429 protein-coding genes, 3 tRNA genes, 4 pseudogenes and 1 riboswitch (2 of these 437 only partly in view) are annotated in these 454525 nt (G+C 63.0%); of the genes and pseudogenes, 198 read left to right on the top strand and 238 right to left on the bottom strand.

What is annotated here, in order from left to right; all coding sequences use genetic code 11:
• From M1D43_RS07650 to M1D43_RS07660, 3 genes are all read right to left on the bottom strand, one after another.
• A protein-coding gene (locus tag M1D43_RS07650; RefSeq protein ID WP_003529363.1) for an RNA degradosome polyphosphate kinase crosses the window boundary here: on the bottom strand, window positions 1–1820 show its 5' portion. It extends 391 nt beyond the left edge of the window; the window shows 1820 of its 2211 coding nt (coding positions 1–1820); the start codon lies at window positions 1818–1820; its stop codon lies beyond the left edge, outside the window.
• A gap of 64 nt (window positions 1821–1884) precedes the next feature.
• Window positions 1885–2574 carry a DnaA regulatory inactivator HdaA gene (gene hdaA / locus M1D43_RS07655; RefSeq protein WP_010969096.1) on the bottom strand — a complete coding sequence of 230 codons (690 nt, stop codon included), beginning with the start codon at window positions 2572–2574 and terminating at the stop codon, window positions 1885–1887.
• Window positions 2575–2629: 55 nt separating this feature from the next.
• A complete protein-coding gene (locus M1D43_RS07660) occupies window positions 2630–3745 on the bottom strand; it encodes an AI-2E family transporter (protein ID WP_010969095.1) in 1116 nt (371 codons plus the stop codon).
• A 245-nt stretch (window positions 3746–3990) separates the two neighbouring features.
• On the opposite strand from M1D43_RS07660, the gene purM reads away from it, so the two are divergent.
• Together purM and purN are read left to right on the top strand one after the other, a co-directional pair.
• Window positions 3991–5061, top strand: a complete 1071-nt coding sequence (gene purM, locus M1D43_RS07665; RefSeq protein ID WP_010969094.1) for a phosphoribosylformylglycinamidine cyclo-ligase — start codon at window positions 3991–3993, stop codon at window positions 5059–5061.
• The gene (gene purN / locus M1D43_RS07670) at window positions 5058–5720 is read left to right on the top strand and encodes a phosphoribosylglycinamide formyltransferase (protein ID WP_153313824.1); all 663 of its coding nucleotides are present in this window, start codon (window positions 5058–5060) and stop codon (window positions 5718–5720) included. The genes purM and purN overlap by 4 nt, the downstream gene beginning before the upstream one ends.
• Before the next feature lie 9 nt (window positions 5721–5729).
• Here the strand turns inward: purN and M1D43_RS07675 are convergent, their stop codons facing one another.
• The 4 genes from M1D43_RS07675 to M1D43_RS07690 all read right to left on the bottom strand — a co-directional run bounded on the left by M1D43_RS07675 (window position 5730) and on the right by M1D43_RS07690 (window position 12757).
• Window positions 5730–7112: a virulence factor gene (locus tag M1D43_RS07675; RefSeq protein ID WP_153313825.1), complete on the bottom strand. Its 1383-nt coding sequence runs from the start codon at window positions 7110–7112 to the stop codon at window positions 5730–5732.
• Entirely contained in the window at window positions 7109–9715 is a 2607-nt protein-coding gene (gene mprF, locus M1D43_RS07680; protein ID WP_153313826.1) for a bifunctional lysylphosphatidylglycerol flippase/synthetase MprF, read from the bottom strand. The genes M1D43_RS07675 and mprF overlap by 4 nt, the downstream gene beginning before the upstream one ends.
• 104 nt (window positions 9716–9819) lie before the next feature.
• Complete coding sequence (locus tag M1D43_RS07685) at window positions 9820–10416, bottom strand: NUDIX domain-containing protein (protein ID WP_003531602.1); 597 nt, start codon at window positions 10414–10416, stop codon at window positions 9820–9822.
• 208 nt (window positions 10417–10624) lie between these two features.
• Window positions 10625–12757, bottom strand: coding sequence for a molybdopterin-containing oxidoreductase family protein (locus M1D43_RS07690; RefSeq protein WP_153313828.1), 2133 nt, complete (start codon window positions 12755–12757; stop codon window positions 10625–10627).
• A gap of 68 nt (window positions 12758–12825) precedes the next feature.
• On the opposite strand from M1D43_RS07690, the gene M1D43_RS07695 reads away from it, so the two are divergent.
• The 4 genes and pseudogenes from M1D43_RS07695 (at window position 12826) to M1D43_RS07710 (ending at window position 15606) form a co-directional block, all read left to right on the top strand.
• Complete coding sequence (locus M1D43_RS07695; protein WP_153313829.1) at window positions 12826–13695, top strand: 23S rRNA (adenine(2030)-N(6))-methyltransferase RlmJ; 870 nt, start codon at window positions 12826–12828, stop codon at window positions 13693–13695.
• 51 nt (window positions 13696–13746) lie between these two features.
• Window positions 13747–14190, top strand: a complete 444-nt coding sequence (locus M1D43_RS07700) for a hypothetical protein (RefSeq protein ID WP_003531605.1) — start codon at window positions 13747–13749, stop codon at window positions 14188–14190.
• Window positions 14191–14243: 53 nt separating this feature from the next.
• Window positions 14244–15001 (top strand): annotated as a pseudogene (locus M1D43_RS07705) (ribonuclease T2 family protein).
• Between the two features lie 14 nt (window positions 15002–15015).
• Window positions 15016–15606, top strand: a complete 591-nt coding sequence (locus tag M1D43_RS07710; RefSeq protein WP_003531606.1) for a glutathione S-transferase — start codon at window positions 15016–15018, stop codon at window positions 15604–15606.
• A 240-nt stretch (window positions 15607–15846) separates the two neighbouring features.
• On the opposite strand, the gene M1D43_RS07715 is transcribed toward M1D43_RS07710, so the two are convergent.
• Window positions 15847–16485: an outer membrane protein gene (locus tag M1D43_RS07715; RefSeq protein ID WP_003531607.1), complete on the bottom strand. Its 639-nt coding sequence runs from the start codon at window positions 16483–16485 to the stop codon at window positions 15847–15849.
• 362 nt (window positions 16486–16847) lie between these two features.
• On the opposite strand from M1D43_RS07715, the gene M1D43_RS07720 reads away from it, so the two are divergent.
• The 5 genes from M1D43_RS07720 to M1D43_RS07740 all read left to right on the top strand — a co-directional run bounded on the left by M1D43_RS07720 (window position 16848) and on the right by M1D43_RS07740 (window position 21184).
• Window positions 16848–17612, top strand: a complete 765-nt coding sequence (locus M1D43_RS07720) for an SDR family oxidoreductase (RefSeq protein WP_003531608.1) — start codon at window positions 16848–16850, stop codon at window positions 17610–17612.
• Window positions 17609–19633, top strand: a complete 2025-nt coding sequence (gene uvrC, locus M1D43_RS07725; protein ID WP_153313831.1) for an excinuclease ABC subunit UvrC — start codon at window positions 17609–17611, stop codon at window positions 19631–19633. Before M1D43_RS07720 ends, uvrC begins: the two co-directional genes overlap by 4 nt.
• Before the next feature lie 234 nt (window positions 19634–19867).
• Window positions 19868–20455, top strand: a complete 588-nt coding sequence (pgsA, locus tag M1D43_RS07730) for a CDP-diacylglycerol--glycerol-3-phosphate 3-phosphatidyltransferase (RefSeq protein WP_003531610.1) — start codon at window positions 19868–19870, stop codon at window positions 20453–20455.
• A complete protein-coding gene (gene moaD, locus M1D43_RS07735) occupies window positions 20452–20712 on the top strand; it encodes a molybdopterin converting factor subunit 1 (RefSeq protein ID WP_003531611.1) in 261 nt (86 codons plus the stop codon). Before pgsA ends, moaD begins: the two co-directional genes overlap by 4 nt.
• Window positions 20713–20716: 4 nt before the next feature.
• Entirely contained in the window at window positions 20717–21184 is a 468-nt protein-coding gene (locus M1D43_RS07740) for a molybdenum cofactor biosynthesis protein MoaE (protein ID WP_014526664.1), read from the top strand.
• A 132-nt stretch (window positions 21185–21316) separates the two neighbouring features.
• On the opposite strand, the gene M1D43_RS07745 is transcribed toward M1D43_RS07740, so the two are convergent.
• The gene (locus M1D43_RS07745) at window positions 21317–22213 is read right to left on the bottom strand and encodes a branched-chain amino acid ABC transporter permease (protein ID WP_088217780.1); all 897 of its coding nucleotides are present in this window, start codon (window positions 22211–22213) and stop codon (window positions 21317–21319) included.
• Window positions 22214–22280: 67 nt separating this feature from the next.
• On the opposite strand from M1D43_RS07745, the gene M1D43_RS07750 reads away from it, so the two are divergent.
• Both M1D43_RS07750 and M1D43_RS07755 read left to right on the top strand, forming a co-directional pair.
• Entirely contained in the window at window positions 22281–22841 is a 561-nt protein-coding gene (locus tag M1D43_RS07750; protein WP_127541498.1) for a CGNR zinc finger domain-containing protein, read from the top strand.
• Window positions 22838–23341, top strand: coding sequence for a hypothetical protein (locus tag M1D43_RS07755; RefSeq protein WP_153313832.1), 504 nt, complete (start codon window positions 22838–22840; stop codon window positions 23339–23341). The genes M1D43_RS07750 and M1D43_RS07755 overlap by 4 nt, the downstream gene beginning before the upstream one ends.
• A 52-nt stretch (window positions 23342–23393) precedes the next feature.
• Here M1D43_RS07755 and ndk read toward each other — a convergent pair whose 3' ends face one another.
• Window positions 23394–23816 (bottom strand): nucleoside-diphosphate kinase, encoded by a 423-nt coding sequence (gene ndk, locus M1D43_RS07760; protein ID WP_003531616.1) that lies wholly within the window; start codon window positions 23814–23816, stop codon window positions 23394–23396.
• A gap of 102 nt (window positions 23817–23918) precedes the next feature.
• On the bottom strand, window positions 23919–24608 hold the full coding sequence (locus M1D43_RS07765; RefSeq protein ID WP_153313833.1) for a glutathione S-transferase family protein: 690 nt from the start codon (window positions 24606–24608) through the stop codon (window positions 23919–23921).
• A 135-nt stretch (window positions 24609–24743) separates the two neighbouring features.
• On the opposite strand from M1D43_RS07765, the gene M1D43_RS07770 reads away from it, so the two are divergent.
• The gene (locus tag M1D43_RS07770; protein ID WP_003531618.1) at window positions 24744–25256 is read left to right on the top strand and encodes a DinB family protein; all 513 of its coding nucleotides are present in this window, start codon (window positions 24744–24746) and stop codon (window positions 25254–25256) included.
• On the opposite strand, the gene M1D43_RS07775 is transcribed toward M1D43_RS07770, so the two are convergent.
• Together M1D43_RS07775 and M1D43_RS07780 are read right to left on the bottom strand one after the other, a co-directional pair.
• On the bottom strand, window positions 25197–27854 hold the full coding sequence (locus M1D43_RS07775) for an AMP-binding protein (protein ID WP_153313834.1): 2658 nt from the start codon (window positions 27852–27854) through the stop codon (window positions 25197–25199). The two genes, M1D43_RS07770 and M1D43_RS07775, sit on opposite strands and share 60 nt — an antisense overlap.
• A gap of 232 nt (window positions 27855–28086) precedes the next feature.
• Entirely contained in the window at window positions 28087–28368 is a 282-nt protein-coding gene (locus M1D43_RS07780; protein ID WP_003531620.1) for a hypothetical protein, read from the bottom strand.
• A 310-nt stretch (window positions 28369–28678) separates the two neighbouring features.
• Here M1D43_RS07780 and M1D43_RS07785 point away from each other — a divergent pair, with 310 nt between their 5' ends.
• Window positions 28679–30568 carry an ABC-F family ATP-binding cassette domain-containing protein gene (locus M1D43_RS07785; RefSeq protein ID WP_153313835.1) on the top strand — a complete coding sequence of 630 codons (1890 nt, stop codon included), beginning with the start codon at window positions 28679–28681 and terminating at the stop codon, window positions 30566–30568.
• A gap of 19 nt (window positions 30569–30587) precedes the next feature.
• Here the strand turns inward: M1D43_RS07785 and M1D43_RS07790 are convergent, their stop codons facing one another.
• Window positions 30588–31427, bottom strand: a complete 840-nt coding sequence (locus M1D43_RS07790; protein ID WP_192923433.1) for a GNAT family N-acetyltransferase — start codon at window positions 31425–31427, stop codon at window positions 30588–30590.
• Between the two features lie 189 nt (window positions 31428–31616).
• Between M1D43_RS07790 and M1D43_RS07795 the strand changes: the two genes are divergently transcribed.
• Window positions 31617–32543, top strand: coding sequence for a Gfo/Idh/MocA family protein (locus M1D43_RS07795; RefSeq protein ID WP_003531624.1), 927 nt, complete (start codon window positions 31617–31619; stop codon window positions 32541–32543).
• A gap of 196 nt (window positions 32544–32739) precedes the next feature.
• On the opposite strand, the gene M1D43_RS07800 is transcribed toward M1D43_RS07795, so the two are convergent.
• Together M1D43_RS07800 and M1D43_RS07805 are read right to left on the bottom strand one after the other, a co-directional pair.
• A complete protein-coding gene (locus tag M1D43_RS07800) occupies window positions 32740–33189 on the bottom strand; it encodes a DNA polymerase III subunit chi (RefSeq protein ID WP_003531625.1) in 450 nt (149 codons plus the stop codon).
• A 19-nt stretch (window positions 33190–33208) separates the two neighbouring features.
• Window positions 33209–34702 carry a leucyl aminopeptidase gene (locus M1D43_RS07805; protein WP_153313837.1) on the bottom strand — a complete coding sequence of 498 codons (1494 nt, stop codon included), beginning with the start codon at window positions 34700–34702 and terminating at the stop codon, window positions 33209–33211.
• Between the two features lie 313 nt (window positions 34703–35015).
• On the opposite strand from M1D43_RS07805, the gene lptF reads away from it, so the two are divergent.
• The 6 genes from lptF (at window position 35016) to rsmA (ending at window position 42616) form a co-directional block, all read left to right on the top strand.
• Entirely contained in the window at window positions 35016–36188 is a 1173-nt protein-coding gene (gene lptF / locus M1D43_RS07810) for an LPS export ABC transporter permease LptF (protein WP_003531650.1), read from the top strand.
• Window positions 36185–37267 carry an LPS export ABC transporter permease LptG gene (lptG, locus tag M1D43_RS07815; RefSeq protein ID WP_003531651.1) on the top strand — a complete coding sequence of 361 codons (1083 nt, stop codon included), beginning with the start codon at window positions 36185–36187 and terminating at the stop codon, window positions 37265–37267. Before lptF ends, lptG begins: the two co-directional genes overlap by 4 nt.
• A complete protein-coding gene (locus tag M1D43_RS07820) occupies window positions 37267–39612 on the top strand; it encodes an LPS-assembly protein LptD (protein WP_013844261.1) in 2346 nt (781 codons plus the stop codon). The genes lptG and M1D43_RS07820 overlap by 1 nt, the downstream gene beginning before the upstream one ends.
• 191 nt (window positions 39613–39803) lie before the next feature.
• Window positions 39804–40754 (top strand): SurA N-terminal domain-containing protein, encoded by a 951-nt coding sequence (locus M1D43_RS07825; protein WP_003531653.1) that lies wholly within the window; start codon window positions 39804–39806, stop codon window positions 40752–40754.
• 9 nt (window positions 40755–40763) lie between these two features.
• The gene (pdxA, locus tag M1D43_RS07830) at window positions 40764–41792 is read left to right on the top strand and encodes a 4-hydroxythreonine-4-phosphate dehydrogenase PdxA (RefSeq protein WP_003531654.1); all 1029 of its coding nucleotides are present in this window, start codon (window positions 40764–40766) and stop codon (window positions 41790–41792) included.
• The gene (gene rsmA / locus M1D43_RS07835) at window positions 41792–42616 is read left to right on the top strand and encodes a 16S rRNA (adenine(1518)-N(6)/adenine(1519)-N(6))-dimethyltransferase RsmA (RefSeq protein WP_027990384.1); all 825 of its coding nucleotides are present in this window, start codon (window positions 41792–41794) and stop codon (window positions 42614–42616) included. The genes pdxA and rsmA overlap by 1 nt, the downstream gene beginning before the upstream one ends.
• A gap of 221 nt (window positions 42617–42837) precedes the next feature.
• Here rsmA and M1D43_RS07840 read toward each other — a convergent pair whose 3' ends face one another.
• From M1D43_RS07840 to fabD, 8 genes are all read right to left on the bottom strand, one after another.
• Entirely contained in the window at window positions 42838–42966 is a 129-nt protein-coding gene (locus M1D43_RS07840; protein ID WP_003531656.1) for a hypothetical protein, read from the bottom strand.
• A gap of 62 nt (window positions 42967–43028) precedes the next feature.
• Window positions 43029–43688: a guanylate kinase gene (gene gmk, locus M1D43_RS07845; RefSeq protein ID WP_003531657.1), complete on the bottom strand. Its 660-nt coding sequence runs from the start codon at window positions 43686–43688 to the stop codon at window positions 43029–43031.
• A gap of 3 nt (window positions 43689–43691) precedes the next feature.
• A complete protein-coding gene (locus M1D43_RS07850; protein ID WP_153313838.1) occupies window positions 43692–44579 on the bottom strand; it encodes a YicC/YloC family endoribonuclease in 888 nt (295 codons plus the stop codon).
• Between the two features lie 246 nt (window positions 44580–44825).
• The gene (mltG, locus tag M1D43_RS07855; protein WP_127514913.1) at window positions 44826–46025 is read right to left on the bottom strand and encodes an endolytic transglycosylase MltG; all 1200 of its coding nucleotides are present in this window, start codon (window positions 46023–46025) and stop codon (window positions 44826–44828) included.
• Window positions 46026–46348: 323 nt separating this feature from the next.
• A complete protein-coding gene (gene fabF / locus M1D43_RS07860; protein ID WP_003531662.1) occupies window positions 46349–47614 on the bottom strand; it encodes a beta-ketoacyl-ACP synthase II in 1266 nt (421 codons plus the stop codon).
• Window positions 47615–47919: 305 nt separating this feature from the next.
• Window positions 47920–48156, bottom strand: a complete 237-nt coding sequence (locus M1D43_RS07865) for an acyl carrier protein (protein ID WP_003531676.1) — start codon at window positions 48154–48156, stop codon at window positions 47920–47922.
• 336 nt (window positions 48157–48492) lie between these two features.
• On the bottom strand, window positions 48493–49230 hold the full coding sequence (gene fabG / locus M1D43_RS07870; RefSeq protein WP_127514915.1) for a 3-oxoacyl-[acyl-carrier-protein] reductase: 738 nt from the start codon (window positions 49228–49230) through the stop codon (window positions 48493–48495).
• A 24-nt stretch (window positions 49231–49254) separates the two neighbouring features.
• Entirely contained in the window at window positions 49255–50199 is a 945-nt protein-coding gene (gene fabD / locus M1D43_RS07875; protein WP_153313840.1) for an ACP S-malonyltransferase, read from the bottom strand.
• Between the two features lie 334 nt (window positions 50200–50533).
• Here fabD and M1D43_RS07880 point away from each other — a divergent pair, with 334 nt between their 5' ends.
• Window positions 50534–51577 carry an aldo/keto reductase gene (locus M1D43_RS07880; protein WP_010969067.1) on the top strand — a complete coding sequence of 348 codons (1044 nt, stop codon included), beginning with the start codon at window positions 50534–50536 and terminating at the stop codon, window positions 51575–51577.
• Window positions 51578–51603: 26 nt separating this feature from the next.
• On the opposite strand, the gene M1D43_RS07885 is transcribed toward M1D43_RS07880, so the two are convergent.
• Window positions 51604–51936 (bottom strand): four-helix bundle copper-binding protein, encoded by a 333-nt coding sequence (locus tag M1D43_RS07885; protein WP_010969066.1) that lies wholly within the window; start codon window positions 51934–51936, stop codon window positions 51604–51606.
• Between the two features lie 343 nt (window positions 51937–52279).
• Here M1D43_RS07885 and rpsF point away from each other — a divergent pair, with 343 nt between their 5' ends.
• The 4 genes from rpsF to rplI all read left to right on the top strand — a co-directional run bounded on the left by rpsF (window position 52280) and on the right by rplI (window position 54761).
• Complete coding sequence (gene rpsF / locus M1D43_RS07890; RefSeq protein ID WP_003531690.1) at window positions 52280–52729, top strand: 30S ribosomal protein S6; 450 nt, start codon at window positions 52280–52282, stop codon at window positions 52727–52729.
• A 26-nt stretch (window positions 52730–52755) separates the two neighbouring features.
• Complete coding sequence (gene rpsR, locus M1D43_RS07895; protein WP_003531693.1) at window positions 52756–53004, top strand: 30S ribosomal protein S18; 249 nt, start codon at window positions 52756–52758, stop codon at window positions 53002–53004.
• Between the two features lie 193 nt (window positions 53005–53197).
• A complete protein-coding gene (locus M1D43_RS07900; RefSeq protein WP_010969065.1) occupies window positions 53198–54151 on the top strand; it encodes a YybS family protein in 954 nt (317 codons plus the stop codon).
• A gap of 34 nt (window positions 54152–54185) precedes the next feature.
• Complete coding sequence (gene rplI, locus M1D43_RS07905) at window positions 54186–54761, top strand: 50S ribosomal protein L9 (protein WP_003531697.1); 576 nt, start codon at window positions 54186–54188, stop codon at window positions 54759–54761.
• A gap of 159 nt (window positions 54762–54920) precedes the next feature.
• Here rplI and M1D43_RS07910 read toward each other — a convergent pair whose 3' ends face one another.
• The 3 genes from M1D43_RS07910 to M1D43_RS07920 are packed head-to-tail and all read right to left on the bottom strand — an operon-like array spanning window position 54921 to window position 58050.
• Entirely contained in the window at window positions 54921–55988 is a 1068-nt protein-coding gene (locus M1D43_RS07910) for an HlyD family secretion protein (protein ID WP_153313842.1), read from the bottom strand.
• Between the two features lie 17 nt (window positions 55989–56005).
• Window positions 56006–57601, bottom strand: coding sequence for an MFS transporter (locus M1D43_RS07915; protein ID WP_153313843.1), 1596 nt, complete (start codon window positions 57599–57601; stop codon window positions 56006–56008).
• The gene (locus tag M1D43_RS07920) at window positions 57598–58050 is read right to left on the bottom strand and encodes a MarR family winged helix-turn-helix transcriptional regulator (protein WP_027990376.1); all 453 of its coding nucleotides are present in this window, start codon (window positions 58048–58050) and stop codon (window positions 57598–57600) included. Before M1D43_RS07920 ends, M1D43_RS07915 begins: the two co-directional genes overlap by 4 nt.
• Window positions 58051–58371: 321 nt before the next feature.
• Between M1D43_RS07920 and M1D43_RS07925 the strand changes: the two genes are divergently transcribed.
• Window positions 58372–59871: a replicative DNA helicase gene (locus M1D43_RS07925; protein WP_003531702.1), complete on the top strand. Its 1500-nt coding sequence runs from the start codon at window positions 58372–58374 to the stop codon at window positions 59869–59871.
• A 125-nt stretch (window positions 59872–59996) separates the two neighbouring features.
• On the opposite strand, the gene M1D43_RS07930 is transcribed toward M1D43_RS07925, so the two are convergent.
• The 3 genes from M1D43_RS07930 to M1D43_RS07940 form a co-directional block, all read right to left on the bottom strand.
• A complete protein-coding gene (locus M1D43_RS07930; RefSeq protein WP_003532749.1) occupies window positions 59997–60299 on the bottom strand; it encodes an AzlD family protein in 303 nt (100 codons plus the stop codon).
• On the bottom strand, window positions 60296–60949 hold the full coding sequence (locus M1D43_RS07935; RefSeq protein WP_153313862.1) for an AzlC family ABC transporter permease: 654 nt from the start codon (window positions 60947–60949) through the stop codon (window positions 60296–60298). Before M1D43_RS07935 ends, M1D43_RS07930 begins: the two co-directional genes overlap by 4 nt.
• Window positions 60950–61131: 182 nt before the next feature.
• Window positions 61132–61989 carry an AraC family transcriptional regulator gene (locus M1D43_RS07940; protein WP_153313844.1) on the bottom strand — a complete coding sequence of 286 codons (858 nt, stop codon included), beginning with the start codon at window positions 61987–61989 and terminating at the stop codon, window positions 61132–61134.
• A 133-nt stretch (window positions 61990–62122) separates the two neighbouring features.
• Here M1D43_RS07940 and alr point away from each other — a divergent pair, with 133 nt between their 5' ends.
• The 5 genes from alr (at window position 62123) to M1D43_RS07965 (ending at window position 67846) form a co-directional block, all read left to right on the top strand.
• Complete coding sequence (gene alr, locus M1D43_RS07945) at window positions 62123–63262, top strand: alanine racemase (RefSeq protein ID WP_153313845.1); 1140 nt, start codon at window positions 62123–62125, stop codon at window positions 63260–63262.
• Window positions 63263–63385: 123 nt separating this feature from the next.
• The gene (gene radA / locus M1D43_RS07950) at window positions 63386–64789 is read left to right on the top strand and encodes a DNA repair protein RadA (protein WP_153313846.1); all 1404 of its coding nucleotides are present in this window, start codon (window positions 63386–63388) and stop codon (window positions 64787–64789) included.
• Between the two features lie 68 nt (window positions 64790–64857).
• On the top strand, window positions 64858–65457 hold the full coding sequence (locus tag M1D43_RS07955) for a CvpA family protein (RefSeq protein ID WP_003532741.1): 600 nt from the start codon (window positions 64858–64860) through the stop codon (window positions 65455–65457).
• A gap of 146 nt (window positions 65458–65603) precedes the next feature.
• Window positions 65604–67094 (top strand): amidophosphoribosyltransferase, encoded by a 1491-nt coding sequence (gene purF, locus M1D43_RS07960; protein ID WP_010969057.1) that lies wholly within the window; start codon window positions 65604–65606, stop codon window positions 67092–67094.
• A gap of 11 nt (window positions 67095–67105) precedes the next feature.
• Window positions 67106–67846 (top strand): SDR family NAD(P)-dependent oxidoreductase, encoded by a 741-nt coding sequence (locus M1D43_RS07965; RefSeq protein WP_003532733.1) that lies wholly within the window; start codon window positions 67106–67108, stop codon window positions 67844–67846.
• 183 nt (window positions 67847–68029) lie between these two features.
• Here the strand turns inward: M1D43_RS07965 and pssA are convergent, their stop codons facing one another.
• The 4 genes from pssA to M1D43_RS07985 all read right to left on the bottom strand — a co-directional run bounded on the left by pssA (window position 68030) and on the right by M1D43_RS07985 (window position 73503).
• The gene (gene pssA / locus M1D43_RS07970; RefSeq protein WP_010969056.1) at window positions 68030–68899 is read right to left on the bottom strand and encodes a CDP-diacylglycerol--serine O-phosphatidyltransferase; all 870 of its coding nucleotides are present in this window, start codon (window positions 68897–68899) and stop codon (window positions 68030–68032) included.
• 9 nt (window positions 68900–68908) lie between these two features.
• Entirely contained in the window at window positions 68909–69607 is a 699-nt protein-coding gene (locus tag M1D43_RS07975) for a phosphatidylserine decarboxylase (protein WP_153313847.1), read from the bottom strand.
• A gap of 105 nt (window positions 69608–69712) precedes the next feature.
• A complete protein-coding gene (locus M1D43_RS07980) occupies window positions 69713–71596 on the bottom strand; it encodes an ABCB family ABC transporter ATP-binding protein/permease (RefSeq protein ID WP_318853639.1) in 1884 nt (627 codons plus the stop codon).
• 197 nt (window positions 71597–71793) lie between these two features.
• Window positions 71794–73503 carry a LysM peptidoglycan-binding domain-containing protein gene (locus M1D43_RS07985; protein ID WP_153320686.1) on the bottom strand — a complete coding sequence of 570 codons (1710 nt, stop codon included), beginning with the start codon at window positions 73501–73503 and terminating at the stop codon, window positions 71794–71796.
• Window positions 73504–73745: 242 nt separating this feature from the next.
• Between M1D43_RS07985 and M1D43_RS07990 the strand changes: the two genes are divergently transcribed.
• Window positions 73746–74363, top strand: a complete 618-nt coding sequence (locus M1D43_RS07990; protein WP_003532718.1) for an LOG family protein — start codon at window positions 73746–73748, stop codon at window positions 74361–74363.
• 71 nt (window positions 74364–74434) lie between these two features.
• On the opposite strand, the gene rarD is transcribed toward M1D43_RS07990, so the two are convergent.
• The 7 genes from rarD to cysS form a co-directional block, all read right to left on the bottom strand.
• Window positions 74435–75376 carry an EamA family transporter RarD gene (gene rarD, locus M1D43_RS07995; protein WP_003532716.1) on the bottom strand — a complete coding sequence of 314 codons (942 nt, stop codon included), beginning with the start codon at window positions 75374–75376 and terminating at the stop codon, window positions 74435–74437.
• Between the two features lie 213 nt (window positions 75377–75589).
• The gene (cimA, locus tag M1D43_RS08000) at window positions 75590–77206 is read right to left on the bottom strand and encodes a citramalate synthase (protein WP_028012020.1); all 1617 of its coding nucleotides are present in this window, start codon (window positions 77204–77206) and stop codon (window positions 75590–75592) included.
• A 54-nt stretch (window positions 77207–77260) separates the two neighbouring features.
• Window positions 77261–78223: a prolyl aminopeptidase gene (gene pip, locus M1D43_RS08005; RefSeq protein ID WP_127540033.1), complete on the bottom strand. Its 963-nt coding sequence runs from the start codon at window positions 78221–78223 to the stop codon at window positions 77261–77263.
• Complete coding sequence (locus M1D43_RS08010) at window positions 78220–78720, bottom strand: GFA family protein (protein ID WP_027990372.1); 501 nt, start codon at window positions 78718–78720, stop codon at window positions 78220–78222. The genes pip and M1D43_RS08010 overlap by 4 nt, the downstream gene beginning before the upstream one ends.
• The gene (locus M1D43_RS08015) at window positions 78717–79196 is read right to left on the bottom strand and encodes a GFA family protein (RefSeq protein WP_010969050.1); all 480 of its coding nucleotides are present in this window, start codon (window positions 79194–79196) and stop codon (window positions 78717–78719) included. The genes M1D43_RS08010 and M1D43_RS08015 overlap by 4 nt, the downstream gene beginning before the upstream one ends.
• On the bottom strand, window positions 79193–79675 hold the full coding sequence (locus tag M1D43_RS08020; protein WP_153313849.1) for a GFA family protein: 483 nt from the start codon (window positions 79673–79675) through the stop codon (window positions 79193–79195). Before M1D43_RS08020 ends, M1D43_RS08015 begins: the two co-directional genes overlap by 4 nt.
• A 50-nt stretch (window positions 79676–79725) precedes the next feature.
• A complete protein-coding gene (gene cysS, locus M1D43_RS08025) occupies window positions 79726–81126 on the bottom strand; it encodes a cysteine--tRNA ligase (RefSeq protein WP_153313850.1) in 1401 nt (466 codons plus the stop codon).
• Window positions 81127–81540: 414 nt separating this feature from the next.
• On the opposite strand from cysS, the gene M1D43_RS08030 reads away from it, so the two are divergent.
• Window positions 81541–81690, top strand: a complete 150-nt coding sequence (locus M1D43_RS08030) for a hypothetical protein (RefSeq protein ID WP_080662060.1) — start codon at window positions 81541–81543, stop codon at window positions 81688–81690.
• 186 nt (window positions 81691–81876) lie between these two features.
• Here M1D43_RS08030 and M1D43_RS08035 read toward each other — a convergent pair whose 3' ends face one another.
• Window positions 81877–82707: an SOS response-associated peptidase gene (locus M1D43_RS08035; RefSeq protein WP_003532696.1), complete on the bottom strand. Its 831-nt coding sequence runs from the start codon at window positions 82705–82707 to the stop codon at window positions 81877–81879.
• Here M1D43_RS08035 and M1D43_RS08040 point away from each other — a divergent pair.
• From M1D43_RS08040 to M1D43_RS08075, 8 genes are all read left to right on the top strand, one after another.
• Window positions 82706–83170 carry an NUDIX hydrolase gene (locus tag M1D43_RS08040; RefSeq protein WP_003532695.1) on the top strand — a complete coding sequence of 155 codons (465 nt, stop codon included), beginning with the start codon at window positions 82706–82708 and terminating at the stop codon, window positions 83168–83170. The two genes, M1D43_RS08035 and M1D43_RS08040, sit on opposite strands and share 2 nt — an antisense overlap.
• Window positions 83167–83610, top strand: a complete 444-nt coding sequence (locus M1D43_RS08045; RefSeq protein ID WP_003532694.1) for a TIGR02301 family protein — start codon at window positions 83167–83169, stop codon at window positions 83608–83610. The genes M1D43_RS08040 and M1D43_RS08045 overlap by 4 nt, the downstream gene beginning before the upstream one ends.
• A gap of 158 nt (window positions 83611–83768) precedes the next feature.
• A complete protein-coding gene (locus M1D43_RS08050; RefSeq protein ID WP_010969047.1) occupies window positions 83769–84038 on the top strand; it encodes a hypothetical protein in 270 nt (89 codons plus the stop codon).
• A gap of 15 nt (window positions 84039–84053) precedes the next feature.
• Window positions 84054–84797 carry a hypothetical protein gene (locus M1D43_RS08055; protein WP_153313851.1) on the top strand — a complete coding sequence of 248 codons (744 nt, stop codon included), beginning with the start codon at window positions 84054–84056 and terminating at the stop codon, window positions 84795–84797.
• A 109-nt stretch (window positions 84798–84906) separates the two neighbouring features.
• Complete coding sequence (gene ygfZ / locus M1D43_RS08060; protein ID WP_153313852.1) at window positions 84907–85755, top strand: CAF17-like 4Fe-4S cluster assembly/insertion protein YgfZ; 849 nt, start codon at window positions 84907–84909, stop codon at window positions 85753–85755.
• Window positions 85752–86360 (top strand): YfbR-like 5'-deoxynucleotidase, encoded by a 609-nt coding sequence (locus tag M1D43_RS08065; RefSeq protein WP_003532680.1) that lies wholly within the window; start codon window positions 85752–85754, stop codon window positions 86358–86360. Before ygfZ ends, M1D43_RS08065 begins: the two co-directional genes overlap by 4 nt.
• 2 nt (window positions 86361–86362) lie before the next feature.
• Window positions 86363–86896 carry a tyrosine phosphatase family protein gene (locus M1D43_RS08070; protein ID WP_127514600.1) on the top strand — a complete coding sequence of 178 codons (534 nt, stop codon included), beginning with the start codon at window positions 86363–86365 and terminating at the stop codon, window positions 86894–86896.
• Window positions 86850–87854: an NUDIX hydrolase gene (locus M1D43_RS08075; protein WP_127540075.1), complete on the top strand. Its 1005-nt coding sequence runs from the start codon at window positions 86850–86852 to the stop codon at window positions 87852–87854. The genes M1D43_RS08070 and M1D43_RS08075 overlap by 47 nt, the downstream gene beginning before the upstream one ends.
• A gap of 416 nt (window positions 87855–88270) precedes the next feature.
• Here M1D43_RS08075 and M1D43_RS08080 read toward each other — a convergent pair whose 3' ends face one another.
• The 8 genes from M1D43_RS08080 to M1D43_RS08115 all read right to left on the bottom strand — a co-directional run bounded on the left by M1D43_RS08080 (window position 88271) and on the right by M1D43_RS08115 (window position 98634).
• Window positions 88271–88789 (bottom strand): superoxide dismutase family protein, encoded by a 519-nt coding sequence (locus tag M1D43_RS08080; protein ID WP_003532668.1) that lies wholly within the window; start codon window positions 88787–88789, stop codon window positions 88271–88273.
• Between the two features lie 103 nt (window positions 88790–88892).
• Window positions 88893–89792, bottom strand: a complete 900-nt coding sequence (nadC, locus tag M1D43_RS08085; RefSeq protein WP_127514604.1) for a carboxylating nicotinate-nucleotide diphosphorylase — start codon at window positions 89790–89792, stop codon at window positions 88893–88895.
• A 49-nt stretch (window positions 89793–89841) separates the two neighbouring features.
• Window positions 89842–91440, bottom strand: a complete 1599-nt coding sequence (locus M1D43_RS08090) for an L-aspartate oxidase (protein WP_010969040.1) — start codon at window positions 91438–91440, stop codon at window positions 89842–89844.
• A 49-nt stretch (window positions 91441–91489) separates the two neighbouring features.
• Window positions 91490–92569: a quinolinate synthase NadA gene (gene nadA / locus M1D43_RS08095; protein ID WP_153313854.1), complete on the bottom strand. Its 1080-nt coding sequence runs from the start codon at window positions 92567–92569 to the stop codon at window positions 91490–91492.
• A 182-nt stretch (window positions 92570–92751) separates the two neighbouring features.
• A complete protein-coding gene (locus M1D43_RS08100) occupies window positions 92752–93990 on the bottom strand; it encodes an MFS transporter (RefSeq protein WP_028012008.1) in 1239 nt (412 codons plus the stop codon).
• Window positions 93991–94117: 127 nt separating this feature from the next.
• Window positions 94118–94969: an MOSC domain-containing protein gene (locus M1D43_RS08105; RefSeq protein WP_003532657.1), complete on the bottom strand. Its 852-nt coding sequence runs from the start codon at window positions 94967–94969 to the stop codon at window positions 94118–94120.
• A gap of 78 nt (window positions 94970–95047) precedes the next feature.
• The gene (locus M1D43_RS08110) at window positions 95048–95704 is read right to left on the bottom strand and encodes an HD domain-containing protein (protein WP_153313855.1); all 657 of its coding nucleotides are present in this window, start codon (window positions 95702–95704) and stop codon (window positions 95048–95050) included.
• Window positions 95701–98634: a DUF2339 domain-containing protein gene (locus tag M1D43_RS08115; RefSeq protein WP_192923435.1), complete on the bottom strand. Its 2934-nt coding sequence runs from the start codon at window positions 98632–98634 to the stop codon at window positions 95701–95703. The genes M1D43_RS08110 and M1D43_RS08115 overlap by 4 nt, the downstream gene beginning before the upstream one ends.
• A gap of 98 nt (window positions 98635–98732) precedes the next feature.
• On the opposite strand from M1D43_RS08115, the gene M1D43_RS08120 reads away from it, so the two are divergent.
• Window positions 98733–100736, top strand: a complete 2004-nt coding sequence (locus M1D43_RS08120; RefSeq protein ID WP_153313857.1) for a PhoX family protein — start codon at window positions 98733–98735, stop codon at window positions 100734–100736.
• Window positions 100737–101041: 305 nt separating this feature from the next.
• Here the strand turns inward: M1D43_RS08120 and recO are convergent, their stop codons facing one another.
• Window positions 101042–101785 (bottom strand): DNA repair protein RecO, encoded by a 744-nt coding sequence (gene recO / locus M1D43_RS08125; protein ID WP_122102684.1) that lies wholly within the window; start codon window positions 101783–101785, stop codon window positions 101042–101044.
• Window positions 101786–102008: 223 nt separating this feature from the next.
• Here recO and M1D43_RS08130 point away from each other — a divergent pair, with 223 nt between their 5' ends.
• On the top strand, window positions 102009–102749 hold the full coding sequence (locus M1D43_RS08130) for a L,D-transpeptidase (RefSeq protein ID WP_192923436.1): 741 nt from the start codon (window positions 102009–102011) through the stop codon (window positions 102747–102749).
• Between the two features lie 5 nt (window positions 102750–102754).
• Here the strand turns inward: M1D43_RS08130 and M1D43_RS08135 are convergent, their stop codons facing one another.
• Both M1D43_RS08135 and M1D43_RS08140 read right to left on the bottom strand, forming a co-directional pair.
• Window positions 102755–103117: a glyoxalase/bleomycin resistance/dioxygenase family protein gene (locus M1D43_RS08135; RefSeq protein WP_003527271.1), complete on the bottom strand. Its 363-nt coding sequence runs from the start codon at window positions 103115–103117 to the stop codon at window positions 102755–102757.
• Between the two features lie 9 nt (window positions 103118–103126).
• Window positions 103127–103609: an SRPBCC domain-containing protein gene (locus tag M1D43_RS08140; protein WP_027994035.1), complete on the bottom strand. Its 483-nt coding sequence runs from the start codon at window positions 103607–103609 to the stop codon at window positions 103127–103129.
• Window positions 103610–103660: 51 nt separating this feature from the next.
• Between M1D43_RS08140 and M1D43_RS08145 the strand changes: the two genes are divergently transcribed.
• The 3 genes from M1D43_RS08145 to rkpK all read left to right on the top strand — a co-directional run bounded on the left by M1D43_RS08145 (window position 103661) and on the right by rkpK (window position 106550).
• Window positions 103661–103993 (top strand): ArsR/SmtB family transcription factor, encoded by a 333-nt coding sequence (locus M1D43_RS08145; RefSeq protein WP_127540061.1) that lies wholly within the window; start codon window positions 103661–103663, stop codon window positions 103991–103993.
• A gap of 71 nt (window positions 103994–104064) precedes the next feature.
• A complete protein-coding gene (locus M1D43_RS08150; RefSeq protein ID WP_153313858.1) occupies window positions 104065–105090 on the top strand; it encodes an NAD-dependent epimerase in 1026 nt (341 codons plus the stop codon).
• Between the two features lie 146 nt (window positions 105091–105236).
• Entirely contained in the window at window positions 105237–106550 is a 1314-nt protein-coding gene (rkpK, locus tag M1D43_RS08155) for a UDP-glucose 6-dehydrogenase (RefSeq protein ID WP_153313859.1), read from the top strand.
• A gap of 85 nt (window positions 106551–106635) precedes the next feature.
• Here rkpK and M1D43_RS08160 read toward each other — a convergent pair whose 3' ends face one another.
• From M1D43_RS08160 to cfa2, 3 genes are all read right to left on the bottom strand, one after another.
• Window positions 106636–106950 (bottom strand): hypothetical protein, encoded by a 315-nt coding sequence (locus M1D43_RS08160; protein WP_003527277.1) that lies wholly within the window; start codon window positions 106948–106950, stop codon window positions 106636–106638.
• Window positions 106951–107190: 240 nt separating this feature from the next.
• Window positions 107191–109497 carry a Tex family protein gene (locus M1D43_RS08165; RefSeq protein WP_153313860.1) on the bottom strand — a complete coding sequence of 769 codons (2307 nt, stop codon included), beginning with the start codon at window positions 109495–109497 and terminating at the stop codon, window positions 107191–107193.
• Between the two features lie 617 nt (window positions 109498–110114).
• Complete coding sequence (gene cfa2 / locus M1D43_RS08170) at window positions 110115–111371, bottom strand: cyclopropane-fatty-acyl-phospholipid synthase (protein WP_127540574.1); 1257 nt, start codon at window positions 111369–111371, stop codon at window positions 110115–110117.
• Between the two features lie 567 nt (window positions 111372–111938).
• On the opposite strand from cfa2, the gene M1D43_RS08175 reads away from it, so the two are divergent.
• The 5 genes from M1D43_RS08175 to arsH are packed head-to-tail and all read left to right on the top strand — an operon-like array spanning window position 111939 to window position 115249.
• Entirely contained in the window at window positions 111939–112940 is a 1002-nt protein-coding gene (locus M1D43_RS08175) for a glycerophosphodiester phosphodiesterase family protein (protein WP_153313451.1), read from the top strand.
• Between the two features lie 57 nt (window positions 112941–112997).
• The gene (locus M1D43_RS08180; RefSeq protein ID WP_153313450.1) at window positions 112998–113411 is read left to right on the top strand and encodes an ArsR/SmtB family transcription factor; all 414 of its coding nucleotides are present in this window, start codon (window positions 112998–113000) and stop codon (window positions 113409–113411) included.
• On the top strand, window positions 113411–114112 hold the full coding sequence (gene aqpS, locus M1D43_RS08185; protein ID WP_010969025.1) for an aquaglyceroporin AqpS: 702 nt from the start codon (window positions 113411–113413) through the stop codon (window positions 114110–114112). The genes M1D43_RS08180 and aqpS overlap by 1 nt, the downstream gene beginning before the upstream one ends.
• The gene (gene arsC / locus M1D43_RS08190; protein WP_028011999.1) at window positions 114109–114531 is read left to right on the top strand and encodes an arsenate reductase (glutaredoxin); all 423 of its coding nucleotides are present in this window, start codon (window positions 114109–114111) and stop codon (window positions 114529–114531) included. The genes aqpS and arsC overlap by 4 nt, the downstream gene beginning before the upstream one ends.
• Window positions 114524–115249, top strand: a complete 726-nt coding sequence (gene arsH / locus M1D43_RS08195; RefSeq protein ID WP_153313449.1) for an arsenical resistance protein ArsH — start codon at window positions 114524–114526, stop codon at window positions 115247–115249. Before arsC ends, arsH begins: the two co-directional genes overlap by 8 nt.
• 12 nt (window positions 115250–115261) lie before the next feature.
• On the opposite strand, the gene era is transcribed toward arsH, so the two are convergent.
• From era to rpoZ, 10 genes are all read right to left on the bottom strand, one after another.
• Entirely contained in the window at window positions 115262–116191 is a 930-nt protein-coding gene (era, locus tag M1D43_RS08200; RefSeq protein WP_013844236.1) for a GTPase Era, read from the bottom strand.
• 8 nt (window positions 116192–116199) lie between these two features.
• On the bottom strand, window positions 116200–116916 hold the full coding sequence (gene rnc, locus M1D43_RS08205; protein WP_003527286.1) for a ribonuclease III: 717 nt from the start codon (window positions 116914–116916) through the stop codon (window positions 116200–116202).
• Window positions 116916–117659, bottom strand: coding sequence for a signal peptidase I (gene lepB / locus M1D43_RS08210; protein WP_003527287.1), 744 nt, complete (start codon window positions 117657–117659; stop codon window positions 116916–116918). Before lepB ends, rnc begins: the two co-directional genes overlap by 1 nt.
• A 159-nt stretch (window positions 117660–117818) precedes the next feature.
• Window positions 117819–118238, bottom strand: a complete 420-nt coding sequence (gene acpS / locus M1D43_RS08215; RefSeq protein WP_010969020.1) for a holo-ACP synthase — start codon at window positions 118236–118238, stop codon at window positions 117819–117821.
• The gene (locus tag M1D43_RS08220; RefSeq protein WP_014529131.1) at window positions 118235–118792 is read right to left on the bottom strand and encodes a DUF2062 domain-containing protein; all 558 of its coding nucleotides are present in this window, start codon (window positions 118790–118792) and stop codon (window positions 118235–118237) included. Before M1D43_RS08220 ends, acpS begins: the two co-directional genes overlap by 4 nt.
• A gap of 308 nt (window positions 118793–119100) precedes the next feature.
• A complete protein-coding gene (locus M1D43_RS08225) occupies window positions 119101–119253 on the bottom strand; it encodes a DUF3563 family protein (protein WP_003527290.1) in 153 nt (50 codons plus the stop codon).
• Window positions 119254–119453: 200 nt separating this feature from the next.
• The gene (locus M1D43_RS08230) at window positions 119454–119831 is read right to left on the bottom strand and encodes a type II toxin-antitoxin system VapC family toxin (RefSeq protein ID WP_015007428.1); all 378 of its coding nucleotides are present in this window, start codon (window positions 119829–119831) and stop codon (window positions 119454–119456) included.
• Window positions 119828–120061 carry an AbrB/MazE/SpoVT family DNA-binding domain-containing protein gene (locus tag M1D43_RS08235; protein WP_003527293.1) on the bottom strand — a complete coding sequence of 78 codons (234 nt, stop codon included), beginning with the start codon at window positions 120059–120061 and terminating at the stop codon, window positions 119828–119830. Before M1D43_RS08235 ends, M1D43_RS08230 begins: the two co-directional genes overlap by 4 nt.
• Before the next feature lie 50 nt (window positions 120062–120111).
• Window positions 120112–122337, bottom strand: a complete 2226-nt coding sequence (locus M1D43_RS08240; protein WP_003527294.1) for a RelA/SpoT family protein — start codon at window positions 122335–122337, stop codon at window positions 120112–120114.
• A 102-nt stretch (window positions 122338–122439) separates the two neighbouring features.
• Complete coding sequence (gene rpoZ, locus M1D43_RS08245) at window positions 122440–122847, bottom strand: DNA-directed RNA polymerase subunit omega (protein ID WP_003527295.1); 408 nt, start codon at window positions 122845–122847, stop codon at window positions 122440–122442.
• Window positions 122848–123319: 472 nt separating this feature from the next.
• Here rpoZ and M1D43_RS08250 point away from each other — a divergent pair, with 472 nt between their 5' ends.
• Complete coding sequence (locus tag M1D43_RS08250) at window positions 123320–123898, top strand: LabA-like NYN domain-containing protein (protein ID WP_003527296.1); 579 nt, start codon at window positions 123320–123322, stop codon at window positions 123896–123898.
• A 491-nt stretch (window positions 123899–124389) separates the two neighbouring features.
• On the top strand, window positions 124390–128325 hold the full coding sequence (locus tag M1D43_RS08255) for an autotransporter outer membrane beta-barrel domain-containing protein (protein WP_318853826.1): 3936 nt from the start codon (window positions 124390–124392) through the stop codon (window positions 128323–128325).
• Window positions 128326–128707: 382 nt separating this feature from the next.
• On the opposite strand, the gene smpB is transcribed toward M1D43_RS08255, so the two are convergent.
• Both smpB and dapA read right to left on the bottom strand, forming a co-directional pair.
• Window positions 128708–129187, bottom strand: coding sequence for an SsrA-binding protein SmpB (smpB, locus tag M1D43_RS08260; RefSeq protein ID WP_003527297.1), 480 nt, complete (start codon window positions 129185–129187; stop codon window positions 128708–128710).
• Window positions 129187–130071, bottom strand: coding sequence for a 4-hydroxy-tetrahydrodipicolinate synthase (dapA, locus tag M1D43_RS08265; RefSeq protein ID WP_153313447.1), 885 nt, complete (start codon window positions 130069–130071; stop codon window positions 129187–129189). The genes smpB and dapA overlap by 1 nt, the downstream gene beginning before the upstream one ends.
• A gap of 300 nt (window positions 130072–130371) precedes the next feature.
• Between dapA and M1D43_RS08270 the strand changes: the two genes are divergently transcribed.
• The 4 genes from M1D43_RS08270 (at window position 130372) to M1D43_RS08285 (ending at window position 135454) form a co-directional block, all read left to right on the top strand.
• Window positions 130372–132414, top strand: coding sequence for a lytic transglycosylase domain-containing protein (locus M1D43_RS08270; RefSeq protein WP_192933674.1), 2043 nt, complete (start codon window positions 130372–130374; stop codon window positions 132412–132414).
• 166 nt (window positions 132415–132580) lie between these two features.
• Window positions 132581–133072 carry a BA14K family protein gene (locus tag M1D43_RS08275; RefSeq protein WP_192923412.1) on the top strand — a complete coding sequence of 164 codons (492 nt, stop codon included), beginning with the start codon at window positions 132581–132583 and terminating at the stop codon, window positions 133070–133072.
• Window positions 133073–133296: 224 nt separating this feature from the next.
• Window positions 133297–134346, top strand: coding sequence for a porin (locus tag M1D43_RS08280; protein ID WP_028011991.1), 1050 nt, complete (start codon window positions 133297–133299; stop codon window positions 134344–134346).
• 40 nt (window positions 134347–134386) lie between these two features.
• The gene (locus M1D43_RS08285; RefSeq protein WP_017265823.1) at window positions 134387–135454 is read left to right on the top strand and encodes a tyrosine-type recombinase/integrase; all 1068 of its coding nucleotides are present in this window, start codon (window positions 134387–134389) and stop codon (window positions 135452–135454) included.
• A 209-nt stretch (window positions 135455–135663) separates the two neighbouring features.
• On the opposite strand, the gene M1D43_RS08290 is transcribed toward M1D43_RS08285, so the two are convergent.
• Window positions 135664–136683: a porin gene (locus M1D43_RS08290; protein ID WP_153313444.1), complete on the bottom strand. Its 1020-nt coding sequence runs from the start codon at window positions 136681–136683 to the stop codon at window positions 135664–135666.
• Window positions 136684–137010: 327 nt separating this feature from the next.
• On the opposite strand from M1D43_RS08290, the gene M1D43_RS08295 reads away from it, so the two are divergent.
• From M1D43_RS08295 to M1D43_RS08310, 4 genes and pseudogenes are all read left to right on the top strand, one after another.
• The gene (locus tag M1D43_RS08295) at window positions 137011–137316 is read left to right on the top strand and encodes a hypothetical protein (protein ID WP_127638304.1); all 306 of its coding nucleotides are present in this window, start codon (window positions 137011–137013) and stop codon (window positions 137314–137316) included.
• Between the two features lie 47 nt (window positions 137317–137363).
• Window positions 137364–137660: a type II toxin-antitoxin system RelE/ParE family toxin gene (locus tag M1D43_RS08300; protein WP_003527306.1), complete on the top strand. Its 297-nt coding sequence runs from the start codon at window positions 137364–137366 to the stop codon at window positions 137658–137660.
• Window positions 137661–137673: 13 nt separating this feature from the next.
• A complete protein-coding gene (locus tag M1D43_RS08305) occupies window positions 137674–137982 on the top strand; it encodes a HigA family addiction module antitoxin (RefSeq protein WP_010969010.1) in 309 nt (102 codons plus the stop codon).
• Between the two features lie 18 nt (window positions 137983–138000).
• Window positions 138001–138223, top strand: a pseudogene (locus tag M1D43_RS08310) (hypothetical protein); the annotation flags it as partial.
• A 52-nt stretch (window positions 138224–138275) separates the two neighbouring features.
• On the opposite strand, the gene M1D43_RS08315 reads toward M1D43_RS08310, so the two are convergent.
• Window positions 138276–138365, bottom strand: a tRNA-Ser gene (locus M1D43_RS08315).
• Between the two features lie 286 nt (window positions 138366–138651).
• Here M1D43_RS08315 and M1D43_RS08320 point away from each other — a divergent pair.
• Window positions 138652–139773, top strand: a complete 1122-nt coding sequence (locus M1D43_RS08320) for a pyridoxal phosphate-dependent aminotransferase (RefSeq protein ID WP_153313443.1) — start codon at window positions 138652–138654, stop codon at window positions 139771–139773.
• A gap of 21 nt (window positions 139774–139794) precedes the next feature.
• Here M1D43_RS08320 and M1D43_RS08325 read toward each other — a convergent pair whose 3' ends face one another.
• Window positions 139795–140061, bottom strand: a complete 267-nt coding sequence (locus M1D43_RS08325) for a sel1 repeat family protein (RefSeq protein WP_003527312.1) — start codon at window positions 140059–140061, stop codon at window positions 139795–139797.
• 585 nt (window positions 140062–140646) lie between these two features.
• On the opposite strand from M1D43_RS08325, the gene M1D43_RS08330 reads away from it, so the two are divergent.
• Window positions 140647–140988, top strand: a complete 342-nt coding sequence (locus M1D43_RS08330) for a DUF2147 domain-containing protein (RefSeq protein ID WP_027989913.1) — start codon at window positions 140647–140649, stop codon at window positions 140986–140988.
• A 223-nt stretch (window positions 140989–141211) separates the two neighbouring features.
• Here the strand turns inward: M1D43_RS08330 and M1D43_RS08335 are convergent, their stop codons facing one another.
• A complete protein-coding gene (locus M1D43_RS08335) occupies window positions 141212–141913 on the bottom strand; it encodes a glutathione S-transferase family protein (RefSeq protein ID WP_153313442.1) in 702 nt (233 codons plus the stop codon).
• Between the two features lie 235 nt (window positions 141914–142148).
• Here M1D43_RS08335 and M1D43_RS08340 point away from each other — a divergent pair, with 235 nt between their 5' ends.
• From M1D43_RS08340 to M1D43_RS08355, 4 genes are all read left to right on the top strand, one after another.
• Window positions 142149–142322 (top strand): hypothetical protein, encoded by a 174-nt coding sequence (locus M1D43_RS08340; protein WP_003527318.1) that lies wholly within the window; start codon window positions 142149–142151, stop codon window positions 142320–142322.
• A 13-nt stretch (window positions 142323–142335) separates the two neighbouring features.
• The gene (locus M1D43_RS08345; RefSeq protein ID WP_003527319.1) at window positions 142336–142509 is read left to right on the top strand and encodes a hypothetical protein; all 174 of its coding nucleotides are present in this window, start codon (window positions 142336–142338) and stop codon (window positions 142507–142509) included.
• 74 nt (window positions 142510–142583) lie between these two features.
• Entirely contained in the window at window positions 142584–142904 is a 321-nt protein-coding gene (locus tag M1D43_RS08350) for a YnfA family protein (protein ID WP_027989911.1), read from the top strand.
• Between the two features lie 79 nt (window positions 142905–142983).
• Window positions 142984–144486, top strand: coding sequence for an AMP nucleosidase (locus M1D43_RS08355; protein WP_003527321.1), 1503 nt, complete (start codon window positions 142984–142986; stop codon window positions 144484–144486).
• A 28-nt stretch (window positions 144487–144514) separates the two neighbouring features.
• Here M1D43_RS08355 and M1D43_RS08360 read toward each other — a convergent pair whose 3' ends face one another.
• Window positions 144515–145471: a lysylphosphatidylglycerol synthase domain-containing protein gene (locus M1D43_RS08360; protein WP_153313441.1), complete on the bottom strand. Its 957-nt coding sequence runs from the start codon at window positions 145469–145471 to the stop codon at window positions 144515–144517.
• A gap of 95 nt (window positions 145472–145566) precedes the next feature.
• On the opposite strand from M1D43_RS08360, the gene M1D43_RS08365 reads away from it, so the two are divergent.
• Entirely contained in the window at window positions 145567–146586 is a 1020-nt protein-coding gene (locus M1D43_RS08365; RefSeq protein ID WP_153313440.1) for a glycosyltransferase family 2 protein, read from the top strand.
• Entirely contained in the window at window positions 146579–148066 is a 1488-nt protein-coding gene (locus M1D43_RS08370; RefSeq protein ID WP_153313439.1) for an ArnT family glycosyltransferase, read from the top strand. The genes M1D43_RS08365 and M1D43_RS08370 overlap by 8 nt, the downstream gene beginning before the upstream one ends.
• Window positions 148067–148081: 15 nt before the next feature.
• Here M1D43_RS08370 and M1D43_RS08375 read toward each other — a convergent pair whose 3' ends face one another.
• Together M1D43_RS08375 and M1D43_RS08380 are read right to left on the bottom strand one after the other, a co-directional pair.
• Window positions 148082–149008 (bottom strand): diacylglycerol/lipid kinase family protein, encoded by a 927-nt coding sequence (locus M1D43_RS08375; RefSeq protein WP_010969003.1) that lies wholly within the window; start codon window positions 149006–149008, stop codon window positions 148082–148084.
• Window positions 149009–149146: 138 nt separating this feature from the next.
• Window positions 149147–149548, bottom strand: a complete 402-nt coding sequence (locus M1D43_RS08380) for a winged helix-turn-helix transcriptional regulator (protein ID WP_153313438.1) — start codon at window positions 149546–149548, stop codon at window positions 149147–149149.
• 100 nt (window positions 149549–149648) lie between these two features.
• Between M1D43_RS08380 and M1D43_RS08385 the strand changes: the two genes are divergently transcribed.
• Complete coding sequence (locus M1D43_RS08385) at window positions 149649–150662, top strand: zinc-binding alcohol dehydrogenase family protein (RefSeq protein WP_153313437.1); 1014 nt, start codon at window positions 149649–149651, stop codon at window positions 150660–150662.
• Window positions 150663–150751: 89 nt separating this feature from the next.
• On the opposite strand, the gene M1D43_RS08390 is transcribed toward M1D43_RS08385, so the two are convergent.
• From M1D43_RS08390 to M1D43_RS08400, 3 genes are all read right to left on the bottom strand, one after another.
• Complete coding sequence (locus tag M1D43_RS08390) at window positions 150752–151639, bottom strand: ABC transporter permease (protein ID WP_003527334.1); 888 nt, start codon at window positions 151637–151639, stop codon at window positions 150752–150754.
• Between the two features lie 220 nt (window positions 151640–151859).
• On the bottom strand, window positions 151860–152858 hold the full coding sequence (locus tag M1D43_RS08395; RefSeq protein ID WP_010969000.1) for an ABC transporter substrate-binding protein: 999 nt from the start codon (window positions 152856–152858) through the stop codon (window positions 151860–151862).
• A 488-nt stretch (window positions 152859–153346) separates the two neighbouring features.
• On the bottom strand, window positions 153347–155011 hold the full coding sequence (locus M1D43_RS08400; RefSeq protein ID WP_153313436.1) for an electron transfer flavoprotein-ubiquinone oxidoreductase: 1665 nt from the start codon (window positions 155009–155011) through the stop codon (window positions 153347–153349).
• 268 nt (window positions 155012–155279) lie between these two features.
• Between M1D43_RS08400 and M1D43_RS08405 the strand changes: the two genes are divergently transcribed.
• The 5 genes from M1D43_RS08405 to M1D43_RS08425 all read left to right on the top strand — a co-directional run bounded on the left by M1D43_RS08405 (window position 155280) and on the right by M1D43_RS08425 (window position 159565).
• Entirely contained in the window at window positions 155280–156569 is a 1290-nt protein-coding gene (locus M1D43_RS08405; protein ID WP_010968998.1) for an Hsp70 family protein, read from the top strand.
• Between the two features lie 72 nt (window positions 156570–156641).
• Window positions 156642–157502: a uracil-DNA glycosylase gene (locus M1D43_RS08410; protein WP_153313435.1), complete on the top strand. Its 861-nt coding sequence runs from the start codon at window positions 156642–156644 to the stop codon at window positions 157500–157502.
• A gap of 138 nt (window positions 157503–157640) precedes the next feature.
• A complete protein-coding gene (locus M1D43_RS08415; RefSeq protein ID WP_003527344.1) occupies window positions 157641–157817 on the top strand; it encodes a hypothetical protein in 177 nt (58 codons plus the stop codon).
• 37 nt (window positions 157818–157854) lie between these two features.
• Window positions 157855–158010: a hypothetical protein gene (locus M1D43_RS08420; protein WP_003527345.1), complete on the top strand. Its 156-nt coding sequence runs from the start codon at window positions 157855–157857 to the stop codon at window positions 158008–158010.
• A gap of 265 nt (window positions 158011–158275) precedes the next feature.
• Entirely contained in the window at window positions 158276–159565 is a 1290-nt protein-coding gene (locus M1D43_RS08425) for an MFS transporter (protein ID WP_003527346.1), read from the top strand.
• Window positions 159566–159574: 9 nt separating this feature from the next.
• Here the strand turns inward: M1D43_RS08425 and M1D43_RS08430 are convergent, their stop codons facing one another.
• Window positions 159575–160513: a DMT family transporter gene (locus M1D43_RS08430; protein WP_010968996.1), complete on the bottom strand. Its 939-nt coding sequence runs from the start codon at window positions 160511–160513 to the stop codon at window positions 159575–159577.
• 425 nt (window positions 160514–160938) lie between these two features.
• Between M1D43_RS08430 and pepN the strand changes: the two genes are divergently transcribed.
• Window positions 160939–163593, top strand: coding sequence for an aminopeptidase N (gene pepN, locus M1D43_RS08435; protein WP_153313433.1), 2655 nt, complete (start codon window positions 160939–160941; stop codon window positions 163591–163593).
• Window positions 163594–163945: 352 nt separating this feature from the next.
• On the top strand, window positions 163946–166273 hold the full coding sequence (locus tag M1D43_RS08440; RefSeq protein WP_192923411.1) for a PAS domain-containing sensor histidine kinase: 2328 nt from the start codon (window positions 163946–163948) through the stop codon (window positions 166271–166273).
• 10 nt (window positions 166274–166283) lie between these two features.
• Here the strand turns inward: M1D43_RS08440 and M1D43_RS08445 are convergent, their stop codons facing one another.
• From M1D43_RS08445 to feuN, 12 genes are all read right to left on the bottom strand, one after another.
• Entirely contained in the window at window positions 166284–169244 is a 2961-nt protein-coding gene (locus M1D43_RS08445; RefSeq protein WP_153313432.1) for a bifunctional [glutamine synthetase] adenylyltransferase/[glutamine synthetase]-adenylyl-L-tyrosine phosphorylase, read from the bottom strand.
• Window positions 169245–169278: 34 nt separating this feature from the next.
• Entirely contained in the window at window positions 169279–170676 is a 1398-nt protein-coding gene (locus tag M1D43_RS08450; protein WP_010968992.1) for a sensor histidine kinase, read from the bottom strand.
• Window positions 170673–171374 (bottom strand): response regulator transcription factor, encoded by a 702-nt coding sequence (locus M1D43_RS08455; protein WP_003527354.1) that lies wholly within the window; start codon window positions 171372–171374, stop codon window positions 170673–170675. Before M1D43_RS08455 ends, M1D43_RS08450 begins: the two co-directional genes overlap by 4 nt.
• Before the next feature lie 146 nt (window positions 171375–171520).
• The gene (locus tag M1D43_RS08460; RefSeq protein WP_015007345.1) at window positions 171521–173074 is read right to left on the bottom strand and encodes a Do family serine endopeptidase; all 1554 of its coding nucleotides are present in this window, start codon (window positions 173072–173074) and stop codon (window positions 171521–171523) included.
• A gap of 260 nt (window positions 173075–173334) precedes the next feature.
• Window positions 173335–173790: a cytochrome c-type biogenesis protein gene (locus M1D43_RS08465; protein ID WP_003527356.1), complete on the bottom strand. Its 456-nt coding sequence runs from the start codon at window positions 173788–173790 to the stop codon at window positions 173335–173337.
• Window positions 173791–173850: 60 nt separating this feature from the next.
• Window positions 173851–175881 (bottom strand): heme lyase CcmF/NrfE family subunit, encoded by a 2031-nt coding sequence (locus tag M1D43_RS08470; protein ID WP_153313431.1) that lies wholly within the window; start codon window positions 175879–175881, stop codon window positions 173851–173853.
• Complete coding sequence (gene ccmE, locus M1D43_RS08475; protein WP_003527358.1) at window positions 175878–176330, bottom strand: cytochrome c maturation protein CcmE; 453 nt, start codon at window positions 176328–176330, stop codon at window positions 175878–175880. The genes M1D43_RS08470 and ccmE overlap by 4 nt, the downstream gene beginning before the upstream one ends.
• Complete coding sequence (ccmI, locus tag M1D43_RS08480; RefSeq protein ID WP_153313430.1) at window positions 176327–177466, bottom strand: c-type cytochrome biogenesis protein CcmI; 1140 nt, start codon at window positions 177464–177466, stop codon at window positions 176327–176329. Before ccmI ends, ccmE begins: the two co-directional genes overlap by 4 nt.
• Window positions 177467–177640: 174 nt before the next feature.
• Window positions 177641–178087: an RT0821/Lpp0805 family surface protein gene (locus tag M1D43_RS08485; protein WP_003527360.1), complete on the bottom strand. Its 447-nt coding sequence runs from the start codon at window positions 178085–178087 to the stop codon at window positions 177641–177643.
• A 175-nt stretch (window positions 178088–178262) separates the two neighbouring features.
• On the bottom strand, window positions 178263–179648 hold the full coding sequence (gene feuQ / locus M1D43_RS08490) for a two-component system sensor histidine kinase FeuQ (protein ID WP_003527362.1): 1386 nt from the start codon (window positions 179646–179648) through the stop codon (window positions 178263–178265).
• Window positions 179638–180309 carry a two-component system response regulator FeuP gene (feuP, locus tag M1D43_RS08495; RefSeq protein ID WP_003527364.1) on the bottom strand — a complete coding sequence of 224 codons (672 nt, stop codon included), beginning with the start codon at window positions 180307–180309 and terminating at the stop codon, window positions 179638–179640. The genes feuQ and feuP overlap by 11 nt, the downstream gene beginning before the upstream one ends.
• A gap of 40 nt (window positions 180310–180349) precedes the next feature.
• The gene (feuN, locus tag M1D43_RS08500) at window positions 180350–180601 is read right to left on the bottom strand and encodes a two-component system FeuPQ modulator FeuN (RefSeq protein ID WP_153313429.1); all 252 of its coding nucleotides are present in this window, start codon (window positions 180599–180601) and stop codon (window positions 180350–180352) included.
• Window positions 180602–180945: 344 nt separating this feature from the next.
• Here feuN and M1D43_RS08505 point away from each other — a divergent pair, with 344 nt between their 5' ends.
• Both M1D43_RS08505 and M1D43_RS08510 read left to right on the top strand, forming a co-directional pair.
• A complete protein-coding gene (locus M1D43_RS08505) occupies window positions 180946–181086 on the top strand; it encodes a hypothetical protein (protein ID WP_003527368.1) in 141 nt (46 codons plus the stop codon).
• A 66-nt stretch (window positions 181087–181152) separates the two neighbouring features.
• A complete protein-coding gene (locus tag M1D43_RS08510; protein WP_153313428.1) occupies window positions 181153–181488 on the top strand; it encodes an MmcQ/YjbR family DNA-binding protein in 336 nt (111 codons plus the stop codon).
• Window positions 181489–181549: 61 nt separating this feature from the next.
• Here M1D43_RS08510 and M1D43_RS08515 read toward each other — a convergent pair whose 3' ends face one another.
• Complete coding sequence (locus M1D43_RS08515; RefSeq protein WP_003527370.1) at window positions 181550–182017, bottom strand: YcgN family cysteine cluster protein; 468 nt, start codon at window positions 182015–182017, stop codon at window positions 181550–181552.
• A gap of 120 nt (window positions 182018–182137) precedes the next feature.
• Here M1D43_RS08515 and M1D43_RS08520 point away from each other — a divergent pair, with 120 nt between their 5' ends.
• From M1D43_RS08520 to M1D43_RS08530, 3 genes are all read left to right on the top strand, one after another.
• Window positions 182138–184372 carry a transglycosylase domain-containing protein gene (locus M1D43_RS08520; RefSeq protein ID WP_127540526.1) on the top strand — a complete coding sequence of 745 codons (2235 nt, stop codon included), beginning with the start codon at window positions 182138–182140 and terminating at the stop codon, window positions 184370–184372.
• A gap of 97 nt (window positions 184373–184469) precedes the next feature.
• Window positions 184470–185057, top strand: a complete 588-nt coding sequence (locus M1D43_RS08525; protein ID WP_003527372.1) for a DUF1214 domain-containing protein — start codon at window positions 184470–184472, stop codon at window positions 185055–185057.
• Entirely contained in the window at window positions 185050–185595 is a 546-nt protein-coding gene (locus M1D43_RS08530) for a DUF1254 domain-containing protein (protein ID WP_003527373.1), read from the top strand. The genes M1D43_RS08525 and M1D43_RS08530 overlap by 8 nt, the downstream gene beginning before the upstream one ends.
• Before the next feature lie 107 nt (window positions 185596–185702).
• Here M1D43_RS08530 and M1D43_RS08535 read toward each other — a convergent pair whose 3' ends face one another.
• The 3 genes from M1D43_RS08535 to M1D43_RS08545 form a co-directional block, all read right to left on the bottom strand.
• Window positions 185703–185873, bottom strand: coding sequence for a hypothetical protein (locus M1D43_RS08535; protein WP_013844138.1), 171 nt, complete (start codon window positions 185871–185873; stop codon window positions 185703–185705).
• Window positions 185874–186161: 288 nt separating this feature from the next.
• Complete coding sequence (locus M1D43_RS08540) at window positions 186162–186446, bottom strand: hypothetical protein (protein ID WP_003527375.1); 285 nt, start codon at window positions 186444–186446, stop codon at window positions 186162–186164.
• Between the two features lie 154 nt (window positions 186447–186600).
• Window positions 186601–187245 carry an SH3 domain-containing protein gene (locus tag M1D43_RS08545; RefSeq protein ID WP_318853836.1) on the bottom strand — a complete coding sequence of 215 codons (645 nt, stop codon included), beginning with the start codon at window positions 187243–187245 and terminating at the stop codon, window positions 186601–186603.
• A 243-nt stretch (window positions 187246–187488) separates the two neighbouring features.
• On the opposite strand from M1D43_RS08545, the gene M1D43_RS08550 reads away from it, so the two are divergent.
• Entirely contained in the window at window positions 187489–188544 is a 1056-nt protein-coding gene (locus M1D43_RS08550) for a DUF2336 domain-containing protein (protein WP_153313427.1), read from the top strand.
• 253 nt (window positions 188545–188797) lie between these two features.
• Here the strand turns inward: M1D43_RS08550 and M1D43_RS08555 are convergent, their stop codons facing one another.
• From M1D43_RS08555 to M1D43_RS08565, 3 genes are all read right to left on the bottom strand, one after another.
• Window positions 188798–189133: a DUF1491 family protein gene (locus M1D43_RS08555; RefSeq protein ID WP_127540522.1), complete on the bottom strand. Its 336-nt coding sequence runs from the start codon at window positions 189131–189133 to the stop codon at window positions 188798–188800.
• 86 nt (window positions 189134–189219) lie between these two features.
• Window positions 189220–190179 carry a peptidoglycan-binding domain-containing protein gene (locus tag M1D43_RS08560; RefSeq protein WP_127540520.1) on the bottom strand — a complete coding sequence of 320 codons (960 nt, stop codon included), beginning with the start codon at window positions 190177–190179 and terminating at the stop codon, window positions 189220–189222.
• Entirely contained in the window at window positions 190151–191728 is a 1578-nt protein-coding gene (locus M1D43_RS08565; protein ID WP_127540578.1) for a sensor histidine kinase, read from the bottom strand. Before M1D43_RS08565 ends, M1D43_RS08560 begins: the two co-directional genes overlap by 29 nt.
• Window positions 191729–192242: 514 nt before the next feature.
• Between M1D43_RS08565 and M1D43_RS08570 the strand changes: the two genes are divergently transcribed.
• Together M1D43_RS08570 and M1D43_RS08575 are read left to right on the top strand one after the other, a co-directional pair.
• Window positions 192243–192680, top strand: coding sequence for a DUF5330 domain-containing protein (locus M1D43_RS08570; protein WP_003527381.1), 438 nt, complete (start codon window positions 192243–192245; stop codon window positions 192678–192680).
• A gap of 187 nt (window positions 192681–192867) precedes the next feature.
• Entirely contained in the window at window positions 192868–193290 is a 423-nt protein-coding gene (locus tag M1D43_RS08575) for a SufE family protein (protein ID WP_003527382.1), read from the top strand.
• 203 nt (window positions 193291–193493) lie between these two features.
• On the opposite strand, the gene mucR is transcribed toward M1D43_RS08575, so the two are convergent.
• From mucR to M1D43_RS08615, 8 genes are all read right to left on the bottom strand, one after another.
• Window positions 193494–193925, bottom strand: coding sequence for an exopolysaccharide biosynthesis transcriptional regulator MucR (gene mucR, locus M1D43_RS08580; protein WP_003527383.1), 432 nt, complete (start codon window positions 193923–193925; stop codon window positions 193494–193496).
• A 405-nt stretch (window positions 193926–194330) separates the two neighbouring features.
• Window positions 194331–194681, bottom strand: a complete 351-nt coding sequence (mnhG, locus tag M1D43_RS08585; protein ID WP_003527385.1) for a monovalent cation/H(+) antiporter subunit G — start codon at window positions 194679–194681, stop codon at window positions 194331–194333.
• The gene (locus M1D43_RS08590) at window positions 194681–195052 is read right to left on the bottom strand and encodes a cation:proton antiporter (RefSeq protein ID WP_003527387.1); all 372 of its coding nucleotides are present in this window, start codon (window positions 195050–195052) and stop codon (window positions 194681–194683) included. The genes mnhG and M1D43_RS08590 overlap by 1 nt, the downstream gene beginning before the upstream one ends.
• Window positions 195049–195525: a Na+/H+ antiporter subunit E gene (locus M1D43_RS08595; RefSeq protein ID WP_003527389.1), complete on the bottom strand. Its 477-nt coding sequence runs from the start codon at window positions 195523–195525 to the stop codon at window positions 195049–195051. The genes M1D43_RS08590 and M1D43_RS08595 overlap by 4 nt, the downstream gene beginning before the upstream one ends.
• Window positions 195522–197087: a Na+/H+ antiporter subunit D gene (locus tag M1D43_RS08600; RefSeq protein ID WP_003527391.1), complete on the bottom strand. Its 1566-nt coding sequence runs from the start codon at window positions 197085–197087 to the stop codon at window positions 195522–195524. Before M1D43_RS08600 ends, M1D43_RS08595 begins: the two co-directional genes overlap by 4 nt.
• Window positions 197088–197093: 6 nt before the next feature.
• Complete coding sequence (locus M1D43_RS08605) at window positions 197094–197471, bottom strand: Na+/H+ antiporter subunit C (RefSeq protein ID WP_003527393.1); 378 nt, start codon at window positions 197469–197471, stop codon at window positions 197094–197096.
• A complete protein-coding gene (locus M1D43_RS08610) occupies window positions 197471–197890 on the bottom strand; it encodes a Na(+)/H(+) antiporter subunit B (RefSeq protein ID WP_010968976.1) in 420 nt (139 codons plus the stop codon). The genes M1D43_RS08605 and M1D43_RS08610 overlap by 1 nt, the downstream gene beginning before the upstream one ends.
• Window positions 197887–200262 (bottom strand): putative monovalent cation/H+ antiporter subunit A, encoded by a 2376-nt coding sequence (locus M1D43_RS08615; protein WP_127638321.1) that lies wholly within the window; start codon window positions 200260–200262, stop codon window positions 197887–197889. Before M1D43_RS08615 ends, M1D43_RS08610 begins: the two co-directional genes overlap by 4 nt.
• A gap of 252 nt (window positions 200263–200514) precedes the next feature.
• On the opposite strand from M1D43_RS08615, the gene msrB reads away from it, so the two are divergent.
• Together msrB and M1D43_RS08625 are read left to right on the top strand one after the other, a co-directional pair.
• Entirely contained in the window at window positions 200515–200922 is a 408-nt protein-coding gene (gene msrB, locus M1D43_RS08620; RefSeq protein WP_153313426.1) for a peptide-methionine (R)-S-oxide reductase MsrB, read from the top strand.
• 193 nt (window positions 200923–201115) lie between these two features.
• Window positions 201116–201613, top strand: a complete 498-nt coding sequence (locus M1D43_RS08625) for a hypothetical protein (protein ID WP_010968973.1) — start codon at window positions 201116–201118, stop codon at window positions 201611–201613.
• 280 nt (window positions 201614–201893) lie between these two features.
• On the opposite strand, the gene trhA is transcribed toward M1D43_RS08625, so the two are convergent.
• Entirely contained in the window at window positions 201894–202556 is a 663-nt protein-coding gene (gene trhA, locus M1D43_RS08630) for a PAQR family membrane homeostasis protein TrhA (protein ID WP_498814188.1), read from the bottom strand.
• Window positions 202557–202618: 62 nt separating this feature from the next.
• Between trhA and M1D43_RS08635 the strand changes: the two genes are divergently transcribed.
• Entirely contained in the window at window positions 202619–202804 is a 186-nt protein-coding gene (locus tag M1D43_RS08635; RefSeq protein ID WP_127620314.1) for a hypothetical protein, read from the top strand.
• Between the two features lie 22 nt (window positions 202805–202826).
• On the opposite strand, the gene M1D43_RS08640 is transcribed toward M1D43_RS08635, so the two are convergent.
• Window positions 202827–203171 (bottom strand): TraR/DksA family transcriptional regulator, encoded by a 345-nt coding sequence (locus M1D43_RS08640; protein ID WP_153313425.1) that lies wholly within the window; start codon window positions 203169–203171, stop codon window positions 202827–202829.
• Window positions 203172–203231: 60 nt separating this feature from the next.
• Window positions 203232–203654: a universal stress protein gene (locus M1D43_RS08645; protein ID WP_003527403.1), complete on the bottom strand. Its 423-nt coding sequence runs from the start codon at window positions 203652–203654 to the stop codon at window positions 203232–203234.
• Window positions 203655–204022: 368 nt separating this feature from the next.
• On the opposite strand from M1D43_RS08645, the gene M1D43_RS08650 reads away from it, so the two are divergent.
• The 3 genes from M1D43_RS08650 (at window position 204023) to M1D43_RS08660 (ending at window position 207748) form a co-directional block, all read left to right on the top strand.
• Entirely contained in the window at window positions 204023–204913 is an 891-nt protein-coding gene (locus M1D43_RS08650; protein ID WP_153313424.1) for a VOC family protein, read from the top strand.
• Between the two features lie 186 nt (window positions 204914–205099).
• Complete coding sequence (locus tag M1D43_RS08655) at window positions 205100–207208, top strand: S9 family peptidase (RefSeq protein WP_192923410.1); 2109 nt, start codon at window positions 205100–205102, stop codon at window positions 207206–207208.
• Between the two features lie 12 nt (window positions 207209–207220).
• Window positions 207221–207748, top strand: a complete 528-nt coding sequence (locus tag M1D43_RS08660; protein ID WP_015007331.1) for a DUF1697 domain-containing protein — start codon at window positions 207221–207223, stop codon at window positions 207746–207748.
• 79 nt (window positions 207749–207827) lie between these two features.
• Here the strand turns inward: M1D43_RS08660 and M1D43_RS08665 are convergent, their stop codons facing one another.
• Window positions 207828–209024 carry an IS256-like element ISRm5 family transposase gene (locus M1D43_RS08665; RefSeq protein ID WP_153313422.1) on the bottom strand — a complete coding sequence of 399 codons (1197 nt, stop codon included), beginning with the start codon at window positions 209022–209024 and terminating at the stop codon, window positions 207828–207830.
• Between the two features lie 308 nt (window positions 209025–209332).
• Here M1D43_RS08665 and M1D43_RS08670 point away from each other — a divergent pair, with 308 nt between their 5' ends.
• Both M1D43_RS08670 and M1D43_RS08675 read left to right on the top strand, forming a co-directional pair.
• Window positions 209333–210805: a protein adenylyltransferase SelO gene (locus M1D43_RS08670; RefSeq protein WP_192923486.1), complete on the top strand. Its 1473-nt coding sequence runs from the start codon at window positions 209333–209335 to the stop codon at window positions 210803–210805.
• Between the two features lie 710 nt (window positions 210806–211515).
• Window positions 211516–213849 carry a glucose/quinate/shikimate family membrane-bound PQQ-dependent dehydrogenase gene (locus M1D43_RS08675; protein WP_013844130.1) on the top strand — a complete coding sequence of 778 codons (2334 nt, stop codon included), beginning with the start codon at window positions 211516–211518 and terminating at the stop codon, window positions 213847–213849.
• A 49-nt stretch (window positions 213850–213898) separates the two neighbouring features.
• On the opposite strand, the gene bla is transcribed toward M1D43_RS08675, so the two are convergent.
• The gene (gene bla / locus M1D43_RS08680; protein ID WP_153314693.1) at window positions 213899–214789 is read right to left on the bottom strand and encodes a class A beta-lactamase; all 891 of its coding nucleotides are present in this window, start codon (window positions 214787–214789) and stop codon (window positions 213899–213901) included.
• 286 nt (window positions 214790–215075) lie between these two features.
• Between bla and M1D43_RS08685 the strand changes: the two genes are divergently transcribed.
• Window positions 215076–215489 (top strand): MerR family transcriptional regulator, encoded by a 414-nt coding sequence (locus tag M1D43_RS08685; RefSeq protein WP_003537590.1) that lies wholly within the window; start codon window positions 215076–215078, stop codon window positions 215487–215489.
• Between the two features lie 189 nt (window positions 215490–215678).
• Entirely contained in the window at window positions 215679–216182 is a 504-nt protein-coding gene (locus tag M1D43_RS08690) for a GNAT family N-acetyltransferase (RefSeq protein WP_003537587.1), read from the top strand.
• Between the two features lie 20 nt (window positions 216183–216202).
• Here the strand turns inward: M1D43_RS08690 and M1D43_RS08695 are convergent, their stop codons facing one another.
• The 3 genes from M1D43_RS08695 to M1D43_RS08705 form a co-directional block, all read right to left on the bottom strand.
• Window positions 216203–217114 carry a c-type cytochrome gene (locus tag M1D43_RS08695; RefSeq protein ID WP_153314695.1) on the bottom strand — a complete coding sequence of 304 codons (912 nt, stop codon included), beginning with the start codon at window positions 217112–217114 and terminating at the stop codon, window positions 216203–216205.
• A gap of 122 nt (window positions 217115–217236) precedes the next feature.
• The gene (locus tag M1D43_RS08700) at window positions 217237–217683 is read right to left on the bottom strand and encodes a c-type cytochrome (protein WP_018094515.1); all 447 of its coding nucleotides are present in this window, start codon (window positions 217681–217683) and stop codon (window positions 217237–217239) included.
• 207 nt (window positions 217684–217890) lie between these two features.
• On the bottom strand, window positions 217891–218529 hold the full coding sequence (locus tag M1D43_RS08705) for a LysE family translocator (RefSeq protein WP_003537238.1): 639 nt from the start codon (window positions 218527–218529) through the stop codon (window positions 217891–217893).
• Between the two features lie 120 nt (window positions 218530–218649).
• Here M1D43_RS08705 and M1D43_RS08710 point away from each other — a divergent pair, with 120 nt between their 5' ends.
• Window positions 218650–219363, top strand: coding sequence for a helix-turn-helix transcriptional regulator (locus M1D43_RS08710; protein ID WP_003537240.1), 714 nt, complete (start codon window positions 218650–218652; stop codon window positions 219361–219363).
• Window positions 219364–219428: 65 nt separating this feature from the next.
• Here M1D43_RS08710 and M1D43_RS08715 read toward each other — a convergent pair whose 3' ends face one another.
• Window positions 219429–220031 carry a superoxide dismutase gene (locus M1D43_RS08715; RefSeq protein ID WP_003537242.1) on the bottom strand — a complete coding sequence of 201 codons (603 nt, stop codon included), beginning with the start codon at window positions 220029–220031 and terminating at the stop codon, window positions 219429–219431.
• A 232-nt stretch (window positions 220032–220263) separates the two neighbouring features.
• Between M1D43_RS08715 and M1D43_RS08720 the strand changes: the two genes are divergently transcribed.
• The gene (locus tag M1D43_RS08720) at window positions 220264–220674 is read left to right on the top strand and encodes a VOC family protein (RefSeq protein ID WP_003537244.1); all 411 of its coding nucleotides are present in this window, start codon (window positions 220264–220266) and stop codon (window positions 220672–220674) included.
• Between the two features lie 147 nt (window positions 220675–220821).
• On the opposite strand, the gene M1D43_RS08725 is transcribed toward M1D43_RS08720, so the two are convergent.
• The gene (locus M1D43_RS08725; protein ID WP_028010155.1) at window positions 220822–221703 is read right to left on the bottom strand and encodes a branched-chain amino acid aminotransferase; all 882 of its coding nucleotides are present in this window, start codon (window positions 221701–221703) and stop codon (window positions 220822–220824) included.
• 155 nt (window positions 221704–221858) lie between these two features.
• Here M1D43_RS08725 and M1D43_RS08730 point away from each other — a divergent pair, with 155 nt between their 5' ends.
• The 5 genes from M1D43_RS08730 (at window position 221859) to M1D43_RS08750 (ending at window position 226443) form a co-directional block, all read left to right on the top strand.
• Window positions 221859–222899 (top strand): zinc-dependent alcohol dehydrogenase family protein, encoded by a 1041-nt coding sequence (locus M1D43_RS08730; RefSeq protein ID WP_015007322.1) that lies wholly within the window; start codon window positions 221859–221861, stop codon window positions 222897–222899.
• Window positions 222900–222967: 68 nt separating this feature from the next.
• Window positions 222968–223519: a phosphatase gene (locus M1D43_RS08735; RefSeq protein ID WP_153314697.1), complete on the top strand. Its 552-nt coding sequence runs from the start codon at window positions 222968–222970 to the stop codon at window positions 223517–223519.
• Window positions 223520–223699: 180 nt separating this feature from the next.
• Window positions 223700–224362: a haloacid dehalogenase type II gene (locus M1D43_RS08740; protein WP_003537251.1), complete on the top strand. Its 663-nt coding sequence runs from the start codon at window positions 223700–223702 to the stop codon at window positions 224360–224362.
• Between the two features lie 13 nt (window positions 224363–224375).
• Window positions 224376–225149 carry a trans-aconitate 2-methyltransferase gene (tam, locus tag M1D43_RS08745; protein ID WP_003537253.1) on the top strand — a complete coding sequence of 258 codons (774 nt, stop codon included), beginning with the start codon at window positions 224376–224378 and terminating at the stop codon, window positions 225147–225149.
• A 466-nt stretch (window positions 225150–225615) separates the two neighbouring features.
• Complete coding sequence (locus M1D43_RS08750) at window positions 225616–226443, top strand: aldo/keto reductase (protein ID WP_010968957.1); 828 nt, start codon at window positions 225616–225618, stop codon at window positions 226441–226443.
• Window positions 226444–226506: 63 nt separating this feature from the next.
• Here the strand turns inward: M1D43_RS08750 and M1D43_RS08755 are convergent, their stop codons facing one another.
• The gene (locus tag M1D43_RS08755) at window positions 226507–226902 is read right to left on the bottom strand and encodes a hypothetical protein (RefSeq protein ID WP_003536701.1); all 396 of its coding nucleotides are present in this window, start codon (window positions 226900–226902) and stop codon (window positions 226507–226509) included.
• A gap of 290 nt (window positions 226903–227192) precedes the next feature.
• Between M1D43_RS08755 and M1D43_RS08760 the strand changes: the two genes are divergently transcribed.
• Complete coding sequence (locus M1D43_RS08760; protein WP_153314699.1) at window positions 227193–228755, top strand: helicase HerA-like C-terminal domain-containing protein; 1563 nt, start codon at window positions 227193–227195, stop codon at window positions 228753–228755.
• A gap of 8 nt (window positions 228756–228763) precedes the next feature.
• Window positions 228764–228976 carry an alkylphosphonate utilization protein gene (locus M1D43_RS08765; protein WP_010968955.1) on the top strand — a complete coding sequence of 71 codons (213 nt, stop codon included), beginning with the start codon at window positions 228764–228766 and terminating at the stop codon, window positions 228974–228976.
• Between the two features lie 96 nt (window positions 228977–229072).
• Here the strand turns inward: M1D43_RS08765 and M1D43_RS08770 are convergent, their stop codons facing one another.
• Entirely contained in the window at window positions 229073–229495 is a 423-nt protein-coding gene (locus tag M1D43_RS08770; protein ID WP_010968954.1) for an organic hydroperoxide resistance protein, read from the bottom strand.
• A 108-nt stretch (window positions 229496–229603) separates the two neighbouring features.
• Here M1D43_RS08770 and M1D43_RS08775 point away from each other — a divergent pair, with 108 nt between their 5' ends.
• Window positions 229604–230080: a MarR family winged helix-turn-helix transcriptional regulator gene (locus M1D43_RS08775; protein ID WP_010968953.1), complete on the top strand. Its 477-nt coding sequence runs from the start codon at window positions 229604–229606 to the stop codon at window positions 230078–230080.
• A 45-nt stretch (window positions 230081–230125) separates the two neighbouring features.
• Here M1D43_RS08775 and M1D43_RS08780 read toward each other — a convergent pair whose 3' ends face one another.
• Complete coding sequence (locus M1D43_RS08780) at window positions 230126–230905, bottom strand: L,D-transpeptidase family protein (RefSeq protein WP_014529109.1); 780 nt, start codon at window positions 230903–230905, stop codon at window positions 230126–230128.
• Window positions 230906–231090: 185 nt separating this feature from the next.
• The gene (locus tag M1D43_RS08785) at window positions 231091–233409 is read right to left on the bottom strand and encodes an EAL domain-containing protein (RefSeq protein WP_153314701.1); all 2319 of its coding nucleotides are present in this window, start codon (window positions 233407–233409) and stop codon (window positions 231091–231093) included.
• A gap of 265 nt (window positions 233410–233674) precedes the next feature.
• On the opposite strand from M1D43_RS08785, the gene M1D43_RS08790 reads away from it, so the two are divergent.
• On the top strand, window positions 233675–234334 hold the full coding sequence (locus M1D43_RS08790; RefSeq protein WP_127638527.1) for a glutathione S-transferase family protein: 660 nt from the start codon (window positions 233675–233677) through the stop codon (window positions 234332–234334).
• 28 nt (window positions 234335–234362) lie between these two features.
• On the opposite strand, the gene M1D43_RS08795 is transcribed toward M1D43_RS08790, so the two are convergent.
• The 3 genes from M1D43_RS08795 to M1D43_RS08805 all read right to left on the bottom strand — a co-directional run bounded on the left by M1D43_RS08795 (window position 234363) and on the right by M1D43_RS08805 (window position 237380).
• Window positions 234363–235271, bottom strand: a complete 909-nt coding sequence (locus M1D43_RS08795; protein WP_027990686.1) for a LysR substrate-binding domain-containing protein — start codon at window positions 235269–235271, stop codon at window positions 234363–234365.
• A gap of 387 nt (window positions 235272–235658) precedes the next feature.
• Window positions 235659–236279: a glutathione S-transferase family protein gene (locus tag M1D43_RS08800; RefSeq protein ID WP_003536681.1), complete on the bottom strand. Its 621-nt coding sequence runs from the start codon at window positions 236277–236279 to the stop codon at window positions 235659–235661.
• A gap of 90 nt (window positions 236280–236369) precedes the next feature.
• Window positions 236370–237380 (bottom strand): asparaginase, encoded by a 1011-nt coding sequence (locus M1D43_RS08805; RefSeq protein ID WP_153314703.1) that lies wholly within the window; start codon window positions 237378–237380, stop codon window positions 236370–236372.
• 71 nt (window positions 237381–237451) lie between these two features.
• Here M1D43_RS08805 and M1D43_RS08810 point away from each other — a divergent pair, with 71 nt between their 5' ends.
• Complete coding sequence (locus M1D43_RS08810; RefSeq protein ID WP_153314705.1) at window positions 237452–238189, top strand: DUF3750 domain-containing protein; 738 nt, start codon at window positions 237452–237454, stop codon at window positions 238187–238189.
• Window positions 238190–238458: 269 nt separating this feature from the next.
• Here M1D43_RS08810 and M1D43_RS08815 read toward each other — a convergent pair whose 3' ends face one another.
• The 3 genes and pseudogenes from M1D43_RS08815 to M1D43_RS08825 all read right to left on the bottom strand — a co-directional run bounded on the left by M1D43_RS08815 (window position 238459) and on the right by M1D43_RS08825 (window position 241994).
• Window positions 238459–239460, bottom strand: coding sequence for an NAD(P)H-quinone oxidoreductase (locus tag M1D43_RS08815; protein ID WP_153314707.1), 1002 nt, complete (start codon window positions 239458–239460; stop codon window positions 238459–238461).
• A gap of 78 nt (window positions 239461–239538) precedes the next feature.
• A pseudogene (locus M1D43_RS08820) lies at window positions 239539–241337 on the bottom strand (EAL domain-containing protein).
• Between the two features lie 108 nt (window positions 241338–241445).
• Window positions 241446–241994 (bottom strand): HdeD family acid-resistance protein, encoded by a 549-nt coding sequence (locus M1D43_RS08825; RefSeq protein ID WP_153314711.1) that lies wholly within the window; start codon window positions 241992–241994, stop codon window positions 241446–241448.
• A gap of 143 nt (window positions 241995–242137) precedes the next feature.
• On the opposite strand from M1D43_RS08825, the gene betI reads away from it, so the two are divergent.
• The 4 genes from betI to betA all read left to right on the top strand — a co-directional run bounded on the left by betI (window position 242138) and on the right by betA (window position 247777).
• Window positions 242138–242758: a transcriptional regulator BetI gene (gene betI / locus M1D43_RS08830; protein ID WP_015007310.1), complete on the top strand. Its 621-nt coding sequence runs from the start codon at window positions 242138–242140 to the stop codon at window positions 242756–242758.
• 154 nt (window positions 242759–242912) lie between these two features.
• On the top strand, window positions 242913–244451 hold the full coding sequence (gene betC, locus M1D43_RS08835; protein WP_318853541.1) for a choline-sulfatase: 1539 nt from the start codon (window positions 242913–242915) through the stop codon (window positions 244449–244451).
• Between the two features lies 1 nt (window position 244452).
• A complete protein-coding gene (betB, locus tag M1D43_RS08840) occupies window positions 244453–245916 on the top strand; it encodes a betaine-aldehyde dehydrogenase (protein WP_127540483.1) in 1464 nt (487 codons plus the stop codon).
• Window positions 245917–246127: 211 nt separating this feature from the next.
• Window positions 246128–247777 carry a choline dehydrogenase gene (betA, locus tag M1D43_RS08845; RefSeq protein ID WP_153314721.1) on the top strand — a complete coding sequence of 550 codons (1650 nt, stop codon included), beginning with the start codon at window positions 246128–246130 and terminating at the stop codon, window positions 247775–247777.
• Window position 247778: 1 nt separating this feature from the next.
• On the opposite strand, the gene M1D43_RS08850 is transcribed toward betA, so the two are convergent.
• Entirely contained in the window at window positions 247779–248258 is a 480-nt protein-coding gene (locus M1D43_RS08850; protein ID WP_010968939.1) for a DUF6644 family protein, read from the bottom strand.
• On the bottom strand, window positions 248258–248644 hold the full coding sequence (locus tag M1D43_RS08855; RefSeq protein ID WP_003536268.1) for a DUF6152 family protein: 387 nt from the start codon (window positions 248642–248644) through the stop codon (window positions 248258–248260). Before M1D43_RS08855 ends, M1D43_RS08850 begins: the two co-directional genes overlap by 1 nt.
• A 279-nt stretch (window positions 248645–248923) precedes the next feature.
• On the opposite strand from M1D43_RS08855, the gene M1D43_RS08860 reads away from it, so the two are divergent.
• The 5 genes from M1D43_RS08860 to M1D43_RS08880 all read left to right on the top strand — a co-directional run bounded on the left by M1D43_RS08860 (window position 248924) and on the right by M1D43_RS08880 (window position 253025).
• Window positions 248924–249721 carry a phosphoadenylyl-sulfate reductase gene (locus M1D43_RS08860; protein ID WP_153314723.1) on the top strand — a complete coding sequence of 266 codons (798 nt, stop codon included), beginning with the start codon at window positions 248924–248926 and terminating at the stop codon, window positions 249719–249721.
• A 47-nt stretch (window positions 249722–249768) separates the two neighbouring features.
• Window positions 249769–250722, top strand: a complete 954-nt coding sequence (cysD, locus tag M1D43_RS08865; protein WP_003536273.1) for a sulfate adenylyltransferase subunit CysD — start codon at window positions 249769–249771, stop codon at window positions 250720–250722.
• Window positions 250722–252218, top strand: a complete 1497-nt coding sequence (gene cysN, locus M1D43_RS08870; RefSeq protein WP_027990695.1) for a sulfate adenylyltransferase subunit CysN — start codon at window positions 250722–250724, stop codon at window positions 252216–252218. The genes cysD and cysN overlap by 1 nt, the downstream gene beginning before the upstream one ends.
• A gap of 189 nt (window positions 252219–252407) precedes the next feature.
• A complete protein-coding gene (locus tag M1D43_RS08875; RefSeq protein WP_153314725.1) occupies window positions 252408–252659 on the top strand; it encodes a type II toxin-antitoxin system RelE family toxin in 252 nt (83 codons plus the stop codon).
• Between the two features lie 9 nt (window positions 252660–252668).
• Window positions 252669–253025, top strand: a complete 357-nt coding sequence (locus M1D43_RS08880; RefSeq protein ID WP_153314728.1) for a helix-turn-helix domain-containing protein — start codon at window positions 252669–252671, stop codon at window positions 253023–253025.
• 5 nt (window positions 253026–253030) lie between these two features.
• On the opposite strand, the gene M1D43_RS08885 is transcribed toward M1D43_RS08880, so the two are convergent.
• Together M1D43_RS08885 and M1D43_RS08890 are read right to left on the bottom strand one after the other, a co-directional pair.
• The gene (locus tag M1D43_RS08885; protein ID WP_080676623.1) at window positions 253031–253174 is read right to left on the bottom strand and encodes a hypothetical protein; all 144 of its coding nucleotides are present in this window, start codon (window positions 253172–253174) and stop codon (window positions 253031–253033) included.
• Between the two features lie 239 nt (window positions 253175–253413).
• Window positions 253414–253490 (bottom strand) — tRNA-Pro (locus M1D43_RS08890).
• A 279-nt stretch (window positions 253491–253769) separates the two neighbouring features.
• Here M1D43_RS08890 and M1D43_RS08895 point away from each other — a divergent pair.
• Entirely contained in the window at window positions 253770–254183 is a 414-nt protein-coding gene (locus tag M1D43_RS08895; RefSeq protein WP_003536285.1) for a hypothetical protein, read from the top strand.
• Between the two features lie 83 nt (window positions 254184–254266).
• Here the strand turns inward: M1D43_RS08895 and M1D43_RS08900 are convergent, their stop codons facing one another.
• The 3 genes from M1D43_RS08900 to M1D43_RS08910 all read right to left on the bottom strand — a co-directional run bounded on the left by M1D43_RS08900 (window position 254267) and on the right by M1D43_RS08910 (window position 258045).
• Entirely contained in the window at window positions 254267–256882 is a 2616-nt protein-coding gene (locus tag M1D43_RS08900; protein WP_153314730.1) for a mechanosensitive ion channel family protein, read from the bottom strand.
• Window positions 256883–257033: 151 nt separating this feature from the next.
• On the bottom strand, window positions 257034–257381 hold the full coding sequence (locus M1D43_RS08905; protein ID WP_017265084.1) for a hypothetical protein: 348 nt from the start codon (window positions 257379–257381) through the stop codon (window positions 257034–257036).
• A 589-nt stretch (window positions 257382–257970) separates the two neighbouring features.
• Window positions 257971–258045 (bottom strand) — tRNA-Gln (locus tag M1D43_RS08910).
• A 253-nt stretch (window positions 258046–258298) separates the two neighbouring features.
• Between M1D43_RS08910 and M1D43_RS08915 the strand changes: the two genes are divergently transcribed.
• Window positions 258299–259207 (top strand): MBL fold metallo-hydrolase, encoded by a 909-nt coding sequence (locus tag M1D43_RS08915; RefSeq protein ID WP_010968932.1) that lies wholly within the window; start codon window positions 258299–258301, stop codon window positions 259205–259207.
• Between the two features lie 54 nt (window positions 259208–259261).
• On the opposite strand, the gene M1D43_RS08920 is transcribed toward M1D43_RS08915, so the two are convergent.
• Window positions 259262–260170, bottom strand: a complete 909-nt coding sequence (locus M1D43_RS08920; RefSeq protein ID WP_010968931.1) for a DUF1499 domain-containing protein — start codon at window positions 260168–260170, stop codon at window positions 259262–259264.
• 293 nt (window positions 260171–260463) lie between these two features.
• Here M1D43_RS08920 and M1D43_RS08925 point away from each other — a divergent pair, with 293 nt between their 5' ends.
• Both M1D43_RS08925 and M1D43_RS08930 read left to right on the top strand, forming a co-directional pair.
• Entirely contained in the window at window positions 260464–260853 is a 390-nt protein-coding gene (locus M1D43_RS08925; protein WP_003536293.1) for a hypothetical protein, read from the top strand.
• Between the two features lie 163 nt (window positions 260854–261016).
• The gene (locus tag M1D43_RS08930; RefSeq protein WP_010968930.1) at window positions 261017–261265 is read left to right on the top strand and encodes a hypothetical protein; all 249 of its coding nucleotides are present in this window, start codon (window positions 261017–261019) and stop codon (window positions 261263–261265) included.
• Between the two features lie 325 nt (window positions 261266–261590).
• On the opposite strand, the gene ppdK is transcribed toward M1D43_RS08930, so the two are convergent.
• The 5 genes and pseudogenes from ppdK to M1D43_RS08955 form a co-directional block, all read right to left on the bottom strand.
• Entirely contained in the window at window positions 261591–264287 is a 2697-nt protein-coding gene (ppdK, locus tag M1D43_RS08935) for a pyruvate, phosphate dikinase (protein ID WP_153313232.1), read from the bottom strand.
• A gap of 197 nt (window positions 264288–264484) precedes the next feature.
• Complete coding sequence (locus M1D43_RS08940; protein WP_153313231.1) at window positions 264485–267946, bottom strand: chromosome segregation SMC family protein; 3462 nt, start codon at window positions 267944–267946, stop codon at window positions 264485–264487.
• A 71-nt stretch (window positions 267947–268017) separates the two neighbouring features.
• A pseudogene (locus tag M1D43_RS08945) lies at window positions 268018–268164 on the bottom strand (DUF559 domain-containing protein); the annotation flags it as partial.
• 80 nt (window positions 268165–268244) lie between these two features.
• Complete coding sequence (locus M1D43_RS08950; RefSeq protein ID WP_003532283.1) at window positions 268245–269054, bottom strand: DsbA family protein; 810 nt, start codon at window positions 269052–269054, stop codon at window positions 268245–268247.
• A gap of 110 nt (window positions 269055–269164) precedes the next feature.
• The gene (locus M1D43_RS08955; protein ID WP_027989668.1) at window positions 269165–269671 is read right to left on the bottom strand and encodes a DUF721 domain-containing protein; all 507 of its coding nucleotides are present in this window, start codon (window positions 269669–269671) and stop codon (window positions 269165–269167) included.
• 89 nt (window positions 269672–269760) lie between these two features.
• Between M1D43_RS08955 and mutY the strand changes: the two genes are divergently transcribed.
• Both mutY and M1D43_RS08965 read left to right on the top strand, forming a co-directional pair.
• Window positions 269761–270861, top strand: a complete 1101-nt coding sequence (gene mutY / locus M1D43_RS08960; protein WP_153313230.1) for an A/G-specific adenine glycosylase — start codon at window positions 269761–269763, stop codon at window positions 270859–270861.
• 72 nt (window positions 270862–270933) lie between these two features.
• A complete protein-coding gene (locus tag M1D43_RS08965; protein WP_153313229.1) occupies window positions 270934–271590 on the top strand; it encodes an HAD family hydrolase in 657 nt (218 codons plus the stop codon).
• Window positions 271591–271724: 134 nt separating this feature from the next.
• On the opposite strand, the gene M1D43_RS08970 is transcribed toward M1D43_RS08965, so the two are convergent.
• Window positions 271725–272855: a site-specific DNA-methyltransferase gene (locus M1D43_RS08970; protein WP_010968922.1), complete on the bottom strand. Its 1131-nt coding sequence runs from the start codon at window positions 272853–272855 to the stop codon at window positions 271725–271727.
• Window positions 272856–273024: 169 nt separating this feature from the next.
• Here M1D43_RS08970 and M1D43_RS08975 point away from each other — a divergent pair, with 169 nt between their 5' ends.
• The 3 genes from M1D43_RS08975 to M1D43_RS08985 all read left to right on the top strand — a co-directional run bounded on the left by M1D43_RS08975 (window position 273025) and on the right by M1D43_RS08985 (window position 275816).
• On the top strand, window positions 273025–273708 hold the full coding sequence (locus M1D43_RS08975; RefSeq protein ID WP_003532288.1) for an ArsR/SmtB family transcription factor: 684 nt from the start codon (window positions 273025–273027) through the stop codon (window positions 273706–273708).
• 183 nt (window positions 273709–273891) lie between these two features.
• Window positions 273892–274587: an HAD family hydrolase gene (locus tag M1D43_RS08980; RefSeq protein ID WP_003532290.1), complete on the top strand. Its 696-nt coding sequence runs from the start codon at window positions 273892–273894 to the stop codon at window positions 274585–274587.
• 122 nt (window positions 274588–274709) lie between these two features.
• Window positions 274710–275816: an ABC transporter substrate-binding protein gene (locus M1D43_RS08985; protein WP_003532293.1), complete on the top strand. Its 1107-nt coding sequence runs from the start codon at window positions 274710–274712 to the stop codon at window positions 275814–275816.
• A 191-nt stretch (window positions 275817–276007) separates the two neighbouring features.
• Here the strand turns inward: M1D43_RS08985 and M1D43_RS08990 are convergent, their stop codons facing one another.
• The gene (locus M1D43_RS08990; RefSeq protein ID WP_010968920.1) at window positions 276008–276553 is read right to left on the bottom strand and encodes a hypothetical protein; all 546 of its coding nucleotides are present in this window, start codon (window positions 276551–276553) and stop codon (window positions 276008–276010) included.
• A 348-nt stretch (window positions 276554–276901) separates the two neighbouring features.
• Between M1D43_RS08990 and thrC the strand changes: the two genes are divergently transcribed.
• The 4 genes from thrC (at window position 276902) to M1D43_RS09010 (ending at window position 283414) form a co-directional block, all read left to right on the top strand.
• The gene (gene thrC, locus M1D43_RS08995) at window positions 276902–278302 is read left to right on the top strand and encodes a threonine synthase (protein WP_027992637.1); all 1401 of its coding nucleotides are present in this window, start codon (window positions 276902–276904) and stop codon (window positions 278300–278302) included.
• Window positions 278303–278317: 15 nt separating this feature from the next.
• On the top strand, window positions 278318–279619 hold the full coding sequence (locus M1D43_RS09000) for a M16 family metallopeptidase (protein WP_003532299.1): 1302 nt from the start codon (window positions 278318–278320) through the stop codon (window positions 279617–279619).
• A 271-nt stretch (window positions 279620–279890) separates the two neighbouring features.
• The gene (locus tag M1D43_RS09005; RefSeq protein WP_015007289.1) at window positions 279891–280502 is read left to right on the top strand and encodes a GNAT family N-acetyltransferase; all 612 of its coding nucleotides are present in this window, start codon (window positions 279891–279893) and stop codon (window positions 280500–280502) included.
• Complete coding sequence (locus tag M1D43_RS09010) at window positions 280502–283414, top strand: sensor domain-containing phosphodiesterase (RefSeq protein ID WP_003532303.1); 2913 nt, start codon at window positions 280502–280504, stop codon at window positions 283412–283414. Before M1D43_RS09005 ends, M1D43_RS09010 begins: the two co-directional genes overlap by 1 nt.
• 151 nt (window positions 283415–283565) lie before the next feature.
• Here the strand turns inward: M1D43_RS09010 and M1D43_RS09015 are convergent, their stop codons facing one another.
• Entirely contained in the window at window positions 283566–284171 is a 606-nt protein-coding gene (locus tag M1D43_RS09015; protein WP_003532305.1) for a YqgE/AlgH family protein, read from the bottom strand.
• 203 nt (window positions 284172–284374) lie between these two features.
• Between M1D43_RS09015 and M1D43_RS09020 the strand changes: the two genes are divergently transcribed.
• Window positions 284375–285202, top strand: a complete 828-nt coding sequence (locus M1D43_RS09020) for a protein-disulfide reductase DsbD domain-containing protein (RefSeq protein WP_013844115.1) — start codon at window positions 284375–284377, stop codon at window positions 285200–285202.
• 55 nt (window positions 285203–285257) lie between these two features.
• Window positions 285258–285743, top strand: a complete 486-nt coding sequence (locus M1D43_RS09025; protein WP_003532309.1) for a peroxiredoxin — start codon at window positions 285258–285260, stop codon at window positions 285741–285743.
• Between the two features lie 203 nt (window positions 285744–285946).
• Here the strand turns inward: M1D43_RS09025 and rnhA are convergent, their stop codons facing one another.
• The 12 genes from rnhA to coxB all read right to left on the bottom strand — a co-directional run bounded on the left by rnhA (window position 285947) and on the right by coxB (window position 295287).
• Window positions 285947–286408, bottom strand: coding sequence for a ribonuclease HI (rnhA, locus tag M1D43_RS09030; RefSeq protein ID WP_003532311.1), 462 nt, complete (start codon window positions 286406–286408; stop codon window positions 285947–285949).
• Window positions 286405–287385 carry a homoserine kinase gene (locus M1D43_RS09035; RefSeq protein ID WP_153313250.1) on the bottom strand — a complete coding sequence of 327 codons (981 nt, stop codon included), beginning with the start codon at window positions 287383–287385 and terminating at the stop codon, window positions 286405–286407. The genes rnhA and M1D43_RS09035 overlap by 4 nt, the downstream gene beginning before the upstream one ends.
• Window positions 287386–287539: 154 nt before the next feature.
• Window positions 287540–288550: a 4-hydroxy-3-methylbut-2-enyl diphosphate reductase gene (gene ispH, locus M1D43_RS09040; RefSeq protein WP_003532315.1), complete on the bottom strand. Its 1011-nt coding sequence runs from the start codon at window positions 288548–288550 to the stop codon at window positions 287540–287542.
• 93 nt (window positions 288551–288643) lie between these two features.
• A complete protein-coding gene (locus tag M1D43_RS09045; protein ID WP_192923398.1) occupies window positions 288644–289411 on the bottom strand; it encodes an SURF1 family protein in 768 nt (255 codons plus the stop codon).
• Window positions 289380–289763, bottom strand: coding sequence for a DUF983 domain-containing protein (locus M1D43_RS09050; RefSeq protein WP_003532319.1), 384 nt, complete (start codon window positions 289761–289763; stop codon window positions 289380–289382). Before M1D43_RS09050 ends, M1D43_RS09045 begins: the two co-directional genes overlap by 32 nt.
• On the bottom strand, window positions 289760–289897 hold the full coding sequence (locus tag M1D43_RS09055) for a L,D-transpeptidase (protein WP_003532320.1): 138 nt from the start codon (window positions 289895–289897) through the stop codon (window positions 289760–289762). Before M1D43_RS09055 ends, M1D43_RS09050 begins: the two co-directional genes overlap by 4 nt.
• Before the next feature lie 60 nt (window positions 289898–289957).
• On the bottom strand, window positions 289958–290836 hold the full coding sequence (locus tag M1D43_RS09060; RefSeq protein WP_003532322.1) for a cytochrome c oxidase subunit 3: 879 nt from the start codon (window positions 290834–290836) through the stop codon (window positions 289958–289960).
• Window positions 290837–290897: 61 nt separating this feature from the next.
• A complete protein-coding gene (locus tag M1D43_RS09065) occupies window positions 290898–291494 on the bottom strand; it encodes a cytochrome c oxidase assembly protein (protein WP_010968908.1) in 597 nt (198 codons plus the stop codon).
• Between the two features lie 11 nt (window positions 291495–291505).
• Window positions 291506–291646, bottom strand: a complete 141-nt coding sequence (locus M1D43_RS09070; protein WP_153313251.1) for a cytochrome c oxidase system small membrane protein — start codon at window positions 291644–291646, stop codon at window positions 291506–291508.
• Entirely contained in the window at window positions 291646–292596 is a 951-nt protein-coding gene (locus tag M1D43_RS09075; RefSeq protein ID WP_027989676.1) for a heme o synthase, read from the bottom strand. The genes M1D43_RS09070 and M1D43_RS09075 overlap by 1 nt, the downstream gene beginning before the upstream one ends.
• 98 nt (window positions 292597–292694) lie before the next feature.
• Window positions 292695–294383, bottom strand: coding sequence for a cytochrome c oxidase subunit I (gene ctaD / locus M1D43_RS09080; protein WP_003532329.1), 1689 nt, complete (start codon window positions 294381–294383; stop codon window positions 292695–292697).
• Between the two features lie 19 nt (window positions 294384–294402).
• Window positions 294403–295287 (bottom strand): cytochrome c oxidase subunit II, encoded by an 885-nt coding sequence (gene coxB / locus M1D43_RS09085; protein ID WP_027989677.1) that lies wholly within the window; start codon window positions 295285–295287, stop codon window positions 294403–294405.
• Window positions 295288–295688: 401 nt separating this feature from the next.
• On the opposite strand from coxB, the gene M1D43_RS09090 reads away from it, so the two are divergent.
• Window positions 295689–296219 (top strand): invasion associated locus B family protein, encoded by a 531-nt coding sequence (locus tag M1D43_RS09090; RefSeq protein ID WP_003532333.1) that lies wholly within the window; start codon window positions 295689–295691, stop codon window positions 296217–296219.
• 68 nt (window positions 296220–296287) lie between these two features.
• Here M1D43_RS09090 and ribB read toward each other — a convergent pair whose 3' ends face one another.
• Window positions 296288–297388: a 3,4-dihydroxy-2-butanone-4-phosphate synthase gene (gene ribB / locus M1D43_RS09095; protein WP_003532339.1), complete on the bottom strand. Its 1101-nt coding sequence runs from the start codon at window positions 297386–297388 to the stop codon at window positions 296288–296290.
• Between the two features lie 115 nt (window positions 297389–297503).
• The gene (gene aroC / locus M1D43_RS09100) at window positions 297504–298601 is read right to left on the bottom strand and encodes a chorismate synthase (RefSeq protein WP_010968904.1); all 1098 of its coding nucleotides are present in this window, start codon (window positions 298599–298601) and stop codon (window positions 297504–297506) included.
• 440 nt (window positions 298602–299041) lie between these two features.
• Between aroC and M1D43_RS09105 the strand changes: the two genes are divergently transcribed.
• Complete coding sequence (locus tag M1D43_RS09105; protein WP_003532345.1) at window positions 299042–299302, top strand: DUF1344 domain-containing protein; 261 nt, start codon at window positions 299042–299044, stop codon at window positions 299300–299302.
• A 10-nt stretch (window positions 299303–299312) separates the two neighbouring features.
• Here M1D43_RS09105 and M1D43_RS09110 read toward each other — a convergent pair whose 3' ends face one another.
• The 4 genes from M1D43_RS09110 to M1D43_RS09125 all read right to left on the bottom strand — a co-directional run bounded on the left by M1D43_RS09110 (window position 299313) and on the right by M1D43_RS09125 (window position 302780).
• On the bottom strand, window positions 299313–299897 hold the full coding sequence (locus tag M1D43_RS09110; RefSeq protein WP_003532346.1) for a histidine phosphatase family protein: 585 nt from the start codon (window positions 299895–299897) through the stop codon (window positions 299313–299315).
• Window positions 299898–300041: 144 nt separating this feature from the next.
• On the bottom strand, window positions 300042–300860 hold the full coding sequence (gene fabI / locus M1D43_RS09115; protein ID WP_003532347.1) for an enoyl-ACP reductase FabI: 819 nt from the start codon (window positions 300858–300860) through the stop codon (window positions 300042–300044).
• A 200-nt stretch (window positions 300861–301060) separates the two neighbouring features.
• Complete coding sequence (locus M1D43_RS09120) at window positions 301061–302116, bottom strand: DnaJ C-terminal domain-containing protein (RefSeq protein WP_015007281.1); 1056 nt, start codon at window positions 302114–302116, stop codon at window positions 301061–301063.
• A 205-nt stretch (window positions 302117–302321) separates the two neighbouring features.
• The gene (locus M1D43_RS09125; protein ID WP_318853539.1) at window positions 302322–302780 is read right to left on the bottom strand and encodes an RT0821/Lpp0805 family surface protein; all 459 of its coding nucleotides are present in this window, start codon (window positions 302778–302780) and stop codon (window positions 302322–302324) included.
• A 141-nt stretch (window positions 302781–302921) separates the two neighbouring features.
• Here M1D43_RS09125 and pdxH point away from each other — a divergent pair, with 141 nt between their 5' ends.
• Complete coding sequence (gene pdxH / locus M1D43_RS09130) at window positions 302922–303542, top strand: pyridoxamine 5'-phosphate oxidase (protein WP_013844109.1); 621 nt, start codon at window positions 302922–302924, stop codon at window positions 303540–303542.
• A 23-nt stretch (window positions 303543–303565) separates the two neighbouring features.
• Here pdxH and M1D43_RS09135 read toward each other — a convergent pair whose 3' ends face one another.
• Complete coding sequence (locus M1D43_RS09135) at window positions 303566–304624, bottom strand: polysaccharide deacetylase family protein (RefSeq protein WP_153313252.1); 1059 nt, start codon at window positions 304622–304624, stop codon at window positions 303566–303568.
• A 210-nt stretch (window positions 304625–304834) separates the two neighbouring features.
• Between M1D43_RS09135 and M1D43_RS09140 the strand changes: the two genes are divergently transcribed.
• A complete protein-coding gene (locus tag M1D43_RS09140; RefSeq protein WP_027992626.1) occupies window positions 304835–306064 on the top strand; it encodes a D-alanyl-D-alanine carboxypeptidase in 1230 nt (409 codons plus the stop codon).
• 142 nt (window positions 306065–306206) lie between these two features.
• On the opposite strand, the gene tldD is transcribed toward M1D43_RS09140, so the two are convergent.
• Entirely contained in the window at window positions 306207–307622 is a 1416-nt protein-coding gene (gene tldD, locus M1D43_RS09145) for a metalloprotease TldD (protein ID WP_153313253.1), read from the bottom strand.
• Window positions 307623–307724: 102 nt separating this feature from the next.
• Window positions 307725–308924, bottom strand: coding sequence for a winged helix-turn-helix domain-containing protein (locus tag M1D43_RS09150; RefSeq protein WP_153320470.1), 1200 nt, complete (start codon window positions 308922–308924; stop codon window positions 307725–307727).
• Window positions 308925–309057: 133 nt separating this feature from the next.
• Here M1D43_RS09150 and M1D43_RS09155 point away from each other — a divergent pair, with 133 nt between their 5' ends.
• Genes M1D43_RS09155 through M1D43_RS09175 form a run of 5 tightly spaced genes read left to right on the top strand, consistent with a single transcriptional unit; the run spans window position 309058 to window position 313610 of the window.
• Entirely contained in the window at window positions 309058–309738 is a 681-nt protein-coding gene (locus M1D43_RS09155) for an energy-coupling factor ABC transporter ATP-binding protein (protein ID WP_153313254.1), read from the top strand.
• Window positions 309732–310337, top strand: a complete 606-nt coding sequence (locus M1D43_RS09160; protein WP_003535821.1) for a CbiQ family ECF transporter T component — start codon at window positions 309732–309734, stop codon at window positions 310335–310337. Before M1D43_RS09155 ends, M1D43_RS09160 begins: the two co-directional genes overlap by 7 nt.
• Window positions 310338–310368: 31 nt before the next feature.
• On the top strand, window positions 310369–310932 hold the full coding sequence (locus tag M1D43_RS09165) for a biotin transporter BioY (protein WP_003535820.1): 564 nt from the start codon (window positions 310369–310371) through the stop codon (window positions 310930–310932).
• Window positions 310933–310936: 4 nt separating this feature from the next.
• A complete protein-coding gene (locus tag M1D43_RS09170; protein ID WP_107591879.1) occupies window positions 310937–312433 on the top strand; it encodes a class I adenylate-forming enzyme family protein in 1497 nt (498 codons plus the stop codon).
• Complete coding sequence (locus M1D43_RS09175; protein WP_015007275.1) at window positions 312417–313610, top strand: thiolase family protein; 1194 nt, start codon at window positions 312417–312419, stop codon at window positions 313608–313610. The genes M1D43_RS09170 and M1D43_RS09175 overlap by 17 nt, the downstream gene beginning before the upstream one ends.
• Here M1D43_RS09175 and M1D43_RS09180 read toward each other — a convergent pair.
• The gene (locus M1D43_RS09180) at window positions 313598–313999 is read right to left on the bottom strand and encodes an acyl-CoA thioesterase (RefSeq protein ID WP_010968892.1); all 402 of its coding nucleotides are present in this window, start codon (window positions 313997–313999) and stop codon (window positions 313598–313600) included. The two genes, M1D43_RS09175 and M1D43_RS09180, sit on opposite strands and share 13 nt — an antisense overlap.
• Window positions 314000–314012: 13 nt before the next feature.
• Here M1D43_RS09180 and M1D43_RS09185 point away from each other — a divergent pair, with 13 nt between their 5' ends.
• The 7 genes from M1D43_RS09185 to M1D43_RS09215 all read left to right on the top strand — a co-directional run bounded on the left by M1D43_RS09185 (window position 314013) and on the right by M1D43_RS09215 (window position 321492).
• Entirely contained in the window at window positions 314013–314981 is a 969-nt protein-coding gene (locus tag M1D43_RS09185) for a zinc-dependent alcohol dehydrogenase family protein (RefSeq protein WP_153313256.1), read from the top strand.
• Between the two features lie 62 nt (window positions 314982–315043).
• Window positions 315044–315973 carry a histone deacetylase family protein gene (locus M1D43_RS09190; protein WP_015007273.1) on the top strand — a complete coding sequence of 310 codons (930 nt, stop codon included), beginning with the start codon at window positions 315044–315046 and terminating at the stop codon, window positions 315971–315973.
• Window positions 315974–315976: 3 nt separating this feature from the next.
• Entirely contained in the window at window positions 315977–316228 is a 252-nt protein-coding gene (locus M1D43_RS09195) for an exodeoxyribonuclease VII small subunit (protein ID WP_003535810.1), read from the top strand.
• 155 nt (window positions 316229–316383) lie between these two features.
• On the top strand, window positions 316384–317307 hold the full coding sequence (locus M1D43_RS09200; RefSeq protein WP_028002966.1) for a pirin family protein: 924 nt from the start codon (window positions 316384–316386) through the stop codon (window positions 317305–317307).
• A 220-nt stretch (window positions 317308–317527) separates the two neighbouring features.
• Window positions 317528–319441: a 1-deoxy-D-xylulose-5-phosphate synthase gene (gene dxs / locus M1D43_RS09205; protein WP_033044606.1), complete on the top strand. Its 1914-nt coding sequence runs from the start codon at window positions 317528–317530 to the stop codon at window positions 319439–319441.
• A gap of 51 nt (window positions 319442–319492) precedes the next feature.
• The gene (locus tag M1D43_RS09210; protein ID WP_010968888.1) at window positions 319493–320248 is read left to right on the top strand and encodes a TlyA family RNA methyltransferase; all 756 of its coding nucleotides are present in this window, start codon (window positions 319493–319495) and stop codon (window positions 320246–320248) included.
• Window positions 320245–321492 carry a class I SAM-dependent RNA methyltransferase gene (locus tag M1D43_RS09215; protein ID WP_010968887.1) on the top strand — a complete coding sequence of 416 codons (1248 nt, stop codon included), beginning with the start codon at window positions 320245–320247 and terminating at the stop codon, window positions 321490–321492. Before M1D43_RS09210 ends, M1D43_RS09215 begins: the two co-directional genes overlap by 4 nt.
• Before the next feature lie 81 nt (window positions 321493–321573).
• Here the strand turns inward: M1D43_RS09215 and mcpU are convergent, their stop codons facing one another.
• The 3 genes from mcpU to M1D43_RS09230 form a co-directional block, all read right to left on the bottom strand.
• Window positions 321574–323670 carry a methyl-accepting chemotaxis protein McpU gene (mcpU, locus tag M1D43_RS09220; RefSeq protein ID WP_164835222.1) on the bottom strand — a complete coding sequence of 699 codons (2097 nt, stop codon included), beginning with the start codon at window positions 323668–323670 and terminating at the stop codon, window positions 321574–321576.
• Between the two features lie 282 nt (window positions 323671–323952).
• On the bottom strand, window positions 323953–324705 hold the full coding sequence (locus M1D43_RS09225) for a crotonase/enoyl-CoA hydratase family protein (protein WP_027992619.1): 753 nt from the start codon (window positions 324703–324705) through the stop codon (window positions 323953–323955).
• Between the two features lie 9 nt (window positions 324706–324714).
• On the bottom strand, window positions 324715–326496 hold the full coding sequence (locus M1D43_RS09230; protein WP_153313257.1) for an acyl-CoA dehydrogenase family protein: 1782 nt from the start codon (window positions 326494–326496) through the stop codon (window positions 324715–324717).
• Window positions 326497–326673: 177 nt separating this feature from the next.
• Between M1D43_RS09230 and M1D43_RS09235 the strand changes: the two genes are divergently transcribed.
• Complete coding sequence (locus tag M1D43_RS09235) at window positions 326674–327663, top strand: transporter (protein ID WP_015007265.1); 990 nt, start codon at window positions 326674–326676, stop codon at window positions 327661–327663.
• A 291-nt stretch (window positions 327664–327954) separates the two neighbouring features.
• Here the strand turns inward: M1D43_RS09235 and M1D43_RS09240 are convergent, their stop codons facing one another.
• The gene (locus M1D43_RS09240) at window positions 327955–328368 is read right to left on the bottom strand and encodes a BA14K family protein (protein ID WP_027989693.1); all 414 of its coding nucleotides are present in this window, start codon (window positions 328366–328368) and stop codon (window positions 327955–327957) included.
• Window positions 328369–328626: 258 nt separating this feature from the next.
• Here M1D43_RS09240 and M1D43_RS09245 point away from each other — a divergent pair, with 258 nt between their 5' ends.
• The gene (locus tag M1D43_RS09245) at window positions 328627–329688 is read left to right on the top strand and encodes a glycoside hydrolase family 25 protein (RefSeq protein WP_192923399.1); all 1062 of its coding nucleotides are present in this window, start codon (window positions 328627–328629) and stop codon (window positions 329686–329688) included.
• 1 nt (window position 329689) lies between these two features.
• Here the strand turns inward: M1D43_RS09245 and M1D43_RS09250 are convergent, their stop codons facing one another.
• Both M1D43_RS09250 and M1D43_RS09255 read right to left on the bottom strand, forming a co-directional pair.
• Window positions 329690–330790 (bottom strand): FAD-binding oxidoreductase, encoded by a 1101-nt coding sequence (locus M1D43_RS09250; protein ID WP_015007262.1) that lies wholly within the window; start codon window positions 330788–330790, stop codon window positions 329690–329692.
• Window positions 330787–332031: an aromatic ring-hydroxylating oxygenase subunit alpha gene (locus tag M1D43_RS09255; RefSeq protein ID WP_153313258.1), complete on the bottom strand. Its 1245-nt coding sequence runs from the start codon at window positions 332029–332031 to the stop codon at window positions 330787–330789. Before M1D43_RS09255 ends, M1D43_RS09250 begins: the two co-directional genes overlap by 4 nt.
• 114 nt (window positions 332032–332145) lie before the next feature.
• Window positions 332146–332348: riboswitch (cobalamin riboswitch) on the bottom strand.
• A gap of 320 nt (window positions 332349–332668) precedes the next feature.
• Between M1D43_RS09255 and M1D43_RS09260 the strand changes: the two genes are divergently transcribed.
• The 3 genes from M1D43_RS09260 (at window position 332669) to M1D43_RS09270 (ending at window position 335792) form a co-directional block, all read left to right on the top strand.
• Window positions 332669–333262 (top strand): DUF6656 family protein, encoded by a 594-nt coding sequence (locus tag M1D43_RS09260; RefSeq protein WP_153313259.1) that lies wholly within the window; start codon window positions 332669–332671, stop codon window positions 333260–333262.
• Window positions 333263–333327: 65 nt separating this feature from the next.
• Complete coding sequence (locus tag M1D43_RS09265) at window positions 333328–334302, top strand: L-threonylcarbamoyladenylate synthase (protein ID WP_010968877.1); 975 nt, start codon at window positions 333328–333330, stop codon at window positions 334300–334302.
• Window positions 334303–334349: 47 nt separating this feature from the next.
• Window positions 334350–335792, top strand: coding sequence for an FAD-binding oxidoreductase (locus M1D43_RS09270; protein WP_153313260.1), 1443 nt, complete (start codon window positions 334350–334352; stop codon window positions 335790–335792).
• Window positions 335793–335838: 46 nt separating this feature from the next.
• On the opposite strand, the gene M1D43_RS09275 is transcribed toward M1D43_RS09270, so the two are convergent.
• Entirely contained in the window at window positions 335839–338148 is a 2310-nt protein-coding gene (locus M1D43_RS09275; protein ID WP_153320469.1) for a DUF1217 domain-containing protein, read from the bottom strand.
• A gap of 372 nt (window positions 338149–338520) precedes the next feature.
• On the opposite strand from M1D43_RS09275, the gene M1D43_RS09280 reads away from it, so the two are divergent.
• Entirely contained in the window at window positions 338521–339087 is a 567-nt protein-coding gene (locus M1D43_RS09280; RefSeq protein WP_010968874.1) for a DUF6101 family protein, read from the top strand.
• Between the two features lie 79 nt (window positions 339088–339166).
• Here M1D43_RS09280 and ubiA read toward each other — a convergent pair whose 3' ends face one another.
• The 3 genes from ubiA to M1D43_RS09295 form a co-directional block, all read right to left on the bottom strand.
• Window positions 339167–340123 carry a 4-hydroxybenzoate octaprenyltransferase gene (gene ubiA, locus M1D43_RS09285; RefSeq protein WP_003533315.1) on the bottom strand — a complete coding sequence of 319 codons (957 nt, stop codon included), beginning with the start codon at window positions 340121–340123 and terminating at the stop codon, window positions 339167–339169.
• A gap of 72 nt (window positions 340124–340195) precedes the next feature.
• Window positions 340196–341002: a MipA/OmpV family protein gene (locus M1D43_RS09290; RefSeq protein WP_153313262.1), complete on the bottom strand. Its 807-nt coding sequence runs from the start codon at window positions 341000–341002 to the stop codon at window positions 340196–340198.
• Window positions 341003–341371: 369 nt separating this feature from the next.
• Complete coding sequence (locus M1D43_RS09295) at window positions 341372–342187, bottom strand: AraC family transcriptional regulator (RefSeq protein ID WP_003533310.1); 816 nt, start codon at window positions 342185–342187, stop codon at window positions 341372–341374.
• A 112-nt stretch (window positions 342188–342299) separates the two neighbouring features.
• Here M1D43_RS09295 and M1D43_RS09300 point away from each other — a divergent pair, with 112 nt between their 5' ends.
• The 5 genes from M1D43_RS09300 (at window position 342300) to M1D43_RS09320 (ending at window position 349009) form a co-directional block, all read left to right on the top strand.
• Window positions 342300–343496: an MFS transporter gene (locus M1D43_RS09300; RefSeq protein ID WP_028010287.1), complete on the top strand. Its 1197-nt coding sequence runs from the start codon at window positions 342300–342302 to the stop codon at window positions 343494–343496.
• 106 nt (window positions 343497–343602) lie between these two features.
• Window positions 343603–344643 carry a polyamine ABC transporter substrate-binding protein gene (locus M1D43_RS09305; protein WP_153313263.1) on the top strand — a complete coding sequence of 347 codons (1041 nt, stop codon included), beginning with the start codon at window positions 343603–343605 and terminating at the stop codon, window positions 344641–344643.
• Entirely contained in the window at window positions 344640–347012 is a 2373-nt protein-coding gene (locus M1D43_RS09310; RefSeq protein ID WP_318853538.1) for a putative bifunctional diguanylate cyclase/phosphodiesterase, read from the top strand. The genes M1D43_RS09305 and M1D43_RS09310 overlap by 4 nt, the downstream gene beginning before the upstream one ends.
• A 126-nt stretch (window positions 347013–347138) precedes the next feature.
• Entirely contained in the window at window positions 347139–348410 is a 1272-nt protein-coding gene (purD, locus tag M1D43_RS09315) for a phosphoribosylamine--glycine ligase (RefSeq protein WP_153313264.1), read from the top strand.
• A 116-nt stretch (window positions 348411–348526) separates the two neighbouring features.
• On the top strand, window positions 348527–349009 hold the full coding sequence (locus tag M1D43_RS09320; RefSeq protein WP_153313265.1) for a plant virulence effector HPE1-like domain-containing protein: 483 nt from the start codon (window positions 348527–348529) through the stop codon (window positions 349007–349009).
• 110 nt (window positions 349010–349119) lie between these two features.
• On the opposite strand, the gene M1D43_RS09325 is transcribed toward M1D43_RS09320, so the two are convergent.
• The 4 genes from M1D43_RS09325 to M1D43_RS09340 form a co-directional block, all read right to left on the bottom strand.
• Window positions 349120–349656 (bottom strand): 2-thiouracil desulfurase family protein, encoded by a 537-nt coding sequence (locus M1D43_RS09325; RefSeq protein ID WP_153313266.1) that lies wholly within the window; start codon window positions 349654–349656, stop codon window positions 349120–349122.
• A 59-nt stretch (window positions 349657–349715) separates the two neighbouring features.
• The gene (gene glyS, locus M1D43_RS09330; protein ID WP_122102664.1) at window positions 349716–351881 is read right to left on the bottom strand and encodes a glycine--tRNA ligase subunit beta; all 2166 of its coding nucleotides are present in this window, start codon (window positions 351879–351881) and stop codon (window positions 349716–349718) included.
• 91 nt (window positions 351882–351972) lie between these two features.
• A complete protein-coding gene (locus M1D43_RS09335; protein WP_010968865.1) occupies window positions 351973–353907 on the bottom strand; it encodes a DUF2207 domain-containing protein in 1935 nt (644 codons plus the stop codon).
• A 119-nt stretch (window positions 353908–354026) separates the two neighbouring features.
• Complete coding sequence (locus M1D43_RS09340) at window positions 354027–354575, bottom strand: LemA family protein (RefSeq protein WP_010968864.1); 549 nt, start codon at window positions 354573–354575, stop codon at window positions 354027–354029.
• Window positions 354576–354802: 227 nt separating this feature from the next.
• Here M1D43_RS09340 and M1D43_RS09345 point away from each other — a divergent pair, with 227 nt between their 5' ends.
• Complete coding sequence (locus tag M1D43_RS09345; RefSeq protein WP_003533290.1) at window positions 354803–355048, top strand: hypothetical protein; 246 nt, start codon at window positions 354803–354805, stop codon at window positions 355046–355048.
• Here M1D43_RS09345 and M1D43_RS09350 read toward each other — a convergent pair whose 3' ends face one another.
• The 5 genes from M1D43_RS09350 to M1D43_RS09370 form a co-directional block, all read right to left on the bottom strand.
• Complete coding sequence (locus M1D43_RS09350) at window positions 355049–356011, bottom strand: glycine--tRNA ligase subunit alpha (protein WP_013844095.1); 963 nt, start codon at window positions 356009–356011, stop codon at window positions 355049–355051.
• A gap of 99 nt (window positions 356012–356110) precedes the next feature.
• A complete protein-coding gene (locus M1D43_RS09355) occupies window positions 356111–356302 on the bottom strand; it encodes a hypothetical protein (RefSeq protein WP_003533286.1) in 192 nt (63 codons plus the stop codon).
• A gap of 145 nt (window positions 356303–356447) precedes the next feature.
• On the bottom strand, window positions 356448–357314 hold the full coding sequence (locus M1D43_RS09360; RefSeq protein WP_003533284.1) for a S49 family peptidase: 867 nt from the start codon (window positions 357312–357314) through the stop codon (window positions 356448–356450).
• 138 nt (window positions 357315–357452) lie between these two features.
• Window positions 357453–358223 carry a tRNA1(Val) (adenine(37)-N6)-methyltransferase gene (locus M1D43_RS09365; RefSeq protein WP_127541639.1) on the bottom strand — a complete coding sequence of 257 codons (771 nt, stop codon included), beginning with the start codon at window positions 358221–358223 and terminating at the stop codon, window positions 357453–357455.
• 34 nt (window positions 358224–358257) lie between these two features.
• Window positions 358258–358479 (bottom strand): putative signal transducing protein, encoded by a 222-nt coding sequence (locus M1D43_RS09370; RefSeq protein WP_003533280.1) that lies wholly within the window; start codon window positions 358477–358479, stop codon window positions 358258–358260.
• A 107-nt stretch (window positions 358480–358586) separates the two neighbouring features.
• Here M1D43_RS09370 and M1D43_RS09375 point away from each other — a divergent pair, with 107 nt between their 5' ends.
• The 5 genes from M1D43_RS09375 (at window position 358587) to M1D43_RS09395 (ending at window position 364692) form a co-directional block, all read left to right on the top strand.
• Window positions 358587–359603, top strand: a complete 1017-nt coding sequence (locus tag M1D43_RS09375) for a polyprenyl synthetase family protein (protein ID WP_010968861.1) — start codon at window positions 358587–358589, stop codon at window positions 359601–359603.
• Window positions 359604–359865: 262 nt separating this feature from the next.
• Window positions 359866–361695, top strand: coding sequence for a tetratricopeptide repeat protein (locus tag M1D43_RS09380; protein ID WP_153313267.1), 1830 nt, complete (start codon window positions 359866–359868; stop codon window positions 361693–361695).
• A 7-nt stretch (window positions 361696–361702) separates the two neighbouring features.
• A complete protein-coding gene (locus M1D43_RS09385) occupies window positions 361703–362608 on the top strand; it encodes a 4-(cytidine 5'-diphospho)-2-C-methyl-D-erythritol kinase (protein WP_153313268.1) in 906 nt (301 codons plus the stop codon).
• 7 nt (window positions 362609–362615) lie between these two features.
• Window positions 362616–363158: a molybdenum cofactor biosynthesis protein B gene (gene moaB, locus M1D43_RS09390; protein WP_015007246.1), complete on the top strand. Its 543-nt coding sequence runs from the start codon at window positions 362616–362618 to the stop codon at window positions 363156–363158.
• Window positions 363159–363612: 454 nt separating this feature from the next.
• Window positions 363613–364692, top strand: coding sequence for a hypothetical protein (locus tag M1D43_RS09395; RefSeq protein WP_027992604.1), 1080 nt, complete (start codon window positions 363613–363615; stop codon window positions 364690–364692).
• Between the two features lie 137 nt (window positions 364693–364829).
• On the opposite strand, the gene M1D43_RS09400 is transcribed toward M1D43_RS09395, so the two are convergent.
• Entirely contained in the window at window positions 364830–365381 is a 552-nt protein-coding gene (locus tag M1D43_RS09400; RefSeq protein WP_003533271.1) for a glycosyltransferase family protein, read from the bottom strand.
• 178 nt (window positions 365382–365559) lie between these two features.
• Between M1D43_RS09400 and M1D43_RS09405 the strand changes: the two genes are divergently transcribed.
• Entirely contained in the window at window positions 365560–366717 is a 1158-nt protein-coding gene (locus tag M1D43_RS09405) for a PA0069 family radical SAM protein (protein ID WP_153313269.1), read from the top strand.
• A gap of 161 nt (window positions 366718–366878) precedes the next feature.
• A complete protein-coding gene (rnhB, locus tag M1D43_RS09410; RefSeq protein ID WP_003533269.1) occupies window positions 366879–367529 on the top strand; it encodes a ribonuclease HII in 651 nt (216 codons plus the stop codon).
• A gap of 389 nt (window positions 367530–367918) precedes the next feature.
• Here rnhB and M1D43_RS09415 read toward each other — a convergent pair whose 3' ends face one another.
• The 12 genes from M1D43_RS09415 to M1D43_RS09470 form a co-directional block, all read right to left on the bottom strand.
• Window positions 367919–368404 (bottom strand): F0F1 ATP synthase subunit B, encoded by a 486-nt coding sequence (locus M1D43_RS09415; RefSeq protein WP_153314785.1) that lies wholly within the window; start codon window positions 368402–368404, stop codon window positions 367919–367921.
• Window positions 368405–368417: 13 nt separating this feature from the next.
• Complete coding sequence (locus tag M1D43_RS09420) at window positions 368418–369032, bottom strand: F0F1 ATP synthase subunit B (RefSeq protein WP_010968855.1); 615 nt, start codon at window positions 369030–369032, stop codon at window positions 368418–368420.
• A gap of 73 nt (window positions 369033–369105) precedes the next feature.
• On the bottom strand, window positions 369106–369333 hold the full coding sequence (locus M1D43_RS09425; RefSeq protein WP_003533642.1) for a F0F1 ATP synthase subunit C: 228 nt from the start codon (window positions 369331–369333) through the stop codon (window positions 369106–369108).
• An 84-nt stretch (window positions 369334–369417) separates the two neighbouring features.
• Window positions 369418–370170, bottom strand: coding sequence for a F0F1 ATP synthase subunit A (locus tag M1D43_RS09430; protein WP_003533645.1), 753 nt, complete (start codon window positions 370168–370170; stop codon window positions 369418–369420).
• Window positions 370171–370230: 60 nt separating this feature from the next.
• The gene (locus M1D43_RS09435; RefSeq protein ID WP_003533647.1) at window positions 370231–370593 is read right to left on the bottom strand and encodes an AtpZ/AtpI family protein; all 363 of its coding nucleotides are present in this window, start codon (window positions 370591–370593) and stop codon (window positions 370231–370233) included.
• Between the two features lie 282 nt (window positions 370594–370875).
• Window positions 370876–372033: a cell wall hydrolase gene (locus tag M1D43_RS09440; RefSeq protein WP_003533649.1), complete on the bottom strand. Its 1158-nt coding sequence runs from the start codon at window positions 372031–372033 to the stop codon at window positions 370876–370878.
• 291 nt (window positions 372034–372324) lie between these two features.
• Complete coding sequence (locus M1D43_RS09445) at window positions 372325–374226, bottom strand: potassium transporter Kup (protein ID WP_153312921.1); 1902 nt, start codon at window positions 374224–374226, stop codon at window positions 372325–372327.
• Window positions 374227–374242: 16 nt separating this feature from the next.
• Entirely contained in the window at window positions 374243–375223 is a 981-nt protein-coding gene (locus M1D43_RS09450; RefSeq protein ID WP_003533653.1) for a magnesium transporter CorA family protein, read from the bottom strand.
• Between the two features lie 294 nt (window positions 375224–375517).
• On the bottom strand, window positions 375518–376672 hold the full coding sequence (locus tag M1D43_RS09455; RefSeq protein WP_153312923.1) for an Mrp/NBP35 family ATP-binding protein: 1155 nt from the start codon (window positions 376670–376672) through the stop codon (window positions 375518–375520).
• A 457-nt stretch (window positions 376673–377129) separates the two neighbouring features.
• Entirely contained in the window at window positions 377130–377963 is an 834-nt protein-coding gene (gene nurR / locus M1D43_RS09460) for a LuxR family transcriptional regulator NurR (protein WP_003533659.1), read from the bottom strand.
• Window positions 377964–378116: 153 nt separating this feature from the next.
• A complete protein-coding gene (locus M1D43_RS09465; RefSeq protein WP_028010270.1) occupies window positions 378117–378857 on the bottom strand; it encodes a helix-turn-helix transcriptional regulator in 741 nt (246 codons plus the stop codon).
• 227 nt (window positions 378858–379084) lie between these two features.
• Window positions 379085–379945, bottom strand: a complete 861-nt coding sequence (locus tag M1D43_RS09470) for an IclR family transcriptional regulator (RefSeq protein ID WP_420376728.1) — start codon at window positions 379943–379945, stop codon at window positions 379085–379087.
• A 120-nt stretch (window positions 379946–380065) separates the two neighbouring features.
• On the opposite strand from M1D43_RS09470, the gene M1D43_RS09475 reads away from it, so the two are divergent.
• The 5 genes from M1D43_RS09475 (at window position 380066) to M1D43_RS09495 (ending at window position 385103) form a co-directional block, all read left to right on the top strand.
• Window positions 380066–380836, top strand: coding sequence for an SDR family NAD(P)-dependent oxidoreductase (locus tag M1D43_RS09475; protein ID WP_153312925.1), 771 nt, complete (start codon window positions 380066–380068; stop codon window positions 380834–380836).
• A complete protein-coding gene (locus M1D43_RS09480) occupies window positions 380833–381753 on the top strand; it encodes a 2-dehydro-3-deoxygalactonokinase (RefSeq protein WP_015007236.1) in 921 nt (306 codons plus the stop codon). The genes M1D43_RS09475 and M1D43_RS09480 overlap by 4 nt, the downstream gene beginning before the upstream one ends.
• 14 nt (window positions 381754–381767) lie before the next feature.
• Complete coding sequence (locus M1D43_RS09485; protein ID WP_153312927.1) at window positions 381768–382406, top strand: 2-dehydro-3-deoxy-6-phosphogalactonate aldolase; 639 nt, start codon at window positions 381768–381770, stop codon at window positions 382404–382406.
• Window positions 382403–383287 (top strand): SMP-30/gluconolactonase/LRE family protein, encoded by an 885-nt coding sequence (locus M1D43_RS09490; RefSeq protein ID WP_127638796.1) that lies wholly within the window; start codon window positions 382403–382405, stop codon window positions 383285–383287. The genes M1D43_RS09485 and M1D43_RS09490 overlap by 4 nt, the downstream gene beginning before the upstream one ends.
• 91 nt (window positions 383288–383378) lie before the next feature.
• Entirely contained in the window at window positions 383379–385103 is a 1725-nt protein-coding gene (locus tag M1D43_RS09495) for an IlvD/Edd family dehydratase (protein WP_010968847.1), read from the top strand.
• A 64-nt stretch (window positions 385104–385167) separates the two neighbouring features.
• On the opposite strand, the gene M1D43_RS09500 is transcribed toward M1D43_RS09495, so the two are convergent.
• Window positions 385168–385314, bottom strand: a complete 147-nt coding sequence (locus M1D43_RS09500; RefSeq protein ID WP_498813930.1) for a hypothetical protein — start codon at window positions 385312–385314, stop codon at window positions 385168–385170.
• 153 nt (window positions 385315–385467) lie between these two features.
• On the opposite strand from M1D43_RS09500, the gene M1D43_RS09505 reads away from it, so the two are divergent.
• Window positions 385468–386106 carry a PRC-barrel domain-containing protein gene (locus M1D43_RS09505; RefSeq protein ID WP_027989714.1) on the top strand — a complete coding sequence of 213 codons (639 nt, stop codon included), beginning with the start codon at window positions 385468–385470 and terminating at the stop codon, window positions 386104–386106.
• Window positions 386107–386188: 82 nt separating this feature from the next.
• Here M1D43_RS09505 and M1D43_RS09510 read toward each other — a convergent pair whose 3' ends face one another.
• Window positions 386189–387733 carry a trimethylamine methyltransferase family protein gene (locus tag M1D43_RS09510; protein ID WP_153312928.1) on the bottom strand — a complete coding sequence of 515 codons (1545 nt, stop codon included), beginning with the start codon at window positions 387731–387733 and terminating at the stop codon, window positions 386189–386191.
• 90 nt (window positions 387734–387823) lie between these two features.
• Here M1D43_RS09510 and M1D43_RS09515 point away from each other — a divergent pair, with 90 nt between their 5' ends.
• Window positions 387824–388795 (top strand): LysR substrate-binding domain-containing protein, encoded by a 972-nt coding sequence (locus tag M1D43_RS09515; protein WP_153312930.1) that lies wholly within the window; start codon window positions 387824–387826, stop codon window positions 388793–388795.
• On the opposite strand, the gene M1D43_RS09520 is transcribed toward M1D43_RS09515, so the two are convergent.
• Both M1D43_RS09520 and M1D43_RS09525 read right to left on the bottom strand, forming a co-directional pair.
• Window positions 388771–390117 (bottom strand): putative bifunctional diguanylate cyclase/phosphodiesterase, encoded by a 1347-nt coding sequence (locus M1D43_RS09520; RefSeq protein ID WP_127638798.1) that lies wholly within the window; start codon window positions 390115–390117, stop codon window positions 388771–388773. The genes M1D43_RS09515 and M1D43_RS09520 overlap by 25 nt on opposite strands.
• Window positions 390114–391979: a response regulator gene (locus M1D43_RS09525; RefSeq protein WP_192923365.1), complete on the bottom strand. Its 1866-nt coding sequence runs from the start codon at window positions 391977–391979 to the stop codon at window positions 390114–390116. Before M1D43_RS09525 ends, M1D43_RS09520 begins: the two co-directional genes overlap by 4 nt.
• A gap of 238 nt (window positions 391980–392217) precedes the next feature.
• Here M1D43_RS09525 and mutL point away from each other — a divergent pair, with 238 nt between their 5' ends.
• Window positions 392218–394035 (top strand): DNA mismatch repair endonuclease MutL, encoded by a 1818-nt coding sequence (mutL, locus tag M1D43_RS09530; RefSeq protein WP_498813931.1) that lies wholly within the window; start codon window positions 392218–392220, stop codon window positions 394033–394035.
• A gap of 93 nt (window positions 394036–394128) precedes the next feature.
• Window positions 394129–394362 carry a DUF2093 domain-containing protein gene (locus tag M1D43_RS09535; RefSeq protein WP_015007228.1) on the top strand — a complete coding sequence of 78 codons (234 nt, stop codon included), beginning with the start codon at window positions 394129–394131 and terminating at the stop codon, window positions 394360–394362.
• An 82-nt stretch (window positions 394363–394444) separates the two neighbouring features.
• Here the strand turns inward: M1D43_RS09535 and M1D43_RS09540 are convergent, their stop codons facing one another.
• The 8 genes from M1D43_RS09540 to M1D43_RS09575 form a co-directional block, all read right to left on the bottom strand.
• A complete protein-coding gene (locus M1D43_RS09540) occupies window positions 394445–394741 on the bottom strand; it encodes a type II toxin-antitoxin system RelE/ParE family toxin (protein WP_027989719.1) in 297 nt (98 codons plus the stop codon).
• Complete coding sequence (locus tag M1D43_RS09545; protein ID WP_027989720.1) at window positions 394738–394986, bottom strand: type II toxin-antitoxin system ParD family antitoxin; 249 nt, start codon at window positions 394984–394986, stop codon at window positions 394738–394740. The genes M1D43_RS09540 and M1D43_RS09545 overlap by 4 nt, the downstream gene beginning before the upstream one ends.
• 154 nt (window positions 394987–395140) lie before the next feature.
• On the bottom strand, window positions 395141–396181 hold the full coding sequence (lpxK, locus tag M1D43_RS09550) for a tetraacyldisaccharide 4'-kinase (protein ID WP_153312933.1): 1041 nt from the start codon (window positions 396179–396181) through the stop codon (window positions 395141–395143).
• Window positions 396182–396323: 142 nt separating this feature from the next.
• Window positions 396324–397034 (bottom strand): HAD family hydrolase, encoded by a 711-nt coding sequence (locus M1D43_RS09555; RefSeq protein WP_153312935.1) that lies wholly within the window; start codon window positions 397032–397034, stop codon window positions 396324–396326.
• A 36-nt stretch (window positions 397035–397070) separates the two neighbouring features.
• Window positions 397071–398384, bottom strand: coding sequence for a lipid IV(A) 3-deoxy-D-manno-octulosonic acid transferase (gene waaA, locus M1D43_RS09560; RefSeq protein ID WP_003533683.1), 1314 nt, complete (start codon window positions 398382–398384; stop codon window positions 397071–397073).
• A 37-nt stretch (window positions 398385–398421) separates the two neighbouring features.
• Window positions 398422–398658: a DUF4170 domain-containing protein gene (locus tag M1D43_RS09565; RefSeq protein ID WP_003533684.1), complete on the bottom strand. Its 237-nt coding sequence runs from the start codon at window positions 398656–398658 to the stop codon at window positions 398422–398424.
• Window positions 398659–398718: 60 nt separating this feature from the next.
• Window positions 398719–399537: a 3'(2'),5'-bisphosphate nucleotidase CysQ gene (locus M1D43_RS09570; protein WP_498813932.1), complete on the bottom strand. Its 819-nt coding sequence runs from the start codon at window positions 399535–399537 to the stop codon at window positions 398719–398721.
• Window positions 399538–399645: 108 nt separating this feature from the next.
• Window positions 399646–400992, bottom strand: a complete 1347-nt coding sequence (locus tag M1D43_RS09575) for a TldD/PmbA family protein (RefSeq protein WP_027989724.1) — start codon at window positions 400990–400992, stop codon at window positions 399646–399648.
• A gap of 151 nt (window positions 400993–401143) precedes the next feature.
• On the opposite strand from M1D43_RS09575, the gene M1D43_RS09580 reads away from it, so the two are divergent.
• The 3 genes from M1D43_RS09580 to M1D43_RS09590 all read left to right on the top strand — a co-directional run bounded on the left by M1D43_RS09580 (window position 401144) and on the right by M1D43_RS09590 (window position 403755).
• Window positions 401144–402976, top strand: coding sequence for a monovalent cation:proton antiporter-2 (CPA2) family protein (locus tag M1D43_RS09580; protein WP_153313626.1), 1833 nt, complete (start codon window positions 401144–401146; stop codon window positions 402974–402976).
• Between the two features lie 138 nt (window positions 402977–403114).
• Window positions 403115–403369 carry a type II toxin-antitoxin system VapB family antitoxin gene (locus M1D43_RS09585; protein ID WP_003533689.1) on the top strand — a complete coding sequence of 85 codons (255 nt, stop codon included), beginning with the start codon at window positions 403115–403117 and terminating at the stop codon, window positions 403367–403369.
• On the top strand, window positions 403369–403755 hold the full coding sequence (locus tag M1D43_RS09590) for a type II toxin-antitoxin system VapC family toxin (RefSeq protein ID WP_003533691.1): 387 nt from the start codon (window positions 403369–403371) through the stop codon (window positions 403753–403755). Before M1D43_RS09585 ends, M1D43_RS09590 begins: the two co-directional genes overlap by 1 nt.
• Window positions 403756–403983: 228 nt before the next feature.
• Here the strand turns inward: M1D43_RS09590 and M1D43_RS09595 are convergent, their stop codons facing one another.
• The 3 genes from M1D43_RS09595 to M1D43_RS09605 form a co-directional block, all read right to left on the bottom strand.
• Window positions 403984–404868, bottom strand: a complete 885-nt coding sequence (locus M1D43_RS09595; RefSeq protein WP_153313627.1) for a patatin-like phospholipase family protein — start codon at window positions 404866–404868, stop codon at window positions 403984–403986.
• Window positions 404869–404955: 87 nt separating this feature from the next.
• The gene (rsmD, locus tag M1D43_RS09600; protein ID WP_010968831.1) at window positions 404956–405516 is read right to left on the bottom strand and encodes a 16S rRNA (guanine(966)-N(2))-methyltransferase RsmD; all 561 of its coding nucleotides are present in this window, start codon (window positions 405514–405516) and stop codon (window positions 404956–404958) included.
• Window positions 405517–405522: 6 nt separating this feature from the next.
• Window positions 405523–407244 (bottom strand): pseudouridine synthase, encoded by a 1722-nt coding sequence (locus M1D43_RS09605; protein ID WP_153313628.1) that lies wholly within the window; start codon window positions 407242–407244, stop codon window positions 405523–405525.
• A gap of 74 nt (window positions 407245–407318) precedes the next feature.
• Between M1D43_RS09605 and M1D43_RS09610 the strand changes: the two genes are divergently transcribed.
• Window positions 407319–407768, top strand: coding sequence for a nucleoside deaminase (locus M1D43_RS09610; RefSeq protein WP_003537305.1), 450 nt, complete (start codon window positions 407319–407321; stop codon window positions 407766–407768).
• Between the two features lie 42 nt (window positions 407769–407810).
• Here the strand turns inward: M1D43_RS09610 and M1D43_RS09615 are convergent, their stop codons facing one another.
• The 6 genes from M1D43_RS09615 to M1D43_RS09640 all read right to left on the bottom strand — a co-directional run bounded on the left by M1D43_RS09615 (window position 407811) and on the right by M1D43_RS09640 (window position 415285).
• Window positions 407811–408290 carry a GNAT family N-acetyltransferase gene (locus M1D43_RS09615; protein ID WP_153313629.1) on the bottom strand — a complete coding sequence of 160 codons (480 nt, stop codon included), beginning with the start codon at window positions 408288–408290 and terminating at the stop codon, window positions 407811–407813.
• 62 nt (window positions 408291–408352) lie between these two features.
• Complete coding sequence (locus M1D43_RS09620) at window positions 408353–408973, bottom strand: hypothetical protein (protein ID WP_013844080.1); 621 nt, start codon at window positions 408971–408973, stop codon at window positions 408353–408355.
• Between the two features lie 133 nt (window positions 408974–409106).
• Window positions 409107–412016, bottom strand: a complete 2910-nt coding sequence (gene ileS / locus M1D43_RS09625) for an isoleucine--tRNA ligase (protein ID WP_153313630.1) — start codon at window positions 412014–412016, stop codon at window positions 409107–409109.
• Window positions 412017–412298: 282 nt separating this feature from the next.
• Complete coding sequence (locus M1D43_RS09630; protein ID WP_010968827.1) at window positions 412299–413282, bottom strand: bifunctional riboflavin kinase/FAD synthetase; 984 nt, start codon at window positions 413280–413282, stop codon at window positions 412299–412301.
• Between the two features lie 13 nt (window positions 413283–413295).
• Window positions 413296–414144, bottom strand: coding sequence for a TIGR01459 family HAD-type hydrolase (locus M1D43_RS09635; RefSeq protein WP_153313631.1), 849 nt, complete (start codon window positions 414142–414144; stop codon window positions 413296–413298).
• A 313-nt stretch (window positions 414145–414457) separates the two neighbouring features.
• On the bottom strand, window positions 414458–415285 hold the full coding sequence (locus M1D43_RS09640) for a chromate resistance protein ChrB domain-containing protein (protein WP_015007222.1): 828 nt from the start codon (window positions 415283–415285) through the stop codon (window positions 414458–414460).
• Between the two features lie 266 nt (window positions 415286–415551).
• On the opposite strand from M1D43_RS09640, the gene groES reads away from it, so the two are divergent.
• A complete protein-coding gene (gene groES, locus M1D43_RS09645) occupies window positions 415552–415848 on the top strand; it encodes a co-chaperone GroES (protein ID WP_010968824.1) in 297 nt (98 codons plus the stop codon).
• 75 nt (window positions 415849–415923) lie between these two features.
• Entirely contained in the window at window positions 415924–417561 is a 1638-nt protein-coding gene (gene groL / locus M1D43_RS09650; RefSeq protein WP_010968823.1) for a chaperonin GroEL, read from the top strand.
• Between the two features lie 503 nt (window positions 417562–418064).
• Here the strand turns inward: groL and M1D43_RS09655 are convergent.
• The 5 genes from M1D43_RS09655 to hisS all read right to left on the bottom strand — a co-directional run bounded on the left by M1D43_RS09655 (window position 418065) and on the right by hisS (window position 423548).
• Window positions 418065–419282 carry an NAD(P)/FAD-dependent oxidoreductase gene (locus M1D43_RS09655; protein ID WP_028010437.1) on the bottom strand — a complete coding sequence of 406 codons (1218 nt, stop codon included), beginning with the start codon at window positions 419280–419282 and terminating at the stop codon, window positions 418065–418067.
• Between the two features lie 87 nt (window positions 419283–419369).
• Window positions 419370–420077, bottom strand: a complete 708-nt coding sequence (locus M1D43_RS09660; protein ID WP_026029796.1) for a glutathione binding-like protein — start codon at window positions 420075–420077, stop codon at window positions 419370–419372.
• A gap of 119 nt (window positions 420078–420196) precedes the next feature.
• Window positions 420197–420892: an ATP phosphoribosyltransferase gene (hisG, locus tag M1D43_RS09665; protein WP_010968819.1), complete on the bottom strand. Its 696-nt coding sequence runs from the start codon at window positions 420890–420892 to the stop codon at window positions 420197–420199.
• Window positions 420889–422028, bottom strand: coding sequence for an ATP phosphoribosyltransferase regulatory subunit (locus tag M1D43_RS09670; protein ID WP_153313293.1), 1140 nt, complete (start codon window positions 422026–422028; stop codon window positions 420889–420891). The genes hisG and M1D43_RS09670 overlap by 4 nt, the downstream gene beginning before the upstream one ends.
• A gap of 5 nt (window positions 422029–422033) precedes the next feature.
• Complete coding sequence (hisS, locus tag M1D43_RS09675) at window positions 422034–423548, bottom strand: histidine--tRNA ligase (protein WP_192923405.1); 1515 nt, start codon at window positions 423546–423548, stop codon at window positions 422034–422036.
• 232 nt (window positions 423549–423780) lie between these two features.
• Between hisS and M1D43_RS09680 the strand changes: the two genes are divergently transcribed.
• The 3 genes from M1D43_RS09680 (at window position 423781) to M1D43_RS09690 (ending at window position 426326) form a co-directional block, all read left to right on the top strand.
• Window positions 423781–424206: a hypothetical protein gene (locus M1D43_RS09680; RefSeq protein WP_015007219.1), complete on the top strand. Its 426-nt coding sequence runs from the start codon at window positions 423781–423783 to the stop codon at window positions 424204–424206.
• A gap of 73 nt (window positions 424207–424279) precedes the next feature.
• Window positions 424280–424666 carry a CopM family metallochaperone gene (copM, locus tag M1D43_RS09685; RefSeq protein ID WP_010968815.1) on the top strand — a complete coding sequence of 129 codons (387 nt, stop codon included), beginning with the start codon at window positions 424280–424282 and terminating at the stop codon, window positions 424664–424666.
• A 202-nt stretch (window positions 424667–424868) separates the two neighbouring features.
• Window positions 424869–426326, top strand: coding sequence for an NCS1 family nucleobase:cation symporter-1 (locus tag M1D43_RS09690; RefSeq protein ID WP_014529064.1), 1458 nt, complete (start codon window positions 424869–424871; stop codon window positions 426324–426326).
• A gap of 495 nt (window positions 426327–426821) precedes the next feature.
• On the opposite strand, the gene M1D43_RS09695 is transcribed toward M1D43_RS09690, so the two are convergent.
• On the bottom strand, window positions 426822–427457 hold the full coding sequence (locus M1D43_RS09695) for a DNA-3-methyladenine glycosylase I (RefSeq protein WP_127541024.1): 636 nt from the start codon (window positions 427455–427457) through the stop codon (window positions 426822–426824).
• Between the two features lie 285 nt (window positions 427458–427742).
• Between M1D43_RS09695 and M1D43_RS09700 the strand changes: the two genes are divergently transcribed.
• Window positions 427743–428483: a L,D-transpeptidase gene (locus M1D43_RS09700; RefSeq protein WP_153314441.1), complete on the top strand. Its 741-nt coding sequence runs from the start codon at window positions 427743–427745 to the stop codon at window positions 428481–428483.
• Between the two features lie 190 nt (window positions 428484–428673).
• Entirely contained in the window at window positions 428674–429369 is a 696-nt protein-coding gene (locus tag M1D43_RS09705) for a L,D-transpeptidase (RefSeq protein ID WP_498813935.1), read from the top strand.
• A gap of 228 nt (window positions 429370–429597) precedes the next feature.
• Here M1D43_RS09705 and glcF read toward each other — a convergent pair whose 3' ends face one another.
• The 3 genes from glcF to M1D43_RS09720 form a co-directional block, all read right to left on the bottom strand.
• Window positions 429598–430962, bottom strand: coding sequence for a glycolate oxidase subunit GlcF (gene glcF / locus M1D43_RS09710; RefSeq protein WP_192923478.1), 1365 nt, complete (start codon window positions 430960–430962; stop codon window positions 429598–429600).
• A gap of 62 nt (window positions 430963–431024) precedes the next feature.
• Entirely contained in the window at window positions 431025–432242 is a 1218-nt protein-coding gene (gene glcE / locus M1D43_RS09715) for a glycolate oxidase subunit GlcE (protein WP_153314437.1), read from the bottom strand.
• Window positions 432239–433678 (bottom strand): FAD-linked oxidase C-terminal domain-containing protein, encoded by a 1440-nt coding sequence (locus tag M1D43_RS09720; protein ID WP_003527237.1) that lies wholly within the window; start codon window positions 433676–433678, stop codon window positions 432239–432241. Before M1D43_RS09720 ends, glcE begins: the two co-directional genes overlap by 4 nt.
• A 199-nt stretch (window positions 433679–433877) precedes the next feature.
• On the opposite strand from M1D43_RS09720, the gene M1D43_RS09725 reads away from it, so the two are divergent.
• Complete coding sequence (locus M1D43_RS09725) at window positions 433878–434774, top strand: LysR family transcriptional regulator (protein WP_127638633.1); 897 nt, start codon at window positions 433878–433880, stop codon at window positions 434772–434774.
• Between the two features lies 1 nt (window position 434775).
• Here M1D43_RS09725 and M1D43_RS09730 read toward each other — a convergent pair whose 3' ends face one another.
• The gene (locus M1D43_RS09730; RefSeq protein ID WP_010968806.1) at window positions 434776–436044 is read right to left on the bottom strand and encodes a DUF3422 family protein; all 1269 of its coding nucleotides are present in this window, start codon (window positions 436042–436044) and stop codon (window positions 434776–434778) included.
• Window positions 436045–436258: 214 nt separating this feature from the next.
• Between M1D43_RS09730 and M1D43_RS09735 the strand changes: the two genes are divergently transcribed.
• The 6 genes from M1D43_RS09735 to M1D43_RS09760 all read left to right on the top strand — a co-directional run bounded on the left by M1D43_RS09735 (window position 436259) and on the right by M1D43_RS09760 (window position 442755).
• Window positions 436259–437050 (top strand): FadR/GntR family transcriptional regulator, encoded by a 792-nt coding sequence (locus M1D43_RS09735; protein WP_187292983.1) that lies wholly within the window; start codon window positions 436259–436261, stop codon window positions 437048–437050.
• Between the two features lie 276 nt (window positions 437051–437326).
• Window positions 437327–437833, top strand: a complete 507-nt coding sequence (locus tag M1D43_RS09740) for an NUDIX hydrolase (protein ID WP_003527229.1) — start codon at window positions 437327–437329, stop codon at window positions 437831–437833.
• A 182-nt stretch (window positions 437834–438015) separates the two neighbouring features.
• Window positions 438016–439521, top strand: a complete 1506-nt coding sequence (locus tag M1D43_RS09745) for an inorganic phosphate transporter (protein ID WP_153314433.1) — start codon at window positions 438016–438018, stop codon at window positions 439519–439521.
• 16 nt (window positions 439522–439537) lie between these two features.
• On the top strand, window positions 439538–440275 hold the full coding sequence (locus M1D43_RS09750; RefSeq protein WP_153314431.1) for a 16S rRNA (uracil(1498)-N(3))-methyltransferase: 738 nt from the start codon (window positions 439538–439540) through the stop codon (window positions 440273–440275).
• 136 nt (window positions 440276–440411) lie between these two features.
• Entirely contained in the window at window positions 440412–441785 is a 1374-nt protein-coding gene (locus M1D43_RS09755) for a glutamate--cysteine ligase (protein ID WP_153314429.1), read from the top strand.
• 136 nt (window positions 441786–441921) lie between these two features.
• Entirely contained in the window at window positions 441922–442755 is an 834-nt protein-coding gene (locus tag M1D43_RS09760) for a DUF937 domain-containing protein (RefSeq protein WP_153314425.1), read from the top strand.
• 60 nt (window positions 442756–442815) lie between these two features.
• On the opposite strand, the gene M1D43_RS09765 is transcribed toward M1D43_RS09760, so the two are convergent.
• The 3 genes from M1D43_RS09765 to M1D43_RS09775 all read right to left on the bottom strand — a co-directional run bounded on the left by M1D43_RS09765 (window position 442816) and on the right by M1D43_RS09775 (window position 444081).
• Window positions 442816–443211: a helix-turn-helix domain-containing protein gene (locus M1D43_RS09765; RefSeq protein WP_153314423.1), complete on the bottom strand. Its 396-nt coding sequence runs from the start codon at window positions 443209–443211 to the stop codon at window positions 442816–442818.
• Window positions 443211–443507 carry a type II toxin-antitoxin system HigB family toxin gene (locus M1D43_RS09770; protein WP_153314420.1) on the bottom strand — a complete coding sequence of 99 codons (297 nt, stop codon included), beginning with the start codon at window positions 443505–443507 and terminating at the stop codon, window positions 443211–443213. Before M1D43_RS09770 ends, M1D43_RS09765 begins: the two co-directional genes overlap by 1 nt.
• Before the next feature lie 277 nt (window positions 443508–443784).
• A complete protein-coding gene (locus M1D43_RS09775; RefSeq protein ID WP_153314418.1) occupies window positions 443785–444081 on the bottom strand; it encodes a DUF1127 domain-containing protein in 297 nt (98 codons plus the stop codon).
• A 210-nt stretch (window positions 444082–444291) separates the two neighbouring features.
• Between M1D43_RS09775 and M1D43_RS09780 the strand changes: the two genes are divergently transcribed.
• Complete coding sequence (locus M1D43_RS09780; RefSeq protein ID WP_003527211.1) at window positions 444292–445242, top strand: LysR substrate-binding domain-containing protein; 951 nt, start codon at window positions 444292–444294, stop codon at window positions 445240–445242.
• Between the two features lie 83 nt (window positions 445243–445325).
• Here M1D43_RS09780 and katA read toward each other — a convergent pair whose 3' ends face one another.
• Window positions 445326–446810, bottom strand: coding sequence for a catalase KatA (katA, locus tag M1D43_RS09785; RefSeq protein ID WP_010968798.1), 1485 nt, complete (start codon window positions 446808–446810; stop codon window positions 445326–445328).
• A gap of 175 nt (window positions 446811–446985) precedes the next feature.
• On the opposite strand from katA, the gene oxyR reads away from it, so the two are divergent.
• Window positions 446986–447939: a hydrogen peroxide-inducible genes activator OxyR gene (gene oxyR, locus M1D43_RS09790; protein WP_192923477.1), complete on the top strand. Its 954-nt coding sequence runs from the start codon at window positions 446986–446988 to the stop codon at window positions 447937–447939.
• Here oxyR and M1D43_RS09795 read toward each other — a convergent pair whose 3' ends face one another.
• From M1D43_RS09795 to M1D43_RS09810, 4 genes are all read right to left on the bottom strand, one after another.
• Window positions 447940–448815 carry a dienelactone hydrolase family protein gene (locus M1D43_RS09795; protein WP_003527204.1) on the bottom strand — a complete coding sequence of 292 codons (876 nt, stop codon included), beginning with the start codon at window positions 448813–448815 and terminating at the stop codon, window positions 447940–447942.
• A gap of 114 nt (window positions 448816–448929) precedes the next feature.
• The gene (locus tag M1D43_RS09800; protein WP_003527202.1) at window positions 448930–449346 is read right to left on the bottom strand and encodes an MAPEG family protein; all 417 of its coding nucleotides are present in this window, start codon (window positions 449344–449346) and stop codon (window positions 448930–448932) included.
• 60 nt (window positions 449347–449406) lie between these two features.
• Window positions 449407–450909 carry an IMP dehydrogenase gene (gene guaB / locus M1D43_RS09805; RefSeq protein ID WP_153314416.1) on the bottom strand — a complete coding sequence of 501 codons (1503 nt, stop codon included), beginning with the start codon at window positions 450907–450909 and terminating at the stop codon, window positions 449407–449409.
• 190 nt (window positions 450910–451099) lie between these two features.
• Complete coding sequence (locus tag M1D43_RS09810) at window positions 451100–452080, bottom strand: MBL fold metallo-hydrolase (RefSeq protein WP_015007210.1); 981 nt, start codon at window positions 452078–452080, stop codon at window positions 451100–451102.
• 253 nt (window positions 452081–452333) lie between these two features.
• Between M1D43_RS09810 and M1D43_RS09815 the strand changes: the two genes are divergently transcribed.
• Entirely contained in the window at window positions 452334–453746 is a 1413-nt protein-coding gene (locus M1D43_RS09815) for a DHA2 family efflux MFS transporter permease subunit (RefSeq protein WP_003527196.1), read from the top strand.
• A gap of 78 nt (window positions 453747–453824) precedes the next feature.
• Here the strand turns inward: M1D43_RS09815 and M1D43_RS09820 are convergent, their stop codons facing one another.
• Entirely contained in the window at window positions 453825–454208 is a 384-nt protein-coding gene (locus M1D43_RS09820; RefSeq protein WP_153314413.1) for a VOC family protein, read from the bottom strand.
• Between the two features lie 4 nt (window positions 454209–454212).
• A protein-coding gene (locus M1D43_RS09825; RefSeq protein WP_100669377.1) for an RlmE family RNA methyltransferase crosses the window boundary here: on the bottom strand, window positions 454213–454525 show its end. It continues 425 nt past the right edge of the window; only the last 313 of its 738 coding nucleotides appear in the window; the start codon falls outside the window, past its right edge; its stop codon occupies window positions 454213–454215.

The raw sequence follows: 454525 nt of genomic DNA on the forward strand, positions 1-454525 counted from the left end.
ATGGATTTGACGCGGATGTTGTCGGAGAGCCCGGGCACCTGCGGCCTGAGACAGCAGATGCCGCGCACGACGAGATCGATCACGACGCCCGCGCAGCTTGCCTTGTAGAGCGCGTCGATGATTTCCGGATCCACCAGGGAGTTCATCTTCATCCAGATCGACGCCGGACGCCCGGCTTGCGCATGGACGATCTCCTCCTCGATGTGCTTGAGGATGCGCGGACGCAGCGTATGCGGTGAGACCGCGAGCTTCATGCCCCCTTCCGGCTCGCCGTAGCCGGTGATGAAGTTGAAGATGTTCGCCATGTCGTGGGCGATCACCGGGTTGCAGGTGAAGAACGACAGGTCGGTGTAGATTTTCGCCGTGACCGGGTGGTAGTTGCCGGTACCGAGATGGCAATAGGTCCTGAGCTTGCCCTCCTCCCGGCGCACCACCATCGACATCTTTGCGTGGGTCTTCAATTCGATGAAGCCGAAAACCACCTGCACGCCGGCGCGCTCGAGGTCGCGCGCCCAGCGGATATTTGCCTCCTCGTCGAAGCGCGCCTTCAGCTCGACAAGCGCGGTCACCGACTTGCCGGCCTCGGCGGCATCGATCAGCGCGCGCACGATCGGGCTGTCGTTCGAGGTCCGGTAGAGCGTCTGCTTGATCGCCAGCACGTCCGGATCGCGCGCAGCCTGCAGCAGGAACTGCACGACGACGTCGAAGGATTCGTAGGGGTGGTGGACCACCATGTCCTTTTCGCGGATGGCCGCAAGACAGTCGCCCGCGTGTTCGCGTACGCGTTCCGGGAAGCGCGGGTTGTAGGGCTCGAAGCGCAGATCCTCGCGCGGCGCCTTGGTGATTTCCGAAAGCGTATTCAGCGCCAGCAGGCCAGGCAGTACCGCGACGCGATTTTCGGGAACGCCGAGTTCCTGCACGACGAACTGACGCAGCGAAGCCGGCATTTCGGAATCGGTCTCGATGCGGATCACCGACCCGCGACGGCGGCGCTTGAGGGCCGTCTCGAAAAGGCGCACGAGGTCTTCGGCTTCCTCCTCGACTTCGATGTCGCTGTCTCGAATGATGCGGAACGTGCCCGACCCCTTCACCTCGTAGCCGGGGAAAAGCCGGTCGATGAACTGGCTGACGACGTCTTCGAGGGTGATGTAGCGGATGACGTTCTTGACGTCCGGCAGGCGAACGAAGCGATCGAGCGCCACGGGCAGGCGCAGCAGTGCCGTCATCGGGTCGCGCCCGGTCTTGCTGACGAGCTGCAGGCCGATCGAGAAGCCGAGATTGGGAATGAACGGGAACGGATGTGCCGGGTCGATCGAGAGCGGCGTCAGCACGGGGAAGATCGCCTGGTCGAATTCGTTCGCGAGCCAGCTGCGATCCTGCGCGGAAAGCGAAGCCGGACGGACGATGAGGATATCTTCCTTGGCGAGATATTGCTGCAGGACGGCAAGCGATGCCTGCTGCTCCATCTGCAGATTGTCGACCTCCGTCAGAATGCTCTCGAGCGTTTCCGCCGGCGTCAGGCCGTCCGGGCTGCGCAGCGAGAGCCCGGAACGCACCTGGCCCTCCAGACCCGCGACGCGAACCATGAAGAATTCATCGAGATTGGCGGCGGAGATCGATAGAAAGCGGACGCGCTCCAGAAGGGGATGCGCCGTGTTCAGCGTCTCCTCGAGGACCCGGCGGTTGAACTGAAGCCAGGAGAACTCGCGGTTGACGAAGCGCTCGGGGCTCTTGAGAAGGTCCAGCGCCTCGGCCGGCGCCTCACGCTTCTGCTCGGCAGATGCCTCGTGTTCCGTGATTGCAGACGTTGCGCTGTCCATGCCTGTAAAGCCCCATTACTCCGAACGAACGAGCTAACCCAGTTTGACGACGGAACTGTGACAGTCAATCGGAGAGGCTTGTATTTGCAAGCTCTTCCAGGACTTCCGCCGCCAGGGCGCGGGTCGGCCGCGTTCCGCGCGCAAGCGCCAGATGATCTATCCGCTCGACGATGGTCTGTGCCGCCTCCAGCGAGCGTTCCATCCGCGCGACGACGTAGCCGACCAGGCGCTCGTCGACCAGGAGCTGGCGGTCGGCAAAAAGCTTGGTGAGCACCTGCACGAGCAATTCGTCGTCGGGCTCGCCGATTTCGACCACGGTGGCAGCCTTGAGGCGCGACTTGAGGTCAGGAAGCCCCACCGGCCATGACATCGGCCATAGCCGTGACGTCATCAAAAGCGCCGTGCCGTTCTGGCGCACGCTGTTGATGACATGGAAGAGAGCCGCATCGTCGAAGCCCTGCCGGTCGGCATCCTCGAAGAGGACCGGCTTTTCCGCGGCGATATCGGCGGCGTTCGAGCCGGCAAAGGGATGTATCGGCTCCGCTCTGGCCTTTTCGCGCCAGATGCCCGCAAGGTGCGATTTGCCGGAACCGACCGGCCCGCAGATGATGACCACCGGCGACGGCCAGGCGGGCCAGTGATCGACGATGGAAATGGCCGCGCTCAACCGGTCCGAGACGAGCAGGTCGTCGCGACCGGTTGCGGGCGCATGGCCAAAGACCAAAGGCAATTGTTCGGACAGATGTCTCTTCATGCATTACCCGTGAGCATTCACATTTTGAAGCTACGCACTTCCGCACCGAAAAGCTCTAGCCGTGGCTCTCCGGCTCCTTGTGAACGGCTGTTCTATGCCCGTGATAGAGATCGCTATCAAGGTACCGCTGGATGCCGAAGCGGACAAGCACACCGATCGCGGCCGCCGCGGGCACCGCCACGAGCAGGCCGACGAAGCCGAAGAGCGCGCCGAACGCAAGCAGGGCGAACATCAGCCAGACCGGGTGCAGCCCGACGCTTTTGCCGACCAGTTTCGGCTGCAGAATATTGCCTTCGAGAAACTGGCCGCTGAAGAAAACGGCGAGAACCAAAAGGATCCAGACATAGTCCGGCCAGAACTGAACGAGCGCGACGCCGAGCGCAAGCACGAGGCCGACCAGCGATCCCACATAGGGAATGAAACTGATCATGCCGGCGAAGAGGCCGATCAGGAGGCCGAAATTGAGCCCCACCATCGTCAGCCCGATCCCGTAATAGAGGCCGAGGATCAGGCAGAGAGAGCCCTGGCCGCGGACAAATCCGGCGATGGTCGTATTCATGTCGCGAGCGATCTGCCGCACGACCTCGACGTAATCGCGCGGTATCCAGCTGTCGACCCTGTCGACCATACGGTCCCAGTCGAGCAGCAGATAGAAGGCGACGACAGGGGTGATGACGAACAGGGACAGGATATTGAGAAGTGCCAAGCCGGAGTTCCAGATCTGCTGGAACAGCGTGCCGAGGAAGCTTGCGCCTTGCTCCAAAAGCTTGGCCGAGTTCTGTTTGATCGTCGTCATCTGGCCGGCGAGCCAGTCCGGCAACAGCGTCGACTGGCTGTCGGTCAGGAATTCCTGAAGCCTGGTGATGTAACCCGGCATTTTCTGAATGAATTCGGCAGCCTGCGTGACGACCAGCGGAACGATGATCATCAGCGATAGCGCCAGCACGACGACGAAGGCGACCAGGATGGCGATTGTCGCCATCAGCCGGCTCAGACCGAGCCGCTCCAGGCGATCGGCTACAGGATCGAGAAAATAGGCGAGCGCCATGCCGGCGAGGAAGGGCAGAAGAATGGAACTGAACACCAGCAGGAAGGCAATGAAGCCGACAAGCACCAGCAGCCAGAAAAAGATCTGGCGCTGAAGTCCCATACTGCTGACCCGATCGCCCATGACGGCCCCCGTTGCGCGCGGCACACCGCACCTTCCGCGTCGTTCGTTCGGACGAGATAGGGCTTGGGGCGCGCCAAGGTCAAGTCCGGCAGCGCTCACGGGGCAAACGGCCTGTGGCCGGCAGAAGGTGCTGACCACAGTCGAATTCACGAAAAAAGCAGGATCGGGCGCGCCTCTGCGCTTGCACTCCTCGCTTCTCCGTGCCAATCGCATCCGCAATCAGCGACGAGCCTTGGAGAGCGAGCATGAGCCAGTCGGGAAAGAACGGCCTCACCTACAGCGACGCAGGTGTGGATATCGATGCCGGCAACCTGATGGTCGAGAAGATCAAGCCGCATGTCCGCTCGACCCGGCGTCCCGGCGCCGATGGCGAGATCGGCGGGTTCGGCGGCCTCTTCGACCTGAAGGCCGCCGGTTTCAGCGATCCGGTCCTCGTCGCCGCCAATGACGGCGTCGGCACGAAGCTCAAGATCGCTATCGACGCCGACAAGCACGACACGGTCGGCATCGACCTCGTCGCCATGTGCGTGAACGATCTCGTGGTGCAGGGCGCCGAACCGCTGTTCTTCCTCGACTACTTCGCGACCGGCAAGCTCGATCCCGACCAGGGCGCCGCGATCGTCGCGGGAATCGCCGCCGGCTGCCGCGAGGCAGGCTGCGCGCTGATCGGCGGCGAGACGGCCGAGATGCCGGGCATGTATTCCGGCGGCGACTACGATCTTGCCGGCTTTGCAGTCGGCGCGGCCGAGCGCGGGCAGCTTCTGCCGGCGGGCGACATTGCCGAAGGAGACGTCATCCTCGGACTTGCCTCCTCGGGCGTCCACTCAAACGGCTATTCGCTGGTGCGCAAGATCGTTTCGCTCTCGGGCCTCGCCTGGGATGCTCCGGCACCTTTCGGAGAAGGCACGCTCGCCGACCTCCTGATGACGCCGACGCGCATCTATGTGAAACCGCTTTTGAAGGCGATCCGCGAGACGGGTGCGATCAAGGCACTGGCCCACATCACCGGCGGCGGCTTCCCCGAGAATATTCCGCGGGTGCTGCCGAAGCATCTTGCCGCCGAGATCGACCTCGGCGCCATCAAGCCGCCGGCCGTCTTCTCCTGGCTCGCAAAGACCGGCGGCGTTGCCGCCAACGAGATGCTGCGCACCTTCAATTGCGGCGTCGGCATGATCGCCGTGGTTCCGGCGAGTGAAGCGGAAAAAGTTGCGGCAGTGCTTGCCGGCGAAGGCGAAACGGTCTTCACGCTCGGCCGCATGGTCGCACGCGCCGAGGGCGCGCCCGGCACGATCTACAAGGGCAATCTCGCCATATGAGCATGGTGGCCGGCAAGAAGAAGGTCGTCGTGTTCATTTCCGGCGGCGGCTCCAATATGATCGCCCTGGCGAAGGCTGCCGCCGCGCCGGATTTTCCGGCCGAGATCATTGCAGTGATCGCCGACAAGGCGGACGCGGGTGGCCTCGACAAGGCGGCCGGGCTCGGCATTCCGACCTTCTCCTTCGTTCGCAAGGATTTTGCGGGCAAGGAAGCGCACGAGCAAGCAATCCTCGCCGAGCTCGACCAGCTCCAGCCGGACGTGATCTGTCTCGCGGGCTATATGCGCCTTCTTTCTGCGGCCTTCATCCAGCGCTACGAGGGCCGGATCCTCAACATCCACCCGTCGCTGCTTCCGCTCTTCCCCGGGCTTCACACGCACCAGCGGGCAATCGACGCCGGGATGAGAATCGCAGGCTGCACCGTGCATTTCGTGACGGAGGCTATGGACGACGGGCCGATCGTCGCCCAGGCGGCCGTACCGGTCGTTTCCGGCGACACGGCGGATACGCTCGCCGCCCGCGTCCTTACCGTCGAGCACAGGACCTATCCGATGGCGCTTCGGCTCGTGGCTGAAGGCAAGGTGCGGATGGAAGCCGGCCGGGTGGTAAGCCATGCCGTCGGCGAGGCAACGGGTACGCTCATTTCCCCCGCCATCTGAGGCAGCGGGTCACCTTCCCATCGCCAGCCGGCGGTCGAGCGCATCGAGCACGCGTCGTGTCAGGGCGGCATAGTCGCCGTCGAAATGATGGCCTCCCTCGATGGAAACCACGTCGATGCCGGAGGATTTCAGATCCGGGCAGGCATCGTCCTCCTCGTCGGTGCCGTAAATGCACTGCACGAGCGCCGGCTCGATCGCCTTGATGTCGTCGACCGGGTCGCCGGCATTCCCCTCTCCGTCGGCGCCGAGCCAGCCGAGGACGGAGATCTTGTAGTCGGCGCGATGCGACAGCGCCATGAGCGTTACCTGCCGTATGCGCGCGCGGGTCGCTGACGGAAGCAGGTTGTAGGTGCGCGGCAGGATGTCGGCGCCGAAGGAATAGCCGATCAGCAGTACATTGCGGACGTTCCACCGCCTGCCGTAATAGGTGATGACACGGGCGAGATCGTCCGCCGTCGCCTGCGGCTGGCGCTCCGACCAGAAATAGCGAAGCGAATCCACCCCGACGACGGGCACGCCCTGCTGCTGCAGGGCATTGCCGACCTCCTTGTCGATGTCGCGCCAGCCGCCGTCGCCGGAATAGATCACCGCCATGGTATCGCGCGCAGGCTTCGCATCGAGAACGGTCAGGGGGAGCCCGAACGGGTTGTCCCCTTCGTCCTCCTGCTGGATGTACCCCGCAAGCGTGGAGGAAAGTGCGGCATAGACGTCTTCGTCGCTCTCCTGGACTTCGACGTCCGGATGCTTGGCTGCGAGAGCGGCAACGTGCTCGCGTCCGGCAGCCGACGCGGACGGCGAAGAGACGACGGTTACCGGGTCGGGCAAGGCGCCATCGGTCAGGCCATAGACCATGCGGTCGCCTTTCCGGGTCTTTTCGGCAGGAGTGCAGAGCTGCTTCGTCAGGGCGATACCCTCTTCGGGATCGACCGCGAGCGTCCGGCCGATGGTCGCTGCGGGAGACTGTGCGGCGATCGCCAGCGCCATGGCCCCGCCGGCCCCGACGCCGGCGACGATCGGCGGCCGATAGGCGCCGCTGCCGGCCGCGCGCTGCACCTGCTGACTCAAGGATTCGATGTCCGAGACCGTGTAGACGCAGTCCCCGTCATCCCTGCCGAGGGCTGCCAGATAGGCCTTGAGGTCGATGCCTATGACGAGCGCTTTCTCGCTCGAAAGCTTTCGGGCAACGGCATCCTCCCTCTCTGTCCAGCCGCCGGCGTCCGAAAGCAGCACCACGGCGCCGGAAGCCGCCTCTTTCGGGAACAGGATGTGCGGTGCGGGGATCATGCCGGTGTCGAACTTTGCCGCGTCTTCGGCAAAAGACGGAAGGGATGCAGCGCCGGCAATCAGTGCCGCCAGGGCTGCACGCTTCAAGATCCTTTTAATGGGGGTCATTTCCTGATCACTCCCTTCAGACCGCCGCCGATCAGGAATGTCGCATCCATCAGCGCCAGGATCGGGTTGAAGCCTCCGCTCGCCACCAGGTAGCGCGGCTGCCACTGCGGGTGAAACTTGGACTTGAAGGCGCGCAGTCCCTTGAAGTTGTAGAAGCGCTCGCCGTGCTCATAGAATGCCCGGCCGGCGCGGTCCCATACGGGCGCCAGCCGGCGCTCCGACATGCCTGACAGCGGCGCCATTCCGAGATTGAAACGCCGATAGCCCTCGTTCTTCAGATATTCCATCAGTTGCGCGAACAGGAAATCCATCGCCCCTTTCGGCGCCTCGGGCGAGAAACGCATGAGGTCGACCGAGCCCTCCTCCTTGGTGCCGGTGATCAGAATATTGGCGAAGGCCACGATGCGACCCTGCCGTTTGAGGATCGCGACAGGCTGCGCCGTCAGGTATCGCGGATCGAAGGCGCCGAGGGAAAAGCCCTTCTCCCTCGCATTGTGGTGGGCGAGCCAAGCATCGGAAACGGCCCCGAGCTCCGGAAGGATTGCCGGTATTTCCGCGGGCGCGACGACCGAGAACTCCAGCCCGTCGCGAATGCCACGGCTCACCTGCTGGCGCAGGTTTGCCCACTTGCCGCCCTTCATCTCGAAGCGCGTGAGATCGACCTCGGCAAGTTCGCCGAGGCGGAAGGCTCTCAAGCCCGCATCCGCGTAATGCGAAAGCCCGCGCGCCGAGACCTGGTAGAAGACGGCGCGGCAACCATTGGAGCGCGCCGCCTCGATGAACTGCCAGATGAGATCCGGCCAGGCATCCACGGGTCCGACCGGATCGAACAACGCAATCCAGGAACGCGCCCAGCGGCCATACATGATGAAGGCCCGGCCGTCGGCGGAGAACATGATGCTCTTGTCACCCATGCGCACGAGGTTGGCGTCGGACATGTCCTGCGCGTCGACGATGGCGACCGCCCGCTCCATCTCCTGTCCGCAGGCGGGGGCAACGGCCGCAGCGGCCGGGCGCATCAGGCTCCAGATCGCTACAGCACTTGCGCCGATCGTCACTCCCAGGAAGGCGCGGAGCCCGCGCGGCGCTTCCGCCGAGAATTCGAACTGCCACCAGAGCTCATGGCTGTATGCGACGTCGCGATAGACAAAGAGCAGGACGACGAATGCGCCGAAACAGATGACGCCGAGCGCGGTAAGCCACGGCAGCGTCAGCGCCTGTCCGAAAAGCGAGGCGGGACGATTGAAGAGCCGCCGACTTGCGAGAAGCCCGACAAGAAGGAAGGCGAGCATGCCGGCTTCCCCGAGCGCCACCGCCTTCACCAACGAAAGCAGGATTGCGGCCAGCGCGATCGCGACCGATGCCCACCAAGCGCCATCGAGGCGCAGCGCCAGCCCCCGCGCGACGATGAACAGCGCCAGACCCAAAAGGCTCGCAAGGAAATGCGCGCCTTCGATGATCGGTAGGGGCACGTAATTCGCAAGAAAGGCCAGGTTCTCGTCCGGCGTCGGCGTCACGCCCGAGAGAACCAGCATCAGGGCGAGGACGAGCGCCAGCGTGGCAAGCAATAGCGGCGTCATCCGGCCGCCGGCGCGGCGAAGACTGGAGGCTGCCGGGTGGCCCGCCAGCTGGCGGAGTTCGATGCCGATCATCACGACGATGGCGATGAGCAAGGGCAACAGGTGGTAGATGACGCGGTAGAGGACGAGTGCACCGAGCACCGCATCGACGCCGGCTGCGCGGCCCAGGCTCGCAACGATCACCGCTTCGAAAACGCCGAGCCCCGCCGGCACGTGGCTGAGTACGCCGAGGCCGACCGCCACGGCATAGATCGCCAGGAAGGCGGGCCAGCCCACCGTTCCGGAGGGCAAAAGGACATAGAGAACGGTCGCCGACGCCGCGAGATCGAGCGCCGTGACGAGGAACTGGCGCGAACATGTTTGTGAGTCCGGCAGACGCAAGACGAGGCGGCCGATGCGGACCTCGCGACCGCTGCGAGCGGCGATCAGCACCACCAGCAAACCGGCAAGGACGAAGACGGCGATTGCCCGCAGCCATGCCGCATCGATCCCGGTCAGCGGCGCCACGTATTCGCCAACGGCAAGCAGGCTCAAGCAGGTGACCACCGCGAGACCCAACCCGAAGGCGAGTGTGACGAAGGCGATGAGACGGGCGATCTCCTCCGGCTTCAGCCCGAGGCGCGAATAGGACCGATAGCGGATTGCACCGCCGCTCAGCGGACCGAAGCCCGCCGTGTTGCCGACGGCATAGGCGCAGGCGGCCGTGAGCGCGACGGCGGGATAGGGAAGCTTGCGTTCGATGTAATCGAGCGCGCTGACGTCGTAGAAGGTGAGTGCGAGGAAGCTCAGGCCCGTGAACAGGATCGCCGTTGCCACCGGTCGCCGGCTCGTATCCGCCAGCGCCGACACGACGTCGTCATATCGCACCTCGGCCGTCAGGTGAAAGATCGCCGCGCCGAAGAGCGCGATCACGAGGAGTGTGCCTATCGCGGAGAGGTAACGCTGGTTGCGTCTCAGAAAGAGCCGCCATGTACCGCGGTCCTGTTGGTCTTCCGCTTCAAACTCTTCCGTGGAGGACGCCATTGGTTCGCCCGTGCCGTTGAAGGAGACGACAATGGCTTACCGCAGCGCAGCGCGATCAAACAGTGAAATATCGGTAATGTAGAATACTATGGAGTATCAGGCGGTTACTTGGCGAGCGAGGCACGGTTGAGCATAGCCCACTGCAGAAGCATGATGGTTTTCGCATCGCAGATCTCGCCGGTGCCTATCCTCGCGACGGCTTCGTCGAAGGAAATTTCCAACACCTCGATGTCCTCGCCCTCATGCGCAAGTCCGCCGCCCGCCGCGACCTTCTTTGATATATCGATGAGACCGAGGAAGAAGCTCGTGCGCTCCGTAATGGAGCCGGGGCTCATATAGGCATCGAAGAGATGCATGGCCGTCTCGATGCGGTAGCCGGTTTCCTCCATCGCCTCGCGGCAGATCGCGACTTCCGGGGCTTCGCCGTCGAGGAGGCCCGCCGGCGCTTCGAGGAGATATCCCGTTTCCCCCTGCAGGAAAACCGGCAGGCGCAGCTGGCGGACGAGAACCACCACCTGCCGCTCCGGATCGAAGAGGAGGATCGTTGCGGCTCGGCCGTGGTCGTGCACTTCACGCACGAGGCGCGCGGTGCTGCCGTCGGACATTTCCTGCTCGATCGTGATCTGCTCGAGATTGATGAAGCCATCCCAGACCGTCTTGCGATCGATGATCCGGAAGCGCGCGTCTGCGTTTTTGGTCATGGGAAGTCCTTTAGGCCTGTTGAAATTCGGGATGCTCGCCGGGACTTGTTTCCTCCCTCATCCCTGTGCTTGTCACAGGAATGAGGGGGCGGAGAGATTGCCGTCCTCCGACACGTTTCCTATGCCGCGCCTGAATTTATCAGAATCGTTCACGATGGTTTTAGGTCGACCCGACCTAAAATCATCGTCAACTCGAGAGCGGGCGCGGTCAGGCCCGGCGCATCCAGACGCGGTTGTCGTGGAATGCGGCTCCGCCATAGGGTGCCACGGCATCGGCACCGGTCAAAACGTTGATCCCCTCCCCGTCCAGGTGGGCCCCATTGGGCCAAAGCCCTTCGGCGATGACGACGCCGCGACGGGTGCCCCCTCCGATCTTCGCGTGCAGGCGGATTTCACCACGCCCGTTGCCGAGCCTGACGACGTCGCCCTCGGCGATACCGAGTTCGGCCGCATCCTCCGCATGGATCATGACTTCCGGCCGGCCCTCCTTCTGGATCGAGGACGGGGTTTCGGCAAAGGTGGAATTGAGGAAGGAACGCGCCGGCGACGTGGCCAGCCGGAACGGATGCCGCTCGTCGGCCACCTCGATGAGGTCGACGTGATCGGGAAACTCGGGAAGCTGACCGTGCGGCCCCTGAGCCCCCATCGCCTTCGGTGGCCGGTTCGGCGCGGGCGTACCCGTCCAATCCGCCTTGAACCGGAACCTGCCGTCCGGATGCCCGAAACCGTTGAGGAAATGCGCCTCGTCGAAAGCCGGCTGGCAATCGAGCCATTTCCGCTCTTTCATCTCGTCGTAGCCGATGCCGTAATTGGCGAGCAATCGGTCGATATGCTGCCGTTCCGTCAGGCGGAAGCCGGGACAGTCTGCAACGCCGAGACGCTTTGCCAGCTCTTCGATGACGAAAAGATTGGTGCGCACGGTCGGCGGCGGCTCGACGACTTTCGGCCCGAGCAGGATATGCTGGTGGCCGCCACCGCGATAAAGGTCGTCGTGCTCGAGGAACATGGTGGCCGGCAGGACGATATCCGCGAGCTGCGCGGTGTCCGTCATGAATTGCTCGTGCACGGCGACGAAGACGTCGTCGCGCAGGAAGCCGCGCTTCACCAGCCGCTGCTCCGGTGCGACATTGACCGGGTTGGTGTTCTGGATGAGCAGTGCCGTCACGGGGCCGCGATGGCGAAGCGCTTCGGCATCTCCGGTCAGAACGCGGCCGATCTGCGACTGGTCGAGCATGCGCACATCCGGATCGTGAAAGGCGCTGCCGACGAGTTCGCGCTTGTCCAGCCGGAAAATGTCGTTGTTCGAATGGAAGGCGCCGCCGCCCTCATGTTTCCAGGAGCCGAGCACCGTGGCAACGGAGGCTGCGGCATGAATCGCGACGGAACCGTTGCGCTGGCGGGTGAAGCCGTAGCCGAGACGGAAATAGGTCCGCGGCGTCGTTCCGACGAGTCTCGCGAAAGCTTCGATCTCCTCCACCGAAAGCCCGGTGATCGCGGAGGCCCATTCCGGTCCGCGCGTCTTCAGATGCGCTTCGAGTCCCGCGGGATCGTCGGCGAATTCAGCCATGTAGGCGCGGTCCGCATGACCGTCGCGGAAGGCGACGTGCATGACGGCGCAGGCGAGCGCCGCGTCGGTGCCGGGCTTCAGGACCAGCCCCATATCGGCCTGCTTGATCGTCGGATTGTCGTAGACGTCGATGACGACGATCTTGGCGCCGCGCTCCTTTCGCGCCTTGACCGCGTGGGTCATGACGTTGACCTGCGTCGCCACCGCATTGGTGCCCCAGATCACCACGCAATCGGACTTGGCCATCTCCCTTGGGTCCGGTCCGCGCAGGGTACCGGTCCCCATGGTGTAGCCGGTCCAGGCCATGTTGGTGCAGATCGACCCGAAGAAGCCGGAATAACGCTTGGCGTGGCGCAGCCGCTCGATGGAGTCGCGCTGCACCTGCCCCATGGTCCCGGCATAGAAATAGGGCCAGACCGCCTCCGAGCCGTGTCTCTGTTCGGCCTTGACGAACTGGTCGGCGATCTCGTCGAGGGCCGTCTCCCAGGAAATCTCCTGCCAACGCCCCTCGCCCTTCGCACCGACCCGGCGTTGCGGCACCATCAAGCGGCCGGGATGATAGATACGCTCCGCATAGCGGGCGACCTTGGCGCAGATGACCCCGGCGGTGTAGGTGTTTTCCGCCGCGCCGCGTACGCGCCCGATCCGGCCCTCGGCGGTGAGGTCGACCTCCAGCGCACAAGCCGAGGGACAGTCATGCGGACAGACCGAATGGCCGATGGTCTTTTCTTGTCTGATAGGGGTCGCAACGTTCATAGCTTTTCTATATGGCATGGCCAGGGACGCTCAAAGCCCCATTCGCCATTCATCGAAACAATTGATCGCGGCCATCGGCAACGCTTATGAACTACCGGCACATCTACCACGCGGGCAACTTCGCCGATGTCCTGAAGCACGCGGTGCTGGCGCGGCTCGTCACCTATCTGAAGCAGAAGGACAAGGCCTTCCGCGTGCTGGACACCCATGCGGGGATCGGCGTTTACGACCTTTCGAGCGAGGAAGCGCAGAAGACCGGCGAATGGCGCGAGGGCATCGGAAGGCTGATCGAGGCCGAGCTTCCCGCCCCGGTCGCCGCCATTCTCGACCCATATCTTTCCGCCGTTCGCGACCTCAATCCCGAAGGCGGCCTCATGCATTATCCGGGGTCGCCGAAGCTCGCCCGCATGTTGTTTCGTCCGCAGGACCGGCTGTCGGCCATGGAACTTCATCCGGAGGATCACGAGGCGCTGCACCGGCTCTTCGAAGGCGATTTCCAGAGCCGCATCACCCGGCTCGATGGCTGGCTGGCGCTGGGCGCACATCTGCCGCCGAAGGAAAAGCGAGGGCTCGTTCTCGTCGATCCTCCGTTCGAAGCCGAAGGCGAGTATGAGCGGCTGGTGGATGGGCTTGCCAAGGCATACCGCCGGTTCACCGGCGGCATCTACTGCCTCTGGTATCCGCTGAAGAAGGGCGCGCCGATCAGGGATTTTCACGAGTCGCTCAAGGCTTTGGAAATCCCGAAGATGCTTTGCGCCGAACTGTCGGTGCGCAGCGATCGCGTTACCACGGGGCTCGCGGGATCGGGCCTCGTCATCGTCAACCCGCCCTTCACGTTGAAAGGCGAACTCGACATTCTGCTACCCTACCTGAAGACACAACTCGCCCAGGATCGTTTCGCTTCGGGACGTTGCTTCTGGCTGCGCGGCGAGGCGCCGCTCAATCGAGGGCCTTGACGGATAAGGTTCTGTGGCTTCAATCTCTTACGACGACTCAGGGAGGTAGCCATGACTTGCAAGCTTGCCGCAATGCTTCTCACCTCGCTTTCCCTCGTTGCCGGCATGGCCAGCAGCGTGGCCGCCGCAGACTTTGCGGAAGTTCCCGTCGCCCGGCACACCTACGACGTCGGCGTTTGCGGCAACCCCTCCGTCCTCGGCTTCATCACCCGACGCTTCGACTACAAGGCGGCGAACTACCTGCGCGCCAACATCGCCATCGCCGAGATCCGCGAAATGGGTCAGAGCCGCTTCGAACCGCGCGATTACACCCATCTGGTGGAACGCGAATATTGCTACGCGACCGCGGTGACGACGGACGGCGTTCGGCGCCCGATGTGGTATCTGATCGAGAGACCATGGGGCTTTGCCGGCGTCGGGTCCAATATCGAGTTCTGCGTCGGCGGCCTCGACCCATGGTATGTGTACGGCGCCAACTGCGCTTCGCTTCGGTGATCAGCACCTGACGCATGTCGCCCAAAAGTGCGCAGCGGTTTTGGGACAACGACATGCATGAGTACAAAAAGCTGAAGCGCATCTCACGAATTCGATCGAACGCGACGCGTTTCTGGCTGCTGCCGGCAATCGTCGTCCTTGGTGCGCTTGTCGGCTGTGGCGGTGAAGACGGCAGCCAGACTGCCCCGAACCCCTCGAAAGATTTGGCGAGAAGTGCGTCAATCGCGCCTGTGCCCGTCGGCACGGGCTTCGACTTCTATGTGCTTTCCCTCTCCTGGTCGCCGACCTGGTGCGACGCCAACGATCCCAAAGGCAAGTCCGATCAGTGCGAAACCGGCGCGGACATGGCCTGATCGTACACGGACTCTGGCCGCAGAACGAAAACGGCTATCCGGAATATTGCCGGACGCGGCACTCGGACCGCGTGCCCGAATCGCTCGGACGGCAATATTTCGACCTCATCCCCTCTATGGGCCTTATCGGCCACCAGTGGCGCAAGCACGGCACCTGTTCTGGCCTCAGCCAGAGGGATTATTTCGCGGTCACGCGCGCCGCGCATGAGAGGCTCACCATTCCTCCGGAATTGACGACTGCGGACGGCGCGGAGAGCCTCTCCGTCCAGGCGATCGAAGCGGCCTTCGAGAAGAAAAATTCCGGGATGACGAGCGAGTCGATCGCTGTTACCTGCGAAGGCAGGCTACTCGAAGAAATCAGGATCTGCTTCGACGAGGAACTGAAATTCAGGGCTTGTCCTCAAGTCGACCGACAGGCCTGCAGACGAGACACCGTCTCGCTGCCTCCAGCACCATGATGGAAAGACATCGGATGAAGATACTCTACTCGCCCGCCTCCCCCTATTCGAACAAGGTCCGCATGGCGGCTCATCATGCCGGAATCGCGGCGGAAAGCGTTCTCACGGAAACCAATTCCAATCCGCCGCAGCTGATCGACAACAACCCGCTGGGCAAGATTCCGACGCTGATAACCGCGGACGGCCTGGCAATCTACGACAGCCGGGCGATCATGCATTTCATCGATCGTGAAACCGGGGGCAAGCTCTATCCGAAGAATCACGAAAAGCGTACCCGGATCGAGATCTTCGAGGCGCTTTGCGACGGCATTTGCGACAGCCTGCTCGCTATCGTCTACGAGAAACGCTTCCATCCGCCTGAAAAGGTGCACCAGCCCTGGATCGACCGGCAATGGGACAAGGTGGAACGGGGGCTCGACCACCTCGAAGCGAACCTGCCCAAGACCGGCAGCAAGCTCAATGCCGGTCACTTCGCGCTCGCCGCCACGCTGCGCTACATCGAACTGCGCTTCGCCGGCGAATGGCAGAAGGGCCGGCCCAAGCTGAAGAACTGGCCTGCCAAATTCGAAAAGCACTTCCCTGATTATTCGAAGTTCAAGGCTTGAGCTTTTGCGCGTGCCCCTCATCCCTCTGCCGCGACCTTCTCCCCGCAGGCGGGGAGAAGGGACACGCAGCCCCGCCTTGCCCCGAATTCAACGGCGAAAGAGGCCTGGCGCTTGCCGCTTATCCCCTTCGCCCCGCTTGCGGGGAGAAGGTGCCGGCAGGCGGATGAGGGGCACGTAAAGCAGCCCACAATACAAAAAGGCCGGGTCGCCCCGGCCTTTTTTTCGATCGTGTTGGACGGATCAGAACTTGACGCCCATACCGAGTTTGACGCTGTGCTCGTCGTAACCGGACGAGATCGTCGAACCGCCGGCGCGGAAGTCCTTGGAGCCGTAATCCGTGTAGCGGTATTCGGCACGCGCAGTGATGTTGTCGGTGACGAAGGTTTCGGCGCCGACGCCTGCGGTCCAACCGACAAGGGTCTTGTCGTCGGAGCCTGCCGGAGTCGAAAGCTTGGCATTGCCGAGTGCGACACCGGCCGTGCCGTAGACGAGGACCGGGTTCAGGTCGACACCGACGCGACCGCGGACCGAGCCGTTGACACCCTGCTTGACGCGGCGGCCGCTGGAGCGGGAGTCGTTGCCGGTGTAGTTTACGTCGGCTTCACCGCCATAAACCATCTGGCCGTCCTGGACATTGTAACCGCCATAGAGACCGCCACCGAAACCGACCGACTTATTGTTGCCGGTCGCATCGGCCTCGCCATGGTGCCAGTCGATGGTGCCGCCGACATAGGCGCCGGACCAGTTGCGCACTGCCGGTTCGGTATATTCGGCAGCCGGAGCAGCCGGAACTTCGTCGACCACGTCAGCGGCGTGGGCGGCCTGGAAGGCAACGAGGGCCATGGCCGAGGCCATGAGGGTGGTGGTGAGCGTACGCATACTATTCTCCTTTCGAACCGGCGTTCCGTTTTAGTTGTTTCTCAGCGGAACACCGGACATCTGCAATTAACCCGCCCGGTTGACCCGAAATTGATCAGGAAATGAGGAATCTCAAGAGCCAAAATGTGAAATTTTAGTGGCGGCAACGCGACTGAAATGCGATGTTGCAGCGCAGACACAGGTACTTTATTAACCACGATTCAAGATTAACGAAAGATATACTATAGCAATACAAACTGATGCAAATTACGGCTTCCGCGTTAATTTTTCAGAAATGAATCGTCCGGCGAGAGTTTCGGCGAGCGTTTCCAGCCTATATCTTCTGCCACTCGGCATCAGGATTCGAAGAACGGGACGAAACGTTGAAAAGGACACTCAAGGCGGCGCTCGTTACCGGCGGCGCCCGACGCATCGGCAGGGCAATAGTCGAGGATCTGGCGGCGCACGGTTTCGCGCTCGCCATTCACGCGAACGGATCGTTCGCAGAAGCGGAGGCGCTCGCCGGGAAGCTTGGAAAGACCGGCGCGAGGGCGGTCGCGCTCAGGGCCGATCTTACCGAGGTCGGCGCCGCCTCCGGGCTCGTCGCGGAGGCAACGGCCTTGCTCGGTCCGCTGGATCTCCTCGTCAACAATGCCTCGGTATTCAACAAGGACAGCCTCGCCGAGTTCGACGAAGCGGTCTGGGAGCGGCACTTCGCGCTGCATGTCAAAGCCCCCTCCCTGCTCGCCCGCGATTTTGCGCTGCAGCGGCCGGCCGACGTCTCCGGTCTGATCGTCAATGTCATCGATCAGCGCGTCTGGTCTCCAAATCCGCGCTTTTATTCCTATATGTTGTCCAAATCGGCGCTGTGGACGGCAACCCAGACGATGGCCCAGGCGCTCGCCCCCGACATTCGCGTCAACGGCATCGGACCCGGGCCGACGCTGCCCAACGAGCGACAGGATCCGCGTGATTTCGAGGCCCAGGTCGAGGCGCTCATCCTCAGGCGCGGTCCGGCGCTCGAGGAATTCGGACGCGCGATCCGCTTCCTTTTCGACACGCCGTCGGTTACCGGACAGATGATTGCACTCGACGGCGGCCAGCACCTTGCCTGGGAGACGCCGGATATTCGGGAGATAGTGGAATGAACGGGCAGACGCCCACCGATGGCGGCATCCTTTACGACGCCACGGAGACCGACGACGAAGACGATCTGGTCGAAGTGACCGAGGCCGAACGGCCGGCGCCGGCAATAGGATGGGCGGAGAGCCTGCCGGAAGCGGCGGGCCTCAAGGGAGCCGAACTCATCCAGGCCTTCGTCAAGCGCCTGCCGAACGGGCCCGGCGTCTACCGGATGCTCAACGAGGCCGGCGACGTGCTCTATGTCGGCAAGGCCCGCAGCCTGAAGAAGCGGGTGAGCAACTATGCGCAGGGGCGAGGCCACTCGAACCGCATCGCGCGCATGGTTCGCGAGACTGCGCATATGGAATTCGTGACGACGCGGACGGAGATCGAGGCGCTGCTGCTCGAAGCAAACCTCATCAAGCGCCTGCGCCCGCGCTTCAACGTGCTTCTGCGCGACGACAAGTCCTTCCCCTATATCGTCGTCACCGGCGATACGCGTGCGCCGGCGCTCTACAAGCATCGCGGCGCGCGCAGCCGCAAGGGCGACTATTTCGGCCCCTTCGCCTCGGCCGGAGCAGTCGGACGCACGATCAACTCGCTGCAGCGCGCCTTTCTTCTCAGAACCTGCACCGACAGTGTCTTCGAAACACGCACGCGCCCCTGTCTGCTCTATCAGATCAAGCGTTGTTCCGCGCCGTGCACGAACGAGGTCAGCGATGCGGATTACGCGGAACTGGTCAGCGAAGCCAAGGATTTTCTCTCCGGCAAGAGCCAGGCGGTGAAGGCGACCATTGCCTCCGCCATGACCGAGGCTTCGGAGAACCTCGATTTCGAGCGGGCCGCGCTTTACCGCGACCGGCTGGCCGCGCTGAGCCACGTCCAGAGCCACCAGGGCATCAACCCGGCCGGCGTCGAGGAAGCGGACGTCTTCGCCATCCATCACGAAGGCGGCATCTCCTGCATCCAGGTGTTTTTCTTCCGGACGGGGCAGAACTGGGGCAATCGCGCCTATTTTCCGAAAGCCGATCCTTCGATTCCCCCTGCCGAGGTGCTCAGCGCGTTTCTTGCGCAGTTCTATGACGACAAGCCCTGTCCGCGGCAGGTCCTGCTCTGCGCCCCCGTCGAGGAACAGGAACTGCTTGCACAGGCGCTCAGCGAGAAATCCGGCTACAAGGTCTCGATCCTCGTGCCGCAGCGCGGAGAGAAGAAGGATCTCGTCGAGCATGCGCTCGCAAACGCCCGCGAGGCGCATGGCCGCAAGCTCGCCGAAACGGCTTCGCAGGGGCGCCTGCTCGAAGGCTTTGCCGCAACCTTCCAACTCCCTTACGTGCCGCGCCGCATCGAGATCTACGACAACTCGCATATCATGGGCACCAATGCGGTGGGCGGCATGGTCGTCGCCGGCCCGGAGGGCTTCGTTAAAGGCCAGTACCGAAAGTTCAACATAAAATCGACCGACATCACGCCGGGCGACGATTTCGGCATGATGCGCGAGGTCATGACGCGGCGCTTCTCCCGCCTCCTGAAAGAAGAGGGCAAGCCGGATCGGTCCGCAGAGCCGGGTGAGGATGCCGGTTTCCCCGCGTGGCCCGACGTCATCCTGATCGATGGCGGCCAGGGCCAGATGACGGCAGTTCGTACGATTCTCAAGGAACTCGGCATTGAGGACTGCGTGACGGCAATCGGCGTCGCCAAGGGCGTCGACCGCGACGCCGGGCGCGAGCGTTTCTTCGCCGAAGGCCGGGAAAGCTTCACTCTGCCGCCGCGCGACCCCGTCCTCTACTTCATCCAGCGTCTGCGCGACGAAGCGCACCGTTTCGCGATCGGCTCGCACCGGGCTCGCCGGAAAAAGGAAATGGTCAAGAATCCGCTCGACGAGATCGCCGGAATCGGCCCGACGCGCAAACGCGCGCTCCTCACCCATTTCGGAACCGCCAAAGCCGTGTCCCGCGCCGGCATCAACGACCTGATGTCGGTAAACGGCATTTCCGAAACGGTCGCCCGTATCGTCTACGAGCATTTCCACGAGGACGCCGCCAAATGACGGGGCGGCGCGGTTCAGCCTGCGTTCAGGCGAAATCCGCCAAATATGACAGGCGTCACGCAATGATCTGTTGACCTTATGGTCGCAAAGTCATTCTGTACAGCTGAACCCGGAGGGGATGAGGAAAGGCGTTCGGCGTTTCCGCCCGCATCCCGCTTCGACCACTAGAATCGATCGCGCCGAGACCCCAGATGGCGGGAAATGAGGACTGTCGTGTCCAGAGAAACCGAATCCATGCCAACGCCCATAGCCTATAGCATCCCAAATCTGCTGACCTATTTCCGCATCCTCATCGTGCCGCTGATCGTCTTCTGCTTCTTCATCGAAGGCCGGCTTCACAGCTCGGATTTTGCGCGCTGGACCGCGCTCATCCTCTTTGTCGCGGCTTCGATCACGGACTTCTTCGACGGCTATCTCGCCCGCATATGGAAGCAGACCTCGAATATCGGCCGCATGCTCGATCCGATCGCGGACAAGCTGCTGGTCGCCTCGATCCTGCTGCTCGTGGCCGCCGACGGAACGATCGCCGGCTGGTCGATCTGGGCTGCCATCATCATCCTCTGCCGCGAGATACTGGTTTCCGGCCTCCGCGAATATCTTGCAGCCCTCAAGGTCAGCGTTCCGGTGACGCGGGTTGCCAAATGGAAGACGACGATCCAGATGGTCGCGATCGCCTTCCTGCTCGCCGGTCCCGCCGGCGACAAGATCGTGCCCTATGTGACGGAAGCCGGTATCCTGCTGCTGTGGATCGCCGCGGCCATCACACTCTATACCGGCTACGACTATTTCCGCGCCGGCCTGAAACATGTGGTCAACGAATGAGCACGGTAAACCTCGTCTATTTCTCCTGGGTTCGCGAGCGCATCGGCAGGCCTGAAGAGACACTGGACCTGCCGGAGAATGTCGTCACGATCGCCGACCTGCTGGGCCATCTGAAGACCCGCGGTGAGGAATATGCCGCGGTTTTCGAGCACGCGAACGTCATCCGCGCGGCGATCAACCAGGAACATGTGGAGCACGGCGAGCCGATCGCCGGCGCCCGCGAGATCGCCCTCTTCCCGCCGATGACAGGCGGCTGAAGCCATGGCCGCCCCCGTCACCGTGCGCGTCCAGCGCGACGACTTCGACATCGCCGCCGAAGTCTCGGCGCTTTGCCGTGCGCGGACGGACATCGGTGCGGTGGTCACGTTTTCGGGGCTGTGCCGGGACGAGGCCGGAGCCCTCAGTGCGCTCGAGCTCGAGCATTATCCCGGCATGGCAGAGGCGGAGATCGAACGGATATGCCACGAAGCGGTCGAGCGCTTCGGCCTGCAGGCTGCAACCGCCATCCATCGCTTCGGCCGCATGGAGCCGGGAGCGAATATCGTCCTGGTGGTAACCGCCTCGCCGCACCGGCAGGCGGCATTCGATGGCGCGAATTTCATCATGGATTTCCTGAAGACCTCGGCCCCCTTCTGGAAGAAGGAACATCACGCCGACGGCAGCGCAGGCGATTGGGTCAGCGCGAAGGATGCGGACGACGCGGCACGCGATCGCTGGACGCGCCGCTGATCTCTCACGCCGCCTGAATCACGATGTTTTTAGGTCGGGTCGACCTAAAAACATGAGCGTGATAGATTCCAAGAAGTTGAGACGCGGGATGCGGGCGGAAAACCGCGCACACTTTTCCTCTTCCCGCTCTGATCAGGGAATGATCTTTTCCCGGCGCGTGACCACGAGCACGATCACCAGAAAGCCGAATATGGCGAAGTCCCGCCAGAGGATGGGTCCATAGGCGCTCCACAGCGTCTCCATGAGGCCGATGCCGGCCGCGCCCAGTGCCGCGAATAACGGCGAAGTCTGCCCGCCGATGGCGGCGATGAACAGGACCTTGACCCCGAAGGTCAGCCCGGTGCCGAAATCCATGTTGCCGTAATAGGAAGCAGCGAGAATCCCGCAGAACGCCGCGATCAGCGACGCCACGCCATAGGCGGCGATATAGACCGCTCCCGGATCGATGCCGCAAAGCGCGGCGGCCTTGCGATCCTCGGAAACGGCGCGCCAGTAGCGGCCGGCATAGGAACGGGTCAACAGCCAATGGCCGCCGGCGACAAGGGCCATCATGAGCGCGGTGTTGACGAGTTGCACGACCGTCAGCGCGACCGGAAAGGCAGGGTTCGGCCAGAACACCACCACGTCGTTCAGGAAGGGCGGCAGCCAGAGGCTTCTGGTGTCGGAGGCGAGCCGGGCCGTTTCCATCAGCACCAGCAGGCTTCCGAGCGAGGCGACGACCACGGCATTGGCGGAGGAAAAAGCCAGGGGCCGCATGACGTAGCGGCCGGCAATAAGACCGGCACCGAGCCCGAACGCGAGCGCCGCTGCCGCCCCGAGCCCGAGCGCCGCCGGCAGTACCAGCCACAGCCGGTTCCAGCCGACATCCGCGAAGAGCACGAAGATTTGCCCGGCAAAGGCGAAGAGCGCGCCATAGGTCAGGTCCGCCCGCCGCGTGACAGCAAAGGCGATCGCGTATCCGAAGGCGAGCGCCGCATAAAGCGCGGCCACGGGTACGGCATTGGCGATCTGCTGCAGAAAATAGGCCATGGCACATCCGCGTGATGACAAGCGTACTATAACTGGTAAAATAGGTTTTACCAGTTAGGATTTTCGCATGAGCTTCACCTGGACCGCACATCGATTCTCCGGCGGCGCGCTCGCACTGGACGTCGCCAATTCCGTGGTCATGCGCTTCGATGCGGAGCGCAGGACCGATCGCTTCGACGACCCGGCCGCGATCGACACCTTCGCCGAGGCCGCAAATCTCTACGGCGCCGAACGGAACCGTTTCGGCACGCTCGTCCCGGCAAAATCAGAGCGCCGAAATGCATTCATCGGCTTGCGCGAGGCGACGGACCGCCATTTCCGGGCCCTGGTGAGGACTGAGGACCGGCCGGATCTTCTGGCCGACCTGCTCGAGGCGATCGCCACCGTCCTGCGTCAACCCGCAGACACGCGCAAAGGCACGCCGCTCGATGTGGCCACGGCGCATTCGGTACTTGGCCTCATTGCCGGACCGGAGAGGGAACGCCTCAAAATCTGCCCCAACTGCGCGTGGCTGTTTCTCGACCGCAGCCGCAACCGGAGCAGGACGTGGTGCGACATGGCGGTTTGCGGCAACCGGACGAAGGCCAGGCGCCATTATCGCCGCAGCAGGGAGGAACCGAAGCCATGAAGAGAACCATGATATCCGCTCTGCTCGCCGCAGCGGTCGCTGCCGGTTGTCAACGCGAAAGCGGCAGGGATCCGCTCGAACTGACCGGCAAGATGTTCGTGTTCAACTATCGGCTGGCCTATGCGACCTATATGGTCACGCTCAACAAGACGGAGCCGGTTCCGGATGGAAGCACTGTCGTCGCAAACTTCGAAAACCCTGCCGGCGGCAATCCGCTGACGCTTGAACGGAAGCTTTTCCCGAAGCTGAACAAGGTGGTGCTGGAAAGTCCGGACATCACCTGCGTGAAGAAGCAGAGACCCTATGCCGTGACCATCGAGGTCAAAGGACCGGACGGGACATCGCTTCAGAGGCTGGAGACGACTGTCGTTTCGGACATCGATCAGGACGTGATGCCGGCGAAGCCCCTTGTCGAAGGTCCGGCCTACGACAAGAACCCGGAGGTCTTCAAGGACGGCAAGGCGCCGGCGCGCTTCGAGACCGCCACCTGTCCGACGTAAAAAGCCGGAGCGTCGCCGCCCCGGCTTGAAAATCACTCCGCTGGTTTACCGATCAGCCGACGATCTCGGTGCCGGAGAACCAATAGGCGATTTCCTCGGCAGCCGTTTCCGGGGCATCGGAACCGTGAACCGAGTTTTCGCCGATCGAAAGAGCGTGGACCTTGCGGATCGTGCCCTCGGCAGCGTTGGCCGGATTGGTAGCGCCCATGACTTCACGGTTCTTGGCAATGGCGTTTTCGCCTTCGAGAACCTGAACCACGGTCGGACCCGAGGACATGAATTCGACGAGCTCGCCGAAGAACGGGCGCTCCTTGTGCACGGCATAGAAGCCTTCGGCTTCGCGGCGGCTCATCCAGACGCGCTTCGAGGCGACGACGCGAAGCCCGGCATCCTCCAGCATCTTGGTGATGGCGCCGGTCAGATTGCGCTTCGTCGCATCCGGCTTGATCATCGAAAAGGTACGTTCAATCGCCATTGGCTCAATTTCCCTTGCTCTTGAGAAGTGGCGGTTCATTAGCCGCCAATTCCACGCAAAACAAGGGGGCGCGGCGATGATTCGCCCCCTCGTGCCGTAGTTTCACGCCGCTGTCACGCTGCGGCCCAGGCCATCGTGAAGGTCAAGGCAACGCTCGAACCAGTCGGTGACGACGTCGCCTGCGGCAAGCAGGCGATGTGGCGAAACGATGCGTGCCCATTGCAGCGCGCCGAAGACGATATAATCGGCGAAGAGCGGCCTGTCGCCGCCGAGGAACGGCTGAAACTTCAGCATGTGGCGGATCGGTTCGAGCTTCACCGAGAAGGTTTCGAGGTCTCCTCGCCCGGCCTCGGCGACAGCCTCCAGCGGCCTTCCGAAGCGCTCCTCGCGGCTCGCCCGGAAATAAGCCCGGTCGATCGGGTCGAGGCTGTCATGAATGTCCATGATCGCGATACGCCCGATCGCCGGATGCAATGTCGTTTGCGACCAGCCCTCGACGAAGCGCGCCATGGCCTTGCCGCCTTCGCCGGAAAACAGGGGCGGACGATCGGGATAGGCCTCTTCGAGATAGAGAGCGATATCGAAGCTGTCGCTGACGAGCTTCTCTCCGTCGCGCAGCAGCGGAACGATCTTGGTCGCCCCCTGCTCCAGCCTCGGAATCTCGGTGAAGCCGACCGGCGCGATGTCGAAGGTTAGGCCCTTGTGGGCGAGCGACAGCTTCGTCTTCCACACATGCGGCGAAAAGGGGCGGCTCGTGTCGGTTCCGGAGAGTGCGTAGAGTTTGCGGGTCATTCAGGCTCCTGTACTTCGCTACCGGGCGACATAAGGGGAGCATCGCTTGCGGATCAATCATTAAATTTCATGAGTGGCATTTGCCACCGGAATACGAATTCGCGATAGGTTGCCGACCACACGAGGAGATTGCCGATGCTCGACCATTACCGGATGTTTGCCGATTACAATCGCTGGGCGAACCGGCGTGTCTACGCCGCCGTCTCGGAACTGTCGGATTCGGAATACCGGGAAGACAAGGGAGCGTTCTTCGGCTCGCTGCACGGGACGCTGAACCATATCCTCGTGGCGGACCGGATCTGGATGAAGCGGTTTACGAAAGAGGGCGAGGCGCCGTCGCGGCTCGACGCCATCCTGCACGAAGATCTCAACGGTCTGACGGCGGCGCGGGTGGCCGAGGACGAGCGAATCATCGCCTGGATCGACAGCCTCGACGAGGAGCGTCTTGCGGGGCACTTCACCTATTCTCCGCTCACCAATCCGGTCGAGGTCACGGAACGGCTCGCACGGACGCTCGCTCACTTCTTCAACCATCAGACCCATCATCGTGGCCAGGCGCATGCGACCTTGACCGCGCTTAAGCACCCCTCACTGACGCTGGACCTGGTTTCCTTCCTGCGGACCGAGGGCAAGAAGTGGGCCGACTGAGGCGAGTCCAGGCTCGAGCCGGCCCACCGGGGCAAGCGAGATGCGCCTGTCTCGGGTCCCGGCGAGCCACGCGATGAGGCGACGCTGTCCGAGCCAGGCGGCAATCCCGAGCGCGATGCCGCCCAGGATGGAGCAGAGGGCAAAGGCGAACGGCGAGAGCAACGGCCGGATCGGCAGCAACAGCAACTCCGGCACGAAACGGTGCAGGATGTAGATGTGGAAGCCCGCTGCGGAAAGCGGCAGGATCAGCCGCCTACCCCATTGCGGCATGCGAATGCGCGGCAGGAAGAGCAGCGCGGCCAGAACGGCGATCTGCAGCAGATATTTGACTTTCGTCCCGATCCAGACGCCCTCATAGAGCCCGAGGAACAGGAATACGCCTGTCCCTGCCAGCATCACCATCGAGCGCTCTTTCCACGTTTCGGCAATTGCCGCACACCAGCCGAGCACCGCCATGTAGAAGATCCATGGAAGGGTGAATATCTGGCGGTTGCCGATATCGATGAGAAGCGGAAACGCCATCCGCGCAGCGAAGGCCGCAACGAACAGCGCCATGCCCACGGCAAGGGGTCTCTTGGCCGCGGCGCGCCGGACGAACGGAACGGCAAACAGAGCGCCAAACACCAGCAGCATCTGACAATAGGCTTCGATGAACCAGTAGAGATAGGGCACCATGCCGTGGAGCCCGGGATCTGCGATGCCGAAATTCCCGACGAGAAAGACCGAAGCCCAGGGCACGTCGCCCCAGGCGAGCGCGTAGCCCGCCACGATCAGATAGTAGGGGACGAGTATCTGGGCGAGCGGCCGCAGCAGCTTGTCTATCGCGCCGGAGAGCAGTGCGCCGCTCTGGAATCGCGCAAGACCGAAGCCGGCGAGAATGACCATGGCGGCCGATCCCCCCGGAATCGGCCAAAGCGTCTCGTGGTGGACAACGACCAGCAGGATCGCCAGCGCCCGGATCAGGAAATCCGCGCCGATCCGGCGGCTCTTGCGCTCGCGGCCGTTATGGGCGGCGAGTGCGCCGACCGCCATTTTTTCCCAGCCCTCCGGCAGTTCTCCGAGCCTCTTCTCAAGGCCGATCGAAAGCTGGACGAAACGGAGCGAATCGCCACCAAGCGACAGAAAGCTGTCCTCCGGTCGAACCTTCTTCGGATAGAAGAGCTGGGCAAAAAGCGCCTCGACGTCCCCCTCTTCCGAACTGCCGCACGTCGCCGCGGCCGGCCGCATGCGAAGGGCCGGGTAATCGATCTTGCCGGATGTCAATCTCGGCAACTTGTCCAGGCGGGAAGCCCCTACATGCATCAAGGTCAAGCCGCTCGCCTCGAGGAGCAGGCGGCGAACTTCATCCGGATCGCCGCTTCCCACATAGTAGGCGTGGATTTCGGTGTCGTTGCCGACGACGGCGGCGGCGACGCCGTGCTGCTCCAGTGCCGCCTCCAGAGCGTCGTGACCGATTCGCAGGCCGGCAATCTTCGAGATCCGCTTTGTTCGTCCGACGATCCGGAAGACGCCGTCCGCGTCTCTTACGGCCAGATCGCCGGTCCGCAATTCCGACAACTCGGCCCCCCGCGCGAGATCGGCGCGTGACGACGCGTAGCCCATCATCACATTCGGCCCGCGATAGATAAGCTCGCCGGGCTGATCGGCGCTGGAGATTATCCTTCCATCGTTATCCTCGATCGTCAGGCTCCCGCCCGGGATCGCAATGCCGATCCGGTCTTCCCTGCCCCGGAGACGGTCCGGCGGCATATAGGCCATGCGAGCCGTTGCCTCTGTCTGGCCGTACATCACGAAAAGGCGCGCATTGCGCGCGGAGAGATGCTCATTGTAGCGGCGCACGAGTTCCGGCGCCAAACGTCCGCCGGCAACAGTCATGAAGCGCAGCGCCGGAAAATCCCGCGCCCGGAACCCAGCCTTTTCCAGAAGGTCGTAGGAATAAGGGACGCCGGCGAAATTGGAGCTGGCGCTTTGCGCAAGTTCATCGAGGAAGCCCTCGTCGAGGATGGAACAGCCCGGCATATAGACGCTCGCGCCCACGGCGAGGTGGGCGTTAAGGACGGAAAGCCCGTAGGAATAGTGGAGCGGCAGGATGAGGCAGCCTCGGTCCGCTGCCGTCAAGCCGAGATATTCCGCGATCGATCGTGCATTGGACTGGATATTCATGTGCGACAGCCGCACCCATTTTCCATGCCCGATGCTGCCGGACGTCGAGAGCAGGACGGCAAGTTCGGGATGCGGCGCGATCGCGTCTCCCTCCAGCCGCTCCATGCGCCAACGGCCGTCAAAGCGGCGGTAGCAACATTCCGGTCTGAAGACGTCGCGGTCCCGGAGCATGGAAGCGGTGCCGCACAGGGCGACCGCGTGGCCCGCCTCGAGTGCCGCGAGATAAGCGACGACAGCGTGTTCGGAAAGATCGGCCTCGATTGTGACCAGTCCGCGATCGCCGCGCCACCGAGAAGCGAGCCGGTCGATGCGCTCGGCAAGTTCGCGGTAACTCACGATCCGCCCGCCGCGCAAAAGCAGCGCCGGCCGGTCGCCCCGCGCAGCCAGACTTGCAACACCGAACGGAGACACCGAAAGTTCGCCTGAGCCGCCCAAAACCACCTCCATTTTAGCAAGGCGGCATATTATTGCTGACTTTGATCGTCAAGTATAAAGGCGAAGCGAATACAGGACTTTGTGCGAAACCGATTTCCGCGCGGGAGTACGCCGTTTCAAAAGGCCATCCGGGGCACGAAAGGCCCGGTTCGGGGAAACCGGGCCTTTCGTTCGGGCGGAGCAAAGAGGCGCGTGGGAGGCCGCGCCTGCTCCGTGACTCGTCAGCTGCGGCTTAGCGGCTGAGGCCCTGGTAGTATTCGCCTTCACCGCCGGAAACGACCTTCGGCTGCGGAGCATAGCCGACGGAGCCGGTGGACGTACGGTCGAGGGAGCCGTCAGCACGGCGAACGGCCGTCTGGTCACCGGCTCGCGCTGCGCGTTCGGTGTAGAGCGGCTTGTCGCTGACACCCTGATAATAGCTGCCGCCGGCAAAGGCTGCGGATGCACCGCCGAGAACGGCTGTGGCAACGAGGGTGGCGGCGAGAGCAGTATGGATTGCGTTCCTCATGATCATCACTCCTGATCGGTCGTTCGCTTGAACGAAGGTTTCGTCGCGACCGTTTTGATCGGCACCATTCCGGACGCGGTGGCCTCGCCGATGGCGCCCGGTCCGATCAAAGGGTCAGAAGAGCATTCTCGTGCTCTCCGTCCGAAGATGTGGGGCCTCATCATGAGGATGGGAAGTATTGATTATCGGAACACGTTGTCCATGAATCCATAACAATCCTCACTTGAAAATGCCCTCGGCATCCTTATTCGAGCGATCGCGGCAGCAGTGGCGCGAGCCTCTTGCCTTCCCGAAAAAGTCCGGGCAAAAGGCCCGGATGATCCAGATATCCGGCCTCTCCGCCCGCATTGCGGGCCGTTTGCTCATCGATAACGCTTCCGTGACGCTTCCGGCGGGCACGAAGGCCGGGCTCGTCGGACGCAACGGCGCCGGCAAGTCGACTCTGTTCCGGGTCATCACCGGCGAGTTTGCGGCGGAAGCCGGCAGTGTTTCCTTGCCGAAGAACGCGCGGATCGGACAGGTCGCACAGGAAGCGCCGGGGACGGAAGAACCTCTGATCGAAATCGTGCTCAAGGCCGACAGGGAACGCACGGCGCTCATCGCGGAGTCGGAAACGGCGGTCGATCCGCACAGGATCGCCGAGATCCAGACGCGGCTCGCCGACATCGGCGCCCATTCGGCGGAAGCGCGCGCGGCAAGCATTCTCGCCGGTCTCGGCTTCGACCACGAGGCGCAGAAACGCCCCGCCTCCTCCTTTTCCGGTGGCTGGCGCATGCGCGTGGCGCTTGCCTCGGTCCTTTTTTCCGAGCCCGATCTGCTGCTCCTGGACGAGCCGACCAACTATCTCGATCTCGAAGGAACGCTGTGGCTCGAGGACTATATCCGCCGTTATCCGCACACCGTGATCATCATCAGCCACGATCGCGACCTCCTGAACACCGCGGTGAACGCGATCGTTCACCTCGATCAGAAGAAGCTCACCTTCTACCGCGGCTCCTACGATCAGTTCGAGCGGCAGAAGGCGGAAGCGGACGAACTGCAGATGAAGGCGAAGGCCAAGAACGAGGCGGCCCGCAAGCATCTGCAGAGCTTCATCGATCGCTTCAAGGCCAAGGCTTCCAAGGCCCGTCAGGCCCAGAGCCGCATCAAGGCATTGGAGCGGATGGGCACCGTGGCAGCCGTCATCGAAGACCACGTCCAGGGCTTCACCTTCCCGGATCCGGAGAAGCAGGTGGCCTCACCGATTGTCGCCATCCAGGGAGGCGCGGTCGGCTACGAACCGGGCAAGCCTATCCTGAAGAGGCTCAATCTGCGCATCGATGCGGACGACAGGATCGCGCTGCTCGGGTCCAACGGTAACGGCAAATCCACCTTTGCGAAGTTCATCGCCGGACGCCTCCGCGCGGAAAGCGGCGAGGTGCGGATCGCCCCGGGACTGAAGGTGGGCTTCTTCGCCCAGCACCAGCTCGACGATCTCGTGCCGACGCAGAGCGCCGTGGAGCACGTCCGCCGCCGCATGCCGGAAGCGCCGGAAGCGAAGGTGCGCTCCCGCGTGGCGCAGATGGGGCTTGCGACCGAGAAGATGGACACCGCGGCCAAGGATCTCTCCGGTGGCGAAAAGGCGCGGCTTCTCATGGGCCTTGCCGCCTTCGAGGCTCCAAGTCTGCTTATCCTGGACGAGCCCACCAACCATCTGGACATCGACAGCCGCAACGCACTGATCGCCGCCCTCAACGATTTCTCCGGCGCGGTCATCCTCATCTCCCACGATCGCCACCTGATCGAAGCGACGGCCGACCGGCTGTGGCTGGTGCGCGACGGAACCGTCGCGAACTACGACGGTGACCTCGAGGACTATCGCGGGCTGATCGTCGGCGGGCCGAAGCCGAAGGACGACAAGCCCAGGGTGAACGGATCTGATGAGGCGCTTTCCAAGGCAGACCAGCGAAAGGCCAATGCGGACAGGCGAGCCTCACTGGCACCGCTCAGGAAAAAGATCAATGAGATCGAGTCCTTGACGGGCAAACTGGAGAAAGTGATTCAGGCACTTGATGCCGAGCTTGCAGACCCGGCCCTTTACGAGAAGGCCCCGGCAAAAGCGGCTCAACGCGCCAAGGAGCGCGCCGATGCCGCCGAAAAGCTTGCGGCTGCGGAAGAGCAATGGCTGGAACTGTCGGCGGAATACGAGGAAGCGATGGCGGGGTAGCCGATCGGCGAACCTGTTTTCAGCCGAGTTCGAAGGTCGTAATCCCGTAAATGCGCGCAAGCGGCAGATCGGGCGCCGGTCCGCGATACATGCGGGCGGTCTCGAAAACCGGCTTCATGTTGTAGCGCGTGCAAAGTGCCCGTGCCGACGCATTCGGCTCGGGGACGTCCAAATAGATCCGTTCCCCGCCGGTGCCGGTTGCGAGCTTGCGAAACAGGAGATCGGCACCGGTCTCGCTGTCGGCGAGCAGCGGACCGATCTTGTAGCCTTCGCGGCACTTGCGGATCGTTCCGTAACCGGCGATTGCCCCGTCACGCAGCAGGACCACGCTTCTGCGCGTCTGCAACTGCTTGGTCCATTCGCGCAGAAATGCCTCGCGCCGCGTTGGATTGAACCTCATGTCATAATCGATCAGTGACGCCGCATGCACCGGCGCCACGTCGACAAGCTCGGTGCCGGGCGGCTCGGTCACGTTCACCACGCCGCCGTAACGGATGTTCGCATGCGACCAGCCGAAACCCGACTTCCGATAGTTTTCCTGCTGGCCCACGACCCCGTCGAGGCCGATGGTCCGCCCCTCGGCCCTTGCAATTGCCCACTTCCAGAGATCGAGGCCGATGCCCCTGCCCCGATACTCCTCATCGGCGATGAAAAAGCCGAGAAATGCGTAACCGCTGCCATAGCGCACGAGCGAAATGGCAGCGGCAAGTCGCTCTTCCTCGACCGCGACCCAGTAGCCTTCGGGATCGGCGGCCCAGAAAGCGTTGCCGTCGTCAATACCGGGATTCCATCCCTCCCTGGCGGCCCAGTCGATGATCGTGTCGAGCTCGGCCCGTGTCGCAAGACGAATATGTGGCATTCTGAAATCCTGACTTCGCTCCGAAGAACCCCCCTCGAGAGGCAAGAAGACGGACAAGATAGATTTGCGTTCCATCTTGTCCACCCAAGCGGCTAGGCTAATTTTTGCAACGGGAAGCCGGCTTGTCGGTATTTCCCAATCTGCTAAAAGGGTCCGGAATAAATCATACTAATCAGGGCGGAAGACACCATGTCCCCAATCAACATTGCCATCGTTGGCGTCGGCAAGATCGTGCGCGACCAACATCTGCCGGCGCTTGCGAAGAACGCGGACTACCGCCTGATCGCAGCCGCAAGCCGCCACGGAACGGTGGACGGCATCGACAATTTCAAGTCGATAGAGGCCATGATCGACGCCGTGCCGGCGGTCGAGGCGGTTTCGCTCTGCATGCCGCCGCAATACCGCTACGAGGCGGCGCGTACCGCGCTTGCCGCGGGCAAGCATGTCTTCCTCGAAAAGCCGCCGGGCGCGACCCTGAGCGAGGTCGCGGACCTGGAGGCGCTGGCGGAGGAGAAAGGCGTTTCGCTTTTCGCGAGCTGGCACTCGCGCTATGCGCCGGCAGTCGAAGCCGCAAAGGCGTTTCTGGCGTCGGCCGCGATTCGCAACGTCCGGATCATCTGGAAGGAAGATGTCCGCCACTGGCATCCGAACCAGGAGTGGATCTGGGCAGCCGGGGGGCTCGGCGTCTTCGACCCGGGCATCAATGCACTCTCGATCATGACCCACATCCTGCCCCGGCCGGTCTTCATCACCTCCGCGACGCTGGAATTTCCCGAGAACCGGGACGCGCCGATCGCTGCCACGATCGCCTTCAGCGATGCCGAAAAGCTCGATGTCGCTGCCGAGTTCGATTGGCGCCAGACGGGCAAGCAGAGCTGGGACATCGTCGCTGAAACCGACGCGGGCGGAATGGTCCTCTCCGAAGGCGGCGCCAAACTCGCGATAGACGGCAAGATCGTCCACGAGGAGCCCGAGCAGGAGTACCCCATGCTCTATCGGCGTTTCGCCGAGATCATCAAGGCCGGCAGATCGGACGTCGACCTGGCGCCGCTCCGGCACGTGGCCGACGCCTTCATGCTCGGCCGACGCAAATTCGTCGAGGCGTTTCACGACTGATGGAAAGGGGCTTTGACCCCTCCCCACAAGGGGGAGGGGCCAGGCGCTTGCGACAATCTCGTGACTAAAGCAGCCTAGAATTCTCGGATCACGACTACGGAAAAAGGGGGCGCGGCATCCAAGCCCCTCCCCCTTGTGGTCCCCTTGTGGGGAGGGATTGGGGAGGGTCTGTCACAGGCCATCGATACTCGACCGATCACGCCTTCTTTTCCCACCTTCCGTCACGGTTCTGCTGCCAATAGGTGAGATTGTGCCCCTCGCCCTTGAGCCGCTTCCACTGATCGCGTGCCGCCTCGAGCTGTTGCTGGTCGTAGCCGTCGAACATGAAAACAACCCGCTCATATTCGGAAACCGGCGGCGGCTCGGCGCCGTCGACGACAAAGCGCACAGTCGCGGCATTCCGGTTGCCGTCATCGGCAACGACGAGAATCGGTTGCTCCGCCGCGAACTCGCCGGCGTCCGTACCGTGCGGCAGGAAGCTGTCGTCCCGATAGACCCATAGATGCGTATCCAGTGCATCGCGCCTTTCGGCGTCTATCGTCTGCACGACCACCCGCCAGCCGCGCTCGATGCTCTTGTCGAGCAGCGGCGGCAGGGCGTCTTCGAGCTTCGATTCCGTCAGGTGGTAAAAAAGGATCTCGGTCATTCCGATCTCGGGCGAACGGTCACGATTCGTAGTTCGCGCGCACCAGCTGGTCGAGGAGACGAACGCCGAAGCCGGAGCCCCAGGACTGGTTGATCTCGTCGGTCGGCGAACCCATGGCGGTGCCGGCGATGTCGAGATGCGCCCAGGGCGTGTCCTTGACGAAGCGCTTCAGGAACTGAGCCGCGGTGACCGAGCCGCCGTGCCGGCCGCCGGTGTTCTTCATGTCGGCGAACTTGCTGTCGATCATCTTGTCGTATTCCTTGCCGAGCGGCATCCGCCACAGTCGCTCCTGCGTCGCCAAACCGGCGGCGAGCAACTGCTCGGCCAGCCGGTCGTCGTTCGAGAACAGCCCGGCGTAATGATTGCTGAGCGCCACCATGATCGCGCCGGTCAGCGTTGCGAGATCGATCATCAGCTGCGGCTTGAATCGGTCATTGCAGTACCAGAGGGCATCGCCGAGGACGAGCCTGCCTTCGGCGTCGGTGTTGATCACCTCGATCGTCTGCCCGGACATGGACGTCACGATGTCGCCAGGCCGCTGGGCACTTCCGTCCGGCATGTTCTCCACGAGCCCGATGATCCCAATGGCATTGACGGCCGCCTTGCGCGCGGCAAGGACATGCATCAGGCCGGTCACTGCCGCCGCCCCGCCCATATCGCCCTTCATTTCCTCCATGCCGGAAGCGGGCTTGATCGAAATGCCGCCGGTGTCGAAGACGACCCCCTTGCCGATGAAGGCGACCGGCTTTTCCTTGGCCTTTCCGCCCTTCCATTGCATCACGACCAGCCGCGGCGGACGGGACGAGCCTTGCGCTACGCCGAGGAGTGCGCCCATGCCGAGCTTCTTCATCTCCCGCTCGGTCAGGATCTCGACGTCGACGCCGAGTCTTTCCAGTTCCTTCGCGCGCGCCGCGAACTCCACGGGGCCCAGTACGTTGGCGGGCTCGTTGACGAGATCGCGCGCCAGAAACACGCCTTCACCGACCGCCTGGGCCGTCATAAAGGCCTTTTTCGCTGCGATCACCGTGCCGGTGACGATGGTGACCTTCACCGGTTTCTGCGCCGCCTTCGGTTCGTCATCCGATTTCCGGGTCTTGTAGCTCTCGAAGCCGTAGGCGTTCATTTCCATGCCAAGGGCGAAATCCGCGGCTGCCTTGCCGGTGACTTCGAGCCCCGGCGCATCCAGGAAAACCGTGATCTTTTCGGCAGACCGCAATTTCGCAGCCGCGGCGCCACCGGCCTTCAGCCAGTCGTGATCGCCGGTGGCGCCCGCGTCCCCGAGGCCGAGCAGGACAATCCGATCGGCCGGCGAGCCGTGCGGCGCAATGACGTCGAGGGTCGAGAGCGCCTTGCCCGTGAACTTCCCGATCTTCGCCGCCTTCGCCAGGACGCCCTCCGGATCGACGACAGCCGCCCCGGCTGCTTCCTTGGCTCCTGCAACCTGCAGGAGAACCGCGGCGCCGCCGGCCGGACGGTGGGATTTGCTGAAAGAAAATTCGAATTTCATCGGCATGCAGGACTCCAGGCACTTTCTGACGGTGGCGCCCGGCCTGTTACCGGACGGCTACAGTGACCGACATTCGCGACGTCGGCGGTGATCGAAGCTGTGGGGCGCACCCTTCTCGCTTTTCAGGCGCTTGGCAAGATGCTCGCACATGTTTACATGCGGTTAACCGAAGTTCTTCGGCTTATATTTTCTCTGTTGTCGCAGATTTCGATTCGCGGCACGGGGACGAAGACGGTTACATCGGCCGGCAAGAAATTGCACACTCGTCCGCAACCGAACGGCATACGAATTTGAGCAGGACCTTGGACCGGATACGGCTATGAAGCTCATCGAACGCTACATATTCCGGCGCGCCACGATCATGTTCCTGGCGACGCTCCTGCCGTTGATGGGCATCGTGTGGACCACGCAGGCGCTCACCAATGTGAACCTCGTTACCGACAGCGGTCAGTCGATCATCGCCTTCCTGAAGCTCGCGACGCTGATTCTGCCGTCGGTCGTGCCGATCATTCTGCCCTTTGCCCTCGTGATCGGCGTGACGCAGACGCTGAGCGCGATGAACACCGATTCGGAGCTTACGGTGCTCAGTGCCGCCGGCAGTTCGCGCATGTCCATCATCCGGCCGGTGATGTTCCTCGCGGCAGGACTGAGCGTCCTCTCCTTCGCCATCGACAATTTCGTCGAGCCTTATTCGCGCGTTGCCGTACGCAAGATGATCGCGACGGCCCATGCGGACCTGCTCGCCTCCGTCGTCCAGGAGAACGCATTCCGCAAGATTACCGACGGGCTTTACGTGCAGGTCGGCGCCCGCCGAAGCGGCGGCGTACTGCAAGGCATCTTCGTCGCCGATGCGCGTGATCCGAATTTCGAGCTCGTCTATTATGCGCGCGAGGGGGCCGTCGACGAGGAACGCTCCGCGCTGGTGATGAAGGATGGGGAGGTCCACCGCAAACTGCCGGACGGCGACGTTTCCATCATCAAGTTCGACTCCTATGCCTTCGATCTGACGGACCTGACCAGGATGGCGGGGGAGGCCAACATCCGCGCCAAGGATCGCGATCTCTTCTATCTGCTTGATCCCGATCCCGACGACGAGGCCTACAAGCGAGCTCCGCTCGCCTTTACGGCGGAGCTGCACCGGCGCTTCACCGAATGGACTTTTCCGTTGCTCTTCGGCCTCATTGCACTTGTGGTCAGCAGCGATGCCCGGTCGCACCGCGAAGCACGGGTGCACCCGATGGTCAGCGCCCTTGGAGCGGCTCTGGTCATCCGGTGGATGACGTTCTACGCGGCCAACAGCGCCGAAGATTCGGTATGGTTCGTGCCGCTCATGTATCTGGTCCCGCTGGTGACGGGAGCGCTTGCCATACAGCAGCTTGCCAGCAACCGGCGCCTCGACATCCCCATGACCTGGCAGGAAAAGCTCACGGACCTCATGGTCAGGCTTCGGCTCGTGCGGCCGGCGGGTGCCGACGGGGAGCAGCCCTCATGATTTTCAACACGCTCGGACGCTATTTCTTCAAGCGCTATGCACGCACTACGTTTTGGTTCCTCGTCGGAATTTTCGCGCTGATCTTCATCATCGACTTCAGCGAACTGACCAGCCGCATGTCGAACCTGCCACATTACACGGTGTCGGGCGCGCTGCTGATGACCACGTTCCGCATTCCGACGATCCTGCAGCAAACGGTTCCCTTCGTTGCGCTCTTCGCGGCGATGGCAGCATTGATCTCCCTTAACCGGCGCTATGAACTCGTCGTAACCCGGGCGGCGGGCATTTCCGTCTGGCAATTCCTGCGTCCGTTCGTCGTCGGCGCCCTGCTCTTCGGCGTGCTTGCCGTGGTCGTGATCAACCCGCTTGCCGCCTGGGGAACCAAAAAGGCGGAAGCGCTCGAAGCGGAGTGGGGCTCCACCCGGTCGGCTGCCGCGAACTCGATTCCCTGGCTCCGGCAGATCTACGACGGCACCGACACGATCATCGGCGCACGCTCCGTCCAGAACGGCGGCACCGAGCTGATCAACGTGACCGTTATCCACTTCGATCCACAGGGCGCAATCACGCTCCGGCAGGATGCGAAGTCGGCGAAACTCGAAGATGGTTACTGGCTTCTTAACGGCGTCGTCGAGACGGAAGTCGGGCGCCTGCCGCGTCGTATGGAAACGGCACAGCTTCGCACCAATCTGAAGCCGGATTTCGTCCAGGAACGTCTGGCAAAGGCTGATTCCATTCAGTTTTTCGACCTTCCGCGGAAAATCGAAGTGGCGCGGTCCTTCGGCTTTTCCACCAACGGCCTGGAAACGCAATTTCACTCTCTCATGTCGCTGCCGCTGCTCCTCGTCGCGATGACGCTGATCGCCGCCTGCGTCTCGTTAAAATTTAGCCGGTTCAATCAATCTCGGTCGGTGATTCTCGGTGGAATCCTGTCGGGCTTCGTGCTTTATGTCGTCACCGTGCTTGTCAAAGCATTCGGGAGCAGCGGCATTGTGCCTCCGTTCGTTGCAGCCTGGCTGCCGGTCGTTGTAGCAATGGCGCTGGGCTCGACGATTCTACTGCATCAGGAGGATGGCTAGTGGCGGCAGGCAACCGCAAACGCATGAAGCTTACCAACGCTGCCCTGCTTGCAGGCGTGGCGCTGCATATGCTTGCCATCGGAATGAATGCGCCAGCCAAGGCGCAGGATGCAGCGGCGCGAATCGACGATCTGCAGCCGAATATCCCTGCCGACGCCAAGCTGCTGCTGACCGCCAATGAGCTTGTCTACAATCGCGACACGGAAAAGGTGACCGTGCGCGGCAATGTCCAGATCGAATACGGCGGCTACAAGATGGTCGCCCGGCAGGTGGATTACGACCAGAAATCCGGTCGTATCCTCGCGACCGGCGACATCCAGCTCATCGAGCCGGGCGGCAACATCGTCTATGCCGACAGGATGGACGTCACCGACGACTTCGGCAACGGCTTCGTCCAGGCCCTCAGGATCGAAACGACCGATCTGACGCGCCTGGCGGCGGAGACCGGCGAAAGGCGCAATGGCGAGGAATTCATCCTCAACAAGGCCGTCTACACCGCATGCACTCCGTGCAACACCAAGCCGGAACATCGCTCTCTGTGGCACATCAAGGCCCAGCGCATCATTCAGAACGGACGCACCCGTACCATTCGGCTCGAGCACGCCTATTTCGAACTCTTCGGCAAGCCGATCGCCTACATTCCGGTGATGGAAATCCCGGACCATACGGTCAAGCGCAAGAGCGGTTTCCTTTTCCCGCAGTTCCGCTACACGCAAAAGCTCGGCGCCGGCGTGGGAGTACCCTATTACTGGGCGATCTCGCCCCATATGGACGCGACGATCACCGGCACCGGACTGACCCGCCAGGGCTTCCTCCTCGAGGGTGAGTTCCGGCAGCAGTTCCACAACGGCCTGCATACGCTGAACGTCGCCGGCATCAGCCAGTTGGACAGGGAGCAGTTCACGCCGGGAACCGTCGACGCGCTGGAAACCAATCGCGGCATGATCGCCTCGCGGGGCAAATTCGAGATCAACCCCCGCTGGAGTTTCGGCTGGAACGTCCTCGTCCAGTCGGACAACAACTTCGCCAAGACCTACGATCTGTCGACCTTCGACGGCACGACCTATGTGAACCAGGCCTATCTGACCGGCCTCGGCAAACGCAATTATTTCGACCTGCGGGCCTTCTATTTCGACATTCAGGATGCCGACCCGGACAGCATCGACGAAAACAAGCAGCCGGTCGCGCAAGTCCTCGACTATTCCTACACTGCACCGGAGCCGATCCTGGGCGGCGAACTCAACGCCGATTTCAACCTGACCAACATCAAGCGCAACCGCCTAGACAGGGTGAATGTGCTGGGGGTCGAGCGCTTCCGTGGGCTCGAGGGTACCTCGCACAGGCTCACCGGCGAGCTCGAATGGAAGCGGACATTCATTGCCCCCGGCGGACTTGTGCTGACACCGCTGCTCGCGGCACGGGGCGATGCCCTCGGCATGAATGTGGATGACCCGGTCGGTTATACCGGCAACTTCACCAGCAGCGATGCCGAGACGCGCAGAATGTTGACCGCCGGACTCGAGGCGCGTTACCCGATCCTCTTCGCTGGAGAGACGAGCACCCACGTTCTCGAACCGATCGGCCAGCTATATGCGCGCCCGGACGAGCAATATGCGGGCGGACTGCCGAACGAAGACGCGCAGAGTTTCGTCTTCGATGCGACCAACCTCTTCGATCGCGACAAATTCTCCGGTTACGACCGCATCGAGGGCGGTACACGCGCGAATATCGGTCTGCGGTATACCGGAAGCTTCGACAGCGGCTACGGCCTGCGCGCCATTGCCGGCCAGTCGTTTCAGCTTGGCGGCCTGAACTCCTTCGCGACGGACGATCTCGTCAAAGCCGGGGCGGATTCGGGCCTCGAAACCGACAGTTCCGACTATGTCGCCATGCTGGGTATCGACGCCCCGTCCGGTCTGATGGCGAGCCTCTCCGGACGGCTGGACGAAAGCGACTTCTCGCTGCGCCGGGCCGATGCCACGGTCGGCTATCTCGGGCTGAACTGGCAGGCCGCTCTCACCTATACGCGGATCGAAGCGCAGCCGACCTATGGCTCGCCGTTCGATCAGGACGAAATCCAGACCGCTGCCGCCTACCGGTTCCACGAATATTGGTCGGTATTCGGCGCGGTAACCTACGACATCGACGCGGGCGTCGTCTCCCGCAACGGCCTCGGCATCACCTATGACGACCAGGACACGCTGTTCTCGATCGTCTACAAGCAGGAGCGGGATACCGACAGTTCGCTTGCGAACGACTGGTCGATCGGCGCCCGCATCAGCTTCCGCACGCTCGGTGACGTCTATGTCGGCGACACGAAATTTGACGAGCTGGACTACTTCTAAAGTGGCCCTGACCCGCCCTTACCGCATCGATCATGCGGTCTTGTCATTGTTTGGCCGCATGTATTATGCATTTGCCTCACATTGACACCTACGGCGCCGCGCGTCTTGCGGGACGCGCAGAGCTCGCCGTAGCGAAGTCGGCAGTGTGGCAACTGAAGCCGCCGGCAACGGGAGGCAGAACGAGCAGGGGAATGATGATGGGCGGGAAAAACGCGATCGTGAGGTTGCTTTCGGCGGTTGCACTGGCGGGTGCGCTGAGTGTCGCAGCGGGTACGGTTACCACGGCAATGGCGGCGAGCACGGTCGAGGTGGTCGTCAACAGCACCGTGATCACCTCCGGCGACGTCGCCAAGCGGGTCGCCTTCCTGAAGCTTCAGCGGCAAAGCGGCGGCGCCGCCGAAGCCAAGCAGCAGCTCGTCGACGAGGTACTGAAGCGCGCCGAGATCGCGCGCGTTCAGCAGTCCGTCAGCACGGACGAGGTCGATGCCGCCTTTGCGCGTTTCGCCGCCGGTAACAAGCTTTCGCCGGAGCAGCTCGGCAAGATCCTTGACCAGGCCGGCGTCGGGGTCGACCATTTCAAGCAGTATATCGCAGTCCAGATGAGCTGGCCGCGCGTCGTCAACTTCCGCTACGGCAGCGCCAGCCGCCTTTCCGGCGGCGACCTCGTCAAGCGCATGATGCAGGGCGGCGGCAACAAGCCGGTCACGACGGAATATTTCCTGCAGCAGGTCATCTTCGTCATTCCCGAATCGAAGCGCGGCGCCATCACGGCGAAGCGGCAGGCCGAAGCCAATGCCTCGCGCTCGCAGTTTCCAGGCTGCGATACCTCAAAGGCCTTCGCGGCGAACTACCGCGACGTCTCGATCCGCAGCCTCGGCCGAATTCTTGCACAGCAACTGCCCGAAGACTGGAAGCCGCTCGTCGAAAAAGCCGGCGACGGCATGACCACGGGTACGCGGGTTACCGAGAAAGGCGTCGAATATCTGGCAATCTGCAAGAAGCGTCAGGTCAACGACGACGCCGCCGCCGAGATCGTCTTCCGTGCCGAGGACCTCGGCAAGAAGAAGTCCGAGGGGGAAGACCCGAACAGCGCCAAATATCTTGAAGAACTGCGCTCGAAGGCGCAGATCGTCAACAAATAACGAGCCAGCATGAGCGAGACGAGCATCGGGCCGGTCGCCCTGACCATGGGCGATCCGGCCGGGATCGGTCCGGATATCACCCTTTCCGTATGGGCGAAGCGGGCCGATCGGCCGACGCCGCCGTTTCTCTATGTAGGCGATCCGGCGGTGCTTGCCGCCCGCGCCAAGCTCCTGGGCCAGACCGTGCCGATATGCGAGACCGATTGTCCCGGGGCCGTCGCCGCTTTCCGGCAGGCGCTGCCCGTTTGGCCGGTCCGCTCCCCTGCCCCCGTGATTCCCGGTAATCCCGATGCGGCAAATGCTTCCGCCGTGACCGATGCGATCGACACCGCCGTCCGGCTCGTGCTGGCGGGAGAAGCGTCCGCCCTCGCCACCAATCCGATTGCCAAGGCAGTGCTCTACGAGGCGGGGTTCCGCTTTCCGGGCCACACCGAATATCTCGCGGACCTCGCTGCGCGCGCAACGGGGGTTGCCGCCCTGCCGGTGATGATGCTGGCAGGACCGAAGCTGCGCGCGGTTCCGGTCACGATCCATATCCCGCTCAAGGACGTTCCAGCCGCGCTGACGCCAGATCTGATCTACGAGACCTGCACGATCACCGCGGCCGACCTCAGGAGCCGCTTCGGCCTGCCGGCGCCGCGCCTGGCGATTGCCGGTCTCAATCCGCATGCGGGCGAAGGCGGCGCGCTCGGCCGCGAGGACGATGCCGTCATCCGGCCGGTCATCGATCGCCTGCGCGCCGAGGGGCTGGACGTCGTCGGACCCTTGCCGGCGGACACCATGTTCCACGATCGCGCGAGAGAGACCTACGACGTCGCCATCTGCATGTATCACGATCAGGCATTGATACCGGCCAAGGCGCTCGGTTTCGATGACAGCGTCAATGTCACGCTGGGCCTGCCCTTCATCAGAACCTCGCCGGATCACGGGACCGCCTTCAGCCTGGCCGGGAAAGGGATCGCGCGCGAGGAAAGCCTTCTTGCGGCCTTGCGGCTTGCAGCAGAACTTGCCCGCAATGTCGGCGGGACGAAGCGCTGATGGCGGCTCTCGACGGTCTGCCGCCGCTACGCGACGTCATCCAGCGGCACGGTCTCGACGCGAAGAAGGCGCTCGGCCAGAATTTCCTCCTCGATCTCAACCTTACCCAAAAGATCGCGCGCACCGCCGGTCCGCTGGAGGACGTGACAGTGATCGAAGTCGGTCCGGGTCCCGGCGGCCTTACACGGGCGATCCTCGCTCTTGGGGCAAAGAAGGTCGTCGCGATCGAGCGCGATTCGCGCTGCCTGCCGGCACTCGCCGAGATCGGCGCCCACTATCCGGGGCGGCTCGACATCATCGAGGGCGACGCACTGAAGGTGGACTTCGAAGCGCTTGCCGGCGGACCGGTGCGCATCATCGCCAATCTTCCCTACAATGTCGGCACACAGCTTCTCGTCAACTGGCTGCTGCCGGGGCACTGGCCGCCCTTCTGGCAATCGATGACGCTGATGTTCCAGCGCGAGGTCGGCCTCAGGATCGTCGCCGGCGCCGATGACGATCACTATGGCAGGCTCGGCGTCCTCTGCGGCTGGCGGACAAAGGCGCGTCTGGCATTCGACGTGCCGCCTCAGGCCTTCACACCGCCGCCCAAGGTGACATCGACGGTCGTCCATCTCGAGCCTGTCGAGGCTCCAATTCCCTGCCCGCCTGCGGTCCTCGAGAAGGTCACCCAGGCAGCCTTCGGCCAACGGCGCAAGATGCTCCGCCAGAGCCTGAAACCCCTCGGTGGCGAGGCGCTGCTTGCAAAGGCGGGCATCGATCCGCAACGCCGCGCGGAAACGTTGACCGTCGAAGAATTTTGCCGATTGGCCAATTGTCTGTAGAGCCGGACGCTTAACCCACCCTCGCCCTCATCTCTGTGCTTGTCACAGAGATCCAGCAGCGCCGCGTCTGCGGTGCGGAAAAGCCTTTCCAGCCCAAGGACTTGGGCTGGCTGGATTCCTGTGACAGGCACAGGAATGAGGGTAGGAGGAGCGGGCGTTACACCCATGTCTGCTGCGGGAAAGCAAGCCCGGCTTATAGGACGTTTCGAGGGGACCGCGCTCTATTCGGCCTTCAGGAATTCGCCGACTTCGAGCAACACGAATTCATTGTCGTCCGCCTTGTCGAGCGAACGCCCGGCGGAGAAGGTCGCGGCAGCGGGATGAGGGGCCGCACCTCGGCGCACGTCCAAGGCCTCTCCATCCGCCTGCCGGCACCTTCTCCCCGCCAGGGGCGAAGGGATAAGCGGCGCGCTCAGAGAGGATTTTCCGTCAGCAGTCCGTTGACGAATTCGAAGAGGCCGGGGCGCCGGTCGCGGCGAAGGCGCTCGGCTTCGACGATCGCCCTGACGGAGGAGAAGGCCCGGTCGAGATCGTCGTTGACCACGATGTAATCGTATTCGCGCCAGTGCTCGATTTCGGCGCGCGAATTGGCGAGCCGCGTCGCGATGACCTCTTCACTATCCTCGGCGCGCCGGTGGAGCCGCGACTGCAGCTCCGCCATGGACGGCGGCAGGATGAAGATCGATACCACGTCGCCCGCCATTTTTTCCTGCAGCTGCTGGGCGCCCTGCCAATCGATGTCGAAGAGCATGTCCCGCCCTTCGCCCATCGCCTTTTCGACGGCGTCACGCGGCGTGCCGTAGTAATTGCCGTGCACTTCGGCCCATTCCAGCAGCGAGTCCGTTGCCCTCAGCGCCTCGAACTCTCGGATCGACTTGAAAAAATAGTGCCGCCCCTCGATCTCGCTCGGCCGCCGCGAACGCGTCGTCACGCTCACTGAAATGCTCAAGTCCGGATCGGCTTCGAGCAGGTTGCGCGCGATCGTAGACTTCCCCGCACCCGAGGGCGATGAAATGACGAGCATCAGCCCGCGGCGAGCGATCTTGATGGGCGAAACGGTCGCCGGTTTCATATCCTACTCCAGATTCTGAACCTGTTCGCGGAACTGGTCGATCACGACCTTCAATTCGATACCGGCGGCAGACACGGCGGCGGCATTCGATTTCGAACAGATGGTATTCGATTCGCGGTTAAATTCCTGTGCAAGGAAATCGAGCTTGCGTCCGACCGGCCCGCCCTTTGTCAGGAGGTCGCGGGCAGCCGCAATATGCGAGCCCAGCCGGTCGAGTTCCTCCCGAAGATCGGCCTTCGTCGCAAGCAGCGCGACCTCCGCATGCAGCCTTTCGCGGTCGATGCCGGACGCGTTGGCCAGGATGACCGAAACCTGCTGCGCCAGCCTGTCGGCGATCGCCTGCGGGCTGCGGGACGGATCGTTTTCGACTACCGCGGTCAGTTTCTCGATGCGATCCACCTGGGCTAGCAACACCTGCCCGAGCGCCTTGCCCTCTTCTTCCCGCATCGTCCGCAGATCGGCGAGCGCGCCTTCCAGGCCGGCGAGTATCTCCGCGTCGCGTTCCGCGCGCTCGTTCTCGCTCTCCTCCGGCTCGCGGAAGTCGACAATGCCGCGAATGGAAAGCAACGTATCGAGTTTGAGCGGCGCCGGATCGATGACATCGCCCAACCGTTCGCGAAGCTTCAGCACGGCGGCGAGCGCTTCCTCGTTGAGAACTGCCTCCGTCGAAGCTTCAGTACCGCTCAGCGAAAGGCCGACCTGCAAGTTCCCTCGCGAGAAATACTGCGAGGCGAGGCGTCGGCAGTCGGGCTCGATACGTTCCAGGCCCGGCGGCAGGCGAAGCCGCATGTCGAGACCTTTGCCGTTGACCGAACGGAGTTCCCAAGCCCAGCGATAGCGTCCGCTGCTCCCCTCTTTCCTGGCAAAGCCGGTCATCGATTGGAGCGGCATCGTTTCCTCCGTTGGCAGCGATTCGATAAAGCACAACGATCTCTGCACCTCCGAGCGGAGGCACGACATTGTCATTGAGGGAAGCACTATGGCGACAGCGCCGAACTCCGCAAGGAATATCCGCGCGGCGGCGAGTCCGTCCACATGAGGCTGAAGCGCGCCGCATCAATGTATGCGACGCGCCTCAGGTTTTGCTTTCGTGCATGTCGTTATACCAAACCGCTGCGCGGATTTTGGCGACATGTATTATTGCTGGGTCCCGGTCTGCGTGACGGCATCCTGTGCAGCCTCGGTGGCCTTGGCCGCCTCCGCCGCCCTCTCCGCCTCGAGCTTGCGCCAGCGCCGCACATTGGCATTGTGCTCGTCGAGCGTCTCCGCGAAGACATGCCCACCGGTGCCGTCGGCGACGAAGTAGAGCTCGGGCGTGCGCGACGGATTGGCGACGGCTTCGAGCGCTGCCCGGCCCGGATTTGCGATCGGCGTCGGCGGCAGGCCTCTGATGAGATAGGTGTTGTACGGCGTCTGCTTGTCGAGGTCGGACCTCAGGATTGCCCGGTCGGCGGGTTTGCCGTCGCCGCCGAAGATACCGTAGATGATCGTCGGATCCGACTGCAGCCTCATGCCCTTTTCCAGGCGATTGATGAACACGGAAGCGACCCGCGGTCGCTCGTCGGCGCGGCCGGTCTCCTTCTCCACGATCGAGGCAAGAGTTACGAACTCCTCTATGGTCGACACGGGAAGATCCGGATCCCGCTTCTCCCAGATCTGCTGCACCAGCGCCTTCTGGGCAGCGGTCATCTGCTTGACGATCTCGTTACGGTCGGTTCCCCGGGTGAACTTGTAGGTGTCCGGCTTGAGGGAGCCTTCGGGCGGCAGCTCCGCCGGCAGATCGCCGACAAGAACCGGGTCGTCGGCAAGCCTGTGGAACATCTGCTTCACGGTCAAACCCTCCGGCAGCGAAACGGAGTAGAGGATCGACTTGCCGGACTTCAGAAGCTCCATGATCTCCTGCATCGATGCATGCGCCTTGATTTCATACTCGCCGGCCTTGAGCGTGTCATTGCTCAGATAGGCTTCCGAAACGAACCGGAATACGCGGCTGTCGGTAATGATCTCGTTGCGCTCCAGGTTGCTGGCGATTTCGCTGATGCCCGCGCCGCTGCGAACGATGAAATTCTTGTTCGCCTCCAGCGGCCCCGGCTTCTCATATTCGTGCATCGCGTAATAGACGGCCCCGGCGGCCGCGAGCGCCACGAAGACGACCACGGTCATGACGAAGTTGAGAAAGATGACGACCTGGCTGCGGGCCTTGCGCGAACGCTTCGGCGGATGGGGAACTCTTTCGGGACGCAGCGCTTCGTTGGCCGACTTCGGAATGATCGGCCCGTTGCTCCCGGTTTCATTGCGGCCGAATTGCACCGCGCTGTTATCGTTTGAGTCGCTCACGATTGTCCCGATTCCGAAATTCGCAACCTTATCAAACCGCCGCCGGTGCGAATTTCGGATTAGACCGGCGACCAGTGAATGTTACGGCGGCCTCTGCGGCTCCGGTGAAGGAGCGGCTGCCCAGCGATGAATATCCTACAATTACCAGATGTGGCTTGCGCGAACATGCCCCTTGGCGGCGTCCCCGAGTCGTCGCCACTCCAGCGACAGCTTGTAGTGAGCATTGCGGCAAAAAGCGGGATCGCGGGTCGATGCAGATCGGAAGATGTGCCCGAATTCCGCTTACCTTGGCAACCCGTTTCGCAACACGCCCGCCCGAGGCATCAATGGCCGGTGTAACGGCGCAGAATCAACGACGCGTTGGTGCCGCCAAAACCGAACGAGTTCGACAGGGCCACATTGATCTCGCGCTTGCGCGCGACATGCGGCACGAGATCGATCTTCGTCTCGACGGAAGGGTTGTCCAGGTTGAGCGTCGGCGGGGCTATATTGTCGCGAATTGCGAGCGCCGAAAAGATGGCTTCGACCGCGCCGGCTGCGCCGAGCAAATGCCCGATGGCCGACTTCGTCGAGGACATGGAGATCCTCGACGCGCTGTCGCCGACCAGCCGTTCGACCGCGCCGAGTTCGATCGTGTCGGCCATCGTCGATGTTCCGTGAGCGTTGATATAGTCGATGTCCGCAGCCGTGACGCCCGCGCGCTTCAGCGCCATCTGCATGCAGCGGTAAGCGCCTTCGCCGTCTTCGGACGGAGCAGTGATGTGGAAGGCGTCGCCGGATAGGCCGTAACCGATCACCTCTGCGTAGATCTTGGCACCGCGCGCCTTTGCGTGCTCCAGTTCTTCCAGAACGACGATGCCCGCACCCTCGCCCATGACGAAGCCGTCACGATCGGCGTCATAGGGCCGCGAGGCCTTCTCGGGATTGTCGTTGTGCTGTGTCGAGAGCGCCTTGCAGGCGGCGAATCCTGCGAGCGATATCCGACAGATCGGAGATTCCGTACCACCGGCCACCATCACGTCCGCATCCCCGAGCGCGATCAGCCGGCTGGCGTCGCCGATCGCATGCGCGCCGGTCGAGCAGGCCGTCACGACGGAATGGTTGGGACCCCGCAGCTTGTGGCGGATGGAAACCTGACCGGCTGCGAGATTGATCAGCCGGCCGGGAATGAAGAACGGGGAAATACGCCGCGGGCCCTTGTCGCGCAGGGTGTAACCCGCATCGACGATACCTTCCAGCCCGCCGATGCCGGAGCCGATCAGGACGCCGGTCGAAATCTGGTCTTCGTCGCTTTCGGGTTTCCAGCCGGCATCCGCCAGCGCCATGTCGGCAGCGGCCATCGCATAGACGATGAAAGGATCGACCTTGCGCTGTTCCTTGGGCTCCATCCAGTCGTCGGCATTGAACGTGCCGTCGCTGCCATCGCCGAAGGGAATGCGGCAGGCAATCTTGGCGGGAAGGTCCTCGACCTCGAACTCGGTGACCTTGCGGGCCGCGTTGTCGCCGGCCAGAAGACGCGCCCAGCTGACTTCGGTTCCGCAACCCAGAGGAGATACCATGCCGGTACCGGTGATAACGACACGTCTCATACCCGTGACCCACCCTGACTGTTCAATTCAACCGCCGGACCGGACCACGCGACGATCGCGACCCGCGCATGCATTTCAAATCTCATTACAGCGTCGTGAAGACGCGCAAAGGTCGCTGTGACCTTATGGTTCCTTGCATGTTCTTGTCCCTGGACGGACTCCTATCAGGATACATGCAGTAGTGACGACCAGAGGGAAAGGCGGGACGCTTTGCCGATCGCAACCCGCAGTGCATGCGGGCCAGCCCACTGCCCCAGGGCTGAACGGGCCGCGAGTGCGGCCCGCCAATGACTCAAGCCAAAAGGTCAGGCCTGGGCTTTCTCGATGAACTTGACGGCGTCGCCAACGGTGAGGATCGAATCTGCTGCGTCGTCCGGGATTTCGACACCGAATTCTTCTTCGAATGCCATGACCAGTTCGACGGTGTCGAGCGAGTCCGCGCCGAGGTCATCGATGAAGCTTGCGCCTTCGCTGACCTTTTCGGCGTCGACGCCAAGATGATCAATAACAATTTTCTTCACGCGTTCTGCGATATCGCTCATGTCGGAGTTCCTCGACCTTATGTTTCTCTACGGCGCTGTTACCGGCACCGGCACTCTATCACGCCTGATAGACCAAGTTGGTCCAACGGGCAATCCATCCAACCGAAACCGCGGAAACCCAGGGCAGCAAGAGCTGCCGGACACCTGGCCGGAACGGTCGACTGCGCGCAGTCATGGCCCGATTAACACGGTTTATGCCTGCCGCAAAGGGCGAAAATGCCCGTTATTCCCTTGGTCAACATTGAATTTCAGGCATTTGGCACAAACAAACGAAGAGGCTGATCGGAGGTCGCGGTACAGGCCGAAGCCCAAGGAGCCGCACACTCCATCGCCTCGTCAGATCATCGCCATGCCGCCGTTGACGTGGATCGTCTGACCGGTGACATATCCCGCTTCGTTAGAAGCGAGATAGGCCACGGCGGAGGCGACTTCCGCTCCGCTTCCCATCCGCCGCATCGGGATCGCAGACATGATCCCTTCCTTCTGCTTGTCGTTCAGCTTGCCCGTCATCGCGCTTTCGATGAAGCCCGGGGCGACGCAGTTGACCGTGACGTTGCGGGTGGCGATTTCCTGTGCAAGCGACTTGGAGAAGCCGATCATGCCCGCCTTCGAGGCGCAGTAATTCGCCTGCCCCGGATTGCCGGTGACACCGACGACCGAGGTTATGTTGACGATGCGGCCGAAGCGACGGCGCATCATCGGATGCGTGAGCTCGCGCGTCAGCCGGAACACGGCCGTGAGATTGACTTCGATGACGTTGTCCCAGTCCTCGTCGCTCATGCGGACGAAGAGCCCGTCCTTGGTAATGCCGGCATTGTTGACGAGGATATCGACGCCGCCGAGATCGGCTTCCGCCTTCTCTCCGAGCGCCTTGACTTCCGCGCGGTCGGAGAGGTTTGCCGGGAATATCCGAACCCGCTCGCCGAGGGTGTTGGCAAGCGTTTCGAGCTTCTCGACGCGGGTACCATGGAGTCCGACGACGGCGCCCTGGGCATGCAGCATGCGGGCGATTTCCTCGCCGATACCACCGGAAGCGCCGGTAACGAGAGCCTTGCGGCCTGAAAGATCGAACATGGATTTCTCCTTATAGTAGGGCGCTCAGGCCAAGAGGACGGCAAGCGCCGCATCGATATCGGCGGGCGAATTGACGGCGATGCCCGTGACGGTCTTGTCGATCCTCCGGGCAAGTCCCGTCAGGACCTTGCCCGAGCCGATCTCGTAAAGCGTCGTCACTTCATGGGCCGCAAACCACTCGACCGTCTCGCGCCAGCGCACCTGCCCGGTCACCTGCTCGACAAGCAGGCGCGCGATCTCGCCCGCATCGCTTACCGGCGCAGCAAGCACGTTCGCGACGACCGGAACCACGGGATCGCGCTTCTCGACCGTCGCGAGCGCCTTGCGCATGGCCTCGGCGGCCGGCGTCATCAAGGCGGAATGGAAGGGGGCGGACACGGGCAGCATAAGCGCGCGCTTGGCACCCTTTTCCGAAGCGAGGGCCGCGGCCTTCTCCACAGCAGGCTTCTCGCCCGAGATCACCAGCTGGCCGCCGCCGTTGTCGTTGGCGATCTGGCACGAGCCGAGCGATGATGCGTCACGGCAGACCGCTTCCACATCGTCATGCTCCAGACCGATGATCGCCGCCATCGCGCCCTTGCCGACGGGGACGGCCGCCTGCATCGCATTGCCGCGAATGCGCAGAAGACGCGCCGTGTCGGCGAGCGAGAACGTACCGGCGGCACAGAGCGCCGAATACTCCCCGAGCGAGTGGCCCGCGACGAAGGAAACCTTGCTCTTGAGGTCGAGGCCCTTGGCTTCGAGCACGCGGATTACCGCCATGGACACTGCCATCAGCGCCGGTTGCGCATTCGCCGTCAGCGTCAGCGTCTCCTCAGGCCCGTTCCACATGATGTCGGAAAGCTTTTCGCCGAGCGCGTCGTCGACCTCGGCAAAGACAGCCGCGGCCTCCGGAAAGGCTTCGGCCAGATCCTTGCCCATGCCCACGGCCTGGCTGCCCTGGCCGGGGAACGTGAATGCGATGCTCATCAAGAGTGCCCCTTCCCTGGATCGCGGCTGGCTCGGAGCAACCAAATAGCCGTGATCGTTTCAATTGCGCGAGCAGGTGCAGATGAACCGCCCGGACCCTGCTGCCGCCGCGTATTTTCCTCTCCATTCACATTCCTGAACAGCAAGTCAAGCGCGGAAGCCGCGCTTGGCCGGTTGCTTACGGTCTTTTGCCCTTGATCTTCGCCAATCAAGGCTTAAGTTTGCCCCGCTTTGCCGCCGCGTCGTTCCGGAACTTCCCGGGCTGCGGCCAACCGTCATTTCCAAGGCGGAGCGCCTTCCTCCCATGGCGCGAACCCGCTCCACAAGGAACGTCATGCGCTACAACAAACTCGGCCGCACCGGCATCAAGGTTTCGTCCATCTGCCTCGGAACGATGACGTGGGGCTCGCAGAACACGCCGGCCGAAGCCCACGAACAGCTCGATTATGCTTTCGACCGCGGCGTCAACTTCATCGATACCGCCGAACTCTATCCGACCACGCCGCTTTCAGCGGAGACCTACGGCAACACCGAACGCATCATCGGCGATTGGCTGGCCGCGCGCGGCCGACGCGACGACGTGGTGGTTGCAACCAAGGTCGCCGGCTCCGGCCGTGCCTACATCCGCAATGGCGGCCCGGTCACCCCGGAAGGAATTGGCGAGGCGGTCGATGCGAGCCTCGCGCGGCTCAGGACCGACTATATCGACCTTTATCAGCTGCACTGGCCCAATCGCGGTCATTACCACTTCAGAAACGCCTGGTCCTATGACCCCTCCCACCAGAACAAGGAGGAGGTTGCGGCTGATCTCAAGGCCATTCTGGACAAGCTCGGCGAACTCGTCAAAGCGGGCAAAATCCGCGCTGTCGGCCTTTCGAACGATACGGCCTGGGGCGCGATGAAGATGATCGACCTCGCCAACAGATACGGCTTCCCGCGCGTCGCGACGATCCAGAACGAGTACAATCTGCTCTACCGCAGCTACGATCTCGACCTCGCGGAAGTGTCGCACCACGAAGATATCGGCCTGCTCGCCTATTCGCCGCTGGCGGCCGGGCTCTTGAGCGGAAAATATCTGGACGGTGCCAGGCCGGCCGGATCGCGCCTGTCGATCAACGGCGACCTCGGCGGCCGCTACACGCCGCATCAGGAGCCCGCCGTGGCCGCCTATGCCGCACTCGCCCGCGAACACGGTCTTGATCCCGCCCAGATGGCAATCGCCTTCTGTCTCACGCGCCCCTTCATGGCCTCGGCCATCATCGGCGCCACGTCGATCGAGCAGCTGAAGAACGACCTCGGCGCCGCCGACGTCACTCTTTCCCAGGACGTGATGAACGGCATCCGGCGCCTGCATCGGCTCTATCCGGCGCCGATCTGAAACACTCTCGCGCCGGAGCGGCGGCTTCATGCCGCCATCTGGCGGCAGCTCTCGGCACACCGCCTGCAGGCGTCGACGCAATCGCCCATGTCGCCGATGCGCTCGCAATCGTCCGCGCATTCCGCGCAGATCTCGGCGCACTCGCCGCACAGGTGCTTGTGGTGCGGCGTGCCAAGCAGCATGAAATGCGCCGCGTCCCTGCAAATCTCCGCGCAGGCCATCATCAGCCGGAAGTGCGGCGGCTTGGTATGCTCGCCGCCGGCTTCGAGGCAATGAGTCATCGCCGTCGAAAGGCAGACGCGATAACAGGCAAGACAATTCTCGATGCATTCCTGCATCTTCGGATCGAAGGGGGCCATTTTCTTCTCCCGGATGGGTGGAAGCCCACTCAACAGCGCAAGGGCGCTTTTGTTCCGGCTGAGCGCAGCCCGGACACCAATCCGACGAGGCGGCTTGCATTTCGGCAGAAAACCCGTATAAGCGCGCTGTTCGAAACGCCCGGTCTTCTGGCTGGTGGCTGAACGGAGGGCCGGTTTCCATTCGGAAGCCGCGAGGAATGTAAAGGCATTCCGGCCTCCCGTGTCTCCGCTCTCGACCGTCTCGATACAACACTTTCTTGCCGGCTCTCATAGCCTTTAAGAACAGTCGTTGAGGCTTAGCCGCCGAGGTCCGGGCTGATTAACGCAAGAAAGGCAAGCCACAATGGCTCTTTATGAACACGTATTCCTCGCTCGGCAGGACATCACGCCGCAGCAGGTCGACGCTCTCGTCGAGCAGTACAAGGGTGTAATCGAAGCGAACGGCGGCAAGGTCGGTCGGGTCGAAAACTGGGGCCTGAAGTCCCTCACCTACCGCATCAAGAAGAACCGCAAGGCTCACTACGTCCTCATGGACATCGATGCCCCGGCACCGGCCGTGCACGAAGTCGAGCGTCAGATGCGCATCAACGAAGACGTGCTGCGCTACATGACGATCGCCGTCGGCAAGCACGAGGAAGGCCCGTCCGCGATGATGCAGAAGCGCGACCGCGACGATCGCCCGCGCCGCGATGGCGACCGTCCGGACCGTGGTGGGTTTGGCGACCGTGGTCCGCGTCCGGACCGTGGCGACCGCGATGACCGTCCGCGCCGCCCGCGCGAAGACCGCGCTTAACAAAGAAGCTTTAGGAGATAAAGACAATGGCTGAAGTTTCTTCCGCTCCGGTACGCCGTCCGTTCCACCGTCGCCGCAAGACCTGCCCCTTCTCGGGTGCAAACGCTCCGCGGATCGACTACAAGGACGTCCGTCTCCTGCAGCGCTACATTTCCGAGCGCGGCAAGATCGTGCCCTCGCGCATCACGGCCGTTTCCCAGAAGAAGCAGCGCGAACTCGCCCAGGCGATCAAGCGCGCCCGCTTCCTCGGCCTGCTGCCCTACATCGTATCGTAAGGCGGCCGGCGCTCCGTCGATCGGCTGACTCGACGGAAACAAGCTTCGATCGAGGCGCTCTCTCAAGGGTGCCTCGATTCCTCCCTTCCGCGGTGGGCGCGGATCGGAAACGCGCCGGAACGGTGCACAAATCCCATGTTGGGGCAATGGCCGGATGGCCGCCCCTAACTGCCTCTCAAGCAGGACAGCGAACGTGAAGACCTGGAACAGGACATCGCTGCTGACCGGCGTTCTCGCCGGCATTACCGCCGCCCTCTTGTCGATGGGCGCGAATACGCAGTCGTCTCTTGCGATCGTTCTCTACGCCGCCTCCGCGCTGCCGATCCTGATTGCGGGTCTCGGTTGGGGAAACGCCGCCGCCATCGCTGCCATCGTGGTCGCGGGCGGGGCAGCAGTGGCGCTCGTGTCACCCTATTTCGCACTGCTGATCGTCGTCGTGACGCTCGTCCCGGCCGGCTGGCTCAGCCACCTCTCCAATCTTGCGCGCCCGGCTTCCGAACTCGGCGGTCCCGAGGGTTCACTCGCCTGGTATCCGCTCTCAGACATCCTCGTGCATCTTGCCGGACTGGTGACGGTCGGCATGGTCATCGTCGGCTACATTGTCGGGTACGACTCGAGCGTCTCCGACATCATGGTCGACATGGTGATCGAGGCCGTGAAGGCGCAGGAACCGCTCTACAATCCGGATGCCGCGGCGATCGCTCAGCTCAAGTCGATATTCACGCTGGCGCTGCCGCTCGTGCAGGGTGCGATCTGGGTATTGATGCTGTTCGCCGCCTACTACCTCGCGACCCGCATCGTACAGCTATCCGGCAAGGCGCTTCGGCCGCGGGAGGACGTTCCCTCGTCGCTCAGGATGCACCGCAACGCCATCTTCGTTTTTCTCGGCGGCCTGGCCCTCACCTTCTTCGGCGGTGCGCCGGCTGTGATAGGTGCGCTCGTCTGCGGCACCTTCGGCGCCGGCTTCCTGCTCTCGGGCTTCGCCTCCTTCCATTTTCGCACGCGCGGCAAGTCCTGGCGGCTTCCCGTGCTGTGGATCGCATACCTGTCGGTATTCGTCTTCACGATTCCGGCTTTCTTCTTCCTCCTGTCCGGCCTGATCGATACGCGGCGCGCCATCGCACTCACGCCCACGGGAAAAAACTGACCAACGAAACGAACAAAACTGAAAGGAAATCAAAATGGAAGTCATTCTCCTCGAACGCATCGCCAAGCTCGGTCAGATGGGCGAAACCGTAAAGGTTCGCGACGGCTTCGCGCGCAACTACCTGCTGCCGCTCGGCAAGGCGCTCCGCGCCAATGCCGCCAACAAGGCGCGTTTCGAATCCGAGCGCTCGACGCTCGAAGCCCGTAACCTCGAGCGCAAGTCGGAAGCCCAGAAGGTCGCCGATTCGCTTGACGGCAAGTCCTTCATCATCGTCCGTTCCGCTGGCGAAACCGGCCAGCTTTACGGCTCGGTTGCCGCCCGCGACATCGTCGAGACGCTGGCTGCCGAAGGCTTCAACATCAACCGGAACCAGGTCGACCTCAACCAGCCGATCAAGGCTATCGGCCTGCACAAGGTCACGCTGCACCTGCACGGGGAAGTCGACGTGGCGATTGAAATCAACGTTGCCCGTTCGGCCGAAGAAGCCGAGCGCCAGGCCAAGGGCGAAAGCCTGACCTCGGCCGACGCCATCTACGGCGTGGACGAAGACGCGCTGAAGCCGGAAGACTTCTTCAACCCGGAAGCCGAGCTCGAGTCCGAAGAAGAATAAGACCCGAGCGGACCTTAGAGCACTTCCAGGAAGAGTGTGTGACGGGTTTCCGTCCGGAAGTGCGTAGCTTCAAACGCTCTAAAGAAAGAAGCCCGGATCCGACCGGATCCGGGCTTTTTTTGTTTGCCGGCGGAGCTTTGCGGATCCTGGATCTGCTCTCTACTCGGCGGATGCGATTGCCGCCTGCGGTTCGGCCGCCTTGTCGACCCTCACCACGACCGAAAGCCCGGGAGCAAGGCGATCGGCCATCGGCTGTTCGGGGTCGACGGCGATGCGCACGCCGAGACGTTGCGCAACCTTGGTGAAATTGCCGGTGGCGTTATCGGGCCGGATTATGCTGAATTCCGATCCGGCAGCAGGAGAGAAGCGCTCGATGTGGCCGCTCAGCACCTGCCGGTTCAGAGCGTCTACCGAAATGGTGACGGGCTGCCCTACCCTCATTCCGTCAAGCTGCGTCTCCTTGAAGTTGGCAACGATCCAGACGTCGTGCGGCACGACCGACAGCAACTGCGTGCCGGCGGTGACGTATTGTCCGACACGGGCGCCGATCTCGCCGAGCCTGCCGGCACGCGGCGCAACGATCCTGGTGTTGTCGAGGTCGATCTCGGCGAGCTCCACGGCCGCCTCGGCGCCGGCTACCGAACCCTCGAGGCCGGCGCGGGCGCCGAGGGTCGTCGCAAGCGAATGGCGCGAAACCTCGAGATTGGCGATCGCCTGCTTGACCCCCGCGTCCGCCTGCTCGAAGGCCGCCCGGACCTGGTCGGCGTCGCTCCGCGTCGCGACACCTTTGTCGGCGAGCGGACGAATGCGGTCCCAGGTGGCTCTCGCCGTTGCCAGAGCCGCTTTGGCCCCGTCGAGCTGGGCCTCGCTCGCAGCGATTCCGGCCTTTGCCGACAGCTCCTGTTCGAACGAGTTCGCCAGCGCCGACCGTTGTGTCGCGAGTGTCGCTTTTGCCTGCGCAAGCTTCTGGACGTAAATCCGGTCATCGATCCTGACGAGGAGCTGACCAGCCCTCACCTCCTCGTAGTCACGCACCGGCACCTCCGCGACATAGCCGGAAAGTTGCGGGCTGATGGTCGTGACATAGCCGCGGACATAGGCGTTCTCCGTGGTTTCGACGGAGCTCGCGAAGGGCGGCAGACGCCAGGCGTAGAGGACGAGCGAAAGACCGGCGAGGCCGGCAAGAAGAACGATAAGCGTGGTGGGAGAGCGGAAATTTTTCAGCATGATAACGACTTCATTGTTCAAGATGTGGCGGCCGGTACGATGTTGGGATCGTGCCTGGCGAGCCGTTTGACTGCGATTTGGATGAGCAGCACCGCGAGCGCGAAAAGCGCTATGATCGCCGCCAACAGGAAGGCATCGTTGTAGGCGAGGATGTTGGCCTCGCGGGTGATCGTCTGTCCGAGCAGGGCCACGCCCTCCCCGTTCAGCAACGCCCTGTCGCCGATTGCCTTGGCGTAGGCGCCCGACAACTGCCCGATGCGCTGCGCGACCAGAGGATTGCTCAGAACGATCTGCTCGGCCAGAATGTTGGCGTGGAACTTTTCCCGCAGTGTCACGAAGGTTCCGAAGGCGGCCGAGCCCATCAGGCCGCCGATGCTTTGGGTGAAGAGAAAGACGACGATGAAGCTCAGGATGTAGCTGGGGCCTTTCGCGAGTGCCGCCGTGAAACCGCGCGCCATGGCCGGCGGCAGGAAAAGGGCCGTGCCGGCGGCGACCAGCGCCTGGCTCGCATACATCTGCTCCGGACGCGTGAGGCTCGTCGCATGGCTGTCCATATAGGCGCCGGCGGCGAGCATGCCGAGGGCGAGCACGTGGACGGCGTCCGCGTGCCCCGGCTTCATCAGCGCCGCACAGAGCAGACCGCCCCCCAGCGATGCGGCCAGAATGATCCAGTAAAGTGTCGCGAGCTGATCGTACTGCAGCCCGAGCAATTGATAGAAGTTGGTGGCGATCGCCGACTGTTCCGAGGCGACGAGGCGGAAGATCAACAGCACGGCCGCAAAATGCACGATCTCGCGCGAGGCCAACCAGCGTATGTCGATCAAGGGCTGCTCGCGATTGAGCTCGATCAGTACGACGGCCGTGAGGGTCACGACCGACAGGGCGAGCAGCATGCCGAGCCAGGGTGCCTCGAACCACCAATAGAGCCTGCCCATCACGAGGACGACGGCAACGCAGCCGAAGCCGACGGCGAGCAGCAGGTAGCTGAGAATGTCGGCACGCTGAATGACCTTGGCATGAGGCACCGGCGTCAGGGGCAGCAGATAGATGATCGGCAACGCGATCAGCGCGAGCGCCATCTCGAGCGTGTACAGCCCGTGCCATTGTCCGATCTCGATGAGCTCAGGCGAGATCAGCCGCGTGATCGGTGCGGCCAAGGTCGTGCATGTCAGGGCGAGTGCGAGGCCCACCGTCAGCTTTCGCGCCGGTGGAAAGGCTTCCAGCATATAGAGAAAGCCGAGGGTCGACATCGGCGCGGCCGCAATGCCGCTGATGAAGCGGACGACGACCGCCGAATGAAGGTCCGAGACGAAGACGTTCATCAGTGAAGCGATGACGAATCCGACGATGCCGATCTCTGCGAAGCGGCGAAGACCATACTGGGCGCGAATCTTCACGAGAGCGGCCGAAAGGCTGACATTCGGCGCCATATAGGCAGCGGCAAGCCAGGCAGCCTCCACCGACGTGGCCGAAAGCGACCCCTGGACCTGCGCAAGATTGGCCGACGCGAGATTCATACCGAGCCCCTGCGTCAGAAAGAGGAGAGCGGAGCCGCCGATATAGAGAGCCGATTTGCCGATACGCATCGAGCCGGGAGCGGCAACGGCATTCATCGGTCGCCACTCCGACCGATCGACTGGATGTTCGTCGCGATCTTGCAGACGACCTTCAGCGCGACGGCGATTTCCTGCGGCTGCAGCCCGCCCAGAACCTCTTCGCGGATGTCGCTCGCGAGCTTCTGGATCTCATCCGCCATGGAGCGGCCGACATCCGTCATATGGATCTGCTTCGCACGCCGGTCGGAAAGCTCGACCCGGCGCTCGATGAACCCCTGCTTTTCCATGCCGTCGAGAAGCCGAACGATCGTCGGCGTCTCGATATCGAGCTCTTCGGCCAACTCGCGCTGATTGAGACCTTCTTTCCTGGCGAGCGCGAACAGCATCCGCGCACGCGGCAGCGTCAGGCCGCGCTCCTTCACCCGCGCGTCGAACACCGACCGCAGTTTGCGATTGACGGTCGCAAGTGCGTCGAACAGTTCACGATTGTCGTTTGGCTTCGGCATTTAGTATCTTTTCCATATTACTAGCATGCTAACTATCTGGACACTATTTAATCCGGCCATGGGCATTTTTCAAGATGCCGATCGAGGACGCGGGGATGCGAATCAGGTAGTTTTACCCATGGCCGCGGCGTCAACCAGCATCGCGTGAGAATGTAGTTTTTTACAACTTCTCCCTTGTTCCCCTGTGGATCAGTCGAACAACGGGCAAAGGCGACATGCGGGGTTGTATGGCACGCCACTGTTGCGTGCCTGCACTAGACGCGGCGCGCAACAGTCAGCAAACCGGGTGCCTCACGGGATCATAAGCGGAAACGGAAAAAGATGAACGACGCAGCGCGAAAGCTCGCCCCTTTGGCCAAGGATCAGGCGGAACAGCATTATCGCGAGGCGCCGAACAATCTGGAAGCGGAGCAGGCCCTGCTCGGCGCCATTCTCGTCAATAACGACGCCTTCTATCGCGTCTCGGATTTCCTGAAACCCGTACACCTTTATGAGCCGTTGCATCGCAGGATCTTCGAGATCGCCGGCGAAATCATCCGCATGGGCAAGACTGCCAACCCGGTGACGGTCAAGACCTTCCTCAAGGCCGACGAGAAGGTCGGCGACCTGACGGTTGCACAATATCTCGCGCGCCTTGCCGCCGAAGCCGTGTCCATCATCAATGCGGAGGACTACGGCCGCGCGATCTACGACCTGGCGCTCCGCCGATCGCTGATCACCATCGGTGAAGACATGGTGAACATCGCCTATGACGCACCGCTCGACATGCCGCCGCAGAGCCAGATCGAGGACGCCGAACGGCGGCTGTTCGAACTCGCCGAAACAGGGCGCTACGACGGCGGCTTCCAATCGTTCAATGACGCGGTAGCGCTCGCGATCGACATGGCCGGACAGGCGTTCGAGCGGGACGGTCATCTCTCCGGCATTTCCACCGGCATCCATTCCCTTGACGGGAAGATGGGCGGACTCCAGCGATCGGACCTGATCATCCTCGCCGGCCGTCCGGGCATGGGCAAGACCTCGCTCGCGACGAACATCGCCTACAACATCGCCGCCGCCTACGAGCCGGAAGTACAGCCCGACGGCTCCTTCAAGGCCAAGAACGGCGGCGTGGTCGGCTTCTATTCGCTCGAAATGTCGTCCGAACAGCTCGCCACCCGTATCATCTCGGAGCAGACCGAGGTCTCCTCCTCGAAGATCCGCCGCGGTGATATTTCGGAGGCGGATTTCGAGAAGCTCGTCGCCTGCTCCCAGATGATGCAGAAAGTGCCGCTCTATATCGACCAGACCGGCGGTATCTCGATCGCCCAGCTTGCCGCGCGCGCTCGCCGATTGAAGCGGCAGCGCGGCCTCGACGTGCTCGTGGTCGACTACATCCAGCTCATGACCGGTTCGAAGAAGTCCGGCGAAAATCGAGTACAGGAAATCACCGAGATCACCACCGGCCTCAAGGCGCTCGGCAAGGAGCTGAACGTGCCGATCATCGCGCTTTCGCAGCTCTCGCGCGCGGTGGAAAGCCGCGAGGACAAGCGGCCGCAGCTCTCCGACCTGCGTGAATCGGGCTCGATCGAACAGGACGCCGACGTCGTCCTCTTCGTGTTCCGCGAGGAATATTACGTGAAGAACATGGAACCGCGCGACGAATTCGATCCGAAATACGAAGAGTGGAAGATGCAGATGGAGAAGGTGAAGGGCACGGCCGACGTGATCATCGCCAAGCAGCGCCACGGACCGACCGGCACCGTCAAGCTCGCCTTCCAGTCGGAATTCACGCGCTTCTCGGATCTCGCCGATCCGTCGTTCACGCAGTACGAGCATTGACAGGCTGATTGCGGCCCCTCATCCCGCTGCCGCGACAAGGATTGAGACGGCGCCGCGAGTCCCCTTCTCCCCGCCTGCGGGGAGAAGGTGGCCGGCAGGCCGGATGAGGGGCGGATTTGGCCTCTCTACCCCACGAACACCCTCGCAACCGCCACGACAATCACGCCGGCCGCCACGGCCGCGAGCAGCGGCAGCCTCGTGGCGACAAGCGCTGTGGCGAGGGCCGCGAGCGTTTCAGCCGGCCCGGTGACCAACGCCGTCGGCGCGATGACGGCCATCAATACGGCCGGCGGGATCGCCTCCAGCGCCCGCTTCTGCTTCGGACCTATCGTCACGAAACGGATGAGGACAAGACCGCCGAGCCGGGTCAGCACCGTCGCAACGGCCATCGCGGCGATCGCAAGAAACGTGTGCGGATCGAGCGTCATGCGCGGGCTTCCTGACGTTCACCGGTGAAAAGCGCCGCAACGACGCCCGCCGCCGCACCGGCTGCGATGTACCAGACGCCGGGGAGGAACTGGTGTGCGAGGACCGCGGCCGCGGCGCTCGCAGCGAGAATCGCGCCGGTTTCACGTCCCTTCCAGAAGCCCATGACCAGGACGATGAAGACCGCGGGAAACGAAAAATCGAGACCGAGCGCTTTCGGGTCTCCGAGGAATGCGCCGGCGAGCGAGCCGGCAAGACCGGCAAGCACCCAGACCAGATAGAACGGCACCGCAAGGCCCGCATACCAGGCAGGCGTGAGACGCGACTCACCTGCCCGGACCTCGGCCATGGCCCAGATCTCGTCGGCAAGGAGAAGCATCGCGGCATATCTCGCCGGCCCCGAGAAGGCCGGCATCTTCGTGCCGATCGATGCGCTCATCAGAAGATGACGGATATTGACGAGCAGCGCCGAAAATCCGAGAGCGGCCCAGGAGGCGGGATGAGTCCAGATGTCGAGCGCAACGAATTGCGAACCGCCGGCGAAGACCAGCGCGCTCATCATCACGACTTCGAGGCTCGACAGGCCCTTAGTCGCGGCAACGGCCCCGAAAACGAGCCCGATGGGCATCACCGCCACGATGAGCGGTGCCATCGCCCTGAAACCTCCCCAGAATTCCTCGACTGCCCGCGACTTCTTCACGCCTGGGATCTCCCGTACTTGCAACACTAACCTTCTGAAACTACGCACTTCCGGACGGAAAACCGTCACACGCTTTTCCTGGAAGTGCGCCAGGAAGTAACCAGGCAGAAGACCGCCGTCTTGAACGAAAGTGATCAGGCTGAGCGAAAGGCACCCGGCGTGACGCCGGTTCGAGCCTTGAAATGGCGGCTGAAATGCGCCTGATCGGCGAAACCGCAGTGATAGGCGGTGTCCGCCGCAGACCAACCTCTGCGCAGGAGCGCCTTTGCTTCCCGCACCCGCTTGTCGGTGAGAAAAGCATGCGGGGTGATGTGGAATTCCTTTCGGAAGGCGCGGATCAGATGGGCGCGGCTGAGGCCCGCCAGCTTCGCAAGCTCCTCCAGCCCGATATCGTGCGTGTAGTTTTCAACAAGATAATCGCGTGCCCGGTGCACGGCTGAGCTCTCGCGCGTCTGCAGGGGGACGATGATAGCGTTGCCGTGGCGCTCGAAGAGCCTGGCCAGGAACCCGAACATGCTTTCGTCCGCTTCCAGGGTACCGACCTTGCCTTCCAATGCGCGGTGCGCACGATGAAAGCCGAGCGCAAGCTCTCTATCGGTGAGAAGCAGCCGCGAGAAGGACGGCGTTCCCTTGAAGGAGCGGCCGGTCACATCCTCGAGGATCTCGACCAGCAGGTCCGTGGATGGATAGATCATCCGGTAGCGGTAGCCTTCGTGACCCGGATGCCCGTCGTGGATTTCATCTGGATTGATGAGATAGAGATCTCCCGGGCCCGTCTGCGATCGTTCCCCCTTGATCGTGCTGATCTGGGAACCCGCTTCGATCGCACCTATACTGAAGGTGTCGTGCGCGTGCGGCGCGAATTCATGTGTGATGAAGGTCGCGCTCAGGCACTCCATGCCCTTGAAGCGCGGGTCGCGCCAGAAACGGGTCCGCTCGGCTCCCTCGAGCGGCATGGCCTCGATGGCCTTTTCCTGTGAGATCGTTTCCATCGACCGATCTTATCGGGCGAGGAGAGCCTCGTCTTGCATGAAAGTGCTTTCGGCCAGAGCATTGCGTCGGCCGTTTGCGGCAAGGGGCACTTGGATGTATTGCTGCGGATATCGCCCACGCAGAGTTTTCGGTATGCAAAGCCCCGAGTTTCTTTCCGCCTCCAGCAGGCTCACCGTCGACCTCACCGCGCTCGCCGACAATTGGCGGGCGATGAACGAGCGGTCCGGAAAAGCCCGCGCCGCCGCCGTTCTGAAGGCCGATGCCTACGGTCTCGGCGTCGTGCATGCCGCTCCGGCTCTCTATGCCGCCGGGGCGCGCGATTTCTTCGTGGCCAGTGTCGAAGAAGGGGCCGATCTTCGCCCGCTTGTTCCGGATGGGCGAATCTACATTCTCGCGGGAATGTGGCCCGGTAACGAGGAGCTCTTCTTCGAGAACGATCTCGTGCCGATCATCAACTCGGAAGAGCAGCTGGCGGTCTTCATGGCAGCGCTTTCCGAACGGGGCGACCACCCCTGCGTTCTCCACGTCGACACGGGCATGAACCGGCTCGGCCTGTCGCCGGAGGAGGCTCTTGCCCTCGCCCACGACCCTGCGCGGCCTGCGAGTTTCTCGCCGGTCCTCGTCATGAGCCATCTGGCCTGCGCCGACGATCCCGGACACCCGATGAACCGCTATCAGCTTCAGCGTTTCCGCGAGGTGACCGCCGCCTTCGAGGGCGTGCCGGCGAGCCTTGCAAATTCCGGCGGCGTGTTCCTCGGCGCGGACTACCACTTCGACCTCACCCGGCCCGGCATCGCAGTCTATGGCGGCGAAGCGGTAAATGGCGCCGTCAATCCGATGAAAGCGGTCGTCACCGCCGAAGCGCGCATCGTGCAGGTCAGGACGGTTCCATCCGGCGGAACGGCAAGCTACGGCGCCTCGGTCCGCTTCGGCCGCGACAGCCGCATTGCGACGGTCGCGATCGGCTATGCCGACGGCTACCACCGTTCGGTTTCGGGCGGCGGCGTCACCCTCAGACAGGCGATGCCCTCGGGCGCCTTCGGTTTCCTGCATGGTATGAAGGTGCCGCATGTCGGTCGGGTGACTATGGATCTGAGCCTGTTCGATGTCACGGACCTGCCGGAAGCGGCCGTACGTGCCGGCGATTATATCGAGGTCTTCGGGCGCAATGTCGCCATCGACGACGTCGCGCGCGCCGGCGGTACCATCGGCTACGAGCTGCTGACGAGCCTCGGCCGGCGCTATCATCGGACCTATGCCGGAGGCGCTTGAACAAGGCGCAAAGGAATATCGTCCTTTCAAACAGGATTTCGCGGCATTATGTGACCGCCAAGAGTGATTCTCGGGCGGCGGCAATTCCGCCATCTGCCCGCAAACATCCGAAAGCCGACATCTATGGCGAAAGCCCGCACCCAGTTCGTCTGCCAGAATTGCGGCACAGTCCATTCCCGCTGGGTGGGCAAGTGCGACGGCTGCGGCGAGTGGAACACGATCATCGAGGATAATCCCACGGCGGGGATCGGCGGCGGTCCCATGCGCACGCCGAAGAAGGGGCGTCCCGTCGCACTTACGACGCTGTCCGGAGAGATCGAAGACGCGCCGCGCATCCAGACCGGCATTTCGGAACTCGATCGCGTGACCGGCGGCGGCTTCGTTCGCGGATCCGCACTGCTCGTCGGCGGAGATCCGGGCATCGGCAAGTCGACCGTGCTGATGCAGGCGGCCGCGGCACTTGCACGCCGGAAGCACCGGGTGATCTATGTCTCGGGCGAAGAAGCGATCGCCCAGGTCCGCCTGCGTGCTCAGCGGCTCGGCGCCGCCGACAGCGACGTGCTCCTTGCCGCCGAGACGAATGTCGAAGATATTCTCGCGACGCTTTCCGAGGGCAAGCGCCCGGACCTCGTCATCATCGATTCCATCCAGACGCTTTGGAGCGACATCGTCGACTCCGCACCCGGCACGGTGACGCAGGTGCGCACCGGTGTGCAGGCGATGATCCGCTTCGCCAAGCAGACGGGCACGGCGGTCGTGCTGGTCGGCCACGTGACGAAGGAGGGCCAGATCGCCGGCCCCCGCGTCGTCGAGCACATGGTCGATGCCGTCCTTTATTTCGAGGGCGACCGCGGCCATCATTACCGCATCCTCAGGACGGTGAAGAACCGTTTCGGACCGACCGACGAGATCGGCGTTTTCGAAATGTCCGACAAGGGCCTGCGCGAGGTCGCCAACCCGTCGGAGCTGTTTCTCGGCGAACGCAATGCGAAATCGCCGGGTGCAGCGGTTTTCGCCGGCATGGAAGGCACGCGGCCCGTGCTTGTCGAGGTACAGGCGCTGGTCGCGCCGACATCGCTCGGAACGCCGCGCCGCGCGGTGGTCGGCTGGGACTCGGCCCGCCTTTCGATGATCCTCGCCGTGCTGGAAGCCCATTGCGGCATTCGCCTCGGCCAGCACGACGTCTACCTCAATGTCGCGGGTGGCTATCGCATTTCCGAACCGGCGGCCGATCTCGCTGTGGCTTCCGCACTGGTTTCGTCGCTTGCCGGGCTTGCCCTGCCGCCCGATTGCGTCTATTTCGGCGAAGTCAGCTTGTCGGGTGCAGTCCGGCCGGTTGCGCATACCGCCCAACGTCTCAAGGAAGCCGAGAAACTCGGTTTCTCCCAGGCAGTCCTGCCATCTGCATCGACCGAGTTGCCGAAGAACGGCAACGGCCGCTGGAGCGAGATGGAAAGCCTGCCGGATCTGGTGGCGCGTATCGCGGGATCGCGGCGTTCCCTGCAACAGACGAATGACGAGGACTGACGGAATAGCCGCGCCCTGGAGCATCAACGGGATGTGCCGCCTGGCGGTGGAGTCGGAGTAAGGACAACATGCCCATCACAATTCTCGACGGTATCGTTCTCGGCGTCGCGCTGTTTTCAGCCGTCCTCGCGATGGTTCGCGGCTTCTCGCGCGAGGTTCTGTCGGTGGCGAGCTGGGTCGGCGCAGCCGCCGCGGCCTATTTCCTCTATCCGCATCTTCTGCCCTACGCCAGCCAGTACACGACCAGCGGAACGGTCGCGATGATCGGCTCGGCGGCCGTGATCTTCCTGATTGCACTGATCATCATCTCCTTCATCACGATGCGGGTGGCCGACTTCATCATCGACAGCCGCATCGGCGCGCTCGACCGCACGCTCGGCTTCCTGTTCGGGGCCGCTCGCGGCATTCTGCTCGTCGTCGTCGCCATGCTGTTCTTCAACTGGCTCGTGGCGCCGCAGCAGCAGCCCGTCTGGGTGACCCACGCGAAGTCGAAACCGCTGCTCGACAATCTCGGCAATCAGTTGGTAGCGCTCCTGCCGGAAGAGGCCGACGCCACCATTCTCGACCGCTTGCGCGGCAAGGATACGACCGGCGAAGGCGAAAGCGAGACGCCGCCGGCTCAGACGGAACAGGCGCCCGGCGAGGAAGCACCGGCGACGAACGGCTGAGATCGACAGCAAAGTTTGCAATAAAGCCCGCTGTGCGGGCTTTATCCATTTGGAATGACGCTTGTCAGTGTTTTCGGGTAAGATCGCTTGAAGACTGGCGGCCCGATCACGATATGCGCACCGGCACGTAGCAAAGGCGAATTGCGATGACCGATCTCAGATCCAGCGAAATCCATGACGAACTCGACGGCGACACCCTCCATGAGGAGTGCGGCGTTTTCGGCATTCTCGGCCATCCGGACGCCGCCGCGCTGACGGCGCTCGGCCTGCACGCTCTCCAGCATCGAGGGCAGGAAGCCGCCGGTATCGTCACCTTCGACGGGCGGCAGTTCTATTCGGAGCGCCGGATGGGTCTCGTCGGCGACCACTATACCGATCCCACGACGCTCGCGAAGCTGCCCGGTTCGATGTCGATCGGCCATGTACGCTATTCCACCACCGGTGAGACGGTCCTGCGCAACGTCCAGCCGCTGTTTGCCGAGCTGCAGGAAGGCGGAATCGCAATCGCGCACAACGGCAACTTCACGAACGGCCTGACGCTGCGGCGCCAGATCATCGCAGACGGTGCCATCTGTCAGTCGACATCCGACACCGAAGTCGTGCTGCACCTGATCGCGCGGTCGAAACACGTCTCTTCCAGCGATCGCTTCGCCGACGCTATCGCCCAGGTCGAAGGCGGCTATTCGATGCTGGCTCTGACCCGCACCAAGCTGATCGCCGCCCGCGACCCGAACGGCATTCGCCCGCTCGTCATGGGCGAACTCGACGGCAAGCCGATCTTCTGCTCGGAGACCTGCGCGCTGGATATCATCGGCGCCAAATTCGTTCGCGATATCGAGAACGGTGAAATCGTCATCTGCGAAATTCAGCCGGACGGGTCGATCACCATCGATGCCCGCAAGCCGCAGAATCCGCTGCCGGAACGCCTTTGCCTTTTCGAGTACGTCTATTTCGCCCGGCCGGATTCGGTCGTCGGCGGCCGCAACGTCTACGTCGCCCGCAAGAACATGGGCAAGAACCTCGCCATCGAGGCCCCCGTCGAGGCGGATGTCGTGGTGCCCGTTCCGGACGGCGGTACGCCGGCTGCAATCGGCTATGCGCAGGAAAGCGGCATTCCCTTCGAGCTCGGCATCATCCGCAATCACTATGTCGGGCGGACCTTCATCGAGCCGACGCAGCAGATCCGCGCCTTCGGCGTGAAGCTCAAGCATTCTGCGAACCGGGCGATGATCGCCGGCAAGCGCGTCGTGCTCGTCGACGATTCCATCGTCCGCGGCACCACTTCGGTCAAGATCGTCCAGATGATGCGCGAGGCAGGCGCCCGCGAGGTGCATGTGCGCGTCGCGAGCCCGATGATCTTCCACCCGGATTTCTACGGCATCGATACGCCGGACCGTGACAAGCTGCTCGCCAACCAGCATGCCGACCTCGCCTCGATGTGTCGCTTCATCGGCGCCGATTCTCTCGAATTCCTCTCGATCGACGGGCTTTATCGTGCCGTCGGCGGCGAGAAGCGCGACCCGCAGGCGCCGCAGTTCACCGATCACTATTTCACCGGGGACTACCCGACCCGCCTTCTCGACCAGGGGGCAGCGAGCAACGTTCGCAAACTCTCGGTTCTCGCCAGCAACGGATAACGAACAACAACATGACGCCCAATCTGAAAGACCGGATCGCCGTCGTCACCGGCGCATCGCGCGGGATCGGCTACTTCACTGCTCTTGAACTCGCCAAGGCCGGCGCCCACGTCGTCGCCTGCGCCCGCACCCTCGGCGGTCTCGAAGAACTGGACGACGCGATCAAGGCTTTCGGCGGTTCGGCAACGCTCGTCCCCTTCGATCTCTCGGACATGGCCGCCATCGACAAGCTCGGCGGCGCCATAAACGAGCGCTGGGGCAAGCTCGACATCATGGTCGCCAATGCGGGCGTCCTCGGCACGATCTCGCCGATCGGCCATGTGGAAGCCAAGGTCTTCGAAAAGGTGATGGCGATCAATGTCACCGCGACCTGGCGCCTGATCCGGTCGCTCGAGCCGTTGCTCGTCCGTTCGGATGCCGGCCGCGCCCTCATCCTCTCCTCGAGCGCTGCGCACAAGTGCAAGCCCTTCTGGGGGCCCTACTCCGCCTCCAAGGCTGCGGTCGAGGCGCTGGCACGCACCTGGGCCTACGAGACACAGCGCCTGCCGCTGCGCATCCTCAGCGTCGATCCGGGCGCCACGCGCACCGCCATGCGGGCTCAGGCCGTGCCCGGCGAAGATCCGGAGACCCTGCCGCATCCCTCCGAGGTGGCTCAGGCGCTGTTGCCGCTGCTCGGCCGCGAGCAGACCGAGACGGGGAAGCTCTTCATCGTTCGGGAAAAGAAGATCGTCGACTACCGCATGCCGGAATAGGCTGGCGGCACCTCCCCCTCATCCGGCCTGCCGGCCACCTTCTCCCCGCAAGCGGGGCGAAGGGGACTCGCGGTGATGCTCCGCTTCTCGGGCGCTCAAGAGGAAATGGCCATCCAGCAGCTTGTCCCTTCGCCCCGTCACAACGGGGAGAAGGTCGCGGCAGCGGGATGAGGGGCATTCGCCCTATTCGCTATCCCCCGGCAAACCATCGTTCCCGTGACCGCCCGGCCAGTCGCCGTATTTGCGCTGCCAGGAACGGGCGCCGAAGGGCAGGCTCACCAGATAGGCCACCGCAGTCACGACCATCGTCTCCCAGGTATAGGTCATCAGCGTCGCCACGTAGAAGACGACGACCAGAATGACGGGAAGGACCAGATCCCGGCGGACGCGGTTCTCCGACTTGCCGGACCAGACAGGAAGACGGCTGACCATAAGGAAGGCGATCAGGACGGTATAGACCGACGCGATCAGCGCAAATGTCCTTTCCGGCGCAAGACCGAGCAGGCCAAGATAGACGGGCAGCAGAACCAGCATCGCACCGGCCGGCGCCGGAACGCCGACGAAATATTCCGACTGCCAGGACGCCTTGACCTGGCGCTCCGCCATGACGTTGAAGCGCGCCAGCCTCAGACCGACGGCAATGGCGTAGATCAGGGCCGCAATCCAGCCGAGGGAACGCGCCTGATCGAGCAGAAACACGTAGAGGACGAGGGCGGGCGCGACCCCGAAATTGATGATGTCGGCAAGCGAGTCCATCTGGACCCCGAAACTCGAGGTCGCCTTTAGGAGACGCGCGATGCGCCCGTCGATGCCATCGAGGAAAGCGGCAAGGAGCACCATCGCAACCGCGAGCTCGAATCGATTCTCGAATGCCAGCCGGACGCCCGAGAGGCCGGCGCAGATCGCCAGGACCGTGATCATGTTCGGGACCATCAGCCGGAGCGGAATCTCCCGCAATCGGGGCCCCCGGGCCTTGTCGTGCGTGCCGGTGGCGCCCACGTGCTCAGCGGCTTCCGGGATTCCTGCGGATTGTTCGTGGCGGGGCTCTTCCATGACCTGTCCTCACGCGCGCCGGCTGATGACCGGGCCCTTCGCCGATCCGAATTCGGCGAGCACCGTCTCGCCGCCCGTGGCCGTCTGACCGACCGTTACGCGCGGTTCCGCACCGGCAGGCAGGAACACGTCGAGACGCGAGCCGAAGCGGATGAGGCCGAAACGCTCGCCCGCCTCGAGCGACGCGCTCTCGCGCGTCCAGCAGAGGATGCGGCGGGCGACGAGACCGGCGATCTGGACCACGCCGATCTGCCCGTGTTTCGTCTCGATGACGAGGCCGTTGCGCTCGTTTTCCTGGCTCGCCTTGTCCAGCTCGGCATTCACGAACTTGCCGGCACGGTAGGCGATTCGGCGTACCGTGCCGCCCATCGGCGCACGGTTCACGTGGCAGTTGAAGACATTCATGAAGACCGAAATGCGCAGCATCGGCTCCGAGCCGAGGCCCAGTTCCTCAGGCGGCATCACGTTGGCGACCGACGATACGGTGCCGTCCGCCGGGCTGATGACGAGATCGTCGTCGATCGGCGTCATGCGCTCCGGATCGCGGAAGAAATAGGCGCACCAGGCGGTCAGAACGAAGCCGATCCACATCAGCGGCTCCCAGACGAAGCCAAGCGCCAGCGAAACGACAAAGAAAATCGCAATGAAGCGGTAGCCTTCCCTGTGGACCGGTACGAGCGTGTTGCGCACTGTGTCGATCAAACTCATGAACTCTACTCTCCATATTTGCTTTGCGACGTGAACTAGCGCGAATCAGACAGCCCGGCAATGTCGAAGACCGGAGACAGAGGACTCGCGGCAACCTCGTTGTGGTCAGAGCGCCGGCATTCCCCGGTCGACGATGCCGAGATCGTCGCTCTCACGCACGCGCTTCAAGTGTTCCTCGGCCTGCGTTGCCTCGCGCTGGCGGCTCCACATGGAAGCATAAAGTCCGCCGCGGTCGATAAGTTCGCCATGGGTGCCGCGTTCGGCGATCACGCCGTCCTTCAGGACGATGATCTCGTCGGCGTTGATGACCGTCGACAGGCGATGGGCGATGACGAGGGTGGTGCGATTGCGCGACACGATATCCAGCGCAGCCTGGATTTCCTGTTCCGTCTTCGTGTCCAGCGCCGAAGTCGCCTCGTCGAGGATCAGGATCGGCGGCGCCTTCAGGATGGTTCGCGCGATCGCGACGCGCTGTTTCTCGCCGCCCGAAAGCTTCAGCCCGCGCTCGCCCACCATGGCGCGGAAGCCTTCCGGCAGGTCGCGGATGAAATCGGCGATCTGCGCCGCCTCGGCGGCTGCCTCGACCTCCGCATCGCTCGCAGTCACCCGGCCGTAGCGGATGTTGTAGGCGATCGTATCGTTGAAGAGCACCGTGTCCTGCGGCACCATGCCGATCACGGAGCGGAGGCTCTTCTGGGTGACGTCACGCACGTCCTGACCGTCGATGGTGATCGATCCTTCCTGGACATCGTAAAAGCGGTAGAGCAGCCGCGACAGTGTCGACTTGCCGGCTCCTGAGGGGCCGACGACTGCGACCGTCTTTCCGGCGGGCACCTCGAAGCTGATCCCTTTCAGGATCGGCCGTGCCGGATCGTAGGCGAATTGCACGTTCTTGAAGGCGATTGCGCCTTGCTCGATCTTGAGCTCCTTCGCATTCGGCCGGTCGACGACCTCCGCCCGAACGTCGAGCAAATCGAACATATGTTCGATATCGGTCAGGCCCTGGCGGATTTCGCGATAGACGAAACCGATGAAGTTCAGCGGAATCGCGAGCTGGATCAGCATCGCGTTGATGAAGACGAAGTCGCCGATGGTCTGCTCGCCGCGCTGCACGGCGAGCGCCGATATCGTCATCATCACCGCCGTGCCGGCACCGAAAATCAGCGCCTGGCCGAAGTTCAGCCAGCCGAGCGACGTCCAGACCTGCGTCGCGGCCCGCTCGTAGCGCTCCATCGACTTGTCGAAGCGCTTCGCCTCCATCTCCTCGTTGCCGAAATATTTGACGGTCTCGAAGTTGAGCAGCGAATCGATCGCCTTGGTGTTCGCATCGGTGTCGCTGTCGTTCATCGAGCGCCGAATGGCGATGCGCCAGTCGCTCGCACGTACCGTGAACCAGATGTAGAGCCATACCGTGACAGCGGTCACCAGGAGATAGGTGAAGCCGTAGCCCCACCAGAAGATCACCGCCGTCAGGAGGAACTCGATGAGCGTCGGTACGCTGTTGAGGATCGTGAAGCGGACGATCGTCTCGATGCCCTTGGTGCCGCGCTCGATGATGCGCGAAAGCCCGCCCGTGCGCCGCTCGAGATGGAAGCGCAGCGAGAGCTGGTGCATGTGAACGAAGGTCTTGTAGGCAAGCTGCCTGACGGCATGCTGGCCAACACTGGCGAAAAGCGCGTCGCGCAACTGGTTGAGGCCCGCCTGCAGCAAACGGGCGAGGTTATAGGCAAGCACCAGCATGACGGCGCCGGTCAGGAACTGCGGCAGGAAACCGAGCGCGTCGGGCTTGTTGTTGAGCGCATCCGTCGCCCATTTGAAGAAATAAGGGACGAGAACGAGCACTGCCTTGGCGATCACCAGGATCACCGTCGCCCAGACCACCCTCAGTTTCAGATCGATGCGGTCCGCCGGCCACATGTATGGCCACAGATTCGCTATGGTTTCGATCGGATTGGCACTGTCGGCGGAAACCGTCTTCTTCTGCGCCACGTCTCTGTCCGCTTCATTTTTGTTGACGAAGACCGCAGGCGAGCCGCAGCCGAGATCACGTTTTTCTCTAGCGCGTCTTCGTCCCACACCAGCTTCAATGAAAAGCGGCGCCTTTTAAGGAAGACGCCGCTTTTCCTGACAGATAGGCCCGGCTTCCCGCCGACGCAATGGAAGCGCCGGCAAAAGAAGGGCGAAACTCAGTGCCGCATATGCTTGCGGTGGACTTCCCGCGATTCCTCCTCGGAAAGCGCCTCGTCCGGAACCCCGAAGACCTGGCCCGGACGGATCAGGTCGGGATTTTCGATCTGCTCGCGGTTCGCAAGGTAGATCGTGGTGTAGCGCAGACCGGCACCGTAGACGCGGCGCGAGATTTGCCACAGCGTATCACCGCGGCGGATGATCACCGACGTCTTGCTTTCCTTGAGCGGTGCCTGCTCGATGGTGGCCGGCTGTTCCTTCGCCGCATCCGAAGCCGGCGCCGCCGCCTGTTCGACCACGGTTGCGTTTGTCTCGCCCGCTGCCGAAGGCTCCGGCTGCTTCGAGGCATCGTTCGCCTGCACCGCCAAGGGCTCGGCGGATGCCACCGAGGTGCCGACATTCTGGCGCGTCAATGCGGACCCAAGAGCGCCATCGACCTTCTCCACCGCCGCTGCGACGCTTGACGGGTCCTGCGGCGCAGCCTTGAGCGCGTCCAGCGCCGTTGTCGCCGCCTTGGACGCTTCAGCGGCGGCCGCCGCCAAATCGGCATCGGAGCCGTCGGCCGGCTTGAATTCGGCCAGCGACTGGAGGGCGAATTCGGTTGCCGAGCGGGCCGCGGCGAGCTGCTCCATGGAAGGCTGCTTCCCGTCGGCAAAAAGCGCTTTCAAGAGGGTCAGTGCCTTGCCCGCTTCCGCCTTCAAACGGTCGAGACCCGTCGTGGGTGCTGCAAGCGTCGAACCGGCGATGGCGGCAACCTGCGCACCTGCCGGCCGGTCGAACGGCACGGAGGCACGCATCGCCACCTTGCTCGCATCTTCGTTCATCATATCGGCGCGGATGATATGGCTGCCGACCGAGAGCTCGATCAAGCCGTCGACGACAAAATGTCCCTTGTTGTCGGCTTTCACCTCACCCAGCAGCTTGTCGTCCGCGTAAATGCGGACAAGGGCGCCGGGCTTGGCGTTGCCTGCGACATACATCATGCCGCCTTCGATCTCGACCGCCGTCACCTGCAGCCCGGGAATGGTTGCCGGAGAGGCGGGAGAAACGGAAGCCCCGCCGGGCTCGCCGGCCGGTACCGTGCCCGGCTCGGCGGCTGCCTGCATCGGCTTCGGCTCAGCTTCCGGCGTCGTGATCAGCCGGCTCGCCTTGCCGGCCTTGGATACCATTGCCAGCAGCTGCCCGCTCGAATCCTTAGGAACCGAAACAGTCGCAACCTCCTCCGACGTCTTGCTGTGTCCGCCTGAGCCGACGCTTCTGAGCGTCAGTTGGTGGTCGCCTGCCGAGAGCGGCTTGTCGAAGACGGCGGCAAAATCGCCGCCCGCGCCGACATTGGCGGTGCCGACGACCGTGTCGCCGCTCAGGATCTCGAGCTTCGTGCCGGGCTGGGCTCTGCCCGCGACGACCGTCGAGCCGTCCGGTTCGACGCGCAGGACGTCAAACCCCGGAACCGTCCAGTTCGCCACCGGGTCGGATGCGGCCGCATTGCCGCCGGAGGCCGCCGTCGCCTGTTGCGCTGCGTTGCCTTGCAGGGCGGACGGATCGGTCTTCGTTGCCGCCGCCGTTTGGCCGGGCTGCTCGCCTGCGCCGGATTGGGCCACCGCCCCTTTGTCGCTGTCACGCAGATTCGGCTGAACCACAAAGATCATCAATGCGGTCGCGATTGCCAGGACGCCAAGGGCCACCCAGCTGGCCTTATTCTTAATCATGCCACTCTCCACAGGGCGGAGCGCCTTTATGCTCCCCGCATGCCCCACCGGCCGGCGCTGCGGCGCCAGGTGCATTATAGCGCAACCGCAGCACACTGTCCGAATTCTTCAATGTATTACTGAAATTGCTAACGTTTCTTATAGTTCTATACAAGCGCTCACTATGATTCCGACGCTCGACAGCCGGAGATTTTTCGTCCATTTTCCTTGACCCGTGCTGCACTGCAATCTCTGGTGGGACCATGAACAAGGAAACCACGCCGATTCTATCCGTTTGCGTTTATTGCGGTTCTCAGCCCGGGCGTGACGACGCCCACATCCAGGCCGGCCGCACCCTCGGCAAATCGATCGCCGATCATGGCCTGCGCCTCGTCTATGGCGGCGGCACGCGCGGGATCATGGGCGCCGTGGCAAGCGGCGTGCTTTCATCCGGCGGACACGTCACCGGCATCATTCCGGAATTCCTGATGGACAAGGAAGCGACGCGTCACTCGCTGGGCCAGCTGAACGAACTGATCGTTACCGCCGACATGCACGAGCGCAAGCACAAGATGTTCGAGCGCGCCGACGCCTTCGTCGCCCTTCCGGGCGGGATCGGCACGCTCGAGGAGATCGTCGAAATCATGACCTGGGCGCAGCTCGGCCGCCACAGGAAGCCGATGGTCTTCGGCAATGTCAACGGCTTCTGGGATCCGATGCTGGAGCTGATCGACCACATGCGCGACCAGGGATTCGTCCACACGGCGCATCTCGTGCAGCCGCTGGTGATCGACCGGGCGGAAGACATCGTCCCCGGCATCCTTGCCTCGGTTCGCGCCAACGGGCGCGAGGGCGAAGCCGAGATCATCTCCAGGCTCTGATCTAGTGCGGGATGAGGAACAGTGTGTGCGGTTTTCCGCCCGCATCCCGCTCTAACTTCAAACTCTGCCGATCATTCGGCCGGCGTCGGTTGAGCCGCTCGCCGCGCCCTGCTCTCCGCAAGCATCGCTCCCGAATAGATGAAGAGCGCGGCCCAGATCAGGGCGAAGGCGACGAGTTTTGCCGTTCCAAAGGGTTCGTGGAAAACGAAGACGGCGATCAGGAAGATCATCGTCGGAGCGATGTATTGCATGATCCCGATCGTCGAAAGCCGGAGCAGCTTCGCGCCATTGGCATAGATCATCAGCGGCACGGCGGTGACGATCCCGCAGGCGAGGAGCAGCAGGACATCCGTCATGTTGGAGTCGCCGAGGAAGTGGCCCTGCCCCGTCGCCTCGAGCCAGATGACGTAGCCCGCAGCCGGGATGCTGAGCAGCAGGACTTCGAGGAAGAAGCCCTGGTTCGGCCCGACCGGCAGCGTCTTCCGGAAGAACGCGTAGAAACCCCAGGAAAAGCACAGCCCGATCGAAACCCAGGGAAGACCGCCCGCGTCGAAGGCAAGCACGCCCACGGCGAGCGCGGCGAGGCCGATCGCCACCATCTGCGCCGGATTTGGCCTCTCCTTCAGCAGCAGCGCACCGAGGAAGATGGAGAACAGAGGGTTGATATAGTAGCCGAGCGCCGTCTCGATCGCCCGGCCCGCGCCGATCGCCCAGACATAGATGCCCCAGTTGATCGTGATGAGAGCCGCCGTGACCGTCGCCATCATCAGCACGCGTGGAGAGCGCAGCGCAACCTTCACGTCCTGCGTGCGGCCGAGCCACACGAGCACGAGTCCTGCGAGCGGCACCGACCAGACGATACGATGCGCCACGACTTCGGCCGCAGGGATATGCGAAACCGCCTTCATGAAGAAAGGCAGGAAACCCCACAACAGGTAGGCTGCCAGCGCGAAGGCGAAACCTTTCGGGGAATCGACATTCTCTGCGGGCAAATTCGCGTTCGGCTCAGCCATGATTTTGATCCTGAAATTCCACCGGAGCTAAGCGGGAAGCGCTCCGGTCGCAATCGACGGCCAACCCTCTCGGGAGCAATTGCCGTCAGTCCTCCTGCGTCCTACTCCAACGGACGGTGATGCACCAATTCATTTCCGTGAACCGATGGATGAACGGCGTTGATGCGAACGGAGCTGGATATCCCGCGCAACCCAACATCATCGTGATCCAAACTACTCGGCCGCGATCGATCCGACCTGATCGCGGTTTTTGAGCAGCTTGTAGACGATACTGTCCATCAATGCCTGAAATGAGGCGTCGATGATGTTGTCGGATACGCCGACCGTCCACCAGCGCGCCCCTGAGCGGTCCGTCGATTCGATCAGGACGCGGGTGACGGCCTCCGTGCCGCCGTTGAGGATGCGCACCTTGTAATCGGCAAGTTCCAGATCGGCGATCTCGGACTGGTACTTGCCGAGATCCTTGCGAAGCGCGAGGTCGAGCGCGTTGACCGGGCCATGCCCCTCGGCGACCGACATCATCGTTTCGCCGTCGACGATCACCCTGACCACGGCCTCCGATACCGTCTTCAGCTTGCCGTTCGCGTCGAAGCGGCGCTCGACCATCACCCGGAAGCTCTCCACCCGGAAAAAATCGGGCACGGTGCCGAGAATGCGGCTCGCGAGCAGCGCGAAGCTCGCATCCGCACCTTCATAGGCATAGCCCGTCGCCTCGCGTTCCTTGACGATCGAGATCAGCTTGTCGAGCCGCGGATCGTCCTTGGAGACCGTGATGCCGCGCCGCTTGAGAGCATTGATGAAGTTGGCCTTGCCTCCCTGATCGGAGACCATGACCTTGCGCAGGTTGCCGACGCTTTCCGGCGCGACATGCTCGTAGGTCCTCGGGTCCTTGAGCAATGCGGAGGCGTGGATGCCGGCCTTGGTGGCAAAAGCCGAAGCGCCGACATAGGGGGCCTGGGGATCCGGAGAGCGGTTGAGCAACTCGTCGAAGGCATGGGCGAGCTTGGTCAGTTCCTGGAGCCTCTCGGCATCGATTCCCGTCTCGAAACGGCTCGAATAGGTTTCCTTCAGGGCAAGCGTCGCAATCAGCGTCACGAGATTGGCATTGCCGCAGCGTTCGCCGATGCCGTTGAGCGTGCCCTGGATCTGACGAACGCCGGCTTCCACCGCAGCCAGCGAGTTGGCCACCGCCTGCCCCGTATCATTATGCGCATGGATGCCGAGATTTGCACCGGGCACTCCCTCCGCAATCACGGCCGAGACGATCTCGCGGATCTCGGGAGGCTGCGTGCCGCCATTCGTGTCGCAAAGCACGACCCAGCGCGCGCCGGCCTCGAAAGCCGTTTTCGCGCAGGCGAGCGCATAGGCCGGGTTCGCCTTGTAGCCGTCGAAGAAATGCTCGCAATCGACCATCGCCTCGCGGCCGGAAGCCACGACCGCCTCCACGGAAGCGCGGATATTGTCGAGATTTTCCTCGTTCGTACAGCCGAGCGCCACCTCGACATGATAATCCCAGCTCTTGGCGACAAGACAGATCGCATCGCTCTTGGCGCTCAGCAGCGCGCTCAGGCCCGGGTCGTTGGAGGCGGAGACGCCGGCGCGCTTGGTCATGCCGAAGGCGACGAAGGAGGCCTTGTCGGTGCGCCGGCACTTGAAGAACTCCGTATCCGTGGGATTGGCGCCGGGATATCCGCCCTCGACATAATCCATGCCGAATTGATCAAGCAGCGACGCAATCGCGATCTTGTCCTCGACGGAAAAGTCGATGCCGGGCGTCTGCTGCCCGTCCCGAAGCGTCGTGTCGAAGAGATAGATGCGTTCCCTGGTCATGTCTCGATTTCCAACGTACAGATCACTGATCGTTTGCGGGTCTTCCTACCCGCCCTATTCGGCCTTGCCGGCGAATTTATCGGTCGCCCGGATGAGCCGGTCGAGAATGCCCGGCTCCGAATAGGCATGCCCCGCCCCCTCGATGAGGTGGAATTCGGCTTGCGGCCAGGCCTTGTGCAACTGCCAGGCATATTTCGCCGGGCACGGCATGTCGTAGCGGCCGTGCACGATGACCCCCGGAATTCCGTGGAGCTTGTGGGCATCGCGCAGCAATTGCCCCTCTTCCAGCCAGCCGGCATTGACGAAGAAATGGTTTTCGATGCGGGCGAACGCATGAGCGAATTCGTCTTCCTCGAAGGGCGTACTGGTGGCCGGCTCCGGCAGAAGGGTGATCGTCTCCCCCTCCCAGATGCTCCAGGCCCTGGCCGCCGCAAGCCGCGTCGCACGGTCCTCGCTTGTCAGGCGGCGGTGATAGGCCCGCATCATCTCGTGGCGTTCTTCCGGCGGGATCGGCGCGACGAAGCGTTCCCACTTTTCGGGGAACATTTCCGAGACGCCGAACTGATAGTACCAGTCGAGCTCGGCCTTGGTCAGGGTGTAAATGCCCCTGACGACGAGCTCGGTTACCCGCTCAGGATAGGTCTCGGCATAGGCCAACGCCAGCGTCGAGCCCCAGGAGCCGCCAAAGACGAGCCACTTGCCGACCCCGGCAAATTCCCGCAGCCGTTCGATATCGGCCACGAGGTGCCAGGTCGTGTTGGCCTCTATCTTTGCATGCGGCGTCGACCTGCCGCAGCCGCGCTGGTCGAACAGCATCACATCGTAGAGCGACGGATCGAAGAGCCGGCGGTGGTTCGGCGAAATCGTACCGCCCGGGCCGCCGTGGAGGAAGACCGCCGGCTTGGCGCCGGGCGTGCCCACCCGTTCCCAATAAATCGAATGGCCATCGCCGACATCGAGGTGCCCGGATGCATAGGGCTCGATCTCGGGATAGAGGGTACGCAATGGAGAACTCACGATAGATCTTCCTCGGGCGGCCAGTGCACCGTGTCGTAGTCGGGATGCTGGCGGTTGGATTCCAGGACTATGAGATGGCGCTCGGCAGCCGCTTCGCTGCCGTCGTCCGTCTCTTTTTCGGCGAGCTGCGGCAGATGCGAAAACCAGAACATCCGCGACTCGACGCCGGACTGGTAGACCGGCTGGACGTCATCCGGATCGTCGAGCGAACCGAGCGCGATGTTCAGGAAGCTCGCATCCGGCATGTCGTAGAAGAGCGGCGTCCCGCAATCGCGGCAAAAGCCGCGGCGCACGAGATCGGACGAACGGTACCAGGCGGGCTGGCCGCGCGTGATGCGGAAGCCTTCGCGCGCGATATTGGCGAGCGGCAGAAAGTAGTTGCCCGCCGCTTTCTGGCACATGCGGCAATGACAGATATGCGGATCGCCCAGCGTGCCCTCGGCGCGGTAGCGCACCGCGCCGCACTGGCAACCGCCGGTGAAGATGCGTCCGATCATCGTGCCCAGACTCCGCCCGGAGGCCACTGCTCCGTCTCATGGTCCGGATGCTGAAACGAGATGATCTGCTCCTGCCGCCCGTAATAGTCGGGATCGTCGTGAACCGGCTGCTCGAAGATCGATTCGACCCAGGGAAGCCGGGACTGGTAATTGACCTGGATTTTCGGCGCGAGATCGGAGCGGTCGTCGAAGGCGCCTATGGCGATTTCGAGGCCGCCGGGATGCCGATAGGTCAGCGGCGTGCCGCATTTCGGGCAGAAGCCGCGATCGATATTGACTGACGACTGAAAGTAGCTCGGCTCGTCACGGGTCCACTCGACCCCGTCCTTCGGCGCCGTCACCAAGGCGGAGAAGAAAGAGCCGAACTGCTTCTGGCACATGCGGCAATGGCAGATCGAGGGGCGCCCGAGCTCTCCGCGGATGCGGAAGCGGACGGCCCCGCACTGGCAACCTCCAGTCCTGACGGCAGTGTTCATCCTCTTTCCTCCGGTGGCCAGGTTTCGGTGTCGTGGTCGGGGTGCTGATAGGAAACGAGATCGGCAAGAAACGAGACAGCCTCGGGGTCGGCCATCGTCTCTTCGCCGGGCAGCTTGGATACGTGATCGACATAGGGCAGTTTCCCTTCGACGCCCCATTGGATGGTCGGCGCGATGCCTTCCGGCCTGTCGAATGCAGCGATCGCGAACGCCATGCCATCCGGCGCCTCGTAGGTCAGCGGTGTTCCGCAGTCGCCGCAGAAGCCGCGCCAGACCACATTCGAGGACCGGAAGCGCTTGCGCTCGCCGCGGGTCCATACGAGCTTCGCGCCGCGTACGGAAACGAGCGGCAGGTAGAAATTGCCGCTCGCCTTCTGACACATGCGGCAATGGCAGACGGAAGCATCGCCGAGTTTGCCCTCGACGCGGAAACGGACCGCACCACACTGGCATCCGCCCGTATTGATCTCGTCAGCCATATCGCCCTCCTCTTTCCTCCGGCGTGCCGGCAGCGCCATCATCCTTAAAACTAGACCTGAGACCGCTTCACCTCCCAGGTGGTCACTCTTTCGCCGGTCTCGGGATCCTTGCCGTCCTTGAGCTGGATGCCTCTGGCCAGGAGATCGGCACGGATGCCGTCGGCCTCCGCGTAGTTCTTGGCCTTCAGAAGCTCCAGGCGCTCACGTACACGGCCGTCGATCTCGTGAACGACCGCCTCGTCGAGTTCGACCTCCTTCGGCACCACGCCGAGAAGCGCCGCGCTCGCGGCGAAGGTCCCGAGATGGCGCGAGTCGGCGGAAGCCTTTTGCGCCAGCGCATGCAGCGCCTGAATGGCGGCCACGGTATTGAGGTCGTCCGCGAGGGCGGTGACGACGGCCGGGTCCGCCTCGCCTGCAGCGTCGCCGTAAACCGGCCATTTCGACAGCAGATGCTCGGCCTCCTCCAGCCGCTTGATCGAGAAGTCGATCGGCTCGCGGTAATGGGTCATCAGCATCGCCAGCCGAAGCACCTCGCCCGGCCATTTGCGGCCGCCGAATTTTTCCGTGTGAAGAAGCTCGTAGATGGTGATGAAATTGCCCTCGGACTTCGACATCTTGCGGCCTTCGACCTGCAGGAAGCCGTTGTGCATCCAGACATTCGCCATCACCTCGGTGCCGTGGGCGCAACGCGACTGGGCGATCTCGTTCTCGTGATGCGGGAAAATCAGGTCGATGCCGCCGCCGTGGATGTCGAAGACGTCGCCGAGATAGCGCCCGCTCATCGCCGAGCATTCGATGTGCCAGCCGGGTCGCCCGCGACCCCAGGGGCTATCCCAGCCCGGCTCGTGCTCGGCGGAGAGCTTCCAGAGCACGAAATCGCCCGGGTTTTTCTTGTGCGCTTCGACGGCGACGCGGGCACCGGCCTGCTGCTCGTCGAGATTGCGCTTGGAGAGCTGGCCGTAATCGTCCATCGACCGCGTATCGAAGAGGACTTCCCCCTCGGCCTCGTAGGCATGGCCCTTGGCGATCAGCTCTTCGATGATCTCGATCATCCCGGCGATGTTTTCGGTCGCGCGCGGTTGCACGGTGGGATCCAGGCAGCCGAGCACAGTCGCATCTTCCAGGAATTGCGTCTCGGTCTTCTCGGTCACATGACGGATCGCCTCGTTCAGCGGCAGCCCGGGATAGTCGCGCAATGCCCGCGCGTTGATCTTGTCGTCCACATCGGTGATGTTGCGGGCATAGGTGACGTGATCCGCGCCATAGACGTGACGAAGCAGCCGGAACAGGACGTCGAAGACGATGATCGGCCGTGCATTGCCGATATGGGCGTAGTCGTAGACCGTCGGGCCGCAGACATACATGCGGACGTTCTGAGGGTCGATCGGCCGAAAATCGGCCTTTTCCCGCGTCAGCGTGTTGTACAGCTTCAAAATCGGCATTCCGCCCATCCCAGATCTCCAAGTCTGCATGCAGCCGTCGCAATATAATCGCCGGGTGGCCCCGCGCGTTTGTCATCTTGGATTCATGGAGACGAAAACGGCCAGGCCAGCGGATCGCTAGCGAATAATGTTCCGGCAAATAATGCAGATAACCGTTTTCATGGCGACCCTTATCGCGCGTCGCCCGGCGCCGGTCAAGAGGCGAGCCACGTGCAAGCGAAAGTCGTCAATCTGCAACCATGACGGCCATGGATTTGTCACGATTTGGCTTATCTGGAAATCATCGGAGGGGAAGGAGATTCGCGAATGCAGCCCGATACTGCATCAGGTCCTGTTTCCCGAGGAACAACAGGGACATGGTTTTCGTTGAAAATTCACGAGGGCTAATGTTCCCAATAGGGAAAACACCAAGGAAGACATGCAATGAAGGCCGCCAAAATTGCCGAACGCAACCCGCCGCCGTCCGATCTGCTGACGAAATACCGCCCACTTGGCCTGAAGGCCGTCCTCGCAGCCGCGCTGCAAGTCAGGGCGAAACCGGCGGACAAGAAGATCGCGAAGCGTTCGGCTTAGTTCCGATCTGGGCAGCCCCTCATCCCGCTGCCGCGACCTTCTCCCCGTTCTGACGGGGAGAAGGGACAAGCCTCGGCTTCACCGCTCACTCTTAAGCGGCTGAGGGCAGAGCGGGGCCGCGAGTCCCCTTCGCCCCGCTTGCGGGGAGAAGGTGGCCGGCAGGCCGGATGAGGGGCGGTCCTTGGCTTAAAACAGCGACATCTGCCCGCCATCGTCCCGATCGTCAGAGCGCCCCCTCTTCGGGATCGGCGCTATGGGCGCGACCTCGTCCTGGAGCTCAGGGCCGGTGTTGCCGACCTTGTTGACCTTGTCCGAAACGGGGATTGCTTCGAAATAATCCTCCGCCGCCGGGACCATGAGGTCGGCCACCTCGCGGGGTTCCTGGCTCTTGCAGTCGAGCCAACGGGAAAAGTCTTCCGGCTGGATCACGACCGGCATGCGGTCATGGATGTGACTGACGGCGCGGTTCGCATCGGTCGTAAGGATCGCCGCGGTGTCGACCTCCGAACCGTCGGCGGAAGACCATGTCTCCATGAGCCCGGCGAAGGCCACGATCCCGCCCTTTTTCGGCCGGACCCAAAAGGCTTGCGAGGCCTCCCGGCTGCCCTTCACGGGGCGGCGCCATTCGTAGAAACCGGACGCCGGCACCAGTACACGGCGATGGCGCATTGCGGCGCGGAAGGCGGCCTTGCCGATCGCGGTTTCGGCCCGAGCGTTGATGAGCAGCGGAAACTTGCTCGGGTCCTTGACCCAGCCTGGGGTGAAGCCCCAACGGACGAGCACGGCCTTGCGCTCCGGCAGGTTGCTGCCCGGCTCCGGCCGATCGGAGGCCACGATCACGATTATCGGCTGCGTCGGCGCGATGTTGAAGCGCGCAGGAAATCCCTCCGCCTCCAGCAGGCCAAACAGTTCCAGCAATTCCTCCGGCGTGGCCGTAAGCGCAAAACGTCCGCACATGACATCGATGTGGCACTTCACGTAGTATGGGTCAACGACCGAGGTGATTTTCGATTCCATGATGACCAAACAACCCGAGCGCGCCTCCTCCGCCATTCTCGAACGGAACGGCCGCTATCTTCTTGTCCGGCGGGCCAACCCGCCGTCAGCAGACATGTACGCTTTTCCCGGCGGCAGGGCGGAGCCCGGCGAGACGCCTGCGCAAACGGCACTGCGCGAACTCGCAGAGGAAACCGGCATCAGCGCCCGCGATCCCGTGCTCTTCGAAATCTATGACCTGCCCGCTATAGGCCCGCAGGAGCGTCACTTCCTGCTCTCGGTCTTCACCGTCGAAGCCGATCCTGATTTGGTCGCGATCGCCTGCGATGATGCCGCCGGCGTTGGCTGGTTCACACCGGAGGAGATCTTCACCTTGCCCATTCCGGAAAGCGTGCGCGACTGCGTGGAGAAGCTGACGGCCGGCCGGCCAAGGCGTGTTCCCGGGTCAGCGACCGGCGTCAGTTCCGATTTGAGGGGTTCATGATCGATACGCGACTCCCGTCCAGACTGTTGCTGACAGGCATCCTCCTCGCGACCGCCGCGGGCGCGGCGGCTCAGGAAAAGCAGCCTGCCCCGCAGACGACCGCTCCCTCTCCCTCCCCGGCGCAGGAGGAAAAGCCGACCCCCTACGACCAGCGGTTGATCCGCCTCGCCGAAATTCTCGGCTCGGTGCATTATCTGCGCAATCTCTGTCTCGACCAGTCCGAGGACGGCTGGCGCCGCTCCACGCAGGAACTGATCGACAAGGAGGCGGCAGGAGAGCCGAAACGGCGCGAGCGCATAACCGCCGCTTTCAACCGGGGCTATCGGACCTTCGCCTCGGTCTATACCAGGTGTACGGAGCCCGCGACGCTCGCGGAAGAACGCTACCGTGCCGAAGGTGCAACACTCGCTTCTGAAATCGTCGCCCGCTTTGGAAATTAGGCAGATATTAACCTCTTTTTCCCTGACCCCGTGTCGTTTCGGGAAAAGGCTGCTAAGTTTGTTAAGAGAGTGATAAGAAGTAACCGGCCTGTCTGCCCGTTCAGTTGCGGTTCAGCGGATAGGCGCTAGGTTAGCCACGTGCACGTATTGGAAGCCGCATGGAACGAATGATGGAACCAAGCCTGACAGACATCGACGACATGATCGTCCACGAGAAGATGCAGGCGGCGCTCGAGCACCAGAACGAGGCTTGGGCGGATGGCATGGCCGACGGCATCGAGCCCGAAATCATCGCCGATGCGGCGATTGCGCTTGCCATGCGCGAAACCGTCCGGCTTCATGGTGAAGAAGGTGCCGAGGCAATGCTTAATTCGCTTCGCGAGCGCATGCTCGCCGGAGAATTCTCGCCAGAGCGGACGATTCAGTAACATCAGGACTGCCCGATGAACCGGAACCCTGCAAACCGGGCCCTCCCGGTTGGTCTTGTTGTGCTGCTGGCGGGTGCGACTATGACTGCCATGCCCGTGCTGGCTCTCAGTGAGTTTCAGGGCGCCCCTGCTCCCATTGCCGGCGAGCAGAACGCAGCCCCAGGCGATGAGGCCGAAGAGGCCGCGCCGGAAGAACGGACCCCCCTTGAAATTCCGATGCCCAACCCTCTCGTCGACAGGACGGCCGTCGAGTTGAAGGACGATGAGATTGCCGCGCCGGACGTGGTGGAGCCTGTCGAGGTGCTGACGGATGTCTCGAAGATCCCGGTGCCGGTGGCACGCATGCGCGAACTGATCGTCGAGGCGGCGGCTTCGGGTGACATCGAGCGGTTGCGCCCTCTGCTCGGCAAGGGCCCCACCCAGACCCAAGTTACCGCCACCGCCGGGGAAGACGACCCGATTGCCGCACTCAAAAGTCTTTCCGGCGACCAGGACGGCATCGAAATTCTGGCCATCCTCCTCGATGTCATGTCGACGGGCTTCGTGCTTGCGGACAAGGGTACTCCCGAGGAGGCCTATGTCTGGCCCTATTTCGCCGAGAAGCCGCTCTCGTCGCTGACCTCCCCGGAAAAGGTCGACCTCTTCCGACTGGTGACCGCCGGCGACTTCGCCGGGATGGAGGAGTTCGGCACCTATAATTTCTACCGCGTCGGCATCACGCCGGATGGAAAGTGGAAGTTCTTCGTCGCGGGAGATTGAGCGCGTCTCGTGCCGGAGAGACGGGAATGCCGGCGGATCCCGCTCGGGAATGCTTGCCCTTCCCCGGCAGACATCCTACCTCTTCAGGATAGAGAATAGGACTCGACATATGCCAATGGTTTGCCTCGACGACCGCGCAATCATCCGTGTCTCCGGAAAAGACGCGGAGACCCTTCTTCAGACGCTGATCACGACGGACATCGCCGCGCTGACCGCGGACGAGGTCAGGCCCGGTGCGCTGCTGACGCCGCAGGGCAAGATCCTTTTCGATTTCCTGATCTCCCGCGACGGCGAAGCGTTGCGTCTGGAGACGACGGAGGATCAAGCCGAAGCGCTCGTCAAGCGCCTGACGATGTACAAGCTGCGATCGGCAGTGGACCTGTCGCTCAATTCGCCGGCGCCGGTCACGGTCGTGTTCGGAGAAGACGCGCCTGCCGAGAGCTATCGCGATCATCGGTTCGAGAAGGCGGGCGTATCCGTTTTCCGCCTCTATCGCGACGTGCCTGCAGCGGAAGCGGGCATCGCCGACCTTGACCGGCTGAGAATCGCGGCGGGCATCGCCGTTGCCGGCCGCGACTACGACCTGCAGGATGCCTTTCCGCATGACGTGCTCATGGACCTGAACGGCGGCCTTTCCTTCCGCAAGGGCTGCTATGTCGGGCAGGAGGTCGTTTCGCGAATGCAGCACCGCGGCACCGCGAGACGCCGCCTCGTCATCGTCGCCGGCGAGGCGACGCTGCCGCAGAGCGGAACGAACATTTCCGTCGACGGGCGGCCGATCGGTTCTCTCGGCACCGTACTGGATCGGGACGGCCTGGCCATCGTCAGGATCGACAAGGCGGGCGAAGCGATCGCCAAGAGTGAGGCCATTCTTGCAGGCGACGTGCGCCTTACCCTGACGCTGCCCGCCTGGACGGGGCTTGCCTTTTCGAGCGAGGCAGGAGAGGCGAGCGCATGATGAGTGCGCGTGCGTGGCAGCGTATGCTTTCCGGGCGGCGGCTCGATCTTCTCGACCCCTCACCGCTCGACGTCGAGCTTTCCGACATCGCCCACGGACTTGCCCGCGTGGCGCGTTGGAACGGGCAGACTTCCGGCGACCACGCCTTCTCCGTTGCCCAGCACAGTCTCGTTGTCGAGGAGATTTTCCGTCGCACCAATCGCTGCGACGCCCAGGATTGCCTGATGGCCCTGCTTCACGACGCGCCGGAATACGTCATCGGCGACATGATCTCGCCGTTCAAGGCCGTCGTCGGCGGCGGCTACAAGACCGTGGAGAAGCGCCTGGAGAATGCTGTCCACCTGCGCTTCGGGCTTCCGGCACACACGCCCAGGGAACTCAAGGAGCGGATCAAGAAGGCCGACCGTATCGCCGCCTATTTCGAAGCGACGGAACTTGCCGGCTTTTCCGCAGAGGAGGCTCGCAAGTTCTTCGGCCAGCCGCGCGGCATCACCCGCGAGATGTTGCTGATCGATCCCCTGCCCGCGGTCGAGGCGCAGCGCCTCTTCGCCACGCGCTTCAACGCGTTGGAGTCCGAACGCGCCAAGGCGAGGCAGGAGGCGTGACCATGACGTCAATCGTCGTCTCGCCGCTTCAGCGCATCGCGGAAATGGCCGTCCGGCACGGCTGCCGCGAAATGCTGAGCCTGCTTGCGAAGGGCCAGAATTTTCATCGCCCGGCCGTCATCGACCATGCGAAGCATCTGACGATCGGCGTCAACGACATCAGCTTCGCCGGTACGGGCGGCCTGATTGCGCCGCAGGAAGAACACGTTCATCGGATCATCGATTTCGCCCGCAAATGGGACCGGACGCGGCCGATGCTCATACATTGCTGGATGGGCGTCTCCCGCTCGCCTGCGGCCGCGCTGATCGCCGCACTCGCCGTCGAACCGGACCAGGACGACCACGCGCTCGCCAAGCGCCTCCGCGCCGCCTCGCCCTTTGCGACGCCGAATGCGCGGCTCGTGGAAATCGGCGACCGGGCGTTGTCGCGCAAGGGTGCGCTCGTCGCCGCGGTGCGAGCCATCGGCCGCGGCGCGGATGCCGACGGCAATGCGCCTTTCGTCCTGCCCCTGCAAGACGTGCAACATGCCGGGTGAAGCGCAGCCGGTCACGGTCGAGATCGGGCTCAATGCCGTGATCGTCGCAGTCGTCAGCCGCAGCCCGCGCATCCTCGCCGTCAGCGAGGCGGACGGCGACGCTCGCGACAGCCTGCCCTTCGGCCCCTTCGATCCGGCCCGCCACCGTACTTTCGAGGCAAGCCTGCGGGCGCGCGTCGAGAAGCGTACGGCGCTCAAGCTCGGCTATATCGAGCAGCTCTATACCTTCGGCGACCGTGGGCGCCAGCGTCTGCCCGGCGAGGAAGGCAAGCACATGGTGTCCGTCGGCTATCTGGCGCTGACGCGCACCGACGCCGAGAACAACGAGAGGCTGGCCGAAGCGGGCGCCCATTGGCGCGACTGGTACGGCTATCTGCCCTGGGAAGACTGGCGTCTCGGACGCCCTGCGATACTCGACCAGAGCATCCTGCCGGCGCTTGCCCGCTGGGAATCCGGAGACGAAAAGTCGGCCTCGGTACAGCGTCGTTCACGGATACGCCTCGCCTTCGGCCTTGACGACTTTCCCTGGGACGAAGAACGCGTGTTGGAGCGCTACGAACTGCTCTACGAGGCGGGACTGGTGCGCGAGGCCGTGATCGACGGCCATTGCCGCGATCCGGAGAGCCCGGCGGCAGGGCTGGCGATGCGCCACGACCACCGCCGGATCGTCGCGACCGCCGTCGCGAGACTGCGCGGCAAGCTCAAATACCGGCCGGTGGTCTTCGAGCTGATGCCGCCGGCGTTCACCCTCACCGACCTGCAGGCAACCGTCGAGGCAATCTCAGGGCGCCATCTTCACAAGCAGAACTTCCGCCGCCTCGTCGAAGGAGCGGAGCTCGTCGAGCCGACGGGGGAGACCCTGGCATCGACCGGGGGCCGTCCGGCCGCACTCTTCCGCTTCCGCCGCCAGATCCTTGACGAGCGGCCCGCGCCCGGCCTCAAGGTCGGCGGGCGCTGATCCTTAGAGAGCGGGATGCGGGCGGAAAACCGCACACACTTTTCCTCATCCCGCTCTAAGGGCTGTCGAGATTCGGGATTGCCTCCGCGGCTTGTTTGATCTCCTCATTCCTGTGCTCGTCACAGGAATCCAGCCAGACCAAGTCCTTGGGCTGAAAGAACTCTTCCCGCGCCGCAGACGCGGCGCTGCTGGATCCCTGTGACGAGCACAGGGATGAGGACGGAGGAGAAGTTTCAGTCCTCAGATAGTTCCCTGCGCCGCAAATCAAGCGCATCGCCATGCGCGCCGACAAAGCCGACCATAGCTTCAATGCCATCATTCATCTCGCAGCAGCCGTCATAAACTCCAGATGAATCTCAACAGGCCATAATCTGCGTTGCGTTTTACCAGATCCGCTGCGCCCGAGGCGACATGCACTATTTCACCACCGCGCAGGCCAACCGGTCGCCGGCATCGCCGGAGGGTTGGCTGCGATTGTCGTCCGAATGCACATGGATCACCAGGGCCCGGCCGCGAAGGGCGGTAGCCCTGTCGTCGAGGGACACGAAGCTGTTGAAGACCTGGGCGCGCAAGGTTCCATCGGCACCGACATACTGGTTCGGCATGTCGCCGGCATGCGGGCCATTGGAAGCGAGGAAGCCGTGCTCGGCATTCTCATCTTCGCCGGCAAAATGCTTTCCCGCCGACTCGAACCCGTCCTTGGGATCGCAGCGCCCCATTTCGTGAGCGTGAAAAGCCACCCAGGTATCCTTCGGCAGGCCGCTTATCTCCATCTCGATCAGCACGCCCTTGCCGCCTGCCGTCAAAGTGGCCCGGCCGATGTCCGTGCCGTCCTTGCCCACGAACTCGGCCGTCGCCGTCTGCGAGGACTGTTGTGCCGAAGCGGCACCCGCCATTCCTGCCGCACAGGCGATCGCAATCATCGTTCTCATCATCGGAGTTCTCCCTCTCACTCGCGGGTCGATAGGAGACAACGCGCGGCTGCCGGGGTCGTTCCGCAAAAACGCGGCTGAGTTGCAGGCAATCCGGCGAATTGGGCTAAATCGACACGTCCAGACCGATGTCGAGCGTCGGTGCCGCCATCGTGATCTTCGATGTCGAGATGTAGTCGACGCCCGTTTCGGCGATTGCGCGAATGGTTTCGATCCTCACGTTTCCCGACGCCTCCAGCCTGGTGCGGCGCAGGTCGCCGGGATAGGAAGCGGCGGACAGTCCCCAATGTGCCGCGTTGATCGCGACGGCCTCGCTGAGCAGTTCCGGCCCCATATTGTCGAGCAGGACCACGTCCGGCGAGGCGGTCAGCGCCTCGCGCAACTGGGCGAGGCCGTCGACTTCAACCTCGACCTTGACGAGATGGCCGCAATAGGCCCGCGCGGCCCGGACGGCGCCGGCAACACCGCCGGAAACGGCGATGTGGTTATCCTTGATCAGCACCGCGTCATCGAGGCCGTAACGATGATTGGAGCCGCCGCCGAGGCGGACGGCGTATTTTTCGAGAGCGCGAAGGCCGGGGATCGTCTTGCGCGTGCAGCAGACCTTGGCGCCCGTATGGGCGATCTCATCGGCGAACGTCGCCGTGTAGGTCGCAATCCCCGAGAGATGCATGAGAAAGTTGAGCGCCACCCGCTCGGCCGAAAGAAGCCCTCGGGCGCGGCCGGAAATTCGCGCAAGCGCCGTACCCGGCACCACCCGGTCGCCGTCCGCAGCGAGCGCTTCGAAGCGGATCGACGGGTCGATCAGGCGGAATGCGGCTCGCGCCAGTTCCAGCCCGGCAACCACGCCCGCTTCGCGCACACTCATATTCGCCGCGGCCGTCCGGTCCGGCCCGATCGTCGAGAGGGTGGTGATGTCACCGGCCCTGCCGAGGTCTTCCAGAAGAGCCGCTTTCACCTGCTCCTCGACCATGAGAGCGGGCAGTTCCGGGCGAAGGGCGATCATTATGTCGTTCCTGCGATTGGAGTAGCTTCTAATCTTGCGTTTGCCGCCGTCATGCCGGTTCGCTCTCGGCCACTTCCGCGGCCAGACGCTCCGCCTGGGCGAGCGTCAGGTAGGTCCGGCGCCGCCATTCCGGCCGTTCGTCCGGGCAATCGGCCCGAAAATGACCGCCGCGGCTTTCCGTCCGCTGCAGCGCGGCGATCGCGATGAGCTTGGCCGTGGTAGCGATATTGGCGAAGCGCAGGCGCTTGTTGGTCCGCTCGAGTTCCGCAATCCCCCGGATCGCGCGGGTCAGGCTTTCGCGCGTACGCACGACCCCGACGCAGTCGCTCATCAATTGCCGCAGCACCTTGAAAGGCGGGCTGTCCTCGACCGTCACGGGATCGTCGTTCTCGCCGGCATTGTCGCCCCAGGCAGTCAGCTTCGGGGCCGGCAAGCTGCCCTTGATATTTTCCGCGATGCGCGCCGCGAAGACGACCGCCTCCAGCAGCGAATTCGAGGCAAGGCGGTTCGCGCCGTGAACGCCGGTCGATGTCACTTCGCCCGCCGCCCAAAGGCCGTCGATGGAGGTCCGCCCTTCCCCGTCCGTCAGCACGCCGCCCATGTGGTAGTGCACGGCAGGCGTGACGGGGATCGGCTGTCTCACCGGATCGATGCCCGCTGCCATGCACGAGGCGTAGACGGTCGGGAACATCTCGGGGAAATGCCTGCCGACGGCCTTTGTGCAATCGAGGAAGGCGCCGCGTCCGGCTTGAACCTCCGCAAAGACGCCACGCGAAACGATATCGCGCGGCGCGAGCTCTCCATCGGGATGGATGTCGAGCATGAAACGGCGGCCTTCCGAGTTGATCAGGGTGGCGCCATCGCCGCGCAACGCCTCGGTCGCAAGCGGCGCCGGGTCCTTGCCGATGTCTATCGCGGTCGGATGAAACTGGACGAACTCGGGATCGGCAATGATGGCGCCCGCTCGCGCCGCCATGCCGACGCCCTGGCCGCATGCTTCCCATGGATTGGTGGTGACTGCATAGAGATGGCCGACGCCGCCCGAGCAAAGAACGACGGCGCGCGCCGGGAAGGAAACGCGGCTCTTCGACTGGCCGGCATCCGGCCGCGCGATCACGCCGGAGATGAACCGGCCCTCGCGCACCAGTTCCTCGACCACATAGCCCTCGATCACCCGGATCGACGGGGTATTGCGAACCGCGGCAATCAGCGCCTCCATGATCGACTTGCCGGCCATGTCGCCCTTGACGCGGACGATGCGCCGCTCGGAATGCGCGGCTTCCCGCGAAAGCAGGAGCTTTCCCTCCAGGTCGCGGTCGAAGGGCACCCCGAATTCGAGCAGGTCGTGGATGCGGGCCGGGCCCTCTGCGACCATCATGCGCGTCATCTTCTCGTCGACGATACCGGCACCGGCCGCGACGGTGTCTGCGACATGCTTCTCGAATGTATCGCCCTTGCTCATCGCCGCGGCGATCCCGCCTTGCGCCCAGGCCGAGGAGGCGCCGTAGCCGATCGGCGCGGCGGCAAGGATCGTGACGGGACGCGGCGCCAGTTTCAGCGCGCAGAAAAGCCCGGCAAGGCCGCCGCCGACGATGACGATGTCATCGATCCCGTTGAAGGACTGCGGGCGGAAATGGTCGGTCAGCATGGCTCGATAACTCCTCCACGGGCCTGCACGGGGTTTGCCCCGGCATTGATCACTGCTTGAGGTTCACCATGCGCTCGACCGCCAGCCGCGCGCGGTCGGCGATCGCCGGATCGACCAGAACCTCTTCCGTCATGTTAAGCAGGCTGTCGAGGATCTTCGGCAGCGTGATGCGCTTCATGTGCGGACACAGGTTGCACGGCTTGACGAAATCGACGCCCTTGACCTCCGCCTGGATATTCGACGCCATCGAGCATTCCGTCACCAGCAGCACCCGCTGCGGCCGCTTGTCCTTGACGTAATTGATCATGCCCGAGGTCGAACCGGAGAAATCGCAGACGGCGATGACGTCGGGGTGGCATTCCGGATGGCCGACGATCTCGATGCCCGGATTGGCTTCTTTGTAAGCCAGGAGTTCGGCTGCCGTGAACCGCTCGTGCACCTCGCAATGACCTTTCCAGGTCAAGATCTTCTTGTTCGTCTGACGCGCCACGTTCATCGCCAGATACTCGTCCGGGATGCAGAGCACGGTGTCGGACTCGAGGCTTTCGACCACTGCCAGCACGTTGGAGGACGTGCAGCAGATGTCGGTCTCCGCCTTCACGTCGGCCGAGGTGTTGACATAGGTGACGACCGGCACGCCCGGATAGCGTTCCCTGAGGAGCCGCACATCCGCTCCGGTGATCGACTCCGAAAGCGAGCAACCTGCTTTCGCATCCGGAATGAGCACCGTTTTTTCCGGATTGAGCAACTTTGAGGTCTCGGCCATGAAGTGCACGCCGCACTGGATGATGACCTCCGCGTCGACCTTGGTGGCGTCGCGCGCAAGCTGGAGCGAATCGCCGACGATGTCCGCCACGCAGTGAAAGATGTCCGGCGTCTGATAATTGTGGGCCAGGATGACCGCGTTACGTTCCTTCTTCAGCCGGTTGATCGCATGAACGTAGGGCGCATAAGCCGCCCACTCGAACGCAGGAATGAAGTCCTTTACCTTTTCGTAAAGGTGCTCGGTCTCGCGCGCGACAGCCGGGGTAAAGGCGAGATCCGGTTTCTCGATGACGCCGAAGCGTGCCGCAGCGCTCACGAAGGCCGGAGGGGGCGCCGCTTCCTTGCGAAGGTCAAGAGTGGTCATCGGGCTCTCCTCTCCCGCCGTTTCCGGCAAATGCTAATTATGCTCAATCTGAGCATAATTAGGTCAAAACAAAAGCGGCTGAGCCGCCGGAACTGATTTAGAAAGTTTTGTGACAGATTTCAAGCGTGCAGGACGGAAACGATGCGCCCGCATATCGCGGGCGCATCACAACATTTTATCGATCAGGCAATTGCCGGGCGGGCGACGGCACGCTCTTCGATCGGCCAGTGCACGATGGCCGCGAACACTCCGAGGGCAACGCCCACCCACCAGACCGGATCGTAGGAGCCGAACTGGTCATAGAGATAGCCACCCATCCATACGCCGAGAAATGAACCGATCTGGTGCGACAGGAACACGATGCCGCCGAGCAGGCCGAGATGCCGCGTTCCGAACATGATCGCCACCAGCCCGTTGGTCGGCGGCACCGTCGAGAGCCACAGGAGGCCCATGACGACCGCGAAGACGATGACCGATGTCGGCGTTTGCGGCAGCAGCAGGAAGGCCGAGACGACGACTGAACGGGCCAGATAGATCAGCGCCAGGAAATAGGGCTTCGAATAACGCTGGCCGATGATGCCGGCCGAGAACGAGCCGATGATGTTGAAGAAGCCGATCAATGCCAGCGCGATCACCGCATAGCGGGCGTCGATTCCGATATCGCCGATATAGGCCGGAAAATGCGCGGTGATGAAAGCGACCTGATAGCCGCAGACGAAGAAACCCGAGACGAGCAGAAGATAGCTCTTGTGCCCGAGCGCTTCCCTGAGCGCTTCCCCGACTGTCTGCTTGAACAATGGCTCCGACTGGCGCCCGGAAGAGGCATTGCCGCGCAGCGGAATCGCAAAGAGCGGAACGAGCAGCATCAGGAGGCCGAGATAGACGAGACTGTCGGACCAGCCATAGGCCGAGATGAGGCCCTGGCTCAGCGGCGCGAAGAGGAACATGCCGGCCGAGCCGGCGGCGGTGCCTATGCCGAAGGCGAGCGAGCGCTGCTCGGGCGCGACGTTGCGGGCAAAGGCGGAAAGCACGATGCCGAAGGAACCCGACGCAACCCCCAGACCGACCAGGACGCCACCGCCGATGTGCAGCCAGATCGGCGCATCAGCGAAGGCCATCAGGATCAGGCCCGCGGCGTAGACGAGGCCGGAGAGCGCGAGCACGCGCCAGGTGCCGAACTTGTCGGCGATCGCGCCGAAGAACGGTTGGCCTAGACCCCAACAGAGATTTTGAAACGCCATCGCCAGGCCGAAGGTCGTCCGGTCCCAACCCTTCTCGGCAAGCATCGGCAGCTGGAAGAACCCCATCGCGGAGCGCGGACCGAAGGTCAACATGGCGATGATGGAGCCGGCGACGATGATGAGCCACGGCAGGCCGCTGCGCTCGACCGGGCGGCTGACTGCAGAAGAAACAGCGGACATGGGCAAGCTCCTGATGATGAGGGGCCATCCTATGGCGGCGCCCGCCTTGGGGGAAGCCAATTAAATTGACGATGCGATCACAGGAATTGATGCGCCGGCCGCAAGCGCAGGTTCCTGCGGATGCGTCTCAGCCGGCGGAGCGCACCTTCATCGGCCAACGCTCATCGCGACGGCGCACGACCTCGACCGCGTCGCCGAGCCTCAGGATACCCTCGCCTCTAGGCACGGCGTTCCAGCCGAAGAGCACGCCGGGAACGCGCCGGTCGGCAGACATGCGCTTTTCCGAAAGACCCTGGATCGGGTTGCCGCCGATGCGCTCGCCGGTCGTCTGATCCTGCGTGGTCATGATGCAACGGGCACAAGGCTTGACGAGATCGAAGGCGATGCCGGCGATCACGATGCTCTCCCAAAGATCTTCAGCCCAAGGCTCATCGCAATCGATAAGGATATTGGTGCGGAAGCGCTCCATGCCGACCGGTTCCTGCCCCTTCTCGGCCAGCGTGCAGTTGAGATCGGCGAGCGAGCCCGTCGTCGTGACGAGAATCGGAAAGCCGTCGGCGAATGCGACGGGGGCTGCCGCTCCTGCCCATTCCGCGCCGACGAAGCGCTCGGCCTCAGCGTCCATGTGGACGAGCTTGACCGGGCGGCCGAACCAGCCGGACAGCACGTCGTTTGCAGCACCTCCGGCGACCGCCGCATTGACGTCGCTCGACCAGACCCGGACATCGAGGCGGTCATCCGGGTCGAAGCGAACGGAGAGTTCCTCGCCGTTCATCCTGAGGTGCACGCCGCCATCGACATGTTCCGCCTCGACCCGCGCCAGCGCCTGCAAATCGCGTTGAGTGATGAAGTGCCCATCGGGTGCAACCAGCATGAAGCGCCGGTCGCCGGCCAGCCCGTCGAGATTGACAGTCACGGCCGTCTGCGGCACCGCGCGGCCGCTCTTCAGGGGATGGATGTTGAGGCCGGTCACGTGCATGGCGATCTTCCGAGTTCAGAAAATGATTCCGGCCGCTCCCAATCTGATTCACCAGTCGGCGCCAACCGATTGAAGCTTTTAGATTTCGTCCAGCAGCATGGCAAGCACGCTGCGGAGCCGCGCCTGCCGTTCAAGGGCGAGCCGCCGCCCCGCGGCAGTCTGAAAACCGTCGGCGAGGCGAAAAAGCTTCGTCTCGAAATGGTCGATTGCGAAAGCCTTGTCGTCGAGCGCCCGGCTTTCTGCCAGCGGGTCGAGCGGATCGTAGAGGGCGCTGCTCATGCGCCCGGCGATGTAGAAGCAACGCGCGGCGCCGACCATGCCGATCGCATCGAGGCGATCCGCGTCCTGGAGAATTCTGGCCTCGAGCGTTTCCGGCGCGAGATTGGCCGAAAAGCTGTGGGTCAGAATGGCGTGCGCGACGGATGAAATATCGCCCGCGCTCCAGCCGAGGCCATTGAGGATCGCCGACGCCTTTTCGGCCGCCAGCCGCGACGCTTCCGCCCGCAACGGCGAATTCTTTTCGACGGAAACGCAGTCATGCAGCAGCACGGCAGCGGCGAGCCGGCGCGTGTCGCCGCCCTCCTCCGCCTGGATGCGAAGAGCGTTCTTCCAGACGCGGATGAGGTGCGACGCATCGTGCGAGCCGTCATCGGCGGCAAAGGCATGCGGAAGGAGTTCGCCGGCGAGTTCGGCGTGAGGAGCGAATGCGGCTGCCAGCCCGGAAAGCCGGGTCATGCGCGGCGGGCCCCTTCACCCGCGTCGCCGGCGCTGCCCGACAATATCTTCTGGTAGAAGAGCCCGATGCCGATCAGCACGGCCCCAAGGCCGATGAAGGACAGCGCCCGCAGGAAGCCTTCGAGATTGGACATGTCGACCAGGAAGACCTTGAGCACCGCGACGAAGACGAGAACGGCTGAAGCAATCCGGATGCTCTTTGCGTCGAGACGCGAGCCGGCCACGAGCAGCAGCACGCCGAGTACGAGCCACACGACCGAATAGGTGTAGGTTTCACCTTGCAGGAACCCCTTCCAGTCGGCGACATTCTGGCCCTGCCAGAAGCGGCGAACGCTTAAGGTCGCCCAGGCGAAGGCGAGAATAGCGCCGCTGACGGCGAGCGCCACGACATAGGGCAGCGGCCGTCTGCCGCGCGCATACCAGGCAAGCCCGAAATAGCCGATGGCGGGCAGCAGATAGCCGATGAAGAGCAGATCGAAGAAGGGAATGCTTCCAAGCAGTTCTCCGCTGAAATAGGGGTTGAGGCCGACAAGGTGCGCCCCAAGGACGGAGAGCATGGACAAAACGCCGAGCGCCATGCCTCCATAACGGAACACCGGGCTCGGCGATCTTCCGTCGAGCGTCATGAATATTCCCGACGCGCCGATGGCGAGAAGCGTGTAGATCGCCTGTTCGCCAAGTGTCGGGACGGAGCTGTCGAGCACGCCGCGGTTCATTGCATGACGTACGAGGATTGCAAGGGTCAACAGGACGAAGAGGCTTGCGAGCGCCTGCAGCAGGTTGCGCACACGCAGGTCCGGCCAGGCCCGTAGAAGATAGGCCGAGGCGACGAGCAACAGTGCCGGGATGCCGTAACCCGGGAGCAGTGCGTTGAACACCGGCGTCGTTCCGAGATTGCCCGGCCCGACGATCGTCGGCTCCCAGGCAATTCGGGCGAGAATGACGACCGCGCCTGCGACCGTCACCCAGGGGAGAACCGGCCATGAACGCAGGCGTGTCGCAAAGCTGTATCCGGCCCCGAGCAGCGCGATCGCCAGGGTGGTCACCAGACCGTCGGTCCAGGCGTGAAGTCCGATGACGAAGAGGCCGAAGGAGCCGAGTGCCAGCAGCCCCCCATCGACATCGGCATCCCCTGCCCCGGGGCTCCGGCGATAGAGCCATTCCACAAGGCCGAGAAGGAAGATGCCGCCGGCAAAGGCGGCAAGCCCATGCGGCAGGTCGAAGGCGAAACTGCCTGTCATCACGAACGACATGGCCAGAAGCGCATTCGGCACCACGGCGGCGATGCCGGCCCAAAGGGCCGCGAATTGCCGATCCCCCGCCGGGCGCCGGGCAAGCACAAAGCCCCCGAGGAGGATGAAGAGCGCCGACAGGGTCATCGCGGTCAGCATGGCAGTGCGGCCGGGGACGACGATCTCGGGCGGCGAACCGGCGAATGAGGGATCGAGATAGGCAAGAACACCACTGAGAGCGGTCAGGCTCCAGGTGCCGGCGACGGCGCCGAAAGCGGCAAGCAGTGCCGCATAGATCGCCGCCGGCCGCAGGGAGCCTGCCGCCGCCAGCGCAACGACGATCACCACGAAGTCGCTCACCGGGAAACGCGCGGCATCGACCGCCGGGCTGATGAACAAAAGGGCGAGAACGGTCGCGACGATCGCTGCCGATATGCTTATGGCAAGATGAGGCGGCGTGAAGAGCCTCTCCCACGCGCCCGGCTCACTGGCAGCACCGATTTGCGTTGTCCCGCTCGGCTCCGCGGTCCGCTCCGCCCGGCCGGGCGAGATCAGCGCGACACCCGCGATCATAACGAGGAGCGCGAAGGTGACCGGAGGCGCTTCGAAAGGCGTCGCGAGCGCTACATAGGCAAGTCCCCAGAGCCCCAGGCCCGCATTGGCAAGCGTCGGCACCACGCTCCATCGACGCAGGCGCGACGCGGCGAGCGTGGCGAGCCAGGCGACGGCGAGGAAGCCGAACAGCACCCAGGGACGCGGCTCTCCGCTCGAGACGAAGAGCGGTGTCAGGAGCGACGCCAGAAGGCCGAGACCGGCGAGCGCCTGCCCGTGCAGCAGCGAGAGCCCGACGGTGGCAAGCGAAACCAGCGCCAGCAGGACGAAGGCCGCGCCGGTGCCGATGAAATCGTAAATGCCATAGGCCGCATAGACGACGCCAAACAGCGTGACGGCACCGGCGGCGGTCAGCACACCGGGAATCATCGCATTGCGGAACCGGTCGGCGATGGCAGGCACGTCGCGCCGCCGGATCACCTCTCCGGCCACCCCAAGCGCAAGCCCGAAAACCGCGGCAAGCGTCAGGCGGACCGCCGGGCTCAAGAGCCCGGCCTCGATCGAATACTGCACGAGAAAATAGCCGCCCAGCGCCAGTGCCAGCCCGCCGACCCAGACCGGCCATCGGCCGCCGATCCGGCTCTCGAGGCTTTCGGCCCGCGCTGCCGCTGCGGAGGGCGCTACCGGGCCGTCGATTGCCCCGTCCCCACTTTCGCGGCCGGCGGCGGATTCGTCATGGGAGGTCCCCGCGCCTTCCCGCGCCCGGGACCATGGGCCGTCGGCTGTCGCCTCCGTCCCGGCAACGGATGGAACGCCAGCCTCCGACGGCCGGCCGGTCTCCAGGTCCGGCCCCGGCTCTCCCGTACCCTCTTTCGCGAGCCGCGCGATCTCCGCCTTAAGGCTCTCGATTTCGCGGTCAAGGCGCTCGGCCGACCTGCGGCCGCCGAGGAAAGCGGCGAGCGCCATCACGAAGGCTAGAAGAGCTATGGCCTCGAGCATCAGGTCCCCCGGCATCATCATGGTCAGATCGATTCGGACAACGTTAGCGCGAAACGGCCGCTGAAAATATCCTGCGCCTGACATCTGCGGGCTTACGGAGCCGTGGGAGCGTTCCGGCATCGCGACCCGTTGCAGCAATCTCTTCATCCAATTGTCGCAGAGCTGTCATGAACTCGCTGGTAAAGCGGGACCGGGACGCCCGAAGATCAACGGGCGCATCGATCGTCTCAATGGGGAGAATTTCCATGGACAAATATCTCGGACCTACGGATGAAACCGAATTCAAGACGCTGACGGAGCGAAGAGAGGAACTGGAAGACGCCGGCCGGAACTGTTCCGCCAATCCCACCATGGGCGACATCATCAACCGCCGTTTCTCGCGCCGGTCGTTCATCGGCGGCTCTCTGGCCGTTGCTGCCATCTCCACGACGGTCAGCCCGCTTGCCCTGCTGACGGCGGACGAGGCCCGGGCTGAGGGTGAAGCGTCGCCCTTCGACTTCAAGGAGATCGAAGCCGGCGTAGACGAGACCCACCATGTTGCCGAGGGCTACGACGCCGACATCCTGCTGCGCTGGGGCGACAAGGTCTTCGCCGACAGTCCGGAATTCGATCCGCTCAAGCAGACCGCCGACGCCCAGAGCCGGCAGTTCGGCTACAACAACGACTATGTCGGCTTCATTCCGCTCGAGGGCAATCCGGACCACGGCCTGCTGGTCGTCAACCACGAATATACCAATGCCGAGATCATGTTCCCGAACTTCGCCCGTGTCGAAAAGGTGACGGAGGACGGCAAGGAAGAGGACAAGGTCTTACTCGGCGAATACACCAAGGAACTGGTCGATATCGAAATGGCTGCCCATGGCGGCACGGTCATCGAAATCCGCAAGGTCGACGGGAAGTGGCAGCCTGTCCTCGACGGCAAGTACAACCGCCGCATCACGGCCACTACCGAAATGCAGCTTTCCGGCCCGGCGGCCGGTCACGAGCGGGTCAAGACCCCGTCCGATCCGACCGGCAGGAAGGTCTTCGGCACCATCAACAATTGTGCCGGCGGCGTCACCGCCTGGGGCACCTACATGATGGCCGAGGAAAACTTCAACGGCTATTTCGGCGGCGAGCTTGCCGAGGATCATCCGGAATTCAAGCAGATGAAACGCCTCGGCACGCCGGGCGGGCAGTATGAATGGTCGAAATTCTACGACCGCTTCGACGTTTCCAAGGAGCCGAACGAAGCCAACCGCTTCGGCTGGGTGGTCGAGGTCGATCCGCTGAACCCCACCTCCGTTCCGAAGAAGCGCACCGCGATCGGACGCTTCAAGCACGAGGGCTGCGAGTCGATCGTCAACAGGGACGGCCGGGTCGTCCTCTATAGCGGCGACGACGAGCGTTACGACTATGTCTACAAGTTCGTGACGAAAGGCACTTACAACCCTGACGACCGCGCCGCGAATATGGATCTCTTCGATGAAGGCACGCTCTACGTGGCCAAGTTCGACGAGGACGGCACGGTCACCTGGATGCCTCTCGTCCATGGCGAAGGTCCGCTGACGGCCGAGAACGGCTTCGCCTCCCAGGCCGACGTGCTGATCGACACCCGTCTTGCCGCCGATGCGCTCGGCGCGACCAAGATGGACCGGCCGGAAGACGTCCAGCCCAACCCGAAGACCGGCAAGGTCTATGTCATGCTGACCAACAACACGAAGCGCAAGGAGGACGAGATCGACGCCGCCAATCCGCGTGCCAAGAATGCCTTCGGCCACATCGTCGAGATTTCGGAAACGGACGGCGACTTCGCCTCGACGAAATCCCGCTGGGACGTACTGCTGAAGTGCGGCGATCCGAGCGTCGCCGAGGTCGGTGCCTCCTTCTCCACCGCGACGACCAGGAACGGCTGGTTCGGCATGCCGGACAATTGCGCCATCGATGCCGGAGGCCGTCTCTGGGTCTCGACCGACGGCAACAACGAAAAGGACACGGGACGCACCGACGGTGTCTGGGCCGTCGAGACCGAAGGCGAAGGCCGCGGCACCTCGAAGCTGTTCTTCCGCGTGCCGGTCGGCGCCGAAATGTGCGGCCCGAGCTTCAACCCGACGAGCGACACCTTCTTCCTCGCGGTTCAGCATCCGGGCGACGCCGGTCTCGCAACCTACGAAAAGCCGGCGACGCGCTGGCCGGATTTCCGCGACGACATGCCGGTGCGCCCGGCCGTCGTCGCCGTGACCAGGCAGGGTGGCGGCAAGATCGGCTGAACCAAGCCTCAGAGTTCGGAGCGCGGCGCTGGCGCACGCGCTCCGGCAAGCCTCGTTGGTCGCGGTGTAGCGGTGCCCTTTCCTCTGCTCGGTCGTCCCTGTGCTCGTCACAGGGATCCAGCCAGACCAGGTCATTGGGCTGAAAAGACTCCCCCGCGCCGCAGACGCGGCGCTGCTCTCATCTCTGTGACAAGCACAGAGATGAGGAAGGGGAGAAGACAGGTCGCATATCCGCAAGCGGAATCGATCGCAACGCCCACGCCTCCCCATCTTCCTGCGCCCCGTCACAGGGATTGAAACAACCGTTAAGCCGCCGACGATGCGGACTTCAGCGCCTTCAGCGTCGCATGGACGAACCCGTCCCGGGCCGACGCGGCGTCGACGCCCCGTGGCTCGTAAACATGGCGGTTGAGGAAATAGGCGGTGAGACGGAAGGCAGCGGCAAGGCTTTCGTGATCGGCAGCTCTGCTTCCTCCGGAAAGGAAATCCGGAAGGGCGAGCATGCGATCGGCGTAAGGGGCACCCGCTTCGCGGCAGATCGCGCGGCCCGATTTCGGCGATACGTAGACAAGCTCGCTGTGCACACCCGTCGCCCCACATCGGGAAAGATCCAGGCCGAAGCCGAGATCGTTCAGCACCGCGAGTTCGAAGCGCACGAACAATTCGCCGGCGTCTGCCGGGTCCTGGAGGTGATCGACGATGACGGCGAGCGCCTCGTAGAGATGGGGATGCGGGTCGCGCTCCGGCAGGAGCCGCAAGAGTGCGCCAAGCGCCTGAATGCCGTAGACGGAAGTCGCCGTCTCGATCAGCCTCGCGGCGCGCAATTGCAGCGGCTCGACGCGGAATTCGCCGAGATGCTCGTCGAGCCTCGCCCGCCAGCTCACCTCCACGGAATTGCCCGGCTGCAGCACCGGCTGCATCGTACGCGAGCGGCCCGAGCGCACGAGCCCGAGATGCCGCCCGTGCCCGGGCGTCATCACCTCCGCGATGACAGAGCTTTCGCCATGCCGCCGGATGCCGAGAATTATGGCTTCATCGCTCCATTGCATGAAAGAGGCATACACCCGCCGCGGAAACCGGAGCAAGCGAAGAAACGCCCCCTGTTTCGAGCCTCGTCCGGTGCGGCGGAAGCAAACTGTAGCCTTTCCGCTACACTTGCTGTGCGCCTCAATTCTATTGTCGCTTTTGCCGGATTGCGACGTCTTCCAATGCGGGTTTCGAGGTCTTAGACGTGCCTCCTCAAGAATGACAGTCAGCAGGAACAATTCGACTATGTGTGTGTCCGGGAATCGCGCCAGCCGCCTGATGCAGCTTTGCGCAGTTTTGGCCCTCTCCGCCGCGCTGGCGGGTTGCGTTAGCAACAGCCAGCAGGTCCGACCGAAAGGGCCGGATCCTTATTTCGTGGCAATGTATGGGGCGAAGTCCGAGGAGAGGTTTCCGCTTCCCGCCACCGACATCAGCAAGGTCGAACCGCGTTTTCTGCGGCAACAGGTTCCTTACGTCACGCATGAGCCGCCGGGTACGGTCGTGATCGACACGGAAAATCGCTTTCTCTATCTCGTGCAGGGCGGAGGCATGGCGCTTCGTTACGGCATCGGTGTCGGCAAGGCCGGGCTGGAGTTCGAGGGCGAGGCGCGCGTCGGCCGCAAGGCGGAATGGCCGCGGTGGACGCCGACATCCGACATGGTCGCGCGCGAACCGGAGCGCTACGGACCGCTCGCGGGAGGCATGGACCCCGGCCTGCGCAATCCGCTCGGACCGCGCGCGCTCTATCTCTACCAGGGAAACCGGGACACGCTGTTCCGCATCCACGGCACCACGGAGGCCTGGTCGATCGGCAAGGCGGTGTCGAGCGGCTGCATCCGCCTTTTCAACCCCGATATCATCGACCTTTACAGCCGCGTTCCGGAAGGCTCGCGCGTCGTCGTGCTCCAGGCGGAACCGCCGATGAGCCAGCCGATGGATGCACCGATGTCGACCGCTGCCGACGGCAGCGGTTCGCTTTCGTTCTAACACGTCTACCAGGCATCCGGCTCGCGCACGAGGTGGACGATATTGGCGGGGTTCATGATCCATCCGCCGCGGAAGCCCTCGCCCAGTTCCTCGACCTGATCGCAGCGCACCACCTTGTGCGCTGCGAGGCGATCGAGCGCCGCCCCGTGATCTTCGGTGAAGAGCTCCAGCCATATCTCTGCCTGGCTGTAATGCGGCGCTTCGTCTATCCACAAACGATTGGGGCCGAGAACGAAGCCTTTCGCCGGTGCCTTTTCGTCGAAAGGCGGAAGACCGACGACGTCGCGGTAGAAGGCGATCACCGCCTCGTATTGGTGGCTCGGAACTTTCATGGCGATGTTGATACCGCCCTTGATTTCGGTGGACATAGACCCCTCCTACAGTTGCGGTTCGAGCGCGGGCTTGCCGGAGAGTTCGCTCACATAATAGCCCTCCCGCAAATTGATGCCGTATTCGACCCAGGCCTTCATGCAGGCGAGCATCTGCGACCAGCCCTCGCAATTGAGATAGGAGCTCTTCTGCCCCTTTTCGTTTTCCCGCCAGCCGCTCTCGGCGATCGTCACCATGGTGGCGCCGTCGTCGAGCGGCTGAAAGCGCATTTCAACCCGCGTCTGGTAGGGAGACTCGCCTTCACCGGTCATGGCGTCCCAGCAAAAGACGATCCGCTCGTTAGGCTCCACGGCCTCGACCTTGATGGGAACCTCGCCCCACCACGTCACGGTGGTGCCGGCAACCAGCGGCCCGCTGATGCCGCCGAGCGTTACGAAATAGCGGCTGAGCTGATCCGGATTTACCACCGCGTCGAAAACCTGCCCGACGGGACGGGCGATCCTCCCATTCACTCGAAATTCGAAAGCCATGACGTCCTCCTCACGATTGTATCTGCCGATAATATGTTATAAAAACATAACATGTCAAACGATTCGAAAGACGATGCGGTTTTCAAGGCGCTGGCGAACGGCCTGCGCCGACAGGTGCTCGACGTGCTGAAGGAGAAACCGCAAACGACGGGCATGCTCTGCGAACGCTTCCCGACCCTGGATCGCTGCACGGTGATGCAGCACCTCAAGGTTCTGGAGGAGGCCGATCTCGTTCTCGTCAGGCGCGAGGGCCGCGAGCGGTGGAACCACCTGAACGCCTTGCCCATCCGCGCCATTCACGATCGTTGGATCAGCCAGTATGCCGGCCACGCAATGTCCGTTCTGACAGCCCTCCAACGTGAGCTCGACGAGCCCCGCGAGTGACGGAATTGACTTTTCATCGGCCGGCTTTCTGCGTATGAACTGTCGAGTGGGGCAAACTGGGGGAAATCGTCATGCGTTACCTCATCACCGGCACTGCAGGATTCATCGGTTTTCATGTTGCAAAACGGCTGATCGACGAGGGGCATTTCGTCGTCGGGTTCGACGGCATGACGCCCTATTACGACGTGACGCTGAAAGAGCGCCGGCACGCGATCCTTCAGCGCTCCAACGGCTTCAAGGCGGTGACGGCCATGCTCGAGGACCGGGCCGCACTGGACCGGGCGGCGGAGCTTGCCGAGCCGGAAGTCATCATCCACCTCGCCGCCCAGGCGGGCGTCCGATACAGCCTCGAAAACCCGAAAGCCTATGTGGACGCGAACCTCGTCGGGTCGTGGAACATGCTTGAGCTCGCCAAGGCGATCGCACCGAAGCACCTGATGCTCGCCTCCACCTCTTCGATCTACGGCGCCAACGAGAAGATCCCGTTCGCCGAAGCGGACCGGGCCGACGAACCCATGACGCTCTATGCCGCGACGAAGAAGTCGATGGAATTGATGGCGCACAGTTATGCGCATCTTTACAAGGTGCCGACCACCGCCTTCCGCTTCTTCACCGTCTACGGCCCCTGGGGGCGGCCGGACATGGCGCTCTTCAAATTCGTCGACGCCATACACAACGGCCGGCCGATCGACATTTATGGCGAGGGCCGGATGAGCCGGGACTTCACCTATATCGACGACCTCGTCGAAAGCATCGTCCGGCTGTCGCATGTTCCTCCTTCGGAAGAGAACCGGGTGGCACCGGAAAAGGCCACGGACACGCTTTCGCGCCATGCGCCGTTCCGCGTCGTCAATACCGGCGGCGGCCAGCCGGTAGAATTGATGACCTTCGTCGAAACGGTCGAGAAGGCGGTGGGCCGTCCGGCAATCCACAACATGCTGCCGATGCAGCAGGGCGACGTCCCGCGCACCTTCGCTTCGCCGGACCTGCTCGAAGCACTGACCGGATTCAAGCCGTCCGTTTCGGTCGAGGAAGGGGTTGCGCGCTTCGTCGAGTGGTATGAACAGAATTATCGCCGTGCACACACGACCATCTGATGGTAAAACAAGCGATATTTGTGCGAAGCGCGTGCTTCCGCACCCAATTGCAATTCGGTTTTTCTTTACTTTTTTCTCGATGACATCCTTTTATTAGATAAAACTTAATTGATCAGCGTTCTCAAGAACAATCAAAGGAAGAGCGGATGAAAATCACGATGATCGGTGCCGGCTATGTCGGCCTTGTTTCCGGTGTTTGCTTTGCGGATTTCGGCCATGACGTCGTCTGCGTCGACAAGGACGAAGGCAAGATCTCGGCGCTGAAGAAGGGTCAGATTCCGATCTTCGAACCCGGGCTGGACCATCTCGTCGCCAGCAACGTCGCGTCCGGACGCCTGAACTTCACCGACGATCTCAAGACCGCCGTGGCCGCCAGCGACGTGGTTTTCATTGCCGTCGGCACGCCGTCACGGCGCGGTGACGGACATGCGGATCTTTCCTATGTTTACGCAGCTGCACGCGAAATCGCCGCCAACCTTCAGGGCTTTACCGTCGTGGTGACCAAGTCCACGGTTCCGGTCGGTACCGGAGACGAGGTCGAGCGCATCATCCGCGAAACCAATCCCGCGGCTGACGTTACCGTCGTCTCGAACCCGGAATTCCTGCGGGAAGGTGCCGCGATCGAGGATTTCAAACGGCCCGACCGGATCGTCATCGGGGTCGACGGCAGCGACGGTCGCGCGCGAGAGGTGATGACGGAGGTCTATCGGCCGCTCTATCTCAACCAGTCGCCGCTCGTGTTCACGACACGCCGCACTTCGGAACTGATCAAATATGCCGGCAACGCCTTCCTGGCGATGAAGATCACCTTCATCAACGAGATTGCCGATCTGTGCGAGAAAGTCGGTGCCAATGTGCAGGACGTCGCCCGCGGCATCGGGCTGGACGGCCGCATCGGGTTGAAGTTCCTGCATGCCGGGCCGGGATATGGCGGCTCCTGCTTCCCCAAGGACACATTGGCGCTGGTCAAGACCGCGCAGGACCACGACACCCCCGTGCGGCTCGTCGAAACCACGGTCGCCGTCAACGACAACCGCAAGCGGGCGATGGGACGCAAGGTGATCGCGGCGGCCGGCGGCGATATCCGCGGTTCCAAGATCGCGGTCCTCGGCCTGACCTTCAAGCCGAATACCGACGACATGCGCGACAGCCCCGCGATCGCGGTCGTTCAGGCGCTGCAGGACGCAGGCGCCCGGGTCACCGGCTACGACCCGGAAGGAATGGAAAACGCGCGCAAGCTGATAGAGGGGCTGGACTGCGCGAGCGATCCCTATGAAGCGGCGGCAGAGGCGGACGCTCTGGTGATCATCACCGAGTGGAACGAATTCCGGGCGCTGGATTTCGACCGTTTGAAGTCTACCATGAAGACGCCTCTGCTCGTCGATTTGCGCAATATCTACCGCAAGGACGAGGTCGCAAAGCACGGCTTCCGCTATGCGAGCATCGGCAGGCCGGACTGACCGGCAACGCACCGTCGCATTGATTGGTCACCAGAGGGAAGCTGCACGGGCTTCCCTCTGTGCGCCTCGCGCAGGAGGCTGGCGGTCAAGCCTTCGGGCCGACCTGGATGACCTGCTCCCAGCTTTTTCCGGCAAAAATGACGCAGCTTCGCCCGGAAACATCGGTCACGATCAATGTCCAACTGCCGCCGTCGGCTGCATAGAGTTCCATGACCGCCTGCGGGTTGATCTGCCCGACGGCGGCCTGCTTTTCTTCATATTGTCGAGTAAGCAGCTCGATGACCTGCGATCGCTCAGCGCAATTCACAACGGCCTGTGAGTCTGCCGTATGGGGGTAGGCCGTTACTGCCGCCGTCAGAAGGACGGCAAGAGAGAGGCCGCGGACCACATTGCGTACCATGACGCACCTCCTTTCGCCGGGAAGTCCCGGCGGAAGAGGATTTCCGCTGACCTGTTCCGCCGTATACCGGCATTCGATGGTCGACACCTTCACGCGACGAAGCGATGTCGCCATCTGAAAAGTGTGACGGAGGCGGGTTACATCTCAATTGGCTAAATTATAGAACGTAACCTGAACCGTCACACCAGCATCGATGCCCGGGTAACGATCCTTCCATGCGGGCCGTTCCATCGGCCGCTCTCATTTTTTCTTCATCGCCGCCATCAGCGCCGCGCCGAACGCGCCTTGCGCCGGCTCCTGCGGTGTTTGCGACCGGGCCGACCCGCCCCGGTTTCCGCCCTTCGGTGCCGCTACCCTCGCCTCACGGGGCGTATCGGTGCCGCCTTCCTTGCGCATGGAAAGCCCGATGCGCTTGCGCGTGACATCCACCTCCGTGACGCGGACCTGCACGACGTCACCCGCCTTGACGACCTCATGCGGATCCTTGACGAAGCGGTCGGCCAATTGCGACACGTGGACGAGGCCGTCCTGATGCACGCCGATATCGACGAAGGCGCCGAACGCTGCGACATTGGTCACCGTGCCCTCGAGCCGCATCCCGACTTTCAGATCCTTGATGTCGTCCACGCCTTCCGCGAAGGTCGCCGTCTTGAAGCTCGGGCGCGGATCGCGACCCGGTTTCTCGAGTTCGGCCAGGATGTCCTTGACCGTCGGCAGGCCGAAGCGCTCGTCGACGAAAATGCGCGGGTCGAGCTTTTTCAGCTCGGCGCTGTCTGCCATCAGTGAGCGGACGTCCCGGCCGCAGGCTGCAACGATCTTCTTGGCGACGCCATAGGCCTCCGGATGTACGGCCGACGCATCGAGCGGCTCGGACCCGTTCGGTATCCGCAGGAAGCCGGCGCACTGCTCGAAGGTGCGCGCGCCGAGACGCGGCACTTTCAAAAGTTCCTTGCGGCTGGCGAAGGCTCCCATCGCATCCCGGTGCGCGACGATCGCCTCGGCCGAGGACTTGCCCAGCCCCGAGACACGCGCCAGGAGCGGCGCCGAGGCGGTGTTGAGATCGACCCCGACGGCGTTCACCGCATCCTCGACAACGGCATCGAGCGAGCGGCTGAGCTTCGACTGGTCGACGTCGTGCTGGTATTGGCCGACGCCGATCGACTTCGGTTCGATCTTGACGAGCTCGGCCAGCGGGTCTTGCAGCCGGCGGGCGATCGAGACGGCGCCCCGCAGGGAAACGTCGAGGCCCGGGAACTCGGCGGCCGCCGTCTCCGAAGCGGAATAGACCGATGCGCCCGCCTCGGACACGATCACCTTGGTAGGCTTCGGCGCCGGCATGGCAGCGAGCATGTCTGCGACGAGCTTCTCCGTTTCACGGCTACCGGTACCGTTGCCGATCGCGATCAGTTCCACCTTGTGCTTGCGCACGAGCGCCGCAAGCTCCGCCTGGGTACCGCGGATGTCGTTCTTCGGCGGAAAGGGATAGACCGTGGCGGTGTCGAGCAGCTTGCCGGTGCCGTCGACGACCGCGACCTTGACGCCGGTTCGGATGCCGGGGTCGAGGCCCATCGTCGCGCGCGAGCCCGCCGGTGCCGCGAGCAGCAGGTCCTTGAGATTGCGCGCGAAGACGCGGATGGCCTCTTCTTCGGCCCGCTCGCGCAGCTCGCGCATCAGGTCCAGCGACAGCGAGAGCGAGAGTTTGACGCGCCACGTCCAGCCGATGACCTCCAGCAGCCACCGGTCGCCGGGTAACCGATCGCCGACATTGTAAGCCGCCGCGATCATGCGCTCGGTCGGCCTCAGCGAAGGCGCCGCCTCCTGATCGACTACGATATCGACCGAGAGGACCTCTTCGTTCCAGCCGCGCAGCATCGCCAATGCGCGGTGCCCGGCCACCGTCGCCCAGCGCTCGGAATGGTCGAAATAGTCCGAGAATTTGGCGCCGGACTCCTGCTTGCCGTCCACGACCCGGGCGCGCAGGAAGGCTACCTCCCGCATGTGGTTCCGCAACCGCCCGAGAAGGTCGGCGTTCTCGCTCATGGCTTCGGCGATGATATCGCGGGCGCCGTCGAGTGCGGTCTTGACGTCCGGCACATCGGCGGTGAGGAAGGCGGCCGCGCGTTCGGCCGGCGCGACCGATCGATCGGAAAGGATTGCGTCGGCTAGTGCACCCAGACCACGTTCGCGAGCGATTTCCGCCTTGGTGCGGCGCTTCGGCTTGTAGGGCAGGTAGATGTCTTCGAGTTCCGCCTTGGTAACCGCGGCGGCGATCTTGCCTTCGAGCTCGTCGGTCATCTTGCCCTGGCCGCGGATCGAATCGACGATCGACGCCCGCCGCGCTTCAAGCTCACGCAGATAGGTGAGCCGCTCCGACAGGACGCGCAGTTGCGTATCGTCGAGGCCGCCGGTGACCTCCTTTCGGTAGCGGGCGATGAAAGGCACGGTTGCCCCGCCATCCAGCAATTCGACGGCCGCCGCGACCTGGGCGGCGGTCGCCTTGATTTCGCTGGCGATGATGGCGGCGATGGGCTTTGCGGTCGTGACCATTCTATCGTTCCGTTTCCTGTTTCGGCCGGACCATACTGGCGCAGACCATCAAGGCCAAGTGAAGGCCGGTGGCCGCCCGGGCGAACTCCACAGAAGATCATGAGATGGTGTCAGCGAGCGGGCGCGCCGTACGTCCCTTCGCCCTGCATGCGCTACGGCATGCACATATCTCTTGTTGTCCAGCCCTTCGCGGACTTACTCCGGAGTGGCGGCATCTGTATTTCCAGCAGTGGCGAGGCTTGCGGTTGGGTCCTTGGGATCAAACTCGTATGCGCTGACATTGGCATTATCGGTCACCCGCCCCTCATCCGCCTGCCGGCACCTTCTCCCCGCAGGCGGGGAGAAGGGATATGCGGCGCCAACTGAACCCCGCATTCATCGTCCGCCCGAGGGAGCGAGCGGGCGCGGCATATCCCTTCTCCCCGCCTGCGGGGAGAAGGTGGCGGCAGCCGGTTGAGGGGCAACCCCGACCGAGCGGGGTTGAGGCGGTTGGGTTCCCGAGGGATCCCTTTCATGAGCAGTATCCGCCGCACCGGCGCGCAAGAGATATGTGCATGCCGTAGCCTGCATGCGGGGCGAGGTGCCGGCAGGCGGATGAGGGGCCTTTCGCCCGCCCCTCAGACCGCGACGAGTTCCAGCCGTTCGCGGGTTTTTTCGAATTCCAGCAATTCGCGCTCCTTGATGGCGATATAGTCGCGCGACACGGGCACCGTCGCGAGTGAGGGCGAGAGCTGAAGCTGGAAGACGAAGTGCTTGTCGTAGAGAAAGGCCGTTTCCGACGCGGCGAGATAGAACTCCCACATGCGGAAAAAGCGCTCGTCATAGAGCCTGACCGCCTCCTCCCGCTGCGCCAGGAACCGCTCGCGCCAGGCCCTGAGCGTCCAGGCGTAATGCAGCGGCAGAATCTCGATGTCCTTGACGAGCAGGCGGTTGCTCTCGACCCGTGGCAACACCTCCGACAGGGCGGGAATGTAGCCGCCGGGAAAGATATACTTCTCGATCCATGGGTTGGTCGCCCAGGGTTTGTAGATCTGGCCGATCGAATGCAGCAGCATCACTCCGTCGGGGTTCAGGAGTTCCTTCATCTTGCGGAAGAAATTGCCGTAATTTCCGATACCGACATGTTCGAACATGCCGACGGAGACGATGCGGTCGAACTGCCTCCCCTGCATGGTGCGATAGTCCTGCAGCTCGAAACGCACCCGGTCGGAAAGTCCGCGCCTGGCGGCACGCTCGCGCGAGACCTTCAACTGCTCTTCGCTGAGCGTGATGCCCGTGACTTCGACCCCCGACGACTCGGCGAGGTACATCGCCATGCCGCCCCAGCCGGAACCCACTTCCAGTACCTTCTGACCGGGCTCGAGCAGCAGCTTTGCCGCTATGTGGCGCTTCTTGGCGCGCTGCGCCTCGTCGAGCGAGATACCCGGCGGATGGAAATAGGCACAGGAATATTGCCAGTCCTCATCGAGGAAGAGATTGAAGAGCTTGCCGTCCAGATCGTAATGGTGGGCGACGTTGTAGCGGTTACGGTTTACCGGCAGCCGGCTCTTCATCTGCTGGCGAAATATGTGTCCCAGCGCGACGATCGAATTGGCGAAGGTTGCCGCCTTGTCGAGATCATTGCTCTTGACGATGGCCAGCACGTCGAAAATATCGCCCTCCTCCACGAGAACGCGACCGTCCATGTACATTTCGCCGAATTTCAGCCCTGGGTCGTGAAGGACGGCTTTTTCCGCTCCGGCATCAGCGAAACGGATGGCCGCGGGCTTGCCCGTGCCATCGCCCAGAACCACCTTTTCACCCGACGAGAAAACGACCGTCAGCTTGCCTTTCTCGACAAGCCGGCGAAGTAGATTCAACAATCCCGCATTCATATCCTACCTCAGCTCAGACCTAAACGGACCATCGGTTCCTTCACGGGGGAGCGGGTGAGCGGCTGGTCGGCTTCAGGGCAGAAATGCGGCAGCTGTGCCTGGAAGCGCGCGGCCACATCCGGAAGCGGCGAGAAACCGGCTCGAGCGCAACCTCACGGTTTCCGGCGAGTCCTCGCTAAGCGAGGCAAGGACCAGCTGCGGGAATTCGTCAGGCCAGCCCATCGGGCTCCTATCCATCAGAACTTCCATTAACTTAGCTGTGTTCGGCGGTTATTCAATGGGGCTTTTTTGTGGCCCCTCAAAGATTTGTTTGCTTAGCAAATTCGAAAGCACCGAGGCAAGACCGTGCGCGTGGGGCCGGCCGGTGCATCGAGGCTATCTTTCTCCCCCCTTTCGAGACGGGTGTTGCAGGACCGCTTCCGAGCGCCTACCTGCGATTCGTGGTGGCCGGCCGATCATGCGCCGGGTGACAGAGCGGTGCCGATCCCTTGTAACACTCGTATACCTACCGGTAACATCGTCACGCCACATTGTCGCGGCAAGCCCGTCGCGAGAGGAGGATACACGATGAAGAAGATCGCAGCGGTTGCGCTCGTCGTCGTCGTCGCCATCGTCTGGCTTCTCAATACGTCGCTTCTGGCGCCGCCCCCCTCCGGCAATGCAAAGATCCTCGCCCATCGCGGCATCCACCAGGTTTTTCACTCGGAAGGTCTCGACAACGACACCTGCACCGCCGAGCGCATCGAAACGCCGCGCCACAGCTATCTCGAAAATACGATTGCCTCGATGCGCGCGGCGATGGAGAGCGGCGCGGACGTCGTCGAGCTCGACGTCCACCTGACACCGGATCGCCAGTTTGCCGTGTTTCACGACTGGACGCTCGACTGCCGGACGGATGGGAGCGGCGTCACCCAGGAAACCCCGATGTCCGAGCTGAAGACACTGGACATCGGCTACGGCTATACGGCCGACGGCGGCAAGTCCTTCCCCTTCCGCGGCCAGGGGGCCGGCCAGATGCCGACGCTGACGGAAGTTTTCAAGGCCCTGCCCGAGGGCCGCTTCCTGATCAATTTCAAGAGCGAGCGGCGGGAGGAAGGAGCGACCCTCGCCGTCCTGCTCCGGTTCCACCCGGAGTGGCGCAAACAGGTGTTCGGCGTCTATGGCGGCACTGCTCCGACGCAGGAAACGCTCCGGCTGGTTCCGGGGCTCAGAGGCTATGATCGACAATCCACGATCGCCTGCCTTGGCCGCTACGCCGCCTATGGCTGGACCGGCATCGTACCGGACGCCTGTCGCGATACGCTGATCATCGTGCCCGGTAATTATGCAAGGTTTCTGTGGGGCTGGCCCGACCGGTTCGCGGCCCGCATGCAGGCCGCCGGCAGCGAAATCATCCTGCTTGGCCCTTACAGCGGCGGCGATTTCACCTCCGGCATCGACAGCACCGATGATCTCGCCTTCGTTCCCGAGGGCTTCTCCGGCTACGTATGGACCAACAAGGCGGAAACAATCGCTCCCCTTCTCGGCAAGCGCCCCGGCGCAGCGACCGATCAGGCCAATTGGCAGTAGCAGAAGAGCGCAACCTTTCTCTTGCGTGGGTCACCACATGTCGATATATCTCGACAAATGGACACAGTTGACACTATCGCCGCCTTCGCCGCTCTCGCTCAGCCGACGCGGCTCGACGCTTTCCGGTTCCTGGTCAAGCATGAACCGGACGGACTGCCGGCAGGGGAGATCGCGCGGCTTCTGAACGTTCCGCACAACACCATGTCCACCCACCTCGCGCAGTTGCAGCGCGCAGGGCTGGTGACAACGCGCCGGCAGAGCCGGTCGATCATCTACCGCGCCGACCTCGACGGATTGCGCCACGTCGTGAGCTTTCTGCTCAAGGACTGCTGCGCCAGCCATCCGGACGTTTGCGCGCCGCTCGTTGCAGATCTCACGCCATGCTGTTCGCCAATGGATAGACCGGCATCCCGCAGCCATCGCTCCGAAGGCGGCGGAATGGACGGCGAAGCCGCGGATCGGAAGAATTGATGCAGGAGTTCGACCTGACACGGCGCTGTGTTGCAGAAGCGCTCGGCACCGGCCTTCTCGTCGCGGCGGTCGTCGGGTCGGGGATCATGGCCGATGCGCTTACCGCGGACGACGCCCTGGCGCTCGTTGCCAACACTATCGCCACCGGCGCAATCCTCGTCGTCCTGGTCACCATTCTCGGCCCGCTGTCAGGAGCGCATTTCAATCCGGCGGTGTCGCTTGTCTTCGCCCTTTCCGGCAGACTTACGCGACGGGACTGCGCCGCCTATGTCATCGCGCAAGTGGCCGGCGCGATTGCCGGGACTGCCCTCGCCCACCTGATGTTCGATCTTCCGCCGCTCGACATGTCCATGAAGGTGCGCACCGGTCCGGCGCAGTGGCTCTCCGAGGGAGTCGCGGCCTTTGGGCTCGTCGCCACCATACTTGCCGGCATCCGTTTCCACCGCGAGGCCGTGCCCTGGCTCGTTGGTCTCTACATCACTGCCGCCTACTGGTTCACCGCATCCACGTCCTTCGCCAATCCCGCCGTGGCACTGGCGCGGTCGTTCACAAACACCTTTTCCGGCATCCGCCCGGGCGACCTGCCGGGGTTCGTGATCGCCGAACTGCTCGGGGCCGTCTGCGCGCTCGCGCTGATGCGATGGCTCTTGCAGCCCGCCCGACCCATCATTCGTCAAACCTCCCCGGAGACCGCTCCATGACCGTCACCATCTACCATAATCCGGCTTGCGGCACCTCGCGCAACACGCTGGCCATGATACGCAATGCCGGCATCGAGCCGACCGTCGTCGAATATCTGAAGAACCCTCCTTCACGCGCCGAGCTTGAGGCGATGATAGCCGCCGCCGGGCTGACGGTGCGCCAGGCGATGCGCGAAAAAGGCACACCCTTCGCCGAACTCGGCCTCGGAGACCCGTCGCGGAGCGACGAGGAACTGCTCGATGCGATGCTCGAGCATCCGATCCTCATCAATCGTCCCTTCGTCGTGGCGCCGCTCGGCACGCGCCTTTGCCGGCCTTCCGAGGTCGTGCTCGACATTCTGCCCGACACCCACAAGGGTCCGTTTTCCAAGGAGGACGGCGAAGCCGTCCTCGACGCCGGAGGCAAGCGCATTGTCTGACGACGATTCGAGCCATGACCTGCCTGCGGCGAACCTGCAACAGCTGCGGCTGCCGGATAGCGCCAGCCTGCGCCCGGCCTTTTCGACCCACAGGCCACGCATCCTGATCCTCTACGGGTCGCTGCGGACCGTATCCTACAGCCGCCTTTTGGCCGAGGAGGCCCGGCGTCTGCTCGAATTTTTCGGCGCGGAAGTGAAGGTCTTCGATCCATCCGGTCTGCCGCTTCCCGGCGCGGCGCCGGTGAGCCACCCCAAGGTGCAGGAACTGCGCGAAATGTCGATCTGGTCCGAAGGACAGGTATGGGTGAGCCCGGAGCGGCACGGCGCGATGACCGGGATCATGAAGGCTCAGATCGACTGGATCCCGCTTTCCACCGGCTCCATCCGGCCGACTCAAGGAAAGACGCTTGCCGTGATGCAGGTTTCGGGAGGCTCGCAGAGCTTCAATGCGGTGAACCAGATGCGCATTCTCGGCCGTTGGATGCGCATGATCACGATTCCGAACCAGTCATCCGTCGCCAAGGCGTTCCAGGAATTCGATGCGAACGGCCGCATGAAGCCGTCGAGCTATTACGATCGCGTCGTCGACGTCATGGAAGAGCTGGTGAAATTCACGCTTCTGACGCGTGACTGCTCCGCTTACCTGACCGACCGTTACAGCGAGCGCAAGGAATCGGCTGCGGAGCTCGAACACCGCGTGACGTTGAAGAGCGTCTGACGTTCCTTCCCGCTACTTCGGAAAGTCGAGCCCCATTTCGCGGAAGCGCTCCGGATCGTCGCCCCAGTTCTCACGCACCTTGACGAACAGGAAGAGGTGCACCGGCTGCTCGAGGATTTCGGAGATTTCCTTGCGCGCGGCGGTCGAGATCGCCTTGATCGCCTCGCCGCCCTTGCCGAGGGCGATCTTCTTCTGGCTGTCGCGTTCCACGTAGATCACCTGTTCGATGCGTACGGAACCGTCCTTGCGTTCCTCCCATTTCTCCGTTTCCACGTGAGATGCATAGGGAAGCTCCTGATGCAGCCGGAGGAAGAGCTTCTCGCGGGTGATCTCGGCGGCGAGCTGGCGCATCGGCAGATCGGAGATCTGATCCTCGGGATAGTACCATGGACCTTCCGGCAGCGTCTCGGCGAGATAATCCATCACGTCTTCGCAGCCGGAACCCGTCAGCGCCGAGATCATGAAGGTGCGCTCGAATGCGACCACGTCGTTCGCAGCCGCCGCAAGCTTCAGCAAATCCTCGCGGCGAACTTGATCGACCTTGTTGAGGACGAGGACCTTCGGCTGATGTACCTCCTTCAGGCCTTCAAGGATCGCCTCCGCGTCACCCTTGATCCCACGCTCGCTGTCGATCAGCAGCATGATCAGATCGGCGTCCTTGGCTCCGCCCCAGGCCGTGGTGACCATGGCGCGGTCGAGCCGGCGCCGCGGCTTGAAGATGCCGGGCGTGTCCATGAAGACGATCTGCGCGCTGCCGTGGATTGCAATGCCGCGGATGATCGCCCGCGTCGTCTGCACCTTGTGGCTGACGATCGACACTTTCGCCCCGACAAGGCGATTGACCAGTGTCGACTTGCCGGCATTCGTCGCCCCGATCAGCGCCACGAAGCCCGAGCGCGTCGGCACTGCGCCGGCGGCCGTATCCTTTTGAGTATCCGTCATGATATCCGTCAATTTCCGGCAGAGCGCTTCTGCCACACACCTTCGCGTTCCAGCAATTTCATGGCCGCGACCTGCTCGGCCCCACGCTTGGAACGATCGACCCCCGTCTCCGGCGCGATCCCGTCGACCTCCACCGTCACGGTGAAGCGCGGATCGTGATCGGGGCCGGAACGGTCATCCGTCCTGTATTTCGGCGCGACACCGAACTTGGCATGCGCCCATTCCTGCAGTTCCGTCTTGGCGTCCCGCCTGGCGCCGTCTGCGCTTGCAGCCCGATGCGTCCAATGCTCGAGCACGAAACGTCGCGCCGCGTCCAGGCCGCCATCGAGATAGATCGCGGCGATCAGCGACTCTACCACATCGGCGCGCACATTCATCATGTGCTTGCCCGTGATCTTCTTCACATCCGAGCCGGTACGGATGAATTCATGCAGCGAGAGCTCATCCGCCACCTTGGCGCAGCTCTCCGCGCTGACGAGCTGGTTCAGGCGCACCGAGAGCTCGCCTTCGTTGGCATCGGTGAAGGTCTGGAACAGGAGTTCCGCGACGCAGAGCCCAAGCACCCGGTCTCCCAGGAATTCGAGCCGCTGATAGTTGATCGCACGGCCGCTGCGAGCGCTCGAATGCGTCAGCGCCCGGTCGAGACGTTCCTTCTCGGCGAACCGGTAACCGATCGCGGCCTCGAGCCGCGCCCGGTCCTCCGCGTTCAACGAGCGGCCCTTCATCAGTGGACGACCTTGAACAAACGATCGTAACGCAGGTTCGCCGGCCATTTCCAGATCTGCCGGAACGAGGTGTCGTTGCCGAGCGAGAAGAAGATCAGGCTCGCCCGGCCGACAAGGTTTTCAGCCGGCACGAAGCCGACGTCGAAACGGCTGTCGGCGGAGTTGTCCCGGTTGTCGCCCATCATGAAATAATGACCTTCCGGGACGATGAATTCACGGGTGTTGTCGCCGCGCGAATCCGGGAACTGGTCGAGCGTGTCGTAGGTCATGCCGTTGTCCATCGTCTCGCGATAGACCGGAACATCGCCGCCCGTGTCGTACTGGTCGTCCGCGCGGAACGTGCCGTCCGGCACCCGTTCGACCGGCTTGTCGTTGACGTAGAGAACGCTGTTCCTGACCTGGATGCGGTCGCCCGGCAGGCCGACGAGGCGCTTGATGTAGTCGATGTCGGGATTGGGCGGGAACCGGAAGACGACGATGTCGCCCCGGTCCGGTTCGCTCGCAAAGATCCTGCCGCTGAAAAGGTCCGGCGAGAAGGGCAGCGAGTATTTCGAATAGCCGTAGGCGAACTTGTTGACGAAGATGTAGTCGCCGACAAGAAGCGTCGGCATCATCGAGCCGGACGGGATCGTGAAGGGCTGAAAGAAGACGGTGCGGATGACCACGGCGAGGAGCAGCGCCTGGATAATGACCTTGACGTTCTCCCAGAGACCGCTCTGCTTCGCTTCTGTCTTTTCTGCCACGCTCAGTCTTCCTTGTCATCCTGCCCGGGGCACCCGGGCCTAACGCTTCAACGTTCGTCTGCGCCCGAACTCATGCGCACGCCGCCCCGCAACTCGATGCTATATGTCGCGGGAATACCGTGCTTCAAGCGACCGCGGGCCGGGCTTTCGGCAAGTGCTCTAAACCGTTCCCTCGGCGGGGGCAACCGGGAGCGCTTCGATAATCACGAAAGCTTGAGCAAGCGGGAAGTCGTCGGTGATGGTCAGATGGATTGCGGCGCGGTGGCCGACCGGCAGCATTTCCTGAAGGCGCGCGGCCGCGCCGCCGGTCAGTTGCATCGTCGGCTTCCCGCCGGGCAGGTTCACGACGCCCATATCTTTCCAGAACACGCCTTGAGCCAGGCCTGTGCCCAGTGCCTTGGAACAGGCCTCCTTTGCGGCGAAACGCTTGGCATAGGAGGCCGCACGGTTTTTGCGGCCTTCGGATTTGGCGATTTCGATATCGGTGAAGCACCGGTTGACGAAACGCTCGCCGAAGCGCTGGAGCGAGTTTTCGATGCGCCTGATATCGATGAGATCGCTGCCGATACCGATGATCATGTCGGATGTCCGAATTTGTGCGAGCGGGCCTGCCGGCGCCGCTCCTGAAAGAGGCGGGCCGTCTGGAAGGCAAGCGGGTAGAATATCAAGGCACCCGCCGCTGAAAGAGGAAGCGAGCCTATGAGCATCGGCTTGAAGACCGGACCCCACAGGCTTGCAAGATCGAGATGTTCGACCATCCGCATGATCTCTTGACCGCCGATCACCTGAGCGGCTTGCGGCTGCGTAATCATCGTGCCGACCTCATAGGAAGCCGTCAGGATAACCGGTATCGTAATGGGATTGGCGAGCAGCGTTGTAATCGCGGCCGCGATCAGATTTCCGGAAAACGCCGACGCGAGAAGGACGGCGAGAACGATGTGCAGGCCGAAGAACGGCGTCAAAGACGACGCAGCACCCGCCGCCACCCCAACGGCGATCGAGTGCGGAGACGAGTTCAGACGGAGAATTCGAAGGGCAATGTAGCGAGGAGCGCGCGTCAGCCCCTTGCGCGGCCAGAAGAAGGCGCGAAGCCTCTCGGAGAGTGTGACCGGTTTTCTGCGCCTGAATAACATTATGCCGTCATGTTCGCATTCAAAGCCGCCCGCCGGCGCAAGACGGACCGCCCGCCTTTCGATGGGCGCAAGATAGGCGCCACGCACGCCATGTGCAAGCTGCTGCGTGGTTCCTTCAATCCTTGACGGACTGAGTCATGCGGCAGATCAAAACGTCACGGCGACCTTTGCGCATCTGACAAGAGGCGCGGCACCGTAAGGCGCCAGACCGACAGATAAGGCAAGAGAGCTATTCGTAGAACGCATAGCTCAGGCTACCGCTGGGCGCGGCAGCCGTGGCGCGCCTCTCCGGCGCGCCGCATTCGCGATCAGAAGCCCTTCCGGAAAAGGCCGCGGTCGATCTGACGCTGACGGTATTCCAGGTCGATCCGGTCGACGGAGCCGTTCAGATAGGCGGTCTCGCGCTCTTCAACGCTCGGAATGTGCAGGGCACGGGTGATTTTCTTCAACTGCTTGAACATGGCAAACCCCTTTCGTTCACCTCCCGATGCGAAAGATAGTTCACCAGCCGAACCGCCACCAGTCCCGCGAAGCGGCGGCAGCCATGCGAAAGACGCATGACTGTCGAGCTCGATGCGACGATCTGCTTATTTCAAAGGCAATGTGCCTGAATTCGCGCCCGGAATGGACGGATCGAAAAGTCAGGTGAACGGGATCGATTTCACGCGGTCGGAGTGATGAGCCCGACAGTGGGAAAGGAAGTGCGGTAGCGGGAGGCATCACGTGTCAGCAGCGGAATTCCGACGATCGCTGCGTGGGCACCGATGAAGAAGTCCGGCAGCACGCCGGTCCGCGCGCCCCCTGCCCTGCGATACTTCGCAAAGACCTTGCCGGCCAGGAACAGTGCGGCACGGGGCAGGGCCACCCGCTCCAGGCCGGCTTCGGCTATGAACGAATCGAGCGTTTCAATGCGTTCGTATCGCACGCCGAGCTCCGCATAGATCATGTCATTGATCAGAAGCGGGCTCTGCAGGCTTGCCGCCCAGTTTGCGTCATCGGTAACGAGATCAAGCAGAACGCTTGTGTCGACCAGCGTCACGCATCACCACGCGTCAGCGCCATAATGTCATCCGTGCTGAGGCCCTCGCCGGCATGGCCGCGCAGATTCTGGAAACGGCTGCGGACAGGTTTGCTGTCGGCCCGCCTGATTTCGACGATGCCGTTGCCGGTGCGGCGGAAGTCAACCTTGCTGCCCGGCTTGATACCAAGCAGTTCGCGCACCGCTTTCGGTATCGCGACCTGCCCCTTGATCGTAACGGTGGTTGCCATTCCGGCCTCCTGTATTCTGCGGGAGTGTCCCCCCTGTTCGAACAGGCGCCCTATTCGAACAAACGCTTGACCATGGATATGCTCGGCAATTCCTTGAGCTGCGCCATCAGATGGTTGAGCTGGCGCAGGTCCCAGACCTCGAGATCGAACTGCAATTCGCTGAAGTCCGCGGCGACGCGCCCCATGGAAAGCGAGCGGATATTAACGTCGGTGGTCGCGATGGCCTGCGCGACCTCCGCCAGCGTGCCGGGCTCGTTCAAGGCGCTGACCGCAATCCTCGCCATGAAACGGCTGTTGTTCGCCTCGTCGAGATCCCAACGAACGTCGATCCAGCGCTCGGGCTCTTCGTCGAACTTCTGCAGGATCGGCGACTGGATCGGATAGATGGTGATGCCTTTGTCCTTGTCCATGATGCCGACGATGCGATCGCCGGGAACGGCGCCGGCAGGACTGAAATGGACCTCGGCATTGCCGGAGAGGCCGCGGATCGGCAGGGCTTCCGGCCCCTCCGCCTGCTCCGCTGCGGCCATTTCCTTCGACCGCTCCGGCAGCTTGAAGATCATGCCCGCGGCGCTGCGCATGTTGAACCAGCCGTCGTCGGCGCTGGGCTTCACGGTTACGCGCTCGTCCTGATGATCGGGAAACACGGCGCGCAGAACGTCGAGCGAGGAGAGTTCGCCGCGCCCGACCGCGGCAATGGCGTCCTCCACGTCCTTCTGCCCGAGCCGATGCAGCACCGGCTTCAAGGCCTCGCGCGAGAAGGTCTTGCCCGCCCGTTCGAAGGTGCGCTCGAGGATGCGATAGCCGAGGCCGGCATATTGCTTGCGGATGGCGGCGCGGGTCGCGCGGCGGATGGCCGCCCGCGCCTTGCCCGTGACGACGATCTCTTCCCAGGCCGGCGGCGGCACCTGAATGCCCGAGCGGATGATCTCGACCTCGTCGCCGTTGTTGAGCCGCGTCACCAGCGGCATGATGCGACCATTGATCTTGGCCCCGACGCAGGTGTCGCCGATGTTCGTATGCACGGCATAGGCAAAGTCGATCGGGGTGGCGCCGCGCGGCAGCGCTATCAGCTGCCCCTTCGGTGTGAAGCAGAAGACCTGATCCTGGAAGAGTTCGAGTTTGGTGTGCTCGAGAAACTCCTCCGGATTGTCGCCCTCGGCAAGCGATTCGATCGTGCGGCGCAGCCAGGAATAGGCATTCGATGTCGGAGTGCGCGTCAGGTCACCGGAAACGGTGTCTCGATCCTTGTAGAGTGCGTGGGCCGCGATACCGTATTCGGCGATCTCATGCATGCGCTTCGTGCGGATCTGCAGTTCGATGCGCTGGCGCGACGGGCCGATGATCGTCGTGTGAATCGATTGATAGTCGTTCTGTTTCGGGGTCGAGACGTAGTCCTTGAAGCGTCCCGGCACGACACGCCAGCGGGTGTGCACGATACCCAGCGCGCGATAGCAGGACGGGATGTCGTTGACGATGATGCGGAAGCCCCAGACATCCGAGAGCTGCTCGAAGGAGAGCGATTTCGACTGCATCTTGCGGAAAACCGAATAGGGCTTCTTCTGGCGCCCTCTGACCTGTGCGTCCGTAAGCCCCTCGGCCTGAAGCAGTTCGCTCAGTTCCTCCTCGATCTTCTTGATCAGCCCCTCATTGCGCTCGGAGAGCTCCTGGAGGCGTCTGGTAACGGTCTCGTAAGCCTCCGGGTTGATGTGGCGGAAGGACAGGTTCTCGAGCTCCTCGCGCATGTCCTGCATGCCCATGCGCCCTGCCAGAGGCGCATAGATGTCCATCGTCTCCTCGGAGATGCGCGCGCGCTTTTCGGCCGACATGTGGTCGAGGGTGCGCATATTGTGGAGGCGATCGGCAAGCTTGACCAGGAGCACGCGGACGTCGTCCGAAATGGCGAGCAGCAGCTTGCGAAGATTTTCCGCCTGCTTGGCCTTCTTGGTGACAAGGTCGAGCTTCTTGATCTTGGTGAGGCCTTCGACCAAGGCGCCGATATCCTCGCCGAAGAGGTCGTCTATCTCCTGCCGCGTCGCGGTCGTATCCTCGATCGTGTCGTGCAGCAGCGCGACGGCGATCGTGGATTCGTCCAGATGCATTTCGGTCAGGATCGCCGCCACTTCCAGGGGATGGGAGATGTAAGGATCGCCGCTTGCCCGCTTCTGCTGCCCGTGCTTCTGCATGGCGTAGACATAGGCCTTGTTCAGCAGCGCCTCGTTGACGTCGGGCTTGTATTTCTGCACGCGCTCAACGAGCTCGTATTGGCGCATCATCCGCTAGCGGCTCCGTGAAATCAGGCAAATAAAAAAGTGCGCCAATCATATGAGTGGCGCACTGCTTCGATAACACGTCGGAACGTTGTTCCGGAACGAATCTCAGTAGTCGTCGCTCTTTTCCGGAGGAACGAGGCCTTCGATGCCGGCCAGCAGTTCTTCTTCGGACATGCGGTCGAAGGTCAACGCTTCCGGCTGGTCTTCCTCTTCGGCGGCCTCAGCGAAGGCAGGGGCTGCTTCGGTCTGGACGAGCGACGCCGGATCGGGTTCCGGCTCGTCCACTTCCACATGTTTCTGCAGCGAGTGGATCAGGTCTTCCTTCAGGTCGCCGGGCGACAGGGTTTCATCGGCGATCTCGCGCAGTGCAACGACCGGGTTCTTGTCGTTGTCGCGGTCGACCGTAATCGGGGCACCCTGGGAAACCAGGCGTGCGCGGTGGCTGGCAAGAAGGACGAGTTCGAAACGGTTTTCGACCTTGTCGATGCAGTCTTCGACGGTGACGCGGGCCATGGCCTGTCCTTTACGACTCAAGAGATGCGGCGGCATCGCCGCGGCAGGTTTAACAACGCGAAACCGGAACGTCCGCTGACATGCGGCTCCATCAGCTCCGATTTCTGGAATTAGGCGTCCGATACAATCAAAACAGCATAAGTTCAAGTTTTTCCTGCATCCGGCTCACGTCATCGCGCGGAGCATGATAAAATGCCACGTCTGTGGAACGCTGCCATCGGGTCACAGACACTGCCTGTATTTCGTGATAATTTCGAACACGTATCCAGCAACAATTATAGATTGAAAATGTGGACGAACTGCAGCAACTGCTAAAACTAGCTATAGGCGCCGCGCCCTGGTTGGAATAATGCGTTGGCATGACCACATTATTTGCAGATAAGTGAGCTTTAATTTAATCCGCCAATTTTAAGCGTGACGCTCCGCGGGGTTGGTCCGGTCACTGTGCAGGGTACGGAAAAAGGAAGTAACGATGTTCGATCCTCGCGAGAAAATCGCTCTTTTTATCGATGGCGCCAACCTCTACGCCGCGTCGAAGAGCCTCGGCTTCGACATCGATTACCGCAAGCTGCTCAAGGCCTTCCAGAAGCGCGGCTACCTGCTCAGGGCCTACTACTACACCGCACTCATCGAGGACCAGGAATATTCGTCGATCCGCCCGCTGATCGACTGGCTGGACTATAATGGCTATAAGGTCGTGACCAAGCCTGCCAAGGAATTCACCGATTCCCTCGGACGCCGCAAGATCAAGGGGAACATGGACATCGAGCTGGCGATCGACGCCATGGAGCAGTCCGAATCGGTCGACCACCTGGTGATTTTCTCCGGCGACGGCGATTTCACCACACTCGTCGAAGCGCTGCAGCGCAAGGGGCGAAAGGTTTCCGTGGTCTCGACCATGTCGACGCAGCCGCCGATGATTGCCGACGACCTGCGCCGCCAGGCCGACCACTTCATCGATCTCGCGACCCTTAGGGGAGAGATCGGCCGCGAACCGTCCGAACGCGTTCAGCGCCCTGTCGAGCCGGTCGCCGACGACGTCGAGCTTTAATTTTTCCTAATCCCTGTGCTCGTCACAGGGATCCAGCCAGACCAAGTCCTGGGGCTGAAAGAAATCTTCCCAGCGCCGCAGACGCGGCGCTGCTCTCATCTCTGTGACAAGCACAGAGATGACGGAAGCGGAGAGATTGCAGTCCTGCGAGACGTTTCCTGGGCCGTGCCGATGAGGCTCGGTTCAGCTGCGGGATTCCCTTGTTTGCTCATAAGCGACAACCTGCGTTGTCTTATCTCTGCTGCCGATTCTACGATTCGGTGAACAGACCTCTCCGAATTGCCTGAATATGCGATTCAGACACTGATGGCCCGCGCTGCCGAAGCTTCGGGCTGCGGAGTGGGAGCTGCGTGATGAGTGATTCCTGCACCAGCCGAGGCGCAAGAGCCGCCCTTCGCAAACGGAAGACTCTTTCATTGAGAACTCGCTTGCGCCAAGAGGCAAGCAGCACCGCGCTGTATGCGAGTTGGGGCACCGGCTCTAAAACTTTCGTGATCCCCGCAGGCCCGGTCCTTGCATCGGTCGGCTTTACGCTCGCGATCGGAGCAGGCGCCGTGAGCCCGGCCCATGCGATAAACGAATGCGGCCCGGCCATTGGCGGAGTTGTGACCTGCAACACGTCCACGTACCCGAAGGGGCCCGGAACCCATATCGAATATCGTATTGATACAGGACTGAGGGCGACGATCGACAGCGTGGCGGTCAGATGGGCGGACGATGCGGGCAGCGATCGGCCTGCGATCGACATCCGTTCGGACAAGGTCACGAGCGAAGGCGATCTCATCGTGACGATGGAGGGCTCGACGGTGACGACCGGCGAGCCGGACAGAATTGGAACGAGCTCCGACAGGGAGGTAGGCGAGTACGCCGATGCATTGAGAGTGACGCAGCGCGGTGCGGGGCTCGTTTCAGCGACGATGCTGAGCGGCAGCATCATCACATATGGATACAACGCAGCGGGAATTTACGCCTGGCATCCCGGGGCCAACGAAAACAACAAGAGTGATGTGATCGCCGATTTCTCGGGAGAAGATTCCACGATCGAGACCTTCGGATCCTACTCTCAAGGTATCTATGGCCGCAAAGAAACCGGCATAGGCAATGTCGCGGTGACGGCGAAGGACGGAACGATCGTCACCCATGGCCTGTCGTCGATAGGCGTTCGCGGACTGAAGCATAGCGCATCCCTGGGAGACGGCGACGTGACCGTTGCCGGCGACAACATCGCGGTAACGACCGGCGGAAATCTAAGTATCGGTATGGAGGCGAGAGTCGAGGACAGCAAGTCCGGCAGGGGCAACGCTTCGGTTTTCGTCCGCAACGAGGCGGCGATCGAGACCTCGGGCACAAGGGCACATGGCGCTCAAGCCTTCAATCTGGACCCGGGCGACAGCACGGTCGTTCTGGAAAAGAGCAAAATCACGACGCGCGGCGAGGGTGCTATAGGGATTCGGGCCGAGGCAGGAGACGGCAATGCCGTTACCGAAGTCACCAAAGGAAGCATTGCCACGGCTGGAGCATCGGCGATCGGGCTCGCGGCCATCAGCCAGGGAAACATGGGCGAGGCGCGCGTCTCGCTGGACGGCGGAGACATCTCGACCGGCGGAGATAACGCGGAAGGCTTGATTGCGACCGCGAAGGGCGCCGGCGGAACGGCCACCGCCCGCTTGGTGGACGGGAACGTGAAGACGGCCGGTCGCGATGCAGAGGGCCTGATCGCTCACGCCGGCGATGAAAGTATCCCGACGAGCATCAATGCCGAGGCCAGCGTGATCATGCAAGCCGGCAGCGTAACGACCACCGGCGACGGCGCGGGGGGAATGATCGCAGAGACCGACATCGGCCCGACGCCCTCGACAGGAAAAGCAACTGCCGTGCAGCGGGCAGGCACAATCATGACCAGCGGCGGCGAGATTGGCGGCAATGAGGGCAGCTACGCAATCGCGGCCCTCTCCTTCGGCTCCGGCCTGGCTTCCATCGAGCAGGCGGGCGGCAGCGCTACGACGGCGGGGGCGCAGAGCCACGCCTTGTATGCTCTCTCGATCTTCGGCAACACCATGGTCACCCAGGCAGCCGGCAGCAGCGCGGTCGCGACCGGCGCGAAGGCGAGCGGTCTGCGGGCCCTGGCGGGCCCGGGCGGCGGCAATGAAGTAACGCTGGACGGCAAGGTTACCGCTGGCTCTGCTCCCGCCGTTCACACCATCGGCTCCGCAGGCAGCAAGATCACCATCGGCTCCGCTGCGGAGATCGACGGTTCTGCTTCGGGCACCGCCATTCGCGACGGCGACTCCAATCTGGATGCGTTGGACGAAACGGGAGGGAATTCCACCGCCACGCTTGCCGGCAAGGTCACCGGCGATGTCGTCATGGGGCTCGGCAATGATATCATCAATCTCACCGGCGGCGTGCTCGACGGCGATGTCTATGGCGACGACAGGTCAGCCACCGCCGCTGACGGCGACGACAGCTTCACCTGGAGCGGCGGCACCTGGCTTTCCAGTTTCTTCGGCGGCAACGGCTCCGACATCGCCACCGTCTCCGCGCAGAGTTACGACGGGACGCATCACTATCTCGATGGCGGCGACGACGTCTCGACTGCCGATGGCTGGACCGACCGACTGAACTTGAGCGGCGTCACCGCGAGCGCCAACGGCGCCAACATCGTCAATTGGGAAATCGTCACCCTGGACGCTGCCGATGTCACCATTCTCGACGGCGCACTTGAAGCCGGCTCGGAGCCCGAAACGGGCCTGTTCCTGACGAACGGCTCCGTTCTTAACGGATCGGATGCCTTCGCGCTGACCGGCAACATGGCGATCGACGGTACTTCGCAATTCATCGCCTTCGGCGAGGATATCGCCAGTGGCGTCTATTCTATCTCCGGCAATTTAGTCAATGCCGGCACGGTCGACATGCAGGATGGAGGAACCGGCGACGTTCTGTCCGTCGGCGGCAACTACACCGGCGCGGAGAATGGCACGGTCTATATCGACACCTATCTCGGTGACGACGCGTCTCCAACCGACCGCATCACCGTCGGCGGCGACACGGCTGGCAGCACAGCGATCAGCATAGGCAATGCCGGCGGGCCCAGCGCTCAAACGGTGGCCGGCATTCGTGTGGTCGATGTGGCAGGCGCGTCCTCCGGCACTTTCGTCCTCGCCAACGCGAACTCCGAAATCAAGGAAACCGGAGAGGCCGCGATTACCCGGGGCGCTTATGCCTATGCGCTGCGGCAGGTCGATAACGACGACTGGTTCCTTCAGTCGACGATAGCCGAAGACGATACCGGCCCGGACACCGGAGGCGAGCAGGCTGTCGATCCAGAGACCGGAGGCGGTGAAACCGTCGACCCGGGGACCGGAGGCGGCGAAACCGTCGACCCCGGGACAGGAGGCGGCGAAACGGTAATCCCGAGCTACAATCAGGGCGTGCCCGTCTACGAAACCTATGCCCGGAACCTCCTCGGCTTCATACAACTCCCGACATTGCGCCGGCGTGCCACCGGCGAGAGAGTTCCTGCCTTGCGCTCCTGTGGGAGCGTACCACTCGATGTCGAGGGCAATCAGACCGCCGCCTGCGCCGAAGAGAATATCGTGTGGGCTCGCATCGACGGCACCCGCGCCCATGTGGAGCCCGAGGAGAGCGGCGCCCGCGTTTCGGAATACGACTCTCGTTCCTGGTTGCTGCAGGCCGGCATCGACGCACTTCTGCATAGCAGCGGCAAGGGCGAGCTGATCGGCGGCCTGACTGCCCACTATGGCGGCATCAACACCGATGTCTCTTCCTTCTATGGTGACGGCTCCATCGACACCCGCGGCTACGGCCTCGGCGCGACCCTGACCTGGTATGGCCAGAACGGCTTCTATCTGGACGGTCAGGGCCAGCTAACCCGGTTCGACAGCGATCTCGACTCGGACATTCTTGGCCGGCTTGCCGACGGGAATGACGGGCTGGGTTATGCGGTCAGCATCGAGGCGGGCCATCGTATCGGCCTCGGCGACACGTGGGCGCTGACGCCGCAGGCGCAGCTCGCTTATACCTCAGTGAACTTCGATGACTTCGTGGACCCATACGGGGCGCGGGTTTCACTCGATGACGGAAATAGCCTGCGCGGCCGCATCGGTCTCGCACTCGATCGCGAGCAGCAATGGCAAGGCGCGGAAGGCGACGGTCGCGGCTCGCGCCTCTACGGCACCGTCGATCTATACCGTGAGTTCCTGGGCGATACCCGCGCGGATGTGTCCGGCGTCTCGTTTGGCATCGAGGCCGATGACTGGATTGGCGAAATCGGCATTGGCGGCAGCTACAACTGGGGAGACGACAAGTATTCGCTCTATGGCGAAGCCCGCGCATCCACCGGTCTGTCCGATTTCGGCGGCAGCTACGCGGTACGTGCATCCGTCGGACTGAAGATGAAGTTCTAGCCTATCAGAATCGGTCACGTTCATGATGTTGGGCCGACCCGACCTAAAACCATCGTGAACCAAGGTCTGTTGAATTCGGGCTACCCGCCGCGGTTTGTTTGATTTCCTCATCCCTGTGCTCGTCACAGGGATCCAGCCAGACCAAGTCCTTGGGCTGAAAGAACTCTTCCCGCGCCGCAGACGCGGCGCTGCTCTCATCTCTGTGACAAGCACAGAGGCAAGAGGAGAGATTGCAGTCCTCCGATACGGGCGCGGTTTTCCGCCCGCATCCCGCTCTAACCTTTTGGAATCGATCACCTTCACGGTTTAGGCCGACCGGCCTAATCCATCGTGATCTCGTCTGCCGGATGAAGAGCAATATACCCCAACGATCGACTAGGACTCAGCCGCGCTCCTTGAGGAGCCTGTTCTTTTGCCGGTTCCAATCGCGTTCCTTGGAGGTCTCTCGCTTGTCGTGCAGTTTCTTGCCCTTGCCGAGCGCCAGTTCCAGCTTCGCCCTGCCTCGCTCATTGAAGTATATCCGGAGCGGTATCAGCGACATCCCCTCGCGGTTGACCGCACCCTGCAGACGGTTCACTTCCCTTTTCGACAGGAGCAATTTGCGGCGGCGGCGCGTCTCGTGATTGAAGCGGTTGGCCTGCAGATATTCGGGCAGGTAGGAATTGATGAGCCAGATCTCGCCGCCTTCGTCGGTCGCGTATGATTCCGCGATATTGGCCTTCCCCTCGCGCAACGACTTGACCTCCGTGCCGGTCAGGACCAGACCGGCCTCGTAGGTGTCGACGATCTCGTAGTTGAAGCGGGCCTTGCGATTTTCCGCAACAACCTTCTTGACCGTGCGTTCGCTGCCTTTCGGTGCCATCAGTTCATCAGCCCTGCATGCCTGAGCGCCGCGTCGATAGCCGAGGCCGTGGCCGGCTCGAGCGCCGACAACAACGGCGAACGAACGGTAAAGCTCATTCGCCCGAGGCGGTTCAACGCATATTTGGCGCCGCAGACGCCCGGCTCAAGGAAGATGGCCTTGTGAAGCGGCATCAATTTGTCCTGAAGCTCCAAGGCCTTGGCATAGTTGCCGGCAAGGGTGGCCTCCTGGAACTCGGCGCACAGGCGCGGCGCGACATTCGCGGTGACGGAAATGCAGCCGACGCCGCCATGGGCATTGAAGCCGAGCGCGGTCGCATCCTCACCCGAAAGCTGCACGAAGGCCTTGCCGCAGGCCATGCGCTGCTCGGAAACCCTCTCGATCCTGCCGGTCGCATCCTTCACGCCGACGATCGTCGGATGGGCCTTCGCCAGCGCCGCCATGGTCTCGACGCTCATGTCGACGACGGAACGGCCGGGAATGTTATAGATCACGATCGGCAGCTTCACGCTTTCGGCGATCGCCCCGAAGTGGGCGAAAAGACCCTTCTGAGTCGGTTTGTTGTAATAGGGCGTGACGACGAGGATCGCGTCCGCACCGGCCTTTTCCGCATGCTGCGCAAGCTCGATCGCTTCGATGGTATTATTGGACCCGGCACCGGCGATGACCGGTACGCGCCGCGCCGACGCCTCGACGCACAGTTCCACGACCTTCTTATGCTCGTCGTGGGAAAGCGTCGGAGATTCACCCGTGGTGCCCACCGGCACAAGGCCGTGGCTGCCCTCTTTTATCTGCCACTCCACATGCGCGACGAAACTATCCGCATCAACCGAGCCGGAGGCGGTGAACGGCGTTACGAGTGCGGGAATGGAACCCTTGAACATGCACAACTCCTGACGACCGAGGGCGCAGAATACGCTCACGCTTTGGCCGCAATCGACGGTTAAAAAACTGCCGCACCATAATCATGTGACGTGTCTGCGGCAAGCGCTGAGAGGATGCATTTCGCTTTCGTTTCCGCGCAATCGACGCCCTCGAGCGGGACCGCAATAGGCGCCGGGTTTCGGGGAACGCGCACGCGCTGGCCGGCAAGCAGGCTGACAAATGTGGCCAGGTTTTCGCCGGCCGATCGGCTGTAATGGAGCGGCAATGAAGTCGAGGGATGGGGGACCACGGGGCTCTTGATGCGGGGAACAGTCTTTCTGCCGGTCGCCGCCATGATCGGTGCGGGGATGCTGGCGTTTTCGGCCGACGCAGCCGAGGGTCGGATTCCTGTACCGACGAGCAAGCCGGATGCCCGCAAGATCGGCAGCCTCGAAACCGGCGAACTCTCAACTATCCTCGGCGCCGATCTGAAAAGCGGTCTCGATGCCCTCTCCGATCGGCAACCGGAAAAGGCGATCGCCGTTCGCGACCGCATGCCGGCAGGAACGCTCGACCGCCATATCCTAGCCTGGGCGATCGCGGTGTCCGGACAGAAGGGCATTCCCTCCTATGACATTGCCGCGGCGCAGCGGGAACTCCAGGGCTGGCCGGGCCTGAAATCGCTGCGCTCCCATTCGGAACGGGCGCTTTACCGCGAGAACGCCCCGGCCGCCGATGTGATCGTCGCCTTCGGCACCACCCGCCCGGAGACGGCTGAAGGGGCGATCATCCTTGCACGCGCACTCGCAGCGCAGGGGCAGAGCTCGGCGGCCGCCACGCACCTGCGCGCATTCTGGTTGAGCGAAGCCCTGGACAAGGACACTGAAACGAAGATCCTTTCCGAGTTTTCCGATCTTTTGACGACGGAAGACCACCGGCAGCGGATGGAAATGCTTCTCTACCGCGCCCGCATAGACCAGGCCGAGCGGTTCAGCGATCTCGGCAAGGCGCAATCGCTGTTCCGCGCCTGGGCCGCAGTCACCCGCGGCGGCAGCAACGCGGCCTCGCTCATCGAAGCGGTGGACGCTTCCTGGCGCAGCAAGCCTTCCTACCTCTTCATTCGCATCGAGCATTTACGCAAGCAGCAGAAATACGCCGAGGCGGCCCGGCTTCTCGACCAGATGCCGAAGGACGACGGCGCCCTCGTCAATCCCGGAGAATGGTGGGTCGAGCAACGTATCGTCAGCCGCGGTCTGCTCGACGCCGGCGACTTCCGCGGCGCCTACCGCATCGCTGCCAACCATGCGGCAAGGCGCGCTACGGACCTCGTGGACGCGGAATTCCACGCGGGCTGGTATGCGCTCCGCGGCCTCGAGGAACCCGAGACGGCGGCGCTTCACTTTCGCAGGATTCTCGAGGCATCGAGCCGGCCGATCTCCGCCTCGCGCGCCTGGTACTGGCTGGGCCGCGCGGCCGAAGCGGGCGGCCCAGGCGACGCGCGCGAATATTTCACCAACGCGGCGCGCTATCCGGCGACCTTCTATGGACAACTCGCCGCCGCACGCCTCGGCGAGGCGAAGCTCGACATGAGCTACCCCTCACCCACCCAGGAAGACCGCATCCGGCTGGAAGGTCGCGAAGCCGTCAAGGCGATCGGCCGGCTCGAAGCCGCCGGCCATGGCTGGCGCGCCGAAAGTCTTTATCGTGCGCTTGCCGAGGAACTGACCAGCCCCGGGGAGCTTGCGATCCTGGCGGAGCGGGCCGAGAAGTCGGGCAATCACCAACTCTCGCTGCAGATCGGCAAGATCGCCTTCGGCCGCGGCGTCGAGGTAGCTGCCCTCGCCTTTCCGATCGGAGTCATTCCGCCGAGCGCGGATATCGACGGCGCCGGCAAGGCGCTCGCCTATGCCATCGCCCGCCAGGAAAGTGCTTTCAATCCGGCCGCCATTTCGGTGGCGAATGCCCGGGGGCTCCTGCAACTCCTTCCCGGCACAGCCAAGGGCGTCGCCAGCCGCTATGGCCTCGCCTATTCGAAGGACCGCCTGACGAGCGACGCCGGCTATAATGCGACGCTTGGAGCCCATTACCTCGGCGAGCAGATCGACAGCTTCGGCGGTTCCTACATTCTCACCTTCATCGCCTATAATGCCGGCCCGCGTCGCGTTCCTGACTGGCTCGCCCGCTATGGCGATCCACGCGGAAAGCCCATCGACGAGGTCGTGGACTGGATCGAGCGCATCCCCTTCGAGGAGACGCGCAACTATGTCCAGCGGGTGATGGAGAACTATCAGGTTTATAAGTCGCGGCTGGGACAAGATACGGATATCGTTGCGGATTTGAGGTTGGGACGCGCTTTGCCTTGAGCCTGAGTATTCGGGCGCGACGGCCCGGTCGAGCCCGGCCGCAACGTTCCCTCGCGGCGCTCTGTTGAGCGAGGATCACATCATCGTGATCGGTTGGCCGCGCCCGGCACAAAATAGGGGCTGGGCCATTTTCCCCTGGAAGGGATTTATTTTCTCCTGAGAGGAAATGGTGAGGCCAATGAAGACCTTAGCAATTGTTGCCCTGTCGCTGGCCACGGCCATCAGCAGCGTTCCGCCGGCAGAAGCGTTTCCGGTCGTTCCGGCGCCGAAGCCGCAGGCTGCCGACGTGCAGTTGGCGCAGTTTCCCTACGAGCGCGGGGAAGCGCGCAAGGGCCGCCGCTGCCGCGACCGGGACTGCTGGCGGACGGGCAATTGGCGCGGTTATCGCGGAAACCGCCATTACGGCAACCGTTATCATCACCGCCGCTACTACCGCGACGACGATGATGATCTTGGAGCTTTCTTTGGCGGCCTAGCCGCCGGTGCGATCGTGGGTGGCGTGTTGAGCCAGCCGAGATATGCGGCTCCGAGGTATTACGGCGGCGGCAACGCACATGTGGAGTGGTGCTACTCGCGCTATCGCTCGTATCGGGCCTGGGACAATACATTCCAGCCCTATAATGGTCCGCGACGCCAGTGCTATTCGCCGTATAGCTGACGTAACTGCGCGCAGACAAACTAAAGCGCGCCGCATGAGTTCTATTTGAACGCGACGCGCTTTAGGACGGGAGCCGACGCTTTCCGTTGGCTCGCCCTCATCCTCTCCCCTCACCTTCGCCCAACTTGAGGAAAAACACGCCATCGGCGCGACCTCTCCTATTTAGTCGAAACCTTGCCGAACCTTCATAGGATTTTTTTCCCACGACTGACTGGAGGTCAGAAATGAATATCAAGAGCCTTCTTCTTGGCTCGGCTGCTGCTATGGCGGCAGTCTCCGGCGCGCATGCTGCCGACGCTATCGTCGCTGCAGAGCCGGAGCCTATGGAATACGTCCGCGTTTGCGATGCTTTCGGCACGGGCTACTTCTACATCCCGGGCACGGAAACCTGCCTCAAGATCGGCGGCTATATCCGCGTTCAGGGCGACTTCGGCCGTGACAATGTCAATCATCTGACCAGCTTCGATGATGACGGCACTTCCGATTGGGACATGTTCTCCCGCGCTTACATCTCGTTCGACGCGAAGAGCGATACCGAGTACGGCACGCTCACCGGCTTCTTCGCTTCCGAGTTCAATTCCGATACGGATTCGGCCTTGGACGGCGGCGGCGACAGCCACATCGACGTCGACGAAGCCTACATCGAGCTCGGCGGCTTCCGGGCCGGCTTCTTCTACAGCTGGTGGGACAAGGGCCTGAACGGCGAAACCGACTCGATCGGCGAGAACACCGAGTTCAACTCGGTCCGCTATACCTATGACGGCGGCACCTTCCAGGCCGGCGTTGCTGTCGACGAACTCGAGGGTACTTCGACCAAGCCGAATGGCGTCGGGGTCGAAGGCATCGTATCGGCTTCGCTCGGCGGCGTGACTTTCGACCTGCTCGGCAGCTACGATACGGAATGGGAAGAAGGCGCGATCCGTGCCCTGCTCTCCGCGGATGCCGGTCCAGGCACCTTCCAGGTCGCCGGTATCTGGGCATCCGGCTCGAACGCATACTGGCATGACTCGGAGTGGGCCGTTGCTGCCTCCTATCGCTTCAATGTGAGCGACAAGCTTGCGATCACGCCCGGCGCTCAATACTGGGGCGGCCTGAACGAAAGCGACAAGCTCGGAGGGCGCTTCGACAACGATGCGGACCAGTGGCGTGTCGGCCTTACCGCCGACTACGACATCACCGAAGGTCTCGCGACCCGCTTCGCGATCAACTACACAGACCCGAGCAATGCTCCGGATTCCGTCAGCGGTTTCCTTCGCCTGCAGCGGGACTTCTAATCTGACCTAGTCAGGTAAAAGAAAGCCCGCAGCTCACAAGTTGGGTTGCGGGCTGTTGCTGTACTGCAACGCAAAGTGCGCCGCCAAGGCGTTGAGATTGTTTGACTATAAGCACTGGTTTCATTGCCAGTGGTTTCTTGGCTCGTTCACGGAGAATGGGAAGGAAACGGCAAACGTGACGTCGGACGCTGAAAAACAGGTAGGTGATCTCGGTTTCCCGGATATGGGTTCGGGGTATGAGGTCAACTATACCTTCGGCCGGCAAGGGCCGATCGGCGTGGTCAAGGAGACCACGCTTGCCGAATTGCTTCAGCGCTATGCCGACATCCTGTGGGACGAAGGCAGGCACAAATACAATGTGAAGGCCTTCATCGGAGAGCTCGACGAGATCTTGCTCGGTGCCCGTTTCTCCGCCTTCTCGCAGGAATTGCTCGACGGCCTCATAGGTGCGCTACGCAAGCGCGGTAACAGCAACGCGACCATCAACAGGAAGATGGCGGCGCTGGGGAAGTTGCTGCGGAAAGCGTACAAGATGGGGGACATCCACAATCTGCCGGAATTCAAACGCCAAAAGGAGAAAGCGGGGCGCCTGCGCTTCCTGGAGGCCGACGAAGAAGAGGTGCTGTTCCGCGAAATCGCCAGCCGATCGGAACTCTATCTGTACCTCTCGATATTTCTGGTGGATACCGGTGCTCGCCTGGGCGAGGCCATTGCCCTCAAATGGAACGATATTCACGAGGGCCGGGCGACATTCTGGGTGACGAAATCGGGCCGCAGCCGCACAGTCCCGCTTACCGTGAGAGCAAAAGACGCATTGAAGCGCGTCGCGGACAGATCCCCGGGTCCATTTTCTAGAATCGATCAGCAAAAATACCGTGCTGTCTGGAACGCCGCAAAAGTGGATGCGGGCCTCGGCAACGAAGACGATCTCGTTCCCCACATTCTCCGCCATACCTGCGCCTCGCGCCTGGTCAGAGGCGGGATCGATCTCAGGCGGGTTCAGATGTGGCTAGGCCACCAGACCCTCGAGATGACGATGCGCTACGCGCATCTGGCCTCCCATGACCTCGATATGTGCGTGCCCGTACTCGAGCGTCATCTCAAGTAACGGCGCATAAGCGCCGGCAGCAGCGGGCCGTCCCTACTGCATGTTTCCTTCAGTCCTAATCGATCGAAGAACAAAAACATGCAGCAGATCAAAGTGCCACAGCGATCTTTGCGCGTCTGATAAGACGCGAGGCGCTGTAGCAATACTCCAAAAAGAGAAAGCCCGGCTTTGAGCCGGGCTTTCCTTCCACTGACCGAGGTCAGGTCAGATTAGAAGTCACGCTGCAGGCGGAGGAAGCCGAAGACTTCTTCGTCGCCATTGTCCTGATCTTCATAGTTGATCGTGAAGCGGGTGGCGAGACCTTCGGTGATCTGGTAGTCGGTCGTGATACCAACGCGCCATGCATCGTCGTTGCCGAAGTTGTTGTTCTCGTTCACGTTACCGAAGTACTGAGCGCCGGGGGTGATGGCGAACTTGTCGTTCACGTTGAAGCGGTAGGACGCAGCAACGGTCCACTCGGAGTCATCCCAGTAAGCGTTCGTTTCGGATGCCCAGATACCAGCGATCTGGAACGTGCCCGGGCCGAGGTCTGCGGAGAGCAGGGCGCGGATCGCGCCTTCTTCGGCTTCCGTGTCGTAGCTGCCGAGCAAGTCGAAAGCAACGCCGCCGAGCGTAGCGGAGACGATACCGGTAACGCCGACACCGTTGTCCTTCGTCGTTGCGCCTTCAAGTTCGTCGACCGAGATACCGGCCTGGAACGTGCCGCCATCGTAGATGTAAGCGAGCGAGTTGAATTCGGTGAAGTTGCCGAGCGTGTCGGTTTCGCCGTTCAGACCCTTATCCCACCAGCTGTAGAAGAAGCCGGCCTTGAAGCCGCCGAGCTGGATGTAAGCTTCGTCGACGTCGATGAAGCTATCACCTTCGTCGGTGTCGTTGTCGGCGTTGAACTCGCCAGCGAAGAAGCCGGTGAGCGTACCGTATTCGGTGTCGCTCTTGGCGTCGAACGAGATGTAGGCGCGGGAGAACATATCCCAATCCGACGTACCGCCGTTGTCGTCACGGCTGGTTACCTCGTCACGGCCGAACGAGCCCTGAACACGGATGAAGCCGCCGATCTTGAGGCAGGTTTCCGTGCCCGGAATGTAGAAGTAGCCCGTGCCGAAAGCGTCGCAGACGCGAACGTATTCCATGGGCTCCGGCTCGGCAGCGACGATTGCGTCGGCAGCCTGGGCGCCGGAGACTGCTGCGAGAGCAGCAGCGGAGCCGAGAAGAAGGCTCTTGATGTTCATTTCTGACCTCCAGTCAAAAGTTTCAAACGGGTCTGGGTTTTTTTTGCTGAAGGACAGCGTTCCCTGCCCCATCCCCAACGTTCAAGAAGTCGGACGATCAACCGCCCTTGCTTCCGGAGTTGAAAATACAAAACCGGGTGGGGCGCGCAACGACCAACTTACCAGATCGACTCCTTTGCCCTGCCCTTCCCTGATCCCTGTTGCTGAAACGACACAAAATCGCCCCAGACGGCCCGAGGGAATTAACAAAGCGTTAAGAAAATCCTTTAGCGACGGGGGTTTAGCGCGAGGTCACTCCCGGCCATCTGTTCCGGAAAGGGGCAAAAAATGGCCAGAAAGGGGGATAAAACCGGGCAAGAGCGCTCCGCGAGACCGGTCCTTGCGGAAGCCATGGGCACGCCGATCGTCGGTTCGCGCGGATGGTCGAGGTGCTTCCTGGCCGATTCCCGGCAGAATCAGTGCGCAGGGATTCGCGAGTCGGCAAGCACCTCGACACAGTGCGCGCTCGCCGAGGCAATGGGTTCAGCCAAGCATGTCATCAAGCAGCAAACTCAGGAACGTGACGGCGGTGGCGGGAATGGGAATCCGTTCGATGAACTGTTCGGACCCGGCGGCAGAGCCATTTGCCATTGAAATTTGAGTTATAGAGTGGTACATATGCCCATCGTTGGAGTGAACCTGTGATCGTAGGCTTTCGGGACGACTGGCTTCGGACCTTCTTTGTGGATGATGTCCGTTCCCGTAACATCCCGTCCGATCTTGAAGCTCGGTTGTTCCGCAAGCTCCAGATGATTGACGATGCCGCAACCGACCAAGACTTGCGCGTGCCGCCCAGCAATCACTTCGAGAAGCTGCGCGGCAATCTGGCGGGGCTGCATTCGATCCGCGTCAACCAGCAATGGCGGCTGATCTTCCGCTGGGATGGGACGCGCGGAGAGGCCGACGGGATTTATCTGGACGATCACAGCTACCGATGAAAGCGAGGCGAACATGCTGACCACCAAGCGCAAGCCGGCGACTGTCGGCGAGATACTGACTGAAGAGTTCATGCGGCCGATGGGATTGACGCAGGGCGCGCTCGCCGAGGCGATGGGCGTCCAGCGCAAGCACGTCAACGAATTATGCGGCAACCGCAGGAACGTGACGGCGGCGACGGCGCTGATCCTCGCCCGCGTGTTCGGCAACAGCCCGGACTTCTGGCTCAATGTGCAGAGGCGCAACGATCTTTGGCTGGTGATGAATACGCCAAAGGAACGTGAGCGGATCGAGCGCGCGCGTCCGTTGGAGAATGCAGCCTGAGCACCGTCATGTGGACGAAATTGCGGGCGTCTCTGCATCTAGCAAGGAGATCAACATCTGCACCGTGCTGGCCGGGCAGAAGCTTGGAATCAAAGCAGTCGACGGAGCCTGCCCCGGACTTGATCCGGGGTATTGGCTCGTCAGCTTCATGCACGATGATCTGGGATATATCGACCTGGAGCAGAGGACTTTGCAAACCATCGACAACCCGTTCGGCACGAGGTTGTCACCCATGTCTTAAGGACGAAGTGTTACCCATGTGTCCGGGTCGGACAGAATGGGCCGAAATAAAATGGCGGAGAAGAAGGGATTCGAACCCTCGATACCGTTTCCGGTATACTCCCTTAGCAGGGGAGCGCCTTCGACCACTCGGCCACCTCTCCGTTAGGGCCTGACTAGTGTCACGGCGTTTCCAATGCAAGATTTTTTTGTCGAATTTCAGGAAATCATCCGATTTTCATCCGCTTCGGGCCGCGGCGCCCCCCGAGTCATATGAGAACTAGGACCGCATCGGGCAATCGGGAAAGGTCTTGTCCATCACGCATGAAACGTCGCAATGCCAAGTGCACTGACTTCTTCCGGGGGAATTCTTTCTCTGCGTCGATTCCGATTCCCATCCTTATGCGATAAGTTCCGCGGGCATTTCCGAACGGAGTACGGTTTTTCAAGATGTCCGAATTCTTACGCTTCACGCCACTCATCCAATCCCTGCCGGCCAGCGTCCCCTTTGTCGGCCCGGAAGCCCTCGAGCGTCAGCACGGCCGCAAGATTGCGGCACGCATCGGCGCCAATGAGAGCGGCTTCGGCCCGGCACCATCCGTATTGCTCGCCATCCGCCAGGCGGCCGGCGACACCTGGAAATATGCCGATCCCGAAAACCACGACCTGAAGCAGGCGCTTGCCGACCATCTCGGCACCTCTCCCGCCAATATCGCCATCGGAGAGGGTATCGACGGCCTTCTCGGGCAAATCGTGCGGCTCGTCGTGGAAGCCGGCGCGCCGGTGGTGACTTCTCTCGGAGGCTATCCGACCTTCAACTATCATGTCGCGGGCCATGGCGGGCGGCTGGTCACGGTACCCTATGCCGACGACCGGGAAGATCTCGAAGGACTGCTCGCCGCCGTGGGCCGTGAGAATGCACCGCTCGTCTATCTGGCCAATCCCGACAATCCGATGGGAAGCTGGTGGCCCGCCGAGCGCGTCGTCGCCTTCGCGCAGGCCCTGCCGGAAACGACGCTCCTCGTACTCGACGAAGCCTATTGCGAAACGGCGCCGCGGGATGCGCTCCCGCCGATCGAAAGCCTTATCGACAAGCCGAACGTCATTCGCACGCGCACCTTTTCGAAGGCCTACGGCCTGGCAGGCGCGCGCATCGGCTATACGCTGTCGACGCCGGGGACCGCCCAGGCCTTCGACAAGATCCGCAATCATTTCGGTATGAGCCGCATCGGCGTGGCAGCAGCAATCGCCGCTTTGGCCGATCAGGACTATTTGAAGGAAGTCACGCTCAAAATCGCGAACTCACGGCAAAGGATCGGCCGCATAGCTGCCGATAGCGGACTCGCCCCCCTACCCTCAGCCACGAATTTCGTGGCTGTCGATTGTGGAAAGGATGCAATCTATGCACGGGCGATCGTCGATCGGCTGATGAGCGATCACGGGATCTTCATCCGCATGCCCGGCGTCGCGCCGCTCAACCGCTGCATCCGTATCAGCACCGCGCCCGATGCGGAAATGGATCTTCTTGCGGCCGCGCTTCCGGAGGTGATCAGGAGTTTGGCTGCCACCTGAACCGGCGGCAACCGCCACGCATCAGTGCATCGTCATCCATTCGCGTGCTGCGCGCAGCGCAGCGGCGAGATCCGACTTGCTCATCGTCGCCGCAAGGTCGGCCCGCAGGTCGGCCGCGCGGTCCGAGCCCCTGATCGCGGCGATGTTCAGCCACTTGTGCGCGGCTACCAGATCGACGGGCCTGCCGCGACCAGTCGCATAGGCGAGGCCCATCTCGCACAGAACGTCGGCACGGTTGCCGCCGCCGATGGCGTCATCCGAAACGATCTCAATGTTAAAGAGTGCCATTTTTCTTGTCCCTGTCTTTTCTTCGTTAGAGCGAAGCGGCCCGCCCGTATGGGGCGAGCCCTGCTTCAGCTGGTATCCTGGTCCCTGTTTCATCGAGCCTCTTGGCGGGCTTTCCGGGAAATCGCCCCGTCTTCTGCGGTGTCGCTTTCCGGTTGGTCGGCGGCTTGTTTCGCCGCTCGTCTTATGGATGTGAATATGCCCGACGGCCTTCAATGGCCGCTTAAAATCCATGCTTAATTTGACGCAAACAAAGTCCAAACGCTTGGTAAACTTGGGTTTTCGTTAAGCATTGCAGGCCCTGTAAAGGCACGCATTCGCCTCGAATTTTACGAAAATTTCACGTCCGGATTTCAACTAAACGCTAACCATGAGAACAGCTGCTCTTTTCAAGGACGGTGCCGCCGCGCGCAACATGTCCTGCAAAGCAACGCGCGGATATTTACGTTTACGTACGCGTAATATACTGTCTGCGCCGGAGTGATCTTCGTTCGCCCGATAACCCGTGCGGCGCTGCAGGAGATCGCGCTCCACAGGGAACCAGCACACGGCAGGACCGAAGGGCCTGCCGACTTCGGAGGAGATCGCATGATTCGCACATTGCTCGCCGCAGCAGCGCTTGGCTTTGCCGCAGCCGCCCCGGTCCACGCCGCCGAACCTATCCTCGGCAAGTGGAAGACGGCGAGCGGCTCCACCGCGGAAATCGCCCCCTGCGGCGCGGCCTTCTGCGTCACGCTGAAGACGGGCAAGCACGCGGGCAAGCGTGTCGGTTCGCTGTCGGGAACCGGCGGCAGCTATAGCGGCGTGGTCACCGATCCCGAAAGCGACAAGACCTATAGCGGCACCGGGTCGGTGGACGGCAATCTGCTGAAGATGCGGGGCTGCGTGCTGAAGGTGCTTTGCAAGTCGCAAACCTGGACGCGTCTTTAAGCCTCGACAGCTAAAACATGGGCGGCGTTGCACCAGCCGCGACCTCTAGTGAGCCGTTGCACGGAGAGAGACCGGCTGGCTCTCGCTTCCAGTTATGCGGTCTGCCGACGGCATCGCTTGGGATAGGTGAAGGTCAAGCCGCTTGTTGTCTCCCCCACAAGGGGGGAGAATATATGCGGCAGGCCCTCGTTTCCTGCTTCTCCGTTCTGTCCGTGGCATCGTCTCAGCGGGCGCGTTGGCCGAACAGAACCTTCTGCGCCTCTTCGTCCTCGGCGAGGCTCTTCTGGCGCGCCCGCTCCTCCTTGCCCACCTCGATGGCCTTCTTCACCGCCGGTCGCGCAAGCACGGCGTCGAACCAGCGCTTCAGATTCGGGAATTCGTTGAGGTCCTGGCCCTGATTCTCGTGCGGAATCACCCAGCCGATCGCGGCCATGTCTGCGATCGAGTAATCGCCGGCGAGGAACGGTCGGTCGGCGAGCCTCTTGTTCATCACGCCGTAGAGGCGGTTCACTTCATTGGTATAGCGGTCGATGCCGTAGGCGATCCTTTCCGGGGCATATTGGCGGAAATGGTGTGCCTGCCCCGCCATCGGCCCCAGTCCGCCCACCTGCCAGAAGAGCCATTGCTCGACGTCGACACGGGCGCGCTCGTCGGCGGGATAGAACTTGCCGTATTTGCGGCCGAGATACTGCAGGATCGCTCCTGATTCGAATACGGAGATGGACTCGCCACCCGGACCGTCCCGATCGACGATCGCCGGCATCCGGTTGTTCGGCGAGATCTTCAGGAAGTCCGGCTGGAACTGATCGCCCCGGCCGATATTTATGTACTTGACGACGTAGGGAACGCCGAGCTCCTCCAGCATTATGGTGATCTTCCAGCCGTTCGGCGTGGGCCAATAATAAAGCTCGATCGGAGCGGTCATCGCGTCTCTCCTGATTTGTCGGAAGGACTGACTTAGGAACACGACGGCTCAACGGCAAGGCCGCAGTCCGACGCGCATTTGTTTAAGTGCATGATCGTTCTCCCTAAACCGCTGCACATCTTCGGCGCTGCTTAGATGAACGCCAGATGAACGGACGTCTCAGCCAGAGTTCAGTTTGGTTGTGCGAAAAGACAATCAATCGATTTGAACGTGTCTCGCTTCAACGGACGGAACCATGGACATTCTCGCTCGCCGCCTCACCATTATCAGCCTGCTCATGGTCGTCTTCGCGATGACGCTTGCCGCCGCAGTCGGCGCCGACACGGAACGCCGCCGCCAGAACACCTATATCGGCTCGCTCACGGATTGCACCGCTCACACGGCGCAATACTGCCAAGCCAAACTCTGAAGGAAGCTGTGGAATGGCCGCTCTCGTCTCCTCTGCCATTCTTTCGCTCAGGCTCCTGATACTCGCGGGCCTGCTGATCGCACCCATCGGAGCGGTCGCTTACAGCAAAGCCGCCGGCTACGGCATCGGCAAGAACGGTGCCGGCTTCGTTCTTTTCGTCACCCTTCAACGCCAGGCGATGAGCTGATTTCGAGACGCCGCTTTCTATCCTTGCATGTCGGTTGAAAGTCCGTTTCTCTCTGATCGGGAGGACCTGAAACCGTGCCCGCATACGCTATCTATTTTCTCGCTGCTCTTGCCGAAATCGCCGGATGCTTTGCCTTCTGGTCCTGGCTGAGACTTGGCAAATCCGCCTTATGGCTCATTCCCGGCATGGCTTCGCTCGCGCTTTTCGCCTGGCTGCTGACGATGGTGGACGCGGCAGCGGCGGGCCGCACCTATGCCGCCTATGGCGGCGTCTACATCGTCGCGTCGCTCTCTTGGCTCTGGCTTGCCGAAGGCGTCCGGCCGGATCACTGGGACATGACGGGCGCCGCCGTGGCGCTCGCCGGCAGTGCGATCATTCTCGCGGGGCCTCGCTGAAGTACAACGTGCGGCGCTGTAGAACAAAAAACAACACTCTTGTCGTTTGCTTGTCGAAAGGTGCAGCATATAATGCGACATGAACAAGCGAATCTCTTCAAACTCCGTCCTCTCCGTCGCCACCCCTGAACCCTTTGAGCCGCAGCTCTTCGACGATCCGACCGAGGCCGTCGATTGTCTGGAGGCGCTCTACGAGCGCAACACCCGCTTCCTCTGCGAAGGTTTCGAAGGGCTCGGAAAAAGCGGCCGGCCGCTCACCCGTTTCCGCGCCTGCTATCCGCAGGTCAGCATCGAGACGAGCAGCTTCGGACATGTCGATTCCAGGCTTTCCTTCGGCTATGTCAGCGCGCCCGGCGTCTACACGACGACCATCACCCGGCCCAAACTGTTCCGGCACTATCTGAAAGAACAGCTCGGCCACCTCATGCGCAACCACGGCGTCGGCGTCACGGTGTCGGAATCCTCGACACCTATCCCCCTCCATTTCGCCTTTGGCGAAGGGGCGCATGTCGAAGCGTCTGCGGCCGAAAGCATCGACATTCCGTTGCGCGACCTTTTCGACGCGCCGGATCTTACGACCACCGACGACGAGATCGCCAACGGTTCCTACGAACCGGGACCGGGAGAACCGTCGCCGCTCGCGCCCTTCACGGCGCAGCGCATCGACTATTCGCTGGCGCGCCTCAGCCACTATACGGCGACCAGCGCCAGGCACTTCCAGAACTTCGTGCTTTTCACGAACTATCAGTTCTATGTCGACGAGTTCTGCGCCTGGGCGCGCCAGCAGATGGCGGAGGGCGGCAACGGTTACACCGCCTTCATCGAACCCGGCAACATCACCACACCGGCGGGTGCCGACCGGCCGGATGCCGACTATTCGCTCGCCCGTCTGCCGCAGATGCCCGCCTATCATCTGAAGAAGAAGGGGCACGGCGGCATCACCCTCGTCAATATCGGCGTCGGGCCATCCAATGCCAAGACGATCACCGACCATATCGCCGTGTTGAGGCCGCATGTCTGGCTGATGCTCGGCCATTGCGCGGGGCTGCGCAACAGCCAGCGGCTCGGCGATTACGTGCTGGCGCATGCCTATATGCGCGAGGATCACGTGCTCGATGACGACCTGCCGGTCTGGATTCCCCTGCCCGCACTGGCCGAGGTGCAGGTTGCCTTGCAGGATGCCGTCGCCGAAGTGACGGGCTACAAGGGCTACGACCTCAAACAGATCATGCGCACGGGCACGGTCGCGACGATCGACAACCGCAACTGGGAACTGCGCGACCAGCGCGGGCCGGTCAAACGACTCTCGCAGGCCCGGGCCATCGCGCTCGACATGGAATCGGCGACCATCGCCGCCAACGGGTTCCGCTTCCGCGTCCCCTACGGGACGTTGCTCTGCGTGTCCGACAAGCCCCTGCACGGCGAACTGAAGCTGCCCGGCATGGCAAGCGCCTTTTACCGGACCCAGGTGAGCCAGCATCTGAAGATCGGTATCCTCGCCCTGCAGAAACTGGCGGCAATGCCTCCCGAGAAGCTGCATTCACGCAAGCTCAGAAGCTTCTACGAGACCTCGTTCCAGTAGAGCCAGCATCTTATCGCGCAGAAGCGTTTCACGCTTTCGGCCGCAGGAGGAGCGACAGCATCGTGCCGGCCACCGCCGACACGATGACCATGAGGTGGGCATTGACACTGGCGCGGCCGAGCGTCTCGAGCGTCGCCTGATCCGCCGACGCTCCGAAGGAAACCGCGCCGGCGACGATCGCCGCTGCGTAGGTTCCCACACCCGCCGGCGCGTGCACCGGCAACACGGAAGACAATTCGCCACCGAGCGCCCCGCCGAAGGAGGCGGCGAGTGGCGCGACCCCCATGATCGCGAGCACCCAGGCGAGAACGACGACCTTTACCGCCCAGTTCAGCATCGTCATCGCCCAGGCCCGCAGGAAAGCGGGAATGCCGATCGGCAGACCTGCCTCCGCCTCATCCAGGAGCGGAGCGGCCTTCGCCGGCGCGAAACGGCGCATCACGGTGAGAGCTTTCTCCTTCATGAGAAAGAAGGCAAGAGGCGACAGAAAAGCGATCAGCCAGAGAACCCAGCCGATCGCCCCTTGGCCCCGCCCGGCCACCAGGCCCACCGCAGCGACGGTAAGCAGGGCGTGCAGATCCAGAAGCCGCATGACGAAGAGCGCCGCGGTGCCACGCACCAGCGGCACGCCGAATTCGCTGCGCATGAGCAAGGGAAAGCTCGTTTCGCCGGCTCTGAACGGCAGCATGATGTTGAGCAGATTGTGAACCTGGGTCACCCGGAAGAGAGACAGAAAACGGCCCCTGGTTTCACCCGGGAAGTAGTCGTGGATCCGATAGCAGCGGATGAAATAGGTGGCGACGAGAAGCGCTAGCGCCGAGAGGACCGGCCCGACGCCGATCTCGGCCCATTGCCGCAGCAGTACCGGCCAGCCCCAGACCCACTCTATGAAGATGGCATAAGCCGCGATTGCCGCCGCGGAAATCAGTGCCAGACGGTTGCGCGCGAGCCACGACCGCCGGCTGCGCTCCCAGTTCGTATTCATCGAGACTGTTTTCCTGTATCAGCAATGCGATTCGACATTGGTTATAACCTCATAAGTATGCAAGAAAACCTGCAAGCCCACCGGAGACTGCCCCCTTGAATCGCATCGAAGAACCCGTGAAGCCGACGACCGAAGTCCTGGAGGGCGTCGAGCTCTCCATAGTCGTGCCGGTGTTCAACGAGGAAGAGAGCGTCGGGCCGCTCGTCACGCGCATCCGGGCGGCCATGGCCGGGTTCCTGAAGTCATGGGAGCTCATCCTCGTCGACGACGGCAGCACGGATCGCACCCTGCCGAATGCGCGCAAGGAGCTTTCAAACCCCGACCTGCAACTGAAGATCATCGAGCTCCAGAAGAATTTCGGCCAGACGGCCGCAATGCAGGCGGGAATCGACGCGGCCTCCGGGCGGCTGATCGCGACGCTCGACGGCGACCTCCAGAACGATCCGGCGGACATTCCCAACATGGTCGCGGCGATAGAAGAGCGCGGGCTCGACCTCCTTGTCGGCTGGAGGCAAAACCGACGCGATGCGCTGATTCTGAGGAAGATCCCTTCCTGGTGCGCCAACGTTCTGATCGGCAAGATCACCGGCGTGAGATTGCACGATTATGGCTGCAGCCTGAAGATCTACCGCGGTTCCATCATCAAGCAGGTGAAGCTGATGGGGGAAATGCACCGCTTCATTCCCGCCTGGGTGGCGGGTGTCGTGCCGAGCAGCCGGATCGGGGAGATGCCGGTGACCCATCATGCGCGGCATTACGGCACCTCGAAATACGGTATCTCGCGCACGTTCCGGGTTATCCTCGATCTGCTCGCGGTCTTGTTCTTCATGCGCTACAAGGCGCGGCCCGGGCACTTTTTCGGCTCCATTGGCCTGGCCGCCGGCGGCCTCAGTGTGCTGATCCTTCTCTATCTTGCGATAGACAAGTTCATCCTCGGCAACGACATCGGCACCCGTCCGATGCTGATCGTCGGCGTGATGCTGTTCCTCTCGTCGATCCAGCTGATCACCACCGGCATTCTCTCGGAGATGATGGCGCGCGCCTATTTCCGCGACGATGAAGTGACGAGTTACATCGTGCGCCAGACTTTCGAGCGGGAGCAGCCGCATGCTTGAAGCGGTCAATCGGCGGCCTGGAGCGGCCGTCCTGGCGGTTGCCGGCTATTTCCTGCTGTGCATCATCCTGCGGGTCTCCGTCTCGAGCTCACTGGAGATCGACGAGGCGGAACAGGCATTTCTGTCTCAGTTCCTCGCCCTCGGATACGGACCGCAGCCGCCCTTCTACAATTGGCTGCAATATGGACTGGCAGAGCTCATCGGACCTTCGCTGGCGACAATGACCATCCTCAAGAACGGGCTCCTTTTTCTCTGTTGCCTGTTCTACGGTCTTGCGGCACGGCTCGTGCTGGCCGACCGGCGTCTGCCCCCGATCGCGATGCTCGGCGTTCTCACGCTACCCCCAGTCTTTCTACTCGCACAGCGCGACCTTTCGCACACGATTGCAGCACTCTTCGCCGTCTCGTTGTTTCTGTACGGCTTACTGAGGACGCTCAAGCGGCCCAGCCTCTTTTCCTATCTCCTCACCGGGGCCGCGGTGGGTATCGGCCTGATGGCGAAGTACAATTTCGTCCTGGTGCCGGTAGCGGCGATTGTCGCCGTTTTGCCGGAACGGGAGCTGCGGGCGCGGATACTCGACTGGCGAATTCTGCCGGCGATTGCGATAGCAACTCTCATCGTTCTGCCCCACGCCTACTGGATGCTGCAGAATTTCGGTTTCGCCTCGGGTGGGACCTTGAACGAGATGAGGGAGCGCGAGGCGGAGGGACTTCTGCTTCAGGCCTTTTACGGCGTCTATTCGCTCGGCTCAGCCATCATCGGCGGCAGCCTGGTGCCGCTGCTCGTATTCGGCCTCGTCTTCCGCGGCAAGCTCCGCGCGATCTGGCAGGCGGAAAGCCAGTGGAGCAGGATCATAGGGCGGATGCTCGCCCTTTGCCTGATTGCGGTCCTGCTGGTCGTACTCGGCGTGGCCGCCACCCATGTACGGGAAAAATGGCTGGTCCTCTTCCTCGTTCTCATTCCGCTTTATCTCTGCCTGAAGATCGAGGCGGCGAATATCGACCTCACAGACAGCCTCAGGCGCTTCTTCCTGCTGGTCTGCGTCATCGCGCTGGGCGCACTCGTGATGGTATCGGCGCGCGCCGTCGTTCGGCCGTGGTTCGGCGACTATTCGAGGCTGAATATACCCTACGCCGCATTTGCCGAAGCGGTGGCGCAGGCGGAAGGCGGCCAGCCGGCGCTTATCCTCGCCAATGACAAGCAGATTGCGGGAAATCTCCGAACGCAGTTCAGCCGGGCACAGGTCACGATGCCAAGGCCCTCGAATGCCCTTCCGGTCGATATGTCGAGAAGACCCCTTCTCCTGGTCTGGCACGATGACGCACAGCCGGAAGCGCCCGTTCCCGACCTGCTGCGGAACGCTCTATCCGAACTTGGTGTCCCCGAGGCGGCAGCGGCACCGCGCCACCTCGCCCTTCCCTATCTCTACGGGACCGGCTCGGATCGCTATGGCTTCAGCTATATCTGGGTCGCGGAATAGCGCGCGGGAAAACCGTTACACGGTTTTCCCGGCATTGCTCTCCTGCGAGCCGACCAGCAGCTTCAGTTCGCCGGGGTGAACGCGCAACGCGACCCGACCGCTTCTGATCGGAACGAGTTCGCCATCGATGACGCAGTTGATCTTCCGGTCCATCTTTGGAAAGTGCAGGTCGACCGTCAGAGCGCTCATCTCGGTGATCAGCGTGCTGCTCCTGAATTTTCCGCGCAGGATGTCGAAAGAGAGCTTCGCCACGCCGGCGGGGCTCAGCGGCGGCGCCGTGTAGAAGCCGAGGTGGCCGCTCGTCAGGTCTTCGGCATACATAAGCGTGTCGTGGCCGAAATGGTTGTTCGAAACCGAAATCGCCGAAACATGCCTTCGCTCGCGGTGCCCGTCCGCGTCGAATTCGATCTCGAAATCCGGTGGATTGAAGATGACACCGATGGCGGCGCGTGTGCTGGCGCTGATCTTCCCGAGTCGGGATGCGAACCGATAGGATTGACGATAGCGTACCATGCGGGCGTGAAGGCCCATCGAGAACTGGTGCACGAATGCACGGCCGTCGGCGCTGCCTATATCGGCATCGATGATACGGCCATTGGCCAGCACCTCCGGGACCTTCCAGATATCGAGCGGCAGCTTCAGGGAGCGCGCGACGAGATTCATCGTGCCGGCGGGAACGATGCCCAGCGGCATGCCGGTTTTCCAGGCGACGCCTGCCGCCGCCGAAATCGTGCCGTCGCCGCCGCCGGCGACTATCGCATCGAGATCGCCCCGCCCGCAGGCGGTCTCCAGAGTATCCCGCATCTCGTCCGCTCCGACCACGGCGATTTCAATCTCGTGGCCGGCAGCCCGAAAGTCCTCCTCGACTTTCCTGCTGTAGGCGTCCATGTCCGTCGTTCGAAAAGTCCCCCCATCTCGATTGAAGATGGCCTTGACTTTCAATGGCTGCTGCCTCCGTCGTGCGAGTGCGTTCAGCTTCTCAGATAAGAGCGGCCGCGGGGGTTTCCATAGCCGGGCGACGAAAATTCCGGGCAGCCATATCGCCGGCCGCTTCGGCGTGGAGAGGTTCCGACGAAGCGATCAAGCGCGCTTGAGTTCGGGCCGCGAGCGGGATTCGAGCGGCTTCAATGTCATGCTGTCGCCGTCGCAGAGGACATTCTCGTCGCCCCAGGCTTTCAGGGCCATGATCACCGGTTTCAGGCTTTCTCCCCTCGCCGTCAAGGCGTAGTCGACACGCGGCGGAACGACCGGAAAGACCGTACGCGACAGGAGCGCCGCCTCCTCCAGCTCACGCAACCGCCTGGTCAGCATACGCGGCGTCACGCTCGGCAGCCTCCTGCGCAGTTCGTTGAAGCGCAGTACGCCTTCGCTCATCAAGTGATAGAGGATGACGCCCTTCCATTTGCCATCGATGAAGCTCAAGGCCGACTCCACCGGGCAGCCCGGAAATGTGTTCGTCAGTTTCGCGCGCGGCCGGGACATACGGTATCCTTTTCGACACTATAGGCCAAATTTGTGCATTCTTGTGCCTTTTGAGCATAGGGCCCATGTAGCTCCTGTTCAATTTCAAAAGGAGCATTCCATGCGTGCCGTCGCCTACAAGACACCGCAACCCATCGCCAACGAGACCGCGCTGATCGACGTGGACCTGCCCGTGCCGACGCCGGGAGAGCGCGATCTCCTGGTGGAAGTCAGGGCGGTTTCCGTCAACCCGGTCGACACCAAGGTGCGCGCCGGCGTTCAGCCGGAGCCGGAGCAGCTGAAGGTTCTTGGCTGGGATGCCGCCGGCGTGGTCAAGGCGGTCGGCCCGAAGGTTACCCTCTTCAAACCCGGCGACGAAGTGTTCTACGCAGGCGCCATCGACCGGCCGGGGACGAATGCGGAGCTTCACCTCGTGGACGAACGGATCGTCGGGCGGAAACCGCAGTCGCTCGATTTCGCAGCCGCCAGCGCCTTGCCGCTTACGGCGATCACCGCATGGGAGACGATTTTCGATCGCCTCAGGGTCAATGATCCCGTGCCGGGTGCAGCGAATGCGGTGCTGATCATCGGGGGTGCCGGCGGCGTCGGCTCGATCGCCATCCAGTTGCTGCGCGCTTTGACCAATGTCACCGTCATCGCCACCGCTTCACGCGCCGAAACGCGCGAGTGGGCCTTGAAGCTCGGTGCCCATCATGTGCTCGACCACAGCCGCCCGCTTGCGGCGGAGATAGAGCAGCTCGCCCTCGGCGCGCCGGCCTTCGTGTTTTCAACGACCAACACCGACAAGCATGTCGACGAGATCGTCAAGCTGATCGCGCCGCAGGGACGCTTCGCGCTGATCGACGACCTGGCCGTCCTCGACGTCACGCCGTTCAAACGCAAATCCGTCTCGATCCACTGGGAGATGATGTTTGCGCGTCCGCTGTTCGGAACCCCGGACATGATCGAGCAGCACAATCTCTTGAACAGGGTCGCGGAACTGGTGGATGGCGGCAAGATCCGCACGACCTTAACGGAGACGCTGGGCCCCATCGACGCGGCAACGCTCAAGAAGGCGCATCAGATGATCGAAACCGGCCGTACGCGCGGCAAGCTGGTGCTCGCCGGCTTCTGATCCGGCGCGATGTGGGCCGTCTGCAAGGCCCCTCCCCAACCCCTCCCCACAAGTGGGAGGGGTTGGGGAGGGGAAGTTCTTTGGAGCTTCTATCCGTGAATGATTTCACGGTGACGCTGGAGCCGGCGCCCGTAAGCCTGGCTCACCCGGTCGAAGATGATCGCGATCCCGACGATGGCGAGGCCGTTGAAGATGCCGAGCGTGAAATACTGGTTGGCGATCGCCTTCAAGACCGGCTGACCCAGGCCCTGAACGCCGATCATCGAGGCGATGACGACCATGGCAAGCGCCATCATGATGGTCTGGTTGATCCCGGCCATGATCGTCGGCAGCGCCAGCGGCATCTGCACGTTCTTCAGCTTCTGCCAGTTCGACGAGCCGAAGGCGTCCGCCGCCTCCAGCACATCCTTGTCGACCAGCCGGATGCCGAGATTGGTCAGGCGGATCATCGGCGGGATCGCATAGATGACGACGGCGATAAGCCCCGGAACCTTGCCGATGCCGAGAAGCATCACGACGGGAATGAGATAGACGAAGCTCGGCATCGTCTGCATCACGTCGAGCACCGGATTGACGATGTTCTGGAAACGATCGGAACGTGACATGATGATGCCCATCGGTATGCCGATCGCTATCGACAGGACCGTACAGACGAAGATCATCGAGATCGTCTTCATCGTGTCGTCCCACATGTCGAGATAGCCGATGAGGAGCAGGGTACCGATGGCACCGGCGACGATCTTCCAGTTGCGGCTGGCGAACCAGGCGATCACGGCGATCAGTATGAGAATGATCGGCCAGGGCGTTCGCGTCATGAAACGTTCGGCGTGGATCAGGAAGAACTGGAGCGGGTCGAAGAACGATTCGATCGCGTCGCCATAGGCGCGTGTGAAGCTACGAAACCCTTCGTCGATGATCTTCTTCAACTGTCGAAGCCGATCGTCGTCCATGTGCGGAAATTTGGTCAGCCATTCCATGTGTCGATTCCCCTTCGCACTCTTTTGGGCGGCTTATGGTTGTTATTGCTTTGCCGCCTGCCTTTTAACGCTAACGCGCGGTGTAAACGATGAAGCTGCGCAATCTTATTCTCAAACCGACATGCGGTGAACGAAATCTTGCGCCATCCTTCGAAAACTACGCACTCCAAAACAAAAAACGGCGCGCTTTTACGCGCGCCGTTCATTCGAAGAGAGTCGATCAGAGGGCAGCCTTGATCTTCTCGGCAACTTCGGGGGAAACCCACTTGGTCCAGAGGTCCGGGTTTTCCTCGAGGAAGTGCTTCGCGCCTTCCTCGCCGCTCGCCTGGTTGTCGGTCATCCAGGCCATGAGCTTGTTGACCGTGTCGTTCGTCCATGCGCGGGTGTTGAGATATTCCATGGCCGGGCCGGCGCGGTCGGCGAATTCCTTGGTCACCAGCGTCTGGACCTTGTCCTTCGGCCAATCGTTCTTCTTGGGATCCGGGCAATCCGCGACCGTGTTGCAGCGCTTCCATTCGGCCATGTCGTTCGGAACGCCATGCTCGAGCTTGACCATCTCGTACTTGCCGAGCAGCGCCGTCGGGGCCCAGTAGTAGCCGGCCCAGCCCTGCTTGCGCTCATAGGCCTTGGCAATCGAGCCGTCGAGGCCGGCTGCCGAGCCGGTGTCGACCAGCGTGAAGCCCGCCGCCTCGGCGCCATAGGCCTTGTAAAGCTGCGTCGTCACGACCGTGCCGCCCCACCCTTGAGGACCGTTGAAAATAGCGCCCTTGCTCGGATCCTCCGGATCGGGGAAGAGTTCCTTATGCTTCAGGACGTCGTCGATCGTCTTGATGTCGGGATTGGCATCGACGATGTATTTCGGCACCCACCATCCCTGGACGGCGCCATCCGAAAGCGCGACTGCGGCGCCGACGAGCTTGCCTTCCTGGAGACCGCGGTTCACCACGTCCGGCAGCAGGTCGACCCAGCCCTCCGGCGCGATGTCCGGCTCGCCCTTCTCGATCATCGACGTGATGGTCGGCACCGTGTCGCCGACGACCAGCTCTGCACTGCAGCCGTAGCCTTCGGTCAAAATGAACTTGTCCACACTCGCCAGGACTTCGGCGCTCTGCCAGTTCATGTTGGCAATCGTCACATCGCCGCATTCCGCCGCCGATGCCGCGCTGCCGAGTCCCAAAAGACCGGCGGCCAGGCATGTCGTTGCAAGAAGTTTCTTCATTTCGGCTCCCTCTGTTTTGGCGGTGTCTCTATGGCGGACTGCCAGCCTCACCGCAGCTGCTGACAGTGAATGGTACAAGCACCCGCCCCGGTCCGATGCCGGGGCGCGACAGCTCGCGGGCCAACCGATACCTGTTCGGACCGGTGCCGCCCACATTGCTATCGAGTCTTTCCGGCAAACACTTTCCCATTTGCGTCAGCGGCTGACATTCCTGCCGTTTGTCAAACTACACAAATAATTGATGGGTTTAACCCCCTTTTTTAATTTCATTTGCCGGCAACCCCCACCATCCACGTCGGAAGCTGGACGACTGATAAGGACATGCGAAAAGGCCGGCGATCGCTCGCCGGCCTTTTCGGGAAGTGCAATTGCGTGTTCGGACAGGGGGCGTTCGACCTGCCTATCCGAACATTCACATGTTCGGATAGACCGGCCCTTCGCCCGCTTTCTCCTGGCGGGAGTCCGTACGGGCCTGCCTCTCCGAACATTCACATGTTCGGATAAACCGGCCCTTCGCCCCCTTGTGGCGGCACCCAGTTGATGTTCTGGTTCGGGTCCTTGATGTCGCAGGTCTTGCAGTGGACGCAGTTCTGGGCGTTGATGACGAAGGTCTGCTGGCCGTCCTTCTTCACCCATTCATAGACGCCGGCCGGACAGTAGCGCGAAGATGGGCCGGCATAGACCTCGTATTCCGAGCGCTTCTGCAGGTCCCAGTCCTTCACCTGCAGATGCACCGGCTGGTCCTCCTCGTGATTGGTGTTCGACAGGAACACCGAGGAGAGCCGGTCGAAGGTCAGCACCCCGTCCGGTTTCGGATAGTCGATCCTCTCGTGCTTGGCGGCCGGCTCGAGCGATTGCGCATCGGTCTTGCCGTGCTTCAGCGTCCCGAAGAAAGAAAAGCCGAAGAGCTGGTTGGTCCACATGTCGAGACCGCCGAGCGCCACCCCAACGGCGGTGCCGAATTTCGACCACAGCGGCTTGACGTTCCGGACCCGCTTCAGGTCCTGGCCGATAGCGCTCTCGCGCCAGCCGCGCTCGATCTCGATCGGCTCGTCATTGGCGCGGCCGTCGGCGATCGCCGCCGCAAGCTTCTCCGCGGCGAGAATGCCGGACAGCACCGCATTGTGGCTGCCCTTGATGCGCGGCACGTTGACGAAGCCGGCCGAGCAGCCGATCAGCGCCCCGCCGGGGAAAGACAGCTTCGGCACCGACTGGTAGCCGCCTTCGGTGATGGCGCGGGCGCCGTAGGAGAGCCTTTTTCCACCCTCGAAAGTGCCGCGGATCGCCGGATGCGTCTTGAAGCGCTGGAATTCCTCGAACGGATAGAGATACGGGTTCTTGTAGTTGAGGTGGACGACGAAACCGACGGCCACCAGATTGTCCTCAAGGTGATAGAGGAAGGAGCCGCCGCCGGTCTTCATGCCGAGCGGCCAGCCGAAGGAATGCTGCACGAGGCCCGGCTTATGATTTTCCGGTTTCACCTCCCAGAGCTCCTTCAGGCCGATGCCGAATTTCGGCACGTCGCAGCCCGCGTCGAGCTTGTATTTGGCAATCAGCTGCTTGGCGAGCGAGCCACGCACGCCCTCGCCGATGAGGGTGTACTTGCCGAGCAGCTCCATGCCGCGGGCGAAGTTCGGCCCCGGCTCGCCGTTCCGCTCGATGCCCATGTCGCCGGTGGCAACGCCGATCACCGCGCCCTCGTCATTGTAGAGCACTTCCGTCGCGGCAAAACCCGGATAGATCTCGACGCCGAGCGCTTCCGCCTGGGTGGCGAGCCAGCGGCAGACATTGCCCAGCGATACCACGTAGTTGCCGTGATTGTTCATCAGCGGCGGCATCAGGAAATTGGGAAGGCGGACAGAGCCTGCGGGGCCGAGAAAGAGGAACTGATCGTCGGTGACTTCCGTCTTGAACGGGTGGTCCGGTTCGTCGCGCCAGCCCGGCAAGAGCCGGTCGATGCCGATCGGGTCGACCACGGCGCCGGAGAGGATATGCGCGCCCACTTCGGCGCCCTTCTCCAGCACCACGACCGAGAGTTCCGGATTGACCTGCTTCAGCCGGATCGCCGCGGCAAGCCCCGCCGGTCCCGCCCCGACGATCACGACGTCGAATTCCATGCTCTCGCGTTCGGGGAGTTCTTGTTGCTCGGTCATTACACTCTCCAGTTTTGCCGGTCTTCTGCCGGCTCCGTTCCCGGCCAAATCATCCCGTCATGACAAATGCCGTAAACCTTGTCGAGCCGGGATGCGACAGACTGTCTCTGCATTTGCGCATGAGTTCATGAGTTTACTATGTTACTGGAACGTAAACGTAAATAGTTTGCCCCGGATGTGGCAGTCGGCAGCTTGCTTTTGCAGCGCTCGCATGCGAGGAGGCCCGCCCCACCCCGCAAGCCGCATCACCGACAAGACGGAGACGATCATGGCATCCGCCCTAGGCCTCGACTTCGGCACGACCAATTCCGTACTGGCGCAGACCGAAGGCGCATCGACGCGCTCCATCGTCGTGGAAAGCCCGACCGGAAGATCGGACACGACGCGGACGGCCCTGTCTTTCCTGAAGGATGCGGGTCCCTCGCCGCTGAAAGTGGAAGCAGGACAGGCGGCAATCCGCGAGTTCATCGACAATCCGGGCGAATGCCGCTTCCTTCAATCGATCAAAACCTTTGCTGCGAGTGCGCTCTTCCAGGGCACGCTGATCTTCGGCAAACGCTACGAGTTCGAGGATCTGATGCAGCGCTTCCTGACGCGGCTCAGGGACTATGCCGGAAATAACTGGGAGGCCACCTTCAGGCGTGTCGTCATCGGCCGTCCCGTGCATTTCGCGGGCGCCAATCCGGACGAGAAACTGGCCCTCGAACGCTACAATCGCGCGCTTACCCGCATGGGCTTTCCCGAAGTCCATTACGTGTACGAGCCGGTCGCGGCCGCCTTCTATTTCGCGCGCAATCTCGATCGGGACGCGACGGTGCTCGTCGCCGACTTCGGCGGCGGCACTACCGACTACTCGATCATCCGATTCGAGAGCCAGGCCGGTCGGCTGACGGCAACGCCGATCGGACATTCCGGCGTCGGCATCGCGGGAGACCATTTCGACTTCCGGATCATCGACAACATCGTCTCGCCGCTCATCGGAAAGGGGAGTCTGTTCAAGAGCTTCGACAAGCTGCTTGAGGTGCCGTCGAGCTACTACGCGAATTTCGGCCGCTGGAATCAGCTTTCGATCTTCAAGACGTTGAGAGATTTCACTGAATTGAAAAAGCTGGTGCGGGCAAGCCTGGAGCCGGAGAAGCTGGAGTCCTTCGTGGAGCTCATCGAGCATGACGAAGGCTATCCGCTCTACCAGGCGGTCTCGGCCACCAAGATGCGGCTCTCGCAGGCGGAGGAAACCGAATTCGCCTTTGCGCCGCTGGGAGAGCGCGCACGCCGTACCGTTCGCCGGGACGAGTTCGAAGGCTGGATTGCGCCTGACCTCGCCCGCATCGAGGAGGCGCTTGACGAGGTCCTTTCAACGACTGCGACCACGCCGGACGGGATCGACAAGGTGTTTCTGACCGGCGGGACGTCCTTCGTGCCGGCGGTTCGCCGTCTCTTCGAGAACCGCTTCGGCAAAGAGCGTATCGAGAGCGGCGGCGAGCTCCTGTCGATCGCCCATGGCCTGGCGCTCATCGGCGAGCGCGACGACATTGCGGCCTGGACAGCGGCGGCCTGAAGGCGGTCCCTGCCGCTACAGATTTAAGGAACGTGCAGTGGACCACCCCCACCGATCTGTTACATTCGCCCCATGATCTCGGCCAACGACCTCTCCCGCTCCGAACTCGCTGCCCTTCTCGCCTTCCATGCGGAGGCGGGTGTCGAGTGGCTCCTCGAAGAAGAGCCGGTCGATCGGCTCGCTGAATTCGAGGCGATGAAAAGCAGGCGCGCACAAAGCCGCGCCGTGCCGCAAACCGGCGCGACCGCAGCCGAACCGCAGCAGTCTGCTCCCCCTGCCGCCGCCCGCGAGCGTCGCCCCGCGCCTCCGGCACCCCCTCCGGTGGTGGCGATACCGGACGAGCAGGCCATCAAGGAGGCGCAGTTCGTCGCGGATGCCGCGCGATCGCTGGGAGAGCTGCGTACGGCCATGGAGGCCTTTGCCGGCTGCAATCTCAGGAACAGCGCCCGCAACCTCGTCTTCGCCGAAGGCAGTGCTGCCTCGGGAGTCATGATAATCGGTCCGATGCCCTACGCGGATGACGACCGCGACGGCCGCCCCTTTGCGGGACGGCACGGCGAGATGCTCGAACGCATGCTGTCCGGCGTCGGCCTCTCGCGCGAGGACGTCCTTCTTGCCAACGCCGTGCCCTGGCGGCCACCCGGCAACCGCGTTCCGAGCGCCCGTGAGGCGGATATCTGCCGGCCGTTCATCGAGCGTCAGATCGCGCTGGCCGAACCCAAGCAGTTGCTTCTACTCGGCAACTTCACCGCCCGCTTCTTCTTCGGCGGCGAAACGATCCATCAACTGCGCGGCGAATGGCGAGAGCTCACCTTTGGCGGCACCAGCATTCCGACGCTCGCCACCTTGCATCCGCAGGACCTTGTCGCGGCGCCGATCAACAAACGCTTCGCCTGGCTGGACCTGCTGGCGTTCAAGTCGCGCCTCGGCTGATACCACTGCTGGATTCATGAACAAGGTGTGAAAAAAGCCATGCGATTTGCGCATGTCTGAGCGGCGTTTTAACGCATTGCAAAATCAATGCTGCACCGCAATATAAGGCCACGGGAGGAATGGATAAGGAACTGAACCATGACTGCCCGCTATCGCCCGATTCACAGCAGCTTCGAGACGCTCCGCTACGCCGGTGCTTCCTCGCGCACGCCGTTCAACAGCTTCGGTTCGGCTGCCAACGAGCAGCTGACCGCAATCGGCCTCGCGCGGACGACCCGCCCGGCTCAGATCTTCGCCGAATTCATCCAGCGCTGAACGCCCCGCGTCGGAACGACTGCAGGAGGGAACGATCATGTCCAAGCCGCTCGACAGCATTCGCGCTCTCGTCGACACGATCTCCGACATTCGCACCGCCGTCCGCGCGTCTCGCGAGTATAGCCGCCTTAGCATCGCCAGCGACGGACGGCGCGTCCATGACGGCGCGGCGAGCCGGTTGCTGCCGAGCTAGATCACGTGGTTCCAGGTCGGATCGACCTGAAACCAATGTGATCGATTCCAATTGGTTGAACGCGGGATGCGGGCGGAAAACCGCACACATTTTTCCTCATCCCGCTTCAGCCTTTCCCGCTGCGTCATTTCACCATTCCCTGTCGCAATCGACAGCGCCCCGGAACTTCGTTACAGCCACTCTCGATTCCGTTTTGACGGAGTGACGAAGTTCATCGGCCGAAGCCGAAACGAAGCCGCTCCTTATCCCCTCACCAGGAGCGCCGATGCTGGCGAATTTCGCTTCCGTTTTCAGCCTGATGCTCTCGACCTTCCTGATGATGGTCGCATTCGGGCTGCAGAGCTATGTCATCCCGGTACGCTCCGTGGCGGAAAGCTGGTCGACCCTCACCATCTCGATCTTCGCGACCGGCTATACGCTGGGGTTCACCCTTTCCTGCATCGTCACGCCTAAATTCGTCCTGCGCGTCGGCCATGTCCGCGTCTTCACCGCCCTGATAACGCTCCTGTCCATCGCGATCCTGATGTGCGGGCTCGTCGTCGATTGGCGTGCCTGGATCGGCTTCCGTGCCGTGTCGGGCTTTGCGATTGCCGGAAGCTATCTCGTCATCGAGAGCTGGCTGAACGAGCGCGTGACGAACGAAAATCGCGGCCTGCTCTTCTCGCTCTATCTCATAACCACGATGGTCGGCACGATCGGCGGACAGTACCTGGTGCCGCTCGGTGATCCGAGCAACACCTCTCTGTTCATCCTTTGCGGCGTCCTGTTCTCGCTCGCCCTGCTGCCGACCGCCCTCTCCTCCTCACCGATGCCTGCACCCCCGGCACGGGCAAATTTCGATATCCCCGCACTCTATCGCCGCTCGCCGGTCGCGGTCGTCGGCGGCTTTCTCGCCGGTGCGCTCTCGGGCGCATGGCTCAATCTCGGCGGCGTCTTCACCCAGAAGATCGGCCTTTCGACCGGCGAGGGAGCGACACTGCTCGCGTCGCTTCTGGCCGGCAGCGCGATCTCGCAGGTCCCGATCGGCCGTGCCTCGGACCGGATGGACCGGCGCATCGTCATGGTTGCCTGCGGCATCGCCGGCGTCGTGTCGTGCCTTGCCATGTCCGTCTCGATTGCGAGCAGTCCCCCGGTTCTCTATGCACTCGCCGCCTGCATCGGCACGGTCCTCTTCCCGATCTATGCCCTGAACGTCGCGCATGCCAACGACCTTGCCCGCCCCGACGAATATGTGGAGATTTCATCCGGCCTGATGATCACCTACGGCCTCGGCACGATCTCCGGTCCGCTGATGGTCGGTCCGGTCATGGACCGGTTTGGCCCCGTCGCACTGTTCATCGCGCTTGCCGTGTATTTTGCGCTCTACAGCGGCTATGCCGCATGGCGCATCCTTCAGCGCGAGCAGCATGACGGCCTCGTGGCGAAGACCGATTTCCAGGCGACCACGGTACTGCCGACCCCCGGTCCTGACGTCACCGGTCCGCTCGCGCAGCAGGACGCAGGCGAACTCATCGAGGACGATACCGTTCCTGCCTGGGAGCAACGCGCCGAGTAGCACATCCCTTTATCCCTGCGGCGTCACGTGCTTGCGCGCGCCCTTGCGTTCCAGTCCCAGCCGATGCTCCCGATAGATGATGAAGATGCCCGCGCCGACGACGATCGCCGTTCCGGCAAGCATGGTCGCGGTCGGCACGTCGCCGAAGAGGAAGTAGCCGATGACGATGCCGAGCACGATCGACGTGTACTCGAAGGGAGCGATCGTCGACATATCGGCGTGGCGATAGCTCTCCGTCAGCAGGATCTGCCCGACGCCGCCGCAAAAGCCGGCGATCGTCAGGAGAACGAAGGCCTGCCAGGAAAGCTCGGACCAACCGAAAGGCAGTGTCGCGAGCGAGAACACCGCGGCCGAAAGGGAGAAGTAGAGGACGATGGTGTGCGTGCGCTCCTTCTGCACGAGCTTGCGCACGAGTACCATCGCCGTTGCCCCGAGCGCTGCTGAAAGCAGTACGGCGACCGCACCCATGGCCTCGGCCGACCCGAAGCCCCCTTCATTGAACAGCGTAAGCCGCGGCCAGGTGATGATAAACACACCGGCGAGCCCGACAAACACCGCAGACCAGCGATAGAGCCGCACGATCTCGCCCAGAAAAATCGCCGCGAAAGCCACGGCCAGCAGCGGCATGGCATAGCCGATCGCAATCGCCTCCGGCAGCGGCAGATGGACGAGACCGTAAAAGCCGCAACTCATGGCGAGAATGCCGACAAAGCCGCGCACCAGGTGTCCGGTGATATCAGTGGTCCTGAAAGCGTCCCGCAATGCGCCGCGGCATGCCAGAAATCCAAGGATCGGCACCATCGCAAAAGCCGAGCGATAGAAGGTGATCTGGCCGGTGGGGATGTCGTCGCCCGCAGCCTTGATACAGGTCGACATGCACACGAAGACGACGACGGAGAGCACCTTGAGCACAATCCCCTTCATCGGGCTCGCATCGTCCGCATCCATGAAACACAACTTTTCAAACTGACATCGGCGAACCGATCGGAAGGCCAACAAAAACGGGAGGACGCGGCGGCAAGGCCGCGAAAGGACCACGCCACCTTACCCGTGCTTGCGCAGCATGTTGGATCAAATTTCGTGATGGACCTGGTTTTTTCGTGATGATTTCGCCTGCATGTGCAAAGCTTGCTGCCGGAGAAAAATGCGCCTGCAGTTTATTTAGCAAGCCCGAAAAAATCGTCGCGGATTTAGTTCTTGTTAGTGCCGCTCCGATAAATCTTCGGTCAATAAGAGGCGGGACGGGGCCTGCGTTTTTGCTGCCGGATGTACCGTCGCCGGCACCACATTCGTGCGTAAATCTCGGATCTTGGCTTTTCACCATCACGAGCGCCCTCTACAAATCAAATGAGCAAGCGCAAGCAGGACTGACCATGCGGACAAACACTGGCCAGATCGTTCATCTGGAAAACTACCGGCCGACCGATTTCGTACTCGAGAGGGTGGACCTGACTTTCGAACTCGACCCGAGGGAAACGAAGGTCGAGGCGCGCATGATCTTCCATCGCCGCGAAGGCGTCAGCCCCTCTGCACCGCTCGTTCTCGACGGCGACGAGCTCACCATGACCGGCCTGCTGCTCGACCAGGTAGCGGTCCCCGGCACGCTCTATGAAGCGACGGACGACACGCTCACCATTCGCGGCCTGCCGGAAGCGGCGCCCTTCGAGATCACCGTCACGACGGCCTTGTCGCCTGAGACGAACACCAAGCTGATGGGCCTCTACCGCACGAGCGACGTCTATTGCACCCAGTGCGAAGCCGAAGGCTTCCGCCGCATCACCTACTTCCCGGATCGTCCCGACGTGCTGGCGGTCTATACCGTCAACATCATCGCGGACAAGGCTTCTGCACCGCTGCTGCTTTCGAACGGCAACTATCTCGGCGGCGCCGACATGGGTGACGGCCGTCACTTCGCCTCCTGGTTCGATCCGCATCCTAAGCCGAGCTATCTGTTCGCGCTCGTTGCCGGCGATCTGGGCGTCGTCGAGGACGCCTTCACCACCGCTTCCGGCCGCGACGTCGCGCTCAAAATCTATGTCGAGCACGGCAAGGAGCCGCGCGCCGCCTACGCCATGGATGCGCTGAAGCGGTCGATGAAATGGGATGAGGAGGTCTTCGGGCGCGAATACGATCTCGATATCTTCATGATCGTTGCCGTTTCCGATTTCAACATGGGCGCCATGGAGAACAAGGGGCTCAACATCTTCAACGACAAATACGTGCTCGCCGATCCGGAGACGGCGACCGATGCGGACTATGCCAATATCGAAGCGATCATCGCCCACGAATATTTCCACAACTGGACCGGCAACCGCATCACCTGCCGCGACTGGTTTCAGCTCTGCCTGAAGGAAGGCCTGACCGTCTATCGCGACCACGAGTTTTCCGCCGACATGCGGTCGCGCGCCGTGAAGCGGATCGCCGAAGTGCGGCACTTGAAATCCGAGCAGTTCCCCGAGGATGCCGGCCCCCTCGCCCATCCGGTGCGCCCGACGCAATACCGCGAAATCAACAATTTCTACACGACGACGGTTTACGAGAAGGGGTCCGAGGTCACGCGGATGATCGCGACGATCCTCGGCCGCGACCTCTTCAAGAAGGGAATGGACCTCTACTTCGAGCGTCACGACGGCCAGGCGGTGACGATCGAGGATTTCATCGCCTGCTTCGAGGCTGCGAGCGGCCGAGACCTCAAGCAGTTCTCGCTCTGGTACCATCAGGCCGGAACGCCGCTCGTCACCGCTTCCGGCACCTATGACGCCGCCAGGCAGACATACACGCTGTCGCTGGAGCAGACCGTTCCGCCGACGCCCGGGCAGAGCAGCAAGGCACCGATGCATATCCCGCTCCGCTTCGGATTGCTGCTTCCGGACGGAAGCGAGGCAAGGCCCTCGGCCGTCTCCGGCGCCGAGATCACCGGCGACGTACTGCACCTGACCGAGCGCAAACAGACGGTCACCTTTTCCGGCATCCCATCCGAGCCGGTCCCCTCCTTCAACCGCGGCTTCTCCGCGCCCGTCAATCTGCACCTGACGCAAAGCGCCGAACATCGTGCGCTGATCGCGCGCCACGAGACCGACCTCTTCGCACGCTGGCAGGCGCTGAACGCGATGGCCCTCGACAATCTCGTCAAGGCGGCAGCGGAAGCGCGTACCGAGCAGCCGATTGACTGTGACGATGCGCTCGTCGATGCCCTGCTTGCCGCAGCCGGCGACGACCGACTGGAGCCGGCGTTCCGATCGCAAGTACTGTCCCTGCCGAGCGAAACCGACATAGGCCGCGAAATCGGCAGCAATAACGACCCGGATGCCATTTACGCCGGCCGCCAGGCTATTCTGGCCGCCATCGCCACGGTCGGCAAAGATACCTTTGCGCGACTGGTAAACGAGATGTCGCTGTCCGGCCCGTTCCGGCCCGACGCCGACAGTGCCGGACGGCGGGCGCTGCGCAATTCCGGGCTCTCCTATCTCGTCTATGCCGACGGAAGCCCGGACAAAGCGGCTGATGCGTTTAGCTCCGCCAACAACATGACCGATCTCAGCCAGGCGCTGACGCTTCTTGCACACCGGTTTCCGGATGCCCGGGAGACGGCGGACGCACTGGCCGTGTTCAAGAAGCGCTTTGCCGACAACGCGCTCGTCATCGACAAGTGGTTTGCCATTCAGGCGACGATCCCCGGAGCATCGACGCTCGACCGCGTTCGGGCGCTGATGTCGGATCCGCTCTTCAATGCCAGCAATCCGAACCGCGTTCGCTCACTGGTCGGCACATTCGCCTTCGCGAATGCCACCGGCTTCAACCGCATCGACGGCGAAGGCTATCGTTTCCTTGCCCGACAGATCCTGGACATCGATACGCGCAACCCTCAGCTTGCCGCGCGTATTCTGACGTCGATGCGCTCATGGCGGTCGCTCGAAAAAATCCGGGCCGGCCACGCCCGCAGCGCGCTTGAGGAAATCGCGCGTGCCTCCAACCTTTCCGCCGATGTCAGCGACATCGTCGACCGCATGCTCAAAGACGAGCACTGAACGAGCATCGGTCCCGGCTTGTTGATCTCCTCATCCCTGTGCTCGTCACAGGGATGAGGAGAGGCAGAACTTCAACGCATCAATCCATCTCGCAGCAGCCGCCATAAACTCCCGGCAATCCGGCTATCATTTCCCAACGATGAAATATGGTTAACAAATCTTTACCATTGCCTCTGGACAAGGCGAATCGCCCTGTGATTCATTGAGTCAGATTCGGGCGAGCGGCGCGCCGAATCACTGGAACGCCCGCTTCCGGGAAACCGCTGAAGATGGGATCGACGTTTCGGACTGAGAAGAATCAAGCGTTCCTTGCGGCATTGTCGAGTGCGGAACGCTTTTCGAGGACGACAAATTGGATAAGATGGCGGACGCGCGACGGGGAAGCGCAGCCGAAGGGCGGTTGCGACTCAAGTTTCCGGGCTTTTCGGGCCTCGAACGGGAGTTCATCGAGCAGGCAAAGATCTTTGCCGAACCGGCGTCGCAGAAGCTCGCAATGGCCGAGCCGATGCTCAAGCGGTCCATCCCGGTCCTCATCATCGCTTTTCTTCTCATCGTGGCGATCTCACGCATGTCGGGCATCATGGACGAGCATGCCCGCATGGAGGCCTCCTCCCGCCGGACGGTCAGCCTCGCGGCCGCAGCAGCAGCCGGTGTTTTCCAGACCGGCGGATCGGAACTCTTCGCCGAGGGCCGCCGCTGGGAAGTCGAACGGCGGCTCACCGAATTTCTGCCTGCGGAAATCCTGGACGCCGGAATTTTCCTGCTGACGGTCCGCAGAGACGGCCGCGTCTTTGCCGGCACGCAGGATGGCGTCCATCTCATCGGACGCACGCTCTCCGCAATCGCTCCCGAGGTCGCGACGCTGCAATATTACGGCGAGGGTGCCAGCGTCGTAAGAGCGTCGATCGACGGCACCGAGCATTTCATCGCGCTCCGGCAATTGCCGGATTCCGGCGGCGCCGTTCTGGCGGCAACGTCGATCGCCAGATTCGAAGCGGCATGGCGCGACGAAATTTCGCTCAACGTCACGCTGTTTGCCGGTGTTTCGGCGATCCTGATGGTCGTCCTCTATGCCTATTACATCCAGGCAAAGCGCACCCGCGATGCCGATGCGGTCTTTGCCGAATCGAACCTGCGCGTCGAAACGGCGCTCTCCCGCGGACGCTGCGGCCTCTGGGATTTCGATCTCGACAACCGGCGCCTCTTCTGGTCCCGCTCGATGTACGAGATGCTCGGCATGCCGGGCGACGCGAGCGTACTGTCGTTCGGCGATGCCGCCCGTCTCATGCATGTCGAGGACCGGGGCATATACCGGGTCGCTCGGGCAATCGCGAAAGGCAACGAGCGCCAGATCGATCAGGTGTTCCGGATGCGCCATGCGGATGGCCACTATGTATGGCTTCGAGCGCGTGCCCAGGTGATCCGCACCGTGTCGGGCCGGACGCATCTGATCGGCATTGCGATGGACGTGACCGAGCAGCACAGGCTTGCGCAGCGTTACGCCGAGGCCGATCAGCGCCTGGCGGACGCGATCGAGTGCACCTCGGAGGCCTTCGTGCTCTGGGACAAGCACGATCGCCTGGTGATGTGCAACACCCATTACCAGCAAGCCTGGCAGTTGCCCGACCACGTGCTGGTGCCGGGCACCGAACGCACGATCGTCCATGCTGCGGCGGCAAGGCCCGTCGTCGAACGGCGCATCGCCGATCCGGACCGGAGCAACCACTCGCAGACGAGCGAGGTTCAGCTTGCCGACGAACGCTGGCTGCAGATCAATGAGCGCCGCACGCGCGACGGCGGGCTCGTCTCGGTGGGTACGGACATCACGCTCCTCAAGCGGCATCAAGTTCGCCTGCGCGAATCCGAGCGGCGGCTGATGGCGACCATCGGCGATCTCTCCGCCTCCCGCGTAACACTTGAGCAGCAGAAGGCCGAACTTTCCATCGCCAATGCGAACTATCAGGCGGAGAAAGAGCGCGCCGAGGCCGCGAACCGGGCAAAGTCCGAATTCCTCGCCAACATGTCGCACGAGCTGCGCACGCCGCTGAACGCCATTCTCGGCTTCTCGGAAATCCTGCAGGACCAGATGTTCGGCCCCCTCGGCTCGGAGAAATACCACGAGTATTCGCGCGATATTTTCGAGAGCGGCAAGCATCTGCTCAACGTCATCAACGACATACTCGACATGTCGAAGATCGAGGCCGGCCATATGCGCATCACGCGCGAGCGGATCGATCTCGCGCCACTCATCGAGGAGACCCTTCGTTTCACGACGATTCCCGCAGAGCGAAAGAACATCCGCGTGGTCCAGCAGATATCCTCCGGCCTGACGATGTTCGCCGACCGCCGGGCGATGAAGCAGGTCCTGCTCAACCTCCTCTCCAATGCAGTCAAGTTCACCAATGAAGGCGGGCGCATCTCCTTGCGGGCCCGCAAGGTGAGGGGCGCCGTCACGCTGACGATCGCCGATTCCGGCATCGGCATTCCCAAGGGCGCATTGCAGAAGATCGGCCAGCCCTTCGAGCAGGTGCAGAGCCAATATGCCAAGAGCAAGGGCGGCTCCGGGCTCGGGCTCGCCATATCCCGCTCGCTGACGCGGCTTCACGGCGGGACAATGAAGATCCATTCGGCAGAGAATGTCGGCACCATCATATCGGTCAGGATTCCCGACCGCGGCTGACCACGCCCGCTTACGCTGCAGCAACAACCCCCTGGAAGATCCGGCGCACGGCCTTCGAGAGACGGCGAATGTCGGCTTCGAGATGCGTCAGATCCGGATAGTCTCCGGCACGGCAGACGAGATCCACGAGACCGGCCGGCGCTTCCTTGGGGTCGAAGTCGCCATCGATGCAAAGGCGCACGAGCTGCGACAGCTCGGTGAAGAGCACGAGCGCTTCGGCGGCCGTATCGAGATCGTTCGCATTCATCATCCCGGCACCGAGCGCCTTCAGCGCCTCGAGCGTATGCGTACCGGCAGGAGGGGACGTTACTCCCCTCGCCGGTGCGACCAGGGCGAGGTACTGGGCGATGAACTCGATATCGACCAACCCGCCGGGAATGAGTTTGAAATCCCATATGTCCTTCGGCGGTTTCTCCTTGTCGATCAGGCCGCGCATCTCCTCGACGTCCTTGCGGATCTTCGCGATGTCGCGCTTTTCAGTGAGAATCTCGGCAAAGATCGCCTCCGCTTCGCCGACGAGGCTCTCATCGCCGCAGATGCAGCGCGCCCGCGTCAGCGCCAGATGCTCCCAGGTCCAGGCTTCCGTTCGCTGGTACTTGGCGAAGGCGGTTATGCGGGTGGCAACCGGCCCCTTGTTGCCGGAGGGTCGCAGCCGCATGTCCACGTCGTAGAGGATGCCCTCGGCGGTCGGCGCCGACAGCGCGGCGATCAGACGCTGCGTGACCCGCGTAAAATAACGCACCGGATCGAGCGGCTTGGCGCCGTCGGACTCGAGCACTTCGTCGTCGTAGTCGTAGAGCAGGATGAGGTCGATATCGGAGCCGGCGGTCAATTCGTGACTGCCGAGCTTGCCCATTCCGACGATTGCTACTCGCCCCCCGGGGAAACGTCCATGCGCCGACCGGACCTCCTCCAGGACTGCATCGAGCGCGGCGGCAATGATCAGATCGGCAAGGTCGGTGAGAGCGCGCCCCGCCTGAAGGCCGGTGATCGCGCCCGTGAGCAGCCGGATGCCGATCAGGAAGCGCTGCTCGGCGGCGATGATGCGCAAGCGGTCCAGCACCTCCTCGTAGTGCCGGCCTCCGCCGACGAAAGTCGCGATGCGCGGCGCCAGATAATCCCTGGTCGGCAGCTCCGCAAGCAGCCCCGGCTCCAGCATGCCGTCGAAGACATGCGGTTTGGCGGCAATGATATCCGCCAGGCGCGGTGCCGACGACATGATATTGACGATCAACGACAGGAGGCCGGGATTGTTGCCGAGCAGCGAGAAGAGCTGGATCCCCGCCGGCAGACCGGAGAGGAAGTGGTCGAAACGCAGAAATGCTTCGTCGGCCCGCCTGCTTTCGCCGAAGACGCGCAGGAGTTCCGGCGTCAGTTCCGTCAGCCGCTCGCGCGCCTCGACCGACTGCGTTGCCCGATAGCGCCCGTAGTGCCAGGTGCGGATGATATTCGCTATGTCGGATGGCCGTTGGAAACCGAGCTTCTTCAACGTTTCGAGCGTATCCGGATCGTCCTGCTGACCGGTGAAGACCAGGTTTCCGGTCTCGGTGGATAGCTTCGCCTCCTGCTCGAAAAGCTGCGCATAGCGCCGCTCGACCGTGCGCAGCACGCGCGACAGCGCATTCGAGAAGGAAGCCGTATCCTCGAAGCCGAGCATATAGGCGATCCGCCTGAGTTCCGGCTCGGTCTCCGGAAGAAGGTGGGTCTGCTCGTCATGCACCATCTGGATGCGGTGCTCGACGTCGCGCAGGAACCAATAGGCCTCGACAAGTTCCTCGGCCGTCGCCCCGTCGATCCAGCCGCTCTCGGCGAGCATCCGCAGCATCGTTTCCGTTTCGCGCAGCCGCAGCGCGGGCGTGCGGCCGCCTGCGATCAGCTGCTGCGTCTGGACGAAGAACTCGATCTCCCGGATGCCGCCGCGCCCGAGCTTGATGTTGTGTCCCTTCACGGCGATTTCTCCGTGCCCCTTGTGGGCATGGATCTGCCGCTTGATCGAGTGAATGTCGGCAATTGCCGCATAGTCGAGGTACTTGCGGAAGACGAAGGGCGTCAGTTCCTTGAGGAAGCGTTCGCCCGCCTCCAGATCGCCCGCGATCGGCCGCGCCTTGATGAAGGCGGCCCGTTCCCAGTTCTGTCCCCTGCTCTCGTAATAGAGCATCGCCGCCTCGACCGGGATGGCAAGTGGCGTCGAGCCCGGGTCTGGCCTAAGCCGCAGATCCGTACGGAAGACATAGCCGTCGCCGGTTCTCTCCTGCAGGATGCGAATCAAGCGCCGCAACAGCCGGGCGAAGGTTTCCGGAGCATCGTCGCGATTGGTGATGATGCTCGACTGCGGATCGTAGAAGACGACAAGATCGATATCGGAAGAATAGTTGAGCTCGCCGGCACCAAGTTTGCCCATTCCAAGCACGACGACGCCGGAGGCGGTGGACGGCGCGGAACTGTCCTTCAACACGAACTTGCCGCTTTCATGCGCACCGAGCAGCAGATGATCGATCGCCGCCGAAACGGCCGCCTCTGCAAACTCGCTGAGCCACCGCGTCGTCTCACGGCCGCCGAAAAGCCGCGACAGGTCCGCAAGCGCGACAGCGAAGGCGACCTCGCGCTTCGCCCGCCTCAATCGCGTCATGATCTCCGCATCCGGCAGCGCCGCCCCGGCTGCATCGCCCCGCCAGGCCGCCCTTGCGGCCTCGATCCTGCGCTTACAAAACGCCGGCAGCGTCTCGGACAGCAATGCTTCGAGGATCGCCGGGTGGCTACGCGCCGTATCCCGCAAGAATGGCGAGAGCGCGAAGGCTGCAACGAGAAAATCCTTGAGCGGCGCGTCCGAGGCAATGAGCTTCGCAATGTGTTCGCTGCCTTTCGCCGCATCCTTGAGAACCGAAAGGGCGGCCTTGGCGTCCGCCTGGCTCGCCGGGCGAATCGCCACCACATCGATATCGGACAAAGACCGCTCGATCGCTTCCGCCATGCACATCCCCCCTTCGGTTCCCGTCATGGGTTTATCAGGTCGCAACCGCCGGGAAAACCATGCGAACAGCCAGGCCCCGACCGTCCTCCTCCGTCGCCGACAGTTCAAGCGAGCCGCGGTGCATCTCCATGACGGCGTCGACGAGCGAGAGGCCGAGGCCCGTCCCCGGCTTCGACCGGCTTTCGTCGAGGCGAACGAAACGCTTGACGACCTCTCCGCGCATATTCTCCGGAATGCCGGGCCCGTGGTCGGCAACGGTCAACACGACGTGACGATCGCTCCTCATCATTTCAACCCGTATCAGCGGATTTTCGGCACCTTCCGCATATTTGATCGCATTGTCGATCAGGTTGCCCAGCGCCTGGCTGATCAGTTCGCGGTTGCCGGAGATCGCCACCCCCGGCGCCGCCTCCGCTTCGATGCGCATTTCCTTGTCTTCCGCCAGCGGCTCGTAGAGCTCGACGCAATCCGCCACGATCCGCGCCAGGTCGACTTCGCTCATCTCGGCGACGGCGGAGCCGGCTTCGACGCGGGAAATCATCAGAAGCGCGTTGAACGTACGAATTAGCTGATCGGACTCGGCGATGATCTGTTCGAGCGCGCCGCTCTGGTTGCTCCCCTCGGTATCGGCGAGCGCCGCCTCTGCCTTGTTGCGCAAGCGCGTCAGCGGTGTCTTGAGGTCGTGCGCTATGTTGTCCGAGACCTGTTTCAGTCCTTCGTTCAGCTTCTCGATGCGCTCGAGCATCGCGTTCAGGGATTCCGAGAGACGGTCGAACTCGTCGCCGGAACCGCTCGTGGGCAAGCGTTGCGAGAGGTCCCCGGCCATGATCTTCGTGCTCGCCTCCGACATGCGGTCGATGCGGCGCAGGGCATTGCGGCCGATGCCGAACCAGATGACCAGCGCCCCGAGCCCCATGATGCCGAGCGCGACCATCAGTGCCTGACGGACAAGCACGCGGAACTTCTCGGGTTCCTGCAGGTCGCGGCCGACCAGTATCCTCAGCCCGTTGTCGAGCACCAGGACCTGGGCAAGGGCGACGTGCCTTTCGGCACGGCTCTCGTCGGTGAAGCGCCGGTAGCGGAACGGCTCCGACTTCCAGCCCTCGTCGTCGAGGAGCCCAGGTTGGAGCGCAGCCACGTTGCCGGCGAGGATTTCTCCGTTCGGCCCCGCAATGACATAGAGATTTGCACCCGGCTGACGCGCCCGACGCTCCAGCGAGCGAAGCAGCCCGTTGATCCCGGCGCGGTCGTAGACATCCGCAATCTGGGTTACCTCGGCGGCGATCGAGTCGCGCGTCTGCTGCTGCAGGAGACGCTCCGACATGCCGGTCACGTAGAAGACGAGGAAGGCGGCGCAAAGGGAGAACAGGACCAGATAGAGCGCAGAGAGCCGGACTGCAGTCGTCCTGAACAGCACGCTGATCCTGCTCATGCGTCCGTGGTCCGGTCGTCCTTGATCATGTATCCGGCGCCACGGATCGTCCTCAGCAACGGCGGATCGAAATCCTTCTCGATCTTCGAACGCAAGCGCGAGACATGCACGTCGATCACATTGGTCTGGGGATCGAAATGATAGTCCCACACGTTTTCGAGCAACATGGTTCTCGTCACCACCTGTCCGGCATTCTTCATGAGATATTCGAGCAGCCGGAATTCGCGCGGCTGCAAGGGGATCTCCTTGCCCTGCCGCCGGACGGAATGGGACAAACGATCGAGTTCGAGATCGCCGACGCGATAGACCATGTCCTGCTCGGGTGCGCCCTTACGCCGGCCGAGTACCTCGACGCGGGCGAGAAGCTCGCTGAAGGCGTAGGGCTTCGGCAGGTAATCGTCACCGCCGGCGCGCAGGCCGGTGACGCGGTCGTCCACCTGGCCGAGTGCCGAGAGAATGAGCACCGGCGTGTGGATGTCCTTGCGCCTCAGTTCCGTAATCAGCGACAGGCCGTCGCGGCGGGGAAGCATGCGGTCGACGACAAGCACGTCATAGGCGTTCTCGCTCGCCATGAATAAACCGCTCTCGCCGTCACTCGCGTGGTCGCAGACAATGCCTGCCTCGCGGAAGGCCTTGGCAAGATAAGCGGCTGCCTCGAGATCGTCTTCAACAATCAGAATCTTCATGCGGGTGACCATAGTCCCGGACCTCTGTTCGTCTCAACCGGATTCGGTTCGCTGTGCGTACCGGGCACGCGACCCGGCCAGAAACAGGAAAGCGCCGCGACATGGCTTTATGTCGCGGCGCCCCCTCATGGAACGGCACTCAGTCCGTCCGTGGCATCTCAGCCCTGAGTGATGGGCAGTGCGACGAAGCGGCTGCCCTCCTGTGCTTCGATCTGGAACAGAGCCTTGCTGCGCCCGTCCTTCTTGGCGTTGTTGATCACCTTGAGAACGTCGTCTGCCGATTTCACTTCCTGATTGTTGACGGAGACGATCTTCTCGCCTTCCTTCAGGCCGCGATCGCCGGCGTCCGAATCCGGATCGACGGAGGCGATCGTGACGCCCTTGCCGTCCTCCGACGGGGTCACCGTCAGGCCGAGGTCGGCCAGCGCCTCCTCGCCTGCCTGCCCTTCGTCGGGCTGCGCTTCACCGGTCGCCGGTGCGGGCTCCTTGGCATCGCTCGGCAGCGTGCCGATCTCGAGGTTGACCGTTTCGGATTTGCCGCCGCGCCACAGGGTAACCTCCGCAGTGGAGCCGGGGCGCAGGGCCGCCACGCGACGTGCGAGGTCCCGCGGATCCTTGACCGGCTCGCCATTGAGCGCCGTCACGACGTCGCCGTTCTTGATCCCGGCCTTTTCACCCGGCGAGCCCGCCTGAGGCTCGACGACGAGGGCGCCGTTCGCTTCGGAAAGGCCGAGCGACTCGGCGATATCCTTCGTCACCGGCTGAATCTGGACACCAAGCCAGCCGCGCGACACCGTGCCGTCCTTGATCAGGGAGTCCACGACATCCTTCGCGACCGAGGCGGGGATTGCGAAGGCGATTCCGACATTGCCGCCGGAGGGCGAGAAGATGGCCGTGTTGATACCGACCACCTCGCCGGAAAGATTGAAAGTCGGACCACCGGAATTGCCGCGGTTCACCGCTGCGTCGACCTGCAGATAATCGTCATAGGGACCGGAGCCGATATCGCGGCCCCGAGCGGAGATGATGCCGGCAGTGACCGTGCCGCCGAGGCCGAAGGGATTGCCGACAGCGACCACCCAGTCGCCGACGCGCACCTTCTCGTCGTCCGCGAAGCTGACATAGGTGAACTTGCGCTTGTCATCGACCTTGAGCACGGCAAGGTCGGTCCGGCTGTCCTTGCCGACGAGCTTGGCGTCGAGCTCGGTTCCGTCGTTCATGATGACGGTGAAGGCCGAGCCGTCGGAGACGACGTGGTTGTTGGTGACGAGGTAACCGTCTTCGGTGATGAAGAAGCCGGAGCCTTGCGCCCTCGGACGGAGACGACCTTCGCCACGCGGACCGCGGCGGTCGCGCCAACGATCGGCACGGTCGTTTTCACGCGGAGCGAATTCGCGGAAGAAACGCCGCAGCGGATGGTCTTCCGGCAGGTCCTCGAACCCGCGGCCGCCGAAATCGAAGGTGAAGTTGCTTTCATCGTCGCTGACGCGTTCACGTGCCTGCACGCGGACGGAGACGACCGCCGGCGAAACGGCGTCGACCACATTGGCGAAACTCGGCACAGCCGGGGCCTGCACCCTCACGGCTTCGGCGAAGGACTGCGCGACTTCGGCCGGCAGGCCGGTCGTCAGCAGCACGGCTGCGAGACCGGCTACCGTCGTGGTCTTCAGCACAGTCTTCAAGGAGGGACGTGGAGCTTTGATCGTAGACATTCGTTTTGCCTTCTCTCTTTCATGAAGCCCGCCTGCAAGGCAGGCTGCTTGGAAACCTTTTCCCCGAGTCGGATCCAACGGCCCCACCGTCGGAAACCCGCTCGTCTGGCTGTGACTGGAGGAAACAGCCTATGCCGTCAGATGTAACGGACGGGACCTTACTGAGTTCTGTCCGGCAGATGAATTTTTGGTAATGTTGCGGTGGAGCTGCAAGGCGCGGACGGATGCGCCCAAATCGCGCCGGCGCCTCCTGCTTGAGATCAGGGCCGCAGGAGCCTGTCCAGCCTTTCCTTTTCCTCGGCGGAAAGCGGTGCGCCCGGAACTCTTGCGCCGCGGCGTCTTGCGGCCACGACGAGGGTGATGATGCCGGCCACGAGCAGAATGGCAGGCATGCCCCACAGCACGAGCGTCTTGGCCTCGAGGCGCGGGTTCAGGAGCACGAATTCGCCGTAGCGTGAGACGACGTAGGAGATCACGGCTTCGTCGGAATCGCCGTTCTTCAGGCGCTCGCGTACGAGCAGCCGCAGATCCTTGGCGAGTTCAGCGTTCGAATCGTCGATCGACTGGTTCTGGCAGACCATGCAGCGGAGCTGGGCGGAGATCGCCCGGGCACGCGCTTCGAGCGCCGGATCCGCAAGCACCTCGTCAGGATTGACGGCGAAGCCCGGGGCAACGGACGCCAGCAAAAGGAAGAGGGCGATCAGCAGCCGGATCATTTGGCAGCTCCCAGAGCGGGATGAGGAAAAGTGTGCACGGTTTTCCGCCCGCATCCCGCTCTAACCTTTAGAATCGATCACGTTGATGATTTTTGGTCGATCCGACCTGAAATCATCGTGATCCAGGGCGAGGGCCTTTCTGGCACGCGCCGGCGCGCCAACGCGAAGGCGCCGGTCGCTGAGCGAAACGACGCCGCCGGCCATCATCACGAGCGCGCCGCCCCAGATGCATAGGATCAGCGGTTTCCACCAGATGCGGACGACGATGCCGCCGTCCGCCATGTCGTCGCCCAAGGATACATAGAGCTGGCTCAGGCCGAAGGTCCGGATTCCGGCCTCGGTCGTCGGCATGCGCCGCGCCGAATAGAGCCGTTTCGACGACCAGATCTCGGTAACCTCGACTCCGCCTCGGCTGACGGTGAAATGGCCGGAATCCTCGGTATAGTTCGGCCCGCGCCCTTCACGCATGCCGTCGAAACGCAGGCTGTAACGCCCGACATCGACCACCGCCCCCGGTTTCATCTCGACGACCGTTTCCGTTTCGAAAGCCGTGACCGTGACGATCCCGATCAGGGTGATTCCGAGCCCGATATGGGCGAGCGCCGTGCCGAAAGCCGAACGCGGCAGGCCCGAAAGCCGTCTCCAGGCGACGCCCGCCGCCACCTTGCCGAGACCGGAGCGCAGAACCAGATCGGTGAGCGCTCCCAGAATCAGGTAGACGCCGAGGCCGAGGCCGAAAGGAGCCAGGACCGGACCACCGTTTGCCGCGTAATAACAGATCGCCGCGGCGAGCAGGCCGAGCGCGGCAGCCGCAAACAGACGCTGCGCCGCACCGGCAAGGTCGCCGCGCTTCCAGGCAAGCAGCGGGCCGAAGGGAACGACGGCGATGAGCGGCAGCATCAGCAGACCGAACGTCATGTTGAAGAACGGCGCGCCGACCGAAATTTTGTCGCCGGTCAGCGCTTCGAGTACCAGCGGATACAGCGTGCCGGTCAGCACCGTCGCCGTGGCCGTCGTCAGGATCAGGTTGTTCACGACGAGCGCACCCTCGCGCGAAACCGGTGCGAATATTCCCCCGGCCTTGAGATGGGAGGCACGGAAGGCAAAGAGCGAAAACGCGCCGCCGATGAAGACGACCAGGATGGCGAGAATGAAGACGCCGCGGGTCGGGTCGGTGGCGAAGGCATGGACGGATGTCAGCACGCCGGAGCGCACCAGGAACGTGCCGAGCAGCGACAGCGAGAAGGTCATGATCGCCAGCAGCACGGTCCATATCTTCAGCGCTTCGCGCTTTTCCATGACCAGGGCCGAGTGCAGAAGTGCCGTTCCGGCGAGCCAAGGCATGAAGGAGGCGTTTTCGACCGGGTCCCAGAACCACCAGCCGCCCCAGCCCAGCTCGTAATAGGCCCAATAGGAGCCCATGGCGATGCCGGCGGTAAGAAAAGTCCAGGCGGCAAGTGTCCACGGCCGCACCCAACGCGCCCAGGCCGCATCGATCCGCCCCTCGATGAGCGCGGCGACCGCGAAGGAGAAGCATACGGAAAAGCCGACATAGCCGAGATAGAGCAAGGGCGGGTGGATCGCGAGCCCGATATCCTGCAGCACGGGGTTGAGGTCCCTGCCCTCGCCCGGTGCCGGCACGAGCCGCGCGAAGGGATTGGAGGTCAGCAGGACGAAGAACGCGAAGGCTGTCGCGATCCAGGCCTGCACTGCAAGCACGTTCGCCTTCAACGTCTCCGGCAGGTTGCGGCCGAAGAGCGCCACCATCGCGGAAAAGAAGACGAGAATCAGCAGCCAGAGAAGCATCGAGCCTTCATGGTTTCCCCAGACCCCGGTGATCTTGTAGATCAGCGGTTTGAGGGAATGCGAGTTCTCCCAGACGTTCTTGACCGAGAAATCCGATGTCACATAGGCGAAAGTCAGCACGGCGAAGGAGAAAGCGACCAGCAGGAAGCAGACGAGCGCCGCGTTCGCTGCCAGTCCCATCAGGGAAGGGTCGCCGCGTCGCACCCCCAGGACGGGCAGGACGCCCTGGATGATCGCCGTCGCGAGCGCCAAAACCAGTGCATAGTGCCCGAGTTCGATGATCATCGGATGTTTTCCTCCCCGCCGAGCGTGACGCCCTGCGCTTTGAGGCGGTCGGCGACATCCTTCGGCATGTATGTCTCATCATGCTTTGCGAGGACGGTGTCCGCAACGAAAACCGGGCTGCCGCCGACGAAGGCACCCTCGGCCACCACGCCCTGGCCCTCTCGGAAGAGGTCGGGCAGGATGCCGGTATAGGTCACCGGAACGGTCGCAAGCGTATCCGTCACCGTGAAGGTGATGGTCCTGCCCTCGCCGCGCTTGACGGAGCCCGCCTCGACAAGTCCGCCGAGGCGGATACGCGTCCCCGGCGCGACGTCGGCCTTCGCAAGATCGCCCGGAACATAGAAATAGGCGACCGCCTGGCTGAAGGCGAACATGACGAGCAGCACCGCGGCCGTCAGAAATGCCACGCCGCCGCCGATTATCGCCAACCTTTTCTGCTTGCGTGTCATTCAGCCTCTCCGCCGGCGTCGATCCCCAGTTCCCGGGCCAAGGCCAGCAACTGCTTCCCCTGCTCGCCCGTTGCCGGGAAGGCCCTAAGTCCGTCATGCAACGCATCTTTCGCCCTGTCTCTTTGGTCCAGCACCACATAGGAACGGATCAGGCGCATCCAGCCCTCCAGGTTGGCCGGGTCCTCCTTCAGGCGGCTTGCCAGGCTGTCGACCATGCCGCGGATCATCGCCTGCCGGTCGCCGGCATTCATTTCCTTTGCGGCGGCAATATCGCCGGGAGCCGGATTTCCGGGCGCGGCAGGGCCGGCCGGGGCGGCGGCGAGCTCCGCGATATGCTGGTTTACCAGAGACAGCCAGGGCGCATCGGCCGGTGAGCTCTCTGCGAGCTTGCGGAATGCTGCGAGCGCCTCTGCGTGCTTGCCCTCCTGCTTCAGGCCGAGCGCGAGGTAGAATGCGGAGCGTGGATCGTCGGGGTCGAGGGCCAGCGCCTTTTGCAGAGCGTTCTGCGCCTCGGCTGTAACCAGACCGCCGGCCTGCGCCACCAGGGCCTCGGCGTAGCCGCCCATTCTTGCCGGGGTTGGCCCGAGCAGGCGGATCGCGCGGTCGTAGGCGGCGACGGCATCGTCCAGGCGGCCATGGCGCATGTAGATCGGCGCCAGCAGATCCCAGCCGGCACCGTCTTGAGGATTGAGGGCCAGGTGGTTTTCGGCCTTCGCGATCAGGATGTTGACGTCGTCGCCGGGGTCGGCAAGGCGGGCCGCGAGCGGCTGCGCCGGCACGCCGGGGCTCCCGGTCGTCAAATAGAGACAAAGGCCGACAGCCGGAAGACAGAGGAAAATGAAAGCCTGCGCCAGGCGGTTGGATAGAAGCCGCTTCGGCGTGCGCTCCGCCACAGCCTGATCCGCGGCACTGGCTGCAAGCATGCGGCGGGCGATCTCGGCCCTGGCCAGCTCGGCTTCCTCGCTCCCGATCAGACCGGCCCTCCGGTCCCGCGCCAGCTCACCGAGCTGATCGCGATAGACTTCGATGTCGTGACTATGGCGAGACGGCAGTGGCTCTGCCGCCCGCATGAGCGGCAGAAGAAGCACGGCTGCGACAGCCGCCGTCAGAATGGCGACGAGGATCCAGAACAACATGTTTGGGGAATACTATGAGGGCCATGTCATTCCAACTCGAAAACCGGCAATGACGTATATTTGAGGCGTTTCGCCGCAAGAAGTGCCGCCGCGCGCGAGGAATCCGCTCGCCCAAAGCAAACCGGCCGCGATTCAACACCTTCCACGGTTCGGGATATGCGAGGGCGGTGCCGCTCAGGTGAGCGGCGTCCAGCTTCCATCGCTGTTGCGGCAGGCCGCGCCGCGTGCCGTGGTCTGTTGGCTTTTGACGGTAACCGTATGGCTGTATTGACGGCAATTCTGCGACCCGACCTGATACGGTGCGGCAGCGACGACGGAGCCGCTGACGCCCCGCCCTTGCCAGGCGACGGGCTGCCCGCCCGGCGCGGCCTCGAGGGCGCGATACTCGGCCTCGAGCGCCCGCTGCCGGTCCGACTTGCCGAGATCGACGCCGCCAAGGCGCGAAACGACGCCACCCTGCAGGGCTTCGATATAGGTCGCGGACGATGCAACGCGGGTGGAAGCTGCTCCGAGTCCGGCAACCGCCCCGCCTTGGCCGGACGAGGTCGTGCCACAGCCGGCGAGGGCTACACCCGAAGCCACCACCGCGATCCTACCGCGTGAAGCGAAGGCTCGCGTCATTTCTGCGTAATTCCTCATGATACGCGCTACTCATTCCTCTTGTCGGTCGCCAGTCGAGTTCTTTTTGCACCACCTGAGGGTCGAGGCAACCGCCTGCCGTCAGCGCCGGCATTTTCAGGTCCGGGTGTGACCGCCGGATCACGATCGTCCCGCATCGGTCCTATCCGGTTGGCGCTTAGACTGCGGCCGGCAGTACGAGCGTGGCCCGCAATCCTCCAACATCGCGACGGCTGAGCTCCACACTTCCCTGATATTCACCCACGATCTCGCTTACGATCGAAAGACCGAGCCCGGTTCCGGGCTTGCTCTCGTCGAGCCGCTTGCCGCGCTTCATCGCCACCGCGATCTGATCGGGGTCGAGCCCCGGTCCGTCGTCGTCGATCTGGAGCACGATCCACTGGCGGCCCGGCTCCCTTTCGCGCGCATCTTCAGGGGCCGGCTCGACATTCAGCGAGATCCGATCATGCGCGTAACGGGCGGCGTTTTCCAGCAAGTTGCCGACCGTTTCCTCGACGTCCTGCTGTTCCATCGCCAGCACCAGTCCGGGCGGATTGATCGAGAGGCTGAATTGCTTGTCGGGATTGAGGCGCCGCATCACCCGCATGATTCTTTCCAGTGCCGGCTGGGCTTCGGTCCGCGCCAGAACCGACCCGCGCTGGGCGGCGATCCTGGCGCGGCTGAGATAGGATTGCACCTGTGTCTGCATGGCGTCCGCCTGGGCCCTGACCAGTTCGCCGTGCGGCACCTCCAGCACTCTCGCCTCGTTGAGCAGCACGGCGATCGGCGTCTTGAGCGAATGGGCCAGATTGCCGACCTGCATGCGCGCGCGTTCGACGATGCGCCGATTGCTGTCGATCAGCGCGTTCACCTCGTTGGCAAGCGGCTGGATCTCCCGCGGGAAAGCGCCATCCAGCCGCTCGCTCTCCCCCGTGCGGATCTTTTCAAGCGAGCGGCGTACCTGGTCGAGCGGCTTCAGGCCGAACAGGATCGTGAGCGCGTTCACGCCAAGGCCGCCAAGGCCGAAAATGGACAGGGCGATCGTGAGGTTGCGCGTGAAGCGGTCGATATCCGCCTCGAGCACATCGCGGTTGCCGGCGACGCGGAAGCGGGCGGCGTGGCCCTGAATGTCGAGAACGACCTCGGTCTCTGCCACCTCGACCTCGTTTCCGAACGGATCCGTGGTGGTGTAGAACCGCTCGTAGCGGATGTCGAAGGGGACCTCGTCGACGCTGACGATCGGCAGTTTCGCCGTGCCGAGCGACGTCGATATCAGCGGCGGCGTGTCGAATTCGCCGATCGGCTCGACGATCCAGTACCAGCCCGTCTGAGGCTGGGAAAAGCGCAGGTCGCCGAGCTGCGGGCTCCCGGAGAGCGCGGCCTTCTCGTCGACGGAGATGGAGTTGATGACGTTGTAGAGCTGCGCGCGCAGCAGATCCTGAAAGCCGCGCTCGGACCCCTGCCGGTAAAGGGCTGAGATGACAACCCCGATAACCACGAGGGCAACGACGGCCCAGACGGTCGAAACCGACAGAACGCGCGCCGTGAGCGATCTAATGGCCATTGCCGGGTGCTTGCATGCGATATCCGAGGCCGCGCACCGTTTCGATCAGATCGTTGCCGATCTTCTTACGGAGCCGGCCGATGAAAACCTCGATCGTGTTGGAATCGCGATCGAAGTCCTGATCATACATGTGTTCGACCAACTCGGTGCGGGAAACCACCTGTCCCATATGGTGCATGAGGTAGGAAAGCAGACGGAACTCGTGCGATGTGAGCTTCAGCGCTACGCCAGCGACAGTCGCCTTGGAGCCCTTGGTGTCGAGACGGACGGGGCCGCAGACGATCTCGGAGCTTGCGTGCCCGGCGGCCCGCCGGATCAACGCACGGATGCGGGCCAGCACCTCCTCGACGTGGAAAGGCTTCGCCACATAATCGTCGGCGCCGGCATCGATGCCTGCGACCTTGTCGCTCCATCGATCGCGGGCCGTCAGGATCAGCACCGGCATGGTCTTGCCGTCTGCGCGCCATTTCTCGAGAACGGTGATGCCGTCCATCTCCGGAAGACCTATATCGAGAATTACCGCATCATAGGGCTCCGCATCGCCTAGATAGTGGCCCTCTTCGCCGTCATAAGCCTGGTCGACGACATAACCGGCCTCCTTCAGAGCGTCAGCCAGCTGCCTGTTCAGATTGGTATCGTCCTCGACGATCAGAATGCGCATTCTCGTCCACTTCCCTTGCCTTCGGGTACCACGAAAGAGCTTACATAGGCACTTTCACCGTGACTTTCTTGGGGCGCCCTCCATTGCCCGGGATGAGCACCGTCACCACGCACTGCCCATCGCCGGTCGGCTGGGCAGAAAGCAGCTCGCCACCCGTCTGGGCGACCACCTGCGCGGCGGCCGCGCTGCAATCGCCAGCCACGCGGACGACAACCGCAGGCACGTTGACGGCAGGCGGAGAAAAGCCTGCGAGGCCTGCGGCGAGCGCGGCTATGGTCAATGCTGAAGACATGAACGCACTTTCGACTGGGAAGCACTATGCCGGAATCATTAACCGATACAGGCTGAATGGCAAATGAATGTCGGCCTTGAGGATACGCGCACCCGCGTCCGGCGGTTGCTTGACCTCTGGCCGAGGAAAACGACCACAGATTGCAGAGGTCGGGCGAACCGGTCTTTCGGGCAGCTCGGTGCGGGCATCGATGATGACGCCGGCATCTTTCTGTGGATCGGCTGGAAAATTAATCGATTTAAATTTTTTTCAATCGTTTAAATGCTTTAAACCGCTGATTTACAAAGTCTTTATCCTGTGGAATCGTCCGCCCAGTCCAACATTCTCGCCCAAAGGAGAGCCGGATGAAGACACTCGCCAACAAGCCGCCGGTATCACCGCAATCCAGAATTCCGCAATCGCTGCTCGAGCGGTTCGAGAACGAGTGGCGCGAAATGCGCACGGTCGGCGAGGCTGCACAGAAGACCGTTCCTCCCGCAGAGTGAATTGCTGTGGCGGCCCCGGCGGCGCGGGGTTTTTGCCAATCGGCAATTCCATGCTACTCTCCTGGCATGCTGACCGAAGAAATCGAAAAGCTGGCCCTGAGCCTTCCGGGAACCCAGGAAAATGCCCATTTCGGTGCACGGGATTTCCGTGTGGGCAAGCGGATTTTCATGACCCTGCCGGAAGCCGGCCGCGCCGTTTTCAAGTTCACGCCCGACCAGCAGCGAATGCTTCTGGAAATGGAGCCCGGCGTCTGCGCCGCCGTTCCCGGCGGCTGGGGCGCACGCGGCTGGACATCATTCTATTTCGTCGGTGCCGACGAAGAACTCGTTCGCCAGTCCATGGAAACCGCATGGCGCAATGTCGCGCCGAGAAGCCTCGTCGCCAAGAACGGCCGTCACTGACGGCGACGGTGCCGCGCATTTCATGGATACGCAAAGTCGCTGCAGCACTCTGCGCCGTGCCCTAATCGGCCGGCTCCCTGCCGACCTCTAGCGGCCAGGTCACGAGATAATCTTCATAATCTTCGATATCGATGCCGTCCTCGGCGACGGTGCGTCCGCGCACGGATATGCCGGCCGCATGCACGGTCTCCGGATCGCCGGAGACGAGCGGGTGCCACCAGTAGAGATCCCTGCCCTCGGCGACCAGACGGTAACCGCAGGTCGGCGGCAGCCAGCTGATCTCGCGCACTGCCTTCGGCGTCAACTGAATGCAGTCCGGCACGGTTGCCTGGCGATTGTCATAGTCCTTGCAACGACAGCTTTCTCCATCGAGCAGCGTGCAGCGGATCGAAGTCCAGGCGATCTCGGAACTGTCCCAATCCTCGAGCTTGTTGAGACAACAGAGCCCGCAACCATCGCAGAGGCTCTCCCACTCCGCGCCGGTCATCTCCTCGAGACCTTTCGTCTTCCAGAAAGGCATTTCGCCCATAAAGTCACACTTTCATAAAATCCGAGCCAACATGGAAACTTCGCAGAAAATTGCCGGTTTTTTAAGGCGGGTTGCGCGATATGCAAGTAGATTGGATTGCCGCCCCGTGCAAATATCGTCATGAGGCAGAACCTTCGGGACATGAAAGCCGTGCAGGAACCGAGGAAAGAGGACAACCGGCCGAAAAGGCGACACATCTTTCTTCGGATCGATTCCTGGATCGATTCGACCGTATGGAGCGCAGGATTCCGGCTCGGGGAGTGGTGGGAGGACACCACCATCTTTTTCCGCCGTTTTCGCGTGCGCGGCTGGAAAAGAGCGTTCTTCGAAGTGCTCGGCGAGGGAATGACGCTTGGCGCGGCGGGCTCGGTGCTGATGTTGGCGCTCGCCCTTCCCGCCTTCGAGGAAACCGAGGGCAACTGGCGGGCGCAAAGCGATTTCGCAGTCACCTTTCTTGACCGCTACGGTAACGAGATCGGCCACCGGGGCATCATCCACGAGGATTCCGTCCCGATCGACGAGCTGCCGGATCACCTTATAAAAGCGGTCCTCGCCACGGAAGACAGGCGCTTCTTCGACCATTGGGGCATAGATTTTCTCGGGCTCGCACGCGCCATGACCGAGAACGCTCGCGCCGGCGGGGTCGTTCAAGGCGGCTCGACACTCACGCAGCAGCTGGCCAAGAACCTGTTCCTCTCGAACGAGAGGACGATCGAGCGCAAGATCAAGGAAGCCTTTCTCGCCGTCTGGCTCGAATCCAACCTGTCGAAGAAGGAAATCCTCCGCCTCTATCTCGACCGCGCCTATATGGGCGGCGGCACCTTCGGCGCGGCAGCGGCGGCGCAATTCTATTTCGGCAAGGCGATTACCGACGTCAATCTTGCCGAGTCGGCGATGCTCGCCGGGCTCTTCAAGGCGCCGGCGCGCTATGCCCCCCATGTGAACCTGCCGGCGGCTCGTGCCCGCGCCAACGAGGTCCTGAGCAATCTCGTCCAGGGCGGGCTGATGACGGAGGGACAGGTGATCGCCGCCCGCCTCACCCCGGCCTCTGTGGTCGATCGTGCCCAGGTCAAGGCACCGGATTTCTTCCTCGACTGGGCCTTCGAAGAGGTCCAGCGCATTGCCGCTCCCTTCGCGCAGCATTCGCTGATCGTGCGCACGACGATCGACATGGGGCTGCAGCAAGCAGCCGAGGAAGCGGTCGAATCGGGCCTCAGGCAATATGGCGAGAGCTACAAGGTCAAGCAGGGCGCTCTCGTCATGGTCGAGCATGGCGGCGCGGTACGGGCGATGGTCGGCGGCCGCGACTACGGCGAAAGCCAGTTCAACCGCGCCACGCGCGCGCTGCGCCAGCCGGGCTCGTCCTTCAAGGTCTATACCTACGCTGCCGCGATGGAAAAGGGCATGACACCGGAAACGGTCGTCGTCGACGCGCCGATCACTTGGCGTGGCTGGTCGCCGCAGAACTACGGCCGCAAATATGCCGGCCGGGTAACGGTGATGAACGCGCTCGCCAGATCGATAAACACTATTCCGGTCCGCCTCGCCAAGGACAAGCTCGGTACAGAAATCATTGCCGAGACCGCCAAGAGAATGGGCATCGAGACCCCGGTTCGCACCGACAAGACTATGCCGCTCGGCACCTCCGAAGTGACCGTGCTCGATCAGGCGACGGCCTACGCGGTCTTTCCGGCGGGCGGGTTACAGTCGCGACGCCACGGCATCAGTCAGATTCTCAACTACGACGGCGACATTCTCTACGACTTCGGGCGCGACGCGCCGCCCCCACGCAGGGTGCTGAGCGAACAGGCAGTCTCGTCGATGAACCGCATCCTGACGCAGATCCCGGTCATCGGCACGGCGCGACGCGCAGCCCTCGACAACGGGATCGTCACCGGCGGCAAGACCGGAACGACACAGGCCTATCGCGACGCATGGTTCGTCGGCTTCACCGGCGACTACACCACGGCCGTCTGGTTCGGCAATGACGACTATACCTCCACCGACGAAATGACCGGCGGCTCTCTCCCGGCGATGACCTTCAAACGACTGATGGACTATGCCGAACAGGGGATCGAGCACCGCACGATTCCGGGCATCGAAATCGCGCCCGCCAAACCGGCGAAGGAGCGATCCGCCGAAACTGCGAAGCCGGACGAGAACGCCCTGCCGCCGCTCGTGCGGCCGCGATCACTGTCCGCGGACGTAACCCGGCTGTTGAAAAAGATCGGCGACACATTCGAGAAAGCGCAACCGCTCAAGGCGCGCGAAAGGCCCGGCGGCAAGGTGGCCGTGCTCGAGCCGACGGATCGAGGCGTGAACATGCGGACCATGCCGGGCACGACAAACAATTGACTTTGCAGTCAGAAATCCGTTCTCTGGCGAACAAGCCGAGCGGCGCCCCCACGAGCGCCGACAGGGTAAACGACGCAACATTCGATAGAGCCGCCACTTGTTTCGAGTTCCCCTCCTTGTCGCTCTTGCCCTCATCGTCGCGTTCGGCGGCGGAATCGGGACGGCCGTGTGGGCGCTGAAGGCGACGGTCGGTTTCGGCTCGATCGCAATCGGTCCTTGGGTCGCTTTTCCCGAAGCGCAGACCGTCTCCGCCGATCCCTATGCCAAGGCGCACCGCGCCCGGGCCGGCGAATTGCTCTATGGCGGTGCCGAGGGACTGGCATTTACCGCGCTCACGGACGATACCGGTGCGCGCCTCTCGGCCGCCTGCTCCTATGACGTTTCAGGTATGACGCCGCCGGCGCGGTTCTGGACCCTTTATGCGGCGGCGGCGGACGGGACCGCGCTGATGCCGGGTGCGGAACTGCCCTCCGCAATCAATTCCTGGACCGTCCTGCGCGCCGAGGACAGCCGTTTCGTCATTCACGTTTCCCCCGCTGCCCAGCCCGACAACTGGCTGGCGATACGGCGGACGGGCAGCTTCGCGCTCGTGCTGACCCTTCTTGACACGCCAACGGCAGGTTCCTCCGGCTTGATCGACCTCGCAATGCCGAAGATCGTAAAGACCGGGTGCGGGCATGCGTAGCATCATCTTCGCCATTCTCGTCGGTCTCGTCGGAGCGGCGCTTCTTCATATCGTGATCATACTCGCCCTGCCCCAGTTCACCGGCCGCGATGCCTATACGCGCGTGCTCGGCCTGCTCGAAATGGACAGCTTCTTTCCGCTGACGGCCGAACCGGGACCGACAGGCCTGAACAACGCCGACCCCTTCCTGCGTACGGCCGTCTGCAGCTTCTCGGTGGCGGATGCTCCGGCCCGCTTCGTCGGGCGCGGCGACGTACCCTTCTGGTCGCTTGCGATCTTCGACAGCGGGTCGAACGAGGTCTTCAGCATGAACGACCAGACAGCCGTCAATGGCGATCTCGATCTCGTGGTCGCGACACCGATCCAGCTCGTCGAACTGCGCAAGTCGCCACCCGAAGCGCTGGCGCAATCGATCATGATCGAGATGAAGGACCAGGAAGGATACGCGGTTCTTCGAGCCCTGGCACCTCTCGACAGCTTCGAGGACCTGGTCCGCACTTTCCTTGCGGAGTCGAGGTGCGAGCCCTTCCAGCGGTAGTGCGAAGGTAACGGCAATTGGGGGGAGACTGAAGTCGAGGTGGTCGAAGTTGCGCGGCAAACGACCGCACCGCCCGGACGGGCGCTGCCGGCGCTTTGCCCGCGAGTTTACTGCTTCTTGGCCTGGCGGCCAGCCGGGGCAGTCGGCTGCGGTCCGCGGCCGTCCAGCCTTTCGTAACGGATTCCTGTGAAGAACAACACCTTGGCGCCGCCCTTCCCGACAGGACGCCGTCGAGGGCGTTTGACGATCCGGTCCTGCATTCTGATTACGTCTGCCATGCTCGTCTCCATAGTCTCACGAGACGGATGAACTACCGTACAGATTTCACCCTGCCCGTTTTCGGGCTGACGCATTTTCCGGGTTTCCGGACAGACGCGCCCTTCTCACTCACTCCTTCTTCCGGTCACCCGGATGTCGTCCGTTTCGGCATAAGAGGCGAGGCGATAATAGCCGCCTTGTGCCGATTGAGCCACAGCCTGGTTAACCATTTGTTAATCCAGACCATGACGCATTAACCTCGCGCAATCCTCAATCTTGGGGGATTTGCAAATCCGGCAGTCCGTCCGTCAGCGCCTTGCAATCAAACCGAAAAGGAAAGCTACGCCGGCGACCGTCAGCAGCGTCGAAATGGGTTCTTCCCGAACGCGCTCCCGGACGCGCTGCGTCATCAGTTCCGCTTCCCCCTGCACGACGGCCTTGGCTCCGGTGCCGATGGCCGAGACGGTCTCCGTCAGCCGGGCGATCTCTGCCTTCAGTTCCTGGACCTGGGATTCCAATTCGGCCTGTGCGCCGGACGTCCGCGTTTCGGCACCCGTCTCTGCGCCGACTGCCGCCAGATTCTTCTCCGCCATCTCTCCGCTCCTTGCCATTCCGGGATCACCCTTTGCGCGATTTCAACGCGTCGAGGCCGGATTGGTTCCCATGGAGGGACGACGCAAGTTCAACGGCGGCAGGAAGGCCGGCGACGATCGCCGACCCTGGAGTGAAGCGACCGAATCGCAGCGCCTACTCTTCGCAGCGGAAATCGCCGGTATCGCATTCCACGATGGTCCTCTGACCGTCGTAAAGGCGCTCGCGACGCGACTGTTCCCGTTCAGCCCCCTCGATCCTGCGCCAGCGGTCATCGTCACTGCCGCGCTCCGGTTCCCATTCGCGCCGCTCTCTCTCCCGGTCACGCTCCCAGTCCCGACGTTCCCGCACCTGGCGGTGTTCCCATTCGGGCCGGTCGCGTTCACGCTCGCGATCCCAATCGCGGTCATGCCTCCAGCGGTCGCGATCGCGATAGAAATCACGGCCGCGGTAGTTGCGATCCCAATAGCTGTCGAACTCGAAGACGACTGTCGGGATGCCGAGCGGACGGTAGTATTCCGGCTCCACATAGACCCGGCGGCTGCGATAGGCGGCCTGCACATACCGGCCTGCCACCCATCCCCGCCCGCCGTAGAAGGAAACGTCGCACCAGGCGCTTTCCGAGAGGCAGCCGTGGATTTCCACCGATTCGCCGACCGGAATGACCGTTACAGCCGGATAATATGTACTCGGTCCCGAGCGCATATTGACATTGGCAGTCGCAAAACCTTCGGCCGCCGATGCGGCCGCGGGCATGAGCAGCAGCGCACAGGCAGCCGCCCTCAGAAACATTTTCTTCACAAATCAACTCCCACATGAGAGGCCGCAGCCCGACTCGCTTCCGGCGTTTGCCGTCGATCGGATCAAAAGGGAGCGCTTGTGGACTTTTTATGGCTGAGGAAAGCGGCCTTCCGCTGCAGGGGCGGCTCGTCACCAGAATGACGCAAGCCTGAATAAAGCCCCAACGTCCATAGTTAATGCTGCGCTAACGATTTCGATCTAGTTTTAGACACGTGTGTCGTTCCGAACCATCGGAATGCCGTCATGCTTTGCGTTTTAGGATATGTCGTGACAAACCGGTTTCGTGAGTTGGAACGGCCGCAGACGGGGCGGTTGAAGGACGTCGTGCTGATGGCGACCGTCACCGGCTTCGAGAGCCTTCGGCTTCCAAGCCGGTCCGACATGAAGCAATTTACCGAGCTGTTCGAGCCGCTCTTCCTCGGCTCCAGCAACGAGGCCCGCCGGCAGGCGGCGGCGGCGCTATCCCAATGCCCCCACGTGCCGGAGCCGGTGGCCCTGCTGATCGGCAGCATGCCCATTTCGATCGCCGCCGCCTTCCTCGCCCGTGCGGCAGCGATTTCCGACGGCGTGCTCATTTCCATCATTCGCCAACAGGGGCCGGGCCACGCGAACGCCATTGCCCGTCGGGAGAACCTTTCGCCTTCGGTGATCGACGTGCTCGTCGAACATCATCAGTCCGCTCCCCTCCCCGCACGGCTTCACGACGGCGCCAGTCGCCCGGTGGCGAGCGATCCGCAGACGGCTGCCGCAGCCGTCGATCGCGAAGAAAAGCTGCGCGCGGAAATCAAGGCGCTGGCGCGCGTCGGAACACAGGAGAAGAACGGCACACTGCCGATCCAACCCATCAGCGAGCTGCATTGCGCGCTGCTCGTCCGTTTTGCGCGCAATGGCGAAACGACGCTCTTCTCCACGGCCCTGGCAGACTCGCTCGGAGCAAGCCGCGCACTCACCGACCGTATATTGCTCGATGTTTCCGGCCAGCAACTCGCCGCGACGCTCGCAGCTCTCGCCTTCCCGGCGGACGAGGAAAGCCGCGTGCTCGAGGGGCTCTATCCCCACCTTTCCGAAAGAATCGGCGGCGGCAACCGCGCCGAAGCACTGATCCGAAGTCTCGACCGGCAGGCGAGCGGCGAACGGGTGGCGTCCTGGCTTCGCGCCGATGCAAACGGGGCGAAGCCCTCCCGGCATGAGAGCCTGCTTGCGGAAAATCGAGCCGCAGACCCGCGCCGGCACGAGGCGCAAACGGTTGCGCGTCAAAGCAAGGCCGTCGAACCAAAGCGGGGCTTCGGCCAGCACTAGATCACGATGATTTTAGCTAGGTCGGGTCGACCTAAAATCATGAACGTGATCGATTCTAATGGGATAGAGCGGGATGCTGTGCTCGTCACAGGGATCCAGCCAGACCAAGTCCTTCGGCTGAAAGAACGCTTCCCGCGCCGCAGACGCGGCGCTGCCCTCATCTCTGTGACAAGCACAGAGATGAGGGCGAGGAGAAGCGCCATCATCCATCTCGCAGCAGCCGTCATAAACTCCAGATGAATCTCAACAGGCCTTAGACCAGATCGAACAGGTCGCTGCAGTCGTCGAGTTCCAACTCTACGATCCAGCAGTCCGGGTCGAAGCGGATTTCCGAGGAAAGCGCCCGTTCGACGGCTTCGGCTTCGACGCCCCGCAATCGCACCTCGAAGCGGCGCGACGTATCTCCTTCCTCATCGAAGAAATTCTGCGGCGCCGGCGCGTAAAGCGTCTCGTAGCCCGATCGTCCGCGCTGCCGGATGAAGATCGCGCCGGCGTCCTCCGCTCCCTTGCGCAGCACGGCCGCATACCCGCCGCGTCCAAAGGCGTTCCGCAAAAGCGAGGAGACGAAAATGTGGGACCTCAGGCGCATGCAAAGCTGATACACGCGCCACCGGCGAGATGCAAACGGAGCGACCGACCGCCAGTGGTGCGCAACTGCTCCTCTTGCTCTGGCCGTCAGAGCGCTCCGATTTCCTTAAGCTTCTTGAGAACCTTGGGGTTGGGCTCTCCGGTCTGAGGAAGATGATAGTGTTTTTCGAAGTGACGGATGGCTGCGCGCGTCTGATCGCCGGCAACGCCGTCTACGACGACATCCGCATAGGCGAGATTGCTCAGCCCCTTCTGGATGTTCATCACCATTTCGCTCGACACGGGAGCCTCCGTGCGAGGGTCGAGCGCGTTGCCCTTCTCGGCGCTGCGGATGGCAGCGGCAACCGGATCCGCCTCGGCCGGAACAGTCTTCGGGTCGGAATAGGGCCGGTTGGCGGGCGTCGCAACGGCCGGCGAGGAGCCGCCGGCGTTGCGCAGTGCCTGAAGCAGATCGGCACTCGGCGCACCGGTCTCCATGCGGCCGGCCTGCTTTTCGAAGCGGAGGATCGCCGCAGAGGTCTTCGGTCCGCTTCGGCCGTCCGGCGCTCCTTCGTAGAAGCCGAGCCTTGCCAGTTCCTTCTGGATGTCCGCAACCAGCGTCGAGACCGTGCTACCGTGCGCATCTGCTTCTGGTACGTCCTGCGCCGGAAGCGACGCGTGCCGTTCGTTGGATCCGGCCGTTGCCGCATCGCCGGCCTTCGCGTCCCCCTCCCGCTCTATTACGAAGGTGGTAACATCGCGCTGCTCGACCGGCTCGCCTTTGGCGGCCGCAAGGCGCTCGGCCACTTCGGGACTGACGAGGGGCACGCGGGTACGCAGAAGCGGCGAGGGATGAGTACCGTTCTGGTACCACATGGCGTTTGCGGCGACGAAACTGAAGACGACGGCAAAGATCGCCGACCCGCCGGCGCTCACCGGATGACGGGAAATCAGGCGGCCGGTGAGCACGAGGCCACGGCCGACGACAGCGAGTCCGCGCAAGGCAAGACCCGCTCCGCGCCGCGCCGCCCGCTTGCGCTCAGGCTGTTTTCGCTTGCGCGGCGCCATGTCCCCCTTCCCTGTCAATTTCTCCGGTGCGGAGAGCCTCGGACAACGCCGGCACTCCGGCTTCCCTCTTTCCGTCTGCGTTCTGTTTCAATCGCGGCGGGAACTCCACTGTGACGGGCGCATCCGCGCACTGCCTTTCGGCCGCGCCGGAGGCGTCGCTGGGAATGGTTACGACGATCACGGTACCCTCCCCTTCGGCGCTGCGGATCGAAACGTCGCCGCCATGCAGTTCAGCAAGTCCCTTGACCAGCGACAGGCCGAGTCCGGTACCCTCGTAGCGGCGGGTATAGTCATTCTGAATCTGGACGAAAGGTTGGCCGAGCATTTGCAGCTTGTCAGCGGCAATACCGATTCCGGTGTCGCTGACCGTTAGCTTCAGCATGTTGCCTTCGAGCGCGGCATCCACCGTGACAAGCCCGCCGCGGTCGGTAAACTTGATGGCGTTGCCGATGAGATTGATGAGGATTTGCTGGAAGGCGCGCTGGTCTGCATTGATTTCGCCGACCGAACGGGTAACGCGGCTCGTCAGCCGCACGCCTTTTTCGCGCGCCTGGTGCGACAGCATGGCCTCGCAGGCGGCGATGGCCTCGGCGACACGGAACGGTTCGAGGAGAAGCTCGTAACGGCCCGCTTCGATCTTGCTCATATCGAGCATCGTGTTGACGACCGAGAGAAGATGCGTGCCGGACTGATGGATCAGCGACACATATTCGCGTTGGCGATCGTTTTCGAGCTTTCCGAAATATTCGCCTGCAAGCACGTCCGAAAAGCCGAGGATGGCATTGAGCGGCGTGCGCAATTCATGGCTGACGGCGGCAAGGAACCGCGTTTTGGCATCGTTGGCCGACTCGGCATGTGCTGCCTTGGCCGCCGCCTCTGCCTGCAAACGCGCCTCTTCGGAGACATCGCGGGACTGGGCGACAATCGCAAGGAGATTTCCTTCAGCGTCTCGAAGCGGCGTCATCTCGCAGTAGATATGTGCGAATTGAGGGCCATCCGCCGACGTCCGTTCGAGACGGATGTCCACGGCAGAACGCTCGCTGTCCAGGCGCAGCGAATCGATCGCTCTCAGGAAGGCGATGCGATCCGACACATGGATCTGCTCGATGAAGCCGCGCCCATGCGGATCGCGCATCAGTTTCAGATACTCACTCGCATCGCGCCCGTGGACGGACAGGACGTGGCCCCGGGTATCGTGGACGGTCACCAAACCCGCAAAGAGATCATAGGCCGCATTGAGATCGGGCAGTTCCGGTGCAGGCGCGAATTCCACCTCGCCGTCCGTCGGGAATTCTCGGCCGCCGGCAATGGCTGCAGCCGCGGCCAGCAGGGACGCCGAGGCCCAAAGCGCCGCTCCCGCCGGCAGGGCGGCGGATACGGGCAATGCCAGCGTCAGCGCGAGAGGGACGATCGGCAGCGCGGTCAAGGATACGGCAGCGACGGCACGCAGGCGTCTGAAGTCGTGACGCGCAATAGCTGAGCCCAGGCCGCCGCGCGGCAGCCAAGGTGCGGCCGCTTCATCCACGAGGGATGTCCATCTGCCAGCCATGTCACGCAATAAATTCACGCCTTGCCCTGCCGAATTTGTCGTTCTTGCGAGGCATTTCCGGACCGTTCCGCATCGTCGCGGACGACCGCCTCGTGATGACCCGAATCTCGCACCCCCGACTTAATGAAAGAATAAACGGCCGCTCTCCGGGGGCGCCCCGGGCGGCCGAAAATTCCCGATTTGAGGCAATCCGCGCGAGCATCGTCAGATGTGGTTAACGGTGCGTAAGCAGCGGATTTTCGTGGATTTTTCGGTTCGCGTTAACGATTTGGGCAGGCATCGCCACTACCCGGCGCCGGGAACGCGGGGCTTGAGGCCGAGACCCCCGCCACGAGCGTTAACGACGATCGCTAAAATGCAGGGAAAAGCGGCTGCACGAATATGCCAGTCATGAATTTCAATAAAATTTGAAGCAAATACCGTTGTTTCTGGAAAAGTGGCCTTGTGATTCCCGCGCTAGTTTCGAAGCGTAAACACCACGGCCGCAGCCGAAGGCAAAAGAGGATGGCGCAAGATGTGGTTTCTCGTTAAGGCGACGTTCTGGTTCTCGCTGGTGCTGGTGCTGCTGCCGTTTCTCGATCCGTCGAGCAGCGAGAAGCTCGAGCATGGCCCGAAGATGGAGATCGGCGGCACCTTCTCTGCCGCGAACGAAGCCATCCAATACATAAGCGCCATCTGCGTAGAGAAGCCGGACGTCTGCGAAAAGGGTGCGGAGACTTTCGTCGCCCTCGGACATCGCGCGCGCGAAGGCGCTCGGATCGCCTATGAGTTTCTCAACACCCAGTTCGCGGAAGGCGATGCCGCCGCTCCCGACGTCAAGGTCATGACCGGTACCGTCACACCGGCAGAAAGTGTCCCTTCGGCGGAGGCGACGGAGAAGGCCGAACCGGCCTTCAAGCGTATGCCGGTTCCGGAACACCGCCTCGATCCCGGTCCGGCTTCCGGGAAGTAACTCCTGCCGCGACGAAGGCAGACCGATCGTTCGGGCGTGGCAGCGCGGGGAAACGCGATTGCCTGTTCTCTTTGCGGCCCGCGTCTCCTATATGAAGGTGAGATAACGATGCGCCCGAAAGGCGGTTGAAGCAGTCGCCTTTCACGCGGACTGCGCTACGCAGCGGGCGCCGAAAGCCGGACATAGCATGACTTCACTTGACCAGATCATCGACGACTTTGCATTTCTCGACGAATGGGAAGATCGCTACCGCTATGTGATCGAACTTGGCAAAAACCTGCCCGAGATGCCGGAAGTCTCGAGGACGAGCGAGAATAAGGTTCAAGGCTGTGCCAGCCAGGTCTGGCTCGTGACCCATGCGACCGGCGATGCTGAAGACCCGCTCCTCACCTTCGAGGGAGAATCGGATGCGCATATCGTGCGCGGCCTCGTGGCGATCGTCCTCGCGATCTTCTCCGGTAAGCGTGCTTCGGAAATTACCAGAATCGACGCTCTCGACATCTTCGGCAAGATCGGCCTCATCGAACATCTTTCCTCGCAACGCGCGAACGGCCTGCGCTCGATGATCCGGCGTATCAAGAGCGAAGCCGAAGGGCGCCTGCCCGCCTGACCGGCAAAGAGTTAGAGCACTTCGAGGAAAGGTGCGTAACGGTTTTCCGTCCGGAAGTGCGTAGCCTCGAAGGGTTAGAGTGTGTCAGTGTTTCAATGAAATACTGAACGTCGAAAAAAAAGCCGGCCTGAACCGGCCGGCTTTTATGACACAACTCAGGTGTTCGCTTGCGCGTTCCCGACGGCCCAGTGGGGCCGCCCGGATCACTTGCCGCGACGCTTCCGACGCTGTCCGAGACCCATTTCCTTGGCGAGCCGCGAGCGCGCTTCCGCGTAGGCCGGTGCGACCATCGGATAATCCGCAGGCAAATCCCACTTGTCGCGGTATTCTTCCGGCGAAAGGTTGTGGTGCGTCATCAGATGCCGCTTCAACGACTTGAAGGTGCCGCCGCATTCGAGACATGTGATCTGGTCGTCCTGCACCGACTTTCGGACCGAAACCGCAGGCTTCGGCTTTTCCACCGGAACGACCACCGGCGCAGGAGCCGTGGTGTTGTTGAGAGCCGAATGCACGTCGGCTATGAGCGTCGGCAGCTCGGCAACCGGAACCACGTGGTTGCTTACATAGGCGGCAACGATCTCCGCCGTAAGCTCAACCAGGAGTTCATTGCTCGTACCGAGCGAAGTCTCTGTCATTTCTTTCTCCTATCGGAATCCAGCGACGAAACCTGAAACAGAGTTTCAGGGGGAGGATGTACAAAATGCCGTCGATTAGCGCTTGCCGCCTCGGAACCGACCGCTATCTCGCGATGGAGACTGCGGTTCTGCCGCGACATCAAGGCTCGAATTGCGAGAGGGAAGATCCGTCACCAAGGCGCCAAAGCGGCCGACACCTCAAAGCAACGGACAAGCATCACAACTCAGGCTGGAATTTCAGTTCAAAGTATTTTCCACAACGACACTTTGCATTTACTGCATTAACACTGATCCGCCAAAAGTCCAAACATAAATTTAACGGCATGCAGCAACTTTATTCCGAGTTGCTAAAATTGTCACGCTCGGCAAAATTGTCCTCAAATACAGAGTCAGAAATGCTGCCGGTCAATGCCGGCGCGCCTCTTCCTTATGGGGAAGCTGATCTATCACGGATCGTTTTGACATCCTGTAGCCCGCTTGATGTGCGGCTTTTGCCAATAAATGGGCCGAGATCGGTGCCGTCAGCACGAAGAAGACAAATCCCGCAAGTGCGCGCACGAAGACGGCGGCGTCCAGCGAATGCAGCCCGGCCGCAAAGAGCAGCAGACCCGAACCGACGGTACCGGCTTTCGAGGCCGCGTGCATGCGGGTGTAAAGGTCGGGGAAGCGGACGAGGCCAACCGCGGCAAGCAGCGAGAAGCAGGCGCCGACAACCATGATCAGCGCAACGACGTAGGCAATGATTTGCAGAGCCATCAACGCGCTCCCTTGCGTTTGCGGCGCCCGGCCTGGCTCGCGCGCGGCTTTGCCTGAGGGATCTCCGTTGCGCCTGGCGTCCTGCGCTCCGGCGAGAGGCCGCGCGCCAGGATGAAGCGGGCGAAAGCGACAGTCGCAAGAAAGCCGACGAGCCCGAGGGCGATCGCGATATCGATGTAGAGATAGAATCCGGTCCTTACGGCGATCACCGCGATCAGGCCGATCGCAATCGCCACCAGCATATCGAGGCCCAGCACCCGGTCCGGAAGCGTCGGCCCGCGAATGATGCGCAGCACCGTCAACAGCAGCGCGAGCGAGAGAAGCACGAGCGCCACGCCGGAGGCCGCGCTCAGGACTGCAGCGGGCGTCATCGTTCGAAGGCCTCCCGAATTCGACGTTCGAAGCCGCCGGCGATGTCTCGCCGTAGCGCTCCCGGATCGGCGCAATCGAGCGCATGGACGTAGAGGGTCTTGCGATCGTCGGAGACATCCACCGACAGCGTACCCGGCGTAAGTGTGATCAGATTGGCGAGCAGCGTTATCTCGAAGTCGCTCCTGAGCGCGAGCGGATAGGCAAAAATGCCGGGCTTCAGCGCCATGTTCGAGCGGAGAACCAGAACCGCGACCTTCGTTGCGGAAATGGCGAGCTCCTTGAAAAACAACGATGCGAGCAACAGGAGCCGCAACGGTCTCAGCGGGTAAGCCACGGGGCGCAGCTCACGCCGGATCAACCAGAGCGACAAGGCGCCGGCTGCGAAGCCCAGCAGGAGGTTCGCGGGCGTGAAGCTGGCGCTGATTGCCCCCCAGATGAGCGTAAAGACCAGGTTGGTCAGCAGGAATTTCATTGCGGACCTCCTGCGGGAAAGACTGAATTCAGGTAAGCGGACGGCTCTGCAAGACCGGCGGCGGCGCTCTGGATCATCGCGAGCAGCGGTTCGGGATAGAGGCCGAGCGCAAGCGCCAGAAGCGTAAGCGCTGCAAGCGGACCCAGGGCCGCCGCGGACAGGCGGGCGGGGCCGTCCGCCGCCTCGGGGATTGCGCTGTCTCGCCAATAGGCCAGGAGGAAAAGGCGGCCGGTGGCAATCATGGTGAAGAAGCCGACGAGAAGAAGCGCGGCGGCAAGCCACCAAGCGCCGATATCGATGGCCGCCTTCACCAGCATGACCTTCGGCCAGAAGCCGGAAAAGGGCGGCAGGCCCGAAACGGCGAAGCACAGCATCAAGGTCAGCGCCGCAAACCCCGCATGCTTGCGGTAAAGACCCGCGAGCGTTGCGATCGAGCTGTCTGCACCGAGGCGCATGGCGATCCCAGAGGCGAAATAAAGGCCCGTCATCACCAGCATCGAATGAAGCGCGTAGAAGATCGCGCCGCCAATGCCGCCCGGTCCGCCGATGGCTATGCCCGCGAGCATCGAGCCGATGCCCGAAACGACGAGGTATCCGAGAATGCGACGAAAATCCGTTTGCGCGAGCGCGCCGAGAACGCCGACCATCATCGTCAGCGCACCGACGAGCGCCAGGACGAAGCTCAATTCCTCCCTCTCGATCGGGAAGAGCATGACCGTGACCCGGATCAACGCATAAATACCGACCTTGGTGAGCAGGCCGGCAAAGAGCGCCGACACGACGACGCGAGGGGTATGATAGGAAGCAGGCAGCCAGAAGTTCAAAGGAAACGCGGCCGCTTTCATGCCGAAGGCAAGAACATAGAGTCCGACCAAAGTCATCAACGGCGCATTGACCCGCAGTTCGTCGGCCTTGCGCGCGATGTCGGCCATGTTGAGCGTGCCGAACACGGCGTAGAGGAAGCCGGTAGCGACGAGGAACAGCGTCGTTGCGACCAGGTTCAAAAAGCCGTACTTCACCGTCCCGTCGATCTGCCCGCGCTCGGAGCCGAGGACCAGTAGCCCGAAGGACGAGATCAGCAGGACCTCGAACCAGACATAGAGGTTGAAGATATCCCCCGTGAGGAAGGCTCCCGAAACGCCGGCCATCAGCAGCATCAGCAGCGGATAGAAACCATAGCGCCGGCCGCTGTCGTTGATATCGGCCAGCGAAAAGATGCCGGCGGCAAGAGCGACCAAGGCCGCCACCAGGGCAAAGAGCGCACCGGTCAGGTCGACCGTGAAGGCGATACCGAACGGCGGCAGCCAGCGACCCATCACCATGGTCGTCGGCCCATTTCTTGCGACGTGATCGAGCAGCGCCACGTCGATCAGCACCAGCACGGCCAGGCTCGCAAGCGCTATTGCGGGCTGGAGGCCGGCCCAGCGACGAAGCATCACGAGGAGCGCACCGACGGCCAGACACCAGGCGACGGGCAGAACGACGAGCCATTCGACGGCCGGCGCCGGGGCCAGCATCAGGGCTGCGGAAAGGTCGACGGGGACGGGGGTGGAAACGGCCATGGTGCGTCAGTATCCCAGCGGCGGTGCCGGCTCGTTCACCGGTTCCGCAACACGCATCTCGTCCGTGTTGTCTGTCGCGAGGTCTTCATAGGCGCGCCAGGCGAGAACGAGGAGAAAGGCGAAGAAGGAGAAGGAAATCACGATGGCGGTCAGGATGAGCGCCTGCGGCAAGGCATTGGCAGCCGGACCGGAAAGCACATCGGCGCCCTCCGCTATGACCGGCGGTACGTCGCGCGTCAGACGGCCGCCGGTGAAGATCAGAAGGTTCACCGCATTTCCCAGGATCGCCACGCCCAGGAGGACGCGGATGATGGATTTCGACAGAAGCAAGTAAATGGCGACGGTGAAGAAGAAAGTGACCAGCAGCGAAAACCAGGTCTCCATCAGGCGCCCCCTCTTTCTTCAAGCGACAGCGCGATCGAACTGATGGCACCGACGACGACCAGGTAGACCCCCGTATCGAACAGCATGACGGTGGAGAGCGGAACCTCGACGCCGAGAAAGGAGGGATATATCCAAAGCCCGGTCATGAACGGCACCCGAGCGAAAAGTGACACCAGTCCGGCCACGGTCGCGGCGAAAAGGCCGGCGCCGGCGATAGCCATGGGGTGGAAGAATATCGCCCGCCGCACCGTCTCCACGCCATGGGCGATGCCGTAGATCGCCAGCGCCGAAACGGCGATCAACCCGCCTATGAAGCCGCCTCCGGGCTCGTTGTGGCCGCGCAGCAGCACGAAGATCGAAAAGAGCATCATCAATCCGGCGAGGAAGGGTGCAACGGTCCGAAAAATGATCGACTTCATACCGGCTCCTTCGTGTTCGCATCAGCGGCCGCGATCTCGCGCGTTTCGCCGCGTCTCAACGATCCCGCCCGCAACCGCACGAGGGAAAGGATGGACAGGCCCGCAACCAGCACGACGGCAATTTCGCCAAGCGTATCCGTGCCTCGGAAGTCGACGATGATGACGTTGACCACGTTCGCGCCGTGCGCGATCGATTTCGAATAGAGGTTGAAGAAGTCCGTCAGCGTCGCATCGAACGGCACGCCGGTAACCCGGAGAAGGAAAAGGCCGAATCCGATTCCGCAGGCGAGCGCGATCGTGAAGTCGGGAAGCTTCTGCCTGAGTGGTCGGTGATCCGAGGGAGACAGCCGCAGCCGGGTCATCACCAGTGCCAGCACGACGACGGACAGCGTCTCTATCATGAACTGGGTGAAGGCGAGATCCGGAGCGCCGTAAAGCAGGAAGAGCATCGCGACGGCGAAGCCCTGAATTCCGAGCGAGACGATCGCCGTCAGCCGGTCCGCGGCCAGCACCACGGCGAAGAGGCCAAGCACGGCGATCGCCATGATCGCGAATTCGTGCAGCGGAACGTCGCCCGGAAAGAAAGGTGCGCGCGGGAATTCGCCGTAGCGCAGCGGCAATGCGAGCATGACGGCGGCGACGAGCAGGAAGGTCACGGTCATGTAGTTATCGAGACGGCCGCCCTGCAATCGGCGGGTCGCGGCGACCGCAAACCGCACGAGGCCGCGTATGAACTGGTCGAAGCCTCGATCCGGTCCCCAGCCGATATCGGCAAGGATCACCGCCATGGCTGCGCGCAGCCGCGTCAGATTGAGGAACAGAACGACGCCGACCGCCAGCGTCACGACGGAGAGCAACAGCGGCACGCCGATATGCGGTGCGAGAGAAATCGTCACGGTTCTCGGTTCGCCGGCAACGGCCGAGGCCATGGGCGAGGTCACGAACCGATGAACAAGGCCCGACATCAGCGCGATGGAAAGGCCCTTCGCAGCCAGGATTGCCGGGCCGATCCAGAGGAGCACCGGTGCCTCGTGGGCATGCCTCGGCGTATCGACCTTCGGGCCCAGAAACGGTTTTAGAGCGATCGCGAAGCCGACGGCGAACATCAGGCCGTTGCCGAGGATGGTCAATGCCGCGAAGACCATGGACCGGCGGTCGAAACCGGAGAGTGCGGCGTAGATTTCCTCTTTTGCAAGGAACCCGAAAAAGGGCGGCAGGCCGCCCATCGACAGGGCCGCCGCAAGAGCTATGGCGAAGGTCAGAGGCATCGCCCTGCGCAGGCCGCCGAGCTTCGTCAGATCGCGCGTACCGGTTTCATGATCGATGATGCCGGCCACCATGAACAGCGCCCCCTTGAACAGGGCATGCGCCACCAAGTAAAGCACTGCGGCTTCGATGGCGTAGGGCAGGCCGAGGCCGGTCAGCATGACCAGAAGACCGAGCGACGACATGGTCGTATAGGCCAGCATCATCTTCAGGTCCGTCTGGCGCACTGCCAGGGCGGCTCCGGCGACGAGCGTCGTCACGCCGAAGAGCGGCAGCAGAACCTGCCACTCCGTCGTACCGCCGAGCACCGGGTTGAGCCGCATCAGAAGATAGACCCCCGCCTTCACCATCGTCGCCGAGTGCAGATAGGCCGAAACGGGCGTCGGCGCTTCCATGGCGTTCGGCAGCCAGAAGTGAAACGGAAACTGTGCCGACTTGGTGAATGCGCCGCCGAGGACGAGGAGCAGCGCCGCGAGATAGAAAGGGCTTTGCTTCAGTTCGTCGCCGAAGGACAGGAGCAGCGAAAATTGCGTGACGCCGCTGACGTTCCACAGGATGAGGAGCCCGGCGAGCAAGGCAAGCCCGCCTCCCCCCGTCACGACCAGGGCCTGCAAAGCCGCGCGGCGTGCCGCCTCGCGGGTGTGATCGAAGCCGATCAGCAGGAACGAAGTGATCGACGTCAGCTCCCAGAAGACGAAGAGCATCAGGAAGCTGTCCGAGACGACGAGCCCCTGCATCGAGCCCATGAACATCAGGATGAACGAAAAGAAGCGGCCCTGGTCGGGATGCCCCTTCAGATATCCGCCCGAATAGAGGACGATCAGTGTCCCGATGCCCGAAATCAGAAGCGCGAAGGTCAGTGACAGGCCGTCGATCAGCCAGGAGAAGCTGACGTTGAAGGACGGTATCCAGATATAGCCGCCGGTAACGATCTCGCCAGCGGCGACTTCCGGAATGAAACCTGCGAGATGCATGAAGATGGCGAGTGGCGCAAGCGCCAGCAGCCAGGCGGCATTCCCGCCGAGAAGCCGGGTCAGGGCCGGTGCGACGACGGCCGCGGCAAAGGGAAGACCGAGGGCCAGGAATGTCAGGGCCGCGGCATCCATCGTATCGACACGCTCCTTCTCATTGATCTTTCAGTCAAGCTTTAACCGGACATAGAAGAAGGGCGGGCCTGCCTCAAGGGAAATCGGCCGCGGTGTGAGGTTATGCCACGTTTATACTATGTAGAGGGCAGCGGCTTCGCCCCGACCCTGATCAGGATCCTGTCCAGGACGCGGAGCTCGTGGCATTGACCCCCATTTGTGCCCGAGCGGATGCCATCCTATATATTCGCCGCAATCGAAAGGAGCGCAGCCATGTCCGAAAACCGGATGCCGAAGATTACGAAGACGAACGAGGAGTGGCGGGCAGCGCTGACGCCCGAGCAGTACCGCGTCACGCGCGAGCATGGCACCGAACGTCCCTTCACCGGCCCCTTCCTCGACAATAAAAGGCATGGCACCTACAAATGCGTCTGTTGCGGCCGCGCGCTGTTCCGCTCGGACACCAAGTTCGATTCCGGCTGCGGCTGGCCCAGTTATTTCGCCCCGGTCGATCCGGACGCGATCGCTGAATATGTGGACCGCTCTCACCTCATGGTCAGGACGGAGATTCGCTGTGCCGATTGTGACGCCCATCTCGGCCATGTCTTCCCCGACGGGCCTCTTCCGACGGGCCTGCGCTATTGCCTCAACGGCACTGCGATGACATTCGAGGAAGATTGACCATAAGGGACTGTTCCGGCGGCACTTTCAGCATGCGTGTTGTCTATCGCATGCCCTTAAACCCGGAACGATTTGAAGATAAGATGATGCAGCAGTTCAAAGCCGTTGCGACGGCCCTCGCGCGTGCAGGAAGAAAACGCGCGGTGCGTTGAGAAGAACCGGCAGGTCGAACGAAGCCGAGAGGACGCCACGCATGCGCCGTGCCTTTATCGCATCTCTGCTCCTCGTGACGCTTGCCTCGCCCTCTGTCGCCGAGGACGACTGGCACCCTTACGCCAATCCCCGCTTCGGCTACACGGTCGACATCCCGCCCGGATTCGAGATGGGCCTTGAGGCCGATAACGGCGACGGCGTCAGATTTCATGCCGATGACAATGGCGCGACGCTCATGGTGTTCGGCACTCATCCGCCGGATGGCGACTTCGAAACCGACGTCGCCGAAAGGATCGGCTACGAGAAGCAGGCCGACTGGCGAATCATCTTTTCGCGCGTCACGCCCGCCTGGGCAAGCTTTTCCGGCGCGCGCGAGAGCGACGTTTTCTATACGCGGGCGATTGCGCTCTGCGACGGCAGCGCCGCCTATTTCAGGCTGCAATATCGGAAGAGCAACCTGACCAGTTTCGATGGCGTCATCTCGCGCATGGCCTCGGCACTCAGGCCGTCGGAAGAATGTCAGCCTGCAGCAGACTGAAGCTGCAGCTTTGAATCTGGCTAAGGCCTGTTGAGATTCTGGATACCCGCCGCAGCCTGTTGATTACCTCATCCCTGTGCTCGTCACAGGGATCCAGCCAGACCAAGTCCTTGGGCTGAAAGAACGCTTCCCGCGCCGCAGACGCGGCGCTGCTCTCATCTCTGTGACAAGCACAGAGATGAGGAAGAGGAGAGATTGCAATCCGGTGATACGTTTCCTGGGCCAGCCAGAGCTAGGTCATCCGCGCCGACAGCTCGACCCGACCTAAAAACATCGTGATCTAAGATACAGCGGCGCTGCTGATGCAGGTCAAGACTGCGGAATAGTGCACAGCCGCTCCCGTGACGACAAAGCCGTGCCAGATGGCGTTCTGGAAGCGAAGACGCTCCCAGACATGGAAGATGACCCCGACCGAATAGATGACGCCACCGATGACGATCAGGGTGAGCGTCGTCGCGCTCAAGGCGGTAAAGAGGGATTTCGCGGCGAGCAGCCCGCTCCAGCCCATTGCGAGATAAAGCAGGATCGCCAGCCGATCGAAGCGTCCGGGCAGGAGGCACTTCATGGCGATGCCGGCGGCTGCGATAAGCCAGATGGCGACCAGCATCGAGAAGAGGAACGGATCATCCCAGCCGCGCTGCAGGAAAGGCGTGTAGGTTGCAGCGATCAGCACGAAGATCCCGGAGTGGTCCAGCCGACGCAGGAACCACTTTGCCCGGCCGACCGGAAAGAGGTTGTAGACGAATGAAATCGACAAGGCGCCGATGAGCCCGCCGCCATAGATCGAAGCCGCGGCCAATTGCCCGGACGTGCTCCAGACGGTGGCGTAAAAGATCAGGGCGGTAACACCGACGAGCGCCGCCGAAAGGCCGATCCCGTGGACAATTGCGTCGGCGATCATCTCCGATCGGTCGTAGTCCCATTTGACGCCGGCAACCTTCACGCGGCCCCTCCCGCTCCGCTTCCGATATCCGTCTGCAGCCTGCAGCAGCAACGAAATACCTCATGACCGATTACGGCGGATTCGAGCAGTTCGAAACGCCGCACAGGATCACCATGGTTTCGGTTCATCCTGCCACAGAGCAGCGACACGGCAAAGCACCAGGATCGGGCGAAAGGATCAACTTTTGCAACGCATTACAACAAATACCGCACCCTGCGCGGGAGCGTGCAGCAAACGGCTTTCGCTGAAGCAGACGGGAGCTTTGGGTGGTTATCTCCCCTCGGTCGCGATCTCGGCGGCGCAGGTCTGACAGAGCGGCGCATGCGGCACGGCGCGCAACCTTTCCGGGGATATGGCGTCGCCGCAACGGACGCAAATGCCGAAGGTTCCTGCTTCGATGCGGTTGAGCGCAGCGTCGATCGCGCGAATTTCGCCCTGGCCCGCCAATCCGAGTCCTTCCAGGACCTCGTCGCTCTCCCGTTCCGTTACGCGATCCGGCACATCGGCATTCATCGGCTGCTCGAGGTCTTCCTCTATCTGCACCAGCCGGCCATGAAGTTCGCGTTTGCGGCGCAAAAGCTGTTCGCGAAAGTCGTCAAGCGCATACTTATCCATTGCGTGACTCCTTCGGATCGCGGCGCAGGCGGCCTGCACCGCTCCCTTCTATTCCCAGTATTACCGGTCGACGAGAACCGCGCAGGGGCAATGGCTGACGACACGGCTGGCGGTCGACCCAATGAAATAATCGATCAGCCCCGGGCGGTGGGACGCGATGATCACCAGGTCGGCATTCTCTTCCTCGGCGAGGGCGTTGATGCTGCCGGCAGCTCCGCCGGTGCGGATTTCGACGCGCCCGTTGATGCCATGCTTGGTCTTCAGCGCTTCCAGGGTCTTGACCGCGTGCTTGCGCGATTCCTCGATCATCTCCAGCGGAAAATCGACGATCATGTAACCTTGTGCATAGGCGTTGAGATCCTCGACGACGTTGAGCAGAATAATCTCTCCCCCCTCATCGATCAGTTTCTCGGCGATGCCAAGGACGGACTCGCCGTGCTCCAGCTGATCCATGGCGATCGGCACGATGATCTTCTTGTACATGCTGCTGCGTCCTTTTCCTATGTTACCACGTCGCGCGCCGAATGCGACGCTGATCCCTCAGCTTGGCCGGTCATCCGGCCCCGGCTCCCGTCATGGACGGAAACCACATCACGCACCCCGTCCTGCGCCGGACCGACATCGAACGGTGGCGGCTGTACGGGCCTTGACTTGGATCAAAGTGACCGCCCCTCTGCTCCCATCGCTCCCACCGTTAAAGGTAGCGCGGCCGTGACGACTGTCAACGTTCATCGAACACAACATCAAGTAATATAAGAGCTTTCGCGAACCTGTTCACGTGCTCATATTGAATTGGGCAGCAGATCACAGTCTCGGGCGTCGCCCTCCCGCTGTCCGAAAAGGCGAATAGGATGAAGGACACCTCACAACCGAAGCCGCAGGCCAGCGTTCCCGCCGATCACGCGACGGCGATGCCCGCTTATGTCGATCGGTCGCATCTTGTCGTCAGCGACCTGGAGACGGTCTCGTCCTGGTACCAGCGGATAATCGGTCTGTCGCCGATCGAGGCGAACATAAGCGGCGTGACGCTCGGCGTCGCCGGAAGACCGCTCCTGACGTTGACGAGCGACGGCAATGCCGTAAGGGCTCCGCGAAACGCACCCGGTCTCTTCCATCACGCATTCCTGGTTCCGGACCGCACCGAGCTCGGACGCTGGCTCGTGCATGCCGCCGAGAACGGGGTGCAGTTGCAGGGAGCCTCCGATCACCTCGTCAGCGAAGCGATCTACCTCGCCGATCCGGAGGGTAACGGAATCGAGATCTACCGCGATCGACCGCGCGAGGAATGGAACTACGGAGGGGACGGCATGGTGGCAATGAACACGCTGCCGCTCGATTTACAGGCACTCTACGAGGAGGTGCCGAAGAACGGCTGGGACGGCCTGCCGGCCGGCACCACGATCGGTCACATTCACCTTCAGGTCTCGGATATCCCGCAGGCGGACGCTTTTTTCCGCGATGCCCTGGGGCTCGACCTCATGGCGCGTTATCCTGGAGCCAGCTTCTTCGCGACGGGCAAGTACCATCACCACGTGGCGGCCAATATCTGGAATTCGCGCGGGGCGCCGAAACGCCAGGGCAACATGACCGGTCTCGCCGACTATACGATCCGCTTCCGGGAGCCGGCGACACTCGCCGCCGCGATCCGGAAGCTCGACTCGCTCGAAATAGCCGTGGACAGGCAAGGCGATACGCATAGCCTCACCGACCCGTGGGGCATCGGCCTCAAACTCGCCGCCTAGACGGCTCGGCAGCCCTTTCCGCTTGATCGCCGCGCTGGTGCCCTCTATCTCATTGTCTCCCCCATACGGCGCCGCACGTCTCGTCAGACGCGAGGTTGCTGTAGCGCTTTAATCTGCTGCGTGTTCTCCCCTTGAATCGGTAGGATTCCAGAAGACATGCAGCAGGACCGATCCCGGAGACATGCCTTGTCCGTATTCAAGAACCTGCCCGCCGCGCCCGTCGCCCCGAAAAAGCCGGTAACGGATACCCGCCACGGCAAGACCCGCACCGACGATTACGCCTGGTTGAGGGCCGAAAACTGGCAGGCCATGTTCAAGGATCCGTCGATCCTGGATCCCGAGATCCGCCGCCATCTTGAGGCGGAGAATACCTATATGAACGCCGCGATGGCGGACACGAAGGACCTGCAGAAGACGCTGTTTGCCGAAATGCGCGGCCGGATCAAGGAAGACGATTCATCGGTTCCGATGAAGGATGGCCCTTTTGCCTATGGGACGTCTTACGTCACCGGCGGCGAGCATCCGCGCTATTTCCGTATCCCCCGCGAGGGTGCAGCGGGCGACGAGACGATCCGCCGGGTGCTGCTCGACGGCGACAGGGAGGCTGAAGGAAAGGCCTATTTCCGTATCGCCGGACTTGACCATTCGAGCGATCATTCACGCGGAATCTGGGGGTACGACGACAAGGGCTCGGAATATTTCACGCTGAAGGTGCGCGACCTTTCGACCGGCGATGACCTCGAGGACCTGCTCGAAAATACGGGTGGCGGCGGCGCCTGGGCGCCGGACGGCAAGAGCTTCTTCTATACCGTGCTCGACGAGAACCACCGCCCATCGAAGATCTTCCACCACGTCATCGGCACGCCGCAGTCGGAAGACCGGCTGGTTTATGAGGAGCCCGATGCCGGCTTCTTCATGTCCGTCGGCGGTTCGCTCCTCGATGATTTCATCTATATCGACATACATGACCACGAGACGAGCGAATACCGGCTCATCCCGACCAGGGACCTTGCCGCGGAGCCAAAGATCGTGGCGGCGCGCGTAACCGGCCTTGAATATTCCATGACCGAGGGCGGCGACGTCTTCTACATTCTCACCAATGCCGACGGCGCCAAGGATTTCAAGATCATGGAAGCGCCGGTGGAAGCGCCGCAGAAGGAAAACTGGCGCGAGGTCGTGCCGCACAAGCCGGGAACCCTGATCCTCAGCCATATGGCCTATGCCCGCCATCTGGTCTGGCTGCAGCGCCGCAACGGCCTGCCGGAAATCGTCATCCGCGACCGCCGAACCGGCGAGGAACATGCCATCGCATTCGCCGAGGAGGCCTATTCTCTGGGGCTTTCCGGTGCGGCCGAATACGACACCGACATCATCCGTTTCTCCTATTCGTCGATGACGACCCCTTCGCAGCTTTTCGACTACGACATGCAGACGCGCAAGCGCACGCTGCTCAAGACGCAGGAAGTCCCCTCCGGCCACGATCCGGACGACTATGTGACCCGCCGGGTCTTCGCTCCGGCGCACGATGGCGAGCAGGTGCCGGTCACCCTGCTCTATCGCAAGGACACACCGCTCGACGGATCCGCCCCTTGCCTGCTCTACGGCTACGGTGCCTATGGCATCACCATTCCCGCCAGCTTCAACACCAATTGCCTGTCGCTCGTCGACCGCGGCTTCGTCTACGCGATCGCCCATATCCGCGGCGGCAAGGACAAGGGCTTCCACTGGTACGAAGACGGCAAGATGGCGAAGAAGACCAATACGTTCAAAGACTTCATCGCAGCCGCCGACTATTTGAATCAGGAAAAGTTCACCTCCTACGCGAACATCGTCGCCGAGGGCGGCTCGGCCGGAGGCATGCTGATGGGCGCCATCGCCAATATGGCGCCTGAGAAGTTCCGCGGCATCATCGCCGCGGTGCCCTTCGTCGACGTGCTCAGCACGATGCTGGACGACACGCTGCCGCTGACACCCCCGGAATGGCCTGAATGGGGCAATCCGATCGACAGCCCGGAGTTCTACGACATCATCGCGAGCTACTCGCCCTACGACAATGTCGGTGCCAGGCCGTATCCCGCCATTCTGGCGCTCGGAGGCCTGACCGATCCGCGCGTCACCTATTGGGAACCGGCGAAATGGGTGGCAAAGCTGCGCGAGGAGACGACCGGCAGCGAACCCATCCTGCTCAAGACCAACATGGACGCGGGCCACGGCGGCGCTTCCGGCCGCTTTCAGCGGCTGGAGGAGATCGCCTTCGAATATGCCTTCGCCATCAAGGTCGCAGGCAGGATGTAAGGGGCGGAGCCGGTGCCGGTCTATGTAGCACTGCTCAGGGCCGTCAATGTGGGCGGCACCGGCAAGCTGGCGATGGCGGACCTCAAGGCCGTCTGCGACGAGCTCGGCTTCGCGGGCGCCAAGACCTTTATCCAGAGCGGCAACGTCGTCTTTCGCTCTGACCTGCCTGAGCCCGCAGTGCAGGCGAAACTCGAACAGGCGCTAGCGGCGAAAATGGGCAAGGCACCGGGAGTCTTGCTCCGCAGCCGCCGCCAACTGGACGACATCGCGGCCAGGGCGGAGCGGTTTCTCGATGCCAAGCCGAACTTGCTGCTGATCACCTTCCTGCCGGAGCCGCCTCCCGCCGACGCGCTCGACAAGCTGGTGGCACCTGATGGAGAAGAGGTGCGGATCGACGGGCGCGAAATCTATGTCCACTATCCGAATGGATCCGGTCGATCGAAGCTGAAGCTTCCGGCGCTCAGACCCGGCACGGCGCGCAATCTCAACACGATACGCAAGCTGGCGGAAATGGCAGCCGCGATGGAAGACGGTTCCTGACGTTACAGCGAGACGCCACATCGCTGCGATCTGGGTTGTGTGCGTCAAGTTCTGCAAAATGGGCGGTCATGCGTGCTGGTCATGCGGCTTGACGGAGTGCGAGTTTCTTGTGCTCTCGCAGGTCGTCCATGTTGATGTAGCGATTGGCCTCCATCCAGTTTTCGTGGGTTTCGACGGCGAGGGCGCGGACGAGTCGTAGGCAGCTCTCGGTGTTGGGAAAGATGCGCACGACGTAGGTTCTGCGGCGGATTTCCTCGTTGAGGCGTTCCAGCATGTTGGTGCTCTTGAGGTGCTTGTGATGCTGGCGCGGCAGACGAAAGAAGGTCAGCGTCTGCTCGATGGTTTCCTCAACCCAGGAGGTCAGGCGCGGATAGCGGACCGACCATTTTCCCAGCCACGCGGCGAGATCGGCCTTCGCCTCATCAAGGTCGCGGCGATCATAGAGCCATCGAAGCTCCTGCAGGCAATCGTCGCCATGTTTGCGCGGCAGGTGATCGAGGGCGTTCCTGAGGAAATGCACGTAACAGCGCTGCCAGGCAGCTTCCGGGATCACCTCGCCAATTGCCGCGACGAGACCGGCATGGTCGTCGGAGACCACCAGTTCGACGCCCTTCAAACCGCGCCCTTTCAGCCTGACGAGGAAGTCCTTCCAGGCGCAACGGCTTTCACGGCCGGCCATCTCGACCGACAGGATCTGCCGCCGTCCGTCCCAGTCGATGCCGACAGCGATCAACACCGCCTGGCTCATCACCACACCGGCCTCGCGCACCTTCTCATAACGGGCATCGAGAATCAGGTAGGCAAACGGCTCTTGAAGCGGGCGCTCGGCAAAGGCCTTCAGGCTCTCGTCCAGCCGCTTGTTGATCGCCGAGATCGATGACGCCGAGAAGGCATGGCCGCACAGCTCCTCGGTGATCGCCTTGACCTTCCGCGTCGACACCCCTTGCACATACATCTCCGCCAAGGTTGCCACCAGCGCCCGCTCGGAGCGCTGATAGCGTTCGAACAATTCGGTGGAGAAGTGCCCCGAGCGATCCTGCGGCACCCGCAGCTCGAGCTTGCCCACCCGCGTGATCAGCGTGCGGCCATAGTGGCCCGAACGGTAGCCGAGCCGCTCCGGCGTGCGCTCGCCTTTCGCAGCTCCCAGCGCCTCGTCCATCTCCGCTTCCAGCACCTCCTGCATCACCGTGCGGATCACCTCGCGCAGCCCATCGGGGTTCGAAAGCAAAATGTCTTTGACGGCGGCGCTGGCTGTCTTACCTTCAGTCTTGGTCATGGTGGCGTTCCTTCCAGGGAATCAGGTGACGTCAACATCACCAGCCTGCCATGACCGCCTCTCTCAGTGAATTTGCAGAACCTTCAGCACACTACCGCGATCTGTGAGGCCTGCCTGCCACGAGCGGCACTCAGTGCCTGATCGCGAGGGTCCCTTCGCACGAATGAGCGAGGGCCCCTGTTTAGGCATCGGGGCCGAAACCTCGCGAAAAGGGCTGGGCTCGTGTAGACTTGCTGCGAAAGGGCGGCCGACTTCCGGCGTGCCGCTGTATCGTGATGAGTTCCGTTCCAACGCAGCCAATTTCAAAGATGACCGCATTCCGCTTCGACAACAGCTACGCCCGGCTGCCGGCCAATTTCTATGCCCCTGTGCAGCCGACACCGGTCGCGGAACCGTGGCTGATCAAGCTCAACCGCCCGCTTGCCGGAGAGCTTGGGCTCGACGCCGAAGCGCTCGAACGCGACGGCGCGGCGATCTTTTCGGGCAATCTCGTCCCCGAAGGGGCCGAACCGCTCGCCATGGCCTATGCCGGCCACCAGTTCGGCACCTTCGTGCCGCAGCTCGGCGACGGACGGGCCATCCTGCTCGGAGAGGTGACCGACGCCGGCGGGCGACGACGCGACATCCAGCTCAAGGGAGCCGGCCAGACGCCCTACTCCCGCCGCGGCGACGGTCGGGCGGCGCTTGGGCCCGTCCTGCGCGAATATATCGTCAGCGAGGCGATGCATGCGCTCGGCGTGCCGACGACCCGTGCGCTGGCTGCCACGGTCACGGGACAGCCCGTCTACCGCGAACAGATCCTGCCAGGTGCCGTATTCACCCGGGTCGCGGCAAGCCACATTCGTGTCGGCACGTTCCAGTTCTTCGCGGCACGCGGCGACATGGAGTCGATAAGGACGCTCGCGGATTATGTGATCGGCCGACATTATCCGGAGCTGAAGACGGATGAGAAACCCTATCTCGCGCTCCTCAAGGCAGTCGCGGCGCGCCAGGCTGCACTGATCGCGCGCTGGCTGCATGTCGGCTTCATCCATGGGGTGATGAATACCGACAATATGACGATTTCAGGCGAAACCATCGATTTCGGCCCCTGTGCCTTCATGGACGATTACGATCCGAAAACCGTGTTCAGCTCGATCGATCAGTTCGGCCGCTACGCTTATGCCAACCAGCCGGCTATCGGTCAGTGGAATCTCGCCCGCCTGGCCGAGACGCTGGTGACGCTGTTCGATCCCGTAGCCGACACGGCCGTGAACCTCGCCAACGACGCTCTTGGCGAATACGGAACGATCTTCCAGAAGCACTGGCTCGACGGCATGCGGCGCAAGATCGGCCTGCTCACGGATGAAGACGAGGATCTCGATCTCGTGCAGTCGCTGCTGACGCTCATGCAGAACGGAAAAGCGGATTTCACCCTCACCTTCCGCCGGCTGGCGGCATCCGCGGAAAACGCAACCGCGGATACGGAGCTTGCAAGCCTCTTCGAAGAACCGCAGGCGCTCTCACCCTGGCTCGAGCATTGGCGCCGACGGCTCGAACGCGAGCCGCAGCCGGCAACCGAACGCGCTGCCGCGATGCGCTCCGTCAATCCCGCCTTCATTCCGCGCAACCACCGGGTGGAACAGGCGATCGCTGCGGCAACCGAAGACGCGGATTTCTCGCTCTTCGAGGCGCTCCTCGACGTGACGTCGCGGCCCTACGAGGACCAGCCGGGCCATGCCGCTTATGCCAGGCCACCTGAGCCCGGCGAGGAAGTGCTGCAGACCTTTTGCGGCACGTGAATATTTGTTTTCCAAAGCGTTGCGAATGACCTGCCCCTCATCCGCCTGCCGGCACCTTCTCCCCGCAAGCGCTACGGCATGCACATATCTCTTGTTGTCCAGCCCTTCGCGGATTTACTCCGGAGTGGCGGCATCTGTATTTCCAGCAGTGGCGAGGCTTGCGGATGGGTCCTTGGGATCAAACCCGTATGCGCTAACATTGGCATTAGCGGTCACCCGCCCCTCATCCGCCTGCCGGCACCTTCTCCCCGCAGGCGGGGAGAAGGGACAAGCGGCGCCGACTGAACCCCGCATTCACCGCCCGCCCGAGGGAGCGAGTGGGCGCGGCATATCCCTTCTCCCCGCCTGCGGGGAGAAGGTGGCGGCAGCCGGTTGAGGGGCAACCAACCCCGACCGAGCGGGGTTGAGGCGGTTGGGTTCCCGAGGGATCTCCTTCATGAGCAGTATCCGCCGCACCGGCGCGCAAGAGATATGTGCATGCCGTAGCCGCAAGCGGGGGGAAGGTGCCCGAGGCAAGCACCTCGGCCACCATTATCATCGGCGTTTCGTAGGGGCACGTCCCCTCTCCCCGCCCCGCGGGGAGAGGGTCAGGGTGAGGGGCTCTTCACCGGATTGCGGCTATTGAAAGGCACGCGTTTTGCGTTAGTTTCACAAAACCGTCCACGACCAGTCGTGCCGCGGCACGTTCTCAACCTCGGGAGCTCGAATTGATGGTCATCGTCCTGACCGCCGTCGTCTTCGCCGTGATCGGCCTCGCCCTCGGTGGGGGCGGCACGCGGCTCCTGCTGCTCGGCGGCAGCCCGTATTATCTCATCGCCGGCTTGGGCTTTCTGCTCACCGCGTTTTTGCTCTTTCGCCGCCGCGCCGCCGCGCTTTGGGTCTATGCGCTGGTCGTTCTCGGGTCGCTCGCATGGGCGATCTGGGAGGTGGGCTTCGATTGGTGGCAACTCGGGCCTCGGGGCGGCGTGATCATCCTGCTCGGGCTGTGGCTGCTAACCCCATGGATCCGGCGACCCCTCGGCTTCGTCAGCCCCACCGGCGAGCAATATGGGGCAAGCGCCTGGCCGCTTGCACTGGTGAGCCTCCTCTCGGTCGGTGTCGCCCTCTATTCGATGACGCAGGACCCCCATGACATTCGCGGCGATCTGCCCGGCGAAGTCGCGGCGAACGCGAACCTCGGGGGCAACGTACCGCCGGGCGAATGGCACCAATATGGTCGCACGCCCTTCGGTCAACGTTACTCCCCGCTCGACCAGATCCGTCCGGAAAACGTCGCCAACCTGCAGGTGGCGTGGCAATACCAGACCGGAGACGTGAAGCTGCCCGAAGACGTCAGCGAAACCACTTATCAGGTGACGCCGCTGAAGGTGAAGGACACGCTCTATGTCTGCACGCCGCACAACTGGGCGATCGCGCTCGACGCAGCCACCGGTCAGGAGAAGTGGAAATACGATTCCAATTCCGGCATGAACCCGGATCGCCAGCATCAGACCTGCCGCGGCGTCACCTATTGGGCCGATCCGGCCGCAGCGCCCGGCAGCCCCTGCGCCGAGCGCGTCTATCTGCCGACATCGGACGCCCGCCTGATCGCGCTCGACGCGACGAATGGCGAGGTCTGCACCAGCTTCGCCGACAACGGCGTCCTGCATCTCGAACAGGGCATGAAGCACAACCCCGCCGGCTACTACTATTCGACCTCGCCGCCCGTCGCCGTCGGCGACAGGCTCATCATCGGCGGGGCGGTCAACGACAACTATTCCACCACGGAACAGTCCGGCGTGATCCGCGCTTTCAACATCAACACCGGCGCACTCATCTGGAATTGGGACAGCGGGAATCCGGACGTAACGGCGCCCCTCCCTCCGGGTCAAACCTACACCACCAATTCGCCAAACAGCTGGTCCGTCTTCAGCTATGACGAAGGGCTCGGCCTCGTCTACATCCCCATGGGCAACCAGGTGCCCGACCAGCTCGGCATGGGCCGCAGCGAGCATGTGGAGAAATACTCCTCCTCCATCGTCGCCCTGGACATCAATACGGGCGCGGTACGCTGGGTACGGCAGACGGTGCATCACGATCTCTGGGATATGGACGTACCCGCCCAACCTGCCCTTCTCGACATCACGAGAGAGGACGGAACCGTCGTGCCGGCACTCGTCGGGCCTACCAAGCAGGGCGACATCTATGTGCTCGACCGGCGAAGCGGGGAGCCGATCATCCCGATCGAGGAAGTACCCGCTCCCGGCGGTGCGATCCCCGAGGATTTCACGGCCCCCACCCAGCCCGTCTCAGGTCTCACCTTCATGCCCCCGCCGCTCATGGAGCGCGACATGTGGGGGATCAGCATGTTCGATCAGCTTGCATGCCGCATCGAATTCAGAACGCTGAAATACGAGGGACGCTACACGCCGCCTTCCCTCGAGGGGACGATCGTCTATCCCGGCAATTTCGGGACTTTCAACTGGGGCTCCGTCGCCGTGGATCCGGAGCGCCAGGTGATGTTCGGGATGCCGACCTATCTCGCCTTCACCTCGCGGCTCGTTCCGCGCGACCAGATCGCCCCGAAGGGCGAAGGCGAAAAGGGTAGCGAACAGGGCCTCAACCGCAATGAAGGCGCACCTTACGGGGTCTTTATGGGTCCGTTCCTCGGCCCGCTCGGGATTCCCTGCCAGGCCCCGCCATGGGGCTATGTCGCAGGCGCCGATCTCAGGACCGGCAAGATCGCCTACAAGCACAAGAACGGCACGGTCTACGACATGACGCCGCTGCCGCTGCCCTTCAAGCTGGGCGTGCCGGGCATCGGCGGACCCATGATAACCAAGGGCGGGCTCGCTTTCCTGGGTGCCGCGGTTGACGATTATTTCCGGGCTTACGACCTGACCACGGGCGAACAGCTCTGGGAAGCGCGGCTTCCGGCCGGCGGCCAGTCGACGCCGATGACCTATACGGTCGGCGAGAAGCAGTATGTCCTGATCGTCGCGGGCGGACACGGTTCGGTCGGCACCAAGCCGGGCGACTATGTCATCGCCTATACGCTGCCCTGACGCACGAACCGGAATGACGGGCGCGCTCGCATGAGCGCGCCCGCAGCCTTCAGGCCATGTCGGCGACGATTCTGCCGATATCGGCGAAGACCGGGTTCAGATCATCGAGCGGCGCCTTGGCCTCGCCGGTATAGACGCAGATCAGGATCGGGCCACGGCCCTCGGGCCAGGCGACGGCGATGTCTGAAACCGCACCGGTCATACTCGTTCCCGTCTTGTCTCCGATCCGCCAGTCCTGGGGCAGGCCCGCCCGCAGCCGCGCATCACCGGTCTTGTTCGCGACCAGCCAATCGATGAGCTGCTTGCGTCCTTCTTGCGAAAGGACTGGTCCCAGGACCAGTTTTCCGAGCGTGTCGAGCATGGCGCCCGGTGTGGTGGTGTCGCGCGGATCGCCCTTCCTGGCTTCGTTCAGGTCGGGCTCCGTCCGGTCGAGGCGCGTGGTCTCGTCGCCGATCGAGCGCAGCCAAGACGTCAGGCCGTCGGGGCCCCCGAAGCTTTCGAGCAGCAGGTTGCCGGCGGCATTGTCGCTGATGGTGATCGCCGCCTCGCAGAGTTCCGCGACCGTCATGCCGTTGCCGCCCACATGCTTTTCCGTCACCGGCGAGTGAGGCAGCAGGACCTCCTTGCCGAAGGTGATCCGCCGGTCGAGCTTTTCCTCCCCGCGATCGACGCGGGCAAGCGCGCAAGCCGCCGCAAGCGCCTTGAAGGTCGAACACATGGCGAAACGCTCGGCCTCCCGGTGCCCAAACGAGATGTTGGTCTCGGTGTCGAGCACGGCGACGCCGAGGCGTCCGCCGGTACGCTCTTCAAGCTGGCGAAGCCGCTCGGTCACGTCATCCTCCGCCGCGCCGGACGCAAGCGCGGGCGTTCCCAGGACGAATGCCGGATAGAGCATGGCCGACGTGGCCAGCATTGCTCGGCGGGTTATGTGCAAAGGCATGTCTTCCTCCGTCTGTGCGGCTCAAGCGCCGAGACATAGCTAAATTATTGATTTGGAATATTATTCCTATCGATTCCGACGGTCGAATCGCTAAAGGGCGATTGCGGCGGGCTTGTGCCCGAAGGTGCGCTCTTCGATACGGGAACGAACCCCGGATGCCGTTTTCCAAGCTTGATCGACGGCGGATCCTGCCCATATAAAGCTCTAGAGACTAGAGTATTTGAGAAGTGCTGTGACGGTTTTCCGTCCGGAAGTGCATAGTTTCAATGTTGGAGAAATGGGGCGCATGTATACGATCGGCGATCTTTCCCGGCGGACGGGCGTAAAAATCCCGACCATCCGCTATTACGAGCAGATGGGTCTGCTCGCGGCACCGGAGCGCTCGGAGGGCAATCAGCGCCGCTATGAAAAGCGTGAGCTCGAAACGCTCGCTTTCATCCGCCACGCACGCGACCTCGGACTTTCGATAGAGGCGATCCGGGACCTTCTGGCACTGAGCGAGCATCCGGAACGCCCCTGCGGCGAGGCGGACCGCATCGCCACCGAGCATCTTGCCTCCGTGCGGGAAAAGATCGCCCAGCTCAGAAGGCTGGAGCATGAGCTCGAGCGCATCGTCGCCTGCCATGGCGACCACACGATCGGCGATTGCTATGTGATCCGCGCGCTCGCCGACCACTCGCTGTGCGGAAACGAGCATTGAAATTCCTCGTTGACAAATTCCGGAATTTGGACAATCTACGCGCATGATCAAGAACGCGCCCATTTCCAGCGTATATTTTTGGCTGTTCCGATAGGAGCGGCCTGCTGATCATATTCAACAAGGCCGCCATCAGGCGGCTTTTGTTTTTCACGGCACCTGATGGCGGCAGAGAACCATCAGGAGCCGAGAATGCTGCAGACCGTCACCCCTACCCTTCAGCCCGTTCCGTCGGCGCGTGCGCCGATGGTGACGATCCGTTGCGCCAAGCCACGTGATCTCGCCGAATTGCGCGAGATGGTCGCCGAGCTTGCCGCCCATCACGGCGATGCCGCAACGATCACCCCCGAACAGCTCGAGCGGGATCTCTTCGGACGCACACCCTGGATCACGGCACTGGTCGCAGAAGCCGGCGGCGCGTTGATCGGCTATGCCATTCTCGTCCCGCAGTACCGGGCGGCCGAAGGTGCCCGCGGCATGGAAATGCACCACCTCTTCGTCCGCCCCGGTCACCGCGGCACCGGCATCGGGCGCCACCTCGTGGCCAAGGCTCGCGAGCAGGCGAAAATGGCGGGCTGCGACTACCTCTCGGTCAGTGCCGCCACCGGAAACTTCCAGGCGCACCGTTTCTACGAGTCCGAGCGCTTCGTGCCGCGCCCGGTAACCGGCATGCGCTACCTGCAGAAACTCGGGTAAGGGGGCCGCGGTCGCTCCGGTTACAGCGCCGGCAACGCCTTGAGGTAGGCCGCGATCGCATCGCGGTCGGAGGCCGGCAGCTCCGCCATGTTCTTCTGGACCTCGACCATCGAGCCGCCGACCGTGTCGAAATCCGGCGTGAAGCCGGTTTCGAGATAGGAGGCGATGTCGGATGCACTCCAGTCCCCGATACTTTTCGAAGACGGCGTGATGTCGGGGATTCGGCCTTCGCCTTCAGGATTGGGTGCGCCGGCGAGCCACCGGCCCTCCTCGAAACCGCCAAGCGCATCGCGCGGCGTGTGACATTCGCCGCAATGACCAGGACCCTCCACGAGGTATTGCCCGCGGGCGAGCTTGGTGTCGGCGGTATTGACCTGAGTACGCGGCTCATCGCTCAGATACAGCAGCTTCCATGCTCCGAGCGCCAGGCGGACATTATAGGGGAACGCCAGATCGTGCGGAGGTGTCGCGTTGCTGCTCTTCGGCAGCGTCTGCATGAAGCCCCAAAGGTCGTTCACGTCCTTGGCGGTCATCCGGGTATAGGAGCCGTAGGGGAAGGAGGGATAGAGATGCTCGCCGTCCTTTCCGACGCCGCGCGTCATGGCGTCGCCGAACTCCGCAAGCGTCCAATTGCCGATGCCGACGGTTTCATCGGGGGAGATGTTGGGCGGATAAAACGTGCCGAAGGGGCTCTTCAGGGTACGGCCGCCGGTAAGGGCGAGCCTCTGGTCGTCCTTGGCGCCCGGAGCGGAGTGGCAGCTGACACAGCCGCCTGCCCAGAAGATCTGTTCGCCATTGGCGAGATCGGGCTCGCCGAGCCCCTCCCAATGGGCGGCGTCCCAACGATCCGGCTTGGTCAACCACCAGGCGAGACTCGCTCCCGCCACCACCAGGACCAGACCAGAAAGCAGATACCTCGCACGCCGGCCCATGGGCTCCTCTTGAGATCACGAATGCGGATGACAACGGCCGGTGGGCTTTTCGACCTGCTTGCGGAGAGATCGCGCCGGCGAACCGGCGCTCTTCAAAACGGGTTAGAAGAACCGTCTGATCGTCAATTCTTCTTCAGGCGGTAGGTCTCGTGACAGCTGCTGCAGTCTTTTCCGAGAATGCCGAGTGCGGCGCCGACACCGGCCTGATCTGCGGGCAGTTGGGCAAGGATCTTTTCAGCGTCACCGCCGAGCTTGGCGGCCTTTTCCTTGAAGTCCTCCATGTTCTCCCAGATTTTCGGGCTCGCTTCGGTTTCCATTCCCGTTTCAGAGCCGGCCGGGAAGTGATCCGGGAAAACCTTCACCGTCTCGCTGATCGTCGCCAGGGATGCTTTGACGATCTCGGCGTCATAGGGCTTTTCACCCTTGGCGATGCCGCTGAGTTCGCCCGTCGCCTTTCCCACCTTTTTCATCAATTGCTGACGCACCGCCTGCGGCTCGTCGGCCGCCGTCACGGCGGTCACGCCCAGGCCCGCCAGGGCTGCGGCAAGCATAAGAGCTCGTATCTTCATCATGTTCTCCGGTCTGACCCGCTTCCGGGGCGTAGTGTTGAAGCGCCGGCATGATGGCATTTTGGGTTTTCTACGGAAGTAACTTTTTTTTGATGTGCTTGCCGATTCAGCACAATTCGCCGCGCAGATACCTGGCCGCGCGGCGACGTCTTCAAAAGTTCAAATATATGAATATAGAACTCATCTTTCTACTTGATCGACCGCGTCTCAAGCAGCCCCGCTCCAGCCATGCCATACCGTGAAGATGGCGATGACGACGAGGAGGAGACCGGCGAGCCGGCCGATGGTGACCGTGGCACCGGGGCTGCCCACGAGGAAATCACGCCCGCGCCCGGCGGCAAGTGCAAGCCCGCCATAGACCGCAAGCTGCGTCAGCGCGATCATCACGGCCATGACGGCCGCCTGGGACCACACCGGACCGAACTGCGGCTTGAGGAACTGCGGGTAGACGGCAAGCATGAAGAGATAGGCCTTGGGATTCATAAGGCTCGTCAGTGCACCCTGGCGAAAACTCGCCCAACGCGACAGCCGTGCTCCTCCTTCGACACCGCTGATGGTGATGGAACTGCGCAGGAGCGAAAAACCGATCCAGGCGATATAGGCCGCGCCGGCAGCGAGCAGCAGGTTGAAGAGCTGGGGCACCAGATGCAGGACGACGCTGACGCCAAGGGCCGCATAGAGCGTGTGCAGCACGCCGCCTGCCACGATACCGGCCGTTGCCGAAAGCCCGGAAGCGCGCCCGCCGGTCATCGCATTCGCGAGGACGAAAACCATGTCCATGCCGGGAACGATGATGATGCCGAAGAGAAGGGTGAAAAAGAGCCAGAGGTTTTCCGCATAGGTCATGTCAGTTGCTCTTCCGTGATATCTCAAGGGCGGATTGTTTAGTTTCAACCCGTTGGCGCGTGTTATATCTTTCTCCAACTGACAAGGTCGTGTCAGGAGTGAGCAGATAGAGGGCGCTTCATGCGCAAGGCGTCGCGTCTTTTCGAAATCATCCAGATGCTGCGGCTCGCCCGTAAACCGGTGACGGCGGCGGAAATCGCCGACGCGCTGGAGGTGACGCCCCGTTCGATCTACCGGGACATCGCCGCCCTGCAGGCGATGCGCGTGCCGATCGAGGGCGAGCGTGGCATCGGCTATATCCTGAGGCCCGGCTTTGACCTGCCGCCGCTGATGTTCTCGATCGAGGAGACGGAGGCGATCGTGCTTGCGCTTGCGCTTCTTGCACGCACCGGCGACGAGGAACTGAAGGCGGCGGCACGGCGCGTCAATCAGAAGATCACCGGCGCCGTGCCGGAACCGCTGCGCAAGGTCTTCCAGTCACAGGCGCTGCACGCCTGGGGCACGATCGCCTCGCCGCCGCCGGCGGCCGACTTGGCCATGATCCGGCGGGCGATCCGTGACGAGCAGAAGCTGGTGCTGGACTATCGCGACGAGCTTGGGCGCGCGACCGAGCGCACGGTACTCCCGCTTGCGCTGATCTATTATTCCGAACACGCGATGATGGTCGCGTGGTGCGAATTGCGGCAGGATATCCGCAATTTCCGCGCTGACCGCGTTGAACACTGCGAACCCGCCGACGCCTATTTCCGCGGCGAAGGCAACCGGCTGAGGCAGATGTGGATTGCGGGATGGCAGACAAATGCGGTTCGGCCGCTCGAGGCGGCGGACGGGTAAGCCGGAGCCCCAACGAAAAGGCCCGGCGCAAGCGCCGGGCCGATTTCCGCTGGTAGAAGCAGCGCTTACTTTGCAGCCGCTTCGTACAGCTCGAGGACGTAATCCCAGTTGATGAGATTGTCGACGAAGGCTTCCAGGTATTTCGGACGCGCGTTGCGATAGTCGATGTAATAGGAATGCTCCCACACATCGACGCCGAGGATCGGGGTTGCGCCGTGGACGAGCGGGTTCTCGCCGTTCGGGGTCTTGGAGATTTCCAGCTTGCCGTTCTTCACGGAAAGCCAGGCCCAGCCCGAGCCGAACTGACCTGCGCCGGCAGCAATGAAATCGGCGCGGAACTTGTCGTAGCCGCCGAGGTCCGATTTGATCGCCGCGTCGAGCTTGCCGGGCAGGCTGGTGCCGCCGCCGCCCTTCTTCATCCACTTCCAGAAGTGAACGTGGTTGTAGTGCTGGCCGGCATTGTTGAACAACGGCTGATTGGTGCCGTAGGACTTCTTGACGATATCTTCCAGCGAAAGATCGGAAAGACCGGCTTCCTCGGCGAGCTTGTTGCCGTTCGTCACGTAAGCGAGGTGGTGCTTGTCGTGATGGTATTCGAGCGTTTCGCGCGACATGTAGGGCGCAAGCGCATCGTAGTCATAGGGAAGGTTCGGCAATTCGAAAGCCATTGTGGCATCTCCTCTTGGCATGGATTTCGTCGGGGAAATCTGTCAGCGGAACATAGGCACCGCCTCGCAGGGAGGCAACCGATGCAGCGCCAAAATTTCGCTAACCAACGCAAAATACTTTCATTGCTTTCGTGACTTCCGCCTGCGCGCGCAAGCGTCTCGACGCGCCGCCTTGCGGTCCTATCTTACGTTATCGAGAGCATGATGCCCAACCGTGCCACAGGAGAAAACGATGGAATTCCACCAGGGACGGCTCATCGATCACGTGCATCTTCGCGTCGCGGACCTTAGGGCGAGCAAGCGGTTCTATCAGGCGGTGCTCGGCGCGCTTGGCCACCAGCCGACCTACGAGACCGACGAGTTCTTTGCGTTCGACGAGTTCTTCGTCGACGCGGCAGAGGATTACCGCACCCGCGTCCACCTCGCCTTCCAGGCCTCAGGCCCCGATGCGGTGCAGCGGTTCTACGACGCCGGACTGGCCAATGGCGGCACCGACAATGGACCGCCCGGAGAGCGAAGCTACCATCCGGGCTATTATGCCGCGTTTCTCCTCGACCCGGACGGCAACAATGTCGAAGCCGTCCATCACGGACCGAACACGCGCTCGTCCGCCGATGTGGTCGTCCGTCCGCTTGAACCGTAGCCTTCGAAGAGCGGCTGGCTAGAGCGGGATGAGGAAAAGTGTGTGCGGTTTTCCGCCCGCATCCCGCTCTAACCTATTGGAATCGATCACGTTCATGTTTATAGGTCGACCCGACCTATAAACATCGTGATCTAGCCTGGGAGCAGATCACTCCCTTTCGGTCGCGTGCGCCCAGTCCATATAGAGATCGCGCGCCTTCGCCGTGACCGGACCGGCCTGCAATTCGCGCTGCTCGAGGCGGGTGACGGGCAGCACCTTGGAATAATTACCCGAGGTGAAGATTTCGTCGGCCCCCTCGAAATCGGCCATGGTCAAGCTGGTTTCGATCACTTCGAAGCCTGCCTGGCTGAGAAGCCCCATCACGCGCGAGCGGGTGATGCCGGCGAGGAAGGTCCTGTTGGCGGCCGGCGTGAAGACCACGCCGTCCTTCACCATGAAGATATTCGAGGAGCCGGTCTCCGCGATGTTGCCGAGCATGTCGCGCACCAGTGCATTGTCGAAACCGCGCGAACGTGCCTCGTTGAGGATGCGGGCGTTGTTGGGATAGAGGCAGCCGGCCTTGGCATCGGTCGGCATGCATTCCAGCGTCGGCCGGCGGAAGGGAGAGAGCGTCAGCGACGAGCCGGCATGGCCGTTGCCCATCGGCGCCTCGAAAAGGCAAAGCGCGAAGCGTGTCGATTCAGGATCCACCGCAACGACGCTCCAGGATCCGTGCTCGCCCCAATACATGGGCTTCACATAGATCGCCGTCTTGCCGTCGAACTTCTTCACGCCTTCCCAGGCCAATCCCTCGATCTCCTCGGCCGACATCGTCGGCTTGAGACCCAGAGCCTCGGCGGAGCGGTTGACGCGCTGGCAATGGAGGTCGAGATCCGGCGCGATGCCGTCGAACCAGCGGGCGCCGTCGAATACGGTCGAACCGAGCCACATCGCATGGGATGTCGGGCCGATCAGCGGCGGGTTGCCGGCAAGCCACTCGCCGTCGACAAAGGTCCAGGTGGTGGATCGTGGGGATGTATCGACGGCCATCGGTGCCTCCTTCTTTTCTTCACGCACTTCCGCTCTAGCCGGAAAAAGCAGCATGAGGGTGAATGGGTACATCAAAAAATGTCATGGCGTCCATTCTGTCGCCCTCCCGAGCGACGTGTCAGAATGATGAAAACGCCCAAAGGGAGAGATCGCCGATGAAAGCGATGTACTACGATGCCTTCGAGAAGATGCCGGAGATCCGGACGCTTCCCGATCCGGCGCCGACCGAGAACGGGGTCGTCATCAAGATCGAGGCGACCGGCCTTTGCCGCAGCGACTGGCACGGCTGGATGGGGCACGACCCGGACATTCGTCTTCCGCATGTGCCGGGCCACGAACTGGCGGGCACGATCGCGGCCACCGGGCGCGGGGTCCTCCGCTACAGGATCGGCGACCGGGTGACGGTACCCTTCGTTTCCGGTTGCGGCCGCTGCTTCGAATGCAGCTCCGGCAATAGCCAGGTCTGCGAAGCGCAGTTTCAACCGGGTTTCACCCACTGGGGCTCGTTCGCGGAATATGTGACGATCGACTTTGCCGAGCAGAACCTCGTGCATCTGCCCGAGACCATGGATTTCGCAACGGCGGCGAGCCTCGGCTGCCGCTTCGCAACCTCTTTCCGTGCGGTCGTCGACCAGGCCCGCGTCAAGGGCGGCGAGTGGGTGGCAGTGCACGGCTGCGGCGGTGTTGGCCTCTCGGCAATCATGATCGCCGCCGCACTCGGAGCCAATCCAATCGCCATCGACATCTCGGAGGAGAAGCTCGCCTTCGCCCGGACGCTCGGGGCGGTCGCCACCATCAACGGCCGCGAGACGGAGGACGTCGCGGGAGCTGTCAGGGAACTCACCCGAGGTGGCGCCCACGTCTCGCTCGATGCGCTCGGCTCGCCCGTTACCTGCTTCAACTCGATCAAAAATCTGCGCCGCCGCGGCCGGCACGTCCAGGTCGGACTTATGCTGGCGGAGCAAGCGACGCCGCAGATCCCGATGGCGCAGGTGATCGGCCATGAGCTCGAGATCTATGGAAGCCACGGAATGCAGGCCTGGCGTTACGATGCCATGCTGGCGATGATCACCGCCGGGAAGCTGAACCCGAAGGCGTTGATCGGCCGTGAGATATCGCTCGAAGAGGCGGCGCCGGCACTGGCTGCGATGGACCGGGCGACGGACCTCGGCATCAGTGTCATCACGCGGTTCTGACCCGGATTCCGGTCGCGGGCCGGCGCTGCTATTCTGCCGGCAACCCGAGACGAATCAGGAGGCACGTCATGGCTCTTGCGGTTCAGGCTATCGAGAACGCCTGCTATCGGCCCGTTCTCGGCACGAATCCGGCGCATCCGAACGATTGGCCGGTGCGCCTCATCGTGAGCTCGCAAACCGAGGCGCGGCACAATCGCGCGCTATGGGCGCCGACGCATCTCGTCTCGATCCGAGCGCCCGCGACGCGTCTGCTTTCGATGATCGACCTGCCGCCGGAGCGGCACCTGGAACTCCGCTTCGGCGACACCATCGACCCGGATGCCCCGGATGCTGCGCGTCCGGCGGCGATCGAGGCGACGTTCGCCTTCATCGACAGCCTGCCCGAAGAGGCACATTTGCTGATCCACTGCCTCAGGGGCATCGGGCGCTCGACGGCGCTGACCCTCGGCGTTCTGGCGCGCTATATGGGACCGGAGGAGGCTGCGGCAGCGCTTCACGCGCTGCGCCCGGAGGCGAAGCCGAACCGGCACGTGCTCGGCCTTTTCGACGCGGCTCTCGGGCTCAAGGGCAAACTTGCGAAACAGGCGCTGCGTTTCCCGGCAAAGGTTTGGAAAGATTGAACGAAGGCGAGCGACGAAGACATTGTGCGGCGCACAAAGTTTTGACATGATGCACGCAAAAGAATGCTGAGGCACAGCGTCTCCGACGCAATGCCACAAGCCCCTGCCCGGCGGCCACGCGCGCGATATGGTGAAAACCTCCGGCGCACCGCCCGGACGGTGGATAGACGGGAGAACTCAATGTCTTACGCGGCCTATGTCTTCGACGCCTATGGCACGCTTTTCGACGTGCATGCGGCCGTACGCCGGCACGCCGAGGCGATCGGGCCGGACGGCCAGGCCTTTTCGGAACTCTGGCGCGCCAAGCAGCTCGAATATTCCTGGGTGCGCTCGCTGATGGGCGCCTATGTCGACTTCTGGGAATTGACCGAGCAATCGCTCGACTACGCCTTTCAGCGCTTCCCCTCCGCCGATCCCAAGCTCAAAAAGCCTCTTCTCGATGCCTATTGGGCGCTCGACTGTTATCCGGAAGTTCCCGCGGTCCTCAAGGGATTGAAGGAACTCGGCGCCCGTATCGCCATTCTTTCCAACGGTTCGCCGGCCATGTTGGCCTCGGCCGTCAAGAACGCCGCCCTTGATATCATCATCGACGACGTTTTCTCGGTGGATGCCGTCAAGGCGTTCAAGACGGCACCGGCTGTCTACGATCTGGTGACGACGAGCTACCGGCTCTACCCCCAGGCGGTCTCGTTCCAGTCCTCGAACCGGTGGGATATCGCCGGCGCCACGAAATTCGGTTTTCGCACGGTCTGGATCAACAGAGCCGACGGGCCGGATGAATACAAGGACCATGGTCCTTCGCTGATCCTCCCCTCGCTCGAAAGCTTGCAATTCGGCATATGAAGGAGCCACGCCCATGTCCTGGTCGGCAGCGCAATATGCCAAGTTCGAGGACGAGCGGACGCGTCCGGCGCGCGACTTGCTGGCGCAGGTACCCGATCTGCCCGCTGGCCCCGCCTTCGACCTCGGCTGCGGCCCGGGAAATTCGACCGAGTTGATCCTCGCACGATTTCCGGGCAGCCCGCTTACCGGCATCGACAGCGACGATGACATGCTTTCGGCCGCGCGCACCCGCTTGCCGGACCTGCGCTTCGAAAGAGGCGACCTCGCTGCCTGGACGCCGCCGGCGGAAAGCGCGCTCTTCTTCGCCAATGCGGTCTTCCAGTGGCTGCCGGAGCACGTCACGCTTTTCGAGCGGCTCATCCTGGCGCTTGCGCCCGGCGGAACGCTCGCGGTGCAGATGCCCGACAATCTCGATGAACCGACGCATCTTCTGATGGAGGAAACGGCAGAGGAGTCCGCCTTCGCCCCGGCCTTCGCCGGCCGCACCATTCGGCGCAGGTCCCTGCCTTCACCGGCGACCTATGTCGAAAGGCTCGCCTCGAAGGAGGTCCGGGTCGATGTCTGGCACACCGTTTACTATCACCAGCTCGCGAATGCGAACGCGATTGTCGAATGGGTGAAGGGCACGGGATTACGCCCCTATCTCGACGCGCTGCCCACCACCCAACGCGCCGGCTACCTTGCCGCCTATGCCGAAAAGATCAGGAAGGCCTATCCGGCGATGAAAAATGGGCGCGTGCTCCTGCGTTTCCCTCGGCTTTTCATCGTGGCGACAAGAAATCTCTAGAGCGGGATGAGGAAAAGTGTGTGCGGTTTTCGCTATTGGAATCGATCACGTTCATGTTTTTAGGTCGACCCGACCTAAAAACATCGTGATCTAAGGCCTGTTGAGATCTGGATTTCCTGCCGCGGCTTGTTTGGTCTCCTCATCCCTGTGCTCGTCACAGGGATCCAGCCAGACCAAGTCCTTGGGCTGAAAGACCTCTTCCCGCGCCGCCGACGCGGCGCCGCTGGATCTCTGTGACAAGCACAGGGCGAGAGAAGCGCCATCATCCATCTCGCAGCAACCGTCTTAGACTCCAGATGAATCTCAACAGGCCTTAGAGCGGGATGAGGAAAACTGCGCGCGGTTTCCGCCGGCTCGGACAGGCGCGGCCCTGTTTTCCGGACAAGCTTGAAGGCGCGCCTTGCGAGGACAAGTATAGGAGATCGCGCCTCGGCCCCGCCGGGCGCTCGCAGCGAAGGAGTTCTCAATGCATGCAGTCAGTTCCAACGGCGCCAATATTCCCGCGCTCGGCTTCGGCACATTCCGTATGTCCGGAGCGGAGGTGCTTCGCATCCTGCCGCAGGCCCTGAAGCTCGGTTTCCGCCACGTCGACACCGCACAGATCTACGGCAACGAGGCGGAAGTCGGCGAGGCCATCCAAAAGTCCGGCATTCCACGGGCGGACGTCTTCCTGACCACGAAGGTCTGGGTCGACAACTATCGCCACGACGCCTTCATCGCCTCGGTCGATGAGAGCCTGAGAAAGCTGAGGACCGACCATGTCGATCTGCTGCTTCTGCACTGGCCGGGGAGCGACGTGCCGATGGCCGAACGGATCGGCGCGCTGAACGAGGTGCGGAATGCCGGCAAGGTACGCCATATCGGCATCAGCAATTTCAACACCACGCAAATGGAAGAGGCGGCGCGTCTCAGCGATGCGCCGATCGCCACGAATCAAGTCGAGTATCACCCCTATCTCGACCAGACCAAGGTCCTCCAGACGGCGCGGCGGCTCGGAATGTCGCTCACGTCCTACTATGCCATGGCCAACGGCAAAGTGCCTGCCGACCCGCTACTCACGGAAATCGGCGGCCGCCACGGCAAGACGGCGGCGCAAGTGGCGCTGCGCTGGCTCGTGCAACAGCAGGACGTGATCGTGCTTTCGAAGACGGCGACGGAGGCGCGGCTCAAGGAGAATTTCGCGATATTCGACTTCGCGCTGACGCGGGAGGAGATGGCGGCAGTCCGCGAGCTTGCCCGCCCGAACGGGCGGATCGTCAATCCGCAGGGTCTTGCTCCCGAATGGGATGCGTGAGGGGAAGGCATTCCGGCCGCCCCTCTGGCCGGCCGGCCAGAGGGGGCATTGATCGCGGTGCCGTCAAACGAACTGGCTGAGGCCCGGAACGGAGGCGACCACCTCGTCGACGACTTCGTCGCCCGCCTTCTCCTTGGCAAATGCGATCGTCTCTTTGGCGAGCGCCGTGATCTCTCCCATGCCGAGACCCTGGCTCATCAATTGCTGCCCGAGCGCCATGACGCCGCCGCCGCCGCCGATCGCGGACATCAGGCCGCCAAGAAGGCCGCCACCATTGCTGCCCTCGCCATTGTACTGGGCGACCAGTTCGGGCGCACCGGGGATCGCCTCGATCATCTGGGCGACCGGGCCTTCGGCGGCCTCACGCTGCAGGAAGCCGAGGATCATCCCGACTGCCTTTTCCGCCGTTGCGGTCTCGATTCCGACATTTTCCGCCACGCGCGTGACCAGTTCACTCATGGAAATCTCCTCAATCGAATTTTGACGTTAACGTCAAGGTAAATGAACGATGCCGGGATGACAAGGGCATCGAAACGAACCCCGAATACCATATCCGCCACCTCCGCAGCATCGTTTCACGGAGCTCGCCAGATGGCAAACCGGCCTTGTTCCCGTCCGCAATCATGTTGCCGGGAACAAACGCACCGCCTATAACAGATCCACGCTATGTTTCGATGACCGACTTTGTGCGACATGCGGGAAATACCCGCTTTCATTGATAAAATTGACAATACGGAGATGAAGCCCCCATGCTGCAGGAAGGCAAGATCTATATCGGAACCAGCCGCAAGCCGGACGATTCGATCAACAAAGGCGAATATCTGGAGCTGAAGTTCGGCAATCGCCACGGGCTGATCACCGGCGCCACGGGGACCGGCAAGACCGTCACGCTGCAGATACTCGCCGAGGGTTTCTCCAACGCCGGGGTTCCGGTCTTCTGTGCGGACGTCAAGGGCGACCTCTCCGGTATCGGCGCGATGGGCGAGCCCAAGGACTTCCTGCTGAAGCGCGCCGAACAGATCGGCCTCGACCCATACGATTTCCAGGAATTCCCGGTGATCTTCTGGGATCTCTATGGCGAGAAGGGCCACAGGGTCCGCACCACCATCTCCGAAATGGGCCCGCTGCTTCTGTCTCGGCTGATGAATGCGACGGACGCGCAGGAAGGCGTGTTGAACATCGCTTTCAAGATCGCCGACGAGGGCGGCCTGCCGCTGCTCGACCTCAAGGACCTGCAGGCGCTGCTCAATTACATGGGCGAGAATGCGAGCGAGCTTTCCAATCAGTTCGGCTTCATTTCCAAGGCCTCCGTCGGCTCGATCCAGCGCGAACTCCTGATCCTGGAACAGCAGGGTGCGGAGCATTTCTTCGGCGAGCCGGCGCTGAAGATCACCGACATCATGCGGACCACCAATGACGGGCGCGGCGCGATTTCGGTGCTTGCCGCCGACAAGCTGATGATGAACCCGCGTCTCTACGCGACCTTCCTGCTGTGGCTCTTGTCCGAGCTGTTCGAAGAGCTGCCCGAAGTCGGCGATCCCGACAAGCCGAAGCTGGTGTTCTTCTTCGACGAGGCACATCTGCTCTTCAACGATGCGCCGAAGGTTCTCGTCGAGCGTGTCGAACAGGTCGTCCGCCTGATCCGCTCTAAGGGCGTCGGCGTCTATTTCGTCACGCAGAACCCGCTGGACGTACCGGAGGCGGTCCTCGCACAGCTCGGCAACCGCATCCAGCACGCGCTGCGCGCCTATTCCCCGCGCGAACAAAAGGCCGTCAAGACGGCTGCCGACACATTCCGCCCGAACCCCGACTTCAATTGTGCCGACGTGATCACCAATCTTGGCACCGGCGAGGCTCTGGTCTCGACGCTCGAGGGCAAGGGATCGCCGTCGATCGTCGAGAGAACCCTGGTCCGGCCGCCTGCGTCGCGCCTGGGCCCGCTCACAGATGCGGAGCGGCAGAAGGTGGTGGACGTGAGCCCGGTGCGCGGTCTCTACGACGAGGACTTCGACCGCGACTCAGCCTACGAGATGCTTGCGAAACGTGCGGCCAAGGCAGCGGAACAGGCGGAGGCTGCCCGGCAGGCTGAAGAAAAACCGGCCGAGGATACTTCCGGCGGCAGCCGCTGGACCCTGCCCGGCTTCGGCGACGACGCGGCCGAAGCGCCCTCCGGCAAACAGGGCCGGCCGCGATCCTCCGGCTACAAACGGGAGACCATCATGGAAGCTGCGATGAAGTCGGTGGCACGAACGGTTGCGACCCAGGTGGGACGAGCCCTTGTGCGCGGCATTCTCGGCAGCCTGAAGCGGTAGGGTCGGCCATGGACGTCAAGGATTCGAATGGCGCCGTTCTCAAGGACGGCGACAATGTCATCCTGATCAAGGATCTGAAGGTAAAGGGAACGTCCGCCACGCTGAAGCGCGGCACGTTGGTCAAGGGCATCCGCCTGACGGACGATCCGGACGAGGTCGAATGCCGGGTCGAAAAAATCAAGGGCCTGGTGCTGCGTACCGAGTTTCTGAAGAAGGCGTGATGCGTCCCGATCGATCCCCGACACTTGCTTGCGGCGGAACTGCCGGGGCAAGCCGAAGCCCGGAGTTACGGGCTTCGGTCATCTGCAACGGTCCGATCAGGCCACCGTCAGCTTAACGTCGACATTGCCCCTGGTCGCATGGCTATAGGGGCAAACGATATGCGCCTTCTGGACGAGGTCTTCCAGCACGGCCTTTTCGACGCCGGGTGACGAGATTTCCAGCGCCGCGTCGATAAAGAAGCCTGTGCCGTCGTCGCGGGGTCCGATGCCGACCGTGCCCGTCACCGTCGTGTCTTCCGCAAGCTTTACCTTCTCCTTGCCGGCGACGAATTTCAGTGCACCGAGGAAGCAGGCAGAATAACCGGCGGCAAAGAGTTGCTCGGGATTGGTGCCGCGCGCGCCGTCGCCTCCGAGTTCCTTCGGAACGGTCAGCGTCACGTCGAGAACGCCGTCCTTGCTCTTGGCCTGGCCGGCGCGGCCGCCGGTCGCGGACGCGGTAGTGCGATAGAGGATGGGCATGACAGTCTCCTTCCTTGTGGTTGCCGGATTTATATATCGCAAGATTAAATAGCGCGCAAATTAATTTTGCAAATTGCTTTGCCGGCGTGAATTTGCGACAATGACATCATGACGAGGAAAGCGGCAAAATTCGACGCGGATTCCGATGAGGCGCTGGCGCTCGGACGCCAGCTCTGTTTCGCCGTCTACTCGGCGGCGCATGCCTTCAATCGCGCCTACAAGCCGTTGCTCGACCGCTTCGGGCTGACCTATCCGCAATATCTCGTGCTGCTCACTCTCTGGCAGCAGGACCGCATGACGGTGAAACGAATCGGCGAAGAGCTGGGCCTCGATTCAGGCACCCTTTCGCCTCTGCTCAAGCGGCTGGAAGCAGCCGGCTATGTCCGCCGTGTACGCGATGCGGCGGACGAGCGGCAGGTGATCGTCAGCCTGACGGATGGCGGCCGGGAGCTGAAGGCCGAAGCCTTCGGTATTCTGCGCGACATCGGCAGTGCATCAGGCTGCAGCCTGGAGGAGGTCGGCGAGTTGCGCGACGCGCTGCACCGGCTGACGCAGCGGCTTGCCGGTAGTCGACACGAAAGCTGACAAGAGCACCTGCAGGAAAAGTGCGTAACGGTTTTCCGTCCGGCGTCAGATGACGAGGATCGGCGCCTTGTTGCGCACGCGATCGTAAAGATCGATCACGTCCTGATTGACCATGCGGACGCAACCGGAAGAAACCGCCTTGCCGATCGATTGCCATTCGGGCGTCCCGTGGACGCGATACAGCGTGTCCTGGCCGTTCTGGAAGATGTAGAGCGCGCGCGAGCCGAGCGGATTGTCGAGCCCCGGCGGCATGCCGCCATTATCAGCGGAATATTTCGCCAGCACCGGCTGCCGGGCGATCATTTCGTTCGGCGGCGTCCACTTCGGCCATTTCTGCTTCCACTGGATCAGGCCGCGGCCCGACCAGGCGAAGCCTTCGCGGCCTAACCCGACGCCATAGCGCATCGCGCGCCCGCCCGGCTGCACGAGGTAGAGATAGCGGTCGGCCGTATCGACGACGATCGTGCCAGGGGCCTCACCGAAGGGATCGCCGACTTCCTGGCGATAGAAGCGCGGATCGATCTGTCTGAAGGGCACCTCCGGGATCAGAAAGCCGCCATCCTCCCGCGCCGCGTAGATCTCCGCGTAATAGGCATCCTGCGGCGGCAAGCCGATCGGCCCCTCGCCCACCGGTCCCTCGAAGATCCCGCCCGGGGGGCCGGTCCAGCGGCTTTCGAGCGCGGGATTGCGGTAGACCGGCATCGTTTGCTCGCGGAAGCGGTCCGTATTCATCGAAGAGGTGCAACCCGCAAGTCCGGCGGAGGCGATTGCCAACCCGGATGTGCGGAGGAACTGACGTCGGGACAAAGCTGGCAGTGATGACATCTAACTCTAACGCGTTGTGCTGCACGGAAAGAGTCCACGTGCTCCATTCCGAGGGCCGGATCAAGGTGCTTCGAAAGTGAATCGTTGCGAAGCCGTCTCGAATGGTTATCGGCAAGTCGGAACGGGACGCAAGCGGAAACCGCTCCCCTGTGGCACCAGATTGCATTTACGGCCGCTCGCGAACATCACCGCCGCTCAGAGGAAAGCAGCGCTTCGAAATCCTCGCCCGGCAAGGGCTGGCTGAAGAAGTAGCCCTGGATCTCGTCGCAGCCGCTCTTTTGCAGAAACTCGACCTGGGCCTCCGTCTCGACACCCTCGGCAATGACGCGCAGACCGAGCTTCTGCGCAAGCGAGATGATCGCGGAAGTAATCGCCATGTCGTCGGCATCGTGCGGAATGTCCGTCACGAAGGACCGATCGATCTTCAGCCGGCGCACCGGGAAGCGCTTGAGCGCGCTGAGGCTCGAATAGCCTGTCCCGAAATCGTCGATCGCAAGGTGCACGCCGATCGCCTCCAGCGCATGCATTGTGGCGATCGCTCCCGGCACGTCCTGCATGATCAGACTTTCGGTGAGCTCGAGTTCGAGGTAACGGGGCTCGAGGCAGGTTTCCTCCAAAACCGCCGCCACACGCGCTGCCCAGTTGCGCTCGCGGAACTGCCGCGCGGAAACATTGACGCTGACGATCAGCGGCGGCAGGCCGGCGTCCTGCCAGGCCTTCAACTGGCGGCAGGCGGTGCGCAGGACCCAATCTCCGATCGGCACGATCAGACCGGTTTCCTCGGCGAGCGGGATGAATGCCGCAGGCGAGATGATGCCGCGCACCGGGTGCTGCCAGCGCAACAGCGCCTCCGCAGCGAAGATGCGGCCGGTCTCGAGGCTCATCTGCGGCTGGAAATGCAGCAGGAATTCCTCCCGCGCAAGCGCCTCGCGAAGCTCCTCTTGCGACTGGAGTTTTTCATGGGCTCTGGCGGCCATCTCCTCGGTGAAGACCTGGATGTTGTTGCGGCCGAGCTCCTTGGCGCGGTACATGGCCATGTCGGCATTGGCGAGCAGTTCGCCCGCCGTCTTGCCCTGGTTGGGGAAGCAGGCCACGCCCATGCTGCAGCTCACCTGCAGAGAGCGGCCCTGCAACTGCACCGGCATGGCGATTGCAGTGCGGATATCCTCCAGCCGCGACAGCACGACGTCCCGCTCCTTCGGCAGGCCGTTCAGGAGGATGATGAACTCGTCGCCGCCGACGCGCACGACGGAATCGGATCTCCGGACGGCGGCCCGCATGCGCCCGGCTACGATCTTCAGGAGCTCATCACCGGTGGCGTGCCCAAGGCTGTCATTGATCAGTTTGAAATCGTCGAGGTCGAGAAAGGCGAGCACGGCCCATTGATCCCGCTCGCGGATCTCCTCGAGCATGCCGGCGACCTGCTCCTCGAAAAGCACGCGGTTCGGCAGCCCCGTCAAGGCATCGTGATGGGCCATGAAACCGATGCGGTCCTCCGCCCGCTTGCGCTCGATTGCTATTCCGGCGAGATGAGCGGCCATGGCAATCAGTTCCTGCTGCTGCTCGCTCGGCGTTCCGACCTCCTGCGCATAGAGCGCGAATGTCCCGAGCACCTTTCGCTCGCGCGACAGGATGGGCGTGGACCAGCAGGAACGGAGGCCGGAAGGCCTCAGGAGAGGCGCGTATTCCTCCCAGAGCGGGTCGGCGAAGACGTCGGAAACGATCACCTGTTCGCCGCACCAGGCGGCCGTTCCGCAGGAGCCGGCCGCAGGGCCGATCTCGAGGCCATGGATGGCAGCGCAAAAGCCCGCGTCGAGGCTGGGGGCAGCGCCGTGCAGGAGATGCCGGCCATCCTCCGAAAGGAGCAGGATGGAGCCCTTGATCCCGGGCAGCAGCGCTTCGATCAGCAGCACCAGCTCGTGGAAGAACTCGCCAAGGGGCTTGCCGTTGGCGATCATTTCCAGCAGCCGGGCCTGACCTTCGAGCAGGCGCTCCGCGGCCTTGCGATCGCTGATATCGCGCGAGATGCCGACGATACCGATGATCCTCCCGCTCTTGCTGCGCAAGGGCACTTTCGAGGTCATCAGCCAGCGATCGCGGTCCTTGGTCACGATGGCGCGTTCCTCGATGCCGAAGATCGGTTCGCCGGTTTCCAACACGCGTCGCTCGGTATCGGCGACGGCCTGGGCGAACTCGTGCGGGTGCAGATCGAAATCGGTCTTGCCGACGAGGTCGCGCAGGCTTTCGAGGCCGTTGTCGGCAACCGTCACCTCGTTGGCGATCAGGAAGCGTCCCGCCGTATCCTTCGCATAGATATAATCGGGAACGTGGTTGATCATCGCTTCGAGCCAGTAGTGGCGGTCGGCCATGTCGGGCTCGGGCGGAAAGAGACGCGCGACCTCCTCGGCAAGGCGGCTGCCGGCATCGATCAGCCGACGCGTCTCCGCATTGTCGTCCGCGTTCAGGTCGGCATATCGGATGCTGCGGGACGTTTTTCTTGCCAAGCGAAACCTCCGAAGGAGCGGCGCTCGCGCAGGTTTAGCGAAAAGAGGTTATGCTTCCCTAAACTCCACAGCGAAAAATCGTCTAAAGGTTGCGCAGAACCACTTCGCATCAAAAGAATTCATGCGACCTATCATTGCCGACGGCTTCTGCCGAGGACGGCGATGGCCTACTGCATAACCATGCAGGAGTTCCAGCGACCTTTGCGCGTCCTATCGGGCGCGCAGCGCTGTAAGGAACTGAACGTACAATCGGAGGACGGCAGGAATGCTGACGATCTATGGAGTTTACCGTTCGCGCGCGTCGCGCAACTACTGGATGGCGGGGGAACTCGGTCTGCCCTTCCGGTCGGTGCCGGTTGTCCAGGCGCGCCGGGTCGCCGATCCGCTGGCCGCGGATGCCCCCCTCAATACGAAGTCGCCGGGCTTCCTCGCCATAAACCCGATGGGCCTCATACCCGCGATCGAGGATGACGGGTTGGTGCTGACCGAGTCGCTGGCCAACAATATTTATCTCGCCCGCAAACATGGCGGACCGCTGGCACCGTCCGATATCCGGGAGGAAGGGCAGATCGGCAACTGGACGATGTGGGCGGCGACCGAGGTCGAGCCGCATGCGGTCAAGATCGTACTCGCCCATGACAACGGGATCGAGGACACGCCGGAAGGACGGGCGGAGATCGCGGCCTGCGCCCGCTCCCTTGAAAAAGCCTTTGCCGTACTCGAAACGCACCTCGCCGAACACGACTACGTGGTGGGTGACCGCTTTACCGTCGCGGACCTCAATCTCGCGGAGGTTTTCCGCTACACGATGAGCCAGACGGACCTCTTCGAAAGGCACCCTCAGGTCAAGGCCTGGCTGGCGCGCTGCCAATCCCGCCCCGCCTTCAAGGCAATGATGGAGGAACGGCTGAAGGAGCCGGAATAAGGCACATGGCCGGAGAGCAAAGGTCTCCTCATCCCGCCATAGCCGCGAGCTGCCGCATTCCTTCCTCGACCTCCTCGCGTACCCAGCGCTTGAAGGCGGCTGCGCCCTTGCTTTCGCGGCGTGAGACGGAGGTGACGAAGTAGTGCCCGAAGCCGGTCTTGGCGCGAATGCCGAAAGGCGCCACCAGAGACCCCCTCAGCAGCGCGTAGCCGGCAAGCGTCTGCCAGGCAAGCATCACCCCCTGGCCGGCAATCGCCGCATCGAGCGCCAGGGAAGCGTCGTTGAAGGTGTGGCGCACCGTCATAGCCGCCCCGGAGAGGCCGGCAGTCTTCAGCCATAGCTCCCAGGAAAACATCGCATGCGCATCGATCACCGCCGGCAGTTTCAACATGTCCGCGGGCTCACGAAGTCCGGCGGCCAGTGCCGGCGAGCAGACCGGGAAGACCTCCTGCTCGAGCAGCAGTTCCGATCGCACGCCGGGCCAGCGTCCAGCCCCGACGCGGATGCCGAGATCGACATCGGAGGTCTCCAGATCGGCGAGCGTCGTGGTCGCGTCGATCCTCAGCCGGATATCCGGATGATGCTCGGCGAAGCGGTCCAGCCGGTAGACGAGCCAGCGCGCCGCAAAGACCGGCGCGACCGACACCGTCAATACCGATTCGTCACGGCGGCGTGCCTGCGCGACTGCCTCGGCGAGTTCCCTGAAGGCGCTCGACAATCGCGTCAGTAGCGCGCGCCCGCTATCCGAAACCACAAGCCCCCGCGGCGAGCGCTCGAAGAGCGTACGACCGAGTTGCGCCTCGGTCTTGGCGATCTGCTGGCTGACTGCGCCGGCGGTGACGCCGAGCTCCTCCGCCGCAGCGGCGAGCGAGCCGAGGCGGCCGACCGCTTCGGCCGCGCGCAATCCGTTCAGGTGAACCGAATTCAGATCTTTCATATAGTTTTTCTAAACCGCTGCCGTCGCAATCTCAATTGCAAACTTCGGCAAAGAGGCGGATGCTCCTACAACAGGTTGAAGGGTTGAGCGGCCGGCGAGACCGCCTGCGCTACCCCAATCCGAGCTGAAGGTGACGTCATGCTGAAGGTTTTCTCAATACTGAAGCGCCCCGAGGCCTCGTCCGAGACTGTTCGAGGACTCGCTTCCGACTGGATGCGCGATCCTCTCCAGCATCCGGATCTCTCCCGTATGGATGAACGCGAACTCGCGGATCTGCCGTTCCCCGGATGGCCATGGCCCCGCTCTGCGACGGAGAACCTCTGCGTCCAAAGGTAACCAACGCCCCGCTTCAACGCTTCGGCTCCGCCGATCTCGTGCCGATTGCCGCTACGACTGCACTTCAGCCAGAACCTTGGCGACGGCCGGACGCTCGGCCATCCGGTTGCGATGGTCGAGGATTCGCGGAAACCGGGCCGGATCGACACCGTCCGACTCGAGCCAGCCGGCGATGGTGAAGAGGTAGGGATCGGCGACCGAGTAGGCGTCGCCCCTGACAAAGGGGCCGACGAACATCGTGCGCTCGATCAGCGCGAAGCAGTCGGCCATATTCTGCGGCACCTTGGCCTTCATCGCCTCCTGCGCTGCCGGGTCGTCTGCCCACCGCGCGGCTCGACGGGCATGGGCATGGGCGACGTGGACTGTCGAGCAGAGATAGCTCAGGAACGACTGCAGCCGAGCGAACTCGAAAGGATCGTCAAGCGGCGCAAGCCGCGCCTTCGGGAAGCTCTGGGCGATATAGGCGAGAATGGCCGGCGTCTCGGTCAGGATACCACGGTCGGTCACGAGGGCGGGCACCCGCCCCTTGGGGTTGATGGTGAGGTAGTCCGGCTTGGTCTGCTCGGCTTTGGAAAAATCGACCCGATGCACTTCATAGCCGGCACCGGCTTCCTCTAACGCGATGTGCGAGGCAAGCGAGCAGGTTCCGGGCGTATAAAACAGTTTCAGCATCGTTCTTCCTCCCAAATTGCGCGGCCGACGGCGGCGCCGAAGCACAGAAGATCGAATCGCCGCGATTGACAAGCCCTGAGCGGTATCGCGTCAGGCGGCAAAGGCTTCCGTCACCACCCGCACGTCCCCGACGTGAATTCCGTTCCAGTTGCGCATCGCGTGATTGGCCTGAGCCATCAATGCCTCATGGATTTCGGCATCGTCCGAGAAGAAGCGCGCAAGCGTCGCGGCGACCATCGCCTCGGCGGCCCGGGTCGTGCCGTCCTCGCATTTCAGCGCTATGCCGATGCCCTTTTCCGGTATCGCAGCACAGAATACGCCCTCGGCGCCGGTCTTCGCAAAAATGCGGCCGGGAGCGGTCTTCATCAGCCGTGTGCATGCGCGCTTGGTGCCCGCGACGTAGAAGGGTTCGGCCATGCAGGCGTCGATCAGACGCTTCGAGGCACGCGCCCGCTCCGCACCGAGACCGACTCCGCTCGCCATCCTGGCGAAGCCGTGAGCAAGTCCCCTCATCGAGAGCGCGTAGGTCGGGATCGAGCAGCCGTCGACGCCGCAATTGTCGCGATCAAGAACTGCTCCCGTCAGCTCCGCCATGACGCCGCGGATTTCCTGCTGGATCGGGTGGTCATAGCCGATATAGCCTTTGACCTCGGTACCGGAATGGCAGCAGGCGCAGACGAAGCCCGCATGCTTGCCGGAGCAGTTGTTGTGGAGCGCGCTCGGCGCTTCGAGTGAGCGGGCCTGCGCGATCAGGGTCTTCTGGTCGGAGGACCAATGGGCGCCGCACTCAAGCGCCTGAACGTCCCGCCCCGCAGCGGACAGCATCTTGGCGGCGAGCGCCACATGTTCCGGCTCTCCCGAATGCGACGAGCAGGCCAGCGCCAATTCCCGGTCGCCGAAGCCGTAGGCGTCGGCGGCACCGCTTTCGATCAGCGGCAGGGCCTGCATTGCCTTGCAGGCGGAGCGAGGAAAGATGTGGGCATCCGTTTCGCCAAGGGAAAACAGCGTCTTTCCGTCGCCATCGACGGCGACGATCATGCCCCGATGGCGGCTTTCGACCAGATTTCCGCGCGTTACTTCGACCAGAACCGGATTCGACATCGGCTGCCCTCAATTTTCCAAGATTCGGATATGCATCTATCAGGAATCCCACGGCAGAAAAGTCACCGTAGATGAAATTCCTCCGCAAGCTCTTTCTCGTTTTCGCCGTCGTCTACCTGCTTCCGGCGCTCGCCTCGGCGGGGCTGTGGTACCTCAAGGAGCGGCCGCAGAGCTGGCACGACGCGGATTGGTCGTCGTCAGGTATTCTGGCGGATGCGGCTGCGAGCCCGCAGGCGGCGATATACGTCTTCTCGGCGACCACCGGAGGCATGAAAGGCGCGGTGGCAAGCCACGCCTGGATCGTCACCAAAGACGAAGGGGCGTCGACCTATAACCGTTATGAAAAGGTCGGCTGGGGCAAGCCGATCCGCAGGAATGCTTATCCGGCCGACGGACGCTGGTATTCGAACGAGCCGCGCATCGTCGTGGCAGTCAGGGGCGAGGAAGCCAAGCGCCTGATCCCGAAGATCGAGAAGGCGATCGAGGCTTATCCCTATTCTTCGCCGGGCGCCTATCGTCTCTGGCCCGGGCCAAACTCCAACACCTTCGTCGCCCATGTCTTGCGATCGGTGCCGGAGCTCGACGCCGTGCTGCCGCCGGATGCAGTCGGGCGCAACTATCTGCCGGAGGGGAAACTGTTCCATGTCGATGCCGACGGCCGCGACCTGCACGCAACGCTTTACGGCCTCGCCGGCGTCTCGGCCGGGTGGCGCAGCGGGCTGGAATTGCATTTCATGGGATTGGTGGCGGGCTTCGACGTCGCGCGGCCCGGCGTCAAGATACCGGCACTCGGCCGCTTCGGGATATGAGATGAGCGGCGCTCGGTCTAATGGAAAAGGGCCGCCCTTCGGCGGCCCTTCCATGAGCTTTGGCCTCACAATGGCCGGGTGCTGAGACCCAAAGGAAGGCGGCTATCAGGCCGAGGGCTGCCTCGACTCCTTCACCTCTCCCATGTCCATTACGAGGTCCGAAATCTCATTAGACATTGGATCACCTTCCTTTCTGTTCGTTGACGTTGATCCCAACGTAAGCGATCTTTGCGCCAATACAAGGCCGACCATCGTCTTATTGTTTTTTGCTACCCGATCCGCATCACGATCTTGCCGATATGATCGCCCTCCTCCATCAGCCGATGGGCGCCGGCAATCTCGGCGAAGGGCAGGACCGCCTGGATGACCGGTGCAACGTCGCCCCCTTCCAGCAGCGGCCAGACCTTTTCCGCAAGCCCGTCGCGGATCGCCTGCTTCTCGGCGGCGGTGCGCGGCCGGAGCAGCGAGCCCATTACCTGCAGGCGCTTCATGAGAATTGGCGCAATGTTGGCGCCGTCCACCCGGGCGCCGCCAAGGAAAGCGATGATCGAGAGGCGCCCGTCCTTGGCGAGGCTGCCGATGTTGCGGTCGAAGTAGCGCCCGCCCACCATGTCGAGAATGACGTCGACCCCGCGGCCGCCGGTTTCTTGCAGCACGACAGCCTTGAAATCCTCCTCGCGATAATTGATCGCACGTTTCGCCCCGAGTGCTTCGCAGGCCTCGCACTTCGCGGCATTGCCGGCGGTCGCGAAGACCTCCGCACCGAAGGCCTTGGCAAGCTGGATCGCGGTCGTACCGATACCGCTCGATCCTCCATGGACGAGGAATGTTTCGCCGGACTTCAGGCGGGCCATGTCGAAGACGTTGGCCCAGACGGTGAAGAAGGTCTCCGGCAGGGCTGCCGCCTTCGCGGCATCGTAGCCCTTGGGCCAGCGAAGGGCCTGCGTGGCGGGAACCGCGCAATATTCCGCGTAAGCGCCGCCATTGGCAAGAGCGCAGACCTTGTCGCCGGTCGAGAAGCCGGTCGCTTCCTCGCCGAGGGCAACCACTTCGCCTGCAACTTCGAGCCCGAGGATGGGGCTCGCCCCAGCGGGCAGCGGGTAGTCTCCCTTGCGCTGCAGGACGTCCGGCCGATTGATGCCGAAAGCTTCGACGCGGATCAGAATGTCGCCGGGCCGGACCTCAGGCAGCGGCCCTCGCGCCAGCACCATATTCTCCGGCCCTCCGGGGCCAGGCAGATCGACGTAGGTCATTTCTGTCGGAAGGGTCATGACGGCATCCTCGCAAAACGGTTCCGCCTATACCTATAGCCCTCCTGCCGCTCGGGAAAGGTCGCCTTGCATCGCTGCTCAGGCGCGGTCGAGGGGCTCCATGACGAGACCTTCTTCGCTCGCCTTGGCGCGCGCCTTTATCTCCGCGATCCGCTTGCTCACGGTCTGGCCGTCCGAGAGGACAAGGCCTTCGGGAAGCACAAGTACCGCAATCGAACAGCGCATCAGTGGGAAAGCCTTCGTGATGCCGTCGCGGCCATATCCGCTGATCCGTCCCGCCGACAGATGCTCGGGCGAATAGAGCTGGCGGACGTCCGAGCGGAAGTCGTCGATCAGACGTGAAAGGACGCCCCGGATATCCTCCTCGGTACAGCCGTCGATGCCGATGAAGAAATCGTCGCCTCCGACGTGACCAAGGAATTTTTCTTCGCCGATGAAGTGGCGCCGCAGGAGCGCCGCGAACAGGGTGATCGCGAGATCCCCCTTCTGGAAACCATATGTGTCGTTGAAGGGCTTGAAATCGTCGAAGTCGCAATAGCAGAAGTAGCGGGCCTGATCGCCGTCCAGGATCGCGTTCTGGACATAATCGCGGATCGCCCGATTGCCGGGGAGGCCCGTCAACGGATTCTGCTCCTGGGCCATCTTCAACTGCTTCTCGTTGATGATCTTCAGGAGCGACGAAGCGGAGAGAATGCCGGCATAGCGCATGTTCTCCGTCAGCATGACGCAGTCGCTCCCGTCCATACCGGCGAAGATCTTGAGCATCTCGTCGGCGGGCGTGTCGAGATCGGCGATCGGCGCGGGCGTGACGAAATGCGAGATGCGCCGCGATAGAGGCGGTTCTTCAGGAGGTCGCGACCGAAGGGATGATAGATCATCTCCTTGACGTGGTACTCGTGCAGGATGCCACGCGGTTCGCCATTGGCATTCAGTACCGGAAAGAAGGCCTGGCGCGGATTGAGCCGGAAAAGGTGGAACACGGAATCGAGGTCGTCGCTCTCCCGCACCGCCGGAAGCTGCTCGATCTCCTTCCGGATCAGGATGCTGTCCAGCGTCGAAGAGGGCCGCCGGGTGCCGCTCGTCGGTTCGAGATGCGGATAGACGGCCTGCAGCTCCATGAGATGCGTCGTCGGCCGCGCGATGAAATAGCCCTGCATCAGATCGCAACCGAGGTCGCGGCAGACGAGAAACTCCGCCTCCGTCTCCACACCCTCGGCGATCACCCGCGTCCCGAGAGCATGGGCCATATTGACCGTGTGGCGGACGATGTGGCGCTTGCGCGCATCCTTGTCGATATCTGAAACGAAATGCCGGTCGATCTTCACATAGTCTACCGGCTGATCGCAGAGCAGTTTCAAGCCGCTGAACCCGGCGCCGAAATCGTCGATCGCCAGTTTGAAGCCCGCGAGCCGCAGTTGCCGCACGAGCACCGGGAAGTCCGGCATCTTGCTGCTGTCGAAGCGTTCCGACAGTTCGAAGCAAAGCGAGGAAGGAGCGATATTCGCGCGCTTCAAGTGGCTGACGAGGCGGTCGACGATGTCCCCCTCGCCGCCGATGAGCCTCGCATCGAAATTGAGAAAGAGCGTGCGCGCCGAAAAGTCCGGGAGCGTGGCAAAGGCGGCGACGGCGCGGCTGTTGATCAGGTGCTCGAGCGCGAGCAACTGTCCGGCGGCCTCGGCCTTGTCGAGCAACTCGACGGGCGAGGCGAAGCCCAGGCGCTCGAACCCGCGCATCAGGGATTCATAGCCGAACACCGCCCCGGTCGTCGCTTCCACGATCGGCTGGAGGGCATTTTCGATGACGAGTTTGGCAAGCGTCACGATTTGGTCGTCGCCGAAACGGCGAAGCGACAGGATTTCTGCGGGGGCGGCCGACATGCCGGGCTCCAGGAATAGGACACACAAACGCGCGCCAGCATCGGAGCAAGGCGTCAACGAAATCTTTCGCGAATGTGAAAGTTTGATGAAGCTTCGGAAAAGGCCTGCTCAGCCCCTTGCGAGAACCCCGAAGGCGATCGAGGCCAGCCCCTGCATGACGAGATCGACCGCCAGGACAAGACCCAGTATCCAGAGACTGTCGACCGGCCAGCCGGCGGCGATGATGAGGCCGGCTAGCAGCGTCACGAGGCCGCCGATGACCATCCACCCCCAGCCGCCGAGCGGCCGAAGCCTGAACCCTACCCAGATGCGGGAGCAACCGGCGGCGATCAGCGCCAGGGCCAGCAGAAACGTCAGCACGGAGGAGGCGAGGACAGGATTGATGAAGGCGAACAGGCCCGCTGCGGCGTAGAAGGCGCCGCTCAATATCCAGTAAAGGACACTCCCCCAGCTTTTGACCTGAAAGGCATGGGCGAGATTGAGCAGGCCGCCGATCAGCATGATGAGACCGACGTAATAGACGGAGGCGACTGTCGCCATCAGCAGGTTTCCGAAGGCGATGCCGCCGCACATGATCAGAAGCACGCCGAGTGCGACGAACCACCCCCATTTTCCGGCAATGGCCTCTCTGCCGGCTGGATCGAACGCGTGAACCATTTCAACCTCCAGTCATGCCGATGCGCATGGACGCCTCCCGCTGATTGAGCCGGATTTCCAAGCAAAAAGAAAGAGAAAAGCGCAGATTTTTTTATTGATTGATGGATCAATCAAAAATAAGCTGGCATCTGAGGAGTTCGAAGATGCCGAAGGTCGGAATGGAGCCGGTGCGCCGTAAGGCGCTGGTCGATGCGGCGCTGCGCGTGATCGGCGATCAGGGTACGCTCGCGGTGACCATGTCGGAGATCGCGCGGACGGCCGGCGTCTCACCCGCGCTCGCGCATCACTATTTCGGCAGCAAGGAGCAGTTGCTGATCGCCACGATCCGCAGCCTCCTGGGCAAATTGCGCGACGACGCCGTCGCAGCAATGAAAGCGGCGGCGACGCCGCGCGAAAGGGTGAGCGCGTTGATCCGCGTGAGCTTCCGCGCCGATCAGTTCGCGCCGGAGACGGTCGCCGCCTGGCTCGCCTTCTATTCGGAGGCGCAACGGTCGGAGGAGGTGCGGCGGCTGCTCGTGATCTATGCACGGCGGCTGCGCTCCAATCTGCTTGTGGGCCTGAGAGCGCTCTGCCCGGCGGACGACGCGGAGCGCATCGCCGAAGGCGCGGCTGCGATGATCGACGGGCTCTACATCCGGCAAAGTTTGAAGTCGGCGCCGATCAGCATCGAAGCATCGGTCGCGCTCACGGAAGATTATGTGAATGCGCATTTACGGGCGAATGGCGTGAAATGCCCCTCTCCTCGGGTTAAGCCCGAGGACTAACCCTCTCCCCGCACGCGGGGAGAGGGAACTTCGGCAGCGCCGCATGTCCCTTCTCCCCGCCGGCGGGGAGAAGGTGGCGGCAGCCGGATGAGGGGCAATTTCCACCTGAACCAAGCAAGACGAGCAAGAATTCGAACCATCGAGGAACCGACCAGTGACCACCGGTAAGCCCAACATTCTGATCATCATGGTGGACCAGTTGAACGGAAAGCTCTTTCCGGACGGGCCTGCAGACTTGCTGCATGCGCCCAACCTGAAGGCGCTGGCCAAGCGGTCGGCGCGTTTCCGCAACAACTACACCTCGTCGCCCCTGTGTGCCCCTGCCCGCGCATCCTTCATGGCCGGGCAATTGCCGAGCCGCACCCGGGTCTATGACAATGCTGCCGAATACCAGTCGTCGATCCCGACCTATGCACATCACCTGCGCCGGGCCGGCTACTACACCGCGCTTTCCGGCAAGATGCATTTCGTCGGGCCGGACCAGTTGCACGGCTTCGAGGAGCGGCTGACGACCGACATCTATCCCGCCGATTTCGGCTGGACGCCGGATTACCGCAAGCCGGGCGAGCGGATCGACTGGTGGTATCACAATCTCGGCTCCGTCACCGGCGCCGGGGTCGCCGAAATCACCAACCAGATGGAATATGACGACGAGGTGGCCTTCCTCGCAAACCAGAAGCTCTACCAGCTTTCGCGGGAGAACGACGACGAGAGCCGGCGTCCCTGGTGCCTCACCGTCTCCTTCACACATCCGCACGACCCCTATGTCGCGCGGCGGAAATTCTGGGATCTCTACGAGGATTGCGAGCACCTCACGCCCGAGGTCGGCGCCATTCCCCTCGACGAGCAGGACCCGCATTCGCAACGCATCATGCTCTCCTGCGACTACCGGAATTTCGACGTGACCGAGGAGAATGTCCGCCGCTCGCGCCGCGCCTATTTCGCCAATATCTCCTATCTCGACGAGAAGGTGGGCGAGCTGATCGACACGCTCACGCGGACGCGGATGCTCGACGATACGCTCATCCTCTTCTGTTCCGACCACGGCGACATGCTCGGCGAGCGCGGCCTCTGGTTCAAGATGAACTTCTTCGAAGGCTCGGCGCGCGTGCCGCTGATGATTGCCGGCCCGGGTATCGCACCCGGCCTGCATCTGACGCCGACCTCAAATCTCGACGTGACGCCGACGCTTGCCGACCTCGCCGGCATTTCGCTCGAGGAAGTGAAGCCCTGGACCGATGGCGTCAGCCTCGTGCCGATGGTCAACGGCGTCGAACGCACGGAGCCGGTGCTGATGGAATACGCGGCGGAGGCCTCCTATGCGCCGCTGGTCGCCATCCGCGAGGGCAAGTGGAAATATGTCTACTGCGCGCTCGATCCGGAGCAGCTCTTCGATCTCGAGGCAGATCCGCTGGAGCTTACGAACCTCGCGGAAAATCCGCGCGGGCCCGTCGATCAGGCGACGCTCACGGCATTCCGCGACATGCGCGCGGCGCATTGGGACATGGAAGCCTTCGACGCTGCCGTGCGCGAGAGCCAGGCACGGCGCTGGGTGGTCTACGAAGCGCTTCGCAACGGCGCCTACTACCCCTGGGACCACCAGCCGCTGCAAAAGGCATCGGAGCGCTACATGCGCAACCACATGAACCTCGACACTCTCGAGGAATCCAAACGCTATCCGCGAGGAGAATGAGATGAGAGCCCAACCGAAAGCCTCGCACTTCATCGACGGCGAATATGTCGAGGACGCCGCCGGCACGGTGATCGAGAGCATCTATCCGGCGACCGGCGAAGTCATCGCCCGGCTCCATGCCGCAACGCCTGGGATCGTCGAGAAGGCGATCGCCGCGGCCAAGCGCGCGCAGCCGGAATGGGCGGCGATGAGCCCGACGGCGCGCGGCCGCATCCTGAAGCGGGCCGCCGAGATCATGCGCCAGCGCAACCGCGAGCTTTCCGAACTCGAAACGCTCGACACCGGCAAGCCGATCCAGGAAACCATCGTCGCCGACCCGACGTCCGGCGCCGACAGTTTCGAATTCTTCGGCGGCGTCGCGCCCGCCGCACTCAACGGCGATTATATCCCGCTCGGCGGCGACTTCGCCTATACGAAGCGGGTGCCGCTCGGCGTCTGCGTCGGCATCGGCGCCTGGAACTATCCGCAGCAGATCGCCTGCTGGAAGGGTGCGCCTGCGCTCGTCGCCGGCAATGCGATGGTGTTCAAGCCTTCGGAAAACACCCCGCTCGGCGCACTTAAGATCGCCGAAATCCTTATCGAAGCGGGTCTGCCGAAGGGCCTGTTCAACGTCATCCAGGGCGACCGCGCGACGGGCCCGCTCCTCGTCAACCATCCGGACGTCGCCAAGGTGTCGCTCACCGGCTCCGTGCCGACGGGCAAAAAGGTCGCGGGCGCCGCGGCGGCCGAACTCAAGCACGTCACCATGGAGCTCGGCGGCAAGTCGCCGCTGATCGTCTTCGACGATGCCGATCTCGAAAGCGCGATCGGCGGCGCCATGCTCGGCAATTTCTATTCGACCGGCCAGGTCTGCTCCAACGGCACGCGCGTCTTCGTGCAAAGGAAGATCAAGGAGCCTTTCCTCGCCCGCCTCAAGGAACGCACCGAAGCCATCGTGATCGGCGACCCCCTGGACGAGGCGACGCAGCTCGGTCCGATGGTCTCGGCGGCGCAACGCGACAAGGTCTTCTCCTATATCGGGAAGGGCAAGGCGGAAGGCGCCCGCCTCGTCACCGGCGGCGGCATTCCCAACAATGTGAGCGGCGAAGGCACCTATATCCAGCCGACCGTCTTCGCCGACGTCACCGACGGGATGACGATCGCGCGCGAAGAAATCTTCGGACCGGTCATGTGCGTGCTCGACTTCGACGACGAGGTGGAAGTCATCGCACGCGCCAACGCCACCGAATTCGGCCTTTCGGCCGGCGTCTTCACCGCGGACCTCACCCGAGCCCACCGGGTCGCCGACCGGCTCGAAGCCGGCACGCTCTGGATCAACACCTACAATCTCTGCCCGGTAGAGATTCCCTTTGGCGGGTCCAAGCAATCGGGTTTCGGGCGGGAGAATTCGGTCGCGGCGCTGAACCACTATACCGAGCTCAAGACCGTCTATGTCGGCATGGGGCCGGTCGAGGCGCCGTATTGAAAGTTGGCGCTTGCCCCTCTCCTCGGGTTTAACCCGAGGACTAACCCTCTCCCCGCTCGCGGGAAGAGGGGACCGGAGGCGGCGAGCTTCCGCGCCGGCGGCCGAGGGACTGAGCGGGCGCCGCGTGTCCTTCTCCCCGCGAGCGGGGAGAAGGTGGCGGCAGCCGGATGAGGGGGCATGCCGAGTGCATCCAAAAAAGAAAGCAGCGAGAATGCAGGCAGATTTCGTCATCATCGGTTCCGGCTCGGCGGGCTCGGCGCTCGCCTATCGCCTGTCGGAAGACGGCAGGAATTCGGTCATCGTGCTCGAGTTCGGCGGCTCGGATGTCGGTCCGTTCATCCAGATGCCGGCAGCGCTTGCCTGGCCGATGAGCATGAACCGCTATAATTGGGGCTATCTCTCCGAACCCGAGCCGAATCTCAACAACCGGCGCATCACCGCGCCGCGCGGCAAGGTGATCGGCGGCTCCTCCTCTATCAACGGCATGGTCTATGTCCGGGGCCATTCGGAAGACTTCAACCGCTGGGAGGAACTCGGCGCACAAGGCTGGGCCTATGCGGACGTGCTGCCCTATTACAAGCGGATGGAGCATTCGCATGGCGGCGAAGAGGGCTGGCGCGGTACCGACGGGCCGCTGCACGTCCAGCGCGGCCCGGTCAAGAATCCCCTGTTTCACGCCTTCATCGAAGCGGGAAAAGAGGCCGGCTTCGAAGTCACCGAGGATTATAACGGCTCGAAGCAGGAGGGCTTCGGGCTGATGGAGCAGACGACATGGCGGGGCCGCCGCTGGTCGGCCGCTTCCGCCTATCTGAAGCCGGCGCTCAAACGTCCGAATGTCGAGCTCATCCGTTGCTTCGCCCGCAAGATCGTCATCGAGAACGGCCGGGCGACGGGCGTGGAGATCGAGCGGGGCGGACGGATCGAGGTGGTGAAGGCCAATCGCGAAGTGATCGTCTCCGCCTCTTCGTTCAATTCGCCGAAGCTGCTGATGCTGTCCGGCATCGGCCCGGCTGCGCACCTCAAGGAGATGGGAATTGACGTGAAGGTCGACCGGCCCGGCGTCGGCCAGAACCTGCAGGACCACATGGAATTCTATTTCCAGCAGGTGAGCACGAAGCCGGTTTCACTCTATTCCTGGCTGCCATGGTTCTGGCAGGGCGTCGCCGGTGCGCAATGGCTCTTCTTCAAAAGAGGCCTCGGCATTTCCAACCAGTTCGAGTCCTGCGCCTTCCTGCGCTCGGCACCCGGCGTGAAGCAGCCGGACATCCAATACCACTTCCTGCCGGTGGCGATCAGCTATGACGGCAAGGCGGCGGCGAAGTCGCACGGCTTCCAGGTGCATGTCGGCTACAACCTGTCGAAGTCGCGCGGCAACGTCTCGCTCCGCTCCTCCGACCCGAAGGCCGACCCGGTGATCCGCTTCAACTATATGAGCCATCCGGAGGACTGGGAGAAGTTCCGCCACTGCGTGCGGCTCACGCGGGAGATTTTCGGGCAGAAGGCTTTCGACCTCTATCGCGGCCCCGAAATCCAGCCCGGCGAAAAGGTGCAGACGGACGAGGAGATCGACGGGTTCCTGCGCGAGCATCTCGAAAGCGCCTATCATCCCTGCGGCACCTGCAAGATGGGTGCGAAGGACGACCCGATGGCCGTGGTCGATCCGGAAACCCGGGTTATCGGCGTCGAAGGGCTTCGTGTCGCTGACTCCTCGATCTTCCCGCACATCACCTATGGCAACCTGAACGCCCCCTCGATCATGACCGGCGAGAAGTCCGCCGATCATATCCTCGGCAGACAGCCGCTCGCCCGCTCGAACCAGGAGCCGTGGATCAATCCGCGCTGGGCGGTGAGCGACAGGTAACTTATTCCGAGAGGAAACCGATCCAGCGCCCGGCAAGGACCGCGCCGGTCCAGATCGACATGGAAAGCAGCGCGGAAAGGCGGACCCTCGGGGAGAGCGGCCCGCCTTTGACGGCGTCGCGCCATTGCGGGGTCAGGTGCAATATGGCCGCGTTGAGTACGCCGAGCGCGAGCAGCGTCATCTTCGTCAGGAAGGCGGGGTTGGCGGCATATTCAACCGGGCGCACGCTGAAGAGACAGAAACCGGTGGCGATGGCCAACGCTACGCCGATTGCCGCCGTACGTGAAAGATAGGGTCCGACCACTGCGACCGGCACGCTGCGGAAGAAGCCGAGCAGCCGCAGGTCGAGCGGCAGGATCGAGCCGACGATTATCCCGATCGAGAGTATGTGGGCGGCGTTCACGAAGATGTAGAGCACCGCGGAGCGCCGTATCGCCACGGCGAAGGGCAACGCCCCGATCCACGTCAGCGCCTCCTCCATCAATTCGTCCGAATGCGCTCCGGATAGATGTCATAGACCTTTCCGGCGACTGTGATCCGCACGGCCTTCATCCTCTTCTCGTTCCGGTCGAGCGAGCGGTTGCCGAGCACGACGATCGGATCGCCGGCCTTGGCTGCCCCTTCCACAAAGCCCGAACGCTCGGTGAGCCGCGGGTTGCCGAGTTCGACGCGCCAGGTGCCGTCATTCCGCGTCTCGACCTGAAGGGTCGGATGCGGCGGTGCCATGGAGATCTCGCGTATCGTCCCTGAAAGCTCGACCTGATCGGCCTCCGCCCAGGACCAGCCGTGATGCGCATAGGCGCCCGTCACCAGAAGCAGGCCGAAAGCCACTCCAGCGAATATGCGGGACGGCAAGGATTTTGCCATGTCTTTGTCTCCTTTCGTGGGCTCGCGGGGTCAGTCTGAAAGTGGAGCACGCGAAGCAGATGGACAGAGCATTCAACGATTGTTGAACGGCAGCACCGCGCGCGAAGACAGCTGGCGGGTTTAATCGTAAGACAATAATCTACTGGATTACTAGGTTTTCTTAGAACTTTATGGATCAGAGAGATATTTGCTCTGATCCTTGAGCAATAGAAATCCGTTTTTCTGTCCATTGGCACCAGCGGCTGCCATATTCCGTGCAAATTGCAACAGGATGCAGCCATGACGACGCAATCCCTCAAAGCAGAAGCGGTGGCCCTCGAAGCAGACGTGATGGCCCTCGATGCGGAGGCGAAGGCCCTCAACGACAAGCTCGAAAGCCTGGATCTCGCCGGCCGGCTGGCGCTCATTGCCGGGCTTGAAGGCCGCGCGGTCTTTACCACGTCGCTCGGCATCGAGGACCAGGTCATTACCGCCGCGATCGGCAGCAACCGTCTCGACATCGAAGTCGCGACGCTGAAGACGGGCCGCCTCTTCAACGAGACGGTGGCGCTGATCGACAAGACCGAGGAAACCTATGACATCCTCATCAAGCGCTATTATCCTGAGAAAGCCGACATCGACGCCTATGTGGCGCAATACGGCATGAACGGGTTCTACGAAAGCGTGGAAGCCCGGCATGCCTGTTGCGGCGTGCGCAAGCTGAAGCCGCTTGCGCGCGCGCTCGACGGGGCAAGCTACTGGATCACGGGCCTGCGCCGCGGGCAGTCGGGCAACCGTGCCACGACCCCTTTCGCTGAAGCCGACGTCGAGCGCGGACTCATCAAGATCAATCCGCTCGCCGACTGGGACATCGAGACGATCCAGGTCCATGTCGCGGCAGAGGGCATTCCCGTCAACCCGCTGCACAGTCGCGGCTATCCGTCGATCGGTTGCGAGCCCTGCACCCGTGCCATCAAGCCCGGCGAGCCGGAGCGCGCCGGCCGCTGGTGGTGGGAGAACGACGAGAAGCGCGAATGCGGCCTGCATGTGCCGGAAGCGGCTTCCTCGATCATCCCCAACGCCAGCAACGCGGCCTGAGCGCCACGCGCCGCACCCGAAGACCACGATCTTCCCCGGAGTCAGCAATGCCCCATACTCTTCCGGAAACGGAACTGCACAATCCGCAGAGCACGAAACCGCCGCTCGATCCGCATCTGAAAGCGCTCGAGAACGAAGCGATTCACATCTTCCGCGAGGTCGCGGCCGAATTCGAGCGCCCGGTGATGCTCTACTCGATCGGCAAGGATTCGTCGGTCCTGCTGCATCTTGCCCGCAAGGCCTTCTATCCCGGCCGCATCCCCTTCCCGCTCCTGCATGTCGACACCGGCTGGAAGTTCCGCGAGATGATCGCATTCCGTGACGAGATGGTCGCGAAATACGATCTCGACCTCGTTGCCCACACCAATCCGCGCGGCGCAGCCGAGAACGTCACGCCGTTCACGCACGGTTCGGCGCTCTATACCGACATCATGAAGACCGAAGCGTTGCGCCAGGCGCTCGACGCTGGCCAGTACGACGCCGCATTCGGCGGCGCGCGCCGTGACGAGGAGGCAAGCCGTGCCAAGGAGCGCATCTATTCCTTCCGCACGCCGGATCATCGCTGGGATCCACGCAACCAGCGCCCGGAACTGTGGAACGTCTATAACGGCATGATCCGCAAGGGCGAGAGCGTCCGCGCCTTCCCTCTGTCCAACTGGACCGAGGTCGACATCTGGCGCTACATCCAGGCGGAAGATATCCCGATCGTGCCGCTCTATTTCGCCAAGAAGCGCCCCGTCGTAGAACGCGACGGCATGCTGATCCTCGCCGAGGATCCTCGTCTCGAGCTGCTTCCCGGCGAGGTCAAGCGCGAGGAAGTCATCCGCTTCCGCACGCTCGGCTGCTTCCCGCTAACGGGCGCGATCCGCTCCGAAGCCGACACGCTCGACGACATCATTGCCGAACTTGAAACCGCGACCGTCTCCGAACGTCAGGGCCGCGCGATCGACCGCGACCAGGCCGGTTCGATGGAAAAGAAGAAACGCGAAGGATATTTCTGATGACCGCACCGGCAGCAGCGAACGCAGCCCTGGACCAGACCGTCGTATCCCTCCCGGTGCAGGAGACTGCGCGGGTCGTGCGCGACACGCGCCCCCTTCGCCTCATCACCTGCGGCAGCGTCGATGACGGCAAATCGACGCTGATCGGCCGGCTGCTTTGGGACACCAAGGCGGTCAAGGAAGACCAGGCGGCAAGCCTTCAGCGCGATTCCAGCGGCAAGCAGAACGATCTCGGCCTTCCGGATTTCGCTCTCCTGCTCGACGGCCTTCAGGCCGAGCGGGAACAGGGCATCACCATCGATGTCGCCTATCGCTATTTCGCGACCGACAAGCGCTCCTTCATCGTCGCCGACACGCCCGGCCACGAGCAATATACGCGCAATATGGCGACCGGCGCTTCGACCGCCGACCTCGCCGTGCTGCTCGTCGACGCACGTGTCGGCCTTTTGGAGCAGACCCGCCGCCACGCGACGATCGCGACGCTGATGGGCATCCGCCAGTTCGTGCTGGCCGTCAACAAGATCGACCTGACGAACTACGACCGCGCCCGCTTCGATCAGATCTCGCACGAGTTCCGGGAACTGGCCCTTTCGCTCGGGGTCCGCCAGGTCACCGCAATTCCGGTCTCGGCGCTCAAGGGCGAGAACGTCGTCTATGACGGCCGCGCTTCCATGCCCTGGTATGACGGCCCGACGCTGATCGAGGTTCTGGAGCTTGCCACGACCCGCTCCGCCCAGACCGTCGGCTTCCGACTGCCGGTGCAGCGCGTATCGCGCCCGGGAGAAAGCTTCCGCGGCTATCAGGGCACGGTCGCCGGCGGCTCGGTGAAGCCGGGGGACTCCGTCGTCATCCTGCCGTCCGGCATGGTCGCCAATGTGAGCAAGATCGTCACCTTCGATCTCGTGCGCAATGCGGCGGTCGCCGGCGACGCGATCACGCTGGTGCTCGACCGCCAGGTGGACGTTTCCCGCGGCGACGTGATCGCCTCGATCGACAGCCAGCCGATGACCGGGCTCGCCTTCGATGCGCAACTCGTGGCGCTGCAGCCGGAAGGCATCCAGCCGGGCAAGCGCTACTGGCTGAAGTCCGGCAGCCGCCGCCAGCGCGTGCAGGTGCAGCCGGTCAGTCAGCTCGAACTCAAGAGCGGCAAGTGGAACCACGCCGACGAATTGCCGATGAATGCGATCGGCAAGGTGCACCTCGCCTTCGACGAACAGGCGATCTTCGACACCTATGAGCAGAACCGCACGACCGGCGCCTTCATCCTGATCGACCCCGACACCAACAACACGGTGGCCGGCGGCATGATCACCGCCAAGCGCGCCGCGCTCGGGGGCATCCATGCCGAGGAGAGCCGTGTGATCCTGTCTCTGCCGGCCGATCTCGCCGATCAGCTCATGGCAACGGAGCTCTTTGCGAGCCGCCGCGAAGACGTGGAGGTGCGTCGTGTCACGGCCGGCAAGGCGGTCAACATCATAGACGCGATTGACGGGTGACCTGACAAAGTCATCGATGAGCAGAGGGGCCGTCAGGCCCCTTTTTGCTGCGCAGCTTTCGACAGGCCGGTCCAAAAAACGCGTGCGTTGCACCGTGCCGCCCCTGATCGTTTCGGAATTGGTACCCAGACTTATTTTCCGTAAGCTAATTTTCCATTGCCATTTGTTCTCCGTATGCTAACTTCCAGCATGAAGAAGATCGTTTACAGCAAATCGTCGGTGAAGCTGCTCCGCCGCCTCGCGGCAAATGATGCGAAGCGCATTGTATCGAAGATCGAACAGTATGCGAGCGATCCAAAGTCTCTTGGGAACAACGTCAAGCCGCTGACCGGCTCACCTTACATTCGCCTCCGTGTTGGCGATTGGCGGGTTATCATGGACGATCAAGGTGTTGTCCTCGACATCATCAAGATCGGCTCTCGCGGCAGCGTCTACGAATAGGAGTCCGTTATGCAGACCATTACCACCCCGGGTGGCGAAACCCTGGTCGTCCTTCCCATTGCTGAATATGAAGATTTGCTCGATAGGGCCGATATCACGCAGGCCGACAAGGTGAAGGCCGATATCGCCGCCGGCCGCGACGAGCTCGTGCCGGCCGAGGTCGTCAACCGTCTTCTGGCTGGCGAGAACGCGGTCAAGGTCTGGCGCTCCCATCGCGGCATGGCCGCTCGAGAACTGGCGAAGAAGGCCGGGATCAGCGCTCCCTATCTCTCCGAAATCGAGAGCGGAAAAAAGGACGGAAGTCTTTCAACCATGAAGAAGATTGCCGAAGCTCTCTCCGTGGATCTCGACGATTTGGCGCAATAAGGCGTTCAGGCGCGCCGCTCGATCGTTGCGAGATCGATCGTCAGCGGCTGCGGATCGGCATGATTCCAAAGCTGATAGCCGACCACGCTGCCGAGAATGGCTGCCCAGACGACAAATTCACGTAGAGTGAAGATAGGTTCCTTCGACATCGCTGCCTCACCGGTTTGCGCTTTGGAGCATATTCGCGCCAATTGTTCACTCCGATAAGACGGAGATTCGAGAACAACCCGTTTCCCTGTGAACAATAAAAGCGTGGCAAAGGCTACGCCGGATCCGCACCGTCCGGCTGGCGGGGCCTATCGCTTATCGCGATCAAGACCTGAGGCCGCGCGTCACCCGGCTAAGAAGCCGGACCGAACAACAACAATAATCGGGGGATTGTTTCAGCTGGTCGGAGTGGAGTGATTCGAACACTCGACCCCCACGTCCCGAACGTGGTGCGCTACCAGACTGCGCTACACTCCGTGACCAGCGGCGCCTCTATAGAACAGCATTTTTGATTTCACAAGCGCCTATCGCAAAAAAGACCGTGCTAAGGGTCAAAATATTCCGGCCGCCGGCACGCCCGACTCATGCGGGAATAGGGCGTTTCTGCAACGCTCTCCAATTTCCTCGGCGGCAATGCTCCGTGCCGATTTTCTTTCACGGCTTTTAGCGCTAGAGCCTCGGCGGACCGCAAGGAAAACCGGGGGATTCCGGCCCTTCCGCGCCGCAGGTTTCAGGACATATCTAAGGGACAGACACATGAATTTCCGCATGATGACGGCGGGCGCCCTCGGGCTGCTTCTTGCCGGCTGCACGACGACGACCGGGATCACGAGAAATGCGGTCGAGGCACGCTGGCTCGGCCAGCCGGCGGGGCCATTTTTCGCCCAGTTCGGCCCCCCCATTTCCGACGTCGAAGCGGGCGGCGACACCGTCTATAGCTGGAAGGGCGGTTACAAGACGCGCAAGATCGCGGCAGAATACGAAAAGACCGCCGACGGCAAACGCGGCAAGCGCATCTCGGCCCCGCGCACGGAATATCTGAGCTGCTCCGTTCAGCTCACCGTCTCCTCCGACTACGTCATCCGCGCGATCCGGATCGTCGGCGACCGCAAGCGTCCGAACGGCCCGACCTGGTGCGAGGAGTTTCTGGGCGGCGCAAAGGCGGAGTAGGCAGCCCGATCCGCCCCGGATACCCCCGGCCCGCTGCCGCAAGCCAGCGGGCCAACTTCGTCATCCGGAACTGCCTTTCATACTCATTCGCCGGCGGCCTCGGCGGCACTCTTCCGGCGCTTCGCGCGCGTTTGCCCCGGCTGAGAAGATGTTGGGGCCGACGTCGCGGCTCGGCCATCGAACAGCTCGCGGACCAGCCCTTCGATGCTGGCGAGATCGCGAAGATGGATTTCGCGCTGGCCAAAGGGCATTTCGATATTTTCCTCGCGGAAGCGCCTGGCGATTTCGAAACGCATATCGCTCGCCGCGCCCGCATCGGCGTTGATGTTGCCAACGTGGCAGAACAAGGTGAACTGCAGGGCATCGGCTCCGAAATCGGTGAACGAAACGAAAGGCTCCGGAATTTTCAAGACGCGCGGATTGTCCATGGCGATTTCCAGCAGCACCCGCCTCACCTGCTCCGGGTCCGAATCATAGGAGACCCCCACCGGAATCTTCAGGCGCGCCGAGAAGTCGCCATGCATCCAGTTGACCACCTGGCCGCTGATCAGGTCGGCATTGGGTACGATCACGGTCACATTGTCGAATGTCTGGATCTGGGTAGCCCTGACGCTGACGCGCTGGACGATCCCCATGTTCTGGCCGACTTCGATGCGGTCCCCGACCTTGAAGGGCCGTTCGGCGAGCAGGATGATCCCGCTGACGAAGTTGTTGACGATGGACTGGAGGCCGAAACCGATACCGACGGACAGCGCGCTGGCAACGATGGCGACGTTCTGAAGATTGAGACCCGCATAGGAAAAGGCCACGAGACCCGCGATCGCCGCGCCGACATAGCCGACGCCCGTATGGATCGAGGTCCTGAGGCCGGCGTCGAGGCTGGTTTGCGGCAAGAGGCGGCCGTCCAGCCACCTCTGAAAGCCGCGCGTCGCGACGATTACGATGATGAAGACGACGATCGCGCCGAGAATAGCCGAAGGCGAAAACGAGAAGCCGCCGATCTCGAAACCGAAAAAGGCGGAGGCGAAGGTGCCGACCACGTCCTCCGATTGGATGCCCCAGGGCGCAAGAAGGGCCATGATGGCAATCATGATCACGACCAGACGCGCGAAGCCCGCGAGGATCACGCCGATCTGGCTGATCGTGTTGGGCTTGAACCCGATCGCCTGCCGCATGAAGCCGCCGATCCGGGTCTGTACCGAAAAGCCGTAGGAAATCGCCTCGTCGGCAAGGCGTAGCAAGAGCACGAGGCTCATCAGCACTGCCGTCGTGAAGACGATCTGGAGCGCAGCGAAGCGGCCGAAGGCCACAAAGCCTGCGAGCGGTGCAACGACGGTCAGAGCGGCGACCGCCCAGGTCACCGGAATCAGGAGTCGCCAGGCTGAGCTCGCTCCCTGCTGGCTCTCGTCGTCGTCTTCGCGAGCGACGAATCTGAGCGCGATCATGGCGAGGATGCCGAGCGCGACGGCACCGAGGCCTTGTGCCGCGACCGCGAAGGACAAGGGCGCATGCGTCGCCTTCAGGAAGGCATCGAGGGCAAGGCCGCCGGCGATGATCACCGCCATCGCAACGATGACCGGAATCAATTTCTCCGCCGCCGCGTCGGTGACGTCGACGAGACGCCAGCTCGGCCGTTCGGGCGCGAGTACAGCGATGGAGAGGCCGTAGAAGAAGGACGCGAAGGTCAGCCCGAAGAACACGGGCCTCAGGACCGCCGCCAGATCTGCAGGCAGGACACCGAGAATGGACATCGCCTGATAGAGCACGAAGAAGGCGATGGCCGGGATCAGGAGATTGGCAAGCGTGATGGCTGCTGCTGCGGTCGCCCTGGCGAGCCCGGATGGGTGAAGCACCGAAGGGTCGCGGCTGGTGCGCCGGGTCAGCCAGCGCCGGCCCGGCGACAGAAGGAAGGCGGCGAAGCCTATGACGACGACGAGAACGCCTGCGGCCGAACGGCCGGTGCGCTCGATCAGGGCACCGAACCAGTGTCCGACAACGCCGGACTGGTTGGCGAGCGTCTCCGGCGTCGCGGCGGCCAGATCGAACCAGAAGGAAGGATCGGCAAGGCTTTGCGAGCGCTGCAGGATAGAGCTCGTGAAGAGGGCGCGCCGCCGTTCTCCGATAATGTCGATGTTCTGCTGTGCGCGCAGCGCGATGAAATCCGCCTGCTGCACTATGCCCTGAAGACCGGCCGCCTCCGCCTGGAGCTGCGCATGTTCGAGCTTGATCGCTTCGGCCTGACTGCGGGCGGCCTGCTCATCGGCAGGCTTCAACTGCTCGACACGTTGATTGACCGCCTGCAGTCGCGGTTGCAGCTTCGCCTTGAGCCCGGCGGCATGCATGGGAATGGTACCGAGCTGCCTGCGCAGATCGGAGAGGGTGACGTCGTCGATGCGCTCGGCCTGGAGCCCACGCTCCACGCGTTCCAGCGTCGCCCGCCAGGCATCGATGCGTGCCTGTTCCTCCGGAAAGGCTTGCGGCGGCAATGCCGGCGCAGCATCCGCCTGGCTCGCCCCCTCGGCACCGGTTGCCGCGCCCGCTTCCGGCTGCGCTCCACTCTCCTGAGCGAGGGCGACTGATGAAAATGCCACCAGAAACGCGACGAGAAGCAAGCGAAACAATGCCCCGGCCGAAACGTTCGGCGCCCCGAAAAGATTGCCCGCCGCGCAAGCGCGACGAAGTATTCGCATGCTCGTCATTTTCAGTCCCTGTTCCGCAACCGCTTCATGTGTTTGCCGAGCGCGATCAGGTCGAGCCCGGGAGATCGGGGGGAACAATAAGATTGCTCGCCGGAATATCCAACCCGCCGGCTGAATTGAGTCGATTGCCGGCGATGAACTGCGGGGCGCCTCAGAGCGCGCTTGCAGTACTCTGCGTTTTCTCCGACAAGCATTGGGTGTAGTTTTCGAAGGCGTATTCCAAGGCGATAAAAGATACATCTTCGCCGAGACCATGCACCGCCAGATTTATTCGGCTTATTCCGTCCTTAAGCCTTGATCCATATGCAACGGACCACTCGCGCCGGTACGTCCGCTCGTTCTCCGTTACGGACATTACCCAGTCGCGGTTTTCGCTCCAGCGCGAACCTTCCTTGAGAGACTTGAAGTCCTTCCCCTGGCCATAGATATCTTCGAGTTCGCGTACTATCTCGTCAAACTTCGCCCGAACCTTCGTACCGAGCCGATCCGCCGTAAACATCACCGATCCGGCGTTTACGCGGCAAACACCGACAGTTTCGCTTATCTCTGCGGAATATACTTCGAAAGCAGGGTGACGCCTGGGCACGGTACAAAGCTTGTAGACGCCATAATGCGAAGGCTCATGGACTATCCGCAGAGAGTCCTTCCTCTGCCCTTGTTCAATGCCGAATGGTCCTGCCCACGCTGCGAAAGCAGACAACAATACAGTGACAGAAAGCAATGCGGTTTGAAAAATAATGCCATTCACTCCTCAGCCACTCCACTCCATTCCCTGGCTTTGGTTGGTATATTTATATTTGACTTATGTCAATAACGAATATTGATATATGAACATATCATAAAATACACCTTAAAGTAACCCATCAGAAGTGAATAGGTTATGACAACATAACTTATATATTTCAAACCTGGTCATCCAGTATAGTCGTCCATTCTTAGATCGGCAGGGAATTCCCGGAAGACAAGGTCGCTTATTGCAGCTTATTCTGAAGCCTCGACCTGCCACGCTCATCACAGGCAGCTTCTTCTTCCTCCTTATTCGGGATGGAAGTTCCTTCACTGTCGACGCTTGCGGGGGTGTGGGGGTATGGCTGGGGCGCCTGGATTCGAACCAGGGAATGGCGGTACCAAAAACCGCTGCCTTACCGCTTGGCTACGCCCCAACTAAACTGGCGGGAAATCTCTTCGCCAAATCGAGCGCCTGATTAGCAAAGCTCGTGCGCGCTCACAATGCTTAACTTCGTTTCGCCCGCAGATTTATGCCTTTGAGGCTCGGGCCGCAACGTCGGTCGAGCAACGGATGGTTCCCTCCCTGTGGCCTTTGGCCTATGGTCGCGCCGACGGGCCGGGAAACCGGTCTTGCCCCGGGAGCGGTCGTGCAAACGGGACACGGCAGGTGGATGGGAAGCCAGGAACATGCAAGCTCCGGAATTCGACCTCGATTTCAAGCCCGCCCATGGCGAAGCGGTGAGCGTAGCCGAGGGTGTCGAGCGCATCACCGTCAACAATCCCGGCCCCTTCACCTTCCATGGCACGAATAGCTACATCGTCGGCCGCCGCTCGGTCGCGGTGATCGATCCGGGCCCGGAGGACGACGCGCATTTCCATGCGCTGATGGACGCACTCAGAGGTCGCGAAGTGACGCATATCGCCGTCAGCCACACACATCGCGACCACTCTCCGCTCGTCGGCAGGCTTGCCCGGGCGACCGGCGCAATGGTTGTGGGCGAAGGCCCGCACCGGGCAGCCCGGCCGCTGCATGCCGGCGAGGTCAATCCGTTCGGCGAAAGTTCGGACATGGATTTCTCGCCCGATGTCGCGCTTTGCGACGGCGCACGCGTCGAAGGCGACGGCTGGAGCCTGACGGCGGTAGCGACGCCGGGGCACACGGCCAACCACATGGCCTTCGCGCTCGATGGGACCGGGATCCTCTTTTCCGCCGATCATGTGATGGCCTGGGCGACAAGCATCGTCGCGCCGCCGGATGGCGCCATGGCCGATTACATGGCCTCCCTCGATAAGCTGCTCCAGCGCGACGATCGGCTCTACCTGCCCGGGCATGGTGGTCCGGTCAACGAGCCTGCCTCCTTCGTGCGGGCGTTGAAGGCGCATCGCAGGATGCGCGAGCGCGCGGTGATCGAACGCCTGCGCGCCGGCGACCGGCAGATCGCCGACATGGTAAAGGTGATCTACGCCTCGACCGACCCGCGGCTGCATGGCGCTGCCGCACTCTCGCTGCTGGCGCATATCGAAGACCTCATCGAGCAGGGGCGCGTCGAAACAGAGGGGCCGCCGTCGCTCGCCAGCGCGTACCGGCTGGCGTGACGCTGGGTCGATCGCTGAAAGGCGCAATTCGGGGCGGAAAACCGCGCGCACTTGCTAATCGCCCGCGATCCCCAGAAGCTCGGCGTCGAGGTCGCGCAGGAACTCCTCGGCAAACATCGCTCCCATGCCCAGGTCATGGCGGCCGTAGCGCGAGGCCACGCGCAGATCGACGAAGGTCGTTTCCGCCTCTTCGCGCAATCTGATCAGCACGTCGAAACGGAAACCGACGACAAGGCTCCGCCATTCGCCTTGCAGGACGACGTCGCTGGATCGCCGTCCCGGTATGCCGTCGTCGACCAGTTGCGTGGGGCGCGCCGTCGGGACGGGGATGACGTTCGGGCCGGCATTCGCTTCCCCGCCTGCCTCGGGTCGCACGGCGAGGTCTTCGAGATCCGCCCGCGCGTTGTCGGCGCCGAACTCCGCAGTGGTGGCGATTCGCGTCTGCTCGACGACCTTGCGCACGCCTTGGAATACGCGGTCCAGCGCCCCTTCGTAGCGCCGGCCCGTAAGCCCCGGATAGGCCTCAACCTGCGCCTCGCGGTCTTCCCGCGTCACCGCACGCTTGCGCCCGAGCCAGCTTTCCGCGGTTGCCGGCGTCCTGATCCAGGGTGGCGGCGTTAAGGTATCGGTACTGACCTCGTAAAGTGCCGGTCGCGTCAGGTATTGCACCGCCCCATAACCGAGGAACCCGAGCGGAACCGCCGCGTAGAAGAGTGCCGAGACGGAAGCGGTGCCGCCGATCGCCGCCACCTGCCAAAGGCGCGTGAGCCCGATCGTTGCCAGCACGACGCCAAGGAGAGCCAAGCCACCGGCGATCAGCGCCAGCGCCAGAAAGTGCGGCGTCGTCAGAGGACCGAAACGATGCGACAGCAGCGACAGCAGAAAAACGATGAATGCGATGCGGGCGATGCGGCGCGCCCAATGGGCCGCGTAGGAATAGGGACGCTCGTACCGGACAATCATCTAACGGAATCAATCCCCGAGGCGGAAAAGGACCTCGCCTTTCTTAGACCATGGCTCGGGTAGTGCAAACCCGTATCTTTCCCCCATCGGCGATGGAGATCGCCCTATTGAGGGCAAAGAGAGAATGCGGGCGGCGAATATGGCGGCGCCACTCACACGAGTGCCGCAAATTTGCCATTCTCGTTAACCACCTATTCAGGTTCACTATTTGGCCGGACACACGGCGCTGTAGCATTTGGAGGCATCGGCCGTCGTCGCCGGCAAGAGGCGCGGCAAATCAACGGAGAGACATCATGGCCGCACAGCAGTCTACCATGGACATCGCCATCCCCGCCCCTCCGCCCCCGGTCGGCGAAGCTGCGATACCCATGGCACTTCTCGAGTTGGAGCTTTCGCTCGACCGCTTCTCCGGCGACAAGGACGATTTCGTCGGCTTCACCCATAAGGTGGCTCACGACATCGGCGCCGAACTGCTCTTCATTCTGCCGGCTTCCGGTCTTGTCGACGATTGCGTGACGATCGCCGCGGTACGCCACGGCCAGGCGGAGGACAAGACACCTATCATCCTGTTCATCTGTCTCGCGCAGGACGGCACCACCATCCGCGTCGAGCAGCCGAGCGAGCGCACCGCCGGGCTCAAGAGCTTCGCCAACTCCTTCGTCGGCGTCCTCGAGCGGATCTGAACTCCGCAGGGCGATTGACCGGCGATGCGCAACGGGCGCATGATGTCGCCGAGTTGAATCGTGCCCACGGACTTCGTCTTATGCGTTGCATAATCATGCCTGTCGTCCAGCGGAATGCCATCGGTCTCTGTCCCCGCGAAGGGGTGCCGATCAGGAGGCAAGGATGACGACGATGACCATGAGACTGCTTGGCCTTGCAGCCGCGGGGCTGGTGCTTGCCGCTTGCCAGTCGATGTCGCCGCAGGAACGGCGAGCGAGAGACGAAAATACATGCGCCTCCTACGGCTTCAGAAGGGGCACGGATGCGTTCGCAACCTGCCTGCAGCGTATAGACCTCGACCGGCGCGCGGAAGCACGCGCCTTCCGCTATGACAACGACGTCTTCCTGCGCGGCCCTTACCATTGGCATTAGAGCGGGATGAGGAAGTGTGTGCGGTTAGAATCGATCACGCTGATGATGGTCGACCCAACCTAAAGTCATCGTGATCATAGCGGCTCCGCCGGCGGCGATTGCCCCTCATCCGCCTGCCGGCACCTTCTCCCCGCAAGCGGGGCGAAGGGACGCGCCGAGCACGCCCGGTCCCTCATCCACCGTCGCTCCACGAAGCGAGCAATGTCACCATCGGGGGCAAGTAGCGCTGAACGTTGCGACGATTCTCCTTCGCCCCGCGTGCGGGGAGAAGGTGGCCGACAGGCCGGATGAGGGGGATATCCGGTAGCCGGAACGCCCTTGGCCGTCAGCTCGCCGCCAGAGCTTGAACCTCGGCGACCTCGCGGCCGTTGATCGTCGCCTGTGCGGCCGCAAGTCTCGCGATCGGCACCCGGAAGGGCGAGCAGGAGACGTAATCGAGACCCGCTTCCTCGCAGAAGCGAATCGAGGCGGGATCGCCGCCATGCTCGCCGCAGATACCGAGCTTCAACCCGTTCTTGGTCCGCCGGCCCCGTTCCGCCGCGATCTGGATCAGTTCGCCCACGCCCTCGAAATCGAGCGAGACGAAGGGATCCTGCTCGATGATGCCCTTCTGCTGATAGGTGGCCAGGAACAGCGCTGCGTCATCGCGCGAAATGCCGAAGGTGGTCTGCGTCAGGTCATTGGTGCCGAAGGAGAAGAAATCGGCCGATTCGGCGATCGTGTCCGCCCTGAGGGCCGCCCGCGGCAACTCGATCATCGTGCCGATCAGATAATCGATGTTCACGCCAGCCTCGCCGATGACCTCCTTGGCGACCGCCTGGATCCGCGCCTTGACGTAATCGAGCTCGGCGCGCAGGCCGACGAGCGGCACCATGATCTCGGGAACGACGGCAGCGCCGGTATCGTGGGCGGCTTGGACCGCCGCCTCGAAAATCGCTCGCGCCTGCATCTCGGCGATCTCCGGATAGGAGATTGCCAGGCGGCAACCGCGATGCCCGAGCATCGGATTGAACTCGTGAAGCGCATCGACCCGCTGACGCAGTTCCGCGGGATCGATCGTCAGCACGCGCGCAACCTCTGCGATCTCCTCGTCGGTTTTCGGCAGGAACTCGTGCAGCGGCGGGTCGAGAAGACGGATCGTGACCGGCAGGCCGTGCATGATCGAAAAGAGCTCGACGAAGTCGGAGCGCTGCATCGGCAAAAGCTTGGCGAGTGCCGTCCGGCGTCCTGCTTCGTCTTCCGCCAGGATCATCTCGCGCATCACGTTGATGCGGTCGTCCTCGAAGAACATGTGCTCCGTGCGGCAGAGTCCAATGCCTTCGGCGCCGAAGGAGCGGGCGGCGCGCGCATCCGCCGGCGTCTCGGCATTGGTGCGCACGGTCATGCGGCGGCTTGCGTCGGCCCATTGCATGATCTTGCCGAAGTCGCCCGAAAGTTCCGGCTGCAGCATGGGGATCTCGCCCTTCAGCACCTGGCCGGAGGAGCCGTCGATGGTGATCACGTCGCCCTTCCGGAGCGTGACGCTCGCGGCGATCAGGAGCTCGTTTCGCTGGTCGACGCGGATGCTGCCGGCACCCGATACGCAAGGCGTACCCATACCGCGGGCGACGACCGCCGCGTGGCTGGTCATGCCGCCGCGGGTCGTCAGGATGCCTTCCGCCGCATGCATGCCGTGAATGTCTTCAGGACTCGTCTCGACGCGAACGAGAATGACCTTGCGGCCTTCCTTGACCGCCTGCACCGCCTCGTCGGAGCTGAAGACGATCTCGCCCGTGGCCGCACCCGGCGAGGCCGGCAGGCCGGAACCGATAATGTCGCGGCGGGCATGGGGGTCGATCGTCGGATGCAGAAGCTGGTCGAGTGAGGCGGGATCGATGCGCGCGACGGCCTCCTCCTTCGAGATCAGCCCTTCCTCGGCCATGTCGACGGCGATCTTCAGCGCCGACTTGGCCGTTCGCTTGCCGGAACGCGTCTGCAGCATCCAGAGCTTGCCGCGCTCGATCGTGAACTCGATGTCCTGCATGTCGCGATAGTGGCGCTCGAGCGCGTTGCAGATCTTTTCGAACTCGGCAAAAGCCTCCGGCATCAGCTTTTCCAGGGACGGCTTGTCCGAACCGGACGCGATGCGGGCCGCCTCGGTGATGTTCTGCGGCGTGCGGATGCCGGCGACGACGTCCTCGCCCTGAGCATTGACGAGAAACTCGCCATAAAGCTCTTTCTCGCCCGTCGACGGGTTGCGCGTGAAGGCGACGCCCGTCGCGGACGAATTGCCGAGATTGCCGAAGACCATGGCCTGGACGTTGACGGCCGTGCCCCAGCCGGCCGGTATGCCGTGAAGGTGGCGGTAGGTGATGGCCCGCGGGTTCATCCAGCTTGAAAAGACGGCACCGATCGCGCCCCAGAGCTGGACTTCCGGATCCTGCGGGAAAGGCAGGCCGAGCACCTCCTCGATCGCCTCCTTGTAGCGCGAGATCACGTGCTGCCATTCGACGGCGGAAAGCTCCGTGTCCTGCTCATGACCGAGGCGCGCCTTTTCGTCCTCCAGAACTTCCTCGAAAACCTCGTGGTCCACCCCCATCACCACATCGCCATACATCTGGATAAAGCGGCGGTAACTGTCCCAGGCAAAGCGCGCATCGCCGGCGTCGTGACCGAGCGCATGCACGGATTGATCGTTGAGGCCGAGGTTCAGGACCGTGTCCATCATTCCCGGCATCGAGGCGCGCGCGCCGGAACGGACCGACAGAAGCAGCGGGCGATTGGTATCGCCGAAGACGCGTCCGGTGATTTTCTCCATCCGGGCAATGCCCTCGCGGACCTGCTCGCGCAGACCCTCGGGCATGCTGCGGCCCTTCTCGAGATAGCTGTTGCAGGCAGCGGTGACGATTGTGAGCCCCGGCGGCACCGGCAGGCCGAGATTGCACATCTCCGCGAGGTTAGCCCCCTTGCCGCCCAGCCGGTCACGGTCTTCCGCGCTCCCTTCGGCCTGTCCCGCGCCGAAGGTATATACCCATTTCGCCATGCCTGTTCTCCACCCGAAACAGCCGTCGACCTAAAATCAGGAACGTGATCGAATCTAAGACGTTAGAGCGGGATGCGGGCGGAAAACCGCGCACACGTTTCCTTATCCCGATCTAGACCATCTACAGTATATGTTCCGGGCTGAAAATGCACTCGGCGAAGATTTTTGTTGCAGTGCACCAAATTGCAGAGCCGCCATCAGACGGCTTCGCGCAGCCGCTCTGCCGTCTGCAGGTCTACCGAGACGAGCTGCGAGACGCCCTGCTCGGCCATTGTGACCCCGAACAGGCGGTTCATCCGGGCCATGGTAATCGGATTGTGGGTGATGATGACGAAGCGGGTCTCGGTGGAGGCCGCCATTTCGTCCATCAGGTTGCAATAGCGCTCGACATTGTGGTCGTCGAGCGGCGCATCCACCTCATCGAGAACGCAGATCGGTGCCGGATTGGTGAGGAAGACGGCAAAGATCAGCGCCATGGCAGTCAACGCCTGCTCCCCGCCGGAAAGCAGCGTCATCGTCTGCGGTTTTTTGCCGGGCGGCCGGGCAAGGATTTCGAGCCCCGCTTCCAACGGGTCGTCGCTCTCGATGAGCTGCAGTTCCGCCGTGCCGCCCCCGAAGAGGTGGGTGAAAAGCCGCTGGAACTGCACATTGACCACATCGAACGCGGCAATCAGCCGCTCGCGGCCCTCGCGGTTGAGGTTCTGGATGGCACTCCTCAACCGGCGGATCGCCTCGATGACGTCGTCACGTTCCTTGAGCAGCGCCGCGAGCCGCTCCGAAAGCTCCTTCTGCTCCTCGTCGGCGCGCAGGTTGACGGCGCCGAGCCGTTCCCGCTCGATCTTCAGCCGCTCGAGTTCCCGTTCGACGCCGCGCATATCCGGTAGTCCTTCGTCGGAGCCGAGACCGGTAAGGCGCATCACTTCATGGGGGGCGCAGGACAGTGCTTCGAGAATGCGTGCCTCGATCTCGACACGCCGCTCCCGCGCGGAAACAAGCCGCTCTTCGGCGCGGCCGCGCTTTTCGCGTACCTCTGCCAGCTCCGAGAGCGCGGTAGCGGCCTGGCGATCCGCTTCGCGTTGATGGTTTTCCGCCTCGGCGAGTCTATCGGCCGCCTCTCGGCGCGACGCCTCCGCCTTCTGCAGCTCGTTCATCAGCGCGCGGCGCTTGTCGTCGAACTCGTCAGGCGCATCGAGCAGTTCCTCGACCTCCTCCCGCGCCTCCGCCTCGCGCTCGCGAAGCGTCGCGATGTGATCTTCGGCGCTGGCCGCCCTCGCTGCCCAGGTCTCTCGCTCCCCGGCGATGGCCGCAAGCCGCCTGAGGCGCCCATCGTTTTCGCGTGCGAGACCGTCATGTGCAGCGCGAGCCTCGGCCGCCGCCGCACGGTCGGCCGCGACTTCGGCCGTCCGATTGCTCAGCCGCAGGTCGAGTTCTGCAAGATCCGGCTGACCGGCAGAGGCTTCCTTGGCCGCCTCGATCTCTTCGGCGATCTCCTCGGCCTGGCCTTCGATCTGGAGCTTCGTCTCGGCAAGCACCGCGCGGCGGCGCGCCAGATCGCCGGACGCCCGCTCGGCCACCGCCAGGGCATCGCGCGCCTCGGAGAGCTGCCGTGCAAGCATGCGTTGTGCCTCGCGCGAAAGCCTTAGCCGCTCGTCCTCGGCGCGGATGCGCGCGCCGGCAGCGGCAAGATGCGCCTCCGCCTTCAGCGATGCATCGCTCGCCTCCTCCGCCTCACCTTCCAGTTCGGAAAGGCGGTTCTTCTGGGCAAGTCTCAGGCCCGCAGCACTTGGCGCTTCCGAGCCGGTGACGTGGCCGTCCCATCGCCAGACGGCGCCCTGTCTCGTCACCAGCCGCTGGCCGGCCCTGAGGAGCGGCAGCAGTCGCTCCGCCTCCCCGTCGCTCTCTACGATCCCGATCTGCCGGAGCGCTCGCCTCAGCGCCTCCGGTGCCTGGACGAAATCGATCAAAGGCAGGGCGCCGGCCGGCAATGCGGGATCTTCCGCATCGTCGCCGGGCATGCGCCAGTGCGTCGGCGCCGCCTGTTCCAGAGGCGAATCGAGGTCGTCGCCAAGAGCCGCGCCAAGCGCCGCCTCGAAGCCGCGCTCGACTTTCATCTCCTCTACGACGGCCGGATAGGTGCTGCCGCCGGCCGCCTCCAGCATGCGCCGGATCGTTCGCGCTTCCGTCTCGATGCCGTTCAGCCGCGCCCGGGCCTGATCGACGGGCAGGCGCGCGGCGGCTTCGTCGGCGCGCGCCTCGGCGAGGCTCTCTTCGACGGCGGCGACGGCGGCCTCGGCCTCCTCCAGCGCCGCCTCCGCAAGCTCGACCTGCTCTCTCTTCTCGTCCGGATCGGGGAGTCGCGCCATCTGACCGTCAAGATCGTCGAGTTCACGCCCCTGATCCGCAAGCTGGCGTGCGAGGCGCGCCTGCCGCTCGGAGAGATCGCGCAGCGCTCTCTCGATCTGGTTGCGCGCGGCTTGCACCTCGGCGCGCTCGGCCGTAATGCGGGCGAGACCGGCTTCGCTCGCCGCAAGCTTTTCATTGGCCTGATTCAGCCTTTCACGTGCCTGAGCGCCGCGATCGTCCGCCTCGGCCAGCACATCCCGCAGCTCTTCCTCCTCCTGATCGAGGCGGGCGAGAATGCCGGCATTGTCGGCGACCAGCCGCTCTTCGCGGGCGATGTCCTCGGCAAGTTGCGCCAGTCGCCGCTGCAATTCCTCACGGCGGCGCAGGATCCGGCCGGCATCCTCCTCGAGCTGGGCGCGAGCAATCTGCAGGCGCTGCAGCCCGGCAGCGAACTTCGCCTCGTTTTCACGCAGTTCCGGCAGCTTGAGGCTCGCGACGGCCTGAGCCTTGGCGGCTTCCATCTGCGCCTGCGCCTTCTCGGCGACGAGTGCAGTGATCTGGTTCAGGTGGCTGGTCGCCTCGGCCTCCGCTTCCTTGCCCTGCACCCAGCGGGTATGGAACAGGATCGCCTCGTGCCGGCGGATTTCCGCCGACAGCATCTTGAACCGGTTGGCCTGGCGGGCCTGACGCTTGAGGCTCTCGATCTGGCTTTCGAGCTGCGAGGTAACGTCGTCCAGGCGCTCGAGATTGGTTTCGGCAGCCTTCAGCCGCAGTTCCGCCTCATGGCGGCGCGAATGCAGGCCGGAAATGCCGGCCGCCTCCTCGAGCAGCTGCCGGCGCGCCTGCGGCTTGGCGGCGATCAGCTCGCCGATGCGGCCCTGGCCCACCATCGAGGGCGAGCGTGCACCGGTGGACGCATCGGCAAACAGCAACTGCACGTCCTTGGCGCGCGCCTCCTTGCCATTGATGCGGTAGACCGAGCCCTGCTCGCGCTCGATGCGGCGCGTCACCTGTATCTCGTCGCTGTCGTTGAAGGCTGCGGGTGCGGTGCGGTCGCTGTTGTCCAGATACAGGCCGACCTCGGCCGTGTTGCGCGCCGGGCGGTTTCCGGATCCGGAAAAGATCACGTCGTCCATGCCGGAGGCACGCATGTTCTTGTAGGAGTTCTCGCCCATCACCCAGCGGAGCGCCTCGACAAGATTGGACTTGCCACAGCCGTTCGGCCCGACGACCCCGGTCAGGCCACGCTCGATGACGAATTCCGTCGGTTCGACGAAGGATTTGAAGCCGAGCAGGCGCAGCCTGGTGAATTTCATGAGGAGCACGCCGGGGCAGCGACAAGCCGGCACCCCCCTCTGCCCTGCCGGGCATCTCCCCCGCAGGGGGGAGCAATCGGAACCTGCCGGCGAAAACCGAGCCCCATCAGCCGATGCGCACGAAGTTCATTCCAGAGCTTGACCTCCGCCTCCGTCATGCTGTTGCGCATGCGGCGCGCGCTGCCGCGAACTTCCGGCGATACGTCAGCGTGAGGCATGGCGAAACCTCACTGGCTGCCCAACACAAAAAACGGGCGCACGGCTGCTGCCGTCGCCCGTCGGAATCAAAAGCGAAGGATCAGAGCTTGCTGTCGATGAGGGCCGACATAACGTCAACCGACATGTCCCCCGAATAGTGCTCACCGTTGACGAAGAAAGTCGGCGTCGACTTGACCCCGAATTCCTTGGCGCCCCTCTGCATGACTGCATTCACATCATCCAGAAGTTTCTGGTTCGTCAAGCAGGCCTCGAAGCTCTCCTGTGTAAAACCGGCGAGTTTCGACAATTGCAGGAGTGCATCGCGGCCGTTCTGCGCAGCCGCCCACTGCTCCTGCTGCTTGAACAGCATGGAAACCATCGGGAAATACTGCCCCTCCGGTGCACAGCGCGCCAGCATGAAGGCGGCTGCCGCGCGCGGATCGAAGGGGAATTCGCGGACGATGAAGCGTACCTTGCCGCTGTCGATGTACTTCGCCTTGATCGCGTCGAAGGTATCGTTGTGGAAATTGGCACAATGCGGGCAGGTCATCGACATGTACTCGACGATGGTGACCGGCGCATTGGCTTCTCCGAGCGCCATTTCCGGCAGCGCTCCGGGCTCCAGGAGCTTCGCCATGTCGACGCTGCCCTCCGACTTCGGCAACTCGACCTTGGCGGCTGGGGTAGAGGCCTGCGCCACCTCGGTCGCGGGCTTCGCCTCGCTCGCGGCGGCAGGCGCCTGAGACGTCGAGGCGGTGGTCGTCGCATCGGTGCTCGCCGTGGTCTCGGCGGGCGTCGTTGAAGCCGCCTCCTTCTTTTCATCGCTGCAGGCTGCGAGCGCCATAGCGAGCGCTGCAACGGCGACGCCGCTCAGCAGGCGTTTCGGAAGGCTTGTTTGGGAAGCGGACATGGACAGGACCCGTGTTCTACTCGAGGGAAATTGAAGCGTGATTTCGATAACTTGCCACGTGCGGGGCGACAAGAGGGGGTGTTTCGACAGCGTTCAAACAATTGTGACCGTCATCGCCGCTGCGTCGACAGAACGGCAGTGCCGAGCCGCTTGAGCGCCGCCTTCAACGCCTCGCTTTCGACGCCTTCCACCATGGTTTCGAGCCGCCGGGCAGCCTCGCCGACAAGGGGCGGCGGGCGGCTGTAGCGCTTGGGCGGCGGTGCGACCGGCTTCTGGACGATGCGCAACTGGCCGATTGCGTGGAAACCGAAGAAGCCGTTGATGCGCTGGATCAGCTCGCCCTGGGCATGAGTCAGGAAAAGCGCCCGGGCGCCTTCGCACGCGACCGTCAGCACACCCGGCTGGTAGCGGCCTTCGCCGGCGATTTCGGAAGCGCGGCGCGGCCAGGCAATTCTTTCCGGCCGGGTGCAATCGGCAAACTCCGCGCCCGCGATTTCGTCCCACGAGCCGAGCAGCATCGTGTTGATGCCGGCACGCTTCGCCAGCACCGGATCGATCAGGCCGTTGGCAACTTCGCTGATCTGAACGACGCCCTTTCGGGTCTTTCTCTCACTCACGGAACGACTTTCTGTTTGCAATTTCGATCGAACCTTGCGGCTCAAGCCGGCATCGGCCAAGTATAGGCCGCAAAAGGACCTCCCGGCAAATGATGCGCGATCTTCCACAGGCGGCGAGCGCCGCACTTCTTCTCGAATGGTACGATCGTCACCACCGCGACCTTCCATGGCGGGTGCCGCCGGCAGCGGCGCGGAAAGGTGCGGTTGCCGACCCCTATCGCGTCTGGCTGTCGGAGGTGATGCTTCAGCAGACGACGGTCCAGGCGGTCAAGGCTTACTTCGAGAAATTCCTCGCCCTGTGGCCGACGGTCGGCGACCTTGCCGCGGCAGACACCGAGGATGTGATGAAGGCCTGGGCCGGCCTCGGCTACTACGCCCGCGCGCGGAACCTGAAGAAATGTGCGGAAGCGGTCGCCCGCGATCATGGCGGCCGTTTTCCCGATAGCGAAGAGGGGCTGAAAGCGCTGCCGGGCATCGGCGACTACACCGCCGCAGCCATCGCCGCGATCGCCTTCAACCGGGCAAGTGCCGTTCTCGACGGCAATGTGGAGCGCGTGATCTCGCGCCTCCATGCCGTCGAAACGCCGCTGCCCGCGGCCAAGCCCGAAATGCGAGCCCTCGTCCAGGCGCTGACCCCGGCCGACCGGCCGGGCGATTTCGCCCAGGCGATGATGGATCTCGGTGCGACGATCTGCACACCGAAACGGCCTGCCTGTTCGCTCTGTCCCTTTCGTACGGATTGCCGGGCCCTGAAAACAGCCGACCCGGAGACATTTCCGCGCAAGGCAGCAAAGAAGGAGAAGCCGTTGCGCCTGGGTGCGGCCTTCGTCGCCGTCGACGGCCTCGAGGCGGTCTATCTTCGCAAGCGCCCCGACACGGGCCTCCTCGGCGGCATGACGGAGGTGCCCGGCACGGACTGGACGTCGCGCCGCGACGGCGACACCTCGATAGACGCTCATCCCTTCCCCGCAGCGTGGGAGCCATGCGGGACCGTCAACCACGTCTTCACGCATTTCGAGCTGCACCTGTCCGTCTTTCGGGCCAGGGTCGGGCGCGCCGATGTCGGAGAGGCGCGAATGGGCACGAGCGGGTGGTGGGAGCCGCTCGCCTCGCTCAGGGCGCAGGCGCTTCCGACTGTCATGAAAAAGGCAATCGCCAAGGCTATACCGCATGCGTTCGAAGCGGGATAAATGCAAAGCGGAGCGCTTTCCGGCCGCTCCGGCCCACTTTCCATCGCAAGCCAAGGATCGGCAGGAATACCAATGAGCAGCATCGATATCCGCCACATCGTTTTCGACATCGGCAAGGTGCTGATCCATTACGATCCGAACCTTCCCTATTCCCGCCTCATCCCGGACGAGGCGGAACGCAGCTGGTTCTTCGCCAATGTCTGCACGTCCGACTGGAACATAGAGCAGGATCGCGGCCGCTCCTGGGAAGAGGCGGAGGCAATCCTCATCCGCAATCATCCGGAAAGGGAAGATCACATCCGCGCCTTTCGCCGGCACTGGCATGAAATGGTACCGCACGCCTATGTGGAGACGGTCGCCATCATGGAAGGCCTGATCGCCGACAGCTGGGACGTCACGATGCTGACCAATTTCGCCTCCGACACCTTCCGGGAGGCGCAGAAGCTTTATCCCTTCCTGACCCTGCCGCGCGGGGTCACGGTCTCCGGCGACGTTCGGCTGATCAAGCCCGATCTCGCCATCTACCGGACTCACGCCGAGGCCTTCGACCTCGATCCGGGCGCGACGCTCTTCATCGACGACAGCGCCGCCAATGTCGAAGGCGCGCGAGCGGCCGGCTGGCACGCGGTTCAGTTCACCGGCGCCGAAAGGCTGAAAGCCGATCTCGCGGCCTACGGTATCCAGCCTTCGGACGCGGCACCCTCGCTGGCAGCGGCTGCCATGCTCTAATCGGCTGACGCCCCGCATTGATACAAACGCCCGGAATCCTCTTCGGATTCCGGGCGTTTAAAGCGCTCATCCGGGACTGAAGGTACAAAAACCGGAAGGGGGCGCCTATCGAAGACCCAGGCGGAACTGGTTGATCAGTTCAGTTTTGCCAGGTCGTTTCGAATGACGGATCTGAGCTCGTCGATCGGTTTCAATACGCTTCCCTCCTCGAAGTGCCAGAAGGTCCAGCCGTTGCAGGCGTCGAGGCCCTGCACTTTTGCGCCGAGGCGGTGAATGGATCCAGCCTCGCCGCCGGACGCCAGCGTGCCGTCGGCGCGGACGATCGCGCTGTAGCGGCGCTTCGCATCCGTCAGAACCGTGCCGGGCTTGATGAGCCCGCTTTCCACCAGAGTGTTGAAGGCGACGCGCGGCTCCGCCTTCTTGCCGGTCATGACCGAGAGCGTGGCCTTGCCGAGCGGCTCCACGGCCGCGATACGTTCGGCGGCGGCATCGATATAGTCCTGCTCGCGCTCGATGCCGACGAAGTGCCGGCCGAGGCGCTTGGCGACCGCCCCGGTGGTGCCGGAGCCGAAGAACGGATCGAGCACGACGTCCCCTGGCTTGGTCGAGGCCATCAGGATGCGGGCAAGCAGCGCTTCCGGCTTTTGCGTCGGGTGTACTTTCTTGCCGTCGTCGCCCTTCAGCCGCTCGGAACCGGAGCAGATGGGGAACAGCCAGTCGGAGCGCATCTGAACGTCGTCGTTCGCCGCCTTCATCGCTTCGTAGTTGAAGGTATAACCCTTGGCCTTGGCGTTCGGCGTCGCCCAGATCAGCGTTTCATGCGCGTTCTGGAAGCGGCGGCCCTTGAAGTTCGGCATCGGGTTGGTCTTGCGCCAGATAATATCGTTCAAGACCCAGAAGTGCAGGTCCTGAAGGATCGCGCCGACCCGGAAGATATTGTGGTAGGAACCGATGACCCAGAGCGTGCCGGTGGGCTTCAGGACACGCCGGCAGGCAAGCAGCCAGGCGCGGGTGAAAGCGTCATAGGCTTCGAAGGAAGCAAACTGGTCCCAATCGTCGTCCACTGCATCGACCAGCGACTGATCGGGCCGGTGCAACGTGCCGCCGAGTTGAAGATTATAGGGCGGGTCGGCGAAGACGACATCGACCGAATGATCGGGAAGCGCGTTCAGCGCGGCCACGCAATCTCCCTTGATGATGCTGTCCAGCCAGTTCAGCGGACGGGCGGCGCGGGAGATTTCGGCAAGCGAAACAACTGATGACATTGGCAACTCGCAAATACGCTTACTCGGACTGACGATAGGCTTATGGTTACCGAAGATGGTTACCAAAGCCTGAAGGCGCCGGAAAAATTTGCGTCGACGCAGGAGTCATCGTCCAGGTGCCGCCGATCCGGGCCTTGCCCGTCCGCGATACTTCGATTATAATCGAAGTATGAAGGAAGGCCCGGACATAGCTCTGATCGGCTCGTTGATCGGCGATCCCGCACGCGCAAACATGCTGACCGCTCTGATGGGCGGCCAGGCGCTGACGCCGACGGAGCTTGCAGCCCAGGCCGGCATCACGCTGCAGACCGCCAGTTCGCACCTCGCCAAGCTGGAGGCGGGCGGCTTGCTGACACAGCGCAAGCAGGGCCGGCACCGCTATTACGCGCTGAGCGAGGACGAGGTCGGGCTCATGCTCGAAAGCCTCATGGGTTTTGCCGCCGGGCGCGGCCTGACGCGCTCGCGGCCCGGACCGAAGGACCCGGCACTGCGCAAGGCGCGCGTCTGCTACAACCATCTTGCCGGCGATTACGGCGTGCGCATGCTGGACAGCCTGATCGGGGCCCGGCAGATCGAAATGACGGGCGAAGACGATCTGGCTCTGACCGATGCCGGGCGTGTCCGCATCGAGTCGCTCGGGATCGACTACGCCGCGCTCAGGAAGTCCCGGCGGCCGATCTGCCGCACCTGCCTCGACTGGAGCGAGCGGCGGTCGCATCTCGCCGGCTCGCTGGGAGAGGCATTGCTGACGCTCTTCATAGACAAGGGCTGGGCGAAACGGGAGCAGAACAGCCGGGCGGTTCGCTTTACGGCGCCGGGCGAGAAGGCCTTTCTGGAGCTCTTCCCGCGGTGATCACGACGATTTGTCCGTCGGCTGCAACGATTGCGAGTTGAATCGGCTGCAATCCCCGGTTCTCCATCTCCTGCTCCAGGTTGAGCTTTGATCCGCCATCGTATAAAGCTGCGGCCACCATTTCCCGCGCCGCTTTTCAGCTCCTCCCCTGCCGGCGGCGCCTTTCTCCCAAGGAACCGATTTATGACCGGTATCGACCTCATCATCTTCGACTGCGACGGCGTGCTCGTCGACTCGGAAATCATCGCCTCGGAAGTCGAGGCCGGATTGCTGACGGAAGCGGGCTATCCGATCAGCATCGAGGAAATGTCCGAACGCTTTTCCGGCATGACCTGGCGCGACACGTTGCTGGCGGTCGAGAAGGAAGCGAGCATTCCGCTTTCCGCCTCCCTGATCGACAAGGTCGATGCCATTCTCGACGTGCGGCTTGCCCGCGACGTCAAGATCATCGAAGGCGTGCGGCCGGCGCTCATGCAACTGACGCTTCCGCATTGCATCTGCTCGAACTCCACTTCGCAACGGCTTGCGATGATGCTCGGCAAAGTCGGCATCAGGGATCATTTCGGCAAACACATCTACTCCGCGCGCGACCTTGGCCCGGATCGCGTCAAGCCGAAGCCTGACATCTTCCTGCATGGGGCGGCCCAGTTCGGCGTCGATCCGGCACGCGTTCTTGTCATCGAAGATTCGGTTCACGGCATTCATGGCGCCCGCGCGGCGGGCATGCGCGTCGTCGGTTTCACCGGCGGTTCGCATACGTTCGCAGCCCATGCGGACAAGCTGACGGAAGCCGGCGCCGAAACGGTCATCTCGCGAATGGCGGCGCTTCCCGGAGTAATCGCCGCGCTCGCGGAATGGTCGGAGTCCATGACGGCTTAGGGCGGGCGAGGACTCCATGCCGCATTGAATGGACTTCCTCCGAGAATCGACCGATTTTCAGACTGCGCGCGGGCATATCAAGCAAACCCCCAGAAGGGGGAATTTTCCAAGGAGGAAACACCATGCGTCTTTCACGATTGACCGGAATGGCACTGGCAGCCAGCGTCGCGTTTGCGCCGCTCGCCCATGCCGACATCACCATCGGCGTCATCACGCCGCTCACCGGTCCCGTTGCGGCCTTCGGCGAGCAGGTCAAGAACGGCGCCGAAGCGGCGGTCGAAGCGATCAACAGCGCCGGCGGCGTCAATGGCGAGAAGCTCGTCGTCAAGATCGTCGACGACGCGGGCGAACCCAAGCAGGCCGTCTCGGTCGCCAACCAGCTGGCGGGCGAAGGCATACAATACGTGGTCGGACCGGTGCTCTCCGGCACCTCGATGCCGGCATCCGACGTGCTGGCGGAAAACGGTATCCTGATGGTCACGCCGACGGCGACCACCCCGGATCTGACGACCCGCGGCCTGTGGAACGTTCTGCGCACCTGCGGACGCGACGATCAGCAGGCCGTCGTCGCCGCCGACTACGTCGTCAAGAACTTCAAGGACAAGCGCGTTGCCGTGCTTCACGACAAGGGAGCCTATGGCAAGGGTCTTGCCGACGGCTTCAAGGCTGCGATCAACGCAGGCGGCATCACCGAGGTGGTCTATGAAGGCCTGACGCCCGGCGAGAAGGATTTCGGGGCGATCGTCACCCGCCTCAAGGCCGAGAATGTCGACGTCGTCTATTTCGGGGGCTATCACGCGGAGGGCGGGCTGCTCGCTCGCCAGATGCATGACCAGGGCGTGAAGGCGCAGCTCCTCGGCGGCGACGGTCTTTCCAACACCGAGTTCTGGGCAATCGGCGGCGAAGCCGCATCGGGCACCGTCTACACCAATGCCAGCGACGCCACCCGCAACCCGGCCGCCGCACCGGTGATCGAGGCCCTCAAGGCCAAGAACATCCCCGCGGAAGCCTTCACGCTCAACGCCTATGCCGCCGTGCAGGTTCTCAAGGCGGGTATCGAGAAGGCGGGCTCGACCGAGGACGCGACTGCCGTTGCCACCGCCATCAAGTCCGGCGAGGCGATCGACACGGTCATCGGCAAGCTGACCTACGGCGAAAGCGGCGATCTCACCTCGCCAAGCTTCTCGCTTTACAAGTGGGAAGGCGGCCAGAGCGTCGCGGTCGAGTAAGCGGCCGCTGAGCGAGTTGAGCTCGCCCCTCATCCGCCTGCCGGCACCTTCTCCCCGTCTTACGGGGAGAAGGGACAAGCGGCATCGCCTCCGCACTTTCAACGCCAAGAGAGAGCTGGGAGCGTGCCGCTCGTGTCCTTCGCCCCGCCTGCGGGGAGAAGGTGGCCGGCAGGCCGGATGAGGGGCGGGTATTACTTCGCCCTGTACGGACCTTCGTCAAATCCCACGAAGACCTTCGCTTCGGCGCCGGCGCCGGCGGGAAGCGTCACATCGGCCTTGGTGAAAACGAACTGGGTGGTGGCGCTGCCCGCCGGCACTTCGACCGGGTATTGGGTGAGCTCCGAGTAAAGCGTCTTTTCGCCATCCGTGGCGGCAACGCGGATCGGCAGCGTCACCTTGCCCGGCCCGCCGGCGGGACCGGCGACCACGCGACCCTGCACCACGACCGTCATCGTCAGCTTGTCCGGGCTCTGCACGCATTGGCGCGTCGTGTCGGCAAGCGAGGCCTGATAGACGATCTTGCTCGGATCGTCCTTGGCACCCTTTGCATAGGTTCGGTAGGAGGAGGTACCGTCCCGGAGGCTGATCGGCGGGCAGGCCGCCTGGATCACCGCAGGTGTCGGCGCCGTCGCACTTCCGCCGGCGTCGATGGCGCCACCCGATTGCGTCTTGTTACAGCCGGCAGCGGCCAAAAGGAGGGATACTGCGAGAAGACGGCGAGATACTTTGCCAGACACGTTGCACAACCTCTACTGAACGGACGAACTCCCGAACCGCGATGATATCGGCTTGTAGCAAGCCAAACTCGCCGCAGCCGGCTTCAACGGGCGAGAGCTCGAGACCGCGTCGGGTCAACTCGAGCTCAGGGCCGAAAACGGCTGGAGGCCTTTCTTGACCTTCGGGCATCGTCTATAGCAGCGGCGAAATCAAAAATCGACCGGTCCAGGCTCCCCAACCGAAATTTCCGAAACCGACGTGAAATTGCCACGGTGACAAGAATGGCCGCGCGATTTGCCAGGGACTGACGCAAAAGCGCCTGCAGCGCCGCGCGTCTCATTCAGACGCGCAAACGACGAAGGATCACGATGGTGAAGTATATTTCGACACGGGGAGAAGCGGCCTCTCTCGGCTTTTGCGATGCTCTTCTGGCGGGACTTGCCCGCGACGGCGGGCTTTACCTGCCGAAGGAATGGCCGGCACTCTCGAAGAAGGAGATCCGGGCGCTGCGCGGCAAATCCTATCAGGAGATCGCCTTCACCGTTCTCGAACCCTTCACCAATGGCGAGATCCCGGCGGCCAAGTTCCGCGAGATGATCGACGAGGCCTATGCCACTTTCCGTCATCCGGCCGTAGCACCCCTGGTCCAGACCGGACCGAACGCTTTCGTGATGGAGCTCTTTCACGGTTCGACGCTCGCCTTCAAGGACGTCGCCATGCAGTTGCTCGCCCGGCTGATGGACTATGTTCTTGCCGAACGGGGCGAGCGGGCGACGATCGTGGGAGCGACATCAGGCGATACCGGCGGTGCCGCGATCGACGCCTTCGCCGGCCGCGACCGCACCGACATCTTCATCCTCTTTCCGCAGGGCAAAGTGTCGCCGGTGCAGCAAAGACAGATGACCACGTCCACGGCATCGAACGTGCACGCGGTTGCCGTCAAAGGCAATTTCGACGACTGCCAGAATCTGGTCAAAGCCATGTTCAACGACCAGGCCTTCCGCGACCGCGTGAAGCTTTCCGGCGTCAATTCGATCAACTGGGCGCGCATCATGGCCCAGATCGTCTACTATTTCACGACGGCGGTCGCTCTCGGCGCGCCCGACCGGAAGATCTCCTTCACCGTGCCTACCGGCAATTTCGGCGATATTTTCGCAGGCTACGTCGCCAAGCGCATGGGTCTGCCGATCGACAAGCTGATCATCGCCACCAACGAAAACGACATTCTGGCGCGCACGCTGAAGAACGGCCGCTACGAGATGCGCGACGTCAAGGCGACGACCTCGCCTTCGATGGACATCCAGATCTCGTCGAACTTCGAAAGGCTCATCTTCGAGGCGAACGAGCGCGATCCGGCGGAAGTCCGCGCGGCCATGGCGAGCCTCAGGCAATCCGGCTCGTTCACGATCGGCGACGCAGCGCTGAAAAAAATCCGCAAGGAATTTCGCGCCGGCCGCGCCTCGGAGAAAGATGTGGCGAAAACGATCCGCAAGACCTTCGACGAGACCGGCTATCTCCTTGATCCGCATACGGCAATCGGCGTTTTCGTGGCAGCCAAGCACGAGAAGAACTCCGCCCCGATGGTCACCCTTGCGACTGCCCATCCGGCAAAATTTCCCGCCGCAGTAAAATCGGCAAGTGGTATTGACCCCGCGCTTCCGACGTGGCTTGCTGATCTCATGACTAGGGCGGAGCGTTTCGACATCCTGGATCCGGAGCTCAAGAGCGTCGAAACCTTCATCGGCGAGCGTACCCGCGTTCGGGAATAGAGCGAAAGATCACGGATGATGAAAGTTGAGTGCACCCGGCTCCCTTCCGGGCTGACGGTGGTTACCGAGCGAATGCCGCATCTGGAAAGCGTGGCGCTCGGAGTCTGGATCAAGTCCGGTTCGCGCAACGAAACCGTGAATGAACACGGAATTGCGCATCTCCTGGAGCACATGGCTTTCAAGGGCACGAGGCGGCGCAGCGCCCGCCAGATCGCCGAGGAAATCGAGAATGTGGGCGGCGAGGTCAACGCCGCCACCTCGACCGAAACGACGTCCTACTATGCCCGCGTACTCAAGGACCATCTGCCGCTGGCGGTCGATATCCTCGCCGACATTCTGACGGAATCGACCTTCGAGGCGGACGAGCTGCGTCGTGAGAAGCAGGTCATCCTGCAGGAGATCGGCGCGGCGGACGACACGCCGGACGACGTCGTCTTCGATCGTTTTGCCGAGACCGCCTATCGTGGCCAGACGGTCGGCAGGCCGATCCTCGGCACGCCGGAAACGGTGATGTCCTTCAGCGCGGATCAGATCCGCCAGTATCTCGGCCGCAATTATACGACCGACCGCACCTTCATCGTAGCCGCCGGCGCCGTCGATCACGACACCATCGTGCGCCAGGTGGAGGAGCGTTTCGCCTCCCTGCCCGCCGAACCCGTTTGCGCTCCCGTCATCGAGACCGCGCGCTACACCGGCGGCGACAGCCGCGAGAGCCGCGACCTGATGGACGCGCAGGTTCTGCTCGGCTTCGAAGGCAAGGCCTATCACGCCCGTGATTTCTATTGTTCGCAGATCCTTGCCAACATCCTCGGCGGCGGCATGTCGTCCCGCCTGTTCCAGGAAGTGCGCGAACACAGGGGCCTCTGTTACTCGGTCTACGCCTTCCACTGGGGCTTTTCCGATACCGGTATCTTCGGCGTGCATGCGGCAACGGGCGGAGAAAACCTGCCGGAACTGATGCCGGTGATCGTCGATGAATTGCGCAAGTCGTCCTTGAGCATCGATCAGCAGGAGATCGAGCGTGCCCGCGCACAGATCCGGGCGCAATTGCTGATGGGCCAGGAGAGCCCGGCCGCGCGTGCGGGACAAATCGCACGGCAGATGATGCTGTACGGCCGGCCGATCCCCAATGAGGAACTGATGGAACGCCTGTCGGGCATCACCATCGAGCGCCTCACCGACCTGGCCGGCCGCCTGTTCTTCGACACGGTTCCGACGTTGTCGGCCATCGGTCCGCTCGGGCAGCTCGCTCCCCTGAACGACATATTGTCCTCGTTGACCACGAAGGCGGACGCGATACATGCTGCGGCGAGCTGACCGGCCCCTGCCGGTCGCCTACCTTCCTTCAAGGTCCTCAATTTCCTTGTACAATTCTTAAAATCGGATTCGATTTGGGCGTAAACTTGTGCCACGTTTCGCAATGAGACAGTGCCCTGAAGCGCATCGCGTTCGATCGGATCCATCCGACGTGCCCTAGGGCATTGTTCTCGTGCAGGTCGTCGTCCAAAACCGCCGCATATTGTTTGGGCGACATGCATTCGGTTCGACCGAACTGCGGCATCGACGCGGTCCTGGCCTGGAGGCATAGATGACAAGATCGGTTTTTCGGTTCCTTTCGCGGCAGCCGGAGACGGTCGAGATCGCCAGCCAGCATTATCTGCTCCGCCTCCCCCGCTACGCCGACTACCGGCAATGGTATCGCTTGCGCAGCGAAAGCCGCGCCTTCCTGGAGCCGTGGGAGCCTACCTGGCGCGCCGATGAAATGACCGAAGGCGCCTTTCGCAGCCGCGTCAATCGCAACGAGCAGGAATTTGCCTCCGGTCAGGCCGTGCCGCTCTTCCTCTTCCACAGGCCGGACGAAACGCTGCTTGGCGGTCTCACCATCGGTCATATCCGCCGCGGTGCTGCGCAGAACTGCATGATCGGCTACTGGATGGGCCAGAAACATGCCGGACAGGGCCATATGTACGAGGCCTTGAAGCTGACGATCCCCTACATCTTCAAGGGGCTCGAGTTGCACCGTATCGAAGCAGCCTGTATTCCAGAAAACGCACGGAGCATCCGGCTCCTTGAAAAGGCCGGCTTTGAGCGTGAAGGCTATCTGAGACAATATTTGAAGATAAACGGGCAGTGGCGGGACCACTTGATGTTTTCGCTCCTCTCCGTCGATGCCGTACCCAACAGGAATTTGCCCCTTTGATGCCCCTGACCCGTAAGCCGCTCGCATGGCCAGCCGCAAGGCTGGCGGCGTTTCTGGTCGCACTCGTCGTTTTCGCCCTTGGTCTTGGCGGCGGCGTTGCGCATGCGCTCGAGCCGGTGAAGATTTCGCGCGAGGACACGGCGCTCGATCTTACCGCCACGACGGAGATCTACAGCGGCAGAGGCGACGCCTTTCAGGTTTCGACCGCCCCCGGCACGGACGGCATCGTCAGACGCATCGAAGTGCGTTCCAGCACGGAAAATCACCAGGGCGACTGGGCCGTGTTCGCGCTCGCCAATGTTTCGGAAGAGCAGCTCGAACGCGTTATCGTCGCACCGCATTTCCGGCTCGTGAATTCGAAGCTCTTCTGGCCCGACCTCGGCTCGCAGCGGATACTCTCGATCACGCCGAGCGAGGGTTTTGCGCTGGACCGGCAACCGAGCGAAGAAGCGGACGTCTTCCGAATCACGCTCAATCCGGGTGCGGTAATCACTTTCGTTGCCGAACTCACCACGCCGGAGCTGCCGCAGATCTATCTTTGGCAGCCGGACGCCTACAAGGATACCGTCAACGCCTTCACCCTGTACCGCGGTATCGTGCTCGGCATCGCCGGGCTGCTCGCGGTTTTCCTGACGATCCTTTTCGTCGTCAAGGGCACGTCGATGTTGCCGGCCACCGCCGCGCTCGCCTGGGCCGTGCTTGCTTATATCTGCGTCGATTTCGGCTTCCTTTCGAAGCTCATCACCGTGACTGCCGACGACGAGCGCATATGGCGAGCGGGCACCGAGGTGTTCCTCGCAGCCGGTCTCGTGGTCTTCCTGTTCACCTATCTCAATCTCAATCGCTGGCATCAGCATCTCGGCTACGCGACCCTCGCATGGATTCTCGGCCTCGGGCTGCTCTTCGGCGTCGCCGTCTACGATCCGGCGATCGCCTCCGGCATCGCCCGCCTGTCCTTCGCGCTGACGGCAACCGTCGGCATCGTGCTGATCGCCTATCTGGGCTTCAACCGTTATGACCGCGCGATCCTTCTCGTTCCAGCCTGGTTGTTGATCCTCGTGTGGCTGTTCGGCGCCTGGCTCGCGGTGACCGGTCAACTGGCCAATGACATCGTGCAGCCGGCACTCGGCGGCGGCCTCGTGCTCATCGTGCTCCTGATCGGCTTCACCGTCATGCAGCACGCCTTTTCCGGCGGGGCCTATCAGCTCGGCCTTTTCTCCGATCTCGAGCGCCAGGCGCTGGCACTCACGGGATCAGGCGATACCGTCTGGGACTGGGACGTGGCACGCGACCGGGTCGTTACCATTCCCGATATCTCGCACCAGCTCGGGCTTTCGCTCGGAACGATGAACGGGCCGGTGCGCAACTGGGTGCCGCGGCTGCACCCCGATGACCGCGACCGCTTCCGCGCAACGCTCGACGTGCTGCTCGAACACCGCCGCGGGCGACTCAACCATGAATTCCGCGTGCGCGCCGAGGATGGCCATTATCATTGGCTCTCGATCCGGGCGCGCCCGGTGCTCGGCGCCAATGGCGAAATCATCCGATGCGTCGGGACCATCAACGACATCACCGAACAGCGCAATTCGGTCGAGCGGCTCTTGCACAACGCGCTTCTGGACAATCTGACCGGCTTGCCGAACAGACAGGTCTTTCTCGATCGCCTGCAGGCGATCCTCCTGATGGGCGACGGCAGCAACTCGATACGCCCGACCGTGCTTGCAATCGACATCGACCGCTACAAGCAGGTCAACGACATGCTGGGGATCGCCGCCGGCGACAATGTCCTCATCGCGCTGACGCGCCGCCTGCGCAGGCTTCTGCGCCCGCAGGACACGCTCGCGCGTCTTGGCGGCGACCAGTTCGGCTTGATCCTCATGTCCGAGCGCGATCCGGCCAAGATCGCCGACTTCGCCGATGCGGTCAGCAAAGCGATCATGGTCCCGCTCAACTACGGAAATCGGGAGATCAACCTGACCGCTTCGATTGGCCTCGTCTCATGGCTCGATCAGGAGCAGAGCGCAGCCGGACTGCTCGACGATGCCGAGCTTGCGATGTTCCGCGCCAAGAAGGCGGGCGGCAACCGGGTCGAGCCGTTCCGTCCGGCTTTCCGGACCTCCGGCTCGGACCGCCTACAGCTCGAAGCCGACCTGAAGCGCGCCATGGAGCGCAAGGAGCTTTCCCTCGTATACCAGCCCATCGTCCGCCTCAGCGATGCCGAGATCGCCGGCTTCGAGGCGCTCATGCGCTGGGACCATCCGAAGCGCGGAAATATTTCGCCGACCGAATTCATCCCCATCGCGGAGAATTCCGACCTGATAAACCAGCTGGGCCTGTTCGCCTTCGACAAGGCCACGAGCGATCTTGCCGAGTGGCAGACGCAGACCGGCGACCTGCCGATCTTCATCTCGATCAATCTGTCGAGCGCACAGCTGCTGAACAACGAACTCTATGACGACATGCGCGCGATTCTCAGCAAGAGCCGCTGCGATCCGGCGCAGATCAAAATGGAACTGACGGAATCGCTTGTCATGGAGAACCCCGAGCAGGCCAGGCTCGTGCTCGAAAAGCTTCGCGAGGCCGGGCTGCGGCTGGCGCTCGACGATTTCGGCACCGGCCACTCGTCGCTCTCCTATCTCACCCGCTTCCCTTTCGACACGATCAAGATCGACAAGGCGCTGGTGCGCGATCCAAGCGACAAGCGCGCCGTCATCCTGCGCGCGGTGATCACGATGGCGCGCGAGCTCGACATGCGGGTGGTCGCGGAGGGAATCGAATCCGAGGAGGATGCGATCCAGCTCGCGCAGATGGGCTGCGACTACGGTCAGAGCTTCCTGTTCGGTCCGCCGGTGGGATCGGAATCGATCCTGAGGCTCCTGAAGGAGCGATTTCCGCTGATGAAGCGGGCTTGAGGGCATCTGCCCCCTCAGCCGCTCATTGGGCGATGGGGCGGCACGTTCCTCCTGCAGCCCCCGGCGTGAGAGATGATCGAGTGACCGCCGCTTTCGCCCCGCCTGCGGGGAGAAGGTGCCGGCAGGCGGATGAGGGGCAATCAATCAGTTTTCAGGCGTGGCCTGAGTCCGTCGAGAGCATCGCCGGGCTGACACCCATCAGGGCCAGCGCTCTGTCGTACTTCTCGTCGAGGTCCCGGCTGAAGATCAGCTCCTCCTGCGCAGGACAAGTCAGCCAGCCGTTCTGGGTGATTTCGGCCTCCAGCTGGCCTGGGCCCCAGCCCGCATAGCCGAGCAGCATGGTCGCCTTGAGAGGTCCCTCGCCGCGCGAGATCGCCCTGACGATATCGAGCGTCGCCGTGAGGCAGATGTCGTCACTGACGGGAATGCTGGAGTCGCTCAGGTAATCGTCCGAATGCAGTACGAAGCCGCGCCCGGTCTCGACGGGGCCCCCGGCCTGGATCTGGAACTCGCGCGTAGCCGACGGCAGGCGGATCGCCTCATCCGGGTCGAGAAGCTGCAGGTGCAGCAGAACATCCGGGAAGGTCAGGCGCTGCGGACGATTCAGGATGAAGCCCATCGCCCCGTCTTCGGAATGGGCGCAGACGAAGATGACCGTCCGGGCGAAATTGGTGTCGAACATGCCGGGCATGGCGATCAGGAATTGACCGTCAAGGAAGCCGCGTTCGCGTATCGTATGCAGCACGTTTTTCGCCATGATGATGATAGCCTATCAATTCGCGACGAAATGAAAAGCGCTTCTACGTGGCGCTCGCCGAAATTTGCGCCCACGCAAGCGACACCCTGTCCATGCTCTCGTCTTGCCGATCAAGCAATTATGATCGCAGCGGCATATCGGGACCGCTGGAGACCAAGGGCGAAACGCGATACAGCTTTGGCATGACCCGACGCTCGACCCCAATGAAGATGGCCCAGCGCATCGCGACGGCAAGCCTTTTCCTCGCTTTTTTTCTGCCTGCCCGGTCCTATGGAGCCGCCAGCGAATGGGTGACCTCACCCGGCGGCGATTTCCGCATTGTCGCTTCGCAACCGAAGCCGGATGGTGCCATTCCCGCCATTCTCGAGGTTCGGCTCAACCCCGGCTGGAAGACCTATTGGCGGGATCCGGGCGCAAGCGGCATACCGCCGCAGGTCACCCTCGATCCCTCCGGCGGCGTCTCGCTGCAGTCGATCCGCTTCCCGGTGCCGAAGACGTTCGGCGAAGGACCGGGACGCTACACCGGATATGATGTGCCGGTGGCGTTCCCGCTGACGCTGAAGAGGACCGGCAACGGCGGCGACGTCACCATCCGGGCCTCCGTCTTCCTCGGCATCTGCGAAGATATCTGCATTCCCGTGCAGGGGGATGTGACCGTCGCGCTCAAAAGCGGCGAGTTCGACAATCCGCTCGACGGTGCGCGCATCGAAAAGGCTTTCTCCGCACTGCCGGAGCAGCCGTCCGAGAACTTCAGGGTGGTGAACGCGAAATTCGATGCGGCCGCCGGCATGGTACGACTCGAGTTCCTGTTGCCGCCGGATGCGGCTGCCGGGTCAGCCGATCTCTTTCTCGCCGGGCCGCCCGGCGTCTTTTTCGGCAAGCCGGTTTTTCACGATGCGCAGGGCGCCGAGCGTCGGGCCGACGTTCCGGTGAAGCTCTCCGGCAAGGACAAGAACATCGCGGGTAAGCCGATCACGCTCACCCTGCGCGCGGGCAGCCGCAGCATGGAAACGATGCTTGCCTTTGATTGAGCCGACCCTATAGTCCTGCGAAACCCCGCTACTGCATAGAGACGAGGAGAGACCAGTGACCATTGCCGTCGGAGACAAGCTGCCCAACGCCACCTTCAAGGAGAAGACCGCAGACGGCCCGGTCGAGGTAACGACCGAGCAGCTCTTCAAGGGCAAACGCGTGGTTCTTTTCGCCGTGCCGGGTGCTTTTACCCCGACCTGCTCGCTCAACCACCTGCCCGGCTATCTGGAAAATCGCGATGCCATTCTTGCGCGCGGGGTCGACGACATCGCCGTTGTCGCGGTCAACGACCTGCATGTGATGGGCGCCTGGGCGACCCATTCCGGCGGCATGGGCAAGATCCATTTCCTCTCGGACTGGAATGCCGCCTTTACCAAGGCGATCGGGATGGAGATCGATCTTTCGGCCGGCACGCTCGGCATCCGCTCGAAACGCTATTCGATGCTGGTCGAGGACGGCGTCGTCAAGGCGCTGAACATCGAGGAAAGCCCGGGACAGGCGACCGCTTCCGGTGCGGCCGCGATGCTTGAGCTGCTTTGATTCTTAAAACGGACTGCGTGCATCTGCCCCTCATCCGGCCTGCCGGCCACCTTCTCCCCGCACGCGGGGCGAAGGGACAAGCGGCATGCTCCAGTTCTAGAGCGAGCGCTCGGGAAAGACCGTTCGCCGCTTGCCCCTTCTCCCCGCGTGCGGGGAGAAGGTCGCGGCAGCGGGATGAGGGGCAATAACAGACGGAGAGCTTTCTATTTCACCGCGTCCGCACGACGCGCCTTCTTGAACGGTTCCATGCCCTTGCGGGCAAGTTCGTCGGCGCGTTCGTTCTCCGGATGGCCGGCGTGGCCCTTCACCCAGTGCCAGGTCACGTTGTGGCGGTTCCTTGCCTCATCGAGCGCCTGCCATAACTCGCCGTTCTTCACCGGCTTCCGGTCGCCGGTTTTCCAGCCGTTGCGCTTCCAGCCGTGTATCCATTTGGAGATACCGTCCATCACATATTTGCTGTCGGTATGGAGATCGACCTCGCAGGGTTGCCTGAGCGCGTTGAGGGCAGAGATCGCCGCGAGAAGCTCCATGCGGTTGTTCGTCGTCTCCGCCTCTCCGCCGGACATTTCCTTCTCCACGTCGCCGTATCGCAGGACCGCGCCCCAACCGCCCGGTCCGGGATTTCCCGAGCACGCACCGTCGGTAAAGATGTCGACGTGCTTCATGCTGGGGCCCCTTCGCGTCTGAGGCCATATTCGGCGCTCGAGACGATGGCGCGGTGGAAGCGGATCTTCGTCAGATATTCGAGCGGATCTTTCTTGACCACAAGCGCGCCCGGCGGCGTCATCAGCCAGTCATAGAGGCGCGTCAGGAAGAAGCGGAGCGCGGACCCGCGCGCAAGCAGCGGCAGCGCCTCGATTTCTTCCGCCGTCAATCTCCGCACGCTCTCATAGCCGGAAAGCAGCGCCATGCCCTTGGTGATGTTGTAGGAGCCATCCTTCTCGAAGCACCAGGAGTTCAGGCAGATGGCGACGTCGTAGGCAAGGAAATCGTTGCAGGCGAAATAGAAATCGATAAGGCCGGAAAGACGATCGCCTAGGAAAAACACGTTGTCCGGGAAGAGATCAGCGTGGATCACGCCTTCCGGCAGGTCTTTCGGCCAATGCTCCTCGATAGAGGCGAGCTCCGTCGCGATCTCGTCCTTGAGGCCGGCTTGAACCTCGTCGGCACGCGCTTCGGAGTTCCGCCATAGCGGTCGCCAGCCTTCGACGGAGAGCGCGTTGGGGCGCTTCAGGGGAAAGCCCTCACCCGCCTGGTGCATCGATGCGAGCGCCCGGCCGACCTCGCGGCAGTGCTGCGCCTCGGGCTTCCTCAGCCACATGCCTTCCAGAAACGAGATCACGGCCGCAGGTCTTCCTGAGAGCGCTCCGAGAAGCTTGCCGTCGGCGCGTGGAAGGGGCAGCGGGCAGGAAAGCCCACGCTCGGCGAGGTGATGCATGAGGCCCAGGAAAAACGGCAGATCGTCGGCGTTTACCCGCTTCTCGTAGAGCGTGAGGATATAGGCCCCTTTGGTCGTGTGGAGAAGGAAGTTTGAATTCTCCACGCCTTCGGCGATCCCCTTGTAGGAGGTCAGCGATCCCACCTCATAGGCGGCGAGGAAACGGATCAGCTCGTCTTCCGTGATATCGGTATAAACTGCCAAGGCGCGTTACTTTCCAGAGATGCTAATTGCGAGATTTAAGCGGCTAGAGCACTTCCAGGAAAAGTGTGTAACGGTTTTCTGTCCGGAAGTGCGTTGGTTCAAATGGGTAGAGCCTTCCAGTGTTTCCATGAAACATTGAAATGCTCTAGCTTCGCTACTCGCCGTTGACGAAGGCCATGTCGGCCCCCGTCAGTTCGACGTGCCGGAGCTCGCGGTTGACGAGAAAGTGCTCGTTTTCCTCCACCGTGTCGGCAAGCTCGACCGTGGCATCGTAGCGCTCGCGGAACGCTTCGATGATCTCGTTGACGATCACCTCCGGCGCGGAAGCACCCGCCGACAACCCGACCATCGAGATATCCCCCACCGTCGCCCAGTCGATTTCCGAGGCGCGCTGGACGAGAACGGCTTTTTTCGCCCCTGCCCTCAGCGCAACCTCGACGAGGCGCTTCGAGTTCGATGAATTGGGTGCGCCGACGACCAGGAAAAGGTCGCAGCCGGGCGCCGCCTGCTTCACCGCTTCCTGCCGGTTCGTGGTGGCATAGCAGATCGAATCGGCCGCAGGAGCCGTCAGGTTCGGAAAGCGCTCATGCAGCCGCTTGATGACGCCGGCGGTATCGTCGACCGAGAGCGTCGTCTGCGTGACGAAACCGAGATTGTCCGCGTCCGGCGGCATATAGACGTCGGCATCCTCGACGGTTTCGACGAGGGAGACCGCCCCCTCCGGCAATTGCCCCATGGTGCCGATGACCTCGGGATGTCCGGCATGGCCGATCAGCACGACGTGGCGTCCCATGCGATGATGGCGCATCGCCTGCTTGTGCACCTTCGAGACGAGCGGGCAGGTTGCGTCGAGATAGAAGAGATTGCGCTCGTCAGCATCGGCCGGAACGGATTTGGGCACGCCATGGGCGGAGAAGACCACGGGCTGCTTGCGGTGCTCGGGCGGGATTTCGTCGAGCTCCTCGACGAAAATCGCCCCCTTGGCTTCGAGCCCCTCCACCACGTAACGGTTATGCACGATCTCATGACGGACATAGACCGGCGCGCCGAACTCCTTGAGCGCGAGCACCACGATCTGGATCGCCCGGTCGACGCCCGCGCAGAAGCCACGCGGCCCGCAGAGGCGGATGGTGATCGGGGTTTTTGCTGCTGCGGATGGGGCCATCATGAAAACGCCAGTGGAACGAACAAAGCCGGGTGTCGGCATGGGCCATATATAGCGGCAACGACCGGGCACACAAGGAAGAACCGGCGCGCCCTACCGCCTGCGCCGGTAGATGTAGATGCCGCTGACCGCGACGAGGGCGGCTGCAAGGCCGTACCAGGTCAGCGCATATTGCAGGTGATTGTTCGGCAGATCGAACTGGGTCACGCCGCCGATCGGCAGACCGCCGGGATTGTCCGATGCATCCGCATCGATAAAGAAGGAAACGACGCGATCGGATGCGAGGCCGGCAGAGTCCGCCATCGTATCGAGGTCCTTCCAGTAGAAGATGTTCTTGGCGGCGTCATTGTCCGGTACCAGGGACGACGGCTTTCCGGAAAGCTTCGGCCGCGCCAGACCGTTGATGGTCACACGTCCGGCGATCTGCCCTTCGGCCCGCGTGGAGGCATCCTTCTTCTCGAAGGGGACGAAGCCGCGGTTCACGAAAATGGCTCGGCCGTCGGCCAGCATAAGAGGCGTGAAGACGTAGAAGCCCGTGCGGCCTTCATGGGTGGCGAAGAAATGGCGCTCCTTGCCGTGGTCGTACACGCCGGACACGTACACTGTCCGGTAGTCGATATCCCCGCCGGCCGCGGCCATGGCCTCGATCTTGTCGAACGAGACGGCCGGCGCCGAGCGCCGCTCGGCAATTGCGCCGATCAACGCCTCCTTCCAATGCAGCCGTTGCATCTGCCAGGTGCCCAGCGACACGAGCACAGCGAAAGCGGCGAGCACCAGGACAACGCCGGCCGCACGGCCGGCGCGGCTGCGCGGAGCCGGCATGCGCTCGTCAACCACGGTCGATTTCACCGGGACGTGCATTGTTGCGGTATTGGAGATTGATGAGCACGCCCTTCAGCATACGCGTCAGCGCCAGGCTCAAGACGGTTGCAAGCGGAATCCACAGGAGGAAATGCAGCCAGAGCGGCGGGTTGACATTGATCTCCATCCAGAGCGCCGCGCCGACGACGACGAAGCCGACGATCAGGATGACGAAGACGACCGGACCATCGCCGGAATCCGCGAAACCATAATCGAGCTCGCAACTGCTGCAGGCCGGCCGAACCTTCAGCAGCCCGTCGAAGAGCTTTCCCTGTCCGCAGCGGGGGCAAAGACCCTTGATTCCCGTCATCACGGGATCGACGGGCGGATAGAGCGCCTTGTCTTCGTTCATGGGTTGGTCACGATCGCGGTATTGTTGGGAACCATGTCCCGGATTTCGTCCATCTCGGCATTGGTAACGGCAATGCAGCCATTCGTCCAATCGAACATCTGCGTCAAAAACGCCAGCCAGCCGAAATAAGCCATATGTTCAAATGAAACGGGGCGGCCTCTCAGCCGCCCCGTCATCATCGAAGCATAACGGCGTCAGCCGTGGGCGATCGGCGCGCCCCAGCCACCCCAGATATAGATGGAGAAGAAGAGGAACAGCCAGACGACGTCGACGAAATGCCAGTACCAGGCCGCCGCCTCGAAGCCGAAGTGGTGCTTCGGCGTGAAGTCGCCCCGCAGGGCGCGCAGCAGGCAGACGAGCAGGAAGATCGTGCCGACCAGCACGTGGAAACCGTGGAAGCCGGTCGCCATGAAGAAGGTCGCGCCGTAGATCGAATCCTTGAAGGCGAACGGCGCGTGCGCATATTCGTAGCCCTGCACGTAGGAGAACAGAACGCCGAGCAGGACCGTGAGCGTCAGGCCGTAGACGAGGCCCTTGCGATCGTTGTGCAGCAGCGCATGGTGTGCCCAGGTCGCCGTCGTGCCGGAGAGCAGCAGGATGACGGTGTTGTAGAGCGGCAGGTGCCAGGGATCGAGGACCTCGATGCCCTTCGGCGGCCAGACGCCGCCGGTGAACTCGGCGCGCGCGGCCTGGATCGCTTCACCGGGAAAGAGGCTGGCGTCGAAGAAAGCCCAGAACCAGGCAGCGAAGAACATCACCTCGGAAGCGATGAACATGATCATGCCGTAGCGCAGGTGCAGCGACACGACGCGGGTATGGTGGCCCTCATGCGCTTCCTTGATGGTGTCCGACCACCAGCCGAACATGGTGTAAAGGATCAGCGCCAGACCGATGAAGAAGACCCACGGATTGGCGAACTCAAGCCCGAACATCTTGAACGAGCCGCCGGAGAGATAGCGCATGTAGCCGACGCCGCCGAAGGCCATGACGAAGGCTCCGATGGAGGCAAGCAGCGGCCACGGGCTCGGGTCGATGATGTGATAGTCGTGTTGCTTCTGGTGCGCTCCGGCCATGTCGATAACCCCCGATAGTCCTCTCTTGTCGCCGTCCGGCATAGCCGAAAAGGCGCTCATGTCAAAGTTTGTTTTCGGCCTTCGCCTTCACTTGCGCGACCGGCTTGGAGGGTTCGCGCGGGTAGAAGGTGTAGGACAGCGTCAAAGTCTTGATGCCCTGCGTCTCTACCGGCTTGACGATCTCCGGATCGACGAAGAAGACGACCGGCATCTCCATTTCCTCGCCCGGCTCAAGCGTCGTCTCCGTGAAGCAGAAGCATTGCACCTTGTTGAAATAGGCACCGGCCGCCATCGGCGTCACGTTGAAGGTCGCCTGGCCCGTCGTCGGCGTGGAAGCCAGGTTCTTCGCACGGTACATGATCTGCACCGTCTCGCCGATCCTGACGTCGATATCCCGTTGAACCGGGACGAACTCCCAGGGCAGTCCGGCAGCGACGTTGGCGTCGAACGTGACCTTAATCTTCTCGTCGAGGATGAGGTCGGATGCCTGCTCGACCCGCTGCGTGGTGCCGTTATAGCCCGTGACCCGGCAGAACATGTCGTAGAGCGGAACGGCCGCATAGGCCATGCCGATCATGCCTGCCACAAAGGCAAGGCACGTGCCGACGATCACGCCGTTCGAGCGTTCCTTCCGATCTGCCTGCCCATTGTCCGCCATGCGCAACGCCTTCAATTCACCATGCCGCCGCCGACCTTGACCAGCGTGACGACGTAGAAAATTGCGACCAGGGCCGCCAGCACGATGCCGAGCGCGATGTTGCGGCCGCGGCGGGACTTCTTCTGAGCTTCGTTGAGTTCAACGGCTTCCATCAGACAATGCCTCCAAGCCAGATCCGGGCGATCGCGTAATCAACCAGGAGCGCCGAGAATATCGCGAAAAGATACGCGATCGAGAATGCGAAGAGCTTTTTCGCCGGCACCATGCGCTTGTCGCCTTCGGGCATGCGCAGTACGCCCAGCGAATACCAGACGAAGCCGAGCCCCATGGCCGTGGCAAAGGCTCCATAGCCGAGGCTCGCGAAGCCGAGCAAGGTGGGACAGACGCCGCTGACTGCGGTGAGCACTGCGTAAATGACGATCTGCCGCTTGGTCGTCGCCTCCCCGCAGACATTCGGCATCATCGGCACGCCGACCGCGCCGTAATCGCCCATCTTGAAGAGAGCCAGGGCCCAGAAATGCGCCGGCGTCCAGAGAAAGATTATGAGGAAGAGCACGATGCTTTCGACCGACACGCCGCCGGTCACGCAGGCCCAGCCTATCATCGGGGGGAAGGCCCCGGCGGCTCCACCGATGACGATGTTCTGCGGCGTCGAGCGCTTCAGCCACATCGTATAGATGGCCACGTAGAAGAAAATCGTGAAGGCGAGCAACCCGGCTGCGAACCAGTGGACGGCGAGCCCGAGGATGATAACCGAGAACGCCGACAGGGTCAGTCCGAAGGCAAGCGCCTCCTGGGGCAGAATCTTGCCAGCCGGAATCGGACGCTTGGCCGTGCGGCTCATCACCGCGTCGATATCCGCGTCGTACCACATGTTCAGCGCACCGGAAGCGCCGGCTCCGATGGCGATGCATAGAATGGCGGTGAAGCCGATGAACGGATTGATATGGCCGGGGGCAAGGACGAGCCCGGCGAATGCGGTGAAGACGACGAGAGACATGACACGCGGCTTCAGGAGCTCGAAATAATCGCGTGCAGAGGCCTCGGAAAGTCGCGGTGCGCCTTCCATGCCAACTACCTCGTGATTGCCGATGACCGTCATGTCCGTACCTTGAACTTGCTGCGGCAGAAACAGCCGCGTCACGCCGGCCTGCCGGCGGGGAGAAGCCGCCGAAACCGGCGGCTTCTGTTCGTTACCCGTCACTTGATCCGCGGGAGCTGCTCCCACTGGTGGAACGGCGGCGGCGAAGACAGCTGCCATTCCAGCGTGTTGGCGCCTTCGCCCCAGGGGTTATCCCCCGCAACGCGCTTCTTCGCGAAAGCTTCGGCGACACAGAAGAGGAAGATCAGCACGCCGACTGCCGCGATGTAGGAGCCGTAGGACGAAACCATGTTCCAGCCGGCAAAGGCGTCCGGATAGTCGATGTAACGGCGCGGCATGCCTGCGAGCCCGAGGAAGTGCTGCGGGAAGAAGATCAGGTTAACGCCGACGAACATCACCCAGAAATGCAGTTTGCCGAGAAACTCCGAGTACATGTAGCCGGTCATCTTCGGGAACCAGTAGTACCAGGCCGCGAAGATTGCGAAGACGGCGCCGAGCGACAGCACGTAGTGGAAGTGCGCCACCACGTAATAGGTGTCGTGCAGCGCACGGTCGAGGCCGGCATTGGCGAGCTGGACACCCGTGACGCCGCCGACGGTGAACAGGAAGATGAAGCCGATCGCCCAGACCATCGGGGTCGCGAAGCGGATCGAGCCGCCCCACATCGTCGCGATCCAGGAGAAGATCTTCACACCCGTCGGCACGGCGATGACCATCGTCGCGAAGACGAAGTAGCGCTGCGTCTGGAGCGACATGCCGACCGTGTACATGTGGTGCGCCCACACGATGAAGCCGACGGCGCCGATCGCGACCATGGCGTAAGCCATGCCGAGATAACCGAAGATCGGCTTGCGCGAGAAGGTCGAGATGATGTGGCTGACGATGCCGAAGCCCGGCAGAATCAGAATGTACACTTCCGGGTGACCGAAGAACCAGAACAGGTGCTGGAACAGGATCGGGTCGCCGCCGCCTTCCGGCGCGAAGAAGGTCGTGCCGAAGTTGCGGTCCGTCAGCAGCATGGTGATCGCGCCTGCGAGAACCGGCAGCGAGAGCAGGAGCAGGAAGGCGGTGATCAGAACCGACCAGGCAAAGAGCGGCATCTTGTGCAGCGTCATGCCCGGAGCGCGCATGTTGAGGATGGTGGTGATGAAGTTGATCGCGCCGAGGATCGACGAGGCGCCGGCGATGTGCAGGCCGAGGATCGCGAGATCCATCGCGGGCCCGGGCATGCCGGATGTCGAGAATGGCGGATAGATCGTCCAGCCGCCGCCCGCGCCATAGGCGCCTGCAGGACCTTCGACGAACATCGAAAGCAGCACCAGCAGGAAGGCCGGCACGATCAGCCAGAAGGAAATGTTGTTCATGCGCGGGAACGCCATGTCCGGGGCACCGATCATGATCGGCACCATCCAGTTGGCGAAGCCGCCGATCAGCGCCGGCATGACCATGAAGAAGATCATGATCAGCGCGTGAGCGGTCGTGAAGACGTTGAACATGTGCTTGCCGCCGTCGATGGCAGCATCACCCTCGAAACCATAGACCATCTGGGCCAGACCGTGGAAGATCTGGATGCCCGGCTCCTGCAGTTCGGCGCGCATGAAGACCGACAGCGTGCCGCCGATGATGCCGGCGATGATCGCGAAGATCAGGTAGAGCGTACCGATGTCCTTGTGGTTGGTCGACAGGAACCAGCGCTGAAAGAAGGTCAGCGGCTTGTGCGCGTGGTCCGCGTGGCCATGATCGGAATGATCATGGCGTTGATCGTGATGAACGGCTGTTCCAGCCATGGTCAAGCTCCACTTCCGATTACTGTGCGGCGTTGTCGGCGACGTCAACGGCCTTGGCCGCGCCGTCGACGGACGCCATGAGCGCCTTGTTCGCTTCGCCGACATTGGTTGCGGCGGCGGCGAGCCAGGCGTCGTATTTATCCTGCGCGACAACGCGGACGGCGATCGGCATATAGGCGTGATCCTTGCCGCAGAGCTCGGAACACTGGCCGTAATAGAGACCTTCGCGGTCGGCCTTGAACCAGGTCTCGTTGAGACGGCCGGGAACCGCGTCGATCTTGACGCCGAAAGCCGGCATGGCGAAGGCATGAATTACGTCGGCAGCCGTGACGAGCAGGCGAACGGTCTTGCCGACCGGCACGACGACTTCGTTGTCGACGGCGAGAAGACGCGGATACTGCGCCTTGTCCTCTTTGCCGAGGCCCGCACGATCCTCGTCCTTCAGGAGCAGGCTATCGAAGGAGAGCGGGTTTTCGCCGACCTCATATTCATAGGACCAGTACCACTGGTTGCCGGTCGCCTTGACCGTCAGGTCCGGATTCTCCGGAGGCGTGAGTTGCGCGGTCAAAAGCTGGAATGAGGGAATCGCAAGGAAAAGCAGCACGATAACCGGGCCGACCGTCCAGACGACTTCGATCAGCGTATTGTGGCTGGTCCTCGACGGAACAGGATTGGCACTCTCGCGGAACTTGACGACCACGATGACCAGCAGCAGGAGAACGAAAAGTGTGATCGGAATGATGAACCACAGGGTGTAGTGTTCAAACCACGTGATTTCTTCCATGATGCCCGTAGCAGCCGCCTGAAAGTTCGTCTGCCAGTCGACAGGCTTGTCAGCAAAGGCGCTCGAAGCAAAAAGCAGACAGGCAAGCGCTGCCAGAACTGCATAGGCCTTGTTTTTCACAATTACGTCTCCCCAATGCGCTTGATCAGGATCAAACCCGGAACGCAGAATCCCTGCGATACTGAAGCGCTTCAAACCACAGTTTGACCAGCGCCGCAACATCTGTCCAAGCAACCTCGTGCGGCATTTTTGCACAAAGCGGAAGTTTTCGCACAGGAGACCTCGCAACCGGTCGAAAGCCCTCCCACGCACCGGCGCCCGCGCGCGGACCGGTCATTCGCCGCCCCATTTGCGGGCAGCCACGCTCACCGGCGGAGAGAAAGCGGCCCTCGGCACGCCGATTTCGTACCGGGAGGGCCCAATTTCGGCCATATGACACTGGAATGTAACGACCAGGGCTTTTCATTTATCCTCGCGCGCTTCAAGAATAGCCCTAATGATTCGAGGTTTTTGAGGTTTACATGGGCCTGTCCCTCTTCTCCCGGCTGCCCGCCCTGGCCGCGCTCGCAATTGCCGCCTTCGCACTCCCCGCAGCAAGCTTGGCCCAGCAATCCAACGCAACGCCGGGCACGGTGAAGTCAAATCACGGCGCGTGGTCGATCGTCTGCGACCAGCCGGCGGGCGCCTCGGCCGAACAGTGCGCGCTGATGCAGAACGTCATCGCCGAAGACAGGCCTGAAGTCGGTCTCTCGGTCGTCGTCCTCAAGACCGCCGACCGCAAGGCGAAGATCCTTCGGGTGCTTGCGCCGCTCGGCGTGCTCCTGCCGAACGGCCTCGGCCTCAATGTCGACGGCAAGGACATCGGCCGCGCCTATTTCGTGCGCTGCTTCTCCGACGGCTGCTACGCCGAGGTCGTGCTCGAAGACGAGCTTCTCAAGACCTTCCGCGCCGGCGCGACGGCGACCTTCATCGTTTTCCAGTCGCCCGAGGAAGGCATTGGCATCCCCGTCGACCTCAAGGGCTTCGACGAAGGCTACGACGCCCTGCCGTAACGGCAGCTTGCTTCAAGGCGAGGGAGCCGCGTCGGGTGACGCGGCTTTTATTTTGGGCTCTTCCGGATTTACAGAATCTCGGTCGCGGCGATCTTGATGCCGAAGCCCTCCAGGCCGACATAATGCCGCTCGCGCGACGAAAGAAGGCGAATGGAGGTGATGCCGAGGTCTTTCAGGATCTGCGCGCCGAGGCCGATCTCCAGCCACTCGCTTTCGCGCTCCTGTGCCTCCGAGTGGACCTCCCTCTCGTGCTTGCCCTTTCGCGCTGTCTGCGAAATTCCGACCCCCACGGAGCCCTCCCGCAGATAGACGATGACGCCCCTCCCCTCGGCGGCGATGCGCTTCATGATCTCGTCGATCTGGCGGCCGCGGCCGAAGACGTCGGCTCCGACATTTTCGAGGTGGAGACGCACCGGAATGTCGACGCCGTCGCGAATGTCTCCGAAAACCACGGCCAGGTGCTGCATCGTGTCCCAGGGCAGCGAATAGGTGTGGCCCTTGGCCTTGCCGTAGGGCGTGTCCATTTCGAAGGAATGGCCCTGCTCGATCAAGGTCTCCTTGCGCTGGCGATAGGCAATGAGATCGGCCACGGAGACCTGCTTCAGGCCGTGCGTTTCCGCGAAGGCTTCGACCTGCGGCCCACGCATGACGGTGCCGTCATCGTTGACGAGTTCGCAGATGACGCCGATCGGCGGCAGGCTCGCGAGCCTGCAGAGATCGACGGCGGCCTCGGTATGGCCGGAGCGCATCAGCACGCCGCCCTCGCGCGCCACGAGAGGGAATATGTGGCCCGGCCGTACGAAATCCGTCGGCCCGACATTCGGATTGGCAAGGTTTCTGACCGTAAGCGTTCGGTCGTCTGCGGAAATGCCGGTCGTGGTCCCGTGCTTGAAATCGACCGACACCGTGAAGGCGGTGGTGTGGGCGGAGTCGTTCTCGGCAACCATCGCATTCAGGTTGAGGCGTTTTGCCTCCTCGCGCGGCATCGGCGTGCAGACGATGCCGGACGTATGGCGCACGATGAACGCCATCTTCTCAGGCGTGCAGTGCACCGCTGCGACGATCAGGTCGCCCTCGTTCTCGCGGCCGCCGTCGTCGGTGACGACGACGATCTCGCCTGCTTCGAAGGCGCGAATGGCTTCGACGACGCGCTTCTGGTCGTAGGACATATATATTGCCTCCGCGAATATCTTGTTTGGCGCAATGCCTGACGGGAAACCGCTGCGCACCTTTTCCTGCAGCGCCGCGCGTGTTTCAGACGCAAAGGCCGCTGCAGCAGTCGAGTTACTTCAGCCGCCCGGTCTGACCGCGGTCACGCAGATAGTGATCGGCGATGGCGCAGGCAAGCATGGCCTCCCCAATGGGCACCGCCCGAATGCCGACGCAGGGGTCGTGGCGGCCCTTGGTGCGCACGTCGACCTCCTTGCCGTCGCTGTCGATCGAACGGCGCTCCGTGAGAATGGACGAGGTCGGCTTGATGGCGAAGCGCGCAACGACCGGCTGCCCGGTCGCGATCCCGCCCAGAATGCCGCCGGCATTGTTGGACAGGAAAACCGGCTCGCCCTGCGCCCCGATGCGCATCTCGTCGGCGTTCTCCTCGCCGCTGATCTCGGCTGCGGCAAAGCCGTTGCCGATCTCGACGCCTTTGACCGCGTTGATGGACATCAGATTGGCGGCGATATCCTGATCGAGCTTCGCATAGATCGGCGCGCCGATGCCGGCCGGAACGCCTTCGGCAACCACCTCGACCACGGCGCCGATCGACGATCCCGCTTTGCGGATGCCGTCGAGATATTCTTCCCAGACGGGCACGATCGCCGGGTCGGGTGCGAAGAACGGATTGTTGTTCACTTCCGCCCAGTCCCAATTGGACCGGTCGATCCGGTGCTTGCCGATCTGGACGAGTGCACCGCGGACCACCAGGCCCGGCACGACCTTGCGCGCGATAGCGCCCGCCGCCACGCGCGCAGCCGTCTCGCGCGCCGAGGAACGGCCGCCGCCGCGGTAGTCGCGGATGCCGTATTTCGCATCGTAGGTATAGTCGGCATGGCCGGGACGGTATCGCTTGGCGATCTCGGAATAATCCTTGGAACGCTGGTCGGTATTCTCGATCATCATCGAGATCGGCGTACCGGTCGAAATCATCGTCTCGCCGTCGTCATCGAGCATCACGCCGGAAAGGACCTTCACAAGGTCGTCCTCACGACGCTGGGTGACGAAGCGCGACTGGCCGGGCTTGCGCTTGTCGAGCCAGGCCTGGACTTCGGCGAGCGTAAAGCGAATTCCGGGCGGACACCCGTCGACGACACAGCCAAGTGCGGGACCGTGGCTTTCGCCCCAGGTCGTGACGCGGAAAAGATGACCGAATGTATTGTGCGACATGGCGGCTACCGAACTCCGGATCGCGAAGATGGCCGATGGACCCCCTCGCGTCTATTCCAATCACCCCGGAGCCGCAGTTGGCCCGCTCCGAGGGCCACGCGTCAGACGCGCGTGCCCTCTCTTAGTGGAAAGCGGGCACGCGGGAAAGTCCTTCTGCGCGTCGGCTGGCGCGGGTGCCATCTCCCCTGTTCCCCAGGCTTGGCGCCTTAAGGAAGATGCCGTGAAATTCCCGTGGAAAACCCGGCGAGAGCGGCTGCCGCAGAGCCGCTCCGCCGCTTTCACGGAATCATCGGGTTGTAATTCTCTGAACCGGCCTTCACCCTCCCATGCGGCGGGCAACTGCATCGAAAAAGCAACAACATAGGGCTACTTTTGCCACAATCGGGGATCAAAGCGTGAGGACAACAAAATTCGCAGAATCATTGAAGAGGGCAAGAAGGATGCGATTTGTCATTGCCACGCTCATGGCCACCGCAAGCCTGCTTTCGCCGCTCTCCGCGCTTGCCGAGAGTGCCGACGTCGAAGCCGTGATCACCAGCGTCGATACCGACCGGCTGAGCCTCTCCCTCGATGACGGCAAGAGCTACCAGGCGCCAGAGGAGTTCAACTTCGAGGGGCTGGAGGCCGGCGTCAAGGTGCTTGTCTTCTACACCGAAGTCGACGGCAAGCGCGTCATCAACGACCTGGAGATCCTTCAGTAGGTTTGCGGCGTCAGAGCCAGCCTATCGAGCCATCCACGATTTTCAGCAGGCGGTCCTGCGGTATCGCAGCGGCCGCCGCCTCATCGGCATCCATCTCCCCAAGCAGCTTGAACAACGCCCTGATAACGCCGCCATGGCTGACGCAGACCGTAGGCCGCGTCACGCTCCTGAGCCAGGCACCGACACGCCAGGACAGGATTTCGTAGCTCTCGGCGTCAGGACCGGGCGGAATGAAATCCCATTTCGCGACGCGCCTCTCCGCGATCCGCTCGGGCACGAGCCGCTTCAGTTCGGGAAGCGTGTAGCCTTCCCAGTCGCCGAAGGACACTTCCTTCAGACGCTCGTCGGTGCGGTAGGCCAAGGGATCGAGATCCATCGCCCGCCGAAGACGCTCCATGGTTTCGCGCGTACGGCCGAGGGGGCTGCTGACGAAATCGAAGTCGGCCGCGCCGCTCCCGATGATCCTGCTCAACGCGACGCCGTTCCCGGTCGCCTGCTGCCGCCCGGTCTCGTTGAGGGGGATGTCCTTCTGACCCTGAAGGCGGCTCTCCGCATTCCAGTCCGTTTGTCCATGGCGAACCATGTAGATGAGCACAATGTCCACTCCGGGCGAGCCGCCGCGATCCCTACCGCACAATCCGCAAACCGCAGCCGGTTTGAAGATAGAACATGCAGCAGTTCAAAGTGTTACAGCCGCCATGCGGCCGAAGGACGCATGGCGGCTGTCGAGCAAAGGCTGTCAATCCTTCAGAACGCTGATGTCCGGCGCGTCAACGGCCTTCATGCCGACCGTGTGGTAGCCGGAATCGACGTGATGGACTTCGCCCGTAACGCCGCTCGACAGATCGGAAAGCAGGTAGAGGGCAGAATTGCCGACCTCCTCGATCGAGACTGTGCGCTTCAGCGGGGCGTTGTATTCGTTCCACTTCAGGATGTAGCGGAAATCACCGATGCCGGACGCAGCAAGCGTCTTGATGGGACCGGCGGAGATCGCGTTGACGCGGATGCCGCGGTTGCCGAGGTCGACCGCCAGATAGCGAACGCTTGCCTCGAGGGCCGCCTTGGCGACACCCATGACGTTATAGTGCGGCATAACCTTCTCGGCGCCGTAATAGGTGAGCGTCAGTATCGAGCCGCCGTCGTTCATGACGCGATCCGCACGTGCGGCGACCGCCGTGAAGGAATAGACCGAAATGTCCATCGTACGCGCGAAGTTGTCGCGGCTCGTATCCAGGTAGCGCCCCGTCAATTCGTCCTTGTCGGAAAAGGCGATCGCGTGCACAACGAAATCGATCTTGCCCCACTTCTCTTCGAGGGCCGAGAATACGGCATCGATCGTGGCGAGGTCGGTCACATCGCAATGGCCGGCCATGAAGGCACCAAGCTCCTGCGCCAGCGGCTCGACGCGCTTTTTCAAAGCATCGCCCTGCCATGTCAGCGCGATTTCAGCCCCTGCCTCGGCCAAGGCCTTCGCGATGCCCCACGCAATCGAGCGATTGTTTGCGACGCCCATGATGACGCCGCGCTTGCCATTCATCAGACCCGATGCCTGAGCCATGGAATGTCCCCAATACTGTCTGCCTCCACCAGCTGCTGCCGGTGGCAAAATTTCACAAATGCCAGGATGCCGCGCCTCCTGCAGCGGGTGCGGCAAATTGTCGAGCATTGCCTATGGCATAGGCGCCACAGCGGTTCAAGCAGGAGGCGGATCAGGAACTGTTAGTCCCCGTAATATTGGTTCAGCTTGTCAGAAAAGCTTCATAAAAAGAGGCCGTCACGTTGGGATCGCATGAGGTCCGTCACCTTGTCGTCCGGTTTTTCATGCAGCACCACCCGCAATTCGACGATCAGGTCGCCGCTTTCCCCGTCGGCGCCGCGCAAGCCCTTGCCGGCGATGCGGATCTCCTTGTCGGAGCCCGACCAAGCCGGTACGGCCACCGTGAGCGGTCCGTTCGGTGCCTCGATCGTCGTTTCGCAGCCGAGAACCGCGTTCTGAAGATCGATCGGCAATGTGGTGACGAGGTCGAGACCGCGGGTCCGGAACGGGCCGTCCTGACTGAGGCGCAGGGTTGCCACCACGTCGCCGCGCGCCATCCCGGCAACACGGTAGCCCTGCTCCTTCAGGCGGATCGCCTGGCCGTCCGTCGCGCCGGCCGGGATGGGGACCTTCAGCAGCTCTCCATCCGGAAGCTCCACCGGCACGCGCGCGAGATTGATCACGTCTTCGACGCTGGCGTGAACGTCGACGGCAAGATCGGGCACCTTCTCGGCCGTTTTCGCGATGCGTCCGCGAATACGCTGGACGATCGCCGCGACCAGATCCGCCGCCGGCATGATCGAGCGACGGGCAAGCGCGTCGGCTTTCGGCTGCTCTTGTTTTGCTTCGGCGGCAGGCTCGGTTTTGGCTTCCGCCGGCGCACGTTCCCTTTCGGCGGGACGCGCGGAAGACTTCGGCCTCGCGGCAGTGGCCTGCGGCTCGACGCCGAATATGCGCGAAATCGCTTCCTCGGCCGTTTCGGCGCCGACAGGCTCGTCCGGCACCTCCGCGCCTCGCATCTTCTCCTTCATCGCCTCCATGCGACGAAGCTCCGCCTCGCGCCGCGCCCAGTCGTAGCGGCTTCTGCGCACCGGGTCGCGAAGCAGCTCATAGGCCCTGCCCGCTTCCGCGAAGCGCTCGTTGGCGGAGGGATCGTCCTGGTTGTGATCGGGGTGGACCGCTCTGGCTACGGAGCGCCAGGCCGCCTTGATTTCCTCTTGGCCGGCGGTGCGACGCACACCAAGAATTGCATAGGGATCGCGCATGGCTGCTATCATTTTCTTTACTCGGCGGTCCCTCCCCGGATGCCCGCCTGACACCTCACGACGATCGAAGAGGGTCTGCAAAAACCTTCTCCGTCCACGAGAGATGATCGGGCGAAGTTGCTAACTATCGGTTAGTCGGAGGCGGGGACGCGCTGCCGAAAGCATCGTCCGGGACGCTTCGCCGGCCGCTTTGCGGCAATATGGTTAACCTGCGATTTCAGCTCCGCGGGCCGAAGCTCGTCAGGTACCATTCCCCGTTGCCGAGCTGGCAGGTGTTGCCATCGAACTTGGCAATGCCCTCGAAGGAGTGCCGGGTCGTCGTGAAGCGGCGGCAACGCATGCCCGAGGCATGGTCTTCCTGGATGCTGCTGATGACGCCGGCGCTGCCGGAATTCGCATTGGCCCAGGGGATAGTGCTGTCGTGGCGGCCCTGACTGATGTCGGCAGAGGTAACGAGGTCGCGCACGGCTATGGCATCGGAAAGGCCGTCGGATGTCTTCGCCACCGGCACGGTTCCGGTCGAGACCGAACGATCGACGCCCGATCCCCCGAAGACGTCGAGGCCCGCGCCCATGCACCCCGGCAGGGCGAGAATCGTCACGCAAATTGCCGCGCTGCGCAGCAATGCGAAGGAAAGACCCTTCTTGCCATCGTTCCGCTTTGCTATGTCTTGCACGGCAATCCTGTCAGACTCGCCAGAGCGCACCACGTCCCGAGGAAGTCCGCAGGCAGGCTCTGACATTATTACGATGCGGAAACACCACTCGGGCTCATCCCGAAGCGTTCCCGCGCCAGACACACGGCATTGGAAAACAATATGACCGCGAACGAGTTAATAACCGGTGACTTCACGGAAGCAAGCGAGCCCTTTTCCCTTTTTGGCACATGGCTGAAGGAAGCCGAAAAGAACGAGGTGAACGATCCGAACGCCGTCGCCCTTGCGACCGTCGACCCGGATGGCATGCCCAATGTGCGCATGGTCCTGCTCAAGGGGTTCGACGAACGCGGCTTCGTCTTGTACACGAATTTCGAGAGTCAGAAAGGCCGGGAAATGCTCGCGACCCGTAAGGCGGCCCTGTGTTTCCATTGGAAATCGCTGCGCCGCCAGGTGCGTCTGCGCGGTCCGGTCGAAATCGTCTCCGACGAGGAAGCCGACGAATATTTCATGAGCCGGCCCCGCGGCAGCCGCATCGGCGCCTGGGCATCGAAGCAGTCACGGCCGCTCGAAAGCCGCTTTGCGCTGGAGAAGGCCGTCGCCGAGTACACGGCTCGGCATGCGATCGGCGAGATCCCACGTCCGGACTACTGGTCCGGATTCCGCATCCGTCCGCTGTCGATCGAATTCTGGCACGACCGCCCCTTCCGGCTGCACGACCGTGTCGAGTTCCGCCGCGAAACGCCGGATGGCGGCTGGACGAAAGTGCGGATGTACCCCTGACGAAAAGACGCTGCCACCGCGAGTCAACCTGCCCGGCGGGCAAGGAGCCGGAACGGGATGCCGGAACCGAGCGCGGTCACATAGCGCGCGGCCTGGAAATGGCCGTTGAGCGAAATCCGCGGCAGCGCATGAGGATTTGCAGCCTGGGACAGCATGCCGGGCTGCGTCGTCACCGCCACGGCAAATCCGAGTTCCGCCGCCAGCCGATGATCGCGGGGCGAAACCGCGAGCCTGTCTCCATAGGGATAGGCGAAGCTAGAGGGCCGGCGACCGGTGATCGTCCTGACGCGTTCGGCGGAGGCTGAAATTTCGCGGCGCGCCTCGTCGTCGCCAAGCCGCGCGAGTGCGCGATGGCTGATCGTGTGCCCGCCGAGGCTCGCAAGCGGACTTCGGATCATGCTCCGGAGACCCTCCTCGTCGAGCGTCAGACGCTCAGTGATGGCCAGCGGGTCGATGCCGTGCTCGTGCGCGGCCTTATTCAGTGTCGCGAGCGCATGGGCCTCATCGCTGCCATGGACATAGGCGGCGATCCGATCGAAGGCGGCCTGCTTCTGCGCAAGGTTGTCGCTCGCTACTGCTTCCTCACCTGCGCCGAAATCGAAACGAAACCTGCCGCAGACGGACAGGAGATCGGCGATCGTTTCCCACCAGAGCGTATGGCTGCGGTCGAGATAACCGGCCGTGACGAAAACGGTGAAGGGCACGCCGTGGCGCTCGAAGACCGGCAGGGCGTGATCGAGATTATTGCGGTAGCCGTCATCGAGAGTGAAGCAGGCGAAGGGCCGGTTATCGGCGGAAGCAAGGCAGGCGGGCAGGTCATCCAGCGGGACGAGGCGATAGCCGTCCCGTTTCAAAGTCACGATCGCCTCTTCGAGGAATGCCGGTGTGATTTCCAGGTGGGCGTTGGGATCGAAAGCTCGCGGAACCTTCGGGCGAACATGATGCAGGGTGAAGATCGCCCCGCGCCCGCGAGCCGCGCCCATCAGCCGCGCCCGCGCAAGCAGATGCGCAGCCTCGAGCCCGCCGGTGATAGCGGTGCGCTTGGCATGGTAGCGGACCAGACCCGCGAAGCCGTGTTTCATCTTCTTCCGTCTTCTCAAATCTTCATGCCGAGCTTGGACAGGCGCTGCGGCCCGGACGGTAACGTCTGCGGGGTTAAGCCTTGCTGAATCGGCCGGGCGATGCGAAAGAGCGGGCCGCGTCTGGGCGGCGAGGTTGCAACTACGCCTTGAGCCTGTCAAAACAGCGTACCGCGTCGATATCGGCCGCACATCTCTATGAGGGGGAGTTCGATGACGAGCTTTCGATTGGCTATGGCGACGATCGCCGTGCTTTTCTTCGGTGCCGTTCAGGCAATGGCAGGCAACGCCTCGCTTGTCGTCGACGCTCGGACGGGCCGGGTTCTCTCTGCCGAAAACCCCGACACGCTCCACCATCCCGCGTCTCTCACCAAGATGATGACGCTCTACATGACCTTCGAAGCGCTTCACCGCGGCCAGATCGCCTGGAAAACGCCTGTGCCCATGTCCGCGACCGCTGCACGCAAGCCGCCGACGAAGCTCGGCGTCAAGGCCGGAGGAACGATCACCGTCGAAGAGGCTGTCTACGGCATGATCGTCCGTTCGGCCAACGACGCGGCGGCAGCGATGGCCGAGCGGCTTGGCGGTTCCGAGGAAGGCTTTGCGAGAATGATGAATGCAAAGGCGCGCCAGCTCGGCATGAACCGCACATTCTTCGTCAACGCTTCGGGTCTGCCGGCAAGCGAACAGGTGACCACGGCCCGCGACATGGCGCGGCTCGCCGTGGCACTCATGCGACACTATCCACGCGAGTACCGCCTGTTCTCGGTCCAGAGTTTCGCCTTCCGCGGCCGCGTGATCCGAGGCCACAACAATCTGATGTATCGATACCAGGGGATGGACGGTATCAAGACCGGCTACACGCGGGCCTCCGGCTACAATCTCGTAAGCGCGGTGAACGACCGCAACCGCCGCCTCATCGGCGTGGTGCTCGGCGGGCGAAGCGCGCGAAGCCGTGATGAGAAGATGGCGGCGCTCCTCGACCAGCACCTGGGCAGGGTCTCCTCGCCCGGCCGCCCAATGATCGCAGCGGCAAGCGCACCCCGCCTGGCCGACGTGGCAAGCTTGCCCGGCGTTTCCTTGTCTTATGTGGGTACCCAGCCCGCGGTCGAACCTGTCGCCGCAGCGCCGATGGCCGGTATCGTCCCGGCGGACCGGCCAACCGCGGTGGCGGCCGCGAGTACGGCACCACCGGCCGGCGGCTGGCGCATTCAGATTTCCACCGCACCGACGGCGGAAGGTGCGCGCAAGATGCTCGTCGAAGCGCAATCGGCCGGCGGCGCAGCCCTTCTCGGCGCCGCCCCCCACACCGAGACCGCAGGCTCGGGCGGAGCCTATCGCATAGGTTTCGCGGGCTTCGCCAGTCGCGAGGCGGCCGCGACCGCCTGCAGCATCCTGAAAAAGCGGTCCTATGACTGCGTCTTGCTTCCTGATGGGGGGTAGAGTCCGCAACTCCTCCGCTCCTCATTCCTGTGCTCGTCACAGGAATCCAGCCAGACCAAGTCCTTGGGCTGAAAAACTCTTCCGCGCCGCAGACGCGGCGCTGCTGGATCTCTGTGACAAGCACAGAGATGAGGGAACGTTGTCAGGCTTGCGTGCCGCCGACGGTGATCTGATCCATGCGCAGGTGCGGCTGGCCGACGCCGACCGGGACCCATTGGCCGGCCTTGCCGCAATTGCCGATGCCGGTGTCGAGCTTCGTATCGTTTCCGACCATCGTCACCCGCTTCATCGCATCCGGACCGTTGCCGATCAGCATCGCGCCCTTGACGGGCGCTCCGACCTTGCCGTTCTCGATCAGATAGGCCTCGGTGCAGCCGAAGACGAATTTGCCTGAGGTGATATCGACCTGGCCGCCACCGAAGGAGACGGCATAGATGCCCCTCTTCACCGACGAGATGATTTCATCGGGCGTGCGGTCCCGGGCAAGCATGTAGGTGTTGGTCATGCGCGGCATCGGCACGTGGGCGTAGCCCTGGCGGCGGCCGTTGCCGGTCGGTTCCATGCCCATCAGACGGGCGTTCTGCCGGTCCTGCATATATCCGACGAGCTTGCCGTCCTCGATCAGGACATTGTAGCCGGAAGGCGTTCCCTCGTCGTCGATCGAGATGGAGCCCCGCCGGGCTTCGATCGTGCCGTCGTCGACGACCGTGACGCCCTTCGCAGCGACCTGTTCGCCGAGCAGCCCGGCGAAAGCGGAGGTCTTCTTGCGGTTGAAGTCACCCTCCAGGCCGTGGCCGACGGCTTCGTGCAGCATGACGCCCGGCCAGCCGGAGGCAAGCACGACGTCCATGGTGCCGGCCGGCGCATCGATCGCCTCGAGATTGACGAGCGCTTGCCGCAGAGCCTCGTCCGCTCCGCTTTTCCAGTTTTCCTCGGTTATGAAATCGCCGAAGCCGCGCCGTCCGCCGATACCGAAGGAGCCGCTTTCCTGACGGTCGCCCTCGCCGACCACGACGGAGATATTGATCCGCGTCATCGGCCGGACATCGTGGACGCGGTGCCCGTCGGCTCTCAGAATATCCACGACCTGCCAGCTCGCCGCGACAGTCGCGGTCACCTGGCGGACCTTCGGCTCCTTGGCGCGCAGATAGGCGTCGATCTCCTGAAGCAGCTTGACCTTGGTCTCGAAACTCGGCTCGCCGATCGGGTTCTCGTCGCCGTAAAGCTTCTTGTTGGTGCGCTGCGGGGCTGCCGCGTAGGAGCCGGAATAGCCTCGGGTCACCTGCTCCACGGCATCCGCCGCCCTCTTCAGGGCCGCAAGCGACAGTTCGCCGGCATGGGCGTAGCCGACGGCTTCGCCGGCGACGGCGCGCAGGCCGAAGCCCTGGTCTGTGTTGAAACTGCCACCCTTCAGGCGGCCGTTGTCGAAGGAAAGCACCTCCGCCTGCGCATGTTCGAGGAAGAGCTCGCCGTCATCGGCGCCGGCAAGCGTTTCGGAGAGAACCTTGCGGACCGTCGCCTCGTCCGCATCGAAGAGGCTCATCAGGTTGGTGTCCATGGTTCTGCTCCCTGCCGTGAAGGATTGGGTCGTGAAACTTACTGGCTCCATTTAGGGAGCGCCGGCCCGCAAGCCAAGAAAAAACAAAGCACGAAAAATCGGTCAGGAAAGGGCAGCGTTCCAGCCCTCGAGCAATTTGACCTCCTCGACGCCGGCAAAGCGGGCGATGCGGTCGAGTTCGGCCATGAGTTTTTCCATCCGGCCCGAAGAGGGTTTGACGCCACGTTCCAGCCAGAGGCGCCGAACGTCGAGGCTTCCGCGCTTGCGGTCGGCTTTCATGTCGATGCGGCCGATCATTCGGTCGCCTTCGAGCAGAGGGAAGACATAATAGCCATATTCCCGCTTCGGCTCCGGTACGAAAACCTCGATACGGAAGAAGAAGTCGAAAAGCCGTTCGGCCCGGTTCCGGTCGCGCAGCAGCGGGTCGAACGGGCTCAGCACCCGGACGCGGGCGGGCGGGTCGGGAATGTCGCCGAGCCCGTCGGGAAAGCCGGCGAAGGCAAAGGACGGGCGCGGCTTGCCGCCATTGGCAGGCTCGATGACGATCTCGCACAGTTCGTCGCGATGGGCGGCGACCCAGTCCTTCGCCTCGTCCGGCGACACGAGATCCCAAAAGGCTGCGATCTCGCCGTGGGTGGCGAAGCCCAGCCGCTCGAGCGCGCTGCGGCAGGCCCAGTCGATGAACTCCTCATGCGCGACCTCGCCGTCGTAATGGCGGGCGGGAATGACGCGTTCCGTCAAATCATAGACCTTCTGGAAATTCTCGCGCCGGGCGATCGCAAGCTTGCCCTGGCGCCAGAGCACCTCGAGAGCCGTCTTCGACGGGTGCCAGTTCCACCAGCCGCCGGATTCGTGGCCGTCCTCCTTGAGGTGGCGCGCCATGACGGCGCCATTGTTCGCGATCCTCGCATAGGTCTCCTCGCAGCCCGCATCGAAGTCTTCTCCGCGCCATTTGCGCCAGCGCTCGCGGAGCGTTTCGCTCTCCCATTTGAAGCGATGCTTCCAGTAGACGAAGAAGGTGCTCGGTATGATCGAAGCGTCATGGGTCCAATGTTCGAAGAGTTCGCCGTCCTTTTCCAGGAGCTCGGCCAGATGCTCGCGGCGATAGGTCTGATTGCGGGAAAAGAGAATCTGATGATGGGCCCGCTCGACGGTCGCTATGCTGTCGACCTGCACGAAGCCGATGTCGTGGATCAATTGCAGCAAGCCGTCCTTGCCGAGCGCGCGATGCGGCGCGGCCGAGAGCCCCTGCTTGGCGAGGAAGATGCGCCGGGCATCGCGATTGGAAAGGCGAATCGTCATGAACAGAGAGTAGGCTTTTATTCCCAAGTTTCAAACGTCAGACGGCAATAGATGTATTGTCCGCACTACATTGCCCTTTACGATCGACTTGTCCTATAGAGCGATCACGCAAAACATCGCGAGGACCGACGGCTTGGAAATCCGCTTTACCGATTGCTCGGTCAGCTTCGGCGAACGGGTCGCGCTTCAACCTTTGAGCCTCGCCCTCGATGAGCGGCGGGTCGGCGTCATCGGTCTCAATGGCTCCGGAAAGACCACATTCGCACGGCTGATCAACGGGCTCGTCAAGCCGACGACCGGACGGGTCAAGGTCAACGGCCTCGACACGGTCGAGGACGACAGGGCGGTGCTCACTGAGGCCGGCTTCATCTTTCAAAATCCGCAGCACCAGCTGATCATGCCGATCGTCATCGACGATATCGCCTTCGGGCTCAAGAATCGCGGGCTGCCGGCGGATGAGATCTCGTCGCGGACCGAGGCGGTCCTTGCACGCTTCGGCGTCAGCCATCTCGCACGAAGGCGGGTGCATGAGCTTTCCGGAGGCGAAACGCAGCTCGTCGCCATGGCGAGCGTCATCGTCACCGGGCCGAGAATCCTGATCCTCGACGAGCCGACCAATCAGCTCGACCTCAGAAACCGCCGGATGGTCGCCGAGACGATCGACACGCTCCACGAAGACACGATCGTCATCACCCATGATCTGGCGCTTGCCGAGAGCGCCGAACGGGTCCTGCTTTTCCACGAGGGCCGCATCGTTGCCGATGGAGCGCCGGACGAAACCATCCGGCGCTATCACGAGGTCGCCGGATGCTGACGAGCCTCTATGTCGAGGGAGCAAGCTGGTTTCACCGCGTGCCGGTGCGCGCCAAGCTCGTCGCGCTCGCCGTCTTGAGCATCGCGCTCTTTGCGACGGACTCACCCTTCCTGCTGCTACCTGCCTTTCTCCTCAGCGGCTGGCTTTATCTCTCGCTCGGGCTGAGTCCGCGCGAAGCGCTGTCGCGCGTCGGTTTCGTTTTCTTCACCATACTGATCCTTGCCGCGGTCAATCTGTTCCTCGTTCCCGTGCCGCAGGTCGCGGCGCTCGTCTTGCGGCTGATGGCTCTCGTGCTCTTCGCCGCTGCGGTCACGGCGACCACGACGATCGGCGCTTTCATGGACGAGATAACGATCCTTCTGAAGCCGCTGGAGCGCCTCGGTCTCCTGAGGGCGGCAGATGTCGGCCTGGCGCTTGGCCTCGTGTTGCGGTTCGTGCCCGATATCTTCACCCGGTATCAGGCACTCGCCGAAGCGCATCGGGCACGCGGGCTGCCGGTCCGGCCGTTGACCGTCATCGGCCCGCTGATCATCCTGACGCTGAAAGATGCGGACACGATCGCGGCCGCCATTGACGCGAGGGGATTTCGCCGTCAATAAATTCGCGCTTTCTAATAAGAGGTAGGACTATATGAATACCAGAGATCTCGTCCTCGTCGCGCTTTTCACTGCCATCATCGTCGTGCTCGGCCTCGTACCGCCGATCACGCTCGGCTTCATTCCCGTTCCGATCACGGCGCAGTCGATGGGCGTGATGCTCGCCGGCTGCATCATCGGCGCGAAGCGCGGCGCGCTCGCCTTCCTCCTCCTCGTCCTGCTCGTCGCCATCGGACTGCCGGTGCTCTCGGGCGGCCGCGGCGGGCTGGCCGTCCTCGCCGGTCCTTCGGGCGGGTTCATCTTCGGCTGGGCAGTTGCCGCCCTCGTCACCGGCCTGATCGCCGAGCGCTTCGTCCAGTCCACGAGTTCGGAAGCGCGCCAGTTTGCCGGCTTCTTCCTCGCCTCGGTCCTTGGCGGCATCGTCGTGCTCTATGGGATCGGCGTTCCGTGGCTTTCGGCCGTCACCGGCACGCCTCTCGCGGCCGCCGCAACCGGCTCGCTCGTCTTCATTCCGGGCGACCTGTTGAAAGCCGCGATCGCGACGCTCGCCGCCCGGGCCGTCTACGCCGGCTACCCGCTGCTGCCGGCGCGCGTCTGACGCAGTGCCGCTCGCAGAGGCAGTCGCGCTCCATGCGAGCGAACGCCCGCATTCCCCGGCCTTCCGCATGGAAGGCCGGGTTTTCACCTATGGCGAGCTTGCCGCGGGAGCCAAGCGCATTCTCTCGGCCGTTCAACGATCGGCAGCAGAGGCGACGGAGAGAAGCATCCTTTCCGGGCCCGTGCGGCTGGTTGCGCTCGAAACCGGCAACCATCCACTTTTTCCTGCGGCTTTCATCGCTGCGACCGCGGCCGGCCATTGTGCCGCTCTGATCGACCCGCATTTGCCGGAGATCGTGCGCCGGCGAATGAAAGAACGGCTGCGGCCGGAGATCGTCATCTGCGCCGAAGGCGATCTCTTGCGCATCGATGTGCCATCGGCAGGACAAAGCCGTCTGCTGCAAGGCGCCTCCGATGCTCCGCCTCCAATCCCCGCCGGCGACGGCGGTGAACCCTTTCTCGTGGTCTTCACCTCGGGCACGACCGGTGAACCGAAGGCGATCATCCGCAACCGCCGGTCCTGGCGGGTGAGCCTTAAGACCGGCCAGGGCTTTTTCGGGCTCGGGCCGGAGACAACGACTTACGCGCCGGGACCGCTGGCGCACGGCCTGACGCTCTACGCGCTTGCGGAAACCTTGACGGCCGGAGCCGAATTCGTCGGCGCCCGGCACTTCGAGGCGGATCAGGCTTTGGCCACGATTGCGGCCACCGGGGCGAAACGGCTGGTGCTGGTGCCGACGATGCTGCGGCGGCTATGTGAGCGCGCGGCCGGTTCGCCGTTGACATCAGTCGGACAGATTACCGTTGCCGGAGCCAAGCTCACGCCGGCGGATCGGGAGGCGGCGAGACGCGCTTTTCCGGAGGCTCAGGTCACGGAATATTACGGCGCCTCGGAGCTCGGCTTCATCAGCGTCTCCCGGGCGAAGGACAGGCACACGCCGACCGCAGTCGGAAAGGCCTTTCCGGGCGTTCGCCTGGAGATCCGGGACGAGAGAGGCGAGCGCCTTCCTGCAGGAGAGACGGGCACGATCTTCGTCGAAAGCGAACTGATATCCGATGGTTACATCGCGGGCGGCGACGGAGCGGGATTCCGCCGGCAAGGAAAGCTCGCGACGGTCGGCGACCTCGGTTTCCTTGACGAAGACGGTACGCTGCATCTCATCGGCCGGGCGGGCGGAATGGTGGTCTCGGGCGGGAACAACATCTATCCATCGGAGGTGGAGATCGTGATCCAGGGGGCCGGCGGCGTGAACGCGGCCTTCGTCTTCGGTCTCGATCATCCGGATCTCGGCAGCGAGCTTGCGGCGGTGATCGAGCCTGGCGACGGATTCGATCATGCGGCACTCGAACGCCATCTTGCCGCCGACCTGCCGCGCTACAAGCGCCCGCGCAGGATATGGCTCTGCCGGAAGATGCCCATGACCGCCTCCGGCAAGGTCGCGGTCGGGGAGCTTCGCCAATGGATCGCGGAGGAGAACAGCGCCCTTGAACGCCTCGTCTGACCCCGCTCGCACCCCGGTCGTTATCGCCGCGCTGCGGACGCCGGTCGGCCGCGTCAACGGCAGCCTTGCTGCGGTCGAACCGGCAAGCCTTGCCGCCTTGCTGATCGAGAGGATCATTGCGGATACGGGCATCGACCGGGCAGAGATCGACGACGTGCTCGTCGGTAATGCCGCCAACAGTGCCGGCAATCTCGCGCGCCTGGCCGCGCTTGAGGCAGGATTGCCCGTCGCAATTCCGGGAGTCACCGTCGACCGTCAATGCGGTTCGGGGCTGGAGGCGATTGTCCTTGCGGCCCGGCAGATCCAGGCCGGCGCGGGGCGCTTCTACCTTGCCGGGGGCACCGAGAGCGCCAGTCGCGCCCATATCCGCCTTCGGCCCCCGCTCACGCGCGGCGAAGAGCCTCAGCCGGTCAAGCGCGCGCGGATGGCTCCCGACTCGATCGGCGATCCGGATATGGGCGTTGCGGCGGAGAACGTCGCCACTGCCTGCGGCATCTCGCGTGAGCGGCAGGATCGTTTTGCGCTCGAAAGCCACCGGCGCGCCGTTGCGGCCGAAGCGGAGGGCCGGTTCTCGCGCGAGATCGTGCCCGTGCCGACACCTGAGGGGCCGATCGCCAGGGACGAATGTCCTCGCGCAAACGCCTCTGCCGAGACGCTCTCGCGACTGAGGCCGGTTTTCGTTGCCGGCGGCACCGTCACCGCCGGAAATGCCTGCCCGGTCAATGACGGCGCGGCGATGGTACTGATGACGAACCTCGCGGAGGCGCGGAAGCTCGGTGCGCGCTTCGGCCTCGCTTTCACCGATGCTGCGACGGCCGGCGTCGAACCGAAGCTGCTCGGCCTCGGCCCCGTCCCCGCCATGGCGAAGCTTCGCGCGCGCAATCCCGCGCTCGATGTGGCCCGCGTCGATTTCATCGAATTCAACGAGGCCTTTGCCTCGCAGGTTCTCGGGAGCCTCGACCAGCTCGATATCGCACCCGAACGCGTCAATCGCGACGGCGGCGCGATCGCGCTCGGCCACCCCTATGGCGCTTCCGGCGCCATTCTCGTCGTCCGGCTGTTTTCGCAGATGTTGGCGGCTTCATCCCCGGCCGAGGGGCTGGCCATGATGGGCATCGGCGGCGGCATGGGGATCGCCGCCCACTTCAGCAGCTGCAGACCGGATCAGGCGGCATAGCCGGCGAGCCATTCCCGGGTGGGGCCTGGCAGCTGTACCGGTTGATGGCGGGCACGGTCGACGGCCACCCAGACGATCTCGACCTCGGCAGCAAGCTTGTCGCCGGTCTCGACGCGCACGGCAAAACCTATCGAGCTGCCGCCGATCTTCGCGACGGTGACCGTAAAGCGCGCGGGCTCGTCGAAGCGCAGACCGCGATGGAAGATGCAGGCGGAGCGGCGGACGAGATAGGCCGGTTCTTCCGCGATTGCCGGCCGGTGCCGCCAGAGATTGGCAAGTGCGGCCTCCGCATGCGCATAATAGGCCGCATTGTGCATATGGCCGTGCATGTCTATATCGCGGAACGGAATGCGAATTTCCGTGACATTTTCCCGCTCTGTGCCGTCCATGCGAGGCTCCCCGATGCGCTCCACACTCGTTAGACAGTTTGGCGACCCCGGACAAGTCATCGAGCTCGTCGACGCACCCCGCCCTGCCCCAGGCACGGGCGAAGTCGAGGTCGAGATATCGCTCGCGGCAATCAATCCTTCGGACCTGATCCCCGTTTCGGGCGCCTACAGCGCGCGCACCGCCCTGCCTTTCGTCCCCGGCTTCGAGGGCGTCGGCATCGTCAGGCGCGTCGGGCCGGACGTGCAAGGTTTCAAGGCCGGAGACCGGGTCGTCCCGATCGGCGCGAGCGGGCTTTGGCAGCAATTCCTCCTCCGTCCGGCCGAGTGGTGCTTTCACGTGCCGGACGGGATCGAGGACGCACAGGCGGCGATGAGCTATGTCAATCCGCTAACGGCGTTGAGGCTTGTCGAAGCGCTGCGGGAGCATTTCGGATCGCTCGAGGGCATGGATGTCGGCGTGACCGCGGCGGGCTCGGCCATCGGCGGCATGCTGATGAAGCTGCTTGCTCTCGAAGGCGCGGTGCCGACGGCCATGCTTCGCAGCGAGAGAAGCCGCGGCCGTCTCGGCGAGACACACCGGGTCCTGGTGGCCGACAGCGGCGACGGCCTTATGGGCAGCCAATTCGATGCGGTGTTGGATGCCCTCGGCGGCACGCTGGCGGGCGAACTGATCGGGCGGTCCATCCGCCCCGGCGGGACCTTCATTCAGTATGGAGCGCTCAGCGGCGCACCCGTGCCGCAGACGGCGATCAGCGGCCGGCCGGACATACGCTTCGCCTTTCTTTGGCTGAGAACCTGGGTGCATTCCGCCGGCCGGGAGGCACTCGAAGCCGCTTTCCTGCGCAGCTTCGCCGGACTGCAGAGCGGCCTCTTTACCAGCCCTATTGCCGCCGCCTACCCCTTGAGCCGGCTTGCCGACGCCCTTGCGCATCAGGCCGACCCGCGTCGCGACGGCAAGATCCTGCTCGATCCGCGCTGTTGAAAATCGGCAGTTTCGCGTCGCCCACCATGGATTTTGACAGGCATGCGCACTAGTTTCGCCGGATGACCACGCATCTCTACGAAAACCCGGTCTTCCTGAAGCACGAGGTCCCGGAAGGGCACCCCGAGCGGCCGGATCGGCTGAAGGCCTTGAATCTTGCGTTGGAGCATCCGAATTTCGCGGATCTCGAGCGGCTCGAGGCATCGAAGGGTGACGAAAATCTGGTGTTGCTCGCCCACACCGAAGAGCACCTGCTGGGGATCAAGCGGGACATTCCGGACGAGGACATCAACCAGATCGAGTCCGATACCTATGCAAGCCCGCAAAGCCTCGAGGCCGCGTTGACCGGTATCGGCGGTGCTGTGGCGGCCGTCGACGCGGTCTTCGCCGGCGAAGCGGACAATGCCTTCGTCGCAGCCCGCCCGCCCGGCCACCACGCCGAGAAAAACAGGGCCATGGGCTTCTGCTTTTTCAACAATGTAGCGATCGCCGCGCGCTACGCGCAGACGGCGCATGGTGCGGAACGTGTTGCCATTGTCGACTGGGACGTCCACCACGGCAACGGCACACAGGACATTTTCTGGGACGACCCGTCGGTGCTCTTCTGCTCCACGCATCAGATACCTCTCTATCCCGGCACCGGTGCCAAGGACGAGACGGGCGTCAGGAACAATGTCGTCAATGCGCCGCTTTCGCCCAACAGCGGCAGCGAGCATTTCCGCGATGCTTTCCGATCGCGCGTGCTGCCCGCGCTTGAAAATTTCCGGCCCGATTTCCTTCTGATTTCCGCCGGCTTCGACGCCCACCACCGCGATCCATTGGCCCAGATCAATCTCGTCGGCGAAGATTTCGACTGGGCGACGGGTCGCCTCCTAGACGTTGCCGGCAGGAGCGCCGGAAACCGCATCGTCAGCCTGCTCGAAGGCGGTTATGACCTGCAAGGGCTCGCCGAGTCGGCCGGCCTGCATATTCTGAGATTGATGAGAGGGTAATTCATGAACAACAATGCGCAACCGGACGTTTCCGCCCTCTCCTTCGAGCAGGCCGTCGAGGAATTGGAACGTATCGTTTCGGCGCTTGAACGCGGCGACGTCGCACTGGACAAATCGATCGAGATCTACGAGCGCGGCGAGGCCCTGAAGAAGCACTGCGAGGCCCTGTTGAAGGCGGCAGAGGATCGTATCGAAAAGATCCGCCTCGACCGCGCCGGCCGGCCGCAGGGAGTCGAGCCGCTCGACGCGGAGTAGTGAGCGCCTCATCCGCCTGCCGGCACCTTCCCCCGTTTTGACCGCGGGCTTCGTTCTTACCCCGAAGAGGAAACGCTCCGTCTCCCGATTGCCGCTACCGAACCGGAAGCACTGAGGGTAATCTTCAGCGAATGCCATCAACCGGAGCGCCTGCCATGTCCTTCTTTCCCGGTCCCGATCCGCTCGCCGGAGACAAGCCCGCCTGCGACGCAATCGAGCATCTGATCATCCCGCGCACCAGCGATATCGGCGGCCTGCAGGTCAGGCGGGCGCTGCCGACCGCGAAACGCCGGCTCGTCGGTCCTTTCATCTTCTTCGACCGGATGGGCCCGGCGCTGCTGCGTGCCGGCCAGGCGATCGACGTCCGCCCGCATCCGCATATCGGCCTTTCGACCGTCACCTACCTGTTCGACGGCGAGATCAAGCACCGCGACAGCCTCGGCACCGAAATGGTCATCCGCCCGGGCGACGTGAACCTGATGACCGCCGGGCGCGGCATCGTGCATTCGGAGCGCTCGCCGGAAAACCAGCGCGGGCACGAACGCTCGCTTTCAGGACTACAGACCTGGCTGGCGCTGCCCGACGCCATGGAGGAGATCGATCCGGTCTTCGCGCACACCGAGGAGCGTATGCTGCCGCATCTTGCCGACGGCGGGGTTCGCGCGCGCGTCGTCATCGGCCAGTTCGAAGGGGCGGCTTCGCCCGTTTCCACCTTTAGCGATACGATCTATGTCGACCTCATGATCGAGCCCGGCAAGAGCGCGCCTTTCGCGGCCAACTGGGAAGAGCGGGCGCTCTACATCCTTTCCGGCGAAGCGATCATCGCCGGCGATCATTTCGACAACAATCAGCTCCTCGTATTTCGTCCCGGCGACGAAATCACCATCACCGCAGGGCCTGCAGGCTGTCATGTGATGCTCTTCGGCGGGGCAGCGCTCGGCTCGCCGCGGCATATCTGGTGGAATTTCGTTTCCTCCTCCAAGGAGCGGATCGACAAGGCAAAGGAAGAATGGCGCACGGGCCGCTTCGATATCGTGCCGGGAGACGAGGAAGAGTTCATACCCTTGCCCGCAAGCTGATCTCCGTCAAGCTCGCTTTCAGGCGTTGGATCGCGGTGCGGCGGAAAACCGCGCAGGTTTTCCTCATCCCGCACTTGGTTGAAGCCGCAGGAAAGCCTAATTTTGCATTCAACGGCGATTACCTCTAATAAAGAGCCGTTCCGACGACCCATCAACAATGCGCGCGCCTGTCTCCGGCGCGCATGAGGCATGCAGCGTGACACAACTGCCAACCAACCCGATGCCGGCAACTCCCCTGCTCGATAAGGTCGACTATCCCGACGATCTGAAGAAGATCGACGACAGGGACCTGCCGCAGCTGGCGGCCGAATTGCGTGCCGAGATGGTCGATGCCGTGTCGCGCACCGGGGGGCACCTGGGCGCGGGCCTCGGCGTCGTCGAACTGACGATCGCAATCCACAAGATCTTCGACACGCCGCATGACCGTCTGATCTTCGATGTCGGACACCAGTGCTATCCGCACAAGATCCTGACCGGCCGGCGTGATCGCATCCGCACCTTGCGCCAGGAAGACGGGCTCTCGGGCTTCACCCGGCGGGCGGAAAGCGAATACGACCCCTTCGGCGCAGCACATTCCTCCACCTCGATCTCGGCCGGTCTCGGCATGGCTGTCGCCGCCGAACTCGACGGCAAGAGCCGCAATGTGATCGCGGTGATCGGCGACGGCGCGATGTCGGCCGGGATGGCCTTCGAAGCGCTCAACAATGCCGGCGCGCTCGATGCGCGCCTCATCGTCATTCTCAACGACAACGACATGTCGATCGCACCGCCGACCGGCGCGATGAGCGCCTATCTGGCGCGGCTCGCCTCCGGGCGGACCTATATGGGCATTCGCGAGGTCGGCAAGAAACTCACCGCTTATCTCGGCAAGACCGTCGACCGGGCGATCACCCGCGCGGTGGAGCATGCCCGGGGCTATGTCACCGGCGGCACGCTCTTCGAGGAGATGGGTTTCTACCATATCGGCCCGATCGACGGACACTCCTTCGACCACCTGCTTCCAGTCCTGCGCAACGTTCGCGACAATGCGAAAGGCCCCGTCCTGATCCATGTGGTCACGCAGAAGGGCAAGGGCTATCCGCCGGCCGAAGCCGCGGCCGACAAGTATCACGGCGTCAACAAATTCGACGTGATTACCGGTGCTCAGGCGAAAGCCAAACCCAACGCCCCCGCCTATACCTCCGTCTTCGCGGACGCGCTCACGCAGGAGGCGAGCCTCGACGACAAGATCGTCGCGATCACCGCCGCCATGCCGTCCGGGACGGGCCTCGACAAGTTCGCGTCGGTGCATCCCTCGCGCTGCTTCGATGTCGGCATAGCCGAGCAGCATGCCGTGACCTTCGCGGCCGGCCTTGCGGCGGAGGGATACAAGCCTTTTGCGGCGCTTTATTCCACCTTCCTGCAGCGCGCCTATGACCAGGTTGTCCACGACGTGGCTATCCAGGGTCTGCCGGTCCGCTTTCCGATCGACCGCGCCGGTTTCGTCGGCGCCGACGGGCCGACCCATGCCGGCTCCTTCGACACGACCTATCTGGCGACACTGCCGGGCTTCGTCGTCATGGCGGCGGCCGACGAGGCGGAACTGAAGCATATGGTGCGCACCGCCGCGGCCTACGACGAGGGTCCGATCTCGTTTCGCTATCCGCGCGGCGAAGGCGTCGGCGTCGAGCTGCCGGAGCGCGGCGAGATCCTTGCGATCGGCAAGGGCCGGATCGTCAAGCAAGGGAACAAGGTGGCGCTGCTTTCCTTCGGCACACGGCTCGCCGACTGTCTGCTGGCGGCGGAAGACCTGGATGCGGCCGGCCTCTCGACGACCGTCGCCGACGCCCGCTTCGCCAAGCCGCTCGATCATGATCTGATACGCCAGCTTGCCCGCCATCACGAGGTTCTGATCACCATCGAGGAAGGGGCGGTCGGCGGTTTCGCAAGCCACGTCCTGCAGTTCCTGGCGGAAGAAGGCCTCATCGACGGCGGCCTCAAAGTGCGCCCCATGGTGATGCCCGACATCTGGATGGAGCAGGCAAAGCCGGAGGCGATGTATGCCCGTGCCGGGCTCGACCGTGCCGGCATCGTGTCCACCGTCTTCAAGGCGCTCGGCCAGAAGCACGGCGTCGGCCTCGGCGCCGCCGGCTGAGCCGTCCAAGAGTTCGCTTGCATTGCGCGGCGGGACGCGCGATGACGGCCAATGTCCCAAGATACACAGATGACGATCCGCCTCGATCAATTGCTCCTGAACAGGGGCCTGGTGGCCAGCCGCGCCCGCGCCCGTGACGCGATCCAGCGGGGAACCGTGAAGGTCGACGGCCGCACCGTGACCAAGCCGGCTTCGACCTTCGCGCAAGGCGTGACGCTCACCATTGACGATCCGGCGCAGGATTATGTTTCGCGTGCGGCACTGAAACTCGTCGCGGCGCTCGATCATTTCGGCCTCGATCCATCGGAGCAGACCTGTCTCGACGTCGGGGCTTCGACCGGCGGCTTTACCGAGGTGCTGCTGAAGCGCGGCGCCGCGCATGTGGTCGCCGTCGATGTCGGCCACGGTCAGATCCATCCGCGCGTCGCCGAAGACCCGCGCGTGACGAATATCGAGGGCTTGAACGCCCGGTCCATGACGCGCGGCGACATCGATGAGCGCGCCATCACTTTCATCGTCTCGGACGTCTCCTTCATCTCGCTGAAGCTGGCGCTGCCGCCGGCCCTCGGCCTGGCCGAACCGGGCGCCTGCTGCATCCTGCTCGTCAAGCCGCAGTTCGAGGCCGGCCGCGATGCGATCAGCAAGGCCGGGCTGCTGAAGGATCCGGAGAGCGCTCCGGCGGTGGCAGCCGAACTCGAGCGGTGGCTTGTCGAGGACATGGGCTGGCGAAGCCTCGGCCTGATCCCCTCGCCCATTGCCGGCGGTGACGGCAACAGCGAATTTCTTCTGGCGGGGCGCAAGCCATGAGCACCGGGACCGTGACCATCGATCGACTCGGCGCCCAAGGCGACGGCGTCGCTCGGACGGAAGCCGGGCCCGTCTTTGCACCGTTCACGCTCCCCGGCGAAACCGTCTCGCTCGCGGTCAACAAGGCGAACGGGACGCTGATCTCGCTGAAGGAGGCTTCCCCGGAGCGGGTCGAGCCGCCATGCAGGCATTTCGGGCCGGATGGCGTCAACGGGACGTGCGGCGGCTGCACGCTGCAGCACGCATCCGACGCGCTCTACCACGCCTTCAAGCGCAATCTCGTCATCGACGCCTTGAGGTCGAAAGGGCTGACGCCGGAAGTCGGAGCACTCATCATCGCACGGCCCGGCGATCGCCGCCGCGCCGCTTTCACCGCCCGGCGGACGGAAAAGGAACTGCTGCTCGGCTATAACCAGATGCAGAGCCATCACATCGTTTCGATCGGCGAATGTCCCATCACCAGCCCGGGCATCGTCTCGCGGCTGGCGACCATCCGCAAGATCGCCGCGGCCATGGCGTCGAGCGCCGAACCATTCCGTATCACCGTGCTCGAAACCGATACCGGCCTCGATCTCGCCTTCGAGGGACTGAAGCTCAGCGACCCGCAGCGGCGCTCGGCCGTCGATGCCGTTCTTGGCGAGCGGGGTATCGCGCGCGTCAGCTTGAATGGCGAAATCGTCGTCGAGCCGCTCAAGCCTGCGATCGATTTCGACGGCGTGACGGTTTCGCCGCCGCCCGGCGCCTTTACCCAGGCGACGCGGCCCGCCGAGGACGCCATGGCGAAGCTGGTGCTGGCTCACGTCGGCAAGGCGAAGCGCGTTGCCGACCTCTTCGCCGGCATCGGCACTTTTGCGCTGAGGATTGCACGAACGGCACGCGTTCACGCGGTGGAAGGCGACGACAGGGCGGTGAAGGCGCTGGATTTCGCCGCACGCAACACCCAGGGACTGAAGCCGGTGACCGCCGAGAAGCGCGATCTTTTCCGCCGGCCGATGATGGCGCAGGAATTGAAAGCCTTCGACGCCGTGGTCTTCGACCCGCCCCGCGCCGGCGCCGAAACGCAATGTCACGAGCTTGCCCGGTCCGGCGTGAAGAAGATCGCCGCCGTCTCCTGCAATCCGGTGACGCTCGCGAGGGACCTTTCGATACTGACCGCAGCCGGTTATCGCATTACGGGGGTGACGCCGATCGACCAGTTCCTCTGGTCGGCCCATGTGGAAACGGTAGCGACGCTCGAAAAGTGAAAAAGGCCCGGTGACGAACCGGGCCTTGTTAGTTTTACGATTCCAGACGGAAACCGCTGCACATTTTTCTTGGAATTGCCGTCAGGCTGCGCGGCGGCGGCTCGTGGCCTGGTAAGAGGCCGCTTGCGTCTCGCCCAGTATAAACTGGGCGAGCAGCGCGTTGAGCGCCGCGGCCTCGGATGCGAGGCCGTGACTGGCAGCCGTCTGCTGCTCGACCATAGCAGCATTCTGCTGGGTGCCCTGGTCCATCGTGTTGACGGCCGTGTTGATCTCCTGGAGACCGGTCGACTGCTCGCGCGTCGCCGTTACGATCGCGCTTACATGCTTGTTGATCTCCTGCACCTCCGCGACGATCGCCTGCAGCGCCCGTCCGGTATCACCGACCAGCGTCACGCCGGAATGCACCTGCTCGCCCGAGGTGGTGATCAGCGCCTTGATTTCCTTGGCGGCATTGGCCGAGCGTTGGGCGAGTTCGCGCACTTCCTGGGCGACGACAGCGAAACCCTTGCCCGCCTCGCCGGCCCGTGCCGCTTCGACGCCGGCATTCAGCGCCAGGAGATTGGTCTGGAAGGCGATGTCGTCGATGACGCCGATGATGTTCGAGATTTCTCCGGATGATTTCTCGATGGCATGCATGGCCTCGACCGCATTCTGCACCACTTCGCCGGACTTCTCCGCACCGGCACGGGTGCGGGCGACCAGCGCACCGACTTCCTCGGCCCGGTGGGCGGAATCGCGGACGGTGGTGGTGATCTCCTCGAGCGCAGCGGCCGTTTCTTCGACGGATGCCGCCTGCTGTTCGGTGCGGCGTGCGAGGTCGTCGGCGGCGGAGCGAATCTCCGTCGCGCCCGCGTCGATCGCGCGGGCATTCGCGCCCACTGCGCAAAGCGTGTCGTGCAGCTTGGCGACCGAGTTGTTGAAGTCTTCCCGGAGGCGATCCAGGCGGTCGGCAAAGGGACTGCCGATCCGATAGGCGAGATCGCCGTCGGCCAGCCGCCCGAGACCCGTCGCCAGCGCATCGACCGCATGCTGAACCTCGGCGGCATCGCGGGTCTTCTGCGCCTCGCGCTCGAGACGCTCGCGCTCCGAAAGCGAACGGTTGGAATCGGCCTCGTCTTCGAGGCGCTTCCGTTCGACCGCATTGGCACGGAAAACGGCGACGGCCGCCGCCATCGACCCGATCTGGTCGCGCCGCTCCTCTCCCGGGATCGTAACGTCGAGACTGCCGGCTGCGAGCTTCTCCATGGCACCAGTCATGTCGGTTACCGGACGGATGACGAGGCGGCTCAGAAGCGTGGCGAGGAAGGCGATCATCGCGCCGACCGCCAGGATCGTGGCGATCGTCGCGGCGACGCGGAACTGGCTGATCGCCGAATAGGCGACATCCGCATCGAGCGCGAAGCCGACATACCACTCGACCGACGGAAGCCCCTTCACCGGCACGAAGCTCACGAGCATCGGCTTGCCGTCGAGCTCGGTGTGCATGATCCCGGTGCCGATCGCCGGCGTATCCACCGGGAAGGCGTCGGCGAGCGTCTTCGTCACGAGCTTGGCATTGGGATGAACCAGGATCTGACCATCCTTGTTGGCGAGGAACGCAAAGCCTTCGCCGCCGACATCGATGCCGTTGACCATGGAAACGAGGGCCTTGAGCGAGAAATCGCTGCCCGTCACACCGTAAAGCTTGCCCTCGTGCTTCACCGGTACGGCGGCGCTGATGATCAGGTCGCCGCTCGACGCGTCGACATAGGGTTCGGTGAGGACGCGCGCATCGGCCTTTACCGCCTGCTGATACCAGGGGCGCTGGCGCGGATCGTAACCGTCGGGCATCTTCGAATCCGGCCAGATCATGAACTGGCCGCTCTCGTTGCCGACATAGGTGGAGATGAATTCGCCGGTCAGCACGTCGTTCTTCAGGACGCCCTGAATGGCGGCTTCGTCAATCACCTGGCCGGCAGCGTCCGCCGCCATCGCGGTCAGCGTCACACGGCCGTTCAGCCAGTTGGCGACGCTCTGCGCCGCCTGATTGCCGGAAGAAGCGATATCCTCCTCCACTGCTTTCGTGGTCGTGGCGCGCTGGAGACTGTCGATATAGACGGAAAAGCCTGCAAAGGCGCCGACGACGACGCAGGACGCGGCAACGAGAATGCGCGTCATGAGATTCGATCGTTTGGACAAGGTGGGGCTCCCTGAAAGAGGCGGCATCGCCGCCGGGGATGAGCTCGTGATGATCTTCCCGGGCGCGACGGATCGGCCGCTGAGCGACTTGAAGGACGGCGGGAAAACGATGGACATGCCGCAAAGGCGGAGCCGGCAATGCTTCATGCGGCCGGGGGCCTCGCGTGCCGCAAAATTTCTGTGGCGCCGAAGGAGACCTACTGCGGCTGGACGCTAGCGGGAGCTATTTAAGAAGCGATTAAAATTGCTCCATGAACGTCGCAATGGCCGGAAGCGACCGCCCTACCGGCGCATGAAGGCTTCGAACGCGGCGCGCGCCTCGGCGCTTTTCAATTGCGCGGCAAAATGCTTCGCCTCCTCCTCGATCCGGGCAAGCACATCGCTGCGGTCGCCGCGAATGAGGTCGCGGGCGATGCGCAGCGCTTCCGGCGGTTTTTTTGCGAGGCGCACTGCAGCTGAAAGCGTCTCCTCCTCGACGGCGGTCTCTTCCACGATCTTCCAGATCAGCCCGGCCTCGCGCGCACCGGCGGCGTCGAGCGGCTCGCCGGCTGCAAGCAGGGCAAAGGCGCGCTGATGGCCCATGATGCGCGGAGCGATCAGGCTCGAGGCCGCTTCCGGAACGAGCGCCAGATCGACGAAGGGGGTCTTGAACACCGAGCGGGCGGAGGAGACCGTCAGGTCGCAATGGAGGTGGATGGTCGTGCCGATGCCGATCGCCAGTCCGTCGACGCCGGAAACGATCGGTTTCGTCGCGCCGGCAAGCGCCCGCAGGAAATCCAGAACCTCGCCCCCCATGCTGCCCCCCATGGCGAAGGCGAGGAAGTCGGCCATGTCGTTGCCGGCCGAGAAGCACCCTTCCGTTCCGAGGAATGCCATCGCGCGAATGGCGGGATCCGTTCCGGCAGCGGTCAGCGCCTCCGTCATCCTGGCGTACATCTGGCGGGTGATGGCGTTCTTCTTCTCCGGCCGATTGAACCGGATGAGCTGAACGCCGGGATAGGCTTCCGGCCGTTCGACGAGCACGTGGTCGGTCATGAGGTTTCCTCAGTCGAGTATGGAACGGGCAGCGGCAAGGCTCTCTGCGCCGTTGACGACGCGGTCCTTGAGCGCGCTCGTCTCCGCGAGCAGATTTTCCGCTGCGAAGCGGCAAAGTGCAACGCGCCGGTCCTGCCCCCCGTCACCGGCTTCGGCGAGCCCGCCCTTGGCGAGATAGACCCCGGTCAGCACGAGGCCGAACAGGCGCTGATAGGCGGTCGCGCCGGCGAGCGCCTCGGCAAGCTTTCCGTCGCGCAGCCTCGAAAGCAGCCAGTCGGTCGCCCCTTCGATATCCGCAACCGCCGCATCGAGCCGTGCGGCCGTTTCGCCGAAGCCTTCCCTGTTCGACGCGGCGACGGCAGCGGCGACCTCCCGGAGTTCGGCGATGAAGCCGCGCACCTGTGCGCCATCGGAAAGCGGCAGCTTGCGGGTGACGAGGTCGATCGCCTGGATGCCGTTGGTTCCTTCGTAGATCGGCGCGATGCGGGCGTCGCGAAGATAGCGCGCGGCCCCGGTCTCCTCGATGAAACCCATGCCGCCATGGACCTGAATGCCCATCGAGGCGACGTCGACGCCGGCATCGGTGGCGAAGGACTTGGCGATCGGCGTCAGCAGGCTCGAACGCTCCTGCCACTGGCGGGCGTCCTCGCCTTGCGCGGCATGCGCCATGTCGACGGCGTGGGCGCAGGCATAGGCGATGGCGCGCGACCCTTGGGTCAGCGCCTTCATCGTCAGCAGCGTGCGGGCAATATCCGGATGCTCGATGATCGGGCTCATGCCGTCGCCGCTCCACCCGGGCGCGCGGCCCTGCGTGCGCTCCTTGGCATAGGCGATCGCCTTCTGGGTGGCGGCCTCCGCGATCGCGACGCCCTGCATCCCGACGGCAAGCCGCGCATTGTTCATCATCGTGAACATGCAGGCGAGACCCCGGTTTTCCTCACCGACCAGATAGCCGATCGCCCCCTTCTCGCGGCCGAATTTCCCGTCGCCGTAGATCATGGTGCAGGTCGGCGATCCGTGGATGCCGAGCTTGTGCTCCAGCGAATGGCAGAAAACGTCGTTTCGCTCGCCAAGCGAACCATCCTCGTTGACGAGGAACTTCGGCACGAGAAACAGCGAAATGCCCTTCGTCCCGGCTGGCGCATCGGGTAGCCGCGCGAGTACCAGATGGACGATATTGTCGGTGAAATCGTGCTCGCCCCAGGTGATGAAGATCTTCTGCCCCAGGATGCGATAGGTGCCGTCGTCGCGGCGCTCTGCGCGGGTCTTGAGCACGCCGAGGTCCGAGCCGGCATGCGGCTCGGTCAGGTTCATGGTCCCCATCCATTCGCCCGACACCATCTTCGGCAGGAAGGTCGCCTTCAGAGCGTCGGTGCCGTGCTTCTCGAGCGCTTCGATGGCGCCCATGGTGAGCGTCGGCGCAAGTGCGAAGGCCATTGAGCCGCTGTTCCACATTTCCATGGCGGCGACGTGCAACATGTGCGGCAGGTTCTGCCCGCCGAAGGCTTCCGGAGCCGTCAGGCCGTTCCAGCCGCCGGCAATCCAGTTGCGGTAGAGTTCCCGCCAACCCTCAGGCGTCTTCACGGCGCCATCGACGAGCCGCGACCCCTGCCGGTCGCCCTCGTCGCCGAGCGGCGCCACCTCTTCCGAGGCGAAGCGCCCGGCCTCCCCGAGGATCGCGTCGACAAGGTCCTCGCCGAGTTCGCCGAACGTCCCGGCGTCGAGAGCCTCGGCCATGCCGGCAACATGCTTCAGGGTGAATGCGATCTCCTCGACCGGTGCCTTGTACATGGTGCTCCTCCCCTGCTTCCGCCGGCGCCTATTGGATGGGCGGCAGACTAGCTAATTTTACGTGAACGTCAACGTCACTCACTACATCCGGACGGCGACTGCGGCCGGGCAACTTTAACAAAACCGTCACGGGCCGCGAATAGAAGCCGTCTCGACCGATCCGGCCGAGGCACTGCGATGAATCTGATCTCACCCGATATACCGGGCCTCGTCTGGGCCTACCGGTTCGTACCGGGAGAAAGCCGGTGCCGGCGCATAGCCGCCGATTCGCCCGTCGAGAGCCTTGAGGCAGGCGAAGACTGGGTCTGGCTGCACCTCGCGCTCAGCGACGCACGCACACCGGCGCTGATCGAGCGCATCGGAAATCTCCCGCAGGAGGCAATCGCCACCCTGACGAGTCACGACACGCAGGCCGCGATCACGGTGGCGGACGACGTCGTGCACGGCACTCTGGTCGATTTCGAGCGGACATTCGATGCGGTGACGCAGACGATCGGCTGGCTTCATTTCGCCGTCAGCGACCGGATGATCATCACCACGCGCCTGCACCCGCTGAGAAGTGTCGATCGCGTGAAAGCGGCCGTGGAGAAGAGCGCCAGATGCCGCCGCCCTATCGACCTCTTCGAGATGCTCGTCGTGGAGTTCCAGCGCACTCTGATCACGCTGGTGCTCGAGCTGACGGAGGAATTGAACGTCATAGAGGACCATGTCTATGGGGAGGCCGGGCACAGCAAGCAGCCGGGCCTGGCGCCATTGCGCCGGACCGTCGTGCGGCTGCACCGGCACCTGCGGACGGTGCTCGCCCTGTTGCGCCGGGCCGGAGCCCTGGAAGAGGACGAGGTGCCGCCGGGCTTTATCGACGTGGCCGAGAGACTTTCGGATCGGCTGGAGGCCGTCGACCGGGATGTCTTCGCCCTCCAGGAACGCGCGAGGCTGCTGCACGAGGAAATCGACAGCAAGATTTCCTCGGAAACGAATCGTCACCTCTATATCCTCTCGCTGATGACCGCCTTCCTGCTGCCGCCAACGCTCGTCACCGGCTTCTTCGGCATGAACACGGGGGCGCTCCCCTTTTCCGAGGGCAGCGGCACCGCTTTTGCGGGCATGCTCATTGCCTCGTCCATGGGCCTTGCCTGGATCGTCCTCAAGCGCATCGGCATTATCTGAGAGGCGACCGCTCAGCTATAGGGCGAATAGCACTGCCGGCGGGGCCGTTGCCTTGGGGAGAAACCGGCTGGCTCGCAGTTATGCGGTCTGCCGACGGCATCGTTTGGGAGGCGTGAAGGTCAAGCCGCTTGTCGTCTCCCCCCTTGTGGGGGAGAATACCTGCGGCGAGCTCTCGCTTCCGCTTCTGCGTTCTGCCCGTGACATCGTTTTGGCATGCGAAGGTCGAACCGCTTATCGTCTCCCCCAAGGCAATGGTCCCGCGGGAGGGTCAGATGTGTATATGCCCTAGCTTCAGCTATAGGGCGAATAGCACTGCCGGCGGGGGCCGTTATAGGGTTGATAGCTGTTGTCGTAGGCCCTGTAAGAGCGATAGCGATCATAGCACCATTGGACATGCCGGCTGCCGTAACGGACCGGCGGGCGGTAAGCGGGACGGCGCTCGATTACGATTCCGAAAGCAGCCGGCGGGTACCACCAGCCCCGGTAATAGCGATAGCCGGGGCGCTGGTAGCGGTAACCACGGTGACCGTTGTAATAATAGAAGTCGCCATACCGGTAATAGCCACGCCTCGGCGCATACTGAACGTCCGTGACGGCGCTCTCGGCGGCAACCCGCGGGGGCAGAGGCGTGAAAGCCTGCGACGGCACCGCCGATGCCGCCAGCACGATCGCTGCAAGCGCGCCCGAAAGCCATTTGCGTGACATCATTTCCTCCTCGCATTCGATTCGCGTACAACCGGCCCTTGCAGGGGCGATATACCAAGACTAGAGCAGAAATCGCCGGAAGCAACTGCTGCGCGCGGATGCAGCAATGGAAAAATCCCTCCGTCGGTACAATCCTGGGCGGAATCGGGCCGTCGACTTTGCCTCTTGAGGTCGGTGTACAGAAGTGTTCGCCTCGCGCAGATTGGGGCCGGGGCTGAGATTTACGACCTCTTAACGCTAAGTCGGCAATCTCAGAGAATGGAAAAGCGGGGAATCTCGATCATAGGGATGATCTTGCGCCTGGCGGTCCTCATGGGCCTGACCTTCGCGGCGGCGAACGCACGCGCTAGCGAAGTGGAGCCGTGGAAAGAGCGGCGGAACGCCATTGTCGTCGACGCTTACGAGCTGAACAGCATCGACTGGGAAGCCATGCTGAAGGACAAGCGGATCGCGGGCTTCATCGCGAAGGCTTCCGACGGCCTGCCGGAAAGCTACACCTGTACCGGTGACCACGGCGGCGATACGGTTGCCCATTGCAGGACGATGTGGCGCAAATATGCGGTCAGCCGCGAACTCTATCAGACGCGCCGGATGCTCGCGCGCTCGCATGGTCTGCTCTGGGGCGCCTATCATCTGGCAAGGCCTGGCAACCCCGTCGATCAGGCGAACCACTTCATCGACTATGCCGATCCGCGCGACGACGAGCTGATGGTGCTCGATATCGAAGGGATCGATCCGGAAAAATACATGTCGCTCGAAGACGCCGCGATCTTCGCCGGCCATGTGAAGGCCCGGACGGGGCGCTATCCCGTCCTCTACACCAACCACGCAACCGCGAAACACATTGCCGCCAACCGCTTCAAGCATCGGCTTCTTTCGCGCCTTCCGCTCTGGTATGCGCGCTACAAGCCCGATATCCGTAAAGTCTTTCCGATGGGAAACTGGGACCGCTATGCGCTCTGGCAATTCTCCTCGGCGCATAATTGCGGAAAGAAGCGCTGCCCCTATCGGGTGCCCGGCACCCTCGACGATATAGACGTGAATGTCGCAGCGATGAGTGCATCGGCACTGAAGAGCGTCTGGCCTCACGGCGCGCTTCTTCCGGAGAAGCCGCCGGTGCTCACTGTTATCGCCTCGGCCACCGTCGGCACGATCCCGGCGCTGAACGCAAATGCAACGGCCACTCTTTCGCGGCCGCTCGTCATAAGCCGCGCCGAGGCGGAGAGCGGATCAGGAGCCGGCGCCGACGAGACGGTTACCGGCTCCATCGCCGTCAGGGCCGCCGAGGCACGCCTGCCCTACCAATCCGAGCGGCGTTAACTCAGGCCTCGATCTGGACGTCGCTTGTCGGCCGCGAACAGCAGGCGAGGATGTAGCCCTCCTCGATCTCGTCGTCGAGAATGCCGCCATTGTGGTTCATCTCGACGTCGCCGGCGATCTTCAACACCCGGCACGTTCCGCAGATGCCGCCCTCGCAGGCGGCCCCGATCCTGACACCGTTGGCGCGGGCCGTCTGCAGGATCGTCTGGCCGGGAACGGCGGTCGCTTCCTTGCCGCTCATGGTAAAGGTCACCCGCGCCGCCCCGGCCCCTGCATCGGCGGTAGGCCCGGCCCGAATTGCAAGCTCCTCGGCCGCTGGCGCCGCGGCGGGCTGGAAACTCTCCTGGTGATAGCGGGCCATGTCGAAGCCCGCCGCTTCCAGCATTGCCCGAACATTGCCCATGAACGGCTCGGGCCCGCAGCAGAAGACGGTTCTTTCCAGGAAATCCGGTGCGAGCATCGGCAACTTCGCCGCGTCGATGCGGCCGCGCAGACCATGCCAGCCATGCCGCGCCTCATGCCCCTCCACGAGGAAGCCGAGATTGAGCCCCGGCATCTGACGGGCGAGAACTTCGAGCTCCGATCTGAAGAGGAGATCGTCCGGGCGCCGGGCGCAGGAAATGAAGGTGACATCCGTTTCCGGCGCGCAGTCGGCCATCCAGCGCGTCATCGACATCATCGGCGTGACGCCCGACCCCGCCGATATGAAGAGATATTTTTCACCGGGATGACGGACGAAGCTGAAGTCGCCGAGCGGCCCGAACGCCTTGAGCATCATGCCCGGCTTCAGATTGTCGAACATCCAGCGGGTGCCGATGCTTCCGGGCTGCGCCTTGACCGTGACCGCGACCGAAAGCGGGCGCGATGGCGAGGATGACAGCGTATAGGTGCGCATCACCGGCTCGGCTGCGACGGGCAGTTCGAGTGTCACGAACTGCCCCGGCAGGTAGCGGAACCAGGCCGGCTTGTCGGAGCGGAAGGTGAAGGTCATCACGTCAGCGGTTTCGGCTACGGCCGACATGCACTCCAGCATGTGCTGACGGTCTCTCCAGGGGTCGAGCTCGTCGAAATGGTGAAAGGAGCGAGGCATTTCCATCGTCATGCCACCCGCGAGAGATGCGCGGCCCCGCCCTGAAGGCGGTCCAGCATGAAGCTCGAATACCACTCGACGAACTGCATGACGCCGCCCTCGTGTTCGGCGGAATAAGGACCCGGCTCATAGGCGGGCGAGCGGATTCCGAAGGCGTTTTCCTCGACGATCTGCCGGTCCTGATCGTTGGTCTCCGTCCAGACGTGCGTCAGCTCGTCTATCGTGTAGTCGACGCCCTCCACCGCATCCTTGTTGACCAGCCATTTGGTCGTAACCTCAGTCAGTTCCGGCCCGAGCGGCAGAACGCGGAAGGTGATCGCATGGTCGCCGAGAATGTGGTTCCAGGTCGTCGGATAATGGAAGAGGAGCAGCGTCCCGATGCCATCGGCGTCTACGCCGATGGAGAGTTGCTTGCGGACAGCCTTCTGTCCGGACATCGTATAGCTCTCGGCGCCGTTGATCAGCGGCATTCTCGTCATGCGGAACTGGCCCGTGGGCGCGATCTTGAAGGCGCTCGGAAGGCCCGCCGCCTCGCATTTCTGCCAGTGGGCGCCGATTTCCGGATCGTTCATCGCCCCCTGGACACCGGTTACGGTCGGCGCTTCCGGATAGGTACGGCAGAGTTCCGGATGATTGGCGGCGCAGTGGTAACACTCGCGATTGTTCTCCCAGACCAGCTTCCAATTGCCCTTCTCGACGATGGTGCTTTCGAAGGCGACCTTCGTTTCCCCCAGGCGATGCGGCGCGAGATAGGCCGCGACCGTCTCGCGGAACGGCCGGAAGTCCATCGGGTGTTCGGCAAGACTGATGAAGATGTAACCGCCGACGGTCTCGCAGTGGATCGGCTTCAGACTGTGCTCGGCCGGGTCGAAGCCCTCGGGCATCTGCCGCGCGAAGAGCAGGCGGCCGTCGAGTTCGTAAGTCCACTGGTGGTAGGGACAGACGAGTTTGGCGGATGAGCCTTTGTGCTGCGTGCAGACGCGCGAGCCGCGATGGCGGCACGAATTGTGCAGTGCCCGGACCGCGCCCTGCCTGTCTCGAACGATAACGACCGGGTAATCGCCGACCTGCACCGTGAAATAGTTCCCCGGCCGCGGGACTTCGCAATCATGGCCGATGAACAGCCAATCCTTGTACCAGATCTGCTCCAGGTCCTGACGGTAATAATCGGGATCGACGTAGAAGGCGCGGTCGAGGCTGTAGCCTTCGCGACGGGTCTTCAGCTTGCGCAGCATTTCGGTCTGAATTTCCATGCCCTTGTCCTCGTTTTTCCGCCGTTTCGGAGAGGCAGGACTGGAACCCGCGCCGGCCGCGTGGACCCGCAACGCAATTGGCTCCGATCCGGCTGCCCGCCGCAACCAGCTACGGTCTATTTCTGCTTCAAGGCTGGTTTCCGGGCTCTGGAGCCGTCCGCAAGGGACCTGCCCGGCGCCTTCCCGGACGCGGTGTCCAGTGGCCTTCTGCCGTGGCTGTTCGCTCCACCACCGTTGCGGGGGCAGCGCCGGGATTTGACCGGCTTCCCAATTCTCCGCCCTCCCTTCGAGGCGGCACCTTGAGTGTCCTCATCTAAGCCTGAGGACCGGCCCGGCAACTGCCAATAGACGACATCCGATTCCAGAAAGACGACAGCCAGGCGCGACACAATCGGCACGAAGGCATGCAATATTATCCATAACAAACAAGGAAGTAGATGAATCCCTGCGCAGCTGGCGGATTTTTCGGCAGCGCCGTTCATGGCGCGAAGGCGAGTGGCCATTCTGCGACACGGCCCGCCAACACAAGGGTCTGATCGATGCCGGCCCGGACATACCGGGACCAATTCGTTAACTGAGATGATTTAACGTTCGCCGCGATCAACCCGCTTGCGGACAGGATGGCGCGACGACGCCCATGGCAAAACTCCGATATTACGACGCTGCCGACAAGGCGGCCGCGCCGCCGAAAGCCAAGGCTCACACCGAGTTCCTGCGGACCGGCCGGATCGATAGACGCCGGTGGATGCCGAACGAGCGTCAGTATCTGAGTTATGCCGAGGTGGCGCAGCAGACGGCGCGGAAGCTGACGACAGCGGGCGAGACGACCCACAGGCGAATCAACGGGTTTCATGCCTCGATCCAGTTCCCGAAGATGGTTTTCCATCGCACGCTCCCCAGCAGTCCGCATCTCGGCTATTGCCACGTGACCGCCGCGAATACCTGCCTCGCCAACGGGCATGAGATCACCTGGTCCTTTTATTTCGCGAACTTCTTCTGCGAGCTCGGGAACGAGACCCATTTCTTCGACCGTATCCAGCCGGGCTACTCGCGCATGTATTTCGCCGTCGCGATCGAGCCCGACGCCGGCGAGGAACGGATCGTCGTCAACCGCAACGTGCGCGGCAACGGGCTGATTTTCCGGACGCAGGATCCGAAGGTGGCGCTGAAGAACGTGCTGATGCTCGGCGCACGCGACGAAGCCTTGCGCCGGATCGTTCGCAGCCTTTGACAAAGAAAATCGTTCTGTTTTTGCGGTCGCTCCGTTAAGGAAGCGACGGAAAGGATCAGAACGCCATGGCCGAAATCATCGACACGCGCATCGAACCTGAGCGGGCAATCGAGAAAGCCTGCGCGGTTCTTTCGGACGGCGAACCGGTCGCGATCCCGACGGAGACCGTATACGGCCTTGCCGCCGATGCCACGACCCCCGATGCGATCAGCCGCATCTATGAGATGAAGGGGCGGCCGCGGTTCAATCCGCTGATTTGCCACGTCTGCGATCTGGCGATGGCAGAGGCGCATGTGACCTTCGATCCGGTTTCGAGACGTCTGGCCGAGGCCTTCTGGCCCGGCCCCCTCACGCTGATCCTGCCGCAGCGGCGGGAGAGCACCGTGCACACGCTCGCATCCGCCGGTCTCGATACGCTCGGAATTCGCATGCCCGACGGCTTCTCGCGCCGGGTGATCGCCCGGTTCGGGCGGCCTTTGGCAGCGCCGAGCGCCAACACCTCGGGCAAGATCAGCCCCACCAGTGCGGCCCATGTGCAGGCGGATCTCGGTTCCAGGCTGAAGCTCATCCTCGACGCGGGGCCGGCCGCGATCGGCCTGGAATCGACCATCGTCAAGGTCGAGAACGGAAGGTTGCGGCTGCTGAGGCCCGGGGGGCTCGACGCGGCAGAGATCGAAGCGCTGACCGGGCTCGCCATCGAGCGCCCGGAGGCCGCCGGCGCTGTCATCGAGGCGCCCGGCATGCTCGCCTCGCATTACGCTCCCGGTGCCGCTGTGCGGCTCGATGCCGATGAGGTCCGGAAGGGAGAAGCCCTGATCCGCTTCGGCGGAGAGGCGCTTCCCGGTGAAGCCGATGCCGCGATCGTCCTGGATCTCAGTCCGGGCGGCAGCCTGCGGGAAGCCGCCGCCAATCTTTTCGACTATATGAAAAAAGCGGATGCCAGCGGCGCCGCGACCATCGCTTTCGGCCCGATCCCGAGCGAGGGGCTCGGCGAGGCGATAATCGACCGGCTGCAGCGCGCGGCCGCGCCGCGGGGCTGATGGCCATCGGCACGCTTGAAGCAACCACGTTGATCCGAGGCAGGGCCATGACCACCGTACTTCCTTCTCCCGAACTCATCGCCTCCTTCGTCGATATCGTCGGGCCTGGCAATGCCCTCACCGCACCCGCCGACACGGCACCCTACCTCGTCGAGTCCCGCGGGCTCTACCGCGGCACGACGCCGCTCGTGCTCAGGCCCGGCTCCGTCGAGGAAGTTTCGCTGGTGATGCGGCTTGCGAGTCAGACCCGAACGGCAGTCGTGCCGCAGGGCGGCAATACCGGACATGTGGCCGGACAGATTCCACGCGAGGGCAAAGCCGACGTGGTCCTTTCCCTCGAGCGGCTGAACCGCATCCGCGACATCGACCCGGTCGGCAACGTGATCGTGGCCGACGCCGGCTGTATCCTGGCGGACATCCAGAAGGCCGCCGATGACGTCGACCGGCTTTTTCCCCTGTCACTCGGCTCGGAAGGCTCTGCCCGGATCGGCGGCAATCTTTCGACCAATGCCGGCGGCACTGCCGTGCTTGCCTATGGGAACATGCGCCAGCTCTGCCTGGGGCTGGAAGTCGTGCTCCCGACCGGGGAGATCTGGGATGGGCTCAGACGCCTCAGGAAGGACAATACCGGCTACGATCTGCGCGATCTTTTCATCGGCGCCGAGGGAACGCTCGGCGTCATAACCGGCGCCGTTTTGAAGCTCTTTCCGAAACCGCGCGGCCACCAGGTGGCCTTTGCCGGCCTCAGGAGCGTCGAGGACGCACTTACGCTTTTCGATCGGGCAACAAGCGTCTGCGGGCCGGCCCTGACGGGCTTCGAACTGATGCCGCGGCTCGGCATCGAGTTCACCACCCGGCACATCGCCGGCGTCAGAGATCCGATGGAAACGACGCATCCGTGGTACGCGCTGATCGATATCTCCACCTCGGATACCGCCGAAAGCGCGGAAGGGATGGTGCAAGACCTTCTCGAAGCCGTCATTGCCGACGGTCTCGTCGAAAACGCGGTCATCGCCCAGAACGAAGCGCAACGCAGAGCGCTCTGGCACATGCGAGAAAGCATGTCGCCGGCACAAAAGCCTGAGGGTGGCTCCATCAAGCATGACGTTTCGGTCCCGGTGTCGAGCATTCCGGCCTTCATGACGGAGGCGGATGCGCTTGTCTCCAAGGCCATCCCCGGCGCGCGCATCTGCGCCTTCGGCCATATGGGCGACGGCAATATCCACTACAACATCTCCCAGCCCGTCGGCGCGGACAAGCAGAGCTTTCTCGATCGGTGGCGCGAGATCAATGCGATCGTTCACGCCGTCGTGCTCAAACATGACGGCTCGATCTCTGCCGAGCATGGCATCGGCCAGTTGAAGCGAGACGAACTCGCGGCGATCCGCTCGCCGATCGAGATCGAGCTCATGCGACGGATCAAGCACGCCTTCGACCCGGCGGGGATCATGAACCCCGATAAGGTGCTGCGCGAGGATCGAGGCGAGTAACGACGGCATCCGGAAGTGCGTGATCCGGGCCGCCCGCCGTTAAGCCCTACCCGCCCTTCCTGAGCTGCGACAGTTGGAAGAGCGTATCGGCGCTGATGCCGATATTGCTGCCGCTGCCTGAAAGCACCACCACGGCCGGATCGACTTCCATGTTGTTCTCCAGATCGTAGAGCACGGTGAAGCGCGCGAGGAGTTTCTTCAGTTCGGCCGGATCGCTCAGCTTCTCGAGATCGAGGTTCTTCTCGACGATCTTTGCCTGCTGGTCGATGTCCATGGAACTGAATTCGTCGGGCAGGCTGAAGATGGTGCGGAACACTTCGGCGAGCGCATCATCCGCCAGGAGATCGTAGGCGTCGACGAGCGAGCCTGCCTGGCGCTCGAAATAGAGTGCCAGGCGGACACCTGCATTGTCCTCGCCTGCCTGTTCTTCCAGCGACTGGTGCAGATACCGGTCGAGGGTCTCGTAAAGCCCCTGCCGCGTGATGATGACGCTCTTGTCCTCGCGCAGAACATTGCCGCCGCTGTCGAAATTGAACGAGGTGACCAGGGCGATGTAGGCTCCGGAGTTCTGCTGCTGATTGATGAAGCTCTTGGGATCGTCCAGATCGGAGGTGAAGATGTCGCGGAGGAAATCGACGGTGACATTCTCGGGATCGATGCCGTTTGCCTCGAGAGCGAAATCGACCAGGCGGGAATCGGCGAGAAACTCGTCGAGAGAGGAGAGTTTGGCGACTTCGGCCGTATAATATTCGGCTTCCGCTTCGGCCTTGGTCTTGTCCTCCTCCGAACCAAAACGGGACTTGTTGACGATATAGGTCTTGGCGGTCTCCTGGATCAGCGTCTCCGACTGGGCCAATGCCGGAACGCCGATATCGCCCGATGTCGTAAAGTTGAACAGCTGGGCGAGCTTCAGGTAACGCTCGTCCTTCAGCGTATAGACGAAGCTTTCCGGATCGGTGAGATCACTGGTCAGCACCCGCTTGATCGTCCGCGCGCTTTCGGAATCCGGATCGAGGCCGACGGCTTGCAGCGCGAAATCGTAGATCGAAGCCGTTTCGATGAAGTCGCTGACGGACGTCATCTTCTCTACGGCAAGCTTATAGGCGCCGATCGCCTTCTCGTCCGCTGCGTCGTCCTTGTCATTGTAGCGCGTCATGTAACGGCTGGAGGTGTGTGTCGTCTGCTCCGCGGTCTGCGCTGCATCGCCCGCCGCGAGCGTGCCATCCGCCTGGAAGTTGAAGGCCCTGGCGAGCGCCTTGTAGTTCTCGTTGCCCTTGCCGATCGTGTTGATGTAGCTGTTCGGGTCGTCCGGATCGCTGGTCAGGATATTCTTGATCGTCGCCGGCACGATCGTGACCTCGTTGAGATCGAAGGCCGTGCGGATGTAGTTATAGAGGCGCGTATCGGCGACAAGCTCGCTGACGGTCGTGATGCTCGCGATCTTCTCCTCGAAATAGGCCTTGTTCAGGAGCGCCGCCTGAGGCGTGACCCGGGAATTGCTGGAGACGTAGAGTTCATTCATGGTCTTCTTGTGCGCGGCGGTCTGTGCCGATCCCGCGGCCACCGTGCCGTCGGCTTCGAACTGGAAAGCCGCCGCCATCGCCAGGTAATTGCTGACCGTGGAAATCGACTTGTTGTAGGTGGCTATCTTCGCCTGGAGTTCCAGTTTTTCCGCCTGCGTCGTGCCGCTCTGCTGGAGCTTCGCCTGAGCGTCGGCTCTGGCAGCCTCGAGCTCCGATAGTCTGGGCTCGAGCACGGTGTTCTCATAGCTTTCCGGGTCGTCGGCATTGCTGGAGAGAACCTTGCGGAGCGTTTCACGGGAGTAAGTGCTCTCGTCGATACCGAAGACAGTGAAGACATAGGTCCGCAGACGGTCATTGTTCAGAAGCTGATCGACGCTGGTGACCTTGTCGATCATGACGTTGTAGTAGCGCGTCTCTTCCTTCTGGGTTTCCCCGATGCTGGCGATACTCGTATTATAGAGGCCGATCATCTCGTCGAGCTGCGCTTCCGTCTGGGAAACCGCCGTTCCACCGCTGAAGCTGAACGCCATCGTGAAATCGCGGTATCGTTCGTCCGTCAGCTTGTTGGCAAAGCTGTTGTCGTCGGACAGATCGCTTTCGAGCACCTTCCGCATGAAGGCGACCGACTCGATCATGTCCGCCAAGCCATAGGCCTTCATCGCGTAGGAATAGAGACGGTAATCGGCTAGGAACTCGTCGACAGAGGCCACACTGCCGATGTTCTCCCTGTAATACTGCGTATCGCGGGCGACGATCGTCTGCTCCGACACGCGCCTCAGGCTGAGCTTCATGTCCCGTGCGATCAGATTGTAGTCGAGATAAGTCGAAACCATGCGTCGCCCGCCAGCAAGGAACGGGGACCGCCGGCGCTCCGACATCCCCTGAAACCACTCCGATGATGACCAAGATCGCGCAGCATGCTTGTGTGTGGCTTTTCCCGCTGGAGCGGGACGCGGAAAGTGAGTGCCCATTTTCCGCCCGCATCCCGCCCTGGCAAAGCACATCGAAAATGCCCGCGGTTTCATTGACGAATGAGAAACCTTGCGGCCTCGGCTTTTGCTAACCATCGGAGACAGCAAAGTTTTTTTAACCGCGAATTTTAAGCCGCCCGGAACGGAGCCCACCTATCCTCAGCCCGTAGAGGACGAAAAGTCCCGACAGGAAGGCCGGGAACGGCTCTCAAGGAAAAACAAGGGCGATATGAAATGCGCAATACACTCTCTCAGCCGGCTTGGGTCGAAAACACGCTCAGACTTGACCCGAAGCGCTTTCCGCAGCAAGCAAGCTACGTGCTGCGCGGGCACACGGGGAATGTCAGCATCAGCCTTGACGAGCGTGGCGCTGTTCTGCGCAAGGTGCTACCATTCAGCGGCCTGCCGCTTTCGATCGCTCTGCCGGCGCGAGCTTTCAAGGGTGTGGCGGCACGGGCAATCGACCATGGCGACGGGGAGGTTACAGTGACGCTCGAACTTCATCACGATGATCCGGATCTCTGTATCCCGCTGCTCGTGGCTCATGATCTTTCGGACATCGCCGCCGATTGGCGCGCCTGGGCCGAAGCCTATCGCATTCCGATGCTCATGGTGGAAGCCGACGGGGTCGCGCGGCCGCTTGAGGAACATATCGGCGATGTCCGCACCGCTCCCGCAAAGCCGCGCCGCCGTCATTCCTTCTTCGCCGAGCGCCGCCCGCGTTTTCTCGTGCGCCGCTCCACCGGCAGTCTCGGTATCCAGATGAAGATCGACGGCCGCGAAATCATCGCCCGGGCGTGACCGCAGCGTTCCACGCCGTAAGACATAGATCAGCAAGCCGGCCCTACGACGCTCCGCGTCCTATGGCCGGCTTTTGTATTCAAATGAGCCGCACGAGAAGCGAGAGCACAAGTCCGGCAAAGATGATCAGGCCGACGACGCCGTTGAACTTGAATAGCGCGAGACATTGCAGCGGATCGTGAATGTTCAATACGACGATCTGGTAGGCGAGCATCACCGCGGCCACCAGAAGCCCGACATAGGCGAAGAATCCGGCACCGGCCGCCAGAAAGGCGAAAAGCATCAGGAAAACCGCAATCCCGTATAGCCCGATAAGCCAGGGCTGCGGGTTGTCGCCGAAGCGGCGGGCGGTCGAGCGGACGCCGATCAGCTCGTCGTCCTCCCTGTCCTGATAGGCGTAGATGGTATCATAACCGATGGTCCAGGCGATGGCGGCAGCGTAGAGGCTGATCGCAGCCAGGGAGAGGCTGCCGAACTCCGCGGTCCAGCCCATGATCGCGCCCCAGGAGAAGGCGAGCCCGAGGAAAAACTGCGGCCAGTCCGTGAAACGCTTGGCGAAGGGATAGATCGCGACCAGCGCCAGCGAAAGGAAGCCGAGAAAAATCGTGAAACCGTTGAACTGCAGGAGCACGACGAGACCCACAAGGGCCTGCAACAGCATGAATGCCTTCGCCTGAAAGCGGGTGACGCGGCCGGAAGGCAGCGGGCGCGAACGCGTACGTGCCACTTCCATGTCGATGTCGTGATCGACGATGTCGTTGTAGGTGCAGCCGGCACCGCGCATGGCAATCGCGCCGACAGTGAAGAGAAATATATGGAAAAGGAAGCGCCCGGCCGAGAAGCTGCCGAGCGAAGCCGCCGCCCCGGCCGCCATGGCGGCCGACCAGAGGCAGGGCAACAGCAGCAATTGCCAGCCGATCGGCCGGTCCCAGCGGGCGAGCTGCGCATAGGGCCACAGCGCTCGCGGCAGAACCCGATAGACCCAATTATTGGACGGCGCGTCGTGCACGCGGCCGGAATCGATAAAACTGTTCATGGCCTTTGTTTGGCCCCGCAAAACCCGCCGGTCAAGCGCCCCATTTCATCCCGCCGCCTTCCAGGCGGCCCGTCAGGGGAGCCTGAAATCGAAGCGATAGGTTGCGGTCACCCCGACGAGGAACTGGTCGCGGCTGCCGCGCTCGCGTACGAGGCTTGAATCGGCGGCAGCGCCCATCAATCGCCGATATTCGGCATAGACACCCGTCTCCAGCTTCTCGGTCGCCATCCAGTTGATCTCCGCGCCGAGACCCGCGGAGTGAATACCGCCACCCGGATCATAGGTGCCGAGTCCCGAAGCAGCGGATTCCGCTGCGTTGACGCCATAATAGGCGTCGAAATAATCGCTCGATGCCGCCGTCAACCGCGGTCCGGCGGAAATGCGGACGGTGTCGCCCAGATCGGCGAAGGCATCCGCCGCGACATCGGCGACGACCCCGTGATGGCTGCGGATACCCTGACGTATCTCGGCGCGAAGACGCATCCAGTCCGTGGGGTAGACCTCGGCGAAACCGCCGACTTCGCCGCCGAATTTGGGACGGTCTAGTCCGTCAAGATCGCTCGAGTCGTCCTCGTCACGCTCGAAAATCAATTTGCCGACGGCGCCAGCGCGGAAATGTCCCTGGTCGAGCAGGGCGTAGGACATGTTGTCGTTGCGCGACGAAAAGCGCACGGCGCTGCCAGCCTTGCCGAGCGAAACGAGCGGCGCCGCCTGAAGCATGCGCTTCGAAGAGCCTTCATACTCCGGACCGAGAAAACCAGTGGCGCCTATCTTCAGATACCAGTCTCCAGACCATGGGTACCGGCCCTCTTCGGCAGCAACGGCTCCAGCTGCAAGAAGAAAAGCCTGAGACGCAAGAAAAACAACATGAATGCGCATCTATACTCCGAAGAATAGTTCGTCAGTGGAGAAACCTGGTACGTGACTTAAGCACGTATAAGGAGTGACTCCCTAAGTCATACAACGCATTCTTATCTTCGACAAGTCCCTGCAATTCCGTCAGACCGATCTTTTCAGCTTCCGCACTCACGCAGCACCGCGGCTATCTCGCAAATTGGACTAAAGGTATTTGAGAATCATCTTGAGTTTATGAAGGCTGCTGTGAGCTGGATAATGGCGTTGTAGCTCTGGTGGGTTTTGTCGGCTGCAATCTCTCCTCATCTCTGTGCTTGTCACATAGAACAAGCCGCGGCGGGTATTCCGAATCTCAACAGGACTTAGAGCAATCCCAGAAAGTGCCGACGCCGTTCAGGTCCGCTGGTCACGCAGATAGACGCTCGGCGGCGCACCCAGCATGCGGCGGAACATGGTCGTGAAAGCCGCGACGTTCTCATAGCCGGCGTCGAGCGCCACCGTGGTGATCGGTTCGCCGTCCGCGATGCGCGGCAGCGAGGCGAAAATGCAGGCATGCTGTCGCCACGTGACGAAGCTCACGCCCGTCTCCTGCCGGAAGAGCCGCGTGAAGGAACGCCGGCTGATGCCCATGCGGGCCGCCCATGCGTCGATATTCGCCGATGCCGACGGCGCCTCCAGAAACTGCCGGCAGAGGGCTGCGAGCTTGCGGTCGCGCGGGAAAGGCAGACCTAAAGGCCGCTGGTTGAGCCGCGGTATTTCCGTGAGCAGCAATTCCATCATCAGGCTTTCGCGCCGTTCGGACGATGCTTCGTTCCCGGCGCCGACAAGTTCGTCGATGAGGCTGCCGACGAGCGCGCTCATCTCCAGGACGAGAGGCCGGCGCGCCTCGCTTGCCTCCGGCGAGATGTAAATGGAATGCATACGCACATCGCTGACCATCTCGGCCGAATGCTCGATACCCGCGGGGATCAGCAGGGCATGTCCCGGAGGAATCATCCAGCGCCCCCCCGACGTATAGACGAGCACCACCCCCGAACGCGCCCACCAGAGTTGAGTCCGGCTGTGGCTGTGGGAGGGCACGGTGAGCCCGCAGGCGTAATCCCTCCCGATCGCGAGAACGGGCGCGTTCGCCTTCTCGATCCATTCCAGGCTTCTGAAATGGTCCGCGTCCGGCAACTTTGGCAGGTGATGTCGGTCCGATTTCGCCATATGGCCCACTCACGAAAGAACTCGACCAAATCACAAAAGCAGGCCAGCGACAAGCCGTCTAGAGATGGCCGAAAAGGCTCCCTTGGCGAGCCGCCTCCTAAGGAAACATTCCATGGCAACGGTCACGTCGGCGGGCAGCATCAGCCCGGAAAAGACAGCATTCTCGGTCATCCTGGCGGTCAGCTTCTGTCATATGCTGAACGACATCATGCAATCGCTGCTGACGGCGCTCTATCCTTTGCTCAAGGAAAATTACGCGCTCGATTTCGTCCAGATCGGCCTTCTGACGTTTACATTTCAGGTGACGGCGTCGATGCTGCAGCCGGCCATCGGCATCGTGACGGATCGTTGGGCGCTCCCCTATTCGCTGCCGTTCGCCATGCTCTCGACCTGCATGGGCCTCCTGCTTCTCGCCAATGCCGACCACTTCTGGATGCTTCTCCTGGCAGCGAGCCTGATCGGCATCGGGTCGGCGATCTTCCATCCCGAATCCTCCCGCGTGGCCCGACTTGCTTCGGGCGGCCGCCACGGCCTGGCACAGTCGCTGTTCCAGGTCGGCGGCAATGCCGGAAGCGCGCTTGGCCCGCTGCTGGCCGCATTCATCGTGCTCCCTTTCGGCCAGGGCAGCCTCGGTTGGTTCTCCATCGTCGCCATCACCGGGTTCTTCGTGCTTTCCTGGGTGAGCATGTGGTACGTGCGCCACCGCCGCGCGACCATGAGCCGTCCCGTCCCCAGCCGCGCGCTGCCGTTGCCGAAGACGCGGGTCCTGTGGACGATCGCGATCCTCGTCCTGCTGACGGCTACGAAGAACGTCTATCTCACCAGCATCTCAAGCTATTTCACCTTCTTCGTCATCGAAAGGTTCGACACCAGCGTACAGCAGGCGCAGCTGATGCTGTTCCTCTTCCTCGGTTCGGCGGCCGCAGGAACCTTCCTCGGCGGCCCGATCGGCGACCGGTACGGCGCCCGCTTCGTCATCTGGTTCTCGATCCTCGGCGTCGTCCCGTTCACCCTTCTTCTGCCCTATGCGAACCTGTTCTGGACGGGCGTGCTGAGCGTCATCATCGGCCTCATCTTTTCGTCCGCTTTCTCGGCAATCGTCGTCTTCGCGCAGGAGCTCGTTCCGGGCCGGGTGGGGCTGATCGCCGGCGTCTTCTTCGGTTTCGCCTTCGGCGCCGGCGGCATGGGCGCCGCGGTCCTCGGCATCTTCGCCGACCGGGAGGGCATCGAGTTCGTCTATAAGATCTGCTCCTATCTGCCGCTCCTTGGGCTGCTCACCGTATTTCTGCCGAAGCTGCCCGCGCGATAAACAGGCGTGCGGGCGCCTCGCGCCCGCACGATCTTTGCTCCAGCCGTAAGCATTCCTCAATCATTGCCGGATAGCGTCCGGCGATGGGGGTGTGCAGGGGCAGAGAATGAAGGCACGCGGGGTTATTTCCGTCTTTCTGGCGACACTGCTTTGCGCTTCCGCGAGCCGCGCCGAAACGCTCAACCTGCTTATCTGGGAAGACTATATCGACGAGCGTCTCATCGACCGCTGGACCGAGAAGACGGGCGTTTCCATCCGCCAGATCAATTTCGACAGCGACGATGCCCGCGACGAGATTCTTGCCGATCCGGGCCGTAACATCGATCTTGTCATCGTCGATGAGAACGGCGCGACGCTTTTCGGACGGAAGGGCATCATCGAGCCGCTCTCCGAGACCAATCTGCCCGCGCTCGGGGACTATGCGCCGGAATGGCGCAAATCCTGCGCCGGTTACGGCCTTCCCTACTTCTGGGGCACGGTCGGCATCCTCTATCGCTCCGATGTGGTCACGCCGCCACCGACGTCCTGGCGGGACATGATGCGTCCTGCGCCGGCGCTGCGCAAACACATCGCCATGTTCGCCGACCACAGCGAGATTTTCGTGCCTCCGCTCATGCTGCTCGGCGCCTCCGTCAATGCCGACGACACGCCGACGCTGAAGGCCGCATTTGCGCTCCTGAAGACGCAGGCCCCATTCGTGCTGACCTACGACTACGTCGTCACCTCGATCCAGGATCCGGCGTTAGCCGGAAATATATATCTGGCGCTGGGCTACAGCGGCGATCAGCATGTGCTCAACAGCAAAGCCGGCAAGGCGGGGCTATGGCGCTATTCGGTCCCGAAAGAGGGTACATTGTCGTGGCTCGACTGTTTTTCCGTCACGGCCGCATCCCCTCGCAAGCAACGGGCTCTCGAATTCCTGAACTTCATCGGGTCGCCGGAGGCCGCCGCTGCCAATGCGATCGCGCTCAACATGCCGACTGCAAGCAACGCGGCGCTCAAGCTCCTTCCGGACACCATGCGCTCCGATCCGGAAATCTACCCGCCGCCCGAAATCATGGCGAAGAACCAGCATCACCAGGAATTGTCCGTCCGATCTATTGAAGCGCGCCGGCGAATCATCAACACGTTGGCGAACTTCCAGTGACCCTCGGCAAGCGTGCGCTCATCCTCATCTTTCCGGTCGTTCTGGCGGGTTATCTTCTCGCAGCTCTCTCCGTTCACGTCGCACAGAGCCGTTCCATCCGCGCACTCGAGCACGCCAAACTTTCACAACGGCTCGAGCATGCCGCCTCCGTCTTCCAGAACGAGGTTCGGCGCAGCCGCGGTGCCCTCAACGCGCTCTTGAGCGGCAACGCGCTGCGGCAATACGTGGCCGAAACCGACAAGAAATATCGCGCCAATGCGCTCGGTGTGCGGCTGCAGGAGAGCCTGACGTCGCTGTCCGACGATCCTGCGGGCTTTATCTCCCTGGCTGTTTTCAACAGCAAGCTGGAAGCGGAGTACTATTTCGAGAACAGTTGGGATCCCTTTGCGGAAATCGATCCGGCACAGCTCGATCTCGCACGCCAGTTGCTCAACGGATCGAAACTCGGCGACTGGAGCTATGTCGATTCCGCCGGCGACCGGCCGCGGGTCGTCTACTCGCTGTTCGTCGATCCGGTGACCTTTGGCCGGCCGGCTCCCAGCAACAAGGCAAATGCGCTGCTGATGCAGGTTGCGGTACAGCCCGACCGCTTTCTCAGGCTGCAGCCCCCCCTGAAAAGGGAATATGGCGCCGAGATCGTGCTCCAGCCGTGGCCGCTTGCCGTGACCGACGATCTGTCGGCAAGCGTTCCTCTCGGGCCCGCCTTGCATGCGACGCTGACCGTTTCCGATGCGCATTTCGAAGCCCAGATGCTGCGTCAGAAAGTACTCCTCGCCCTGGGCGCATTGGCCATGAGCCTCTTTTCGATCTGGCTGATCATCGTGCTCATCCGCCGCTTCATCACGGGACCGATCGCAACGCTCGATACCAACGTCATGGCGGTGATGGCCGGGGCGCGCGAGGAGATCGCCGAGGTGGACGAGGCCGGCGAGATCGGCCGTCTGACGCGAAACATCCGGGAGATGCATCGACAATCCCTGCAGTCGCTCCAACTCGTGCAGCGGAGTTCCTGGACCGACACGTTGACGGGCATCAGCAACCGGGGGCGCTTCAACATGCTTGCCGCGCAGGCCGTCCAGGAGGCTGTCGCATCCGGCGAGAAATGCAGCCTGCTTTTCATCGACATAGACAATTTCAAGTTCGTCAACGACAAACATGGTCATGATGTCGGCGACGAGCTCTTGAAAACGCTGGCCACCCGGATCGCACGCGACGTCGAAGAGATCACGCGCAGACGCGGGCAGGAGCCGGCCATCCTCGCGCGGCTCTCCGGCGACGAATTCGCGGTTCTGTTGCGTTCGCAGCCCGGCGACGGCGCGGTGCAGGAGATCTGCGGCGCGATCCTCGCTCTGTTTTCAGATGGCTTCGAACTTTCCGGCAAGCGTTATCCGGTCACGGCAAGCATCGGCGTGGCGGCATGTCCTGATGATGCGAGCTCGGTCGCGGAGCTGATCTCGAATGCCGACGCCGCCATGTACCAGGCGAAGACCGCCGGCAAGAACCGGTCCGCCCGCTTCTCCCGCGCACTCAACGACAAGCGCACCCGCCAGCGGCAGATCCAGGATGAACTGCGCTCGCTCGATCCCGACGAACAGTTTCACCTGGTCTACATGCCGATCGTCGACGCCGGCGGAAAAGTCACCGGCTGTGAGGCTCTGTTGCGCTGGCACTCGCCGGTCCTGGGGCATGTGACGCCCGACGAATTCGTTCCGATAGCCGAGAGCTCCGGTCTGTTCACGAAGATCGACTGGTGGGTCATCGACAAGGCGATGTCGGATTGCCACCAACTGAAGGCGCTGTTCGGCCCCGATACGGTTCTGGCGATCAACATTTCCTCGGCCGAGCTGCACTCGAAGTCGATCAACGAGCATTTTTCGGACTGCCTCACGCGCCACGGCCTGGAGGCGCGATCGATCGACATCGAGCTCACCGAAACATTCGCCGTCCAAATCAGTGATCAATTGCGCCTGAATATGGAAGAGCTCAGGAGCAAGGGCTTCCGGCTCTCGATAGACGACTTCGGCGCCGGCTACACATCGGTTCAGCAGATCATCGATTATGCCGCCGACACCATCAAGCTCGACCGGGCGCTCGTCTCCAACCTGGCCGCTTCGCGATCGCTGGCGGTGCTCAAAGCGGTCGTCGCGCTATGCCACGCGAAGGAGATGACCGTGGTCGGCGAAGGCGTCGATACGCCGGAAAAGCTCGCCATGCTGACGGCGGCGGGCTGCGACCGCTTCCAGGGCTATCTGATCAGCAAGCCGCTCCCGCTCGCCGAGCTGGCGATCTGGGCGCTTTCCCGGGTCGCGCTCGCCGCAGACAAGCCGGCTGACGGCGACGTCTGGCCGGTGGCTGCAAGCCGGCGCTGACGTCACTTGCGAGAGAAGGACGCTGGCTGGCACCAGGAAATTTGCAGCACGGGCCGCTTTTTCCTTGACCTCGTCCTGCCTGCCGTCTTAACCGCAGCGCAACAATTCCTGACGGCGAGGATGGCGATGAAGGTTCTTCTGATCGGATCGGGCGGCCGCGAACATGCGCTTGCATGGAAGATCGCGCAGTCGCCGAGGCTGACCAAGCTTTATGCCGCCCCCGGTAATCCGGGCATCGCCGAGGAGGCCGCGATCGTAGACCTCCACACGGAAAATCATGAGGCCGTCGTCGATTTCTGCAGGACCAATGCGATCGATTTCGTGGTGGTCGGTCCCGAAGCGCCCCTGGTCGCCGGCCTCGGCGACGTGCTTCGCGCGGCCGATATTCCCACCTTCGGCCCTTCGGCCGCAGCGGCCCAGCTCGAAGGCTCCAAGGGTTTCACCAAGGACCTCTGCGCGAGATACGGGATCCCGACCGGCGCCTATAGACGCTTTGCCGATGCCGAGCCCGCCAAGGCCTATATCCGCGAAGAGGGCGCACCGATCGTCATCAAGGCCGACGGGCTTGCCGCCGGCAAGGGCGTGACGGTCGCGATGAGCCTCGACGAAGCCTTTGCCGCAGTCGACGAATGCTTCGCCGGCGCCTTCGGCGCGGCCGGCGCCGAGGTGGTCGTCGAGGCCTATCTCGACGGCGAGGAAGCGAGCTTCTTCTGCCTTTGCGACGGCAAGAGCGTACTGCCGCTCGCCTCCGCGCAGGATCACAAGCGCGTCGGCGACGGCGACACCGGGCCGAACACCGGCGGCATGGGCGCCTATTCGCCCGCGCCCGTCATGACCGCCGAGATGGTGGAACGGACGATGAAAGAGATAATCGAGCCCACCGTCCGCGGCATGGCAGAAAGCGGTTATCCCTTCACCGGCGTGTTCTTTGCCGGCCTGATGATCACGGAAAAGGGCCCGGAGCTCATCGAATACAATGTCCGCTTCGGCGATCCCGAATGCCAGGTGCTGATGATGCGGCTCGAGAGCGACCTCCTGCCGCTGCTCTACGCGGCGGCCACCGGAACGCTCGAAGGGATGAAAGCGGCGTGGCGCGACGAAGCTGCCCTGACCGTGGTGATGGCCTCGCGCGGCTACCCGGGCGCCTACGAGAAAGATACGCCGATCGCGGCCCTGCCCGACGCGTCCGCCGCGACGAAGGTATTTCATGCCGGAACCGCAATGAAGGGCGGCGGGCTGGTCGCAGCCGGCGGCCGGGTGCTGAACGTCACCGCCACGGGAAAGACCGTCGGCGAGGCGAAGGACGCAGCCTATGCGGCCGTTCGCGACGTCAGCTGGGAGAACGGCTTCTATCGCAACGACATCGGCTGGCGGGCGGTCGCGCGCGAGACTGCCTGACGGCTCCAGCGAGCGGCGCTGCAGGAAAAGCCGTATCGTTCAATTTTTATCATTTCTCCTGACCGGGCGGTAAGGGGATACCGCTATTCTCACCTCGACCAATCGAGGAGAGATCAATGCGTTCCCTGCTGATCACAGCCGCTCTCGTCTATGCCGCCGGTCCCGCGGCAGCCTCTTCGATCGACAACATCACCTCCGGCGAGACCGTCAATTCGAGCGTCGCGACGGTTTCCTGCGAGGCTTGCCCGCCCTTGCAGCCAAAGAAGAAGCCTTCCTACGTCGTCCCGGATCTTGCGCCGGGTACGGATCGCGTGGAGCTCAAGGAAATCCATGGAGAGGTGAAGTCGGTCCGCACGGAGGCGTGGCTGGGCGGCTCGCCGGTGATTTTCGTCAACGATGCATCGGATGACGCGATCCGCGCCGCGGGAATGGAGACGAGCGAGCCGGCCGTGGCCGACATCTCGTCAAGCACCCTCCCCGCTGGGATTGCGGAAATCTCCATCGACCATACCGCAAAAACCGCCGCGGTTGCCGCGTCTATGGCCAGCGACGGTTCACGGAAAATTGATCCAGCTGCTTTCGATCTTCGCCTAGATTGACACCATATCATTAAGGTTCCCTGCCCCAGTCAGTCGACGTTCAAGGCTGACGGGCAAATTCGCTGCAATAGCGAGAGGTTGCGCCCCTGAGAGAAGCAGGGGCGTAATCTTTAGGGCGATACCCCAACTTCATTGGGAGCCCCAACTCCATTGCCTGTATCGCCGCCGATCCTCGCGACCAGAGTCTCTATCTCACGATCGGAATAGACCTCGACGCCGTTGGCCCGCAGCAGCGCGGCCGTCACGCCCTCACCCGCAATTCGCTCGCCGCTGAACCGACCGTCATAGATGAAGCCGGAGCCGCAGGACGGGCTGCCGTCGATCAGCAGGGCAAACCGGCAATTCGTCTCGCGTGCCAGCGCAAGCGCATTCTCCGCAGCGCGGCGAAACTCCGACGTCACATCGCCGCCCGTCTTTTCGAGGACACGGGTCCTGCCGGCGAGCACGTCGGCGCCCGTCCTGCCGCCTTCGATCTCCGCCGGCGGACGCGGCACCCGCATGCCGGCCGACATTTCCGGACAGATGGTGACGAGCCGCCCTTCCCGCCTCCAGCGATCGATCGCCGGGTGAATGAGCGGCTTCGACGCGCCGTCGTAACGCACGGCATGTCCCATGAGGCAGGCACTGACGAGAATCCTGGCGGTCATGGGCCTTCATATCGGCCGGCCGTTAACGCGGCAACCTCTGCAGTGCAGAGCGCTCCGAGTTACCCGGATATCTTCGAGAAGTCCGCCACCTCACCCGTCGCCGAGCGGATGAGGCCCAGGAGCGCGAGGCGGTTGGCACGGATCGCCTTGTCCTCGTCATTGACGAGAACGTCATTGAAGAAATCGTCGACCGGTGCGCGCAGTTTCGAGAGCGCCTGCATGGCCGAACGGAAATCCTCCTTGACGATCGCGTCGCGCGCATCGTCCGACGCCACCTTGATCGAAGCGTGCAGCGTCCGCTCGGCATCGAGCCGGAACAGTGCTTCGTCGACGCTCTCGGCGACTTCCGTACCCTTCTTCTCTTCGGCAGCGAGGATTTGCGTCGCACGTTTCGTGCCGGTGAGCAGGTTCCTGCCCTCCTCGGCCGTGATGAAGGCGGTCAGCGCCTCGACGCGGCGGGCGATCATCAACAGGTCGTCCGCATCCGGCGCGAGCACCGCATCGATCAGATCGTATCGCGCGCCGAGATCGCGCAGGTAAACCTTCAGACGATCATGGAAGAAGGCGAGCAGATCGGCGGAGATCTCGGCTCTGATATCCGGACGCTGTGCCTTCAGCGCGGCGAGCGCCACATCGAAACAGGGCAGAAGCGGCAGCCGTGCACTTCCCTCCAGAATGAGCCGGATCACGCCGAGTGCCGCACGGCGCAGCGCATAGGGATCCTTGGAGCCGGTCGGCTTTTCATCGATCGCCCAGAAGCCGACGAGGGTATCGAGCTTGTCGGCAAGCGCCACCGTTACCGAGACGGGATCGGTCGGCACACGGTCGGATGGTCCCTGCGGCTTGTAGTGATCCTCGATCGCATCGGCGACGGCCGCGGCTTCGCCCTGCAGCACTGCATATTTGTGGCCCATGATGCCCTGCAGTTCCGGGAATTCGCCGACTGCCTCGGTGCGCAGGTCCGCCTTGGCGAGCACGACCGCGCGATCGACGGAGGCCGCATCGGCACCGGTGAGCCTGGCGAGTGCTGCGGCGAGCGAGCGGATGCGGGCGACACGCTCGCCCTGCGTGCCGAGCTTGGCATGGAAAGTCACGTTCAGGGCGTCGAGCTTTGCCATCCGCTGGTCGAGAGGCTTTTTCAGATCGAGGCCGAACTTCTCGGCTGACGCCGTCAGCGTTTCGAGATCCGGCAGATCGCCCTGGTCGCGCTTCCAGAAATGCGCCGCGTCGGAGAGCCGCGCACGCACGACCTTGCCGTTGCCGTGGGCGATCTCCTTGCCGCCGTCCTTCGCCTCGATGTTCGAAACGAGGATGAACCGGTTGGACAGCGTTTCGGCGCCCGGCTTCCGGGTGACGAAGCATTTCTGGTTGGTCTTGATCGTCAGCCGGATGATTTCGGACGGGATTTCGAGATAGCTTTCCTCGAAGCTGCCCATCAGCACCCTCGGCCATTCGACGAGACCGGCGACTTCCTCCAGGAGGCCCTCGTCCTCGACCAGCTCCAGGCCGTTGGCGAAGGCGACATTGTGGGCGTCGGCGGAGATGATCTCCTTGCGGCGCTCCGCATCGATCACGACCTTCGCCTTTTCGAGCTTCTCGGCATAGTCGGCGAAGCGGCGGACCGTGATCGCTTCCGGCGCATGGAAACGGTGGCCGTAGGTGATGTTCGAGGCGACGATGCCATCGACCTCGAAGGGGATCACCTTCGTCTCATCGTGTTCCGCGCCGAAGGTGCAGACGATCGACTGCAGCGGCCGGACCCAGCGAAGGCTGCCCGGTTTCGCCGAAGCGGCACCGGAGCGCATGGATTTCGGCCAGGGAAAGTCGCGGATGATCGCCGGCATCACGTCGGCGATGATCTCTTCCGCCTCGCGGCCGGGCTTTACGATGTGCGCGACGTAGAAATCGCCCTTCTTCGGGTCATTATGGACATGAGCCTCGCTGAGGGAAGAGAGGCCCGCCGCGCGGAGAAAGCCTTCGATCGCCTTCTCGTTCGCGTCGATGCGCGGACCCTTGCGCTCCTCGCGCAGATCGGCGGAGCGCGCGGTCAGGCCGCGGATGTCGAGCGCCAGCCGCCTCGGCGTCCAGTATTCGCGCGCGCCTTCATAGGTGAGCCCCGCCTCAACCAGAGCGTCCGTCACGAGCTTCTTCAGATCGCCGGCCGCCTTGCGCTGCATGCGGGCGGGGATTTCTTCGGATCGCAATTCAATAAGGAGATCGGGCATGGATTCGAGACTTCGTTCTGTTCCGGAAGGTTGCGGCGGACTTAGCAAGCTCTGGCGAAAATGTCATCACGGCCGGCGAGGAAATCCGCCATCACCAGCCGCCGCCGCCGCCGCCGCCCCCGCCACCGCCGGAAAATCCGCCGCCGGAAGAAAAGCCCGAGGACGAACTCTTCGGAGGTGGCGGCAAGGAAGACGTCATCGTATCCGCCATCGAACCGGCAAAACCGCCGATCGTGTCGGTGAAGGATCCGGGCCCGAAGCTGTCGCCATGATACCAGCTCGGCTGATAGGCGGCTGCCGCCGCGCCCGCGGAGGCCGCAAGCAGCCAACGCTCGAAGGTCTCGCTCCAGGGCTTCTCCACACCGAGTGCGACGGCATAGGGGAGCAGGGTCTCGAAATGCCGCGGCGACATTTCCGGCGCGCCCTGCATGTTCAGACGGTCTTTCTCGGCAAGCGTAAGATATTGCCTGAGCCCGTCGATGCCATCCATCATGCGCGTGCCGAGCGGCGTCGGCGCGCCCATGAGGTAATAGAAAAGCCCGTTGACGAGGACGATGCCCCCGATCGCGAAGAACAGCGGCAGGTCGCCCGGATCGCTGGCCGAAAAGACGAGCGCGGCGAGAATGCTCGAGAAAACGGTGAACAGCACGAAACCGACGAAGGCAAGCACGACGATCGACAGAATGCGGCGTGCGAGGCTCGAGCCACGCCGCAGCGATTTGCCGACCGAAACGGCGAAGGCGGAAATGAAGACGGCGAGGAAGACAGGGACGATGACGAAGGGAACGCTGTCCTCGCTCAAGTCGCCGAAGACGAACAGCGCCGCGAGGGTGGCGACCGAAAGCACGATGCCGCCGACCACGTATCCGGTATTGGCGCGGTAATACTTGCCGCGATGCTCGCGCTCCATCGCGCTGCGGAAGCCGGAGCCCGCCGCCTGGATCTTCTTGCCGTTCGCCCTGTCGATGGTGAGCTTGCCGCCGGCCGCATCCACCGCTTTCATCAGGGCCGCTTCGCCGGTCGGCAGCTTCTCGCCGTTCTTGCCCGTGGCGGTGATGACGACCGCGTTCTTCAGGTCCTCGAGGATGACATGCCCCTTGACCGCAAGGTTGAGCGCCGCCGCGGAAAGAGCTGTCCATCCTTCGCCGGAAAAGCCCTTGTTATCGATGTAGTTGACGAGCGCGGGCGACACGCCGTCCGGAGGGTCCCAGCGCGGGACCATGACCCCGCGGGCCGGGTCGCGGCCGACACGCACCCAGGCACGCCCGTAATAGAGCAGGACGAGGAGGAGGCCGGACCCGGCGATGACCACGGTCATGTGATCGCGCAGCCACCAGATATTTTCCTGGGAGGAGGTTGGCCGTTCGATACTGCCCTTGGGCAGTTTGATCGCGACGGTCAATCCTTCTTGCGGGCGCAGCCGGCGCGTGGTCGCGAAGAAGATTTCGTCGCCCTCCTCCACCGCGCGCGCATCCTTTTCGGTCGCGCCGTAGCCGCCGGTAAAGACGTCTAGCGCCTCCGCCTTCACGCCCTCCGGCAAGGTGACGGTGGCCGTCGCCTCCTCGATCGGGAATGCCCATTCGGTTCCGGTCACGTTCCAATAGAGCTCGTCGTGATCGTCGAAGAAGCGTATCTGCCGGCTCGTCTCGTAGGTGATCTGAAAGGTGTGTTCGCCATGCGGCAGGAGCACGTCGGCACTTCCCGTATAGATGCGGATGCCGCCGCTGATCGATTCCGTGCGGTATTCCTCTTCGTCGCCATCCCGCTCGACGGAGAGAAGGTTGAAGTCGACCTTGCTGCGGCCATTGCGCTCATCGGCGAAGGTCAGCGGAAAATCGCGATAGATGCCGCGCCGGATGCGGTTGCCTTCGACGTTCGCCGTGATCGTCTCGGTGACCGTGAGCGTGCCGTCTTTCGCGAGCTCGATGACCGAATGGTAGGCGGAGATGAACTCTTCCGCCGCCGCGACGCGCGGCGCTGCAAGAACGAAGGTGACGAGCGCAAGCGCCGCGAAAAGCCGCCTCATCGGGATTTCCCTCTTTCAGGCCCGCCGGAGCACTTCCAGGAAAAGCGTGTAACGGTTTTCCGTCCGGAAGTGCGTGGTTTCAAACCGATAGATCTTTTTATCGGTTCAGTGAAACTGATCTAGAACTTGACCGATGGAACCGCACGGTCCGCCTCGTTGGTGATCTCGAAATAGCTGGCCTTGACGAAGCGGAAGGCGTTGGCGATCAGGTTCGACGGGAAGCTCTCGACCTTGACGTTGAGATCGCGCGCGGCGCCGTTGTAATAGCGCCGGGACATCTGGATCTCGCCCTCGATCGTTTCCAACGAACGCTGGAGTTCTGCGAAATTCTCGTTGGCCTTCAGGTCCGGATAGGCTTCGGCGAGCGCGAAGACGCGGCCAAGCGCCTGCGAAAGCGCACCTTCGGCCGCGGCCCGCGCCGCGACATCGCCTTCCGGCACCGCCTGAGCCCGGTTGCGCAGCGTAACGACCTCCTCGAGCGTCGACTTCTCGTGAGCGGCGTAGCCCTTCACCGTCTCGATCAGATTCGGGATGAGATCGGCGCGGCGCTTCAACTGCACGTCGATGCCGGACCAGGCCTCCTCGGCCATCTGCCGCGCCTTGACGAGGCCGTTATAGACGAAGACGAGATAAAGAATAACGGCGACGCCAATTGCCAGCCCGATCATCAAACCCTCCTTTGGATCACGGCGATCCTACTGCATGCTTTCTTAAATTCCATTCGATTCAAGAACAAACCAACGTTCTACAGCGGCCGATCACAAGACCGCCCCAGCCCCTGCCCAGCAGGTCGTGCCTACGCCTGCAGCCTCAGGCTGTTCCACCGGTAACGGCAACGCGTCGGCGGATGCTCGATAGTCTATTCATCGAACAACCACAACGCTTAGTGCCCGCCATGAACACGCCCGTGAGCTTCATCAACGTGATCGCCTTTACCGCCCTTTTCGCGACCCATGCAAGCGCGGGTCCGATCGAAAGGCCGAGCGGTGTGCGCCGCGCGCTGCAAATCTATGCCGGCGAGTTGTCGAGCGTCAGAGCGCCGGCGCCGAAGTGGCGGCTCGACGGGAGCGAGCACTTCTGCTCGCAGCGATCGGATCAGCTTGCCCCGCCATGCGGCCGGAGGACCTCCGCGACCTCTTGATCAGGCCGCTTCCCTGTTCCAGTTGGCGCCACCGGCCTCGGTCAGCAGGAAGGCTTCGCCGCAGGCTTTCGCGAGCGTACGCACGCGCAGGATGTAGCTCTGGCGTTCCGTCACCGAAATCACGCCGCGGGCATCCAGAAGATTGAAGACGTGGCTCGCCTTGATGCACTGGTCATAGGCGGGGAAGACGCATTTGTGCAGGCGGTTGTTGCTGGAGTCACCAGGCGCACCGGCGGCCAGCAACGCCAGGCATTCCTTCTCCGCATCGATGAAATGCTGATGCAGCATCGCCGTATTGGCGTATTCGAAATTGTGCCGCGAATATTCCTGCTCCGCCTGCAGGAAGACATCGCCATAGCTGATCTTCTCGGCGCCTTCGCGGCCGTTGAAGTTGAGGTCGTAGACATTGTCGACGCCCTGGACATACATCGCCAGGCGCTCGAGGCCGTAGGTCAGTTCGCCGGAAACCGGGGAGCATTCGATCCCGCAAACCTGCTGGAAATAGGTGAACTGCGACACTTCCATGCCATCGCACCAGCATTCCCAGCCGAGCCCCCAGGCGCCGAGCGTCGGGCTCTCCCAGTCATCCTCGACGAAACGGATGTCGTGCAGCAGCGGATCGAGGCCGATCGCCTCGAGCGAGCCGAGATAGAGCTCCTGCAGATTGGAAGGGTTGGGCTTCAAGATCACCTGGTACTGGTAATAGTGCTGCAGCCGGTTGGGATTCTCGCCGTAGCGGCCGTCGGTCGGACGCCTCGACGGCTGCACATAGGCCGCGCGCCATGGCTTCGGGCCGAGCGCCCTGAGCGTCGTCGCCGGATGGAACGTGCCTGCGCCGACCTCCATGTCGTAGGGCTGAAGCACGGCGCAACCCTTGTCGGCCCAATAATTGTGCAGCGTCAGGATCAGTGCCTGAAAGGAGCGCTTCGGGTTCATGTGGTCCGGGAGGGGTGCAATGGTCATGGGATCCGGGTCCGAATTCGTCAAGATTTGCGGGGACAGGTGCCATGCCGCAGGGCGAGGGTCAAGCGCCTTCACCCGCCGGTATTCAGTCAGGCAGGCTCACTCGTCGTCGCGCTTCAGGCGGTACTCGCCGGTCTCGGCGTCCTTGACGAGCGTGCCGTTTGCGCCGGTCTCGCGCTGACGGCGCAGGCGCTCACGCTGACGCGTCAGCTTCTCGGCGTCCGCGATGAACTTGCGATAGCCGATCCAGGCGATGACGGCGATAATCAGAAGCAGGATGATCTGCGGCATGGTTCCTCCTCTGCATATCCCTCAGATGGAACGAAGGCGCGAGGGGATGCAGCAAATCGCAGTGTTAGCGCGCTCTTGCGGTACTGGCCAGATGCCGCGAGACCATTCTTCAAAAACACACGCCCGCGCAAGCAACGGGGCCGGTTCAAAGACCGAAACGCGCCCAGAGCGCCCGTTCCTCGACGGCCTCGACGAGACCTGCAGCCGCCGATGCGACGAGCGGTCCCGTGATTGCTCCGGCCACGGCTGCTCCGGGCTGACGCCGCCCGAAGAGGCTTCGCGCGGGCTGGATCAGCTCGAGCCGCGCTTTTTCTCCATAGCGCTTCTTCACTTCGCCCCTGATGTCGCCGAGAGCATCGACCAGGCCGAGTTCCTGACCCCGTTGCCCCGTCCAGAACAGCCCCGAGAAAAGGTCCGGATGGTCAGCCAGGAGCGAACCGCGTCTGCTCTTGACCATCTGGATGAAGATGTCGTGGATCTCGAGCTGCAGGCCCTTGAGAAATTCGATGTCACGCTCCTTCTCCGGCTGGAAAGGATCGAGAACCACCTTGTTTTCGCCCGCCGTGTAGACCCGTCTCTCGACGCCGATCTTCTTCAGGAGATCGGGGAAACCGAAGCCGCCCGAAACGACGCCGATCGAGCCGACGATCGAGGTCGGATCGGCGATGATCTCATCGCCGGCCAGTGCGATCATGTAACCACCGGACGCGGCCACGTCCTCGACGAAGATCAGCACACGCTTCCTCTTCTCCTGCGCGAGATCGCGGATGCGCTGATAGATAAGACGGGACTGCACCGGCGAACCGCCCGGAGAGTTGATGGAGATGGCAACGGCCGGGGCCTCTTTGACGGAGAAGGCCTTTTCGAGCAGCGGCGCAACCGTCGCAAGATTGAGAACCGGGCGGAGCGGGCTGCCGCCGGCCATGATTGCGCCATGCAGCCTGATCGCCGGAATCGTCACACCATCCCTGCGGAAGCGCTTCGGCATCAGCTTTCTGAAAAATCCGGCCATCTCAACTCCTACCCGCTGCAATCTCTGCATATCTCCTTAAATCCTAGCCGATTTAAGAACGAAGACATGCAGCAATCCAAATTGTCGTCGTGCATGTATGCATTGGCGTCGCAAACGCAATGCCCTGCTTACGGTTAATCATCGGCGATGATAGGCCGCGCGGCCATTGTTGAGATCGTCGACCTCCGGCGAAAAGCGGTGGCCCTCCCCGTGCATCACGAGCGGCGCGCGCAGCGCCAGCCGCTTGCGGCTCTGCTTGATCGCGGAAACGAGGATGCGCACGGCATTTTCGCCCGCCCGCGGCAGGAGCGGGGTGATCTCTAAACCGCCGAAGCGGCGGCCGCAGGCCTCGATTATCCCGGCGATCGATTCCGGCCGGGCGATCAGAGAAAGCTGTCCGCCCGGCTTCATGATTGCCCCGGCCGTTTTGATCCACGCTTCGAACAGGTCGCCGCTCATGGCATGGGCTTCCGCCTTTAGCCGATCGGGCGTCCTGCGGTCCGCGGCGTCGTTGAAGGGTGGGTTCATGATCACGTGGTCGAATGTGTCGTCCGGAAGACCCGCGGCTGCGCGCGCCTTGCCGCTCAGCGAGACATCGGCTTCGAGCACCGAGACGCGGCCGGCAAGATGGGCGTTCTCAGGCAATGCGAGGCTGCGGCGCGCAAAATCCGCCATGACCGGCGAACGCTCGACCAGCAGCACCTCGGCCTCCTCGATCCGCGACGCGACGGCCATGCCGGCCGCCCCGGCTCCGGCGCCGAGATCGGCGACGCGGCACGCGCCGCGGCAGGAAACGAGGGATGCGACCAGCATCGCATCCATTCCCGAACGGTGCCCCTGACCAAGAGGCTGGATCAGGTGGAACCTGCCGCGGTGGAAAGCATCCACCGTCTCCGGAATTCCCGTCATGCCGCTTTCCGCCTCGCGGAAGGGCCGCAGCCGATCATTGCCGCAATTCCAATTCGAGGCCCGCATCGATCAGAATGCGCCGCGCCCGATCGGCATCGTCCTCGGCGACCAGGAAGCGCCGCGGCAGGAGGCCGAGCGATCCTTCGAGTATGCTCATGTCCTGATCGGCGATGAAGCATCCGATGCCGGCGTCCTTCATCAGGCTTTCGGCAAAGGAAAGAAGGACGGCATCATTGGTGCGGATCAGTTCTTTCATCCGGCTCTATTTTCCTGTCTTAAAGCTGCGGGCGGGGCAATTCGCCTCTTGCCGCCCGAAGCCCCTCTTTCTATTGTCGAACCCGCAACGAAACAGGAGTCCGGGCGTTGGGCGTAGTGATACCGCTGGAAGACAATAAAAACAAACAGGCATCTGTGAAGCCGCTTGTCGACCTGACGCTGTCCGACATGGAGCGGGTCAACCAGCTCATTCTTTCCAAGGCGGGCTCCGACGTCCAGATGATCCCGGAAGTCGCCAACCACCTGATTTCCTCGGGCGGCAAACGGCTCCGGCCGATGCTGACGCTCGCAGCCGCTTCGATGTTCGGCTACGAGGGAGATGGTCACATCAAGCTCGCGACCAGCGTCGAGTTCATGCACACGGCGACCCTTTTGCACGACGACGTGGTCGACGAGAGCGACCTGAGGCGCGGCAAATCGACGGCGCGGACGATCTGGGGCAACCAGGCAAGCGTGCTCGTCGGCGATTTCCTGCTCGGGCAGGCTTTCCGCATGATGGTCGACGTCGGCTCGATCGATGCGCTCGACGTCCTTTCGACCGCCGCATCGGTGATCGCGGAGGGCGAGGTCCTGCAGCTTTCGGTCGCCAAGAACATGGAGACGACCGAAGACGACTATTTGCAGGTCATCCGCGCCAAGACAGCGGCCCTCTTCGCCGCCGCCTCCGAGGTCGGGCCGATCGTCGCAGGCGGGAGCAAAGCCGACCGCAACGCGCTGAAGTCCTACGGCACCAATCTCGGCCTTGCCTTCCAGCTGGTCGACGACGTTCTCGATTATGGCGGCACGTCGAGCGATCTCGGCAAGAATGTCGGAGACGATTTTCGCGAAGGCAAGATCACACTGCCGGTCATTCTCTCCTATCGCCGCGGCACGCCGCAAGACCGGGCGTTCTGGCGCGAGGCGATCGAGGGCGGCGCAAGCGATGCGGCAAATCTCGAAAAGGCGCTGGGTCTCATCCGTCGCTACGGGGGGCTTACGGATACGATCGCCCGTGCCAAGCACTACGGCACGATCGCCCGCGACGCGCTCGCGCCGCTGCCGGCTTCGCCATGGAAATCGGCGCTCGTCGAGGTGATCGATTTCTGCATCGATCGGGTAAGCTGAGCCACTTCATGTTTCCTTGCATCGCGGCCGATCCAAGGGCGGAAACATGGAGCAAATCAAAGTGCTGCCGCGAGCCCTGCGCTTCCGGCAAGACACGCGGCGCCGCAGGAGCCGCGGACGAAGACCTCCCCGGAGGATTTTCTTGCCGCGCTGCGCCAAAAAAGCCATTCTATTCTTGAAGACTTGCGCCCGATTTCCAATCGGCTCCGGGCCAACCAGCGGTGGCGCCTCGAAGCGTACCATCGGCAATGAAAGGTTTGATATGCGGCAGAATACATTCCTTCGCCTTTTCAGCGGCGCGGCAATGCTGGTTCTTGCAACGGTGACCGGCAACCAGCAGGCCTTTGCCGAGGAGAAGGCGCCGGTCGAAGACGCCGAGCCTTTCGACATCAGGAGCGTCAACACCTTTGCCGGCGCATTCCTTGCGGCGCGCACGGCGGACGTCGATCGCGACTTTGCTGCGGCAACCGAGCTCTATCGTACCGCACTCAGGTTCGACCCCGGCAATAACGATGTCAAGCAGCGGCTGATGATCACGCTGCTGATGAGCGGCAAGTTCGATGAAGGCGCCAAGATCGCCGAAGAGCTGAAATCGGATCCCGCCGTCGAAAGGATCACCACGGTGGTCCGCGCGATCGAAGCGATCCGCAAGCGCGAATACCGCAACGCGCAAAAGCTCTTGAACTACGATGGTCCGAACGATCTCGACCGGCTGATGAGTTCGCTGCTTTCCGCCTGGGCCAAGTTCGGCCAGGGCCGACCGAAGGAGGCGCTGGCGCAGATCAAGAATCTGGAGGGCCCGGAATGGTTCCGGATCTTCAGGAACTATCACGCCGGGGCGATTGCGCTTGCGGCCGGAGACAAGGCGACTGCGCGCGCCCGGCTCAACGACGCCATTCTTGACCGCGAAGGCGGCGGCGCCGCGCCGGACACCTTCATGCGGGCCGTCGAGGCGCTGGCGCGGTTCGAAGCGCGCGAAGGCAACAAGCAGAAGGCGCTGGATACGATTTCCGTCGGCGAAAGCCTCGTCAACAACTACACTCCGCTCGAGGCGCTGAGGAAGAGTGTCGAGGAAGGAAAGCCGCAGGAGCAGCAGGTACGCAACGCCGTGCAGGGTGCGGCCGCCGTGCTCTTTTCGATCGGCGGCGCACTCAACCGCGAGGGCGCGGAAGACATAGTTTCGCTCTACCTTCAGACGGCGCGACGGCTCGACCCGGAAAGCGCCGATATTCTCGTGATGCTCGGCGGCATCGCCGAAAATCTGAAAAAGCCGGAAGAGGCGATCGAGCTTTACAAGAGCGTGCCGGAGAGCTCGCCGATGCGTCGCCTTTCCGAACTCCAGCTTGGCCTCAGCCTCGCCGGCGTCGGCAAGGTCGACGAGGCGAAGAAGCATCTGAAAGGGCTGATCGACGTCGATCCCAAGAACATCCGCAACTATCTCGCCTATGGCAGCGTGCTTTCCGACGCCAAGAACTACAAGGAGATGGGCGAGCTTTACGACCGCGCGGTCGCCGCGATCGGCCCCGTGCCGAAGCGGAGCGACTGGACCGTCTTCTTCCAGCGCGGCATTGCCTACGAACGCCAGAAGCTCTGGGAAAAGGCCGAGCCGAACTTTCGCAAGGCGCTGGAGCTCAACCCGGATCAGCCGCAGGTTCTGAACTATCTCGGCTATTCCTGGGTCGACATGAACATCAACCTCGAGGACGGGCTTGAGATGATCCGCAAGGCGGTCGAGCTCAAGCCCGACGACGGCTATATCGTCGACTCGCTCGGCTGGGCCTATTTCCGCATGAACCGGTTCGACGAGGCTGTGACCGAGCTCGAGCGCGCTGCGGAACTGATGGCCGGCGACGCGACGATCAACGACCACCTCGGCGACGCCTACTGGCGCGTCGGCCGGAAGCTCGAAGCGGTGTTCCAGTGGAATCAGGCGCTGGAACTGAAGCCCGAGGAAGCGGAAATTCCGAAGATCAAGGCGAAGATCGAAAACGGTCTGCCGCCGCTTAAGGAACCGGTTCCGGCGGCGGCGGATGCCAAGGAAAAGCTGCCGAAAAAGACCGGACCGGAGACAGCGCCGGACAAGAAGTCCTGACTGTAGCATGCAGGCAGGCGGCATTCCGGGCTTCGCACTGACCTTTGCGGCGCCCGCCAAGATCAATCTCGCGCTGCACGTCGTCGGGCAGCGCGCCGACGGCCACCATCTGCTGGAAAGCCTGGTGACCTTCGCCGAATGTGGCGACCGGGTCGGGCTGATCGCGGCGGACAGGGACCGTTTCACGGTGTCGGGCCGCTTCGCGACCGACCTTTCAGCCGAGGGCAGTGGTGGTAATCTCGTGCTCCGCGCCCGGGACCTGCTGCGGCGCGAGCTTGCGGCGCAGGGTAGAATGGCAGGCCCGGTTCATCTGCATCTCGAGAAGAACCTGCCGATAGCATCGGGGATCGGCGGCGGCTCGGCCGATGCAGCCGCGACTCTGCGCGGGCTGCTGTCGCTCTGGGGCGCGACTGTCGAAGCGGCAAGCCTCAACAGCCTTGCGCTGCAGCTCGGCGCGGACGTCCCGATGTGTCTCGACCGGGGGCCCCTCGTCGCGAGAGGCATCGGCGAAGAGATCACGCCTCTTCCCGATCTGCCGCCCTTCGACGTCGTCCTCGTCAATCCCCTCGTCGCGGTCTCCACGCCGGTTATCTTCCGATCGCTCGTCAGGAAGACCAATCCTCCGCTGGTCTTGCCTGAAGATGCCCGCTCGACTGCCGAATGGCTGACGGCCATGGCCGCCATGCGGAACGACCTGGAGCCGCCGGCACGTGCGCACGAGCCGATGATCGAAACCGTCTCGAACGCATTGCGCGACGCAGGCGCGGCGCTCGTGCGGATGTCCGGCTCGGGCGCCACCTGCTTCGGCCTGTTCACGGGGACGAAAAGCGCCGAACGTGCCGCTGAGACCATTTCCGCCGGCCACCCGCGATGGTACGTTCAGGCGACGCGAACCGCGGGAAAATCAGGATAACGCCAGAATGCCCGGCCTCGATGAAAGACGCCCCTTCATCCCCATCGGCATCGCCGTGCTCACGGTCTCGGACACGCGCACACGCGCGGACGACAAGTCCGGCGATGTGCTCGAAGCGAGAATACGGGAGGCCGGCCACCGGCTCGAGGCGCGGACAATCGTTCCCGACGAGCGCGAGAAGATCTACGGACAGGTGAAGGCCTGGACGCTCGATGCCGCGATCGACGTCGTCATAACCACCGGGGGCACCGGATTCACGGGCCGCGACGTGACGCCGGAAGCGCTGGAGCCGCTCTTCGAGAAACGCATGGATGGCTTTTCGGAGGTGTTCCACCGGATCTCTTACGAGAAGATCGGCACGTCGACGATCCAGTCGCGGGCCACGGGCGGGGTCGCCAATGCGACGTTCATCTTCGTCCTGCCCGGATCCCCCGGTGCCTGCAAGGACGCCTGGGACGGAATCCTGAAGCAGCAACTCGATTACCGGCACATGCCGTGCAATTTCGTCGAGATCATGCCGCGGCTCGACGAGCACCTGAAGCGCGGCTGACGAGATTCGTGTTCCGTTTGGAACAGACCCGCGCCCCGAATCCCGCTAGTTTGCCTTCGTCGGCTTGGCTCGAAGCGGGCAAGGCAAGCACCGTTTAATTGCTTCGAGCGAATGCCCGGCCTCTTTCCGGGGCAATATTGGGAAAGAGAGAAGGCTACGACGTGCTGCCCGTCCGAAACGATGGGCATGCATGGCAAGACATTTTCACAGACGGATATTTTTCATAAACAAGGTCATTTGAGAGCCACTTTGGGGGTACCGCAAGGTACGCCCCATTCTTGCTTCGGAGAAGCGGCTCAGCTCGGGGCTACGGCCACCATGTCACGGCTTCTCATCGACGGAGAAAGCCCACTCGCATTTGCCACCTCGGAGCCCCTTTTCCTCGTTTTCACTCAGACGCAGGCGCGCCGGTCGACAGAGCCCGCACTGCAACCCGCCAGGGTAGGAGGAAGTCATGGGAACGGCAGAGCACGCTTACTCGAAAACGGATCGGCGCGAGACCGAGGTTCCGCTGGGGCTGCAGGCCTTCTACGAACGTCGGCAGAAGGATGAATGGCAGGCAACGGTAACCAGGCTGGACGAATTGCGCCAGTCTTTCGCAGAGCAGCGCCGGCAGGTCTTTTCACCTGACCTGCGCGACAGGATCGCGCAGGTCGCAAGGTCGGGCCGACGTGATGATCCGCGCGGGCCCGGTCTTCGATACAGGTCGCTCGTCGAGGCCAGGAATACCGGCCTTGATCTGAACGCGCTCAAACGGCTTCATAAGCGTGCCTATGGCGAAGTCGGCGAGTTGGTGAAGGGCCACGAAGCCTTCCACCGCCACGAAACGGTGGTCGGCAGCGTCGCCGACATCTTCAAACAACCGCCGCTCGTGTATGTCGCGCCCGATCCCGACAAGGAAAAGCTGTTCCTCCCGCCCTTTGACGGCTGCTGGGACAGACTCGAGCAGAACCAGGCAACCGGCGACGGAGCAATCGTGGAGAACAGTTCCTATTTGGACTGTGCGGGACGGATGGGATCGAGACTGATCGCCCGCAACAATAGTGCCTCCGATGCTGAAATCCTCTGCGCCTATCGGGAGAACGGCTACCTCGTTCCGTTCAAGACGCTCCGCACCGGTATACTGCAAGTCAAGGCAGACTTGTCGGCCCTCATCTGCCGCCATCACATCTCGACCTACGACGAGTTCGGGTGGTCCGACTTTCACGCCACGACGCGCGGCCGCCTCGTGCTGGCCGTGTTCTGGAACTGGGAGGATGTCGAACCGGCGAACGAGGTGAGCGACCAGTGGTTCGCCTCGGGTCTCGACTGCAGCGGCGATGGCGAGAGCTTTCCAGGTACCTCCATCCAGGCCGTTCCTGGCGAACGAAGAATCATCAACCTGTTCACCGAGATGGCCTTCCCCGCTGGCCGCAAGCTCTGGGTCTATGTCGGAGTGGCCGATCGCATCTGGACGTTCCTCAATGACGTCAGCATCGACATTTCGATCGACTCGGCCTGGCAGTTGAACTCGCTTGCAGTCCGCTCGATCTGAAAGTCATGCCACTCCGGCATCGGGCGCATCGGCCCGAAGATCGATTCCGATTTTCGGGCCGATGCGGTAGACCGTCAACTCAATAAGTTAGAGCGGGAAGCGGGCTGAAAGCCGCACACGCTTTTCCTTATCCCGCTCTACGAACAGGGCGTCCGGTGCCGTTCTCCCACCGACCGGTTGTCCAATGCGACCCAGGCCGGGACGAGCTCGGTCGCAAGTTTGCGGGCGGCTCGTCCGCTCGCAAGGGCGCTGAGCGGCATCTTGCCGCGGGCAGCCGCGACCGCGTCCCCCTTCGGCAGCAGAAATCCGGACTCCAGCGGCGGCGCCCTGTGCGCCAAGCGCTTGAGAAGCGGGCGCTTATGCATTCGCGAGGGAGAAAACCGCGCCGGGCTCCTGTTCAGAGAGACGTATTCGGCCAGTTCATCCACCCAGCGACCGATAGGGCGGGCACCAGGCTCCAGGAGCATCAACCACTCGCCGCGGGCGGAACGAAGGACATCGCCGAGATCCCACTCAAGGCAGAAACGGCAACCGGCAGCATCCGCGACCCTGGGGGAGCCGTCGGTCGATCCGTGGTCCAGGATTATTACATCGCTGACGAGCCCTTCCACCGCGCCGGCAACGAGCGCCGAGAGCGTCTGTGCGAGCTCCGCTTCGTTGTCCTTCGTTTCCATGATGACCGTCAGCATAGCCGTTCCTATCGCATCGCAGCGCAGATTGCTACAAGCGCAGGTCCGCACAGGGTGGCGGATGAACGCGCGCCTCCCCCGGAGATGTGCTGAATATTTGTTCTTGCTTTGTTCTATTTTCTGCGCTAGGAAAATAATCAGCACCAAGCGAGCCGAGCATGGTTCCGGGGAGATTTCGATGAACGATCTGTCTCAACTCAAGCAGGGCGTCTATGCGCCCGGCAACAGCGTGGATGTGGCGGAGGCCCTCGTCGCCGGATCCGGCATCCGAATCGACGTCGATCGTCGGCGTGGCCGCGGTGCCGCCCTCAACATCTCGGGACGCTTCGAGCAGAAATCGCGCGAAGTCTTCGATGACGGGTGGCAAACGCTCGAGGAGTTGCCGCCGTTCAAGACCGAGGTCCAGATAGAAAAGCCGAAGACGGCGATCACGCGCAACGAATCTCCCGACATATCTTTCGACCGATCGATCAACCCCTATCGCGGCTGCGAGCATGGCTGCATCTACTGCTTCGCGCGGCCTACGCACGCCTATATGGGGCTCTCGGCAGGGCTTGATTTCGAAGCCAAGCTCTTCGCCAAGCCCGACGCGCCACGTCTTCTCGAGCGCGAGCTGGCGAAGCCGGACTATAAGCTTCGCCCGATCGCGATCGGCACAAATACCGATCCCTATCAGCCGATCGAAAAGGAATGGCGAATCATGCGCCAGATCCTGGAAGTGCTGAAGGAGGCCAATCATCCGGTGATGATCGTTACAAAATCGGCCATGGTGACGCGCGATATCGACCTGCTGGCGCCGATGGCGGAAAAGGGTCTTGCCCGGGTCGGCATTTCGGTGACCACGCTCGACTGGAAACTGGCGCGCAGCATGGAACCGCGGGCGTCGACGCCCACCAAGCGGCTGGAGGCGCTACGCGCAATTTCCGAGGCCGGCATTCCCGCTGGAGTACTGGTCGCGCCGATCATTCCGGCGCTGAACGATCACGAGATCGAGCGCGTGCTCGATTCGGCGAAGTCGGCGGGCGCGTCGGATGCGAGCTACGTACTCCTCCGGCTTCCGCTGGAGGTGAGCCCCCTGTTCCGTGACTGGCTTCTCAGAAACTACCCGGACCGCTACCGGCACGTCATGTCGCTCATCCGCTCCATGCGCGGCGGCAAGGATTACGATGCCGAGTTCGGTAAACGAATGAAGGGCAGCGGACCTTACGCCTGGCAGATCGGCCGTCGATTCGAGCTTGCGGCCAAGCGGCTCGGCCTCAATCTGACGCGCCGGCAATTGCGCAGCGATCTCTTCGTGCCGCCGCTAGGAATGGGCGTTCAGCTGTCGCTTCTTTAGATCGAAAGCATAAGCCGCCACTCTTTCCCGCTGTGGAACGGCTTTGAAAATTCCAGCATCCGCCCTTTGCCCCACGGGGCGGCGCTGGTTCCCCCCCGGCAACCGCCGCAAACCGAGCCGGGGGCTTGAAGGGAATCGGGCGAGTATGCGAGTGTCGTTTCATGTCACGTCGCAAACAGCCCGATTCCCCTCTTTTTCCTCTTCAGGCGCCCGTTCCGGATTTCACCTTCGAGCGCGCCGCCCATCGCGACGGTTTCTGGCCGGTCGCGGGGGCCGACGAAGCTGGGCGGGGACCGCTTGCGGGCCCGGTCGTCGCCGCCGCGGTCATTCTCGATCCGGACGCCATCCCGGCGGGTCTCAACGACAGCAAGCTCCTGACGGCTGAGCAGCGCGAGGCGCTGTTCGAAGAAATTCTGGCGACATCGACGGTTTCGATCGCCTCCTCCTCGTCGGCGCGCATCGACACGACAGATATCCTGAAGGCCAGCCTCGATGCGATGCGCCGCGCCGTTCACGGCCTCGAACTGGCGGCCCGCATCGTTCTGGTTGACGGCCGCGACGTGCCGCCCGGCCTCTCCTGCCACGCAAAAGCGATCGTCAAGGGGGACAGCCGCTCCGTGTCGATCGCCGCCGCATCGATCGTCGCCAAGGTCACCCGTGACCGCATGATGGCCCGCGCCGATGCAACTTTCCCGCTCTACGGCTTTGCCCATCATGCGGGCTATGCGACCGTGAAGCATCGCACGGCGATCGAAAGCCACGGCCCCTGCTCCCTGCACCGCATGAGCTTCCGCCCGTTCCGCCAGGTTTGACGGCGGTGAAGGCCCCCTCATCCGCCTGCCGGCACCTTCTCCCCGCAGGCGGGGCGAAGGGACTCGCGGAACGCTCTTAAGTCCCCTCTCCCCGCCTGCGATAGGGCATATACACATCTGATCCTCTCGCGGGACCATTGCCTTGGGGCGGGCGACAAACGGTTTGACCTTCGCACGCCCAAAACGATGCCACGGGCAGAACGCAGAAGTGGAAGCGAAGGCCCGCCGCAGGTATTCTCCCCCCTTGTGGGGGAGATGGCCGACAGGCCAGAGGGGGTCTGCTCTCCTGCTCGCCCCACATGACGTACGGTTGCCCGGATAACGGATCCCGCAAAGCAAAGCCCCGCCGAAGCGGGGCTTTTCAATCTCCAGGGTATTATCGGCTACGCTTAGTTCAGGCGCGCTTTGACTTCGCCAATCGCCTTCTTGAAAAGCGCCTCCTGCGCGCCTGCATCGGCCTTGCTCGCGAGCACTTTCTCGGCCGCGCTGATTGCCAGGTCCACCGCAGCTGCGCGGACGGCGTTGATCGCATCGCTTTCGGCCTGCTTGATCTTCTGTTCGGAAAGTGCCGTGCGGCGCGCGACATATTCCTCGGTCTTCTGCTTGGCTTCCGCAGTCAGCATCTCCGCCTCGCGCTGGGCCGCGGCGACGATGCTTGCGGCTTCGGCTTCGGCGTCCTTGCGCTTGCGCTGGTACTCGGCAACGAGGCTCTGGGCTTCCTCGCGCAGACGCTTGGCTTCGGCCAATTCATTGCTGATCTTGTCTGCGCGGGCGTCGAGCGCCTTGCCGACCATGCCCGGAACCTTGAGATAGGCGATGAGGACAAAGAAGAGAATGAGGCCTACGAGGGCATAGAAAGTCGCATCAAGAGCCATGGTTCTCTTTTCCTCAGTTGCCGGCCGAGGCCTTGAACGCCGCAGCGATCTCGGCCTTGGTGACGGTCCCGCCGATCAATTGTTTGACAACGGCTGTCGCCGTTTCCTCGGCGATCGCGCCGACATCGGCAAGCGCCTTCGACTTGATGTCGGCGATGCGCGCTTCTGCAGCGGCAATCTTCTTCGCAAGACCGGCTTCGACACCGTCGCGGTCGGCCTTAGCCTTCGCCTTGGCCGCTTCGCGGGCGGTGTCCGCAATCGAATGGCCCTTGGCTCTGGCGCCTGCCAACTCCTGCTCGTAAGCAGCAATGGCGGCATCGGCCTCGCCCTTCAGGCGGGATGCCTCGTCGAGATCCTGGGCGATCCGGTCATGACGCGTCTCGAGAATCCCCCCGATGCGCGGAATGATGACCTTCGACATCAGGAGATAGAACAGGCCGAAGGTGATCGCGAGCCACAGAAGCTGCGAAGCGAAATGGGTCGTATCGAAGGGCGGGAACACGCCGGCGCCATGATCGGCTTCGTGGGCCACACCCGTTTCGGTGTGCACCTCACCGGCCGCAGCGGCATCGTGTGCTTCGGCGCCTTCGGTGGTGGATGACTGGGCATATGCCGCGGTCACAAACATGCTCACCTCCAGGTGCACTCAAGAATATGCGCGGCCGCGGCCTTTCGGGCCGCGGCCAAAACTTCTGCCGATATCAGACGGCGAAGAGGAGGAGGAGTGCAATGAGCAGCGAGAAGATGCCCAGAGCTTCCGTAACGGCGAAGCCGAATACGAGGCGGCCGAACTGGCCGTCAGCTGCCGACGGATTGCGCAGTGCGCCGGACAGGTAGCTGCCGAAGATGTTGCCGAGGCCGAGAGCCGTGCCGGCCATACCAAGGCATGCAAGACCTGCACCGATGTACTTTGCTGCTTCCGCTTCCATGATTGACTCCTTCGAAATGGTGTTGCGGCTTAAGATTTGTGCTTCCGGCGGCAAGCCGACCGGAAACCAGCGACTGTTTATTCCTTAGTGGCCTCCGGGGTGGACCGCATCGTTGAGGTACATGCAGGTCAGCACCGCAAAGACATAGGCCTGGAGGAAGGCGACCAGGAATTCAAGACCGGTAAGCGCGACGGTCATGATGAGCGGCAGGATCGCACCGCCGATGCCGAGCGCACCAAAGGCGCTGAGCGAGGCGACGAAGCCTGCGAAGACCTTCAGCGTGATATGGCCGGCCAGCATGTTGGCGAAGAGACGGACCGAGAGGCTGATGGGTCGGGAAAGGAACGAGATGATTTCGATCGCCACGACCAGCGGCAGGAGCGCGCCCGGCACTCCCTGCGGCACGAAAAGCTTGAGGAAGCCGAAGCCGTGCTTGTAGAAGCCGTAGAGAAGGACGGTGCCGATCACGAAGACCGCAAGCGCGAAGGTGACGATGATCTGGCTGGTGACGGTGAAGAAATAGGGGACCATGCCGAGCAGGTTCGCCGTCAGGATGAACATGAACAGCGAGAAGACCATCGGGAAGAATTTCATCCCGTGACTGCCGGCGCCTTCGCGAAGCATCGAGGCGATGAACTCGTAGGACATTTCCGAAACCGACTGCATGCGCGTCGGGATAAGCCCGCGCTGCGATGTCGTCAGATAGAGGAAGCCGGCAGCCGCACCGACGGTCGCCACCATGAACAGCGACGCATTGGTGAAGGAAAAGTCAATTCCGCCGATCTCGAGCGGGACAATCTTGTTGACCAGGAACTGGTGGGTCGGATCGTTTGACACCGCGCTTCTCTTTCGTTCTGCCCGCCCGCGAGCGGAAATACTGTTCTTCCCGGCGACACCTCAGGCGTCGCCGCCGTCCTCTTTATCCGTGCCCGACCCGCCTTTCCGCTGGTCGGTTGTCGCCACCAAACCGGCGGAACGCAGCACGTTCAAGACACCGGCACAGAAGCCGAGAAGCAGGAGGACGATCATGCCCCACGGCCCTGTACCCGCAAAGTGGTCCAAAAGATAGCCCAGAAACGCCCCGACCAGGATGCCGGCGATGAATTCGCTCGAAAGCTTCATCGCCGCCGCGTATCCCTTGCGGCTTTCATCAGCGCGCCCATCCGCCCCTTCCGAAACATCCGCCCGCTTCTTGGACTTGATGTCGTCGCCGAGGCGCTTGAGCCGCGCTTCCAGACTTTCTTCCGGCTTCTCCGTCACATGGCTCCCCTTTGCAGCCCCACGCGGTCGAACGCGATCTCGGTCATACAAACGGCCGCTGTTCAAGCCACGCTTCGGCCCCATTTGAAGTCGCGCGCAACATAGTTTTAGGCACCCGCATAGTCAAGGCATGCAGGCACCTTCTACGTGGACAATATTCTTGTTTCAATTCAGGGGTTTAGCGGTAAGCTGCGACAAAGGTGCAGAGGGAATCGCCGCCGGAGCCGCGGGGTCACGCCCGCGGCTCCGGCGGCTGACAGGGGCGCGCAGGCAGCTTCGCCGTCAGCTCCAGCCGCCGCCATAGGTCCTGTAGAAGATGTGCAGGCCGATCTTGCCGACACGCTTCATCGTCTTTGCCCAGGCGGGATTCACATAAGTGGCGTGATAATGGGTCGCCGAGCCGACTTCGGGGAGCCAGATTCTGCCGGCGGTCACCGCGAGCGCGACTTCCTTGGCCGTCTTCCAGTGCGATCGCGAATAGATCAGGTCGCGGATCATGTCGCAGGCGAAGGAGAACTGGCAGCGGTTGCGCCAGGCCTTGTTCTGGTAGACGACGCCGCAGATCGTTTTCGGGTAGGTCGGGTTGCGGACGCGATTGAGAATGACCTGCGCCACCGCGGCCTGACCCTTGACGGATTCGCTGCGGGCCTCGAAATAGATCCCCTCGGCCAGACAGGTCTGCTCTTCCTTGCTGAAGACGGTTGGCGGCAGCGGCGTTGCCGCCCAGGCATGATCGTCGGGCGCGATATCCGGGATGAAGCGCCCTGCATTTTCGTCGTTCCGCAGGATCGAATCGAAGGGTGATTCACGCGCATAGTCCGGCTCGGGCCGGACATAGGCAGTCGCAAGAATGTCGGGCTTGTCGTTGGTGACGAGCTTGGCAAGCATCGGCGAGAGGCCCGGTTCCGGCTTCGGCGGCGTCTTGCGGTAGAAGGCCGTGGCGATCTCGATCTCCTTGCCTTTGATCTTCGGCTTGGCAAAGACCATCTTTTCGGGGCCCTCGAGGGCCGGGCCGATAAGCGAGCTCGTGCGCTGAAGGATGGAGCCGGCGCTGAAGTCCTTGGGCGGGGTCACCGGCGTTACCGCGACGATTCGCCCCTTCTTCAGCTTCCGCGTCACGCGATCCTCGTCCGGCGTCCCCTGGTGCTTCGATTCGGCGGTCAGCGCCACGCGGCCGCCATCTGGCAGGGTCATGCCGGCGCCGCCATCGAGCGCACCGGTGGTGATCGGGTCGGTGAAGACCATCTCGACTTCGTGGAGGGAGCCGGCCGGCGACGGAGTGAGATAGGTGCGCCACCGCTCGCCGCCGCGGTTGATGCCGGACAGAAACGTCGCGATGTCCGAATAGGCGACCGCCGAGGGAAAGCCGAGGAAGACGGCAAGGCCTAGGATCGCCGGACCGCGCCAGGCCGAGAACGAAAACCGAAACTTGTCACGCAACTTCCAACTCTTACGCACCGGTCGGCTCCCAGAAACTCTTTCTCAGGCACGCGTTCTCGCAAGCCGGCAATAAGCCAGCGGCAAGATTCCGTGCAGGACGCTAAGGTTGGTCGGCCGGCTCGCCGGGACCGTTTCTCTTGAGCCTTGAAAATGCGGCATTAACCTTGATGTTTGGTTAATGCGGACGCGCCGAGACCGGCAACTCGCCCGGCATTGCCAAAGCACTTCCAGGAAAAGTGCGTAGCGGTTTTCCGTGCGGAAGTGCGCAGTTTGAGGGACAGCGTCTTCGGATCAGATGATCACATGTGAGCCGAGTTCGACCACCCGGTTCGTCGGCAGGCGGAAATAGTCGGAGGGATCGATCGCAGCATTGGCGAGTGCGATGAACAGGCGGTCCTGCCAATGCGGCATGCCGGACTGGGCGTCGGGCACGAGTTTGCGCCGGCCGAGATAGAACGAGGTCGACATGATGTCGAACTTCAGGCCCGACTTCCTGAAGAGGCCCAGCGCCTGAGAGACATTCTGCGTCTCCATGAAGCCGAACTTCATTTCCAGCAGAGTGAAACGCTCCGACAACCGCCGCACGCTGACCCGCTCTTCCTTCGGCACCTTCGGCGTGTTTGCCGTCCGGATCGTCAGGATGAAGTTCTGCTGATGCAGAACGTGGTTGTGTTTGATGTTGTGCAGCAGGGCGGCGGGAGTCGATTCCGGATCGCTGGTCAGGAATATCGCCGTGCCGGTCACCGACACCGGCGCGTGCTCGCTCTGGCGCTCGACCGATTTGATGAAGCTTGCCAGCGGAATGTCTATATGGCGGGTCTTGGCGTGCAGGATTGCTGTGCCGCGCTTCCAGGTCCACATGATGACGATGAACGTCGCCGCGATCAGGATCGGCACGTAGCCGCCATCGTGGATCTTCAGCATGTTGGCGCCCAGGAAGACGAATTCCAGCACGAACAGCGGCAGCAGCGCACCGGCCGCCCACCAGGTCGGCCAATTCCACCGCATACGCAGGAATTCGAAGGAAAGCACCGTGGTGACCACCATCGCACCGGTGACGGAAATGCCGTAGGCGGTCGCGAGCGCCTCCGAGGAGCCGAAGAGGAAGACGAGCGCCATGACGCCGAACATCAAAAGCGTGTTGACGTTCGGCAGGTAAATCTGGCCCGTATGGGTTTCGGACGTATGGAAAATCGCCATGCGCGGCAGGAAGCCAAGGTGAATGGCCTGGCGCGTCAGCGAAAACGCGCCGGTTATGACCGCCTGACTGGCGATGATGGTGGCTGCGGTCGCAAGAATGACGGCAGGCAGCAGCGCCCATTTCGGAAACATCAGGAAGAAGGGATCGGACATCGCCTCCGGGTTCTTCAGCACGAAGGCGCCCTGCCCCAGATAGTTCAGCGTGAGCGCCGGGAAGACGACGGTGAACCAGGCCCATTGGATCGGCCGCCGGCCGAAATGGCCGAGATCGGCGTAAAGCGCCTCGGCACCCGTGACCGTCAGGAAGACGGCGCCGAGTACGACGATACCGACATAGCCTTCGTTGAACAGAAAGCTGGCGGCATAATACGGGTTGAAGGCTCTGAAAATCGACAGATCGTCGGCAATATGAACGAAGCCGATCGTGCCCATGACGACGAACCAGATGAGCGTAATCGGCCCGAAGAAGTTGGAAACCGCCGCGGTACCCTTCGACTGGACGGTGAAGAGGAGCAGGAGGATCACGACGGCGATCGGAACGACGTAGTCCGAAAGAGCCGGGGTAACCAACTTCAAACCTTCGACGGCCGAGAGCACCGACAGTGCCGGTGTGATCATCGCGTCGCCGATGAAGAGCGCCGCGCCGGCGATCCCCATGAAGAACAGGATCGCCGTGTGACCATTGGCGGTCTTCATGAGCAGCGCCAGCAGGGAGAGCGTGCCGCCCTCGCCCTGATTGTCCGCGCGCAGCAGGAATAGCACGTATTTTATCGTGACGATGATCGTCAGCGCCCAGATCATCAGCGAGATCAAACCGATGATCTCGACGTCCGTCACGCCGTCGTGCGAGACGGGGCGCAAGGCTTCGCGGAAGGCATAGAGCGGGCTGGTGCCGATATCCCCATACACGACGCCGACGGAGCCGAGCGACAGAACCAGCAGGCGGCGGGCATTTTCCACGCCAGGTGTAGCGGGAGCAGACAATTGAGACATGTTGCCCAACAGGCCCTTAGAGCCAGCCTTTCCAGCGGAAGAAGAAAAAGGGGATCACGGCCGAAAGCACCATGGCTGCAAGCGCCCACGGATAGCCGAACTGCCATTCAAGCTCAGGCATGATGCGAAAGTTCATGCCGTAGACGGAAGCGACCAGGGTCGGCGGCAACAGAACGACCGAAGCGATCGAGAAGATCTTGATGATGGCATTCTGCTCGACATTGATGAGGCCGAGCGAGGCATCGAGCAGGAAGGTGATATTTCCCGAGATGAAAGCCGTATGTTCCGAAAGCGACTGGATGTCCCGCGATACCGTACGGCAAAGTTCACGGGTTTCCTTGTCCGCCTGCACGTCGGGAACCGTGTAGACGAAGGTCAGCAGCCTCGAGAGCGAAGCGAGGCTGTCGCGCGTTTTCGCAACAAGCCGGTGATGGCCCGCGACGTCGCGCAGGCGTGCTTCGAGAAAGTGCGGTGGCCGGTGCCGCCGGCCGGACGTCTTGTCGCCGAAGACCTGGAGCGCCAGATCGTCGATCCTGTCGACAGCCTGCTCGAGAATTTCCGCCGTCCTGTCCACAATCGTCTCGAGCAGCCGCGTCAGAATCACTGCGCCGTTGCGGCAGCCGCCGGGAATGCGATGCATACCCGCCTTGAACAGGCCGAAGGCCCTCGGCTCGGCGTAGCGGACGGTGACGAGACACTTGCCCGCCAGAATGAAGCCGACATCGGTCAGCCCCGGCATTTCCGTGTCGCTTCGATAGACGAGCGAGGCGGTCATGAAGACGGCACCGTCGTCGGTATAAAGCCTGCTGGAAGGTTCGATGTCCCTCAGATCGTCCCGCGTCGGAATGGGAATTCCGAGCAGACCCTCGATCATCAGGTCTTCCGCCTTGGTCGGCTCGACAAGGTCTATCCAGACGAGATCGGGACGCAGGGCCGACGGCGGCTCGGCCGTGGAGAGAGCGACCGTTTCACCGTTGACACAATAGCCTGTGATCATGTGGCCGCCTTTTTCATGCAGCCGACGACGATGAACCGTGATGATTTCGTAGGATCAGCCGCCACACGATTTTCCACGATGCAGATTCATCCGATGAAGGCTTTCAGCCGTTCGACGCCGCTTGACGGCAGACGGGTGACCAAAGTCTCCGGCGATGGCAGTGGCTAGCTTTGCCTTGCCTGTGCGAGCCAAGGGATATGACGCAACCCCGGCGCAAAATCAATGGCCTTCGGGGATCAGGCGCTTCCCTGTCGGATGTCTCAGTCGCGCCGCGCAGGTGACTGCGCCGAAGCGCTATTCGAAGACGATGCTCGGCATCGCACGGCTTTTGTCCTGCCGGGCAGCGGTGACCTCTCCCCAGACCCGCGCCGCGATGTCGCGATAGACGCGCGCGACCTCGCCATCGGGTTCGGACGCGACGAGAGGGGTTCCCGCGTCGGAGGTCTCGCGGATACCCATGGTCAGGGGCACCTCGCCGAGGAACGGTACGCCGATGCGCTCGGCTTCCTTGCGCGCGCCGCCATGACCGAAGATGTCGTAGCGCCTGCCCGTATCGGGCGCCACGAAATAACTCATGTTTTCGACGATCCCGAGCACCGGAACCTCGACCTTGCGGAACATGGCGAGACCCTTGCGGGCATCGACGAGCGCGAGGTCCTGTGGCGTCGACACGATGACGGCGCCTGCGAGCGGCACCTGCTGTGCCATCGTCAGCTGTGCGTCACCGGTACCCGGCGGCATGTCCACCACGAGGACGTCGAGCTCGCCCCAGGCCACCTCGCGCAACATCTGCAGGAGCGCCGACTGGATCATCGGGCCGCGCCAGATCATCGCGACCTCCTCATCCACCAGGAAGCCCATCGACATGACTTTCAGGCCGTAGTTTTCCATCGGACGGATAAGCCGCCCCTCGATCTGTTGCGGACGGCCGGAGATCTTCAAAAGCCGCGGCATCGAAGGGCCGTAGATATCGGCATCGAGGAGCCCGACCTTAAGCCCGTTTGCCTGAAGCGCCAGCGCCAGATTGACGGAGGTGGTCGACTTGCCGACGCCGCCTTTACCGGAGGCGACGGCGATAATGGCGCCGACGCCGGGGATGCCCGCCTTTGGTGCTCCACCGCCGCCCGCTCGCTGCGCCGGCGCATGGCCCGTCGAGGCCGGCCGCGGCCGCTCCACCGGGGCCTTCTGGGGAGCGGCCTTGCGGTCGGCAGTCAATGCCACCATGGCGGCGTTCACGCCGGGAATCTCGCGCACGACCCGTTCGGCGGCCGCCCGCATCGGCTCGAGCTCCTTCGCCCGGTCCGCCGGCACGGTGATCGAGAAGTAGGCCTTGCCGTCGGAAATGAACACATCGGATACGAGGCCGAGATCGACGATGTTCCCTTCCATGTCCGGCCCGCGGACGGTCCGCAGCTTCTCTAGAACCATTTCCCGGGTGACGTCCGGCATGTCGGCCTCTTGCTCTTTCGTTGGCGCGCAACGTTTTGACTGCTGCAATCGCTAGCCCAAATCGCACCCGATCCAGGGCGTTATGTATTAGATAGTCGAGCCGGGGCGCTTCGCCAATGCGACAGGTGGGAAAATGAGGGCCGCCAACCGATCTCCGTGTCCGTACATCCGGGATCACGATCGGCGGCGGCCCTTGTCGCGACCTTCTTGGGCGCTGTCTTATTGTGGTCCCCTCTGGACACGGAACGGAATATGCACAATGCGTGCCAGTTGGAACCTTCCGGAAAAAACCAGATTTTCCAAGGAGTTGCCCTTCGACTGCGGAGGATGCGCAAGAGACTGCGCTGCTCAATTCCTGAGCATGCGCGCTATTTGGGCACAATATGCTCGCAATAGGTTAGAGCGGATGCGGGCGGAAAACCGCACGCACTTTTCCTCAGATGAATATCAACAGGTCTTAGCTGATATAGCCCTTTTTCATCGCCTTCACGACCGCCTGTGTGCGGTTCACCGCGTCGAGCTTCTTGGTGACATGGTTGAGGTAATGATTGACCGTGTGCTCCGACAGGCCGAGGATACCGGCGATTTCCGAGCTGGTCTTGCCGGCGGCCGTCCAGCTCAGACACTGGATTTCCCGTTCGGAAAGAACCGTGTTGGTGTTCTTCCAGACCGAGCCGATCTCGGCGAGCCGGTTATAGACGTGGATCGCGATCATCTGCAGTTCCATCGCCGCCGTCATCGGCAATTCCGCTTCCGGGCCCATGAGGATGACCGCGCCGCGGCCACCTTCGGCATCGTGGACCGGGAAGTAATTGGCTTGGAATATGCCGTTCTCGCGCAACATGGCGATGTAATCCGCGGCAGAGTCGGGCTTGCCTCCCTCCCTCTCCCAGTCTTCAAGCATGACCTGAAACGGGGTCGTCGTCTCTCTCAACCGGCGCACCCCGGTGCTGAAACGCAGCATCGAAAGGCTGTCATATTTGTTGAGGAGCTCGGCCGGCATATTCGAGATGACCGTGGTCGCGGAGAGCCGCTCTACCTCGACTGCAGGGATCGAACAGATGAGAAAAGTCTTGAAGCCGAAAATCTGCGTGATCCGCCGCATGTAGCGGATGATGTCGAACTGGGTCTCGAGCCTTGCTATCTCAGACGCGAAATCGCCGCCCCGGGGCAGATCGATATCAGTCGTCCCCATCGTGATCATCTCTTGCATTAGCGCGGTTCCATCGCATTCATCGACTATCAAATAGCCCGAGCGGCCGCGCAATGCCAACAGGTGATTGACGATCATCACTTCTGATGCGCAAAACCCTGTGCATTTCGCCCGTGTCGATGAAAGCCGACCCCGCCCTCAACTGACGGCCGTGTTCGGGTTCGGTGCCTCCATTTCCCATGCTTGTCACGAGATGAGGGAGAAAAGAGCTCTAGGTCCGGCCGGCGTCGATCAATTGATCAACCCTGCACGTATCGCCTTGGCGACGGTTTGGACGCGATTGACCGAATCCAGCTTGCGCGTCGCACGGTTGAGATAGTGGTTCACCGTATATTCCGACAGTGCCATGATGCGGGCCATCTCCACCGTCGTCTTGCCAGCCGCGGCCCAGCGCAAACACTCGATCTCGCGCCGGGAAAGGCTGCCCGGGCCGCGTCGGTCGCGCGTTCTGACTTCGCTCAGCCGGCTGTATAGAAGGCCGGCCCAGAGGTTCAGAGCCTGCATCTCGTCGTCGGATACGGCAGACCTGTCACCGCCGAAGGCGATGGCGGCGCGGTGACCCGCGGCATCATGGACCGGCAGATACACCCCGCGCGGCATGTTCGCCTGTTCGAAGACGCATATGGCAGCTTCGCCCTTGCCGTCCACCCGCCCGCGCGCCAGCAGATGAGCATCATAGGTGAAGGGAATGGTGCTGCGCCGCAGCCGCTGGATCACCGGACTGCCGTCGATCAGGCGTGCACTGTCGTAGCGCCTGAGGAAATCCATCGGCCAGGTCGTCATGAGCGCCTGCGCAGTGAGGCTGTGGGACCCCGACTCGGGAATGGCGAGGACCATGAAGCCGCGAAAACCGAAACCTTCCGACACTCGGCCGAGCGCGCGCCGGACATCATCCTCGCTGTCGATCGACCCGCTGATTGCGTGACCGTCAGGGAGGACCAATGAGGGTATATCCACGCTGAAATCGATCATCTTCCGCCCGCCTCTCACATCCGCGCTCCAGCTGGAGCATGACGCTCGCGCTGTCATACCCACGCCATGGCTTCCACCAGAATCCCGCCCGATGCAACCAGCCGTGGCAGCAGACCGGCATTGAAGCTACTTATCTTGAGCCTTTTCGTCCAGTCGAAACTTCTAATTTACCGTAAAGCGGCCCCGTTGCACGTTTCCGTAGAAAACATGCTGCAATCCTTAAACCGTTAGGACGACCTTTGCGCGTCGGACAGGACACGCGGCGCCGCAGCCCCCGTTTCCCGCCCGGGGCCAAGCCGGATTCGGACCTCTTCCTCGATCTCTGCCGCCACCTTGCGCACGTCCTGCGCCCAGGCGGTCAGTTGCTTCAAGCTGACCCGATAGGAGGGGCCGGTCACCGAGATCCCTCCGACCAGGTCGTGTTCCGGAACGCTGATCGGGGCGGCCACGCAGCAGATCTCCGCCTCGTGCTCCTCCCGGTCGAACGCATGGCCGTCGTGCCGGATTTCCTCGATCTCGGCAAGGAGCGATTCTATCGAACGATGCGTTTGCGCCGTGAACGGATGAAACTCCATTCCTGTCGATATCCGCTGCAATTCGCCTCCAGGAAGAACCGACAGAGCCGCCTTGCCGATACCCGTGCAGTAGGCCGGCGATGCCTTGCCTATCTGCGAGCTCATACGCACGGTCTGCCGGCTTTCCACCTTGTCGACGTAGATGATTTCGGCCTCCCGCAGCACGCCGAGATGCACCGTCTCGCCCGTCAATTGGTGCAGGTGCAGGAGATACGGGGCTGCGATCTCGCGAAACCGGTTCCCCGACCAGGAGCGATAAGCGAATTTCAGCAGGCGAAGCCCGGGCTCGTAGGACAAGTCCCGGCGCTGCACCAGCAAGCCCTCTTCGACGAGATGGCCGAGCAGCCGGTGCAGGGTTCCGCGGGGCTGACGGACGATCTGCAATATATCCGTGAAGCGCTGAGGGCGGTCGGCCATGGCCACCGCCTCCAGCACGGCCATTGCCTTGCCAAGCGTGCCGGTGCCGGCGGGGTCCCCTTCCATGTCGTCTTCTTTCTTCTCTTTCATTCTAATCGCTTTCCGCCGCGCTATCTTGACAGGGTAAAAGCATTGGCGCGATAATTCCATATAATAAAACACAGTTCCGGATACTGGAACAATTTCAATCCCGCAGCCGCGGTATGGGGAAAAGCGATGACTTTGCCGAGCAGCCAGTTTCCCGACCTGCGCGATCGCGGAGTTCTGGTCACCGGCGGCGGCTCCGGCATAGGGGCCGCACTGGTGGAGGCGTTCGCCCGCCAGGGCGCCCGCGTCGCCTTCGTGGACATCGCGGCGGAGTCGAGCCTGGCGCTCTGCGAGACGGTCGCGGCGCAGACCGGACAGGCGCCGCATTTCATCCGAGCAGACCTTCGCAATGTCGAGGCCGTGCGGGCCGCAGCCGATGAGGCGGTGGCCAAACTCGGCTCCGTCCGTGTCCTCGTCAACAACGCCGCGCGCGACGACCGGCAAGCGCTCGAAGCGGTGACTGAGGAGAGCTGGGACGAAAGTCTTTCCGTCAACCTCAGGCATTTCTTTTTTATGTGCCAGGCGGTCGCGCCCCACATGCAGCGGCAAGGCGGCGGATCGATCGTCAATTTCTCCTCGATCGCCTTCATGCTCAATATGCCGGAGATCCCGGCCTACTCGACCGCCAAAGCGGGGATCATCGGCCTCACCAAATCGCTCGCCGGCAAGCTCGGACCGGACAATATCCGCGTCAACGCGATCCTGCCCGGCATGATCGTCACGGAGCGGCAGCGGCGCTTGTGGCTCACGGAAGAATCGATCGCACGGATGCAGGAAAGGCAGTGCCTCAAGCGCATGCTCGTCGCCGACGATCTCGTCGGACCCTGCCTCTTTCTGGCGTCGGACAGTTCGGCGGCGATGACCGCACAGGCCATGATCATCGATGGAGGCGTGTTTTGACGACGGCAGGCTATTATGCCGCAGTGGATTGGGGGACATCGAGCTTCCGCCTGTGGATCATCGGAGAGGACGGTGCGGTGCTGGCCGAACGCCGCAGCGCCGAGGGCATGACGACGGCCGCAAAGACCGGTTTTCACACGGTTCTTGACGGCCATCTCGCCGCGGTCTCCGCGCCTGCGCATCTGCCGATCATCATCTGCGGCATGGCAGGCGCCCGACAGGGCTGGAAGGAGGCCGGGTATATCGAAACGCCGGCAGCACTCGCCGAGATTGCCGGCCGTGCCACAGCCATTCCCGATGTCGACCGCGACATCCGCATCCTCCCGGGCCTTGCCCAGCGCGACCGACGGCATCCGGACGTCATGCGCGGCGAGGAAACGCAGCTGCTCGGCGCTGCCGCGCATCTCGGCGCCGGCAGCCATCTCGTCTGCATGCCTGGCACGCACAGCAAATGGGTTCGTCTTGCCGACGACAGGGTCGAGGGCTTCTCCACCTTCATGACCGGCGAGCTCTTCGACACCATCGCGCGCCACACCATCCTCAGCCATGCGGTGGCAGAAGCGGATACCTTCGCGGCCGGGAGTGCAGCCTTTACGGATGCAGTAAGCCGCACGAGGGAGAACCCGGCGCTCGCAACCAATCTGCTTTTCTCCGTTCGTGCCGGGCAGCTTCTGCACGGCACCGCCGCCGCCGACGCGAGAGCGCAATTGTCCGGGACCCTGATCGGCCTGGAGATCGCCGGAGCGCTCGCGGGGTCGGGCTCGGTGGACGGCGTATGTCTCGTCGGCTCCGGTGGTCTCGGCACGCTTTATCGTACTGCCCTCGAAAGCCAGGGCCTCAACGTCCGGGCGGTCGACGCCGACGAGGCGGTGCGGGCCGGTCTTTCCGCTGCCGCCCGTACGATTTGGCCTTTGTGATGGAAAGAAAGAACATGGACAGAATCCCCCTGCCCCCGATGGAACGCCCGCTGATCGCGATCCTGCGCGGTCTAAAGCCGGAGGAGGCGGAAGGCGTCGTCGGCGCCCTTATCGAAACAGGCTTCACGGCGATCGAGATCCCGCTGAATTCGCCCGACCCGTTTCGCTCCATCGAGACGGCCGTCAAGATGGCTCCGGCCGGGTGCCTTATCGGCGCCGGTACGGTGCTGACGACGGCCCAGGTGGAACGCCTCGCCGATGTCGGCGGGCGGCTGATGGTGAGCCCCAATGTCGAGCCGGCAGTCATCCGACTTGCCGCAGCGAAAGGCATGGTCACGATGCCCGGCGTTTTCACGCCGACGGAGGCATTGGCGGCTGCCGCCGCCGGAGCCAGCGGCCTCAAGTTCTTTCCGGCAAGCGTGCTCGGCCCCTCCGGCATCGCGGCGATCCGCGCGGTGCTGCCGGGCGATCTCGAGATCGCGGCGGTCGGCGGCGTGTCGGAGGTTAATTTCGCCGACTATGCAGCGATCGGGATCCGCAGCTTCGGGCTGGGTTCGAGCCTTTACAAGCCCGGAATGAGCGCCGGCGATGTGCGACAGCGGGCCATTGCGACGCTCGCAGCCTATGATGCCGTCTATGGAGGCCAGCAGTGACCGATCTCGTTCCCTTTTCCGGCCGCACCCTTTCGGAAGCCGCGTCCGAACTCGGCGAAGGCCCCACCTTCGACCCCGGCACAGGAACGGCCTGGTGGTTCAATATAACAGGCCGCGAGCTGCATGAGCTGCATCTCGAAAGCGGACGGAAGGCGATCCATCCCCTGCCCTTCCTCGGCAGCGTGCTTGCGGTGATCGATCCCTTGCGGCAGTTGATCGCCTCGGATCAGGGCCTTTTCGTGCGCGACACCGAGAGCTCGAAGCTCGGCCACTTCGCCACGCTTGAAGAAAAGCCGGGCAACCGCTCCAACGACGGACGCGTCCATCCCTGCGGCGCGCTCTGGATCGGCACCATGGGGCGCAGCGCCGAGAAGCATGCGGGTGCGATCTACCACGTTGCCGGCAGCCGCGTCACGAAGCTCTATAGCAACATCACCATTCCCAATGCGATCTGCTTTTCTCCGGATGGGGCGACCGCCTATTTCACCGACACCGACGTCAACCAGCTGATGCGCGTCGACATAGATCCGGCGACGGCGCTCCCGACCGGCGATCCGGTGCTGCTTTCGGACGAAAGCACGAGCCCGGGCGGCGTCGACGGCGCCGTCTGCGATGCCGATGGGCTGATCTGGAACGCCCGCTGGGGCGCAAGCGCCGTGGAGGTCTATAAACCCGACGGCCAGAAGGTCGCCCGCTACGCCGTGCCGGCGACGCAGCCGAGCTGCCCGGCTTTCGTCGGCGCCAAGGCCGAACGGCTTCTGGTGACCTCGGCCTGGCAAGGCATGGACGACGCAGCACGGGCGGCCGACCCGCATGCCGGGAAAACCTTCGAGCTCGGGATCGAGGTCAAAGGGCGCTTCGAGCCGGCATTCCGACTTTAAATCCCGCCGACCAACAAAGACTGGCGTCGCGCCGGCGAAAAATCATACAATTGCTCCATCGCGCTGAATCGCGTTGGGAAGGAGTGCTCGGATGAGCGACAAGAAAAAAGAACTGAGAAGCCGTCACTGGTACGGCGGCACGCACAAGGATGGCTTCATTCATCGGTCCTGGATGAAGAATCAGGGTTTTCCCGACCATGTTTTCGACGGCCGGCCGATCATCGGCATATGCAACACCTGGTCGGAGCTCACGCCCTGCAACAGCCATCTGCGGATCCTCGCCGAAGGGGTGAAGCGCGGCGTCTGGGAGGCGGGGGGCTTTCCGGTCGAATTTCCGGTGTCGTCGCTCGGGGAGACGCAGATGCGTCCCACCGCCATGCTCTTCCGCAACCTGCTCGCAATGGATGTCGAAGAGGCTATCCGCGCCTACGGCATCGATGGCGTCGTGCTGCTCGGCGGCTGCGACAAGACCACCCCCGGCCAGCTGATGGGGGCGGCCTCGGTCGACCTCCCGACGATCGTCGTTTCCTCCGGTCCCATGCTGAACGGCAAGTGGAAGGGCAAGGATATCGGTTCGGGCACGGATGTCTGGAAGTTTTCCGAAGCGGTACGCGCCGGCGAAATGAGCCTGCAGGAATTCATGGCCGCCGAAAGCGGCATGTCGCGCTCGCCCGGCGTCTGCATGACCATGGGCACGGCGACGACGATGGCGTCGATCGTGGAAGCCATGGGCCTGTCGCTGCCGACGAACGCCGCCCTGCCCGCGGTCGACGCCCGCCGCATGGCGCTCTCTCACATGACCGGCAAGCGCATCGTCGAGATGGTGCATGAGGACCTCAGGCTGTCGAAAATCCTGACAAAGGAGAACTTCGAGAACGGCATCATCGCCAATGCCGCCGTCGGCGGATCGACCAATGCCGTGGTCCACATGCTGGCGATCGCCGGACGCGCGGGTATCGACCTCTGTCTCGAGGATTTCGATCGGGTAGGCGGTCAGGTGCCCTGCATCGTCAACTGCATGCCGTCGGGCAAGTATCTCATCGAGGATCTCGCCTATGCGGGCGGCCTGCCGGCCGTGATGAACCGTATCCAGCACCTGCTTCATCCCGACGCACCGACCGTTTTCGGCGTTCCGATCAGCAAATATTGGGAGGCCGCGGAGGTCTATAACGACGACGTCATCCGCCCGCTCGACAACCCGTTGCGTGCGGCGGCGGGCATTCGCGTGCTGAAGGGTAATCTTGCGCCCAACGGTGCGGTGATCAAGCCGTCTGCAGCAAGCGAACACCTGCTCGCCCACGAGGGACCGGCCTATGTCTTCGACACGATCGAAGACCTCAGGGCCAAGATCGACGATCCCGACCTGCCGGTCACCGAAGACACGATCCTCGTGCTCAAGGGTTGCGGACCGAAGGGCTATCCCGGTATGGCAGAGGTCGGCAACATGCCGATTCCACGCAGGCTCGTCGAAAAGGGCGTGCGCGACATGGTGCGCATCTCCGATGCGCGCATGTCCGGCACCGCCTTCGGCACCGTCGTTCTCCATGTGAGCCCCGAAGCCAATGCCGGCGGGCCCCTGGCGATCGTCAGGACCGGCGACCGGATCCGCCTCGACGCCCTGAAAGGCGAGCTGAACCTTCTCGTCAGCGAGGAAGAACTGGCGGCCCGCATGGCGGCCTGGCAGCCGCCCGAACAGAAATGGCATCGCGGCTATTACAAACTCTATCACGACACGGTGCTGCAGGCCGACAAGGGCGCGGACCTCGATTTCCTCGTCGGCAAGAGCGGCAGCGAGGTTCTCCGCGAAAGCCACTAGATCACGATGATCTTAGGTCGGTTCGTTCTGAGATCATGAAAGGCGATCGACCCGAAGACAACTCTTATGCGATGTTCCTGCGCCGCATGTTCACCAGAACCTGCGGCGCAGCTGTTTTTGGGCGGCAAGCATGAAAGCCTTGCGCCAGCCGACTTTGGGCGTTCATTTTTTCCGGAACAGTTTGCGTTGCCGGGCGTTGCTTGAGTGTCATCGGCGCAGCATCCCTGGCCCAACTTGAGGCTGCGCCTGATCACGGTGATTTCGCCGTGATCGATACCAAAGAGCCAGAGCGGGATGCGGGCGGAAACCCGCACAAGACTTTCGTCCCGTCCTGGTCGACAACGTCAACGAAAGGCAGTCTGACATGAAAGAGAGACTTATATCTTCCGTTGCCGCTGGCGCGCTTCTCGTGGGCGTTGCCGTTGCCCCGATGAGCTTCGCACAGCAAACCACGACGCCGCCGGCTACGGCACCTGAAACCCAGACCATGGAACCGGCTCCGGCTCCGGCCCCGGCTACACCGCCGGCCGCCGACGAGCAGGCGCAGACACCGGATACGGCAGACAAGACGACCGATATGGCGGCTGGTGACGCCTCCTACCTGACCGAGCAGGCGGAGAATCAAGTTTCCGCCAACACCTATATCGGCCAGTCCGTCTACAATGCCAGCGATGAAAGCATCGGCGAGATCAACGACCTGATCATCGAGAAGGAAGGCGGTATCGCTGCAGCTGTCGTCGGAGTTGGCGGCTTCCTCGGTATCGGGGAAAAGAACGTCGCAGTTCCGTTCGACAAGATCGCAGTCGCCGACCAGCCCGACTCGGATGACATCAAGCTGACGACCACCGAAACGGCCGACTCTCTGAAGGCCGCACCGGAGTTCAAGACGAAATCGCAGCTGATGGCCGAGCGTAACGCCGACCAGCCGGTCGATACGTCGACGACTTCCGCAACGGGTACAACCCCGGCACCGGCGCCTGCGGAACCTGCCCCTCAGCAGTAAGCCGTAGGCTCTAAAAGCGAACGACTGGAGCGGCGCCCATGGCGCCGCTTTCCGTCGTCGGGTGGCGACGCGGCGGGAGGCTCTAATACCAGGCGTCGGCCATGCCGTTTTTGCGCGTTGCGACATAGTCGTTCAGCGCTTCGTCGATTGCCGCATCCAAGGGCGGCGCCTCGTATTCGGCGAGAGCCTTCTTCCAGCTCCTGTTCGCGCGCAGCGCCATGTCGGTTTCGCCCTGTTCCACCCATTTCTCGAATGGTTCGTTGTCGGAAAGGGCGCTGTCCCAGAAGGCGGTCTGATAATTGCGCATCGTGTGGCCGCAGCCAAGGAAGTGGCTGCCCGGACCAACCTCCAGGAAGGCGTCCATGGCCAGCGTATTGTCATCGACAACGACGCCGGCAAGGTAGGAATGCAGTGCCCCGCAGAAATCCATGTCCATCATGAATTTCTCGTAGGACATCGCCAGCAGCCCGTCGGCAAAGCCTGCCGAATGCAGGACGAAATTGGCGCCGCAATGGACCGCTGAAAGCATCGACATGACGCCTTCCTGCATCGCCTGAGCATCCGGCCGCTTTGAGTTGGAGAAGTTTCCGGCGCAGCGCAACGGCAGGCCGAGCCGGCGCGCGAGCTGGCCGATGACCATGCTGCCGATTGCCGGCTCCGGCGTGCCGAAGGTCGGCGAGCCCGAGCGGAGCGACATCGACGACAGAAAGTTGCCGAAGATGACCGGCGCGCCCTTGCGTTCGAGCTGCGTCAGTGCACAGCCGGCAAGCGTTTCGGCATAGGATTGCGCGATCGCCCCGGCATTGGTGACCGGCCCCATCGCGCCGCCGAGAATGAACGGCACGATCACCGCGGCCTGGTTGGCGCGGGCATAGGCCCGCAGCGACTTCGTCATCGTGCCGTCCCAGACGAGCGGCGAGTTGACGTTGACATTGCCGAGAATGACACAGTTCCCGTCGACGAAATCGGCGCCGAAAAGAATGCGGGCCATTTCGATCGAATCCTCGGCACGTCCCTCCGAGGTAATCGACCCCATGAAGGCGCGATCGGAGTATTTTATGTGGCTGTAGACCATGTCGAGATGGCGTTTGTTCACCGGCACGTCGCACGGTTCGCAGATGGTGCCGCCGGAGTGGTGCAGCCAGGGGCTCGACTGGGCGAGCTTCACCAGATTGCGGAAGTCCTCGATGGTGCCGTAGCGCCTGCCCTTGTCCAGATCCATGACGAAGGGAGAACCGTATGCCGGAGAGAAAACCACGTTTCGGCCGCCGATCTCGACGCTGCGGGCCGGGTTGCGGGCGTGCTGCGTGAATTGCGCCGGCGCCGAGCGGACGATCTCTTTCAGCATGCCCGGCTCGAAGCTGACGCGAAGGCCTTCGATTTTTGCCCCGGCGCGCCGCCAGTGGTCGAGCGCCACCGGATCGTCGCGAAACTCGATGCCGACTTCGGCGAGAATGCGGTCGGCCACCCGCTCGATCCGCTCCAAGTTCTCCTCGCCGAGGATGTCATAGGTCGGTATATTGCGGACGATGTAGGGGACGCCGAGATTCTTGCTGCCCTCGCGCCGCTGCGGTCGCCCGCTCCGGGTCCGTTTCGGCGCATCGCCGGTTGCTTCCGCCATTTCCATGATCAATCTCCCATCATTTGCAATGATGGTATTGACGAGAGAGGCTGTTGTAACGCAGGAAAAATTCGACGCTTGATATAAGTGGTACTTATGGAAAACCTGCGCCGTCTCCTCCCGTCGGCCGCAAGCCTCATCGTCTTCGAGGCGGCCGGCCGGCATCAGAACTTCACACGCGCCGCCAGTGAGCTCGGAATGACTCAGGCGGCGGTGTCCTACGCCATTCGAGGACTCGAGAACCAGCTGGGCGTACCGCTGTTCCACCGGGTGCACCGGGCGGTCGAACTGACGGAAGCCGGAGAGAAGTTTCACGCGGATGTCTCCGTTGGCCTCGCGCGGATCCAGAAGTCGGCCGAAGACATCCGCGCCAAGCGGCGCGAGACCAACGTGACGCTGGCGGCCTCGACGGCCTTCGCCTCCATGTGGATGCTGCCGCGGCTCGCCCGCCTGCGCGAAGACCTGCCGGAGATCGACCTTCGTATCCAGACCAGCGTGCGCGACCTCGATCTGGATGATGAGCCGATCCCGCTCGGAATCCGCGGCGGGGACCCGAGCCATTGGCCGCGCTACCATGCGGCGGTGCTGGCCGATGAAGTCATTCAGGCCGTGGCGACACCGGCCTATATCGAGACGCATGGGCTGCCGGCAACGCCCGCGGACCTCATCAGGCACAATCTCATCCACCTCGAAGAACCGGTAAGGCGGGCCTGCGACTGGACCGAATGGTTCGCGAGCGCGGGCCTTGCCTACCCGACCCAAGGCAAGCGCCTCGCGATCAACGATTACGTGCTCGTGATCCAGGCCGTTCTGGCGGGAGAGGGCATCGCGCTCGGCTGGGAGCATCTGACCGCCCGACAGGTGCGCTCCGGCGCGCTGGTGCCGGTCGGCGGGCATGTGCTGCGGACGGGCCAGGCCTTCTACGTCGTCTGGCCGCGGTCACGCGAACTCAACAGTCAGGCGCGGCGCATTCGCGACTGGCTTTTGGAGGAGGGCCTGCGCGACCGTCCGGGGACCGACACCGCGAGCGGGCATGAGGCGCTTCAGCGCACCGCCGTATCCCGATAATGCTCCGAAAGGTAACGCAGGGTCGCATCGGCATCGGCGGGCTTGCCGTAGAAATAGCCCTGTCCCAGGCCGCAGCCGAGCGCTTTGAGCTTCAGCGCCTCGGATGAATGCTCGATGCCTTCGGCGACCACGGCGAGTTCCAGTCCCTCGCACATCGAAACGATCGCCTTGACGATATGTTCTGAAGTCCGGTCGGTGGAAATCCCCGAAACGAAGGTCCGGTCTATCTTCACCTTGTCGAGGGAAAAATCCCTGAGCCGCCCGAGGCTCGACTGACCCGTTCCGAAATCGTCCAGCGACACGCGCACGCCGGCCGCTCTCAATTCGGTGACGATCCTCTGGGCGGTGCCGGCGTCGGCCATCGCAGCGGTCTCGGTGATCTCGAGTTCGAGGCGCCGGGGGTCGAGGCCCACCTGAGCTATGATTGCCAGAAGCCGAGCGCTCGTCGCCGGATCCATCAGCTGGACCGAGGACAGGTTGAAGGACAGGAAGAGGTCCTCCGGCCAGGACAGGGCAGCCCGCGCCGCCTTGCGCAGAAGCATCTCGGAAAGCGCGTCGATGAAGCCGCGCTCTTCCGCGAAAGGCACGAACACCGCTGGCGAGACATAGCCGAGGTCGGCGTCGCACCAGCGTGCCAGCGCCTCGAAGCCCACCGGACGGTCGCTGCGCAGATCGACGATCGGTTGAAAGTGGACATCGATCCCACCGGCGATGATCGCGTTGCGCAGTGCCTGCTCAAGCTGCGTCGCGTGCTTCATCTCCTGTGCGATCTCTTGCGAATAGACGGTGATCTGTCCGCGGCCGCGCCGTTTCGAGCGGTAGAGCGCGGTATCGGCGCTCTTCAACAGGTCGTCGAACGTGTCGCCGGCAAAGGGATAGACGGCAAAGCCGAACGAGGCCGACAGCCGAACGTTCCGGTCGCCGAGCGCGAAGGGCGAGGAGAGCACTTCCTTGAGCATCTGGCCGCGCTTCTCCGCACTCCTTCGTTCAAAGACCAGCGGCAGGACGATGGCGAATTCGTCATCCGCGGTCCGCGTCACCGTCGCGCCCTCGGGAACGCAGGCCTTCAGCCGGTGTGCCACCTGGCGCAGTATCTGGTCGCCGGCCTCAGGGCCGAAGAGGTCGTTGATCGGCTTGAATCCATCCAGGTTTGCAAGGCCGATGGTAAAGGGTGCGGGATCGCTTGCCCGTTCGGCCGCGAGGGTGCAAACGGTTTGCTTGAGGTGGCGTGCATTGCCGAGCTCGGTCAATGGATCGACGAACGGGGCGCCATGCGTACTGTCGCGCTTCGGCCGATCGATACCGAGTTCCTGCAATGTCATTGCGATCCGCTCCGAACAGAACCCGAAGCGCGCGTTTCACCCGCCGGCAGGTATTTCCGCAGCAGCATCTCGATCATATCCGGGCTGACCGGCTTCATGATGTGGTCGTCCATTCCCGATGTCCTGCAGCGCTCGAGGTCGATATCGAGCGCCTGGGCGGTCACGGCCACGATCGGCGTGCGACGGCCCGTGCGCTTCTCGGCCTGTCGAATGGCAATAGCGGCTTCAAAGCCGTTCATCACCGGCATGGAGACGTCCATCAGGACCAGGGCGGGCTGGAGTTCGTGCCAGAGGTCCACCGCTTCTCTTCCATCCGCGGCGATCCGGTGGGAGATCCCGAGCCCCTCCAGAATCTGCGCGAAGACGAACTGGTTGACCTGGTTGTCCTCCGCGACGAGGACTTCCACCGCCGGCGCATTCGTCGCGGGCACCTGATCGCGGTCGAGCGCAATCCCCCATTCGGACTGCAGCAACGGAGGACGCGCGCCGCGGGCACAGACGCCGAAGATCTCCGCAAGCAGGACCGTGGCATCCGTATCGCTCGATACCTCGACCCATGTGCAGGCGCGCCAGGAGGCGAGGACGCCATGCTTCTCCGGAAAAGCGGCGTCGAGCAGAAGAAGGTCTATCTCCAATCCGCGGGCCTCGGCGGCCAGCGCGAAGGCGTCGAGCTCCTCGCCATTGCGGACCGCACAGGCGTCGAGCCCGGAGCCGCGCAGCCGCGCCACGAATCGCTCTTCCATTTCCCGGTCTGCGGTCGCCAGAAGCACGCGCAACCCGCGTGCCGGCAGCATGCCGATCTTCGATCCGGCACTGGCGAGTTGCTGCATGTCGAGCGACCGGAAGGGATCGTAGAAATTCTGCGCGGGCGTGAAGATGCTGTAGTCGCGGATCTGCAGGCCGGTGTCGCCGCCCTTTTCCGAGCCGCCATACCAGACGGCGATATCGGTGACGTCGTTCATGCAGGTGACGACGAAATGGCGGTCGGGCAGGCCGACACGATATTTGCGCGTCACGACCCAAAGGTCGCTGCCGTCGGCGCGAACGATATGCTCCGCCTCCGAATACGGCGTGCCTGTCTCCAGGACGTGGCGATCCGACCGTTCGAAGTGCTCCGCAAGCTCCGTTTCTACGAGATCCGAGGCGGAACGTCCGAGCATGGCGTCCGGCGCGAGATCGTGGATGGCGCTGAAGGCCTTGTTTACGGCGATGTAGTGGAGGTTACGGTCCTTGACGCAGATGGGATTGGGTTGAGCGTTGAGGATCTCTTCCGTCAGGGCGATCCGCTGGAGATCGGTCCGGGCCTGCTCGTCGCGCTTCTTCTGTTCGGAGACATCGCTGACGGCGAGAATGCCGATACCGCTCGACAGCCGCCGCTGACGCAGAGAGAGCCAGCGCGTCCGGCCGGCCCGTTCGACATTTTCGTAGCGCTCCCGCCAGTGAAGCGCCATCTGCTCGGCGATCCAGTCTTCGCGGTTCGGCCTGTGCCGGCTGGACTCCGGCAAGGTTCCGGGGCGCACGCCGGTATCGTAGACCGCCCCCAAAAAATCGCGCAGCCGCGTCCCGGGAATCAGCATGCCGGCGGGCACGGGGAAAAATTGCAGTATCGAGGCGCTCGCGAAGGTGATGGTGTCGTCCCGGCCGAAAACGAGCAAGGCGGCGCCAAGCGTTTCGCCGCTTGCCTCCAGAATGATCCTGCTGATGTCTGCGCCGCCCGACGCCACATCATTCATCGCGCTGCCCTCGTTCCCGCTACAGCGCCAGCCGTCCTCGGACGCATAACGGGTGCTGTAGCACTCTGACTGCTGAACGGCCTTCCCGGCCCGGTTACGGTCCGGCGAACCGATCAGCAGCGGTTTCATTTCGGGACATGCTGGCCGCCTTTGGGGCATCCTTGAAGGGATGCGGGCGGCGTCCAGCAACGCCGCGGTGCTCCAGAGGCAAAAACCCGACGATCATTCAGGTTGCTGTGGAAAATTGCAGCAGAACGTTAAAGCCCGATTAAGTCGCAATCCCGCTTTTTGCAGGTACCGGCCGACAGCTATGGAGAAGTGTGAGCGCGGGGCTTTCCCTCCCTCTCCGAATCCTGGAAAATAGGGCATGGCCATCAAGCAACTTTCCGAAACGCTCATCAACCAGATCGCCGCCGGCGAGGTCATCGAATGGCCGGCGAGCGCCGCGAAGGAATTGATCGAGAACGCGCTCGATGCGGGCGCGACCAGGATCGAGATCGCGACCGCCGGTGGCGGCAAGACGCTCCTCAGGGTCACCGACAACGGCATCGGCATGTCGCCGGCCGATCTCGAACTGGCGATCCGCCGACATTGCACCTCCAAGCTCGATGACAGCCTCGCCGACATCCGGACGCTCGGCTTCCGCGGCGAAGCCCTGCCTTCGATCGGATCGGTGGCGCGCCTGTCGATCACCACGAGGACGGCGGAGGCCCGGGAAGGCGCGGCGATCACGGTCACCGGCGGCAGGAGCGAACCCGCACGCCCGTCGGCCGCTATCGTAGGCACCGTGGTCGAGGTGCGCGACCTCTTCTTCGCGACCCCGGCGCGGCTGAAATTCATGAAGTCGGAAAAGGCCGAGGCGGCTGCGATCTCTGAAGTCGTCCGGCGTATGGCGATCGCCTTTCCGAGAGTGCGTTTCGCGCTTTCCGGCTCCGATCGCACGACGCTCGAATTCCCCGCAACAGGCGACGACCGGCTGGCACGGATGGCGCAGGTGCTCGGCCGCGACTTCCGCGACAATGCCATCGAGATCGACGCCGAGCGCGAGGGTGCACGGCTGACGGGCTTTGCCGGTGTCCCGACCTTCAACCGCGGCAATTCGCTTCAGCAATATGCCTTCGTCAACGGCCGCCCGGTCCAGGACAAGCTGATCATGTCCGCTCTCCGCGCCGCCTATGCCGAGACCATCCCGCAGGGGCGCTACCCGATCGCGGTTCTGTCGATCACGCTCGATCCGGCTCTAGTTGACGTCAACGTCCATCCGGCAAAATCGGACGTGCGCTTCCGCGATCCCGGACTGATCCGCGGCTTGATCATCGGCGCCATCCGCGAGGCGTTGACGCGTGAGGGAGACCGGGCGGCGACGACCGGGGCGCATGGATTGATGCGCGCCTTCCGCCCCGAGTTCCACCGGGCAGGCCAGCAAAGGCCGCAGGAACCCTGGAGTGCAGCCGCCTCGCCCCATCGGCCGCTGCGCTTCGAAGAGGCCGCGCGCGGTTTTGCAGAAGCACCACAGGCGGCCTTCTCTGATTTCGCCCAGCCGTCTGCGCGCAGCGCTGCCGCCGCCGTCGAGGCGACGCGGGCGACCGATGGACAGGCGGCCTCCTTCCCGCTTGGCGCCGCCCGCGCCCAGCTTCACGAAAACTATATCGTCGCCCAGACCGACGACGGCCTCGTCATCGTCGACCAGCACGCCGCCCATGAGCGGCTCGTCTTCGAGACGATGCGAACGGCGCTCCACGCCCGCCCGGTGCCCGCGCAGGCGCTGCTCATTCCGGAGATCGTCGGCCTGCCGGAAGACGATTGCGACCGGCTGATGGCGCATGCCGAGGAGTTCACGCGGCTCGGGCTGGCCATCGAGCGCTTCGGCCCGGCGGCGGTCGCCGTCCGCGAAACGCCGGCAATGCTCGGCGAGATGGACGCCGCCGGACTGGTGCGGCAGCTTGCCGACGAGCTTGCGGAATGGGACACGGCCAGTGGACTTGCAGGGCGGCTCGAATATCTGGCCGCCACCATGGCCTGCCACGGCTCCGTGCGCTCCGGCCGCCGCCTGCGCACCGAGGAGATGAACGCCCTGCTTCGCCAGATGGAGGCGACGCCCGGCTCCGGGCAATGCAATCACGGCCGGCCGACCTATATCGAACTCAAGCTCGCCGACATCGAGCGGCTTTTCGGCCGGAGTTGAGAACCTGCCGGAACCATATTCCGAAACCGCTGGTTTTTTGCAGAGCGCCACGATAGATCAGGACGTTCACGAGAAGACGAGGCCCGTTCAGGCATGATGAACCGTTTTGAAGGAAGCTCCTCCCGGGAGGCGAAGATCCGCTATCTCGACGGAGACTTCCAAGTCGTACTTGCCGGCTCGCACGTGATCTGTGCCGTTACGGGCAAGCCCGTCCCGGTCGATGAACTGCGTTACTGGAGTGTCGCCCGCCAGGAAGCTTACGTCGATGCTGCCGCCTCGCTCGAGGCTGACCGGCGCGCCGGCGTTTTGCCGGGTCAGCGGCCATAGAGCACTTCACTCTTCTGTCAGCCCCTCGCCCGCTTGCCGGCACCTCTGCCTGTTCTGACGCTCGACTAAGGAACAGGGACCATCAGAGAAATCGCTCGAAGTCCATGCGTTCATGCAGAATGCGCAGGATTTCCACATCGCCCCGCTCATCGCGCCGGAAGAAGATCACATGCCGGTTGCAGGGACAGCACAGAAGATCGCGGCGCAGATCGCTCCGGTCCTTGCCAAGAACGCTCGAACGAGCCAGAGCGGCAAAGGTTTCATCGAGCTTTGTCAGGTAGCGGATGGCCTGATCTTCTCCCCACATTTCCAGTGTGTAGGCGCCTATCAGGTCAAAATCCGCCTCAGCTTGAAGCGTGAGCCGGAATGTCGCCGTCAAGTCCGCGCCCGCAGCTTTGCAAGGGATTTTTCAAGCGAGTAGTCCGCGAACTCCCCTCGCTCGGCCTGCTGCCATGCGGGTTCGATGGCCTCGCGCAGACGTTGCAGCCTGGCCTCATCGGTCTCATCGGCCGCAATCTTCAGCCGCAGCGCCTCCCGAACCACCTCGGACGCGTTGTTGTAAAGCCCGGACTGGACCTTGCTCTTCACGTAGTCTTCCAATTTTTCCGTCAGCGAGATGTGCATGGGAACGTCTCTCCCGGTAGGAAACTTCAAAGATTGACAATCCTTGGATACCACGCCGGCTTATACTGATCAATGAACACCGGAAGCTTCATCGCCGTCGGCGACAATATCTACAACTTTGCCTTCCCAGCACGATGCCCCTCCGTAACCGGTATTAGCCCGCCTTGCGCTCGCGCAATCGGCGGGCACGGGCGGAGGCAAGTGCCGCCTCGATGATCTTTCCCGGCGCCGCCGGATCGTCGAAGCGCACTTCGATCTCGATCACGCGGCTCTTTGCCGCCAGTTCCCCGGCCCGTCCGTGGCCGGGCTCCAGGCGGACCATGTCCTTGGCCGTGGTCACCAGCGTGTAGCCCCGGCTTGCGGCGCGGTCGATTAGGTCGGCAATCTCGTCCTCGGAGAAATGATGGTGATCCGGGAAGCTCCGGGTCTCTTCGATGACCGCGCCGGTCTCGCGAACGGTCTTGAAGAACTTCTCCGGATCGGCAATTCCGGCCCAGGCAAGGACCTTGACGCCGTCGAGCGACCCTGCATCCGTGCGCACCGTTTCGGCCACATAGACGGGCTTGCCGGCCCGAGCCGCCCGGCGGACGAGAGGATCGGCGGCGGAACCGTGGCCGAGTTTCAGCAGAGCGTTGGCATGGCGCAGCTGATTGCCGATCGGCGCCCGAACGGGGCCGGAAGGCACGAGATGGCCGTTGCCGATACCGCGGCCGGAATCGACCACGAGAAGGGCGAAATCGAAGACGAGCCGGGCACTCTGGAATCCGTCATCCATGATGATGATGTCAGCGCCTTCCGCGGCAAGCTTGCGTGCGCCATCCACTCTGCGGCGGCAGATCACCGTGAGCGCCTCGCGGGCAAGCAGCAGCGGCTCGTCGCCGACATCGCGCGCGCGATGGTGCTCGGGGTCGACCACGGTCGTGACGTCCAGCGACCCGCCATAACCGCGGCTCAGGAAAGCGGGCTTCAGGCCGCGTGCCCTGGCGGCCCGCGCAATCGCGATCGCCGTCGGCGTCTTTCCGGCTCCGCCGACGGTGAAGTTGCCGATGCAGATCAGCGGTACGGCGGAGGTCGCCCGCCGCGCCCGGTCCATGCGCATCCCGGCGATCCGGCCGTACACCCAGGAAAAGGGCCAAAGAGCGTAGGCGCGCCAGTCGGCCTTGGTCCACCAGAACGGGGGCGCTTCTGAAACCATCTTTACTCGTAAATATCCGTGCGGCCGCTCCTGGCACCTCGTGGGCAGGAAGGGCAAATCCAGAACTTTCCGCCGCCGGCATCGGCCGTGAGCGGTGTGACCGGCGACAAAGAACGTCAGAACGGAGAAAAAGGCAAGCCGATCAGTTGGTGAGCACCGCTTCCAGCTCGGTAATATCGGCGAGGCAGTGGTCGCAAGCCGCGGCAAGCGACTGGCGCGATCCCGTGCCGGTCAAGACGGCAACCGTCATGCCGACGCCGGCACTGCGGCCCATATGCATGTCGTGATTGTTGTCGCCGACCACGGCCACTTGGTCGGGTGCAAGCCCCGTTGCGGCACAAAACCCGAGCACCATGCCGGGCTCCGGCTTTGTCCCAAAGCCGCTGTCGTAGCCGGCGACGTAATGCAGGTAGTCCTCGAAGCCGAAGCGCTTGGCGGTCTCCCGGATCGACCGCTCGTTGTCGCTCGAGGCGACGCCGAGCCGGTAACCTTTCGCGTGCAATCCGGCAAAAAAGGAAGCGAGATCGGTCACGGGCACGGCATAATGCGCGGATTGTGCAAAGAGCCCGTCGAACAGCGCCGTCAATTCTCCCACGGTAAACGGCGCGCCGGCGCCGACCATGCCGGTGGCAATCTCCACCGTATTGCCGGCCGCAAGCAGGCTGTCGGGAACGACATGTCCGCTGTCCGGATCCATCCCGCCCGCCTGAAGGAGGACACGCGCGAGGCTCTCGTTGCCCTTGGCGGCGATCCGCGCCAGCTCGTAATTCACCGGCACCCAGCTCTTCACATAATCGAGAAGGGTGCCGTCCTTGTCGAACAATATGCCGGCGATCGGTTTCGTTGCGGGCATGATCCCTTCCAGAATCGAGGCTTCAGGCTTCGGTTTTCAGGCTTCCGGGCGCGGCTCCAGCCGCGCCTTCACCACCAGCGGGTTGATGTAGGGATCGAGCCCCTTCATCGTCGCCGTCAGCGCGCCCCGCATCTGTTGCACGGTTTCGAGTCCGGCATCGATCATCGAGCGACGCATGTCGTCGTTGGCGAGCAGGTAGTTGACGCCCTTGGCGAGCATCTCCGTATCGCGCACGATCTTAGCGCTGCCGTTCTTGGCGAGCATCTGGTACGTCTCGCGGAAATTCTGAACGTTTCCGCCGGAAAGCACCGCGCAGCCGAGCATTGCCGGCTCGAGCGGGTTCTGGCCGCCCTCGGCGAATAGCGAACGTCCGACGAAAGCGACTTCCGTCAGCCGCAGATAGAGCCCCATCTCGCCGATCGTATCCCCGAGTAGAATGTCGACTTCAGGTGTGACCGGATCGCCGCGCGTGCGGCGCGCGACCTTCAACCCCTTCGCGACCAGGGCAGCCTCGATCGCGTCGCAACGCTCCGGATGGCGAGGAACGATGATCGTCAGCAGGCCGGTTCTCTCCTTCAGCGCCTGGTGGACCGTCCCGGCCGCATTCTCCTCACCCTCGAAGGTCGAGATCGCAGCCCAGGTCTTTCGCGCACCGATCTGCTGGCGGTATTCGCGCAGGTCCCGGGGATCGTGCGGCGGCGCCTCGTTGTCCACCTTGAGGTTGCCGGAGACGGTGACCGGGAGCGCACCGAGCGTGCGGAAACGCTCCGCATCGACATCGGACTGAGCGATGACGAGCGCGAGATTTTCGAAGAGAGCATCGGCAAGCGACGGCCGGCGCCTCCATCGGGCGAAGGTGCGGTCGGAAAGGCGGCCATTGACCAGAACCTGCGGAATATGGCGCCGGCCGAGCTCGATGATCGTCATCGGCCAGATTTCCGATTCTGCGATGATTGCCAGATCCGGCTGCCAATATTCCAGGAAACGGCTCACCGCCGGCTTGAAATCGAGCGGCACATACTGGTGCACGACGGCCGAGCCCAATCGCTCTGCGGCGACCCGCGCCGAGGTCGTCGTACCGGTGGTCAGCACCACGGCGATGCCGCGGCGGCGGATCTCCTTGATCAGCGGAGTGACTGCATTCGTCTCTCCGACACTGGCTGCGTGGAACCAGACGAGGGGGCCCTGGGGACGCGGCGCACTGGCATAGCCATAGCGTTCGCGCCGGCGTGCCGGGTCCTCCTTGCCCTTCGCCGCGCGGAGCGCAAGATAGGACCAGAAGAAGGGATAGACGGCCGTTCCGAGCCAGCGATAGCCGGAAAGTGCCAGCCTTGCGCGCAGGCTGCTCATGAACGCTTGCCCTCCGCCGCGTCCGACGCCGACGGCATTACTTCGCTTCCGGATCGAGCAGGCGATGCATGTGGACGATGAAGTAGCGCATATGCGCATTGTCGACGGTCATCTGGGCCTTGGCTTTCCAGGCGACATGCGCGCTCTCGTAGTCCGGGAAGATGCCGACGATATCCAGATTTTCGAGGTCGCGAAACTGCACGCCGGTTAGCGTCGCCAGTTCGCCGCCGAAGACGAGGTGCAGCCGTTGTTTTTTCTCGGAGTCGTGAGCCATCGAAGTTCCATCTGTGTTCTTATTGGTGTTGGGGTGGTTTGCGGCATTCGCCCCTAAAGGTCAATGGGGCTCAAGCGGCCTGGAGGCGGCGAGCAATGCCGGCAGCGCGGTTCCCGAGGCGGCCCCCAGAACGCCGTGGGTGACAGTCGGGCGGTTATAGGACAGGGGCTCGCCATCGAGACCGCAAAGCGCCCCGCCGGCGCGCGAAAGGATGAGGTCGGCGGCCGCTAAATCCCAATCGTGCGAATTCCGCTTGACGATCGTACCGTCGATGCGGCCATCCGCGATCATCGCAAGACGATAGGCGAGCGACGGTACGTGCGAGACGCGCATCATCGTGTTGCGATAGGGTAATGCCAGCCTGCCCATGACATCCTCGGCCGCCGCCACCTTCAGCACCGCGCCGGATTCCGCCTCCCGCACGGCAATCGCCTTGCCGTTCTTCCGCGCTTCGCCATCGCGGGTCGCCTGGAATATCTCGTTGAGGGAGGGCGCATAGAGAACGCCGGCCACAGGCTGGCCATGGTGGACGATGGCGACGCTGACGCACCAGAGATCCTTGCCGGCGATGAAGGCTCGGGTGCCGTCGATGGGATCGACCACAAAGACGGTCTCGCGGACGAGGCGGCTTTCGTCGTCGTCGGTCTCCTCCGAAAGCCAGCCATAGTCCGGCCGTGCAGCGAGCAGCCGCCCCTTGAGGATGTCGTTGGCGGCGAGGTCGGCCTCGCTTACGGGGGAACGGCCCTCATTTTTCCAGCGGACGTCCAGCGTCTTGCGGAAATAGCCGAGCGCAGTGTCGCCCGCCGCGACTGCAGCAGTAAGAATGAGTTCGAGGTCCTCGTCCCAGGCCGGGAGGATCGAAAAGGCTGTTTCTGACATGCAAATCCTTACACGCGGCGCTGTAGCACTTTGATCTGCTGCATGTTTTTGTCCTTTAATCGGATACGATTAAAGGAAACATGCAGTAGTGCAACGCGCCGCCCACATTCATGTTCCGGCGATGGTCATCCCTTCGACCGCAAGCGTCGGCGCGGCGATGCCGAACTTCCTGTCGATGTCGTCGGCCGGCGTCAGCGCCATGAACATCTGCTTGAGATTGGAGGCGATCGTGACCTCGGAAACGGGATAGAGGATTTCGCCGTTTTCGATCCAGAAGCCGGAGGCGCCGCGACTATATTCGCCCGTCACCATGTTGACACCCTGGCCGATGAGTTCGGTGACATAGAAGCCGGTGCCGACGCCGCGGATCAGGTCGTCGCGCGAGATGGAGCCGGGCTCGAGGGCGAGATTGGTAGAGGCCGGGCTGACCGCCGGCCCGCCGCGAACGCCGCGCCCGTTGGTTTCGAGGCCGAGCTCCCTGGCCGCGGACGTGGACAGGAACCAATGGCGCAGCACGCCATCCTCGACCATCGACAGTTTCGAGCCGCTGACCCCCTCCCCGTCGAAAGGACGCGAGGAGGCGCCGCGGACGATCAACGGATCGTCGGTAACGGCAATGCCCGATTTCATGATCTGCTTGCCCATCATGTCGCGCAGGAAGCTCGTCTTGCGGGCAACCGACGCGCCGTTGATGGCTCCCGCCAGGTGTCCGACGAAGCCGCGTGCGACGCGCGGATCGAAAACCACCGTAACGTTCTTCTGCGTCGCGACGCGGCGGGGATTGACGCGGGCCGCCGCCCGCTCGCCGGCGACGCGGCCGATATCCTCGGCAGTGCGGAGCTCATCGAAATAGAGGCGGCTGTCGAAATCATAGTCGCGCTCCATTTTGGTGCCTTCGCCGGCGATCGCGCTGACGGAGCAGCCGAAACGGGTGGCCATATAGGAGCCGGAAAAACCATGAGACGTGACGAGCACGAGCCCGCCCATGCCGGCCGATGCGCCGGCCCCGCTGGAATTGGTGACGCCGGCGACCGAAAGCGCGGCCCCTTCGGCGGCGAGCGCCGCCTCCGTGAGTGCTTCGGTCGATACGTCGCGACTGTCGAAAAGTTCGAGATCCGGATAGGACTTCGCCAGGCGATCGGGGTCGGCGAGCGAAGCGTAAGGATCCTCCGGCGACGCCTTCGCCATCGCCACCGCACGCTCTGCCAGGACCTTCAAATCGAAGCCCGGATTGGCGGAGACGCTGGCAACGCGCCGCCCGACAAAGACCCTGAGCGAGAAATCGTCGCTCTCGGAAGCTTCCGTCGCCTCCACCTTGCCGAGCCGCACCGAAACGGAACGGGAGCGGCCACGCACCACCACGGCATCTGCGGCATCCGCGCCGGCGCGGCGGGCCTGATCGACAAGCTCGGCGGCGCGTTGCTCGAGGACGGCGGAATCGATCGTCTCAGACATGATTTTGGCCTTTCATTCCTGTCCCATTTATTGTGCACTGAAGCATGCATCAAGGGCATCATCGTGATTCCCGCCCCAGCAGCAAAATGATATCCGGCCGAACAAGCCCTCCCCCACGGGCCCCCCGGCCGTTATAGCGGAAGCACCGAGCATGGAAACGACAACGATAATCTATTCGCAGGCGCTCATGCTGCTTGCCGGCGCCGTGATCGCAGCGCCGCTGTTCAAGCGTCTCGGGCTCGGCACCATCCTCGGCTATCTCGCCGCCGGCATCCTGATCGGTCCCGTCGCCCAGCAAATCACGGAAGGCGAAGAGATCCTGCATGTCTCGGAACTTGGCGTCGTCTTCCTGCTGTTCATCATCGGCCTCGAGCTGAAACCGTCGCGGCTGTGGCAGATGCGGCGCGACATTTTCGGTCTCGGTACGGCGCAGGTCGTGATCACCGGCCTCGTTCTTTCGTTCCTGATCGCGTTCAGCGGTCTTCTCGAAGGCGCCGGCAGCATCGTCGCCGGGTTCGGCCTGGCGCTTTCTTCCACGGCCTTCGCCATGCAGATCCTGGAGGAAAACAACGATACCAACACGCGCTACGGCCAACGCGCCTTCTCCATTCTCCTGCTCCAGGACCTGGCGATCGTGCCTCTGCTTGCCATCATTCCGCTGATGGCGGCGCAAGCGCCGGAGGACACGACCACGCCGCTCGAGGATTTCGCGATCGCGATCGCCGCCGTGGCCGCGCTTTTCGCCGCCGGTCGTTATCTCCTCAATCCGCTCTTCCAGGTGATCGCGCGCACGGGGGCGCGCGACGTCATGATCGCAGCCGCGCTTCTCGTCGTCATGGGCGCGGCGACGATGATGCAGCTCGCCGGCCTTTCCATGGCGATGGGCGCCTTCCTTGCCGGCGTACTGCTGGCGGAATCGTCCTATCGCCACGAGCTGGAGGCCGACATCGAGCCTTTCCGCGGTATCCTCCAGGCGCTTTTCTTCATGGCGGTCGGCCTGTCGCTCGAGCTCCAGGTCGTGGCGGAGAACCTGCTGAGCATCATCATCGCGGTGCCCGTGCTGATGCTGGTGAAGAGTCTGGTCCTTTATGGGCTTTGCCGCGCCGCCGGCTCACGCCATAACGACGCCGTCCGGATCGGCCTGCTTCTGCCGCAGGGCGGCGAGTTCGGCTTCGTGCTCTTTACCGCAGCCGCTGCGGCCGGCGTCTTCTCGCAAGCCACCTCCTCGCTGCTCGTCGCCATCGTCACGCTCTCCATGGCGCTGACGCCGGTGGCAGCGATGCTCTCCAGGCGGCTGATGCATAAGCAGGACGAACTGGCCGAGGAAATCGAAGAGGATTTCGAGGGTGCCGGCGCCGGCGCCGACGTGCTGATGATCGGTTTTTCCCGCTTCGCCCAGATCGCTTCGCAGATCCTGCTCGCCGGCGGCCGCGACGTAACGATCATCGACCATTCCGCGGCGCGCGTGCGTCAGGCGGCCACATTCGGCTTCCGCATCTATTTCGGCGACGGAACACGCCTCGACGTCTTGAGGGCGGCCGGGATAGAGAAGGCGAAGATCGTCGCCGTATGCACGCAGAAAAAGGAGGTCACGGACAAGATCATCGATCTCGTCCATGCCGAATACCCGAATGCCCGCATCTTCGCGCGCTCCTACGACCGCCAGCACACGCTGGAACTGCGCGCGCGAGGGGTCGACTACGAACTGCGCGAGACGTTCGAGTCGGGTCTGCTTTTCGGCCGCAAGACGCTCGAGGCGCTCGGCGTGAACGGCGATGAAGCCATCGGCATCATGGACGATATCCGCCGCCGCGACGAGGCAAGGCTGGTGCTCCAGGAAGCGGAGGGCATCACCGCCGGCCGCGACATGCTGCATTCAAGGCCCGTCCGGCCGGAACCGCTGGTAAAGCCGAAGCGTGAAGTCACGCAGCCTGACGACGCTCTGGCGGATCTTGCCGACGAGACGCTGGAAAAGGCGGAGTGACTTCAGGGCCGACATGACCCCCAGGAAGTCCGCGTCACCACCCATTGACCGGCCCTGCTGCCGCATATGGACGTGCGTTCTGGATATCAAAGCGCCATTCTGGTAGAATATAGATCGACAGGAACCAGGAAGCATCTGATGGCGCTGAGCATCAAGGACACTGAAACCGAGCAGCTTGCCCGCACACTTGCCCGGCGGACAGGGGAATCCATCACGCTTGCCACCAAGCGTGCCCTCGAAGAACGATTGCGCCGAACCGACACCGCTGCCCGGCGCGCGGCTCTTCTGGAGGATCTGGAAGCCATTCAACGCCGCTGGAATGCCATGCCCGTCCTCGACAGTCGCAGCTCCGATGACATTATCGGTTATGACGAAGATGGACTCCCCTCATAATGGTCATCGACACATCCGCCATTGCCGCGATTGCCTTCAATGAACAGGAGGCCGGAAGTTTCCGCGAAAAAATCGCGGACGACCCGGTTCGGCTCATCTCCGCGGCAACCGCTCTGGAAGCGGCCATGGTAATCGAAACCCGGTTAGGCGAAGCTGCCGGAGCGGAACTTGATCTTTGGCTTTACAAGGCAAACGTGGAGATTGTTGCGGTAACCGCCGAGCATATGGACCAGGCCCGCCGTGCCTGGCGCCGTTTCGGCAAAGGCCGTCATCCGGCCGGTTTGAATTTCGGTGATTGTTTTTCCTATGCCCTGGCCTTTCTGACAAATGAACCGCTTCTCTTCAAGGGAAGCGATTTCTCGCAAACCGATATCCCGGCGGCGTAACGCTCGCGCAGCTGGTCCCGCAGGAAGCGGAGGGCATCACCGCCGGCCAACAGTTCATTGGCCCCTCACCCTAGCCCTCTCCCCGTTCTGACGGAAAGAGAGGACGTGCCCGATGATACGACGACGGTCATCGTGGCGAAGGCAGTGCTGCGAGTCCCTTCGCCCCGCCTGCGGGGAGAAGGTGCCGGCAGGCGGATGAGGGGCACCTGTGGAAGCTCGTGCCCGGCCTTATATCCCTTTCCTCCACCGATCGATGCGCTCTGCCAGCGCGCGCTTCACCTCGTCCTTGGTCCCGCTGGTGGCGGCAAGCAGTTCCTGGGCGCGCAGGAAATCGAGCACGCGGAACCGTCCGACATCGGGACGCAGGAGAATATCCGGTGCGCCGGCCTGCATCTTCATGGTGATGATCGACTGCATCATCAACTGGGTCGCGCCGAACAGGCTGTCGATACGGCTCGGGATCGTCTCGCCGTCACCGTCCGGCCCGCCGACGACATCGACGGCGACGACGATATCTGCCAGTCCGCGCAGGTGATCGAAGGGGATCGGATTATAGATGCCGCCGTCGATCATCACGCGGCCGTCGATCTTCACCGGCATGAAGACCGCCGGCAGGGCGCAGGAGGCAGCGAGCGCCTTGTAGAGGTCGCCGCTTTCGCATACCCGCTCCGTCTGCCCGTAATAGTCCGTGACGATGATTTTAAGGGGGAGTGCCAGATCGGAGAAGCGGAGAGGCACCGCCTCGGGCAGGAAGGCCTTCAGCACGCGCTCTATATTGAACTGGCCGACGCGGAAACCGCTCGCCACAGCCTCGGCAAGACTGGTCGGCCTCAGTCGCCATAGGCGGTTGAGCACCTCCCCACGCCGGCCGACGGTCGAAAGTACGTGTTCGCGGATTTCCCTCCCGCTCATGCCAGCGGCCACGCCCGCGCCCATGAGGGCGCCGATCGACGAACCGGCGACGACTGCGGGGCGGAGCCCCATCTCATCGAGCGCCTCGATGACATGGATGTGGGCAAGTCCCCGCGCACCGCCTCCGCCGAGCGCAAGCGCGATGGTCGGCTCTCCCTCGCTACCCGCGGCTTTGCGTATCGTGGATAGGTTCTGCTCCATCGCCACCTCCGTCACCGGCCATCCTGCACGACGGGCAGGCCGAGATCACGCGGAATCTGAGCCGCTCCGGCCGACTTTGCGCCGATCTCAGACGCCTCGGAAGCGCAAAAAATGCATGAGCGTGTCGCCGAAGGCGCGTTCATCGACCGATTCGAAACTTTCGGAAAACTGCGGCCGGACGTCCGCGCGCTCCTCCAGGATTGCAAGGGCACCCGGAACGAGCCAACCGCCGCGCGCGGCCGCGCTCAGAGCGCGTTCGCCGAGGCCCTTGCCATAGGGCGGATCTGCGAACACCAGATGAAACGGCTCCATCGTCCCGACCGGCCCGAGATCTGTCGCGTCGCGGCGAAAGATCTTGGCCCGGCCCTGAAGGCCGAGCGCCTCGATATTGATGCGCAGCAGCCCGCGTCCCTCGACCCCTTGCTCGACGAAGAGAACCTGCCGGCAACCGCGCGATAGCGCCTCGAGCCCGATGGCCCCCGTGCCCGCGAAAAGATCGAGAACGCGCGTTCCGTCAAGCGCCTCCGGATAGGCGTGGCTCAGGATGTTGAACAGGCTCTCGCGCGCGCGGTCCGTGGTCGGGCGGATATCGTCCGATTTCGGCGCGGCCAGCGTGCGGCCGCGGAATTCTCCACCGACGATGCGCACGGCCGCCTACTTCCCCCTGCCCTGCGGCCCCTTGCCCGGCGGCTTACCGCCGCCCGGACGATTGCCGGGCTTGCCGCCACCCGGACGGCCGCCGGGCTTGCCTTCAGCGGGTCTGCTGCCGGCGGGCTTTCCGGCACGCGGGCCGGACGAACGATGGGCGGCCGGCTTTCCCGAAGCCGGCTTTGCAGCAACCGGTTTTCCGCCGGCGCTCGCGCGTGGCCGGTCGCCGGCAAAGCTCTTCTTGCCTTCGCCACGCGGCGGCCGAGCGCTCTCCTTGCGTCCTTCGGACGAGGTGCGGTCGTCGGCCGGGCGGACCGCTCGCTCGCCATTGGGCCGGCGCGGCGGACGGTCGCCATGGTCGCGGGATTTCCGCTCCGCGCTTTCGAGCGGGCGACGCCTCTCGAAGCCGCCGGCGCCCGCGGCGTCCTTGCGACCGGCGGATTTACCCGCCTTGCCCTGGCGTTCCGCATCGAAGCCGCCCGCTTTCGCCGCAGCGTCCTTCGGGCGGTCGCGGCGTTTACCTTCCGCAGGCGCGCGCCGCGCCGCCTTCGGCGACAGGTCTTCCTCCCCTGCCTTCGGCTTTTTCTCGACGGTCGGACGCGCACCCGGCGCCATCCAGACGTTGGAAGAGCGGTTGCGCCGGACTGGCGGGCGCGCCGGACGCTCCTCCGGCTTCCCGCGGCTGCGGCCGCGTTCGCTCGGGCGACCATCGTCGCGGCGGGTATCGAGGCGGGCAAGAGCACGCTCGCGCTTGTCCTCGGCCTTCTCGCGTTTGCTGCCCCATTCCGCCTTGCCGTGATCGGCGGGCTCCGCTTCGGGCTCGGCAGCAGCCGGCTGGTCGTTATAGATCGGCGCGTCGAAATTCGCCTTGGAGTCGGCTATCAGCCGTGGCCCTAGCTGTTCGCGCAGCGTGCGGCCGCGTATTTCCTGAACCTGGCCGATCGGCAGCTCGCCGAGCTGGAACGGACCGTAGGAGATGCGGATCAGCCGGTTGACGTCGAGGCCGAGCGCGCCGAGAACATTCTTGATCTCACGGTTCTTGCCTTCCCGCAGGCCCATGGTGATCCAGACGTTCGAACCTTGCACCCGGTCCAGCGTCGCCTCGATCGCTCCGTAAAGGACGCCGTCTACCGCGATGCCCTCCTTCAGACGGTCGAGCGCCTCCTGATCGATTTCCCCGTGCGCCCGCACGCGGTAGCGGCGCAGCCAGCCGGTCGACGGCAGCTCGAGCACGCGCGCAAGCCCGCCGTCGTTCGTCAGGAGCAGCAGGCCCTCGGTATTGATGTCGAGGCGACCGACCGACAGAACGCGCGGCAGTTCTTCGGGCAGGTTCTCGAAGACCGTCGGACGGCCTTCCGGATCGGCATTGGTCGTCACGAGGCCGCCCGGCTTGTGATAGAGCCAGAGACGCGTCCGTTCGATGCCGCGGATCGGATGGCCGTCGACCTCGATCCTGTCGGCGAGCGTCGCATTGACGACCGGCGTGTCGAGCACGACGCCATTGAGGCTCACCCGCCCTTCCATGATCATCCGCTCGACGTCGCGACGCGACGCGACGCCTGCGCGTGACAGTATCTTCGAAATGCGCTGCGGCTCGTCCGCACCGGTGGGCGCCGCCGGACCACTGCCGGCTGCCCGTGCCGCAGGCTTCTCGCTGCCGGAATGAGGTTTCTTGTCGCGACCCTTGGCCTTGCCGCCGGGCCTCGTGGGCTTGTCTTTGGATGTCATTTGTGTTGCCTGCCTTTTGCGGCTGTCCTATCAGGTCGTAGGCCGTGGGTTAAGAGGAAATTGTCGAACGAACAATGGCAGAAACGGCGCGCTTCATGCAGGCGGCCCTTCAGGAGGCCCGAAAAGCGGCGGCACGCGGCGAAGTGCCGATCGGCGCCGTCGTCGTGCTCGACGGCAAGATGATCGCCGCTGCAGGAAACCGCACCCGCGAACTCAACGACATCACCGCCCATGCGGAGATCGAGGCCATCCGCCACGCCGCGGCGGCCGTCGGCGACGAGCGTCTTTCGGGAGCCGACCTCTATGTCACTCTCGAGCCCTGCACCATGTGTGCGGCCGCGATCTCCTTCGCTCGCATCCGCCGCCTCTATTATGGCGCGGAGGATCCGAAAGGCGGCGCGGTCGACAACGGCGTCAGGTTCTATGCTTCTCCCACCTGCCACCACGTGCCGGATGTCTATTCCGGTCTTGCCGAGCGGGAGGCCGCCGACATTCTGCGCGAATTCTTCGCCGGCCGGCGTTAAAAGCACTTCGGGGTAGCGTTTTCCCCGGGAGCGCGTGAAGTGTCAGTCCGCTGCGAACGCTTCCAGCCCCTTGCCGGCGAGCCGGTAACGCGTCCATTCCGACATGGGCTCCGCCCCGACGGCCTCATAGACGCGGATGGCGGGCTCGTTCCAGTCAAGCACGCTCCATTCGAAGCGGCCGCAGCCTTCCGCGACTGCCGTCCGCGCCAGGTGCTTCAGGAGCGCCTTGCCGGCGCCCGAGCCCCTAAACTCCGGCGAGACGTAAAGATCCTCCAGATAAAGCCCCTTGCGCGCCTGCCAGGTGGAATAGCTGTAGAACCAGATGGCAAAGCCCGCGGGCTTGCCGTCCGCTTCGCAGATCACGGCGCGCGCGACGGCATCGGCTCCGAAGAGCGACTCGTGCACGCGCTCGACGGTCGCCTCGACCTCGTGCGGCGCCTTTTCATAAGTTGCGAGTTCCGTAATGAAACGGAGGATCGTCGCAGTGTCACCGGGAACGGCATCGCGAATGCTGATAGCCATGGCTTAGGACCAATTCCAAAACTTGGATGCGAGCGGAACCGCGCGCACTTTCTCATTCCGCTCTAAAACGGCCAGTACCACTTGCTTCCGGAGTTCTTGATCTGCGCCTCCTTCTTGCGGCGGCGCTCCTTGTCCTTCTCCGGTTCCCCGAGATCGACTTCGGAGCCCTCCGGCAGTCGACGGTATTCGAGCGGCGGGTCGCTCAGGAAGCGTCGCTTGTCCGAGTAGGCGCCCTGCTCGATCTTGCGCGCCTGGCGATAGGCCTCCTGCTGCTCCTTGGCGGAAAGGCGGCGGCCGTTGGCATTCGCTTTTGCCAGCGGCGAGACGTAGTTGGGATCGTTCTTGTTGGCGTCCGCCTCGTCGCGCAGACGCGCGCGCGTCTCTTCGGGAGACTCGACCCAGGCCGGGTTGGCCTCGCGGCTTGCAAGCGACTGCTGCGGTTCGACAAGAGCGGTCTGCTGCTGTTGCGGCGGCAGCACCAAACCGGGGCGCGGCTGATACTTGACCGGATCCTTCTTCGCGGGAGCGAGGCTGACCGCGCTGCCGAGATCGTCGAGCAAATGCTCGCCAGCCGTCTTGTCCGTGCCATAGGTCGGGCCGCCGATGCAGCCGGAAAGCACCAGGCCTCCCGCCAGGATGGCGGCAATGCCGGCGGCCAATCGCAACTCTCGCGTCATTCCCATGAGATTCCTTCCAGCCGGCCGCGTCTCGCATGATGCGGCCATTCAGCGCCCCATGGCGGAAAAATCCGCCAAATTTCGGGCAGGTTTTACCGGATGAAGAGCCTGAGTGCAATTCACCCGGTAAACCGATCGATTACGGCTTGAAGCCGAGCTCACGCAGGGCAGCCGCGTCGCGCGCGGAGACGTCCGGATAGAGCGGATCGGAGCCGACATCGGTGGTGATTCGCCAGGAGCGGGCGCATTTGCGGCCCTCGGCGAGTTTCGGTACGACGCTGACTTTGGCGACGTCCGGCAGCCTGAACGCATCCTCCGGGCCATCGCCGCCGTCGACTTCGATTGCCGAGGTGATGCAGATCTCGGCGAAGTCCTGGCCGTTGAGCGCCTGGAGCAGATCCGGATCGGCGACATGGACGGCCGGCGCCGCCTCCAGCGAAGAGCCGATGCGCTTTTCCTTGCGCTCGATCTCGAGCGCGCCGGTCACCACCTTGCGGACTTCGCGGATCTTCCGCCATTTCTCGGCGAGCGCGTCGTTGCGCCATTCCGCCGGGACCGTTGGGAACTGTTCGAGATGCACGGAGACGGCTTGCGGGTTGCGCGAGAGCCAGGCCTCCTCGGCGGTGAAGGGCAGCATGGGTGCAAGCCAGGTCACCAGGCAATCGAAAAGGGTACGGATGACCTGCAGGGCCGCGCGGCGGCGCAGCGACGACGGTGCGTCGCAATAAAGCGCATCCTTGCGGATATCGAAATAGAAAGCCGAGAGTTCGACATTCGAGAAATCGATGAGCGCCCGGGCAATCCTCTTGAAGTCGAAGGCATCGTAACCTTCGCGCACCAGCCGGTCGAGTTCGGCAAGGCGATGCAGCATCAGCCGTTCGAGCTCCGGCATGTCGGAAAGTGGTACGACCTCGCCCTTGTCGTGGGCGAGCGTGCCGAGCATCCAGCGGATCGTGTTGCGCAGCTTGCGGTATGCGTCGATGTTCGTCTGGATGATGGTCTTGCCGAGGCGCTGGTCTTCCCAATAGTCCGTCGTCATGACCCAGAGGCGCAGGATGTCGGCGCCGGCATCCTTCATCACCTCCTGGGGCGTGACGGTATTGCCCTTCGACTTCGACATCTTCTCGCCCTTCTCATCCATGGTGAAGCCATGGGTGATGACGGCGTTGTAGGGCGCGCGGCCGCGCGTCGCGCAGCTTTCGAGCAGCGAGGAATGGAACCAGCCGCGGTGCTGGTCGGACCCTTCGAGATAGACGTCGGCCGGCCATTTCAGGTCCGGACGGTCCTCGAGCGTGAAGGTGTGGGTCGACCCGGAATCGAACCATACGTCCAGGATGTCCGTGACCTGGTGCCAGCGGGCATGATCGTGGTCGTTGCCGAGGAAGCGCTCTTTCGCGCCTTCTGCGAACCAAGCGTCCGCTCCTTCCTTCTCGAAGGCGTCGAGGATGCGGGCATTGACCTCGTCGTCCACGAGAATTTCGCCCTCATCGTCGGCGAAGATCGCGATCGGCACACCCCAGGCGCGCTGGCGCGAAAGCACCCAGTCGGGGCGCTGCTCGATCATCGCCCGGAGACGGTTCTGGCCGGCGCCGGGCACGAAACGGGTTTCGTCGATCGCGTTCAACGCGCGCGATCGCAGCGTCGAGCCGTCGCCGAAATCCTTGTCCATGGTGACGAACCATTGCGGCGTGTTGCGGAAGATGACCGGCTTCTTCGACCGCCAGGAATGCGGATAGGAATGCTTCAACCGGCCGCGCGCGAAGAGCGCGTGGCGGCCGATCAGAGCCTTGATGACGCGCTCATTGGCGTCACCCTTCTTGCCCTTGTCGTCGATGACGCGGCCGGCGCCGCCTTCCGCATCCGGACCGAAACCGGGGGCGTCGGCGGTGAAATAGCCGGCATCGTCGACCGGGAACGGGATGGTGGACGAGATGCCACGATCCTCGAGGAGACGCACATTGTCCATCCAGGCCTCGAAGTCTTCGCGACCATGGCTCGGCGCCGTATGGACGAAGCCGGTGCCGGCATCGTCGGTGACGTGCTCGCCATCGAGGAGCGGCACGCTGAAAGCGTAGCCTCCGCCCAGGCCATGGAGCGGATGGGCGCAGGTGATCGCCGCCAGTTCGCCCGCTTCGATATCGCGCACGAAATTGAACGTGACCTTCGCCTTGGCCGCCGACTCGTCCGCGAGCCGCTTGGCGAAGATCAGCTTCTCGCCCGGCTGCGGGCCGTAGTCGTTCTCGGCGGTCGCGACCTCATAGAGCCCATAGGCGTATCGCGACGAATAGGCGATCGCGCGGTTGCCGGGGATCGTCCAGGGGGTCGTCGTCCAGATGACGACAAAGGCGCCGGCAAGCGCTTCGGGCCCCTCGGTCACCGGGAACTTCACCCAGATCATGTCGCTTTCGACGTCGGCATATTCGACCTCGGCCTCGGCAAGTGCGGTCCGCTCGACGACGGACCACATGACCGGCTTCGAGCCGCGATAGAGCTGACCGGATCTGGCGATCTTCATCAGCTCGCCGGCGATGCGCGCTTCCGCGTGGAAGTTCATCGTGGTGTAGGGGTTTTCGAAGTCGCCCTCGATGCCGAGGCGCTTGAACTCCTCGGTCTGGATCCCGATCCAGCCGCTGGCGAATTCACGGCATTCCTTACGGAACTCGTTGACCGGTACCTCGTCCTTGTTCTTGCCTTTCTCGCGGTACTTCTCCTCGATCTTCCATTCGATCGGAAGACCGTGGCAGTCCCAGCCCGGCACGTAATTGGCGTCGAAACCGCGCATCTGGAACGAGCGGTTGATCACATCCTTGAGGATCTTGTTCAGCGCGTGGCCGATATGGATGTTGCCGTTGGCATAGGGCGGGCCGTCGTGCAGGACGAACTTCTCGCGTCCGGCAGCGGACGCGCGGAGCTTTTTGTAAAGCTCCATCTTCTGCCAGCGGGCGACGGTCTCCGGCTCCTTCTGCGGCAGGCCGGCCCGCATCGGAAAGTCCGTTTGCGGCAGGTAGAGAGTGGAAGAATAGTCGATCTTTTCAGCGGTCTCGGTCATGGTTTTCGCATTCGTCTTTTCCGCGCGGGGCAGTCACGCAGGCGGAAGGGTTCGGTAATCTCGAAGATGAATGGGGGCGTTGAAACGCCGAAATCCCGGACCTTCCGGCGCAGACTAGAGCGCGCGGAAAGCCGGGCCAATAATTCGCTGATCGATGATCACTCGATGGAACCGGGTCATGTGGCCGGTTCTTTAAGGCGTTTTCCGCCTTTTGAAAAGGTCCGCCGGCCGCACATGCCCGAATTCTTTGACGCATCGGGTGGCACAGGGCCCTGGCGCCGCTCAGGCGAAATTGAGCCTGCGGTCGATCCCGCTCAGGGGCTGGACGCCCGCAAGCAGCGCGCGCGCCTCGCTCTCGTCCTTGCGCATCTGGACCATCAATGGCTCCAGACCGTCGAACTTGAGTTCGTCGCGCAATCGGCCGAAGAAGGATACGGCGCAGATCTCGCCGTAGAGATCCGCGGAGAAATCGAAAACGAAGGTCTCCAGCAGGGCTTCGCCGTCGCTGTCGACGGTCGGGCGACGGCCGAAGCTTGCGACACCGTCATGGAGCGACCCGTCCGCCCTGCGGAAACGCACCGCATAGATGCCGCTTTTCAGCTCCGCCTCTGGCGGCAGGCGCATGTTCGCGGTCGGATAGCCGAGCGTGCGGCCGAGCTTCTTGCCGTCGATGACTTCGGCTTCGACCGTATAGCGATAGCCAAGCAGCCCGGCCGCGTGCGGAACGTCGCCGTCGGCGAGCAGGGAGCGAATGAAACTCGAGGAAATCACGGCGGCGTTTTCGTCGCGGAAGGCATCCACGAGCGTCACGCCGAATCCCTCGCGCTCCCCGGCCGCCATCAGGAAGGCCGGCCCGCCTTCCCGCCCCTTGCCGAAATGGAAATCGAAACCGGTGACGACATGGGAGGCGTGCAGCCATTCCCGCAGGATGCTATGAATGAAGTCGGAGGCCGAAAGCTCGGAAAAGCTCCGGTCGAAGGGATATTCGATGACGGCCCCAAAGCCCATTCCCTCGAGGATGCGGGCTTTCAGCGGTGCCGGGGTGAGGCGGAATACCGGCGTGTCGGGCCGGAACACGGTACGCGGATGCGGCTCGAAGGTGAGCACGAGCGCCGGAACGGCCCGCTTCACGGCCTCCTCCAGCGCGCGGTTCAGCACCGACTGATGGCCGCGGTGCACGCCGTCGAAATTGCCGATCGCGACCACACCGCCGCGAAGATGTTCGGGCAGCGGATCGCGGGTCTCGTTGCGGTGAAAAACGGTCATGCCGATCGTCCCGTCATGCCAGCCGCGGCATCCACCATTTCGGCTGGGCCCCATTCTGCCTCAGAAAGGCCATGAGCCTTGCTTCGTCGGTCCGGCTTTCGTGCATGTATTCCTGCGCATGGATGCCCGCGCTGATGTAGAGCAGGTCGAAGCCGGCATCCTGTGCGCCCTTGACGTCGGTCGGCATCCCGTCGCCGATGGCGATGACGCGCGAAAGGTCGAAGGCACCCCTGGCGGCCTTGGCCTCCGCGAGAGCGGCGCGATAGATCGCGATATAGGGCTTGCCGGCAATGCGGGCCTCGCCGCCGAGCTCTTCATAGAGTTTGGCGATGGCACCGGCACAGGGGATGAGCCTATGTCCGCGCTCCACGACAAGATCGGGGTTGGCGCAGATGAACGGTATTTTCCGCTTGGCGAGCCCCGTCAGCGTCGCGCGGTAGTGCTCGGGCGTCTCGGTCTCGTCATCGTAGAAGCCGGCGCAGACGATCGTCTCGGCCTCGTCGGCGGATACGATCTCGGTGCCGAGCCCTTCAAGCAGCGGCAGATCCCGGTCCGCCCCGATAAAGAAGATGCGTTTGTCGGCCGCCGCAATCAGCGCCTGCGTCACGTCCCCGGAAGTGACGATACGGTCAAAGGCTTCGTCGGGGACGCCGAGGCCGCGGATCTGCACCGTGACGCCCGGATGCGGCCGGGGTGAATTGGTGATGAGAACGACGGTGAGCCCCTGGGCGCGCGCCTCGGCCAGCGCTTCGCAGGCGGATGCAAAGGCTTGAATGCCGTTGTGAAGCACACCCCAGACGTCGCAAAGGACAACGTCGTAGCGACCGGCGATTTCCCGAAAACTGTTGATCCTGACGGCCATGCTGGCTTCCTGCAAACTCGGCTTTCCGGCTGACATCGCAAGGAAGGGGCAAGAATACAAGCCTTACGCCGAGAAAAACGCGGCACTTCCCAAGGATTTTAAAGCAATTCCGGGAAGCGGCGCGTTGAAGCTCCGGTCGGTTTTGTCGGCGCGCATGGCGATGCGCTTGAATTCCTCGAGTGCCGACTGCGCGGCCTATTGCATGTTTCCTTTGGCAGGAAACGGATCCTGCAGTCTCTTCTCTTCCAGGGATGTGGTAATCAAACAAGCCGCGGCGGGAAGGCGGGCGCGGCTTCCACGGCTGTCCCTCCGTTCATGGCCTTTTCCCCTTTCCGCCATGCGATACCCAGTCGTGCTTTTCCTGCGTCGCATCACGCGCCCAGCGATAGAGCGCATCATAGATCGTCATCCCCGCCTCGAGTTGTTCGAGATCATCGGCATACATGCGCGATAGGCCGAGTGAAACGGCAAGCAGCCCCGCCGCCTCCGGTTCCAGTTCGCGCCTGTCCGTGTCGGCGCCGCGCACGATACGGGCGACGTGCTCCAGCGCGGGGAACGAGAGACCGAATTCCTTGACCATCGTGTCGAAGGTGCATTCCCCGCCGCGATGACTCCAGAAGACGCCCTCGATGTCGAACGGCGTCGCACCGAAGCGCTCGCCGACCGCCTCGACCTCCGCCGGCGTGACATAAAGAAACCGGGCACGCGGGTCGACGAAGCGCCGGATCAGCCAGGGGCAGGCTATGCGGTCGATCTTCGGCCGCGATCGGGTCACCCAGACGGATCCCCCCGAAGGGTCTGCATTCGGAAGGCTTGCGACCGGAACGAGCGGCAGTCCCGCGGCCCGCCACGCTTCGATACCGCCGTCGAGTATCTCCGCAGCCGCGCCTGCATGACGCAGCCATGCGGCGGCACCCTCGCTGAGTTTGCCGCCGTGCTTGCAGAGCACGACAACCCAGCCGCCGCGGTATTCCTCGGCCCATTGCGGCACGTGAACATGGCCGCGATGGAAGGAGCCCGGCACGAGATGATGATCGGCTGCGAAGTCGTCGTCATCGCGCACATCGATGACGACGGGCGCCTTGGGAGTACCAACGAGACGAGCGAGTTTTTCGGATGAGATGGAGTTGAACGATGCCATGACGACGTCCTTTAGATCGTTAGCGGACGCGAAATTCCGGCATGGCGCCTCGTGAGGCATTCGCTTACCCCATGGCACTCATCAAACAAAAGTGCGGCCGGTCTGTCAACGATCATGGCCGGCAAAAAATCTCGGAGCCTATCCTTGACTCATTTCACGGCCAGCCTTATCTCGGCTGGCGCTAGCACTCGCTTGATATGAGTGCTAACACCCATCTGGCGGGTCCATCCGTGACCCGCAGTGTCATTTGATCGAGGGATTAGACAATGGCAAGCACCAATTTCCGTCCGCTGCACGACCGCGTTGTCGTCCGCCGCGTCGAGTCTGAAGAAAAGACCAAGGGCGGCATCATCATTCCGGACACCGCTAAGGAAAAGCCGCAGGAAGGCGAAATCGTGGCTGTCGGTTCGGGTGCCCGTGACGAAAGCGGCAAGGTTGTTCCGCTCGACGTGAAGGCTGGCGACCGCATCCTGTTCGGCAAGTGGTCCGGCACCGAAGTCAAGATCAACGGCGAAGACCTTCTGATCATGAAGGAAGCCGACATCATGGGTGTCATCGGCTGATCGCCGGCAACCCTTCAAACTTCCGCAATTTGAAACCGGACCAGTTCCGGAATTTCGAAACCAGGAGCTTTCAAAATGGCAGCTAAAGAAGTCAAGTTCGGCCGCAGCGCGCGCGAAAAGATGCTGCGCGGCGTCGACATCCTCGCCGACGCAGTCAAGGTGACGCTCGGCCCGAAGGGCCGCAACGTCGTTATCGACAAGTCGTTCGGCGCGCCGCGCATCACCAAGGACGGCGTTTCGGTCGCCAAGGAGATCGAACTCGAAGACAAGTTCGAGAACATGGGCGCCCAGATGGTCCGCGAAGTCGCTTCGAAGACCAACGACATTGCCGGTGACGGCACGACGACTGCAACCGTTCTCGCCCAGGCGATCGTTCGCGAAGGCGCGAAGGCCGTTGCCGCCGGCATGAACCCGATGGACCTGAAGCGCGGTATCGACCTGGCTGTCGCCGAAGTCGTCAAGGACCTGCTCGCCAAGGCCAAGAAGATCAACACCTCGGACGAAGTCGCCCAGGTCGGCACGATCTCGGCAAACGGCGAAAAGCAGATCGGTCTCGACATTGCGGAAGCGATGCAGAAGGTCGGCAACGAAGGCGTCATCACGGTTGAAGAAGCCAAGACCGCCGAGACCGAGCTGGAAGTCGTCGAAGGCATGCAGTTCGACCGCGGCTACCTGTCGCCCTACTTCGTCACCAACCCGGAAAAGATGGTCGCCGACCTCGAAGACGCTTTCATTCTCCTGCACGAGAAGAAGCTCTCCAACCTCCAGGCGATGCTCCCGGTTCTCGAAGCCGTCGTGCAGACCGGCAAGCCGCTCCTCATCATCGCTGAAGACGTCGAAGGCGAAGCACTCGCAACGCTCGTCGTCAACAAGCTGCGTGGCGGCCTGAAGATCGCTGCCGTCAAGGCCCCGGGCTTCGGCGACCGCCGCAAGGCCATGCTCGAAGACATCGCCATCCTGACGGGCGGCACGGTGATCTCGGAAGACCTCGGCATCAAACTCGAAAGCGTCACGCTCGACATGCTCGGCCGCGCTAAGAAGGTTTCGATCACCAAGGAAAACACGACGATCGTCGACGGCGCCGGCCAGAAGTCCGACATCGAAGGCCGCGTCGCTCAGATCAAGGCCCAGATCGAAGAAACCACCTCCGACTACGACCGTGAGAAGCTGCAGGAGCGCCTTGCCAAGCTCGCCGGCGGCGTCGCTGTCATCCGCGTCGGCGGTGCGACGGAAGTCGAAGTGAAGGAAAAGAAGGACCGCATCGATGACGCCCTCAACGCGACGCGCGCTGCCGTTCAGGAAGGCATCGTACCGGGCGGCGGCGTTGCCCTGCTGCGTTCTTCCGTCAAGATCACCGTCAAGGGTGAGAACGACGATCAGGACGCCGGCGTCAACATCGTTCGCCGCGCTCTGCAGTCTCCGGCCCGTCAGATCGTTGAAAACGCTGGCGACGAAGCCTCCATCGTTGTCGGCAAGATCCTCGAGAAGAACACCGACGACTTCGGCTACAACGCTCAGACCGGCGAGTATGGCGACATGATCGCCATGGGCATCATCGACCCGGTCAAGGTCGTTCGCACCGCGCTTCAGGACGCAGCGTCGGTTGCTTCGCTGCTCATCACCACCGAAGCCATGATCGCCGAACTGCCGAAGAAGGACGCTCCGGCAATGCCTGGCGGCATGGGCGGAATGGGTGGAATGGACATGATGTGATAAGGCGACAGCCTTAGCACGATCCATCCGGATCTGAAGGGCGGCTCTCGAGCCGCCCTTTTTGTTTTAACGCCGCCGGCCACGAAGCAGAGATCGCGAAGGCCGCCAGCGGTTTCCATGTTCGGCGCTTGCCGCTTTCCATTCGGTTTCCGTAGGTCTTATTGCTCCGGCCCCCGCCACAATCCGCAGAAATATAAGTTGGCTGCCACGTCTCGCCCTCGGGAGGGGCCGTTGCCGCGGAGAAATCCGGCTGGCTCTCGCTTCCAGTTATGCAGTCTGCCGACGGGATCGTTCGGGATAGGTGAAGGTCAAGCCGCTTGTCGTCTCCCCCCTTGTGGGGGAGAATATTTGCGGCGGGCTCTCGCTTCCGCTTCTGCGTTCTGCCCGTGGCATCGTTTGGGCATGTGAAGTCAAAACCGCTTATCTGCCCCAAGGCAATGGTCCCGCGAGAGGATCAGATGGTATATGCCCTAGTTGCAGCGCAGACGGCGGTAGCGCGGCTACTATACAAGCAATGCCTTCAGATCGACCTGCGGATCCGCGAGCAGCAAACGGTCCGGCGTGGCCCCCGCCTCGAGAAGCTTCTTCCCCGTCACATAAGCCTTGGCGTCGTTGATCGCATCGACCGCGATCAGTTTGCCCTGGCGGAAATACCAGACCGAGACGCTGCCCTGGCGCTGGCCCTGGCGGACGAGCGTTTCGTCGTGGCCGAGGCCGAAGCCGGCGATCTGCAGTTTGACGTCGTACTGGTCGGACCAGAACCATGGCTTCGGATCGTAGGGATCGGTGCTGCCCGCAAGAACCGCGGCAACCGCTTCCGCCTGATCGACGGCATTCTGCACGGATTCGAGGCGGATGCGCATGCCGTCCCACGGCAGGACGGCGCAGTCGCCCATGGCGACGATCGTTGGGTCGGAGGTCCGGCCATGGCTGTCGACGACAATGCCATTTGCGGTTTCGATGCCGGCTTCGTGCGCCAGCGCATCATTCGCCGCCACGCCGATGCCGACGATCACGATGTCGACGGGAATGACGGAGCCGTCGGAGAGTTCCGCCGCCGTCACGCGGCCGTTGTCGCCGATCAGACGATGGAGCCCGGTGCGCTCACGTATGTCGACGCCGTGAGAGCGGTGGATTTCGCGGACGATCGCCGAGGTGGCGGCGGAGGCGACGCGCTGAAGGATCCGATCGGCCATTTCGATGACCGTGACCTCAAGCCCCGAAGTCCGGGCAACCGCCGCAGCCTCGAGGCCGATATAGCCGCCACCGACGACCAGCACCCGCCGGCCGGGCTGCATCTCCTCTGCCAGCCGGTCGGCATCCCGGAAATCGCGCACGACGAAAACGCCCGCGAGATCGCCGCCCACCGCAGCCGGCAGCCGGCGCGGCGTGGCGCCGGTCGCGAAGGCAAGCGTCTCATAGGTGAGCATCGAGCCGTCGCTCAGCGCTACCTGCTTTGCGAGACGATCGACCCGCGTCACCGTCGTGGAAAGGCGAATGTCGATCTCGTGCTCCGCATACCAGGCCTCCGGCCGGTAAAGCAGGCGATCGAGGGTCATTTCGCGCAACAGGTATTTCTTGGAGAGCGGCGGCCGCTGGTAGGGCAGGCTCGCTTCGGCGGCGACGACGGTGATCGGACGCATGTCCTTGAGGGCGCGAAGCTTGGCGACCAAAGCGAATGCGGCTTGACCGCCACCGACAACAACAAGTCTTCCCGACACCTGCTCCACCTCAATCGTCTCTGCTCATCGCTATCCTCCCGGCCGGCGTCCGGTCAATCTCCGGCCGGAAGGCTCCGCGCTCTTGATCTACTCCTTGCGCGGGATCTCCATGCCCTTCTGGGCCGCAGGGCGTGCCAGGCCGCGATCCACCCAGTCCATGACATTCGGGAAGCTCTTATAGTCGAGCACCTCGGCGCCACCATAGAACTTCCGCGCCCCTTCCACCCAGGGATAGGTGGCGATGTCGGCGATGGTGTATTCCTCCCCCATCAGCCATTGACGGCCCTCGAGCCGCGCTTCGAGGACGCCGAGAAGACGCTTCGCTTCGTCGCGATAGCGTTGAACGGGATAGGGGTTGTTGGCGACCTTGTCGGCGGCAAATTTGAAGAAATGGCCGAACTGCCCGAACATCGGTCCGATGCCGCCCATCTGGAACATGACCCAGCACAGCGTCTCGTAGCGGCGGGCCGCGTCCGCCGGAAGGAGTTTGCCGGTCTTTTCCGCAAGGTAGATCAGGATCGCGCCGGATTCGAACAGGCCGATCGGCTTTCCGTCCGGTCCGTTCGGATCGATGATCGCCGGAATGCGGCCGTTCGGATTGAGCGACAGGAATTCGGGCGACTTCTGCTCGTTGGTATCGAAGGAAATGCGGTGCGCCTCATAGGCCAGGCCCAGTTCTTCGAGGGCAATCGAGACCTTCACGCCATTCGGCGTCGGGAGCGAATAGAGCTGGATGATATCGGGATTTTTCGCCGGCCAGCGTGCCGTGATCGGAAACGAGGAAAGATCAGCCATGACGGATGCCTCTAGGTGGGAAATCGAAAGGGTGTCTGCCGCCCCAACATAGGGAGCGCCGGTTGCATTTGTCAGGGTGGAAGGCAAATTGCCGGCCTTCACCTTCGCCGTCCTCGCGCTCAGAGCACCGCCCGCACCGCTGCAACGATCCGGTCGATCACGGGATTACCCTCGTGGGTGGCCTTGCGCGCCCGCACCAGGCAGGCCTCGGAGCGCAGGATCACACCGTCCGAAAGGATCTTCAGATGGTTGGCCTTGAGCGTCGAGCCCGTCGAGGTGATGTCGACGATGATGTCGGCTGAGCCGGATGCCGGCGCGCCTTCGGTCGCTCCCAGGCTCTCGACGATGCGGTAGAGCTGGATGCCGTGGCTGCCCGAGAAGAATTGCTGCGTCAGCCGCCAGTATTTGGTGGCGATCGCCAGCCGCCGGCCGTGGCGCGCGCGGAAGTCCGCGGCGACATCGCCGAGGTCGGCCATGGTGTCGACGTCATACCAGATCTCGGGAACCGCGACGACCACATCGGCGTGACCGAAGCCGAGCCGGGCGGCGAAGTCCACACGGGCATCGGCGTCCGCCAGGCCTTCGCGCACGAGGTCCTCGCCCGTGACGCCGAAATCGACCGCGCCGCTGCCGATCTCACGGGCGATTTCCGAGGCCGACAAATAGGCAATCTCGACGTCGTCCCATCCTTCAACGCGGCCCCGATAGGACCGGTCGCTGCCGACCGCCGCAATCTTCATCCCGGCGCGTTCGAAGATCGCCGAGGCCTCATCTTTCATTCGCCCCTTGGAGGGCAGCGCAATGGTGACGGTCATTCCGCCCTCCCCGCAGCGATCGCCTGTTCTATCCGGTCGAGCCAGAGCGAAAAGCCGACGGCCGGAATATGCTCGCGGGCGCCGAGCAAGGTCAGGAGGCGGTCGAACCGGCCGCCGCCGGCGAGCACCGCCGGCGTGCCTTCGACCCCGATTTCGAAGACGAGCCCGGTGTAGTAATCAAGCGGCCGTCCGAAGGCGGCGCGGTAGCGCATCAGACCGGGATCGGCGCCGGCCCTTGCAAGCGCGGCCACGCGCGCGTCGAAAAGCGCCAGCGCATCATCGATCTTCAGGCGCGCCTTGCCGGCGAAGCGGTGGAGCGCCGCCGGAGCATCGGCGAGCGGCAGATCGAGAGCCAGGAAGGCGCGCATGACGCCGAGCGCTTCCTTGTCCAGCCGGATGGCGGCGAGTTCGACCTTTTCCTTCAGGCGCCGCGCTATGTCGCGGGGCGAGCGGCTCGCATTGGTCGAATAGCCGGTCGCCTTCATCGTCTCGCCGATATGGGCGACGAGCCGCTCTTCGTCCTCGAGCATGCCGAGCGCCGCGACGCGCTCGACGTCGTGACCGAAGACGCCGGGCGACTTCGGATCGGCGAGCGCCGCCAGCAGCCGTTCCAACTGCTTTTGATCGCCGAAGGCATGGATGAGGCGCTTCTGCCAGCCCCCGGGCAGGCCGCAGGCTGCAATCACCGCTTCGAACACCGACTGGTCGCCGAGCGTCACTTTCAGCCGCTCGCCCGGCAATCGGTTGGCGAGGACGAACATCGCGTCGCCGACCACGCGGGCGTCGGCAGCGGCCGTATCCGGATCGCCAAGGTCTTCGATGCCCGCCTGATAGAATTCGCTCGATCCTTCGCGGCGCTGCCGGAACACCTCGCCCAGATAGGCGTAGCGCTGCGGCGTGCCGGTTGCGGTCTCGATATGCCGGAGGCAGACGGGAATGGTGAACTCGGGGCGCAGGCAAAGGCTCTCGCCGGTCTCGCTCTCGGTCATGAAGATGCGCCGGCGCAGATCTTCGCCAGCCATATCGAGGAAAGGCTCCGCCGGCTGGATGACCGGCGTATCGACGCGCAGCGTGTTCCGGCGCTCGAAGTCCGCAAGGAGGTCGCCGGCAAAGGCGGGAAGATTGATCAGAGGCATTGCGGTCAACCCGCCCTTTTCCGGTCCTCGGCCTGTTCCGCCAGAATTTCGCGTACCTTCGCGACGAGTTCGCCTTCCGGAACGGAAACCTGCGCGACACGCGCCTCGCGCCAGGCGACATTGTCCTCGATTTCGCCCGAGAGCCGCTTGCCTTCGATCAGATCCTTGATCTGCACGACGCCGGAGGCGCGCTCGTCACCCCCCTGGATCACGGCGATCGGCGATCCCCGACGGTCGGCATATTTGAGCTGATCGCCGAAGTTCTTCTTGTTGCCCTGGTACATTTCGGCGCGGATGCCGGCATGGCGAAGATCCTGCACGAAGCGCTGGTAGCGCCCCATGCTTTCGATATCGCGATCCATCACGCAAACGACAACCGGAGCGGTGACCTGTTCGGCGCCCAGCTTGCCGAGATTCTTGAGTGCGGTCATCAGCCGCGACACGCCGATCGAGAAGCCGGTCGCCGGCACCGGCTGTCCCATGAAGCGCGACACGAGGCCGTCGTAGCGGCCGCCGCCGCCGACGGAGCCGAAGACGACCTTCTCGCCCTTTTCATTGGTGACGGCGAACTGCAACTCCGCTTCGAAGACCGGGCCGGTATAATATTCGAGGCCGCGCACCACCGACGGGTCGATCTTGATGCGGTCCGCCTCGTAGCCGGCGCTGAGTACGAGACCGCGGATCGTGTTCAACTCGTTGACGCCCTCGGCGCCGCGAGCCGTTCCGGCGACGAGCGCCGCCAGTTCGTCCGCGCTCCTGGCATAGTCGGTGATCCCAACGAAGAACAGGATTTTGCCGATCTGCTCCTCGTTGAGCCCGGCGCCCTTGGTGAAGTCGCCGCTCTCGTCCTTGCGCCCTTCGCCCAGCAACAGCCGCACGCCTTCCGGACCGAACTTGTCGAGCTTGTCGATGGCGCGCAGCACCGTCAGCCGCGTATTCGTCTGCTCGACTCCGCCGAGACCGATCGCCTCCAGGACGCCGTCGAGGACCTTGCGGTTGTTGACGCGGATCACGTAATCGCCGCGGGCAATGCCGAGCGCCTCCATCGTGTCGGCCATCATCATGCACATTTCGGCATCGGCCTGCACGCCGGCGGCACCGACCGTGTCGGCATCGAACTGCATGAACTGGCGGAAGCGGCCCGGGCCCGGCTTCTCGTTGCGGAAAACGTAACCGGCGCGATAGGTACGATAGGGAAGCTGGATTTCGTTGAAATTCTCGGCCACGTGACGTGCGAGAGGCGCGGTCAGATCGTAGCGCAGGCTCAGCCACTGGTCGTCGTCGTCGGTCAGCGAAAAGACGCCTTCATTCGGCCGGTCGCTGTCGGGCAGGAACTTGCCGAGCGCGTCGGTATATTCGAAAAGCGGCGTTTCCACCGGATCGAAGCCGTAGCGTTCATAGACCTCGCGGATTTTCGCGATCATCTCGTCGACGGCGCGAATGTCCGCGGCCGACCGGTCGACGAAGCCGCGCGGCAGGCGTGCCCTGAGCTTCTGCGTTTTCTTCTGTTTTTCATTCATTGAAAGCATTCCGGACTTCAAGCTTGGTCGGTGCCTTCCCTACCGGATCATGGCAGGGGCGGCAAGGGCGGCGACAAGCCGCGAGACCGCGCGCGTGCGGGCTTCCGGAACATTGCGGCGTTGGATGCGTTCCTGCGCCAAAGCTGCGATCACAATGCCGTGATTGTATATCTTACCGTTTACGCGTATAAGTTACGCAGCAGATCGAGCGCGAGTTTGGGGACTGAGCGATATGCTGAACTTCATGACACCGGGATCCGGAGCCATAAAGCCTTTGAGTCCGGAGACGCACAGAGCCTGGACCCGCCGCGTCTCGCAGGCGGGCTGCCTGGTGGAGCCGTGGCGCTGCGACCTTTCCAGCGGCGCCTTCATGATAGGTTCCAAAACCGCCGCCCTCCTCGGACTGCGGCGCAATCCCTGCGGCATCATCGACCTTGTCAGGGCCTATGACAGAGGCGACCGGTCCACGATCCTGAATATTCTGGAACAGGCGACGGAAAGCTCCTCGTCCTTCTGCTTCTCGACCACTGTCCGCGGCGCAACGGGACATCCTTCCCCGCTTTATTGCATCGGCAATTCGACACTTACGGACGAGGGCGCAGAGGGTTCGCTCGAAGGCGTGTTCGCGCTACCCGAGACTGAAAAAACGAACGCGTAACGGCGCGTGCCAATTTCCATCATCTTTGCATTCTGTCCCCCCGTCAGCGGCGGACTCGATGAAAGGAAACGATATGGTCCCCAAACGATTCATGGCTGCCCTGTTTCTCGCCGCCACATTCGCTGCTGCTCCCGCGCTCGCGCAGGAGACCGACCACGGCAGCATGCATCACGGTTCGGCAGAAAGCGGCGCGGCGGGTGACGCGTCCCCGTCGAGCAAGGCCTTCGCCGAGGCGAACGCCAAGATGCACAAGGACATGGACATCGCCTTCAGCGGCAATGCTGATCTCGATTTCGTACGCGCCATGATCGCTCACCACCAGGGAGCGATCGACATGGCGAAGGTCGAGCTCGAACACGGCAAGGACGAAGCAATCCGCAAACTCGCCGATGACATCATCAAGGCACAGGAAGCAGAGATCAGGATGATGAAGGAATGGCTGGCCCACAATGGCGGCTAGAGCACCGTTAGGGACGTGCGCAGCCTTTTCCGTTCAACCGCCCGCTTCAAAGAAGACCGGGACGAACGTTTAACGCGACGAACGGAAAGATTTTCGCGTTTGGGCCCGGTGCCACTCGGCTCCGAGGCGGCACCGATATTGACAGTTGGCCGCAAGCTCCTCTTCCATAGGCACAGGTGCCATGACGTCAAGAGGGGAAACGATGACGATACCACCCGGTGCATCTCCACAATTGTACAACGAAGACCTCGCGCCCGCCAAAGAACGCAACTGGGGCGCATTCTCCATTTTCAACGTCTGGACATCGGACGTGCACAGCCTTTGGGGATATTATCTCGCCGCCAGCCTGTTTCTCTTCTGCGGCAGCTTCATGAACTTCCTCCTGGCCATCGGCATCGGCTCGCTCATCATCTTCTTCCTGATGCAGCTCGTCGGCGTTGCGGGCGTGCGCACCGGTGTACCATTCCCGGTCCTGGCCCGGGCGTCCTTCGGTATCTGGGGCGCGAACTTCCCGGCAATCGTCCGCGCCATCGTCGCGTGCTTCTGGTACGGTGCGCAGACGGCGGCAGCCTCGGGCGCCATCGTCGCGCTGCTTGTCCGCAATGAAAGCCTGCTTCAGTTCCACCAGTCGAGCCACATGCTCGGTCATTCCACCCTCGAACTCGTCTGCTACGTCGTCGTTTGGGGTCTTCAACTGCTGATCATCCAGAACGGCATGGAAACGGTTAGAAAATTTCAGGACTGGGCCGGTCCAGCAGTCTGGGTGATGATGCTGCTGCTTGCGATCTATCTCGTCGTCAAGGCTGGCGGCTTCTCGTTCAGCCACACGATCCCGATGGACGTGTTGCTTGAAAAGACCAAGAACGCCGGCGTGCCGGGGGTACCGGGGTCGTTCGCCGCGCTTGGCGCGGTGGCCGCGATCTGGGTCACCTATTTCTCCGCGCTCTATCTCAATTTCTGCGACTTCTCGCGCTACTGCCCGAGCGAACGTTCGCTGAAGGTCGGCAACCTCTGGGGCCTGCCGGTCAACCTCATCCTGTTCTCGCTGGTTGCCGGCGTCACAACCATCGCCGCCTTCAATGTCTATGGCGAGGTGCTGCTGCACCCCGACCAGATTTCGGCCAAGTTCGACAGCTGGTTCCTGGCGCTGCTCGCCGCGCTGACCTTCGCGGTGGCGACTCTCGGCATCAACGTCGTCGCCAACTTCGTCTCGCCCGCCTTCGACTTCGCCAACGTCTTTCCCAAGCACATCGACTTCAAGAAGGGTGGCTATATCGCGGCGCTGATCGCCCTCGCGCTCTATCCCTTCGCGCCTTGGGAGGGCGGGGCTGCGCACTTCGTCAACATGATCGGTAATACGATGGGCCCTATCTTCGGCGTCATGATGGTCGACTACTACCTCATCCGAAAGGGCCGCGTGGATGTGGAGGCGCTCTACCGCGAAGACGGCGAATTCCGCTTCGAGAACGGCTGGCATGTCAACGCGCTGATCGCCGCCGGCATCGGGATCGTCTTCTCCTCGATCCTGCCGGGGCTTACATCCGTGATGCCGGCATGGTGGGGTGTCTACGGCTGGTTCTTCGGCGTCGCCATAGCCGGTGCGATATACTACGCGCTCCGCTCCTTCAAATCGGCCAGGCCATACCCGGCCCAACCCTGATGGCTTAATTTCTATCAGAGAACATCGCCCTCTCCATCGAACGCTACGGCATGCACATATCTCTTGCGCGCCGGTGCGGCGGATACTGCTCATGAAAGGGATCCCTCGGGGACCCAACCGCCTCAACCCCGCTCGGTCGGGATTGCCCCTCAACCGGCTGCCGCCACCTTCTCCCCGCAGGCGGGGAGAAGGGATATGCCGCGCCCGCTCGCTCCCTCGGGCGGGCGGTGAATGCGGGGTTCAGTTGGCGCCGCTTGTCCCTTCTCCCCGCCTGCGGGGAGAAGGTGCCGGCAGGCGGATGAGGGGCGGGTGACCGCTAATGCCAATGTTAGCGCATACGGGTTTGATCCCAAGGACCCATCCGCAAGCCTCGCCACTGCTGGAAATACAGATGCCGCCACTCCGGAGTAAATCCGCGAAGGGCTGGACAACAAGAGATATGTGCATCCCGTAGCCATCGAACGGGGAGGGCGATGTTCTTACCGGATGCGGCAATCAGGCCGCCGGACGTGCGAAGCGCCGGCGCAGGTCCTCTATCGGCGCGCGGCAGAAGCAGCCCTCGATATGGTCGTTGACGAGGCCCATCGCCTGCATGAAGGCATAGACCGTCGTCGGGCCGACAAAGGTCCAGCCGCGCTTCTTCAGATCCTTCGAAATCCGCACCGAGGCCGGCGTCGTCGGATTGGCGATGAGGGTCTCGAAATCGACGGTCTTCGGACGCTCGCTTCCATCGGGCTCATGCGACCAGAAATAGGCCGCCAGTGAACCGAATTCCGCACGCAGTTCCTTTGCGCGGCGGGCATTGTTGATGGTCGAGACGATCTTGCCGCGATGGCGGACGATGCCGGCATCGGCGAGGCAACGCTCGACGTCCTCCTCGCCGAACTCCGCGACCTTGTCGAAATCGAAGCCCGCAAATGCGGCGCGAAACGCATCACGCTTTCTCAGGATCGTCAGCCAGGAGAGGCCCGACTGAAAGCCTTCGAGGCAGATCTTTTCGAACAACCTGTGATCGTCGGCGACCGGCCGGCCCCATTCTTCGTCGTGATAGCGGCGGTAATCCTCCAGATTGCCGTGCCAGGCACAGCGATCAAGACCGTCGTCCCCCGTAATCAAGCCCCTGGCTGCCATTTCGCCTCTCTCCATCGTTTCTCTTTTGTTCCGTTTACCATTTGCAAACCACATCGATAAAGAGGCGAATAACCCTACCCAAAGCTTTATTGCCGCGGCCGCCCTTCAGCGCGGCGCCGTTTACCGTTCGGTTGCGGACAGGTGAGAGCATCGCGCCATTGCCGGAGCACTGGAACGCGCATGCGATTTCCCGAGCTCCGCCCCATTGAATTGAACGAAAGGCCTGGGCGGGACAACTCACCCGGGCTCCTCCAGATTGTTCCGGCCAAGTAGCGAGTCCGTCCGATGCTCAAGAAATCCCTTTGTCTTGCCGCATGCTTATTCTCGATCCTTTCCGGGGTTGCAGGCGCGCAGGACCGTTATCAAAACCGTCCGCCCGTCATCGTCAGCCCGGATCTGACCGCCCCCTGGGTGATGCAGCTGACGGGCGAGCGCGTGGTCTATCGCCAGCAGGTACCCAAGACCACCCGAAAGCGGCTTGAGCGGCGCGAGCTCAGCCGCCGCCCCGCCAACGCAGCCGTTCAGCCAGCCTCGATCGCGCGCAGGCAGAAGGCTGCAAAGTCGCAAATCGATCCGCAGTTCCTCCCGCAGATGATCGCTTACGAGACGAAGGAGAAGCCCGGGACCATCGTCATCGACACCAACAACCGCTTTCTCTATCTCGTCACCGGCAACGGCAAGGCGCGGCGCTACGGCGTCGGCGTCGGCAAGCCGGGCTTCGAATGGGCCGGAGAGCACAGGATCACGCGCAAGGCCGAGTGGCCCAACTGGACGCCGCCGCAGGAAATGATCGCGCGCGAGGCAGCCCAGGGCCACTATCTGCCAGCCCGGATGGACGGCGGCCCGGAGAATCCGCTCGGCGCTCGCGCCATGTATCTAGGCTCGACGCTCTATCGCATCCACGGCACCAATGCACCCTGGACGATCGGCTACGGCGTTTCCTCCGGCTGTATCCGCATGCGCAACGAGGATGTGGTCGATCTTTACGAGAGGGTGAAGGTCGGCACAAAAGTCATCGTGATATAGCGACTATGGATGCACAATACTTCTTCCGCGTTTTCTCTCTTCAACTCCCAAAAACGTGGTTTTGAAGCAACAGATGTTCCCTCAGATACAAGTCTTACCGAAATCGCCGCACTATAGAATGTATCGCGGGCGTCCACTTGCGGTTAAATCGCATGGCTTGCTTGCAACGAGGGTTCAGAGGGAATCGTAAATGAGACGTCATGTCACGGGGATGGCCGCGCTTGCAGTCGCGGCCGCTGCTCTTCTTATTTCCGCAAACGCTTCGGCATTCAGCCCGGCCGATATTGCCGGCGCGGGCGTAAAGCGTTCCGACATCATTCAGGTCGCCAAGCAGAAGAAGCCACCTCAGAGATATTGGCGCACCAAGGTGCGCTTCCGCACGGACGAGGCCCCCGGCACCATCATCGTCGACACCAACAGCAAGTATCTCTATTACATCGATGGCCCGAACCGGGCGACGCGCTACGGCATCGGCGTCGGCCGCGACGGCTTCGGCTGGTCCGGTGTCGTCGAGGTTGGCCGAAAGGCCGAGTGGCCGAGCTGGACGCCGCCGGCCGAGATGCGTGTGCGAGAAAGAGCGAAGGGCCGGATCCTGCCCATCACCCAGCCCGGAGGCATCGACAATCCCCTCGGCGCCCGCGCGCTCTATCTCTACAAGGGCGGCCGCGACACGATCTTCCGTATCCACGGAACCAACCAGCCCTGGACCATCGGTCAGAACATGTCCTCGGGCTGCATCCGGATGATGAACGAGGATGTCGAACACCTCTATGAGCGCGCCGGCATCGGCACGAAAGTCGTCGTCATCGGCCCCGGCAGCAAGCCCGGCGACACCTATTTCGACGATCGCGGCGTCGACATTTTCCGTACGATTTTCGGCGGTTGACGGCCGGAAGGGAGGGCCGTACCGGCAGGATTCCTTCGACGTCCGGTTTACGCCCCTCATCCCGCTGCCGCGACCTTCTCCCCGTCTGACGGGGAGAAGGAACAAGTGGCTGCGCTAGCAATTCTCCCGCACCGATGAGGAGGTAGAGCGCGCAGCGAGTCCCTTCGCACCGCTTGCGGGGAGAAGGTGCCGGCAGGCGGATGAGGGGGCCTGCTCACCCCCTGACTGTCACAACCCCGCCGGCTTCGGTCCGCCATAGGCCCAGTCGAGCAGCTCAACCGTGTGCAGGATCGGTATCTCCGTGCCGCTGGCGATCTGCGTGATGCAGCCGATATTCCCGGTGGCGATCACTTCAGGCTTGGTCGCCTCTATATTTCTGACCTTCCGCGCCTTCAGCTTCGCCGAGATCTCAGGCTGCAGGATGTTGTAGGTTCCGGCCGAACCGCAACAGAGATGCCCCTCCGCCGGCTCGCGAACCGAAAAGCCCGCCCGTTTCAGGAGCTGCTTCGGTGCCGAGGTGATTTTCTGTCCATGCTGCATCGAGCAAGCGGAGTGGTAGGCAACGGTGAGATTCCGTGCCCCCTGCTCCGGCAGGTCGAGGGTCGCGAGATATTCGGTGACGTCCTTGGCCAGCGCGGAAACCCTCGCAGCCTTTTCCGCATAGGCCGGATCTAGTCGCAGCATATGGCCGTAATCCTTGATCGTCGTGCCGCAGCCGGATGCGGTAATGATGATGGCGTCGAGCCCATCCTCCTCCGCTGCCTTCAGCCAGACATCGATGTTGTGCCGGGCAGCCTTTAGCGCATGCTCGTCCCGTCCCATGTGATGGACGAGCGCCCCACAACAGCCCTCTCCCGCCGAAACGACCACCTCGACCCCCTGGCCCGTGAGCAGACGGATGGTCGCATCGTTGATTTCCGGCCGCAGCACCGGCTGCGCGCAGCCGGTCAGAAGCGCAACGCGGGCGCGCGGCGTGCCCTTTGCCGCGTAGACAGCCGGCTTTGCCCCACGCGCTGCCGGCAGCGCGCTCGGCGCCAGATCGAGCATGACGCCGAAGGTCCTGAGGAAGGGAACCCTCTTCAGCAATCCGGCGAGCGGGCGCGCAAGACCGGCAGCCCCGAGCGCCAGCCGGAACCGTGACGGATAAGGAAGAGTGGCGGCAATGACGGAGCGGGCGAGCCGGTCCTTGAACGGCCGCTTATAGGTCTTCTCGATATGGGCACGGGCGTGGTCGACGAGATGCATGTAGTCGACGCCCGAAGGACAGGTGGTGAGGCATGAAAGACACGAGAGACAGCGGTCGATATGGGTGACGGTCTCGCTGTCTGCCGCACGGCCGTTTTCGAGCATGTCCTTGATCAGGTAGATTCGCCCGCGCGGACTGTCGAGTTCGTCGCCGAGGACCACATAGGTCGGACAGGTGGCCGTGCAGAAACCGCAATGCACGCATTTGCGCAGGATCGTTTCGGATTCGGCGACATGCGGGTCGGCGAGCTGCTCAGGGGAGAAGTTGGTCTGCAACCGAGTACTCCATGTGGCGCCTTGCGGCCTTTGGATCACTTTGATCTCCGTCGGGCTGGCCGGAAATCGCATGATCGATTCTCTTCGTCTTAGGCCGATCTTTTAGACCGCACGATGGCGAAAGGCCCCTTCGCCTAGTTCTGGACCAACGCTGCTGCGCGCCCCGGATTGAATATGCCCGACGGGTCGAATTGGGCGCGGATGCGTTCCGACAATCGTGCCACGGCCGGGGGCTGCGGTTCAAAGGCCGGAATGCGGCCGCGCGCCTCCTCGTCGGCACGCAGAAGCGCCGCATGTCCGCCACCGACCGCGCCGATATAACGGCGGAGCAGCTCCGCCTCCGGGTCTGCCTCCATGCGCAGCCACACCAGACCGCCCTGCCAGTCGTAGAAGGCATCGACGCCGGTCTGCAGGCGCAATGCGGCGACGAGCTGATGGCCCGCGGAAGGGGCGACCGATATGCGCCACAAAGACCGTCTGGTGCCATCGGCATAGGGCTTTACGTCGCGGATTTCCGCCCACAGGGTTCTTGTCTGCGCCTCGTCGAGCTGCGATATCCGCCCGAAGCGCGATAGTTTTTCGCCAAGCTTCTCCGCCCGAATGGCAACGGATGCCGCGAGGCCTTCGAGGCGCAGCACCGTTGCGGCGCCATCCGGCCATGCACCGTCGAGAAAGCGGCTTCGCACGCTCTCCGGCAGATGCGACGCACCCGAAACCTCCACCGGCTGCGCCATGGCCTCGGCCATCACCGCGGCGGCTTCCGCATCGTTCAGCCCGGAGACGACGACGGTCGCCGCCGCCGGCGGCAGTGGCAGCACCTTGAAGGTGACTTCGGTCAGAATGCCGAGCGTGCCGTAGGACCCCGCCATGAGCTTGACGAGATCGAGCCCCGTCACGTTCTTCATCACCCGGCCGCCGGCCTTGATGAGTTCTCCCCGGCCGTTGACGAAACGCACCCCGAGCAGGCTGTCGCGAGCGGCGCCGGCGACGTAGCGGCGAGGCCCGGAGACATTGGCGGCGAAGACCCCGCCGATCGTCGGTTCGCCCGTCGTTGCGAAAATCGGCCGATGGTCCATGGGTTCGAAGGAGAGCATCTGGCCCTTGGCGTGCAGTGCCGACTCGACCTCGGCGAGCGGCGTTCCGGCAAGCGCACTCATGGTCATCTCGGCCGGGTCATAGGTGACGATGCCGGAAAGGCGCCTGGTCGAGAGGGCTCTGTCCGCACGCACGGGATTGCCGAGACCTGCGCGCGTGCCGCCGCCGACCACGGCGAGCGTGACTCGTTCGGCCGCCGCGGAACGCACGACGGACGCGATCCCCTCCTCGCTTGCCGGTTCGAAATGGACGATCATGCCGCGGGCCGTCCTTCGAGCGGAAAAACCTTCGACGGGTTCATAAGCCATTGCGGATCGAAGGCGGCGCGCGCCGCCATCTGCTGGCCGAGATCGGCCCTGCTGTACTGGTGCAGCATCAGATCGCGTTTCTCGATGCCGACGCCGTGTTCCCCGGTCAGGCAGCCGCCCGCCTCGACGCAGAGCTTCAGTATGTCGTTGCCGGCAGCTTCCGCGCGGGCAGCTTCTTCCGGATCGTTGATGTTGTAGAGGATCAGCGGATGCATGTTGCCGTCGCCGGCATGGAAGACATTCGCCACCCGCAGACCGTAGCCGGCGACGATCTCCCCGGTCCGGCGCAAGACGTGGGAGAGCTGGCTCAGCGGCACCGTCCCATCCATGCAGATATAGTCGGCAATCCGGCCGGTTGCGCCGAAGGCAGACTTACGCCCCTTCCAGATCAGTGCCGCTTCCAGAGCCGACTGCGATTCCCTGATCGTCATCACGCCGTGGCGGCGGGCGATCTCGATGATGCCGGCGAGCGTCGCATCCATCTCAGCCTCGGAGCCTTCCACTTCGACGATCAGCAATGCTTCGACGTCGAGCGGATAGCCGGCCTGGGCAAAGGCCTCGCAGATCTCGATCGCCGGCCTGTCCATGAATTCGATTGCGACGGGGATGATGCCCGATCCGATGATATCGGCGACGCAGCTGCCGGCGGACTCGGAAGAGGCAAATCCGAAGAGCACGGGCCGCGCACCTTCGGGCTTCGCAATCAGCCGCACCGTCGCTTCCGTGACGATGCCGAGCTGCCCCTCCGAACCGCAGACGAGCCCAAGCAGGTCGTATCCCGGCGCGTCCAGCGCCTTGCCGCCGAGTTCGATCACGGTGCCGTCGAAAAGCACCATCTTGACGCCCAGAAGGTTGTTGGTCGTAACCCCGTACTTCAGGCAGTGCGCGCCGCCGGAATTCATCCCGATGTTCCCGCCAATGGTGCAGGCGAGCTGCGAACTCGGATCCGGCGCATAGAAGAAGCCGTCGGCCGAAACCGCATCGGAAATATTGAGATTGGTCACGCCCGCCTGAACCGTCGCCGTGCGGTTGAACAGGTCGATATCCAGGATGCGCGACATCTTCGACAGACCGACGACGATCGCGTCCTCCTGAGGAATGGCGCCGCCGGAGAGCGAGGTGCCGGCGCCCCGCGGCACGATCGGAATGCCGTAGCGGCTGCAATATTTGAGCACCGCGGCCACGTGCTCCGTCGTCTCGGGAAGAACGACCGCGAGCGGCATCCGCCGATAGGCGATAAACGCATCCGTCTCGAAGGGCTTGAGGCCGCGCTCGTCGCTGATGAGGCCGCCTTCCGGCAACAGATCGGCAAGATCGGCGACGATTTCCCGCCGACGGTCGAGGACGGCCTGCCTTGGCTTCAGAAAGCCGATCGTCTCCGGCATGAGCGCCTCCCATTCACAGCAAAGTGGTATTTTTTGCTTACCACTAATGCATGTCGCCCAAAAGTGTGCAGCGGATCTGAGACAAGGACATACACAAACAATGACCTCAGTGCGTCCCGCTCAAACCTTTTATAGAGGTGGACGGACACCCGGCAAATGTTAATGATCTTTTCGCCTCTGGAAACAATGATCAGGATTGATGACGAATCTAGGCGATCTCGAAATTTTCGCGCGGGTGGTGTCGACCGGCAGCATGTCGGCGGCGGGACGCGCGCTCGGCTTTTCCGCAGCCGTGATTTCCAAACGCATCAAGCGGCTCGAAGACAGGTTGGGCACGCGGCTCCTGCAGCGCACGACGCGGCAGATTTCGCTGACGGAGGCCGGCCAGGGTTTCTATGACCGGGTTCTCGGCATTCTCGCCGGCCTCGAGGAGGCGGAGGCCTATGCCTCCGGCCGCTCCTCCCAGGTCCAGGGGACGCTGCGCATTTCCGCGCCGACCTCCTTCGGCCGCATGCACATCGCGCCGCATCTGACCGGTTTCATGAAGGACCATCCCGACCTGAAGCTGCACATCGTGCTGACCGACGATTTCACCGACATCGTCGCAGAAGGCTTCGACCTCGCCATCCGAATAGGCGAACTCGGCGATTCGAGCCTCGTCGCCCGCAAGCTCGCGCCGGTGCGCCGGCTTCTCTGCGCAGCGCCGAGCTATGTCGCCCGTCATGGAGCGCCGACGGAGATCGGCGAACTCGCGAAGCACATCTGCCTTCCGGCGCACAACAACGACAACTGGAAGCTGGAGGGGCCCGACGGCAGCCTCTCCTATCGGCCGGAGGGACCGCTCGTCACCAACTCGTCGGAAATCATCCGCGAAGCGGTGATTGCCGGTGCCGGCATCGCGCTGCGCTCCACCTGGGATATCGGCAGGGAACTTCGGGAGGGGCGACTGGTTCAGGTGCTGCCGCAATGGGAAGGATCGCACAAGCTGACGCTTTCGGCGGTCTATCCGAGCCGGCAATTCCTGCCGGCCAAGGTGCGGCAGTTCATCGACTATCTCGCCGCACTCTACGGGCCGGTGCCCTACTGGGAGCAATAGTCTATCCGTGCTCGTCGTGATGCCGGCGAATGCGCCGCACCACCAGCCAGACCCCGGCGACCGCGAAGGGAACGGCGAGGCCCGTCAGGAGACCTGGATCGACGGGTATTTCATGACTGACGGCCTTGGCGAGGTAGCCGAAGAGCCCGACGACATAATAGGAGATCGCCGCCACCGACAGTCCTTCGACGGTCTGCTGCAGGCGCAATTGCAGCTTGGCGCGGCGATCCATCGAATTCAACAGGGCGCTGTTCTGCCGTTCCAGTTCGACGTCGATCCAGCTTCTCAGGAGAGCCGTAGCGCGGGCGAGCTTGCGCGAAAGGTTCGCCTGCCGCTCCTCGACCGACTGACAGGTGCGCATGGCCGGCGCCAGCCTGCGCTCGAGGAAGGTGCCGATCGTCTCGTAACCGGGCACCGGCGTCTCGGAAAGCGTGCGGATGCGTTCCTGGACAATGCCGTAATAGGCGCGGCTGGCGCCGAAGCGATAAAGGCTGAGGGCGGCACCCGCTTCGAGATCGGCGGCAAGGCGGGTGATCTCCGCCAGCATCTCGTCAGCCTCCTCGCGGACGTTCTCCTTCATGCGCTGCGTCACCGCCGTCAGGCCGTCCTCGGTGCGGCGGATCTCCGGCGACAGCGATTGGGCAAGCGGCAGGCCGAGGATGGCGAGCGTGCGGTAGGTCTCGATGTCGAGCAGGCGCTGCACCAGGGCGCCTGTTCCCGCCTCCGTCATGCCGCGATCGATAACGAGCACCTGGGTCAGTCCGTCGCCGTTCTGGCGAAAGTCGGTCACGAGCACCGCCTGGCCATTCTTGGTTTCGCTGTAACAGAGGCTCGTGGGATCGAAGGCGCCGATGGCCTCGCGGGTGTCCGGCGTATCGGGACGGATTTCCAGACGAATTCCGGAAATCAGCGAGCCCGGGGGCGAAAAACCGTCGCCGAACGGGTGGATCGGCACCTCACCGCCGAAGCTTTCCGGCGCGGGCGCGTCCCAGAAATAGGTGGAGAATTCCGTGTGCCGCTCCCAGCGAAGCGTTCCCTGCCCCCAGGGGATCGCGTGGTGATTGGCGTCGCGACCGGGCGGGGCGATGCCGCGCGAGCGCGACAACTCGGACATCACGGCGTGATCGACGATCGAACCGCCCTCCGTCATGAAGGCGAGTTGAAAGATGACGCGCGGAGTCGTCACCAGCGCATAGGGCCGTGAATGGACCTCGCCGAGCGCCTGGGCGCGCAAGGGCGCCACCGGAAATGCAAAACTGCCCTTTGGCATGAAGCGCTTCTTCCCCCTCACGCGTTCATCATCACCTTCTTATCAACGGATAAGGTAAAAAGAACAGGGCGCTTTGACGCAGTTCGATCTTTGTCAACACCCGCAGAGTGGACAATCAATTTGACCACTTGATAGGCCCTGTTAGATTGCCGAATGGAAGCGGAGGCCGGCGAAACCTGTGCACAATGCCCTTGGCGCTCCGGGAGACGTGGCCGTGACCGAAAACCAGGACGACCTCTATGCCCGCATCAGCCATAGCCGGACGGCCGACGAGGTCGTGCAGCAGATCGAGCTTCTGATCCTCGAGGGCGTGTTGCGCGATGGCGATCGCTTGCCGGGCGAGCGAGAACTCTCCAGGCGCTTCGACGTGTCGCGGCCGATCCTGCGTGAGGCGCTCAAGGAGTTGGAGGCGCGCGGTCTCGTCGAGAGCCGGCATGGCGGCGGCACGTTCGTCGCCGACGTGGTCGGCCAGATCTTTTCCAAACCCCTGATCGAGCTCATCGGACGCCACCACAAGGCGACGCAGGACTATCTCGAATACCGGCGCGAACTCGAAGGCTTGACGGCGGAACTGGCGGCGACCCGCGCAACCGACTTCGACCGCGACATTCTTACCCGCGTCATCGAGCGCATGCGCTCCGCGCACAAGAGCGGCAATTTCGCCGAAGAGCTCGAAGCCGATATCGAACTGCACAATGCTATCGGCGAAAGCGCTCATAATATCATCCTGCTTCACACCCTCAGGGCCTGTTACAGGCTGCTGACCCAAGGCATCTTCTTCCACCGCAATTCCGTCTTCGGCGCGCCCGGCGCGCGCGACCAGCTTCTCGCGCAGCATGAGGCGATCTATGCGGCGATCATGGTCGGCGATCCACAAACCGCTAAGACAGCCGCGCAGAGCCACATCGATTTCGTCGCCACGGCAGCGCGCGAGGCCGAGCGCAGCGGAGAGTGGGTGCGCATTGCCCGTCTGCGCCTGCAGCAGCGCGATCGCTCCGGTTCCTGACCCGTCGCGCGCGACAAGCGCTAAAGTACGGATGGCGAGTGCCCCTTGGTAAAATTCCCGCCGATTTCCTACATATGGTCGTATGGGGCAGTGGTTCTGTCGGAACCGCGACTCCGCGCTTTGCGTTAGTTGGCTAATATATGGGTCCCGAAAAGGAAGAGCATGAATCCGAATGAATGCGGCGTGTTTTGACGAACGCATTTACAGCGGCATGCGACGGTTCATACTCGGGTCGCGCAGCGGCAACCACTGATTCGTTGAGGAGTATCGGGAATCTTGAACTTTCTGCACCGGCTCGCTTCTGATGTGCAACTCATGCTGCGTCGCCCGGCGCGAATGCAGTATGCGGCGCTGTGCTATCGGCTTGCCAGGAAGACGAATGCGCTGGAAATCCTGGTGATCACCAGCCGCGACACCGGCCGGTGGGTCATCCCCAAGGGGTGGCCGATGCAGGGCAAGCAGGCGCACGAGGTCGCCGAGCGCGAGGCCTATGAGGAGGCCGGGGTGAAGGGCAAGGTGCAAAGGGCCGCCATCGGCGCCTACGTCTATCAGAAGCGGAAGGATCACGGCCTCGAGATCTCCTGCAAGGTGCAGGTGCATGCGCTCGAAGTTGAGGATTTCTGCAAGAACTTCCCGGAGAAAGGCAGCAGGCGGCTGGAGTGGGTCGACTATCGTGAGGCGGCAAAGCGCGTTGCAGAGCCTTCGCTGAAAGAGCTTATCCTCGATTTCGGCAAACGCGTCGACCCCGACCCGGAGCAGCGGCCGAAGGCCTCCAGCAACTGACGGCGAGGGCGGAAGCCCACGGCATCTGCACCGGCGACTGGTCGAACACGCAAGGTCGCCGCAGGCTTCGACATGCCGGATCGGGTAATGCCCCGGCCCACCCTTCGTCCCCCCTCTTCAATTCCTCTTGAATACGCCCGTTTGTGCCGCTACTGGCGAATATTAAAGTTGGAGAACAGCCATTGGCCAAGCCGCGACCGCGCCTCGAAAAGCTGACGCTCGACAAGGATCTCGACAAGTTCAGCCTTGCCGAGGAAGCGTCGCATCACGTCATGCGCAGGTTGGCTGCTCCCGGGCTTGCCGCTCTCTTCCTGATCCTCAGCATGGGCTTCGCGGCGAGCTATTTCACGGGCGCCTCCGGTGCGGCCGTGGTGGTGGCGGCTGCGGCGGTCGCGGGCTACATGGCGATGAACATCGGCGCCAACGACGTCACCAACAACGTCGGAGCGGCGGTCGGTGCAAAAGCGATATCGATGCCCGTGGCGCTGGGGATTGCGGCGGTGTTCGAGATCGCCGGAGCGCTGATCGCCGGCCGTAAGGTCACGCTGACCATCGAGTCCGGGATCATCGACGGCACGCAGCTGGTCGGCGCCGAAGGGCTGGTCTGGGTGATGCTGTCGGCGCTTATCTCATCGGCGATCTGGATCAATATCGCGACCTATTCGCGTGCGCCCGTTTCGACGACGCATTCGCTTATCGGCGGCATTATCGGCGCAGGTGTCGCCGCCGCCGGGCTTTCCAGCGTCAAGTGGTGGGCGATCGCCGGCATCACGGCGAGCTGGACGATTTCGCCCGTGCTCGGCGGGGTCATTGCCGCACTCTTCCTCGCCTTTCTCAAGGAGTTCGTCATCTACCGCGATGACAAGATCTCGGCCGCCCGGCGCTGGATGCCTGTCGTCCTCGGTGTCACCGCCGGTTCGTTCACGGCCTATGTCGCGGTCTTTGCCATCGATCATCTGGCTTTTGTCCCGCTTCCGACCGGCCTGTCGATAGGCGGGCTGGCCGGGATCGCTTGCTACATAGTGTCGAAGCCGTGGATCCACCGCCAGTCGGAAGGTCTCGAAAACCGCAACCAGTCGCTTCGCAAGCTGTTCCGCCTGCCGCTCATCTTCTCGGCCGCCCTGCTGTCCTTCGCCCATGGCGCAAACGACGTATCGAACGCGATCGGCCCGCTGTCGGCGATCGTCTCGGCCGTCGACGGCGTGATCTCGAGCGCGGATTCGGAGGCCCCCTTCTGGGTACTCCTCATCGGCGCACTCGGCATCTCGGTGGGTCTTCTGCTCTACGGTCCGCTGCTGATCCGTGTCGTCGGCGAGGAGATCACGCGCCTCAATCCGATGCGCGCCTTCTGCGTGGCGCTTGCGACCGCCGTGACGGTTCTGCTTGCCTCGGCTCTCGGCCTGCCGATCAGTTCCACCCACACGGCGGTGGGCGCCGTATTCGGCGTCGGCTTCTTTCGCGAGTGGTACACGCGTCACTCGCAACGGCGGCTCGAATATGTCCGGCGCAAGACGGGCCAGACCGAATTCATGGAAAAGGGCGAGACGAATTTTGCGGAAGTGCGTCGCCGGCGCCTGGTGCGGCGCTCCCACTTCCTGACGATCGTCGCCGCCTGGGTCATCACGGTCCCCGTGTCGGCGCTGCTCTCGGCCTTCCTCTATCTCGTCCTCTCCGGCCTGTTTCTCTAGAAGGTACCCGATTCCGATGCGCGCCAATTTCCGCATGCAGCGACTGTTCATCGAGAACCCGCTCCACGCCGGAGCGAAACACGAAACCACCAGGGAGCAGTTCAACTATCTCATCAACGTCCTGCGCCTCGGTGAAGGCTCATCGCTTCTGGTCTTCAACGGCCGGGACGGCGAATGGCGGGCGGAGATAGCCATGCCGTCGCGCAAGCAGGCGGTTCTCGTCGCGGTCGAGCAGACGCGCCCTCAGCCCGCCCCTTGCGATCTCGTCTACCTGTTTGCGCCTCTCAAGGTAGGGCGGCTCGACTATCTCGTGCAGAAGGCGGTGGAGATGGGTGCCGGCGTTCTGCAGCCGGTCATGACGCAGCATGTCCAGGGCAAGATCGGCAGCCTCGAACGCGTCCGCGCCAATGTCATCGAAGCGGCCGAGCAATGCGGCGTGCTCGGCATTCCGGCAGTCGAGGAACCGCGCAAGCTCGAGGACCTCCTCGTGGACTGGCCGCGCGACCGGCGCATCGTCTTCTGCGACGAGGGAAACGACAGCCAGAATCCACTGCCCATCCTCGAGGGAATTGCCGAACGCCGGCTGGCGCTCCTGATCGGGCCGGAGGGCGGCTTTTCGGAGGCGGAGCGGGACCTGTTGCGGAGCCGTGACTTCGTGACGGCGATCCCTCTCGGGCCGCGCATCCTGCGCGCCGATACCGCGGCAGTGGCTGCGATGGCCGTCATTCAGGCGACGCTCGGCGACTGGCGATGAGCCGTCCATCCGCTTGCCCCTAGTTTTTTTGAGGGCATCTTGAAAGAAATTGACTTGCGCCGCACTTGATTACGGTTCAAGCACTCCATCCGATCCTGCTGACCCCGCAGGAGCCGCCCAGGCAAAGAAGACGAACATGGCCCGAGACACTACCGACCAGACGCCGGTTACCTCTGTCGCTGAACTGACCGCCTATCTGGCATCGGGATCGAAGCCGAAGGAAAAGTTCCGGATCGGCACCGAACATGAGAAATTCGCCTTCTTCAAGGCGGACAACAGCCCGGTGCCCTATTTCGGCGATGCCAGCATCCAGGCGCTCCTGAACGGTATGGCCGAAAGGAACGGCTGGGAGCCGATCATGGACGAGGGGAACGTCATCGGCCTTGCCGAGCCCTCGGGCAATGGAGCGATCTCGCTCGAGCCGGGAGGGCAATTCGAGCTTTCCGGCGCGCCGCTCGAGAACCTCCATCAGACCTGCAAGGAATCCAACCAGCACCTGGCAGTGCTTCGAGAAATCGCCGAACCGCTCGGCATCCGTTTCCTCGGCATCGGCGGCAGTCCGAAATGGAGCTTCGCCGAGACGCCGCGTATGCCGAAGTCGCGCTACGCCATCATGACGCGCTACATGCCCAAGGTGGGCAGCAAGGGCCTCGACATGATGTACCGCACCTGCACGATCCAGGTTAACCTCGACTTCTCCTCGGAAGAGGACATGCGGCGGAAGATGCAGGTCTCCCTGAAGCTGCAGCCGCTCGCCACCGCCTTCTTCGCAAGCTCCCCCTTCACCGAAGGTAAGCCGAACGGGCTGCTTTCCTGGCGGGGAGACATCTGGCGCGATACCGACAACCAGCGCTCGGGCCTGTTGCCGACCGCCTTCAAGCCGGATTTCGGCTTCAGCGACTACGTGGAATGGGCGCTCGACGTTCCCATGTATTTCGTCGTCCGCGGCGGGCATTATCATGACTGCACCCATGTCACCTTCCGCCAGTTCATGAACGGGGCGCTGAAGGGCGAAATCGCCGAGTGGCAGCCGACGATGGGCGACTGGACCAATCATCTGTCGACGCTCTTTCCCGACGTCCGTCTGAAGCGTTTCCTGGAAATGCGCGGGGCAGACGGTGGACCGTGGCGGCGGATCTGCGCCCTGCCGGCGTTCTGGGTGGGCCTGCTCTACGATGACGAGGCCCTGTCGGCGGCCGAGGAATTGACCCGCGACTGGGGTTACGAAGAGGTCCTGGCACTCAGAGATGCCGTGCCCGCAAAAGCGCTCGCGGCCGAATTCCGGTCGAGGTCGCTCTTCGACGTCGCACGCGAGGTTCTCACCATTTCGCGCAACGGTCTCAAGCGCCGCAACCGGCTGAACGGCGACGGCATCGACGAAAGCCAGTTCCTGGCACCGCTTGACGAAGTGCTGGCGAAGAAGGCGACGCTCGCGGAAGACATGCTCTCGCTCTATCACGGCCGCTGGAACGAATCGGTCGAACCGGTTTTCGCCGACTACCAATACTGAGCGGACCCTTTATCCGGACGGAGCGCCGCGGACAGGCTCGTTCCGCCCCCGTCCGGCGCTTTCGAAAAAGCGGTTTCCAGCCCTCCAATTCCCGTTATAGTGCAAGGACATGCGTCTCGTCCGGGAAGGAACGCCAATGGCACCGCTTTTTGACATGTTCGCTCAGGCGCAGAACGGCCACGCCATCGAACTGATGGCGAAGCAATTCGGGCTCGCGCAGGAGCAGATGGCGAAAGCCACGGCCGCGCTGATGCCCGCATTCTCCACCGGCTTTAAGCACAATACCACGAACCCCTACGACTTCGGCGCGCTGCTGACGGCGCTCTCGACCGGCAATTACGCCCGGTATTTCGAAGACATCAGCCAGGCGTTCACACCCCAGGGCGTCGCCGATGGCAACGGCATTCTCGGCCAGCTTTTCGGCTCGAAGGAAATGTCGCGCGCGATCGCGGCGCAGGCGGCACAGATGACGGGGATCGGCCAGGAGATCTACAAGCAGATGCTCCCGGTGATGGCGAGCACGCTGATGGGGGGTCTCTTCAAGCAGACCACGGGGCAGATGAGCGGTGGGCTCGCCGACAATCCGATGATGACGCTGATGCAGCAATGGATGGAGGCGACGGGCTTCGCCAAGAAGCCCGAACCGCAGTCCAACCCCTTCGACAATCCTTTCGCTCAAGCGATGCAGGGCTTCTTCGGCGTGGGCAAGGCAGGAGAAATGGGCAGGGCCGGGGATAAGCCGAAAGCAGCCGACCTATTCGCCGACAATCCCTTCTTCAAGGCCTATCGGGAGATGATGGGAGGCGCCGGCACGACCGAGAAAGCACCGGCCGATAACCCAGCTTTTGCCCAGTTTTCGCAGGCGATGAACAGCCTCTTCGACAGCGGCCTGGAGATGCAGAAGGAATATCAGAAAAGCATCGACGCGCTGTTCGAGAGCTACAAGGGCGGCTCGGGCGGCAAGGCGTAGCCGTCGGAATTTGCAGGCGGATGAGGGCGGTTGTTCGCTTTCTACGGCTCGTGCCAAGCGCTATGCGTAGGCACGATCTGGCCCAACAAGATGATACGGTTCGACCAGGCAGTCGGTTGGGATGCCCCATTCTTTGTGAAGTCTGCGGATCATATCGACGGTAAGAGCGCGCCTTTTGCTCAAGATTTCGGAGGCCCTGGAACGGGAGCCGAAAAGTGCCGCCAAATCTGCCTGCGTACGGCCGAACATCTCCATGTGCGCCTTGATCAACTCAACGGGCTCAGGAGCTTCGATCGGGTGATGCTCGTTTTCGTAAGCCTCGATCAGGGTCGAGAGAATATCGAAACGGTCCGCTTCCTCGGTTCCGGTTTCAGGCGGCTGATCGAAGTATTTCGAGACCTCGTGGATGGCCCATGCAAGGTCATCATCGTTCCTTATGGCGCGAATATTGTCCATTACACTTTCTCCGGGTTGATCTTGTCGTATTCATCATGGGTGCCCATAAACTTGATCAGCACTCTTTTGAACGGGTACGCGACGTGAACGACAAGGCGATATTTATTGCCTGATATGTCGAAAATGATGCGATTGTCGCTCACAAAATCCACGTTGGCACCGAACATCGACTTCACATCGGACGGGCCCGCCCAGTTGGCGTTCCTAACCACCGCGTGCCACGTTTTGAGAGGCGTTTCTGCTTGAGGATGCTTTTCCCAAATCGCTCTCAACGTGGACTTCGCTATGATTTGCATGGACCCTTGGATATTCCCAAATTGGGAACATGTCAATAATAGCTGTGAGGAAAGCGGCGTCAGAGCCTACAGCGCCCCGCTCTCGCGCAAAAAAAGCCCGGTACATGTCTTGGCATGTACCGGGCAAGCAGCAGGGTCTATTGGCTCATACCCTGCGGGGAACTTTCAGGTGCCGTCGGCACTGTGCGAATTTCGCGGCATGATCCGCGCGAGGGCGAAGATTTCGCAGATCATGCCGCACTGGCGCATCCCAGGCGGCGGGACGCGCCATGAGGGGTCAATCGTGGCGCACTCCCCTGTAGAAGAGGTTCGCCCGATTGCGTGAGGCGCGCGTCAGATAGCTGCCCGGGTTTTCGAAGAAGGCCGAGGTCAGCGCCTCGTGCAGGTCTTCGCGTTTCAAACCCATGTCCAGCAGCTGGCGGTCGTCGAGATCCTGCAGGCGGGCGATCTGGCAGCGGTTTCGATAGAGGCGCCAGACGGCCGTCAGCACGCCGACGATGCCTGTTGTGCGGATTGCAGGCGACTGCCTGCTCGCAACGAGGCCGAAACCGGAGGCGTGGTGGGTCGTGCGCATGACGGAACTCCTTTTCGCGGGCACGAAGAAACCCGTCCCCTGCGGGGAGGTCGTTCGCAGGGGCAGGCCGAAATACTTTTGGCGAACCGGCGACTATTTTGGCCGGAAAGATTGACGTGGTTTGCGGATTATCATTCGCAAATCCTTATTGATCAGTCCAACGAATGTTTTTAATGATATTCATCAAACAATCTTATAGGTATTCCGGCCATGTCCGCACCGCTCGATATTGACCAGCTGCAAACCTTCGTAGCAATCGCAGATACGGGCAGCTTCACCAAGGCGGCCGACCGTGTCTTCAAGACCCAATCCGCCGTGTCGATGCAGATGCGACGCCTCGAAGAACGGATCGGCAAGCCGCTTTTCATGAAGGATGGCCGGGGCAACCGGCTGACCGTCGAGGGCGACAGGCTCCTCAATTTTGCCCGCCGGATGATCCGCCTCAACAATGAGGCGATCGCCTCCTTCGACGACAACCGCCTCGAGGGAACGCTGCGGATCGGCACGCCGGACGACTACGCGGACCGCTACATGCCCGAAATCATCGTCCGCTTCGCCAAGACGCACCCAAACGTCGAGCTCTACATCATCTGCGAGCCTTCGGTGGACCTCGCGGAAAAAATGGCGAAGGGCGATCTCGACATCGCGCTCGTCACCCACAATCCGCGTGCGCGGGCTTCCGACGTCGTACGGACCGAACCGCTCTGCTGGGTAAGCTCCATCAATCATCCGCTGCCCGAGAATGCCCCGATCCCGCTTGCGGTCGGCCGGCGCGACTGTCAGTGGCGGCAGGCTGCCTGCGCGGCGCTCGACGCCACCGGCAAGGAATATCAGATCCTGTTCACGAGCTGGTCCTCGACCGTCGTTGCCGCCGCGGTGCTCGCCGGCATGGCGGTCTCCGTGCTTCCGGAGTCGGCGTTGCGACCGGGCATGAAGGTGCTGACGCTGGCGGACGGCTTCCCGTCGCTGGCGCCGGTGCAGATCGGCATCATGAAGCGCCCCGGCCTTTCGCCGTCGCTGTCGAACGCGATCACCAATCATATTACCGCCTGCCTCGACAACATCACGCCCATCACCGTCAACGACGATCTCGAAGGCGATCTCAAGGGCTATCCGCGTTATCCGCGCCTCAGGCAGAGCCATATGCTGCCGGGCTGGTGAGCCGCCTTACACGGCTCCTCCAATGCCGAAGGCCACGCCTTGCTGAGGCGTGGCCTTCGCGCTTGTCGGGAACGGGCGCCTGATTACTCGGCCGCCGTGCTGATCGTGTCCGCCTCGTAGCCGTGGGCGGTCTTCAGCGCCTGGCGGACGCCCGCTTCGTATTCCGGGTGGACACGGGCGAAATGAATGAGCTGCCGCTCGATGATCTCGCCCGGGACGCCGCCCATGGCGGCCGCGATGTTGGAGAAGAGGCGCGACTTCTGCCCTTCGTCGAAGAGGCCGAACAGCGCCCGCACCTGGACGTAGTCGTCATTGCCGACGCGGTGGTCGTAGCGGGACATGTCGCCGTCTATTCTGAGCGGCGGTTCCTTGGCCAGCGGCTGTTCGGCCGGGCCATTGAAGGAGTTGGGCTCGTAATAGGCGTCCGGATTGCCGGTGCGAATGCCGCCATAGGTGTTCATCTGACCATCGCGATGATAGTGGTGAACCGGGCAGCGCGGCTGGTTGACCGGGATGTGCTCGTAATGCGTGCCGAGGCGGTAGCGGTGGGCGTCCGCATAGGAGAAGATGCGGGCCTGCAGCACCTTGTCCGGCGAGAAGCCGATGCCGGGAACGATATTGGAGGGCGAGAAGGCTGCATTCTCGATCTCGGCAAAATAGTTTTCCGGGTTGCGGTTCAGCTCCAGCACGCCGATCTCGACCGGCGGGTAGTCGGCATGCGGCCAGACCTTGGTCAGGTCGAACGGGTTGTAGGGCGTCTTCTCGACGTCGAGCTCCGGCATGATCTGCACCTGCACCGTCCAGCGCGGGAACTCGCCGTTCTCGATGGCGTAGAACAGTGACTCCTGATAGCCCTCGCGGGTCTTGCCGATGACCGCCTCGCCTTCCTCGTTGGTGAAGAACTTATGGCCCTGCTGGGTCTTGAAGTGGAACTTGACCCAATAGCGTTCGCCCGCGTCGTTCCAGAAGGAATAGGTGTGCGAGCCGTAGCCGTTCATATGCATCGGCGTCTGCGGGAGGCCGCGGTCGGACATCAGGATCGTCACCTGATGCAGGCTTTCCGGCGACAGGGACCAGTAGTCCCACATGGCAGTGGCGGAACGGAGATTGGTCTTCGGATGACGCTTCTGCGTGTGGATGAAGTCGGGGAACTTGTAGGGATCGCGAATGAAGAAGACCGGCGTATTGTTGCCGACGAGGTCCCAGTTGCCTTCATCGGTGTAGAATTTCAGCGCGAAACCGCGGACGTCGCGCTCGTGGTCGGCGGCGCCCTGTTCGCCGGCAACGGTCGAGAAGCGGGCCAGCATCGGCGTTTCCGCGCCGGGCTGGAGACACTTCGCCCTGGTGTATTGCGAGATGTCGCCGGTGATCTTCAGCGAGCCGAAAGCACCCCAGCCCTTGGCATGGACGACGCGTTCCGGAATGCGCTCGCGGTTCTGGTGCGCCAGCTTCTCGATGAGCTGATAATCCTGCAGCATGATGCCGCCACGCGGGCCTGCCGTCAGCGAATTCTGGTTGTCCGGCACCGGCGCCCCGGCGGTGGTGGTGATCGTCGGACGATCTGTCATCACATCCCTCCTGTTTCGATGTTTCGGCTTCCGATGCTCGCTGAAGAGCGTGACGGCTGAACGACAGCGGCCACGATCGCCACAGTGCATGGAAGGCCTTGGCACTGGTTTCTCCCATCCCGCGACGATAATCTCCAATTGTATTTCCTGCCATTTACGATAAGATTTTCCTATCATGTTGACACTCAGGCAGATGCGTTACTTCGATGCCCTCGCAGCCGCTCGCCACTTCGGCAAGGCGGCCGAACTCACCCATGTCAGCCAGCCGGCACTCTCTGCGCAGATCATGGAGATGGAAGAACATCTGGGCGTGAAGCTGGTGGAACGGAGCCGCGCCGGCGTTTTCCTGACCGTCAAGGGCGAGGAAGTGCTGGCGCAGGTGCGTTCCATCCTCGCGGATGTCGGCAGATTGGAGGAGAGCGCCCGGACAAATACGGGCACTCTCGAAGGGCGGGTCCGCCTCGGGGTCATCCCGACGCTCGCGCCCTATCTCGTACCGAGGCTCATTCCCTACCTGCGCGAACGGTATCCGGCGATCGACATAGAGCTCAAGGAGTCGCTCACCGACCGGCTCATCGCCGATCTCGGCGACGGCCGGCTCGATGCGGTCGTGGCGGCACTGCCGGTCGATGGGGACGGCATCGTTACCCGGGCGCTGTTTTCCGATCGCTTCTATATGGCCGTGGCGGAGAACGACCGGCAGGTGCTCATGTCGCCGATGACGGAAGAGCAGGTGGATATTTCGCAGTTGCTGTTGCTCGAAGAAGGCCATTGCCTGCGCGATCAGGCGCTGGCCGTCTGTAATACGGCCGGCAAACGGCAGCTCCTGAGTTTCGGCGCCACGTCGATGGCAACGCTTTTGCAGATGGTGGCAAACGGCATGGGAATGACACTCATTCCCGAGATCGCGATACCGAGCGAAGCCGCACGCAACGCGATCCGGATCGTGCCCTTCGCCGCCCCGGAGCCCTCTCGCGAGATCGGGCTCATCTGGCGGCGCAGCAACCCGCGGCCGCGCGACATGGACGCACTTGCAAACGCCATATCGGCCTGCGCCCGGGAGGTCTCAAGGGACGCTGCCGCGGCCGGAAGAGGCGCGGCGAAAGCTGCGCCTCTTCCGGCCGCATGATCAAACCAGCTTCGTCTTCAGGAATTCGACGGTCCGCTGCCAGGCGAGGTCGGCCGCCTCCTTGTTGTACCGCGCCGCCGAGGTATCGTTGTTGAAGGCGTGGTTCGCACCTTCATAGACGTGGATCGTCACGTCCTTGCCGTTTTCCGTCAGCGCCTTGCGGTAGGCCTCTATGCCGGCATTGATGCGCTCGTCGAGCCCGGCATAATGCAGCAGCAGCGCCGCCTTGATCTTCGGCACGTCCTCGGCCTTCGCCTGGGCACCGTAATAGGCCACGCCGGCCTTGAGATCGGGTGCGTTCACGGCAAGCCTGTTGACGAGACCGCCGCCCCAGCAAAATCCGATCGCGCCGACATTGCCTGTGCTTTCCGCATGGCCTTTCAGAAAGCTCACGGTGGCGACGGCATTCGCATTCGTCTCGGTTGCGTCGAGTGCGCTGATCATCTCCCGCGCCTTGTCCTCGTCATCGGGTGTCCCACCGTCAGGCGATAGGAAATCGGGCGCAAGCGCCACGAAACCTTCGAGCGCCATGCGGCGCGCAACGTCTCTTATGTGCGGGTTCAGGCCACGATTCTCGTGAATGACGATGACGGCGGGAAGCTTGCCCGACGCATCGGCGGGTCTGACGAGATATCCCTTCATTTCGCCGTCGGCGCCGGGATAGGTGATGTCCTCTCCCTTGATACGCTCGTCCGTCTCGGCGATCATTTCGGCTTTGGCACTGTTGGCAGCCAGCATCGGCGCGATTGCGGCGGCGGCCGCAGCCGTACCCGCGAGCGCCGTCAATCTCTCCATGAAACGGCGGCGATCCAAAGTGAGATGGGTATATTCGTCATAGGCATCGATCATCGCCTGGGTGATGACAGGCTTGTTCATGACGCTCTCCCTGGGGCTGTGGCAGATCAAATGTCGCTGTAGCAGGCGGCAGCAGACCACCCGGCGACAGGATAGGTCAGCGGCGCGGTCACGGACTTACAAAACTGCGTTACCTCAGCTCATCGCCATCCAGACGGAAAGCCATGTCCACATCGCGACGAGCACAAGGAAACCCGCCATGAACAGCGGCTGGCGATAGCGAAGCCGATTGCTGGTGACGTGGATGAAGGCGTGAGCATAACGGAGCGCCACGAAAAGCCAGGCGAGGCCAAGCGAAAGGAGATTGTCCGCCTCGGTGAGGTAGAGCAGCACGCAGCAAAGATGAAAGAGAACAGGCAGCTCGAACTGGTTCGCGATGCTGTTCCGCACGATAAGGCTCTCGCCCGGCTCGTCGCGGTTTTCCCGGAAGAGGGAAGCGTCGATCTTGCCCGTCCTGATGAGCGATGCCCGACGCGTGGAAAGGAGCGCATAGAGCGCAAAAACAAGCGCGACATGGGCCACCATCGGCCAGAATATTCCGAAGCCTGTCATCGGTGCTCTTCAGCGTCAGCAATGGACATGGCGGACGCCGGACGGCGTCCGCCGATGATATCAGGCGCCGCCCGGATAGTTCGGGCTCTCGCGGGTGATCGTCACGTCATGGGCATGGCTCTCGCGGAGGCCGGCGCCGGAGATGCGAACGAAGGTGGCGCGCTCCTGGTAATCCTTGATCGTGGCCCCGCCGACATAGCCCATGGAGGCGCGCAGGCCGCCGGCGAGCTGGTGCAGGACGCCGGAGACCGGCCCCTTGTAAGGCACCTGTCCCTCGATGCCTTCGGGCACGAGCTTCAGCGTGTCACGGACCTCCGCCTGGAAATAGCGGTCGGCCGATCCGCGCGCCATGGCGCCGACGGACCCCATGCCGCGATAGGCCTTGAAGGACCGGCCTTGGTAGAGGAAGACCTCTCCGGGGCTCTCCTCGGTTCCGGCGAGCAGCGAGCCGATCATCACGGCCGAAGCGCCGGCAGCGATCGCCTTGGCAACGTCGCCCGAAAATTTGATGCCGCCGTCGGCGATGATCGGGATGCCCGCGGCCTGCGCGGCATCGACGGCCGCCATGATCGCGGCGAGCTGGGGCACGCCGACCCCGGCGACGATGCGCGTCGTGCAGATCGAGCCGGGGCCGATGCCGACCTTGACCGCATCCGCCCCGGCGTCGATCAGCGCCTTGGTACCGTCCCCCGTCGCGACGTTGCCCGCCATGATGCGCACCGAGTTGGAAAGCTTCTTCACGCGTGCCACCGCATCGAGCACGCGCTGCGAATGGCCGTGGGCGGTATCGACGACGATCATGTCGACGCCGACATCGATCAGCCGCTCGGCACGCTCGAAACCGTCGTCGCCGACGCTGACGGCGGCGGCGGCGCGAAGCCGGCCCTGCGCATCCTTGGCGGCGTTCGGGTTGAGCTGGGACTTTTCGATGTCCTTGACCGTGATCAGGCCGACGCAGCGTCCTTCGGGATCGACCACGAGGAGCTTCTCGATGCGGTGCTTGTGCAGAAGGCGCTTTGCCTCCTGCTGATCGACGCTTTCCTTCACGGTGATGAGGTTTTCCCGCGTCATCAATTCGTAGATCTTCTGGGAAGGATCGGAAGCGAAGCGGACGTCGCGGTTGGTGAGGATGCCGACGAGGCGCCCCTGCGTCTGCCCGCCCAGGCCGCCGTTTTCCACGACTGGAATGCCGGAGATGCCGTGCGCCTTCATCAGGCCCAGAGCATCCGCAAGCGTCGCATCCGGGCCGATCGTGACCGGATTGACGACCATGCCGCTTTCGAACTTCTTGACCTGCCGGACTTCTTCCGCCTGTTCGGCGGGCGTCAGGTTGCGGTGGATGACGCCGATGCCGCCGGCTTGTGCCATGGCGATCGCGAGCCGCGCCTCGGTGACGGTATCCATGGCCGCCGAGAGGATCGGAAGATTGAGTTCGATGTCCTGTGCGATACGGGTGGCGATATTCGTCTGGCCCGGCATCACCTCGGAATGCCCTGGCTGGAGCAGGACGTCGTCGAAGGTCAAAGCCTCCAGACCGGTTGCCGTTTCGATGATGCGCGCCATGGCCAGTTCCTCTTCAAATAAACGAAAAATCCCCGGGGACGCTCAGCGACTTGTCCACCGGGTGACTTCAAGGCTTGTCTTGGAAGTTGGCGAGGGCTGGTAACACGGATACGCCGGAATGAAAATAGCCAAGGGGCCCAAATCTTATGGGCCCCGCCGAATTGTTGTCGCAGTGCAACAAGCCGTCTCTTCAAATATCGAACTGATAGCTCGCCGGTACGAAGCGATAGCCCTGATCCTGGCTCTCGACGAAGCCGACGGACGGAAACGGCATGTGATACCCGATGAAGGGCAGCCGGTCGGTTGCGATCATGTCGAAGACCTTTTTTCTGCTCGCACTCGCGGCCGGCTTGTCCATGTCGAAGCGGACCTCCCAGTCGGGCCGCTGCAGCGACAGGACATAGTGGTTCGCGGTGTCTGCGGTCAGGATCATGGCCTTGCCGTCGGACTCGAGCCGATAGATCATATGCCCCGGAGAATGACCGAACGCGGCCATGGCAGAGATGCCGGGCACGACGTCGCCGCCATCCGCGACGAAGGTGATCTTTTCCGCCAGCGGCACGACCTTCGCCAGCACCGCCTTGTGCCCGTTCTCGGCAGGAGTGCCGACGCGGGCGCCGTCCTTCCAGAAGTCGTACTCGACCTGTCCGGTCACATAGCGCGCATTGGCAAAAGCGGGCTTTCCACCCTCCGTCAGGCCCCCGATATGGTCACCGTGCATGTGAGTGATGACGACGACCGTCACCTGTTCCGGGGCATAACCGGCAGCCTTCAGGCCTTCCGCAAGCTTGCCCGTGCCCGCCTCACGACCTCCCTCGCCAAGCCCGGTGTCGAAGAGAACGACCTCGGATCCGGTATCGACCAGGACCGGGGAAAAGCCGTTGACGAAGCCGCTGGTCGGCAGGAAATTCTGTTCCAGAAGCTTGGAGACCGACTCCGCAGGCTGATCGGTACCGAAGATCTCGTGCGGCTTGTCCGCGGCGCGCGTCCCGTCGCTGATCACCGTCACCTTGAAACTTCCGAGTTTCAATGTCCTGAAGTCCGCGCTCTTGCCCATGCCGTCCTTTTCCGCCGTTTCCTGAGCACCGGCAATACCTGCAAGCAGGCTTGGTGCCGCCAACGCGCCCGCGCCTGCCGCGAACAGCGTCCGCCGCTTCAATTGAAATGCCATCGTCATTCCCTCCTGTTGACCGGAGCTGCCCGCGCGCCGGTGATCACAGGCGAGAAGTAGTGCCTTGACAGAAATGGACAGGAGGGATCACACGCATTTGATCTTCAATCTCCGGTTTCGCCCCGACAAAGCCATCGGAACCCCTTACCCGCGACCCGCGCGCACGAGTTTCTGATGATTTTGTCCTCAAATCGATTTCGAATTAAGAACCAATGCGGCTAACGCCCGCAGTGACAGCCCCAAGGCGCCTTTCATGAACCGCATCGTCCCGTTGATCCTCGCCGTCGCTCTCTTCATGGAGCAGATGGATTCAACCGTTATTTCGACATCGCTGCCGGCAATCGCGCGCGACATGGGCGTCGGGCCGATCACGCTGAAGCTCGCGCTGACCTCCTATATGGTGGCGCTGGCGATCTTCATTCCCCTGAGCGGCTGGATGGCGGACCGGTTCGGCGCCAAGCGCATCTTCCGCGCGGCGATCCTCGTCTTCATCGCGGGCTCCGTCTTTTGCGCGGTGGCGGATAGCCTCTTCGCCTTTGTCGTTGCGCGCTTCCTGCAGGGCATGGGCGGTGCCATGATGACGCCGGTCGCGCGGCTCGTCCTTGTCCGCAGTGCGCCACGAAGCGAGCTTGTCTCGGCAATGGCTTTGCTGACGATCCCCGCACTGGTCGGACCGCTCGCGGGCCCGCCGCTCGGCGGCTTCATAACGACCTATTTCTCCTGGCACTGGATCTTCCTGATCAACGTGCCGGTCGGCATTGTCGGCTATTTTCTTTCCGGCATCTACCTGCCCGAGATGGAGCGGCGAAATCCGCCCCCGGTTGATATCATCGGTTTCCTGCTCGGGGGCATTGCCGCCGCCGGCGTGGTCTTCGGGCTCTCGGTCATCAGCCTGCCGGCCCTGCCGCCGGCGATCGGTATCGCTTCCGTGTCGGCCGGCGTCGCCGCCTCGCTCCTCTATATCTTCCATGCGCGCCGGCATCCGGCGCCCGTGCTCGATCTCAAGCTCTTCCGCGACGGCGCCTTCCGCGCCGCGTCGATCGGCGGCACGATCTTCCGCATATCCGTCGGCGCTGTGCCTTTCCTGATGCCGCTGATGCTGCAGGTGGGCTTTGGTCTCAGCCCGTTCCAATCGGGCCTCATCACCTTCGTCGGCGCCGTCGGCGCCATCACCACGAAGTTCCTCGCGCGCCGCGTGTTCGCTTTCGCCGGCTTCCGCACGACGCTGCTCATCGCCGCCGTGATCGCGGCCGTCACGACTTTCGCCAACGGCTTCTTCACGCCGGCGACGCCCTATCTCCTGTTGATCTCCGTCCTGCTGATCGCCGGCTTCGCCCGGTCCTTCTTCTTCACCGGCGTCAACGCACTCTCTTTCGCCGATATCGACGATGCCGACGCCAGCAAGGCGACGTCGATGAGCGCCGTACTGCAGCAGATCAGTCTCGCATTGGGGGTCGCAGTCGCAGGCGCCATTCTCGAATTCGAGACGGCGCTCAGCGGCAAGCCGCTTGAGCTTGCAGACTTTCACGTCGCCTTCATGATCATTGCCATCGCCAATCTTCTGGCGGCGATCCCCTTCATCGCCATGGCGAAGAATGCCGGCGCCTCGGTTTCGGGGCATCGGCTGGCAGTACGGGAAGTGGAAACGACGGCTGCCGGCAAATAATCTGCCGCAGGGTCTGATTGGGCAGCACTGTCAGGGGGGCGCTCCGCCCCCTGCCCTTTCAAGCAAGCCGCACAACTCCTATTCCGGCCGCTCGCAGACCGCCGAAAGCTTGTTGCCGTCCGGGTCACGGACGTAAGCCGCATAAAAATTGGCATGGAACGGGCGCAGCCCCGGCGCGCCCTCATCGGTGCCGCCGCCGGCGAGCGCCGCGGCATGGAAGGCGTCCACCGCCGCGCGGCTTTCCGCTTCGAGCGCCACCATCGAGCCGTTGCCGATCGTCGCGGCCTCGCGATTGAACGGCGTCACCACCCAAAGCCGGCAGCGGACGTCACCCTCCGCCCCGTAACCGATCTCCACCTCATCCTCCTTGCGGCGCCTGAGGCCAAGGGGCGCAAGCGCCCGATCGTAGAAAGCGCCCGCCCTTTCGAGGTCATTGGAGCCGAGGGTCACATATAGCAGCATGGCTCTATTCTTCCGCGGCACCCTCTGCCGGCTCGTCGCTCTCAAGCGCATGGCGACCCTTGAAACCCTTGGCGAGCAGGAACATCTCGACCGATTCGGCACGCGACGATGCCGGCTTCACATGGACGACCTGGCGGAAATTCTGCTTCAGCATGTTCAGGAGGTCGCGCTCGGTGCCGCCCTGGAAGGTCTTCGCCAGAAAATGTCCGCCCTCCGCGAGTACCTCGACGGCGAAATGCGCCGCCACCTCGCAGAGATGCATGGTTCTGATATGGTCGGTCTGGCGATGGCCCGTGGTCGGCGCCGCCATATCGGAC

Source organism: Ensifer sp. R1-3 (assembly GCF_056739175.1).

Bases quoted from the DNA above. Each gene is read 5' to 3' on its own strand.
- M1D43_RS08320 (WP_153313443.1), top strand. From the start codon at position 138,652: ATGTCCGAATTCTTACGCTTCACGCCACTCATCCAATCCCTGCCGGCC.
- M1D43_RS07955 (WP_003532741.1), top strand. From the start codon at position 64,858: ATGCCCATCACAATTCTCGACGGTATCGTTCTCGGCGTCGCGCTGTTT.
- M1D43_RS09210 (WP_010968888.1), top strand. From the start codon at position 319,493: ATGTCCCAAGATACACAGATGACGATCCGCCTCGATCAATTGCTCCTG.
- M1D43_RS09245 (WP_192923399.1), top strand. From the start codon at position 328,627: ATGGAAAAGCGGGGAATCTCGATCATAGGGATGATCTTGCGCCTGGCG.
- M1D43_RS08065 (WP_003532680.1), top strand. From the start codon at position 85,752: ATGATGAGTGCGCGTGCGTGGCAGCGTATGCTTTCCGGGCGGCGGCTC.
- cysD (WP_003536273.1), top strand. From the start codon at position 249,769: ATGCCCCATACTCTTCCGGAAACGGAACTGCACAATCCGCAGAGCACG.
- M1D43_RS08140 (WP_027994035.1), bottom strand. From the start codon at position 103,609: ATGGCTTTCGAATTTCGAGTGAATGGGAGGATCGCCCGTCCCGTCGGG.
- M1D43_RS08425 (WP_003527346.1), top strand. From the start codon at position 158,276: ATGCTGGCGAATTTCGCTTCCGTTTTCAGCCTGATGCTCTCGACCTTC.
- M1D43_RS09400 (WP_003533271.1), bottom strand. From the start codon at position 365,381: ATGCTGACGGTCATCATGGAAACGAAGGACAACGAAGCGGAGCTCGCA.
- thrC (WP_027992637.1), top strand. From the start codon at position 276,902: ATGGTGAAGTATATTTCGACACGGGGAGAAGCGGCCTCTCTCGGCTTT.
- M1D43_RS08010 (WP_027990372.1), bottom strand. From the start codon at position 78,720: ATGATCGGACGCATCTTCACCGGCGGTTGCCAGTGCGGCGCGGTGCGC.
- nadA (WP_153313854.1), bottom strand. From the start codon at position 92,569: ATGACCACTCTTGACCTTCGCAAGGAAGCGGCGCCCCCTCCGGCCTTC.
- mutY (WP_153313230.1), top strand. From the start codon at position 269,761: ATGATGCGCGATCTTCCACAGGCGGCGAGCGCCGCACTTCTTCTCGAA.
- dxs (WP_033044606.1), top strand. From the start codon at position 317,528: ATGCCGGCAACTCCCCTGCTCGATAAGGTCGACTATCCCGACGATCTG.
- betB (WP_127540483.1), top strand. From the start codon at position 244,453: ATGAGAGCCCAACCGAAAGCCTCGCACTTCATCGACGGCGAATATGTC.
- M1D43_RS08560 (WP_127540520.1), bottom strand. From the start codon at position 190,179: ATGGCGCCGCGCAAGCGAAAACAGCCTGAGCGCAAGCGGGCGGCGCGG.
- M1D43_RS07740 (WP_014526664.1), top strand. From the start codon at position 20,717: ATGGCCGCCCCCGTCACCGTGCGCGTCCAGCGCGACGACTTCGACATC.
- M1D43_RS09610 (WP_003537305.1), top strand. From the start codon at position 407,319: ATGGCAGAAACGGCGCGCTTCATGCAGGCGGCCCTTCAGGAGGCCCGA.
- M1D43_RS09450 (WP_003533653.1), bottom strand. From the start codon at position 375,223: ATGATCACAGGCTATTGTGTCAACGGTGAAACGGTCGCTCTCTCCACG.
- M1D43_RS08380 (WP_153313438.1), bottom strand. From the start codon at position 149,548: ATGTCCCGGCCGCGCGCGAAACTGACGAACACATTTCCGGGCTGCCCG.
- M1D43_RS07940 (WP_153313844.1), bottom strand. From the start codon at position 61,989: ATGGAAACGATCTCACAGGAAAAGGCCATCGAGGCCATGCCGCTCGAG.
- M1D43_RS09730 (WP_010968806.1), bottom strand. From the start codon at position 436,044: ATGCCAAAGGGCAGTTTTGCATTTCCGGTGGCGCCCTTGCGCGCCCAG.
- M1D43_RS07910 (WP_153313842.1), bottom strand. From the start codon at position 55,988: ATGCTGAAAAATTTCCGCTCTCCCACCACGCTTATCGTTCTTCTTGCC.
- purD (WP_153313264.1), top strand. From the start codon at position 347,139: ATGAAGGTTCTTCTGATCGGATCGGGCGGCCGCGAACATGCGCTTGCA.
- M1D43_RS09670 (WP_153313293.1), bottom strand. From the start codon at position 422,028: ATGCCTCTGATCAATCTTCCCGCCTTTGCCGGCGACCTCCTTGCGGAC.
- M1D43_RS09395 (WP_027992604.1), top strand. From the start codon at position 363,613: ATGGGAACGGCAGAGCACGCTTACTCGAAAACGGATCGGCGCGAGACC.
- M1D43_RS09290 (WP_153313262.1), bottom strand. From the start codon at position 341,002: ATGCGCATTCATGTTGTTTTTCTTGCGTCTCAGGCTTTTCTTCTTGCA.
- uvrC (WP_153313831.1), top strand. From the start codon at position 17,609: ATGAACGGGCAGACGCCCACCGATGGCGGCATCCTTTACGACGCCACG.
- M1D43_RS08930 (WP_010968930.1), top strand. From the start codon at position 261,017: ATGACGACGATGACCATGAGACTGCTTGGCCTTGCAGCCGCGGGGCTG.
- M1D43_RS08035 (WP_003532696.1), bottom strand. From the start codon at position 82,707: ATGGAATCGAAAATCACCTCGGTCGTTGACCCATACTACGTGAAGTGC.
- M1D43_RS08120 (WP_153313857.1), top strand. From the start codon at position 98,733: ATGGACAAATATCTCGGACCTACGGATGAAACCGAATTCAAGACGCTG.
- M1D43_RS07660 (WP_010969095.1), bottom strand. From the start codon at position 3,745: ATGGGCGATCGGGTCAGCAGTATGGGACTTCAGCGCCAGATCTTTTTC.
- M1D43_RS09755 (WP_153314429.1), top strand. From the start codon at position 440,412: ATGGCCCGAGACACTACCGACCAGACGCCGGTTACCTCTGTCGCTGAA.
- M1D43_RS07990 (WP_003532718.1), top strand. From the start codon at position 73,746: ATGAACAAGGAAACCACGCCGATTCTATCCGTTTGCGTTTATTGCGGT.
- M1D43_RS09195 (WP_003535810.1), top strand. From the start codon at position 315,977: ATGAACAACAATGCGCAACCGGACGTTTCCGCCCTCTCCTTCGAGCAG.
- M1D43_RS09340 (WP_010968864.1), bottom strand. From the start codon at position 354,575: ATGATCGGGCTGGCAATTGGCGTCGCCGTTATTCTTTATCTCGTCTTC.
- fabI (WP_003532347.1), bottom strand. From the start codon at position 300,860: ATGGCTCAGGCATCGGGTCTGATGAATGGCAAGCGCGGCGTCATCATG.
- pdxH (WP_013844109.1), top strand. From the start codon at position 302,922: ATGACCGCGAACGAGTTAATAACCGGTGACTTCACGGAAGCAAGCGAG.
- M1D43_RS08390 (WP_003527334.1), bottom strand. From the start codon at position 151,639: ATGGAATGGCTGACCAAATTTCCGCACATGGACGACGATCGGCTTCGA.
- M1D43_RS09690 (WP_014529064.1), top strand. From the start codon at position 424,869: ATGACGATACCACCCGGTGCATCTCCACAATTGTACAACGAAGACCTC.
- smpB (WP_003527297.1), bottom strand. From the start codon at position 129,187: ATGGCACCGAAAGGCAGCGAACGCACGGTCAAGAAGGTTGTTGCGGAA.
- oxyR (WP_192923477.1), top strand. From the start codon at position 446,986: ATGTTGACACTCAGGCAGATGCGTTACTTCGATGCCCTCGCAGCCGCT.
- M1D43_RS09545 (WP_027989720.1), bottom strand. From the start codon at position 394,986: ATGCACATCTCGCTGACGGAAAAATTGGAAGACTACGTGAAGAGCAAG.
- M1D43_RS08090 (WP_010969040.1), bottom strand. From the start codon at position 91,440: ATGCTGACCGACCATTTCCGCCCGCAGTCCTTCAACGGGATCGATGAC.
- M1D43_RS08765 (WP_010968955.1), top strand. From the start codon at position 228,764: ATGGACGTCAAGGATTCGAATGGCGCCGTTCTCAAGGACGGCGACAAT.
- M1D43_RS09760 (WP_153314425.1), top strand. From the start codon at position 441,922: ATGGCACCGCTTTTTGACATGTTCGCTCAGGCGCAGAACGGCCACGCC.
- M1D43_RS09800 (WP_003527202.1), bottom strand. From the start codon at position 449,346: ATGACAGGCTTCGGAATATTCTGGCCGATGGTGGCCCATGTCGCGCTT.
- M1D43_RS08775 (WP_010968953.1), top strand. From the start codon at position 229,604: ATGACGAGGAAAGCGGCAAAATTCGACGCGGATTCCGATGAGGCGCTG.
- cimA (WP_028012020.1), bottom strand. From the start codon at position 77,206: ATGACCAGGGAACGCATCTATCTCTTCGACACGACGCTTCGGGACGGG.
- M1D43_RS09750 (WP_153314431.1), top strand. From the start codon at position 439,538: ATGCGCGCCAATTTCCGCATGCAGCGACTGTTCATCGAGAACCCGCTC.
- M1D43_RS07850 (WP_153313838.1), bottom strand. From the start codon at position 44,579: ATGCCGCTCCAATCGATGACCGGCTTTGCCAGGAAAGAGGGGAGCAGC.
- M1D43_RS09250 (WP_015007262.1), bottom strand. From the start codon at position 330,790: ATGACGATGGAAATGCCTCGCTCCTTTCACCATTTCGACGAGCTCGAC.
- M1D43_RS09615 (WP_153313629.1), bottom strand. From the start codon at position 408,290: ATGGCTATCAGCATTCGCGATGCCGTTCCCGGTGACACTGCGACGATC.
- M1D43_RS08030 (WP_080662060.1), top strand. From the start codon at position 81,541: ATGAAGGCCGCCAAAATTGCCGAACGCAACCCGCCGCCGTCCGATCTG.
- M1D43_RS08455 (WP_003527354.1), bottom strand. From the start codon at position 171,374: ATGGTCACCCGCATGAAGATTCTGATTGTTGAAGACGATCTCGAGGCA.
- M1D43_RS08330 (WP_027989913.1), top strand. From the start codon at position 140,647: ATGATTCGCACATTGCTCGCCGCAGCAGCGCTTGGCTTTGCCGCAGCC.
- M1D43_RS09705 (WP_498813935.1), top strand. From the start codon at position 428,674: ATGAGACGTCATGTCACGGGGATGGCCGCGCTTGCAGTCGCGGCCGCT.
- aqpS (WP_010969025.1), top strand. From the start codon at position 113,411: ATGCAGGAGTTCGACCTGACACGGCGCTGTGTTGCAGAAGCGCTCGGC.
- M1D43_RS09000 (WP_003532299.1), top strand. From the start codon at position 278,318: ATGATGAAAGTTGAGTGCACCCGGCTCCCTTCCGGGCTGACGGTGGTT.
- M1D43_RS08645 (WP_003527403.1), bottom strand. From the start codon at position 203,654: ATGTACAAGAAGATCATCGTGCCGATCGCCATGGATCAGCTGGAGCAC.
- era (WP_013844236.1), bottom strand. From the start codon at position 116,191: ATGACGGATACTCAAAAGGATACGGCCGCCGGCGCAGTGCCGACGCGC.
- M1D43_RS09355 (WP_003533286.1), bottom strand. From the start codon at position 356,302: ATGCCGCAGATCATCCTGCTTCTGATTATCGCCGTCATCGCCTGGATC.
- nurR (WP_003533659.1), bottom strand. From the start codon at position 377,963: ATGATCGTCAATCACCTGTTGGCATTGCGCGGCCGCTCGGGCTATTTG.
- ndk (WP_003531616.1), bottom strand. From the start codon at position 23,816: ATGGCGATTGAACGTACCTTTTCGATGATCAAGCCGGATGCGACGAAG.
- M1D43_RS08520 (WP_127540526.1), top strand. From the start codon at position 182,138: ATGAGGCAGAACCTTCGGGACATGAAAGCCGTGCAGGAACCGAGGAAA.
- M1D43_RS08400 (WP_153313436.1), bottom strand. From the start codon at position 155,011: ATGACCGAGCAACAAGAACTCCCCGAACGCGAGAGCATGGAATTCGAC.
- mnhG (WP_003527385.1), bottom strand. From the start codon at position 194,681: ATGGCTCTGCAAATCATTGCCTACGTCGTTGCGCTGATCATGGTTGTC.
- M1D43_RS09300 (WP_028010287.1), top strand. From the start codon at position 342,300: ATGGCAACGGTCACGTCGGCGGGCAGCATCAGCCCGGAAAAGACAGCA.
- M1D43_RS09380 (WP_153313267.1), top strand. From the start codon at position 359,866: ATGCGGCAGAATACATTCCTTCGCCTTTTCAGCGGCGCGGCAATGCTG.
- msrB (WP_153313426.1), top strand. From the start codon at position 200,515: ATGTCCGAAAACCGGATGCCGAAGATTACGAAGACGAACGAGGAGTGG.
- M1D43_RS09225 (WP_027992619.1), bottom strand. From the start codon at position 324,705: ATGACCGACCACGTGCTCGTCGAACGGCCGGAAGCCTATCCCGGCGTT.
- M1D43_RS09525 (WP_192923365.1), bottom strand. From the start codon at position 391,979: ATGAAACCGCTGCTGATCGGTTCGCCGGACCGTAACCGGGCCGGGAAG.
- M1D43_RS08075 (WP_127540075.1), top strand. From the start codon at position 86,850: ATGCGCCTTTCGTCCTGCCCCTGCAAGACGTGCAACATGCCGGGTGAA.
- M1D43_RS07985 (WP_153320686.1), bottom strand. From the start codon at position 73,503: ATGATTAAGAATAAGGCCAGCTGGGTGGCCCTTGGCGTCCTGGCAATC.
- pepN (WP_153313433.1), top strand. From the start codon at position 160,939: ATGCGGACAAACACTGGCCAGATCGTTCATCTGGAAAACTACCGGCCG.
- M1D43_RS09475 (WP_153312925.1), top strand. From the start codon at position 380,066: ATGACTTTGCCGAGCAGCCAGTTTCCCGACCTGCGCGATCGCGGAGTT.
- M1D43_RS09465 (WP_028010270.1), bottom strand. From the start codon at position 378,857: ATGATCGATTTCAGCGTGGATATACCCTCATTGGTCCTCCCTGACGGT.
- M1D43_RS09350 (WP_013844095.1), bottom strand. From the start codon at position 356,011: ATGACCATTGCACCCCTCCCGGACCACATGAACCCGAAGCGCTCCTTT.
- M1D43_RS08430 (WP_010968996.1), bottom strand. From the start codon at position 160,513: ATGGATGCGGACGATGCGAGCCCGATGAAGGGGATTGTGCTCAAGGTG.
- purM (WP_010969094.1), top strand. From the start codon at position 3,991: ATGAGCCAGTCGGGAAAGAACGGCCTCACCTACAGCGACGCAGGTGTG.
- M1D43_RS08985 (WP_003532293.1), top strand. From the start codon at position 274,710: ATGCGTCTTTCACGATTGACCGGAATGGCACTGGCAGCCAGCGTCGCG.
- M1D43_RS08970 (WP_010968922.1), bottom strand. From the start codon at position 272,855: ATGTCATCAGTTGTTTCGCTTGCCGAAATCTCCCGCGCCGCCCGTCCG.
- M1D43_RS09105 (WP_003532345.1), top strand. From the start codon at position 299,042: ATGCGATTTGTCATTGCCACGCTCATGGCCACCGCAAGCCTGCTTTCG.
- acpS (WP_010969020.1), bottom strand. From the start codon at position 118,238: ATGATCATCGGTATCGGCAGCGATCTCATCGATATCAGGCGCATCGAA.
- M1D43_RS08355 (WP_003527321.1), top strand. From the start codon at position 142,984: ATGAACAAGCGAATCTCTTCAAACTCCGTCCTCTCCGTCGCCACCCCT.
- M1D43_RS08650 (WP_153313424.1), top strand. From the start codon at position 204,023: ATGAAGGACACCTCACAACCGAAGCCGCAGGCCAGCGTTCCCGCCGAT.
- M1D43_RS08755 (WP_003536701.1), bottom strand. From the start codon at position 226,902: ATGAGTGAACTGGTCACGCGCGTGGCGGAAAATGTCGGAATCGAGACC.
- M1D43_RS08565 (WP_127540578.1), bottom strand. From the start codon at position 191,728: ATGGCTGGCAGATGGACATCCCTCGTGGATGAAGCGGCCGCACCTTGG.
- M1D43_RS09005 (WP_015007289.1), top strand. From the start codon at position 279,891: ATGACAAGATCGGTTTTTCGGTTCCTTTCGCGGCAGCCGGAGACGGTC.
- rnc (WP_003527286.1), bottom strand. From the start codon at position 116,916: ATGAAGGGCCGCTCGTTGAACGCGGAGGACCGGGCGCGGCTCGAGGCC.
- ppdK (WP_153313232.1), bottom strand. From the start codon at position 264,287: ATGGCGAAATGGGTATATACCTTCGGCGCGGGACAGGCCGAAGGGAGC.
- rpoZ (WP_003527295.1), bottom strand. From the start codon at position 122,847: ATGGCCCGCGTCACCGTCGAAGACTGCATCGACAAGGTCGAAAACCGT.
- M1D43_RS08510 (WP_153313428.1), top strand. From the start codon at position 181,153: ATGCTGACCGAAGAAATCGAAAAGCTGGCCCTGAGCCTTCCGGGAACC.
- M1D43_RS08760 (WP_153314699.1), top strand. From the start codon at position 227,193: ATGCTGCAGGAAGGCAAGATCTATATCGGAACCAGCCGCAAGCCGGAC.
- M1D43_RS08050 (WP_010969047.1), top strand. From the start codon at position 83,769: ATGGAACGAATGATGGAACCAAGCCTGACAGACATCGACGACATGATC.
- M1D43_RS08715 (WP_003537242.1), bottom strand. From the start codon at position 220,031: ATGGCTTTCGAATTGCCGAACCTTCCCTATGACTACGATGCGCTTGCG.
- M1D43_RS08570 (WP_003527381.1), top strand. From the start codon at position 192,243: ATGTGGTTTCTCGTTAAGGCGACGTTCTGGTTCTCGCTGGTGCTGGTG.
- M1D43_RS09485 (WP_153312927.1), top strand. From the start codon at position 381,768: ATGGACAGAATCCCCCTGCCCCCGATGGAACGCCCGCTGATCGCGATC.
- M1D43_RS09360 (WP_003533284.1), bottom strand. From the start codon at position 357,314: ATGGCCGGATTTTTCAGAAAGCTGATGCCGAAGCGCTTCCGCAGGGAT.
- M1D43_RS08540 (WP_003527375.1), bottom strand. From the start codon at position 186,446: ATGGCGGAGAAGAATCTGGCGGCAGTCGGCGCAGAGACGGGTGCCGAA.
- M1D43_RS08885 (WP_080676623.1), bottom strand. From the start codon at position 253,174: ATGTCGAAGGAACCTATCTTCACTCTACGTGAATTTGTCGTCTGGGCA.
- M1D43_RS07795 (WP_003531624.1), top strand. From the start codon at position 31,617: ATGTCCCCAATCAACATTGCCATCGTTGGCGTCGGCAAGATCGTGCGC.
- pdxA (WP_003531654.1), top strand. From the start codon at position 40,764: ATGAGCGAGACGAGCATCGGGCCGGTCGCCCTGACCATGGGCGATCCG.
- M1D43_RS09260 (WP_153313259.1), top strand. From the start codon at position 332,669: ATGGCAAAACTCCGATATTACGACGCTGCCGACAAGGCGGCCGCGCCG.
- M1D43_RS09605 (WP_153313628.1), bottom strand. From the start codon at position 407,244: ATGACATCCAAAGACAAGCCCACGAGGCCCGGCGGCAAGGCCAAGGGT.
- M1D43_RS09725 (WP_127638633.1), top strand. From the start codon at position 433,878: ATGACGAATCTAGGCGATCTCGAAATTTTCGCGCGGGTGGTGTCGACC.
- M1D43_RS08385 (WP_153313437.1), top strand. From the start codon at position 149,649: ATGCGTGCCGTCGCCTACAAGACACCGCAACCCATCGCCAACGAGACC.
- M1D43_RS08415 (WP_003527344.1), top strand. From the start codon at position 157,641: ATGACTGCCCGCTATCGCCCGATTCACAGCAGCTTCGAGACGCTCCGC.
- M1D43_RS09415 (WP_153314785.1), bottom strand. From the start codon at position 368,404: ATGGCTCTTGATGCGACTTTCTATGCCCTCGTAGGCCTCATTCTCTTC.
- moaD (WP_003531611.1), top strand. From the start codon at position 20,452: ATGAGCACGGTAAACCTCGTCTATTTCTCCTGGGTTCGCGAGCGCATC.
- M1D43_RS08605 (WP_003527393.1), bottom strand. From the start codon at position 197,471: ATGGAGACCTGGTTTTCGCTGCTGGTCACTTTCTTCTTCACCGTCGCC.
- M1D43_RS09420 (WP_010968855.1), bottom strand. From the start codon at position 369,032: ATGTTTGTGACCGCGGCATATGCCCAGTCATCCACCACCGAAGGCGCC.
- M1D43_RS08795 (WP_027990686.1), bottom strand. From the start codon at position 235,271: ATGAAAGATCTGAATTCGGTTCACCTGAACGGATTGCGCGCGGCCGAA.
- M1D43_RS08295 (WP_127638304.1), top strand. From the start codon at position 137,011: ATGGCCAGAAAGGGGGATAAAACCGGGCAAGAGCGCTCCGCGAGACCG.
- M1D43_RS08915 (WP_010968932.1), top strand. From the start codon at position 258,299: ATGCAAGCTCCGGAATTCGACCTCGATTTCAAGCCCGCCCATGGCGAA.
- feuQ (WP_003527362.1), bottom strand. From the start codon at position 179,648: ATGGCCATTAGATCGCTCACGGCGCGCGTTCTGTCGGTTTCGACCGTC.
- M1D43_RS09535 (WP_015007228.1), top strand. From the start codon at position 394,129: ATGATGAACCGTTTTGAAGGAAGCTCCTCCCGGGAGGCGAAGATCCGC.
- M1D43_RS08040 (WP_003532695.1), top strand. From the start codon at position 82,706: ATGATGACCAAACAACCCGAGCGCGCCTCCTCCGCCATTCTCGAACGG.
- M1D43_RS07770 (WP_003531618.1), top strand. From the start codon at position 24,744: ATGCTCGACCATTACCGGATGTTTGCCGATTACAATCGCTGGGCGAAC.
- M1D43_RS08130 (WP_192923436.1), top strand. From the start codon at position 102,009: ATGTGTGTGTCCGGGAATCGCGCCAGCCGCCTGATGCAGCTTTGCGCA.
- M1D43_RS09815 (WP_003527196.1), top strand. From the start codon at position 452,334: ATGAACCGCATCGTCCCGTTGATCCTCGCCGTCGCTCTCTTCATGGAG.
- M1D43_RS09150 (WP_153320470.1), bottom strand. From the start codon at position 308,924: ATGACGATTCGCCTTTCCAATCGCGATGCCCGGCGCATCTTCCTCGCC.
- M1D43_RS09580 (WP_153313626.1), top strand. From the start codon at position 401,144: ATGGAAACGACAACGATAATCTATTCGCAGGCGCTCATGCTGCTTGCC.
- M1D43_RS09070 (WP_153313251.1), bottom strand. From the start codon at position 291,646: ATGGAAGCCGTTGAACTCAACGAAGCTCAGAAGAAGTCCCGCCGCGGC.
- M1D43_RS09200 (WP_028002966.1), top strand. From the start codon at position 316,384: ATGTCCTTCTTTCCCGGTCCCGATCCGCTCGCCGGAGACAAGCCCGCC.
- M1D43_RS09295 (WP_003533310.1), bottom strand. From the start codon at position 342,187: ATGGCGAAATCGGACCGACATCACCTGCCAAAGTTGCCGGACGCGGAC.
- ygfZ (WP_153313852.1), top strand. From the start codon at position 84,907: ATGCCAATGGTTTGCCTCGACGACCGCGCAATCATCCGTGTCTCCGGA.
- ubiA (WP_003533315.1), bottom strand. From the start codon at position 340,123: ATGAACAGTTTTATCGATTCCGGCCGCGTGCACGACGCGCCGTCCAAT.
- M1D43_RS08505 (WP_003527368.1), top strand. From the start codon at position 180,946: ATGAAGACACTCGCCAACAAGCCGCCGGTATCACCGCAATCCAGAATT.
- M1D43_RS07965 (WP_003532733.1), top strand. From the start codon at position 67,106: ATGACGCCCAATCTGAAAGACCGGATCGCCGTCGTCACCGGCGCATCG.
- M1D43_RS09160 (WP_003535821.1), top strand. From the start codon at position 309,732: ATGCTGACGAGCCTCTATGTCGAGGGAGCAAGCTGGTTTCACCGCGTG.
- glcE (WP_153314437.1), bottom strand. From the start codon at position 432,242: ATGATCGTCCATTTCGAACCGGCAAGCGAGGAGGGGATCGCGTCCGTC.
- guaB (WP_153314416.1), bottom strand. From the start codon at position 450,909: ATGGCGCGCATCATCGAAACGGCAACCGGTCTGGAGGCTTTGACCTTC.
- M1D43_RS08810 (WP_153314705.1), top strand. From the start codon at position 237,452: ATGAAATTCCTCCGCAAGCTCTTTCTCGTTTTCGCCGTCGTCTACCTG.
- M1D43_RS08950 (WP_003532283.1), bottom strand. From the start codon at position 269,054: ATGTCCGCTTCCCAAACAAGCCTTCCGAAACGCCTGCTGAGCGGCGTC.
- M1D43_RS09820 (WP_153314413.1), bottom strand. From the start codon at position 454,208: ATGCTGCTATATGTGACCCTCGGCTCCAATGACCTCGAAAGGGCGGGC.
- M1D43_RS09015 (WP_003532305.1), bottom strand. From the start codon at position 284,171: ATGGCGAAAAACGTGCTGCATACGATACGCGAACGCGGCTTCCTTGAC.
- M1D43_RS09810 (WP_015007210.1), bottom strand. From the start codon at position 452,080: ATGGCATTTCAATTGAAGCGGCGGACGCTGTTCGCGGCAGGCGCGGGC.
- M1D43_RS09765 (WP_153314423.1), bottom strand. From the start codon at position 443,211: ATGGACAATATTCGCGCCATAAGGAACGATGATGACCTTGCATGGGCC.
- M1D43_RS09680 (WP_015007219.1), top strand. From the start codon at position 423,781: ATGCTGAACTTCATGACACCGGGATCCGGAGCCATAAAGCCTTTGAGT.
- M1D43_RS08855 (WP_003536268.1), bottom strand. From the start codon at position 248,644: ATGGCAAAATCCTTGCCGTCCCGCATATTCGCTGGAGTGGCTTTCGGC.
- M1D43_RS08225 (WP_003527290.1), bottom strand. From the start codon at position 119,253: ATGTTCAAGCAGTTGAAGAAAATCACCCGTGCCCTGCACATTCCGAGC.
- M1D43_RS08485 (WP_003527360.1), bottom strand. From the start codon at position 178,087: ATGACGCGAGCCTTCGCTTCACGCGGTAGGATCGCGGTGGTGGCTTCG.
- M1D43_RS09780 (WP_003527211.1), top strand. From the start codon at position 444,292: ATGTCCGCACCGCTCGATATTGACCAGCTGCAAACCTTCGTAGCAATC.
- M1D43_RS09510 (WP_153312928.1), bottom strand. From the start codon at position 387,733: ATGGAAATGGCGGAAGCAACCGGCGATGCGCCGAAACGGACCCGGAGC.
- M1D43_RS08780 (WP_014529109.1), bottom strand. From the start codon at position 230,905: ATGTCATCACTGCCAGCTTTGTCCCGACGTCAGTTCCTCCGCACATCC.
- M1D43_RS09365 (WP_127541639.1), bottom strand. From the start codon at position 358,223: ATGACGGGAATTCCGGAGACGGTGGATGCTTTCCACCGCGGCAGGTTC.
- M1D43_RS09140 (WP_027992626.1), top strand. From the start codon at position 304,835: ATGACGAGCTTTCGATTGGCTATGGCGACGATCGCCGTGCTTTTCTTC.
- M1D43_RS08725 (WP_028010155.1), bottom strand. From the start codon at position 221,703: ATGGCCGTCGATACATCCCCACGATCCACCACCTGGACCTTTGTCGAC.
- M1D43_RS08640 (WP_153313425.1), bottom strand. From the start codon at position 203,171: ATGGATAAGTATGCGCTTGACGACTTTCGCGAACAGCTTTTGCGCCGC.
- copM (WP_010968815.1), top strand. From the start codon at position 424,280: ATGGTCCCCAAACGATTCATGGCTGCCCTGTTTCTCGCCGCCACATTC.
- moaB (WP_015007246.1), top strand. From the start codon at position 362,616: ATGCCCGGCCTCGATGAAAGACGCCCCTTCATCCCCATCGGCATCGCC.
- mutL (WP_498813931.1), top strand. From the start codon at position 392,218: ATGGCCATCAAGCAACTTTCCGAAACGCTCATCAACCAGATCGCCGCC.
- M1D43_RS08940 (WP_153313231.1), bottom strand. From the start codon at position 267,946: ATGAAATTCACCAGGCTGCGCCTGCTCGGCTTCAAATCCTTCGTCGAA.
- M1D43_RS07880 (WP_010969067.1), top strand. From the start codon at position 50,534: ATGCGCTACAACAAACTCGGCCGCACCGGCATCAAGGTTTCGTCCATC.
- arsC (WP_028011999.1), top strand. From the start codon at position 114,109: ATGACCGTCACCATCTACCATAATCCGGCTTGCGGCACCTCGCGCAAC.
- M1D43_RS08110 (WP_153313855.1), bottom strand. From the start codon at position 95,704: ATGACCCGGCTTTCCGGGCTGGCAGCCGCATTCGCTCCTCACGCCGAA.
- M1D43_RS07700 (WP_003531605.1), top strand. From the start codon at position 13,747: ATGACTTGCAAGCTTGCCGCAATGCTTCTCACCTCGCTTTCCCTCGTT.
- M1D43_RS07925 (WP_003531702.1), top strand. From the start codon at position 58,372: ATGAACGACGCAGCGCGAAAGCTCGCCCCTTTGGCCAAGGATCAGGCG.
- M1D43_RS09345 (WP_003533290.1), top strand. From the start codon at position 354,803: ATGAACACGCCCGTGAGCTTCATCAACGTGATCGCCTTTACCGCCCTT.
- M1D43_RS09500 (WP_498813930.1), bottom strand. From the start codon at position 385,314: ATGACACTCAAGCAACGCCCGGCAACGCAAACTGTTCCGGAAAAAATG.
- M1D43_RS08590 (WP_003527387.1), bottom strand. From the start codon at position 195,052: ATGACGCCCGCTGCAGTCCTGAGCGCGGCCTCCGGCGTGGCGCTCGTG.
- cysS (WP_153313850.1), bottom strand. From the start codon at position 81,126: ATGGGCGGAATGCCGATTTTGAAGCTGTACAACACGCTGACGCGGGAA.
- M1D43_RS08405 (WP_010968998.1), top strand. From the start codon at position 155,280: ATGGCATCCGCCCTAGGCCTCGACTTCGGCACGACCAATTCCGTACTG.
- waaA (WP_003533683.1), bottom strand. From the start codon at position 398,384: ATGAGCAGCCTGCGCGCAAGGCTGGCACTTTCCGGCTATCGCTGGCTC.
- M1D43_RS08860 (WP_153314723.1), top strand. From the start codon at position 248,924: ATGACGACGCAATCCCTCAAAGCAGAAGCGGTGGCCCTCGAAGCAGAC.
- M1D43_RS09020 (WP_013844115.1), top strand. From the start codon at position 284,375: ATGAAGATGGCCCAGCGCATCGCGACGGCAAGCCTTTTCCTCGCTTTT.
- M1D43_RS08710 (WP_003537240.1), top strand. From the start codon at position 218,650: ATGCGCAAGGCGTCGCGTCTTTTCGAAATCATCCAGATGCTGCGGCTC.
- M1D43_RS09165 (WP_003535820.1), top strand. From the start codon at position 310,369: ATGAATACCAGAGATCTCGTCCTCGTCGCGCTTTTCACTGCCATCATC.
- M1D43_RS08145 (WP_127540061.1), top strand. From the start codon at position 103,661: ATGTCAAACGATTCGAAAGACGATGCGGTTTTCAAGGCGCTGGCGAAC.
- M1D43_RS08275 (WP_192923412.1), top strand. From the start codon at position 132,581: ATGGTGAGGCCAATGAAGACCTTAGCAATTGTTGCCCTGTCGCTGGCC.
- M1D43_RS07685 (WP_003531602.1), bottom strand. From the start codon at position 10,416: ATGACCAAAAACGCAGACGCGCGCTTCCGGATCATCGATCGCAAGACG.
- M1D43_RS08240 (WP_003527294.1), bottom strand. From the start codon at position 122,337: ATGATGCGCCAATACGAGCTCGTTGAGCGCGTGCAGAAATACAAGCCC.
- ccmE (WP_003527358.1), bottom strand. From the start codon at position 176,330: ATGACACGCAAGCAGAAAAGGTTGGCGATAATCGGCGGCGGCGTGGCA.
- fabD (WP_153313840.1), bottom strand. From the start codon at position 50,199: ATGAGCATCGCATTCACGTTCCCCGGCCAGGGCAGCCAGGCCGTGGGC.
- M1D43_RS08730 (WP_015007322.1), top strand. From the start codon at position 221,859: ATGAAAGCGATGTACTACGATGCCTTCGAGAAGATGCCGGAGATCCGG.
- purN (WP_153313824.1), top strand. From the start codon at position 5,058: ATGAGCATGGTGGCCGGCAAGAAGAAGGTCGTCGTGTTCATTTCCGGC.
- lptF (WP_003531650.1), top strand. From the start codon at position 35,016: ATGAAGCTCATCGAACGCTACATATTCCGGCGCGCCACGATCATGTTC.
- M1D43_RS08335 (WP_153313442.1), bottom strand. From the start codon at position 141,913: ATGACCGCTCCGATCGAGCTTTATTATTGGCCCACGCCGAACGGCTGG.
- M1D43_RS09230 (WP_153313257.1), bottom strand. From the start codon at position 326,496: ATGTACAAGGCACCGGTCGAGGAGATCGCATTCACCCTGAAGCATGTT.
- M1D43_RS09575 (WP_027989724.1), bottom strand. From the start codon at position 400,992: ATGTCTGAGACGATCGATTCCGCCGTCCTCGAGCAACGCGCCGCCGAG.
- M1D43_RS08080 (WP_003532668.1), bottom strand. From the start codon at position 88,789: ATGATGAGAACGATGATTGCGATCGCCTGTGCGGCAGGAATGGCGGGT.
- cfa2 (WP_127540574.1), bottom strand. From the start codon at position 111,371: ATGAATGCGGGATTGTTGAATCTACTTCGCCGGCTTGTCGAGAAAGGC.
- M1D43_RS09620 (WP_013844080.1), bottom strand. From the start codon at position 408,973: ATGGGAATGACGCGAGAGTTGCGATTGGCCGCCGGCATTGCCGCCATC.
- M1D43_RS07690 (WP_153313828.1), bottom strand. From the start codon at position 12,757: ATGCCATATAGAAAAGCTATGAACGTTGCGACCCCTATCAGACAAGAA.
- M1D43_RS09320 (WP_153313265.1), top strand. From the start codon at position 348,527: ATGCGTTCCCTGCTGATCACAGCCGCTCTCGTCTATGCCGCCGGTCCC.
- hdaA (WP_010969096.1), bottom strand. From the start codon at position 2,574: ATGAAGAGACATCTGTCCGAACAATTGCCTTTGGTCTTTGGCCATGCG.
- M1D43_RS08045 (WP_003532694.1), top strand. From the start codon at position 83,167: ATGATCGATACGCGACTCCCGTCCAGACTGTTGCTGACAGGCATCCTC.
- M1D43_RS08460 (WP_015007345.1), bottom strand. From the start codon at position 173,074: ATGTCTACGATCAAAGCTCCACGTCCCTCCTTGAAGACTGTGCTGAAG.
- M1D43_RS08805 (WP_153314703.1), bottom strand. From the start codon at position 237,380: ATGTCGAATCCGGTTCTGGTCGAAGTAACGCGCGGAAATCTGGTCGAA.
- aroC (WP_010968904.1), bottom strand. From the start codon at position 298,601: ATGTCGCACAATACATTCGGTCATCTTTTCCGCGTCACGACCTGGGGC.
- M1D43_RS08750 (WP_010968957.1), top strand. From the start codon at position 225,616: ATGCATGCAGTCAGTTCCAACGGCGCCAATATTCCCGCGCTCGGCTTC.
- M1D43_RS09660 (WP_026029796.1), bottom strand. From the start codon at position 420,077: ATGGCTGATCTTTCCTCGTTTCCGATCACGGCACGCTGGCCGGCGAAA.
- M1D43_RS08850 (WP_010968939.1), bottom strand. From the start codon at position 248,258: ATGGAGGAGGCGCTGACGTGGATCGGGGCGTTGCCCTTCGCCGTGGCG.
- ileS (WP_153313630.1), bottom strand. From the start codon at position 412,016: ATGACCGAGACCGCTGAAAAGATCGACTATTCTTCCACTCTCTACCTG.
- M1D43_RS08880 (WP_153314728.1), top strand. From the start codon at position 252,669: ATGCAGACCATTACCACCCCGGGTGGCGAAACCCTGGTCGTCCTTCCC.
- M1D43_RS08530 (WP_003527373.1), top strand. From the start codon at position 185,050: ATGCGTAGCATCATCTTCGCCATTCTCGTCGGTCTCGTCGGAGCGGCG.
- M1D43_RS07865 (WP_003531676.1), bottom strand. From the start codon at position 48,156: ATGAGCGATATCGCAGAACGCGTGAAGAAAATTGTTATTGATCATCTT.
- M1D43_RS09235 (WP_015007265.1), top strand. From the start codon at position 326,674: ATGAATCTGATCTCACCCGATATACCGGGCCTCGTCTGGGCCTACCGG.
- M1D43_RS07715 (WP_003531607.1), bottom strand. From the start codon at position 16,485: ATGCGTACGCTCACCACCACCCTCATGGCCTCGGCCATGGCCCTCGTT.
- M1D43_RS08685 (WP_003537590.1), top strand. From the start codon at position 215,076: ATGTATACGATCGGCGATCTTTCCCGGCGGACGGGCGTAAAAATCCCG.
- M1D43_RS08450 (WP_010968992.1), bottom strand. From the start codon at position 170,676: ATGAGCAGGATCAGCGTGCTGTTCAGGACGACTGCAGTCCGGCTCTCT.
- M1D43_RS08670 (WP_192923486.1), top strand. From the start codon at position 209,333: ATGACCGCATTCCGCTTCGACAACAGCTACGCCCGGCTGCCGGCCAAT.
- hisG (WP_010968819.1), bottom strand. From the start codon at position 420,892: ATGACCGTCACCATTGCGCTGCCCTCCAAGGGGCGAATGAAAGATGAG.
- M1D43_RS09775 (WP_153314418.1), bottom strand. From the start codon at position 444,081: ATGCGCACGACCCACCACGCCTCCGGTTTCGGCCTCGTTGCGAGCAGG.
- M1D43_RS09240 (WP_027989693.1), bottom strand. From the start codon at position 328,368: ATGTCACGCAAATGGCTTTCGGGCGCGCTTGCAGCGATCGTGCTGGCG.
- M1D43_RS08920 (WP_010968931.1), bottom strand. From the start codon at position 260,170: ATGATTGTCCGGTACGAGCGTCCCTATTCCTACGCGGCCCATTGGGCG.
- M1D43_RS08445 (WP_153313432.1), bottom strand. From the start codon at position 169,244: ATGGCGGAAGCGATCGAGCGGTCTTTGTCCGATATCGATGTGGTGGCG.
- ctaD (WP_003532329.1), bottom strand. From the start codon at position 294,383: ATGGCTGGAACAGCCGTTCATCACGATCAACGCCATGATCATTCCGAT.
- M1D43_RS08800 (WP_003536681.1), bottom strand. From the start codon at position 236,279: ATGCTGAAACTGTTTTATACGCCCGGAACCTGCTCGCTTGCCTCGCAC.
- pgsA (WP_003531610.1), top strand. From the start codon at position 19,868: ATGCCAACGCCCATAGCCTATAGCATCCCAAATCTGCTGACCTATTTC.
- M1D43_RS07785 (WP_153313835.1), top strand. From the start codon at position 28,679: ATGATCCAGATATCCGGCCTCTCCGCCCGCATTGCGGGCCGTTTGCTC.
- M1D43_RS08175 (WP_153313451.1), top strand. From the start codon at position 111,939: ATGAAGAAGATCGCAGCGGTTGCGCTCGTCGTCGTCGTCGCCATCGTC.
- M1D43_RS08015 (WP_010969050.1), bottom strand. From the start codon at position 79,196: ATGAACACTGCCGTCAGGACTGGAGGTTGCCAGTGCGGGGCCGTCCGC.
- M1D43_RS09135 (WP_153313252.1), bottom strand. From the start codon at position 304,624: ATGAAACACGGCTTCGCGGGTCTGGTCCGCTACCATGCCAAGCGCACC.
- radA (WP_153313846.1), top strand. From the start codon at position 63,386: ATGGCGAAAGCCCGCACCCAGTTCGTCTGCCAGAATTGCGGCACAGTC.
- M1D43_RS08150 (WP_153313858.1), top strand. From the start codon at position 104,065: ATGCGTTACCTCATCACCGGCACTGCAGGATTCATCGGTTTTCATGTT.
- tam (WP_003537253.1), top strand. From the start codon at position 224,376: ATGTCCTGGTCGGCAGCGCAATATGCCAAGTTCGAGGACGAGCGGACG.
- M1D43_RS08575 (WP_003527382.1), top strand. From the start codon at position 192,868: ATGACTTCACTTGACCAGATCATCGACGACTTTGCATTTCTCGACGAA.
- M1D43_RS09075 (WP_027989676.1), bottom strand. From the start codon at position 292,596: ATGACGGTCATCGGCAATCACGAGGTAGTTGGCATGGAAGGCGCACCG.
- hisS (WP_192923405.1), bottom strand. From the start codon at position 423,548: ATGAATGAAAAACAGAAGAAAACGCAGAAGCTCAGGGCACGCCTGCCG.
- M1D43_RS07805 (WP_153313837.1), bottom strand. From the start codon at position 34,702: ATGCCGATGAAATTCGAATTTTCTTTCAGCAAATCCCACCGTCCGGCC.
- M1D43_RS08635 (WP_127620314.1), top strand. From the start codon at position 202,619: ATGACCGATTACGGCGGATTCGAGCAGTTCGAAACGCCGCACAGGATC.
- M1D43_RS08825 (WP_153314711.1), bottom strand. From the start codon at position 241,994: ATGGTTCACGCGTTCGATCCAGCCGGCAGAGAGGCCATTGCCGGAAAA.
- M1D43_RS09305 (WP_153313263.1), top strand. From the start codon at position 343,603: ATGAAGGCACGCGGGGTTATTTCCGTCTTTCTGGCGACACTGCTTTGC.
- rsmA (WP_027990384.1), top strand. From the start codon at position 41,792: ATGGCGGCTCTCGACGGTCTGCCGCCGCTACGCGACGTCATCCAGCGG.
- M1D43_RS09590 (WP_003533691.1), top strand. From the start codon at position 403,369: ATGGTCATCGACACATCCGCCATTGCCGCGATTGCCTTCAATGAACAG.
- M1D43_RS08165 (WP_153313860.1), bottom strand. From the start codon at position 109,497: ATGGTCACGACCGCAAAGCCCATCGCCGCCATCATCGCCAGCGAAATC.
- M1D43_RS08875 (WP_153314725.1), top strand. From the start codon at position 252,408: ATGAAGAAGATCGTTTACAGCAAATCGTCGGTGAAGCTGCTCCGCCGC.
- ribB (WP_003532339.1), bottom strand. From the start codon at position 297,388: ATGTCCTACGACCAGAAGCGCGTCGTCGAAGCCATTCGCGCCTTCGAA.
- M1D43_RS08905 (WP_017265084.1), bottom strand. From the start codon at position 257,381: ATGTTTACGGCGGATCGGCTCGGTACGAAGGTTCGGGCGAAGTTTGAC.
- M1D43_RS08555 (WP_127540522.1), bottom strand. From the start codon at position 189,133: ATGCGCCTGAGGTCCCACATTTTCGTCTCCTCGCTTTTGCGGAACGCC.
- M1D43_RS07780 (WP_003531620.1), bottom strand. From the start codon at position 28,368: ATGATCATGAGGAACGCAATCCATACTGCTCTCGCCGCCACCCTCGTT.
- M1D43_RS08020 (WP_153313849.1), bottom strand. From the start codon at position 79,675: ATGGCTGACGAGATCAATACGGGCGGATGCCAGTGTGGTGCGGTCCGT.
- M1D43_RS08135 (WP_003527271.1), bottom strand. From the start codon at position 103,117: ATGTCCACCGAAATCAAGGGCGGTATCAACATCGCCATGAAAGTTCCG.
- M1D43_RS07675 (WP_153313825.1), bottom strand. From the start codon at position 7,112: ATGACCCCCATTAAAAGGATCTTGAAGCGTGCAGCCCTGGCGGCACTG.
- M1D43_RS09050 (WP_003532319.1), bottom strand. From the start codon at position 289,763: ATGAACGAAGACAAGGCGCTCTATCCGCCCGTCGATCCCGTGATGACG.
- M1D43_RS09120 (WP_015007281.1), bottom strand. From the start codon at position 302,116: ATGATAGCAGCCATGCGCGATCCCTATGCAATTCTTGGTGTGCGTCGC.
- M1D43_RS07930 (WP_003532749.1), bottom strand. From the start codon at position 60,299: ATGACGCTCGATCCGCACACGTTTCTTGCGATCGCCGCGATGGCCGTT.
- glcF (WP_192923478.1), bottom strand. From the start codon at position 430,962: ATGCGATTTCCGGCCAGCCCGACGGAGATCAAAGTGATCCAAAGGCCG.
- M1D43_RS09335 (WP_010968865.1), bottom strand. From the start codon at position 353,907: ATGAGGCGGCTTTTCGCGGCGCTTGCGCTCGTCACCTTCGTTCTTGCA.
- M1D43_RS08055 (WP_153313851.1), top strand. From the start codon at position 84,054: ATGAACCGGAACCCTGCAAACCGGGCCCTCCCGGTTGGTCTTGTTGTG.
- M1D43_RS09055 (WP_003532320.1), bottom strand. From the start codon at position 289,897: ATGGCTTATTTCGGCTGGCTGGCGTTTTTGACGCAGATGTTCGATTGG.
- M1D43_RS08395 (WP_010969000.1), bottom strand. From the start codon at position 152,858: ATGAAGAAACTTCTTGCAACGACATGCCTGGCCGCCGGTCTTTTGGGA.
- M1D43_RS07750 (WP_127541498.1), top strand. From the start codon at position 22,281: ATGAGCTTCACCTGGACCGCACATCGATTCTCCGGCGGCGCGCTCGCA.
- M1D43_RS07885 (WP_010969066.1), bottom strand. From the start codon at position 51,936: ATGGCCCCCTTCGATCCGAAGATGCAGGAATGCATCGAGAATTGTCTT.
- M1D43_RS09585 (WP_003533689.1), top strand. From the start codon at position 403,115: ATGGCGCTGAGCATCAAGGACACTGAAACCGAGCAGCTTGCCCGCACA.
- M1D43_RS08340 (WP_003527318.1), top strand. From the start codon at position 142,149: ATGGACATTCTCGCTCGCCGCCTCACCATTATCAGCCTGCTCATGGTC.
- M1D43_RS09065 (WP_010968908.1), bottom strand. From the start codon at position 291,494: ATGGCGGACAATGGGCAGGCAGATCGGAAGGAACGCTCGAACGGCGTG.
- M1D43_RS08550 (WP_153313427.1), top strand. From the start codon at position 187,489: ATGCTTTGCGTTTTAGGATATGTCGTGACAAACCGGTTTCGTGAGTTG.
- mprF (WP_153313826.1), bottom strand. From the start codon at position 9,715: ATGGCGTCCTCCACGGAAGAGTTTGAAGCGGAAGACCAACAGGACCGC.
- M1D43_RS08740 (WP_003537251.1), top strand. From the start codon at position 223,700: ATGTCTTACGCGGCCTATGTCTTCGACGCCTATGGCACGCTTTTCGAC.
- purF (WP_010969057.1), top strand. From the start codon at position 65,604: ATGACCGATCTCAGATCCAGCGAAATCCATGACGAACTCGACGGCGAC.
- tldD (WP_153313253.1), bottom strand. From the start codon at position 307,622: ATGGACACCAACCTGATGAGCCTCTTCGATGCGGACGAGGCGACGGTC.
- recO (WP_122102684.1), bottom strand. From the start codon at position 101,785: ATGCAATGGAGCGATGAAGCCATAATTCTCGGCATCCGGCGGCATGGC.
- M1D43_RS08665 (WP_153313422.1), bottom strand. From the start codon at position 209,024: ATGACCAAGACTGAAGGTAAGACAGCCAGCGCCGCCGTCAAAGACATT.
- M1D43_RS09010 (WP_003532303.1), top strand. From the start codon at position 280,502: ATGCCCCTGACCCGTAAGCCGCTCGCATGGCCAGCCGCAAGGCTGGCG.
- M1D43_RS07800 (WP_003531625.1), bottom strand. From the start codon at position 33,189: ATGACCGAGATCCTTTTTTACCACCTGACGGAATCGAAGCTCGAAGAC.
- M1D43_RS07790 (WP_192923433.1), bottom strand. From the start codon at position 31,427: ATGCCACATATTCGTCTTGCGACACGGGCCGAGCTCGACACGATCATC.
- M1D43_RS08690 (WP_003537587.1), top strand. From the start codon at position 215,679: ATGCTGCAGACCGTCACCCCTACCCTTCAGCCCGTTCCGTCGGCGCGT.
- M1D43_RS09570 (WP_498813932.1), bottom strand. From the start codon at position 399,537: ATGTCAGAAACAGCCTTTTCGATCCTCCCGGCCTGGGACGAGGACCTC.
- M1D43_RS09520 (WP_127638798.1), bottom strand. From the start codon at position 390,117: ATGACATTGCAGGAACTCGGTATCGATCGGCCGAAGCGCGACAGTACG.
- dapA (WP_153313447.1), bottom strand. From the start codon at position 130,071: ATGTTCAAGGGTTCCATTCCCGCACTCGTAACGCCGTTCACCGCCTCC.
- M1D43_RS08980 (WP_003532290.1), top strand. From the start codon at position 273,892: ATGACCGGTATCGACCTCATCATCTTCGACTGCGACGGCGTGCTCGTC.
- rpsF (WP_003531690.1), top strand. From the start codon at position 52,280: ATGGCTCTTTATGAACACGTATTCCTCGCTCGGCAGGACATCACGCCG.
- M1D43_RS08270 (WP_192933674.1), top strand. From the start codon at position 130,372: ATGCGGGGAACAGTCTTTCTGCCGGTCGCCGCCATGATCGGTGCGGGG.
- alr (WP_153313845.1), top strand. From the start codon at position 62,123: ATGCAAAGCCCCGAGTTTCTTTCCGCCTCCAGCAGGCTCACCGTCGAC.
- M1D43_RS08720 (WP_003537244.1), top strand. From the start codon at position 220,264: ATGGAATTCCACCAGGGACGGCTCATCGATCACGTGCATCTTCGCGTC.
- M1D43_RS09695 (WP_127541024.1), bottom strand. From the start codon at position 427,457: ATGGCAGCCAGGGGCTTGATTACGGGGGACGACGGTCTTGATCGCTGT.
- nadC (WP_127514604.1), bottom strand. From the start codon at position 89,792: ATGATCGCCCTTCGCCCGGAACTGCCCGCTCTCATGGTCGAGGAGCAG.
- M1D43_RS08595 (WP_003527389.1), bottom strand. From the start codon at position 195,525: ATGAAATTCCTGCTGACCAACCTGGTCTTTACGCTCATCTGGGGGGCA.
- M1D43_RS09720 (WP_003527237.1), bottom strand. From the start codon at position 433,678: ATGCCGGAGACGATCGGCTTTCTGAAGCCAAGGCAGGCCGTCCTCGAC.
- M1D43_RS08705 (WP_003537238.1), bottom strand. From the start codon at position 218,529: ATGACCTATGCGGAAAACCTCTGGCTCTTTTTCACCCTTCTCTTCGGC.
- M1D43_RS09060 (WP_003532322.1), bottom strand. From the start codon at position 290,836: ATGGCCGGAGCGCACCAGAAGCAACACGACTATCACATCATCGACCCG.
- M1D43_RS09640 (WP_015007222.1), bottom strand. From the start codon at position 415,285: ATGGCATCGTTCAACTCCATCTCATCCGAAAAACTCGCTCGTCTCGTT.
- M1D43_RS08360 (WP_153313441.1), bottom strand. From the start codon at position 145,471: ATGAATACGAACTGGGAGCGCAGCCGGCGGTCGTGGCTCGCGCGCAAC.
- M1D43_RS07935 (WP_153313862.1), bottom strand. From the start codon at position 60,949: ATGGCACCGCTCATCGTGGCGGTGATGCCCATCGGGCTCGTTTTCGGG.
- M1D43_RS07710 (WP_003531606.1), top strand. From the start codon at position 15,016: ATGAAGATACTCTACTCGCCCGCCTCCCCCTATTCGAACAAGGTCCGC.
- M1D43_RS09385 (WP_153313268.1), top strand. From the start codon at position 361,703: ATGCAGGCAGGCGGCATTCCGGGCTTCGCACTGACCTTTGCGGCGCCC.
- M1D43_RS08100 (WP_028012008.1), bottom strand. From the start codon at position 93,990: ATGTCCGCTGTTTCTTCTGCAGTCAGCCGCCCGGTCGAGCGCAGCGGC.
- M1D43_RS08900 (WP_153314730.1), bottom strand. From the start codon at position 256,882: ATGACGAGCATGCGAATACTTCGTCGCGCTTGCGCGGCGGGCAATCTT.
- ispH (WP_003532315.1), bottom strand. From the start codon at position 288,550: ATGGCCCCATCCGCAGCAGCAAAAACCCCGATCACCATCCGCCTCTGC.
- M1D43_RS08925 (WP_003536293.1), top strand. From the start codon at position 260,464: ATGGCCGCACAGCAGTCTACCATGGACATCGCCATCCCCGCCCCTCCG.
- M1D43_RS08895 (WP_003536285.1), top strand. From the start codon at position 253,770: ATGAATTTCCGCATGATGACGGCGGGCGCCCTCGGGCTGCTTCTTGCC.
- M1D43_RS08675 (WP_013844130.1), top strand. From the start codon at position 211,516: ATGGTCATCGTCCTGACCGCCGTCGTCTTCGCCGTGATCGGCCTCGCC.
- M1D43_RS08535 (WP_013844138.1), bottom strand. From the start codon at position 185,873: ATGGCAGACGTAATCAGAATGCAGGACCGGATCGTCAAACGCCCTCGA.
- M1D43_RS09555 (WP_153312935.1), bottom strand. From the start codon at position 397,034: ATGCCCGCAACGAAACCGATCGCCGGCATATTGTTCGACAAGGACGGC.
- feuP (WP_003527364.1), bottom strand. From the start codon at position 180,309: ATGCGCATTCTGATCGTCGAGGACGATACCAATCTGAACAGGCAGCTG.
- glyS (WP_122102664.1), bottom strand. From the start codon at position 351,881: ATGCCCGATCTCCTTATTGAATTGCGATCCGAAGAAATCCCCGCCCGC.
- M1D43_RS08070 (WP_127514600.1), top strand. From the start codon at position 86,363: ATGACGTCAATCGTCGTCTCGCCGCTTCAGCGCATCGCGGAAATGGCC.
- M1D43_RS08470 (WP_153313431.1), bottom strand. From the start codon at position 175,881: ATGATCATCGAACTCGGGCACTATGCACTGGTTTTGGCGCTCGCGACG.
- M1D43_RS08345 (WP_003527319.1), top strand. From the start codon at position 142,336: ATGGCCGCTCTCGTCTCCTCTGCCATTCTTTCGCTCAGGCTCCTGATA.
- M1D43_RS08280 (WP_028011991.1), top strand. From the start codon at position 133,297: ATGAATATCAAGAGCCTTCTTCTTGGCTCGGCTGCTGCTATGGCGGCA.
- M1D43_RS09275 (WP_153320469.1), bottom strand. From the start codon at position 338,148: ATGGTTTCGACTTATCTCGACTACAATCTGATCGCACGGGACATGAAG.
- groES (WP_010968824.1), top strand. From the start codon at position 415,552: ATGGCAAGCACCAATTTCCGTCCGCTGCACGACCGCGTTGTCGTCCGC.
- rpsR (WP_003531693.1), top strand. From the start codon at position 52,756: ATGGCTGAAGTTTCTTCCGCTCCGGTACGCCGTCCGTTCCACCGTCGC.
- M1D43_RS08695 (WP_153314695.1), bottom strand. From the start codon at position 217,114: ATGGGCCGGCGTGCGAGGTATCTGCTTTCTGGTCTGGTCCTGGTGGTG.
- M1D43_RS09445 (WP_153312921.1), bottom strand. From the start codon at position 374,226: ATGTCTCAATTGTCTGCTCCCGCTACACCTGGCGTGGAAAATGCCCGC.
- M1D43_RS08815 (WP_153314707.1), bottom strand. From the start codon at position 239,460: ATGACCCTTCCGACAGAAATGACCTACGTCGATCTGCCTGGCCCCGGA.
- M1D43_RS09185 (WP_153313256.1), top strand. From the start codon at position 314,013: ATGCGCTCCACACTCGTTAGACAGTTTGGCGACCCCGGACAAGTCATC.
- M1D43_RS08975 (WP_003532288.1), top strand. From the start codon at position 273,025: ATGAAGGAAGGCCCGGACATAGCTCTGATCGGCTCGTTGATCGGCGAT.
- M1D43_RS09795 (WP_003527204.1), bottom strand. From the start codon at position 448,815: ATGAACAAGCCTGTCATCACCCAGGCGATGATCGATGCCTATGACGAA.
- M1D43_RS09595 (WP_153313627.1), bottom strand. From the start codon at position 404,868: ATGGAGCAGAACCTATCCACGATACGCAAAGCCGCGGGTAGCGAGGGA.
- M1D43_RS08160 (WP_003527277.1), bottom strand. From the start codon at position 106,950: ATGGTACGCAATGTGGTCCGCGGCCTCTCTCTTGCCGTCCTTCTGACG.
- fabF (WP_003531662.1), bottom strand. From the start codon at position 47,614: ATGAGACGTGTCGTTATCACCGGTACCGGCATGGTATCTCCTCTGGGT.
- M1D43_RS08600 (WP_003527391.1), bottom strand. From the start codon at position 197,087: ATGGCCGTTTCCACCCCCGTCCCCGTCGACCTTTCCGCAGCCCTGATG.
- M1D43_RS09565 (WP_003533684.1), bottom strand. From the start codon at position 398,658: ATGGCTCACGACTCCGAGAAAAAACAACGGCTGCACCTCGTCTTCGGC.
- M1D43_RS09515 (WP_153312930.1), top strand. From the start codon at position 387,824: ATGGAAAACCTGCGCCGTCTCCTCCCGTCGGCCGCAAGCCTCATCGTC.
- M1D43_RS08325 (WP_003527312.1), bottom strand. From the start codon at position 140,061: ATGGCACTCTTTAACATTGAGATCGTTTCGGATGACGCCATCGGCGGC.
- M1D43_RS09090 (WP_003532333.1), top strand. From the start codon at position 295,689: ATGGGCCTGTCCCTCTTCTCCCGGCTGCCCGCCCTGGCCGCGCTCGCA.
- M1D43_RS09455 (WP_153312923.1), bottom strand. From the start codon at position 376,672: ATGCCGGACGTCACCCGGGAAATGGTTCTAGAGAAGCTGCGGACCGTC.
- M1D43_RS09630 (WP_010968827.1), bottom strand. From the start codon at position 413,282: ATGACCGTTTTTCACCGCAACGAGACCCGCGATCCGCTGCCCGAACAT.
- M1D43_RS08770 (WP_010968954.1), bottom strand. From the start codon at position 229,495: ATGCCCATCCTCTATCGCACTACCGCGTCCGCGACCGGCGGCCGCGCC.
- M1D43_RS08410 (WP_153313435.1), top strand. From the start codon at position 156,642: ATGATCTCGGCCAACGACCTCTCCCGCTCCGAACTCGCTGCCCTTCTC.
- rnhB (WP_003533269.1), top strand. From the start codon at position 366,879: ATGTCACGTCGCAAACAGCCCGATTCCCCTCTTTTTCCTCTTCAGGCG.
- M1D43_RS09425 (WP_003533642.1), bottom strand. From the start codon at position 369,333: ATGGAAGCGGAAGCAGCAAAGTACATCGGTGCAGGTCTTGCATGCCTT.
- M1D43_RS08290 (WP_153313444.1), bottom strand. From the start codon at position 136,683: ATGAACATCAAGAGCCTTCTTCTCGGCTCCGCTGCTGCTCTCGCAGCA.
- M1D43_RS08615 (WP_127638321.1), bottom strand. From the start codon at position 200,262: ATGGATGCCGCGGCCCTGACATTCCTGGCCCTCGGTCTTCCCTTTGCC.
- pssA (WP_010969056.1), bottom strand. From the start codon at position 68,899: ATGGAAGAGCCCCGCCACGAACAATCCGCAGGAATCCCGGAAGCCGCT.
- groL (WP_010968823.1), top strand. From the start codon at position 415,924: ATGGCAGCTAAAGAAGTCAAGTTCGGCCGCAGCGCGCGCGAAAAGATG.
- M1D43_RS07825 (WP_003531653.1), top strand. From the start codon at position 39,804: ATGATGATGGGCGGGAAAAACGCGATCGTGAGGTTGCTTTCGGCGGTT.
- M1D43_RS07975 (WP_153313847.1), bottom strand. From the start codon at position 69,607: ATGAGTTTGATCGACACAGTGCGCAACACGCTCGTACCGGTCCACAGG.
- M1D43_RS07745 (WP_088217780.1), bottom strand. From the start codon at position 22,213: ATGGCCTATTTTCTGCAGCAGATCGCCAATGCCGTACCCGTGGCCGCG.
- M1D43_RS08465 (WP_003527356.1), bottom strand. From the start codon at position 173,790: ATGATCCGGCTGCTGATCGCCCTCTTCCTTTTGCTGGCGTCCGTTGCC.
- M1D43_RS09325 (WP_153313266.1), bottom strand. From the start codon at position 349,656: ATGACCGCCAGGATTCTCGTCAGTGCCTGCCTCATGGGACATGCCGTG.
- cysN (WP_027990695.1), top strand. From the start codon at position 250,722: ATGACCGCACCGGCAGCAGCGAACGCAGCCCTGGACCAGACCGTCGTA.
- fabG (WP_127514915.1), bottom strand. From the start codon at position 49,230: ATGTTCGATCTTTCAGGCCGCAAGGCTCTCGTTACCGGCGCTTCCGGT.
- M1D43_RS07920 (WP_027990376.1), bottom strand. From the start codon at position 58,050: ATGCCGAAGCCAAACGACAATCGTGAACTGTTCGACGCACTTGCGACC.
- M1D43_RS07755 (WP_153313832.1), top strand. From the start codon at position 22,838: ATGAAGAGAACCATGATATCCGCTCTGCTCGCCGCAGCGGTCGCTGCC.
- M1D43_RS08515 (WP_003527370.1), bottom strand. From the start codon at position 182,017: ATGGGCGAAATGCCTTTCTGGAAGACGAAAGGTCTCGAGGAGATGACC.
- M1D43_RS09180 (WP_010968892.1), bottom strand. From the start codon at position 313,999: ATGGACGGCACAGAGCGGGAAAATGTCACGGAAATTCGCATTCCGTTC.
- M1D43_RS08305 (WP_010969010.1), top strand. From the start codon at position 137,674: ATGCTGACCACCAAGCGCAAGCCGGCGACTGTCGGCGAGATACTGACT.
- M1D43_RS09255 (WP_153313258.1), bottom strand. From the start codon at position 332,031: ATGGAAATTCAGACCGAAATGCTGCGCAAGCTGAAGACCCGTCGCGAA.
- betA (WP_153314721.1), top strand. From the start codon at position 246,128: ATGCAGGCAGATTTCGTCATCATCGGTTCCGGCTCGGCGGGCTCGGCG.
- mucR (WP_003527383.1), bottom strand. From the start codon at position 193,925: ATGACAGAGACTTCGCTCGGTACGAGCAATGAACTCCTGGTTGAGCTT.
- M1D43_RS08700 (WP_018094515.1), bottom strand. From the start codon at position 217,683: ATGAAGATACGAGCTCTTATGCTTGCCGCAGCCCTGGCGGGCCTGGGC.
- M1D43_RS07765 (WP_153313833.1), bottom strand. From the start codon at position 24,608: ATGACCCGCAAACTCTACGCACTCTCCGGAACCGACACGAGCCGCCCC.
- bla (WP_153314693.1), bottom strand. From the start codon at position 214,789: ATGCCTTTGCACATAACCCGCCGAGCAATGCTGGCCACGTCGGCCATG.
- rarD (WP_003532716.1), bottom strand. From the start codon at position 75,376: ATGGCTGAGCCGAACGCGAATTTGCCCGCAGAGAATGTCGATTCCCCG.
- M1D43_RS09265 (WP_010968877.1), top strand. From the start codon at position 333,328: ATGGCCGAAATCATCGACACGCGCATCGAACCTGAGCGGGCAATCGAG.
- M1D43_RS08965 (WP_153313229.1), top strand. From the start codon at position 270,934: ATGAGCAGCATCGATATCCGCCACATCGTTTTCGACATCGGCAAGGTG.
- M1D43_RS08420 (WP_003527345.1), top strand. From the start codon at position 157,855: ATGTCCAAGCCGCTCGACAGCATTCGCGCTCTCGTCGACACGATCTCC.
- M1D43_RS09045 (WP_192923398.1), bottom strand. From the start codon at position 289,411: ATGCACGTCCCGGTGAAATCGACCGTGGTTGACGAGCGCATGCCGGCT.
- M1D43_RS09270 (WP_153313260.1), top strand. From the start codon at position 334,350: ATGACCACCGTACTTCCTTCTCCCGAACTCATCGCCTCCTTCGTCGAT.
- M1D43_RS09505 (WP_027989714.1), top strand. From the start codon at position 385,468: ATGAAAGAGAGACTTATATCTTCCGTTGCCGCTGGCGCGCTTCTCGTG.
- M1D43_RS08180 (WP_153313450.1), top strand. From the start codon at position 112,998: ATGGACACAGTTGACACTATCGCCGCCTTCGCCGCTCTCGCTCAGCCG.
- M1D43_RS07915 (WP_153313843.1), bottom strand. From the start codon at position 57,601: ATGAATGCCGTTGCCGCTCCCGGCTCGATGCGTATCGGCAAATCGGCT.
- M1D43_RS09770 (WP_153314420.1), bottom strand. From the start codon at position 443,507: ATGCAAATCATAGCGAAGTCCACGTTGAGAGCGATTTGGGAAAAGCAT.
- M1D43_RS09190 (WP_015007273.1), top strand. From the start codon at position 315,044: ATGACCACGCATCTCTACGAAAACCCGGTCTTCCTGAAGCACGAGGTC.
- M1D43_RS08105 (WP_003532657.1), bottom strand. From the start codon at position 94,969: ATGCACGTGACCGGCCTCAACATCCATCCCCTGAAGAGCGGCCGCGCG.
- M1D43_RS09405 (WP_153313269.1), top strand. From the start codon at position 365,560: ATGAACGATCTGTCTCAACTCAAGCAGGGCGTCTATGCGCCCGGCAAC.
- M1D43_RS08250 (WP_003527296.1), top strand. From the start codon at position 123,320: ATGTTCGATCCTCGCGAGAAAATCGCTCTTTTTATCGATGGCGCCAAC.
- M1D43_RS08735 (WP_153314697.1), top strand. From the start codon at position 222,968: ATGGCTCTTGCGGTTCAGGCTATCGAGAACGCCTGCTATCGGCCCGTT.
- rnhA (WP_003532311.1), bottom strand. From the start codon at position 286,408: ATGAAGCACGTCGACATCTTTACCGACGGTGCGTGCTCGGGAAATCCC.
- rplI (WP_003531697.1), top strand. From the start codon at position 54,186: ATGGAAGTCATTCTCCTCGAACGCATCGCCAAGCTCGGTCAGATGGGC.
- M1D43_RS09215 (WP_010968887.1), top strand. From the start codon at position 320,245: ATGAGCACCGGGACCGTGACCATCGATCGACTCGGCGCCCAAGGCGAC.
- M1D43_RS08235 (WP_003527293.1), bottom strand. From the start codon at position 120,061: ATGGCAACCACCGTTACGATCAAGGGGCAGGTCGCGATACCGAAAGCG.
- M1D43_RS08790 (WP_127638527.1), top strand. From the start codon at position 233,675: ATGCTGACGATCTATGGAGTTTACCGTTCGCGCGCGTCGCGCAACTAC.
- M1D43_RS09280 (WP_010968874.1), top strand. From the start codon at position 338,521: ATGCGCAATACACTCTCTCAGCCGGCTTGGGTCGAAAACACGCTCAGA.
- M1D43_RS09635 (WP_153313631.1), bottom strand. From the start codon at position 414,144: ATGGCCGTCAGGATCAACAGTTTTCGGGAAATCGCCGGTCGCTACGAC.
- M1D43_RS09495 (WP_010968847.1), top strand. From the start codon at position 383,379: ATGAGCGACAAGAAAAAAGAACTGAGAAGCCGTCACTGGTACGGCGGC.
- gmk (WP_003531657.1), bottom strand. From the start codon at position 43,688: ATGAAACCGGCGACCGTTTCGCCCATCAAGATCGCTCGCCGCGGGCTG.
- rkpK (WP_153313859.1), top strand. From the start codon at position 105,237: ATGAAAATCACGATGATCGGTGCCGGCTATGTCGGCCTTGTTTCCGGT.
- lptG (WP_003531651.1), top strand. From the start codon at position 36,185: ATGATTTTCAACACGCTCGGACGCTATTTCTTCAAGCGCTATGCACGC.
- M1D43_RS08370 (WP_153313439.1), top strand. From the start codon at position 146,579: ATGCTTGAAGCGGTCAATCGGCGGCCTGGAGCGGCCGTCCTGGCGGTT.
- M1D43_RS09370 (WP_003533280.1), bottom strand. From the start codon at position 358,479: ATGAAAGAACTGATCCGCACCAATGATGCCGTCCTTCTTTCCTTTGCC.
- feuN (WP_153313429.1), bottom strand. From the start codon at position 180,601: ATGTCTTCAGCATTGACCATAGCCGCGCTCGCCGCAGGCCTCGCAGGC.
- ccmI (WP_153313430.1), bottom strand. From the start codon at position 177,466: ATGTTGTTCTGGATCCTCGTCGCCATTCTGACGGCGGCTGTCGCAGCC.
- M1D43_RS07695 (WP_153313829.1), top strand. From the start codon at position 12,826: ATGAACTACCGGCACATCTACCACGCGGGCAACTTCGCCGATGTCCTG.
- M1D43_RS08625 (WP_010968973.1), top strand. From the start codon at position 201,116: ATGCGCCGTGCCTTTATCGCATCTCTGCTCCTCGTGACGCTTGCCTCG.
- M1D43_RS09700 (WP_153314441.1), top strand. From the start codon at position 427,743: ATGCTCAAGAAATCCCTTTGTCTTGCCGCATGCTTATTCTCGATCCTT.
- katA (WP_010968798.1), bottom strand. From the start codon at position 446,810: ATGACAGATCGTCCGACGATCACCACCACCGCCGGGGCGCCGGTGCCG.
- betI (WP_015007310.1), top strand. From the start codon at position 242,138: ATGCCGAAGGTCGGAATGGAGCCGGTGCGCCGTAAGGCGCTGGTCGAT.
- lpxK (WP_153312933.1), bottom strand. From the start codon at position 396,181: ATGGTTTCAGAAGCGCCCCCGTTCTGGTGGACCAAGGCCGACTGGCGC.
- M1D43_RS08220 (WP_014529131.1), bottom strand. From the start codon at position 118,792: ATGTTATTCAGGCGCAGAAAACCGGTCACACTCTCCGAGAGGCTTCGC.
- M1D43_RS08115 (WP_192923435.1), bottom strand. From the start codon at position 98,634: ATGAAGAGATTGCTGCAACGGGTCGCGATGCCGGAACGCTCCCACGGC.
- M1D43_RS08610 (WP_010968976.1), bottom strand. From the start codon at position 197,890: ATGAAGTCGATCATTTTTCGGACCGTTGCACCCTTCCTCGCCGGATTG.